The organism is Roseobacter litoralis Och 149, assembly GCF_000154785.2.
GTDB classification, from domain to species: Bacteria; Pseudomonadota; Alphaproteobacteria; order Rhodobacterales; family Rhodobacteraceae; genus Roseobacter; species Roseobacter litoralis.
This window is the reverse complement of the sequence record NC_015730.1, coordinates 3,385,698-3,840,794: the sequence shown is the minus strand read 5'-3', so window position 1 is coordinate 3,840,794 and position 455,097 is coordinate 3,385,698. Positions and strand designations below refer to the sequence as shown.

The following is a 455,097-nucleotide window of genomic DNA, read 5'->3' as shown; positions in this document are numbered from 1 at the left end:
GAGCGGATGCAGATCAAGATCGGTGCTGAGGGGGATCCGGTGTCCACGCTTTCCGGGGGCAACCAGCAAAAGGTCGTGATCGCAAAGTGGCTTATGACCGAACCGCGCATCATCCTGCTGAATGATCCGACCCGCGGGATCGACGTCGGCACCAAACAGGAAATCTATCTGCTGCTGCGCGAACTGGCCGCCGAGGGGGCCGCGATCATCCTATATTCGACCGACTACGAAGAGTTGATTGGCTGCTGTGATCGCGTCGACGTCATGTACGACGGGCAGATTGTGCGCGAACTGGCGGGCGATGACATCACCGAACACAACATCATTTCCAGCGCCCTGAACATCAAGGAAGCCGCCCAATGACGCCAACCCGCACGTCCGATCTGGCCATCATCCTGCGACAGCGTGCGCCTTTGCTCACGGTGATCGCGATTTTCCTTCTGTTTTACATCTTTTACAACGCCAACCATCCGCGCGGGTTTTCAACGGCGGTCTATATCCAAAACTCGAACGAAGTCTTTGCCCTTGTGATGGTTGCGATGGCCCAGACCGTGCCGGTGCTGCTGGGGGGGCTGGATTTATCCGTGGGCGCGGTCATGACGCTGGTGAACACGCTTGCCAGTCATCTGTTGTCTGGCAGTCCGCTCCAAATCGCATTTGGATTTGTCATCTGCCTCGCTACGGGGGCGCTGTGCGGTTTTGTGAATGGGTGCGTTGTGGTCTATGGCCGCATTCAGCCGATCATCGCGACACTGGCGACCGGCGCTATTTTCATGGGTCTTGCGCTGTTTCTGCGTCCCTCTCCTGGCGGAGATGTGGATGGCGATCTGGCTTGGGCGATGACGAATGACCTGTTTGAAATCGCGGCAACTTACGGATTGTTCGACGATGGCAAGGCGGCGTGGTTCGTGCCGATATCATGGATTCCGGTGCCTGCGATCCTCATGGTTGCGGTGGCGGTTTTCGTTTGGCTGCCCTTTGCGCGCTCTGTCACGGGGCGGACGGTCTATGCCATCGGGTCGGGCGAAAGTGCTGCGTATATGTCAGGCCTCAATATAGATCGCGCGAAAATCGCGGCTTTCACACTGGGCGGTTTCTTTGCGGGGATTGGGGGGATTTACCTCACGCTGCAAACCTCTTCCGGGAATGCAGATATCCCGCAGGCGGGGGCCTATACGCTGAACTCCATCGCAGCCGTGGTGATCGGGGGGACATCGCTGCTGGGTGGTGTTGGTACGGCCATCGGCTCCATCTTTGGGGCGCTTGTATTGCGTACCATCTCATTTAACTTTCGCATCTTTGAAATAGACCCTCTGTTGCAGCCTTTGTTCGAGGGCGTGGTATTGCTGGGTGCGGTCAGTATTGGCGCGCTTGGGGTCATACGCATCAAAAACAAACTCGAGCTTTTCCGGTAGGTCCCAATGGCAATCACAGACAACAACCCCCAAGAAAAAAGCCGCTGGCTCTCGCCTGAAAACAAACCGATTGTGATCGCCTCGGGCTTTATCGTTGTGATCCTCGCCATCGGGACAAGCTACACGCTTGCGACGCAAGGCACCGCGACGTTGCTGTCGCCGACCTATCTGCTGCAACAGTTGCAGGTGGGTTCCTTTCTGGGAATCGTTGCGGCTGGCATGATGCTGGTCATTCTGTTGGGTCACATTGACCTCTCCGTCCCGTGGACGGTGGCCGCGGCCGCTATGATGGCCACGGCCGTGGGGGGACCTGCCGCCTTGCCTGTGGGGTTAAGCGTTGGGCTGGCCGTTGGGTTGGTCAATGGCCTCGGGGTTGCTTACCTGCGCATCCCTTCGATGATTTTCACCCTTGGCGTCAATGCGGTGATGCGGGGGCTGATGGTCGCTTATACCGGTGGTTTTGCCCCCCAGACGGCGGCGACACCGCTGATGCAATATCTTGCCGTGGGCAAATTCCTTGGCATACCAGTTGCGTTGTTTGTCTGGGCGGCGGTGTCCGTCGCCGTCGTCTTTATCCTACGCAAGACAGCAACCGGGCGCTACATCTTTGCCATTGGTAACCGCGAATCCGCGGCCTATCTGGCGGGCGCACCGACGCGCGGTGTGATCGTGATCGCGTTTGGTCTGTGTGGTATGATGTCGGGCCTCGCAGGAACCTTGCTCGCGGGATATTCCACGAAGGCTTATCAGGGCATGGGCGATGCGTTCTTGCTGCCCGCCATCGCGGCGGTCGTGATTGGTGGGACCCATATTCTGGGGGGCAAGGGGCGCTATCTGGGCACGCTTGTTGGTGTCATCCTGATCGTACTGCTCAATTCCGTTCTGTCGATCATGCAGATGCCCGAAGCGGGGCGGCAGGTGATCTACGGCGCGGTCATTATCCTGATGCTGCTGTTTTACGACCGAGGCGTGCAGGACAGACAATAAAAGGGAAAACGTCATGCTGATGCCAGAATTCGAGGTGATCGACCCGCGTTTCAAACGCTATGTGATGCCTAATGTGCATATGGAAACCCTCTATACCGGGACCCGCTGGGCCGAGGGGCCGGTGTATTTTCCAGCCGCGAAATACCTGTTGTGGTCGGACATCCCGAATGACCGGATCATGCGGTTTGATGAGGTCACGGGCGATGTGTCCGAATTTGCCAAGGGGTGCGGTTTTCACAATGGCCACACGATGGATCCGCAAGGGCGGTTGGTCTCTTGCGAGCATCAGGGCCGCCGGGTCAGCCGCGTGGAAGTCAATGGCTCGGTAACCACATTGGCGTCAGAATATCAGGGCAAGAGGCTCAATTCGCCCAACGATGTGGTCGTAAAGTCAGACGGCAGCATCTGGTTCACCGACCCCACCTATGGGATCGACAGTGAATACGAAGGGGATCGCGCTGACGGCGAGATCGGGGCATCGCATATGTATCGCATCGACCCTCAATCCGGTGAAGTTGCGGCGGTGGCGACAGACTTCGTAAAGCCGAACGGCCTTGCGTTTTCGCCTGACGAAAGCCTGCTCTATATTGCGGATACAGGGGCCACACATGTGGAAAACGGACCCAAACACATTCGGGTTTTTGACGTTGCGGGTGATGGCAGCCTGTCGGGTGGCGCTGTTTTTGCGGAATCGACCAACGGGCTGTTTGACGGGTTTCGCGTTGATCTGGATGGTAACATCTGGACGTCCGCCGGGGACGGTGTGCATTGCTATGCGCCGGATGGTGATTTGATCGGTAAAATCTTGACGGGTGAAGTCGTGGCCAATGTGGAATTCGGCGGGATCAAAAGAAACCGTCTTTTCATTTGTGCAACGACATCCCTCAGGGCCGTATATCTGAACACGCAAGGGTGCAGTAGTATCCGCTAAAGACGGTTCAGAGGATAAAGTCGCTGGCGTTGTAGTCATTGAATGAGACCGATGGACCATCTTCAATCCACACAACAAAGTCGATTGTTTTGTCATCATCATCCAATGCAAAGACGCGCGTCTGACCACCGAAAAACGAGACCCAGAGCGCACCTGCGCCAAACGCAAAGCCATCTTCACGCGTCGCAACCCCGAGGAAGGTAAAGCTTTGATCTCCGTTGCCTGCCACGGTGATGTCCGCGTCAATGCCGGACAGATCAATCACGTCACCGACAGCGCTGCCAGCCCCTTCGAAGTCTTTGATGACATCCACGGACAACTGTTGGGAATCGGATGTGTCATCGAACACAAATGTATCGTTTCCTGCGCCACCGTGCAGGATATCGCGGCGCGCGCCGCCAGTTAACACATCATCGCCCGTGCCGCCCCACAGCCTATCATTGCCATCGCCGCCCAAAATGAGATCGTCGCCGTCGCCGCCGAAAAGAACATCGTCGTCATTCAGCCCGGTGACGAAATCATCCCCGTTACCACCGCGCAATGTATCGTTTCCGTCACTGCCAACGAGCGTATCTGCGCCCTCTGATCCGACAAGCAAATCATCACCGGTGCCGCCAAAGACAAAATCGTCGCCATCGCCACCATAAAGCTGGTCGTTGCCCTCACTGCCATCGAGGTTGTCGTTGCCAGCCCCCGCATACAAGGCATCATCCCCCGCGCCACCGGTCAGGAAGTCATTTCCGAAGTTGCCCAGAATTATGTCATTTCCGCCGTCTCCGACGAGGTTGTCATTGCCTGCCTTGCCGACAATCACGTCATTCCCTTCACCGCCGGAGATTTCATCGTTACCCTTCCCGCCGAAAAGACGGTCGTTGCCGTTGCCGCCCTCAAGGGTGTCGTTGCCGTCCTCGCCAAAGAGGATGTCGTCGCCATCCTCGCCGAAGAGGGAGTCATCCCCCCCACGTCCGAAAATCTGATCGTCCCCCGCACCGCCGCCGATGCGGTTATCAACGTCCGTACCAGACAAAACGTCATCACCTGACCCGGTGAACAGGTTTTCGAAGCCGTCGAAGATGAATAAGTTGCTCTCCAAATACCCATCGTAAAGGTCAATGGTGAAGTCAAAGTCGCTTGCGGAGGCGTCTATCGTATCAACACCTTCGCCCCCTCTGATATAAGAGGGAAGTCCACTGCTGATAATGACCGTGTCGTCGCCGGATTCTCCGGCAGCGAAGTCATTGCCGGACGTTATGATCGTGTCGTTCCCTGATCCGCCATTAACGTGATCTGCGCCGGCACCGGCGAAAACGGTATCATTGCCCCACTCGGCCAAGATCGTGTCATTACCCGCGCCCGCGTAAATTACATCGCTACCCGCCCCGCTAACAATGAGATTATCACCGTCAGTGCCGGTAATCGTGTCACTGCCTACGCCCGTGAAAATGTCTTCGAAATTGATAAACGATTCAACCGGCACCGCCGGTGCGCCCGCGTAATCTGTTTCACCGGTAATGAGGTTTACCGTGTAATCCCCGCGAAAACTGGTCGTATATAACCTGTCCCTGCCGCTTCCCCCATCGAGGAGTTCAAAGTCGCCGACGAAGGTATTCGCACTGGCATACAACGTGTCATTACCGCCGCCACCGAAGAATGAACCGCTGCCCGATGAAATAATTACATCTCTGGCGGACTGGCCTAAAACCGTATCGCCTTTTTCCCCCGCACGTATGTTTGTGTCATCTGTGGGACGGGACGTGAACAGATCGGTTTGAAGGAAATTGGCCCTGATGACGTCGGGGGCACTTGTCTCAATCACGTTGGGGCGCGGATCCCAGATTGATGCGAAGACTTCGGAATCTGATCCGAGCCAGGCAAACAAGAGGCGGCCGTCGGCGGTCAAACTGATATCGAGGTGGCTGGTATTGGTGTCCTCAATGGTAAAGGCAGACCCCTCAGTGCCACCATTAGCCCAAAAATTGCGGGCGATCACATTGCCGGTTGTGTCGTCGTTCCAAGCCACGACAAAGCCGCCGTTTTTCAGTGCCGCAATGACAGGTTGGTTCTGCTCTGCTGACCCGGAAGCGACGGTAACCGTGCGTTCAAGCACGCCAGCGTTCGAAAAAATATTTGCAAACACATCGCCGTTAAGCTCGTAGGTGACAACAAAACGGTTGCCGCCGAGGCTTGCGACGGACGGATTCGTCGCATTAGCGGCAATGGCACCGCCAAGAAGGACATTGTCCCCCAAGGGATTGGTGATCGAAAGCGCAAGGCCAGTGTTTCCGGCGTCGCTCTCTTCGTAAACAGTAACAAAATTACCCTTTCCCAGCACCGCAGAATCGCCTAGCTGCGTGACACCCGCGCCGTTTTCGGCTGCGGCGAATTGCGATCCAAGGACGCCGTTCTCATCAATGATGCGCGCGTTAACGTCTGTGTCCGCGCCGATGGCGTCTTCGTAGGTTACAAAGACGCTGTCCTCGGAATCGATCAGATTGGCAATGATCTGCGGGTTGCGCAGGGCACTCCCTGCAGCACTCTCGGATGCGATGGTGAGTGCGCTGCCCGCATCGGGGTGGGGGTCGCCGTTAACGTCGAACCGCTCAAAGACAACGGATGAGCGATCGGGGGACGAGAGGTCATTGACGAGGTAGGTCATGACAAAGCCATCATGGGTCGCCGCCAGATCAAAATCGGTCTCATCGTCTGACGTCGAAAACTGGTTCAGCTGAAACGCCTCGCGCACGATGTGGCCTTCGACATCAAAAATCTTCGCAACGATATCTGTTCCGGGGTCCGTGCCAATCAGGCCATCGGCGCTTTCTGTCCACGCGACGACGAAACCGCCACTGGCCAAGCCCATAATTTTCGGGCTTGCTTGAGAGCCGCTCCCGGCGGGACCCGTGTTGACTTGAAATTCGTTTAACCACTCTGTTGGCGTCGGCATAAATAAAATCCTGAATTGGTTAACACACTGTGGTCCGGCGCAGGCTGCTTAGTCAACGATGCTGTCTTTTTTAGTGAAGCGGGCCGGGTCGTCTGCTACGCTGGCCCGGGGCAAAACCGCCTACAGGCGTTCTTTTGCGCATCCACATTAGTCAAACCTGCAAACACCGGTTAGGCAAAATCCCTAGTCCGGTCGTGATGGCATCTGCAAAAAAAGGTCAAATTATTGGACGGCAGGGGTCTCGAGCCTTAGGTTCCTCCGAAACCAAGGAGGAAATGTTTGCGTTTTTGGATCATCAGCATCTGTCTGCCCCTTTTTGTCGTGACACCTGTGGCGGCGGACAGAGCCGCCTATGTCCACCTTGCCCGGCTTGGTTGGAATTACGAATTGCGCACCACGATGATTGGCAGGGACATGTCCATCCCGATCCATATTCATGGCCGCGATCTGGCCGGGGCCAGTCTGTGTATCGTCGGTGAACAGCCTCACCCTCATTCTCTCGCGACAATCAACGCATTTCGCGATCTGTCCGAACATGTCTTTGGCAAACCGCTCACCATGCGCCACGCAGGGAACGATGCCAGCAGCTGCGGGTCTGGTCGCACGGTTGTCTTGCGGCTCTATTCCGGGCATCCGCCAAATCGCGCCTTGTCCTCTGACCTGAGCTGGATGAACCAGACCTACGAACTGGGGTTGCCGGAACGACGGCAATACGCAGTAAGCTCCCCGGCCATGGCGCAAACATTCTTCGGCCGGCGCGGGCAGGGGACCCATATCATGGTGAAACAGCCTGCCCGTACCCGCCCCGGTATGCTGGAGGCTGCGTTCTACAAATCCATTCTGGTTGAGGAGCTGTTTCAATCCTTCACCTTCGGGATGGATATCCTGCTCTTTGATCCCAATACGGGCTTTCAGTCGAAGCTGCAGGAAACGCCTTTGCGGATGGACCGGCTGTCGTGGGAATCGTCTGACTTCATGCGCGCCATGCTGCGTTCAAACCCCGCAGGCCTATGTGCGTTCGATGTTTTCATGATGCATGCGGTGGCTCAGACATCGGTTGATCAGACGGTTGATCCACTCTTTATCGAATTTATTGACCGTGAGTACGAAGTGTTGCTTGCGCAGGCCGAATTGACCATGGCGGATGACAGGTTTGCCGCCGTTCTGGCACCGGGCTGTCAGCGCAGCCCGATCTGAGGTTAATACCTTCGGGGGTATTTGCGGGCAGGGTCTATGCCGCTACCGTGATGATCTGAGGACCGCGCACAGCGGTCAGGAGACGACATGGACAAAAGACCAGACCCTTCACAACCGGGCGTGGCGGCGCTGTCGTCCTATCTGGCGAATGGTCTGGTGGGCCATGAAATTCTTATTGAACGGCTTCTCGTGGCCCTTCTGGCGGGGGGGCATTTGCTCGTTGAGGGGCCACCGGGCCTCGCCAAGACCCGCGCGGTCAAATGGCTGTCGGACGCGGTCGAGGGCAGTTTTGCGCGTATTCAATGCACGCCCGATCTGATGCCGTCGGACCTGACCGGCACACCGGTTTACAAGCCGCAGGACGGCAGTTTCGAGTTTGTGCAGGGGCCTGTTTTCAACAACCTCGTGTTGGTGGATGAGATCAACCGCGCGCCGCCCAAGGTGCAATCGGCCTTGTTGGAGGCGATGGCCGAGCATCAGGTAACCGCAGGTAATGAGACGCACGCCTTGCCCGATCCGTTTCTCGTGGTGGCCACGCAAAACCCTATTGAACATGACGGCACCTTCCCCCTGCCCGAAGCGCAGCTGGACCGGTTCCTGCTGCATGTGGTGCTTGAACTGCCGGGGCTGGAGACCGAACGTCAGATCCTTGATCTGGTCGAAGCCGAAGCGCAAAGCGGCGCGCCAAAAATACAGGCGCTGACGCTGGACGCACTCGCCGATGCCCGCGCCAGTGTGAGCGCCGTGCATCTGGCCCCTGAGTTGCGCGATTACATCGTGCGGCTGGTGATGGCGACGCGGGAAGGGCCACAGGCACAGGATATCGAACATGCGGTTTCGCCGCGCGGCTCGCTGGCGCTGGCGGCGGCTGCCAAGGCGCGCGCGTTTCTAAAGGGGCGCGACTATGCCATGCCTGAAGACGTGGCGGCACTGGCCGGGGATGCGCTGGCGCATCGCATGGTGCTCAGTTGGCGTGCGGTTGCGGATGGGCGCAAGGCGCGCGATGTCGTGGCGGATGTTCTGAACGCTGTTGAGCCGTTGTGAACGCGGCGCTGGAAGCTCCCGGCGTCGCTCTGGGCTCCGAAGCCTTGATTGCGCTCAGGCGCGTTGCCCTCAGTTCTGACGCGGCCCCGGTGCTGGCCGCCTTGCCGGGTGGTTTTGCAACGCGCCGCAAAGGTCACGGGCTGGAGGTCGCCGATATGCGCGAATACGTGGCGGGGGATGACATACGCCACCTTGATCGCGGCACGACGGCGCGCACGGGGCGTCTGCATGTGCGCCAGTTTCAGGAAGAACGCGACCGCGTCACCCTGCTGGTCGCCGATTTTCGGCCTGCGATGTTCTGGGGGTTGCGGCGCGCCTTCCGCTCTGTTGCGGCGGCGGAGGCATTGGCCCTGATCGGCTGGAACGTCGTGGAAAGCGGGGGGCGTGTAGGTCTGCTCGCGGTGACGGCGGATGAAACGGTGATCGTACCACCGCGCGGGCGCACGCGCGGGATGCTGGATGTGATCGGCGGCATGGTGCAGGCGCATAGCACGGGCCTGTCCGCGATGGCGGCGGGGCAGGGCATGGACCCGCCGCTTGATATGGCCTTGTCGCGCGCCGACAGGCTGGTTCCATCCGGTGCGGAACTGGTCATTGCCTCCGGCTTTGATACACCGGGTGAAGGCTTGGCGGATCGGCTGGATGCTTTGGCGCGCCGTCGCACCCCGCGTCTGGTCTGGATCACCGATGATGCTGCGTCCCGCATGCCGCAGGGCCGCTATCCTGTCAGGCTGGCAGATGGCCGGCGCATCCGGCTTTTTCTGGGGGCGAAGCAGCCTGAGCCTACGGGCCACATTCGCCAGATCATGGGCCGGCCGGCGCTTGTGCTGGACGCGGGCGATACGGTCGAACAAACAGCGCGCCGCATCGTTGCGGCCTTTCCGGCGGAGCGGGCGGCATGACAGACCGGGCGCTGAGCGAAGCGGCGATGCTGACCAGCCTGCGCGACATTCGCCTGCCCGCCGAGGCGGCGGGGGGCATGGCCGCAGATCTGGCTGCAACCGTGGCGCTGGCAGGCTGCGCGGCCTTGTTGATCGCGACCGCCCTTCGACTGCTGAGCTTGCGAAAACGGTCTGACACTTCCGACACGCTGGCCGATCAACTCGTCCGGCTCAGCGCGTTGCCTGAGGCGGACAAACGGGTCGCATTGCTGCATGTGTTGCGCGCGCATGCGCCGGAACGGTATCGCGCCTTGCGCGGGGCACTCTACCAGCCGACGGGGGGCGTGGCGACCACGACGCTGGAGGCGGAGGTCAAGCGCCTTGTTTGAACTGGCCGACCCATGGTTTCTGCTTTTGTTGCCGCTGCCCTATCTGGCGGTGCGGTTCCTGGGGCCTGCGCAGATGGCGGGCGGTGCGATCAAGGTGCCCGACCGGGTGGGCGAGACGTTACTGGCGGCTGGGCGGCATCGTGCGGCTCAGTCTGGCCTGCATCTGCAACAAGGTATCCTGTGGGCGATCTGGGTGCTGCTCTTGCTGGCCGCATCGGGTCCGCGCGATCTGGCACCGGTTTCGGCGCTTAAGGTCACGGGGCGTGATCTGGCTATTGTGCTGGATCTTTCCGGCTCCATGGTGCGCGATGATTTTGATCTCGATGGCCGGCAGGTCACGCGGCGCGAAGCGGTCGCAACCGTAGGCGCGGATTTCGCGCGCCGTCGCGGCGGGGATCGCGTGGCATTGGTCGTCTTTGGCTCGGAGGCGTATTTTGCCGCGCCCTTCTCCTTTGATGTTGAAGCGATTGCGCGCCAGATAGAGAGTGCGCAGATCGGCGTATCAGGACGTGCGACCAGCATATCGGACGGGCTCGGCATCGCGCTCAAACGCATGGAGAACAGCGAGGCGGCTTCACGGGTGGTGATCCTTCTGTCGGACGGGGTCAACAATGCGGGGGCCACCAATCCGCGCGGCGTGGCGGAACTGGCCGCACAGATGGGCGTGCGGGTCCATACCATCGCGCTGGGCCCCAAAGATCTGAGCAGTGCCGATCCCGGTGAACGCGGTGTCGTGGATGCCGCAACCCTGCGCGCGATTTCCGAGATTTCGGGGGGGGAGAGTTTTCGGGTCAGAACAACCGAAGATCTGGTCGCCGTGGGCGAAGCACTGGATGCACTGGAAGCCACAGACAGCGATGGCTTGGCCGCCGAAGTGTTCCACGACTACTGGATGTGGCCTGCGGGTTTGGCGGCCTTGCTTGGCCTCGGCTACGGCTGGAGGGAACTGACGTGAGCGACCTTGCGCTGACCCTGCTGCGCCCCTGGTGGCTGCTGGGGCTGCCTGTCTTGATCGCCGTCGGGTGGTGGATGTATACGCGGCGCGGCGGGTTGGGTGACTGGCAAAAGGCCACCGATCCGGCGCTGATGCGGGCCATGATGGCGCTGGACCGGGTGGACAACAGCGCCAGCCGCGCACCTCTTCTGGCGATGCTATCCGCGGTTGGCGTCACGCTTCTGGCACTGTCCGGACCGGCGGTGGAGCGGCGTGAAGCACTGTCGTTTCGCAATCTTGACGGGGTGCTTTTTGTCGTCGATACCTCGGCCAGTGTCACCGAAAACGCGCGCTGGCCCCAGATGCTGACCATGGGGCGGTTTGGTATCGCGGCATTGGGCACGCGTCCCGGCGGGTTGATCGTTTTTGGCGGTGACGCCTATGTCGCGACCGATATGACGCTGGATCATGTGCAACTGGGACAGACGCTGTCGCTGCTGGATGCGCAGACGGTACCGGACCCCGGCTCGCGCCCCGAACGCGGCTTGTCGATCGCACTGGATATCCTGCGCGAAGCTGAGGTGATCGCGGGGGATGTCATTCTGTTCACGGATGGCGAAGGTCTCGGGCCGGAGACACTGCAAGTGGCGGCGCAGATTTCTGACGCGGGCGCGCGCCTGTCGCTCGTGTCACTGGATGCGCCCGCGCCCGCTTTTGAAACCCACGCAGCGGCTGGCAGTGGTATGGTTTTCACGCTTGCGGATACTGATGTATTTTCGCAATGGCTGGCAGAAACTGCGCGCACCCGGTTGGAGGCGCAGGATTTTCCACTGCTGTTTTGGAAAGATATGGGTCGCTATCTGTTGGCCCTTGCCCTGTTCCCCCTGTTGTTGCTGTTTCGCAGGCAAATCGCATGAGGGTGCTCGCGCTGATCACCTTGACGGCTTTCGCGCTTGCCTTGATGCTTGGCGGCGCTGCCCCTTTCGGGCGCGTGTTGATGGCGGCAGGCGCGCCCGGTTTGGCAGCCGGTTTTTTCGACGATGCTGAATGGCAGGGTGCAGCACTCTACCAGGCAGGCGATTACGACACCGCAGCGGACCGCTTTGCGCAGGCATCGGCCATGTTCAACCTCGGCAATGCAGAGGCGCATCGGGGAAACCATGCAGCCGCACTTGAAGCATTCGACATGGCGCATGCGCGCGGTCACCCGGACGCTTTGGCAAATTTCGACGTGGTGGCCGCCTATTTTGCAGGGCTCGGCATAGACCCTGAAATGCTGGCGCTTTTTGGCAAGCGTAAGGACGGGCCGACCGCCGAGAGTTTCGTTGCGCGCGGGGATGCGCGGGCAGCGGGCACGGGCAGTGAGGTTACGAACAACAACACCATGCTTGGGCTGACGGAATTGGAAAGCCGCGGACAGCTTGGTGTGCGCCGCGTCTTTGATGATAAGTTCATGCGGGCGGATACGCGCTGGCTGCAACAACTCTCGGATGTTCCGGGTGAATACCTGGCCGCGCGGATCGCGCTGGAACATAAACGGCGCGCCAAACTGGGCCTGTCGCCCGCCGCGCCGGAGGACCCGCGATGAGGTGGCTTTTGTGGGTCCTTTTCGCGTTATGTCCGACACTGGCGCAGGCACAGTCCAAAACAGTGCTCCCGCATGAGTTGGTTCTGAGCATTGAAGTTGAAGCGAGCGATCACGTCCCGAAAGTCAGCGAGATGATCCTGATCACGATCAATGGAATCTACCGCCGTCACATCACGCGTGAGCAGATCATTCAGCCGGATTTTGACGGTTTCAACTGGACGCAACTGGGCATTGATACATGGGCTGAAGAACGCCTTGACGGTGAGTTGGTCAAGACTTTCAGCAGACGTATGGCGATTTACCCGAACCGTGCGGGCCCGCTGACCATCGGCGCCTTTACCCACAATCTGACGCTTACAGATGAAAATGATGAATGGTTTGAACATCAAATCACATCCGAGCCTATCACGATTGAAGTCGCACCTGCCCCGGAGGATCGGGAGTGGTGGTTCCCGGTCAAATCGTTGAAAATCTCGGACCAGTGGTCCAATGCGCCGGATCAACTGGCACCGGGAGAGGGCGTTTTGCGCATCATTCGCATCGAAGCACTGGGCGTCACGCCGGAGATGATCCCGCCGATGCCTGAACTGACGTCACCCTCTGCCGCCATCTTTGCGCATCCCGAGAAACGTTTTGTCGAACTGTCGCCGCAAGGCCCGCTGTCCTACGCGTTTTGGCGATGGACGATCCGGCCCAGTAATGACACCTCAACCATTGTTGAACCGCTAAGCTTTGATTTCTTTGATACGCAGGCGCGTGTTGATCGCACAGTGACCATATCCGCGCAGCGTCTGGCATACGGCACGGTTGTACCCGATGAACAGCCACCGCGCGCGCAGGATGCGTACCCCGCCTCTGTGCAACTGCCCGGTTGGCCTTTTGCGATGCTGGCGGGTGTCATCTGCGTGATTGGCGCATTTTTTTCGTTGATGGGGCGGCGTTTGTCCGGGGTGGAGGCACTGTCCCGTTTTCATCTGCTTGACCCGCTGGCGCGACAATTGAAGCGTGCGGCTCTTGCCGGTGATGTCGCATTGTCCCGTCGGACGGCAGCCGCGATTTTGCGCCGCGAGGGTCCATCCGGGCAACGCCAGCGTCTTTTGTCGGAACTGGACAGCAGCATTTTCAGCGCCGCGCAGGATCGCACATCATTACGACATTTTGCCAGAGAGTTTCTGCGAAGCCGCTAAGCGCGCGGCACGAACAAATCCAAACCATGAAAAAGCATCATTACTGCAATGAATTGCGAGATTTTTGAATGGATGTCTGGTTTTGGTATGAGTTTGTCCGTCGCCTCTTTTGACTAGCAGTTGAAAAGACAAGCGTTACGAGTAAGATCGTGCTCGGGAGGACTACATTCATGGAACACGAACGTGCGCCGATCGGTCAGGGGGCAGTATCAAACATCCTGATTGTGGATGATCATCCATTGTACAGCGATGCTTTGGAATCGGCCCTTGAACTGGTACTGACAGACGTCGAAATCAAAAAGGTACAGAGCCTCGGGGATGCGATTGCTGCTGTGAAAGACGGGTTCAAACCTGAACTTGTGATGTTTGATCTCAAGCTGCCGGATGTCACTGGCATCTCCGGCTTTGTCAGTCTGCGCCAGCATCTGCCCAAGGCGCGTATACTTGTGATTTCATCGCTGGCGTCTTTTGACCTTGTGCAGTCATTATTGCGGGAAGGTGCCGCTGGATTTTTGCCAAAAGATACCTCTGCACGGGGATTGAAATCGGTGCTTTCGGAAATCATTGCCGGGCAAACCTATGTGCCGAAAGACTACCAACAACCCAATTCCTGCGAGCGTGACGCGCTGGCCGATGAATTCCAACACCCCAAGCTGGCAGAGCTGACGCCCCAGCAGCAGCGGATCATGCGCCTGATCTGCTTTGGTAAGCCGAACAAGCAGATTGCCTATGAACTGGACCTCGCAGAGGCGACCGTGAAGGCGCATATCACCGCGTTGCTCAGGCGGCTCGGCGTGCGTAACCGGACGCAAGCGGTGGTTCTTGTCGAAGGCGCGATGGCGGCGCAACGGGGCGACGAACCCGAAGCCCGCGCATTTCTCAAACATTAGGAGGTCGGGCTATGGACAGCGCGCGCGCTGAGCCGTCCTGTGTGCGGGTGGCCTTGTCACGCGCCGTTGACGCAGCCGCAGCGGCGCGGATCGCGGCGCAACAGATCAACGCGCGTGATACCTGTTTCGTGCTTGCGTTCGTACCGGGTGATCGCAACGGCGCGGTGATTGCCCATAGCCTTGAAGAGGCGCTGGGCGGTGTCCCGGTTTTTGGGTGCTCGACGGCGGGTCAGATCACAACTGAGGGCTATGAAACCGACGCGCTGCTGTTACTGGCATTTCCCAAGACACATTTTCGCTGTGCCTCGGTTTTGATGGAGCCGCTCAACCCGCTGTCGACGACGGCGGCGGCAACCCTTGCGCAGCGCCATGTCCAGAAATTTTCCCATACAGCAGGGTGGAACCGGCTTGGGCTGATCTTCACGGACGGATTGTCCAAGCAGGAAGACATGTTGATTTCAGCATTGGAAACCACTTTGGGCGATTTGCCTATTTTTGGGGGTTCCGCCGGGGACGGGCTGAGGTTTGAACAAACCTATGTGCTGCACAATGGGCACATTCATCACAATGCTGCGGTGTTGCTGGTGCTTGAGACCGATCTGCCGTTTCAGGGCATCGGCTTTGATCACTTTCTGCCGGGCGACAGCCAGATGATCATCACAGATGCCGATCCTGATGACCGCAAGGTGTTTGAAATCAACGGCGCACCGGCGGCGCAGGAATATGCCCGTCTGGTCGGATGTGCCGTGGAGGATCTGTCCCCGCAGATTTTTGCCGAGAACCCGTTACTCATCGAGTATAAAGACAATCACTACGTCCGCGCGATTTCAGATGCGGGCGAGGACGGCGCGCTGTCATTTCTGGCCGCTATTGATGATGGGCTAATCATGACGCTGGGGCAGGGCCAAGAGATCATCGAGACGCTGCAGGCCGGATTGGATATTCGCGACGCAAAGGGGCGCCGCCCGGATTTCATCCTCGGGTTTGACTGCGTGTTGCGCAAACTTGAGATCGAGCAAAAGCAGCTGGCGCATGCGGTTTCGAAAGTTCTGGGCGCAGCGCATGTCTTTGGGTTCAATACTTACGGCGAGCAACATTGCGGCGTTCATATGAACCAGACGCTGGTTGGCGTGGCCTTTTTCGGCCCTGAGCAGAGGGCCTTGTGTTGAATATGATCAACCCAGACGACCCGCTTGAGGTACGGGTCGAAAAGCAGGCGAAGATCATCGAGGCATTGATGCGCCGCGCGGGTCGGCAAAAAGATGTCGGGCCGTCCGCCTATCGTGCCTTTCAATCCGCCATTGAGTTGCAACAAAAGATGGCCGCGCAGTCGCTTGAGCTGGAAAGTGTCCGCTATGAACGCGAACTCACGCGTAAAACCCTTGCTGAGGCATTGGGTTCCATGGAGGGCGGGCTTGCCTTTTTTTCTCACGGGACGCTGAACATCTGTAACGATCTGTTCAAAGGCCTGCTGCCGGATATTTCGGAGCACATCGTGCCGGGGCTGAGCCTTGCGCGCTACTTTGATCTCATGAGCAGCAGCGAATATCTTGTCTCGACCGACCGCAAACTGTTCACCATGCGGGGCGCATTGGAGAGCGATCAGAATGAAGGGTCCGTGGTCTCGCTGGTGGCCGAGGTCACCAAGGACCGTTGGTACCAGATGAGCACGCAGCAGACTTCGCCGGAAAATACGGTTTTGCTGCTGACGGAAATTACCGCTTTGGTGCGACACAACCGGCGCGAAAAAGAGCACCTGATCGACCGTCAGGCGGATTACCTGCAAGCGGTGTTCCAAAACATGAGTTCGGGTGTCTGTACGTTTTCCGCCTCTGGCGAGTTGATGATGCAAAACGGCCAGTTCCGCAGCATTCTTGGTGTGCCTCTCAGCGTGTTGCAACCGGGCACGCCATTGCAGGAATTGTTGGATTTCATGCGCTCCAAATCTCTGATCACGGACAACGCTTTGTTGCAGATGGACGCATGGCGCGATGAATTGACCAAGAAAGGGGCGGTGACCACGCGGGTGTCGCATGGTGCAGCACGGGTACTTGATGTGCAGGCCAACCTTTTGCCAGATGGCGGTTTTCTGGTTGAACTTAAAGACGTCACCTTGGAAGTGCGCTCAACCGAGATCCTTGAAAACCGCGTGATGGAGCGCACCGCAGAACTGACCCGCGCAAACGCGAATCTGACCGAACAATACGATGAAAAGGCCCGCGTCGAAGAAGAGTTACGCGTCGCAAAAGAACGCGCGGAGGCCGCGGTATCATCAAAAACGCGGTTTCTGGCTGCGGCCAGCCATGATCTGCTGCAGCCGATCAACGCCGCAAAACTCTTGATTTCCTCTTTACAGGAAACCACACGCGAAACCCGGTTCCGCCCCATGGTCGAGCGATTGGAAGGGGCGTTCGCCTCAGCGGAATACCTGCTGCATTCGTTGCTTGATATCTCGCGACTGGAAAGCGCGGACCTTGATACCGTGACGACGACCAACGTCAGCCTAGAGGGATTCATGCTGGGCATAAAGGCCGACCAGATGATGTTGGCGGCGCAGAAATCGGTGCAGTTACATGTTGTGCCTTGCAGCCTCGTGGTGCGCTCTGATCCGGTTTATCTGTTGCGTTCCATACAGAATCTTGTGGTCAATGCCATTCAATATACTGACCCGGGCGGGCGGGTTCTGTTGGGGTGTCGGCGAACCGGTGATACCGTTGTGTTGGAGGTTTGGGACACTGGCATCGGGATAAACATCAAAGACCAGTCGCGAATTTTCGACGAATTTACGCGCGCCGAAAATGTGCCGCTCGGCTCTGGTGTCGGTTTGGGTCTGTCGGTTGTCGACAGAGCGTGCCGCTTGCTTGGTCACAAACTTTCCGTCCGCTCAAAGCCGGGGGTTGGATCTGTTTTCAGCATTGAGATGGAAGTCGTCAAAGGCGCCCCCAGCATGCCTATTCTGCAAGGCCCAATCGAAGACACGGCGGACGCTGCCCTCGATTACATCGTCATGGTCATCGAAAATGATGTGGATGTGCTTTATGGTGTAACGCAGCGGCTGGAACTTTGGGGCGCAAGCGTTCTCGCGGCACGGACCACGGCCGAAGCGTTGGAATTCATCGACGATCTTGGCATGCCGCCCGACATCATTCTGGCGGATTACCAATTGGATGCGGGCGAAACCGGCGTACAGGCGACGCTTGATCTGCGGGCCAAGACCGGCACCGCGATTCCCGCGATCCTGATCACGGCGGATCGCAGCGAAACAGTGCGTCGCCTCGGTGCGCAGCATGATATGTCCGTGATGACCAAGCCTGCTGAGCTTTCGCGTTTGCGGCGGTTGGTTGACTGGAAGGTTCGTGGCCGTGCAGCCTCTGCCTCCGCGTCGCAGGTCAAGGTACAGACAAAAGTCGAAGGTGACAGTCCCGCATGAGGCCCGCACACTCGCATTCAGGAGGATGCTCATATGTTTAGATTTCCAGCCATAGTTTTCGCGACACTTCTGGCAACAGGATTGGCGGTCGCCGCACCTTTGGACGGTGAAAAAACCTATGATATGTTGTTTCGTGACGGCACTTTGGACGAGATAGACCGCACATCGGCGCTGGTGTATCGCCGCGAGGTTACCAATGCGCTGAAACCAGAAGCTGGTGCACGGGACACTGGTGATGTGACGCTGTCATTCCGTGAAGGGGACAAAGACATCGCGATGCTGAAATTCTGGCAGGATGACAAACATCGCGCTCTGGGTGCTTTTCCGGCCAGTGTCGGGAACCCGATGATCATGTATTTTTATGAAACCGTGGTGCGGGATATGGCCGAGGCGGCAGGCGGAAGCCCGTTTTACATCCGCAACAGGGTCAAGGACGCGCTGATCCAACCATCTGATATCGTCGAAGGCGAAGCGGTAGTGGACGGCAAAACGGTGCCCACGCGGACCATTCGCATGTATCCCTTTGCCGATGATCCCAACAGCGCCCGCATGCAGGGCTTTGGTGATCTTGAGTTGCGCGTGACAATGTCTGATGCGGTGCCGGGTTGGTACATGAGCCTCGTTGCCGAAGCGTCGGAGGGGGCGGTGTATCGCTCTGAGGTGTCTTTCCAGCGACTGGATGAAGCGCAATGAAGGGCTGGGCGCTTGCAATCGTGCTCAGTATGCCAACGGCGGCGATGTCCCAAAGCGTCGCCGAACAGCTGAACGATTATCCGACGGCTGCGCGCGCTGATTATGTTTTTGCCTGTATGGTGACGAACGGGCAAACCCGTGAAATGCTGGACCGCTGCGCCTGTTCAATCGACGAGATTGCAACGATCCTGTCTTACGAGCAGTATCTGGAGGCCGAAACCGTTCTGTCCATGCGACGTGTCGGGGGGGAGCGCATGTCGTTTTTCCGCAGCGCGTCAATGGCAGAGAATATGGTAGCGAACCTGCGCCGCGCGCAGGCCGAGGCGGAGGTTATCTGCTTTTAACGCTACACCCGGTTCGCCAACGAAAAAGCGCCGCAAGGATCAAACCCGCGGCGCTTTTTGTTGCGTATCATGGAGCTTTTCAGCCGCTCACTGATTTCGGCAGGACCTTTTCAAATTCATTGCCGTCCGTATCCGTGGCTTTCACGGTCAGGGCGGTGGAGCCGTTGTCATTATAGGCAAATCGGAACACAGGGTTTTCAGATATCGAAATGCCGCCATCCATGGTGAATAGCAATTCGTCATCCTGCCACACTTCTATATGATCAATGAAATGGGCGGGAATGAACAACTGGGTGATCTGATCGCGCTGAAGGCCTGAATAGTTCGGATGGCGGATCATGATCTGCGCTTCGCGACGGGGTGTCGACATTTGCGCGCCGTTATCAAAGGTCCGCAGTTTCATCTTGCCCATGCCAGCCAGCGCAATCTCAGGGTCCTTCGACGCGGGCGCAGAACATCCGCCAGAGGCTTTGACAAAGCGACCCGCCATATGCAGCCCGTCAGGCGTTTGCGCGATCACACGTACGTTGGAGTATTGATTGACGCGCACGCGCATCTCGAAATCCAGCAGCCCCATGGCAGGTGTAAACCCAAACACCGCAGCGATGGGGGCCGGGTTTTCATCAATCACAACGGTGGCTGTGCTGATCGAGGCGCTGCCCTCGGTCTGGCGTAGAATGATCGGTACTGTGGCGGCATCATGCGCGCGGAAGGGCGCTTCGATCGTCAGTACGCCGTCGGCGGAGGCAAGCGGCGCATCCCCCACGACGTCATATCGCAGCTCTTCCCAGGTCTCGCCCGGCAACAGCGGGTTTCGTACCTCATCTGTGGCCCATGCCGCGCCTGATACCAAAGCGGCAACTGTGGCCAGTGTCATGAGTTTTAAAGCCATACCATTCTCCTCCAGCATGGGAACTTGCGGTTTATGACACGAATCGGCGAAAAAAGACACATATACCTAAGGGGGCGTGGGTAACGGTGTCGTGTTTGGCTACACCTGCTGCGGGAGAGTGCCATGTTTGAAGCGATGATAACCCTGTGTTTGAGCCTTGGCGAAGGGCCTTGCCGTGACCATCTTTTGCCGGGCTATGAGGCGCAGACACAGGCGGCCTGTCAGGTGGCGCTGTCCGAAAGCCCGCCTGATGTGAGCATTTTTCAAGGATTGCAGGCACAAGGCGTTGCAACCTGTCAGCCAGTGGGCGAGGCGTTGAATGTAACAGAGGTCGCATCTGGGGTGTTTGTCCACGTCGGTCGCATTGAAGAGCCAAACGCATCGAACCGGGGTGACGTCAGCAACTTGGGCTTCATTGTGGGCGAGACGAGTGTCGCAGTTGTCGATTCCGGTAGTGCGCGTTGGATTGGCGAAGCGCTGTGGCGCACCATACGTGCACGTACAGACAAGCCGGTCAGTCATGCAATTGTCACGCATATGCATCCCGATCACGCGCTGGGGGCCGCGCTTTTTTCCGAGGCTGGGGCCGCTTTGGTTGCGCATGATAGCTTGCCGCGCGCGCTCGCAGACAGGCAGGCCAACTATCTGGAGAGCCTGACGTCTCTGATCGGGGCGGATATTCTGTTGGGTACGCGCGCGCCGGTGATCGACATTACGGTGACGGAGGTGTTGCAGATTGATCTGGGCGCGCGGGTCCTGACGTTGCAGGCTTGGCCGGTGGCGCACACCGGCAACGATCTCACCGTTTGGGATACTGCGACGGGGACGTTTTTCGCGGGCGATCTGATTTTCGACCGCCACACGCCCGCGCTGGATGGACGGTTGACAGGATGGCGTGCGGTGCTGCGCGAACTGCAGGGCTTGGACATTGAACGTGTTGTGCCGGGGCATGGTGGCGCTGCGCTGGACTGGCCACTGGGATCAGAGCCGATAGCACGATACCTCTCGGTTCTCGAAGAGGATACCCGCGCGGCGGTCGAGGCTGGCACGCGACTAGGCACGGCAGTCGAGGAAATAGCGCAAAGTGAACGCAGTCTTTGGCAGCTTTTTGACGCCTATAATCCGCGCAATGCCACCGTTGCTTTCACAGAGTTGGAATGGGAATGACGTGCCGCGTCTAGCCTTGGTCGATCACGGCACCGCTGAGCATCTGTCCAATTGAAAACAGGCGCCGTTCCAGCAGGGTTGGCGTTTCACACAGATAAGTAATGTTGCGCTGGCGGTCTGTGTAGATGATCTGATCCCAATCGAGCCGTTCTTCCAACATGTCGACACGGTCGAAATCCGGTTCATCAGTGACGAGGATGGCGTCCATCTCAGCCCGGTTGATATCGATCTTTTCGGCAAGTGCGATCTGGCTGAGCGAAAAGTCCTCGATTCCCGAGATGATTCGGGCGCGGCGCTTTGACAATGTATTGAATACCGACTCAAACACGAGCCCAAGTGCCTCGGGATCCCCTTCATAGGTGGCGGCAAACTCGTCCACACGTGTCCGAAGAGTTTCCAGCTCCACACGTCTGAGCGACAAATATCCGGCCAGTTCTGTCACATCCGCGCGCAACGCATCATTGTCGTTTGCCAGTTCAGAATTAACCGGGTAAGGCCACATCAACCCCAAAGACAGCGTTTCCACCTTGCGTTGCACGCAGGGCCATGTGGGATCGGAAAAATCTGCCGCCTGCGCGGGTGCACTCACCGCGACCAGCGCCAGCGCCAGGCATAGGGGTTTGATCATCGACATGCGTACCCTCCGTAAAGAAGTTATCACTATGGCCAAGCATCACTTGGCTGTCCAGCGACCCCAATACCCACCATTGTCTTAGTTGTTCTGACGGTTCCTCGGCGCTCATACTCAGGCTGAATACGGATGTATGCCAAGCGCTGCACCAAAGGGAGAGTTTGACTATGATGAGAACGCGTGCGGCGGTTGCGGTTGCGGCTGGGCAGCCTCTTGAGGTTATGGAGGTCAATCTTGACGGCCCGCGTGCCGGAGAGGTTTTGGTCGAGATCAAGGCAACGGGCCTGTGCCATACGGATGAGTTCACGCGCTCGGGCGATGATCCCGAAGGCATCTTTCCGGCCATTCTGGGCCATGAGGGCGCGGGCGTTGTCATCGAGATCGGCGAGGGTGTGACCAGCCTTGAGGTGGGCGATCATGTGATCCCGCTTTATACGCCGGAGTGTCGCGAGTGTGACTACTGCCTGAACCCCAAGACGAACCTCTGCCAGAAAGTGCGCGCCACGCAGGGCCAGGGGCTGCTGCCCGATGGCTCAACCCGGTTTTCGATGCTGGATGGCACGCCGATCCACCACTACATGGGCTGCTCGACCTTTGCCAACCACACGGTTGTGCCGGAAATCGCGCTGGCCAAGGTGCGCAAGGACGCGCCCTTTGATAAAATCTGCTACATCGGCTGCGGCGTGACCACCGGCATCGGTGCCGTTATTAACACGGCAAAGGTTGAGATTGGGTCAACGGCCGCCGTCTTCGGGCTGGGCGGCATCGGTCTGAACGTGATTCAAGGGCTGCGGCTGGCGGGCGCGGATCAGATCATCGGCGTCGATCTGAACGACGACAAGGAAGAGATGGCGCGCCATTTCGGCCTGACCGATTTCGTGAACCCCAGCAAGGTCGAGGGCGACATGGTCGCGCATCTGGTCGAACTGTCGGGCGGGGGCTGCGATTACACCTTCGACGCCACGGGCAATGTGAACGTGATGCGCACGGCTCTCGAGGCGGCGCACAAGGGCTGGGGCGTGAGCATCATCATCGGCGTGGCCCCTGCGGGTGCCGAGATTTCGACGCGCCCGTTTCAGCTGGTGACCGGCCGGGTCTGGCGCGGCACGGCGTTCGGCGGAGCCAAGGGACGCACGGATGTGCCCAAGATCGTGGACTGGTACATGGACGGCAAGATCGAGATCGACCCCATGATCACCCACAAACTCAGCTTGGACGAAATCAACCACGGCTTCGACCTCATGCACCAAGGCAAATCAATCAGAGCCGTCGTGGAGTTTTGAGAACAGGGATGGAGTTGGTATCAGAAAACCGGAGTTTTGGCGGCAGCCAGCAAGTCTTCAAGCACCCGTCGAATACATGCGGGTGCGAGATGACATTCGCGGCCTATCTGCCGCCTCAGGCGCAGGACGGACCCGTCCCGGTTTTGTGGTATCTCAGCGGTCTGACCTGCACCCATGAAAACGCGATGACCAAGGGCGGTTTTCAGGAACATGCAGCCAAGAACGGTCTGGCGGTCATCTTTCCCGACACCTCACCGCGCGGCGAAGGCGTAAGTGATGATGAGGCCTATGATCTGGGCCAAGGTGCGGGTTTCTACGTCAATGCGACGCGGGACCCGTGGAAGACCAACTATCGCATGTATGATTATATCGTGAGCGAATTGCGGTCGATCATCGTGGATAATCTGCCGGTGCAGGACAGGCACGGCATCACCGGCCATTCGATGGGCGGGCATGGTGCGATCACGATCGCCATCCGCAACGCAGGCCTGTTTGATTCCCTCTCTGCCTTTGCGCCCATTGCCAATCCGACGCAGTCCGACTGGGGTCGTAAGCAACTCAGCGCGTATCTGGGGGATGACGAAAGCAACTGGGCGGATCATGATGCGACGCTCTTGCTTGAAGAGCACGGCTGGAAGGGTGATTTGCTGGTCGATCAGGGCGCTGCGGATCAGTTTCTTGATCTGCTCAAACCCGAAGCACTCGCTGATATGATGGCCCGGCGGCGTCAACCCGGACAGGTCCGGATGCAGAGCGGTTATGACCATTCATATTTCTTCGTGAACAGTTTCGCGCGGGATCATGTCGCGTGGCACGCGGAGCGACTACACTGACTGTTCGACCAAGGTGAAACCAAGGAAGGTACTATATGCTGAAGAAAATTCTATCCGTCGCCTGCCTGATGGCACTGCCTGCCGCCGGCTTTGCGGATGGACATATCACGGGCGATGCAGCAGCAGGTGAAAAGGTGTTTCGCAAGTGCAAAGCCTGCCATGCCGTTGGTGAGGGGGCTGAGAACAAGATCGGCCCCGCCCTGAACGGCGTTGTTGACGCCGCTGTCGCGGGCAAGCCTGATTTTAAATATTCGGATACGCTGATGGCGATGGCCTCTGAGGGTAAAACATGGACACCCGAGGAACTTGCCGGTTTTCTTGAAAAACCACGCAACTACGCAAAAGGCACCAAGATGGCCTTTGCCGGATTGCGCAAGGAAGAAGACCGTATGAACGTAATTGCATATCTTGCGTCTTTCCCTGCGGAAGGATCGTAAGACACTGAATTTCTTGTGGTGTGGGATAGACCTACTCCACAGGGATAACCCGGTACCCTGACCGTTTCATGGACAGGTGTATCAATCTGGCGGCAATCCTGCCGCATTCTAGGGAGGTACTTTAGATGAGAAAGCTATCGCTTTTGACTTCTGGGATCGCTCTTTGCGCGGCCAGTATGGCTTTTGCAAATGACGATCTAATGACCCAGATGAGTGATTCCAAACAATGGGCCATTCAGACGGGTGACTATAAAAACCAACGCTACTCTGCGCTTGATCAGATCAACACTGAAAACGTCGGTGATCTGCAGGTGGCATGGACATTCTCCACGGGTGTCTTGCGCGGCCATGAAGGCTCGCCTCTGGTGATTGGCGACACGATGTATGTGCATACGCCGTTCCCAAATATCGTTTATGCGCTTGATCTGGCCAACGAAGGTAAAATCCTTTGGAAGTATGAGCCAAAGCAGGATCCGGATGTTATTCCGGTGATGTGCTGTGACACTGTCTATCGCGGTGTGGCCTATGCGGATGGCAAGATCTTCCTGCACCAGGCGGACACGACAGTCGTCGCACTGAACGCCGAAACCGGTGCCGTGGAGTGGTCGGTTGTGAATGGTGATCCGTCCATCGGTGAGACCAACACAGCCACGGTTTTGCCGGTAAAGGACAAAGTGATCGTCGGGATTTCCGGCGGTGAGTTTGGTGTCCGCGGTCACACGACAGCCTATGATATGGCAAGCGGCGAACTCGTCTGGCGCGCCTATTCCATGGGGCCGGACAGCGACATACTCGTCGATCCGGAAAACACGACCCACCTTGGGAAGCCAGTCGGTGAGAACTCCGGTACGAACACCTGGGAAGGCGATCAATGGATGATCGGCGGCGGCACCACATGGGGCTGGTTCTCGGCGGATATGGATGAAAACCTGTTCTACTACGGAACAGGTAACCCATCCACATGGAACCCCGCACAGCGCCCGGGTGACAATCGCTGGTCCATGACACTGATGGCACGTGACATCGACACTGGCGTGGCCAAGTGGTTCTACCAGATGACCCCGCACGATGAGTGGGATTATGACGGTGTGAACGAGAACATCCTTACGGAGCAGATGATCGACGGTGAAGAGCGCAAACTGCTTACTCACTTTGATCGCAACGGTCTGGGATATACGATGGACCGTGTGACAGGTGAGCTTCTCGTCGCTGAAAAGTTCGATCCAGTTGTGAACTGGACATCGGGTGTGGATATGGACCCAGATTCGGAAACCTACGGGCGCCCGGCAGTAGTGGCTCAATACTCCACGGCGCAAAACGGTGAAGACGTGAACTCCACCGGTATCTGCCCGGCGGCTCTTGGGACTAAAGACCAGCAGCCTTCCGCCTATTCGCCCAGAACGGAAATGTTCTATGTGCCGACGAACCACGTCTGCATGGACTATGAGCCCTTCCGCGTGTCCTATACCGCAGGTCAACCCTATGTCGGTGCGACCCTGTCGATGTACCCTGCCCCTGACAGCCATGGCGGCATGGGTAACTTCATCGCCTGGGACGGCGTCAATGGTGAGATCAAATGGTCAATCCCCGAGAAGTTCTCGGTCTGGTCAGGTGCTCTGGCAACTGCGGGTGACGTGGTGTTCTACGGAACGCTCGAAGGTCATCTGAAAGCTGTCAGCGCTGAAACCGGTGAGGAGCTATACCGCTTCAAGACGCCATCGGGCATCATCGGCAACGTCATGTCCTATGAGCACGACGGCCGTCAGTACATCGGTATCCTATCCGGTGTCGGTGGCTGGGCTGGTATTGGTCTGGCAGCTGGTCTGACAAACCCGAACGATGGTCTGGGTGCTGTGGGCGGCTATGCAGCCCTGAGCGACTATACCGCGCTGGGTGGGCAGCTGACCGTATTTGCCCTGCCTAACTAAGAGGTCGCTTGACCTGAAATGAACGAATGGCGCGGCCTTTCACAAGGTCGCGCCACTTCATCAAACCAACGGGTGACAGCGATGTGCTGGCCCAGTGATCACGGGTAAATCTTATGAAAACCACACACTGCATTATTGCACTTTGCCTTGCCGCAGGTCTGCCAATGACCGCCATGGCGGAGGAGCCAGTGGATCCGGCAGTCTATGAAGCGGCCTACAGTGAAGACGGCCGATACTTCAACGCCGATGATATCCCGACTTTCAACATAGCCGAAGATGGTACAGTGGACTGGCTGACCTTTTCCGGTTTTCGTCGCTATCACGCGGAATGCCACGTTTGTCATGGTCCGGATGGCGAAGGGTCGACCTATGCACCCGCCGTTAAAAATGCCGCCGTTGACCTTGGCTATGAAGGATTCTTCGACGTGGTCGTGAATGGCCGTAAGAATGGAAACTCCGTCATGCCCCATTTTGGGGAAAACCGGAATGTCATGTGTTACCTTGATGACATATATGTCTATCTGAAGGCGCGTGGAACAGATTCAGTGCCGCGCGGACGTCCGGCCAAGAAGGAAGCTAAATCCGATATGATCCGCGAGGACGAAAATGCCTGCATGGGCTGATAAATACCAGCGCCTGGTTGTGACCCTTCTCCTTGGGTTCTGCCTTGCGGGGTCTGTAGGCGCACAAACGTCTGATCTGGTCTCTAGCAGCGCCTTACGCGTTTGCGCGGACCCCGCAAATTACCCCATGTCGTCGCGCGACGAAGATGGGTTTGAAAACAAGCTGGCCGAGTTTGTCGGCGCCAAGCTCGAACTGCCAGTGCAATACACCTGGTATCCAATGGCCACGGGCTTTGTGCGCAATACTCTGAACGCTAAACAGTGTGATCTGATCATCGGATATGCGCAGGGCCATGAGTTGGTGTTGAATACAAACCACTATTTCACCTCTGTCTACACACTGATCGTCCCTAAGGATGCTGAGATTGCAGATGTGAAAACGCTTGCTGACCCTGTCCTGAAGGGCCGCAAACTGGGTATCATCGCGGGCACGCCACCGTCGGCGCATCTTGCGCGCAATGGTCTGATCGCGAAAGCCAAAGCTTACAATCTGGTGGTGGACCGCCGCCATGAGAGCCCGGCAGTGGACATGCTGGATGATCTCGGCGCAGGTGAGATCGATGGCGCTATTCTGTGGGGACCGCTGGGTGGCCCCTTGGTAAAATCCAGTTACCCCGATTTTAAGGTGATCCCCCTTGTCAGCGAGCAAACGCCGCCGCGCCTGTTTTTTCGGATCACGATGGGCGTGCGTTTGGGCGAAAAGGTGTGGCAGCGCAACCTGAATTCCTTGATCCGCCGCAATCAGGATGAAATCAACAGTTTGCTGGCGGATGCCGGTGTGCCGCTGGTGACTGATCTTGGCACTGAGGTCATGGAGATTTCAAATTGATCAAAGCTTTGCTTGCAGCGACATTTCTTTTTGTGTCGCAGCAAGCAGGGGCGCAAACTGTGCCCGAACCGACAGACTACCGCATGGATCACTATCGCAGTCCCGTACCTGCAACCCTGCAAGGCGGTACTATTGTCGGACCCGAAGAGGCGCATGCGTTATGGGTATCGGGGCAGGCGGCCTTCATTGACGTGATGCCGCAACCGCCCAAACCGGCGAACCTGCCTGCTGGCACGATCTGGCGGGACAAACCGCGCATCTCGATCCCCGGTGCGATCTGGGTGCCCAATGTGGGCTATGGCGCGATTGCCGATGTGACCGAAGCCTATTTTCGCGACGCACTCGACGCGGCCACGCAAGGCAATGCAGATCATCCCATCGTTCTGTTTTGTCTGGAAGACTGCTGGATGAGCTGGAACGCCGCGCGCCGTGCGTTGGAGTGGGGGTACACATCCGTGTACTGGTTCCCTGAGGGCACTGACGGCTGGGGCCTGTGGGACTATCCGCTGGAGCGGGTCAAGCCCCGCGACGGCCAGCCCCAAACGCAGTAATTCAGAAGCCCGGCAAGTCCTTGCGCAGATGCGCCACGGTTCCATTCGTATCTGTCATCGTGACATCAACGGACCGCGTGCTTTGCGGGACAGCCAGACCGAGGCGTGGGTTTTCTGACAGTGAGATCGACCCAGTCAGATCGACGTAGCCTGCGCCATCAAGGTCAATTTCGACATTTTCCACGTAACGCATCGGGATGAACAACAGCGAGATCTGATCCCTCTGCATGCCGGAATGTGAGGGATGCGAAATGTCCACGTCCATCCGACCAAGACGCGCAGAGAGGTTTTCTAGCTTGCCCCCACCGACACCCGGCAATGTGCCTGCTATTTCGATGTTCATCTCACCAAGAGAAGCCAGCGCGAGTTCGGGATCGGTACCCGGCGGCGCTGCACAAGCGCCAGTGCCTGAGGTTTTTACAAAAGTCTCTGAAACGAACAGCCGACCGTCCGTCGTCTCTGCGATCACATGCATCGGAGTTGGACCGTTTACGCGCATCGTGATGTCAAAGTAAAAGCCGGATTGTGGGGTTTCTAAGTCAAAAATGGCAGAGACGGGCATCGGGTTTTCGTCCAGAACGACCGTCACCTTTGCCAGTTGTGCACCATCTGGTGCCTTGATCTGCGCGGCAAGGTCCGTGCGGGCATCATCCGGAGTTCTGTAAGGGGCGTCGATTGCGATGATGCCGTCGCCATCAAGCATGAAGCGTTCGCCATAAAGCTGGGCCTTTACGGCTTCCCATGCTTCGTTACTTGCCAGCGCAGGGAGCGCCACACAGCACATCAGCGCTGCTGTCAATCCAATACGTTTCATTCAGTTCCTCCCAGAATAAATGTCCCGAATGCACGGGGGCCGTCACAGGTTTCGATGTGTTGTACCACGGAAAGTGCATCCGCGTCGAATACTGTCACTGTATTTTCAAACCAGTTGGCAACAACGACGTGCCGACCATCTGGGGTGGTGTCGATCCCTTCGGGATATTCGCCTGTATTGAGCGTCGCGATATTACTAAGCGTGCCAAGGTCGATGACGCTGAGCGTGTCGGCGTATTGATTGGTCACGAACGCCCGCCCCTCGGCAAAAGCCACGCCGTAAGGGCGCGAACCGACCGCGACCGTTTCAATAATCTCGCCGTTTGCAGCATCAATTACGCTGAGGTCGTCGCTGCCCACATTGCCTACAAATAGCCGCCCGTCCGGTGCAAAGCGCAGGCCAAAGGGGCGGGTGCCCACATCCACGCGGTGCAAAAGATCAAGCGTTTCAGCATCAAAGACAGAAACCTGATCCGCATCCCTGTCCGCCGAGGCCAGCCAATGCCCGTTATCTGACAGGGCCAACCCTGCGGGGGCCGTGCCGACCGTCAACTGTGCCTGTTCCGACAGATTCATAGCGTCGAGCACCCAGATGCGGGCGTTATACCAATCGGATACGAACAGCCGATTACGCCGGGGGTCATGGGCAACACCGATCGGACCGCCATCCAGAACAACTTGCGCAAGGACTTTGCCCGTCAGCGGATCATGTCGCCTGACCGTTTTGCTGTCCGCGGCAACCGTAAAGGCGGAGTTCGTGCCCACCGCCACTCCGGCTGGTTTACCTGGCACGGTCCAGAGGTGTTGCTGCACGCCTTTCGACAGGTCGAGAACGCTCAGCGCGTCCCCGTTCTGGCACGTGACATAGGCAAGATCACTTGCCGCAACCGGGGTCGTGACAAGCATCAAAACGAGGGTCAGCTCACGAGTCAGGCGCACCGAAGGCCGTCGTCAATGCGTCCAAACCAGCCTGATAGACGGCTGAGACAGCGGCAATGGCCGCCTCATCGTTCAGGTCCTCGGGCGGGTCATTGTTGGGATAGCCTCGGTAAAATGCGCCGCGCCATTCAATCAACGATCCGCCCCCGTCGCGGGCTTTAACTGTCAGGTGGGACGAATAATTGGTGACGGGCAACACCTCGACCAGAACATCGGTGATGCGGTACGAGTAACTCATTTTCTCAGCGCTGTATTTGTACAGGATTTCAGAAATCGTGGGCCCGTCAGCGGCCCCCAACGACAATACGCGGGTGGCGTCTATCTCGTTGCCATTCTCGCCTGTGCTGCTGTGCACTGCCGGATGCCACGACATGTCCTGAAAATCACCAATCCGTGCCCAGACCTCTGCCGGTTCGGCGGCCACCTCAGTGGTCAATGTGATCTTCTGACGGGTTGGACCGTGCGCAAGCGCCACTCCCGGCACCAGCGTAGCCGCCAGAGCCATCGCCATAAAACTTCGTTTTTTCATCATTCCTCCGCTACAAAAAATCGGTTCTTCAGGATATACCGCATGCCACGCTGCCAGCTGTCATCGGTGTTACCTCTGATATCGACCACACCGCCTTTGACCATCTCACCGGTGTCGGCATCACGCAGTTGCAGGTTCATGGCCAGGATGAGGTCCGAGACTTTCTGAACCTCCCCGACCAGCGCATAATCCGCGCCAAGGTCCGTCGCGATGCGGGTGTCGCATCCATAGCATTTGGCCACATTGGCGACCCGGTCGATCTGATCGCGTGCGGGTTCTATATCGACGAGCACGTAGCCTTCTTGGGTAAATCGGTCGGCCACCATGGCCTCAAGCGTGGCGATCCGCGCCAGTTCGTCAGGGTTGGTGTCGGACGTGTTCATCTGCAACGATGTATCCAGCAGGGTCAGCCCAAAGAACGCCACTTTTTCCTGTGCCTGAGCACCGGTGGCCGCCAGAAGAGCAAGAATTATCAGTCGCATAGGCACATTCTTAAAAAATAAGAGTCGTGCTTTATGGTGCGACTGCTAGGCTCTTCATCACAACCCGGCCAAAAGTATCGGTTCACGCCGTGCGATAGGCCGGGAACAAAGGGAGGCCCGGATAACAAGCGGGCAAGGGAGGTTCTGGTGCCACGATTGCACATGTCGCTTTTGGCGGCTCTTGCGTTTTTCATGTCGGTCAGCACGGCGCAGGCGATTGATGTCAAAGCAGCCGTTCTGCGCATTGATTACCCGACGCTGCTGCCCATCAGCCGCTATGATCTGCGACCTGATGATCTGGGGTTTGCCGGGGCTGCGCTGGCGGATGAGGACAATGGCACAACCGGCGGATTTCTGGGTCATACCTATGAAACGACACAGGTTGCTGCCACTCCGGAGGAGGCCGATGCCGCCCTTGAAAGAATACTGGCGGAGGGCATCAGGCTCATCGTGGTGCAGGCGCGCAAGGACGATTTGTTGCGTCTGACAGACAAGGGCGCCGAGGCGGGGGCGTTGGTCTTTAACGCCCGTGCTGCTGACACAGTGCTGCGCGATACCGAATGTCGGGGCAATCTGCTGCACACGGCACCGTCTTACGCGATGATGGCGGATGCGGTGGCGCAGTTCGCCGTCTGGAAACGCTGGACAGATTGGTTCCTCATCGCCGGGTCCAACCCGTCGGATGTGCAGTTTGCCGATGCATTCCGCACCTCAGCGCGCAAGTTTGGCGCCAAAATCGTTGAGGATCGCACCTTTGAGGATACAGGCGGGTCGCGCCGCACGGACTCAGGCCACGTTATGGTGCAACGTCAATTGCCCGCTTTCACACAGGATGCGGAAGATCACGATGTGGTGATTGCGGCTGACATGTCTGATTATTTCGCGCGTTTCCTGAACTATCATCTCTGGACGCCGCGCCCGGTCATGGGGTCAGGCGGGCTTGTGCCGACAACATTCCACGGCGCGCATGAAGCCTATGGCGCAACACAGTTTCAAACCCGCTTTGAGGAACTGACCGGGCGCTATGTCAAACCCGAAGACTATAATGTCTGGCTGGCATTGCGCGTGATCGGCGAGGCGGTGACCCGTGCCAATACGGCCGAACCCGATGGCGTGCGCGACTATGCCAAGTCCGACGAATTCGAACTTGCGGCTTTCAAGGGCCAGCGGGTCACGTTTCGCGACTGGAACGGACAGCTGCGCCAGCCTATTTTGCTTTATGATGGAACCATAACGGTCAGCGTCAGCCCGCAAGAAGGGTTTTTGCACCAAAGCTCGCCGCTCGACACAATGGGCCTTGATCGCCCTGAATCTCAATGCACCGCTTTTGATTAATAGGAGACACCCATGAAATCTCTGGTCCTATCCACGGCCTTTCTGGCCCTGATCGCAGCCCCGGCCCTCGCGGGCAAAGCGTTTATCTCAAACGAGCGTGGTAATACGATCACTGTCCTCAATACAGAAACCTGGGAGGTCGAGACCGAGTTTTTTGCAGGCAACCGACCCCGCGGCATCACGGCAAGCCCGGATGGCAAGATCATCTATGTCTGTGCCTCTGATGACAATCTGGTGCGGGTCTTCGATTCAACCACGTACGAGGAACTGCCCAGCTTGCCGTCCGGACCCGACCCGGAATTGTTCATCCTTGAACCCAATGGCGAGCGGCTTTTCATCGCCAATGAGGACGACAATCTGGTGACCGTGACGGATACGAGAACGCGCACTGTTTTGGCCGAAGTCCCCGTCGGGGTGGAACCTGAAGGCATGGGTATGAGCCCGGATGCAAAATTCGTGGTCAATACCTCCGAGACGACCAATATGGCGCATTTCATTTCGACCGAAGACTACAAGATCAAGCACAACGTGCTGGTCGATCAGCGCCCGCGTTATGCGACCTATACCGCAGATGGCACGCGTCTGTTCGTGACCTCTGAGATCGGGGGCACGGTGACGGCGATGGATATCGCAGAGGATGGGGCACCCACGGTCATCGGCAAGATCACTTTCGAGGTCGCGGGGGTTCAGCCGGAATGGCTGCAGCCCGTTGGGGCAAAGGTGACATCGGATGGCAAGCGCCTCTTCGTGGCCTTGGGTCCTGCGAACCGTGTGGCGGTTGTCGATGCGCAAAGCCTTGAGGTGCTTGATTACATCCTCGTCGGGCAGCGGGTCTGGCAGCTGTCTTTCACACCAGATGAGAAGTACCTCATCAGCACCAATGGCAATTCCAACGATGTCACGGTGATCGATGTGGCCAGCGAAAAAGCGATAAAATCCATTCAGGTGGGCCAACAGCCATGGGGCGTCGTGACCATTGAGTGATGGTCAACAGAAATTTCGAGGGAGAGAAACGATGAAAAAACTACTGTGTGCCGCAGCCGTGGCAATGATGAGCAGCCCGGTTGTCGCTGCACCACTCTGCGATGATCTGGGCTTTGCGGGGCTGCTTGCCGCCTGTAACCGGGGCGAAACGATCGAGCTGACACTAGCCTCCGGCCAGCCGCTCGGTGAGGATGTCACGCTGGAATCAGGCGCTTACTACAAACTGCAGATCACGGCGGATGGCTCTGCCGAACTGGCCATCGAGGGGGCGTCGTTCTTTCGCTCCATCTGGATGAACGAGATCGTCATCAACAGTATCGAAATCCGGCCCATGGCCATCGACAGTATCGAGTTTGACAAGGCGGGCGTTGTGGAACTGTCCTTTATCGCCATCAAACCCGGCCGTCATGTCGTGCGTATCCCCGGCTCGACCGGTGATGCGCAATCCGTGACATTTTCTATTCAATAACCCTGAGGAGACCTGACATGAAAAAGCTTTTTGCATTGACCGCCGCAGTCCTGATCAGCGCACCGGCATTTGCCAGTGAGGGGCTGGATGCCGCAACCGTCGAGAAAATCGAAGCGATGCTGGCAGCCATGGAATGCCAGATGGACCCGGCTGACATCGAAGTCGAAGACGATGGCTACGAGCTTGACGATGTGATCTGCAAGGGGGGCGATCAGTTCGACATTACGTTGGACAAGGACCTCAACGAAACCGGTCGCCGTGCGGAATAGGTTCCGCTTGATTGGGGCGCTTGTCTGCGCCCTTTTCGGTTTTACCGGGCAGGTACTGGCCGAGGACCTGCCCACCCTGCGCGCCGCAGTATTGAAAATCGGGACGGTCAATTGGGAGTTGGCGACAATCAGCGACAACCAGCTTGACCGCATAAACGGGTTTGTGCTGGAGGTTCAGCCCTTTGCGGACAACGGTGCCACGCGCATTGCGGTTGAAGGCGGCGAGGCGGATATGGCTGTCGCCGATTGGATTTGGGTCGCACGGCAACGGGCCGCGGGCAAGGATTATATCTTTATCCCCTACTCCAGGGCCGTGGGCGGCCTGATTGTGCCTGACACAAGTACGGCTGAAACGCTGCAGGACCTGCAAGGCGGCAAGATCGGCATTGCCGGGGGGCCATTGGACAAATCATGGCTGATCCTGCAGGCCTATGCGCAACAGCAATATGGCTTTGATCTGAAGGCTGAGACGGAACAGGTTTTCGGCGCGCCGCCCCTGATTTTTAAATCTGCGCTCAATGATGACTATGCCGGGGCGATCAATTTCTGGCACTTTCTGGCCAAGGGCAAATCGGCGGGCATGAGAGAGCTGATCTCGGTTCAGAAGGCGGGGGCCGCTTTGGGGTTGGATACCGATACGCCCCTGTTGGGCTATTATGTCAAGGAAAGTTTCCTCGCCGAGAACCCCGATATTGCGCAATCTTTCTTTGAAGCGACGCGCGCGGCCAAGGATATGCTGGCCACGTCTGATGCGGCATGGGGGGCTGTGCGCCCCCGGATGAACGCAAGCACGGATGCCGAATTCGAACAACTCAAGGCCGATTGGATCGCGGGCATTCCGGAACGCGGTCCGGTCAACGGGCAGGCCGCCGAAAAGATGCTGGCGCTGATGAAAGACCTAGGCGGTCCGGAGCTTGTCGGCCCGATGACAGCGATGCCACCCGGCCTGTTCGCAGACGTCAAATAGCGCGGTGATGCACAGCGCGCGGCTCACTCCTTTTCTGTCACTGGCCGGGTTACTGGGCATGTGGGTGGTCGCCGCGATGCTGACACAGGATGCGCAAATCCTGCCAACGCCTTGGCAATTGCTGCCGCCTCTGCGTCAGGAATTGGCCTCGGGCGAGTTGTGGACGCATCTGGGCGCGACGATCGTGCGGGTTATCTGGGCTTTTGCGCTGGCGATGTCGCTTGGTACGATCCTCGGTCTGATCATGGGGCGGTCGGTCGCTGTGAACCGCTGGCTTGATCCGTGGCTTGTCGTTTTCCTGAACCTGCCCGCGCTTGTTCTGATTGTGCTGTGCTATCTGTGGATCGGCCTGACAGAGGCGGCGGCCATCACGGCTGTCACGTTGAACAAAGTGCCCAATGTGGCCGTTGTCATCCGGGAAGGTGCACGCGCGCTCGACCCGGATCTTGATGCACTCAGCAAAGTCTATCGGATGTCGTGGTGGACCCGCATGCGCCACGTCGTCTTTCCGCAGCTTGCCCCTTTTGTCGCTGCCGCCTCGCGCTCCGGTCTTGCGGTGATCTGGAAGATCGTTCTGGTCGTCGAATTCCTCGGTCGATCGTCGGGCGTCGGGTTCCAGATCCATCTGTATTTCCAACTCTTCGATGTTGCCATGGTGCTGGTCTATGCGTTCTCCTTTATCACCGTGATGCTGCTGGTGGAGTGGATTATCCTGCAACCGTTCGAGCGTCATGTGGCGCGGTGGCGCAGCGCATGATCAGCGTCAGCATCAAATCCAAAGTCTATGGGGACAAACCCGTTCTGGGTCAGATCGACTTTGATGTTGCTCGTGGTGAAACGCTGGCGCTGGTGGGCCCCTCCGGAATCGGCAAATCGACCTTGCTGCGTATTTTGGCGGGGATTGATCAGAAATTCGATGGGACGATCAAAAGCTCTGTGTCGCAGGCCATTGTATTTCAGGAACCGACTTTGCTGCTGTGGCGTTCGGTCCTGGATAACCTCTTGATCCTGCATCCAGACCTCAGCGTTGAAGATGCCCGTGCCAGCCTCGAACGGGTCGGCCTTGAGGGCAAAGACACGCTGTTCCCCGGGCAATTGTCGCTGGGCCAACAGCGCAGATTATCGCTGGCCCGTGCCTTCGCGGGCGCGCCGGATGTGTTGATCATGGATGAACCTTTTGTCTCGCTTGATCAGAAAACTGCCGAGAGCATGTTGCGCCTGACCGAAACACTGATTGCCACGCATAAACCTGCCACTGTTTTTGTCACCCATGACGCCCGCGAGGCAGAGCGTCTGGCGGATCGCGTTCTGACGCTGGAGGCGTCACCAAGCGGCGCGCGGCTTTTGCAATAACGCCCCTTGCTAAAGCGTTTCGAGTTGATCTTGGATCACTTGGTCGCTGTCTCTTCCTGCGGTCGAACGCGAAAAGTGATATTCAATGCCTCAAGTTGAACTCGAAAAGCTTTAGGAGAGCGAAACAAGGTGGTTGTCAAAGGCCAGTCCGTGGGTGTTTTTTACCCTAAGTTCGTTCATTTCGAGGTCGAACACATTCCCAAACCCGTCGGTGGCAAGGCTGCCGCCTTGCGGAAAGCTGGTCACCCCACAGACATCTGTCGCGCGGTGTGTGGCCATCTGCGCGCCTGTTTCATCGAAGGTCAGAACGCATCCGCCGCGGGGTGCCGAAGCGGCAAAACCACCCTGACCAAGGGTGCAGACGCTGCCGATGTAACCATCGAGCCCATGGGTGGCGCCATCGCTGAACTGCGCAGGCACAAGCTCTCCCGACCCTTTGTAAAAGGCGACAAGAGGGGGTGCTGCAAATGGATCACCTTGCCATTGAAACCCGCAAACTATTGTTCCATCCGCCGTAGCTGCGATGTGGCGCAGTGAGTTTTGATGGATGGCTGCGGGCACTGTCGCGACGTCGATCAACCCACCTGATGGTGAAAATATGCTCAGATTGGGCTGCATCGTGTCGAGGTTCAGTTTTTCGCGACCTGTGTCCGGGTGTGTGCGGATGCCACCATTGGCAACGGCAAGGTTGCCTGATGGGAGTGTCAGAATTTCATGCGGCCCAATCCCGCCCGATGCGAATTCGTCGACACGTTTGTATCTCCCGGCACGCGCCCAGACGCCAATGCGCCCTTGACCAGAAACGATGTCTTGTTCGGTGGTAAACAGCATCTCACCGTCGGGAGAGAATGCAGCGTGACCGTAGAAATGGTGGTTTGCGGGCGCGGTAATCGTCTGGCGCATGTCGCCGGTTGCGCAATCGACTACCTTGGCAAAGGTGCCTGGCCTGCGGGCGATTGCGACAGCCTCTGCCAGATGCGGATGTGCGGCGGCAGCATGCCCGCGCGCGGGCAGCGGTTGTCTGAATGCAATTTCGCCCGCAGCGGTCAAACCGACGATCAGGAAAGTGCCGTCGGTGGCCATGGCGGCGGTTATCGCAACGGGATTGCCCACCGCTGCCCATGTCAGTGACGGCGCGACGGAGGCAAGCGCCATACCGGCCATGAATTGACGGCGTGATGTCATGTTCAATCCCCGTCCAGCGCGTTGAACCCGGCCGAGATACCCAAGGGCGTTCCGATTTCTTCAATCACGGCGACCTGAAGAGTGCGTATGGATTGTTGAAGGGCTTCAATACGGAACCGGGATGCGGGATCTGCCACGCCTGCAAGGGCTGGGTCATCAAGCGCATTGGCGCGGCTGCGCGCCTGTGCAAATGCGGTGCGGGTTTGCGCAAGGTCCGCCGCACCCACATGCACGGCGAGGTCTTCGAGCGCGGTCAGCGACAGGATGATGTGGCGCACGGAGCGTTCAGAACGACGCGCTTCGGCGCGCAGGGGGCGGGGCCGGTCAAAAGTGCCCAAAGGCCGCCCAAGTCGTTGATCATGCAAGAACTCCAGCCCGGTTGAAAGCGCAGTATATAGTGCGCGCTGTGCTTCTTGCGGGGATTGAAAGCGGGTGTTTCCCTCGGCCCCGGCAGATACCATCAGCTTGGCATAGGCGGGCCATGCCTGATTAAGGTTCTCGGATTTCTGCGCAAGGCCCGTAGCGATTGCCCGCGTCAGGCGGCAGGCATAGGCCGGATCATCCTGTGGTTCAAAAAGCAGGCGTTCAAGTGCTGTGAACCCCTGTGCGGCAACTGAGACGTCGTTGAAGTGCGCGGCATCATCAACGATGACATCCTGCGCCGCGAACAACCGGGTCAGCGCTTTGCCAGTGCGGTCTTTCGGGTCCGGCCAGAACGCCATGGCGAGCGCCGTGTTTTGATCCTCTATGGGGCCAAACTGGATATGGGCGATGGACACCCAAGCATCATAGGCCGTCGCAAACGCGGGCCGCACCGCATCCGCTGTGCAATCTGCCAGTGCCATGGTCGACAGATCCTCTGTCGCTTCGACAAGCCGGGCGTGACCGGGCAGGATGTGATCAGAAATTGCGCTGCTGACGTCGGCAACAGCAGGCGCGGCAATAAGGGTAAAAATGAGGGCCAGACGCATGAGTTACAGACTTTCAAGAAATTTAATCAGGGCGGCGCGGTCGGCTGACGGCATATCGATGACCTGCTGCTTATGCGTTTCGGCTTCACCACCATGCCAGAGCACGGCCTCCAGCATTGACCGCGCGCGACCGTCATGCAGGAAATAGGTGTGGCCGGAAACTGTTTCGGTCAGGCCAATCCCCCAAAGCGGCGGGGTGCGCCATTCACGCCCGGTTGCGCGTGCTTCGGGGCGATTGTCCGCAAGATCGGGACCCATGTCATGCAGTAACATATCCGTATAGGGCCAGATCAGCTGAAAACTCTGTTCGGGCTGGCTTTCGATGCGATGCGTGACGAATTTAGGCGTGTGGCAGGCGGTGCAGCCCGTGTCATAGAATACCTGTTTGCCGCGCAGAACATCGGGGTCGTCCACGTTTCGGCGTGCGGGAACGCCAAGGTTCGAGGCGTAGAAGGTAACAAGCGCCAAGCCTTCGTCGCTGATTTCTGCATTGTCATGCGCTGACGTGTTGCCATTTGGGGCCGCGCGGCAAGCGTCCTGCGCATTCGTGCATTCGCCGTGCCCGTCCGGAAAGAGCGTTGAGGAGATACCGATATCACCGAGGAACGCCGCCGCAGATTGCTCGCGCACAGAGGGCTGACCCGCCTTGAGCCCGAACCGCCCCAGCATCGGCACGCCATGCGCGCGCGACATGACGATTTGTGCGCGGCCAGAAATGCCATCACCATCTGCGTCGTCCGGGTCGGCAAGGGCGAGAATATCGGCCGCTGGTATCGCATCCAGCAGCCCCAACCCGATCATCTGCGGCGCTATGCGAGGGGACACCATGATATCCGGATGCAACGGGCCATAGCCCGGTTCCGTGATGGTGTATGATGGCGCACGCAGGCGCGCGGTTTCCCCATCGGAAAGGGCAATCTCGGTCTCGGTATAGGTGATGCTGATCTGGCCTTCACTGGCGTGCCCGGCGACGGAAAAATCCTGAATCTGCTCGCCATAGTTCGGGTCAGGCTGTGTCGCCAGATAGTCCGAAATCGCCTCTGGCGGTGTTCCGCCGGAGATCGAGACGCGCAGCAGCATGGACACGGCGTTGTCTGCCGGGCCCTCGGGCGGGTGGCCGCGCCCGTCTTTCAGGTGGCAGCGCTGGCACGACCGGGCATTATAGAGCGGTCCCAACCCATCGGAGGCCAATGTCGAGGAGGGCGAAGACACCCAGAGCTTTTTGAACAACCCGTTGCCGACCTTGAAATCAAGTTCCTTTTCAAAACTGATGTTGCCGGACGGCTGGCTGAAGGCATTCGAAGTATCGCGTGGGCGCACGGTGGCTGCACCGGCTTGATTCGTTTCGAATTGTTCGGGGGCTGTGAAATCAGTCGTGGGTTGCGTGATTTCGGCAATTCGGGCCGTTTCCTCGGTCGTTCGCGGTGTGATCGGCAGGTGTGAATCATGCAGAACTTGATCTGCATCAACCTGAGATGACGCAAAGCAAAGTAAAAGAGTCAGAGTTAGGCTTGTGTAATACTGCATTCCCTATCATTATACTCAGGAATTATGAAATGCGAGTAGATTCTCATCCCGATCCAAGGAGTTTCCCGCGAAGTGTTGCCTTTACACTCTGAAAAGTGGGCGAATGCTGCCCCTGAACAAAAGCTGGAGGCCGAGGCGTTGGGGTTTTTGAACTATCTGCGGTTTGTTGCGATGAACTGTCGTGCAAAACCGCATACGGATTTGTTTGAGGCTTGCGCGCTGTTGCATACGGAACATGACAAAACGCAACAGGCCCATGCCGAAGCGTTGATGCGTTGCCTGAACGAAGCGCTCGGCAAGCCTGCGCGGCTTTATGCACCCGGTGTCACGGAAATGACATTTGACGAAAGCTGGCTGTTGCAGTTGTGCCTTGCCAGTGCGCGGCAGGATCGCGCCAGCGTTAATTTCCTTGTTCAGTCACGGGTCGCGCGAGAGCACCGCAGGTTGATCACCTTTCTGGTTCACTGGATCACAGGTCGGTTTTCCCGTTTTTAGAATTATTCTAAAAAGACCTTGCCTTTGCGTCGAGCTTGCCTAAATTATAGCGCAGCAAGCCACGCAAAATGCCAGCCAGCAAATCACTCATCAAAAAAGGAACAAGGGATGACCCAGACCGCCGTTGCGCTAGCCACCGATGCACGTACCGCCATAGCCGAAGCGCTGAACCAATCCGTAGCCGAGACCGCCGTGGCGACGATGCTCGCTCAGAATTTTCACTGGAACGTGACAGGGATGGCCTTTGGCCCGCTGCATGATCTGTTTCAGAAGATGTACGAAGACCATTTCATCGCGCAGGATGATCTTGCAGAGCGTATCAAGGCGTTGGATGCCCATGCTGAAGGCACATTGGCGGGTATGATCAAACGCTCGAAAGTCAAAGAGTTCGAAGGCAAAGCCTCTGACAAAGAGATGATCAAGGTGATGCAGGAGGCGCAGGAAACACTGGCCGCCACGCTCGCTGGTGCCGGGGCCATTGCTGCCGAACATGGCGACACACTGACCGAAGATCTGTGCATCGCTCGTGGTCAGGAGCATGAGAAATTCGCATGGTTCCTGCGCGCGCATCTGGCGTAACGCGCCGGGCGCGCAGGTAACAACGCGTATCGCCCCGACGGGCGATCATCGCACTTAAAAAGGTCAGGCCACGTCCCTTATTGCGGCGATCGGCTTGACCTTTTTCTTGAGGCACTTGCGCAAGTATTTCGGCTTCCAGTGCCTGTATTTCCCCAACAGCGATTGCTGGCCGACAAGCATCTCAACGAATGCCTCGCGGTGTTTGTTTTGCTTGAGCTGCTTGAACAGTGACTTCTGCGCTTTGGTCATCGAACATCCGATACAGTGACCTTGGCGCTTGAATTTACAGACGTCAATGCAGGGGCTTGGGGTCTTACTCATGAGATACCTCGCGAAAGTGACCGGGCAGCAACGGCCCCCCGGTCATGGCTGGGTTTAGAGTTGTCCTACTGAAAAACAGCGTTTGGGTCATCAAGGCTATCAGACCCTTCAAACTCGATCTGATCAACACCAAGAGCGACCACCGCGCGTTCAATAGACCGGGTTTGATCTACCAGTGCATCCACCGCACCCATGATCAAGGCCTCGCCTGCCTCATTTCCGCGTTCCAGCATCATGTCATAGGCAAAGCCAGCCTCGGCAGCGGTTTTCATTTCCGACATCTCAAGCATTGTCGTGTTGAGTTTCGCCGTCAGCTCTGCGTCCACACCTGCGTCTGCGGCGGCAACCAGAGACGACAGGGACGGTCCGGAAACGACCGTGCCATCAATGCGCGTGTAGCTGCCCAGATAAACATTCCGAATGCCCATCGCATCGTAGAAATGGCTGTTGTGGGTGTTGTCCGCAAAGCAATCGTGCTCTTCTTCGGGGTCGTTCAGCATGAGGCCCAGTTTCATCCGCTCCCCGGCCTGTTCGCCGTAAGAAAGCGAGCCCATCCCCGTTAGGATTGTGGAAATCCCGGCGTTTTCGTCTGCGGTGAGTTGGGTGCGGGCTGCCCCGCCGTCCTGCCATTGCGCGACCATCCAGTCCAGATCGGACACCAGCAGCTCGGTCGCTGCCGACAGATAGTCACCGCGGCGGTCGCAGTTCCCGCCCGTGCAGGCGTCGCCAACCGCATAGTCGGTCCATGGACGGTTGCCTGCACCGGGGCCGTGGCCATTCAGGTCCTGACCCCACAAAAGAAATTCAATGGCATGATAGCCGGTCGCCACATTTGATTCGACCGCGTCGGCCTCATGTAATGCGCCTTCCAATAGGGCCGGTGTGATCTCTGTTGCGTCCAGTGTTTCGCCCGAAAGCGTGAAGGACGGATTGGCAATCACGTTCAACACCGCATATTCGTTTTCATCCGTGGCACCGCCATAGGAGGCATCGACATAATCAATCAGACCTTCGTCGAGGGGCCAGGCATTTACCTTGCCTTCCCAGTCATCGACGATGGCATTGCCGAAACGATAGACTTCGCTCTGCTGATACGGGACTCGCGCTTTGATCCATGCCTCTTTAGCGGCCTGCAGGGCTTCGGCTGACGGCGTGGCGATCAGCGTATCGACAGCCGATTGCAGGGCCTGCGCGGTGGTCAGGCTATCCTCGTATTTCGCGAGCGCGATGTCCGCGTAATTGTCGAGGACCGCGGCTTTATCCGCGAGCGCAGGGGTGGCTGCTAAAAGTGCGCTGCCCAGCGTTGTCGTCAGTATCCGTTTCATTGTTGGCTTTATCCCTTGTTCAGTCAGATTAATGCAGGCGGACGACGTTCTGCGCCGCCTGTGGTTTGGAGTGTGGTGGTCGTCGTCCGATCTTGCGGGCGCACGTGCCGACCTGCCCGGCAAGCAGCGCCACATGTTCAGCCCGTGCAGGCCCCATCAGCAGGGTCGCCACAAGCGCTGCATCGTTCAGATGCCCCTCTGATGCCATTCGGACCAGATTGACAAAGACCGCTTCATCCGCGCCGACGCAGGAACACCCGACCTGATGGCGCACCAATGGGCGATGTGCGGATGAGACGATCGTGCGCACCAGGGTCTCGAACGCATGGCATTCATGGGTCGCATGTTCGCCGGGCAAAGCGTTTCGGTATTCGTTCCAAACCTGCGACTGTCCGGATGATCCTTCGCACCACAGTCGCAGGTTCAGAACGAGGTTGGCTTCCCACGGGTCCATGTCGCTCAGGACGGCAACGGTGGCTGCGCCGCGTTCATTGAGTTCCGGCATCATTTGGTCAAAATCAATTTGCCGGCGCGCGTGATGCGCATGTAGTAGGTTTGACCGTCCAGCACGACACAGGCCTGCACGCCGTTCTTGATCAGCTCGCGCGCATCATATGTGTCCATTTGCGGTGTGATGGTGGTTGCGGACGGGTTGGGTACATCGGTCATGGCATTCATGATGCGCGCTCCAACCGGTCAAAAATGAATTCGATGTTTTGATTGGTCGGGAAAGTATCTGTAAGCACGGTGGCCAGTACTTCGTTCCAGCACGGTTTTTCTAAAGGCTCTTTCGGTTCCATTGGTCGGTCCAAGCGGTTCTTGCCCATGAGGTCTCTCCTGCGATGTGAGGATGTCCGGGCTGCCCGAAACGGGGTGGCTGAGACTCAATAAACTATTGTTGATAGATTTAGTCAGAATAGTCAATCCCGACAAAAACAATCGGGCCTATAAACTGGCAATCTTCCGCGTTACACAGACATGAAACGAAACATTCTGCGGTCGGGCTTCGAAAAATGGACAAGCAAATTATCAGGGGCATCGCCTTGTTTGTGGCGGCAATTTGCCTTTTGCCGATTGTCGGGGTTATCGCGGCCGCGGCATTCAGCTCTTTCGACACGCTCGGGCAACTCGCGGACACAGTTCTGTGGCGTTACACGTGGACGACGCTTGTGCTGGTCGTTCTTGTGGCCATCGGCAGCATTGTCATCGGGGCGACAACCGCATGGCTGGTTGTGACGTCCGAATTCCGGGGCAGGCGATTCTTTGAGATTGCGCTTGTCGTGCCGCTCGCCTTTCCCGCCTATGTGCTGGCCTATGCCTATACCGATATCCTTGATCATCCGGGTATCGTGCAAACGACGCTGCGCAGTCTGATGGGGTGGGGACCGCGAGACTATTGGTTCCCCGAGATCAGATCATTGGGGGGTGCCGCGCTGATGCTGACGCTTGTGCTGTACCCGTACGTGTATTTGCTGACACGGGCGGGGTTCCGGATGCAGGCGGCAACACCGTTCTATGCGGCCCGTTCGCTTGGGTCTTCCCCGCTCAGGGCGTTTCTGCGGGTGTCCTTGCCTATGGCGCGGCCTGCCATCGCGGCGGGCACCCTGCTGGTGGTGATGGAGACGATTGCCGATTTTGGCACCGTGGCGCATTTCAGCGTCCAGACTTTCGCGACCGGTATCTACACCAGTTGGTTCGGCTTAGGGGATCGGGGGGCTGCCGCGCAGTTGGCGCTTGGCCTTTTGGCCTTTGCGCTTCTTGTTGCCATGCTGGAATACATGAACCGTGGCGCTGCGGCCTATGCATCCAAGGGGCGACAGGAACCCTTCGTGCGGTTCACCCTGACGGGCTATCGCGCTTTTGCGGCACAATTTGCCTGCGCGGTGCCGGTGTTGCTGGGCGTCATCTTGCCGACGATTACCCTGATCCTGATGGGGTTGCGGTCTGAGCAGGACATTTTCAGCCCGCGATACATGCGCTTTATCCAAAGCACGTTGACGCTCGCAAGTATCGCCGCCGTCGTGACGGTTTTCGCGGCGATCCTGCTGGGCACGTTCAACCGTGTGTCGCCGGGGCGCAGTGCGCTGGCCTCTCTGTTTATTGGTCGGCTTGGATATGCCGTGCCGGGGGGCGTCATTGCGATTGGCCTTCTGGTGCCTTTTGCGAATTTCGACAATTGGCTCGACGCGCGGATGGAGTCGTCTTTTGGCATCTCAACCGGTCTTTTGATCTCTGGCTCGATCTGGCTGATGATCGCGGCCTATATGATCCGTTTTCTCGCAGCTGCGATTGGCGCCTACGATAGCGGCCTTGCGACCGTTACGCCGAATGTGGATGCGGCCTCGCGGGTTCTGGGCCGCTCTGCCTGGGGCACGGTGCGCGATATTCACCTGTCGGTTCTGCGACCGAGTATCCTGACCGCAATGCTCATCGTCTTTGTGGATACCGTAAAGGAACTGCCCGCAACGTTGATCCTGCGTCCGTTCAATTATGACACCTTGGCCGTACACGCATTTCGGCTTGCCTCAGACGAGCGTCTGGAGGGCGCGGCGGTGCCCAGCCTGATGATCGCAGGCATCGGTTTGATCCCGGTCATCATCCTATGTGCGCAGATCAGCGAGTGGCGCAAGGCAAAGGCCTGAAACACGAAAAGGCGCGCCACGAGGGGCGCGCCTTGCTGCTCGAAAGGGCTGGATTTATTCCCAGCCGGCTTCGGCCAGAATACGTTGTGCGGCGTCGATATTGTCCGCAATGTCAGACAGGGCAATCGCATCGGCGCGGAATATACCCAAGGCTGCAACCGATGGTGCAAGACCAACTCCGGGAACGGCGGGGTATTCATCGTTACCAGCCGAAAAATACTGCTGCGCCTGTTCGGATGCGAGATATTCGAGGAATGTAACCGCATTGTCCTTGTTGGGTGCATTCACAGCAACACCACCACCGGAAATATTCATGTGCGCGCCAATATCGTTCTGGTTCGGAAAGACCCAGCCGATCATATCCGCGCTATCTGAAACGCCGGAGACGTCTTTGCGCAGCGCGCGCGAGAAGTAATAGGTGTTGGACATCGCAATGTCGCATTCGCCCGACACGATACCGCGCAACTGGTCGGTATCGCCCCCTTGTGGATCACGCGCGAAGTTGCCCACAACGGCTTTGGCCCACTCGCCTGTCGCCTCTTCACCAAGGTGTGCCACGAGGGCGGCGACGATGTTCTGTGTGTATACGTTTGACGAAGACCGGATGCAGATCTGACCCTCATATTCGGGCTTTGCCAGATCCTGATAGGTTGCAGGCGGGTTTTCTACGTCGTTCTTGTCGTAAAACAGGATGCGCGCGCGCTGCGAGAATGCAAACCACTGGTTGTCATCATCCTGCAGATAGGCAGGCACCTTTGCTTCGAGGATGTCGCTGTCAACGGACTGCAGCAGGCCCAGATCTTTCGCGCGCGTGATGCGCACGGTGTCTACCGTGAGAAACACATCGACCGGCGAATTCGAACCCTCGGCCTCCATTCTGGCGATGAGTTCGTCGGCTTTGCCCTCAATGCGGTTGATGGTGATGCCCGTTGCATCGGTGAACTCCGAATAGAGGCGTTCGTCGGTGTCATAGTGACGTGACGAATACAGATTGAGCTCGCCTTCAGCGATCGCGCCCGTCGCGGTCATGGCGATCGCCAAGGCAAAAAGTGAAGTCTTGGTGGTCATTGGAAACTCCCGGTTTAATCCCTACTGTTTTACTCAATTACAGCAACGCATCAGAAACGCAACCCATTCTGATAGATTTAGTCAGGAATAAATCTCGACGCCTTTTTGCCGGATCCTTGCGTATTTAACAAGCAAGGCGGTGCCATGATGTTGATCTGATCCCGGAATGTACCGAACGCGGTGCGCGCGCGTTCCAATGGTCTTTCTGCCGTGGCCTCGCGCCAGACGTGGAAATTGGCGGGCAGGTCGATGCGGTTTGGGTTGGGTTTGACGCGGCCTGCGCGTTTCAACGTCTCGACAGCCAGTCTCGTCATAACCATTGCCGCGCCGAGGAACAAAACCATCCAGCGCGTTGGCGCTGGTTGCAGACCTGCGGCGCGAGTGATCAGGTGGCGGCGTCCTCGCGCCCGACCCCAACGCGGGAGCGGTGCGGGCCGTAAAGGCAGGCCAGCCCCAGAATGACGCCCGAAACGGTCGCGATCATGCCCGCGGCACTGACCGCGTTTTGGCTGCCGAACCACAGCGGGCCATAGCCTGCGAACACATACCCCAGCACAGCGGAGAGCGTCGCAAAGGCCACAGACCACCAGACCTGATGCTCCAGCCGGTTGGTCATCAGACGCGCAGCGGCAGGCGGGCAGATGAACATAGCGATCACGATGATCGAGCCGACCGCATCAAAGGCCGCAACCGCCGCAATGGCGGCAGTGATGACAAGGCCGAGCCCGAGGGCGGTGGCAGGAATGCCAAGCGCTTGTGCAAATCCCTCGTCGAATGTTGCAATCTTGAGCCAGCGCCAGAACACCAGCATCAGCACGATCACCAGCGCGCAGGCCAAAGCCATGCGCGGCAGTTCTGGCGGCAGGTTCGCGAGGGCGGCAGGGTCCAGCAGGCTTTCCCAACCCGTGGCGCGGAACCAGATCAGCGATTCCAGATTGCCCATCAACGCGTGTTCCACATCCAGATGCACGGAGGATGTGTCGGATTGTTCCAGCAGCAACACGCCGCCCGCAAAGAGCGTGGTGAACACGACGCCCATCGCCGCACCCGGCTCGATATTGCCAAGCCGCTTGACCGCCTCGATCAGGATCACCGACACAATCGCTGCTCCTGCGGCCCCCAGCAGCATCGGGATGGTGCCGAGCGTGCCAGTAATTAGAAACGCGACCACGATGCCCGGCAGCACCACATGGCTGATCGCATCGCCAATCAAGGCCTGACGACGCAGGATCAGGAAATTACCCGGTAGCGCGCATGCAATCGCAGCCAGCGTGCCGATTAATATTGGTGTCAGCGAGAACTGAACAAAATCTGCACCCATCACTCAAGGCCTCCCACGGAAACCGGCGGACCAAGCCTGCGGTCAAAGTCCTGTATCTCGTCGGGGGTAAATATTTCTTCGATCGGGGTCAGCCCGTCGTAGCGCCCGGTCAGCCCCGCATCCTGATGCACCTCGCGCGCCACGTCCCAGCGGCGTTCATCGCGGGCTACTTTGGCGGCCTGGGCGCGGCCTGTGTCCGTCGGTACGCCATCCGCGCGGATCAGCCCATCCTTTGCCAGCAGGCGCAGGGTGTAAGGCTCGCGGATGGGTTCCTGACGGGACAGGGATAAAAGACCCTGACGGCGATGCACGCGGCGTTGAAACCTGCGATGGCGGATCACGGCAGCAGCGACCCCGCGCACAGGTGCAAAGATCAATGAAAAGATAAAGACGCTGGCCGCCGTCAGCACGATCAGCGGGCCGGTGGGCATCGCGGGCGCCGACGCAGACAATGCCGCGCCCACATAGCCCGACACCCCGCCCACGGCCCCTGCGATCCAGATGACACGGCCGCTGCGTTCGGTCCAGAAGCGCGCGGTGACAGGGGGGATGATCAGCATTGCCACAATCAGGATCAGGCCGACCAGTTTCAGCCCGATCACCGTCACGGCCATCACAAGACCCATCATCAACAGGTCGATCCGGCGCACGTCATATCCCATGGCGGCGGCGTATTCAGCATCGAAGGCCACCAGAGTCATCGGGCGGCGCATAAGCCATGTCGCGAAAACCGCGAGCGATCCGCCCAAGGCGATGATCACAGCGTCCTGATAAAGCATGCCTGCGGTGGATCCCAGCAGGAACCCTTCCAGCCCGGCCTGACGCCCGGCACTCATGGATTGAACAACGGTCAGCAAGACGATGCCAAACCCGAAGAATACACCCAGAACCGCCCCGATGGCCGCATCCTCTGCCAGTCGGGTGCGTCGGGCGATCCATTCGATCACGAGAAGGCCGATGGTGGCCGTAATAGCAGAGCCGATCAGCAGGCCAATCAGGCTGCGCCCGTCTCCGCCCAGGGCGACCATGACGATAAAGGCCAGCGCGACGCCGGGCAGGGTTGCATGGGCCGTGGCATCCGACACCAATGCGCGTTTGCGCAAGAAGAGGAAAGTTCCCGATGCCCCGGCGGCGAACCCCAGAAGAGTGGCGCCAACTGTAACCAGAGCGGCGTTATACCCTGCATTCAGCAGCAGGGCATCGAAGAGGGGTGTCACGACGCGACCCCTGCCAGTTCCGCCATATGCGTAGCACCCAGACGCCCGCCATAGGTGGCGCTGAGGTTGTCCGGGGTGAAGGTCGTCGCAACCGGCCCTTCGGCGATGCGGCGCACGTTGATCAGAAACACGTGGTCGAAGTAATCCGCCACGGTAGACAGATCATGATGCACCGCGACCACCGCCTTGCCTTCGGCCTTGAGCAGCTTCAGCACGTCGATGATTGCGCGTTCAGTGGCGGCATCGACGCCCGCAAACGGCTCGTCCAGCAAGTAGAGATCGGCATCCTGCGCCAACGCGCGCGCAAGAAACACACGCTGTTGCTGGCCGCCGGACAGTTGGCCGATCTGGCGATCCGCGAAATCGGCCATGCCAACGCGGTCAAGGCAGTCGCGCGCTTGCGCGGTCATTTTGCCAGATAAGCGGCCAAGGAGTCCGACCTTGCGATAAAGGCCCATCTGCACAACGTCGATTACCGTGGTGGGAAAGTCCCAGTCTACACTGGCGCGTTGGGGCACATAGGCGATCCTGTGGCGGGCCTTTTCGATCGGTGTGCCAAAGATCGACACCTCGCCTGACAGGCGGGGAATGACGCCAAGAGCGGCCTTGAGTAACGTGGATTTCCCCGCGCCGTTTGGGCCGATGATGGCGGACATGGCTTGTGCGGGGAAATCGGCGTCAACCGAAAAGACCGCGGGTTTCTCGCCGTAGGATACGGTCAACCCTCGCACGGCAAGGGGAATTTCGGGCGCAAGCGCGGCCGGGGTCGCAGCCCGGCCGTCTCGTGTTGCAAGTGTTGCCGGGGTGCGCATCGTCAGGGGGTCCCTCAATTCAACAACTCCGACATGCCGCGTTCGGGTGCTTCGCCGCCCAAAGCGCGGGAAATCACGGTGGCATTGTGGTCGATCATGCCCAGATATGTGCCCTTATATGTGCCTGCCTCGCCCATGGCGTCGGAAAACAGCGTGCCGCCGATGGTGACTTCGTGGCCTTCAGCGGCTGCCCCTTCGATCAGGGCGCGGATATTACGATCCGAGACGGAGCTTTCCACGAAAACCGCGCGAATGTCGCGGGTTACGAGCGTGTCGACCATCTCCGCGATGCGCTGTAATCCGGCCTCGCTCTCGGTGGAGATGCCCTGAATGCCCATCACTTCGAAACCGTAGGCGTTGCCAAAGTAGTTGAATGCATCATGAGCGGATATCAAAACGCGGCTCTCGGTGGGCACCGATGACAGCACCTCGGTGGTGTATCGCGCCAATTCACGCAGTTCTTGCAGATGCGCGTCGGCATTGGCGCGAAACGCGGCCTCGCTTTCGGGCTGCACCTCAATCAGCGCATCGCGCACATTCAGCACCACGCGGGACCACAGGTTGGGGTTCATCCAGACGTGTGGGTCGTATTTGTCGTCGTAATCCTCATGTCCGATCAGCAGGTTGCGCGGCAGGCTTTCTGCCACTGCCACGACATTGCCACCCTCGGACAGCTCGCGCAGGAAATCCTCCATCTGCGCCTCAAGATACAAGCCATGCCACAGTACCAGATCAGCATTGGCCATGCCCACAATATCAGAGCGTGTCTGGCGATAGGCATGCGGATCCACTCCGGGACCCATCAGCGCGCGCACGTTGACCATATCGCCGCCGACCTCGCGCGCGGCGTCACCGATCATGCCAGTGGTTGTCACCACGTCCAGTTGCTCCTGTGCCATACCCCAGCCTGCGGGCAAAACCATCGTAAAGGCGGTCGCGGCGGCCAATAGGGTTCTCTTGCTAAAGGTCATCATCGGTTTCCTCGGTAGGTATATCCGGCCGGCGGACGGAGTCTGTTAATATCTTGATATTAAGAATCGTTCGCAAAGTCAATGCAGTTGCGAAGCATTCGCAATAAAGGCGCTGTTTTCCCGCTCAGTCGACGCGCCGAAATCGTGATAACGCTGCTTTGCTTGGTGAAGGGGTACACAGGCGGGGATAAGCGCGATGAGGCTGTGCCAATGGCATCCTGCGCGGATGTACGGCCCATACCCCATCGGCCTGAGCCGAAATTGTTTTGTTACCGGGATCTTAGCCCATCTGGTTTGGTTCTGCGGTGCGACTGGTAAACCGCTAGGGCATGGGGCCGTTCTTGAAACGTTGATAGGAGTTCAGAACCAACATGAAGCCGAGCACCCAGATCAATGCCCACATGAAGCGTCCTGGCCAGACCGCATGCGGATCACAAGTTGCCAGAATAAAAAGTGTGCCGATCAACACAACGTTGCCGGACCACACAAGGCCGATCCACATGAACCGGAAGGCCAGTTGATCCGCCAGACCGCTGTAAAAGGACCGCCAGGTCAAAACCCCGACCAGAACGAACAGGGCGATCGCGCCCAGCGTTATTTTGGCACGATTTGGACACCAGTAGTTGCAGGTGCTCGTGATTACCCCTTCAAAACCTGCCAGAGCGGGTGCAAGCGGTTTGTCGAAGTATTTCGCGATAATCGACGTCATTTCTGCGTTATCGTCGGACAGCGGGTCCAGAACGGGCCAGAACCCGATCCCGGAAAAGTTATCCTTGAAATAGACGACGTCGTCTTCAAATTGCGAAAACTCCTTTGGTGGTGTCGTGTCAAAAGCGTCTTCGTGCGGGGTGCTTTTGACGAACCTGTGCCCGCCCGGTGGGACCACGGGTATGATGCTGCGCAAGATATCGGCGCGCACTGTTCCCCGAAACAGACCTTCTTCCATGCGGACGCGCAGATCCTTTTTTGCATCCGACGTTGGACGCTCCAGAAAGAGGAGAATCTTGTTCACGATCTCCACCGTTTCGCGACTTGTGTCCGTTTGGGCATCGGCGTTTTGAAAGGGGTTCAGGCTTGATATCGAGCTGCGTAAAAAGCCCTGATCGTTATTGTTCAGCACCTCGATTTCGTTCGGGACCAGTAATTCATAAAGGTCATCAAAAACGCCCTCTTGCCGTTGCTCTTCGGTCTCGGCCACTACCGGGAAATCGAAAGCGACGTTAAGCGTCGACGTCTCGCGGTCCGGCAACTCCTGATAGACGCGCCGGATGATCGACACCATTGTGCGCATGTTTTCCTTGGTCAGACGGGTGCCCTTGTAATCATGGAAAATGAGGGTGACGCCGTCGGGCCGCATCGGATCAAACAGGGTCGGGATGGCCGCGCGCACATGTTCCAGTTTGCGCCCTTCAACCCGGTTGAAGGCGCCCATTTCGGTTGCGATGTCGTCCACGACATATTCGATGTCAGCGCGGGTCCAATCCATCCAGTCACGCAGATCAAACGCCAGTTCGGCCTTGGCTCTGTATTGATGTGCTGAATTGATGAACTGCCGACGCGCCGCGCGCCATTGACCACGATTGTACAACAGGGCGCGATCGCCATCGCCCTTGCTGAACTCCAGCCCGTAAAAGGCGATGTGATCAACGACGCTGAAATCCACTTTGGTTTGTTGTTTGGGTTCTTCTTCTTCGGCTTCGGGGTCTGCTTGGGGTATTTTGGCGGCAGGTGGCTGCGCCAGCCAAAAGGGGTAAAAACCATAGACCTGCAAATCATCGCTGACGCGTTCAGAAACGCAGTCGCAGTCCTCGATTTCTAGGGGTTCATAGATGCGTGTCACCTGCGGGTCATCAATCGTCTTTTCCGCTTTTTGTACCAGCCGTTCAGTCACAAAGCGCGATAACTCTCCCTTACCGTCCAGTTCGGACACGTTTTCGACGGCTTGCGTGAACAGGCGGCGGCTGGGATACGCGACGCCGGTGAGCGGCGCGAGGCGCTCCACCAGACCTTCGGCGGTGGCATCTGCGATGGTGGCCTGAATGAACGGCAATGCGAGGATCTCTTTCTGAAGCGCCTCCGTCAGTGTCCAGTCTGAGGTCACGGAGGGTTCAATGCCTTGAACCTGCGCTTCGACCTTGCGTTCGGCCTGTGCGGTCGCGGCCTCCTCAAGGGCGGCGCGGGCCTGCGCACGCATTAATTCCGGGACCGTGACATCCGACAGCGGCGTGTCCTGCAAGGCCTGCGAAAGCTCCGGGTTGTCGATTGCCGATGCCACCGCCTGATCGGTAGCATCGGTGACCGTCATGCGCGGTGTTGGGTCCGGTTCGGCGTCGGTATCCAATTCCAGCAACGCGGTATCTGTGGGGGGCGGCACAGGTTCTGACGCAGCCGCCAGAACATCCGCGGCGGCATCGACTTCAGCATCGATTGCGTCTTTCTGCGCCTCCATCAACGCGGTTTGGATGCGATTGACCAGCCCTGCCTTGGTGGGTTCGCGCACGGTGATCATGCTTTCGACCACCGGCAGCGCGGTTTCAAACGCCGGATTGCCCTGCAGTTTATCCGTCACCGAAGGCCGCAGCAAAAAGGACAGGGGCAGCTTTTCATTCCCGGTGACCAATTTTTCGATCTCATCAAGGATGCAGTCTCCGAGGTCGACGGCCAGCACGGGGCGCAGATCACGCCACAGGGCTTGTGGGCTGTCATACCCCGGCTTTTCTGCGCGGAACCCTTCAAGGATCGGGGTGAGCGAGACCAAAAAGCTCAGATCGGCGACGTCGTTCTCTTCGAGCGCATAGTAAGTGAGCGTCTCTTCCGTGGTCTGGGGCGAACAAGGACCACCCGTGTAAGGTGCCGGGACGCCAGCTTGTGCAGCATAGTCCTCAATCAGCTTGATGACAGTGTCCACCGTGCCCACTAATCTGCGCAGCCGGTTTTCAGTCTTTTCCGCGGCGATCCAGGTGATGAAGTCTTTGCTTTCCAGAATACCCAGCGCACCCGGGCGTCTGGCTTCGATCTGGCCCAACCGCTCCATACCTTGCTGCCAGGCATCAAGGCCTCCGGCAACGGGCAGAAGTTCACATACCTGAACTTCGGATTTATCACGGAAGATGGTGGTAAGCGTGTTCAAAGCCTGATCTGCATCGGGGATTTGAGAGAGAACACCGCTGGAGGTTGCGCAATCGTAAGTGAGCGTCCGGCGGCCGAGTGCCAGCGTCGTCATCGCCGTTGTGCCCGCAAGCCGCAGGGCCAGTGCAGGATCCGCTTGCGGATCATCCGCTTTGGGCAGGCTCATCGTAAAGAGCTGGGTTGACCAGCCCGGCCAGTTTTGTTGCAGCCGTGCATATTGTATCGTCAGACGCAGCGTTGAACGCACTTCATCCAAGCCGTCCGGCCTTGGCACACCTTCGCATAGAACGCGTAGTCGCTCGCGGGTGTAGCGGCCTAACTTGCCGTCCGCCAAGGCCGGGTTTGGGTCTCTGTAGGCAGTGCGCAGGCCCAACTGGACTTCACGAATATTTGCGGGCGCAAGTTCATCGAGCGATATTTCATCAAAATCCGAACAGGCGGCAACAGCGGCAGATGCCATGCCGACCGTTATCACAAAAAGGGCCATCAAATGACGCAAACTGGTCCTGAGGAGGCTCATGATGTTCGTCCTTCTTTACGCATTTCGGCAGTAATCGCGGATTTTAAGTCTTGTGCAGCGACGGTATCGGCCCCGCGGCGCAAAGCGCTCACAGCAGCATGGCGCACCACATTGGTGATGGCCGCGCCAGACAGGTCATAGTCAATCGCCAGCTGTTTGATATCAATTTCAGGGGCCATCGGCACAGACGCCAATGTGTTTTTCCAGAGCTTTTCACGTTCGGGCGCAGTGGGGCGGGCAAACCCGACAGCGCTTTGGAAGCGGCGAAAGAATGCATCATCGATGTTACTGCGCAGGTTGCTGGCAAGGATCACAAGGCTTTCGCATTCCTCGATCCGTTGCAGCAGGTAGGAGACTTCCTGATTGGCATACCGATCATTTGACGAACTGGTGGCAGTGCGCGCGCCAAAAAGCGCATCGGCCTCGTCAAAGAACAGTATCCAATCCCGTTCGGCGGCCATGTCAAATATCAGCCCAAGGTTCTTTTCTGTCTCACCTATGTATTTGGAGACGACCATCGACAAATCGACGCGGTATACATCAAGATTGGTGCGCTGACCCAAAAGAGTTGCGGTGAGTGTCTTGCCGGTGCCGGGCGAGCCGTAAAAAAGCGCCTTGTAGCCGCGTCCGAATTGGCGCTCCAGTCCCCAATCCGCAAGGATTTTATCCCTGTTTTGCAGCCATGCCAGAATGTGATCAAGCTGATCGCGCACCGCTGCGGGCAGGATCAAATCATCCCACGTCAGCTTGGTGCTCAACCGTCGTGCCGGAAAGTTGGGCGCAAAGTCCGGCCGGGGTGGCGTCCCATCGCAAAGCGCGACAACACGGTGCATGGGCAGGTCAAGCCTGCTGACTTGAGACGGTTGGTTCTGGATCAGTGAGACGCCGGCTTGCAGGCGCAGGGCATGGTCGGGTTCGAACAGTCGCATGGCGGCAATGCGCGCCGCGGTATCCGTCCCCGCAATCAGGAACAGCGCCGTTTCCACCGTGGGCACAAAGGCCGCACTTGCATCAGGATGGCCGCCGAACTGAGAAAAAGCACGGTCAATTGCGGAATTTTTGACGTAGAACGGGTCCAGCACGGCAGAGTTCACATGTGGTGCGATGGCCAGAGCCAGTACCAGACGGGCCTCATGCGACAACCCATGCTGTGAAATCAGATCAGCCAGAACCGTGTCGCCAGTATGAGCGGGCGCACGCGGCATCTCTAAGGGCGTATCAGCCCCCTTGAAGAAGTGTTCAAGCCGTGCGCCAATCACCTGCTCAAGCCATTTGATTTCGGCGGCAATGGCTTGGGCGTTCAGTTTTCGCAAAGAGGCGCGGTCATTCCCATCAAGCATCGTGGTCCTCCCTCCATGAGACATGACAGGGTAGGGGCATCCAGGGCAGGACCAGACGTTGGATGCTCCACGGCAAACCGTCCAACAGCATGTCAAACGGGCCCGCTGTGACCCGTAGGTGCGCGCCCGTATCATCAAAACGCAGCGTGCCTGTGCGGCGTAAAAAGGTCTCGCGCAACCCATCAGGAGACGTCGCGCCAAGTTTGCCCCAGCGATCCACGACAGACCGCAAGAGGCCATCCATGAGGACCTGCACGTCCTCGTCCATGTCTTGCGGCGCGGGCAGCGTGGCCACTGAATCAAGGCCGAGCAAAACGCGGTGAAACGGGTCAACCACTGGTCCAGCCGTTGTTCCTGCAAGGTAATGCAGAGCGCCCAAAGCCTTGGGATATACGTCCATCGACAGCGCTTTGCCTTCCCATTCTATTTTCAGCCGTTCAAAGAGGAGCGTGAAAAACGGGCTTAGCAACACGAGGCCCGCGACCTCTGTCACCAAAAGCGTTTCGCTGTCCACTTCAGGCGGTTTTTCCGGCTCTTTTGTTTCGACATGCCGTGTCTGCTGGGGTGCGCGCACCAGCAGTGTTTCGATGGCCGCAAGGGTCTGGTGTCTGAGGTGCGCCTCATCCGTGCTGATCGGGATGCTGAGCCGGGCGGCAACCACGCGCAGCAAGGATTGTCGTTTTTCATAATCCGGCTCGATTTCCTGAGCCACAGCAGCAAGATACCCCGAAAGGGATAGGCGCCTGTCTTTGGTTGCGGTTGCCAATCCAAGCTCTGTGCGCAGCACAGCGGTTTTGAGGGCCGTCTCTGCGTCGGGCTGTGCCATGGGCCAAGCGCGCAAAAGCAATTCTGCAGCGTCCGTAAATTGCCTGTTTTCCGGCCCCGCGAGCGCTTTGGTCAAGGCAGAGAGTTTTTCGATCAGTTCCGCATCGGAACGGCCGGTTGGTGATTTATCTGTCGTTGAGGCAGTGTCATCGCGTTTTCCGCGCGGTTGGATGCTGTCGTTCTTGGCCGCCGCGGCTTGTTTTTGGTCCGGGCGAGGGCGATCGTTTGCGTGTCGAGGGGGCGCTTTTGCTGGAATGCCCAAAATCCGCTCGGTTTCCGAATGATGAAAACCGGCAAGAAGCATGATGGTTTCTGCCAAACTGCCAGTTCCGGACACATGTGTCGCTTCTTCGGGGAGGGCAGGCCCATCGGATGCCTGTCCCGGATCTGATGGCCTCTCGTATCCCTGCGCAGCATTTCCGTTGTCGGCGCGCTCCTCGCGCGCGCTTCGTTCAGGGTTCGGCGCCGTAAGGGTGGTTTCAGTCCTTTGCGCAAGATCTTCGAAGTCGAGCAAATCGCCGTTCAGAAGCGCAATAATCACATGCTGCATCACAAGCTGGGGCGATTTCGCATTCTTTTTCAGTTCTGTAAGATGTTCGACCAGCAGTGTCGCGCTGGGCGGCAAAAGCCGGCGTGCAAGGTCAAACGCATCTATGGTCGTGAGCCGTCCAACTGCTTTTGCAAGCGAGTCAGGGTCTTCTGTGTGCATGGCTCTGATTTTGTCGGAGGCAAGCGTTGTTTTGGCAAGAAGCGGGCGCGTGTCCGGTCCTTCCTCACGTAAAAGCGTGATCAGCGCTCTGAGAGCGCCCAGTTCAGACGCTGCGGAGAAAATGGCATTCGGGCTTTGTATCAGCTTCCGGATGCAAAAGTCCTTGGGCGAAACCCCTTGATCAACCCCCAACGCACTGGCGATTTGCGATAGCGCATGTTGGTGGTTGTCATCTCCAACCTCCGCTGAATCTGCCGCTTTGTAATGGGTGAGAGGCTCTGAACTGACTTCGGGCGATGCACCTCGGTCGCCAAGTGAACGGGCGGCATCCGGTTCAGGTGTTGAGCCAAGCGCAACAGCCGCGTCAGCTTTGGTTTCTGCATCCGGTCGGCTGTTTTGATGTCCCTCATCATGATGTGCCTGCGTAACATTTGGCGTTTGACGACCATCTTTTCGGGTGTCTGTGCCATCTGCGTCGGTGGTCGCGGGCGTGTCAGGTATCCGTTGGGCTGCGTTCGCTGTTGTCGCAGCCTTTGCTGCGGTTTGCGCAGGTGTGGCGGCCCCTTCCACACCCTCATTAGGCGTTTGCCTGCCTTTGTTTTGGATCGATGCACCCTCGGCCGCGTTTTCTACGGGTTCGACAGGTGTTTCTGCGTCCGTGATAGCCATCTGACTGGCCGCCGTCGGTGCCGTTGATAGCAATGTGTGGCTATGCACAGCCTCAGCAGATCGTCCCGATCCTTCAGCGGACGTTTGCGCGGCGTCGAAAGGCACTCGCGTATCTGTCGTGAACTTGGGATCGAGGAATGGCATCAATCGCTGAAGAAGTGCAAAGGATCGCTCATGAACGATGGTGTCCGGCACACCTTCCTGCAACAGGCTTTGTATCAAGCGTTCTTGGGCCTGAGGTATGCGCGCGCTGCCTGCGCCGGGCCCATTGGGCGCCGCGCCCAGATCATTCGACGCATCCCCCTCTGAAGTCGTCTGCGCTGTGTTCTGTTCATCTGCGAAAGGCAATCGGTCTGACAGAGAGATACGCGGGTCTGTTGTCTGCGGCACCGACGACGCATCCCACTTCGACGTGTTCTGTCCATCTGCGGAAGGCAACCGGCCCGATTGAGTGACATGCGGGTCCGTCTTCTGCGGCACCGGTGGTTTATCCACCGCGACGGGTTCTGCCCTGTCAGGCAATTGGCGTTCGGTATTTGCAGCGCGGGCGTCCAACCGGGTGAGCGCCTGAGCGACCGTGCGACCCAGTTCATCTGTAAGACGTCGCGCCGAGGTGTCTGCGCCCGTGACGTTGGATGCATATTGTTCGCGCAAAACATGGATCAACGCCTGCCGCTCATCTGAGTGGCGTTCCAGTCGCGCCAACACCATCTGCAGGGTTTTGTTGTCTGGCGCGGCCTGTGTCCAACTCACAAATGCATCAATCCGGCGCGCAATCTGCTGCTGAGACAACACCGGTTGACCTGTTTCCTTGTCCGAGCGGTCCTGCACTAAGGGCGCGGTATCACGCGGGTCAGCGCCGCGCGGGTGGTTGAGCGTCGGGTTTGTGTCTTCTTCTGATGTTGAGAAATGGGTGGGTGATATCCGGTTTTCGAGCGTATCTGCGGTGACCTCGTGAATGACGGGGCTGGTTGGATTTGCCGGTAGATAGTCCGCCAGCGCATATCGCAACTTGGTTGCAAGGACGTAGCGGACATCTGACCAGACGGGATCCTCGGGCCAGTGGCCCAAGTCTATGTCGATCTGTTCCGCCCGAATTGTAATTCCCTGCCACTCTGGTGAATCCAGAACATCGGATAATGCAGGCAGGATTTCGCGTCGAACGGCAGCCAGCAGGGTTTCGGGCGACGAAAGGGGCCCCTTGGGGCTCGTCACATGAAATTCTGCCAGACAGCTGTTGATCCGCGCTGATGCGGGCTTCAGCTGGTCCGTTCGAGCGGGTGTCGCCATCAAGTATCCTGACCCTCCGCTTCCGTGTTGGTGGGCGTATCTAGAAACACCTTCAAGGCGCGCAGGTCTTCGGCTGTTCCGGATTTTGATTTTGCGTACAGCTTTTCGAATTTGGCACAGGTATCAAAGTCCAGCCAGCGCACCCGCACATGAATATGTGCCGGTGCCAGGGTGTTGACCTGCGTTTCAATATAGCTTTGGTAACTCGGCATCGCGCAGCGGGCCGTCCACCCCGGCAAGATCAGATCAGCCATATTGGGGTCGCAATCCTCACCGCAAGCGCGCAGTGTGATATGTTCGATTAACACGGCAGTTTCAGAGCGCCGGTTCAGGTCCCGCCAGGTAGAGCGCAGGTTGACCACGGCCTGCTGAGCATCCTCTTTGCGTTGACGCAAGCCGATCCGACGCAGTGGGCCGAAAATGCCAGGGTCCAGCAATATCTGGTACTGGCCCGGATAAGGTGCGATTGCAAAGCTGTCAGATTGCGTCAAATGCGCAAAAAGTTCTGCCGTCAGCGCGCCTTCAGTGAGAAACGGTGACAGTGTTTTTAGCGCGTCCTTGTCTAGCAGTTCGTATTTGTCCGATTCAGGGACGATCATATCAAAGGGGCTTGTGGCGGACACGAGTTTGACTTCTTCCGCCGGTGCTTCGCCTGCCAGTGTCGGTCCTTGCGTCAAACGCAAGCCGTAGTCCGTCAATCGTCCGGTCAGCTTGCCATCTTTCGAGATATCCAAATCGCACAGCGTTGCCAATTCGCTCAAAAAACCGCCATCCTTCTTTTTCTCTCTATCCGGACCGGTCGCGCGGGCCGCATGTAATGCTGGCAGGGAAAACAGGTAATTCAGCCGCCATGAGATCTCAAACCGGTGCCTTTCACGGGTGGTATGATAGCAATGCAGGCCGCTGTGCCGTGTGGCCGGCATTTCGCTGCCTTGGAGTGCGATGAGATAGTCAAGCAACGCAACCTGCAAGCGGTGCTTTTTCGCATCATCATTTTGCGTCTTTGGCTTGGCCTTGAAAATCTCAGGCAGTGTATTCAGATCGTCCACCATGTCGGACAGCAAAGTGTCGATACTGCTGCGATATTCCGCGATCAATGTGGTGGCGTCATTCTCCCTGTAGCCTCGGGCGCGGAAGACGAACGGCAAAAACGCATCCACATGTGATTGTGAGAAAGTCCGGTTGCGCCCGGGTTTCATGACGTCCCAATCTGGTGCGTCAATATGATGATCAGCCTGCGCAATTTCGACGGCTTTGATGCGCACGACTTCTTCTTCGATGCGTTTTGCATTCAGCGCAACGGGCGTTCCGTCGAGCGTCAGTATGATGCCAATCTCTTCGGGAAGCGGCGGCAGCGCATCTGTGGAGATTGTCTGTAGTTCTTCTTCGGGCATCGTTGGCAAGAAAGAGTGAAAGTAGACTTCATGACTGGGCCTCGAAACATACTCCCTGGTTTTCTTGGGCAATTGCAGGGTCAAATGTTCGATTGTCTGCACGCCCGGCAACTCACGCAGCTTTGCAAGATACGCGCTCAGGTCGACTTGTGTTTCTTTGCTGTCCAGTTTTTGTTCTGTCCGGCTTTGCGGCGGGGTGAGCAGGCGTAGCGGTTCATCCAAGACATCCTGACGCTTTGCCGGTTTTTTGGGTGTTCCGATGCCTTTGAGCAAACGTGCGATGCCGTAGTAGAGATATGCGGCCGTGGTCTCGGGCAATACCTCATTCTTGATCTCAATAGATCCGATCAGCTTGACATAGACGGGTTCGGCGATCGTAAGCCTGCCCAGATCCGTGCCCAAGGGTCGCGCGGCTTCGAAAGCTTTTCGCAAGCGTTTTGCGACCGCTTTCTTATCCTTCACATTGTCAGAAGGAATAAGGGTGATATCAAACAGACCCGGACGTTCGGGGTCTGGTTCGGCAACAGTAACGCTTTCCACTTCTTTGCAAGCGCACAGCCACGCGGCCAGATCATCACGGGTTACAGGTGTCGTGTTCAGAACCTTTCGCGGACGGAACAGGCCCAGATTGTGAAAGCAGAAATTACCACGCTGGTTCGTCAGCAGGTCGCGGGTCGGCAGCCCCACCTGATATGCAATTTCACTCAGCGCAAAGCAGGTTTGTTCAAGCAGCGTAACCCCGGGGTCATGCAAGTTATAGTCTGTCCAAATCTTGCCCGAGGCCTCTTGCGCATAGTCCACGGCAACACGGCGCAGATCGGCAAAGTCTTCTAAAGGCTCTGGCGGTTTGGCGCTCATAGCAGGTTCTCATCCCTGTCGTCTTTTTTTCCATGGGCGCCAACCATCGCGCTGTCGAACCAGAGCTTGGTAATATAATACCGCACCAATTTGCCCTCGAATTCAGCGTTGGTCTTCAGTTCAAGAATGTAATGGTGCTCCTTCTCTTTATCCGCGACCCAGCGCAGACAAATGCGATCTGCATAGCTGCCATACATCGCAGTTTGGGTTTTGATGGACCGCCGCCGAAAAAACCAGTTCAGGAACCGATTGCGTGGGTGGTACGCATTCATGGCAATTGCGCGCATGATGGAATAGCGCCCTTTTCCCGGCTCCCCGCCGGTGCCTGCCACCACTTCGAGGATCTGGCAGCCGGTCATGGCTTCGGTGATGGGGTGCCAGCCCCGGTCGGCGGGTACGGTTTCGTACTTGGGGGTTGCGACACCAATGCGCCCCTGCATCCGCGCTACACCACCCACATCAAAACGCCATTCCGGTTCCTCTTGATTGATGCCGACCATGCCGTCGCGGGTCATTGTCATATTTGGCGGAAAGGTGTTTTCAGTCTTGCCCGATGACTTGGCATCCTCGTCAATCTTCAGCCCATCCTGCCCTTCATCCGGGCGAAAATTGAGCACACCATCTTTTTCGCCATGCTCTATGATCCAAGACGGTTTGGGGGTCCCCAGTCCCTGATACAAGCTGAGCACCTTCAGCGAGGATCCGACTGAATTCAGCCGCAGCCCATCCGTGTCGGTTTTCGCAAAGCCGTCATCGACCTGGTTTACGGTACTGTCGATCAGGTCACCGAACTCCTTTGCCGTGGGCAAAGAACCACTGCGAAAGAAGGATTTGAGGGTGGGGCGGTCTTGTTTGGTCACGGGATGGTCCTTTGGCCGACAATCAGCATCTCGCCTAAAGTGAGGCTTCCAATGCCGGCTGCTGTTGGTTGTTCATCTTTGAAATCGGCTATTATCGTTAAACCATGCTCAACTGTAGAAATGGGAAGGCTCCATGGGAAATGAGGCTTCAATACGGGTCCGTATATGCCGCGCCAGTCATTCTTGGTTTGTGCGGTATCCAGCAGACTGAATCGCTTTTCATCATCGCCAGCCAAATGAAGAACAGAAAAATCAGTTATCTTTTCGATATAGTCCTTTTCAGCAATATGAGCGCGCAGCATCTGGATGTTGAGTGACCATCCAAACCGCTTCATCGAGGCATCAGCCGTCCAGACCGACAGAAATTTTCGAAGATCACGTCTGAGCAGCTGGGCTATCGCACCGTTTTCCCGCTTCACATTTGCCGTCAGTTTGGCGCGCACCTGAAGCCGTTCAAAGGTCGGGTTTACAACGTCGACGGTGCAAGCCTCGGATGTGAATTGCGAAAGCCATTTCTGAATTGAATTGAGCGTCGTTACGTCAAACAATGCAGGCTGCGGGTTTCGCAAAACGGCGTCCTCGGATTGTTTGCGGGCAACCACGAGCGTCATGTGACCCGGTGCAGGCGCGGCGTTTTCCGTTCTCAGATGCGGCAGGCATTTGGCCATCCAGACGTCAGGAAACTCTTCGAGCACCAGCCGTTCCATATCCCACGGCGTGACCCCGCGACGGCGATGACGCAAACGCTCGCCCACGCGCGCTAGGAAAATTTCGCGCGGTTCCGGTGGGCGTGATGTAGTTGGTATCGGGATTTCCTGGATGCTGGTCAGACCCGGCTGCGCCGGTGTGAAACGCCACACACGTGGGGCATCGCTTTTCTTCCAGGTGTCATCCATGCGGCGCGCCCAGACGCCATTCACTTTAGCGGCCGAAAGACTGGGGAAAATCTCGACATTGGGTTGTGTCGCCACTGCCGCGAACCAGACGCCGCCCGCCGGCATTTCAGTAGAGTGCTCTGTCGCATCATCGGGCAGGTCGATGACAACGATCCCGGATCGCATCAAGCCGACGGTCGTGTCAGACGAAATTGCGGTCTCAGGCATCTGCTGCCAGCCGTGTGCCGAAAGATAAAACCATGACAAAGGGTTGCGCGCAGGGACACGCCGCAGGTGTCCCGAAGACGCCAGATTTATCGTCAGTGCGGTTGGCCCGGTTTTATTTGCACCGGTGAGTTGAAAGCAAACCTGCCCGTAGCCGAGCCGTTTGGGAAAGAGTTGTATTCGTTTGTGCATACGCTTGGGGAACACGCTTACGGATCCAAAGGGGCCGGATTGACGGACCTCTTCACCCGCCCGCGCGGTTTCAGGGGCATTGAGTTCGATCATGCCTTCTGCTGTGTAGGAGAGTGAAAATTTGGCAACTTCCGGTATGAAAGGTGCGGGGGGTATCTTGCGTTCGCCCAGTTTCACAAGCCGCGGTCGCATCGCTTCGACCAGAGCCATCGGATAGCGGTCTGTCAGGAAACCACCAGCCGTGCCCGTCAAGGTCATACGGATCATGCCTGCGCGGATGGTCTGGCGCGACTGGTATTCCTGCGCAGACACCGTGCCCGTTGCAGGGATCGAACGCCCCGTTATCTTGCCGGAAAACTCCCATTCAGACTTTAAAGACGCCGATACGCCTTCGCTTTGGAACAGGGGTACGGGTTCGGAACTTACGGTCTTCCAGCCGGCCCCGCTGAGGTAGTCGATGGTCAGCTTGGGGTCCGGAATGTCGATACCGCGTCCGTAGGTGGCATAATGGGTTTCAAACCCGCCGACCGGGTTCGGCATCCCGGACCATTCAAGGCATATGTTTACGCTTTTGACGGGTTTGCGTGCCATTTCAGCGCACCCGACCTGAAACGTGGCCCCCTCAGAGGGGCGCGGTCCAAAGGGCTGGAAGGTTTGATCGGTCACGAGGGGACCGTCATCGGAAAACGCCGCAAGACGTCGCAAGCCAGTGACCTGCGTACGGATGCTGATGGTTTCGATTGCGTAGGCCTCAAAGAAGGAAACCGGACAAAGACGCGCATCAGTTGCATAGCGCAGGGCAAGGCGGGGCGCATTTTTCGGGCCGGTCAGGGCCGGTGCGTTGGCATCATAGCGCATGCTGAGCATGATGCCGCCCTGCGCGCGCTTTTCCCGCAGCGGCAGTATTTGCATGATGTCCGGGCGGCGCGGCCCGTCATCCGTTGTAATCGTCACGGCAAAAGCATCGCCGAGCAGGCTTTGAAACACATCCCTGAGGGGATAGTTGATTTTGCCGTCCAGACGCTGTGAAAAAGCGGCGAAAATCATCGAGTTCTGTTGCTGATCATAGCTCTTGCGCGCAGCGCCATCCGCTTGAATGCCCTCTGGTTCGACGCCGATAAGTTCGCTGCGATACTTCTGGACCAGCCCGAATATCTTGGTCCAGTAATCCCCCTCCGGAAACGGGTGTTTTTCTATCAGCGACAGTGTAACGATGCGGCCCAGCAAAACCCGGAGGTGCGCTGGTTTTTCGACCTTGTCCATCAAAACCGAATAGATCAGCGCCATGGATGTCGTCATATAGTGCAAGGTGGCGTATTCAGTAACTTCGCGGGTCAACTCCTCAATCGCGTCGGCGCTTTTGAAGTCTTTTCGATCGCCATAAAACGTTGAGATCAGGGTCGGATCTGCTGACAGGGCGAGGCGCACCTCCGGGTCCCGGTACTCAGGGTCGATTTCCTGAGGGCGGCGGCGCAAAACCGGGGTCTTTATAACTTTGGCGTTTAAAGGGTTGGCCTCGTCTTTCCGTTTTTCCTTGAGTGCCTCGATTTCCTCCTTCGTAAACTTATACGACCCCGCAGGCAGGTTTGAATCGCGGCTCATGTGCAGGGACACTTCAATGCGACGCGTCCCTTCGGCAAGGGACAACATGGGAGATGAAATATCCAGCCCGAAATCGGGGTCCTGTTCCACCCCCGAGCCGAACAGGGTCTGCGAATTGGGTTCTGCGTCTATGCTCAAGGTAGCGGCGCGCAATCCGGTTATGCCGCCCAATGCGCGATTGTAAGAAATGTTGTTGTCTGTTTCGTAGCTGAGCACTTTGATGTCGCTCACAACGGCGGGGCTTGTGGGAACGCCGGTATCCGTTTCGAACTGTTGCACGCTGCCATCTGGCAAAAGCGCTTCAAGGGCCGTTGCTTGTGGCACAAAGCCCGGACGGGGGACGCGGCCTAGATCAAGCAAAACCATTTCAGGGCTGGCCGAGGCCGGGGTCTGTCCGATGATGTCCTGATAATATAAATCCGTATGGCGATCCGGCAGTTTGTTAAACGCGGCATCCACATGTTGAGACGCGCGCAGTTCAGCGATGATCAGTCCCAGACCGGGGTCAATCTCGCCGGAGGCGATACGGGCGTCAAACGCGCCTTGTGCTGAGGCTTGCAGCGATGTGACGGCATTGCGCAGCAACGTGTGTACGCTTCTTAGCCTGTCACGTAAGGCGCGGGCCTCGGCGAGGGGGCCTGCCTGATCGCTGGCCGCCCGAACCGACGGGTGCTTTTTGGCAATCCGCGTCAGCTCCGCCGGCCCTTTGCCATACATGTCCGCCAGCAGGCCGGACAGGTTACGTTCCTTGTTCAGCTGGTCGATCTGCTTCGAAAATGGCACCGGAGATTCAAGTTTGATACGGCGTAACCAATCGGTCAGCTGGTCCGAAAGCTCCCGTGTCAGGCTGAGGGCTTTGGTCGGTTCATATTCCAGCGCTTCGGCAAAGGCAAAACCCGCATCACCGGCCTTGAAGCTCAGGATTTCGGCATAAAGATAGGCGGGTTCGTTCTGAAAAAGCCGCGCCCAGGGACGTGCATATCTGTTCTCCCGCGCCAGCGGCACATCCTCTGCCCCCAGCCTTTTACCTGCCTTGCAGAACGCCTCTGCAAGGCTTTCGTCTCTGACCATAAAGCGGCGCGGAGACAGCGGGCGCGGCAACCTTGCGTCGCTTTGCGAGCCGGGTGTGACGCGAAGCCCGCCCCAGGCCTTCGCCCGTTGGTTTTTTGGGCGCGCGGTATCAGACATCACTTTCCTGCTCTTTCGCTTGGTCGGACAGGAACACGGCTATGATCGTGCCGTTGTCACTTTGGATGACCAGAACCCCGCCAAAGGACTCTGGCGGTGCAGGTCGCTCTGTGGGCGCAAATTGGGAACTTTCAAAAAGCGCGCCAAACGGGGCCGGGTTTCTGTCCGCTTTGAACGGTGCCAGAACAGGCCCATCGCCTGTTTGCACGCCCACAACCCCTTTGCCACTGCTGACAAAGCGCGTTCCGCACAAAAAGAGATTGCTCCATATCAGGCGGTCAAAGGACAGACTTTTATCGAAATCAGTGGCGGAGAAACTGCCACGTTGGGTGGCAAAGCCGGCCTTCATGGTAAATCGCCCGGCGGCTTTGGTCGTGATCAGATCGCCGGCTTCGTCTGGCGCAATAATGCTGAGCTCAACCTTGCCTGTGTAAAGCGTCGCGCCAGACGTTGGAATCTCGCTTACAACAGCACTGGGCCCAACCACCATCGGACCGGTAAAGTTGATTTTATTGATCGCATAGGTCACGTCATACACGTTCGGCAGCTTTCCGGGCTGGCCAAATCCTACGCGCGGTTTGGCCGTCGCTTTCTTGGTGCCAATAAAGGTCGTACCCGGGATGTCTTCTGTTTCGCGGGGCTGGGATTTATCGTTCAGGTCGATTTCTTCACGCAGACCGTTGCGGTTACTGCGCCCGGCAATCAGCACCGGATCAAAGGCAAGTCCACCTGCCTCTGCTTGGCGCAAGTACCCGCCGGACAGACGGTTCTGTGTCTGTTCAGCCGCGTCGCACGCCTGATCCGGAGCCAGGGCCTGTACTCTTTTCACAGGCTCGTCCTTCAGCCGTTCGGCGATGAAACCGCAGCCCGCAAGGTTAAGGACAACCACGCCGATCGCGGCGCCTGTTCGGATTGAGGATATCTGGGGGGACCTGATCATGTCCTACATCGCCAGCATGGGGGTATCGGCCACCAGAGTGCCCTCATGGATGTAGAACGGGTAAACCATGTTAGAACGCGAATTTGTCTGATCCACAGTATAGTCCAATGACACCCGCATCTTGCCACCCATCCAGTCTGTTGTATCCACGCTGACTTCATGCAGCGTGATGCGCGGTTCGAAAAAGAGAATGGCCTGTCGGATGGCAGTTTCGATTGCGGCTTCTGTTTCTCCATCGTTGGTTTCAAACACATAGTCATGCAGGCGGCAGCCATAAGCAGGCTGCATGATCCGTTCTCCGGGTCGGGTTGCCATCAGAATACACAGGCTTTCTTCGATATCCGGTTCGGATTGAACCATCTGAACCTCGCCGGTTGCCGGGTCAAAGGTGGGTGGGAAATGCCAGCCGCGTCCCAGAAAGCCCGGATCATTCTCCGACATATCAACCTCCTATGATCACTGTTGGTGCGCCAGCGACGATACTGCCACCGTGCGATGTCGTATCGCCCATGCGTGCAGCCGGTTTGCCGCCGATCAATACGGTTGCCGAACCCTTCGCAATTGTCGCTGGGGGGCCGACGCAAATGCAATTGTCCCCCACGACGGCGGCAGGCATCTTGGCGATCAGGACGGTTGCCTCACCCGGTCCCGCAATGATGCCGCCCACATGTGGGACAATGCCTGTCACCATCGGACAGGTCTGCATATCGGTTAGTCTTGCTGCTGGTGGCATTTCCCCCGCCCCCTTTCCAATTGATGTTAGTTTATCATCACCATGGCGCCTTCGATTTTTGTCTGACCGCCCGCCGATACCTCAGCCGTCGCACCGCCAGAGCCGGTAAATCCGATCTGTCCCTCGCAGGTCACGTTTTGCCCGGATATTGTCGCGTCCATTGTGGCCTCAGCCTCTATTTTGCCCGTTGCGGTCAGCGTGATGTCGTTGTCTGAGGTCAGCGCGATGCCCGAGCTATCCATGACGATGGCATTGCCGTTCATGTCTTCCATGCTGAAACTGCTCTGCTCGTCATCCATGACCAGTTTGTGACCACCCGGTGTTTCAACGGTAATGATCTTCTTTTCATCATCAAAGATCACCTTCAGTTTTTCGCGCGTCACTATCGTTTTGATTTTGTTTTCTTCGGTTTCTATTTCAGGGCGTTTTGCTTTGTCGTTGTGCAGTGATCCGACGATAACCGGCGCATTGGGGTCCGCGTTCAGAAATGCGACAATCACCTCGTCATCCACCTCCGGGAGAAACTGGATGCCCGCCCCGTCCGACGCATAGGGTTGCGCATAGCGCGCCCAGACATCCGCACCATCCGCACCTATCATCGGGAGAGAGATCTGAATGCGCTGCTTGCCCAAGGGATCGTCTGTCAGTTGAACGACCTTTCCAATCTGGAGTCCATGGATCGGGGTTGTTATGGCCTCAGCCGCAGGGGCAGCCAGACCAACGCTGTCGCTGGTCCAGTCGGGCGGCAAGCCCAGCCGCGTTTGCGTGGTCCACTGGCCGGACTCGATTGTGTGAGAGACCGCCGTAACCAGACCGTCGCCGCCAAAGCGCTTCCCCGTGTTGGAAATTTCAAGAACATCCAACGGCCAGATTTTACCGCAGCCCGGGAAAGACACCGTACCGGAAACAGCCGCCAGTTCAGACCGCATGACGCGGGCATTGGCCATCTCCTTGAGGTCTGCTGCATCCACTTCGCGTGATGTGCTTATCTTGTGCGCACGATCCCCGAGGTTTTCTGCGAAACTTTTGTACTTGGTTTCTCCAAAACTGAGCTTTGGCTTGTAACTGCTGGGGCCTGACACGCGCTCCTGGCTGGCTTCATCCCATGCGTCCTGTGCGGCATCCTTGATTGAGCGACTGCTATCCAAAGAGATGTCAAAATCGATAATGTCATTGCCGAAAGTTACCAGCAACGCTGATTCAACCGAACTGTCCGGCTTGGTGACCTTGATTTCTCCGTCCTTGACGGCCAGCACAAAGCCGTTTCGATCGGCCAGCAAGCGGAGAAAGTCCCAGTCGGTCGCGCCGATGCGCAACTGCGTACCTACGCTGGTTTCGACTTTGTCAACGTCACTCGTTAGCCCAGCTTCCGTGATTATTCCTTTCATCACATCGCTATCGTTCATCTCTTCATAAGGTGCCGAACTGCGTGTTTCGGTCAGCTTGAGAGCCTTGTCACGACACATCACTTCCAATCTTGCGCCCTGTTGCGCGTCGAGCCGGGCGCGCTGCGAGATCACAATGCCTGTGAACAGTTTCTGATATCCGGAATCGCCAAACCCTGCGCTGATTTCAATTTTAACACCCAGACCAAACAGATCACTGTCCAATTCTTCGAACTCGTCAATTTCCACAGAGTCGGATTGAATGACAACCGTCGCCTCGGGAATACGGTTGAGTTCATATGTGACGTAAATCGCCTGGATCGACAGATAATCAGGTACTTCGTCACCATCAGCTTTCACTGAAATGGTAAGCGGGCCATCTGAATTGTCTAATGGGCTTGCTGGCATGGCTTTTTATCACCTAATCGGCGGGAAACGAAGCAGTGTGTTTGGCTCCAGATCCCTAAAGCTGTCTAAGTCGTTGAAGGCGGCAATAGTGAGGTATTTGCCCGCGTCCTTGTAAATACGGTAGCAGAGCATCGGGAGAGTATCGCCGCTTTGCACACGCACGACATGGGTCAGATCGGGCGAGCGCCGTTTGGCCTCCAGCGCCTCTTGCGCCGCGGTTCGGGCCTCGATGAAATTCATCGTAATCTTGGCGCGCAAGGCGGTCCCATCGGGATGAAACAACGTATAATCCACGGCCATGTCGGTCAGCCTGCCGAAAAACGCCTTCAGGCCCTTTCCCCAGATGATCTTGACGGCCGTTGGCTCGTGTTCATCACCGTCATAGTCATAGACGATCTTGCGCAGTTGATCGATCTGCGCGGCAACCGTCTTTCCCTTGGCGTCCGGCACGACGCCTGTCCCATCTACGGTGATCGAAAAACCGATCTTTTCAGGATCAGCCATCGAGTACTTGGGCACTGTGCCCGACTTTCCAACGGGCGCATCCTTGTTGTTTTTGGTGCCGGTATATTGAAGCGAATAGTTGTGCTTATAGCTCTCCGGGTTGATCGTCGCCTGAAATGTGTTCGCCGCCCCGCTTTTGGGTTCGATCTTGCTCGATTTGATCGCACATTTGATGATTTTGAGCTTGGCCACTGATCAACGCTCCCGCGCGCGGCGCGCCGCTTGTTCCAGCTTTTGATCCACTTCGCGCAACACTTCGTGCCTGAGTGCTTCGAACGCATCACTCAGGTCGGGTTGCGCCTGCGCGGTGTCCGGCTCGGCGGGGCCAAAGCGGCCTTTCAAGACCAGCGTTCCAATCTCGACAGCCATCAGGTTTTCCTCTTCAGGGTAGTGTAGGCCAGTTCGATTGTTTCGACGGCCAGTTCATTTTTCATCGCGTCAAATCCTCCTACCGTCCACTTGACCGGATAGGCGTTCCCGATGGACCAGACGGCCACCGGGTCACGCTCTTCATTCAACAACGACACCGTAATGTCCTTGGGTTCGATTGGTTTGGCCAAGTCGTTTTCGATCGTGGCCTTGCACCACTTCACCAGACCGCTGTCCGTTGTCGTCATCCCACGCTTGAGCTTGAGATTGCCCTGTTTGAGAGGCTTGGGCAGTTGGTGAACGAAGCGGTTCTCGCCCCCTTCAACCAACGCTTCGGTCTCGAGGCCGCTTTCAAGGCCGGACACCTCCTGAAACGCCATGTCCGGCACAGCGGGCGTTCCCCCCACGAACATGACCGAAAAATGAAACGCAACAGGCGGGTTAAGCGGATCCATAGGCGTCAGGCGTTCTCGATAACAAAGCCTTCGTGCGCGATCTCGATGCTTTCCACCGCGACCTCATTGCCCTCAGCTTTTAAATCGGTGCCCGTGACCTTGATCGGAAAGGCGTTTTGAACCTTCCACACCATCGTCGGCGCTTGCGCTTCATCCAGCAAAGAAATCGTGATCGCCTTGCGTTTGATCACATTCATCTTGATTTCTGTAAACCAGTCAAACAACGCATTGTCTTTGACGAATACGCCCTTTTTCATGGTGATGTTGCTGTATTTGATCATGCCCGGCATTTTGATCTTGGAGAAAACCGGGTTGTTGCCTGCGCGGTATTCAAGTGCTTCGGACTCGATGTCGAGACCCGAGACTTCCTGAAAAGCCAGTTCCGTGTCGTCCCATTTTACCTGAAAGTGGAACTTGGGAAGCGGCCAGATTGCTGTTGTTTGGGCGGAGCCATCATCTGCCATAATTCTTATCCTTCTTTTTCAATTCTTATGATTTCTGCATTTGTTGCTGGAACGTGATCTCGATGAATTCCGCAGGGCGCGTCACGGCCACCAGCACGGTGATCAGCAATTTGCCTTCCAGAATATCCACCGGCGTCATCGTCTGACCCAGACCGACATGGACACTGAACGCATCCGTTGGCACCGCGCCTGCAAGGCCGCCCGCTTTCCAGACTGACGTCAGGAAGTTTTCGATCATCGACCGGATTGTCACCCATGTCTGCGCCGTATTGGGTTCAAACACATAGGCTTTTGCGGCCAGCCGGATTGATTCCTCGATCATGATCATGGTGCGGCGCACGTTGATATAGCGCCAGTCCAGCGAGTTGCCGTCAAGCGTTCGCGCGCCCCAGACCAATGTTCCTTCGCCCACAAACGGCCGGATCGCATTGATCGATTTGCCTGTTGTCGAAACGTTGAGGTTTTCTTGCTGTGCATGGTCGATGTTGACCATCGGTCCCGTCACCCCGGCAACGGACACATTCGCAGGCGCTTTCCAGACGCCACGCGTGTTATCCACTGCCGTGTAGATACCGGCCATCGCCGCAGCCGGTGGCATGGTGTTCATATATTTGGTGATGGCGTTCATGACATCGGTGTATAGCGGCGCAACGACGCGCATCGTCTTGTCGATTGTCTTAGCGGCTTGATCATCGGTCGCATCGTCTCCGGAAATACCGTCGATGAGGATTTTGATCTCCTTAGGCTTGGACAACTCGCCACCTGCCATCAGTTTATAGCGCACTGATGTCTCCGCCCGGTCGAGTGCCGGGTCCGGTGTGAAGACGATGGCCTCTGTGCCTTTGACTTCCCAGACGCCGATGTCCTTACGGGTCAGCGTTTTGTCTTTGAACGCGACAACGACAGCGGCCTTCGCGTCCGCAAGTTCCTTGTTCGCCTTCTCTTTCGCCTCATCCGTTGCATTATCCGGAAGGGCCAGGATCGCTTCAGTCGCGCTTTTGACCGCGTCATCCTCATTTTGACGTGCCACCGCGTCGATTTCATCGGCACCAAGCAAGACGACGTTGTCGATCGTTACACCGTCTTCCGCGATAGGAATCGTCACGGGCTTTTTCTTTTTTACATCTGGCAAAGCAAGTACGTCACTGCCGATCATGACAGCGATCTTACGGGCAGATGTCTGAACGCCTTCATTATCGGTGATCACCAGCTCGAAAAAGCCGTCGCCGCCGGACGCGTCGGTGTGCACGTAGCGCACTTTCTGATCGTCGACGTCTTTTTGAGTGAATTCATACGCCGGGTCGGCTTCTTTGAGCGCATCATCGGTTGCGTTCTTTGCGGCGACGACGATCTTGCCCTTCATATCCGCGACCAAATCGGTAGCAGCCTCTTTGTCAGTTGCATCCTTGGGAGCGCCGACAACCTTGTATTTCAGCTCTGCGGCGTCTGCCAGATCGTCCGCTGCGTGGATGTCTGACCCTTTGATGACAGATATACCGCCCGCCGTTACGGAGACCGTAAAGTCACCGGATACCACGGCCGTGCCCACTTTCAGGATCTCGGGTACGATTGCCTTGTCCATTTTGACACTGGTCTTCAGCAGCGAAATGAACGTGTTGCGGCTTTTTTTCAGGTTTATGTTTTCAAAGCTGAAGTCGCGCGACTGATAGACAGCGCTGTCGAGCCATGGATAGTAAGCGGCACCATAATCAAGATAGCTGGTGCCAGCATCGTTGCGGAAACATTTGATAGGGTCGCCGCGCGGGCTGCGTTCATCGAGATACCCACCGTGGATGTCCAGAATGGCAAAGCGGTTCTTCATCGTATATCCACAATGCGCCAACATCTGTTGTTGCACCTTGAGCGAATTCTGGCGGTTCAGACGGGTGGTCTCAGGAATGACCAGCATCGTCGGTTCAGGCTCTTTTTCCAGCCGGGTAATGGCTTTGAGCATCGCGCCTGAATCAATCTGATCTTTGTAGGACCCGATCGAGGTGACGTAACATGTGCCGCCCCCATTCAGGAAAAAGGCGCGCATGGCACTATAAAGCGTGAATGCGGTGTTGGTCTGAATAAGTTCGTATTTTACGGGACCAGCCGGGCCGTCAACGGTGAACACTGCCTGCGGCAGCTCGGCGGCTGTCGCCATATCGGCGTCGTCGCCATAAGGCTGCGGGGATGCTCGCTCTTCAAATGGCTTGATGTCAAAAATGGGCTCAGACGCGCCACCGAAGTAGTTGTGAAACTCCGAGATTGAGGTGATCTTCATCGGAATTTCGTGCAGGGATACGTTCCCGTTCACTGCTTTTTCGGTATAGCCGATAAACGCCGGAACCGCCGTGGCGACCTGTACGACGGAGTTGGGAAAGGCGCTTTTTTCGACAATGTAGACGCCGGGGGTTTTCATGACCATGCTGCGGGTCCTCCTTTAAAAGATCGAGACGTAGATGTCAGATTGAATGATTGCGCCTGTCCCGTCCGGGGCTGGCACAGTAGCGAAAAGTGGCTGCGGCGTGGGCAGCACAGGAATGAGAGTGCGCGGGCCGAAGGGGCCCGGTTTTGACAAGCTGAAGCGCTGTCCGGGCCGTGCGCGCGCTGGCAGAGCATCGCTGGAGCGCAGGACATTCGCGGGCCTGCCATCGGGCAAGGTTGTCACCCCCAAGGGGGCAAATGATACTCTGCCTTCTGAATCCTCGATCATCACTTCGTCATTTCCGGGACCAATCACGTGATAGGCCCAATGCGATGACACGGCTTTGAATGTGACGTGCACTTTGCGATGAACGCCGGGTGTGATGTCTATGATCAACTGCGCCAAGCGCCAGTGACCGGGCGTTTGTGTCGGCATCACCTCTGGTCTGACCGGGTCCAGCGTCGCATGATCCGTGCCCATTGGCAGGTCAATCTGCGGGACCTGCTTCCAGTCCCCACCGGCTGTTACCGTGATCACATCAGCGCTTTGAATATGCAGGTCAATCGCGATCTGCGGTGGCAGCCCGGTTGCATCATCTTCAGCAAGAACAAACCCTTTGGTCCCCTGTTGACGCAACAATAGCCCGTCCTTGTCAAAGCTGCGCGCATCGTTCGGGCGCAGCGTGACTGGGGGCATGTTCGGGGCATAGTATTCATGCTCCATCGTCAACTCGACGAGTACGCCCCACCCCATCAGCCTGCCTCCGCTTTGGCGGAACTTGCGGGTGCACGGATCAGCGGTGTGATGGATTTGACAAGACCTGCGTCTATGATGACGGAGCGGACTTTAAACATGACCGAAGGTACATACCGCCCGCCGAGGTTGCCCCATAACTGGCCAATCTCTTCAACCTTGAGGTTTGCAATATCAATGGATAACTGCGAAATGCCTGCGGGCATTTCAGGTGTGTTTTGAGGTGTCATGACTGAATTGGACTGAAAAAACATCAGCGCCGCAGACACGAGCTTCAGCCCTTCCTCATAGATCTCGGCATCATGTCCGGAGGCGAGCATAAAGTAGATATCAAGATGGACGGGGGGCGACTGCCCGATTTGAGCAACACCACGCGTGGTGGTGTTTCTGGGCATGCTGTCCTGTGCAAGGTTGGTCACAAAGATGGTCAGTCGGTTGCGCGCCTCCGCTGTGGGTTTGCCTTCTGCATCATTCAGCGGTCCGATCGTCACAAGATCCTCGGGAACCGAAAAGAGCGCTGACAGGTGCGCGTTCAACCGGTCACAAATGAGCTTGAGCGTCAGATCAATCACAGGGCTGACCCCTGTGTTGCTAACATGGAAACGAAACAGATGTTGCCGCGAGACAAATGGCGAAAATACACCAGCCCACCTTTCTAGGAAATTTGACGTAGCGTAACCTGAAGTTGTCTAAAAGCAACCAAACTCTCGTAAATTTTGACTTTTTTACGGGAGCGGAATTTTCCCATGCAACTCTTGGGCGCATTTCTTGGACGAGGTACCAGAGGTCTTAAATCGGCTGACATAAAAATAATGACGTGATATTAGATAGATAAGCAATCGTCTGACATTTTTGATACCCGTTTGTCCTACTGCCCGACTTGCACGCTTGGCGGTCACGCTCGAAAATATCATCACGACAGCGCAAGGGGGCGTATCGGCATTTGAGAAGTGTGCAACAGACGCCAGGACGACGGATTCCAGATCAATTTTGGTGCTGGAACCTCCTTATGGAAAGCACCACGAACGTACCTGATCTACGAGAATTAAACGACGTGGGAGCGGGTGGGGCGAGCAGCCGTTTTCTGCTCAGAATATGGTGACGCCGGTCGCTCGATGTTCCGACATTTCCAACTTACAGGCTGTCAGCAAGATGCCTCGGCGTAAATCCCATATCCCCACCGGGGTGGGCACAGCGGCGTCAGTATTGCATCGAACCTTCTCGCAAGGCTATTGTGTAATAGCCAGCTCTCAGGGAGAACACTCTCGCACCCGATCCGGCGGAGGTTAAAGCCTGCCGCCGCAAGTTCCTGCACCAGTTTTTCGGGATCGAACAGCTGGTAATTCAATACAACGTTCTGGCCATCACCTGTTTGTCGCGTATAGCGCACCAACCCACAGCCTTCCTTGTTCATGGCTTGTTCAGCGCGAAATCGGCGGGCTCTGTTCGGTACTGATATCAACAGCCTGCCAGTCTCAGGTTTGAGGGCGTGGCGCATGCGCAGCAAGGCATCCGCGCGTGCTTTTTCATCCGTAATATGACCGAGAACGCCAAACAGGCAGAGCACCAGATCCATTTTCCCAAACGCTTGCGTATGGTCTGAAATGTCAGTGTCTGCAGGGCCGAGAATGTGCAAGTCGTGCCATCCGGCCTGCGCTGCACGCTCGCGGATTGTGTCCAACGCGGCCGGGCTCACATCGAAACCAGCGGCACGCGCAACGCGCCCTTGTAGTCGCATCAGATAGCGCCCACTGCCGCAGCCGAAATCAAGAACGGCAGAGCCTGCATGCAAAAACTGCTCAATCCGCTGCCACATAATCCGGTTAGGGCTTGGATACCGCAGGTCGTAAAGGCCAGATGAAAAGTAGAGCTGGTAGGATGCCTGTGTCGTTGCGTCGACCTTGGTGACTGACTGAATCTTGGATGATGGAGGCTTTTTCCCCTGCGCCGTCAATTTGGCGACACGCTGCCTGTGCCGAGCTCATCTTCGATACTCTTGCGCCAGTTCCTGTTGCGCATCTCACGGATCAGTGCGCGGTCAATATCGCGTCGCATGCTTTGCGGCACCGAAGCGCGCGAAATACCCCAACCGTATGGTTCATTGCGGTATACGGTCGGCAAGACCGAGATTTTATCGCCGTAAGTGTCCTGACGGCTCAGATAAGTGAGTGCAATCCAATCACCAAGGACTCCGTCCACCTCGCCTTTGGCAAGCAGATTTGCGGCCTTGGGCCAGCTCGACACCAGTGTCACATGCCCCTTCAGCGCGGGGTCTTTATCAACGGATATATCTTCGCGTTCTGGGTCTTCGGGTCGGCAGGTGAGTTGCGCAACGCGTTTTTTCAGTGCTTCGGCCTCTGCAGAATTCGGGTCTGCCTCCTGAAGGCGCTTGCGATATTCGACCAAAAGCAGGTTTTGTGACGTCGAGCAGTCGAGTGTCGCAATCGACATTTCAGTAAGCGATTGTGCCGCAACCTTTTGTTGTCCACCGACAGAGCCGACAAAAGCGGATGTCAGAACCCCGAGCAACGTCGCTGACAAGGCGGTTCCAACCACTGCCAAGAAAATCTCCAGAACTTTTGCCATGGCTGTGCTGTATCCATCGCCAACACCGCGCAGGCCAATTGTGCGAATAATCGATTCAAGGATCGAACGCAGCCACACGGAAGCGGACGTGTGCTCGCCGTCTGCATTTTTGGCAAACAACAGCCAGCGGATCAGGAAGGCCATCAACAGATTGAAGCTCAGGAAAAGCAGTACGGCGCGCGCGACAGTTGGATGGAAGACTGTTTCTGATACGATATCCTTGGCTTGGGAGAAGTCGATCGCGTTTGACGGGGGCAATGCCAGGGCAATGCCGGAAGACAGGTATTGCTGGGAGAAATCATACGATAGCATCCGCTCGGACGTGATGGTGAGCGGTGCAATCACAATGTCGATGCGACCACTTACCAGCCCGATTTCCTGGCCATCAATGGTGTTACAGGGCACGAAACTAACGTTTGGCGCAACGGATCTGCCTTCTGCATCGAGGACGGACAACGAGCGTTCTACATTTCGCCACAGATCATATGCAAAGCCAGCAGGTGCACCATCCGCCTTGAAGTAAGAAAACGGCCTTGCGTCATCACGCATCGCCACGATGATATCCCCTTCCGGTCGGACATCGGGACAGGCATGGGCAATTGGCGCAAAGGTTCCAATCGCGCAGGACAGTATCAGGACAAACAGGACGGCGCGGGTCATCGCTGGCTTCTTCTCATTGTATTACTGTTATGAATGCAACTGTTTAAACGTGTGTAAATGCAATATACCTCAACCCTAGGTCACTTTTGCGTCTCAAGGCAAGAAAACAATTCTGGGTAGAATCTCGGTTGAAGAAAGTGCCGAGCAGAGGGGTCAACTCCACTTGAATTAGCTGCTTAGAAAGTTTTCTGGCGTCAAGCTGTCGAAAACGATCATCATCTCGACGCATCGCCACGTTCTGAGCTGCAGGCGTGCAAGTTCCTGCATTTATTTTATCATGCGCGGGCAGCGTTTGGTCGCGTGAAACACATAGGTGTTTTTTCTATCATTACGTGTTATTGAACTACGATCGAAAGGAACGCAAATGGCTCAGATATTCGCGTCGGAACGTACAAACACAGCTTCAACCGCATCGAAGTCGGGCGCTGCTGCGTCACCTCACAGCATACCCGAGAAGTCGCTGGCAGCGTTGCAGCGAAAAGCTGATAAAAGCAGTGCAACTGCGTATTTGTCAGGCTTCCAAGGACAGTCTATCCAGCGGATAGAAGAGGAAGAAATGCTTCAAGGTAAGGCGGTTCAAAGGATAGAAGAGGAAGAGATGCTGCAGGGTAAGGCGATGCAGCGAATGGAAGATGAGGAAATGCTTCAAGGCAAGGCGATCCAGCTTCAAGTCAAGAGCGCTGTCTCCGAGGGTGGTCTGCCTGTACAGCTTCAGGAAGGCATTCAGCAATTGTCCGGAACTGACATTGGCGGTGTGAATGTACACTATAATTCGTCGGCACCGGCGGCCGTGAACGCCCATGCTTTCGCACAGGGAAATGACATACATCTGGCGAGTGGGCAGGAGCGGCATTTACCGCATGAAGCCTGGCACATCGTGCAGCAAAAACAGGGTCGAGTGAGCCCAACGACATCCGTTGCAGGAACCCCAGTCAACGACGATCCGGGTCTTGAGGCGGAAGCTGACGTCATGGGGGCGAAGGCAAGCCAGTTTGTCGCGCGCGACAGAAGCCTTTGATCTTGTAATTGTGATAAATAGGCCCGTGCCGTTCAATGTGCGTCCGTCAAGACGCTGTATGAAGGTGCTATTGGGTTAAGAAAACTCAGTCTTATTTGCTACGCGCGACAGGTGTGCAAACCTCCGTAGGAATAGATGCAGCTTCAAGTGCATTGGTTTTTTAGAGTGCATACCCGAATTTCTGTGCCTTTCTTATTTTATGTCACCCAACCGGTCGCGCTGTACGGCGATAGACGCGACGCCATCTAGCTTTGTGTCATACCCGTCCTTAATAAATTCGCGAAGTTGATCAAAGTCCATTGGACGTGCAAAGTAGTAACCTTGAAATGTGTCACATCCCAGATCGCGCATGATTGCGGCATGTTCGGCGGTTTCAATGCCCTCCGCGGTTACTGAAATCCCAAGCGCTTTACCAATCTCGACCATACTTTTGATCAGTGTGCGAGCAGATGCACTTTCCGTAACAGGTGCCACGAGAACGCGATCGAGTTTCATGATGTCCGGATTGAGCGCTTTTAGCCCGACAACTGATGCGTGGCCTGATCCAAAATCATCAACTTCAATGGTAAAGCCCATGTCGCGCAGCTCTGAAATGCGCGCCTGAAACCCCGAGGCATCCTCTTCTATGAGGACACTTTCAAGGACCTCGAGCGATACTCGCGTGTTTCCAATTTTGACCTGGCCTGCAAGATAATCAATCACAGGATTCATCAGCTGATGCATACCAACGTTGAAAGAAATCTTTGGAATGCGCAGGCCATCTTCGTTTAGGATGCGCATACAATCGAGACCATATGCAAAGACCTGACGGTCAATATCAGACAAAATGCGCAGCTGTTCGGCGACTTTCAAAAACTCGTTCGGTGGAAGAATGCCACGCGTCGGATGCCACCAGCGAACGAGGGCTTCCACACCAACCAACTCTTCAGTAAGCGCATCGATTTGTGGTTGAAAAAATGCAATAAACTCACCGCGCGCAATTCCTTGCTCTATCTCCGAGGATAGTTTTCTTTTTGCCAAAACAGCATGGTGCACATCGGGAGTGTACAGGGTTGTCGTGTTCCGGCCGGTATCTTTTGCGACGTAAAGGGCAGCGTCAGCACTTTTAAGAAGATCTTCATTCCCGACCAAACCTTCGGATGCTGTGGCAATCCCAAAGCTGGCCCCAATCCTGCAAGTCTTACCTTCAAAGACCATGTCAGTCCCGAGTTGAACCCGCAGCTTTTCTGTCAAGGCTTTTGCTTTGTCCGTATTGCCATCGACCGCAAGCAGTATGACGAATTCGTCGCCTCCAACCCGTGCTGCCAGATCGTTTGGTCCGATAGATCGCCGTAAGCAATTCGCGACTTCAACCAAAACAAAATCTCCGGCAGCATGCCCGAGGGTATCATTAACATTTTTGAAGTGGTCCAGATCTACCCGAATAAGGGTGCGTGCCGCGGCCGAATTGCATACCTCAGACTCCAGCACCTCATCAAGGTAACGGCGATTTGGTAGTGCCGTCAAAGGGTCGTGTCGAGCTTGATGCTCTGTTTCACGCTTGGCTTCAGAGATCGTATGTTGTGCTTCTTTCGCTTCCGTTACATCCGTTGCGATTGCTGTAAATCTAAGCTCTCCGGTACGCAGAGAAATCAACGGTGCTATGCTTAGTTTGATCCAATAGCGCGACCCGTCCTTATGGTAGTTGATAATTTCTGTCTGTACGGGACGACGCGCTTGCACAGCTTGTCTGATTTCGTTGCGCGCCTCTTTGTTGGTTTCTGGACCCTGTAGGAGTTGTCTTGGTGTTTGACCCACCGCCTCCTCGACCGAGAACCCGGTCATTGTTGTGAACGCTCGATTGACCCAGATTATTCGCGTGTTCTCATCGGTAACGGTGACGCTCTCTGATGCCATTTCGGCAATCTGCGCCAGCTCTTCTAATTCTCCTTGCTTCTCGGCAAGCAGGTTTTGTGACTCTAGTAGATCTTTATGAGGTCGTACGATGGCGCGCATGCCTGAGAAGGCCATCAATGCAAACGGTAGCAGCAAGGCAACCATTGCGACTGAAATTGCAGTGAGAACGAGATCAAGACCAATTGATTCAAAGACACTGCGATCTGTTTGGGCTGCTACGAAAAAGCTGTGATCGGGGATTTGAACATCAATGATCTCGCCGCCATCAGTCCAAGACGCCCATTTGTCTTTTTGAAAAGGCGTGAGCAGCATTGTAACAAGGACATCATCTGCACTGCTGAGAACCGCTGTTAGGTCCATATGCGACTCATAAACAAGTAAGCCTGCCACTGTATTCTCATAGAGCAGCGGAATGGAAATTTGGAAATGCGCTTCGAATTTTGAATCACCGGGGCGATACAAGACGCGTGGAAGGAGCGCGCGTCTGCCCGCGACCATCTCAGCAAGCCCTTCTTTACCTTCGACTTCGAGAAACGGTGAGCCGGCCGAAAGTGTCGGGCGATTAAAAAGCACACGTCCTAGGCTATCGAAAAGCCGTACATTTGTAAGGTCTGACAGCCGCGTTTTCGTATCCTGTTCCAGACCGGTTTCACCAGAAGCAAATGCAATAGTGTTTTGATCAGAACTTACAGCACGTCCATTGGCCATTACATCGTCCAAAAGGCCCGCGATAACATTTGCTTTCGTTTCTAAATGAACTCTCTTTGCGCCGTTCTGCATGTCGTGAAGAACCGGCGCTGACGCGAACCAAACAGCTGCGGCAACGGTGACAATTGAAGCCAGATAGCCAGCGACCGTAAGTCTCAAAAAACGAGCTGTGAAGCCATACCTGACCATTACTTAACTTTCTACAACGTAGATCTGACCAAAGTCTGTTTCAGCCGACTGTCTTGACGACAAATTCAGATGAACCGAATTCTCGTAGTGCGAGCGATTTCCAGCTTTGTTCTTCTTGCAAAAACACTGTGGCTAAACATGCTGAACTAACCCTGAATCCGAGTTGAGAATTCACACTACTGGTTAATCTGAAATTACCGCGTTCATAAGCGACGTTGCGAGCGCCGCCCTTAACGGGAGCGTCGCAAATCTGACACGCGCCACACCTCCAAATTCAGTGTCGCCGATCACGATTGGGGTAAGGGCCGACTGCGGCAGGGCTATTTGTCTGATACGCAATTGGAGGTCGAGCAGGTGTTTGGTCTTCGCGATATCGTACATTCAATACAGTGCGTGACTGCACCACACCCCGCACCAAGGTACTAGAAACAGGCCTAGCGGACAATAAATTCTGCATGTAATGCGCCTGCGGCCTTTATGCTTTTAAGTATATCAATCATATCCCTTGGCGAAACACCCAGAGCGTTTAGACCCGCGATAACCTCTGACAGCGATGTGCCATCAGGGACTTCGGCCAAACCTATTCCGGGCTCTTCTTCCAACTCTGCGCGAGTCCTCGGTACAACGACCGTTTCGCCCTCAGCAAAAGGATTCGGCTGTATCGCGATTGGTGCCTCTTGAATTCGCAGCGTCAGGTTGCCTTGCGAGACCGCCACCCTCGATATTCGGACATCTTCGCCCATTACAATTGTACCTGATCGTTGATCTACGACCACACGGGCTTTCCGTTCTGGCTCTACCGAAATATTCTCTATCCGGCCAAGAGCGTGCGCGACTGAGATCATTTCGGTGCTATCTACATTCAAGCTCACCGTTCCTGAGTCGAGCATGAGTGCGACTGGACGTCCGAAATCATTGTTTATGGCCGCCTCAATGCGTGCGGCGGTAGTGAAGTCCGCATCTCTCAAGGCTAATCGCAGTTCGCTCAAGCTGGACAGGTCAAAATCAATCTCGCGTTCTACGCGCGCTCCTGAAGGGATAACACCCGATGTGGGTACACCTTGCGTAACGTTTGCGCCGTCTCCCTCAGCGGTTGCGCCACCAGCAATAATCGTGCCTTGTGCAACGGCGTATATCTGTCCGTCTGCCGCGTTCATTGGCGTCATGATTAAGGTCCCACCCAGCAGACTACTTGCATCGCCGATCGCCGAGACGGTGACATCAATTTGACTGCCCCCACGCGCGAACGGTGGCAACGCAGCCGTTACAAAAACAGCTGCCACATTCTTAGGCCTGAATTGTTCTCCGCTGACGTTTACGCCCAGTCGTTCCAAAATATTTGACATTATTTCTTCGGTGAATGGTGCATTTCGCAAGCCATCGCCCGATCCGTTCAGGCCCACCACCAGTCCATATCCGACCAGGTCATTTCCTCTTACGCCGTCAAACTCGACAAGATCCTTAATGCGCACAGGACCAGCATGGGCCGTGCTGACAATTGAAAAAGCCAGCATCATCAATAGGATCAAGTACTTCATAGGAAGTTCACCAGTGACAGCTGAGAGCTTCGGACTGTTACAGAGTAAAGCGCTTGGAGCTGGAACTGTACATTCTCCAGTTGAGTTGCTGTTTCAAACGGGTCAGCCAGCAAAAGAGCGTTTCGTGCTACTTCAGTACTGGTTTCTTCAGCCTGATTTCGTGACGCGATCATTTCGATACGCGCTTCGGTGAAGCCGATACGTGAACGCAGATCGGTCAACTGGTCCTGGTTCGACTGGAGGCCGAGGCCGGCAGTTCTAAACAGCTCTGATTGTTGCGGTACTGTTAGCCCAAGGGTTGGATCATCCGCCAACGCGGACACAGCGGCATTCATCAAGAGGTTCTTCAGGGCCGGATCATTCGCCCTGACGTCTAATGAGATACGTTCCGTTTCGGAAAGGGAAAAAGGTGCCAATGCAGTTGCGGAGCCTGTGTAAATCAAGGCATCGAAACCCGCCGGATCAGCAAACCAATTCTCAGCAGCTGTCATGATGTCATCGGGCGTGGTCTGACCAGCCAACGCAATGCGCAGTTCGGTAAGGAGCGTTTCGGCGCTTTCAAGAGGTACTTGGTCTGTTGCTGCACCCGCAAACAGGCTCTTGCCTGCAATGTCCGCATTGAGAGAATTTAGAATCCCTTCAAGTTGCGTTTTTGCATTTTCCGAAGGGCTACCTGCGATGACACCGACAGGCCCGCCACCCGCAAGGATCAGATCCAGCCCGAGTTGGCCACTGAAGTCTTGGACACGGTCAAGAGAGGACTGCATGGCACCAGTAAAATATTTGGCTTCGCTGTTTGCGACAGAGTACCCATTCAACGTCTCCAAAGACCTCTCCAAACCAGAAAGGTAATTGTGATTGCCAGCTAGAACCTCCTTGATATCGCTGACTTGACCGCTGGACAGCTCTTCGGTGAGCTTGGTCATGTCTTGGCGAAGAGCGACACTGCGCCGCTGCATCATGAAAGCTTGGGATAAATCGCCTAAAGAGACTGAACTCACTTGTTATATCCTCAAAATAGTTTGCATCATTTCGTCTGCGGCTTCGATCATTCTGACGTTTGCGGCGTAAGCCTGTTCGACAATTAGAAGTCGCTGCAACTCTTGATCGCTGTCCACACCATTGGCCAAGATCTGCTGTGTCAACTCATCAAATTGAGACGACGCAAAGCTCAGTGACTGCTCTGCTCTGCTCCGATCTGACCCGACCTGCGAGGTCAACGTCGAGATCAGGTTCATGGCTGAAAACGACCCGGCGCCAAATTCACCTGATGCAGGAGTACGTTTTGCGGTCAAAGTATCTGACAGAGATTGAATAAGCCGTGCATCACCAACATCGCCCGGGGTCACGGCATTAACGCCATCTCTGATGCGCCAGGACTCTCCGCCTTGCCGCTCGTCGACGTCAGCATTTATGCCCAACCGTGCAGAAAGGCCGACTTCATTCAATGGGTCAAATGCTACACCAGCATCGGTGAAAATCCCGGGATCACCCGCAGCTAGACTTGGATCAACGGCAGGGTCCTGAAAACGTTCGACTAGGTCTCTGGCAAAGGCGTCCAATTGCGTCTGAGCGGATGTACCCAGTTCATCTCGGATCTCGAATTGCGCACCCAAGGTTCCGCCACCCAAGGTGCCTCTGGCGCTATCCGTTCTGACAGGGTAGCCATTGACACTAAGCCCTGACAAAGTCCCATTGCCCAGCGTCATGAATGGTGTGACTTGATTAACCGCATTGAATTCGATTTCGGCAACGCCGCCGTCGAGCAGAATTGCACCACCTGTTGAGTAGAGCGCGATCTGCCCATTGTCCCGTGGCACCAATCGTACTGGGACAATTGCGTTTATCTCATCGACAATCGCCTGGCGGCTGTCAAAGAGTGCTGAGGCATCGCTCCCTGTTGATATGGTTCGTGTAATTTGCGAATTGAGTTCTTTGACGTTCTGTAAAGATGTATTCAGGCGATCGATTTGCACTTGGATTGAACGGTCTGCATCACTGCGCGCTTGCTGGACTCCGTCCGACGCAGCTGAGATCAGATTTGCGATATCCCGAGCGGCATCAACGACCCCGTTCAATCGCTCCGGCGCGTCGGGCCTGCTGGCCGCAGTAATGAGCGTCGTTTCAAATTCAGCCATGCGCCCGGCCAGTGAATCAGCCTGGTCAGGAGTGCCAAGGAGGTTTTCAAAGTCGTTTAGAAACTTGGTCCGGTCGGTTGCATTGCCAAAACTTGCGTCTGCTAACCTCAGATCCGCCAACAAACTTGGGTCGACACTGCGCATGACACCGTCAATAGCCACGCCCCCAAGCTGTGACGAAGAGAGAGACAAATTTCGTACGCCGTAGCCCGGAGTCATGGCATTCGCAAGGTTTGCCGATATGACTTCTGACGTCCGTCCTGCTGCGCGCAGGCCGGTCATCGCGTTGGAAAGTGCTCCTGAAATTGACATCTCGGCCTCTCTAGGTTGCTAAATTGCTAAAAGTTACTGCGGGTTAACGTTTGATATTGGTTGTTTCCTGGAGCATTTCATCAACAGTCTGAATGACCTTCGCATTCGAAGAATAGGCTCGTTGGGTTTTGATCATATCGGTCAATTCGCCAGCAACATCTGTTGTGGATTCCTCACGTGCAAATGACACAATATCACCAGTCGGCCCGTCACCCGCATTCCAAAGAAAGAACGCGCCACTTTGTCTGGAGGGAAGGTACGTTTGGCTGTCAAAGGCCTGTAGCCCATTTGGATTAGGCACATTAATCAACGGAATCTGATAAATTGTCCTGATCTCACCGGTGTCAAATGACGCGCGCACAAACCCATTGGGGTCAACGTCAACACCGACAAAGTTGCCAATTGCTGATCCGTCTTTTGTAACCGAGATCGGTGCGAAGCTGTAGGAAAGCTGGGATAAGCCCTCGGTATCACCAAGCGCGCCGATGTCGACTTCGATCGGGCCTGCTGCCACGTTGATTGTGATCAGGCCTGTCGTGTCACTGTAAGCGGGACTTGCACCTATTGGTGTCACATCAAAAAGGGAACCGCCACCCGTCCGAGAGTCGTTGAACTCCAAAGTGTACGAACCAATGGAAACGGCCGGATTGACAGAATCAAACATCTCCATCGTCCAGGTGTTGGTCGCAGGGTTGCCCGGCGCTGGCACGTCTGGCGTAAAGGTGATGCTAACGCTCTGCGAGGTGCCGAGGTTGTCGAAATACTCAACAGAAATTTGCTCAGTGAGACCGGCTGAATCCGCCTCTGTTTCCGTAGCCGGGAGGTTTATGCCCAAAGACATGGAGGTCGTCGGGTTTCCAGCGAGTTGCCCAGTGGCAATACGAACTGGTTCCAGCCCGTCAGCTGTATCGCGCGGATATACAGGAATTGACCCGTCTGCTGCAGCGGGCCACCCCATCAGCACGAGACCAGATTGCGATGTCAAATACCCTTCAGCATCCGTGCGAAACGAGCCGGTGGTTGTCAGAAACATTGGGGCGTCGGCACCTGCGGTCTGGACCTGTGCTGATTGTGCCACTGGCAGCATGCCACCCCCACGCACTGCGAGGTCAGTAGAGTTTGACGTCGAGACCAGCGTGCCGCGCTCATCGATCAGGCGTTGCGTATTCGCCCGCACACCCCCGGCAGCATATGACCCGCCACCCGAGGAGAGGACCATCGACTCAAAGTCAGTTTGCACCCGCTTGTATCCAAAGGTCGACGAGTTTGCGATATTGTCCGAGATGGACGCCAATCGCTGCGAATTTGTCTGCAAACCTGCAACGCCTGCATTGAGCGAAGATGAAATCGACATGGGCACGCCTTTCTGATGTGATAATCCGTTCTTGGTATCATCAGATAGCGGCTTGGGCTTAACACTGAGCTAACATATAAAATGCGCCCTATTTCTGCCATTATTCACGAAGGAGCACGATTTCCACTCTGCTGTTGCGTGTTGCCATTGGGTTCAGGTGGACCGGCTCGCGATCTGCATGACCCGTGACACGGTGCATTCTTTCCGGCTCAAGACCATTTTCCTGCAACATAAGCCGTGTGCGTGTCGCGCGATCCGTCGACACGTCCCACACAGGGTTTTGTGCGACAACGATTGGACGTGATGGCACATGAGCCCCGATTGCGATGTTGTTCGTTGCAGCGAAAGCAACGCTTGCTACCAGTTCGACGAGCTGTGTCATCAAGGGCGTTGGATCATCGGAGTTTGGTTGGAATAGCGGCTGGCCATCCAGAGCAAACAGTTCAATGACCAGACCTTCATCCGTGATGCGGGTCACGATGTGTTCAAGTGCATTTTCCATGACGGTCGATTCACCACCGCGGCCCATAAGCTCTTCGATGAGGGCCTGGAGTTCTTCGTCGGACGAATCCTGTTCGCCACCGTCAGAATCGTTACCACTCTCTCCGCTGGCGGCTTTCTTGCGGGTCGCGTGCTGTGATGTTGCGCCGAGCCCGTTTTGCGGCAAGGTTTCTTCGGAGAAGATACTGTCGCCACCAAACGCCCCGTCGCCGCCGCCGGAGATCCGATTGATCGGAATCGTCGGCGCAAAATAATCCGCGAGGCCCGCGCGTTGTTGTTCAGTCGTTGCATTCAACAGCCACATCATCATGAAAAAGGCCATCATCGCAGTCACGAAGTCCGCGTAAGCGACCTTCCAGGCGCCACCATGGTGACCACCTCCTACGACTTTTTTCTTTTTCTTGATGATGACTGGTGCCAGATTACTCTGCGCAGCCATGTCTCCACCACTCTTTAGTTCACCCAAAGCCAGCAATACACTGAAAGATGTTTCAGTTCGCTTAACGGCGAAAACGTTTGACTGGGTTTTGGGGTGAGTGTTGGGTTACGGATCGCACTCACGCGGGCAAGGGCGGCGGCTTTATCCTGTCTCACAACCGTTAAAAAAAAGGCCTGTGCATCAAACAGGTCAGGAAGCAGCCCTCTTTCTGGCGAGCTCGATTTGTTTCTGACGTTCGCGAAACCGTGCTTTATCCTCGGGTGATGTCGTTTCAAAACATTTATGACAGCTGACACCTTCCTCATATTCAGGTCGGTTTTTGTCGTCCGGCAGGATCGGTTGACGGCACCCGTGACACAAAAGATGCGGCCCCTCTTCAAGGCCGTGGCCCACACTGACGCGATTGTCGAAAACAAAGCAGGCACCGTTCCAACTGCTTTCTTCCTGCGGGATGTCTTCGAGATACTTGAGAATACCACCTTTCAGGTGAAACACATCCTCAACTCCCTGACCAAGCAGGTAGTTGGTGGATTTTTCACATCTGATACCACCCGTGCAGAACATCGCGATCTTTTTATTGTGAAAGCGGTGCTTGTTGGCCTCCCACCAGGCAGGAAACTCGCCAAAGCTTCGGGTCTTGGGGTCAATCGCGCCTGAGAACGTGCCGATTTCGACCTCATAATCGTTGCGGGTGTCGATCACCGCGACATCGGGTTGCGCGATCAGCGCATTCCAATCCGCCGGGGTCACATAATGCCCCGTTTGCGCACGCGGATCGACATCCGGCTGCTTCATCGTCACGATTTCACGCTTGATGCGGACCTTCATCTTGCCAAAATTTGCCCGCTCGCTTTGTGCTTCTTTCCACTCAAGACCGGCACATCCGGGCAGAGCCTTCAGGTGTGCAATAACCGCATCAACCCCGGCGCGCGATCCTGTGATCGTGCCATTGATGCCCTCGGGTGCAAGCAACAACGTGCCGGTCACGCCTTGTGCGTTGCAAAGGTCCAGCAAGGCAGGCTTCAGGGCCGCCGGGTTGTCAAAGCGGGTGAAATGATAGAGTGCGGCAATAATAAACATGGGCGAGGGGATACGCCTGCGCGCCCTCTCAGGCAAGAGTGTTGTGGCGCATCACCGCCGTCGGCATTGACGGGCTGCACGCAGGCGCTTAGCCATACTCCAGACGGGAGAAAAACGCATGACCCACGCTTTGATTGTCATCGATGTTCAGCTTGATTTCTGTCCAGGCGGCGCACTTGCCGTGCCAGATGGGGATGGGATAGTCACGGGCATCAACTCACTTATGCAGCAGGCGGATGCCGTTGTGCTGACACAGGATTGGCATCCGGCGGGTCATTCCTCTTTTGCCTCGTCGCACACGGGGCAGGCGCCCTACGACCTGATCGACATGGACTATGGCCCGCAAGTGTTGTGGCCGGACCATTGTGTGAAGGGTTCTGACGGCGCGCGGTTCCATCCTGATGTGCAAAGTGACGCCGCAGATTTGATCCTGCGCAAAGGGTATAATCCGGCCATAGACAGCTATTCCGCGTTTTTTGAAAATGACCACAAAACGCCAACAGGACTTGAAGGTTACCTGCGCAGCCGGGGGATTGAAAAACTGACGCTGGTCGGGCTGGCGTTCGATTTTTGCGTGAATTATTCGGCCATCGATGCCGCCAAATTGAAATTCGACGTCACAGTGCGCGAAGACCTGTGCCGCGCGATTGACCTTGATGGGTCGCGTAATGCAGCACATCAAGCGATGCAAAATGCCGGCGTGCGTCTGGAGACAGCGAATGGTTGATATCGCAACCCGCGTCTGGAACCACAAATGGAAAATCGACCCGATTGTACGCTCGTTGATCGACACGGATTTTTACAAGCTTCTGATGTGTCAGTCGGTTTTCCGCAATAAACGCGATACGCGCGTGACATTCAGCCTGATCAACAGATCCACACATATCCCCCTTGCCGAACTCATTGATGAGGGGGAGTTGCGCGAACAGCTGGATCATATTCGCTCACTTTCCCTGTCGCGCGGGGAAAGCACATGGCTGCGCGGCAATACCTTTTACGGCAAACGTCAGATGTTTCGTTCGGATTTTATGGAATGGTTCGAAAACCTCCGTCTCCCGGCCTATCACCTCGAACGCAAAGGCGATCAGTTTGAGCTGACATTCGAAGGCAGCTGGCCCGAGGTCATGCTTTGGGAAATTCCGGCTTTGGCAGTGCTGATGGAACTGCGCGGGCGCGCGGTACTCGATCAGATGGACAGGTTTGAGCTGCAAGTACTGTATGCGCGGGCAATGACGCGGGTTTGGGAAAAAATAGAAGGTTTGCGCGACATTCCGGGCTTGTCGATTGCTGATTTTGGCACGCGTCGGCGTCATAGCTACCTGTGGCAAGACTGGTGCGTTCAAGCGATGCGGGAAGGTCTTGGCGCGTCGTTCACCGGCACATCCAACTGCAAGATTGCCATGAACCGCGAATTGGAAGCAATCGGAACCAATGCGCATGAATTGCCGATGGTTTACGCCGCCCTCGCGGAGGGTGACAGCGCTTTGGCGCAAGCACCCTATGACGTCCTGTCTGACTGGCACGATGAGCACGAAGGCAACCTGCGCATCATCCTGCCGGACACCTTCGGCACCAGCGGCTTTCTGGAAAAAGCGCCGGATTGGCTGGCCGGGTGGACAGGGATCAGAGTGGATAGCGGTGACCCTGTGCAAGCCGCCGAAGACGCGATCGCCTGGTGGCGCTCAAGAGGTGAAGACCCGAGCAAAAAGCGGGTGATTTTCAGTGATGGTCTGGATGTGGAAAAGATCCGCAGCCTGCACCACCAGTTTTCGGGGCGGGTGCAACCATCCTTTGGGTGGGGAACTCTCTTGACGAATGACTTCCGAAATCTGGTGCCGCAAGACAGCCTTGCGCCATTCTCACTGGTTTGCAAAGCCATCGAAGCAAATGGGCGCCCCACCGTGAAACTGTCCGATAATCCAAACAAGGCGATGGGCCCCGCCTCGGAAATCGAACGCTATAAGCGCGTGTTCGACGTTGGTGCACAACGCGCGCAGGACGTGATCGTTTAAAGGATGTACCCCGTTGCCCGCGGGTTCACAGCACATCTGCTCTCTGACAGCCGCATTTTCAGGGTTCATCAAAAGTGTGCAGTCACGCCGTCTGATCTGGCATGTTTATAATCCTGTCGTTCATGGGGTGTAGTGTGGTTCCGGTGGCTACGACTTTCGCGCGTGGATAAATATGATCTGAACCTTCTGGCAGCACCAGGTGCAGTTCCTTGGCGCTCCGGCGGATACCCACACCTGATTTTTTCGCAACCTTGTAAAGATTGATGACCACGGTGGACTTTGACCAACCGGTTTCTGTTTCCAGAGCCTCTACACAGCACCCGTGTCCAAGAGCATCAATCAGATAGGCTGCAACCGTGCCATCATCGGGCAGGTTGACCTGCGAACAATGCGCTGCCGGGTCGACGAGCATGCGGTCTGTATTGCGACGGTTCAAAGCATTCAGCCTGCGCGCTCTGGCCAGATTTACAGTCATTTTTGATCCTCACTTTTTAAAAAACTGAGCAGCTCTCTGCTCTTACTGGTTACTCGTTAGGTTTTTTTACGCATGCACTTGATGGGTTTTGCACGTGGACTCAACCTGCTGGCGGCGCCTGTTGAAAAAGGTTTTCATGGTACGATTGCAATCGGGCGTTCGTGCCACGACGGCCGGTTGTAAGCGTCGAAGGCTTGTGGAACTGTCATTTCCAAGATGATTAAGCGCTGGAACAACACCACTGACGCAGTTGAAACAACCGCTTTTTACGCAGCCAATCACGCCGTAAACGGTCGTCAGAAAGGTCCAGGACCACATGTACAAACTCCAAAGCGTTGCCCCACCCAGATTTTGTACGGTACGGCAATCATCAATCCCGCCGCATTGAGATAAAGTTTATACAAGTTGTTATTGAATTTCAAATTTGGGTGTTTTCCGTCACTGGAGCGGAAACATTGATTAAAATTTGACTGGATTACGCATGGGGTGGGGGTGTTTTATTCAGGCACTTCTTGCCAAATCGCTCTTAATGGTCTGATATAAATCATGAAATTCACCCTTGAAAATGTGGCGTTCAGTATCGGGCTTTCATGTGAGTTCTGAGCTGAAAATCCAAATTGAAACCCAGTTATAGGTGTTTGCCGAGTGTCTTATGAGGTGCTTTGGTCAATGCCCTGCCTCCCGAAACCTCCCTCTCTTCAATTTAGAGTTTGCTCACCCTTTCGAAGGAACAAACCGACGTGCAAGACCCGTAACAACCGAAGTCCAGATTACCGGGATGATCAAAGAACAAGAAACCGGGCTGCCGACGGCGCAAATGCGCCGCAGGAACGGTCTCAGCCAGGAGGCGTCCAACAGGCTCAAGTCGCAGAATGGTGGCATGAAGGATGCCGATGCGGCAAAGTTACTTGCTATCACCGATGAATAAGCGCAGCTGGAGCGTTCGCTGGCGGATACGAAGTTGGACTACGTTGTACTCAAGAAACCACTGGAAAAAGTGACAACGTCAAAAATCGACGAGCAGCGGCCGTGGCCCTGCCTCTAAGTCATCCACACAAGGCCCGTCTGTATGAAAAGTAGGTCGGCAAACTGATTGAAACCCTGAATGTGCCTGAGCATCGTGCTGAGGCGGCTCATGTGGTTCGATCCCCGGTTGAGATGATTGCTATTACACCATCCGTAGGCGAAAACCGTCTGGTATCTGATCTTCACGGCGAATTGGTGGGCAGTCTTGGAATGGCCGCCAAGGCACAAGTTCATCCACAACTGACCGATTTGGCGATTACGGCACAAAAAGCCGTGATTGATGGGTTTTAAAACGAACAAAGACGTCCCGAAGGACGCCTTGCAAGTTAGTTTGGTTGCGGGAGCCCGCCTTCGCCTAATCCTCGAAACCGCACCGAACCCGACCAATTGCAATGTAATGGGCTTCACCACTTATTTAACGCCTACGATGTTTGTGGTTGGAGATATGAAGATGCCCCGAATAGCAAAAAGTCCCGCGCAAGTTCCAATGATGGTCCCGATCAACAGGTGTCGTATCAGGAGCCATCGCCGTGAACGCCGCGCTTCGGCTATCCGTTCTTCCCGGCGCTGACCGACATCTGGACAGACGGGGCGAACTGGCGTCTCGGCCACTGGCTGACAGGGCGGCTTGGTGCGGTATCGCTGGCGGCACTCGTCCGTCATCTCTGTCTGCACTCCGGAATGCCCGAGGCCCGGATCGACGTCACCGGTCTCTGGGGCGCGGTCGAGGGCTACGCCATTGGCGCGCTCGAAAGCCCGCGCACCTCGATCACAACGCTGTCGCGGCATTTCGGCTTCGACGCGGTGGAGACCGAGGGCGTTATCCGGTTTGTCATGCGCGGGCGTGCCGCCGTGGCCAGCGTGACGCACGACGATCTGGTTGCCCCGAACGCGGGGAGCGGGGCCCGCGACGGCGACGTTCTGGAACTGACCCGCGCGCAGGAAACCGAACTGCCGCAGGCGCTCAAATGGCAGGTTGCACGGGCTGACGAGGATTATGACGCCGCCCTCGTCGAGGCGCGGCGCATCACCGTGGACACGACGCGGATTGCCTCGGAGAGCTTTCCGATGGCGGTCCCGCCTGAGGAAGCTGAACGGCGCTGCCGCCGCGCGGTGATGGAAGCCTGGACCGGGAGGGAAACGGCCGCGTTTCGACTGCCGCCCTCGCGGCTGGCACTGGATCCGGCCGATGTGGTGACGCTGGCTCATGACGGGCGGAACATTCCGCTGCGGCTGGTCTCCATCGCCGATGCAGATGCACGTGGGATCGAAGCCGTTCGCCAGGACCGGGAAGCCCACGACCTGCCGCCCGGATCGCCACGACCGTCGTCGCTCTCAAAGGCCGTGGTGTTCGGTGCACCCGAGGTGGTGCTGATGGACCTGCCACAGCTGACCGAGGATCAGCCCGCACATCGGCCGCTCATCGCTGCCCATGCCGTTCCCTGGCCAGGTGAAATGGCAGTTTTTCGCAGCCCGACGACGGACGGGTTCGGTCTGCTGACCACCTTCGGCGGCCGTGCCCGGATCGGCGCGCTGGTCTCGGATTTCTACGCAGGTCCGACTTCGCGCTTCGATCTCGGCAATGAGCTGGTGGTTGAGCTGTTGACCGGAACGCTTGAGAGCGTCATGCACCTGACCCTCTTTGGCGGGGCCAATGCGCTGGCCGTGGAAAGCGCGCCCGGCGCTTGGGAGATCCTGCAGGCAGGCGCTGCCGAGTTGATCGCGCCGGGCCGTTATAGGCTGACGCGGCTCCTGCGAGGACAGCGCGGCACCGAGGGCGCGATGGGCAGTCCGGCTCCGGCAGGCGCGCGGGTCGTGGTGCTGGACGCTGCGCTGGCGTCATTGCCAATCGCCGAGGCCGATCTCGGGCTGCCGTGGAATTGGCGCATCGGCCCGGCAAGTCGCTCTGTCAGTGACGAGACCTATGTCGCCAAGAGTTTTACGCCAGTTGGTGCCGGTCTGCGGCCATTCTCTGTGGCCCATGTGGAGCAGCCCTGGCGAGGGCCGCGCACGCCCGGCGATCTGACGATCCGCTGGACGCGGCGGTCCCGGGCCCTCGCAGCCGTCAGCTGGGGCGCGGTGGAGGTGCCGCTGATCGAAGAGGTTGAAGCCTACGAGGTCGAGATCCTCGATAGCAGCACGGTGAAGCGGGTGCTGAGCGTGACCACGACAAGCGCAATCTACACCGCTGCCCAGCAGACCGCCGATTGGGGCTCGTTGCTCGGCCTCGGCGATACGCTCGACATCCGCATCTTCCAGCTCTCCGCCCTGATCGGGCGGGGTGCGGCCAAAACCGTCACGCTAACCTTCTGAAGGCCAACCCATGTCCGACAACACGACCAATCTGCTACTGCCCTACATCCTCGCGGCGCAGGCCCAGAAGCATGTCACCCACAACGAGGCCCTGCGCCTGCTCGACGGGCTCGTGCACCTTTCTGTTCGCGGCGCGGCCCGTACCGCGCCACCGCCCGACCCGAACGATGGCGACCGGTTTCTCGTCGCCCCGGGGGCAACGGACGATTGGTCCGGCTGGGACAACAGCATCGCCTATTGGGTCGATGGGGCCTGGCTTCAACTCCCACCCCGGCCCGGTTGGCGGGCGTGGGTTGAGGAGTTCGACGGATCAGCAAACTCTCCGGGGGAGAGTTTGCCCGGAGAACGGCTGCTTTTGGTCTACGATGGAACCGGCTGGGTCGGCACCACGCCCAGCGAGTTGCAGAACCTCGCGCTGCTGGGGTTGGGCACCACCGCCGATGCCGCCAACCCGTTCTCAGCCAAGCTTAACGCAGCCCTCTGGACGGCGACGACCGTCGCCGAAGGCGGGACCGGCGATCTGTTCTACACGATGAATAAGGAGAACGCCGCCGATGATCTCGGGCTCACGCTCCAGACCAATTTCGTGACGAAGGCGCTGGTGGGCATCTTCGGCTCCGACAGTTTCCGCCTCGCGGTCTCGGCTGACGGCAGCACCTTCTTCGACGGGCTGACCGTCGACAACACGAACGGCATCGTCGACCAGCCGCAGCTGCCGCGCTTCAAGGCCTGGACGAACTACGACAACTATGTAGGTGTCGGCACCTGGACGAAGATCGGCCTGAACAACACCGACTATAACGATCAGGGCTGTTTCGATTCTGGGACCAACCTCTTCACAGCACCGGTCGACGGCACCTACCTCTTCGGCGCGACGCTGCTCTACAAGATCAACGCCAGCGCGACGGCGAGGATGCGGGGGCGGCTGGTGCTGAACGGCGCAACCGAAATTCGTGGCTCCTTCGGCGAGAGCTCCGCCACCCATGTCTCGCTCGCCACCGCGATCTGGCTGCAGACCATGGTGCCGCTGACGGCGGGCGATACCGTCGAGCTGCAGGGCTATTTCAGGGTCGCGGATGGCTACTTCGCGGCCGATCACACTTCCTTCTGGGGCTGCAAGGTCGGCTGAGCAGCGGGAGATACGCACTGGCTGAGATTAAGCGGATAGATGATTGACAGCGTTGTAACGGTGCAACCGCAAGTTCCAGTGATAACAGCCGTTCGAATTCCCTAGATCGAACGGCATCTGTGCTCAGAGGGCGGAATTTGCAAAGTTTGGCCCGTTTTCCCGACAGCGGCCTTTCGTGTAGCGTGCGGCGAAAGCCGGGTGAGAGCCCTGATCGACCAATGCTGCATTGCGCATGGATGTCGGCTAACGGTGTGCGGTGTATCAAATTGACGGTCGTTTACTTGTTACACTTTGTCTAATCTCGAAGTCTTTCGGACTGGGCACCTTCTAGCTACTTCCAATAAAAAGGCCCACTTCCACCGAACTCGTCGTTTCCAACCACGTATCGATAGTAACCCTCGCTAAGGCCAAGCTGTTGCAGCTTTGCACTGATCGCTCGGTGCAGAATATCTCTATTCGCCCGGTCGAGATTCAACCAATCGCTTGTGACGTATAGAATGAAATTTTCTGGCTCTGATGGATTCTGTGTCGCCCTTACAAAAAGATCACTGAACTCACCCTGAGGATGGTATTCTGAGCTCACTTCTTGGTAGAAGACATCCGGTAAAGATGGCTCAGATGCGCTTCGCGGTCGAAAGTAGTCAATTTCAATGTTCGCATTAGCAACCACATCCCCGGAAATAGTCTCAACTTGCCCACTTAACTGATAGTTGGCTGACATGTCGGAAATGACAGCAATCTGAAAGTGGTCAAAGCTTTGTGGAGATATGATTTGAGAGAGTGGAACGCTGACTTCGTAACCTGATTTCCCCGCTACGAGACGAAGCAAATAAGTGGCCGATGGTGGCGCAGGCGCACCGGGCGGAGGATCGATGCGATTCACAGTAGTTCGATATGGTATCTTATGAGAATGTCCGGAACGCTCTTTGTAAGTAAGTTCACCCACCGCACAGACGATGGGATGAGCCAAAAGGTCAGACGGGATCGCCTCTAGAACCGAGAAATTCATTTGCTCTTCTATTTCGCCGAGCGCGAATTCAAATATACCGTCTTCAATAACAATTTGATCTTCTTGAATGCATCGCTCGTGGCTCACTATTGAGAGTCTCGTCGAGGCATCTTCCATCGGTCCCCAACCCTCATTAATGATATGTATTGAGTCGATCCTAGTAAGGAGCTCGAAAACAGGTACGGGTTTGTAGTCTATTTCGCTCGATCGTACATAGAATTTTGCCTGATCTACGAACACTTGATCTTGGGTGTCGTTTGCAATTCGAATAGCCATCTCCGGAAGGACAAATTCAAACGGAGACCACCAAAAATGAACTCCAACTACCGATTTTTCTTCCTTAAGAAAATTCAGGTACTCGAAATCTGGAAAAATATGAACAGCTTCCCCATTAACCGAAGTCGAATAAGAGACCTCAAAACTAGACAAATTTCGATCCGGCCAGCCCATGAAAACCATTTCATCGAATGAGTAGGGCATTTTGCCGTTTTGCAGGTTTACTATTTGGTCTGCTTTGACAGGGCTCGCGAACAAAAATGCAGCAAATAAAAACCTTATGAACGCCGTCGGCACATCACTCGGCACTTCCAAACCTCCCAATCACTTCTCCACTCGGATCAAAGTATGCAAGACTCAGTATGACAACTAAAACAGCGCAAAAAATGCCAAAAGCTACCAGATAGTAAAAGTTCACTTTTGATTGGAGCCATTGATCTGGGGTCAAATCGGGGGGAACACTTGCTGTGCCCATTTCCATCTGCACTGCTTGCAACCTATCCTTAGACGGCAAAGCGCGCAGATTCTTCATAAGTATGGAGTGCCTTCGAACCCGCAAAGCAATCAGGAACCAAGCTATCAGAGTAAGAATGTAAGCAATATATGCGTACCCGCTACTTGCTACTAATGGTAACGCTGACAAGAAATCTTCCATTCCAATACCTCCTCAAATCCCTAGAAGTCTTGCCAATTTGCAGAGCTGAGCCGCAAATCAGGTCATCAGACGCGCATAAATACAGATTCAAACAAGTTGAAAGGAACATCAAGTATCAACCACTACCGAATGGGAGGGGATGCACCCAAATCTACATAATTTAGCCAATCCGATTTTGAGGAAGTTCGAAAGCCGCCATTAGCGCCGTCGCAGCGAAGGTCGGCAAAGTCCGCTCTTCGGTCCTTCAGGTATCGCGCAGCTAAGGTTCGGTATGAGCCCTTAGTTCCCTTTGACGAAAAGTGCAGAATCCGTCGCGAAGGGTGGAAAGCGGACTTCCAGCGTCCCGCTATTCACAGTTCTGATGGTTTTTGGGCTCGCGTGGTTTCGGCACGAAAATGCGAAGGTGTCTTCCCGGTCCACTGCCTGAATGCTCGAGTTAGTGCTGACGGGCTCGAGAGGCCAACCCGCAATCCGATCTGCGCGATAGGTGTGTTTGTGTTCGCGACAAGCTCAACCGCGAGGTGCCGACGGGCCTCGTCTTTCATCTGACTATAGGTGACGCCTTGGGCCGACAGAATGCGCTGCATCTGGCGTGGGTGCGTGCCGCAGAATTCAGCAAAACGGTTTAGCGACAGACCCTCGACACCGATATTCGCCACAAGCAGGCTCCGAAAATAGGCAACCGTTGCACCGTCGTCGCTACCATCGCGTGCGAACTTTCCCCTCGGAGTCTCAACCACGTCCCAGCCGGGTGAAAACGGCTCCCAGAGCCATTGCGGAGGGAAAGAAATTCGCAGGCCGTTAATGTTGGACTTGATGAAAGAGCTTTTAGGCAGGAAGCCCGGTGGAAAGCCTGCATTGGTTGGCGCAGTAACGATGATGCTTTTTGGATCGAATGTATTTCCCAATCCCCGTTTGATCAGGCTTACGTAGAAGACAACGCCGATAGCATCCAGTTGTGTAGTTGGCCCTGAAACCCTCAGAGTACGCTTGACTTCGAAACTGGCGGCGTCAGCTGATGCGGAAAACAAGTAGCGCACATTGTCAACTTGCGTCGCGATTTCCACAACGATCCGGGCAAGAAAATCTCCCAAAGTCACGGCGTTTTTTGCTGCTTTCCAAATGGCTGGTGCGCCTTTGTTTGCAGCTTCAGTTGCTACCTTTGCGCCGAAATGAACATCGCCGAGGGTTTCCGCCATATCCTCCATTGCGGCGTAGCATGCGGACGCATCGACAAGCATCGTCGGAGTGGTCAGCGCGGCGTTGGGTATCTTGTGTCTAAGCAACAGAGCTTCAACATCGCCGCCCCGTTGGGCAAACACTGTGGTGAGCGGGAGCAGCACCAGCATTGCCCGTGTGAACTTTGGGTCAGACCGATTGTTCATCCGGGCTCCCGCCTTTCTGCTAAAAATTTACTTCAGGTGACAGCATTTTCGCTTGGATGGCGCGAGATGTAAATAACCAGTTCGAGAACCATGGTAGATGTCTGCGGTACCTGAGATAGAATTTCTGGCGACTGGACGGGTCGGAAGATTTGAAAATGCGAAGGAATTGAATGTGTTGAAAGCAAAGTATTTGGCTGCTTCTGCGATAGCCGCTCTATTCTCCTCAACTGTGGTCGTGCTGGCCAATGACGTTGTGATCATGGGCGGTCGGGTGATCGACCCAGAGACCGGGCTTGATGCCATTCGGAATGTTGCCATCGAAGGCGACAAGATCGTGGCCATCAGCGAATTCCCACTCGAGGGCGATGTTGTGATCGATGCCACTGGGCACGTGGTGTCGCCTGGTTTCATCGATTTGCATCATCATGGCCAGAATATAGGTGACTACCGGATGCAGGTGATTCAGGGCGTCACTACAGGACTGGAGCTTGAATCCGGGCTTTTACCCATCGGCGACTGGTATGAAACGCAGGCCACCAAGAACCTGCCAATGAACTATGGTGCGGCTGCAGGCTGGACATACAGCCGGATCGCAACCTTTTCCGATACCGATCCGCTGGCAACTGCCGCCTATTTTCAGGATGCACAGATACGTAACGACTGGAAAATGGACATCGCCGATGCGGATCAATCCGAGCACATCCTTTCACTGCTCGAGGAAGGCCTAAAGGAAGGTGCGCTTGGCATCGGCATCAACGCAGGCTACGCGCCGGGCTATGGGCAGAAGGAGTATTTCGCGCTTGCCGAACTGGCCAAGGAATACAACGTTCCAACCTTTACGCACGTTCGGTACGCCAGCAATACTGAGCCGCAAAGTTCCTTCGAGGCCGTAAAGGAACTGATCGGCAACGCCGCGATTACCGGTGCGCATATGCATCTGTGTCATATAAATTCGACCTCGCTCTCGGATATTCATGCCACTCTGGCGTTGATAGAAGAGGCGCAGGCCCAAGGCATCAGCGTAACGACAGAAGCTTATCCTTATGGTGCCGCTAACACTGTCGTCGGGGCGGCCATGTTCAGCGGCCCTGACTGGCGCGAGCGGATGGACTCGACCGCCAACAATTTCCAGCTTGGCGCGGACCGGATGTCCGAGGAGGAGTTGGCTGACTATCAGGCGAACAAGCCCGGCACCTTCATCACCTGGCACTTCCTCGATGAGAATAATCCGGAAAATCTCGCCCTGCTGGATGCCTCGGTAACACATCCTTCGGTGTTGATCGCCTCGGATTCAGTGTTCTGGTCGTACTTCGACGAAGATGGGAATGTGAAATTCTATGAAGGAGATGAATGGCCGTTGCCAGAAAAGGTGTTCGGCCATCCAAGGTCTACTGGGTCTTATACCAAAATCCTGCGCTCCTACGTACGCGAGCGTGGGCTGTTGTCGCTTTCCGAAGCAATCCGCAAGATGTCGCTGATGCCAGCCCAGACGCTGGAAGAAAGCGTGCCGCAGATGCGCAACAAGGGTCGAATTCAAGTGGGGATGGACGCCGACATTGTCGTCTTTGATCCGCTGACGGTCGCCGACCTGGCCACTTTCGCCAATGCGAACCAACTGACCCTTGGTGTGCAAACCGTGCTGGTAAACGGTGGCTTCGCAGTGCGCGACGGTGAACTGGTGCTGGACGCGCCATACGGTCGACCAATACGCAACACTGTTACGAAATGAAATTTTTTGACCTACTGGAGCATTCATCAATGAGCAGACTTAGACTTTTAACGACGACCGTTGTTGTGGGCGGTCTGGCCGTATCAGCGGCGTACGCCCAAGACTATGACCTCGTGATCAACAATGGCAGGGTTATGGACCCTGAGACGATGTTCGATGACATCGCCAATGTTGGCATCTCTGATGGGCGCATCGCAGCCATCAGCAAGCAACCGCTCTCCGGTACGGAAACCATAGATGCCACCGGTCACGTTGTGGCCCCGGGTTTCATCGATACGCATTATCACGCTGTAGATGAGTTCGCGACCAAGATGGCGCTGCGGGATGGCGTCACCACGGGGATGGATTTGGAACTTGGCGCGTTCAATGTCGGTGGGTGGTATGATGAAAAAGTCGAAACCGGATGGCAGGTGAATTATGGCACCACAGCAGGAATGATAATGGCACGGATGGCGGTTCATGATCCTGAGGCTGGACTAAGTGAACCAACTGATTATGCGCGAGCAACCCCCTATATCGCTGCGGCGGGCGCGGATGGAATTGTCGGATGGTCTGTCACCAGATCGTCCATCGACCAAATGAACGAGGTCATGCAGATTCTGGACACCGACCTGAAGGACGGAGCGATTGGGGTTGGGGTGGGGGCCGCCTATATGGCGCGCGGTCTGACCAGCTACGAGCTTTTCGCCGCACAAAGGGCGGCCGCAAACTATGGCCGCCTCACGTCCGTGCATACTCGGTATCATCTGATTCAGGATACACCGACGGAAGCGCCCATCGCCTTTGACGAGATTTTCACCAACGCGATGTTGCTCAATGCGCCACTTTTGATGGCCCACAACAATGATTACGGCTGGTGGGAAATCGAGGAAAAACTCCAGATGGCCCGCGAAAAGGGTCTCAATATGTGGTCGGAGTATTATCCTTATGCGGCTGGATCGACGCCGGTGAGTGCAGACTTCCTGCGCCCGGCGGAATGGCGGGAAAAATATGGCTACCGCTACGAAGACACGCTCTATGATCCGGTCGATGACGCCTATCTCACAGATGAGACATACGCGGCACTTCTTGAATCCAATCCGGGACGGGCTGTTGTCGTGTTCTTTCCATACCGCGAAGAATGGATGCCCTACTGGTTGACGGTTCCGCATATGACACTGGCCAGCGATGCAATGGCGGGTGTCGGCGAAGATGGTGAATTGCTGCCATGGGACGCGGAGTATTCCGACTATCGCGGTCACCCCAGAACGTCCGGCACCCGCGGGGCGACCTTCCGTATGGGCCGTGAACAAGGCGTACCACTGATGTTCACCATTGCACAGGCCAGCTACTGGGTTGCCAAACATCTGGGTGATACCGGGCTCAAATCTATGCAAGACCGTGGCAGAATGCAGGTGGGCAAAGTGGCAGACATTACCATCTTTGATCCTCTAACGATCACGGACAATTCCGGCTACAAGGTTGGCGAGCACGGCACGCCGACGACAGGTATTCCATATGTCATTGTGAACGGCACGATTGTGGTCAAGGAAAATGAAGTATTGCCCGTCAAGGCCGGTGAAGCCATACGCTTTCCGGTCGAAGCCGAGGGACGTTTCGAAGCAATCGAGGTCAACAAATGGCTGAACGAACACACGATCGGCGTAAACCCGGAATTAGTTACGATCGACGTCCATGATGACTCCGGAGCAGGAGCACTTCTGGACGGCGAAGACTAAAAAATGCTGAGGGCCCGTGTGGTTGAAATTGGGAGACTCCCCCGCCAACGACATGGGCCTTCAACCAACTATCGATGCGTGGATTTGAACCAAGACAGAAAAATCAAAGTGTTGGGCGACGAGAGTATCAGCGCGCAACGTGCCTCGGTCACTAATTATGCCTGCGCTGCGATCAATGGCTTGTAGCGGCTGTGACGACTGTGTCTTGGTATCGAATACAGTCTTTATGAACTCAAAGTCTTGCTCAGACAATGAATGGTGCATTTTCGTGAGCTTAATCGCCGCGTTGATAAACTATGCAAACGTCGGCTTTGGGCCGTTTCGCTACACTTTGGGCTTTTCACGTAATGACCGCAAAGTCCCGCACCTTACCAATTCGTGACCCGTGCGGCGAAGGTCGGGTATCGCAAAATTGCATCTTCGGCCGTGGGTTCGCTTCGGGGTTCAACAGGCTGCAGACCCCTGCACCAGTTCCATCACCAGCTCGGCAAGCTTGGGCGGGCCAAGCCTTTTGAGAATGGATTCGTTCAGTGTTTCCCAGAAATCGTGTCACTTGGCAGGAATTCCTACGAACGGTGTCCGCAAAGTGCTCGGGGTGACAGAGTGCCGCCATCGGGCAGTCGCGTTGATTTCATTGAAAATTTGTTGCGCGACTCGTCAAACGTTGACTTGGCGTTGACGTGGAATGCACACAAGCAAAAAGCCCCGCGTGATGCGAGGCCTAAGGCTTTGGTATTGTTTGGTAATTTTGGTTGCGGGAGTAGGATTTGAACCTACGACCTTCAGGTTATGAGCCTGACGAGCTACCGGGCTGCTCCATCCCGCGCCAATGTTCGTCTAACTATGTCACCGATCCAAAAGGTGCAATACCATCTTCACAAATTCTTTGAGGTTATTTTCCCTCGCGTTCATTTGCTGAATTGTACGCGTTTGACTGCGACCAGATTTCTTCCACCCATTTTGCGGGGCGTGCATATTGGCGTAGCGATTTGAGCTTGTTGCTTGATTTCAATGCGCGCTTCACATGGGCGAGCGGGGGCAGATGAGGGGTTCTGCGGTTGTACTGCCCGGCGATGGCATCCGGGGGATTCATGGCACCGGCGAAAATCACGACACGTGTTCCCTTTGGGGGGCGCGGGTCGAGGAAATAGTTGAATGGGAACCTTGGAATGCACTCAATTCTGAAATGTCGAACCCATTTCACGGGCCAGAATTTGACCCCATTGGGCGCATTCTTGGTCACAAAATGCTGCTCAAACCGATACTTGTCTGCGACCGCTTGCGGGTCGGACGCAAATTGTGCCTGCAGAGGTGCCAATGCGCCAACGGGCATCCGGTAGATTGATGTCTGGCCAAGCTTTTGCAGCGGTTTTGCTGCATTGCGCGCAAGCACCACATCGTCGGGCGATCCGAATTCAAAAAACGGATCAAGGGAGCCGGTAATCGTCACATCCAGATCAACAAAAAGAAAAGGACCCGAGAGGTCCCCCAGCACCGGCGCCCAGAGCCGCGATTTGGGCCACTGGCCAATCGTGTTTTCTGGCATGAACCCGGGCATTTCCGGCAGATCAAAGCAGTCAACCGCCGGATTAACGCCGTCGCTTGTGTCGGTAAATGCCACGAAACGAAACGGAGGCGTGATGTTGGCATCCACCATTTCATAGAGGCGGTTTATGTAGGGTGCACCATATTTGGTGCCCCAGTTGATGCAGACGATGACCTTATCCATGCCAACAGCGCTAACAGCGCACCCGTTGTTCATCAAGCCTCATTTCCTTGGGGCGGGTTCGCCCTACTCGGCAGGCTCCGTTTCCTTGCCGGGGAATGTCCGATAGACGAGGGGGGCGTCGACTTGTGCTGCATGGGTGTCCGCCTGCGCCTGCAACGCGCCGTGATGGGGCGATTTGATGCAAACGGGATCGGTCGCAGATGCATCACCGACAATGGCCAGCGCCTGACACCGGCAGCCGCCAAAATCTATGGTCTTGCGCTCGCAGCTTTGGCAGGGCTCCGCCATCCACTCGGTGCCACGATAGGCGTTGAACGCCTCTCCCTTGTACCAAATGTCACCTAGCGATTTGTCCTGCACACGATCAAAGGTGAGATGCGGGATGGATTGCGCCGCATGGCAAGGCAGAACCTGTCCATCCGGGATCACGTTGAAACCGGATGTCCCCCAGCCGCCCATGCATCGCTTGGGATAGTCTTCGTGATAATCGGCGGGCACATAGTCGATAACCAACGTGCCTGTCAGTTGCTTGCGGGCCTCTGCCACGATGCGGTTTGCCTCTTGTGCCTGCGCACGCGTGGGCATCAAGGCGTCGCGGTTTTTCAGCGCCCAGCCATGAAACTGGACGGTCGCCACTTCGATCCGGCGCGCGCCCATTTCCTGTGCCATCTCGAGCGCGCGGGGCAGCTGGTGCAGATTGCGACGGTGCAGAACGGCGTTGAGCGTCAGTGGAAAGCCGATCGCGCCGATCCATTCGGCAACCTGCATCTTGCGCTTGAAGCCACCGTTATAGCCGCCAATCTCGTCAGCCATTTCAGGGTTTGTCCCCTGCAGCGACAGTTGAACATGATCAAGCCCCGCCGCATCCAGTTCGCCGAGGCGCTTTTGCGTCAGGCCGATGCCCGAGGTGATCAGGTTTGTATAAAGACCCGCTTCGCGCGCTGCGATCACGAGTTCAGTCAGGTCACGGCGCGACGCAGGCTCCCCCCCCGACAGGTGCAGCTGCAGCACACCCAGATCTGCCGCTTCGCGGAAAACGCGCGCCCATGTTTGCGTATCAAGTTCGGCATTTTGCCGGGTTAATTCAACGGGGTTTGAGCAATAAGGACAGGACAAAGGACAGCGGTGCGTCAGCTCTGCCAGCATGGCGATCGGTGCAGGTGGTTTCATTCAGACACGTCCAGAAAGCGACGGTTGCGCAAGGCGTCCAGAAAGCCCGCACTATCCTTTTGGATTTGGTCCTGAGGCGCATCATAGCGGTCCGCCAATACGCTGGTGATTTCGCCAAAACTGCGTGTACCATCCACTTCGTTCAGGATCGCATGGCCCACCGCATCGAGAGTTATCGCACGTTCAGGCGCCAAAAGGACCCATGCATCCCGCACACGATCATGGTGCAGGCGCACGCCGCGCGGCAAGCAGGGGATATCGGTGTTCATCATTTCATGATGCCTTTTGCAGTAATAACCCGTCGCCGGGCAGCCAAGCGCCGGGTGGCACACGCGCGGGGGCAACATAGGCCCCCCAAAGCGCGTCGAGTTGCGACCAGAGCACATCTGTCTTGAAGGTCAGGGCAGCCGCCGCCGCGTCCTGTTTTTCGGCCGTATCTGCCTGATCCAGAACCCAGGCCAGACCAAAGGCCACGTCTTTTGGTGCTTCCTTCAGGCGGTTCTTGAAATAGGACAGCGAACTGTCATCTGCAAAATCGTAGTTCTTGAGCAGCCCCTGAATGCGGTTTGCATGTATCTTGGGCGCAAAGAGTTCGGTGAGCGATGCCGCGACTGCCTCGAGCAATGTTTTTTCGCGCACATAGCGCACATAGGCATCCACCGCGAACTTCGTCGCCGGCAACACGCCCTCACAAGATGCGACATAATCGGGGTCAAGGCCGACCGCCTGCGCCAGCCGCAGCCAGCGCTTGATGCCGCCCTCGTTGTCGTCCGTGCCGTCGTGATCCTCAATGCGCGAGCGCCATTGACGGCGCAGGGCAGGGTCCTCGACCCGGCTCATGAAAGCTGCATCCTTCATGGGGATTGAATGCTGGTAATAGTACCGGTTGATCACCCATGCGCGGACCTGATCAGGTGTGCAGCCGCCTCCATGCAACAGATCGTGGAACGGGTGCAGGTCGTGATATCGTTCCGCGCCAATCTGGCGAAGGCGGGCTTCGAACTCTTCTCTGGATTGGGTCATGTCAGGTGATCTCCATGCCGTCTTGCCCGATGATCCACCCTGCGGCCTCGGCCTTGGCCTTCTCGGCAGAGGTTGGGCGAAGTACGGGGTTGGTGTTGTTCATGTGTACAAAGATCTTTTTGCCGATTGTAAGCCCTTCGAAAGCTGCGATGGATCCATCAGGGCCGCTCATCGACATATGGCCCATCCGCTTGCCGGTCTTTTGGCCCAGATTGGCGCGGACCATCTCGTCATCCTGCCACAGGGTGCCATCGAAAAACAGCCAATCCGCCCCTTCCAACCGCGCGCGCAAATCGTCGTTCAGCATGGCGCAGCCGGGGATGTAGAATGCGGTTTTTGACGCGCTCTCAAGTTTTACGCCCACGGTCTGATCGCCGATGAGGTCTGTTTGCACTGTCTCCCCCTCGAGATATAGGGGGACTTTTCCGGGCACTGGAAAGAGCGTTGCAATCAGCCCTGGCGCCAGTTCAAAAGCTGCATCCAATGCAATGGTTTCGCGCGCAACTACACGACTGTTAAGGGCGTCAAACATCGGGTTTTGGGCCAGTACATCATGTATCCCGGCAGTGGCAAACAAACTGAACGGCTGCATCTCGCGTAGGGTCAGCAAACCTGCCACATGATCAATGTCACCATTGGTCACCAGCACTGACCGCAGCGGCAGTTCTCGCAATCCGCTTGGATGTAAGGCGGCACAATCGGCCATCTGATGTCTGATGTCAGGCGATGCATTCAGGATCGCCCAGTTTTCGCCGTCGGCGGTCACTGCAACAGACGATTGGGACTGCGCCGGAATTTCACCGGTACGCGCAAGATTGCAATTGTCGCATCCGCAGTTCCATTGAGGCAAACCGCCACCTGCGGCGGCCCCAAGGATATGCGCGCGGAAAGTCATTATGTCTGCCCGCGCGCTATATGTTTAGAACAAGTCGTCGCGGTCGTCGTGACGATCTTCGTTCTCTGGTCCGTACATGTTGATTTCCATGCCGCATTCGATTTCGCGGATGATTGGTTTCGTCCAAGCCATGGGGGTCTCCTCCACTGATTTATCGTCTTATCCTGACAGAGGATTCCGGTTTGCGCGACTCTTAATTTATAAGAGCATATACGACTTTAATCGGTATTAGAGCTCGCTGATCTGCGGTGCTGGACCCTCAAGAGTAAATCCTTGGTTGCGTAGTGTTTTGATTTCAAAGTGAAAGTTGTAGTTCTTCAGCTTTTTGCGCAAATACCCGATATACACATCAACCACATTCTCGTTACTTGACCCTTCGGCGGCCCAGAGCGTGTCAAAGATCGCCCCGCGCGACAATGGCGTCCCGGAATGTCGGGCCAAAAGGTCCAAAAGCGCAAATTCGCGCTCCGTCAAGGTGACGCTGGCGCAGTCGTTTTTCAGCTCACGGGTGCGGCGTACCAAAAGCGGGGGCAGGGGGCGGTGCTGAGCGGAACGATGCTCCTGCACACGCAGGCGGGCGACCAACTCATCAAAGTTGAATGGCTTGACAACATAGTCGTCGGCCCCTGCTTCAAGCCCGGCGGCGCGGTGTTCCACATCTGACAATGCGGACAGCATCAGGATTGGCATGCTGACGCCAGAGGCGCGGGCCATGCGCACCAGATCGATCCCGCTGTCCGCGCCCAGCATCACATCAACGATAGCGCCGTCATACACCCCGGTTTGCAGCCTGCTCAATGCCCGGTCCGCCCGGTTTTCAGCATCTGTTTCATATCCATGCAAGGCAAGTCCCCGCGACAGGGCGGAGGTGATTTCCGGGTCGTCGTCGATGATCAACAAAGCGCTCATATGCGTTATACTAGGTGTTGGCGCGCGGCAGGCAAACCGCGATTTTCGTCCCGGGTGCATCGCCAAGTGCCTGATCGACAGGCACGGGGCTTGTCAGCGTTATACTGCCGTTTTGTTCGGTGATCACCCAGTGCGCGAGGGCAAGTCCGACCCCAAAGCCTTCGTTCGCTGTTGCCGAGCTGCCCTGTGAAAAACGATCAAACACATGCGCCTGATCCTGGGCGGGAATGCCGCCGCCATTATCGGTGACGCTGACGCCGGCGCAGGTCTTTTCCAGCACTGATGAAACATGGAGCATACGCCCCGCGCGGGCATGGCGAATACTGTTGCGCATCAGGCTCACAAGAACCTGACGTATCCAGTTGCGGTCACAATAAACGGCAACGTCCGGCATCGCGTCAATTGTCAGTGTCATGCCTGCATTATCCACCTCCGCCTGAACCTCTGCGGCCACGTCTTCTGTGAGTTCACCAAGAGTGACCCTGTCCGGATCCAGCGCCAGTTGCCCCGTGTCCGACCGGGCGAGCCTAAGCAGATCATCAATGCGGCGGTTGAGGCGCGCGGCACGCGCTTCGATCGTGGCAAAGGCGGCTGCCGGGTCGGGGCTGCCTGTTTTGCCGATCTGCGCCTCCATCAGAATAACGGTCAGAGGCGTGCGCAGCTCATGGCTTATGTCAGCGAAAAAGCGACGGCGTTTGTCGTCAATCTCTTCGAGGGCATCATTGGCCGAACGCAGTGCTTCCGTGCGCTCAGCGATCGTATCATTCAGACGGTCCCATTGGGCTTGCACGTCATCGCGCCGCGTAATCAGGGCAGCGGCCATACGGTTGGTCTCAGCAGACAGCTGGCCGATCTCATCGAGGCGCGAGACTGGCAGCGCAACATCGAATTTGCCTTGCCCTATCTGTGTGGCAGCTCTGCGCAGGCGGTCCAGCCGGTTGAATTGCGGTCGGATGAGACCGAAGTAGAAAGCAGCGACTGCAAGCACGGTACCCGCAACAATTGCCAGCGCGATTCGAGTCAGTTGCAGGCGCAGATCGCCGATACCACTCATGATATTGTTGCGAAACAGCAGTTCGGTATTCACCGCCTGACTTAGCAAGGGGTCCAATCCTGAGGCAAAGGTGTCGATGTGCGTCCGCAGCCGGTTCGTATCATTGGTGTCATCTTCCAATCCGTTCAGCGTAGAGCCGAGGAGCGCCTCCATGCGCGCAAGGCCAAGAGATTGAGTGCCATAGCGTGACTGTGCGTCGATCCCTAGGGCGCGCGCTGCAAACACCGCCTGTTCAACGTCGCGGTGCAACTGCGTGAAGGTGCGGCGCAACTGGTCTGCCACCGGGGCGATGCGATCCCTGCGAATTTCCGGGGTCAAGCCGGTCTGGACGGCTTCGCTGGCGACTACCAGAAATGTCGCCGCTTGTGTCGACAAGCTGGCATAGCGGGCCACGCGCGTTTCCGACGCCACCGCTGCGTCGAGCCGTTGTGCAACCTCATTCAGCCCCAGATAAAGCGTGAGCGCTGTCAGGATGGTGCCCGCGCTCAAAAGAGCCGCGCCAGCCGCGAGCCGAAATTTCAACGATAGTGTGGATGCTTTGGTCGTTCTCATTTTGCTGCAGCTGCAAAGCAATTAGGTGTCGCGGGTTTGTTATGCCAGAAATTTGGGCATTTGATCAGGTTTTTGACGTGCGGATGCTGCCTTAACGTCGAATTTACCGACTTTAGTCTAGGTTTGAGACGTGTGCGGGAGGACGAAAAGAAGCAGATTACAGGAAAGTCAGAGCTATGATTGAACTTTTGTTTGTTGCATGCCTTGCGACAGCACCGGACCAATGTCGCGAACGCAGTCTCGTATTCACCGATGTCACACCAATGCAGTGTTTGATGGGTGCACAGCCCGAACTTGCCAAATGGGCGGCGTCCCACCCCAATCAAGATATCAAAAGCTGGCGATGTCGCGCTGTTTCTTTCGCTGAACGCGAGATCTGAGCACATCCCGCTTATCCTTTGCGCTTCATCATGCCGCGCGCTGGGTCATATCCCCAAGCAGCAACAACCCCCAGAACCAGTGTGCTGGCTAGTACCCACGCCAGCGCCGTCAGGTTTAGCTGGAGGTAGAGCAAAAAGCGAATGAGCTCTACCACATGGGTAAAGGGATTGATGGCGCAGATGTCGCGCAGCAGCGGTGAGCTTTCCCCCATTTTCCAAAGTGGGTAAAGCGCGGATGATAAAAAGAACATCGGGAATATCACAAAGTTCATCACGCCAGCAAAGTTTTCAAGCTGCGAAATAAAGCTTGAAAGCACCAATCCCAAAGCGCCCAACATCAGCCCGCCCAAGATCAGCCCGGGCAATACGGCGACATATCCAAGCGGGGGCATCGTGATGCCAAAGAGCGCTGCAATGCCTAAAAATGCATAGACCTGCAGCACGGAAATGGTCGTCGCGCCAAACAGCCTGCAAAAGAGTAACCACCATCGTGGAAACGGGCTGGTCAACAAAAGCCGCATGGACCCCATTTCGCGGTCATAAACCAGACTGAGCGAGCTTTGCATGCCATTAAAAAGCAGCACCATCGCGCACAGGCCCGGCACGATGTAGGTCTCATAAGTGATATATGTTTGATACGGTGGGATAATGGACAAGCCCAACGCCGCGCGGAACCCGGCTGCAAAGATCAGCAGCCAGACCAACGGCCGCACGAGAGCGGCGAAAAACCGTTCGCGCTGGTGTACAAACCGCAAAAATTCGCGCCCGACGATCGCCCGCGTCACGCCCCAGAACCCATTCATGCCTTTGCCCCTGTTTGTGACAAAAACCAATCAGATAAAGGTGTGTGGCCACGTATATCGCCAGTCTTTCCCGACTCTATGATCTTGCCTTTGTGCAAAACCAGCAACGCATCGGTGTCGCGCACTTCATCAGTCAGATGGGTTGTCCATACTACGCACAGGCCCTGATCCGCGAGGTCATGGACATGCTTTGTAATGCTCTGGCGCGCGGCGGCGTCCAATCCAACCGTTGGCTCATCCAGCAGTAAGACAGCCGGTTGGTGCAGCAAGGCCCGGGCCAGTTCCATGCGCCGTCGGTGCCCGCCATTCAGCGCATGGACCTTTTCATCGCCGCGCGCCCGCATGTCCAACCTGTCCAGCGCCTCATCGATCCGGCCGGGCACCTCGGTACGTGGCAACCCGTGCAAAGCCGCAAAATAGCTCATGTTCTGGCGCACGCTCAAATTCAAGTCGAGCGTGGGTTGCTGAAATACGACACCCAGTTCGGCCAGCGCACGGCGCGGGGTCGCGCGCAGATCATGCCCCGCAATCGAAATGTCGCCGTGCGACGCCACCAATAGACGTGTCAGCAAAGAGATCAGCGTCGACTTTCCCGCGCCATTTGGCCCAAGCAGAGCGCAGAACCGACCGGGCTCCACCGTGAAAGAGACCTTGTCCAGCGCCGTTTTCGCGCCATAGGTAAAGCTGAGGTCCTGCACCGACAGCCCCAGCGTCATGGAGTGTTGCCGCCGTCACCTGTCACAAACATACCTTTTTCCCCGATGACCCACTGTTGGTGCAACTTTGCTATGAAATGACACACACAACAAGGACCGTGCGACACGACTTTTGTCTGTACGCCCGGAACTGCAGACGCGTTTGCGTTTTGAAGAGCGCGCAATCCAGAGACAGGGCACATGATGTGATCCGGGTGGTTGTCATTGAGCCCGCAGTAGCGATCGCAACTTATAAATAGCCTGTGGTCGCATCCAATGTACCTGTGCTGCGGATACATTCGGCAAGCGGCTTGGCCAGCGTTTCCCGCTGCACGGTCGGCACGTCGGGACGCGTTGCGCCGTGTAAGCTGCGCAACGCTTGTTTTTGTATTGTCCAGTCCGATTGAGGGCGATCACTTTGGTCAGGCGTTTGAAATTTGCTTTGCTTTTTCAACCAGAACTTCCGCCTGACGAATGGAGGCATAATCAATCAAACGACCATCAAGGCTCACCGCGCCCTTGCCGTCGGCCTCTGCTTGCGCCATCGCTTCCAGAATGCGCTGTGCTTTGGTGATTTCGGCGTCAGACGGGCTCATCACTTCGTTGGCGAGTGCGATTTGACTGGGATGGATCGCCCATTTGCCCTCGCAGCCCAGTACCGCTGCCCGGTAGGCAGCCGCTTTGTACCCGTCGGGGTCTTTGAAATCACCGAAAGGGCCATCAATCGGGCGCAATCCGTTTGCGCGCGCCGCCACGACCATGCGCGCAAGAGCATAGTGCCACATATCCCCCCAATGCGTTTGCCGGTTACCCTCGGCGTCGGGGTCTGTCAGAACGGAGTAATCCTCGTTCACGCCCCCGATGATCGTCGTGCGCGCGCGCGTGGATGCGGCATAGTCTGCCACGCCGAAATGCAGGCTTTCGTTGCGCTTTGATGCACCGGCAATTTCAGTGACGTTCTGCATGCCAAGTGCTGTTTCGATAATGTGTTCGAAACCGATGCGTTTTGAATAGCCTTTTGCGTCCTCAATTTGGGTGACCATCATGTCGACGGCATAGACGTCCGCGGCGGTTCCCACCTTCGGGATCATGATCAGATCGAGCCGCTCTCCGGCCTGTTCAACAACGTCGACCACATCGCGATACATGTAGTGCGTGTCCAGACCATTGATCCGAATCGACATCGATTTCGTGCCCCAGTCGATCTCGTTCAGGCCCTTGATGATGTTCTTGCGCGCTTGTTCTTTTTCATCCGGTGCAACGGCGTCTTCCAGATCCAGAAAGATGACATCAACGTCTGATTGTGCTGCTTTTTCAAACATTTGCGGCTGACTCCCCGGAACGGCAAGTTCAGAGCGATTCAGGCGGGCTTGCGCCTGATCAACAGGATGGAATGACATGGGATGTATCCTTTCTGGATGGTAATATTGTTGCGCCAGATAGGTTTCCTGAGACTGATTATGTCAAGCAGAGTTTCGGTCTATTTCGGTATACCGTCGTCCTGATCCCGCTCCAGCGCCAGCCGAGAAGAGTAGTAAAAAGCAATCGCCTGTGCCCGGTTTTTCACGGACAGTTTTTCGTACAGATTGGTCAGGTGAAACTTTACCGTATTCGTTGAAATCGACAGCTCTTTCGCCAACTCCCTATTGGTCAACCCTTTGGACAAAGCGTCCAGTGTCGCGCGTTCCTTGCGGGACAACAGGTGAATTGGGTCTGATTGTAGTTCGCGTACGTCGAGAAACGGAAAAACCATTTTGCCCGCGGCAACATCGACGCAGGTATCCAGCAATGTTTCAGCCGGGGATGAGCGCGATGCGAAAGCAGCCGCGCCTGCGGTCATAGCGAGCCGGGGCAGATCGCCGGTATCATCGGCATAGACGATGATGCGCGGCGCGTTTTCCTGATCGCGCAAAACCTCAATCAGCTTTGCGCCACCCAAGGCAGGCAGGCTCCAGTTGATAATCCCGATTTGCACGGGAACCCGCATCACCGTCCCCAGAAAACCCTCAGCCGTGGCGGTGGTCGCTACGAGAGAGAATCGCGGATCCCGGTCGATTACCTCTGACAAGGCTGACAAAACGAGCGGATTACTGTCAGCGAGCATAACGTCAATTGGTTTGCGATCTTGGTTAACGGCTTGATTCATCTTCTATAATCCAAGTTTACTACCCGTTTTGGTGGGTTGAATTTCGGTATACGATGGTATTTTTATACCTTTGGGCGGGGTTTTTCCTACCCATTTAGATACCCAAAAGCAGGAGTAAGGTGCGTTGTGGCAATTGTCCACGCGATTATGTTGCATCAACGCCAATCGAGCCGTGATCGCTGCTCGCCATAATTTTCGGAGGACCTATGACCATTTTCCCGCAACTCGAAATCCCTGAGACAATCGCAGCCGGCCCGGGTCCTGGCAATACGGATGCGCGGGTTCTCGCACGCTTTGCCGGAGCGGGATTGGCCGACCACATGCATCCTGACGTCCTGCGCGGCATGGTCGAATGCAAACAGATGTTGCGTGATGTGATGGGCACCAAGAACGTGCATACCTTCGGCGTCGCCGGCACAGGTTGGTCGGGCCTTGACGTGATGTTCAGCGGGGTAATGCCCGGCGATACTGTTGTAATGTTCGTGAACGGTACTTTCTCGGGCATCGATGGCCTGACGGTCCGGATGAAAGCGGCAACAGCCGAAGAGCTTGCAGCGAACCCCAGCGATCCCAAACCGGCTAGCGTGACGATTATCGAAGTGCCGCACGGCCAGTCCGTGACAGGCGAGATTGTAGATAAGGCGCTGTCCGAGCACAAACCGCAGTGGGCAGCGATGGCGCATTGGGAAACCGGGTCAGGTCGGGTCAATGACATTCAGGGTTTCTCGGATGCCTGTGAGGCGCATGGCGCCATGGGACTGGTCGACGCGGTATCGTCCTTAGGCGTCGAAGACTTTCGCATCGATGATTACCCCGGCGTTCATGGCTGGGCGTCCTGCCCGCAAAAGGGCATTTGCTGCCTGCCATTGACCTACGCACCCGTATCCTTTTCCGACCAATTCATTGAGCAGTTGAAGAAGACAGGCACGCGCACATTCGTACACCACCCGATCATGGAAGCGCGTCACTGGGGCATTGTGGACGGTAAGGACGTCGAAAAAGGCACCTACCACCGCACTCATTCGGCCTATGCCGTTGCTGCTTTCCACGAGGCACTGCGCATTACGCTGCAGCAGACTGTTGCGCAACGTGCCAAGGACTACATCTATCACGAGGCAGCACTTCGTGCGGCACTTACCGAAATGGGGTGTGAGATCACGTCCAACATGACGTCGCTGATCGTGCTCAACCTGCCAGCCGAGATGGCCGGGCGCGAGATGGAGCTGGTGCAGCATTGCCGGGCACAGAATTTCGGCATCTGGCCGACATTGTCTGAGCCTGTGCAAGTGCGGATCGGTATCCTGAACCTGCTCAACCAGCAGGCCATTTCAGGCATCGTCGACAAGTTCGGGCAAGCCATGCGCGATCTCGGTGCAAGCTTTGATCAGGATGCGGTCTCGGCTGCACTCAGCCATCACTACGGACAGGCAATCGCCGCAGAATAATACCGTCATCCACGTCTTCTGGGAGGAGCGACCATGGATATCCACGAGTACCAAGCGAAAGAAGTTCTTGCAAATTTTGGGGTCACTGTGCCGGACGGCGCACTGGCATACAGTCCGGAACAGGCAACCTACCGTGCACGCGAACTCGGCGGAGAGCGATGGGTTGTAAAAGCCCAGATACACGCCGGCGGGCGCGGCAAGGCGGGCGGCGTCAAGGTCTGTTCCAATGACATCGAAATCCAGAAAGCGTCCGAAGGGATGTTCGGTCAGAAGATGATCACGCATCAAACTGGTCCTGAAGGCAAAGGTATCTACCGCGTGTACGTCGAGGCCGCGGTACCGATAGATCGCGAGATCTATCTGGGGTTTGTGCTCGATCGTACAACGCAGCGAGTCATGATCGTCGCAAGCGCCGAAGGCGGCATGGAAATTGAGGAAATCTCAGAGAAACGCCCCGAAAGCATTGTGCGGGCCATCGTGGAACCTGCAGTGGGCCTGCGCGAATTCCAATGCCGGCAGATCGCATTTAAACTGGGCGTGGACGCAGGGTTGATTCAGCAGATGGTGCGCACGCTGCAAGGGTGTTACCGGGCCTTCACCGAACTGGATGCGACAATGGTCGAGATCAACCCATTGGTGATCACGACGGACAACCGCGTGATCGCGTTGGACGCCAAGATGACCTTTGACGACAACGCATTGTTCCGTCACCCCCAGATCAGCGAGTTGCGCGATAAGTCTCAGGAAGACCCGCGCGAAAGCCGCGCCGCGGACAGAGGTCTGTCCTATGTCGGGCTGGACGGAAACATTGGCTGCATCGTGAATGGCGCCGGTCTTGCGATGGCGACGATGGATACGATCAAACTTGCTGGCGGTGAACCTGCAAACTTTCTGGACATCGGCGGTGGAGCAACACCAGAGCGTGTTGCCAAAGCTTTCCGTCTGGTTTTGTCAGACAAAAGTGTGCAGGCAATCTTGGTTAATATCTTTGCCGGTATCAATCGCTGCGACTGGGTTGCCGAAGGTGTCGTGCAAGCCATTAAAGAAGTGCAGGTGGATGTGCCTGTAATTGTTCGGCTTGCCGGAACCAACGTGGAGGAGGGGCAAAAAATACTCGCCCAATCCGGCCTTCCGATCATTCGTGCGGCGACACTGAACGAAGCCGCCGAACGCGCTGTGGGCGCATGGAAAAATGACCTCTCACAGGGCACAAAAATGAGGGCTGCATCATGAGTATCCTGCTGGATCGCGACACAAAAGTTATCATTCAGGGCATTACAGGCAAGATGGCCCGTTTCCATACCAAGGACATGCTTGAATACGGCACCCGCGTTGTCGGTGGCGTAGTGCCGGGCAAAGGCGGTGAAACAGTCGAAGGTGTGCCTGTGTTTGACACCGTGGAAGAGGCGGTCGCGCAGACCGGGGCCGAGGCATCGCTGGTTTTTGTGCCGCCGCCTTTTGCGGCTGACAGCATTATGGAAGCCGCAGATGCGGGGATCCAGTATTGTGTTTGCATAACGGACGGTATCCCCGCGCAGGACATGATCCGGGTGAAGCGTTATATGTACCGTTACCCAAAAGAGCGCCGCATGGTGCTGACAGGGCCAAACTGTGCGGGCACGATCAGCCCGGGCAAGGCGCTGCTGGGGATCATGCCGGGGCACATTTACCTGCAGGGCAACGTGGGTATCGTGGGCCGGTCGGGCACCCTAGGCTATGAGGCTGCAGCGCAGCTGAAAGAACGCGGCATCGGTGTGTCCACATCGGTCGGGATCGGCGGGGATCCAATCAACGGGTCGTCCTTCAAAGACATCCTGCAGCGTTTCGAAGAAGACGAAGACACCCATATTATCGCAATGATTGGTGAAATTGGCGGGCCACAAGAGGCAGAAGCGGCGGAGTACATCCGCACGCACATCACCAAGCCCGTTGTGGCCTATGTCGCAGGTCTGACCGCACCCAAAGGGCGCACGATGGGCCACGCGGGCGCCATCATCTCGGCCTTTGGGGAAAGTGCGTCTGAAAAGGTCGAAATCCTCTCAGCCGCAGGTGTGACCGTTGCTGAAAATCCGGCGGTCATTGGCGAGACGATTGCAAAAGTGATGGAGGCCGCATGATGGTTAAGCCAAGCGTACTCGTCACACGTCGGTGGCCCAAGATTGTTGAGCACCACCTGTCAGAGAAATACAATGTGCAGCTTAACCGGACGGATCGGCCCCTCACCTCTCAAGAGTTTCGCGAGGCGATCGCCAAGTATGACGCCGTTTTACCGACCGTTACCGACAAAATCCGGGCCGACGCACTTGATGCCCCTAACGTCCAAACGAAAATTCTGGCCAACTACGGGGTTGGCTACACACATATTGATGTGGATGTGGCAAAGACCCAAGGGATTGCCATCACTAACACGCCAGATGTTTTGTCCGAATGCACGGCCGATCTGGCCATGACGCTGATGCTCATGGCGGCGCGACGTGCCGGCGAAGGCGAACGCGAGTTGCGCGCTGGTGACTGGTCTGGCTGGCGTCCAACGCATCTGGTCGGCACCAAAGTGTCCGGCAAGGTGCTGGGCATCGTGGGCTTCGGACGCATTGGTCAAGAGATGGCACGTCGTGCGCATCACGGCTTTGGCATGCAGATCATGGTTTTTAACCGCTCAAAAATAGCGCCTGAGGTACTGGCGCAGTTCAACGCGCAGCAGGTCGCAACGCTGGATGAGTTGATGCCGCTGTGTGATTTCGTATCACTGCACTGCCCGGGTGGCGAAGAAAACCGTCATATGATTAACTCAAAGCGGTTGAACCTGATGAAGGAAGACGCATTCCTGATCAATACCGCGCGTGGTGAAGTCGTGAATGAACTCGCGCTGGCGCAAGCCTTGATGTTTGATACCATTGGAGGTGCCGCTCTGGACGTGTTTGACGGGGAACCACGGATCAACCCAACGCTGGCGCAATGCGACAATCTGGTGATGCTGCCACATTTGGGAAGCGCCACACGCGAGGCCCGCGAGGCGATGGGGTTTCGTGTGCTGGACAACCTTGCCGACTTCTTTGACGGACGTCCGCCACGCGACCGCGTCGCCTAACTTAACAACCTTTTGCATCTGACACTAATTGGAGGCGACAATGAACGCGCTTGACCGAAACACTTCTACATTCTTTACTTCCAGCCTTGCACAAACAGACCCTGAAATCGCATCTGCGGTTGCCTTGGAATTGAAACGCCAGCGCGATGAAATCGAACTGATCGCGTCAGAAAACATCGTTAGTCAGGCCGTGATTGAGGCGCAGGGCTCTGTCATGACGAACAAATACGCCGAAGGGTATCCGGGGCGTCGGTATTATGGCGGATGCCAGCATGTGGATGTGGCGGAAAACCTCGCGATTGAGCGGGCGTGCAAACTGTTTGGATGTGATTTTGCCAATGTGCAGCCGAATTCAGGCAGCCAAGCCAACCAAGGCGTGTTTCAGGCGCTTTTGAAACCGGGTGACACGATCCTCGGGATGAGCCTCGACGCGGGTGGTCATTTGACCCACGGGGCTGCCCCAAACCAATCCGGAAAATGGTTCAACGCCGTTCAATACGGTGTGCGAAAAGACACGCTGGACGTCGACTATGACCAACTTGAGGCATTGGCGTTGGAGCATAAGCCACAGATGATCATTGCCGGGGGATCGGCCATTCCCCGCACTCTGGATTTCGCACGCTTTCGCGAGATTGCAGACAAGGTTGGTGCCTATTTGCTTGCTGATATCGCGCATTATGCCGGGTTGATCGCGACCGGGCATTACCCATCGCCATTCCCACATGTACATGTCGCGACGACGACCACGCATAAAACACTCCGCGGTCCCCGTGGCGGCATGATAATGACCAATGACGAGGCAATCGCGAAAAAGGTGAATTCCGCGATTTTCCCGGGCATTCAGGGCGGTCCGTTGATGCATGTTATCGCGGCCAAAGCCGTCGCCTTTGGTGAAGCGCTGCAACCTGACTTTGAGCGCTATCAAGCACAGGTCGTCAAAAATGCTCAGGCCATGTCGGATGAGTTGATCAATGGCGGCCTCGACATCGTGACGGGCGGAACTGACACCCATCTGATGCTGGTCGATCTGCGGCCGAAAGGGGTCAAGGGCAACGTAGCGGAAAAAGCGCTCGGCCGGGCGCATATCACCTGCAACAAAAACGGCATTCCGTTTGATACCGAAAAGCCGATGATCACTAGCGGTCTGCGGTTAGGATCACCCGCAGGAACAACGCGTGGATTCTCTGAAACAGAGTTCCGGCAGATTGCAGGCTGGATTGTCGAGGTGGTGGATGGCCTCGCGCGCCACGGTGCAGAAGAGAACGGCGAAGTCGAGGACAATGTCCGGTCGCGCGTGCAAACCCTTTGTGACGCCTTTCCAATCTACTGATCACACGAATGAAAAGCGGATGCGCGGGATGTAATATCCCGCGCATCCGCTAACCTGCACGGCAGATGATGCCGTTGAAAATGATGGCTATCCATTTTGTGCTATATGTGACGAGACGGTGACACAGGCAAACAGCGTGTTGCACTGTAATTCCTCTGGCAATTTACGTGTCTTCGCGACCGTTAGAATTGGCGCCGGATAAAGCAGCCTCTGACATAACCGAAAACTGCGGCTCTCGCGTTTGGCATAGTTTCCCAATTGCGACACCATCTCATGGCTCTGCTTTGCCTGAGGGAATTCAGAGAGAGCAATTAACCACAAACAAATATCAACGTATTTGTTTAAATTTTTTTATAATATGAAAGGAAGACAGTCAGATTATCGAAATGGTTTGGAATCCTCATGGCCGCTACACCAGAACATGCAGCACGCGTACTTGGACTTGACGAAACAGCGAGCATGGATGACGTGCGGCGCGCACGTCGCGAATTTGCCATGAAATATCACCCTGATCGCCGTCCCGATGTCACCACATCAAGCCGTCACATGGCGCGCGTCAATGCAGCCGCCGACACGCTGATCGCTCATATCCGAGACAAAGCAAAGCTAGCATCCAAGGCGCGGCAGCCACAATATACAGACTTTTCGAACAGTCGCGCATCCAAGTCGAAAAACCGGGGTCGGACTGTCAATGCTCAAGGTTCAACTGCAGCAAAGTCCGACCTGCAGACAGATATATCATCCACTGAACGTGGGTCGCGGACAGTCGCGTTGAGACAGCCCCTGGCAGCCCCTTTGGTTCCCGAACGCTCTGGGCGCGACAATGATTTAATCCGCCTTGCCGCAAGGTCCTACCGCACTGTTTTGCAGCAAATCACCCAGCCTGACCGAGGGCCGACCGTGGATGCACTTGCGCTGCGTTTTAAAACCGCAGTTTAAAGTTTCGAACCGCTTTCCATCAAAGTGGAGGCGAAATGACCAAATCTCTTTCTGTGCGGTAGTGTGTTCTGGGCCAAAAAACTTATAATAAACAAAACGTTATTTCTTGTGATCACATCCGCTATACTGATGTTGCGCGGTGACATGATATCATCAAAGGTGAGGTTGTTGTCGACAGTGTTAAGCAATGAATATGCTCCGGGCGCGAAGCCAATCAGATAATGCAAATACTCCAGCGCATTGAAGTCCGCTGCGAAACAAGCTTGGTGTCTCCGCCCCGGGAAACCGCGGGATCCGGACCTTCTTGGCCCCTTAGTATTTCAAAACCACTACGCCTCAGAAGGTGTCGTTTACCAAACTGTACGTGTCGAGGGTTAGAGCTGCTCCTTTGATGTTGCTTGCAACTGCAAAGGAGATTGACAACGCACAGCGCGGCATGATCCCGAGAGAGGACTGAGACGGCATACGATTTTCGCGAGGATACGCCGCGTATCGCATTGGCCAGCAGTCGAAACGCAATTTCGATGAGAGGGACGCAAACAGGTGCATGCGATCTGGGTGTCTGCAACGTGGCGCCGAATCAATGGATCACGGCGCATTTAGAGACAGAGGTAGTGTCTAAGGACGACATAAATCTCGCCCTGTAGAAAGACCGCCTTTGACACAAGGACCGCATTTTCATCAGCAGCCGGAGATCTTAAAAAAAAGGCGATGGTATCTCTGGCGAGCTAAAAGCGGTGATGCTTAAGTTCATTGCGGGACGCCGATCTGCGGTTCCTGTTGGCCGGATGTCCCGCGTGATGGACGTTGGTCTACGTGGTTTGCGCACGTTGTGCCAGCCGACGACAACGGTCTGATCTGGTCACGCTGACGCACTTCAATGACCAACCGCGCGTCGACTTGGCCAGTTATGGCAGACCACGGACGACGGGAGAACTGAAAGAGATCGGCTTGAATGTCGGGCCAAACCAAAGGTGGTGGATCACATCATCTGTTTCTGGACCAACGAGGGATAGTTACATCTGGCTGTGACTCTTGACCCGCCCGAAGCTAGGAGACCCTGAAACCAGTAAGCCATGGTTAGACAGCAGTGATCCCCCCCTTTTGAACGGGTCCATCGTTATGTTTAGGAAACACAGGATCACAAATGGCAAACAAGCGAGCCAAGCCCAAAGATAAGGCACGTTGACGTTCTGATGGGGCAAGGCATGCCGCGTCTGGATGCGATAAGACAAATAGGCGTCGTTGAGCAAACCTATTATCGCTGGCGCAAGCAATATGGCTAAATGGGCACAGAACAACTGAAGGAGTTCAAGCATCTTCAGAAAGAGAATGAGAACCTGAAACTGGCGGTTTCGGATCTGACGCTCGATAAACTCATTCTGACGGAAGCAGCGAGGGGAAACTTCTGAGCCCCGCCGGCCGCCGTGCCTGCATTGAGCATGACCGCCGCCAGATCAGCTCGGCCTTGATGGTTTTGAAGAACGTCTCGACAGCCGCATTGTCGTAGCAATTGCCCTTCCCAGGCATCGACACCTTGAACCCATGTTGGCGCAGAATCTTTTGATAGTCGTGAGAACAATATTGGCTACCGCGATCCGTGTGATGGATGCAGCCCTTTGGTGGCGCACGGAATACGATGGCCATGTTCAACGCCCGTATCGCTAGATCACGCTTCATGCGGTTACTGACGGCCCAGCCGATGACACGGCGAGAATGCAGGTCCAAGATCACAGCCAGATACACCCAGCCTTCACGGGTCCAGACATAGCTGATGTCGCCCGCCCATTTCTGGTTTGGCGCATCTGCCGCGCAGTCACGATCCAGTAGGTTCGGTGCTATATTGAACTTATGATCTCTATCCGTCGTGACCTTGTGTTTGCGTGTTCTGACCACTGATATGCCGTTCTGGCGCATCCACTGCCCGACAGGCGATTTGGCAAAGCCAAATCTGCCGAGAGGGGGCGGCCAACACGGCGGTGACCGATATCCAGGCCAATCTCTTTCAACTCCTCAGTCATGCGCGGCCTGCCATAGCTGCCAAGGCTCAGACGAGATTGTTCTTTGATGTGCGCCAGCGTGACCAAATCAGACCGCTGTCTGCGACTGGCTGGCCGGCTTCGAAATGCGCGTAGCCCGCGTGTGCTGACGCCAACGACATCACACAGCCGATTGGTGGGGAAGCTCTCGCTGTGTTCTTCAATGAACCTAAATCTCATTGCTTTAGGCCCGCGAAGAACTGGGTGGCCTTTTTTAAGATCTCCCTCTCCTCCTTGAGAATACGGTTCTCGCGGCGCAGCCGGTCATTCTCTTGAACGAGGCTCATATCCTCTTTTGACACCACATCCGTGTCTCGATGCGCTGTGATCCACTTGTTCAGTGTGGACATACCTACACCCAGATCGTCAGCCACCTGTTTGCGTGTCAGCCCACTGGTCAGCGCGATACGCACCGCATCTTGGCGAAATTCGTCCGTCCGTTTCAGTCCCATAGTCAGTCTCCTTTGTTGCAGTAAATGCTATCAAAGGGGCGGCATCAAACCGCGACAGGTCCAGGTGGAGCAGTGTGCAATACTCGCTGCGCAGATATCTCGGATTAGAACCCGACAGCTACCCAAACAAAGCTCGAGAGCAGGGCGTGGCCGAGATGATGGTCGACGTATACTCGACTCATGCCGAGCCCCTCGAGCACGACACGCTCTTCCGGTGGCACGAAATGCTCCTATCTTTCGACAAACGGTTGGAGACCATCGGGTCCTATCGCCGGCATGAAGATTCGATGCAGATTGTTTCGGGTCGTCTTGACCGCACGGTCGTGCAATTTGAGGCCCCATCATCTGCGCAGGTTCCGGGCGAGATGGACCGATATGTCGACTGGTTCAACCGAACAGCGCCGGATGACGGAGAGTCCTTGCCAGCATTGACGCGAGCAGGCCTACGCCATCTCTATTTCGAGAGTATCCATCCATTCGAAGACGGAAATGGTCGTTTGGGTCGAGCCCTAGCCGAAAAGTCCCTGGCTCAGAATATCGGCCAACCAAGTCTCATCGCGCTCGCCTTCACCATCGAGCGAAAGCGGAAGGACTATTACGGTCAACTTGAGCGGCACCATAAGACACTGGATGTCACACTGTGGCTTGTATGGTTCGCAGAGGCCGTTCTGGAAGCGCAGCAAGTTACGTTGGACCGCGTGGGCTTCTTCATTGCCAAGGCGCATTTTTTGATCGGCATCGCGACGCGTTGAACGAACGACAGGCCAAGGTGATCGAGCGGATGTTCCGAGAGGGGCCTGACGGGTTCAAAGGTGGCCTGAGTGCCGAGAACTATATTTCGATCTCCGGCACATCGCGGGCGACGGCGACCAGGGACCTGCAGGAACTTGTCGAAATTGGTGCCCTCACGCGTACTGGCGAACGCCGGTATACACGGTACTGGCTGGAGTTGGAAGGACCGGATTAGTATTGCATCGCTGCGGGGAACGGCGGGCCGCATCGTAGCATCAGACTCCTAATGTGGATGGCAGTTTGGCCGTCACGGTCGCAATTCGCCCAAGATGTCAACTCGCTCCAACGCGCGCCGCAGCGCATGGTTCGAGACCCGCACGTAGATCTTGGTCGTTTTGAGGTTCGCATGCCCAAGGAGCGCTTGAACTATCCGGATGTCGATGCCCTCTTCGATGAGAAGCGTCGCGGCCGAGTGCCGAAACCGGTGTGGGGTTAGGTGCGGTTCGATCCCGAGGCGTTTTGACAGCGTCCGCAGTCGCTTTCGGAAGGTGGCCGAGCGGAGCCGACGCCCCTCCGTGTTGAGGAACAGCGGTGATGTAATGGAGCCGTCGTCAGAGCGCGCCTGGCAGTAGCGTTGAAACTTCTCCTGCAGCTCACGGTTCGGCACGAAAACGATCCGCTCCTTGCTACCTTTGCCCTGCACGAGGATCTGGCCGCTGTCCGGCGAGACGTCGCGGACTTTTAGGTTTGTCAGTTCGCTGATCCGCAATCCTGTGTCGATCAGCAGCTTGATGATCAGGATCGTGACGGCATCCTGTGAAGGGGAGTGGGCAAACTGAGTGGAAATTTGAAATACAGCCAGACCGCCTGAGCCATCACATCTTACGGGAAACCATGGCGCTGATAAAGCGAAGATGGGCTAGATTTGGTTATGCCTTCCCTTCGCACATCAAAAAGGCTGGTGCATTAAGTTTACGGTGCTTATCAGCGGACTAGCCTAAGGCTTTTGCAGATGCAGGCACGAGCTAAAGGCGCGCAACCCCAAACCGACTTGATTGAATAGGGTATGAGCGATGTAAATGAAGGCATTGCTTTGACACTTGGCGCGCCCGTAGATCTGATGACTGGGGCGCTGAACATCGGAATGCGCGGTATTAACGCAATCGCGAGAACCGAACTTCCCCAGATTGAAAGTCCAGTTGGCGGATCAGACACAATGCGCAGCTTTTTGGCCTCGACAATTTCGGAGGCTGGGCCGCAAAATGGGCCGCAACGTTATGCGCGCCGGATCGGTCAGGAAGTGGGATTAGATGAAGCGGAAATTCGTTGTAAAGAACTCTACCTGACTAAATCTGATTCACTCTCAGAATGACATCATCGACAGGGGAACGCTCCAATTAGCGACTCCAAAAGCAAAGTGCGCGCGCTATTGTGCCGCGTGGTTGGAGAGTTCTGAAGGTGCCCGACGACAACGTCCTTTATCTGGCCGTTTTCGACGCCTGCGGGTACGCAAACGCCAAGGATGCGGTTGACGAAATAGTCTACCTCTGTCGCTGTTTTTCCCTCAAACGCAGGGAGGGTCGTTTGAAAGCCGCCTATCTTGATGCCTTCCCAAGTGCCGATGATGTAGCCAACACAAACCCCTAGCTGGACGTCACTTTGCGCTTCGCAAGCTGATAGCAGGTCGTTGCCGGTTTTTTGGTTTGTCAGTGCTGGCTCCCCCGAAAGGCAAAATACAATAACCTATTATTTTCATCTCATGAGGTTTTCGCAAGGTACCGACCTAAACAATCCAGAATGCACGTTAGATCAAAATGCCAAACTAGAGAAAGAGATTATGCCGTGGTTGTTGCCCTATCTGGTTGGCGGGGCATCGGTGGTGAGCCAGTAACGTGGTATTCACGTAGAATTGCATACGAGGCATGCTCTTGTAGTAAATACAACTTTCAGTAGGGCAGCGGCGCAATGTCACCATATTATGCGATATGATGCACCAAATCGGCGGTTTTTTGCGCAATGACACTCGGGGATTTACCCGTTGTTAATGTGTCTCACCGAGAAGTATATCAGACTTAAAGCAAAAATGAGGCAGTTCCGATGCAACTATCCGACGCTCTGATAATCGCCGAACAAATTGTCGAAGATGCTGAGGCAGAGGGCTTCGCCAATACCGCCGATGCCATGCGGCTACTGCTGCGCGACATGGCTCTATGTGAGCGTGTCTCAAATGCAACAAAATCGCAGACCGCGTCCTTGAGCTTGAGCTATAATCCTTTGAGTTAACTCGCGCTTAACCTGCCTGACCGACTCTCGGCTCTAATATTAGTTGGGAGTTTCGAATGACCGAACACGAACGAATTTTACAACCAATTCTCGACCTCCAAAAGTTCGCACAAGAAAACCACTATTACGGGTTAATCGAAGGCCTGAGTGTGGCACTCGAAGCTTACATTGATGAAGCCAGTCTTGACGAGGATGTGAAAACCGCTGCTTTGAGCCTTTTCAACGAAGTGAATTAAAGAGAGCTTTTCTGACTAACTCTACCACAGAGAAGTAAATCGACTATTCCCCAGCAACCGGTTTTCACGACGCGCAGCCAACCTAACTGGCCCCTACTGCAAAATGGCATTTCAAACCTCAACAACTACACCACGTGCGTAAAACTCGCTTGTGGCAATATGAGTGTCCCAATTTGCTTTTCCCACGCGTAGCAGAATTAAAGCATTACCCCCCAAACTTATCGCTTCTTTTTTTAGCTGGGCAATTGCTTCTGCGCTTTCTGATACATCCGTTGTTGACACAAAGCCAATCTCTCTCTTTATCGGAATATCCAAGTTTTCGGTTATAATAATATCGGTCATGACTTTTTCTCCAATCCGTTTCCAAAGTTGAAAATTATCATGAGAACGGCATAATGCGGAGGAAGTCCAGCTGGGCTTCGATCATTGGGTTTACTGGGTTTTTTCCTCCGCATTATTTTGATGGTTGTCAGAGCGTATCGAGCCAGTCGAGCACGTCTTGGTCACGCCGCCACGACGGCGGGCTATCGGTCTTCGGTTTTTCAACCTGTTCCAACGCTCGGCGCTTGGTTTCCAGATTGGCCTGTGCGTAGTGGTTTGTGGTTTCCAGGCTGACATGGCCAAGCCAGCTTCGGATCACGGTGACATCCACGCCCGCGGCTACCAAATGCACTGCGGTTGCGTGCCGGAAGCTATGTGGTGTCACGTGTTTCTGCGCGAGCGTCGGTACATCCACCGCTGCGGCCTTCACATACTCTGCCAACTTGAAGCGCACGCCTGAAGCACTGAGCGGGCTGCCATAGCGGTTTACAAAGAGCGCTGCATCGGCCGGTCTCGGCACGCGCTTCAACAGGGATCGCAGCAATGCGACCGTCTCTGGCCAGAGCGGACTGATCCGCTCCTTGCGGCCTTTTCCGTACAATCGCACACAGCCAGGTGCCTCGAACCTGATGGCCTGCGGGCACAAATCAAGCGCTTCCTGGATACGTGCGCCGGTGTTGTAGAGGAACGACAGCAAGGTATGGTCCCGTTGGCCGATCAGCGTTGACCGGTCGGGCTGCGCCAGGATTGCCTGCACTTCTTCGGGTTCGAGGTAATCCGGCGCGCGGATCGGTGCCTTTTTCGTTGGCACATTCATGACCTCCGCGCATTGCGCCATCAGTTCCGGTTCGCGCGTTGCCACAAAGCCGAAGAAGCTGCGCAGGGCAGCAAGGCGGCAATTGCGGGTACCGATCGTGTCGCCGCGTACACTCTCAAGGTGATGCAGGAAGGCGATGACCTCTGCGGCGGTCAACTCGCTCAGCGTGAGACGAACAACCGGCTTGCCACACCGGACTGCGACAAAGCGCAGAAAGAGCCGCCAGGTATCCCGATATGACTTGACGGTGTGCTGGGACGCGTTGCGTTGCTGGACCATCCAGTCGGTGAAGAACATGCGCAGTAACTGGGGGAGAGGATCAAGCTTCATGATGCCACCTCCCCCGGTTCAGCGTTGCCAGGCGAGGCGAATGTCCGGAACCGTTCGTTTGCCTCATGCAGCAACTCTTGGGTCACGGTGATGTAAACCAGCGTTGAGTTGATGTCGCGGTGGCCAAGATATGTTGCCAAATACGGCAGTTTCTCCTGCGGGTTCACGCCTTGCCGGTACCATTCGAGAATCCGGTGAACGACGAAGGTATGGCGCAGATCATGAACGCGCGGCCCGGTCTTGCCCTTGGTCGGTTTGAGGTCGGCCATCCGCAGAACGGTGACAAGGTTGGCGCTGATCGATGCGCGGCAATAGTGCCTGTTATTCTGATCGTGCCAGAACACGCCAGCTTCGGGATTGCGAGAGACGTTGGCCACCTGCCTTGCCTTTAGAAGGGCACGCAAGGCATCCATTGCACTCTCCGACAGCGGCAGCAGACGGGATTTGAAGAACTTCGTCTCCCGGATCGCGATGGTCCCGCTCTGCATGTCGACGTCGCCGAGCGTCAGCCTTGCAATTTCGCCGATCCGCAATCCGGCGCAATAAGCCAGAACCAGCATCGTATAGAGGTTGATCGGACGCGAGGGCGCGCGCGGCGACGGATAGGTCCGCGCGATGGCAAGCAGTTTTTGAATGTCCTCGGGGCTGTAGATATACGGACGTCGCCAACCGCGCGCGACCTGTTTCGCGGGCCGGTGATCAGGAGGTCGTCTGGGCCGTGACGGATCGTCATGACACAGGGCCTTGTTCAGGATACGGGCCAGTTTCTCGCACTCAGCAGTATGGTTCGCGGTCGCCTTCGCCTTGCCGTAGTGCTCAAGTAGGGTTTCTAGTGGCTGACCATCAAGATCGGGCCTTTGCTGCAGAAAGCGGTCGAACCTGCGGCATATGACCTCCGCAGCCTCATAGCGATAGCCCCTGCGTTGCATCCGCTCGACAACCTCGAAATCGACAGGCAGAAAAACCGTGCCCGCGCCCGGCGGCCACAGACCCTTCTTCTTCAACTCATGCCGCCATCTGTAAATCTGCTGTCGGGTCACATCGCATCGATGCGCAACCTGTGTCACCGTCGACCCGTCAATTCCGACAGACGAAACGATCGAGAGCTTATCCTCATCACTCCATCGCCGCCGCCGTTCGAAACCAAGAACCTCGCCCCGCATGATATCCTCCACATAAGACACGTCACTAACGACGTCTCTATGCACGGGTCTTAAATCATCAGGCCAACATCAGGCAGGCGGTACCAATCGCGCGGTTACCATACATCCCATCGCCACGCCTATAGGATCGATAGACTTTAACATCGACACCAAAATACGCGTGCCACCTGTATTGCACGCGATAAACTGACCCGACATGGGCAGAATGAACAGGAATTGGCCCTGCAAAGAAAGAACGCGCTCTTCGCCGGTCATGACGCACGTGCACAAAACTGGGCCATGCTCGCCTCGCTGATCGAAACCTGCAAATTCAACAGTATCGAACCGCATGGCTATCTGCTTGGCGTCCTGATAACCATTACTGGCAAACACAAACAAACTGACATCAACCGGCTGCTGCCCTGAAACAACGCTAAACCCGTGTGATCAGTGCGCTGCCTACAATACTTGACAATCCAAGCCAAAAGTTTGCGAAAAACAGCATTTTGTTGCGGGTTGAGTATAATATCAAACAGAGGCGTACGATCTAGTCACCTGTCTAGGAAGCTAGGTCACCTCACAAGTTCTGTCACTTTGGTGGGTGTCTCCAACTTATAAAACTGCACCAGTTGCATGAGCGCAATTCGCAAAACAATTTTCCCTGACCGTGCGGACCAGTTTAGTTCCTTCTCAATCTGTTCCATACCTTGCAAATGGCAGCAACAGCGGACTGCAACGTCTGACAAGCCTGGGCCAAGAAAATGTAAAGCTTGAGCCAAACGAGCTTCAGGATCCGTGGTCACAATACTACTGTGCCTCGTGATTGGAGAAGGACTGGTTTCAGAACCCATATCTCTTGTATTTTCTATCGAAGAGATGAAACTGGCAAGTTCAAAATCTTCTCGCAGCAACTGGCCAGCTGTAACAAGTCCAGAGTTCAGAAAAGATTCGCCGGCTTTATCCCGCAGTCGAGATAAAGCCAGAATAGGCGCTTCGCCTTTTTTTTCAGGAGAGACAAGGGTTCTATTGTCGACGACGGTTTTGGACACCTCCAGTTGAGTGTGAATGGGCTGGGTGCTTTTTGACAGATCGCCACGGAGGTAGGTTTTTTTCTTCGTGTCGATAGCAGAGCAATGCCTAATATGGTTTCTAGCTTTGTCTGTTATCGCATAGGATAGAAGCCTGCTTTGGTGTTTTATCTCTATCCAATCATTCATTACCAAAGCTTCGGCTAGAGAACGGTCAAAATATTCCTGTTTTCTGGAAGTTGCGTTGTAATCGATGTTGATAATTACCGCATTATCTAGTTCCGGCGAAAGGACCAGACGTTTATTCGGAGCACTCAATGCCTCTAAAAGCCTTTTGCTTTCCTGACGAAACTTATCTTCTTTTAATAGCGTTTTAGCTTGTTGAGTGCGCTTTAAACAACAAATTGCGGGCTGGAATGTAGCAGTCGATTGATCGTTTGGTCGGTCGTGTTTTGGGAGAGCCAATGAAACGCGCTTTAAGCCTGCCTCAAAGAGTGGATCTGTAAGCTTGTGAGATGTTCTTTTAATATTTCTAGACACCGTAGAAGGTTGGATATCCAGCTCTCGGGCAATTTGGCGCATCGATAACCCGTAACTTTTGTGTGCAATGAATATTAGAATTGATTCAGGCAGCCATCTGGGTGTTGCGCCGCGTAAATCGTTCAGTGTTGCAGTCCTTGCCACGGAAGTTTCTCCATATAAATCTGAAGATGTATTTTACGAATTCTTCACACAATCTCTGGTTGTGGTTACAAAAGGGTTAACAGATAAATTCTGTGAAAATACTTTTGCACGACACTGATTTGTTAGTGCCTTGGCCTGGATTAAAAAGTCGGCTGCTAGTTATTTAAAGGCTTCCGTTACTTAACTGGCTGCATTTCCTAGTTGAAAGAACTGTATTTGTGAAAGTCGAATGCGCTGTCCAATATGTAAACATACAAGATTTCCATTCAGACTTTTCTAATCAAAGTTTAGGAAGCGTGCACCGAACGCACTCCCAAGTTACTGTTAATAAAGACTTAAATTACATTTTTCTCCTGTGTCTTACATTGGAGATCAAAATGATACACTTTTTAACTGGAACTAAGCTTTGTGATTTTCCCACACTGAAACATAGCATGCTAAGAGATCGAAAAACCCAATTTATTGACCGACTCGGGTGGGAGTTGAAGGCCACAGATGAGGAATATGAAATTGACCAATATGACAGAGCAGATGCCACGTATGTAATTTGCTCTGATTCAAACGGATATCATAAAGGATCAATGCGGCTTATCCCAACAAATACACCAAACATGATTAGAGATCATTTTAGCCACGTCATTCCTGGCATTACTTTTGAGACTGAAAAAGTGTGGGAATGTACCCGGCTATGTATTGCTCCCAACTCCGGAGCAGATGTTGCCATTTCCTTACTCGCAGGTGCAGCAAAGCTCATGCAAGCTCAAAAGTTGAGAGCCTTTCTGGGCGTGTTTGATACTCGCATGCAGCGTACATATCGCCGCTTCGGCTCTCCGCCCCTCGTCTTAGGGTCTGAGAAAGATGTATCCGGCACGATCAGCGTAGGCATGTGGCAGTTTAATGCTCAGATTTACAGTCATTTGATAGAAGCCTCACTCTATGACCGTGGATCATATGACGATATGTACGCTCTATCACTTGACCGGGAAGATATGCCCGCTGGGCGTGAACTGCAAATCGCATAGTCTTATTTTCTCGGTATCTATGGTATGATGCGGTGATCGCCTCGGGATAGAGCTTGAAGACGCGCAGAGCACTTCAAGGAACAATAGGTATCTGAACAATTGGCGGACGGCAGAAGCCGTTCGCCAGGCAATCCCCCCTACAGTTAGTTGTATCCCAAAAGTAGAATTTTTCGGCAGGTGACCCGGCCCTCCGATCCGGACCTTACAGGTGTAGAAACCGTTTCTGTTTCTTTCTGTTGATTTGGTTGCGGTCAAGGCCTGCTGAGCGAAGCCCTTATGGAACTCAAGCAAAGCAGACCGGCTGGCACGGTTGAGATCGCTGTTGACGGTTGGTGCCAATCCGCCAAGCGATGTGTGTGGTCGTTACGTTCTATAGTAAATCCTCAAAGTTTAAACTAATTCCCGTGCTTCAGCGAGGTTGCCGAAGATGTGTTCGTTTAGGCACTCATCGCGCAATCGGCCATCGAAGCTTTAGATAAAGGTAACCTGCGCCGGTTTTCCTGGCGCGATATAGTGCCAGCCCACGCCCGTGTCTTGGCACTACGTCAGAATGGCATGCGATATCATTTCCGTTCCGTTCCGTTCCGTTTTCGGAGACGGTCATGTCGGGCTGGTCGCGTCTGCGGATCAGATCATCCAGTTCGCCGGTCATCCTCGCACCTGAAAATGAGCGATCGACTACAGTTGCCAAGGCTTCGCGCGTACGATTATGCACGATGTACAACACAGGAACTTCTGGCCATCTTCGAGGGCATCATAGACGAAGTCGAGCGACCAACGCTGATTGGCGCGACCCCGCACCAGAATGGGCCTGCGTTTGCCCAATGCCCGTTTGCGGGATCGCCTGCCCCGCACGGGACGCGTCGCTCAGGGTAGAGCCGGAACAGTTTCTTGTGCCCGCTCATCGCTGCAAGCAGCGACTGCCGGGTGAGAGTTCACTTCAAAGCCCTCTCTGGCCAATAGAATGCCCAAACGGCGATATCCGAACCGACGGCGTTCGTTTGTCAACTCACGCAGCCGATTACTCAATACATCATCACCCCGATGCTGCTTATCATACTGGAAGACAGGCCTGTCAGCTCACACGCCCGAAGTTTGAAGTGGTCCCACTTATTCGGACAGATTTGCAGCTCAGCTAAGATGCAATCTGGTTTCATTCCGCTCTTTGGGTTGGTTCTCTGTCGAAGAATGCGTCGTCCTGTGATCGTTTGTCGAGGCCCGTGTGGGGCTGCTCCGAGTTGTAGAACCCGATCCAGTCTTTGATCACGCGTTTGCCTTGGAAACCGTCCTGCAATTCATGCAGATAGACGGCCTCCTGTTTAAGGGACCGCCACAGCCTTTCGATGAAGATGCTGTCGAGGTATCGGCCTCGACCATCCATCGATATTTTGACATTTGCCTCGGTCAAGGTTGTAATCCAGGCTGATCCAGTGAACTGCGATCCTTGGTCTGTATTCATGATCTCCAGCTTGCCGTATTTGGTGATGCTCTCGTTCAATGGGTCGACATAAAAGCTGGCGTCCAACGTGCTCGACAGCCGCCACGCCAACACCTTACGCGTCGCCCAATCCATGATTGCCACCAGATACAAGAACTCGCGCTGCACCGAGATATGGGTGATATCGCTGCACCAAACTTGGTTTGGACGTGTGATAGGCAACTTCCGCAGCAGGTATGGATAAATCCCGTGCTGGGGATGCTTTTTGCTGGTGTTTGGCCCCCTGTAGATAGCCTGCAAGCCCATGATCCCCATCAAACGCCGCACCCGATGGCGACCTGGGTGGAACCCATTTCTCCGAAAATAAGCTGCAATCTGGCGGCTGCCAAAAAACGGGTAATTCGTAAACACACGGTCTATTCCATTCATCAGCTTTAGGGTTTCGTCATCCATGCCGACCGGCACATAATAAAGCGACGACCGGCTGATCTTGAGCAGTTGGCACTGTTTGGTCAGGCTCAGATCGGTGCGGTCCTTACAGATCTTCGCCTTGCGTTCGCTCGGGCTCATCGCTTCAGCCCTTGTGACAAAAAATCATTCTCTACCGCCAGCTTTCCGATCTTTGCATTAAGCTCTTTGACTTCGGCTTCGTTGTCTTCCGCGATCCTGATCTTGTCGGAAAACACGCCTGTCAGGCCGTCAATCGCTTGCCGTTTCCACGTCGTCACCTGCGTCGGATGGATCTTACGCTTGGCCGCAATCTCCTGCGCGGTCTTTTCTCCACGAAGCGCCTCAAACTCCACCGTCGCTTTGAAATTGTCTGAAAAACTGCATCTTTTGGTCATTTCTGTATCCTGTCTTCGAAGTTGGATACATCTTAGCACGCCGTCCAGTCTTGCCGGACCACTTCAGTTCAAACTAGCCATGCGATCTCTGAAGTATGAAGCGTGTAACTGCATGCCTGGGAAACCGGATCAGAGGCGAAGGCAAGCGCCAAGAAGTGGATCGACTTCCACAATCACAAACGCCCACATTCCGCCCTTGGCGGCAAACCGCCTGCCGTGGTCTACTGGCAGCGAATTGAAACTACCAACCCTTATCAGCAGGTGCAAAGAGTAGCTTTAATTACGCCAGATCCTGTCCAAACACTGGGGAGTAGCTCATTTTTCATCATCCTGATGATCTGTTCATCTGAAAATCTGCGTTTCACATTCCATCCTTTGCTCAGACGGCTTACTAACACCTCATTGGCATGATTTCAGGGGGTTGGGTAACCCACAAGAGTGTCACATATTCCCCTAGGTCACAGGATCTTCAATCGTATCTAATATTTCAGCGATAGCTACTGACGTAGTAGTTTCTAATTGGGTCGCCAGAAGTGGCAAACCGTTGGTCGCCGCAAATGTCTGCATATCTGCAAGCACTTCCAAAATCCAGTCAGATTTCATGGTATTTTCCTTATCTTGTGCATTTTTAAAGGTCAGATTATTTTGCCAACTACAGTCAGTTTATGGATGTAAACGAGCTGGCCTCCTGCTTGGTTAAGAACGGCATCTATTTTTTTATGAACGCGAAATGATTTGTCAATTTAACGCTAAGCTATGTTGAACAAATCAATTCACCGAGGGCTGAATTTTTCTATGCTGCGTTTCTTGAAAAAGATTCTCCTAACCAAATCATAGGTATACTTTGCAAACCGAAATTCGTTTAGGCGTGCGTTGCAAAGCAACGGGCTTTACTTCCCAAGTATTGACTTCAGCTCAATTCAATTATCTGCATTTAGGATAGCATAGAAAACTCCCGTTTTTGTGTTCGCTGCCAGAATGCCACTCAGTTGTATAATCCAATTTAACAGAGCGTTCGCTTGGGTTTATAAACCCTTAAAGTGAATTAATTTTTGAAGTGGACCCGTCCATTTTATGTGCCGCCCCAAGTTCTCGTTTAGGCCACTTTCCATTCGAAAGCGACGGAGCTTTTCCAGCCCAATGCTAAGTGCCGCCGGCGCGGATTGTAGAAGCCATGTGTGGACGCCCCTTTCAATGCAAGAAGTTTTTCGGATTGCTTGGAACAAGTGATCAGTGCAGTCGTGTGTCGGGCCTTTGAATGCGGCTTTCAAACGCCGCTGGCCTGTATGGTGTCCGTGGATCGGGTCCAAATCGTTGATGCGAGCACAAGGCTCCTGGCTTCTATCTGGTTTTCCCAACCCCGTCTTATGACCGTTGTTCCTTACTCTCCTTCGCCCTTCTCACATTGCCGGTTTACTCCAACGCATGGTGCAAAGCTTGTGCAGCCAGCGGTGGAATTCGATAGTCCTCTTTTGTGGTTGTTAATGCCCAAACAGTACGCGCAAGCTTGTTTGCCAGTGCAGTCGCCACCAGCATACGAGGCTTGCGCGCCGGCATCTTGGCAAGCCATGATCCAGGTGGTGGACCTTTCCGGATGGCCCAACGGATGACGGCCATTCACTGCCCGGCAGTGCATGTTTACATGAATGAGAGGGGCGCCTGTGATCAGCAATCGCCTTATATCGCGCTGTCCCATTTTTGAGGTTCTACCCAGGATTTGTCGCCCACCGGTCGACTTCTGCCTTGGTACAAGCCCGCACCAAGCTGCAAACTCACGCCTATTAGAAAATTCTTCCATTGGTGGCGCGAAGGCCTGAATGGTCGTGGCACACATAGGCCCAACTCCGGGGATCGTCATAAGCCGTGATGTTGCTTCATCTGTTTTTGCTCGGCCTTTGATCTCATGATCCAGCACCGCTATCCTTTCGTCAAAAAGAGCGATCTGATCAATGTATGCTTGGCAAAGGTTGAGAATTTGCGCGGGCAGGTCAACCGCGACTTCATCAAAGCTGGTTATCATACGTCTAAACTGAACCATCCCTTGAGCGACGACGACACCGTATTCTGCTAAATGCCCCCGCAAAGCGTTTACCAACTGGGAGCGTTGGCGGACAAATAAATCGCGTGTTCGAAAGACCTTGGCCTGCGACTGTTGTTCTGCGCTTTTGACCGAGACGTAGTGCATCGTCGGGCGCGATGCCTCCTCCGCGATCGCTTCTGCGTCATTTGCGTCGTTCTTTTGACGCTTCACAAACGGCTTAACGTAAACAGGTGGGATAAAACGCGCTTCGTGGCCAAGCTTGCCAATCTCGCGCGCCCAATAATGGGATGTGGCGCAAGCCTCCATCGCAACAATGCACTTTGGAAGCTCACTCAGGAACGCGGTAAGCTGAGGCCGCGACAGTTTCTTGCGGAACACCACAGAACCATCAGGGCTCGCCCCGTGCAGTTGGAAACTCCGTTTTGCTAAATCAATTCCTATTATGCTAACATTCTCCATGGATGCTCTTCCTTTGTGTAACAGTTTAAACTGCTATCATTCTGGCACATTGTGATGCCGCCGGGTGGGGCATCCACCCCATCATTGATGTATTCGAAGATGGCCATCTCGGCATGCCTCCTCGTTTGCCATGACTGGCGCAAGATCAATTTAGCCTTGATTGTCTTGAAGAAGGTTTCGACGGCTGCGTTGAAGCTCCTATATTTGTCAAACGGTGATTTGAGCCGATTTGGGCACGCAGGGCTGGCTGTAGATTTGCTGGACGATTTAGCGTTTCAAGCAACGAATGATCTCGCTTTTACGCTTCCCATCTTGTATGCGTTTCTTGACATGGGCGAGCGTTGGCGCGTGGCTTCGCATCCTGACGTTGGCGTCGCGGTATAGGGCTGCGTTGGCTTGCCTGTTTCTACCTCGGTTCAATCGAAAGCCACGTGTTTTTCTGCTCGACGCTGGGATAGGGCAGACGACTCATAGCTTTGCAAAATCGGCTTCGGAACGAATGCGTGTTGGATCGTTGCCAACGAGGATCAACATCTCTGCCACGGTCAGCATTGCAATCTCATGCGATGCCATCAAGTCTGGTGCGCGTGCAGTGACAAGGCGTTCCAGTTCCTTTTCGTGGCGGAACGCCGTGCCTAGCGTCCGGCACATCTCAATCGCAGATCTGAATATTTGCGCTACCCACCACAGTAACACCCGTAAACGCAGCCGATGAACTAATTGCGTCTTCACAAATCCACGTTATCGGATCACCGCGCCGACGAAGCGCTTCATTGTAAGTAGCCCAATTAGTCATGCGATACTTCAGTTTCGGGATCTTGCCACGCCAATCTGCGTTGAAATTGTGCGTCGTTTACAACATCCTGAAGGATACAAGCTGCGCCTAAATCAGATAGCAGGAGATTTGTGCAACAACGCCCCCTGAGGTATCTTCTTTAGAAAGCTCTACTTTTAACCACCATAATTTAAGGGGGGGGTCTCAACCACTACAAAGCATATTATGCCGCCATTGCTGCACTAGTATCTGGCTTTTCAAAGTTTTTTTGCTTTGGGGAAGAGAGACTTTAGGCGCTAGCCTGCGTAATGCAAATTAAATAGGTTCTTTGATTGTTCACTAAAGACTTCGCTAGTACTATATGGCGCATACCTATTGTGGCCATAAATCGTGCCACCTTCGTGAAAACCACGGCCACGAAACCGGTGAGATTTTTGCTGTCTTGGTATCGATCCATAAGCACATGATTGTTTGCAACATCTCTTTAACTTTGATCTACAGAAATATCTGGTGAGCGGCAAAACCGGGTAAGCTCGTCAATGCGACCTTTTTGCATATTTAGGAAACCGGTGGCATCCGGAAAGCTATCTTGAAAATCATATGTTGTCATTGTTGTGCAAGTTGTTGGACGGACTCGGCACGATCCAACATAGAGGTCTTTGTCGTAAATGACTAGGCAGCGGACTCATAAAACTCGATCCACAGCCTGACCGATGCCAGTTTGATCATCGATAGGAAATTGCGTGACGTCTTCTCGTATCGGGTTGCGATGCGGCGGAACGAGGCTTTCAGCCTGCCAAAGAAACGCTCGATTTTGTTGCGTTCCCGGTAGATTTCAGCATCAAATTCGGCGGGCAGTTTGCGGTTGGCCTTGGGAGGGATCACGTCAATAGCGCCCTGTTCCCAGATCAAGTCTGCGTCGTATGCTTTGTCTGCGAGCACATGTTGGCCAGGTTGCAAATTATCCAGTAACGTCTTGCACGGCGGTTCGTCATGGACTTGGCCGGGTGTCAATTCATATCGGATCGGCAGCCCATCCTGATTGGTAAGTGCATGTATTTTCGTGCCTAATCCGCCCCGTGAGCAACCTAAACAGCGGCGCGGGTCTTTTTTTGAGAGTCGTGGCGGAATGATGCGCGCGCACGCTGGTCCCGTCGACCATCACTGTGTCCACGTTATGCGCGTCGGCGATAGCACCCATGATCCGGTCCCAGTGGCCGCATAGCTCCACCTGTTGAAGCGGTTGTAGACCGTTGTCGGTGGGCCGTATTCGCTGGGCAGATCGGCCCAAGGGATGCCGGTGCGCAGGACGTAGAAAATGCCGTTGACCACGCGGCGGTCATCTACCCGCCTCTTGCCGCGCGTTTTGTTCGGCAAGACAGCTTTGATGAATTCCCATTCCAGATCGCTCATGTCTGATCGCGCCACTTGCATCCTCCCACCCGTTGTTTGGACGAAATGAATCACAAACCTTTGCCTCTAAACAAGAATTAACGAGTGTGCTGCCTAGACACTCGCTTTTGTCATCTTCGTACTCGTCGACCTCTTCACCGGATGCTGTTAAGCACAAATCCCATTGCAACCTGTCGATAAACTGGCGTCGACGATCCTTGAAAATTCCATTGGACAAGCGGGCTGGCAAATTATGACGATTAAAAATAGCACTTTGCATGTTCACCTCATGTTTTTACTGAGACGAACGTCTGCAAAGATGCTTGCATATTGTGTAAGCTATTATTTTTAATTATTAAATTTTTATGCTAAAATTTTCTATGTTCAGAAATATTATCAAAACGTTGCACTGAACTTATGAATTGACCACGATCGTTTCCGATATAAAAAACTGCGGCCATGTTTGTAGGATTCCCTAAAAATATGGTGCCGCCGCGGTACTACATTCAGCGGTAGTTTAAGCGTTTAGCAGATCACATCCATCGTCATCAGCATGATTCAGCCAAAATTAACTTAAAGCGTTCTATAAAATTCTTTGTATTCTGCAGGATAAACATGATGAATCATTGGGTAAAAACGGTCTTTGAAGACCTTACTTGGGGCAATAAAAACGTGTCAGAACAGTTGAGAAGTGACATTATGAGAATCGTTGAGATTTTTGAATGTAGCGATGTGCATCATTTCAGAACTGAGGATCTGGAAAACATGGCCAATGAGCTTTACGAGGCCGATAATGTGACAGAATTATCCAATTCAATGTGGAAAATCACAACAACGCTAGCTTTCCAAAACTTTGCGATTTTTGTCCTCAAACAAGGTCCGGGTATGGCTTTCAATCCGAAGATTTGTACATCATGCAATGCTAAATGGGTAGCACGCTATGTCGATCAAGGATACCAATATGTTGATCCTGTGATGACAAAGGCATCCGAAAATGACGGGTGCTTTTTGTATTCGGACCTGCCAGTCGGATCGCCAGTGGTTGAAACCTTTTGGCAAGATGCCGATCACCATAGGATTGGTAGGAATGGTGTATGTTTTTGCATTGCCCGACGAGATGGCTCGAAAATTGGCGTTTCTTTTTCAACTCAGGATACAGCAAATAAGGTCCAGGAAATATTTTACGCGAATAGTTACGACATGAATTTTATTGCCCAAATCGCTGCTGATGTATTTTGCTATGCGGCGACAGACACTTTGTTATCTGATGATACTCTAACTGAAGCAGAGTTACGTTTTTTATACGTGCTATCAACCAGCCCAAACCCGCAAGACGCAATAAAAGTAACTTCAAGTTTTGGTTCAAACACTTCATTACAGGCGTCAATCCGCGCCAAATTGGGAGTCGAAACGGTGTATCAAGCAGTTGCGAGAGCAGCAGCAAGAGGATGGTTTGATCAGCTTCCGTTCACTGAAGGCGACATCATGAAGTCTTTCCCAACACTGCAGCGATTGGAAGTCGGACAGGATTTTTTGGAGTGTTCCGCTGCAGAAAATGATGCAGTAAAGTCGCAATAGTCACCATCAAAAAGCAAGAAAACACGCTGTCTTTAGTCCGTTTTTTCAGGACTGTTGCGTTAATTTGCATCGCGCGAGAAGAGACGTGATGACGGCTGGATCATGCGATTTGAGCTACTCTTTGCACCTGCTGTCGCTGTACCCTAAATAATTAGATTCTGCGGGTTAGGCTCGCTTTTGGAAGTTTTTTGTACCCTTAAATACAATACTGTCCGTCGTCAGGGTTTTTGTGACCAAGAGCGGTCTAACCTAAGATAGAGTTTGGCTCATCTGACCTGAGCCCCAAGTCTCCTCCAAATTTGCGTATAGTCCGCCCAACAATGCTGTGCTACCCAAAGTGTCCCCGTTCAGGGCTAGATTTTCCGCACTTTTGCTGTGCTACCCAAAGTGTCCCCGTTCAGGGCTAGATTTTCCGCACTTTGATCACACAGACGGGCTGGATACGTCTTGTAATTTCATCAGCGCAGCTGGGACTTTGTTCCCGATTGCGCTGTGCGGTCGTTCTTCGTTGTAGTCTCTACGCCAAGCCTCCAACTTTTCGGCCGTATCTTCAAGCCCCATGAACCAGTGCGCGTTCAGACATTCTGCACGGAACCTGCCATTGAACGCCTCGATGTAGGCGTTGTCGGTGGGTTTTCCGGGACGTGAGAAGTCGAGCGTGACGTTCCTCTGATAAGCCCACAAATCCATGTCTCGAGAGATAAATTCGCTCCCATTGTCGACCCGAATGGTTTTCGGGTAGCCAATCTGACGGCAGACCCGATCCAGCGTCGTGACGACGTTCTCGCCTTTGTAGTTGAACCGCGCATCAAGTACCGGAACATACCGCGAGAAGGTATCGACCACCGTTAGAATACGGATCTTGCGGCCTGTTGCCAGTTGATCATGTACGAAGTCCATCGCCCAAACGTCGTTAGGCCGGACTGCGCCCTTGCGGTCCTCGCGCAGCTTGGCTTTGACCCGACGTTTTGGTGTCTTGTTACGCAGTTGCATGCCCAACTCCTTGTAAATGCGATATGTCTTCTTGGCATTGAGGTCCCAGCCCTCCCGCCGTAACAGCACATGCACACGCCGATAGCCAAACCGCACGCGGGTTGGCAAATCTCTTTGATCCGCTGTTCAATCGCGGCCTGGTCGGGTCGACGGAACCTGTACCGATATGTGCGAGGGTCGAACCGGATCAGCGAACACGCCCTCCGGATCGACACACGCCAATCAGTTCTGATCTCGTCAACCAGCGTTCGTTTCCGAGCAGGCCTTAGAGCTTTCGTTTCAGAACATCCTGCAGCATTTCCTTGTCCAGTGCCAAGTCAGCGACGATCTTCTTCAGCCGGGAATTCTCATCTTCCAACTCACGCAGCCGCTTCATGTCTGTCGGCAACATGCCTGCGTATTTTTTCTTCCAATTAAAATACGTCGCTTGGCTGATGCCAGCCTTGCGACAGATCTCAGAAACAGTCGTGCCTTCGTCGCCCTGCTTGATGATGAACGCCTTTTGCGCGTCCGTGAACTTCGATGCTTTCATGCGTTTCCGCTCCTCTCCCAGCTCAGGAATATCTAGCGGAAAACTCTAACCAAAAACGAGGGCATTTTAAGGAATCACAGCAACAAAAGGACGGACAAATGAAGGCACGATTCACGGACGAACAGATCATAGCAATGATCAAGGAACAGGGTTTGAGCGTTTAGCAAATGATCCGGGGGATCATTTGTAGCGAGTAACGGTGAGAAGACCACTGATGTATGTCGGCGGCATGGGGTCAGTTTAGCAACGTTCTACAAATACAAATCGAAGTACGGCGGCATGCATTGCCCGGCAACACATGCTTGCATGTGTGAGAGGGGAGCCGTCTGATGCGAAGCGATTGCGTGCATTGGAAGACGAGAACGGCAAGCTGAAGAAGCTGTTGGCTGAACAAATGTTGGACAACGCCACGTTGCGAGACATCAATTCAATAAAATGGTGACGCCTGCTGTGAGGCGGGAAGCGGTGGTTCACCTGTGCGAAGCGCACGGTGTGAGCCATGCCGCTGCCCCGGCAGGCGATTGCGCAGCAATCTGCCGGGAGGGGGCGGGCGTGTGACGTGCTGCAGATTGATCGATCAACGGTGCGGTATTTGTCGCGCCGTGGCGATGATGCCGAACTGCGAGATGCAATCAAACGCGTGTCTCGTGAACGGCGTCGGTTTGATTGCCGCCGCATCCATGTGATGATTGCGCGAGAGGGCTTTGAGGTGAACCACAAGAAAGTGCGGCGCATCTACCGTGAAGAGAAGCTGCAGGTGCGGCGCAGAGGCGGCAGGAAACGTGCTTTGGACACAAGAAAGCCGATGGTGCTGCCGGATGGCCCGAACCAACGTTGGAGTTTGGATTTCGTGTCTGACGCGCTGACAGATGGACGCCGGTTTCGTATCTTGGCGGTTGTCGATGACTTCAGCCGCGAGAACCTTGTACTGATTGCGGACACATCATTGTCAGGCCAGCGGGTTGCGCGTGAGCTGGACCGTGTGATCTCGGAGCGGGGCGTGCCAAAAACGATAGTCTCGGACAATGGCACCGAGTTCACCAGCATGGCAATTCTGAAGTGGGTTCAGGATACAGGCATCGATTGGCACTACATCGCGCACGGAAAGCCCCAGCAGAACGGTTTCATTGAAAGCTTCAACGGCAAGCTCAGAGATGAGTGCTTGAACGAAACATTGTTCGGCACATTGCGCGACGCCCGACAAACGCTGGAAGAATGGCAGGAAGACTACAACTGGCGCAGACCACATTCAGCTTTGGGCAACCTGACACCCATGGAATTCTTGCAGAGAAAGGCGATGGACAAGATGGCTGCATAAGGCCAAAGATTTAACCCCAAGGACTCCGCGCAAAGCTGGAGGAGACTTGGGGCTCAGGTCACTGGCCTTGCAACACCTTGAAGCGGTATTTCGTCGACCAGACGATGTGATAGCGGTGATAGTAAACGCAATGCTTGCCGGTCACATATTGCATGATCGTATCCTCCAGAAAATGAAACGTAAGCGGTGTTTTGACCCGACCTTCCCCTTGAGTTTTTGATCTGCGATTCCAGCCCTTGTATTTTTGCGAGGGAGTTTCTCCATGGAGATATCCGATGAGTTTCTCACGGATGGCGAAGAGGATCGTCGTAGGTGTCCGCGTTGGCCGCGCGATCTGAAGGCGCGGATCGTGGCTGAGACATTGGTTGATGGCGCGACGGTCAATGGGGTTGCAAGGCGTTATGGCTTCCGCCAATCACAAATCTATGCCCGCCAAGGCGTCGAGATCGAACGGTCTACTTTGGCCTCATGGGTCGGTAATGCAGCGCATGAACTGGTGCCGGTCTACGACGCGCTGCTCAGGCATCTGAAGACATCCACCAAACTGTTCATGAACGAGACACCAGCGCCTGTTCTTGATCCTGGCAGGGGCAAGGTGAAGAAAGGGTATTTCTGGGCACTGGCCCGTGATGATCGGGCGTGGACGGGGCCAGAACCGCCAGGTGTTGCTTTTACCTATGCACCGGGACGATCCGGCAAATACGCATCCCAAATATTGCACGGCTTTAGTGGCATACTGCAGGTGGACGGCTATGCCGGATACAACCGCGTGCTGGATCCACGGGACAATGAACCAATCCAACTGGCCTACTGCTGGGCGCACGCGCGACGGAAGCTCTATGAGCTGACCGAGAACAATGTCGCGCCCATTGCTGAGGAGGGTCTCAGGCAGATTGCGGCGCTTTATCGGATAGAGAGCAAAGCCCGCGGGCTGACAGCCGAAGAACGCCAGGCCATCCGGCAAGACCGATCCGCACCGAAGATTGCAGCGTTCAAAGAATGGCTCGATAGCTCACGTTCGCAGGTCTCTGCCAAATCCCCAACGGGTGAAGCCCTGAAGTATATCGCCAAATACTGGGACGGCTTGATCTTGTTCCTGACTGATGGCCGGATCGAGATGGGCAGCAACGCCGTCGAGCGCACCATCCGCCCCATCGCGAATGGTTGGTCATTATGCACCCCCTTTTTAAGTGCTTGTAAACATTGAAAGCTGCTGGTCGCTTTGTCTGCGACACGGGCGCTTTTTGCGGCGTAGTGCTTGTATTACCTGACCAGATTGTAGGTCTTCGGTCCTGATTTGGTAAGGCGCGCCATCGACAACCTGTTTTGCAGGCAGAATTGCGTCCTTGATCAGCCGTCGGATCACGTGATTGGTCACACCGAGCTCTTTTGCGGCCTCAGACATGGTGCGCCACGGGCTATCCTTGTCAGCGGAGAGGTAGCCGCGGATGTTGTTCACGCGCCTTATGGAGGACACGCGCTTTGCATTCCATGTTTTGTCCTGACCGGTGCGGATGCCCATGCGGTTCAGCGAGGCCGCAATGGATCCATCTGACCATCGCCCTGCCATCTCGCGGATGATCGCTAAGGCCTCCTCGCTGGTTTTTGCACCATGCTCGCCAGTCTTTGGTTTTTTGACCCGCAATTCCGTGTGTCGCCCGCCTTTCCAGTGGACGACCAGCACAATCTCACGGCTTGTGTCATCCACATCGGCGACGATGTCCTCGATCAAGGTCCGGAGCAGTTGCTGGCGAGCACGCATGCTCACCGTAGGTGCCTCCCATGCGGCTTTTAGATCCTGCGCCAATCCGTTCAATGCGCTTGGATCAAAGGTCTCGTGCGCGTCTGGAGAGCTCGCCATGCGTTCCTTGAAGGCTTGGACCCGCGAGAGAGCTTCCTCCCAGCGTTTCTCCAGCGTCGCGGCTATCAGGCGGTTCTCCGGGTCACACGCCGCATATCGACGTTCTGCAAGCGTGGCGTCATATTCCGCTTGCTTCAGTTCCAGCTCCAACAGCTGGCGTCGATCTTCCTCTGCATTGCTCATGTAGATTTGCGCCTGTAGCGCTGCCTCAATGGCCAGCGGGGCAACGGCTTGCAAAACGGCGCTAACAATGAGGGTCTCTGCGCGCGCACCACCGAATGTGAAGCACCGCTTTTGGCCCAAAAGCAGGTTGGGATTGTCACACCGATAGACAGGACGGTGTGTTCGGCCCGCATAGACAACGTGCAGCCGTCTCCCACATTTGGCACAGGACATGAGCCCGGCGAGCAAAGCTCGACCACCGCGGGCCGACTTTGTCCCACCGGCCTTGCCAAACGCATTGCGCGCGAGTTGCGCCTGATTGCGTTCATACGCCCCCAACTCGATATAGGCAGCGTGGTGGTCGTGGAGAACCACCTCCCAATCCTCGGGCGATTTGTGATTTTTGTAGCTGACATGGGCGCGGCCGTCCCTGATCTCCGTCTTCTTCCCAGTTTTACCATAAGCATAAACGCCTGCGTAGAACGTATTTTTGAGAATGCTGATGACATTGCGATACCGGATTGGCTGCCACTCAAAAGATGTCAGCCGGATACCGTCCGATGGCCGTGGAAAATGGATACCCTGATCAGCCATCGACAACAGGACCTGTCTGGCGCTGCCAAGTTCTTCAAAACGAGTGAATATCCCGCGTATCACCTCCTGAATCCGCACGTCTGGATCAAACATGATCCCGGCATCTCGGTCCCAAAGATAGCCAATCGGTGGGGTGTAGCGCAGTTCGCCACGCCTGGCCTTCGCACGGGCAGCGTCCAGCATCCGCGTTCGCAGTATCCCCAGTTCAAACTCGCTGATGCTGCCCTTCATGCCTAACAGAAGTCGGTCGTTCGGGAGGCGAGGATCATAAACGCCATCGTGATCCACAACGCGTGCCTCAACCATGCCACAGATCTCAAGAACATGGTGCCAGTCCCGTCCGTTGCGGGCCAATCGAGAGACTTCTAAGCAAAACACTGCACCAACTTCGCCAGAACAGAGAGCCGCAACCAAACGTTCGAATCCCGGTCGGACAGCGCTTCCACTCGCGGATATCCCGAGATCATCGTCGATGACATCTACCGCTTGGAAACCGTACTGGCGTGCAGAAGACACCAGGTCGTATTGCCGCCGTTGGCTCTCAAGATTGGTCATGACCTGGCTTTGTGTCGATTGCCGGACATAGACTATAGCCCGGCGCTGCAACAACGCAGGCGGCAATATTGCGATAGGTGTGAGGTCATTGTTACCCATCATTTGATCCCTCCTGTGTCAGGCTGGCCGCTTCCAGAAGCAATTGTGCAAGAGCCTGCCTCAGCATCTCTCGCTCCTGCTCGTTCATCGGGGCAGTCACTGGCGGATGAAATGGAAGAGGCAGTTGCGCCAGATTGGTTGTTCTGAGGGTGGTCATGTTCGGCTTCCTTCGATGAGTCGCTCTCATCAAAGCTTCGCCGAAAACCTTGCAATGTCAGAATTGAGGACAAATCCAGCAATCCGGCCACCGACACCTCCGGTGATCCCAATGTCATCAGCCCGCAAACTGTAGCATCCAGAACCCAGGCCGGAGCCATGACAGCAACGCCCGGATCTCGTTCAATCCCCACATACGTCCCATCGCCGCGCCGATAGGACCTATAGACTTTTACATTGGCACCAAAATATGCGTGCCACCTATACTGCACGCGATAAACTGACCCGACATGGGCAGAATAAACGGAAACTGGCCCTTCAGCGCAAGAACGCGCTCTTTGCAGGCCATGACGCCGGCGCGCAAAACTGGGCTGTCATCGCATCACTCATTGAGACCTGCAAGCTCAACAAAATCGAACCTCACAGCTACCTGACCGGTCTGCTCACGGCCATCGTCAATGGCCATAAAAAGAAAGACATTGATCAGCTGCTGCCCTGGAACTGGGCGGGCTGAAAAACCGCTTACAATGAAACTTCACCCTACGGCGGTTCATTTTCTGGAGGATACCATCATAAGACGATTCTTCACGCTAAAGCGATCCCGTCTGGAAGACGGGGGGTTTGGACCAATGAGTGGATACTAAACCGAGCCATTCACTTGCAGCTGACGATCAAATCAAAAAAGCTTTAGGGTCTTCTGGGCCGGCAGCTCTCTAGAGTATAAAGTCGTCTGCCGTATAGATGCCCGCAGAAACTTCAGACCCGTCTAATATCTGAACTGCGAAATCGACTTTTCCATCATCGTCCGTAAGAGCAAAAATCCAGGTCGTAGACCCTTCATTTTGCAGCCACAAAGAACCCGCTCCGTGTGATACCGCTTGCTCGAAAGATGCTTCACCCAAAAAAATGAATTCTTCAGCCTCCATCGTTGACGACACAGCATCAATTTGCGAAAGATCGAATATGTCGCCTCTATCTTTCCCAGCTCCATCGAAACCGTACACTAGATCAGACTTATCAAAGCTGGAGTCGGAAGTAGCAAGAAACTGGAAAGCATCGTTGCCCAAGCCGCCTCTGATTAAATCAACGTCAGCGCCACCGACGAGAATATCGTTGCCCAGCCCACCGATTAGGATGTCGTTCCCTGAGCCACCATTCAGGTAGTCAAAACCATCGCCTCCTCGGAGAAAATCCGTTCCTTCATTTCCAAACAATTCATCATTCTGAGTCCCACCCTCCAAAATATCATCTCCAGCGGCTCCAAATAGAATATCCACTCCCGACCCGCCGAAAATGCGATCTTCACCGGCTCCCCCAAACAGCATATCGTTGCCGTCTTCTCCAAAAATTTTGTCATTCCCAGCTTCGCCATAAATCGCATCGGAATTACGTCCGCCAAAAATGAAGTCATCACCAATACCGCCTCGGATAAAGTCATCACCGCCGCCGCCGCCGATTAAATCGTCACCTTCGTCGCCGAACGTTTTGTCGTCTCCTGAGCCTCCCCAAATTCTATCATTACCTAATCCACCGTAAATAAGGTCCGATCCAGCATTGCCAAGAATGATGTCTGAACCGTTACCTCCGAAGACTATGTCGTTGCCCCCTCCTGCATAAACTTGATCATCTCCGCTACCTCCATTTAAGGTATCATCACCAAAACCACCGTACATTAAGTCGTTGCCATCTCCACCAAACACTTCATCATTTCCAACTCCAGAAAATATCCTGTCATGACCTTCGCCGCCGCGAATAAGGTCACTTCCTCCACCTCCCTTAAGTAAATCCTCTCCTTTTCCACCCCAGAGTGAATCTGCACCATTCCCACCGGAAATATTATCACTTCCGTTACTTCCAAATGCTTGATCGTCGCCGTCTCCCAAAATTATAAAGTCATCACCAAAACCACCATTTACAATGTCATCACCTGAATACCCTCTCAACGTATCATTGCCGCCGCCGCCATAAATCAGGTCATTCCCCGTCGCGCCAGCGACGAAATCATCTCCGCTTCCTGCGAATATTGTGTCATCACCTTGACCTCCGTTAATTATGTCCGATCCCGCAAAGCCGTGTATCTTGTCGTTTCCGCCAAGCCCGGCAAGGACGTCACCGGCTTCTGCGCCCTCAATTAAATCGTCACCATCGAGAAGCCAAAACGGCATTGTAAAATCAGGGTCTACGCTCTTGATTTCAAGTATGCCTACGACATTCTCTGAGATCGATACGTTTGAATTTTCCCAAATTGCTCGCCCAGAATTTATAATTGAGTTCTGACTAATTGAAATTTCACTTGAAAATTCAGCGATATTTCCGACCCTTATGGCATCACGCATGATGTTACTTAGATGATTGTTTTCGACAGATATGTTATTGAAGACGCCCATTCCACTGTCGTCTACATGTCGATAAATTAGCACTCCAAACTCAGACGTATTTGATATGACGTTATCTACTATTTTTATACTGTGTAAGTTTGGATTGTCCGGATCTATCCTTGACTCGCGGGCTAGAACGATACCATTTGTTGCGTTATAGACCTCATTACCTTCAACTATAACATTCGAAATTGTGCGGCTTCCGGCATCGATATAAATTCCGTGCTTTTCAACATTGTGTATCAAATTTTCTGAAATACGGCCATTTGTAGCTCCAGCCTTAACGTCAATCCCGTACTGTTCAGTATTATGAACATGGTTTTTTTCGATCACAAATCCGTCTACACCTGCTCCCAATGTAATAGCTTCATTTTGCCCATTTGGAGTGTTTGTGTTGGTTACCTCATTATTCCTTATCATGACGTCGCGTAGATAAAAGGCGCCTACGTCCGCGAGTCCATTCATGTTTACGCCATTGACGTGAATCCCTGAATTAGCGGTCGTATTAATGTAATTATTTTCAATTACTATCGAGTTTTCAATGTTCTGAGAACCTTCAACATACACCCCAAAATTTGCGGCATTCTTTAGGTGAAATCCGGATATAGTTATGTAACTTTCGCCCGAAATCTCAATTAGTGCTCTATCATCAAAACCAGCACCGTTGATCACTACATCCCGGTTTCCGGAAAGCGATGTAATTGTAATCGGTGCTCCGGTTGCACCAGATTTAGATATATCGAAAGGTTGATAAATACCCGCTTCAATTTTAATTGTGTCTCCCGAATTTGCATAACTAATAGCGGTCTCAATATCCGAGAATATCAAATCAAAACCAGCAGCAGCCATCCCATTTTTTGAAACAAGTATATTTTTCACTCACATTACCCTTTTGCACTTTCCTGCATTTGGGATTTTGCTATCAGTGAGTTTTGGGTGACTTAGGTTGAGTTTTTGTCTTCAAGATGGCCATTGTTTAAACTTGTAAAGAGGTGATCGCAGCCTTTCAGGCCACTTGTTTTGAATAGATCGACTGATTTGTCTGACGTCGGCGCCTATGGGGCCAAATAGGGTCATTTGCTAAAAGAGTGTTTGTTGCTCATCGTAGCCACCAAGGAGTGGACGATGAGAAAGACAACAAAGAGCCCTGGCGAGAAGATCGTAAAAGACATCAAGCGCGCCACGCGCAAGCATTATTCCAGCGAAGAGAAGATCCGCATCGTTTTGGACGGCTTGCGTGGCGAGGATAGCATTGCCGAGCTGTGTCGCCGTGAGGGGATATCGCAGGGCATCTATTACAAATGGTCGAAGGACTTCATGGAAGCCGGTAAGAAGCGGCTGGCCGGCGATACGGCGCGTGCAGCAAACACCGACGAGGTGAAGGAGCTGCGCCAGGAGGCAAAGGATCTCAAGGAGGCGGTCGCAGAGCAGACGCTGGAACTACGTCTTCTCAAAAAAGGCATGACCGGGGATGGGGGCGACCACGAATGAGATATGCCGCATCTGAGAAACTTGAGATTATCCGGCTGATCGAAGAAAGCCATCTGTCGGCTCGTCTGACGCTGGCCAAGCTCGGCATTCCACGCACCACGTTTTATCGCTGGTATGATCGATATCTCCAGCGCTGTGAGGCTGGATTGCAGGATCAATCACCGAGGCCAAAGCACGTTTGGAACGTAACCGCTCCATTGCTACCGCAGCCTACGCTGCTTGACTGTTCGTCACTGATGCCTGTGGCGCCCAGTTCCACGGCAGCAATTCATCCAGCCTGTTGATCTTGTGATCGTGGATGCGGTCGAGAATGTCGGCGAGATAGGCTTGCGGATCGAGATCGTTGAGCTTGGCGGTTTCGATGATCGTCATGGCACGTGCCAGAGTTTCCGCGCCGGTATCGGCCCCAGCAAAAAGCCAATTCTTGCGTCCTATTGCCAGTTTCCGTTTATTCTGCCCATGTCGGGTCAGTTTATCGCGTGCAGTATAGGTGGCACGCATATTTTGGTGCCAATGTAAAAGTCTATAGGTCCTATCGGCGCGGCGATGGGACGTATGTGGGGATTGAACGAGATCCGGGCGTTGCTGTCATGGCTCCGGCCTGGGTTCTGGATGCTACAGTTTGCGGGCTGATGACATTGGGATCACCGGAGGTGTCGGTGGCCGGATTGCTGGATTTGTCCTCAATTCTGACATTGCAAGGTTTTCGGCGAAGCTTTGATGAGAGCGACTCATCGAAGGAAGCCGAACATGACCACCCTCAGAACAACCAATCTGGCGCAACTGCCTCTTCCATTTCATCCGCCAGTGACTGCCCCGATGAACGAGCAGGAGCGAGAGATGCTGAGGCAGGCTCTTGCACAATTGCTTCTGGAAGCGGCCAGCCTGACACAGGAGGGATCAAATGATGGGTAACAATGACCTCACACCTATCGCAATATTGCCGCCTGCGTTGTTGCAGCGCCGGGCTATAGTCTATGTCCGGCAATCGACACAAAGCCAGGTCATGACCAATCTTGAGAGCCAACGGCGGCAATACGACCTGGTGTCTTCTGCACGCCAGTACGGTTTCCAAGCGGTAGATGTCATCGACGATGATCTCGGGATATCCGCGAGTGGAAGCGCTGTCCGACCGGGATTCGAACGTTTGGTTGCGGCTCTCTGTTCTGGCGAAGTTGGTGCAGTGTTTTGCTTAGAAGTCTCTCGATTGGCCCGCAACGGACGGGACTGGCACCATGTTCTTGAGATCTGTGGCATGGTTGAGGCACGCGTTGTGGATCACGATGGCGTTTATGATCCTCGCCTCCCGAACGACCGACTTCTGTTAGGCATGAAGGGCAGCATCAGCGAGTTTGAACTGGGGATACTGCGAACGCGGATGCTGGACGCTGCCCGTGCGAAGGCCAGGCGTGGCGAACTGCGCTACACCCCACCGATTGGCTATCTTTGGGACCGAGATGCCGGGATCATGTTTGATCCAGACGTGCGGATTCAGGAGGTGATACGCGGGATATTCACTCGTTTTGAAGAACTTGGCAGCGCCAGACAGGTCCTGTTGTCGATGGCTGATCAGGGTATCCATTTTCCACGGCCATCGGACGGTATCCGGCTGACATCTTTTGAGTGGCAGCCAATCCGGTATCGCAATGTCATCAGCATTCTCAAAAATACGTTCTACGCAGGCGTTTATGCTTATGGTAAAACTGGGAAGAAGACGGAGATCAGGGACGGCCGCGCCCATGTCAGCTACAAAAATCACAAATCGCCCGAGGATTGGGAGGTGGTTCTCCACGACCACCACGCTGCCTATATCGAGTTGGGGGCGTATGAACGCAATCAGGCGCAACTCGCGCGCAATGCGTTTGGCAAGGCCGGTGGGACAAAGTCGGCCCGCGGTGGTCGAGCTTTGCTCGCCGGGCTCATGTCCTGTGCCAAATGTGGGAGACGGCTGCACGTTGTCTATGCGGGCCGAACACACCGTCCTGTCTATCGGTGTGACAATCCCAACCTGCTTTTGGGCCAAAAGCGGTGCTTCACATTCGGTGGTGCGCGCGCAGAGACCCTCATTGTTAGCGCCGTTTTGCAAGCCGTTGCCCCGCTGGCCATTGAGGCAGCGCTACAGGCGCAAATCTACATGAGCAATGCAGAGGAAGATCGACGCCAGCTGTTGGAGCTGGAACTGAAGCAAGCGGAATATGACGCCACGCTTGCAGAACGTCGATATGCGGCGTGTGACCCGGAGAACCGCCTGATAGCCGCGACGCTGGAGAAACGCTGGGAGGAAGCTCTCTCGCGGGTCCAAGCCTTCAAGGAACGCATGGCGAGCTCTCCAGACGCGCACGAGACCTTTGATCCAAGCGCATTGAACGGATTGGCGCAGGATCTAAAAGCCGCATGGGAGGCACCTACGGTGAGCATGCGTGCTCGCCAGCAACTGCTCCGGACCTTGATCGAGGACATCGTCGCCGATGTGGATGACACAAGCCGTGAGATTGTGCTGGTCGTCCACTGGAAAGGCGGGCGACACACGGAATTGCGGGTCAAAAAACCAAAGACTGGCGAGCATGGTGCAAAAACCAGCGAGGAGGCCTTAGCGATCATCCGCGAGATGGCAGGGCGATGGTCAGATGGATCCATTGCGGCCTCGCTGAACCGCATGGGCATCCGCACCGGTCAGGACAAAACATGGAATGCAAAGCGCGTGTCCTCCATAAGGCGCGTGAACAACATCCGCGGCTACCTCTCCGCTGACAAGGATAGCCCGTGGCGCACCATGTCTGAGGCCGCAAAAGAGCTCGGTGTGACCAATCACGTGATCCGACGGCTGATCAAGGACGCAATTCTGCCTGCAAAACAGGTTGTCGATGGCGCGCCTTACCAAATCAGGACCGAAGACCTACAATCTGGTCAGGTAATACAAGCACTACGCCGCAAAAAGCGCCCGTGTCGCAGACAAAGCGACCAGCAGCTTTCAATGTTTACAAGCACTTAAAAAGGGGGTGCATAATGACCAACCATTCGCGATGGGGCGGATGGTGCGCTCGACGGCGTTGCTGCCCATCTCGATCCGGCCATCAGTCAGGAACAGGCTGAAGGCCGCCTGCCGCGCGAGGCCGTAGCGGAAAGCTTTCGCCAGATCGCTTTTGCCCGGGATGCGCAGTAGCTGCTGTTCAGACCAGGCAAAGAAAGCCTCAACCTTGGGCAGGCTCAGCTTTTGACGTGCCGCATAGCGGACGTCGGCGGGTTGACCGTTGATGTCGCGCTCGATGTCGTAGAGTTTGCCGATCCGGTCGAGTGCCTCGCGGGCGATCTCGGATTTGGTCGAGAACCAGAAGTCGTGGAAGTCACGGCGTAGGTGCGCCCAACAGGCTGCTTCGCGCAAACGGGATATACCATCAAGATCAGGCGCGTAGAGTTTGGCATATCCCTTGTGGCCGTCCGCTTGCAGAATGCCGCGGACGTTGGCCAGATGGCCGAGAACGTGCTCTTCCTTCCAATTTGGTGCAAACCGATAGACAGAACCCGGTGGAGACGACCCCGCCCAAGGGCGCTGATCACGCACATAGGCCCAGATCCGGCCTTGTTTGACCCCTTTGCCAAGCCCTTTGTCGCGCTTTGAACGATCCAGCACCCGGATCGGCGTGTCATCCGCGTGAAGTAGATCGCTGCCCATGATGTCCGCCTCGATCAGTTCGATCAGCAGCGACAGTGTTTTCATGGCGCGCCCACACCAACCGACAAGCGTGCTTTCAGGAATGTTGGCACCCATGCGGGCAAATATCTCATGCTGACGATAGAGGGGAAGGTGATCGTCGAACTTCGACGCCAACACATGCGCCAGCAGGTTCGGACCCACCATGCTGCCTGGAAACGGACGGCTGGGTGCGGGCTCCTGCACCATCTTTTCGCAACGACGGCAGGATTTCTTGATGCGTGCGATCTGGATCACCTTCATCTGCGCCGCGATCATGTCCAGCAACTCGCTGACATCCTCGCCCACCACCCGCAGATCGCCGCCACAGTCGGGGCAGCAGGTGCCAGGATCGAGTTCGTGACGTTCGCGCAGGGTTGTATCCGGGACACGCGGCCGTCGACGAAGCACGGGCGCCTTGCCAGCCTCTTGCGACGGCTCATCCTGCCCTTCGTCTATAGGCACCTCATCGTCCTCGGCTATCGCAACCAGCAGGTCTTCGAGCGCCAGTTCCAGCTGTTCGATCTTCTCTGAGGATTTGCCAAAAGCCAGTTTCTGGAGTTTGGCGATCCGCAGCCGAAGGGCCTGAACCAGTTGATCGTGGACCCGCAAGGTCGCTGTGATCTTGGCGTTCTCTGCCTGCAATTCCGCGATCATCGCCTTCAAAACAGCGGGATCATCAGGAAGGTTTTCGATAGGTTTCGACATGCGCCTGATTACCAAAAAGAAGGCCGAAGCACCATATAAATAAAGCATATGCAGACCAAAAATCATCCCACACGCGCAGGCCGAGATCCCCAATCCGGACGCCGCCAGTCGATCCCCTCCCAGAGCATCGCGAGCTGCGCAGACGTCATCCGCACAGCCCCTTATTGGGCGCTTGGCCACGTTCCAGCACCTTGTAATAGAGACAAAAGCCTTGGCCATCCCAATACAGCAGCTTGATCCGATCACCACGCCGCCCCCGGAACGCAAACACGGCACCACTGGCAGGCTTTTGCCGCAGCACATCCTGGGTCAGAGCGGACAGACCCGCGATGCCCTTCCTCATATCCGTAGCGCCACAAGCCAGATAAACCCGAACCCTAGTTTCCGGACCGATCACGCCGCGTCTGCCGCTTGGATCAATCGTGTCAGCGCGGCCTCATGAATGGAACTATCGAACCGCAGACAGCGACCGCCCTGCAAGCGAAGCTCAAGTGGCACAGCGGGAGCCGGCTTCGGCTCAGGTGGTACTTCTGCAACTTGGAAATCAATCGGCAGAAAAACCGCACCCGCGCCCGGTGCCCACAGACCCTTTTTCTTCAACTCATGCCGCCATCTGTAAATCTGCTGCCGGGTCACATCGCACCTATGCGCAACTTGCGTCACCGTTGCCCCATGAATCCCGACAGACGAAACGATCGAGAGCTTATCCTCATCACTCTAACGTCGCCGCCGCTCAACACCAAGAACCTCGCCCCGCATGAAACCCTCCGCATAAGACACGTCACTAACGACGTCGCTATGCACGTGTCTTAAATCATCGCGCGGAAATCAGGCAGGCGGTGCCAATCGGGCGGTTACGTTGTATCGATGGAAGATTTGCAGTGGACATCTCGGAACGCGGCGATAATCCCAGGGTTACGCTCGTTGGCGACGATGGCACGGATGATGCGCACGCCAATCGCGTTCATGATGTCAGAGACACCATGGTGCAATTACAGTTTCATCTCGATCAGGGCCTTCTGCAAATGTTGGATATGTGCGGTCGCGTATTCGGTAAGCCGTTCGCGCTGGCACATGTAGGCACGCGATAGCCCATAAGAATACAGCTAACAGAGCCAGTTTGTATCGCTGATATCGGTTTTGCGGTTCGTCATGGCATATCCTCCGCTCAAGGCGAAGGGCGTGGGCCATGCAAGTTCGTCATCTTTCTAACCGGGATCGCTGCAACGGCAGCGTCACCACTCTTAAGTGCGCATCAGCCCATGTGCTAAGTTTTTTAACGGGGTCCAGCCCACCACTAAGCCATCGGCATCTGCCCTTGAGGCTCAGCATAGCACAGACTGTCCATACCGTGCATAAGCGGACCCCAATCCGGAGCTTTTTTGGAATTTCCCTCCTCCTTTAGAAAACAGTGTTCGCGTCGAAGCTGATCAAACTTTTTGGCGAGGCCTAAAGCCTCTTTCGATACCACGTCCGTATCTCGAGGCGTCGTCACCCATTTGTTCAGCCTCGACATGCCAATACCAAGATCAATAGTCACTTACTTACGCGTTGGTCGGTTGATCAGCGTAATACGCAGTGCTTCCTAGCGTAATTCGCTTTTCCGTTTCAGTCCGATAGTCTTTTTCTTTTGGTGCGGGAAATGCTTGCAAAAGGGCGGCCTCAAACCGTGACAGGTACAAACAGGTCAATCGGAAGCTTCATTTTTTGACCCGTTTAACTCGAGCTTAAGTAAAATCTGAAATACTTAGTCAAGAGTAATGAAATAGGTTTGGTCAACGGGATCGAAACTTTTCCAGCATCTCCGAATTCGAAACAATGAAGAGAAACCACATTTAATGACCGCAGGAAACACATTGCACCCGAAAGATTCAAATCGGGTTTGGAGACAGGACTTCTCCCGAGAAGTGAACCAAGCAAACAGTCTTTTGGAGTATACAGATTTTAGCAAGCTGTATGAGAAGCTTCGCAAGAAAACACCTCCAGACAAACCAATTCTCGTATTATTTGCTGACGCAGATAACTTAAAACAGGTGAATGACACTTTTGGTCATGAGTTAGGTGATGCGCTAATTGCGGAAATTGCAACTATTCTAAACGATAATTTGCCTTCTGGTTCAATAATTTGCCGAAAGGGCGGAGATGAATTTATTGCGTGTACGGCGGTCAAAAACTTCGAGACCGCTGAAAGAGTAGCTGCAGGTATCACTTGTATGCTCAATAATCGCCGATTCCTACTCAGCCATGAAGTACTATTAAGCTGTTCCGTAGGAGCAAGTATTTCGGTCAATTATGAATGTAGTTTACATACCCAATTAAAAAATGCGGATACAGCTATGTACTTGGCCAAAAGTAGCGGTAAAGGGCAATTAAGAGTATTCGACGAGCACGCGTGTTCTAAGCTTCTGATGGTGCAAGAGTTAGCGAAAGTTTTCTTTTCTGATTTAAAGACAAAACGGCTAAGCTTTTGCTTTCAACCTATTTACCGAATGTCTAATCGTCAGATAGTTGGTGCTGAAGCCTTGATACGATGGCACCACGAAAAGTATGGGATGATCTGTCCAGAGATTATTGTCGAAATCGCTGGTAAGTCAGGGCGGATGCGTGAATTGGGCGATTTTATTTTATCAGAGGCTTGTAGCGCCGCAATTCACTGGCCTTTGGATACCTTTGTAAGTGTAAATTTCTCCCCCTCCGATTTCCTACGTGCTGATTTCGCTGACTTCGTTTTGAGTGAACTGAGGGCTGTAGGGCTTGACGCAAGCAGGCTAAGAATCGAGATTACCGAATCGGAAAAGATGCTACTTACAGATGATGTCTTTTCGAACTTGAGTAAGCTTAGACAAAATGGCGTCAGCGTAGGTATTGACGATTTTGGTACAGGAAACTCGACAATGGCCAACATTGACAAAGTACCGGTTGATTTTGTCAAAATCGACAAATCTCTGGTTAGTGATTGCCACCAAAGGAAAAGCAGTAAGATTTTCATAAATGCTATAAGCAAGGTTTCAAGGCATCTAAAGTTAGAAGTGATCGCGGAAGGCGTTGAAACTGTTCAAGAATATGCAATTCTTCGGGGTTTAGGAGTAATATTTGCACAAGGGTTTTACTTTCATCGACCTATCTCTCCCGAACGCATGTTAAACCTCTTTTCTGTACCGATAACAGACTTTTTATGGACCAAGGATAACCTCTACCAGCCTGACTTGAGCGATTGAAGTTTCAATTAGCGTAATTTGATGGTGACTGCACGCCTTCGGATTTAAGGTTTCCACAACGTTCGCCCAAATAGCGGGAACAATCTGAAGCTCAACAACTTGCTGTAGTGACGGCGCCTAAAGCCAAGGTGGTGTAGTGTTTACTTTTGGTTAACAGGAATCGTTTAATCATACTTAACTCGTGTAACCATGTTTACCTTTTTTGACCGGTAGGTTTTGGAAGTTATCCAGATCTCGTGCGCCAGCGTATGCTGGGCGTGAAATTCTGGCAATTCTGTACTTTCTTTGAGGGAGTAAAAGTATGACCAAGGAAGAATTCATTAGCCGTCTTAATTTGGCAATTCTGATGGCGGAAAGCAACGGGTTAAGCGAAACCCGCCTAGCTCTGATAGATATTCGATCCCAAGTCATGGGCTTATCTAGTGAGTATCTTTTGCATCACTCAAACCCATCAACAGCATCTTTAAGACTTTGTTAAATTTTCTGCGATGAACTGAATCCTGTTCAAAACACCTTGGGAAGGGTGCGTGCCAGCGATACAAGGAAGCTTAGGGATGGAAAATGACAATGAATGGGTTCTGGAAGTTTTGTCGGACCTTAAAGTTTACGCGGAAGAAAATGATTTACCCATGCTTGCGGAGTTTTTCTGTGTAGCTGAAAGTGTTGCACTAAAAGAAATCTCGCTCAAAGCTGGAACCTCAAAAAATAGTGTTGCTCAAGGACGAAGCAGTCTGCCTTAGTGACAATGTAAAGCTGCTAACAACCTAAAGTATTTCCGTCTTTAGGTGGGATTGCCTGCGTCTCCTCTGCTTTTGCCATAAGGAGTGAACGGGCTCGTACGACATCTACGGATATGCGCTCGCGGCGCAGACGGGTTAGTCGCAGGGGAGCAGCTCAATCCCAATAATCTGTTCTTCGCTGAAACGTAAGCGGTGTTTTGACCCGACCTTCCCCTTGAGTTTTTGATCTGCGATTCCAGCCCTTGTATTTTTGCGAGGGAGTTTCTCCATGGAGATATCCGATGAGTTTCTCACGGATGGCGAAGAGGATCGTCGTAGGTGTCCGCGTTGGCCGCGCGATCTGAAGGCGCGGATCGTGGCTGAGACATTGGTTGATGGCGCGACGGTCAATGGGGTTGCAAGGCGTTATGGCTTCCGCCAATCACAAATCTATGCCCGCCAAGGCGTCGAGATCGAACGGTCTACTTTGGCCTCATGGGTCGGTAATGCAGCGCATGAACTGGTGCCGGTCTACGACGCGCTGCTCAGGCATCTGAAGACATCCACCAAACTGTTCATGAACGAGACACCAGCGCCTGTTCTTGATCCTGGCAGGGGCAAGGTGAAGAAAGGGTATTTCTGGGCACTGGCCCGTGATGATCGGGCGTGGACGGGGCCAGAACCGCCAGGTGTTGCTTTTACCTATGCACCGGGACGATCCGGCAAATACGCATCCCAAATATTGCACGGCTTTAGTGGCATACTGCAGGTGGACGGCTATGCCGGATACAACCGCGTGCTGGATCCACGGGACAATGAACCAATCCAACTGGCCTACTGCTGGGCGCACGCGCGACGGAAGCTCTATGAGCTGACCGAGAACAATGTCGCGCCCATTGCTGAGGAGGGTCTCAGGCAGATTGCGGCGCTTTATCGGATAGAGAGCAAAGCCCGCGGGCTGACAGCCGAAGAACGCCAGGCCATCCGGCAAGACCGATCCGCACCGAAGATTGCAGCGTTCAAAGAATGGCTCGATAGCTCACGTTCGCAGGTCTCTGCCAAATCCCCAACGGGTGAAGCCCTGAAGTATATCGCCAAATACTGGGACGGCTTGATCTTGTTCCTGACTGATGGCCGGATCGAGATGGGCAGCAACGCCGTCGAGCGCACCATCCGCCCCATCGCGAATGGTTGGTCATTATGCACCCCCTTTTTAAGTGCTTGTAAACATTGAAAGCTGCTGGTCGCTTTGTCTGCGACACGGGCGCTTTTTGCGGCGTAGTGCTTGTATTACCTGACCAGATTGTAGGTCTTCGGTCCTGATTTGGTAAGGCGCGCCATCGACAACCTGTTTTGCAGGCAGAATTGCGTCCTTGATCAGCCGTCGGATCACGTGATTGGTCACACCGAGCTCTTTTGCGGCCTCAGACATGGTGCGCCACGGGCTATCCTTGTCAGCGGAGAGGTAGCCGCGGATGTTGTTCACGCGCCTTATGGAGGACACGCGCTTTGCATTCCATGTTTTGTCCTGACCGGTGCGGATGCCCATGCGGTTCAGCGAGGCCGCAATGGATCCATCTGACCATCGCCCTGCCATCTCGCGGATGATCGCTAAGGCCTCCTCGCTGGTTTTTGCACCATGCTCGCCAGTCTTTGGTTTTTTGACCCGCAATTCCGTGTGTCGCCCGCCTTTCCAGTGGACGACCAGCACAATCTCACGGCTTGTGTCATCCACATCGGCGACGATGTCCTCGATCAAGGTCCGGAGCAGTTGCTGGCGAGCACGCATGCTCACCGTAGGTGCCTCCCATGCGGCTTTTAGATCCTGCGCCAATCCGTTCAATGCGCTTGGATCAAAGGTCTCGTGCGCGTCTGGAGAGCTCGCCATGCGTTCCTTGAAGGCTTGGACCCGCGAGAGAGCTTCCTCCCAGCGTTTCTCCAGCGTCGCGGCTATCAGGCGGTTCTCCGGGTCACACGCCGCATATCGACGTTCTGCAAGCGTGGCGTCATATTCCGCTTGCTTCAGTTCCAGCTCCAACAGCTGGCGTCGATCTTCCTCTGCATTGCTCATGTAGATTTGCGCCTGTAGCGCTGCCTCAATGGCCAGCGGGGCAACGGCTTGCAAAACGGCGCTAACAATGAGGGTCTCTGCGCGCGCACCACCGAATGTGAAGCACCGCTTTTGGCCCAAAAGCAGGTTGGGATTGTCACACCGATAGACAGGACGGTGTGTTCGGCCCGCATAGACAACGTGCAGCCGTCTCCCACATTTGGCACAGGACATGAGCCCGGCGAGCAAAGCTCGACCACCGCGGGCCGACTTTGTCCCACCGGCCTTGCCAAACGCATTGCGCGCGAGTTGCGCCTGATTGCGTTCATACGCCCCCAACTCGATATAGGCAGCGTGGTGGTCGTGGAGAACCACCTCCCAATCCTCGGGCGATTTGTGATTTTTGTAGCTGACATGGGCGCGGCCGTCCCTGATCTCCGTCTTCTTCCCAGTTTTACCATAAGCATAAACGCCTGCGTAGAACGTATTTTTGAGAATGCTGATGACATTGCGATACCGGATTGGCTGCCACTCAAAAGATGTCAGCCGGATACCGTCCGATGGCCGTGGAAAATGGATACCCTGATCAGCCATCGACAACAGGACCTGTCTGGCGCTGCCAAGTTCTTCAAAACGAGTGAATATCCCGCGTATCACCTCCTGAATCCGCACGTCTGGATCAAACATGATCCCGGCATCTCGGTCCCAAAGATAGCCAATCGGTGGGGTGTAGCGCAGTTCGCCACGCCTGGCCTTCGCACGGGCAGCGTCCAGCATCCGCGTTCGCAGTATCCCCAGTTCAAACTCGCTGATGCTGCCCTTCATGCCTAACAGAAGTCGGTCGTTCGGGAGGCGAGGATCATAAACGCCATCGTGATCCACAACGCGTGCCTCAACCATGCCACAGATCTCAAGAACATGGTGCCAGTCCCGTCCGTTGCGGGCCAATCGAGAGACTTCTAAGCAAAACACTGCACCAACTTCGCCAGAACAGAGAGCCGCAACCAAACGTTCGAATCCCGGTCGGACAGCGCTTCCACTCGCGGATATCCCGAGATCATCGTCGATGACATCTACCGCTTGGAAACCGTACTGGCGTGCAGAAGACACCAGGTCGTATTGCCGCCGTTGGCTCTCAAGATTGGTCATGACCTGGCTTTGTGTCGATTGCCGGACATAGACTATAGCCCGGCGCTGCAACAACGCAGGCGGCAATATTGCGATAGGTGTGAGGTCATTGTTACCCATCATTTGATCCCTCCTGTGTCAGGCTGGCCGCTTCCAGAAGCAATTGTGCAAGAGCCTGCCTCAGCATCTCTCGCTCCTGCTCGTTCATCGGGGCAGTCACTGGCGGATGAAATGGAAGAGGCAGTTGCGCCAGATTGGTTGTTCTGAGGGTGGTCATGTTCGGCTTCCTTCGATGAGTCGCTCTCATCAAAGCTTCGCCGAAAACCTTGCAATGTCAGAATTGAGGACAAATCCAGCAATCCGGCCACCGACACCTCCGGTGATCCCAATGTCATCAGCCCGCAAACTGTAGCATCCAGAACCCAGGCCGGAGCCATGACAGCAACGCCCGGATCTCGTTCAATCCCCACATACGTCCCATCGCCGCGCCGATAGGACCTATAGACTTTTACATTGGCACCAAAATATGCGTGCCACCTATACTGCACGCGATAAACTGACCCGACATGGGCAGAATAAACGGAAACTGGCCCTTCAGCGCAAGAACGCGCTCTTTGCAGGCCATGACGCCGGCGCGCAAAACTGGGCTGTCATCGCATCACTCATTGAGACCTGCAAGCTCAACAAAATCGAACCTCACAGCTACCTGACCGGTCTGCTCACGGCCATCGTCAATGGCCATAAAAAGAAAGACATTGATCAGCTGCTGCCCTGGAACTGGGCGGGCTGAAAAACCGCTTACAATGAAACGGCTTCTCTTCATCGTCTGTCTCCTCAGTTGGAGAACAGGGTAACCCTAAACGCCAGACATTTCAGGGGAGCAGGTCACATCGTGTCCAAATCAAAGACTGAACTATGGCATCGGATCCTAACACATTAACCGCGACAAATCAGCCTCCGGCAAACCCGGCGTGGATCAGCATTCACGTTTTCTTGTAAAATCAGTCGTTTGAATCATTCTCGCACTCAAGTCCAATCTCCTCGGAGAAGCCGGAGTATTGGGGTTGTGATTGTTGAAGTGCAGAACCTTCGTAATACTTGGAAGATAACTGATGGTCTGTCGATTCGACACCACTCAACGTGTTAAAGGTCTTCAATATTTCTTTCGTATCATATGGGAGAGTGTTGAACCAATTCCGCGAGGCTGCAATTGCGACAGCTTGATATACGGTGTCGACGCTTAATTTTTTTCTAATCGATACTTGCAATGACTTATTAGAACCAAAACTGGGCGTTATTTTCAATGCTTCTTCTGGATCAGCACTGGTTGCTAAAACATGGAGAAACCTCAACTCATCGACGGTCAAAGTATCATTCTCAAGGGACGAGTCAGATGCAGCATAGCAAAAGGCATCCACCGCCGACTCCGCGATAAACCGGAGATCGTAGCCGTTGAGACGAACAGCTTCTTCAACCGCGGTGTTAGTATTCAAGGTCGTAAAAGAGACTGCGACGCGTGTTCCATCACTGCGTGTCATAGGAAAACATACGCCATTCCTTCCGATCCGATGCTTTTCTGCGTCTCTCCAAAAACACTCAACAGCGGGTGCAGTGCCCGCCAAGTCTGAGTACAAAAACCAATCATCCGAGATAGATGCTTTTGACATCACAGGATCAACATACTGATAGTTGCTTTGTATATATCTTGCGATCCATTCGTCATGGAACGATGTGCATATTCGGGATTTAAATGAAGAGCCTTGTCCTTGATGCAGAACAAAAATCGCGAAATTCTGAAAGCCGGTCGATGTAGCTGCTCGCCACATAAGTTCGGATAGTTCCTCCAAATCTACAGTGTCGACCAGATGATCACAAATCTGCTCTAGTTCTTCGGTTCGAAGGAGGTGGACGTCACTATTTTCAATCAATTGAATGATTCGATTTATGCCTTCCATGGCATTGCTGGATCTGTCTTGGTCGCCCCAAACCGGATTTTCACAGACGGTTCTCACCCAATGCTTCATCATACTAAACCTCACAAGTAGATAGATTTTTATAGATACTGTTAAGTTAATTTAGGCTGAATACTGCTGATAAAATTTGATGCATTGACTTTTGTGTAAAAGAATAGTTCCGGGCAGCCCTGTACGACGCCTTTTTTTCATGGGGTGCGGCATTTCTTGGAGGTAATATCTGTTAATATGCCTATGGGTTTTTGAGCAGAAAATCAGAAAACCCTTGGCAACCAATATGAACAAGAAAATCAAGAGAAAGTATATTTATTATTTAATAACAATTGGTTATTTCCCCGTTAAGTCCTGATGCGCACGTTGCCCTCAATGAAACAAGAGGTGAACATGCAACGACTAATCAGCCGCCGGCAAAACCTATCTCCGCGCATAACAGACAGCATTTTTATGGATAGAGGGCGTCAGTTTGTAGACAGACTGCAGTGGAGCCTACGCGTGACGCAGCAAGGGCATGAGATTGACGAGTACGATGATGATCAGAGTGAGTACCTGATCGTTCATCGTCATGGGAAGCACATGGGTTCGTGCAGAGTACGACCAACCACTTGCTCGACTATGATTGCAGATCACTTTCTCGATAGCTTCCCAGGAGCCGCGGAATTTTTGAGGCTACAGAAAGGTCGGCTTTTTGAGCTCACACGTTTTTGTCGCGCGCCCGACATTTCGGTGGATGAAAGTAAAGTAATGCTCGAAAATATTTCACAGCTGATGGATGAGTTTCGGGATCAGCATAAACTCTGTGGATTTGTGGCTGTCGTATTTCCACATGTGGCACGTTTCATGGATAAAATTGGGATGAGATATCTGTTGATTTCAAAATCTTCTATCAGCGGTGAAAAAGCTTACTTGATATGTATCACGCAAGCCACCACACCCGCGAAAAACCAAAAACCCAAAGCTATTGGCGAACCTGTAGATACCCCACGGGTGGAAACTGAAAGGAATTTGGTCGCTGCATGATCAGAGGTAATGAATGTGGGCTGGAAGTGTCGTTGTGCCCTAATTAAAGAGAGTAGCAACTAATTTTTCCAGGACTTTTCAATGGCTGCTTGTACCCCTATTGATGGCACTGGGGAGTGGAAAGAGACTGGGGATACTTTTCGTTTTCCGTGTAGTCTTCTTCTTTATTTGCAGGAGGCTTAGCGATGAAATTCAGGATCAAGTTGGAGACGGAATTTGGTTGGGGCGAGACGCGATCACATGAGATTTGTACGCTGGAACGCCGAACGTTAGATGCGTCGAGCGAAGACCTTGGGCTGTGTCTGGCCGAGGCAAAATCGCTGCTGAAGGAAGTTCAGTGTACGCTACTGCAGGATCAGGTCGAAGAGATCAGCGAAATCGAGCGCGTCTGTCGTTTCTGCGGAACATATCTACTGGTTCATGATCGCCGCCGACGTCGCATCGACACGCTCTTCGGTCGGGTGACCGTCGAGGTACCGCGGGTTCGGATGTGCATGTGTGGGCTGCCGGGATTTCCTACGCTGAAAGTCGCGCGGTCTCCTCTGACCCGTCTCTTGCCGGACCATGCCGCGCCAGAGCTTCGGCGATTGCAGGCGGAACTGGGTGCGCGCCATAGTTTTCGGGAAGCGGCAAAGCTTCTAAATGAATTGACGCCTTGCGCCAGGCAGAACCATGTTACGATCCGCAATCGGCTCGCGACCACAGCTGACAACCTTACGTCCAACGAACGCTCTGCGACAGAAAAAGCCGATCATCGCTCAAAGCCATCCGATCTCTCGGTATTTCTGGATAGCGCTTACGTTCGGTCAAGACCAGAATATCAGCGTCGGAACTTTGAGATTGTCGTTGGCTCCATCGAGAGCAAAGGTGGCGAGAAACGCCGATTTGGTTTGAGTGTGATCGGCGTGAGCAATCCGGGAGAGTGTCTGCGAAGGAATCTGGAAAGCGCCGGATGGCGTGTTGGCACTACTTTAACAGTTTTGTCCGATGGTGACCCTGCACTACGACGACTGGTGCGCGACGCCACCGGTGCGGAGGTCAATCACATCCTTGACTGGTGGCATATTTCAATGCGCATCCGCCATGTGGAAACGACATTTCAAACCCTGTTTTCTCTGCTCGGAGGTGCTGACGGTCTGACGGTAGAGAAGCTGGTACAAAACTTGCGTTGGCGCATTTGGCATGGCCAAACGGCTCGTGCGCTGGAAGCGATTGAAACGCTTTTCGGATTTGGCATGCGCGTCCGAGGCCAGACGGTTGGCAGAACGAATGACGCAGCGCTTTCGGCAGTTGCGCGCACAATGGAACTGAGAACCTACTTGGAATACAATCGCGCGGCGCTTGTCGATTATGATCAAAGACGCCGTTGCGGGAAAGCGGTTTCGACATCGCGGGCTGAAGGATTGGTCAACGACATCGCCAACGCTCGCATGGGCAAAAAGCGCCGGATGCGCTGGTCCCCAAGTGGCGCACATCGAGTGGCAACGGTTAGGGCCGCAGTCCTAGATGGAAGGCTTCGACAGGGCCAGCTCAGAGCGGCTTAATCCCCACATTCTTTCCACTCCCAAAGGGTGCTGACCATGTTCTTGGTGAGGGCATGTTGCCAGCATCAAATGCACGCTCTCATCGTGCGCCTAACTGGGAACAATCGCAACGACCGGACTCGCCTCAAGTCAGGCATACGTCCGGTGCTGCAGATTGATTATTTGCGCGTGCTACGGGTCCGTGGAGAAGTCTCGAGCAGCCGAATGGGTGGGTGGCCTGGTCACGCTTGTCACTTAAGTTAGTCTTCTTGAGGTAACCCGTCGTTGATGGAATAATAATCGCCTTTGTTTGCAACATAGATGTGCTTTTCGAGCTTCAGACCGGTGTCACCGTCCAATGCGCCAAGCGCTATGTTGATCGTACTTTCGTCATTGGGCTTCCAAAACAAAAACGAACCACAGATTGGGCAGAACCCTCGTTTCCCAGCGGAGCTCGCTGCATACCAACTAACGTCTCCCGAAAAGCTAAGGTCAGAAAAATCGACATATGCTGTCGACCAAATCCCGCCTGATTGTTTTCGACACTGGGAACAATGGCACATTACGGGCTCTTGAGGGGTGACCGTCGTGGTAAAAGTCACCGCACCACATAGGCAGCTTCCCCGGGCCATTTAAGAGCTCCTTCCAATTCTATTCGAATAGCAATGTTGCAAATTTCGATATCTACTACTGACGTCACTATGGAGCATTTCCCACAACAACGATGGTGGATAAAGCACCCTATGCAGTCATTTTTTCTCATTCGAATGATTGGAAAAGTTGAGGAAGGGCCGACTTTAGTCTGTTGTACCCAGTTGCGCAAAAACAGCGTGGATTAGGTATCAACAGATGGATATGCATACTGCTCTTGATCGATTTGAACACTGGCCATGCAATCGTAGTTAGTACGGTTGCTTCAACAAGCGTCGCTGAATTAGCAGCCTCTTTTGTAAGAATATTTACCGTAAGATAGATTACAGCTGATCGAATGGGTTTACAACCGACACCCCAGTTGGGATGAAATCGGTTGTGTTACGCGTCGCAACTCTTGCGTCATTGTTGAGGGCAGTTGCGGCGATCATTAAATCTGCGCCTGCATGGCCTAATGTGGCGGAGAGTGCGCCCCAAGTTCGCGCATCTCGGGCCGAGAACTCGAGGATCCGGTCTGAGAACTGCAACTCAGTGGCGTTTAGCCAAGTTCTGAGAGCTCGGGCGAATTCTGGGTTTTTCTTTTCCTGAAGAACGACTCCCCGCTCGATCTCTCCTAGCGTAATGGCGCTCAGGAAGAGATCAGTTTCTCGCTGAGCCCTCAACCAACTCGCAACTTCTGGATATTGAGCCGGTTTTCGCAAACCGGAGATTACATTCGTGTCGAGGATTATTCTCACCACTCAACGTCTCGCGGGCAAGACTGCAACCGTTCGAAGTCATCACCGGGGAAACTGAGAAGATGATCCTTGAATGTGCCTCGATTGTCTGCAGCAGCACGTTGCAAGCGTGCGTACTCGCTGGCAGACAAGATCACGACTGCTAGTTTCCCGCGCTTCGTAACTTCTTGTGGTCGACCAGCCAGCGCTTCTTCGACAACCGAACTGAATTTGTTCTTTGCGTCCTGCAGTGTCCACATGAGCAATCTCCTTACGGCTAGATACCTGTCTAGACTTAGAATGTCAAGTGGTGCAGAGTGCTCACGATGGCAAATAACTAATGACTTTACAACGTCTCTTCAAAATACCTGTAGACTGAATGGACATCCATTCCGAAGGCGTGCTCGAACGCGCGTTTCCATCCAAGTTCTGGCGTCTTCTCCCAGAATACGAAAATGGATTGTAGTGAACTCTCGTTCACAAGGATAAGGCCAGCCATGCGGCTGTAGTCGGCAAAGTCGATTTCGGATGACGTGGTCTGTCCGTTGAACGATTTAAGCCGAGTACCAGAGTATTCATGCTTTCCTTTTTGTTGTAATATATTGGATGCTAGGGAGATGTTTGGGTTTGCGAAGCTAGCATCAATTGCCATAGCCAGCGCCTCAGTCAACCACTTTGGCCCCCGCTGTTGGATATGGAGCTGTCCCGCTTTAGTGCCGCCCCTAGTGCTCGTTTAAGCCACCTTCCGTTCGAATGCGACAGGGCTTTTCCATCCCAGTGCTGAGTGACGGCGGCGTGGACTGTAGAAGCCGTTGATGTATTCAAAGATTGCCATCTCAGCGTGCCGCCTGGTTTCCCATGACCGCCGCCAGATCAGCTCGGCCTTGATGGTTTTGAAGAACGTCTCGACAGCCGCATTGTCGTAGCAATTGCCCTTCCCAGGCATCGACACCTTGAACCCATGTTGGCGCAGAATCTTTTGATAGTCGTGAGAACAATATTGGCTACCGCGATCCGTGTGATGGATGCAGCCCTTTGGTGGCGCACGGAATACGATGGCCATGTTCAACGCCCGTATCGCTAGATCACGCTTCATGCGGTTACTGACGGCCCAGCCGATGACACGGCGAGAATGCAGGTCCAAGATCACAGCCAGATACACCCAGCCTTCACGGGTCCAGACATAGCTGATGTCGCCCGCCCATTTCTGGTTTGGCGCATCTGCCGCGCAGTCACGATCCAGTAGGTTCGGTGCTATATTGAACTTATGATCTCTATCCGTCGTGACCTTGTGTTTGCGTGTTCTGACCACTGATATGCCGTTCTGGCGCATCCACTGCCCGACAGGCGATTTGGCAAAGCCAAATCTGCCGAGAGGGGGCGGCCAACACGGCGGTGACCGATATCCAGGCCAATCTCTTTCAACTCCTCAGTCATGCGCGGCCTGCCATAGCTGCCAAGGCTCAGACGAGATTGTTCTTTGATGTGCGCCAGCGTGACCAAATCAGACCGCTGTCTGCGACTGGCTGGCCGGCTTCGAAATGCGCGTAGCCCGCGTGTGCTGACGCCAACGACATCACACAGCCGATTGGTGGGGAAGCTCTCGCTGTGTTCTTCAATGAACCTAAATCTCATTGCTTTAGGCCCGCGAAGAACTGGGTGGCCTTTTTTAAGATCTCCCTCTCCTCCTTGAGAATACGGTTCTCGCGGCGCAGCCGGTCATTCTCTTGAACGAGGCTCATATCCTCTTTTGACACCACATCCGTGTCTCGATGCGCTGTGATCCACTTGTTCAGTGTGGACATACCTACACCCAGATCGTCAGCCACCTGTTTGCGTGTCAGCCCACTGGTCAGCGCGATACGCACCGCATCTTGGCGAAATTCGTCCGTCCGTTTCAGTCCCATAGTCAGTCTCCTTTGTTGCAGTAAATGCTATCAAAGGGGCGGCATCAAACCGCGACAGGTCCAATACAACGCACCCGACTCCAGTACATCGCATGTTTGGCTGCTGGGCTCCTGCCGATCAAACTGGTGAACCACCACTTTAAGGCCTTAGGCAGGGGTCACCACATTCATAACGCGGTGTTTTTTGATCATGCGTCAGCCAAAATCCGTCCAGCAAGCAACTCTTTCGATACGGCATTCCTATCTTTTGCTGTGCTCTCTATAAGACCGTGCGGTTTGGACACCGCCCTCCATCTTGTTGATCAACGCTATGATCTCGTTCTTTGGGAACCATCACTCCTTCATATTCCATCTCCAATACTTGGGACGGAGCCTGCGTTAGAATGTAGGTGTTTTTAAGGTTTCTGGTCATCTAGAAAGCCGGTTATCTGTATCAGTCGGAGCTAAACAATAAGGATGCGTTGGCTAACTGATCAACTATTCTTGGAACTGGAGCCTAGCTGCACGATTTAAGAGTACGATGAACGCATGAGCAGGTTGGTCGCACCAAGGAATTATTCCGGTGCGACCTGCAATTGTGAAGGTACGGTCGATACTCGTATTTCATGCACGTAACTTCTGATGGTCATAAAACCCTTAGAATCGCTCGAGAACTTTCAATGCTCCAAACCTGATGAATGTTCTGCGCCTGCATCCTGGGCTGGATTGGAATCGTTGGGTCTTTCTGAGCTTTGCGCTTGCATTGTTCAGAATTCCTCCCAACCAGTCTTACTGGAAGCGTTCATGCCTACAGCTGCGCGCATTGGTTGTTGTATCTGTTGTGGTTCTTCGGCGTCGCGTTGGACGACTTTTGGCTTGGTAGAACGTCCGGCATCAAGATCGATGCCATGAAATTGTCCCAGCGTTTCCGACAACTCAGAAGCTTCTTGGCTTAGTGATACGCTGGACGCTGTCATCTCCTCAAGCGCAGCGGCGTTCGTCTGTGTAGTGCCGTCGATTGATCGTACAGCAGAATTGACTTCATCGATGCCCAGTGCTTGTTCTTCCACAGCAGATGCGATGGCTGAAATTTGGTCAGATGCGACCTCTACATCGGCGATGATGCCTTCGAGGGCTTGCTTAGATCGCGCGACTTTTTCGACGCCAACTTCGACGCTGCGATTGTTCTTTTCTATCACTTGTCCAATTTCCTGAACAGCTTCCTGAGAACGTTGTGCAAGTCCGCGAACTTCTGATGCCACGACCGAGAAACCACGTCCGGCCTCACCAGCGCGCGCTGCCTCCACACCGGCATTCAGTGCGAGAAGGTTGATCTGGAAGGCGATATCCTCAATCACCTTCACAACGCTGTTGATTTGTTCAGACGCATCGGTCATCGCATTGATCGACGCTTCTGTATCGTTTGAAATATCGCGCGATTTGTCAGCGCTTTCGCGTACTTTTTGCGTTGCTTCGTTTGCTGCTTTTGCATTGGTGACGACCTGACGAACGCTGGCTGAAATCTCCTCAATCGCGGCCGATGTTTCTTCAACCGCCGCAGCGTTGTCTTCCGCGCGCTTCGCCATGTCCAAGGCTGAATCCTCAAGCTCTGTAGATGTTGCTGACACGGCTTGCCCGCTTTGCATGATGCGTGCCATCGTTGCCGACAACGTTGTCAAAGCGGTATTGAAGTCGTCCTTCATCTGTAAAAAGGCACCTTCGCGCTTACCTTCGATCCTGATGCCCAGGTTACCTTTGGCCAACTCATCAATACTTTTTACGACATCAGCGATGTTTGTTTCGGTCACCTCAAGCAACCGGTTTATGACACCTGCCAAAGCAACAAGGCCCGCATCTTCCAGTGAGTCCGACATACGGTTGGAGAAGTTACCCGATGCAGCCTCGCCCAGAACACGTTCCATGTCTTTCTGAAAGTTCTCAAGCGTTTTCATGCGTTGCAGTTCGGCATTGCGTTCGCGCTCTTCTGCGGCACGACGTTCAGCTTCCAGTTCTGCTTCACGCGCCTGTTCAGCCGCCTCACGTTCACGCTCAAGACGCTCTTTCTCTTTGACTTCGATGTCGAGGTCGCGCGCTTTGCGGGCGTTTTCGAGAAAGACGACCATGGCATTGGTCATCTTGCCTATCTCGTGTTTTTCTGTGCTGCGTTCAATATCGACGTCCAGATTGCCATCGGCAAGTTCGCCCATACCTTCGGTGATCTTGGTCAGGCGGCTGGATATGATACGCGCTGTAAAGAATGCCAGCAGAGCGCCAATAACTGTACCGACAGCCACAATGGCCATCACAATTAGAATTGCGCTGTCTGCTCGAGCGGCACCTTCTTTACCCAGTACTTTCTGGCGGTCCGACAAATCGTTAACCACCGTTTCCATCTTTCCCAGAACCTCTGGTCCAATCTCGTCCATCCGCGCGTATTTGGTGTTGCGCGTCTGAATGATTTCACTGACGTTCGCAGTGGCTGCTTCGAATTGATCCAAGTCGGTAAGAGTTTGTTTTGCCAGTTCTCTGCGCTCCGGATTCTGGAGCGAAAATAGCAGCCGGCTTACACCCTTGCGCGCATTTTCGATTTCCAGCTTTGAACGTTCTGCATCAGCTGGGTCGTTGTCGACCAGAAAACGCTCAAGATAGAGGCGTGCTAACATGAGATTGGTCGACGCCAATCCAGCCAGCGAGCTTGCCTCTGTGTCACGGTCCTCCAGTGCAGTTGACATGACTTCGGACAACTGCAGGCGCGCTTTGCTCCCAATGGAGCTTGTGTTTGCGACCATTGCATCTCGCTCTTGTTGCAGTGCGACAGCATCCCTCATCAATGCTTCGTATTCGGCGAGCAATGCAGGGATTGGTATGACTTGTTCCTGCGCTGCCAAACCGTCGAGACGGTTAAATAACTCGGCTTGTTGATCAGTGATGGCCGCAACAAGCCCTGACAGCTCTTGCAGGTTCTCCGGGTTTTTGTTGGATCTGAACCTGTAGGCTGATATTCGTGTTTTAAACAGGTTTTCTTCCAAATGCGTCGCCAAGACTTCGGACGTTGCAATGCCGCGGTACTCATAAAAGGTCTTTGCCAAGCCATTTGTTTGAAAAATGGCAAAACTGCCAACCAACATAGTGAGCGCAATCATTGCCCCCATTCCAACATAGATACGCATCACGATTGACATAGTGGACTTCCTATTTCCTTGAATTTGATTCCTCATTATTGAGAGAGGGTTTCAAAATTCTTTACTCAGGGAGTTTTTCCATGTGGCGATCATGATGCCACAATGCTTGTGCCGTCGTCTTGGCTGTTCCAAGTTTCTAAATCACCGTATTGCGAAAGATGACGGTAAGATCGTTACTTTTGCCCAAGTCGCATCAGACTATTTCGCATCAAAATCTGAAATCGCGTTCATCATCACCTTCTTCAGCCATTTGTGGCGTGAACTGTCCAAGGTGCGGCGGTGCCACACCAGATCATATGTCACAGGTGGAAGCGGAAACGGCGGGGTGACGTGGGAAAACCCTTTGAACGCCGTCGCACTAAGACGCTTTGGCAACGTGGCAACCAGATCCGTTCCGAAGGCAAGTTTTGCGAGGGCATAGGAGTTAGCCGCCGCCAAGAAGATCTGTCGCGTATGTCCTGCATTTTCCAGCGTTGCATCGACGATACTTTTCGTGGTGCCGCCAAAGTCCAAAACGGCGTGGCGGGCCGCGCTATATGCCTCGATTGTATCTGGTGCGTTGCGTCGGGCGGCGTCAAAGAAACAGACGAAATCGTCTTTGTAATAATGGTCTATGGCCAGCTCCAACGGGTACGGGCCGACTGCGGCGGTGATCGCGACATCAGCAAGTCCATTTGCCAATACGCTCAGGGCGTTTGTGCGCGCACCAAGGTCGGTAAAACGTATCATGACGTTCGGCGCAGCACGTCGGATTACCCGTTTCACCGGGATCAGAACCGGCAGTAATTCTGTGACGTTTGTAGCTATTGTAAAGGTGGTCGTGTCTTTCTGCGGGCTGTATTCTGATTGAAGGGCAAGCCCTTCCAGTTCGCCGATTATCCAGGAAATTTTTGGCGCGATCGCCGTTGCGACATTTGTCGGTGTGATACCTCTGCCACTTTTGACAAACAGTGGATCGCCGACGCATTGGCGAAGCTTTTCAAGACTGTGGCTTATCGTTGATTGACTGGTGCCCAGTGTAGACGCGGCTTTGGTCACGGATTTTTCTTCGTAGACGGTCAGGAAAACTTTCAGCAGCCTGCCGTCTATTGATGAAGTATCGAAATTTCTCATGAGTTTTTGGGTTTTTGTGAATTGATCAATCTGTATTTCCAATCATTTTTCAAATAGTGAATATTTTTTAAGCGTCGCGCTAGGATTTTCTTAATGAAAAACAAAAAAGGAGAGCTGTCCGTCGTCCCGGAAGGTGCTGAAAAGAGGTTCGTTAGAAACCGTGTCAGCCAATCACTCGACGGCAATGACATTTGTTGGGTGCTCGACGTGATGCGCGATCTAGAACGTTATTCGGAACGAAATGGGTATGTTGATGTCTTCAAGGAACTGAAAGTCGCGCGCCTGCGCGTTGAACTTTGTTTGAAGTCGGGAGATGATTAGGTTCGTTTGATCGGCGACTGCGATCACATGGAGTCTCTTCGCCATGGCGTTACACCCGATATTTGAGTGAAAGAACTGCGAGAGTTCTGCGCGCCGGACCAGATAAAACAGCGATTACCAGAGTACGGTAAAATGGATGGTCTTTTGTGCCCACCACGCGTGCTCTTTCCTGAGCGGCGCGTGGTGGTTTGTTATATCAGGCTGTTAGTTCAGACGATGAAATCACCGAAGACATAGTCCGCAGCCGAGACGCCCGCGCCGTCGTTGATCTGGATCGCAAGTTCGATTGTGGCATCATTGTCGATGTTCCCGAACAACAAAGTTGGCCCACCTGCGTTCTCGAGCCAGAACACACCTGCGCCGAACGACAGTGCCGACGCCGTCGTCTGCAAGCCGAGGAAGGTAAACGCCTGGTTCCCGCCGATGAGGGAATTCGCGTCGATGTTGGACAGATCGATCCGATCGCCCCCCGCGCCGCCAACGCCGTCCATCCCGATGATGGTGTCCCGCGTGCCAAGGTTGGACTCCCCGACACTGTTGAACTGGAAGATATCGTTCTGCGCGCCGCCCAGCAGAATATCCGCCCCCAGACCACCGACCAGAACATCAAGGCCGTTGCCGCCCTCAAGCCGGTCATTGCCCGACCCGCCATCAAGGAAATCAAAGCCATCACCGCCGAACAACCGGTCATTGCCTGACTGACCAAACAGATCATCATTCTGCTGGTTGCCCTGCAGGATGTCGTCGCCGCTGCCGCCGAACAAAGTGTCTTCATTCGCGCCACCGAACATGGTGTCATTGCCAGCCTCACCGTTCAGGAAGTCATCGCCGCCGCCGCCGCGCAACTCATCCAGCCCGGCACCGCCGAGCAGCGTGTCATTGCCGATCTGACCGACCAGGATGTCATTGCCCTCCTCACCGTCGATGAAGTCATTGCCTGCACTGCCGTCCAGCAGATCGTTGCCGACATCGCCGCGCAGGGTGTCATTGCCGTCCCCGCCAAAGGCTTCGTCGTCGCCCGCGCCGCCATCGATGTTATCGACCCCGGTGCCACCGCGGAACATGTCGTTGCCGAGGCCGCCCAGCATGACATCATTGCCGTCATTGCCGATCAGCAGATCGTCACCAGCCCCACCGTCCATGTCGTCATTGCCAGTGCCGCCATACATGATGTCGTTGCCATCGCCGCCGTCGATCTCGTCATTGCCGTCACCGCCGTTCAGGATGTCGCTGCCAAGGCCACCGATCAATTCGTCATTGCCCCCAAGGCCGAGAATCCGGTCATTTCCGGCCCCGCCATCCATCTCATTGGCGCCTGACGTGCCAAGCAACTCATCATTGCCACTGCCGGAAATGATATTCTCGAAGTTGGTAAAGACCTCGCCCGCGAAATTCGTCAGTCCGGTCGCAAGATTGACGACATAGGAGCCGTTGAACAAAGTCGTGTTCAGCGTATCAACCCCGGTGCCCCCATCAAGGGTTTCCGGCAAGCCAAGCCCGGCAAAGATCAGGTCATCCCCCGCCTCGCCAAAGATCGTATCGGTCCCCGAAGACGTCGCGGTATCGTTGCCATCGCCAAGGAAAATCGTGTCACTGCCTGAGCTTGCAAGAACCGTGTCATTTCCGCTGCCCGTGATGATCGTATCGTTGCCTGCGCCGCCATCAACGGAGTCATTGCCAGCGCCTGTTTCGATCCCGTTCGAGCCACTTGTTCCGACAACTGTGTCGTTGCCGTTGCCCATGATGATGTTTTCGAAATTAATGAACGACTCGCCCACGAAATTGGTGACGCCGCTCACCATGTTGATCTCATAGTCGAAGTTGAACGTCGTGGTGATCAGCGTATCGATGCCCGCGCCACCATTGAGCAATTCATTTGTGCCGTTGCCAGCAGTGATCCGGTCATTACCGCCACCGCCAAAATACTCACCGGCACCTGACGAGCTGATGATGTCGTTGCCACCCTGACCCAGCACGGTCTTGAAGCCAGCACCCGCCAGAACGGTCGAACCGCCCAAACCGGTGGTGATTACATCGGAATCGAGCACATGTGCACGCTGTCCATCATAATCATCCGGGTCAATAACCGCCGGACGCGGATCCCAGACAGAGGCCAGAATTTCGCCGCCAATTTGCTGCCAGGCAAAGAGAATACGCCCGTCGCCTGTGGTGCTGATGTCGATGGTTGTGACGTTGGCGTTCTCCACCACGAAGGTAAACCCATCCGACGAGCCATCCGCATTGAACCGGCGCGCAAAAAGGTTATCGCTGGTGTCATCATCCCAAGCCACGACAAAATCGCCATCCGGCAGGGCAGTGACCACCGCTTCGTTCTGGTTGTTGGCCCCGGAGGCGACTGTGCCGCTGTTCTGGAAGGTCCCTGTGTTGCTGTAGGTTCTGAAAAAGATATCATTGCCCGTGTTAAAGGTGACGACAAAGCCGCCGCCTTCAAGCGCCGCAATGGCCGGATCTGTGCTGACGGTCCCGTTGGTAACGTTTATATTGGCGATTGGCGCACCAGCCGCTGACACGATCTTGAATTCGATCCCAACGCCCGATGGATCTGTTTCCTCATAGGCCGACACAAAATTGCCGTTACTCAGAACGGTTACATCACCAAGCGCATTCCGATCAGCCCCATTCTGCCCAGCCGCAAACTCCGCACCAATCACGTCAAGCTGATCAATGATCCGGCCACTGATGTCAGCATCGGAAGAAACCGCGTCATCATAGGCCACGAAGACATCGTCGTTGGTTGAAATCAGGTTCGAGGCGATCTGTGGATTGCGCAGAAATTCGGCCAATACGTTTTCGGTTGCAATGCTGCGGCTTAGCAGAAGGTCACCGTCAAAATCATAGCGTTCGTATCTGATGTCGGTCTGGTTTGAGTTCGCAATATCGTCATCCTGAAACGCCATCGCAAAGCCGTCATGCGTCGCGACAAGATCGAAGTCTCGTTCATCATCAGGGAAGAATGCCTGGTTCAACTGAAAGGAATTTCTGACGACATTTCCCTCGGCGTCAAAAATCTTGGCGATAATGTCAGAGCCAAGGTCCGTTCCGATCAAACCCGAGGTTTGTTCGGTCCATGCCACAACGAAGTGTCCGTTATTCAATCCGAGTATTTGGGGATCCGACTGAGTGCCAGTCGCTGCGGTGCCGGTGTTTACTTGAAATTCATTGAGCCATTCTGTCGGCGTAGCCATAATTTTAATCCTTTTTTAACTAATACTAAATGACAATAATGTGAGCGCATTGTTCCGAGTCGGTCAACAATCGCTTTGTGTTAAGCAAGAACTGGCTCATTCATCCAAGGACTGTGTCTGTCAAAATATGACAGAGTATGAATTTCCGCTGCAACCTGTGATGTGTGATAATATATATTTCACAGTGCTTTACGTTATCATCTCACCCTTGCAGAGCTAAGCTGCAGCAATTGGAAAATGCGCATCTCTATTGGTTGTGGTTGCTTCGATTTATGCAGAGCGTTCCGTCTTTGGGAGCGCCGAGAGCAACAACAAACCAGTGGACCGTTTCCGTTTTCAGGGAAGCGCGTGGGGTAAACTGTGATCGCAACCGACATGGATTCGAAGTCTCAAGATCAGAGAAATTTCGATATCCGAGACGGTGAATGCGGGCGCAAACGATCCGATCCCAACGTGCTTCACTCGCCTTCCCGAGGCGGGATTCTATCATAGATCTTTTGCGCTATGCTCAACACAGCGAAAAAGGCGGTGGCCCAGATGAGCAACTCATACGGTGCGGCATCTGTACCCCGCAGCCACCGGGCGAGCAATCCGCCCTGTGGGCGCAATTCCTCTATGCCCAAAAGACCTTGGCGCGGCCACAGGTTCAGGTACCAAAAGCGAGACAGATAAAAGAAGATCAGAGTAATCAACGCGATTACTGTCAATGAAACCCAGCGACGCATTACTTCAGAACCGTCAGTGTTTCAGGATCCAGCATCAGAACAAGCAAGTCGCCGCGCCGTTCAATTTCGCCTTCGAGGGATACGTATCGGGCAATGTAATCATACGCTTCTTGCGGCAGTTCTGTGCCGTCTGGCCCAGTGATCAACAGGAATTCTTCTCCATCCACCGGCTGAGAAGACACGAATACCGGCGGCACCCCGCCCAACAGGCACAGGTTGGCGCAGGCCTTATGGGCAAGCCCGATGCCGGGGCGCATCGCACCAGCAAGACATTTGCCATCGCAGATTTCGCCCGCCAGTTTCCATCGTCCAAGAGGTTCGACGCTTTGCGCCGGTGGTTCGCCTTCAACGGCTGATATGCCTTGGCGCCCCCCGCGGACCTGCATCATGTTGAGATCCCCGCGTTCGAGAATGACGCCGGACACCTGAACGAGTTGACCTTCCAGTGGGGCCGCGCGACCCTGCACGCCGGTTTTTCCGCCTGCCGAAAGCATCAACGTGTCGCCGGGCAGAATCCTGTCATTGCCTTGCGTGACACGCAGCAGAGGATAGGGTGTCATTTCCATAACGCCCGTCACAGTCTGACGGCCATAGTCGAACCGAAATGCGCCCGGGCCGGGGTCATCCTGTGCGGTGCCAAGCGCAAAACCCAAACCTGCCAACCCCGAAATGAACAGCACGCATATGCCCAGCAAAAGGGCGCGTAATCCCTTTGGGGTTGGCAGGTAGCCGACGAAAAAGGGGGCGTCCTTGTTGTCCATCACAGTCCTTTCATGGGGTTGGGGACCGCAATGGGTTCAACATAGGTGCCGGGTGGGTTCGCCTTAGGGTCGACCAGAACCCGCGCTCCGTCGAGCCGCAGATTATATGTCGGGACAGTTTCGGTGAAAGGCGCAGGAGAGCGTCCTGAGGTGACATCATATTGAAATCCATGCCACGGACAGGTCACGAGGCAATCGATGACACGACCCTCGCCCAGGGGGCCGTTTTGATGTGCGCAGGCATTGGAAATCGCGCTGAGCTTTCCGTCCGTCAGATAAACCGCCACGCGCTCCCCGTTTGCGAGCAGTTTGATTTTTGCAAAGCCGTCGGTCATCTCGGACGTTGTGCACACATCCACCCAGTCCGTTTGCCGCGTTTTTTGGGCCTTGTCTTGTCGCCGCTCGGACAGCGCAGCAGCTAAATGTAATGCGCCCACAGCGCCCGCGCCGGCAATAAAGATCACCGTGAAGCTATGGTTTTGCTGATCTTGTAAAATACCTAAGCTGACATGCGCCACGACGGCGAGATAGGCGGGGTAAATGAGGTAATGCAGCCGCTTCCACACCGGGGGGCTGAGGAACTTGAGCCAGAAGTCGTGGCTGGTCGCAGCGAGAATAATCAGCACAAATAGCGCGAACACGCCAAAGATCTCAAAGGGAAAGCCAGCAAGCTGCCCGTAGGATGTATTGGCAAAGAGGACCGCTTCGTATTTGTTCGACGACGAAAAGGCGAAATACCAGTCGACCACATAAGATGCATGGGTGATCGCAACAAATGTCGTCATCACGCCGAAATGTCGGCGGTTGTACAACAGCGGTAGAAACCGGGGGTTGAGCCGCGCCAGTGGGCCAATGCACAGAATGACCGTCAACATGACGAAAGCACAGGCTCCAAAAGCGCGCGCGTTGTGAATTTGCGGGTTGACCGCGCGCTCATGGTTCAGCGCGGCAGGTGCCGCATAAAGAAATACATACAGAAACAGCACGACACCCGCGAGCATGACCGCATCATAAATGTACTTGTTGTTGTTCCACTGAACGGGGATGTATTTGACGCTCATTGTGCAGTTTCCGACGGTGCTGAAAGCTGAACCGGTTCAAACCCTATTGGCCAAGTCTGGCGCACTGAAAGCCCTGTCAGAATAATCAGGCATATCCCGATTGGCATGACCCAGCCGACTGTAAAATGTGCTTTGCGCGGGGGATCATATCTGCTCTCCCATCGCTCAGCACCGGTTTCATAGAGATACCAGCGCCACAAAACCAACGGCCAGATGACGAGGATGCCGGGTATTAAAAGTGGGCGAAAGACATAAGCCCCGCGCGCGTCAGCATCTATCCGGTCCATCCCGATGGTCAGAAAGACCGCAGCAACAAGCGAGCCGACGATACCCCAACCACGCAGTATGTCCAGAATGAACGCAGCCTCAGTCATAAGCGTTTTGGCGAGGATGTTGATATGACTTGGGCCGATGCGTCACAGTATTTGCTTTCTGCCGTCAACATCGGACAAATATGCCGGTGCCGCGGCCGGGAGATGTTATATACGTTCGGCCTTATATGATCGAGGAAGTCGGCCCACGGTCAACCCATAAACCAGCAAATTCACATAAGCGCGACTTTTCGTGTGAAAATGTGACATGGTTTATGCGCCAAGATTATGGGGGTCGGTCGCGTAAACTGCATTGGCAAAGCCGCGGTTGCTACTCTGGCTTGCCGGAACACAAGCTTGCAGATCTTACCTTGCAGGTGGAGACCGCTGTCGGCGGCAAATTACCTTGTCCTGTGCACGTCGATGAACCACCGCTCGACCGAGTGTTGTCTGGTGGTCAGATGCGCTATGATTTACGCCAGCTCTGGTTCCTCCACAGGCCGACTTTGAAAAAAAGTCAGATCGTGCCGATGAACGGCGCACGCCTGGCGCTGGTCCAAGCGAATGCAAACTTGACGGATTTTGCCGTATCCATCCATGGGACAAGATTGGCCACGAGGGCGGTGATTGAGTATCTTGGTACAGAGGATGCAGTCATCATCACAGAAGGTTGCTGTGATAAGCTGGAAATCATCTATCAGCGGCGGTTCAGCCAGTGTGGCCGCAGCATTGCAAAACCTGACTGGCTGCCCATGCATATGATCGGATCCGGTCCTGCTGGCGGAACGCTTTGTGAAAGGGCCCGGTATGTCGCTCCACCACCAAGCCACTTACAGAAGCATGATTTGGCACCTCCAAAGCCGGAGCTCGGATCGGGCGTAAGTTCGCAGGCTCCCTTGATCTGATCACCTGCCTGACCCGTGTCTATGCAGGACATCGAAGCATGCTTACCGGTACTTTTGGACCACAGCGCATATGGCAGGCGCGCGTTTTGACCGTGCAAATGATGTCGATTTGACAGTGAGAGCGCAGAACTTGCTGTCCTCTGTCCCTTCCTGTGACGTTACGGCGTGTCACAGTTATCCCGTGCTGCCCGCTCTGATCACGCGTTTTTCGGCGATGTTGTGAATATAGTGCGCTTTGGCGTCTGAAAAACGCCGCGCTGCGCCATAGCGCCAAAAGATCAACGCGCATGGCTTGACTTCCTGATATCCAGAAGGTGTATCTGGCGTCAAATTTCAGCCCCGTGAAGGAATAGTCTAATGCACATGTACCGCAGTCACACTTGCGCAGATCTGAGCGCGCAAGACGTTGGTGAAACTGTGCGACTGTCCGGTTGGGTGCATCGTGTGCGTGACCATGGCGGGGTGCTTTTTCTCGATCTGCGCGATCATTATGGCATCACTCAACTTCTTTGCGACCCAGACAGCCCGGTCTTTGACCAAATGGAGAAGGTGCGCGCTGAATGGTGCATTCGGGTAGATGGTCTCGTGAAAGCCAGAGATGCCAGTTTGGTAAACGACAAGATTTCAACAGGTGAAATCGAAGTGTTTGTAAAAGGTCTCGAAGTGCTGGGCGCTTCGGAAGAACTGCCGCTTCAGGTTTTTGGCGATCAGGAATACCCGGAAGAAACGCGCCTGAAGTATCGGTATCTGGATTTGCGCCGCGCCAACATGCAGGCGAACATGAAGCTGCGCTCGGATGTCGTTGCCTCACTTCGTCAACAGATGTGGAAAGCCGATTTTCGGGAATTCCAAACCCCGATCATCACAGCCTCAAGTCCCGAAGGCGCGCGCGATTTTCTCGTGCCATCGCGCCTGCACCCGGGCCGGTTTTATGCGCTGCCGCAAGCACCGCAGCAATTCAAACAGCTTTTGATGGTATCTGGTTTCGATAAGTACTTTCAGATTGCACCCTGTTTTCGGGATGAAGACCCGCGGGCGGATCGCTCCCCGACAGACTTCTACCAGCTCGATATCGAAATGAGTTTCGTCACACAGCAGGATGTGTTCGATGTCATCCAGCCAGTATTGACCGGGCTTTTTGAGGAGTTCGGCAACGGGAAGGCTGTTGATCAGGAATGGCCGCAGATTTCCTATAAGGACGCTGCCCTCTGGTATGGGTCGGACAAGCCCGATCTGCGCAACCCGATCAAGATGCAATCGGTATCAGAGCATTTCGCAGGCTCCGGTTTTGCAATCTTCGCGAACCTTCTGGAACAGGAAGGCACGGAGATCAGGGCGATCCCTGCACCGGGTGGCGGCAGTCGAAAGTTCTGTGACCGCATGAACGCCTTTGCTCAGAAAGAAGGGTTGCCGGGCATGGGGTACATCTTCTGGCGCGATCAGGGTGCGGGCATGGAGGCTGCCGGACCGCTTGCGAAGAACATCGGCCCGGAGCGTACCGAGGCCATCCGTCAGCAACTGGGCCTCGGCGTTGGGGACGCGGCGTTTTTCCTCGGTGGCAAGCCCAAGGCCTTTGAGCCCGTCGCGGGCAAAGCCAGAAACCACATCGGTATGGAACTGGGCCTCACGGATCAAAACCGGTTCGCCTTTGCGTGGATTGTCGATTTCCCGATTTATGAGAAAGACAGTGAAACCGGCCGGATTGATTTTGAACATAACCCGTTTTCGATGCCTCAGGGCGGTCTGGAGGCCTTGCAGGGCGATCCGCTGACTGTGGTTGGCTATCAGTATGACCTGTCGTGCAATGGATACGAGCTGGTGTCGGGCGCCATCCGAAACCACAAGCCGGAGATCATGTTCAAAGCGTTCGAGATCGCGGGCTATGGCGAAGATGAGGTGCGCAAACGTTTTGGCGGAATGGTGAATGCCTTCCAATATGGCGCGCCCCCGCATGGTGGTTGTGCCGCTGGTATCGACCGGATCGTCATGCTGCTGGCCGAAGAAGCCAACATTCGCGAAGTCATCCTTTTCCCAATGAACCAGCGCGCGGAAGATCTGATGATGTCCGCACCCTCCGAGCCGGAGAGCGAACAGCTCATGGAATTGGGCCTGAGGGTCATACCGAAGGACTGAAGACCCGAAGTTCTGGATTTCTGAGGCAAGCGGGATAAGAAAGGGAGCCTTGAAGATGCCGCGCAGTACAGCGGACACGCCGGTTTTCGGTCAGCCCGTGCCGGATTGGTCGACGCCGAGTGCGCCCAAGGGTGCCTCGCTGTCAGGCAGATACGCTGAGATACATCTGTTGGATGCAGAACTGCACACGGCAGAGCTGTTTGAGGCATATACCGGCCACGATCAGGTCTGGGATTACCTGCCCTATGGCCCTTTTCAAACCGCCGCAGATTATAAGCAGTGGGGTATCCAGACGATCTCTGCTCCGGTACATCAGTTCTACGCCATAAAAAACAAGGAGAGCGGTGCTTTTGAAGGCGTCGCCAGTTTTCTGCGCATTGACCCGGCGAATGGGTCAATTGAAGTCGGCCATATCAATTATAGCCCCGCGTTGCAGCAGACACGGGCAGGCACCGAGGCCATGTATTTGATGATGCAGCATGCCTTCAGTATCGGGTTTCGCCGCTATGAATGGAAATGCAACGCGTTGAACATGGCGTCGCGTCGGGCCGCCCAGCGTCTGGGCTTCAGCTATGAAGGTGTCTTTCGGCAAGCCACAGTGGTCAAGGGATGCAATCGCGATACGGCGTGGTTCGCAATCATTGATCAGGAGTGGCCTGCCTTGAACCGTGCATTCGAAACGTGGCTGGCGCCTGACAATTTCGAACAAGGCAGGCAATTAACCAGCTTAGGCGATTTGACCAGCAACGTGAGGGTCGCCAGTGACCCGCTGCTTTGAAAACGCTGTTGTCAGATAGCTAGTTTTTGGGCGAGCCTTTGTTGGACCAGATTGGCCAGCTTTGACACCTCAATTTTCGCGGATGCGCCGGAAGCGCGCGCCTTGGCCAATGCATCGGCGGCTTGCTCCAGCCCGGTGTCTTGCGCGGATCGTGCCACACCTCCTATGAACTGAGCGGCGTAATCTATGGCCGTATCGTTGTCTTCCCCCCCCAATACATCGGCAATATGGGCCATATCGTCTTGAAAAGCCATCAGATCGGGGTGAATGATCTCGTCAGGAAGCTCGCGTAATCCCGATGGTTGGCGCTCCGCTGGTAGATTGGACAGGATGGTCTGTTGGAAAACCGCCAATGACACGATGGGTTTTGTTAAGAAACCGTCACAGCCCGCTGCCAGCGCCAGTTTCTCACCGTTCAGATCGCCTGACGTGCCAAGGACGACATCAACCCGCGGTTCCGTTTGGGTCAGCTCTGTGATCAACTCGGCGCCGCACCCGTCCGGGAGACCCAGATCGACGATCACAACAGAAGGGCGATACACCTGCAAATGACGACGAGCGGAACGCAGGCAATCAGCGCGCCGGATACGTGCACCACTGCGCAGGCACAATAGGCGCATGGCTTCGCATGCATAACGGCTGTCTTCAATAACCAGAACAGTTAGTCCAAGAAGCGGTCGCGCCGCAGTCGGTGTGGGAATCGTTGCCGCAAAAGGGTCCTTCTCGTCCATCATTGCCTCCTGAATCACTGGTTTCGCGATTTACCATGACTCAAGATGGATAACAGGGGGTTAAGAGAAACGGCGTCCAAATCCAGTCTGAACCCAGCGGAGAAATTGGGATATCAAATGTTTACATATGTTTACGGTCTTACAGCGCACAGGGCTTAACGCGCAAAGAAACGGAATTGACACTTGCGTAGCATTTGTAAACACCTGCGGGTGTCGCATTTGCGCAAGGTATACCGCGCGAGTTGGATTGTTGCGTATCCCTCAGGGACAGAAGAATCAGACTGCCGTTTGGAACTGTTAACCGAGGCAAGGGGATATGCAGTCAGATGCTGGATCGCTTTGCAGGTCTTTGGCGGTTTGGGATGCATGACATCGCCCGAATTGTCGTGGCAACTCCGGCTGAGGCTGCGCCTGCGTCGCTCTTGCACTTGCACTGGACCGACCACAGTTCCATAACCAGCCAAATGAGTATCAACAGGGGAAAACAATGATCGGCCGCCTGAACCATGTTGCGATTGCAGTGCCAGACCTTGAAGCTGCAGCAAATCAATACCGAACCGCGTTAGGCGCGGATGTTGGCGCACCGCAGGATGAGCCTGACCACGGCGTAACGGTGATCTTCATTGAATTGCCGAATACGAAAATTGAACTGCTTTATCCTCTGGGAGAGGCAAGCCCGATCCAAGGCTTCCTTGACAAAAACCCCTCAGGGGGCATCCATCATGTCTGCTATGAAGTCGAAGATATTCTGGCAGCGCGGGACCACCTGATTGCGACCGGCGCGCGTGTCCTTGGCAGCGGAGAGCCCAAAATCGGGGCGCATGGCAAACCGGTTCTGTTCCTGCACCCAAAGGACTTTAACGGGTGCCTCGTGGAACTGGAACAAACCTGAGTTTTTGATCGGAGGCCTGAAAAATGGGTGTTACGTCTGCCTTGGTGCTATTTGCGGTGATCTGGTCCCTCATGTTCCTGATCATCCTACCTATACGAGTGAAAACCCAAGGGGATCTGGGCGAGATTGTACCGGGCACGCATGCCGGTGCGCCCGAAGTGCATAACATTGGCAAAAAGGCCAAAATCACCACTGTGCTCAGCCTTATCCTGTGGGCGATTATTACCACGATTATCTTGTCTGAGGTGATTACCGTCAGGGATCTGGACTGGTTTGGACGTATGGCCCCTGAGGCGACAGGCGGTGAAACAGATGGGTGAAGGTTGCGGCCCCCAAAATCGGGATGATCAGGTTTAACAGGGGCACGGACAGCGGGATCGCCATCAGAAACCCCGCCGCCCATATCCGCAGCATATAGCGGGATCGCAACACTTTGGCCTGTTGCCGCCCGACGCGCCTTATGGCGGCCAGCGTGAAGTATTCACGCCCCAGCAGGAAGCCGTTCAGGCCCCAAAAGATAAACGGTGCCAAGGGGACGAAGAACAGATAAAGCACCAGCGCGCAGATATTGGCCACGATCAGAACGCCAAGGAAACTGAAGGTATCACGCACTGCATCCGCCAGAGGCACGTTTTGCGCGGGCCCAAGGTTCGGATAGTGTTTGTCCTCAACAGCCTGCGCGACCGTATCCAGAAACATGGACGTAATGGCTGACGCGACCGGGATCATCAAAAAGATCGACAAGACGGCGACCGCGACAACAGCGCCCCAGCTGACCAGATCATTCAGCCATGTCACCTCACCGATCAGCGGCAGGCTCGCTTCTTCACCGACAAGCCCGCCCATGAGCCAGATAAAAAGCGCCGAGGCCCCGATCAGCAGCGCGATGGTCAGCCCGATCCCAGTCAGCAACACATTGCGAAAGCGCGCATCGGTCATCTGGGCTAATGCGGCAAAGAAGGAGTCAAAGATCATTCCGGCATCCAGGATGTAATGGCGTCCAGATCGGGGCGCGGGCGATCGGGAGGCGTCGATGTTTCGGTTGCGATATGGATCAGCCCGGCAATACGTTCGTGATCCGCCAGCGCAAAGGCTTCGCGCATGAAGGCACGGTCGTGACTGGGCCAGCCCGACAGCCAATTTGCCCCCCAACCGGCAGACAGCGCTGCATTCAGCAAGGCGAGGCAAACCGCCCCGGCGGAATATGTTTGTTCAAGTGCCGGTATTTTCTCGGACGGTTTCGGGCTTTCGATCACTGCCACGGCCAGATGCCCCTGATCGAATTGCGAGCGACCCTTGGCGATCTGATCTGCGTCCAGCCCCATGGCCTCCCCCCGCCGCTGCGCGATCTCTGCCAGACGTGCCATGGCCGGTCTTTCGATCACGATGAACCGCCAGGGCTCCAGTTTGCCATGATCGGGCGTGCGTGCCGCGGCCTGCAACAAAGGGCGCAGTTGGGCGCGATCCGGCGCAGGGGCCTGCAGGGTCTTGGCAGGTCTTGACCGGCGCGTCAGCAAAAAGTCCAGTGCATTGGGGTTTGGGTCGGGCATGAGAGTCCTGCAGGTTAGAGTTGGCTGGCCAGATGGTCGATTTCACCCCTGATGAAGGCATCAAAGCGGGCGCTCGGTTGGCGCACGCGCAAGGTCTCGGCCAAGGGGTCAGGGGCCGTTTTATCACTCGCCGAAAGCGCTTCGAGCGTGGCATGGCCGCAGAACGGGACGTAGACCTCGGAATAGCCGCCTTCATGCGCGAGCACCAAGCGACCGTCACAGTGTTCCTGCGCGGCGGCTTTGATGCGTTCGGTCATCTTGCGAAAGGTGTCCGCCGTGGCCAGCATCCGCGCGAGGGGATCGATGGCGCTCGCGTCATACCCACAGGCGACGACGATCAGATCGGGTTTGAACACCGCGATTTGTGGCAGAACGATCGTGTCCATCACATGCAGGTATCCGGTATGCCCGGTGCCGGCGATCAGGGGCACATTCAGGTTGTACCCCGAACCATCGCCCTTGCCGCGATCTGCGATACCTCCGGTGTCGAGCGGGTAGTTGCCCTCCTGATGCAGAGAGATCGTCAGCACGTCCGGGCGGTCATAATAGATCGCTTCGGTGCCATTGCCGTGGTGCACATCCCAGTCCAGAACAACGACACGTTTCGCAAACCCCTTGGCCTGTGCGGCCTCGATCGCGATGGCGATATTGGCCAGCAGGCAGAACCCGTTTGGATAGTCGGGCAGGCAGTGATGGCCCGGTGGGCGCGACAAGGCATAGGCGTTTTCCAGATCGCCGCGCACAACCGCATCAACGGCGGCGACAACCAGCCCGGCAGAAAGGGACGCGATCTCATACCCTCCGGCGGCAAAGGGTGTGCGTCGGCCAAGTTCACCGCCGCCTGCGTCTGACATGCGTTTGAATTCATCAAGGTACGAGGCCGGATGCACGCGCAGCAAATCCTCACGCGTCGCCAGTGGTGCACGGCGCACATCCAGATCATCCGACAGGCCCGTGACGTCCATCAGGTTCTTCAGGCGGCGCTTGGCTTCCTGTGTTTCGGGCAGGCCGGTCGAGTTCAGCGGCTGCACCAGCCCCCCAATCGGCAGGGTTGAGGCATAGTTCCCACCTGCATGCCAAAAACACTGCTCGTCCCAGAAAAAGCCGGTGCTCATATCTCTCTCTCGTTCATTGTCCGCAAGCAGAGTGAAGCAGGGAAACACAAATGTCCACGCGCCATTTTCTGCGCAGCCGCAGTTGCCAACACGCCCGTTTGGCCGGTCATAAAGACTGGCGCGATTAGCGCACCATGCCCATGATCTCGTAAGTCTTGCTCAGGATCGGCGCTGTGATTTCGCGCGCCTGAGCGGCACCCTTGGCAAGGATGCGGTCGATCTCTGCCGGATCATCCATCAAGCGCGCCATTTCATGAGAAATGGGCGAAAGCTTTGACACTGCAAGCTCCGCCAACTGCGGCTTGAAGGTCCCGAATTGCTGCCCGCCGACTTCCGCCAGCACGTCTTCTACGGTCTGGTCATTCAGGGCTGCGTATATGTTTACAAGATTGCGCGCTTCCGGGCGATCTTTCAGCCCGTCGATTTCCGAAGGCAGGGCATCCGGGTCGGTTTTGGCTTTGCGGATCTTCTTGGCAATTGAGTCCGCGTCATCGGTCATATTGATCCGGCTGGCATCCGATGGATCGGATTTCGACATTTTCTTGGACCCGTCGCGCAGGGACATGACGCGGGTTGCCGCCCCTTCGATCACGGGTTCGGTTAGCGGAAAGAAGTCAACGCCGTAGTCATGGTTAAACTTGGCGGCAATGTCGCGCGTCAGTTCAAGATGCTGCTTCTGATCCTCGCCCACCGGGACATGCGTGGCATGATAGATCAGAATATCAGCCGCCATCAGAGCCGGGTAGCCAAACAGACCGAGCGATGCATTCTGCGCGTTTTTGCCCGCCTTGTCCTTGAACTGCGTCATGCGCTGCATCCATCCCATGCGGGCCACGCAGTTGAATACCCAGCCGAGTTGTGCGTGTTCGGGCACCTGGCTTTGATTGATAAGGATCGACTTTTCAGGGCTGATGCCAGAAGCGATCAGGCCGGCGGCCAACTCGCGCGTGTTATGTACAAGGTCTTTGGGGTCCTGCCAGACGGTGATCGCATGCAGATCAACCATACAATAAACACAAGGATACTCATCCTGCATCGAGACAAAACGCTTGATCGCGCCAAGGTAATTGCCCAAGGTCAGACCGCCCGACGGCTGGATGCCGGAAAACACACGGGGGGCGAAGGTAGGGCTGGTCATGATAGGCGTCCGTTCTCGCTGGCAATGAAGTCTGCGCTGGCTTACCCATGAGCCAGAGCATCGTCAAGGAACCCCGCACTATGAACGACCCGCAGAACGCGCCGCCCGTCAACCCATTGCCCCCTGTTGTCATGTTGTTGTGTCTGGCGCTGGTGGTGCCGGAGATCGTGTTCCTGCTCGGGGCGCAGGGTTGGATCGGCGGACCGGAGGCGATTGGATGGCGTCTGAGTGCCGTGCAGCAATATGCCTTCTCGGGGGATATTTTCGACTGGATGATGACCAATGGCCGCTGGGTGCCAGAGCATTTGGTGCGCTTTGTCACCTATGCTTTTGTGCATGGCTCCTTCACTGCGACGCTTTTCTCGGCTGTGCTGATGCTCGCCTTGGGCAAGCTCGTGGGCGAAGCGATGGGGCAGGTGGCGGTGCTTGTGCTATATTTCGGCGGCAGCATTTTCGGGGCCTTGATCTATGCGCTGTTTCTTAATGACCCCGCGTGGCTGATCGGCGGCTTTCCGGCGGTGTATGGGTTGATCGGTGGATATACATTTTTGATGTGGCAGCGGCTTGCAGATACAGGCGGGCCGCAATTTCGCGCCTTTAGCCTGATCGGGATTTTGCTGGGTCTTCAGTTGGTTTTTGGGGCGTTGTTTGGCCCAACGACGGAATGGGTGGCGGATCTGGCGGGTTTTGTGTTCGGGTTCTGTGCGTCGGTTTTGCTGGTGCCGGGGGGGCTGGCGCGGGTTATTTATCACTTTCGGCGCGACTAGGGCTGCGGCGCATCGCGGCCTTGAACTCGGCCAGTCGGAACGCACCCAGCACCTGACCTGACCCGAAATAGGTCACCATGCCAATCCCGATCAGCGCACATAGCGCGAGGGCGCGCCACCACGGCAGGCTGAGATAAGGCGCAAGCCCGGCTGCAGCGCCCCACAACACAAAACCCATGATCACGGAGGCCCCGACCATGCGCCAGATGCGCCCATGAAAGCGGGCATCAAAGCGGGCCACGTCCCCGTAGCTGCGCGCGCCGTACCACAATAGAAACACCATCGCCCATGCCGCGCTGGTCGTGGCAATCGCCGGGGCAAACCAGCCAATCAGCGGGGCAAGCCCGATGGCAAGGGCGGCGTTAATCACCATGGACACCAGCGCGTAGTGGAACGGTCTGCGTGTGTCTTCGCGGGCGAAAAAGACGGGCTGCATTATCTTTTGCAGCACAAATGCGGGCAGCCCAAGGCCGTATATGGCGACGGCCACCGCAATCGCGGCTGAATCGCTTGCAGTGGCGGCACCGCGTTCAAACAGGACCGACACCAGCGGCAAGGGGATCACGATCAGCGCTACTGCCGAGGGGATGGTGAGGGCCAGCGCGATTTCGCCCGCGCGGCTCAGGGCAATTCTGGCACCAGCGTCATCGTTCGACTTCAGACGTCTGGACAGATCGGGGAGCAGTACAACGCCCACGGCAATACCAACGACACCCAAGGGGAGTTGATACAAGCGGTCCGCCGCAAAGAGCCAACTGACCGCCTTGTCGAAATAGCTCGCCACCTGTTGTCCGACGAGCAGGTTGATCTGCACCACCCCGCCCGCGAGTGCTGCGGGGATCGCGACGCGCACAAGTCTGCGCATCTCTGGCGTCAGGCGGGGCCAGCGGAACGAAATGTTGAAACCCGCGCGTTTGACCGCAACCCAGAGCAGCACAAATTGTGCAACGCCCGCTACAGGAATAGCCCAGATCAAAGCCCGCGCCACATCGCCGCCAAGGGCTGCCGCCGCGGCCATGGCGAGGATCAGCAAAACGTTCAGCAAAACGGGCGCCGCTGCGGCGGCGGCAAACCTGCCCGCCGCATTCAGCATGCCAGACAGAAGTGCCGCCAATGAAATGAACAGGATGTAGGGGAACACAACGCGCCCGAATTCGACGGACAGGCCGAACTGTTCCTGCCCGGCAAAACCAGAGGCCAGCGCGTAAATCAGCCATGGCATCGTGGCCAGTGCAAGCACCGTCAGACCGATCAGAATGGTGGCCAGCCCCGCAAAGGCATCCGAGGCAAAGCCATCGGCATCTTCACCCCCTTCGACCTTTTTCGAAAACATCGGCACAAAGGCCATGTTGAACGCCCCTTCGGCAAAGAAGCGGCGGAACATATTGGGCAGGCGAAACGCCACCACATAAGCCTGATAAAGCGGCCCCGTGCCCAGATAGGCAAGGATCATCGCATCGCGCACAAAGCCGAAAACCCGGCTCATCAGGGTCCAGCCGCCAACCGTGAAAAAGCCCGACAGGAGCCGAATGGGTTTCAACTCTCGGCCCTTTCGACGCCCTGCTCAATCGCGGTGCGCAGGCGGCGTTCCAGCGTGCGCTGTTTGCTCGCCGAATAGTATTTCAGCCCGAACATGTCCTTGACGTAAAAGGTATCTACGACCTGTTCACCATAGGTCGCGATGACAGCATTCGCGATATAGACGTTGGATTCCGCCAAGGTACGCGCCAGATCATGCAGCAGGCCGGGCCTGTCGCGTGTGTCAACTTCGATGATAGTATAGATTTCCGAGCCTTCATTATCAAAGGTGATATGGGTCGGCACCTTGAACGCGCGCTCGCGTTTCTTGACCTTGTCGCGGGATTTCATCGCCTCGGTCGTGACGACTTCGCCCATAAGCGTGCGTTCAATCATCTTGCGCAGACGCGGCAGGCGGGAGACATCATATGGATTGCCATCCGCGTCCTGTATCCAATAGGCGTCGGTCACGAGGCCATCTTTGGTGGTATAGCTGCGCGCATCCACGACGTTGGCGCCAACCAGCGCCAATGCGCCAGCCAGACGGGCGAAAATACCGGGGTGATCGGACATCACAAAGCAGGCGCGCGTGGCGTCCCGGTCTTCATCCGGGTGCAGGTTGATCTTGATCTCATCATCGCCGACATCGCGCAGCATCTCTGCGAATACCTTGTGTGCCGTGACATGCAAACCCTGCCAATATGGATCATAGTGGCGCCCTGTCTCGACTTGCAGATCTTTGCGCGGCCAGTCGCTGAGCACGTCGCGCAGGGCGCGTTTTGCCTCTGCCCCACGGTTTTCGCGGTTCAACTCTTCCAGACCGGTATCCAGCGCGCGTCTGGTTTGCCGATAAAGCGCGCGGATCAGAACGGCCTTCCAGTTGTTCCACGTATTCGGCCCAACGCCGCGAATATCACAGACCGTGAGCACGCACAGCAGATCGAGCCGTTTGACGGTTTGCACAGCCTTGGCAAAATCCCGAACGGTGCGCGGGTCAGCGATATCGCGTTTTTGCGCCATGTCGGACATCAACAGGTGATAGCGCACGAGCCATTCGACGGTGTCTGTATCTGCTTTGCCCAGACCCAATCGCGGTGCGATCTTGCGGGCCATCTGCGCGCCAAGGATCGAATGATCCTCTGATCGGCCCTTGCCGATGTCATGCAGCAGCAAGGCGGTATAAAGCACCTTGCGATCCACGCCTTCCTTCAGGATGGATGAGGCGACGGGCAGGTCTTCTTCCAACTCGCCCCGCTCAATCTGGCTGAGGTTCTTGATGCACTGAATGATGTGTTCGTCGACTGTATAGCTGTGATACATGTTGAATTGCATCATGGCCACGATCGGCTCAAATTCCGGCAGAAATGCTGATAAAACGCCCAGTTCGTTCATCCGGCGCAGCGCGCGTTCTGGGTTGCCATGTTTGAGCAGCAGATCAAAGAAAATGCGCCGCGCTTCAGGTGTTGTACGCATATCCTCGTCAATCATGTCGAGGTTCGCCTTGACCAGCCGCATGGCGTCAGGGTGGATCAGCATGCCCGTGCGCAAGGCTTCTTCAAACAAACGCAGCAGGTTGAGTTTATCTGACAGGAAATCGGTTTCATCTTCGATGGCAATCCGATTGTTGACGACCACATAGCCCTTTTTGATTTTGGGGCGCCTGCGAAAGATGCGTTCAAGCAAGGGTTCCGCTTTGACGTGGTCCGCTTCGAGTTTGGTCAGGAAAATGCGCGTCAGATCGCCAACTTCGGTGGCATGCAAAAAGAACTCCTGCATGAAAATCTCGACTTCGCGCCGGCCTTTTGCGTCTTGGTATCCCATCGCGTCGGCAACTTGCACCTGCATGTCAAAGGTCAGCTGTTCCGTGGCGCGTCCGGCCTGCAGATGCAGATGGCTGCGCACTGCCCAGAGGAAGTTTTCCGCTGAGATGAATTGTTCGAATTCCTCGGCAGAGAAAACGCCCAAGCCCACGAGATCGGCGGCATCATTCACGCCATGAATATGTTTGGCGATCCAGAAGAGAGACTGCAGATCGCGCAAGCCCCCTTTGCCCTCTTTCACGTTCGGTTCAACCACGTATCGCTGGCCGTATTTCACGTGCCGCGCCTCGCGTTCGGAGAGTTTCGCCTCGATAAATTCTTTGCCCGACCCGGCAAACAGTTCTGTGCGCAACCGCGCCGCAAAGGTCTGTGCGAGCGCCTTGTCACCTGCAAGAAACCGGTGTTCCAGCATTGCGGTCTGGATCGTGAAATCCTGCGCACCCAGGCGAATGCAGTCCTTTATCGTGCGGCTGGAATGGCCAACCTTCAGCTTCAGATCCCACAGAATATAGAGCATTGATTCAATCACGCTCTCCGCCCAGGCGGTGATCTTATAAGGCGTCAGGAACAGCAGATCGACGTCCGAAAACGGTGCCATCTCGCCGCGCCCGTAGCCCCCCACGGCAATAACCGCCAGATGTTCGCTGGCGGTGGGGTTGGGTTTTGGGTGCAGGATGTCCGTTGCGACAACAAGGGCCGCGTTTACTAGTTGATCGGTCAGATAGGTATAAGACCGGGTCAGGCGGCGCGCCTCGAAAGGCGCTTGGGCAAAACCTTCTGCAATCTCGGCGCGCCCGGAGACTTGCGCCTGACGCAATAGGTCGACCGCGCTTTTGCGAATGTCTGTAGGGCTGCCAGCCGTTTTGACGGCCTCGCTGAGCGCTTTATCAAAGGCCGATCTGTCAAAGATGCATTCCGGGGGACAGATCAGTTGCGGCGGTTCCAGATGGTCTGCCGAAAGAGCAGTCACGGTCATTTAATGTGCCTCAGAACCCTGCGCCGCCAAAGCGCTGCGGTGCGGGGCTTAGAATCTTGACCTGCGCCTCACTGATTGTCGCAACAGCCAACCCGCGCGTGTTTGTCCCATCAGGGTTCAGACGGAAAATGCCGCTCGCACCGCGAAAACCTGCGCCTTGGGTCAATGCCGCGGCTGTCAGCGTGTCGCCTTGTCCCTGACTGGCCAGCGCACCGATTGCGGCAATTGCATCAAAAGCCAGACCTCCGATAGGGTGCGGGGCTGCGCCATAGGCCGCTTGATACTGACCACTGAATGCCGAAGTGGCCCCTTGATCAGGTATCGCAAACCAGCCGTTCTGGACACCGGGCAGGCTCAATGTCTGCGCCGGGATATCCCAGCGGGTCAGGCCCATGAATTGGGTGACCTCGGATGAAACGCCCGCTTCCGGCAGCAATTGCGACAACAATGGCAAGGCGGTTGCTGTATCCGTGGTAAGGAACAGCGCATCCGCCCCATTATCAGTCACAGCGGCGCGGATTGCAGGGATCGCAGCAATCACGTCCTGTTGGGACAGGGCGTATTCGACCGTTCCCACAACGCTCGCACCCTGTGCTGTCACCGCCTGCTGGATCGCGTTTTTGCCCTGCGCGCCTGCGGCGTCTTTGCCAGCGACCACGACAAACCGCTGCTTGCCCTGGGAAACGGCATAGCTGGCCATCCGGTCAGCCGTGTTGCGGAATGTTTGCCCGAGGACAAATAGGTTGCCACCGGCAATTGCTGCGTTGTTTGAAAACGACAGAACGCTGACGCCTTTGCCTGCAACCGCGCGGCCTGCCGCATTGGAGGGGGCGGCATAGACCGGGCCGATAATGATCTGCGCGCCCTCGTTTACGGCCTTTTCGGCATTTGCTGCTGCAAGTGACGCATCGGCTGCGGTGGGATAGACGCGCAGATCAATGGTCACCCCATTCAGGTCACGCATGGCCAGCCGCGCTGCGTTTTCGAGGCTGCGCGCGATGGATTCGGTCGCGCCGTCACCGGTTCCGCTCGGCACCAGCAGTGCCACCTGCACCGGATCCCCCGACGCCACGCCCGAGTTGGTGACCGGTAAGGTGTCGCAAGCGGCCAGCGTCAACGCCAGCAATGGCAAGGTCAAGACACGCAGTCCCTTGCGGGCGGAACGGAAAACGGCAAACATAAGGCGATACTCCAGACAAGGTGCGCCCGCGACAGGCGCGCATCAGATACCGCGATCATAGTCGTCACGAAAGGCGGGTCCAGCGTTGAATTTTCAAAAGGTGTCTTTGGCAGCCGGGCTCTACTTTGTCGGCGTGCCGATCGGGACGGCGCGCGATATTACGCTCAGGGCGCTTGATGTGCTGGCGAGTGCGGATGTACTGGCCGCCGAAGACACGCGCAGCCTGCGACGGTTGATGGAGATACACGCTGTGCCATTGGCCGGACGGCAGGTGATTTCATTGCACGATCACACGGGTGGTGGGACCTCCACGCGTCTGATCGAGGCAATAACAGCGGGTGCATCGGTAGCCTATGCATCAGAAGCGGGAATGCCCTTGATCGCGGACCCCGGTTTCGAGCTTGGGCGCGCGGCCCATGCCGCAGAGCAGATGGTGACCTGTGCGCCCGGGCCGTCAGCCGTTTTAACGGCCCTTGTGCTTGCTGGGTTGCCGACAGATGCGTTTTTCTTTGCCGGGTTTATGCCCAATGCCAAAGCGGCGCGGCGGCGCGGGTTGGAAGACCTGCGCGATATTCCCGCCACATTGGTGTTTTACGAATCGCCCAAACGACTGGCTGCGTTTCTTTTGGACGCCGCCGACGTGCTGGGCGGTGAGCGGCAGGCGTCGGTGTGTCGCGAAATCACAAAGAAGTTCGAAGAGACCCGAAAGGGAACGCTATCGCAATTGGCCTCTGATTACGTGGATCAAAAGGTCAAAGGTGAAATCGTCGTTCTTATTGATCGAAACCGTTCAGAGAAAATTACGGACTCCGATTTAGAATTAGATCTGACAAAGGCGCTGGCGGCTCATTCCATGCGGGACGCCGTGGATTTGGTGGCCAAAGCGCACAGTATCCCGCGCCGACAAGTCTATCAGATGGCGCTGGCATTGAACGAAGGATAAAATTTTGCCCCGTAGCGACGCAAAGGTTCATGCCGGACGCATGGCATACCACGCGGGCTTGTCGGCGGAGGCATCGGTCATCCGCGAATATGAAACCCAAGGCTACACATTCGAGGCACAAAGGTGGCGGGGGCAAGGGGGTGAAATTGATCTTATCTTGCGCAAATGCGGCGTGGTTGTGTTCGTCGAAGTGAAGAAAAGCAGATCTTTTGAGGCCGCTGCACTGCGCATTTCCTTGAAGCAGAAGCAACGTATCTTTGCCGCCGCTGAAGAGTTCGTGGCGACAGAACCAAAGGGGTTGTTGACGGATATGCGCTTTGATGTGGCGTTGGTAAATGCCACGGGTGCTGTGCAAATACTGGAAAATGCGCTGTCTGAGGGCTGAAAACTCCGCTGCTCCCCATTGCGTAGCTGAGCGTGCTGCGCCATTTAAGCTTCACAAACTCAAGGAGCTGCCATGAAAATCGCCTTCCAGATGGATCCAATTGATGCGGTTGATATCAACGCAGACAGTTCATTTCGCCTCGCTGAAGAGGCGCAGGCGCGCGGTCATACGTTGTTTTTCTACACACCGGACCATCTGGCTTATCAGGAAGGGCGCATAACTGCCAAAGGTCAGGACCTGCAGGTCCAGCGTGTTCAGGGCGCGCACGCAACACTGGGTGACATGCGTGAGGTGAACCTCGCTGATTTCGACGTGGTTTGGCTGCGGCAGGATCCGCCCTTTGACATGAATTACATCACATCGACCCATTTGCTGGATCGATTGGCGAGCACGACTCTGGTGGTGAATGACCCTTTCTGGGTGCGTAATTATCCTGAAAAACTGTTGGTTCTGGATTTCCCGGATTTGACTCCGCCGACCACGATCGCGCGCGATCTGGACACGATCAAGGCGTTCAAAGAAAAGCACCGGGATGTCATTCTCAAGCCACTCTATGGAAATGGCGGTGCGGGCGTTTTCCGTCTGGATGCGAACGACCGGAACCTCACGTCTTTGCACGAACTCTTCACCGGATTTTCCCGCGAACCGCTGATCGTGCAGAAATTCCTGCCCGATGTCTCAAACGGGGATAAACGTGTGATCCTTGTTGATGGAGAACCCGTTGGGGCGATCAACCGTGTGCCCGCCGCCGGTGAGACGCGTTCGAACATGCATGTGGGCGGGCGTCCTGAAAAGGTGGGGCTGACCGCGCGCGACAAGGAGATATGCGCCGCCATCGGTCCGCTTTTGAAAGAAAAGGGTCAGGTGTTTGTCGGCATAGACGTGATCGGCGATTACCTGACCGAGATCAATGTGACGTCCCCGACCGGCATTCAGGAACTCGAACGGTTTGATCAGGTAAACATCGCAGCACAAATCTGGCAGGCGATTGAGGCCAAAGCCGCGGCGCGCTGACCCTCTAGGAATTGATGCGGTAGCTGATCGCTTCGGCCACATGCGGTTTGCGCACGTCCGTCGCATGATCGAGATCGGCAATGGTCCGCGCAACCCGCATGACCCGGTGATAGCCGCGCGCTGACATCCGGAATTTCTCGGCCGCGCGCAGCAACAGATCACGCCCTTCCGCATCAGGGGCTGCAATTTCTTCCAGCGCTTCGCCTTCGATATCCGCGTTGGAGCGCATGCCGTCATGGGCCTCAAAACGCGCGGACTGGCGGTCATGTGCGGCTGCTACGCGCTCGGCAACTGTTTCGGAGGTATCGCCGTTTGCAGGCAAATCGAGGTCCTCGTAGCTGACAGGCGGAACATCAACACGCAAATCAAACCGGTCTAGCAAAGGTCCCGAGATGCGCCCCATGTAGTCCTCACCGCAGGTCGGCACACGGGCGCAGGCGCGTTCCGCATCCGTCATATAGCCGCATTTGCAGGGGTTCGCCGCCGCGATCAGCATGAATTTGCACGGGTATTTCACATGCGCATTGGCGCGTGACACCATGATGTTGCCGGTCTCAAGCGGCTGGCGCAGGGTTTCCAGCACATTGCGCGGAAATTCGGGCAACTCGTCCATGAACAATACCCCGTTGTGCGCCAGTGAGACTTCGCCCGGCTTTGCAAGCCGCCCGCCACCGATGATCGCCGCGGTGGAAGACGTATGATGCGGGTCGCGAAACGGGCGTTGGCGCGAAATGCCGCCCTCGTCCAGCAGGCCAGCGATGGAATGCACAATCGACGTTTCCAGCGCTTCCTGCGCGCTCAAGGGAGGCAGAATGCCGGGCAGACGCCGCGACAGCATGGATTTCCCTGAACCCGGCGGGCCAACCATCAGCATATGGTGCCGTCCTGCTGCGGCTATTTCCAGCGCGCGTTTTGCGCGTTCCTGACCGCGCACGTCGCGTAATTCGAGCGTCTTGTCCGGGGCAATCACTTCGCCGGGTTGCGAATCTGCGATCGTGTTCTGACCGTTGAAATGACGCACGACATCGCCCAGTGATTTGGCGGCGATGATCCGCGCACCACTGACCCAAGCCGCTTCCTTGCCGCACTCGGCAGGACAGAGCAATACGTGCTGTTCTTCTGCAGCTGTCATGGCCGCGGGCAGGGCACCGGTAACAGGCACCAGCTTGCCGTCGAGTGAAAGCTCTCCCAAAGAGACGACGGACAGGATCACGTCATGGGGAATGATGCTCAACTCTGCCAAAAGCGCCAATGCAATGGGCAGATCGAAATGGCCACCCTCTTTCGGCAGGTCGGCGGGGCTGAGGTTGATCGTCACTTTTTTGGACGGAAAGGCGATGGCCATGCTCGCCAGAGCCGCGCGCACACGTTCCTTGGCTTCGGATACGGCTTTGTCCGGAAGCCCCACGATGCTGAATCCCGGCAGGCCAGGCGCCAGCGCGCATTGAACTTCGACCGGGCAGGCTTCGACACCGCGAAAAGCAACAGAGTAGGTAAGCGACACAGATATCCCCGACATTAGCGTGTTATGGTTAACGGCTACGTCAGGTATGTTTACGAAAGGTTAAAGCCTTGCAGCGTTTCTAGCCGACAGGCCAGGTTTTCGTACCGGTACCGGCAGGATAGGGAAAAGGATCATAGGTGATTTCAAGCCCAGCCGCCCGCCACGCGCGAAAAGCCGGATCACGCAAAGTACGGATGCAATAGGCATGGGCCTGTTTAGACACGGGCAAGTCATATCCGATGATACGCGCGGCGACGGGAGCAAAGAAAACATCCGCAAGGCAATATCTGTCGAACAGCCAGCCGTCGTCGCGTCCGGCCATCTCGAATGCGCCTTTCCAAAGCTCTTGCAGCCGGGCCAGATCACCCCGCACAGCGTCACTCGCAAGGAAACCCGTATTCACATGTTGCAGTTGCATCGGGCATTCTGTCCGCAGCGCAGCAAAGCCAGAAGCCATTTCTGCGCAAAGCCACCGTGCACGCATTCTTGCGCTGGGATCGTCCGGCCAAAGACCGGCGTCGGGGTGCCGCTCGGCCAGTGTTTCCGCCATGGCGAGGCTTTCGCCCACGACATCGCCTTCGGGAGTTTGCAGAACGGGTACCAAACGTGCGGGTGACAGATGCGCAAGGTCCTGCGCCATTGTACCTGCATAAAGCCCGACCATGTGGGTGCGATGCGCAAGGCCAAAGTTTTCCAACATGAGCCAGCCGCGCAATGACCAGCTTGAAAAAGTCCGGTCGCCTATAAAAAGATCATATGTCATGGCATCAGGCTAAGCCCTACAGGCAATGGCACGCCAATTCTTTTTCGTGGCAAAGGGGATCACGGAAGGTGATTGATGTACGGCACAGGGTCGGTTTTGCACGCCCGGTTGATCTTGGTCACTGAAAAATTGTCGATCTTATGGGAAAGGGTTTCATAAGCTGAGATTTGCAAGGCATGTTGCAGTTGGGTCAGGATCACGCCGAAATGCGCCACTGCGATAATATCACGTCCGGGGTATGCATTGCTGATCCGTGCGACTGCGCCATGGACGCGGGCGGCGGCATCATTCCAGCTTTCGCCGCCCGGTGCCGTGATGTGACCCGGGTTTTCCCAAAAATTCCGGCTTAAATCCGGGTCCCGCGCGGCGACATCATCAAAATGCATCCCATCCCAAATGCCAAAATGCATCTCGCGCAGATGCGGATCATGGGGCAATCTGTGATGTGAGGTGGCTTGCAGTGCATGGGCGGTATCGCGGGCGCGGGCCAGATCCGAGGAAACGAGCACGGCATCAGATGGCAGATGCGCGCGCAGCCGGGCGATTTGATCGCTGTCTGAAAGGTCAGCCGGAACGTCACGCCATCCGACGAAGGACTTGGCATGGGTGGGGCCATGGCGGACCCAGTGCCAGGTGGTCATGTCAGTGTCCCTTTCAATAGTTGAGGCAAGCCTGCAGTGACCAAGACCGCAGTGTCCGCTTGGGCCGCCAGCGCAATGTTCAACCTGCCTTGCGCTTCGCGAAACTCGCGAGCCATCGCGTTATCTGGCACGATTCCCTGACCGACTTCGTTTGAGACGACGACAATGGGCGCATTGCAGTCGCTGAGTGCGCTTAAAAGCCCGGTTTGCGCCAACTGCAGGTTTTGCCTATCCATCATTTGATTGGTCAGCCACATGGTCGCGCAATCGATCAAGACACCTTGAGACGCCGTCAGAGCTGAAAGCGGTTGTCTAAGGTCTGACTCTGCCTCGATATTGAGCCATCGGCTGTCCCTCCGCTTTTTGTGAAGATTTATTTTAAATTTTATTTCGTCGTCAAAAACGCGCGACGTCGCCAGATAAACAGGATCTAAGCCACTGCATAACAAATGATTTTCAGCCCATAGTGATTTTCCGGAGGCGGCACCGCCTAGGACAAAGGACAGTTTTGGCAACATTTTATAAACCTTTGAAGTGAACCAATCGTCTGTAATGTGCGTACCTATATCAAATGTACACGGCAAGGTGTGCTTCATCTGACTGGGAGATGTCGCTATGGCTTTGGACTCTACAAGAGATATGGCACTGTCGCGTAAGGCGATGAAAGCTGAATTGTTGGACGCGGAGACGGAGCTGAGGTTGGCTTATGCGTGGCGCGACGAACGCTGCGAAAAGTCATTGCACCGTCTTATCACTGCCTACATGCGCCTCGCAATTTCCATGGCGTCGAAATTCAAGCGCTATGGCGCGCCCATGAACGACTTGATTCAGGAAGCAGGTCTGGGGCTGATGAAGGCGGCGGATAAGTTCGATCCGGATCGGGGCGTGCGGTTTTCCACCTACGCAGTCTGGTGGATCAAGGCGTCGATTCAGGACTATGTGATGCGTAACTGGTCAATGGTGCGCACAGGATCGACTTCTTCGCAAAAGTCGCTGTTTTTCAATATGCGTCGTGTGCAGGCCCGGTTGGAACGCGAAAGCGCAGCCTCCGGTGAGCCGTTGGACCGCCACCAGCTACGGCAGATGATTTCCACCGAAATTGGCGTGCCGCTGCATGACGTCGAGATGATGGAAGGTCGGCTGTCGGGTTCGGATTACTCGCTGAATGCGACGCAGTCGACCGAAGATGAGGGCCGCGAGTGGATTGATGCGCTGGAAGACGACAGCGCGCAGGCGGCTGAAACCGTTGAGCACCATCATGATACGGAGCAGTTGCGCGCGTGGTTGCTGCAAGCAATGAACGACCTGAACGAGCGTGAGCGGTTTATTGTGCGGGAGCGCAAATTGCGTGATGCGCCGCGTACGTTGGAGAGCCTTGGTCAAGAGCTGAGCCTGAGTAAAGAGCGTGTTCGTCAGCTTGAGGCAGCCGCTTTTGGCAAGATGCGTAAGAACTTGGAAAACCAGTCCCGCGAGGTTTTGTATTTCCTCGACTGATGTCAATTAGCATTTTCCAGAAGAGCGCCTGCGCCGTTGTGTTGGCAGCGACGGCGTCAGTAAGCGCGGCTTCCGAGCCGCCATCAGAGGCGCGCGACGCAGATGTCGTGTTCTTCGGGGAGCAACATGACAACCTAACGCATCATGAGGTGCAGGCCTCATGGGTTGAAAAACTGGGCGCAAGCGCGCTGGTCTTCGAAATGCTGACCACTGATCAAGCGGCAAAGATCAGCAGCGACAACCGGAGCGATCAGGTCGTGTTGGAAAACGTGCTTGACTGGGGTGCGTCTGGCTGGCCCGACTTTGCGATGTATTTCCCGATATTTACCGCCGCTCCGAACGCCGCTATTTTCGGGGCAGGCGTGCCCCGTGCCGAACTGCGCGACGCGATGAGCAAGGACCTGAACGGTATTCTCGGCGGCGCCGCAGTACAGCGTTTTGGACTGGACCAACCGCTACCGCCCGCGCAACAACAGGCCCGTGAAGCGCTACAGCGTGCTGCGCATTGTGATGCATTGCCTGAGGACCTGCTGCCCAAGATGGTCACTGTTCAGCGGCTGCGGGATGCTGCCTTGGCGCAGGCGGCTTTGCAGGCGTTTGAGCAGTACGGCGGACCTGTCGTCGTCATTACGGGCAACGGTCACGCACGAACCGATTGGGGTGCGCCGTTTATCCTCCAGCAGGCAGCGCCCGATCTTGCGGTATTCAGCCTTGGTCAGGGTGAGGCAGGCCGAACGCCGGACGGGTCGTTCGCCGCGGTAATCGATGGGCCTGCCGTTGATCGTGGCAATCCATGTGATGCTTTCGCAAAATAATGTGGGCTGGTGGAAGCCTGCATCCCGGCTTAAGGTCGCGGCGTAGGATTTTATGATCAAAGGTTCAGTATGCTGAACGACAAACACATTCTGCTGATCATCGGCGGTGGGATCGCGGCTTTCAAATCGCTCGATCTGATCAGGCGCTTGCGTGAGCATGGTGCTACGATCACGCCGGTTTTGACCAAAGCCGCGGAAGAATTCGTGACACCGCTCTCCGTGTCTGCACTGGCGGGTGCGAAAGTCTATCGCGACCTCTTTGATCTGACGGATGAAGCCGAAATGGGTCATATCCAGCTCAGCCGCGTTGCCGACCTTGTCGTGGTGGCGCCCGCAACGGCGGATCTGATGGCCAAGATGGCGCAAGGTCTCGCCAATGATCTGGCGAGCACCCTGTTGTTGGCGACAGATACGGACGTGATGATCGCGCCTGCGATGAATGTTCGCATGTGGGAGCATCCGGCGACGCAACGCAATTCCAGCCAATTGCGCGCCGATGGAGTTCATTTCGTGGGGCCGGTTTCGGGCGATATGGCCTGCGGGGAACACGGTCCCGGACGCATGTCCGAACCGATGGATATTCTGGCCGATATTACAGCGTATTTTCAGGCAGGACCCCTGACGGGCAAACGCATTCTGGTAACATCGGGTCCGACGCATGAACCGATCGACCCGGTCCGCTATATTGCAAACCGCTCTTCGGGCGCGCAGGGTGCGGCCATCGCCAAAGCACTGCACGTCTTGGGCGCAAAGGTTTCATTCATAACCGGCCCGGCGGATGTGCCGCCCCCTGCGGGCGTCGATGTGGTGCGGGTTGAGACTGCGCAGCAAATGTTGGACGCGGTGCGTCAGGCCCTGCCTGCGGATGCGGCAGTCTTCGCGGCAGCCGTGGCGGATTGGCGTGTGGCCTCTGCCAGTGACAGTAAGCTCAAGAAAACGAGCGGCGCATTGCCGGTGCTGACCTTCGCAGAGAACCCGGATATCCTGTACAGCATTTCGCATTCAGAGGACCAGCGCCCGAAACTTGTTGTTGGTTTTGCCGCCGAAACCGATGACGTGGTCGCAAACGCGACGGCAAAGCGGCTGCGCAAAGGCTGTGACTGGATCGTTGCAAATGATGTATCGCCCTCGACTGGGATCATGGGGGGGCAGGAAAACGCCGTAACCCTGATAGATGAAAAGGGCGCGGAGACTTGGCCCAGAATGTCCAAAGATGCGGTGTCACAACGCCTCGCCGCATTGATCGCAGAGCGGTTGACGTAGGGGGCCGAAGGTTTGGTATCACTCGAACTGAAATGGGCTCAAGGTGCCGATGTAACGGTGCCATTGCCCGCCTATGAAACGTCTGGTGCCGCGGGCGCTGACATCCGCGCAAACATTCCTGATGGGCCGATCATACTGGCACCCGGTGCGCGCGCGCTTGTGCCAACAGGTCTGTGCATGGCCATTCCGCAGGGCTATGAGGTTCAGATCAGACCCCGTTCGGGCCTCGCGCTGAAGCACGGGATCACGCTGGTCAACAGCCCCGGTACAATTGACAGCGACTACCGGGGGGCGGTCGGTGTGATCATGCAGAACCTTGGGGATGCCGCGTTTGAAATCACCCATGGGATGCGGATCGCGCAAATGGTGGTCGCGCCCGTTGTTCAGGCTAGCTTTGCATTGTCCGAAAGCCTGAGCGAAACCGATCGTGGTTCCGGCGGTTTTGGGTCCACAGGAGGCGATTGATGCTATTGGTTTTTGGGCTGTGCGCCGTTTTGTGGGGTATCGGCAGCCTCATGGGTGCACCGCGTTCCGCCCGCGCGATGATGATCGGCATTTTGTATGTTGGTGTTCTGGCAATGCACATCGTGTTGCCAGATGCTCATCCCCTGCGTTTGGCCACAGGTGAAAGCCCGGCGCTATGGTTGCTGATCGGTGGCTTCGCGCTGATGATCTTTTCATACCGTCAGGTGATCACGAGGCTGCGCACGCGCGCGCAAGCGGTCGAAAAACAGAGCGACGACGCCCTCGACAGACCCTTGTTCAACGATAGCGAATTGAACCGCTATGCGCGACACATGGTCCTGCGTGAAATCGGCGGGCCGGGGCAAAAACGGCTGAAAGAAGCGAAGGTTCTGGTCATCGGTGCGGGCGGGCTTGGTTCGCCCATATTGCAATATCTGGCGGCCAGTGGCGTGGGGACGATTGGCGTTATTGATGATGATGTGGTCGAGAACGCCAACCTGCAACGGCAAGTCATTCATCGCGATGCCTCCATCGGCACGGCCAAGGTATTTTCCGCGCAGGCGGAAATGACGGCGCAAAATCCCTATGTCGAGGTGCGCCCCTTCAACCGCCGCCTGACTGCGGATATTGCTGATGCGTTGTTTGAGGATTACGACCTCGTTCTGGACGGGACGGATAATTTCGACACGCGCTATCTGGTGAATGAAACAGCTGTCAAAGCCGGTACCCCCCTGATTTCAGGCGCATTAAGCCAGTGGGAAGGGCAGCTCAGCGTTTTTGATCCCGCCTATGGAGCGCCATGCTATCGCTGCGTTTTTGACAGCGCGCCCGCACCCGAGTTGGCCCCGTCCTGTGCCGAGGCAGGCGTGCTTGGCCCATTGCCGGGGGTCATCGGCACGATGATGGCGGTTGAGGCGATCAAGCTTATCACGGACGCGGGGACACCTTTGCGGGGGCAGATGCTGATCTATGACGCACTTTATGGTGAAAGCCGCACGATTGCCATCAAGCCGCGCAGCGACTGCCCGAGCTGCGGGTCGCTGCAGGCGAAAGCGTCCTGATACACACGGTTGCTCTGGCGCCAGATGCGCCCTAGCTATTCAAGAAAACGGAGAGCCATGATGACCAATCCATTGCTGCAAGACTGGGCGACGCCCTTCCAGATCGCGCCCTTTGATGCCATTTCTGACGGAGATTTCGCGCCGGCGCTGGACACAGCACTTGCGGAGCATCGCAGCGAGATTGAAGCCATCGCGTCAGCCGCCGAGCCGCCCAGCTTTGCCAATACCATCGAGGCGCTGGAGGCCGCAGGCACGGATCTTGACAAGGTATTATCGGTGTTTTTCACCGTCGCAGGCGCCGACAGCAACCCGACGCGCGAGGACCTGCAGCGCCAGTTTTCACCCAAACTCGCCGCACATTTTTCGGAGATTTCCAGTAACAAGGCCCTGTTCAGCAGGGTCAACGCGTTGTGGGAAACCCGCGAAACGCTGGGCCTTGGGCCTGAACAGGACCGTGTTTTGATGCTCACCCACCGTGGGTTTGTGCGCGCCGGGGCCGCACTGACCGGGGCGGAAGACGCCCGCATGAAGGAAATCAAGGCGCGCCTTGCCGTTCTGGGAACCGAGTTCACGCAAAACCTTTTGGCGGATGAGCGCGCGTGGTTCATGCCGCTTGCCGAAGCCGATCTTGAGGGCTTGCCCGAATTCGTGGTGGACACCGCGCGCGCCGCGGGCACCGAGAAAGATGCCGACGGCCCGGTTGTGACCCTGTCGCGGTCGCTCATCGTTCCGTTTTTGCAGTTTTCCCCACGGCGCGATCTCAGAAAAACCGCCTTTGAAGCCTGGGCCGCGCGGGGTGCAAATGGGGGTCAGACGGATAACCGCGCCATCGCAGCAGAGATCCTGTCCTTGCGAGAAGAGCGTGCAAAGCTCTTGGGATATGCCTCCTTTGCGGATTTCAAGCTTGAAACCGAAATGGCCAAAACGCCCGCTGCCGTACGGGATTTGTTGATGTCGGTGTGGGAACCCGCGCGTGCGCAGGCGGATGCCGACGCCGCGCGCTTGGCTGAGATGATGCGCGAGGATGGCGTCAATGATGAATTGGTGCCGTGGGACTGGCGTTATTATGCGGAAAAACGGCGGGCTGCAGAACATGATCTGGATGAGGCAGAGCTGAAGCCATACTTCCAACTGGACCGCATGATCGCGGCCAGCTTTGCCTGTGCAGAGCGGCTATTCGGGTTGCAGTTCAAGCCATTGGACATACCGCTGTACCACCCGGATTGCCGTGCATGGGAAGTGACGCGCGACGGCGAACATGTAGCAGTCTTTATTGGTGATTATTTCGCCCGTGGGTCCAAAAGATCGGGCGCTTGGTGTTCTGCGATGCGCGCGCAAGCGAAATTCCCCAAACCGCAGGCACCGATCGTCATCAACGTATGCAATTTCGCCAAGGGCGACCCGGCGCTGTTGTCTTATGATGACGCGCGCACGCTGTTTCACGAATTTGGCCATGCGCTGCACCAGATGCTGTCAAATGTGACCTATGAAAGCATTTCTGGCACCTCAGTGGCGCGCGACTTCGTTGAGCTTCCCAGCCAGCTTTACGAACACTGGCTGGATGTCCCGGAGGTACTGTCGGAGTTTGCCGTTCATGCGGAGACCGGCGCGCCCATTCCCCCCGACATGCTGCAGAAAGTGCTGGATGCCTCGACGTTTGATATGGGGTTTCAAACCGTGGAATATGTGGCCTCGGCCCTCGTTGATCTGGCGTTTCACGAAGGCCCCGCACCTGCGGACCCAATGGAAAAGCAGCGCGCGGTTCTTGATGGTATTGGTATGCCGCCAGCGATTACGATGCGCCACGCCACGCCGCATTTTGCCCATGTTTTTGCCGGTGATGGGTATTCCAGCGGGTATTACAGCTACATGTGGTCGGAAGTGATGGATGCGGATGCCTTTGCCGCCTTCGAAGAAGCGGGCGGTGCGTTTGACCCTGAACGTGCCTCGGCACTTGAACGGCACATATTATCCACGGGCGGCAGTTCAGACGCGGCAGAGCTTTACATCGCCTTCCGGGGTCGGTTGCCGGGGGTGGATGCGCTGCTCAAAGGGCGCGGGCTGGCCGCTGAATAGCGCTCAATAGCCCCGCGCACGGTCAACGAGGTTGAAAAACGGCTCGCCTTTTTCACCGCGGGCGATGTTGCGCGCGATTTCTTTGGCGGAAGTCACCGGACGGGTTGCCGCCGCGATATGTGGTGTCACCGTCACATTCGGATGCGCCCAAAACGGGTGATCCTGTGCCAATGGTTCTGTGCGGAACACATCCAGAGTGGCATGCGCGACCTGACCGCTGTCAAGGGCTTCGATCAACGCCGCATCCTCGATCAACGGCCCGCGTCCGGGGTTGAGGATAAACGCGCCCTTGGGCAATTGGGCCAGCGTTTCACGGTTCAGCGTATTCTCGGTTTCGGCTGTGTCCGGCAGCAAAAGAACCAGTATTTCGCCTGTCGCCAAAGCATCGCACAGGCCGTCTGATCCGTGGAAGGTCTCGATGCCATCGAGTTTTTTGGCGGATCTGCTCCAACCGCTGACGCGAAAGTTCATGCGGCGCAATTGGTTGCCGACCGCCGTGCCCAATGAACCCAGCCCCAGAATGCAGACCTGTCTTTCCTGTGCCAGCGGGTTGGAATGCCACTCCCATTTGCGCTGCGGATTCACGATATGGCGGTCCATGCTCAGATGATACCGCATGACATGGCCGACGACCCATTCGACCATGGATTGGGTCATGCCCGGATCAACCATCTTGATCAGCGGAAAGCTGAGCGTGTCGTTTGTCACGATGCGCTCGACACCGGCCCAAAGGCTCAAAACAGCTTTGGTGTTTTTATAGGGTGAGAAATCCTGCAGCGTCGATGTGGGGGCATAAACGATATAGTCCACATCGTCCGGTGGAGCGTTTGTCACGAGTTCGGCGTTCAGGTCTGCCTCGGTAAAGGCCTTGTTGAGCGCCCGGCTGTAATTGTGCCAGTCCTCATTGCTGGCGGCGAACAATACGGTCAGGGTCATGTCAGTCCTTTTGTCTGGCCTTTATCTGGCTCTTATCTGGGGCGGTGCACATGCGCACTTTGCGTCAGCCCGAAGGCAAGCATCAAAACCAGCATGGCGGACCCGCCAAAGCTCACCAGAGGGAGCGGGACCCCGACAACCGGCGCAAGCCCCATGACCATCGACATGTTGACGGCAAAGAACAAGAAGAAGTTCAGCGCAATTCCGAGGGTCAGCAGAGACGAAAATCGGTCTTTGTTCAGCATGGCGGACCAGACGCAAAAGACAATGATCAACGTGTAAAGCGCGAGCAATGAAATCGCGCCGATAAAGCCGAATTCTTCCGCCAGCGTGGTAAAGATAAAGTCCGTGTGTTTTTCGGGCAAAAAGTTCAGACGGCTTTGTGTCCCCTGCATGAAACCGCGCCCGGTCCAGCCCCCGGAACCAAGCGCGATCTTGGATTGCGTGATGTGGTATCCCGCGCCCAGGGGGTCAGTACTGGGGTCCAGAAAGGTATCAATCCGGCGGAACTGATAGTTTTCGATCAGCTGCCACGGTGTGCCGCGGGACTGAAAAACAGCGGTCACAAGGGCCACACCGCTGGCCGTAACGGCCGCAAAATAGGCCCAGTGCACACCGGCCAGAAACATCAAACCGCCCCCGGCGGCCAGCAGCAGAATTGACGTGCCCAGATCGGGTTGACGCAAAACCAGAAGAACAGGGATTATTATGATGATGACCGGTAAAAGCACCCAAAGGGGGCGCGATGTTTTCTTGGCTGGCAGCCAGTCATAATAGGCAGCCAGCAACATCACCAATGTGATTTTCATCAATTCGGAGGGCTGCAGTCGCATGAAGCCAAGGTCAATCCACCGCTGCGCGCCCATGCCCACGGTGCCGAAAAGCTCCACCGCAATCAGCAAAACAAGCGTGCCCAGATAGGCAAGACCCGACAGGCTGCGCCAAAACCAGATGGGAACCATGGCCACCATCAGCATGAGGGCGAAACCGACGACGAACCGCTTCATCTGCGGCTCGGCCCATGGGGAGAAGGACCCGCCCGCAACCGAGTAGAGCATCAAGAACCCGACGCCTGCAACAGTGGCCAGCAGGATCGCGACAGGCCAGTTGAGGTGCAAAATCTTGCGCAACCCCACCGGCGTGGATTTGACGTTATGTTCAAGATAGCTCATGCCTGATCGCGCCCGCTTATTGCGGCCTGTGGCTGAATGCTGCGTAGCTGTTGTTGCAGGGTTCCGATGCGTTCGCGGTCCTTGGCCGGATAGGCTTCGAGCGGTGGTGTGCCGCCGTAAAGCGCTTGCAACGTGATATCGCGGGCAATAGGCGCTGCGGCTTTCGACCCACCACCGCCGTGTTCGACGATGACAGCAACCGCGTATTTGGGGGTGTCATATGGGGCGAAATTCACAAACAATGCATGATCGCGGCGCTCCCACGGCAGGTCCTCGTTTCGGATCACGCCTGCACGGCGTTCTGCGGCGGTGATGTTACGCACCTGACTTGTCCCGGTTTTCCCCGCCATGCGCATTTCTTCTTCGATCACACGCGACCCATATGCGGTGCCCCGCCGGTCATTGACGACGGCAAACATGGCTCTGCGCATCTTGCGCAGGTTGTTCTCGTTCATGCCCAGGCTTTCGCCACCGCGATCAGGTTCTTCGACGCCGTCAATTGATTTGATCAGCCGCGGGGATACCGCCCGCCCGGTGGCAATTCGCGCGGTCATGACCGCAAGTTGCAGCGGAGAGGCCAGCAAAAACCCTTGTCCGATGGACGCATTGACCGTGTCACCCACCCGCCAAGACTGACCCTGATAGATCTGTTTCCATTCCATCGTTGGCATCAGGCCGGAGGCGACGGCTGACATGGGAACATCGTGCTTTACACCTAGACCAAAACGATTGGCCATTGCCGTGATCTTTTCGATACCGACCTTGATCGCCAGATCATAGTAATAGACATCGCATGATTTCTTGAGAGAATCCTGCAGATCGACCCATCCGTGGCCTGCGCGTTTCCAGCAGTGGAACCGGCGACCTGACACCTCAAGATGCCCCGGACAATAAGCGGTTTCATCCGGGCCGATCAACCCGGCCTCCAAAGCGGCCATGGCGGTGATCATCTTGAATGTGGAACCCGGTGGATACAGCCCCTGTACGGTCTTGCTGGCCAGGGGGCGGTATTTGTTGCCCGTCAGCGCCCCGTAGTCCTTTTGTGAAATGCCGCGCACAAACAAGTTGGGATCAAATGTCGGGGCAGAGGCGCACGCCACAAGATCGCCGTTGTCGCAGTCGATGATGACAGCGCTCGCGCTTTCGCCGGTCAGGCGCGCCTGCACGTATCCCTGCAAGGCCGCATCAACAGTGAGCTGGATATCCGACCCGGCAGTTCCTTCTTGCCGGTCAAGTTCACGCATCACGCGCCCTGTCGCATTGACCTCGACCCGTTTGGCCCCGGCTCTCCCCCGCATGAGCGGTTCAAGTTTTGTCTCTACCCCTACTTTCCCGATTTGGAAGCGGGGGATCATCAGAACGGGTTCTGGGTCTGTGATCTTTGATAGATCATAGTCCGACACCGGACCCACATACCCTAAGACATGAGCAAAATCAGAACCCTGCGGATAGACACGGCTCAGTCCCACCTCGGGGGTGATGCCCGGCAAGGCGGGTGCATTCACGGAAACGCGGCTGATTTCTTCCCAAGTCACATCTGACGCGACGGTCACGGGCAGAAAAGGAGCTGACCTGCGCATTTCGTCTTTGATTCGGGCAATCGCACTGTCGTCGAGGGCGATGATCCGGGACAGTTGTTCCAGTGATGCATCCACATCGCCAGCGTCTTCCTTGATGATCACGATACGATAGGATGGTGCGTTTTGCGCAAGCCGCACCCCGTTTCTGTCAAAAACCTCCCCGCGGGAAGGTGGGATGAGGCGAACGTTGATGCGGTTTTCCTCGGCCAGAAGGCGGAATTCGTCGGCCTGCTCGACCTGCAGATACCGCATGCGCGCGGCCAACCCGCCAATAAACAGCAATTGCGCCCCGCCCAAAAGCGCAGCGCGCCGCGACAGGTGCCGGTGGCTGAAATCTGTTTCTGCCCGTGTCCGTTTCACATCAGACCCCTTGGTTCATGTCTTGCGTTTGTCATCCCCGCCGGCCTCTCGCATCAAGATCGCCGGGGGCGGTTTTCTGCACGCCCAGCACGCTATGGGTTATCCCGACCACGATGGGGTAGAAAAGCATGGTCATGACAAGCTCGAAGACTGATAGCGTAAAACCCGGAGGATCGACAAATGTCACCATCAATGCAAGCCGATACGCAATCGCTACCGTGGTCATCATGATGCAAACGCTCAGCCATTCATTGGCAAAACTGCCATCGCGCAATCCAAGCGCGCGGGACTTCAGGCTTTCGCAGGCCAGCAGAGCAAAGAGCGCCCATAACCCCGGCGGTCTAAAAAGCAACAGATCAGCAAGTAGAAAAAGCCCTGCAAGTGCGATACTCGGCACATATTCCGGCCGCCGCAGTGACCAGGCAAAGGCGAAGGCCAGTATCAGATCCGGGCCAACCCATTGGCGTGGCGTGGTTTCCAAAGGCAGCAGATGGAAAAACAGAATGACGCAAACGATCAGACCAAACGTCAGCCGCATGCCCCAAACGCGCGTGGTGGTTTGCTCGCTCATTGTGTGGCCTCGGCAACAGGAAGCTGGGGCCCAATGATCCTGGCATTGTCAGAGACAGTTGTTTTGCCGTGGTGGCGCAGCACGCGCAGGAACTCCAGGCGCTGATAATCAGCTGCCATGATGACACGTAATTTGCCGGTCGGGTCGGCCGCAACCTGACCGATCAGAAGCCCGGCGGGAAACACGCCACCGTCACCGGAGCTGATGACCCTGTGGCCGGGCTTTACCAGATCGCTGTCTTCGAGAAAGTCGATGAAGGGCGCGGCGGAATTGTCACCGGAGATGATTACACGCTGGCCTGAGGGTTGGATGATTGCGGGGATGCGGCTTGAGGCATCTGTCAGCAGGATCACACGCGCAGTTTTGTCCCCCACGCCGGAAATGCGACCGACAAGGCCAATGCCATCCATCGTCGCCCAGCCATCCACCAGCCCATCCCGACTGCCTACGTTGATGAGGACGGATTGCCGGAAAGGCGAGCCGCTGTCCGCCAGAACCACGCCGGTGATATAGGTCAGGCGCGGGTCCAGACGCACGTTGTTGAGATCAAGAAGTCGCGCGTTTTCCTGTTCCAGCTGAAGCGCAGCTTCTTTCCAAGCTTGCATGCGGCGCAGTTCAGAGCGCAATTCGCGGTTTTGCTGCGCCAGCCGTTGATAACTTTGAAAGTCCTGAAACAGGTTGACGGTGCCAGTGACCGGGGCCATCGCCCACGTCAGATTTGGTACAAATGTATCTGTCACCTGTGCACGAAACCGCTCAACCCGCGGGCTGTCGATCCGCCACAACAGGAACGTCCCGAGAAGACACAGGATCAGGATGCTGATCAATAACCGGCGCAGCGGGCCGGTAAAGTCGTTCGCGTTTGACCTGTCCTTTGCCATTCGGCGTCGGTCTCCTGCCCCCATTTGGAGCAGGGCATGCCTGCCTCTGACGGGGTGCGGTTAATGCGTTGCGATCAACTGTCGTAGTCGATGGCGTGACGCAGCTGTTTCTCGTATTCTAAGGCCTTACCGGTGCCCAAAGCCACGCAATTCAGTGACTCGTCCGCAATTGAGACGGCAAGGCCTGTTTGCTCACGCAGCGCCAGGTCGAGATCCCCCAGCAATGCGCCACCGCCGGTCAGCATCACGCCACGATCCACAATATCCGCAGCGAGATCAGGCGGTGTTGTTTCAAGCGCTGTCATCACAGCCTCGCAGATTTGCTGGACGGGTTCAGCCAGCGCCTCGGCGATCTGCGCCTGCGTCACTTCGATTTCTTTCGGTACACCATTCAACAGATCGCGCCCCCGGATCTGCATTGACGTCCCACGCCCGTCATCGGGCATTCTTGCCGTGCCAATGGACGTCTTGATGCGTTCTGCCGTGGTTTCACCGACCAGCAGGTTCTGCTGACGGCGCAAATAGCTGATGATCGCTTCGTCCATGCGATCCCCGCCGACGCGCACAGAGCGCGCATAGACAATATCGCCCAGCGACAGGACCGCGACCTCGGTCGTACCACCACCGATGTCCACGACCATGTTGCCCGTGGGGTCCGTGATCGGCATGCCAGCACCAATGGCCGCCGCGATCGGCTCTGCGATAAGCCCCGCGCGACGTGCGCCAGCACTCAGAACAGACTGGCGGATAGCGCGTTTTTCAACCGGCGTTGCACCATGGGGGACGCAGACGATGATTTTGGGTTTGGAGAAAGTGGAACGTTTGTGCACTTTGCGGATGAAGTGTTTGATCATTTCTTCGGCAGTGTCGAAATCGGCGATCACACCTTCGCGCATCGGGCGAATCGCCTCAATGCTGCCGGGTGTACGCCCCAGCATCAACTTGGCATCCTCGCCCACCGCGAGCACTTTTTTCACGCCATCCTTAACGTGATAGGCGACCACCGAAGGCTCCGACAGAATAATCCCACGGCCTTTAACGTAAACCAACGTGTTTGCAGTGCCGAGGTCGATCGCCATATCTGACGAAAAAAGACCACGAAAACTATCGAATAGTGCCATGACGCTTATAACCTTGCCCGAATCTGATTTATCCGAGCCCAGCGGCCCGGTTGTCCTGTGTTATATGCTTAGCCGCGATATGGTGAAAGGGGCGTTAACGATGTTCTAGGCATCATCTTGCTTTTTGAAGAAAATGATGAACGCCCCTGTTTTATCGCATCAGGTCGTGCGGGTCAGGGCAGGGTTGGCGATAAAAGAAACATCGACTGAAGGCCTAAACCCGGTTTCACATTGGGCAGTGCGCGCGCGAATGCCTGTTCCATTGCGCCTTCGGTAAACAATTCTGACAACCCGCGATCGACAATAAGACGAAACTCAGTATCACCGCGTGCCATGGCGAGCCCCTGCTTTTCCACCGTCAATAGTTGGTCGAAAACCTTCAGGTCATCCGCCACTTCGCTTTGCGCGACCATGTTCATCAAGATGGACTGGTCCGCAAAATAGGCTGTGATTTCATCCTGCTCCAGCGCAGCCATGCCCGTCGGGTGATCATCGAAGACTACGACTTCCGCCGCGATATCCGCCGCATTCAGTGAGTTTTGCAATGCATCAAGCGTGGTCGTGGCGGAACGCACGCCGACCTTCATTCCGGCCAGCTCATCCAGCGATTCAGGCCCGTCTTTCTTGAGCACAACCACAGTTCCATCGACATACACCGGCACGGAAAAATCAACCAATTCGCGGCGCTCAAGCGTGATTGTGGCTGCACCACACAGCAGGTCGATATTGCCATTCGCAACTTCCTCAAATCGGTTTTCCGCAGTCACTGGTCGGAAGATGATTTCCATATCGGGCAGTTCGACCGCTGCTGCAATCTTTGACGCCAATACATAGCAGACGGTGGGCGTGTATCCTTTGGGTTCGTTTTCGCCCAAGTAGGACAGCGGGGCTGCGTCGGTCCGAAAGCCGATGACCAATTGTCCGTTTTCTTTAATTCGCTCAAGTGTTTGGGCTTGGGCGGCGGCGGGCATGAGGATTGCTGCGATCAAAGCTGCAAAGAGAGGGCGCATGATAAGTATCCTGTTTGAGGTTGTTGTTTATGTTTTTTTGCAACCGTATCAGATAACAAGACAAGATACCGCCGGAAAATCGACGGTATCTGTTTTTTATCGTATCAGGCGCGCAATCTTGCCGAAACGCTCAGCCCACGTCCTTGTAGCTGATCTCACGGGTGTCCTTACCGGCTTTTTCACGACGCACCAGCAGACGGTTCAAAGCATGGATATAGGCGCGTGCTGAGGCAACCACAGTGTCCGTATCGGCCGACTGCCCCGTCACGATACGGCCGTCTTCTTCCATGCGCACAGAAACGGTTGCCTGCGCGTCCGTCCCTTCGGTCACCGCGTGCACCTGATAAAGCTGAAGGCGTGCCGAATGTGCAACCAGTGCCTTGATCGCATTGAACGACGCATCAACCGGGCCGTCCCCGGTTTGCGTGGTAGATTCTTCAACGCCATCTATATTCAAGACAAGGTCGGCCTGCTGCGGGCCATCAGTACCGCATACAACGCGCAGCGACACCAATTGAATTCGGTCGTTTTCCGGGTCTGTCGCCGTACGCATCAAAGCGATCAGATCGTCGTCATAAATCTCTTTTTTGCGGTCGGCCAGTTCCTTGAAGCGCACAAAGACGTCCTTGAGCTGGTTGTCGCCCAATTCAAAACCGAGGTTCTCCAGTTTGGATCGCAACGCTGCCCGCCCTGAATGTTTGCCCATCACGATATTGGTTTCGGTCAGGCCAACATCCTCGGGGCGCATGATCTCAAAGGTTTCCGCGTTCTTGAGCATGCCGTCCTGATGGATGCCGGATTCATGCGCAAAAGCGTTCTTGCCGACGATCGCCTTGTTGAACTGCACCGGAAACCCGGACACAGCAGCAACACGGCGCGAGATATTCATGATCTTGGTGGCGTCAATGCCCGTATGAAACGGCATGATGTCATTGCGCACTTTCAGGGCCATCACGACCTCTTCAAGCGCTGTATTCCCCGCCCGTTCGCCGAGGCCGTTTATCGTGCATTCGATCTGGCGCGCGCCCGCTTCGACGGCGGCAAGGCTGTTGGCCGTGGCCATGCCCAGATCATTGTGGCAGTGGGTTGCAAATGTGATCGTATCAGCCCCCGGCACGCGTTCAAGCAACATCGAAATCAGGGCCGCCGACTCGCGCGGGGCCGTATAACCGACGGTGTCGGGAATATTGATTGTGGTGGCCCCGCATTTGATGGCGATTTCCACCACCCGGCAGAGGTAATCCTCTTCGGTGCGGGTGGCATCCATGGGCGACCACTGCACATTGTCACACAGGTTGCGCGCATGGGTCACAGTCTGTTCGATCCGTTCGGCCATCTGGTCCATATCGAGGTTCGGAATGGCGCGGTGGAGGGGGGATGTCCCGATGAAGGTGTGAATGCGGGGGCGTTTGGCGTGTTTCACGGCCTCCCAACATCTGTCGATATCCCCGATCTGGGCGCGCGCGAGACCACAAATCACCGATGTTTTGGCGTTGCGCGCAATTTCAGACACGGCAGCAAAATCGCCCTCTGATGCAATGGGAAAGCCCGCTTCGATGATGTCGACGCCCATTTCATCAAGCAGCCCGGCGATTTCAAGCTTTTCCGAATGGGTCATGGTCGCACCCGGGCTTTGTTCGCCGTCGCGCAATGTCGTGTCAAAGATCAATACGTGATCCTGTTTTGTCGTATCTGTCATGGTGTATCTTTCGTTCTGTGCTTTAATCCGTGGCGCGCAACACATCCCTCTGAGCGGGCGCGCCGGAGGGCACGCTCAGAGGCGGATTAGCAGCAGTAGGGCAGCCGGGGCACGCAGAATGCATGCGGTCAAAGTGATATGTTCTGACTGTACCATGGATCGAATTTATACAGCAGCTTCACGAAATGGAAAGAGGCTTTGTCGCAGGTGCGGTGAACGGGGTTGAAGCATCGCTTGAGCCTTCTAGGTCGTTTGGGATGAGAAATACTTTAATACTCGGTGCGTCCGGCGGGATTGGGGCGGCACTTACGGCTGCTGCTACCAATCGCGGAGACGCCGTCACCGGTCTTTCGCGCAGTCGCGATGGCTTTGACATCACAAATTCCACTTCGGTGGCGCAGCATCTGGGTTCCGTCAGTGCACCCTATGATCTGATCGTGGTGGCGACGGGAGCATTGGAAATCGACGGCGCAGCCCCGGAAAAATCGGTGAAAAACCTGAATGCCAAGGCGATGCTGGATCAGTTTGCCTTGAATGCGGTCGGGCCGGCACTGGTGTTGAGCCATGCTGCGCGACTACTGCCGCGCGACCGTCCGGCGGTTTGCGCCGTACTATCCGCGCGGGTCGGCTCCATCGGGGATAACAAAGTGGGCGGATGGATCAGCTATCGCAGCGCGAAGGCGGCGGTCAATCAGGTGGTGCGCACGGCGTCCATCGAATTGGCGCGCACGCATCCGCAGTCCGTTTGTGTGTCCCTGCATCCCGGCACGGTCCAGACGGCATTTACGGAAAGATATCTGGGTCGGCATCCGTCGGTCTCTGCCGCCGAGGCGGCAGACAACTTGTTGCGCGTCGTGGACGGCTTGTCCCCGGCACAGACGGGTCGGTTTTTCGACTGGGCGGGCAAAGAGGTTCCGTGGTGAGCCATCTCGTTCTGGTGCTGGGGGACCAGCTGTCTGAAAGCCTCAGCGCGTTGCAGGCGGCCGATAAATCGACCGATATGGTCGTGATGTCCGAGGTTGCAGATGAAACCTCCTATGTGCAGCACCATCCGAAAAAGATCGCGCTGATCTTTGCGGCCATGCGGAAATTCGCGCAACACTTGCGTGATGAAGGTTGGAACGTTGCCTATGCGCAGCTGGATGACAGCGAAAACGCGGGGTCCATCGTTGGTGAGCTGTTGCGCCGGGCAGAGCAAACCGGGGCGCAAACCGTACTGGCAACAGAGCCGGGAGAGTGGCGCCTTATCGGGCACCTCAAAGAGGCACCTTTGCGGGTTGAGATGCTGCCAGATGGCCGATTTCTTGCGTCCCATCAGGAGTTTGAGGATTGGGCCGACGGGCGCAAGCAGTTGCGGATGGAGTATTTCTATCGCGAGATGCGGCGCAAGACGGGCCTGCTGATGGAGGGGGCTCAACCCAGCGGCGGCAAGTGGAATTTCGATCATGACAACCGCAAACCGGCACCCGATGAGATCACCTTTGAAGGGCCTTTGCGGTTTGAGCCGGATGAAACCGTGCAAGAGGTTCTGGATCTGGTGGAGGTGCGGTTTTCAAACCATTTTGGCGCGCTGCGCCCGTTCTGGTTTGCAACATCCCGCGCCGAAGCGCTGCAACAGCTGGATCATTTCATATCGAAAGGCTTGCCAAAATTCGGAGATTTTCAGGATGCGATGCTGAATGACAATCGGTTCTTGTATCACGGTCTGATCTCAACCTCGCTGAACATCGGGTTGTTGACACCGCTTGAGGTTTGTACAGCCGCCGCGCGCGCCTTTGAGCAGGGCGATGCCCCGATCAACGCGGTGGAAGGGTTCATCCGGCAGATTATCGGGTGGCGCGAATACGTGCGCGGCATCTATTTTCTGGAAGGGCCCGACTATACCAGCCGCAACGTGCTGGGCCAGACGCGCGATTTACCTGACGTGTATTGGGGCGGCAAGACGGGTATGAATTGCATGGCAAAAGCCGTGGGCCAAACCCGCGAAGAGGCCTATGCCCATCATATCCAGCGCTTGATGATCACCGGGAATTTTGGGCTGCTGGCCGGGATTGATCCGCAACAGATGCATGAGTGGTATCTCGCGGTTTACGCAGATGCCTTTGAGTGGGTCGAGGCCCCGAACACGGTCGGCATGAGCCAGTTTGCTGATGGCGGTATCATCGCGTCCAAACCCTACGTGAGCAGCGGCGCTTATATCAATCGCATGTCCGACTATTGCAAGTCCTGCAGCTATAAGGTGGCACAAAAGACGGGCGACACGGCCTGTCCGTTCAACTTGCTGTACTGGCATTTTCTGGATCGTCACCGCCCTCGGTTTTCGGGCAATGCGCGTATGGGGAACATGTATCGCACCTGGGATCGGATGGACGCGGAAAAGCGCGAGACCGTGATCGCCGAAGCGAATGCGTTATTGGACCGGCTTGATGCGGGTGAAGCCATTTAACCGGCGTGCGCATGGCACGATCCGTGCGTGCCAACAGGTTTCTGGCGACGCGTTACTGTGAAAAAACCCGCGCCAGTTGCCGGAATATGAGCGTTTGGTCGGATGATCTGGCCGTGTTTGAAACGCGTCATAAGGGTCGCGCGGACCGCCATTCAGCCGCCGTCGGTCAGGATGCCGTTTTCCCACTCTCCGGAATTTTCCTCGCCGGTTGCATAGCGCATGGTGCCTGTCCCCTGACGTTTTCCCGCGCGAAACATGCCCTCGTAGACATCGCCGTTTTCATAGGTTGCGACACCGATCCCTTCGATTTCGCCGCTGGCCCAAGCCCCTTCATAGGTGAAACCGGACGGCATGACGATCTTGCCTTGTCCGTCCCGCTGCCCACCTGAGAAGCCGCCGGTGTAGATGGTGCCATCGGGATAGGTGGCAGTGCCTTGCCCGTGGCGTTGCCCGTCCAGCCACTCTCCGTCATAGCGATAACCACTTGCATCGGTGATCACACCTTGGCCGTGATTGCGGGCATTGCGAAAATTGCCTTCGTACACCACGCCATTGGCGTAGACGGCCTTGCCGATGCCGTCGATGACGCCATCTTTCCATTCGCCTTCATAGGTGGAACCATCCGGATAGGTGATCAGCCCTTGCCCATCTGCCTGTCCTGCGGACAATGATCCCACATAGACCGAACCGTCAGGATAGGTAACGCGGCCTTCGCCTTCGATCTCGCCTGCAACCCATGATCCGACATATGTGTACCCATCCTGTGCCGTGAAAGTCCCCTGACCCTCGCGCAGATCATTGGCAAACTCGCCCTCATAGATATCGGCATTTGCATAGGTTACCTTGCCAATGCCCTCGCGACGCCCCGCGACCAGTTGCCCCTCGTAGACATCGCCATTGGCCTGCGTCAGCTTGCCGGTGCCGTCAATTTGACCATCGCGCCACAGGCCGACATAGATCAGGCCATCGGGCATGGTCAGCGTACCTTCGCCTTCGCGCTTTCCATTCGCGACACGGCCCTCATAGACAGCACCATCAGGGTAGGTGATCGTGCCCAGCCCCTGTTTGACGCCATCGACCCAGTCGCCTTTGTACTCATATCCGCCGGGGCTTTGCATCGTGCCTTTGCCATGATGTTTCGCGTTGCGAAAACTGCCCTCATAGCGCACACCATTTGCATAAAGCGCGATGCCGCGTCCCATAATGGCACCGGCGAGCCACTCGCCTTCATAGGTGCCGCCATCAGCAAAGGTGATGCGGCCAAAGCCCTCCGGTTTTCCTTTGGCAAAAAGGCCCTCATAGACGGAACCATTCGGAAAACGGGCAATACCTTCGCCTTTGATTTCCCCGTCAACCCATTGCCCGGTATATTCATAGCCGTTAGGCAATTTGTAGGTGCCCGTACCGTGCTGCACGCCGCCCTTGAATGTTCCCTCGTATACCCCGCCGTCTTCGTACTGCTTGGTTTGTGTTTCACCGTCCTGCGCCAGAAGGGGCAGGGGCAATAGGGCAAGGCAAAAGCTCAGGCGGCGAAGTGTCATGATTACCCTTTATCATCTGGAAAACTGCGTCGGGATGTCGTGGGGCAATTTAAGCAATGGGCAGGGCGGGGGCAACGCCCTTTTGCCGCAATAGGCGGGGTTGGGCTTTCATCGGGCGTGTGATCTGCTACATGGGTCAAAATCAGGCAGGCGGGCAGGCAAAAGGGCCTTAACCATGGCGGATCGTTTTCGAATTACTCTGGGCCAGATGAACCCGACGGTTGGCGATTTGGCCGGCAATGCGGCAATCGCGCGTGAAGTCTGGGCGGCAGGCAAAGCGGCCGGGGCCGATCTTGTTGCGCTGCCTGAGATGTTTATCGCAGGCTACAATGCGCAGGATCTGGTTATGAAGCCCGCGTTTCAACTCGATGCGATGCGCCACATCGAGGCACTGGCACAAGACTGTGCAGATGGGCCGACGTTGGCCATCGGAAGCCCGTGGGTCGAAGGCACCAAGTTATATAACGCGTATCTGATCCTGAAGGGCGGCAAAATCGTCAGTCAGGTGCTCAAGCACCATCTGCCCAACGAGACCGTCTTTGACGAGGTGCGCATTTTCGATGCAGGCCCGCTTGGTGGTCCTTATTCCGTAGGAAATTCACGCGTTGGCAGCCCGATTTGCGAAGACGCCTGGCACGAGGATGTGGCGGAAACGCTGGCAGAAACCGGGGCTGAGTTTTTGCTGGTGCCAAACGGGTCACCCTATTATCGCGGCAAGTTCGAAACCCGCCTGAACCATATGGTCGCGCGCGTCATAGAAACTGAGTTGCCGTTGATTTACCTCAATATGGTGGGCGGGCAGGACGACCAGGTGTTTGACGGGGCCAGCTTTGGGCTGAACCCCGGCGGCAATCTGGCTGTGCAACTGCCTGCTTTTGACGAGGCGGTCGCACATGTCGATCTGGAACGCGGGCCTGAGGGCTGGCGGATTGTCGAAGGGGAAAAGGCCCATCACCCGGATGCGTGGGAGCAGGATTACCGCGTGATGGTTCAGGCGCTGCGGGATTATTGTCGCAAGACAGGGTTTGGCAAAGTGCTCTTGGGCCTGTCAGGCGGGGTCGACTCCGCATTGGTCGCGACCATAGCGGTCGATGCTTTCGGGGCGCAGAACGTACGCTGCGTGATGCTGCCGTCGGAGTACACCTCAGCGGAATCGCTCGAAGATGCAGAGGCCGTCGCGAAAGCACTGGGGTGTCACTATGATTACGTTCCGATCACGGAGGGGCGCGCTGCCGTTGAGCAGACATTGGCACCGCTCTTTGAGGGGCATGACGCGGACCTGACCGAGGAAAACATCCAGTCCCGCCTGCGGGGGTTGTTGTTGATGGCCATGTCCAACAAGTTCGGTGAGATGCTCTTGACGACTGGGAATAAATCCGAAGTGGCCGTGGGCTATGCGACAATCTATGGCGATATGGCGGGGGGGTATAATCCGATCAAGGACCTCTATAAGACCCGCGTGTTTGAGACCTGCCGCTGGCGCAACAAGAACCACCGCAGTTGGATGGAAGGCCCGGATGGTGAAGTGATCACGCCGCGCGTGATTGACAAACCGCCCTCCGCCGAACTGCGCGAAGATCAAAAAGACAGTGACAGCCTGCCTGATTACCCGGAACTGGACCGGCTGCTTGAGATACTGGTCGACCGGAACGGCTCCATCGAAGACTGTGTCGCCGCAGGCAGTGACGCCGAGACCGCCAAGAAGATTGAGCACCTGATCTATATTAGTGAATACAAACGTTTCCAGTCCGCACCGGGCGCGCGGCTGACAAAAGGGGCGTTCTGGCTGGATCGTCGCTATCCGATTGTGAACAGGTGGCGTGATCGGGGCTGAAAGCAGCCCCTGAACCCGTCACATGTGACGCGAAACGCAAAACTGTGATTTGCCAAAGGGCCTTTCCACCTGTTTTGAAGACCACATCAATAAGGAACGGGTTTTATGGTTTTGCGTGGTCTTTTTCTTTTGGCACTTACGGTCTTTGCCTTTCCGGCGGCGGCCTGTGGGCCTGACAGCGATTGCATGATTGGTGAGCGGCACTACCGCATTGCATTGCCGCAAGGGTATGACGCAAGCGTTCCGGTGCCTGCCATCGTCTTTGCGCATGGCTATCGTGGCTCAGCGCGGGGCGTTATGCGCAACCGGTCCCTGCGCGGTTTGGCGTCCGATCTTGGGGCGGCGCTGATTGCGGTCAAATCAGGCGATCAGGACTGGGTGATCCCCAATGCCCCGCGTCACCTTGATACAGATGGCGCGGCAGAATTTGCCTATTTTGATGCGGTGCTGAGCGATGCCGCGACCCGGTTTGCCCTTGATAGGGATCGCATTGTCGCCACCGGGTTCAGCGCCGGGGGCATGATGGTGTGGAACCTCGCCTGCGCGCGGCCTGACATGTTCGCGGGATTTGTGCCGATTGCGGGGACGTATTGGCTGAAGCCGCCTGAAACCTGTGCGGCACCCGCCGCGAGCATTGTCCACATTCACGGAGATCAGGATAAGACCGTCCCGCTGCTTGGCCGCCCGATTGGTCCCACGAAACAAGGGGAAGTACCTGCTGCGCTGAATATGTACGAGGCGTTTGGGGAGTTCGGCAATGCTGAGGCCGCGCATTATGATGGGTTAAGTTGTAAAGAACAGCGTAACGATGATGGTGAACTTCTGGCGTTCTGCCTGTTCAAGGGCGGGCATTCGTTTCGCACCGAACACTTGCGCCATGGCTGGGAGCAATTGCAAAAAGCAGGGCAGCTGTAAAAGCCACCCTGCAATTGGCTCAGAGCATCAGCTGGTAGCTGTGGGGCACATAAGTGAACCCGCTGTCCTTGGTTTCGACATAACCGACGCCGGGCCATGGCATGTGATAGCCCACAAATGCGACTTTATCGGCGGCAAGCATGTCCAGGATTTTGCGACGCATCGCGGCGGCGGCCGGTTTATCCATGTCGAATTTCACTTCCCAATCCGGATGCCCGAGGGACCAGATGTAGTGGTTGGCGAAATCCGCACCGAGGTAAATCTGCGTACCTTCGCTTTCGACCATATAATTCATATGACCGGGCGTGTGACCGAACGCGCCCATTGCCGTCAGCCCTGAGGCAACTGAACCACCATCTTCAAGAAAGGTCATCTTCTCGGCGAAGGGAACAACCTTGGATTTAAAGCGGTCATTGTCTTGTGCGGCCCATGCGTCATATTCGACGCGCCCGGTCACATAACGCGCATTGGTGAAGGTCGGGCTGCCATCCTCAAGCGTCATGCCGCCAATATGATCGCCGTGCATGTGGGTCAAAACGACCACATCAATCTGATCCGCAGTGTAGCCAGCCGCTTCGAGGGCTGCAACCGTGCCAACGCCGGAGAGGCCGGTGTCAAACAACACCAATTCACTGCCGGTATTCACCACGGTTGGTGTAAAGAAAAACTGCGCCTTGTCGGTCGGCAGGTTTGCAGCGGCGGAGACGCTGTCAAAGGTCTCTTTGTCCACGTTCAGGCCAAAAATGCTGTGCGGATCATCGCGCGGCACGGTGCCGGCCAACAGCGTGGTGACATCAAACCCGCCGACCTTGAGCCGTTGGAACGGCGACATTTGCGCGCCAGTGATTGGAGCCGCTGCATAGCTGGTCCCGACCGTAGCGGCAGCAAGCGGCAAGGCGGCAGCACTGGCCAGTGCAGCGCGGCGTGAAATTTTAGGGGTGTGCGACATCAAGGTTCTCCCGGTTTTGTCATTGATCCCAGATATAGGGCAGAATGTCGCGGGGGCCATTGTTTTCGCATGGATTGACCTTCACAATTTCGCGTAGAAGTTGACAGAGGCGCTGTACCGGGTTGCTGGACAAATACATGGCCCTGTGACAACACCGCGCCAACAGGAGACAGCAAATGACCACCACCCGTTTCGCCCCGTCGCCCACAGGCTACATCCATATCGGTAACCTGCGCACGGCTTTGATGAATTACCTGATTGCGCGCAAAGCGGGCGGAACGTTCATCCTGCGGATTGACGACACCGATCCGGAAAGGTCGAAAGAAGAATATGTAGACGGGATCAAGCAGGACCTTGAATGGCTCGGCCTGCACTGGGATCGCATCGAGCGTCAATCGCTGCGCCTTGACCAATACGCTGATGCCGCTGACAAATTGCGGGACATGGGACGGTTTTACGAAGCGTTCGAAACACCGACCGAACTGGATCTCAAGCGCAAGAAACAGCTGAATATGGGCAAGCCGCCCGTTTATGACAGGGCCGCACTGGCATTGTCGGATGCTGAAAAAGACGCCTTGCGCACTGAGCGTGGTGCAGGTGTGTGGCGGTTCAAACTGGACCGCGAGCGGATCGAATGGGCGGATGGCATTCTGGGGGATATCTCGATTGATGCGGCCTCTGTGTCCGACCCGGTGCTCATTCGCGGCGATGGTCAAATCCTGTACACGCTGGCTTCGGTGGTCGATGACACGGAGATGGGCGTCACGAATGTGGTGCGCGGTTCGGATCATGTAACCAATACCGCGACACAAATTCAGATCATCAACGCGCTTGGCGGCACGGTTCCTGCATTTGCGCATCACTCGTTGCTGACCGGCCCGCAGGGCGAGGCCTTGTCCAAACGTCTGGGCACGCTGGCGCTGCGTGATCTGCGTGAAAGCGGTGTTCAACCTGCTGCACTGCTCAGCCTGATGGCGCGGCTTGGCTCCAGCGACCCGGTCGAGTTGCACACCGACATGGCCGACCTGATCGAGGGCTTTGACATATCGCGCTTTGGCTCGGCGCCGACCAAATTCGATGCCGACGACCTTTATCCACTGACTGCGCGCTATCTGGCGGGCTTGTCTCTGGCGGATGTTGCAGAGGAGATATCTGCGGCGGGCGTCCCTGACGACATGGCCGCACAGTTCTGGGACGTGACGCGCGAGAATATCACCACGCTCAAGGACATTGCCCCATGGTGGGTGATGATGCGCGATGGTGCAGAACCGCAGATCGACGACGAAGACCGCGAATTTGTCGCCGATGCGCTGGCGCTTTTGCCGGACGGCGCCTTTGATGCGACGACCTGGGGGACATGGACCGGTGCCGTGAAAGAAAAAACCGGGCGTAAAGGGCGCGGGTTGTTCATGCCGCTGCGCAAAGCTCTGACCGGTCAAAGCCACGGGCCGGACATGTCGATGCTCATGCCCTTGTTGCAAACCGTTAAGGCCCGCGAATGAGCTGTTCGCCTTTAGCGTATGGCTGAGGCACAGGCGAAGTTTCTCAAGGGGAGCCTGTTTCGCCACATATCGGTGATGTCCCTGACTTCATCCGTGGGGTTAATGGCGATTTTCGCCGTTGATTTCATCGACATGATTTTTATCGCGATGTTGGGAAAGGCCGAACTGGCCGCCGCCGTGGGGTATGCGGCGACGGTGCTGTTTTTTACCACGTCTTTCGGGATTGGGATGGCGATTGCCGCGGGGGCACTGGTGGCGCGCGCCCTTGGTGCAGGTGATGCGGCGCTCGCGTCAGAGCGCAAGACCCACGCGCTGACCTATGGGGTCGTCTTCGGCACCGCATTTGCAGCGCTGGTCTGGATGAACCTTGCCCCGATTGTGGACCTGCTGGGGGCAAAGGGGCGCACGGCTGACCTTGCGGTGCAGTATTTGCGAATTGTTGTGCCAAGCCTACCATTCCTGATGATTGGCATGATGGGCGGGGCGATCCTGCGCGCGCATGGTGATGCCCGCCGGGCGATGATGGCGACGATTTACGGCGGGTTGATCAATGCGGTGCTGGATCCGATCCTGATCTTTGGCCTCGATCTTGAATTGACCGGTGCAGCATTGGCGTCGGTTGCGGCGCGCATTGTCATTGCGGTCACAGCGCTGATGCCGATTATCCGGCACTATGGCGGGGTCGGGCGGCCGCGTCCGCGCGGTTTGTTGCGGGATCTCCCGCCGATTGCCGCCATTGCCTTTCCCGCGATTCTGACACAGCTTGCCACTCCAGTGGGGCAAGCCATTGTGACCCGCGCCATGGCCGATTTCGGCGAGATGGCGGTTGCCGGGATGGCGATTGTCGGGCGTCTCAGCCCGCTGGCGTTTGGCGTGATCTTCGCACTATCAGGTGCTGTCGGGCCGATCCTTGGGCAGAATTACGGCGCGCGCAACTTTGAACGTGTGCAATCCGGCCTGACATCTGCCTTGCTGTTTACGGGGCTTGTGATCGTAGTTGTGTCATCTGTGCTGTTTGCGCTGCGCGATCCGATTGCGGATCTGTTTATGGCAACGGGGGTCACGCGTGATCTTGTCTTTTTGTTTTGCGGCCCGCTGTCGCTGCTGTTCTTTTTCAACGGCGTTTTGTTCGTGGCCAATGCGACCTTTAACAATCTGGGTCATCCATTCTATTCGACCTTCCTTAATTGGGGGCGCAATACTGTAGGCATGATCCCTCTGGTGCTGTTGGGGTCCAGCTTTTTCGGAGCGCAGGGCGTTTTGGTCGGGCAGGCCGTGGGTGGTGTGATCTTTGGTGTGCTTGCATGGTGGCTTGCGCGGCGTGTGATCGCGCGTGCGCCTCAGGAAATCGCCGCAGCAGAGGCGAAACCCTCAGAATTTGGGAGGCAGGGCCGCCTCATGTCGCTTTTGTACCTGCGCCGATAGCCGATCAAGATTCTCATCGACCAAAGCAGTTTGTGCCCTTGTCAGTCTCTGGTGGCGCGGATAGATCGGGTCGTCGCGGTCATTGAGGATAGGTGTATGCCAATTGTCGGTTGTGTCAAAGAAATGCTGCACACCGGACGCGCCATAAACCTCGTGGAACCCCTGAACAACGACATCAAGATAGCTGAGCAGAATGCTGTGGCTTTTGTTGTCTGTCATATCTTCCGGGGCCACGGCATAGACCGCGATTTCGGGGCGATGGGACAACTCGTGATCAACATCGCGTGAGGCCTGCAGGCGGGCATACCCGCCCTCGCGCGCATCAAGGGCCGCCCAATCCGCGCCCGGGACATGGGCGATCAGCCCGTCGATACTATGGCCCGGTGCTTGCACACCAGTCAGCAGAACAACACCGTAGCGTGGCGTTGCAACCCATGCCCTGCGCCATCCGCGCAGTGTTGCGGGCTGCGGGTTCGGATAGTCGTGGCTTTTTGTGTTCACAAGGCTGCCGTAGCCAAAGAAGTAGGGGTCGTTCATCTATGTCTCTTTGGTGTTACCCCGCACAGTCAATCATGGGTATCGCTGCTTCACAAGGGGACTTGACCAACACACATGGGGCGGCATAGCGTGACGCCATCCACTACGGGAGAACTGGCATAAATGCTGGTGCCGAAGGAGCAACCGCCCCGGAAACTCTCAGGCCAAAGGACCGTCGTGGTGTAAGAACTCTGGAGAGAGATGCGCAGGACGCATCCGCCGAAGGGATAACGATCTCAGGCGAAAAGACAGAGGGGGCATTCAGGCGCAGGTCTCGGAGCTGCGCGCGGAATGCCGTTGTATTGCTTCATGCAGCACCGGCGACGATTAAGGGGACCGGATGGCAGATCTGAAGCGGACGCCACTTTTTGAGTTACATGCAGAGCTGAGTGCGAAAATGGTGCCTTTTGCAGGGTACGAGATGCCTGTTCAATATCCGATGGGGGTCATGAAAGAGCATCTGCACACGCGCGGCCATGCAGGGCTTTTTGATGTCAGCCATATGGGGCAGGTCCTATTGTCCGGCCCATCCTGGGAAGCGGTTGCGCTTGCCTTTGAAGTTTTGGTCCCGATGGATGTGCTCGGTCTTGCGGATGGGCGGCAACGCTACGGCTTTTTCACCAATGAGGCAGGCGGCATCGAGGATGATCTGATGTTTGCGCGTCGCGGCGATTCGTTGTTCGTGGTAATAAATGCGGGCTGCAAGGACGCTGATCTGGCCCTGATGCGCGCGGGTTTGCCGGATGACATCACCCTGAGCGAGTTGAGCGACCGGGCCTTGATTGCTTTGCAGGGTCCGGCGGCGGGCAGTGTGATCACGTCTCTGGATGAGCGGGCCGAAGCGATGCGCTTCATGGACTCATGCGAGTTGTCGTTATGCGGACATGCGGTCTGGGCCTCCCGATCTGGCTATACTGGTGAGGACGGATTTGAAATCTCCGTACAAGCGGACGAAGCGGTCTCTCTGGCGCGGCGGCTTATTAACGACGCAGAGGTAGCACCCATCGGACTTGGGGCGCGGGATTCCCTGCGGCTGGAAGCGGGTTTGTGCCTTTATGGCAATGATATCGATGCCGCGACAGGTCCGGTTGGTGCCGGGTTGTCTTGGGCCATTCAGAAAGTGCGGCGTCAGGGCGGCGCGCGCGCTGGCGGCTTTCCCGGCAGTGAAGCGATTTTTGACGAAATGGCGGGGGGCCCGGCGACAAAACGGGTCGGATTGCGCCCCGAAGGACGCGCGCCCATGCGTCAGGGCGTGGCGCTTTTTGCTACCGCCGAAGGGGGCGCGCAGATCGGGTCGGTCACCTCGGGCGGTTTTGGCCCGTCAGTGCAGGGGCCGATTGCCATGGGATATGTCGATACCGATTTTGCCACCACCGGCACCGCGCTTTGGGGCGAGGTGCGCGGCAAGCGCATGGGCGTCGAGGTCGTTGACCTGCCGTTTGTCCCAGCAGGTTTTAAACGTTAGAAAAAAGGAAACAGATTATGAAATTCACAGAAGAGCACGAATGGTTGCGCCCCGAAGGTGACGAGATCATCGTGGGCATTACGACACATGCCGCCGAACAATTGGGCGATGTGGTGTTTTTGGAACTGCCCGAAGAGGGCACAACCGTCAGCAAGGACGAAGAAGTCGTTGTGATCGAAAGCGTCAAGGCGGCCAGTGATATTCTGGCCCCGATTGATGGCGAGATTACTGAGGTGAATACGGCGCTTGCGGACAATCCCGGTGCGGTCAATGAAGACCCGCAGGGAGAGGCATGGTTTTTCAAGATGAAAGCCAGCGACCCATCCCAGATGGACGATTTCATGGATGAAGCAGGGTATCAGGCGTTTATCGCCTGAACTGCTGCACCCGATGCGCATGACCCCTGCCAGCAGAAAGAGAATGACCCCATGAGTTTCACGCCGATAGACTATCTGCCCTATGATTTTGCCAACCGGCGCCATATTGGCCCATCCCCTGCGGAAATGACGCAGATGCTGGAGGTGACGGGTGCCGCGAACCTTGATGCGCTGATGGATGATACGCTGCCCGCAGCGATCCGCCAGAAAGAGCCATTGGCCTTTGGCAAGGCGATGTCGGAACGTGAGGTGCTGGAGCATTTGCGCCGGGTCGCGTCAAAGAACGAGGTGCTGACGTCGCTGATCGGGCAGGGATACTATGGCACGGTCACACCGCCCGCGATCCAGCGCAACATCCTTGAAAACCCGGCGTGGTATACAGCCTATACCCCCTATCAGCCCGAGATTTCGCAAGGCCGCCTCGAAGCGCTTTTAAACTTCCAGACCATGGTTTCCGATCTGACCGGGCTTGAGGTCGCCAACGCATCCCTTCTGGATGAGGCCACCGCCTGTGCCGAGGCGATGACCATGGCGCAGCGGGTGTCGAAATCCAAATCCAAGGCGTTCTTTGTGGATCGGGATTGCCACCCGCAGAACATCGCCGTGATGCAAACCCGCGCCGCGCCCTTGGGCATTGAGATTATCGTCGGCAACCCTGACAAGATGGACGCCGAAGCCGTCTTTGGCGCGATCTTTCAGTATCCCGGCACCTATGGTCATGTGAATGATTTCACCGACCATATGGCGGCGTTGCACGACCATAAGGCGATCGGTGTTGTATCTGCTGATCCACTGGCGCTGACGCTGTTGAAAGAACCCGGCGCCATGGGCGCGGATATCGCCGTCGGCTCAACCCAGCGGTTTGGGGTGCCCGAGGGCTATGGCGGGCCGCATGCGGCTTATATGGCCTGCCGGGATGCGTATAAACGCGCCATGCCTGGGCGGATTGTCGGCGTATCTGTCGACAGTCACGGGCACCGGGCCTACCGGTTGTCACTGCAAACGCGCGAACAACATATACGGCGCGAAAAGGCCACGTCCAATGTCTGCACGGCACAGGCGCTGTTGGCGGTCATGGCGTCCATGTATGCGGTTTTCCACGGACCCGAAGGCTTGCGCGCCATCGCGCAGCGCATCCACCGAAAAGCCGTGCGCCTGGCAAAAGGGCTGGAAGAGGCAGGGTTCACTGTCGACCCGCAAGCGTTTTTCGACACGATCACTGTGGACGTAGGGCCGTTGCAGGCGGCGGTGATGAAATCGGCGGTGGATGAAGGGATCAACCTGCGGCGCGTGGGGGAAACCCGTGTGGGCATCAGCCTAAATGAACGCTGCCGTCCGGATACGCTTGAGGCGGTCTGGCGCGCCTTTGGTATCACGCGGGCCGATAATGATTTTCGGCCCGACTACCGTTTTCCCGAAGAAATGCTGCGCACGTCCGACTATCTGAGGCATCCGATCTTTCACATGAACCGGGCCGAGACCGAGATGATGCGCTACATGCGTCGCCTGTCTGATCGGGATCTGGCGCTTGACCGGGCGATGATCCCGCTGGGCTCCTGTACGATGAAACTGAATTCTGCGGCAGAGATGATGCCGGTCAGCTGGCGCGATTTTTCGCTGCTGCATCCCTTTGCGCCGGTGGATCAGGCCAAAGGCTATACAGAGATGATTGACGATCTGAGCGCCAAGCTGTGCCAGATCACCGGCTATGACCAGATTTCGATGCAGCCCAATTCCGGCGCGCAGGGGGAATACGCCGGACTGCTGAGCATTGCAGGCTATCACCGCGCGAATGGGGAAGCGCATCGCAACATCTGCCTGATCCCGATGAGCGCGCATGGCACCAATCCTGCGTCGGCCCAGATGGTGGGCTGGACTGTCGTGCCGATCAAATCGGCGGACAATGGCGATATCGACATGGCAGATTTTGCCGCGAAGGCCGAGCACCATGCCGACAACCTTGCAGGCTGCATGATCACCTATCCCTCCACCCATGGGGTGTTTGAAGAGACCGTTACCGAAGTCACACGGATCACCCATCAGCACGGCGGTCAGGTCTATATCGACGGGGCGAATATGAACGCGATGGTGGGGCTGAGCCGTCCGGGCGATCTGGGCGGGGACGTGAGCCATTTGAACCTGCACAAGACCTTTTGTATCCCGCATGGCGGCGGTGGGCCGGGCATGGGACCGATTGGCGTCAAATCCCATCTTGCGCCTTTCTTGCCGGGGCATGAGATGACCGGCGGGGGGGAAGGGGCTGTTTCGGCAGCGCCATTCGGGTCGCCTTCGTTGTTGCCGATCAGCTGGGCCTATTGCCTGATGATGGGCGGGGATGGCCTGACGCAAGCGACGCGGGTTGCGATCCTGAACGCAAATTACATCGCCAAACGTCTTGAGGGCGCGTTTGACGTGCTCTACCGCGGGCCGACGGGACGGGTGGCGCATGAATGCGTGCTTGATGTGCGCCCCTTTGAAAAATCCGCGGGGGTGAGCGTCGAAGACATTGCAAAACGTCTGATCGACTGCGGGTTCCATGCGCCAACGATGAGCTGGCCTGTTGCAGGAACGTTGATGGTTGAGCCAACCGAGAGCGAAACCAAGGCAGAGCTGGACCGGTTCTGTGATGCCATGCTCGCCATCCGCGCCGAGATTGCCGAGATTGAGGCAGGCCGCATGGACGCCGCGAACAACCCGCTGAAAAACGCGCCCCACACTGTCGAAGACCTCGTCAGCGATTGGGAGCGCCCCTACAGCCGCGATCAGGGGTGTTTCCCGCCGGGCGCGTTCCGCGTGGACAAATACTGGCCGCCGGTCAACCGGGTCGACAATGTGTTCGGTGATCGGCATCTGGTTTGTACCTGCCCGCCCATGGAAGACTATGCGGAGGCTGCGGAGTAGCGGCTGGCTGCTTTGACAATGGCGCGGGGTGGGAGCTGCGGCTATGTCATTCCAGCGCGCGCAGGATGCGCGAGGGTTTGGCATTCAGTGGGGTCCAGGCAAAAGCCAGCCCCGCCAGCGTGGTGGCAAGAATACCGCCGAGCACGATGCCAATCGCAGAGGGCCAGATCACGATAAAGGATGTGTCGAGGATATAGACGCTGACCACCCAGCCGCCCAGCACCCCAGCAGCCAGCGCTACAAGCCCTGCGCCACCGCCCAGCAGCGCCGATCTCAAGGCGAAGCTTGCCAGAATGGAGCGGCGCGAGGCCCCCAGCGTTTTCAGAATGGCGGCTTCATAGACCCGCGCGCGGGTCCCGGCGGCAGCAGCGCCGATCAGCACCAGAAACCCTGTCAGCAGCGTCGCGGCGGCCCCGTAAGAGGTGGCCGTCGCCAAGCCACCAAGCGCATCCGCGACCCGGTCGATGGCATCGCGCACGCGTATTGCGGTGATATTGGGGTAGCGCGAGGCAAGATCACGCAGGATTTCAGCCTCCGCCGTTTCTTCGGCATAGACGGTTGAGATGAAGCTATGCGGTGCGCCTGCCAATGCACCGGGGTTCATGGCGAGGATGAAACCGATACCTGCGGTGGAAAAATCAACCTCCCGGAAACTGGCGAGCGTGCCTGTAATGTCGCGCCCCAGGATATTGATCGTCATCGTATCGCCAAGGCGCAGCCCCATCTCTTCTGCCTCTTCGGCGGCAAAGCTGATCAGGGGCGGCCCGCTATAGTCATCGGCCCACCATTCCCCGGCTGTCAGCCGCGTGTTTTCGGGCATGGCAGCGGAATAGGTCACGCCACGGTCGCCCTGCAAGACCCAATGGTCCCCGGCTGTTTCCGCAGCAGGCGCCCCGTTGATCCGGGTGATGATCCCGCGCAGCATCGGGGCGGATTGAATGCGGCTGACGGCGGGGTCGCTTTCCAGCCTGTCGGTGTATCCATCGATCTGGTCTTTCTGGATGTCGACAAAGAAATAGCTTGGCGCGACGTCGGGCAGGTTGCCCGTGATGGCATTGCGCAGGTTGCCATCAATCTGCCCCACCGCGGCAAGGACCGACAGCCCAAGGCCCAGCGACCGGACGACCGAGGTGGCACCTTCCTTGGGGCCGGAAATGGCCGACAACGCCCAGCGAAGCCTTGGTTTGCCACGAGATAGCGCCTTGCCCCGTTTCGACAGAACCCGGATCAGGAATGCGGCCCCGGTCAGCAGCACCAGTGCGCCCGCGATACCCCCGGCTGTCAGCAGCGTTAGCCACCACGTGCCCGAGAACCACCCGGCCACGCCCAAGAGCACTGCAAGCGCCAGCAACGTGATCGCGATATAGCGGGGGGCCGGCAGTTTCTGACCGGTGCTGAGCGCGTCGCGAAACAGGGTGGCGGCGCGGACTTCCTCGGCGCGTGCGAGGGGCCAAAGAGTAAAAATGAATGCGGTCAACAGCCCGTAAACCGCCGCTTCAAACAAGGGGGCGGGGTAGATGGCGAATGCGGCGGGGATGGGCAATTGCGCAGCAATCAGCGGGGCGAGAGCAACAGGGATCAGCGCCCCGAGGAGGAGGCCCAGCATAACGCCGAGGACCGAAAGCGCACCGATCTGCAGAAAATACGTCAGGAATATCGTTTTGCGTTCTGCACCAAGGGTGCGCAAGGTGGCGATCACGCTGGTCTTTTGCGACAGATAGGCCTGCACGGCCGACGACACGCCCACACCCCCGACGGCAAGGCCCGACAGCCCGATCAGCACGAGGAATGCGCCGAGGCGGTCCACGAATTCCGAGATGCCCGGCGCGCCGTTGCGCGCGTCGGTCCAGCGCACGCCGGTTTCGGCAAACGTGAGGGCGGCCTCGGTTTTGAGCTGCTCAAGGTCTTTGCCGGGGTCTACCGCCAGTCGGTATTTGGTGGAAAAGAGCGTGCCGGGGGCCAGCAGGGACGAGTTTTCAAGGCTCGTGGTCAAGACGATGGTGCGCGGCCCGAGGGCAAAGCCAGCCGCAGCCCCATCCGGTTCGCGGGTCAGCACGGCGGAGAGGTGAAATTCCTGTGTGCCAAGCGCAAAGCGATCCCCAACGGACAGGCCGAGACGGTCCATCAGGACACGTTCCATCACCGCGCCGGGCAAATCCCCGTGGGTGCCTAAGGCAACATCAACCGGTATTTGCGGTTCTAGTCCCACGGTCCCGATAAGGGGATAGGCGCTATCGACCGCCTTGATTTGCGTCAGCGCGCGGCTGTCACCGACGACCGCCATGGAGCGAAAATCGGCGATTTCCGAGACAGCGCGGGCGGCGTTTTGCATCCATGCGCGTTCGTCCTCTGATGCAAAGCGGTAGGTGAAATCAAGCTCTGCGTCCCCGCCGAGCAGTGCTGCTCCTTCGCGGGCCAGACCAGCCTCAATGCTGACGCGCACGGTGCCTATGGCGGCAATCGCGGCCACACCCAGTGCCAGACAGGCCAGAAAGATGCGAAACCCCTGCAAGCCACCGCGCAATTCACGCCGGGCAAACCGCGCTGCGACCGCCAGGCTCATTGTGCTGCCTGTTCCATCGGGTCAATCTGTCCGTCGGACAGGCGTATAATCCGATCACAACGGTTCGCCAGCGTGGTGCTATGGGTCACGAGGATGAGCGTCGCGCCGTGCCGGTCGCGCAACCCGAACAGCAAGTCGATGATGGCCGCCCCATTTACCCCGTCGAGGTTGCCTGTGGGTTCATCCGCCAGCAGGATATCGGGGCGCGGTGCGGCGGCGCGTGCCAGCGCCACACGTTGCTGTTCCCCGCCCGACATCTGCGCCGGATAGTGGTCGGCGCGATGGGCAAGGCCCACCACATCGAGCTCCGCGCGCGCCTTGTCATAGGCATCAGGATCGGTGGCAAGTTCCAGCGGCGTTGCCACATTTTCCAGTGCCGTCATTGTCGGGATCAGGTGAAAGGACTGAAACACCACGCCCATATGCGCGCGCCGGAAACGGGCCAGCGCGTCTTCGTTCATGTCGCCCAGATCATGACCCAAAGCCGTGACGCGCCCCCCCGTGGGCCGTTCCAGCCCGCCCATCAGCATCAACAGCGAAGACTTCCCGGACCCGGATGGCCCGATCAGCCCAAGGCTTTCACCTTTGTGGACCTCAAAGCTGATCGAGCGCAGAATTTCCACAGGCCCTGCATTGCCATCCAGTGACAATGCTGCATTTGTGAGGCTGTAGATGGGGTCAGACATGAGGTACCACAGGTTGTTGACTTCCCTCTGGCATATGGAGCTTGGATCAGAATGCGCAAGTTAATAGGATGTTTTGTCGTTTGTTTTCCAACGTGGGGCGCTGCGGACGGCGTTGTGATTGCGGCTTTGGGCGATAGCCTGACGCAGGGGTATGGGCTGGTGCAGGAGGAGGGTTTCGTGCCGCAATTGCAGGATTGGCTGGACACGCAAGGCATTGCGGCGCGGGTGATCAACGCAGGTGTCTCGGGCGACACAACTGCTGGCGGGTTGTCGCGGGTGGCTTGGACACTCACACCGGAGGTGGATGCGATGATCGTGGCCTTGGGAGGCAATGATCTTTTGCGTGGGATTGACCCGGCCGAAAGCCGTCGCAATATCACTGGAATTCTGGAGGCTGCGGCAGCGCAGAATGTCGAGGTGTTGCTGGTGGGAATGCAGGCCCCGGGTAATTTTGGCCCGGATTTCAAAGCTGAATTTGACGCCATTTATCCGGAACTTGCGTCGGAATTCGGCGTTTTACATGCGGCGGATTTTTTTGAAGGGCTGTCCGTTGTCGGGGGCGATCCGGCGAGCGTCAGGGCATTGATGCAGCCTGACGGAATTCACCCGAACGCAGGTGGAGTTGCGCGCATCGTTGAGGCGCTCGGGCCGGATGTGGCGGAACTGGTGACACAAGCCGGATCGCGATGGGCCCCGCTGCAAAAAGAAAACGGGCGCCGGAAAGCGCCCGAATGACCCGCTAGAAGTCTGCTTTACGCAATTGCGAGATCGCTGGCGCTTTCGCGGCCGTCGCGGCTTGTTTCAATTTCAAACGTCACTTTCTGGTTGTCGGCCAGTCCGGTCAGACCTGCCCGCTCAACCGCGGAAATATGGACAAAAATGTCCTTCCCGCCATTGTCTGGCGCGATAAAGCCATAGCCTTTTGTGGTGTTGAACCATTTCACGGTGCCTGAAGCCATATCCGTGTCTCCTAAAGAAAACCTGCCCGCGGGATGCGGCAGCGCGGTTCAGCCAAAATCAATTGATAAACAGTGTCGTTTCAGGCAGGCCGAAAGCAGCAGTGGTCGTTTAATTCTCGCGTCACGGGCAAAAAGTTGGTTTTTTGTCGATCAATTTCAAGTTATTTCTTTAAGGAATGGCGAAAAATCTGGTTAATGGGCAAGTTCCCGCTGAGATAGCGTTTTTCTGGTTCATGTCGGTTGATGGGCATCCGAATGCCCCAATGATTTCTTGGCCTTGACTTAGAATCACGACGGCAGGGTGTCGTCGGCAAAACAGATTGGGTCGAGGGGCCCGGTCCGAATGCGACGAGCCACATTCAGGCCGGGCGATCAGAGGTCATTCGCCATCCTCATCCATCAGGATTGGGGCTGTCGGCAGAGGGTTGGGCATTTTGTATTCAGGTTTGGCATCCTGCTCCATCTCTTCTTTTGCGGCACGGGCCTGCTCTTCGGCGCGCGCGGCGTCAGAGGCAGTCGCCTGCGCTACCCGCTCGGCCTTTTGCGCGAGGAAAACCGTGGCAGGGTCGCTTTCTGACTGTGCTTCTACCACGGATTTTGGCGACGGATACTGCACCTGCATATCATCACGAGCGCGCTTCAAAAGGCCGGTGAGATGTGCGCCGCCGGTGCCTGTGCCGTTTCCGGCGCCTTGCCCGGATTGATCTGATGCAAGGCCCGCATCCGCGCTGTTTGATGTCGTGGACACTGGCACAGCTGCCTGCCCTGAAACTGTGTTGCCATCCAGATTTGCACCGGTCGCTGGCTGCGGTGCATATGGATTGATAAGTGAAACTGCTGTCATTGTAGGCTCCGATACAATCTCTATTTCGGCGCCCGCCACCCGTTAAGCATTAAAGCTGCGTAAATATGAACAAGCAGTTAACAGCGGCAGTAATGGCGTGCAGTGGTTAACGCTTTGCTAAAATTTGAGACGTCACAGGCTTTGCTGGTCGCGGGCCGAAATGCACAAGGACGTCGGTTGTCGGTAAACACCCTTCGGTTGAATTACTTTCCTGTATCATCATGGCCGGTTTGATATCATGTTATTAAAGGCTTTTTCATGCATTTAAACTATGCGAGGGTAGTGGAAATATGCAAAGCGCTCACTGCGGTGCGCGGCCAAATTAATTTTTCAGTTTGCGGTCTGGACTTTGGTCATTTTGGCCCCATCTTGAACTCTAAACTTTAAGTCGGGAGCGTCTACGTTAACATGACCAACATGGAAAATCTTGAGAATCACTTGGAAGAACATGAACGCCAACGGCAGGTCAATGAGGTTGCCCTGAAGGGATTGCAGCACGCTCAGACGCGGCGCGTTGCGCGTGGTTACGCCGTAATGGCCGCAGTGGTTGGCTATGGTGAAGGCGCGACAGGCGGTGGCTTGTTTGGAAAAGTAAGCCACTTTGCCAAGCTGTTCTGCATCGGCTTTGCGTTGCTGGCCCCTAGCTTGCTGGTGTGGCAGGTTCTGCTCTAAATTCGTGCAGCAATCGCGGTCTGTATGGGAAAGTCGGCATGGAATTGCCGACTTTTTTTGCGGAAGGTGCTTTTGGTCAGGCTAATGCGATATTCGTTGCGGATTGGCGCCCGTCGCGTCCATCTTCAATATCAAAAGTTACCTTTTGATTATCGGCCAGTCCTGTGAGACCAGCGCGCTCGACCGCCGAAATATGAACGAAAACGTCCTTTGATCCGCCATCGGGTGCGATAAAGCCGAAGCCTTTTGTTGTGTTAAACCATTTCACGGTGCCTGTGGCCATTTCCCGTGTCTCCTATATAGAATGCTATCCGCGTTCGTGCGATAACCTGGCGCAGTGTATCTGTATCGAATTCTGAGCGCCGTTACATGGAGAGCAGGTCGAAGAAGACGTGTTGTGCGCGTAAACCATAGCAGAATTTTGTCAAAAATGCAACCTGACGCCGTACGCAGGCAGCGCAACCGTTGGCAGTCTGCATTCGTCGCGCCCTTGCAATCGTGCTGTGTGAAGTTGTTCACAGACGCATCCGTGCCCCCGTGCTTTCTTAGCGGTGAACAGTGTTGCTCTCGTGCTGCGTCAGGGCGGTGTGATGGGTTACATGTTCGTTCGGCGGGCACGCGGCTCTCTTCCTCCGCGATGTCTTTTCAACTCAACGGGCCGGTCATGTACCGGCTCGTTTTTTGCGTTCCTGAGTCGGGGAGCGTGTTGTCGCAGCCGGGGAGGTGCGCTGGCAGGCTACACGGCAAAGCAGGGCTTCGGTGCGTGTGCGAGGGCCTGGCCCGCAGAATTCAACGATAAAACAAGCGATTACGGTGCATGCAGCGTCTCAATCAGCGCGTCGGGATCATAGCCGTTTTGACGCAGGATATCATTCGCCATGGCGCGTGTTACCGGCGCTATTTGTGGGCTGCGGGCGAGAATCCAGCCGGCGCGCCCGTTTGGTACGCCCACGACGGCAGTCTGGTAGCTCTCATCGACCCATAAGACCCAATAGGGCGCGCGCAGGAAGGGGACCGTGTAAAACTGGACGGTCAGCTGCCCCGGTGCAACGACGCGAGCAGTCCCTTTGATCTGGTCAAGCGGTCCGGTGGGATCGCCCTGCCGGCACTGGTTCAGCACGGAAATCCTCTGATCATCAATGGCTTGGTAGGTGGCCGTGGTCGCGGTGCACCCCTCCTGAAAGGGCACGGGGTAGCGGGCGATCTCATACCATGTGCCCAGATAGCGCGCCGCGTCAAAGTCGGCCTGCGCGCTGATCGGCGCGTCGGTGTCGCGATACTGTGTCCCGCAGGCCGTCAGCAGGATGAGCGCGCATAAGGCAAGTCTGAAAGGCATGGAAACTCCGTCTCGTTGGGTGCCCAAGGTCTAGCGTAAAGGGCGTTCTTGCGACAGCCCAAAGCGGCATCGATTCCCCGTCGGTATAACGTCGGTATCACGTCGGTGCGCGGCGTGCGCAGGGCTCAGCCTTTGATAACGCTGCTCTGGCAGGTTTGCGCCCAAAGGAGACGACCCATGCCGCGCCTGACAAAAACCGAGCACATCGCCCGCCGCCGCCTGATGTATCACCTGTGGCGCGCGGATGAAGACACGCTGCCACTGCGTGCGCTGCGCGACGAGGTGCCGGACGCATGGCACATGATCGAGGCAGATATTGATTGCCACGAGCCGAAGGTGAAGACGACGCTGTACCTCGATCAATCCGTGGTCAAGATGTTCCGCGCCATGGGGCAGGGCTATCAGGGGCGGATCAACCGCATTCTGAACACATGGCTCGCGATGAAGATGGCGGGGCTGATGGAGGAGCAGACCGCGCTGGGCAACCGCCGCGCGCGGATCATCGCCGCAGAGCAGGAGAGCGGCGTCAGGCCGGGATGGGGCCCCGGCATGCGCGATGATCCCTGAAGGGGGCTGGCCCTCAGGCGGGGCTGGTCAAATCTGGCGCAACCTGAAAGAACGCCTTTGGACCCGTGGGCGAGGCGCAAAGATGACTATACTGACAGAGGGTATCGTGATGGGGCTGGTGGCAACCGCTGCCATGGACCTTTGGGGGCTGCTGCTGAACCGGCTGGCCGGTCTGCCCCTGTCCAACTGGGGCCGTGCGGGGCGCTGGGTTGTGCAGGTCGCGCAGGGCCGCGTGTTTCACGACGATATTGGCGCTGTGGCCCCTGTGCCGCGCGAGGTGCAGATCGGCTGGGCGTTTCACTATGCGGTGGGGGTGATCTACGGCGTGGCGCTGGCGGTGCTGATGGGGCCGGGCTGGCTGGCGGAGCCTACGTTTTTGCCCGCATGGGTGTTTTCGATTGTGATGATCGGCTTTGGCTGGTTCCTGATGCAACCGGCCATGGGCGCCGGGATCGCCGCCTCCAAAACACCCGCGCCGTGGCGCGCGCGAGCGCTGGGGCTGGCGGCGCATACGGTCTTTGGGCTGGGCCTGTGGATCGGGGCGATGGTTTAAGACTTGGGGTGCGGGGGTGTTGGCGCAGACCTATGCAAGATGGTCGCGATTGTTCCGTTCAATGGTGATGTAACGGATTGACGGCACGTCGCAGGTGGCAGAATACTCTGCGTCAATTTTGAATATGTGGGTTTCAAGTCCGCCCTGCGGAAACGCCCCGCGTTTTCGCCGCCCCCGACCGCCCCCATGGGCGGGGGCGACTGCGTCTCCCCCGAGGCTATCGCCTTCTACGGCCTCATTTGATCCACTGGATCAAATGCAAGACGGCCTTCGACCCGCGGTCGGGAATTGCACCGCTCCCTGTCGTTCTAAAATAAATCAAAGAAGTCCTCTTCCACCTCAAGGTATTCGGCGGCGCGGCTTTGGCGATCGCTTGATAGCACCCAAGCTTTCGGCTGCAAGGCCTTGTAAAACTCATTTACATCTGGGTCTGTCGCGATCCATCCAACCTGAGTGTTGGTTACCAAAGCATTAAATAATCGTGACACTTGTTGGTTCGTAAAGAAATCATAGCCGCTAAGTTTAGCGATCAAGAAATGTGTAGTCGAAAAATTTGGCGACATTTCTAGCTGTGAGATCAAATCATTCTTTTCTTGTTCATCTGACAAAGCGATTTGCGGATATCGCGCTCTGAAGTAATCCCCTAGCGAACGGAAAAGGTTTACCTTACTGCTAGTACCCTTTCTCGATACCCATTCAGCAAGCAAAAATCCCTTGATTTTGTCCGGGCTCAAATCAGAAGCGAAATCGCCGTCTTTCGACACGACGTCGAGGAGCCAAATCTGATCATTTTGCAACAAGCTTTCCCAGTTAATCGCATCGCCGAGCGAGTCCTTTTTTCCGGGAGGATTTCTTAACTCTTGCCTGACTCTGGCAGCATCTAGCACATCAAATTTAGACAGCGAAAAGCGAGCAGTATCCAATATTTTGTTGATCAACTTGTCCGCCTCCAAAGCTTCAGATTTCATAAGTTCATCCACTTTCGACACTAAAGTCGAATGCAATTTATTCGCTTGCTTCAGGCACTCTACCAGAGCGCTTTTTTCAGTGAGATTGGAGCAGTAATTTGGAAGCTTTGCGCCGTATTTCTGACCTTTCAAATCTCCTAGAGTTTCCGAAAGAACCTTTTCACGATTTCGCTTAATCTCGTCGACAAGATGATCGTTTGCAAAAAGCGCGATCTCTTCGCCTTCGATTAAGGCCACAAGTTTCTGCATCTCTCCGATATCGTCAGCGCCAAATCTGTAAAAATCGAGGAAAACATTGGCGTCAAGAAACAGCGATGGCATTTTATCGCACGAATTTCTTATGCTTCAACCGCTTCGGCTCCAAGGCATCTGCGCCCAAGCGGCGCTTCTTGTCCTCTTCGTAATCGGTGAAGCCGCCTTCGAACCATTCGACGTGGGCTTCGCCTTCAAATGCCAGAATGTGGGTGCAAATCCTATCGAGGAAAAACCGGTCGTGGCTGATGACCACGGCGCAGCCTGCGAAATCGACGAGGGCGTCTTCCAGAGCGCGGAGGGTTTCGACGTCGAGATCATTGGTCGGCTCATCGAGCAGCAGCACGTTGCCGCCTGCCTTCAGGAGCCGCGCCATGTGCACGCGGTTGCGTTCGCCGCCCGAGAGCAGGCCGACTTTTTTCTGCTGATCGCCGCCCTTGAAGTTGAAGGACGAGCAATAGGCGCGGGAGTTCACCTCGGCATCGCCAAGCTGGATCAGTTCTGCGCCGCCGGTGATGGCCTCCCAGACGTTGTCATTTGCGGCCAGATCATCACGGCTCTGATCGACATAGGACAGATCGACGGTGTCGCCGTATTCGATGGTGCCCGCGTCGGGGTCCAATTGTCCCGTGAGCATTTTGAACAGCGTGGATTTACCCGCGCCGTTGGGGCCGATCACGCCAACGATGCCGCCGGGGGGCAGCGAGAAGTCGAGCCCCTCAACCAGTTGCTTGTCGCCGAGATGTTTGGCGAGGCCCTGCACCTCGATCACCTTGGAGCCCAGACGCGGGCCGTTCGGGATGACGATCTGCGCGCGGGAGAGTTTTTCACGTTCCGAGACCTCGGCCATCTCGTTATAGGCGTTGATCCGGGCCTTGGATTTGGCTTGGCGGGCCTTGGCGCCCTGCCGCATCCATTCAAGTTCACGCTCAAGCGTTTTCTGGCGGGATTTGTCCTCGCGCGCCTCTTGGCTGAGGCGTTTGGCTTTCTGTTCCAGCCAGTCAGAATAGTTGCCCTCATACGGCACGCCCTTGCCACGGTCGAGTTCGAGGATCCAGCTGGTGATGTCATCGAGGAAATAGCGGTCGTGCGTGACGATCAGGATGGTGCCTTTATAGGCGATCAGGTGGTTTTGCAGCCATGCGATGGTTTCCGCATCAAGGTGGTTGGTTGGTTCATCCAGCAGCAGCATGTCGGGCGCTTCGAGCAGTAGTTTGCACAGGGCGACGCGGCGCGCTTCCCCGCCCGAGAGAGATTTGATGTCGGCGTCATCGGGCGGGCAGCGCAGGGCCTCCATGGAGACGTCGATCTGGCTGTCGAGGTCCCAGAGGTTGTCGGCGTCGATCTGGTCCTGCAGGGCGGCCATCTCGTCGGCGGTCTCATCCGAGTAGTTCATCGCCAGTTCATTATAGCGATCAAGGATGGCCTTTTTGTCGGCGACAGCGAGCATGACGTTTTCGCGCACGCTCAGCGTCTCGTCCAGCTTGGGTTCCTGCGGCAGGTAACCGACGGTCGCCCCCTCGGCGTGCCATGCTTCGCCGGAGAATTCGGTGTCCAGACCGGCCATGATTTTCATCAGCGTGGATTTACCCGCGCCGTTCACGCCCACGACGCCGATTTTCACGCCGGGCAGGAAGTTCAGGTGGATGTTCTCGAAACACTTCTTGCCCCCGGGATAGGTCTTGGAAACGCCGGACATGTGATAGACGTATTGATAGGCGGCCATTGGGGTGTTCCTCGCGGATATGACGAATTGAGTTGTCGCTTGATATGGCAGCCCACAGGTGTTTTCAACTCCTCAGGTTTGGTGGCAGCTTTTGATGTTATGCGCCTCGCTGGGCCAGCAAAAGATCATGACAGTTTGCGAGGTTTCGCAGCGATCGTAGACGCAGGCGAATGACTTGGGCATCCGACCTGTCCTAGTCTAGAAACCTGCCTACCGTCGGTTCGAACACGTGGTTCTCATCCACGTTGTCGGCACGTTTCCAGCCCGTCCATTCGATCCTTGGGGCACTATCATCTTTCTGATGGATGAGTTTTTCGTCCCGTATGGCGTTAAGCGCTGTGATCATGGCCATTGGGGAGGCTTCAGGGCCGACAAAGGCAGGGATCGCATCCCGCAGCGCGTCGTTGTAATCCGCCACGGTAGGATAGAGTTCCCGGTAGGCAAGAATGCTCTCAGGCTGGGCCGCGGCGGAGTCCTCGACGACCTGATGTAGCGCCCTTCGCCGCTTCTTGTCTTTTCTGATGGATCTTTTTCCCGGTGCTTTGTTCTCAAAAAAAGTTTGCAGGTTCTCTGGCACTGTAAAATCGCCTGTCTTGAGGTACTTGTCGCCTTTTTTTTCCTGCGCGCCGTCCACGATACGGTCCCACATGTTTTTGCTGCCTATTTTCCAACGTGGCTGTACGGATTCGCGGTACATGGTGTGGACGAGGTCCCGGTCCCCGAAATTATCATAGAGGATGAACCATTGAATCTGATGCGTGTGGACGCCGTGACGCTGGCCAACGTAGTCGCGGAACAGCCTGCCGTCCTGCACGACCTCGACAAAGGTCTCAGGCGGCACCATGCCAGTCATGACGGTATCCTGAGCACCCCAATGTTCAGCCATCGCTGTTTCCAAGGTCTCATGTAGGGCGGTGTCGTTTTCTACCATTTGTTTGGCCAGCTTGCTGATGCTTGCCTGAACTAATTTGCCATCGTTGAGAATTTTCTGTGCGCGTGTGAAATGCGCGATCCACTCTTGCTTACCGTCGAAGTCATCGGTTTCGGCATAGAGTTTGCTCAGGTCATCGTAGCGTTGCATCACAGGGCGTTGATTGGCTGCTTTTTGCAACACTGCCAGTTTCCCGACAACCGGGCTTTGATCGGCCAGCAACTGCAACGGCGTGTCCACTCTGGACGGTGACATGCTTTTGACCGCCATGCAGGGCGTGTTGTTTGGTACAATAGACCGCATCACCCAAACGTAGACGCCTGCGGTTTTTGTTGCGAGGGTTTTTTCACTTTTCAAGCGTTGGACCTGAACTCGCACGTTTGCTCTGTCCGGCAAGGGTCTGCGATTGCGCGTCAAGGTGAGGTGATTGGCTGTTGCGGCGGGCGAAGGCGTCAGTGCCCTGAGCACGGCGGATGGCAGGGCTGCAGAGGGGTGCCGCTCAGCGGCGGCAGGTAAACGTCCGTGATGTAGTGTGATTTGACTTATCGCCGCCGCATGGTAGCGATAAAGACAAGGCATATTGCGGGGCTGACAGCATGCAGATCAAACACGCGCTGATGGCATCGGCTCTGGTCCTCGCAGGATGTGTGCCCCAGAGCATCAGCCTTGCGCCGCCGCCGAACCTTTATGCGGAGGGGCATAATTTCCCGAACGAAGACGTGCCGCTGGTGCTGCAGACAACCGCACCGCGCATCTTTTATCTGACGGATCGTTTGAGCGAGAAGGAGGGCGCAGGCGCTGAGATTTACGGGTCGGGGCGTTCGGAAGGCATGGCTTTTGGAACAGCACAGGTGCAGTTCGGTGCCAGCAGTTGGGACGATCTGGTCACGCGCACCTATATTGATCGGGGCGGACGGATTTCCCGGCTCGATGTTTCTGCTGTGGCAGAAAGCGTGCAGTTCAACCCGGTGCCGCTCAGCACGCTGCGCACGGATGGGGCGCTGATTTTCGACCCCGATGAGGAAGACGTCTATACGCAGGAAGGGCGCGCGTTTCAGGCCGCCATTCGCGCCGAGATCCTGCGCACCGGGAACAAACGCGTGCTGCTCTATGCCCATGGTGTCGGGTCGGGCTTTGACAAAAGCGTGACCACGCTGGCGAACCTGTGGCATTTTGCCGGGCGCAAGTCGATCCCGATCGTGTTCAGCTGGCCTGCGGGCAATGGCGGTGTGTTGGGGTATTTCCGGGACCGTGAGGCGGGTGATTTCAGTGTTTTCCACGCCAAGGAGATGTTGCGGCTCTTGGCCGACATCCCGGAGTTGGAAGACATCGACATCGTGGCCCATTCCCGCGGTACGGATGTCATGACCAAGGCGCTGCGCGAGCAGGTGATTTTCTATCGCGGAGCGGGCAAGCCACCCAAACTGGCGATGAAAACGGGGACGTTGATTTTGGCGGCGGCCGATCTGGACACGGGCGTAGTGCGCCAACGCTTGCAGGCGGAACGGTTTTCGGAGGCCTTTGAGCAGATCAACATTTATATCAACCCGCGCGATGGGGCGCTGCGGCTGTCTTCGATCCTGACCAATGAGCAGCGACTGGGGGCGGCAACCACTGAATCCCTGCCCCCGGCGGAACTGGCGCGGTTGCGTAAATCCGAACTGGTGCATGTGATCCGGGTGGAAAATGTGCGGGGCGGGGGGCATTCCTATTTTCGCGATAACCCTGCGGTGCTGTCCGATATTGTGCTGGCGCTGCGCACGCGCGCCTTTCCCGGTGGGACGCTGCGCCCGCTTGAGTTGGGCGAGGATGGGTTCTGGCAGTTGCATCCGAACTATCCGCTGGAGCGGTTGCCGGATTTACGCGTTGAAGGCTCGGATCGTTAGGATGGACAGCCCGCTCAAGGCATTGATCGCGCGCCATGCGCAGCCCGGCGCGGTGACATGGATCGGCCTGCGTCCCGCGCGCCGTGCGCCTCTTGTCGCCTGCGCGCGCGCCGAGGTCGGCGCAACCGGGCTGACGGGCGATCACGGAACGTCGCAAAAGCGCGCTGTGACCTTGCTTCAGGCGGAGCATCTGCCGGTGATTGGCGCGATGCTTGGGCGGGGTGTGGTGACGCCCGAAGAGCTGCGGCGCAACCTTGTGATATCGGGCATCAACCTTGCTGCATTAAAGAACCGGCAGTTGCAGATCGGAGACGTCGTGTTGGAGGTGACCGGAATTTGCGCCCCGTGCAGCCGCATGGAGGAAATCCTGGGGCCGGGCGGCTATTCGGCGGTGCGCGGGCATGGCGGATGGTGTGCACGCGTGTTGCAGAGCGGTCAGATAAACTGTGGCGATGCAGTCATGCCATTGACAAGCACGGCCCCGGCCTGATTGTAGGGCGTTGACCATCAGGCAAGGGAGCGATGGGTGCGACAAGGCTTTCCGAAAGCGCGCGCAGGTGAGGTGATCGGTCTGCTTGGCGGCTCGTTTGATCCGGCACATCAGGGCCATGCGCATATTACACGCGAGGCGCTCAAGAGGTTCGGTCTGGATCGGATCTGGTGGCTGGTCTCTCCGGGGAACCCGTTGAAACCGCAGGGTCCGGCCCCGCTGGACACGCGGATGGCCCGTGCAAAGGCGATCATGCAGCACCCGCGCGTGATCATCACCGACGTCGAAACGCGGCTTGGCACGCGCTATACGGCGGCGACGCTCGATCAGTTGTCCGCACTTTATCCGGGGGTCCATTTCGTGTGGCTCATGGGGGCTGACAATCTGGCGCAGTTTCACAAATGGCAGCGCTGGCGAGACATCGCCAGCACCACGCCGCTTGGGGTTCTTGCCCGTCCCGGCGACAGAATACCGGCCCGGATGAGCCCGGCTGCGGCGGTTTTTGGCCGCGCGCGCATACCGAGCCGCGCATCGCAGCTTTTGGGGCGCGCCGCAGCCCCTGCGTGGTGTTTTGTTAACGTACCGATGGTAGAGCAGTCTTCATCAGCGATCCGGTCGAGGGGCGGCTGGGTCTGAGGCTATGATCGCCCGAAATTGGTGCAAGATCATGGGTTTTGCACTGTTGTTTCTGCGCCCCGGCTGAGAGTAGGATTCCCCCATGAAAAAGAAACCTTCCTTGAGCTTTACGCGGCGCGCTGTGGTGCAGGCGTTGATGGCGACGATTGCGACACCTCTGGCTGCCGGTGCGCCGCTGGTGTCTGTGCGTCCACCGAAAGGCCGTGGCCTGCTGCGCCCGCCGGGTCCAGAGGCGCTGGTGAAAAAGGCGCGGCTGTCCGGCGATGTGGCCTTTGCGGTTGCGGATGCCAAAACCGGTGAAATTCTTGAGGCGCGCACCCCCGAACTGGGTATCGCGCCTGCCAGCGTGACTAAGGCGATCACGGCGCTTTATGCACTGGACACATTGGGGGCCGCGCACCGGTTCAAGACCCGCGTGATTGCGACGGGCGGCGTGACGGATGGTGTGGTCCGGGGTGATCTGGTTCTTGTGGGCGGGAGCGATCCGACCACAGATACGCGCGCCTTTGCAGCGCTGGCCGCGCAGTTGAAAGAGGCGGGCATTCGCGAGGTCAAAGGGGATTTCCGTGTCTACGAAGGGCCCGTTGCCACGGTGCGTTCCATTGATCCTGAGCAGCCGGATCATGTGGGTTATAGCCCGGCAGTGGCCGGTATCGCGCTCAATTTCAACCGTGTCCATTTCGAGTGGAAACGGGCGGGCGGCAAATACACGGTGACGATGGATGCGCGGGCAGGGCGCTACCGCCCCGAGGTGGACATCGCCCGTATGAAGGTCGTGCAACGGCGCGCGCCGATTTACACTTATGAGGAAGCGAACGGCCGCGATAACTGGACCGTCGCAAGCGGCGCCTTGGGGTCGGGCGGGTCACGCTGGCTGCCGGTGCGGCGTCCGGGGCTTTATGCGGGCGAGGTGTTTGCAACGCTCGCCCGGTCGCATGGGATCGTTCTGCCCGCGGCCAAAATGCAAAAAGCGGCACCCGAAGGGACCGTTCTGGCCGAGATTGAAAGTAAGCCGCTCAGTGATGTGTTGCGCGCGATGCTAAAGTATTCAAACAACCTGACCGCCGAAATGATCGGGATGGCGGCGACGCAGGCGCGGACAGGGCAGGCGCGCAGCCTTGCGGCGTCGGCGCGCGAGATGAATGCATGGGCAAAGGATGTGCTGAACATGCAAAGCCCGGCCTTTGTTGATCACTCAGGACTGGGTGGCGACAGCCGGGTCAGCGCGCAGGATATGGTGCGCGGCCTCGGTGCCATTGGTCACGCGGCCTTGCTGCGTCCGCTGCTCAAGCCGGTGAAACTCTTGGATTCGCAGGGGCGTCTGGTCAATGAGCACCCAGTGCAGGCGGATGCCAAGACCGGGACGCTGAATTTTGTTTCGGGTCTGGGAGGGTATGTCACAACACCCGAGGGACGCGAATTGGTTTTTGCCATTTTTGTCGCCGACGAAGGTATCCGGGCGGGCATCACCCGCGCGCAGCGCGAGCGTCCACCCGGCGGGCGCAGCTATGCCACACGGGCGCGCCGTCTGCAGCGGCAGTTGATCATGCGGTGGGGGGCGGTTTACGATTCGGCGGCGTAGTTGGCCCTTGGTCGCAGGGCGGGCTTGCGCCCTCGATCGGGCTGGGGTCAGGTCAGATGGCGCGCCCGGGCCCCGCGTTCGATGGCGGCAGCATGCAACCGGTCCAGCGCGAGTTCGTAGCGCACCTCTTCGAGAAGGCGCAGTTCGGTTTCGCCCAGCTTGCCATCTGCGGCCGCCACATCGCAGGCCAGAGCGTAGGCCGTTTCATAAAGACGTTCGGGCAGCCCTTCGCGCATGAGACCAAAGAGCGCATCCAGACCGTCTTCCTGTTCCAGCAGATCAAAGACCACCTGGGTTACATGAGTGATCCGATCCGGGTCGTAGTCGGAAAAGATCGGCAGCAGCTGCACAGCAGCCTGAATTTTCACGAGTTCTGCGGTGCGCATGTCTTCGTCAGAGGCGGAAACAGCGATCATGAGCGCCACAAGGCAGTCCTGAGCAGAAAATGAATGGGCTGGTGTATCGGGCAAGGGAGGGGTGCTTTCAGCAAAAGGTTACAGGCGCAGATTATTGACGCCACTATGACAAGGCAATAGGGACGGGCGGAACGTCGCGCAAGAGGCACGACACCCAGAGGTTTGATATATCATGTCCGACACCCGTACCGCCGCGATGACGAGCAAAGCATGGCCCTTTGAAGAAGCGCGCCGCGTGCTCAAGCGATACGAAAAGAACGCGCCGGAAAAAGGCTATGTCCTGTTCGAAACGGGCTATGGCCCTTCCGGGTTGCCGCATATCGGGACCTTTGGCGAGGTGGCGCGCACCTCGATGGTGATGCGGGCGTTTCAGGAAATCTCGGATATTCCGACCAAGCTGATCTGCTTTTCGGATGATCTGGACGGGATGCGCAAAGTGCCGGGCAATGTGCCCAACCCCGAAGCGCTGACGGCGCATTTGCAACGCCCGCTGACCAGCGTGCCGGACCCGTTCGGGACGCATTCCAGTTTTGGGGAGCATAACAACGCCATGCTGCGCCGGTTTCTGGATACTTTTGGGTTCGAGTATGAATTCATTTCCGCGACCGAGTTCTATAACACCGGGCAGTTTGATGAAGTCTTGCTGCGCGCGGCTGCCAAATACGATGAAATCATGGCGGTCATGCTGAAATCCCTGCGCGAGGAGCGGCGCCAGACCTATTCGATTTTCCTGCCGATCCATCCCGAGAGCGGTCGCGTGATGTATGTCCCGATGAAAGAGGTCAACGCGCAGGCGGGCACGATCACCTTTGAGACCGAAGATGGTGAAGAGATGACCCTGCCGGTGACCGGTGGTGCGGTCAAATTGCAGTGGAAGCCAGACTTTGGCGCACGTTGGGCGGCGCTTGGCGTGGATTTCGAGATGTATGGCAAGGACCATTCCACCAATACGCCGATTTATGACAAGATTTGCCGTATCTTGGGCCAGCGCCCGCCTGAGCATTTCACCTATGAGTTGTTTCTGGACGAAAACGGGCAAAAAATTTCCAAATCGTCTGGCAATGGGGTGAGCATTGATGAATGGCTGACCTATGCCAGCACCGAGAGCTTGTCGTATTTCATGTACCAAAAGCCGAAGACGGCGAAGCGCATGTATTTCGACGTGATCCCGAAAGCTGTCGACGAATATCACCAGCAGCTGCGCGCCTATGCCGGTCAGGACATTACCCAGCGCTTGAACAACCCGGTGTGGCATATCCATGGGGGCGATGTGCCGACATCCAACATGCTGGTGCCATTCTCCATGCTGCTCAATCTGGCGAGCGTGTCTTCGGCGCAGGATAAATCGCAGCTTTGGGGGTTCATCCAGCGCTATGCGCCTGAAACCAATCCGGAAAACAATCCTGATATGGATGCAGCGGCAGGTTTCGCCGTGCGGTATTTCAACGATTTCGTGAAGCCGAAGAAAGTCTATCGCGCGGCCAGTGATCTGGAGCGTGAGGCGCTGGAAGACCTGCGTGATCAGCTCAAAGCCTATGACGGTCCGGTGGATGATGAGGCGTTGCAATCCATCGTTTATGCCTGCGGGCGCGAGCGGTTTGATCCCTTGCGCGGATGGTTCACGGCCCTTTATGAGGTGCTGCTGGGCGCGTCGCAGGGGCCGCGTTTTGGTGGCTTCATCGCCCTTTACGGGGTGCAGGAAACGGTCGCTCTGATTGATGCTGCCCTTGCCGGTGAATTGCTGAGCGACGACTGACACCCTTGCCGGATGGGTTTGGCGGTTTACTCTTGATCTAACCGATCAAGGAGAAAGCTAATGCGTGCAATTGTTTTAGGCGTTGTGTTCTCGGTTCTGGCCGCCTTTGGCGCGGTGGCGAGCCCCAAGGACATGCGCGATGTGATCGACAACCAACTGTCGGCCTTTCAGCAAGATGACTTTGCGCAGGCGATGGAATACGCCAGCCCCGGTTTGCAACGCTATTTCGCCACGCCTGAGAATTTCAGGCGCATGGTGACGCAGGGCTATCCGATGGTCTGGCGGCCCGACACGGTGGAGTATCTGGAAAACCGTACTGAGGACGGCATCCATTGGCAGCGGGTTCGGATCAAGGACATGGAAGGCAAGGTGCATATCCTTGATTACCGCATGCTCGAAACTGAAAACGGCTGGCGTATCAATGGGGTGCAGATTCTGGATGCGGCCGATTTCATCACCTGACCGGCATCAGAACTCCGTCCAGACCCCGAGTTTCAGCGACGCCTCGCCGCCTTTGGTCGGAATTTCGCTGCTGAACTGAAAGGTTACCCGGCCCTTACCGGGCGAAAACAGCAGTGACGGGGAGAGTTTTGAGAAACTTTGACCATCCTCGAAAGTGTTGAACATCTGCAGCATGACCTTGGTTTTATCGGTGAGCCCCAAACCGACCGTGCCATCCACTTTGATGCGCGCTTCGGCGGGTGCTTCGGCGTCATTATAGCTGCTGTCCACATTGACCCAGCCGTATTTGCTGCCGATCTGAATGCCACGGCCCCAGGACAGGCCCAGTTCGGCAGCCTGAAGAAACTCCGCCTCGAAATACCGCGCCCCGATACCAAGGTGAAAGGCCCATTTGTTGGGCTGGTCCACGGGGCCCAAAGGAAAGCGTGCAAACAAGATGCCAGATCCGATCGGCACGTCTTCGATCGTCGTGGCGGCGATGTCCGCACCCGCGACATAATTTAGAATTTCAGTGTCATAGGTGATATCGGCCCCGATGGTGACTTTTTCACCCAACCCGTATTCCATGTAAAAGCTGACGGAGCTGCCGTTGTTCTCGGTCGTCTGCACGGAGGTCGATACGAAACTTTTGCCTTTTTCCCGCAGCCACGCACCGGCCTGCGCGGAAGATGCGCTCACCAAGGCCAATATCAGCGCGAAAACCACAGACCGCATCACATTCGTCTCCCAGACTGCATCATGGTTAACGGGAGTTAAAAATTGGTTACGCGTTTTTAGGGGTTTTTGATGTTTCTCATGGGTGAAATCCGAAACAGACTTCCTATCTTTAAGACAGAGAAAAAGGAGAGCGCAATGAAATGCCCTGTTGATGGAACGACCCTTGTGATCACCGACCGCAGCGGTGTTGAAATTGATTATTGCCCTCAATGTCGCGGCGTCTGGCTGGACCGTGGCGAACTCGACAAGATCCTCGACCGGAGCGCCCCACCAGCTGCCCCAGCCCCATCGCGTGGTTACGACGACCGTGGCGGCTATAAAAAGAAAAAACGCGGTGGTTTTCTAGACGAGCTGTTCGATTTCTAAGCGGGGTTCGTGGGGGTTTAAACTCAGGACAGCGTTCGACTGTGATACATGTGCGTCCCGGCTTCGTCAGACGCCGGGTTCGGCGCGACACAGTCTGAAGTCGGCGACGGGTTGGGCCGCACCGCTGAGAGAAAAGCGCACGGCTACAGTGCCGGATGTTGCTGTCGCGGTGTCGTTGAACTGCAACCCGTCCAGCACATTTGCAAATCCACGATCTGTGACCGTCAGCGTGCGGCGGTCCGCGCTCAGGGTCTGGCGGTCGGTTGAAATCATCAACCCCGAAGGCCCATCAAACCGCATGGAGAATACCGGCGCTTGGGGCCACGGTGCATCCGTGGTGATGGATATCGTGTAGAGCGGTGCGGTGGGATCGTAGGTTAACGCCACCTCTGTGCCACGCGCCTCATGGTTCAAGAGGCAGGGCTGGCCGGGAGTGAATTCCCACGCCGGGCAGGTGGTCGCTAAAAATATCAGGGGCAGGGCACAGCGCATATTCGAAACATAGGGCGGCGTTCCCGCTTCTCAAATCTGGCGCAAAAAAGGCCGGGGCGATGTGCCACCGGCCCTTGAGATGTTGGGGTTTTACCCGCCGATCTGCTTTTGAGTGCACTCGCGTGCCATGGCCATCGCTTTTTTGGTGCCGCTCAGGTCCATGGTGAAGGCATAGTCTTTTTCGGGAAAGACGGTCATCGTGTATTGCTGGGCCAGATCCTCGGCAAACTGCGGGCTGTCGCTGAGCACATAACCACCGGAGTATCCTTTGGTGATGTTGCCGCGCATGCCCGTGGCCTCGCCGACATACATGTTCTCACCGATCAGGATCACAACCGCTTCGGTGTCGCCTGCTTTCAGGGTGGTCTCACCCTTGGTGAAGACACCGAGATAGCCAACACCGCGGTCTTCGGTCAGGCCCATTTGTACGACATTCTCTTCGCTATCGACCGTTTCAAGAAGGCAGGATTTCTTTTCCTGGTCGATATAGACCTTCCAGCCCTCGACTTCCCCATATTTCAGGAAGGTGTCGGCGCTGGCACCGGTGGAAAGGACCGCTGCGGCGATCACGGCGAGAGAACGGGTGGAAAAAAGCGACATAGCACACCTCTTAGGGTTGATTGGATTGGCCCGCAACCTATCCGATTGCAGGATGAGGACAAGGCCCGAAAGTGATATTTCACAGGTTACAACTTCTGCTCAAGGCGTGGCGTTGAGGTCCTCTGCCGTCAGTTTATACGCGCGCCCAAATCCACCATTCAGCAGGGCGAGGCGGACGTCAAAGCGAACCAGCCGGAAATCAGCGAAATCAATATAGAGTTTCGCCTTGGGGCGCTGCGCCAGATAATGCGCGCGCAGGGCCGGGTGTGCGGCGCTGTCGCGGGGGATGAAACATGCCGTCGCGTGCAGCGTCAGGCGTGGATGGGTCAGCGGATCGCCCCGGTCAGATGGTTCGCCCACAAGCAGGGCACAGTCGGGTTGTGCCTCCAGCGCTGTGGTGTGCGAGGACAGGTCCGAGATCAGCGACAGCGGCGCGCCATCGGGGTCGGTGGCAAAGGCAATGCGGCTCACGCTGGGGTGTCCCTGTTCGGTGACGGCGAGGGCTGCAAAAGTGGCATGGTCGATCAGATTGCGCGCCAGCGCGCGGGCCTCGGCGTCAACAGGGCGGAAGGGGTCGCGTTTGCTCATGCATCAGATGTGGGGCGCGGCGCGTCGGTTGCAACCGGGTCTTCAGGCGATGCGGCTCATCAGCACCATGGCGAGCAACGCGCAGGCGAGACCTGCGTATTCGCGCAGATGCAGCGGCTCGTTGAACCAAAGCGCGCCGATGATAGCGAGCGCGACGAGGGTCAGCATCGAATAAGCGACCCCGGCCTGCACCAGCGTGATGTGCTGCATGGCGAAAAACCACAGAACCGCCGAGACGCCATAGAGCACGACGCCGATCACTACGTAAGAGGAGGAAATCGTGTGCCCCGCATCCGCCGCCACCTTGATGACGCTGTCGCCGATAATGACGATGAGAGCGGTGAAAATGATAAAGCCGTAGCCAAAAGCGAGTTGGGTCATGAAATGAACTTTCCGTGCAACAGGGAAAATGCCCTTGGGGCAAAGGTGGCACGGACATGACGCAACGTATGTGAAGTCGATTACAGTAAGCTTAGGTTTTTGGCCGGTGGTTCGTTGCAGGCCTACGCATCTTGTCTGCCCCAGAGCTTTGCTTTTCCAAGCCAGCGTCTGACTCTCCCGCTAGGGTCAGACGCTTTTCTCGACCGTTTTTGCAAGTTTGTCTTCGGGAAACCTTTTTTGCCATGTTTCAATCAAGAATAATGCCACTGTCGATGCTCCGTTCACTGCCAATCGGCCTATTCTCGGATCGATTCTTCGGAAACCGCGTTCCCTTCCATGAGCTGTTCCTGCATGGGTCCGAAGGGCGCCTACACCCTGCACTACATTGCCAAGTGCGCCTAAAATTGCTCTCACATCGTTCTCAATTTCAGAGTTGATGCCCTCCTTCTTGGGCGAAAGCCCAAGCGGTTCGCGTACCTCTTTATAAAGGTTTTTGATGTCCAATTGCTTGGGTAATGGTCTGTCCCGTGCAATTAGTATTGATCTGCAAAGGCTCTCTATCATCGAACTTGCCGCAGTAATCGCCGCCTCAGGATCATTTTCAAGGTTGGCTATGGCTCTAGAGATTTCCAAATCGACTGTATCAAGTGTCCATTCCAACGTGGCTTGCTGAAGATGCGGAACCGCATTGTGACTTGGTAACGACGCAAGTTCGTCAATTAGCTTTCGAAATGGTTTGTCTTCAAGAGCAGCGTTCTCTATCAGAGCCGCTACATACTCGGGATCCACTGTCCAAACGTCATTTAGGCTCTTGAATTGTGCCTCTTCAATATGCTCGTCTCTTTCTGAATTAAGTCGCTGCCAAAGAAGATTTAGTAGTTCGATTGCTATGTGAGGAGGCGATAGCTCAATAAATGCTTTCAGCCTGTTGAACTTCGATGTGCCGTGTTCGCTGAACGCATCCGCGTAAACGTTCGTTTCAAAGTGGTCTTCGAAAAACTCAGAAAATGTTTTGTTGGAGAAATCCAGTACATAACCTGGCTCTGGACAGAACCATTTTTTAAGTTGTTCGGTTTGGTAGTGCTTTAATTTTGCCAATGACTCACCGCCCTCGCTTCCGCTTCACCCCACCACGCATGCCGCCGCGGCCCAGCGTGCTGCGGCCTGAGGATTTGGCGCTGTCTTCCACGGCTTTCTCGACCGCATACTGACGCGCCATGGGGTCGTCGGCGATGGCGAGGTCGACGGCTTCGAGGCGTTTGACTTCGTCGCGCAGACGGGCGGCCTCTTCGAACTCGAGGTTTTCGGCGGCCTTGCGCATATCTGTGCGCAAACCGTCCAGCACCGTTTGCAGATTTCCACCGGCCATCTGTTTGTCGATCTTGGCGGTGACGCGGGACTGGTCCGTGTCGCCTTTGTAGAGCCCGGCGAGAATATCCTCGACGTTCTTTTTCACCGTCGTGGGCGTGATCCCGTGTTTTTCGTTATAGGCGACCTGTTTGGCGCGGCGGCGGTCGGTCTCTCCGATGGCGCGCTCCATCGAGCCGGTGATGCGGTCGGCGTACATGATCACGCGCCCTTCGGCGTTACGCGCTGCGCGCCCCGTGGTCTGGATCAGCGAGGTTTCAGAGCGCAGGAAGCCTTCTTTATCTGCATCCAAAATCGCAACCAGACCACATTCGGGGATATCCAGCCCCTCGCGCAGCAGGTTGATCCCGATCAGCACGTCAAAGGCGCCAAGGCGCAAATCGCGCAGAATCTCGATCCGCTCAAGCGTGTCGATATCCGAGTGCATATAACGCACGCGGATGCCCTGTTCGTGCATATATTCGGTGAGGTCTTCGGCCATGCGTTTGGTCAGCGTCGTGACCAGCGTGCGGAAGCCATCGGCGGCCACTTTGCGCACCTCATCCAGCAGATCGTCCACCTGCATCTCGACAGGGCGGATTTCGATTTCCGGGTCGATGAGGCCGGTGGGGCGGATGATCTGTTCGGTGAATACACCGCCCGTCTGTTCGATTTCCCAAGCCGCGGGGGTGGCCGAGACAAAGACCGACTGCGGGCGCATCGCATCCCATTCCTCAAACTTGAGGGGGCGGTTGTCCATGCAGGAGGGCAGGCGGAACCCGTGTTCGGCCAGCGTGAATTTGCGCCGGTAGTCGCCTTTGTACATGCCGCCGATCTGCGGCACGGAGACGTGGGATTCGTCCGCAAAGACGATGGCGTTGTCGGGGATGAATTCGAACAGCGTGGGGGGTGGCTCCCCCGGTGCGCGGCCGGTCAGATAGCGGGAATAGTTTTCGATCCCGTTGCAGACGCCGGTCGCCTCCAGCATCTCAAGGTCAAAATTCGTGCGCTGTTCCAGCCGCTGCGCTTCGAGCAGTTTACCATCGCCCACGAGTTGATCCAGCCGGGTGCGCAGCTCTTTCTTGATGCCGATGATCGCCTGATTCATCGTTGGTTTCGGCGTCACATAGTGGCTGTTGGCATAAACGCGGATTTGCTCGAATGTATCGGTTTTTTCACCGGTCAGCGGGTCAAATTCGGTGATAGCTTCGAGTTCTTCGCCGAAAAAAGACAACTTCCATGCGCGGTCTTCAAGGTGGGCGGGGAAGATTTCGAGGCTGTCGCCGCGCACCCGGAAGCTGCCGCGCTGAAAGGACTGATCGTTGCGGCGGTATTGCTGCGCCACCAGATCGGCCATGACCTGTCGCTGGTCATACATCTGTCCGGTCTTGAGATCCTGCGTCATCGCGCCGTAGGTTTCCACCGATCCGATGCCGTAGATGCAGGAGACTGAGGCCACGATGATCACATCGTCGCGTTCGAGCAGCGCACGGGTGGCAGAGTGGCGCATGCGGTCGATCTGTTCGTTGATCTGGCTTTCTTTTTCAATGTAGGTGTCAGAGCGGGCCACATAGGCTTCGGGCTGATAATAGTCGTAGAAACTGACGAAATACTCCACGGCATTCTCGGGAAAGAACCCTTTGAATTCGCCATAAAGCTGGGCGGCCAATGTTTTGTTGGGAGCCAGAATGATCGCGGGGCGCTGCGTTTCTTCGATGACCTTGGCCATGGTAAAGGTCTTGCCGGTGCCGGTCGCCCCCAAAAGCACCTGATCCCGATCGCCATTGCGCACACCTGCGGCGAGTTCCTTGATGGCGGTGGGCTGGTCGCCTGCGGGTTCGAATTCGGTCGCGAGCTTGAACGCCTTGCCGCCTTCCAGTTTCGGACGGGCGCGCACATCGGGTGCGGCGTTGGCTAAAACGGCCTCGGTGGTGTCGGAATGTGCGTAGGGCATGCGGTTCTCTCTTTCCCTGCCAAGATGCGCTTATCTGCGCCGTGATCAAGGCCATTGCCCAGGCTTACTGACACGTTTTGGCAGGAACACTGCACAGTCGACGGATTTGGCCCGGTTTTCGGGGTTTTTCTGCGCAATGGTGTTGAGGGGCAGCTATTGGCGTTACAGTTTGTACGACGCGCGAGTGCTACGCGTAAAGGGGATGCGCGAGCGTTACGCCTATAAGGAACCATGCGGCTTCACTTTGAGGTAAAACTGAGGAGATGCGCGTATTTGGCGTCTTGCTCTTGGGCTAAAAATTGCTGATAAAAGCATACGCTTTCTGAGGAGTGGCACGATGCGCGCGCGAATTTATCAACCTGCGAGAACCGCCATGTCGTCGGGATTGGCGAAAACCCATAAATGGATACTGGAATTTGCGCCGGGCTCGTCGCGTGAAGTTGATCCGTTGATGGGGTGGACATCCTCCAGCGATATGCAGTCGCAGGTGAAGCTGCGTTTTGACACCAAAGAGGCGGCGGTGGAATACGCGCGCGAAAACGGAATTGACGCCGACATTCAGGAACCAAAGAAACGCCGTCCGAACATTCGCGCCGGCGGATATGGCGAGAATTTTGCAACGGGTCGTCGTGGGGCGTGGACGCACTGAGGTTGTGCATTTCTTCAATTGACCGGGCGCAGACCCAAGGATAAACACATGCGACAAGGAGACACCTCACCGGGTTGTCTTGTTGCAAACGCGGGCCGTTAGCTCAGCTGGATTAGAGCAGGGAACTTCTAATTCTCAGGTCGGGGGTTCGAGTCCTCCACGGCTCGCCACCTTTACAATTTGAATAGATTTTCGAAATCTCTAGAACGTTTTTTACGACAGAAATGGTTTTTGATGGTGGTGTTTGGTGCGAAATTGCGGGATTTCTATATTTTGGAGCACCTTACGTGTATTTTTGCGGCCAAGTTCAGCGTCAAGGCATCGGTCGTTTTCCTGGCCAAGATGCATTTGGCAGTGAGCTGATGCCGCGTTCATCAACTGTTCTATCAGCACTGGAGCCCTGCATATTATGTGTACCCTTTCGCTAAGGGCTGCCCCTCACGGTCTGGTCGGACAGACACACGCCTGTTCTGCGATGGGCCGTCGGTATCAAGCCTGCAAAGCAGCGGTTGGATGATCATCAGCCCTAACCCCAAAGCGGTGACCTCGACATCTTTCACTTGGGGCTAACGGGTACTCAGGTACTACTGCGTAAGGACAGTTAGTTCACGGGAGTTGGCGTGTCTGTTGGCAGAATGTCGGGTGAACCACAAAGTGGTCGGGCCAAAACAACGGCTTGCCTTAATCCGGCTTTTGAACATAAGCGCCGCTCATATCGCCTGATGGAGGGTAAGGTGAGAGGCTGGATAACGACCCAAGCGGGGCTCGTTACGGCTGCTTCCTTCCGGATCTGACCGGGTTGGCGAGGCGCTCGCCCGCACCAACCTCTCGAGTTCCATATAGGCAAGCGGGCTGCATTACGCAAGACCGTGTTTGCGTTCAAAGCGTGATGCGAATCCGCAAGAAACCTTCGTCGGTCTGGCCGCATACCTCTGGTTTCAATCGCGCGATATCGTCCAGATGGTGTTCGGCCTCCGGTGCCGTCAACAATATGGCAGTACGGCCAATCCCTTCAGGAAACGACCAGGGCTGTGTTGCCCGCAAGGCGTCAAAGTCGGGATCGCTGAGATAGTCCATGACGGCCTCCTGTAACGGGGCATGGCCATGCACGACAATTTCGTCAGGTGAAAAAACCTTGAAAAGACCGCCGCCACTTGCACGATGGTCCGTTGTGGCGACAAGAAATTCCTGTGTCTCCTGCAAGGGCGTATTATTCCAGACAATGTCATCGATCCTGCCGCGTGCACCCGGTACGATTTGTCCGGATGCATCAAAGCGGGGAGGGCGCGAAGGGTCGATTGTGTAACTCAGCCCGTAGATGAAATCGCATCTGAAGCTTGGGATATGCGGATTGATCAACATCTGGTTTGGCGCGTCGGGCGCGAGGGTGTTGAAAATCAGGGCTGAGCGCTCAAGCCAGTCACGTATTTGCGCACCCGTGGTTTTGACCGCCCAGACGTGGTTCGCATAGGGGTTCATGCCGGAAATATGCCGCCGTTCAACCTTACCGTTGGCCAAGAATAAAAAATTGTCTGGTCCGTCAAATCCACCGGTTGAGGGCGCGGATGCAGCGGCCAGTAGGGGCAGGTCCGCGTATTGCGTGCCCGTAACCATCTTGCGGATGGCCTGGTGTTTGGAAGCCGCAAGCAGTGCAGGTATCGGACTCGGATGGCACAGCGAAAAATAACTGTGCATGGGTTTGTCGATGTAGGTGACTTGTTGGCCAAGATGTTGTCGGGTCTGATCATGTACGCTTTGCGTGCAGGCCACCAGTTCGGCGTCTTCCCGGGTGCTTTGATCTGTCGGCCATAGGGCAATTTTTGCCCCGGCCATGTCCCAGATCGCCGTTGTGTCTGTCTTTTGAAGGGTCAGATCAATGACCCCCAGATCATTGCCGGTTGGGCCGGGCTGCACCACGGGTGTGTCATGCACATGCCCCGTTACAGTATTCACATTTTTCAGACCTGTATGATCGGGGCCGGGAAAGCGCAGGTGCGTATGACCCGCGATAACGATATCCACGTCCTCAAGGTCCGCAACCTCGTGCACCAGATTTTGTGCTTCGGGCCCCTCGTCGAAAAACGAAAAGCCCATATGTGCCAGCACAATGACAAGGTCTACGCCCTGTGCGCGCAAATCCGCAGCCGCGCTGCGCAAGGCCGGTATCGGGGGGGTGAATTCGACACGGTCTTTGAGTTGATGCCGGTTCCACAGCGCAGTCTTGTCAGGCAGGCTGGACAAGACGCCAATACGGAAGGTTTCGAGCTTGCCATTTTGGTCCGTCAAAGCGCGTTCGAGGATAACGTGTCTTTTGACAGTTTTCAGTTCGGAAGAGATCATGTTTGAACATACAATCGGGGTATTTTGTTCAAGCAGCAGTTTGTTGAGATGCGCGCTTCCATAGTCAAAATCGTGATTGCCAAGTCCGCCTGCATCATAATCCAGCGCATTCATCGCTGCGACCATGGGGTGTGGGCCACTGATTTGGTCGCGCGCCAGAAGATCAGCCAGCGGCGTGCCCTGAAAGGTATCGCCATTGTCGAAAAGCAGGCAGGTCGCGCCCGTCTCTTTCGCTTCGTAGCGCGCCTTTTTTATCAGTGTCGCCAGTTTTGCGAGGCTGCCGCCGTGATTGGGACGGTCGTTGACATAGTCGAAACAGGTCATCTGCATGTGCAAATCACTTGTTGCCAAAATGCGCAGGCGAAATTTTCTTGACCGTGCGTCTGCTATTTTATTTCTCCGGTTCGGCGTCGCATAACAACTGATGGATGTATTAACTTCCAACAGATCACGTTGGGGTTGGCAAGGCTTGCTGGCGACATTCTTGCCCAAGCTCTTGAACTCTTTATGTTTGCATGCAAATGCTCAACGCCCATGCGGCGGAGCAGACATGAAACGTGCAGAAACAGTAACCTTTGGCGGCTCGGGTCTGGACCGCGCCGGAGAAATCCGCAGTGATCGCGAGGCGCTGGCTGCCGCGCGCACTGACCCGGACAGCCGGGCAACTTTGTTCTGGCGCGGCAAACCGCTGGTGTCGCTGGGCAACCCCGCCTTGCTTGTGCGTCTGCCGCTGGATCATCCCGTGCTGCGCAATGCGTCACAGGACAGTATTTTGCTTGGGCGCGAAGAGGGTGCGGCACGATTTGCCTTTGATCTGTCAAACTGGGTGCCGGATGATCTTGATGAGGATCAGTTGGGTGGGTTTCTTGATCAGTCTGAGCAAAGGCACCCGGACCTGCCGGATGAGATGGTATTTGCAGAATTACGCCGGGTCATGACATGGCTTTCACCGCGCGATGCTGAACTGGCCGCAACCGGCAAGGCGGTTTTCGGATGGCACGCGACGCATGGGTTTTGTGCCTGTTGTGGCGTTCAGACTGACATGGTGCAGGAGGGCTGGCAGCGGCGATGCCCCGCGTGTAACGCGTCGCATTTTCCGCGCACGGATCCTGTGGTTATCATGCTGATTACAAAAGGTAACTCTGTTCTGGTTGGGCGGTCTCCGGGATGGCCGGACAAAATGTATTCACTCTTGGCTGGTTTTGTCGAACCCGGCGAAACCCTCGAAGCTGCGGTCAGGCGCGAGGTTTTTGAAGAGGTTGGCGTGCGCGTTGGCGCGGTAGAATATCTTGCCAGCCAACCATGGCCCTTTCCCGCGTCTTTGATGTTTGGCTGCGCCGGTGAAGCGTTGAACACGGACCTGACGGTTGATCCGCTGGAAATCGAAGATGCCATGTGGGTGAGCAAGGAAGACATGATGGTGGCCTATTCAGGGCACCACCCCGATATTCTGCCTGCCCGCAAGGGGGCCATTGCGCACTTCCTGATCGAAAACTGGCTGGCGAACCGTCTGGAGTGATACCGTATTAATTAGGCAGGGTCAGAAAGCGCCCCGTGCGCGCAGTGCATTGATTTACGCGACTGCAGCTGCATCTATCCGGGACAGGGGAATAAAGGCGGTCAGATGGATTTTTCGCTGAGCAAGGAGATCGACGCACCTGCGGCGTTTGTATTTCAGGCGGTCACGGATTATGAGCGATTTGAAACCGCAGCAATTGCGCGCGGGGTAAAGGTGCACCGACGTGGTGCGCAGTCTGATGCGGCGGCGGGGCCAATTTGGGACATCCGATTTCTGTTTCATGGCAAATCGCTTGACCTGACCCTTGAGGTCACGGACCTCGTGGCACCGGATCATTTGGTCATGGCTATTGCGGCGAAATCGTTCAAAGGGCGGGCGATGTGCCAACTGTCACCGGGCGAAACCGAAGTGACAGAAATGACCCTGAGTTTCATGTTTGAAGGTCAAACACTCTCTGGCCGTCTGTTTTTAAAGGCGCTGGAGGTGACCAAAGCCACCATGGAGCAAAAAATTGCGAAACGCATGGCGGATTTTGCGCAAGAAACAGAAAGCGATTACCGCACCACCGTCTGATCGCGGTCCGGATGCGCCGGATAGACGCCAAGGATTTCGATCATATTCGTAAAATAGTCTAGCTCTTCCATTGCGCGCTTTACGCCTGGATCGTCGGGGTGTCCTTCGATGTCCGCATAGAATTGAGTCGCCGTGAATGATCCACCAACCATGTAGCTTTCCAGTTTCGTCATATTGACGCCATTGGTCGCAAACCCCCCCATGGCCTTATACAAGGCAGCAGGAATGTTTCGGACTTCAAAAACAAAGGTCGTGATCATCTTTTCTGCGCGTCGCGTCGTGTCCAAATCGTGTGACATCAGCAAAAAACGGGTGGTGTTGTGATGCGCGTCCTCGATATCGCGGGCCAGAATATCAAGCCCATGTATGTCCGCGGCTACGGCACTGGCCAAGGCGCCGACGCCGGGTTCGGGGTCTTGTGCAAGTTCCGCAGCCGCGCCGGCGCTGTCTGCCGCCGCTTCTGCGGTGATCCCGTGCTGATCCAGAAAGCTGCGCGCTTGCGGGATCAGCACGAGATGCGCGCGGATGTGATTGATTTCGCTCAAGCCGACACCTTTGGGGGCCATCAGATTGATCCTGACGCGCACAAACCCCTCATCTATGATGTGCAGACCGCTTTCGGGCAGCAGACGGTGGATATCCGCAACCCGGCCATAGGTCGTGTTTTCCACCGGCAACATCGCCAGATCCGCGTCACCCGCGTGCATCGCCGCAATCACGTCGTCGAATGTTGCGCATGGCACCGCGATTGCGTCCGGACGCGCGTTCAACGCAGCCTCATGGCTATATGCACCAAGCGCCCCCTGAAAAGCGATGCGGATTGCGGTTTTACGTGTCATTACGGTTTCCTAATACATTTCTGCGACGAAAGAGGCGTTTCGTCGCGGTAAGTACACCTTGCCACGGCCAAGGTGAAGACGTAGATAGCGCGTCAAGAAGTTAGTGATGGAACCTACCCATGCTCGATACAATGACATTTACGAAAGCAGCCGGTGGCATTTGTGGTGCCTTGCTGGTGTTCCTTCTGGGCAAATGGGCCGCAGAAGAACTTTACCACGTTGAGATGCACGGCGAAGCATCCTACGTGATCGAAGTGGAAAGCGGTGAAGACACCGCCGAAGTCGAAGAAGTTGATTTCGCGACCATCATGGCCTCGGCCAGCGTTGAAGACGGTGCAAAAGTCTTCCGCAAGTGTTCCGCCTGTCACAAGCTGGTGCAGGGAGAGAACGTTGCCGGACCATACCTGTATGGCGTCGTCGGTCGCGACAAGGGCACGGCGGAGGGCTATGGCTACTCTGACACGCTTGCGTCGATGGAGGGTGCCTGGACACCTGAAAACCTGAGCGGTTTCCTTGAAAAGCCATCTTCTTATGCACCCGGTACGTCTATGGGCTTTGCCGGATTGCGCAAGGTTGAGGATCGGGCGGACGTTATCGCCTATCTCGACAGCCTCGACGACTGAACCGCAGGACACGATAATTGACGAAGCCGCGCGCAAAACTGCCCGCGGCTTTTTCGTTTTAGTCAGGTCCGTTGGCGGCGTTAATCACATTTTCGCAACTTGTATCTTGGCCCGGCGTCCCGTTAGCTTACATCTGAACAAAGAAGTCGGGGCACTCCGACACGCAACAGGAGGACGTCCAGATGGCAGGACCGCAAGTTCGGATCAGTAAGAACCAGGAATATAAGGGTCTGTTTGGCCTTGGACTTGGGGTATTGGTCTTGGCAATCTGCTCTGTCTGGTCAACTTCGGCGCGGTCGCAGGACAATATGATCGTCAGCCATGGCTACTCATTTTACGGAGATTTGAGCTATCCCGCCGATTTCGAACACTTTGATTATGTGAATCCTGATGCGCCCAAAGGCGGCGAGATCGCGTTAAGTGTCGTGGGGACTTTTGATTCGATGCACCCCTATACGCGCAAGGGACGCGCCGGAGCCCTGTCCAGCATCATGTATGAAAGCCTGCTGGGCGACGGCACGGGCGGCGCAAGTGCCCCGGCGGACACCTACGGCGAATCCTACTGTTTACTGTGCGAAAGGGTCGAATACCCCGAAACCAAGGATTGGGTGATCTTTTACATGCGCCCAGAGGCGCGGTTCTCTGACGGGACCCCTGTCACGGCGCATGATATTGCCTTCAGTCATAACCTGCTGCTGGATGAGGGTCTCAAGTCCTATGCCGATGCCGTGCGTAAACGTATTCCCAAGGTCGAAGTGATTGATGATCTCACCATCAAGTTCTATTTCACCGAAGGCATTTCGCGCCGCAGCCTGATTGATCAAGTCGGCTTTGTGCCTGCGTGGTCCAAGAAATGGTACGAAGAAACAGGCGCTGGCCTTGATGAAAGCCGGCTCGACGTTTCCCCTGGTTCCGGGCCTTACATGATCGACAGTGTCGATGTGAACCGCCGGATCACATACAAACGAAACCCCGATTACTGGGGTCAGGATTTGCCATTCAACGTTGGGCGCAACAATTTTGATGAAATCAGGATCGAATATTTCGGTGATGATACGGCGGCATTCGAGGCCTTCAAGGCGGGTGAATACACCTTCCGCAGCGAAGGTGATTCCAAGAAGTGGGCAACCGGCTATGATTTTCCCAAGACCCGCGAAGGGCTGGTGATCACCAAAGAGCTGCCCAATGGCTCACCGCCCACGCCCTCGGGCATCGTTTTCAACCTTGGCCGCGACACGCTGACGGACCGCCGCGTTCGCCAAGCGCTGGCCCTTGCGTTCAACTTTGAATGGACAAACGAAAGCCTGCAATACGGACTGTTCCGGCAGCGCGCGTCTTTCACGCAGGACACGCCTGTGATGGCTGTCGACCTGCCTGTTGATGCGGAACTTGCGTTCTTGCAAAGCCTTGGCGACCTCGTGCCGCCTGAAATGCTGACCGATCCCGTTCTGGTGCCACATACCTCCAATGCCGAGCGTTTGCTGGACCGTCGCAACGCACGCACTGCGATGAAACTGCTGGATGATGCAGGCTGGGTCGTTGGGGACGATGGTGTGCGCAGGAATGCGGAAGGGGTCACGCTCTCGTTGAATTTCCTGTTCAACAGCGCCACGTCACCGACGCTGAGTGCGGTCATGGAAAACTATGTTTCAAATGTGAAAACGCTTGGCATCGACATCACTTTTGAAAAGGTGGATGCCGCGCAATACACGACGCGGGAACGGGACCGTGACTATGATCTGGTCTTTGACTCATATGCCGCATTTCTGGGCACGGGCACCGGGCTGATGCAACGCTACGGATCAGAGGCGGCGGAATTTTCGCTGTTCAACCCCGCTGGCCTCGCCAGTCCGTTGGTGGATGCCATCATTGACCGGTCGCTGAACGCCACAACACGCGAAGAAGAGCAGGCGTCTTTGACAGCACTCGACCGGGCGCTGCGCTATGAGTTCATCATGATCCCCGTGTGGTACAACCCCAGCCATTGGGTCGCCCATTATGACCAGTACGAGCACCCGGCGGACATCCCTCCGTTTGCCTTGGGCCAGTTGGATTTCTGGTGGTACAATCAGGATAAGGCGGATGCCTTGCGCGCCGCCGGAGCGCTGAGGTAACGCCGTGGGCGCCTATATTATCAGACGGTTGTTGCTGATCATTCCGACGCTGCTCGGGATCATGCTGATCAACTTTGCACTGGTGCAATTCGTGCCCGGCGGCCCGGTGGAACAGGCGATTGCCCGCATTCAGGGCGGCGGCGATGTTTTCGAAGGGTTCTCCGGTGCCAATAATGATGCTGGTGCGCAGGACCTGAGTGCCGGGAACGACAGCCAGTATATCGGAGCGCGCGGGTTGCCGCCAGAATTCATCGCTGAGCTGGAAGCGGAGTTTGGCTTTGACAAACCGCCCGTTGAGCGGTTCCTGAACATGATCTGGAACTACATGCGCTTTGATTTCGGAGAGAGCTATTTCAGGTCGATTTCCGTCATTGAACTGATCAAGGAAAAATTGCCCGTGTCGATCACATTGGGGCTGTGGTCCACCTTGATCGCGTATCTCGTGTCGATCCCCTTGGGCATACGCAAAGCGGTAAAGGACGGCACCAGCTTTGACACTTGGACCTCCGGGGCCATCATCGCGGCCTATGCGATCCCGGGTTTTTTATTCGCGATCCTGCTGCTGGTGCTCTTTGCGGGAGGCTCCTATTGGCAGATCTTTCCGCTACGGGGGCTGACGAGCGATAATTTTGATGAGCTTTCGGCCTGGGGCAAGGTTGTCGATTACTTCTGGCACATCACGCTGCCGGTTCTGGCCTCGACGATTTCGGCCTTTGCAACCCTGACGCTGCTGACCAAAAACAGTTTTCTGGATGAGATCAAGAAACACTACGTCATGACGGCGCGCGCCAAGGGTCTGTCAGAGGCCCGTGTGCTGTATGGGCATGTGTTCAGGAATGCGATGCTAATTGTCATCGCAGGTTTCCCGGCGGTGTTCATCGGTGTGTTCTTTGGCGGCTCGCTGATCATCGAAACCATCTTCAGCCTCGATGGATTGGGCCGATTGGGGTTTGAGGCCGCCGTTGCCCGGGATTATCCGATTGTCTTTGGCACGCTGTTCATCTTTGGCCTGATCGGGCTGATCGTGGGGCTGCTCTCTGATCTGATGTATGTGCTGGTTGATCCGCGCATCGACTTTGAACGGCGGGAGGGCTAGGGAATGGCGGTTATTGACCCTCTACCAGAGGCTTCACCGGCACCAAGCGCTGCACCCAAAGCTGCGCCGAAACGCGGACGCCTGTCGCCGCTGAACCAGCGGCGGTGGCGCAATTTCAAACGCAACAGGCGCGCCTATTGGTCCTTGTGGATATTCTCGATCCTGTTCGGGTTGTCGATCTTTGCCGAGTTTATCGCCTATGACAAACCGATACTCGTGCAATATCGCGGTGAGATATATACGCCGATCTGGAATTTTTACCCGGAAACAGCCTTCGGCGGCGATTTCCAGACCGAGGCTGTGTATCGCGACCCGGAGGTGAAATGCCTGATCGCCACGGGAGGTCTTGATCTGTGTTTTGACGACCCGGAAGGCTACATTGAGGATGCGAGTGATGGTATCATCGACGGTGATCCCATTGAAAAGGGCTGGGCGATCTGGCCGCTGATCCCTTATTCCTATGACACTGCCGTTGATCGGCCCGGTGCGGCACCTTTACCGCCGAACCGCGAAAACCTGCTGGGCACGGATGGGACAAAACGCGATGTGATGGCGCGTGTTGTGCATGGGTTCCGCCTGTCGATTTTCTTTACGTTGATGGTCACCGGACTGGCCAGCATCATCGGCATTATCGCCGGTGCGGTTCAGGGGTATTTCGGCGGCAAGACGGACCTGATCTTTCAACGCATCATCGAAATCTGGTCCTCAACGCCGCAGCTTTATATCATCATCATCCTGTTTGCGATTCTGGGGCGAAGTTTCTGGTTGCTGGTCTTGCTCATGGTGCTTTTTGGATGGATGTCCCTTGTCGGTGTTGTGCGCGCGGAATTCCTGCGTGCCCGCAATCTGGAATACGTCCGGGCTGCCCGCGCCTTGGGCGTTTCCAACATCACCATCATGTTCCGGCATATGCTGCCCAATGCGATGGTGGCGACGCTGACCATGCTGCCCTTTATCGTAACGGGGACAATTGCGACGCTTGCGGGGTTGGATTTCCTTGGCTTTGGCTTGCCATCCTCGGCGCCGTCCTTAGGCGAGTTGACGTTGCAGGCGAAACAGAACCTGCAAGCCCCTTGGCTGGCTTTCACGGCGTTCTTTACCTTCGCAATCATGCTGTCGCTTCTCATCTTCATTTTTGAAGGGGTCCGCGACGCCTTCGACCCCAGAAAGACCTTTTCATGAGTGCACTGCTGGAAGTGAAGGACTTGGTGGTCAAGTTCAGGCAAGATGGCGCGTTGACGACTGCCGTGAAGGGCGTGAGCTTTTCGGTCGAACGGGGCGAAACAGTCGCCTTGGTGGGTGAATCGGGGTCGGGAAAATCCGTGTCGGCGCTTTCCACGGTGTCGCTGCTGGGGGATAGCGCTGAGGTCTCAGGCTCCGTCACCTATGACGGCCAGCAGATGATCGGCGCAAATGAAGCCTTGTTGCGCAAGGTGCGCGGCAATGACATCAGCTTTATCTTTCAAGAGCCGATGACGTCGCTTAACCCCTTGCACACAATTGAAAAGCAACTGGGCGAAAGCCTTGCGTTGCATCAGGCGCTGACCGGGGCGGCGGCGCGGGCGCGTATCATCGAACTGCTTGAACAGGTGGGCATTCACGACGCCGCAACGCGCGTGACGAGCTATCCGCATCAGCTATCTGGCGGGCAACGCCAGCGGGTCATGATCGCCATGGCGCTGGCCAACAAACCGGATGTGCTGATCGCGGATGAACCCACGACCGCGTTGGATGTGACCATTCAGGCGCAAATTCTGGACCTGCTCAAGGATCTGAAAGACCGCATGGGCATGGGGCTTTTGTTCATCACCCATGACCTTGGCATTGTGCGGCGCATTGCCGACAAGGTCTGCGTGATGCAACATGGCGAGATCGTGGAAAGCGGTAAAACCACCGAGATATTTGCCAACCCGCAACACCCCTACACGCAAAAACTGTTGAGCGCTGAGCCATCGGGCGCGCCGGTTTCTGTACCGGATCAAGCCAATATCGTTGCCCGGACAGACAACCTCAAGGTCTGGTTTCCAATCGAGGCCGGACTGCTGCGTCGCACCGTCGGGCACGTCAAAGCGGTCAACGATGCCAGCATGACCGTGCGCGCGGGTGAAACCATCGGTGTGGTGGGCGAATCCGGGTCTGGTAAGACGACGATGGCACTGGCGTTGATGCGGCTGATCGCGTCAGAGGGTAGCATCACCTTCATGGATCAGGACGTGCGCAAGTGGTCCACGCGCCAGCTGCGCAGCCTGCGCAAAGACATGCAAATCGTGTTTCAGGACCCTTTCGGATCGCTGAGCCCGCGGATGACCTGTATGCAGATCATTGCAGAGGGGCTGGGCATTCACAGTGTTGATCCGGAGCGTGAACACAGGGATCTCGTGCATGATGTGATGGTTGAGGTGGGCCTCGATCCGGTCACGATGGACCGCTATCCGCATGAGTTCTCAGGTGGGCAGCGTCAGCGCATTGCGATCGCACGCGCGATGGTGTTGCGCCCTAAACTGCTGGTGCTGGATGAACCGACATCGGCGCTGGATATGACGGTGCAGGTTCAGATCGTGGATTTGCTGCGGGCACTGCAAAAGAAATACGGACTGGCCTATATCTTCATCAGCCACGACCTGCGGGTTGTGCGCGCGATGTCTCACCGCGTCATGGTGATGAAACGGGGTGATGTGGTCGAATCGGGCAGCGTCGAACAGGTGTTTGAAGCACCACGCCACGAATACACGCGCAGCTTGCTGGCAGCCGCGACCTAAAGCGTCATGCGAAAAACCTGAATCACGTAACGCTGCCTGAAATCAGGTACTTCGTCAGACGCTCTCATCCTCAGATTGCGGAAACATGTCCCGCGCTGGACATTTCATAGGCATCAAAATGGCGCGCTATGATCCGTGCCAGAGCGTGCCCATCGGGCAAAACCTGGAACCTGTCCTCTTTTAGTTGAACGATGTCACCAAAATGGGCTGCAGCGCGCCCCAACAGCGCCCGAATATGTGCCTCACGATTGGGGAACCGGGCGACCATGTCATCAATATCGACTTCAAAGTCGCACATAATGGCCTCAATCAGTCGCCCGCGCAGCTTATCATCCTCTGAAAAGCGATGTCCGCGCGATGTGGATAGCTCGCCCGTGCGAATGGACTTGGTGTACCCGGATGTTGACGGGTTGTTCTGTGCATAGCCTTGCGGGAAACGCGAAATGGCTGAGGCTCCTAGCCCAATGAGCACTTCGGCAGGCTCATCCGTATATCCCTGAAAATTGCGGCGCAGCTTGCCAGTCTTTGAGGCCACGGCCAGCGTGTCATGTGGCACGGCAAAATGATCGATCCCGATCTGGCGATACCCATCCCATTCGAACAGCTGACGTGCTGTTTCAAAAAGCTTCAGCCGCTCTTCAGGGGTGGGCAGGACATCAGATGGGATAAGAGACTGACGCCGCGCCATCCAAGGCACATGCGCATAGCCATAAAGAGCAACCCGATCAGGCGATAGTGTGAGAAGCTTCTGCACACTGGCGGCGATTTTTTCTGTCGTCTGGTGCGGCAGGCCAAAAAGAATGTCAGTGTTCAAGGATTTTATCCCGGACGCCCGCAACATATCCGCCGCGTAGCGTGTCACATCGAAGCTTTGCAGCCGCCCTATGGTTGTCTGGATTTCAACATCAAAATCCTGCACGCCAATTGAGGCGCGCGTCATGCCGGCGGCGGCCAGCGCATCGACCCGGGACTGGTCTATCTCATTGGGGTCAACTTCGACGGAAAACTCGCCATGTGGCGCCAGAGGTGCTACATCACTGATTGACCCGGCCAGATCCTCTATCATAGCCGCTTCAAAAAGGGTTGGGGTGCCGCCGCCCCAATGGACGCGGCTCAGGCTGATATCGGCTGGCAAGAGGTCCGCCAACAGACTCAATTCCGCTTTTAGTGTAGACAGATAGGCTAACACTGGGCCATTATTTGAGATACCCTGAGTGCGGCAGGCGCAGAACCAACACAACCGTCGGCAAAACGGTATGTGTAAGTACAGTGAAATGCGGCTTCCCGGTGGGATCGCAGTGATCCAAGAGCGTGTGTCAGCGCCCGTGGTGTCGACAGAAAACTGCGGGGCCGTTGGATAGCTCGTATAACGCGGTACTCTTGCGTCAAATAGACCCATTTTGGCGAGTTTGGATGTCAGTGTCATAGAGTCTGGATATGGTCTGGCGGAACGGTAAACTTTGACATGGATCAAGCGCGGAGAAATTTGATGCAAGAAGTCGCAGCGCCAAACATCAAGGAATGCGCGAATTGCCCGATCAGGCATCGGGCGGTCTGCGCGCGGTGTGATACTGAAGAATTGGCGCTTCTTGAGGATATAAAATACTATCGGAGCTTCTCTGCGGGACAGACAATCATGTGGTCAGGGGACCGTATGGATTTTGTTGCATCAGTCGTCTCCGGCGTTGCTTCTTTGACCCAGACGATGGAAGACGGGCGCACGCAGATGGTCGGTCTGTTGTTGCCATCAGACTTTGTCGGGCGTCCGGGGCGCGAAATTGCGACCTATACCGTCACCGCGACAAGCGACCTGGTCATGTGTTGTTTCAGACGCAAACCTTTCGAGCAGATGATCTCGTCGACACCTCATGTGGCGCACCGACTGCTCGAGATGACGCTGGACGAACTGGATGCAGCACGCGAGTGGATGCTTGTGCTGGGCCGCAAAACAGCGCGCGAAAAAATTGCCAGTCTGCTTGCGATTATTGCGCGGCGGGATGCGATCCTGTCCAAGCACGCAGCATCCAATAGCCTCGTCTTTGATCTGCCTCTGACCCGCGAGGCGATGTCTGACTATCTGGGCCTTACTCTGGAAACCGTCAGCAGGCAAATGTCGGCGTTGAAAAAAGACGGAGTCGTCGTGCTGGAGGGCAAGCGGCGCATCGTGGTGCCAAATATGGACCGCCTCATGGAAGAGGCGGGTGATGACAGCGATGGCGGCTTCCTGAGCTAAAGAAAGCTCTGGTCACGACGGCTAGTGTGCCATCATGACCGGAACCTTGCTGTGTTCGAGCATGTCGCGGGTGGCACCGCCCAGAACGGCTTCGCGGAAGCGTGAATGCCCATATCCCCCCATGACAAGCAGATCGGACCCGGTTTCCGTCACATATTGCGACAGCCTTTCACTGACCTTTTGGCCTGAACGTGTCATGACGTTGATGTCGCAGCGTATGCCGTGGCGTGACAGGTAAACCGCCAGCGCCCCACCCGGGTCAGACCGCTCTGGCCCGGTTTCCGGCGGGTCAATGATGGCGATGTGGATGTGCTTGGCCTTTTGCAGGTACGGTATTGCCGCTTTGATGGCGCGCAGGGCTTCGGTGCTTTCGTTCCACCCGATCACGATGCTTTGAGGGCGCGCCACGGCTGCGCCTTCGGGGACGACGACCGTGGGACAATCCGCTTCGAACAAGAAGCCCTCAAGAATACTGCAATCGTCGGTTTGCGTGGGTGTCCCATAGGGCAGGCCCACGATGGCAAGGTCCGCAAAGCGCGCCTGGGTGGCGACAGTCCGTCCCAGACTTGCAATTGGGGCGATGCTGTTGATGACATCCCAGCGCAACAAAGAGCTTTGCAGGTACGCGCGCACTTCGGCCTGAATATGATTTGCAGATTCGTGCGCGGTCTCGATTGCGGCATGCATCACGACCGCGTTCGATCCGATTTCGAAATAGGTGTTCGGTGTGCGGTCGACACCCACACAAAGCACCTCCAGATGAGCGTCCTGTGCTTCAGCCGTTGCTGCCGAAAATGCCAGCGCCGGTGAGGTTTCGTCAAAGGACGTAAGCGCTGTGAATACAGACTTGTAAGCCATATATTGCTCCTTTTTTGCCGCAGATTACGGGCATTCTACCTTGCCTGAACGGAGTTTCCTTGATCCGCATCATTTAAAATCTCGGCCCGTGTTGATGCAGATCAAAGAATTCAAAGTCTTGGCGCGTAAAACACACCTCATAACTCATAAGATTTGTGTGGGCGGACTCCGTCTGCACATAGCCGAGACGGAAGGGAAACCGGAACATGGATACCGGAACACTGAATTACCTGAAGCTGGTGACATACGGGCTTGTTGCGCTGATTGCGATGATCGCAGCCAGCTATGCGCGCGATCTGTCTTACCAGGTTCACATGATTATCTTTATGCTTGTTGCCGGTGGCCTGTTTCTGGTCACGCTGCGCAATACGGATGAACCTGCCACACCCATTGCGAAAGATGAGTATTTTGACAGCGTTGTCCGCGCAGGCGTGATTGCGACAGCCTTTTGGGGTATTGTGGGCTTCTTGGTGGGCGTGGTCATCGCCTTTCAACTGGCCTTTCCCAGCCTCAATTTCGAATGGGCCGAAGGCTACGCCAACTTTGGGCGGCTGCGGCCTCTGCACACCTCGGCAGTGATTTTCGCCTTTGGGGGCAACGCCCTGATCGCAACAGCCTTTTTCGTGGTGCAGCGCACGTCCGCGGCGCGGCTGTGGGGCGGTAATCTGGGGTGGTTCGTCTTTTGGGGCTACCAGCTGTTCATCGTTCTGGCGGCGACCGGGTATCTGTTGGGCGGCACACAATCCAAGGAATACGCCGAACCCGAATGGTATGTGGACATTTGGCTGACCATCGTCTGGTTGGCGTTCCTTGCCTGCTATCTCGGGACAATCATCAAGCGGAAAGAGCCACACATCTACGTGGCCAACTGGTTCTATCTGGCTTTCATCGTGACGGTTGCGATGCTGCATGTGGTCAATAACATCTCGATCCCCGTGTCGATCTGGGGGTCCAAATCCGTGCAGGTCTTTTCGGGCGTGCAGGATGCGATGGTGCAGTGGTGGTATGGCCATAACGCCGTCGGCTTCTTTCTGACCGCCGGGTTCCTGGGGATGATGTACTATTTCGTGCCCAAGCAGGCCGAACGCCCCGTATTCTCGTACAAACTGTCGATCATCCACTTCTGGGCGCTGATCTTTCTGTACATCTGGGCGGGCCCGCACCACTTGCACTACACAGCTTTGCCTGACTGGGCGGCGACACTGGGTATGGTCTTTTCGATCATCCTGTGGATGCCAAGCTGGGGTGGTATGATCAATGGTCTGATGACGCTGCAAGGTGCCTGGGACAAGCTGCGCACCGATCCGGTTCTGCGGATGATGGTGACCTCGCTGGCCTTTTACGGCATGTCCACCTTTGAGGGTCCGATGATGTCGATCCGCGCGGTGAACTCTCTGTCGCATTACACCGACTGGACCATCGGGCACGTGCATTCCGGTGCGCTTGGCTGGAACGGGCTGATCACCTTCGGCGCGCTCTACTACCTCGTGCCGGTGCTGTGGAAGCGCGAGCGTCTCTATTCGCTCAGCCTCGTCAGCTGGCACTTCTGGCTCGCCACCATTGGCATCGTGCTCTACGCGGCGTCCATGTGGGTCACCGGTATCATGGAGGGCCTGATGTGGCGCGAAGTGGACGCCAACGGCTTCCTCGTGAACTCTTTCGCCGACACCGTCAGTGCGAAGTTCCCGATGTATGTGGTCCGTGGTCTGGGCGGGGTTATGTTCCTCTCCGGCGCGCTGATCATGTGTTACAACCTTTGGATGACTGTAAAGGCTGCGCCCGCTAAAGCGCCGCTCGGCACAGCTGTCCCTGCTGAATAAGGAGGGATCAGTACATGTCGATCCTCGCAAAACACAAGTTCATTGAAACCAACGCAACGCTGTTGCTGGTGTTGAGCTTCCTTGTGGTAACAATCGGGGGGCTGGTGCAGATCACCCCCTTGTTTTACCTCGAAAATACCATCGAAAAGGTCGATGGGATGCGGCCTTATTCGCCGCTGGAACTGACGGGCCGTGACATCTATATCCGCGAAGGCTGCTATGTCTGTCACAGTCAGATGATCCGCCCCATGCGCGACGAAGTTGAACGCTATGGTCACTATTCACTGGCGGCCGAATCCATGTACGATCATCCGTTCCAGTGGGGTTCAAAGCGGACAGGGCCGGACCTGGCGCGTGTTGGCGGTCGCTACTCGGATGACTGGCACATTGATCACCTGCGCGATCCGCAGTCGGTTGTGCCCGAATCGATCATGCCTAAGTATGGCTTTCTTGAGAGAAAGCTCATCGAGCCGGATTATGTGGCTGACCTGATGTCCACACACCGGTTCGTTGGTGTGCCTTACACTGATGATATGATCGCCGCAGCAAGTGCAGATTTCCGTGCACAGGCTGATCCCGACAGCGACTATGACGATATGCTGGAACGCTATCCGGGGGCGCAGGTGCGCAACTTTGACGGGGCGCCGGGCATCTCCGAAGCGGATGCGCTGATTGCTTATTTGCAGATGCTGGGCACGCTGGTCGATTTCTCGACCTTCACCCCAGATGCAAGCCGCTGAGGAGGAATAGAAATGGAAACCTATTCCCTGCTGCGTGAATTTGCCGATAGCTGGATGCTCTTGTTATTGTTTTGTATTTTCGTGGGCATCTGGTTTTGGGTCGCGCGACCCGGATCAAACAAGCTGCATGAAGAAGCCAAAACCATGATCTTCCGAAATGATGACCGACCCGCCCCGCAAGAGGAGGCAAAAAAATGACCAAAGTCCCCCCAAAACAAGAAGGTGATCCCGACACCACCGGCCACAGCTGGGACGGGATCGAGGAATTCGACAACCCGATGCCGCGGTGGTGGCTCTGGTGCTTCTATCTGACCATTATCTGGGGTGTCGCCTACACGATTGCCTATCCCGCATGGCCGCTGGTGTCCTCTGCGACCTCGGGATTGCTGGGCTATTCCACGCGCGGTGAAGTCGCAGAAGAGATCGCAGCGGTAGAAACTGCAAATGAGGGAATCAACGCCCGCCTTGCCTCTGTGGAGTTGACAGAAATATCTGCCGATGCGGACCTGAACACCTATGCAACGTCAGCCGGTGCGGCCGTGTTCCGCACATGGTGCACCCAGTGCCATGGCTCCGGTGCAGCCGGTTTCGTGGGCTATCCCAACCTTCTGGATGATGACTGGCTCTGGGGCGGTGACATTGAAAACATTCATGCCACCATCTCGCACGGCATCCGTAACGAAGATGACGACGATGCACGCTATTCGGAAATGCCTGCCTTTGGCGAGATTCTCGAACCAGAAGAAATCACATCCGTGGTCAACTACGTGATGGACCTGTCCGGTGCCACGCCACTTGATGCCGCACAGGTCAGCGCCGGATCAGAGGTTTATCTGGACAACTGCAGCGCGTGTCACGGCGAAGAAGGTCTTGGGGATCGTGATCAGGGTGCTCCGAACCTTGCGGACGCAATCTGGCTCTATGGCGGTGACTATGACACCTTGATCGAGACTGTGACCTACAGTCGCTATGGCGTCATGCCACCTTGGACTCAGCGCCTTTCCGAGGCTGAAATCCGGGCAGTCTCCGTCTACGTGCACCAGCTGGGCGGCGGCGAATAACTTAACGCCACGTCACGAAAAATCAGGCGCGGTTTTGATGCACATCAAGGCCGCGCCTTACGCAATCAGACTAGTTTGTGCGTGACCGTAACCCGGAGTGAACCGCTTTGTCCGATCAGGCCACACCACCCAGCCTATACGCAGCCCGCGAACCGATCTTTCCACGCCGGGTTTCCGGCCCCTTTCGCAATTTCAAATGGATCATCCTGATTGTTACGTTGAGCATCTATTATATTGTGCCCTGGATCAGGTGGGATCGTGGACCGGATCTGCCAAATCAGGCGGTTCTGCTCGACCTTGCAAACCGCCGGTTCTATTTCTTCTGGATCGATATCTGGAGCCATGAATTCTATTTTGTCGCCGGGCTGTTGATCATGGCTGGCCTTGGGTTGTTCCTGTTTACCTCTGCGCTGGGGCGTGTGTGGTGTGGATATGCCTGTCCGCAGACCGTCTGGACCGATCTGTTCATTCTGGTGGAGCGTTGGATCGAAGGGGACCGCAACGCGCGGCTGCGCCTGCACCGTCAGGAGAAAATGGACGCGCGCAAGTTGCGGCTCAGGATGACGAAATGGACGGTCTGGCTGTTTATTTCTGTGGCGACAGGCGGGGCTTGGGTGTTTTATTTCGCCGATGCACCGACGCTGCTCGTCAATCTGTTCACCGGTCAGGCGGCGGCTGTGGCCTATATCACGGTGGCCATTCTGACCGCGACAACCTTTGTCTTTGGCGGATTCGCACGCGAACAAATCTGTATCTACGCCTGCCCGTGGCCGCGCATTCAGGGCGCGATGATGGATGAGGATACGTTAACCGTTGCTTATCGCCCGTGGCGTGGTGAACCGCGCAAGCACTCCGAAGAAGTGCAGGCCGGCGAGCCGATGGGCGACTGCATTGACTGTATGGCCTGTGTCAACGTCTGCCCCGTGGGGATCGATATTCGCGACGGCCAGCAGATGGAATGTATCACCTGCGCGCTGTGCATTGATGCCTGCGATGACGTCATGGCCAAGATCGGCAAGCCGCGTGGTCTGATAGACTACCTTGCCCTGTCGGATGAGAAACTTGAACGTGCGGGCAATGCGCCCCGTCCGATCTGGAAGCATATCTTCCGCCCTAGGACGCTGATTTACACCGCGCTTTGGGGCGGTGTTGGTGTGGCTTTGCTTGTGGCGCTTTTTATCCGTGCTGACATCGAAGTCACGGTTGCACCGGTGCGCAACCCCACTTTTGTAACCATGTCTGACGGGTCTATTCGCAACACATATGACATTCGCCTGCGCAACAAGAACAACGAAGAGCGGCTGTTCCGAATTGCCGTGCAAGGTGATCCGGCAGTGCGCATCCAACTGGAAGGCACGCCCTATGGGTCGGTTTCCGTCGGCGCGGATGCCTCGCACCTGCAGCGCGTCTATGTGATCGCGCCGCCGAATTCAGGCCCAGCAGAGGGTGATCACACCGACCTGCGTTTCTGGATCGAAGATCTCACAAACGGGGACCGGGCCTACAAGGACAGCAACTTCACAGGGAAGGCTATAAACCAATGACCAGAGAATTGACCGGACGCCATGTGGCTTTGATCTTCTGCAGCGCGTTTTCCGTGATCATCGCCGTCAACCTGACCCTTGCATTCAATGCCGTCAGCACCTTTCCAGGACTTGAGGTCAAGAACTCCTACGTTGCAAGCCAGAGCTTTGACAAAGATCGAGAAGTCCAGCATTCGCTTGGCTGGTCCGTTTATGCAGAGGCGCGTGAGGGCCAGGTATTGCTTTCCGTGACAGATGCCGCCGGTCAGCCGGTTGAAGTGGCGAGCCTTGAGGCAACGCTTGGGCGCGCCACGCATGTCAAAGATGATTCTACGCCTGATTTTCAGTTTGATGGGAAAAGGTATGTGGCTCCGGTCGATCTGGCGCCGGGGAACTGGAATATCCGCATGTCGGCCACATCGACTGACGGGCGGCTGTTTCGCCAGCGTGTGATCCTGCACGTTCCAAAGGCGCGTTCATGACGGCAACCGCTACAAATGGCCCGACAAGCTGTCCCGGTTGCCTCGCCGCACCCGCCGAGCGTGTTGATGTGCCGTTGCCAGATGCGCAGCTGGCCCTGTCTTTGCCGACCATTCACTGTCAGGCGTGCATTTCCAAAGTTGAGAACAGCCTGACAGCGCATTCCGGGGTGCGCGCGGCACGCGTCAACCTGACACGCAAACGTGTGATGATTGATGCAGCCCCCGGTGTGACGGCTCAGGAGCTTGCCGATCTGGTGATCTCGGCGGGCTTTGAAGCGCATGAGCTTGATATCGCCGCGCTCTCGCAAACGCGGACCGATGCCGCAAGCCGCGATATCCTGATGCGCCTTGCGGTCGCTGGTTTTGCAGCCATGAATGTGATGCTGCTCTCTGTTGCGGTCTGGTCCGGGGCGACAGACGCCACCCGCGATATGTTCCATTGGATCTCAGCGGCGATCACTCTGCCTGCCCTTGCCTTTTCCGCCCAACCATTTTTCCGAAACGCATGGGCCGCGCTACGGGCAGGGCGGCTCAACATGGACGTGCCGATCACACTGGCCATCGTGCTGGCGGTGGCGACATCCCTTTGGGAAACAGGGCTTTCCGGTAAGCATGCCTATTTTGACGCAGCCTTGACGCTGACCTTCTTTTTGCTGGCAGGCCGGTGGCTTGATGCACGCGCGCGTTCTGCTGCGCGCTCAGCGGCCGAAGAGTTGACCGCATTGGAGGTCCCGCGGGCTTTCCGGGTGCATATGGGACAAACGAGCGAAGTCGCGGTGAGCGCACTGCGCCTCGGGGACCATGTGATGGTGCGCCCCGGCGCCCGCGCACCCGTAGACGGCGTCGTGATTGAAGGCACATCCGAGGTTGATCGATCTGCGCTGACGGGCGAGGCGATGCCGGTGATGCGCACCGTCGGTGATCCGATGAGTACGGGCGAGGTAAATCTTACAGGGCCATTGACGCTTGAGGCCACGGCGGTTGGCACGGACACATCATTGCACCAATTGGCTGCTCTGGTTGCGGTCGCCGAAAGCGGGCGGTCCCGGTATACGTCGCTGGCGGATCGCGCGGCCAAGCTTTATGCGCCGGGGGTACATATTCTGTCGGCACTGGCTTTTATGGGCTGGCTGTTGTGGTCCGGCGACATGCGTGTGTCTCTCAACATCGCGGCGGCAGTGTTGATCATCACCTGCCCCTGCGCCCTTGGACTTGCAGTGCCAGCCGTTACAACTGCAGCTTCCGGGCGGCTGTTTCGAAAAGGTCTTCTCATCAAGAATGCCACCGCGTTGGAGCGTCTGGCAGAGGTGGATACTGTCGTCTTTGACAAAACTGGTACGGTTACATTGGGCACCCCGCGCGCCACCAACTGGCGTGATTTGACGCCGCGGCAAAGATCGTTGGCATATGCGCTGGCGCGGGGATCGTCACATCCATTGTCGCAGGCCATTGTGTCGGCTGCGCAAAGCGATGAAACTGCTCATATCGTGCTCAGCGACCTGACGGAGCAACCGGGGTATGGTACGCAAGCCCAATACGCAGAGAAAACAGTTCGTCTGGGACGCCCCGAATGGATCGGGGTTTCGACCGAGGTTGAAGTACTCTGCACCGTGTTGGATACCGGTGATGGCGCGCCAGCGATCTTGCACTTCGAAGACCGTCCGCGTCCGGGCGCTGCCGAGTTGATGGCCGCACTTAATAGGCAGAGTATCCCGGTCATTCTGCTTTCTGGTGATCGTCAAACGCCGGTCGCCCAAACGGCCGCTCAACTGGGGATGTCGGATTTTGCTGCGGAAATGCTGCCGGCTGACAAGGTGGCATTCGTCCAGCGTCTGACAGATGAGGGCCGCCACGTTCTAATGGTAGGGGATGGTCTGAACGATACGGGCGCGCTGGCGGCGGCACATGTTTCAATTAGCCCGGCGCAGGCTTTGGATGCAGCACGCGCAGCGTCTGACATCGTATTGTTGGGTCAAGATTTGATGCCTGTTGCCGACGCACTTGCAACCGCACGGATGGCCACCAAACGGATTCGTGAGAATTTTCGCATCGCGACGGTGTACAATATTGTTGCGGTGCCTCTTGCCGTCGCTGGTCTGGCAACGCCGTTGATCGCGGCCTTGGCGATGTCTACGTCCTCGCTGACGGTATCGCTTAATGCACTGCGGATCAGGGGGCGTGGGTGAACGTTCTGGCCTACCTCATCCCCATTTCTCTGATCTTGGGGGGGCTCGGGTTGGCCGGGTTTCTGTATACCCTGCGCAGCCGCCAGTACGAAGACCCCGAAGGCGACAGCCGCCGGATCCTGAATGATGAATGGGACGATAAGCCGAAAAGCGACTAAAGCGTCATGCGAAAAACCTGAATCACATAACGCTGCCTGAAATCAAAGATTTCAACGCGTTACGTGATACTTGATGTTTCAGGTATTTCGTCAGACGCTCTAGGCTACGCGCCTTTGTCTTCTGCCTGCCGAAGCTAGGCCCTGTCCGAACATAGTCAGGTATTCAGAAAAATGATTCTGTCGGTGTGATCTGAGAATGCGACGTTCACCCCCTGTTTTTCATCGACTGCGGTGCAACCTAGCTGGTCATCCCGCCCTATTTTTCAAAAGCCATTCGAACGCGTCCTGACTTCATGTCATGCAGGCAGCGTCCAGAAAATCCCCTCACGCGCCCCGGCACGGCATGCAGATGCCGCAGCTTTGTTTTGGTCAGGTTACAGGTTGCGACCACGCATTTGGTGCCGGTGGTTTCCTATGTCCTGAACTTCGTTTGGATTCAGGAGGGCCCGACTGTTTTGCAGGAAATGTTACGTGCCTCAAGGCGACGACAGGCGAGGTCGGCGGAATCTTCGGTCATCCCGAGAAAATTTGCATCAAAGCCAGTCGGTCGGCGCACGACCTTGCGCAACGTCCCGTCCAGTGTCTCCATCTCCGTGAGCGCGGTTGTCAAAAGGGCGCGTTCTGCCAGATACCGACTGCCGAACTGTCCCACATTTACGCCCCATTGCCGCCCGCCTGATGTTGAAAGCCGGGTTACGACTTCATTTTCCACTGGCTGATCCAATGACGCGTTTATGAGATCCTTGGGCCGCATGGCGGGCCTGATGGACACTGGGGCGACACCGCCCAATGGGGCCGCTGTGCTTGGTGCCGGCGTTTCCTGTGCTTCAATCAATGCTGATTTTATATCGCTATTCAGAATTCCGGTTGTGCTTGCGATGCTTGCGGTCGAAGTCTTCGCTTCTTCGACGGCGGCTATGATGTCCTCGGCGTTTACCGGGCTTGCTACCGCGGCCGATGCGACCGTGGGTCTTATTTGGGGCCGCAGACTGGCTGTCATGATCGTAGCGTCACGCGTTCCCTGACGGCTGGAGGCAAAGTAGGACGGCTTTTGAGGTTTGCGCACTGTTGCCCGACTGGGGGCACGTTTGAACCCCATATCAAGCAGCTCTGCGACACGTGCATTGCGCGCGATCGTCGACGTGCCTCCAAAAACAGTTGCGATAATACGTTCCTGTCCGCGCTCTGCTGAGGCAACAAGATTGAATCCAGCAGCGCGCGTGTAGCCGGTTTTTATCCCATCGGCGCCGCGGTATGCCGCCAAGAGGCGTCGGTTCGTATTCGCGACATCCCGCACACCCGCATGTGTCGAGCGACGGGAAAACAGATTATAATATTCGGGATAATCATAAAGCACATGACGGCCCAACAGGGACATATCACGCGCTGTGGACATATGTCCGCTTTCCGTCAGACCGTGCGCATTCTTGAAGGTTGTGCGGGTCATGCCCAGTTCTTTTGCGGTCCGCGTCATACGCCGCGCAAATGCTGCTTCTGACCCTTCGAGCGCTTCACCAATAGCGGTTGCGGCATCATTTGCAGATTTGATCGCAGCGGCGCGTATCAGATAGCGAAAGGCGATCCGCTGGCCTGATTTCAGCCCAAGCTTCGAGGGAGGCTCGGATGCGGCAAAGCGGGAAATCTTGACTTTGGTATCCAGCGAAATCTCACCGTTTTCGACAGCTTGAAAAGCGATATAAAGCGTCATCATCTTGGTCAAGGATGCAGGGTGAAGCCGTGTGTCCGCGTTACGTGAATGCAAGACCTCGCCCGTCCGCGCATCCATCACAAATGCCGCATAGGGGGCCGCTGCTGCACTGAGAGGTAAAATAACAAGCATCCATAAAACTGCGAATGCATATAGCCCATAGCGGGCCGGCCAGGTGCGCCGAACCTTCATGATAACCGCCTTTTTTTCTGCCTCATGCCGCCGAATTTTTTCGACTGGCTTTATTAGCGCTGACGCTAACACAGCTTTTGATTTCGATAAACCATTGAATTAAAGCGAAGGCGTTAAGTTTCGATGAAGCTTAAACTTGATGCAAATTAAGCGCAGGCATCAGCCGTTTTCGACAAAGACGAGCGTAACTCTGCCAAAATGCGCTGAGCCGCGGTTGTTTCACCGGGGCGGCGGTGCGATTCTCTGGATCATTCAACGGTGGCGCAGACCGCAGTGACATCGAACTTGGTAAGGGGCGGAATTTTCCGCTTAGCCTTGCCCCTTTTCTAAACGCTCAGACAGGTTATATAAGCGGTTCAAGGACTCACCACACCCGTCAACATCAGGAGCAGCAATGCACCGCGATTTATACATGATGTCGGACCGTTCGGAAGACGATGGCGATACGTCCATCCTGACCGCTACGAAACCGAAGACAAAGCGCCCGCCGCTTTACAAGGTTTTGTTGCTGAACGACGATTTCACGCCAATGGAATTTGTGGTGCATGTGCTTGAGCGGTTCTTTGGCCTCAATCATGCACAAGCGTTTGAGATCATGCTGACAGTGCACAAAAAAGGTGTCGCGGTCGTTGGCGTCTTCAGCCACGAAATCGCTGAAACGAAAGTGGCGCAGGTGATGGATTTTGCGCGCCGCCACCAGCATCCACTACAGTGCACCATGGAAAAAGAAGAGTAATCTGGTGATCGACGCCCGTCTGGTGCTGGCTCTGAGTGAGGGTGGCCTTGTGCTGCCCGACACTGGCCAAATCACGGTTGTGAAGCCGCCTGTCGATGCGCGGCTCGTGGATCTGCCGCGTGAGCGGACCTGCATCATAGATGGGTTCAAACCCGCATATGACACGTGGAAAACGCGGGATTACCACTGCGAGACTGAACTCACTTCACCGAACGCCGCAACGATTTTATGCCTGCCCCGCGCCAAAAAGGAAGCGCGCACCTTGATCGCACAGGCCATGTCGCTGAGCGCGGGCGTGGTGATCATAGATGGGCAAAAAACTGACGGTATCGACAGTATTCTGCGTGACATGCGCAAGCGTATTGAGGTGTCTGCGCCAATTTCCAAAGCTCATGGCAAGTTGTTCTGGTGCGCAACGCCGGTTGCAAGCGTGTTTGCAGACTGGCGCGACGGGCCCACTCTGACCGAAGGCGGGTTCTGGACGGCACCGGGCGTTTTTTCAGCGGACGAAATAGATCCGGCTTCGGCTTTGCTGGCGGATGCTTTGCCCGCCAAGCTTGGGCGCGATGTTGCAGATCTTGGGGCGGGGTGGGGATTTCTGTCTGCGCACATCCTGACCCGTCCAGAGATCGAAGCGGTACACCTTGTCGAGGCTGATCATATGGCGCTCGAATGCGCGCGGCGCAATGTGACTGACCCAAGGGCTGTGTTTCATTGGGCCGATGTCACCACATGGCAAGCAGAGCGCAAGGTGGACACGGTGGTGATGAACCCCCCGTTTCATACATCCCGTGCGGCAGATCCAGCACTGGGGCAGGCGTTTGTCAGGGCTGCGGCGGGGATGCTCAAGCCGCAGGGGCAGCTCTGGATGGTGGCAAACCGCCATTTGCCTTACGAACAGTGCCTGCAAGACAGCTTTGCAAATTGCTTTGAAGTTGGCGGTGATACACGCTTTAAACTGTTTCATGCAGCGCGTCCAAAACGACAGGTCCGGCGCTAGGCTGGCTGTCCCGAAAGGAGACTCATGTCTTTTTCCATTAGTGGCAAAACGGCGATTGTAACCGGCGCGGCGAACGGCATCGGCTTGGCGATCGCCCGGCAATTTGCGGATCGCGGCGCGAATGTGATGTGTGCCGACATCGACGAAAAGAGGCTGGCCGAAGAGTGGGGTGATTTGTCCGAAGATGGCAATCTGCGCTATTTTGGCGGTGATTTGCGCCAGAGGCTGACAATCGCCAATTTGGTTTCGGCAACGATTGATAGTTTTGACCGGGTCGATATTCTGGTTAATGCGTCGCGGCAGGTGCTTGAAACGAATGCCTTGGACTTTGAGGACACATCGGTTTCCGTTTTGCTGGAGCAAAACCTGATGACGGCTCTGCATCTGACACAGCAAGTTGCGAAAAGGATGATTAAGCAGGGGGTTGACCAGCCAGAAGGTCAATGTGGATCGATCATCAACCTGAGTTCGATCACCGCGCGCACCACGCGCCCGGAGTTGATGGGCTATTCGATCGCCTCTGCCGCACTTGAACAGATGACCCGCTCCATGGCGCTTGTTCTGGCGCCTGAGCGTATTCGCGTGAACGCCATCGCCTTTGGTTCGGTGATGAGTGCATCGCTTAAGACATCAATGAGTGAGCATAGTGAGTGGCGCGATGAAATTCGCAGCCAAACACCGCTGGCACGTATTGCGGGTCCGGCCGAGTTGTCAGATGCCGTTCAGTTTCTTGCGGCGGAGAGTTCCAGCTTCATGACCGGGGAAATCATGACGGTCGACGGCGGGCGTAGTCTGCTGGATGCTGTTGCGGCGCCGGCGCACTGACAATTGCGCTTGGATTAGCGCGGCAAAGCAGTTTAGAGATAGTGTCAGGACAAACTGACACATTAGGCTGCACCATGACCACAGACTTTGATACAGAAAAAACACGCGCCTCCGCGTGGTTCCGTGAATTACGCGATCAGATCGTGGCAGCTTTTGAAGAGCTCGAGAGCGATCACGCGCATGGTCCGCTCAGCGATGGAGAGGCGGCCGTTTTTGATGTCAGCGAGACCAAACGCCAGAGCGATGATGGCTCTGACGCCGGTGGTGGTTTGATGAGCGTGATGCGCGGCGGTCGTGTGTTCGAGAAGGTGGGTGTGAATATTTCCACCGTCTACGGCACCCTCGGCACCCGCGCGCAATCCGCGATGGCGGCGCGTAAGGGCATTCCGGGCATGAAGGATGACCCGCGGTTCTGGGCCTCCGGGATCAGCCTTGTCGCCCATATGCAAAACCCGCATGTGCCTGCGGTTCATATGAACACGCGGATGTTCTGGACGCCGCATGCGTGGTGGTTCGGTGGCGGGTCCGATCTGAACCCTTGCATCGAATACGACGAGGACACCGCCCATTTTCACGCCCAGCAACAGGAAAAACTGGACCCACATGGAACAGACTTCTACCCGCGGCTAAAAGACTGGGCGGATGAGTATTTCTATATCCCGCATCGCAATCGGGCACGCGGCGTGGGCGGGATTTTTATGGATGATCACTGCACGAACGATTGGGAACAGGATTTCTCCCTGACGCAGGATATCGGGCGCGCGTTCCTACCCGCTTATGTGCCATTGGTGCGCAAGCGCCGGGCGCAGGACTGGACCGAGGCAGACAAAGACGCGCAACTGGTGCATCGCGGGCTCTATGCCGAATACAACCTCGTCTATGATCGCGGCACCAAGTTCGGTCTGGAGACAGGCCACGACGCAAACGCCGTGCTGATGAGCCTGCCGCCTTTGGCGAAGTGGATTTAGCGGGTCGGCAGGCGACGCGCTATTTCAGCATCCATGTGTTCTTTTTGGGCTTTCCATTATCGTAGATGCGCAGTTCTTTTGCGCTGACGCGTTCTACGCTCCAGCACTTTTGCCCCCAGTCGCCTTTTTCGCACCACTGGTCGCCTTTCACAAAGAATTCGCCGGTGTATTTGTCCTTGCCACCCCAGATACCGTTGTATTTACCGGTCTTCTTTTGGGTTGCCTTGCTATAGGCTTGGACCCAAGGCGTTTTGTTATCCTGATTTGATACACCGGACATTTGGCTTCCTGGTATCGTGGCCAAAAGTTCACCTTGGGTCATGAACGTTTGTGCATGAACGGCACTGGACGCACATAACGCAATGCCAGCGGCGATCGCCGTTGCGCAGAATCTGGAGGAGATGAGTGAGCGCGTATGTTGTCCGAAAGATGAGTAAATCATGAAGTATCCTGATCGTTTTTAGCTAAGGGTCTTTTTATAGAAAACGGCGGACGGCATTGCCCGCAGAGATGCGTAGCATGCGCAACCTCTTGAGAAAAATCAAATACTACATATCGCTTTGTGGCAAAATGGAATGCGGTCGAGACCTGCGTGCCGAAGGTTTTGTTCTCAATGCCACTCGAAAAACTTGGGCCCGGCACGGTCCAGAAGTTCCTGCGCAAGTATGCGCCCCATTTCTGCGCCGTCCGCAATTGGGCCGCTGCGTTCGCCCGCCAGAGACTCCGATCCGTCTGGCCGCAGCACTTCACCGCGCAGCCGCAGCTGATCACCATCAAGTTCAGCCAAGCCCGCGATGGGCGTTTCACATGACCCGTCGAGCGTCAGCAGGAAGCTCCGCTCCGCCGTCAGACGCTGGCCGGTTTCAATGTGATGGATTGCGCTTAGTAAATCAGCGGTGTTTTGATCCGCCATCCGGCGTTCGATGCCAATGGCCCCCTGTGCAACGGCAGGCAGCATTTCATCCGCCTCAATCGGCGTTGCTGGCACCTCGTCCATTTTCAGCCGGTTCAGGCCAGCAGAGGCCAGAAAGGTACATTCCGCCACCCCATCGGCCAGCTTTTTCAGCCGCGTCTGCACATTGCCGCGAAATTCGACCACATTCAGGTCCGGGCGACGGTTGAGCAGCTGTGCCTTGCGCCGCAGACTTGAGGTGCCAACCACCGCGCCCTGCGCCAGATCAGCGATACCGCTCAGTGTGGGGGATACAAACGCATCACGCACATCCTCGCGCGGCAGATAGGTGTCAAGGACCAGCCCGTCCGGTTGCAGTGTCGGCATGTCCTTCATCGAATGCACCGCGATGTCAATTTTTTCTGACAGCAGATCTTCTTCGATTTCACGGGTGAAAAGGCCCTTGCCACCGATGTCTTTCAGCGCGCGATCCTGAATCATGTCACCGGTGACTTTGATCACAACGATGGAGAAGGCATCCTCAGGTAAATCAAAGGCTTGCATCAGGCGCGCACGGGTTTCAAACGCCTGAGCCATCGCCAAGGGCGAGCCACGGGTGCCGATTTTGAGGGGCGAGTCGGGGGAAGGAAGCTTTACTGTCATGATCACCTCTTTAAGCGCGTCAATTTATCCTGACAACCCGTCTGTGACTTGACAATACCGGCTGAGACGAAGACCAACGTTTTGAGTTACGAAGAGGACGATCATGGCTGCGGCAAAAACCATCCTGCGCTCTTTGGCAGGCGAAACACTTCCCACCCCTCCAATCTGGATGATGCGTCAGGCAGGGCGATATCTGCCCGAATACAAAGCGACGCGCGCGCAGGCCGGTGATTTCCTGTCGCTGTGTTACAATCCGGAATTGGCCGCCGAGGTGACGTTGCAGCCGATCCGGCGCTACGGGTTCGATGCGGCCATTCTGTTTGCCGACATCCTGCTGTTGCCGCAAGCTTTGGGGGCGGATTTGTGGTTTGTCACGGGCGAGGGGCCGAGGTTGTCCACCATCACAACACAGGCGGATTTTGACAAGCTCAAGCCGGTGGGCGAGATCGACGCGGTTCTGAACCCGATCTACGAAACCGTGCGTATTCTGCGCCAGGAGCTGCCACAGGAAACGACGCTGATCGGTTTTGCCGGGGCACCCTGGACGGTGGCGACCTATATGATTGCCGGGCGCGGCACGCCCGATCAGGCACCTGCGCATGCGCTGAAAGACGAAAACCGGGAATTGTTCGAGGCACTTCTGGCGCGGATCACACAGGGCACCATCGAATATCTGTCCAAACAGATTGAGGCCGGGGCAGAGGTGGTCAAGATTTTTGACAGTTGGGCCGGGTCGCTGAAGGGCGCGGATTTCCAGAAATACGCGTTGGAACCTGCGCGCGAGATCACCGCCGCGATCAAGGCGCGCCATCCGGATACTCCGGTCATTGGCTTCCCGCGTGAGGCAGGGGATGGCTACATCGGATTCGCAAAAGCCACTGGCGTGGATTGCGTCGCCCTCGATAATTCGGTCAGCGCGGACTGGGCGGCGGCTAATGTGCAGGTCGATGGTTGCGTGCAGGGTAATCTGGCGTCGAGCCATATGGTGACGGGCGGGCAGGCCCTGATTGATGAGACGCGCGCGATCGTAAAGGCGTTTTCAGGCGGGCCGCATATCTTTAACCTCGGTCACGGCATCACGCCGGATGCAGACCCGGATAATGTGCAGCGCATGATTGACGCGGTTCGCGGGCAGTAAACGCGGATTGTGCCTTGACGGTCAGAGCGGGCTGGAATAACTGACGCTTCGATGGCGTTATAGCTCAGTTGGTTAGAGCGAACGACTCATAATCGTTAGGTCCCTGGTTCAAGTCCAGGTAACGCCACCATTCCACTTTTTCGCTTACCCTCTTTGAGGCCGGACCGGCCGATGAGTTCACAAACATGGGTGACAAGCTTTTCCATCTGCCTTAGCGTTTTAAGCAGGCGGTCAGGCCAGTTGCGTGACCATGCCAAACAGTTGCTCGGGGGGAGAACAGATATGATGATTTCACGTAAGCGGTTTTTGAACTTGGTCGCAGCCGCCGCTTTATCCTTGGGCGTTGGTGGTGCTGCATCGGCTCAGGAAGTGACACTGACCCTGCATCAGTTTTTGCCACCGCAGGCCAATGTGCCTAAGCTGATCCTCGATGTCTGGGCGGATAACGTCGAAGAGGCAAGCGAGGGCCGGATCAAGATCGACCGCTTTCCATCCATGCAGCTTGGCGGTCGTCCACCGGAATTGATGGATCAGGCGATTGATGGTGTTGCCGATGTGGTCTGGACGGTCGTGGGCTATACGCCGGGCCGGTTTCCGCAGACCGAAGTGTTTGAACTGCCCTTCATGATGACCAACGCCCGTGCGGCGTCCCGTGCCTATTGGGAAATGTTCGAAACCCATATGAAGGACACGGATTTTCAGGACGTGGAAATCCTGGGGACATGGGTTCACGGGCCGGGCATCATCCATTCCAACAGAGAAGTGCGCACGCCCGCCGATATGGAAGGGATGAAAATCCGCGGTGGCTCGCGGCTTGTGAATTCCCTGCTGGAAAAGGTCGGGGCCGCGCCGGTGGGCATGCCCGTGCCTGCGGTACCTGAGGGGCTGTCCAAAGGTGTCATCGACGGCACCACAATCCCTTGGGAAGTGACCACAGCCCTGAAAATCCCTGAACTGGTGGACAATCACACCGAATTCACCGGCAACGCGCTGTATGTTCTGACCTTTGTGCTGGCCATGAATAAAGACCGCTATGACAGCCTGCCGGATGATTTGCGTCAGATCATTGATGATAATTCCGGGCTGGAATTCTCGGTCTTTGCGGGCGGTCTCATGGAAGACAATGACGCACCCGCGCGCCAACTTGCAGCGGACCGGGGCAACACAATTGTGACCCTGACCGCAGATGAGGCACAGGCATGGCGCGATGTTGCGGCACCCATCTATGACGAGTGGGTCGCGGAAATGTCCGAAAAGGGCATTGATGGTCAGGCGTTGATCGACGAGGCGCGGATGCTGATTGATCAATACACCGAATAACCCCTTTTACGTGATTGTGAACATGCCCGCCCCAAAACGCCCCCGGTGGGGCAGATCATGATGCATCAGGCTGTGAAACTGCTCGCCCGGAGCACCGCGATCATCGGGGGCTTTGTTCTGGTGGCGCTGATCATGTTGACCACAGTGTCGATTGTTGGCCGGTCGCTTGGCGATTTCTTGCATACGGATTTTGCATCCCGTGCCTTGGGCGCGTTTTCTCGTACTTTGCTCGACCTTGGTGTGGGGGAAGTCAAAGGCAGTTACGAGTTGCTGGAGGCCGGGGTCGCCTTTGCGATATTTTCGTTCTTTCCGATCTGTCAGCTGTACAGCGGCCACGCCACCGTCGATGTGTTCACGTCAAACCTGCCGCAGGCCGTGACGCGCTATGTGATGGCGTTCTGGGAGGTTATTCTGACCGCATGCCTGATCCTGATCAGCGTGCAGCTTTTTGGCGGGCTGCAAAGGTACTACGGCAATGGTGAAACGACGCTGTTTTTGCAATTTCCCCTGTGGTGGGCCTATGCGGCCAGCTTTGCCGCCTCAGTCGTAACCTGCATCGTGGCGGTCTATTGTGCGATCATGCGTGTGTACGAAAGCGTGACGGGCCGCAGCCTGTTGCCGCAGGCATAACCCTTCATGACAACGTTGCTTGACCTTTTACCCTTTGCCCAGATGGACAGGCTCGAGCTTGGCTTTTGGTCTTTTCTGGTGCTGCTGGGCATGGTGTTTTTGCGCGCGCCGATTGGGCTGGCGATGTTGCTCTGCGGGTTTGGCGGATGGTATTACGCGATGAATGGCAACCCGGTGCCGTTGCTTGCAAAGCTCAAATCCGAGACCTATACCACCTTTTCGAATTACTCCCTGACGATCATCCCGCTGTTTTTGCTGATGGGGCAGTTTGCAACGCTTTCGGGTCTGTCCAAGGCCCTTTTCAAGGCGGCGGAAAGCTTTCTGGGCCATCGGCGGGGCGGTGTTGCCATGGCGGCGGTTGGGGCTTGCGCGGGCTTTGGTGCGATTTGCGGATCGTCTTTGGCGACGGCGGCCACAATGTCCAAGGTCGCCTTGCCCGAATTGCGCCGCTACGGCTATTCCGGCGGGTTTTCCACGGCGACCCTTGCTGCTGGCGGGACGCTTGGCATTCTGATCCCACCGTCAGTTATTCTGGTGATCTATGCGATCATCACCGAGCAGAACATCGCAAAGCTGTTTCTTGCGGCGTTCATTCCCGGCATTCTTGCGGCGCTGGGGTATATGCTCACCATCTCACTATATGTGCGCCTTTACCCCGATGCAGCCGGCACGCGCGCGCCTGTGCCCATGGGCGATCGGTGGCGCGCTTTGGGGGCGACATGGCCTGTGCTGGCCATTTTTGGCGTGGTCGTCGGGGGCATATATCTGGGCTGGTTTACCCCAACCGAGGGGGCCGCGATCGGTGCGGCAGGTACAGGGCTGATTGCCGTGGTGTCGCGCAGCCTGACTTGGCAGACGTTCAAGGAATGTCTCTTGGGGACGGGCCGCACGACCGCGATGATCTTTTTCATCGTGTTGGGAGCCAGTTTTTATAATGGATTTCTGGCGCTCTCCGGCGTGCCGCAGTTCATGGCAGACTGGGTGCTGGCGCAGGACTATAGCCCGTGGTTTGTCCTGTCGATCATCCTGCTGTTTTATCTTGTATTCGGCTGCCTGATGGACAGCCTGTCGATGATCCTGCTGACCGTTCCGATCTTTTTCCCTGTGATCTCGGCGATGGATTTTGGGATGTCGCCGGAACATGTGGCCATCTGGTTCGGTATCCTCGTTTTGATTGTGGTTGAAGTGGGCCTGATCACGCCGCCTGTTGGCATGAACCTTTTCATCATAAATGCGATGGATCGTGAGACGCCGATTACACAAACATACAAAGCCGTATTGTTCTTTGTCGGCTCTGATATCGTGCGGGTTGCGGTGCTGGTCGCGTTTCCAGCGATTACGCTGTTTCTAATTCCCGTTTAAAGTGTAATAGTTCGCCCAAAAAGGGAGATGACTGTGGAATTGTTGCCGGAACAACTTGCGATGGGCGACAGTTAGTGCAGGATGCTCCCGGTGGCGTTTGCAGGGTCTTGGGAGGGATTCGAGTTGCATACGGTTACGCGTGTCACAGATATGACGGCCACTTGCCGCTGGGAGGCAAGGCAAGAGGCAATCGTGGCGCGTAATCTTGCGGCCAGCAAACGAATATGCGCCGTTATGGTACTGACGGGCCTGAGTGCCAGACCCGTCGGTGCCAGCTTAAAATGCGTATTTTCTGCGGAGCCACCTTAACCCCTGTGTCTAACCTGCCTAATTTGGAGCAATGCCGTGCTTAATTCCTCTCACGACATTCCGATGCCACCGCATGTCTATGTACCGGGTTTCAGTCCGCGGCATCACGACGACTGGTTCGACCCGATCAAGCGCTCGGTCACGCCGCATGTTCCGGTAGGGGAGTTGCACAAGACGCCCGCATTTATTGCCGGGCGGCTGTATTATGACGCCGGGTATTTCTGGGAGTCCCATGAAGTGTTGGAGGCGGTCTGGATCCAGACTAAAGATCCAAGCCCCGAACGTGACATGGTGCTGGCCCTCATTCAACTCGCCAATGCGCGCCTCAAGGTGCTGATGCTGCAACCGCGCGCTGCATGGCGTTTGTGTGATATGGTGGATACGCATTTATCCCGCTGCCCGACGGATAGTAAGGTGTTGGGGCTGAATGTGGCGGATATGGTCTCCCTCGTCAGTGAGGCACGGCTCATCGCAAAGCACGCAATGAAATAGGACAACTGCGGCGCAAAATACGCTTAGGGTCTTCGGACCGCTTAGATCCGCGTACCATGCGCGTAGATCGTGGCAAAAGCAGTCGAACCCCATATGGTCGATGGGCGCGCAGTTTCGGGTGCGGTGAGGCCGGAAAACGCCATGACCAAGGCGGCGGCACCGGCCCGAAGCTAGAGAACGGCGGCCAGTTCGATGACAATGATCAACCGCAACGCCAGAAGCTTAAAGCGTCATGCGAAAAACCTGAATCACGCGACGCTGCCTGAAATCAGAGATTTCAACGCGTTACGTGGTACATGGTGTTCCAGTTATTTCGTCAGACGCTTTAAAACGGCAATTGGAAGACGGGCAATTGCAGCGAATCTGTCGGGGAACTCTGCGCCCATGCCTGTCAGGCTCATGATTTCGGCGGCCTAGGTTTCAGTCCCGGATGGGTTCATCAGGGGCGCGCGCGTACCGAGTGTCCGCCAGCTTGCGATTGAGCCTGTTGCACATCTCCTGCGCCTTCACGCGATCAATAGGAAAGGGGCCACGCCTGTGGCGCGGCCCCCCGTAGTTAAAGGTTTGGTTTACGTCCAGGCCATTTGTTCTGGGCGGATTTCGAAAGAGATGTGGTGCTCGCCGCCCACCAGACCTTCTCTGGTGTGGTTATAAAGCGACCGCCAATAGGGCTGGATCGTTACACCTTCGTCCTGAACGATCGCCTGACCCTTCATCATGAGAGCGCGGCGGGCTTCCAGATCGGGTGTGGCAAGTGCCTTAGTCAGGATGGCGTCAAATTCATCGTTCGCCCAGCCGAATTCGTTCCATGCCTCTCCGGACCGATATGCAAGTGCCCAAATCTGGACGCCAAGGGGCCGGTGGTTCCAGTTGGTCGAGGAGAACGGATACTTCGTCCAGTCGTTCCAGAATGTCGAACCGGGCAGGATTGTCCGCTTCACACTGATACCGGCATCGCGCAGCTGGGCTGCAACGGCGTCTGTTGTATCCTTGCGCCAGGCATCGTCGATCGAGAACAGTTCATGCTCGAAATCTCCCATGCCCGCCTCGTCCATCAGGGCTTTGGCTGCGGCCGGATCATATTTGCGCGGGGGCAATTCGGCATATTCCGGGTGCATCGGGCCAACGTGGTGATTTTCGGCAACTTCACCACGACCTGCGGCGCCCAGTTCAAGCAGAATTGCGTTGTCGACGGCCATCGAAATGGCCTGACGGACGCGTTTGTCCTCGTAGGGCTTGATGCCGTCGACCTCGGCCAATTGGTTGGGACGGATCACGATCGTCGCACCTGTCACAACTGCGTTGTTTTGCCAGCCATCCAGAGTGTCAAAGACGTCAATGAAATCACCTTCAATAGAATAGGTCATGTCGATCTCTTCGGCCTCTGCCGCCGCCACGAACGCGGAGGGATCTGTGCCGTAGTCGATATACTCAACCCGGTCCAGCCAGGCACCATTGCCTGCGTTCCACCACGTGTGACCTTCGTTGCGCACAAGCACGGCTTTCACGCCGACTTCCAGCGATTCAGGCAGGTAAGGCCCGGTACCAATCGGATTGTCGAGCATCGTTTCCGCGGAAAAACCCTCCGGAATAATCGCCGCAGGATAGTCGGCCATGCCGGGGATCAGCGAGATGTCCGCTGTTGGCAGATTGAGGCGCACGGTGTGGCTGTCCACGACCTCGACTGCGCCGTCGATGGCCTTTTCCGTATTTGGGTCAATCAGGGTTGCAAAGCGGCCAGCCATGGAATTGCCCTCGAGGCTTTTGTCGCACCATCCGATGATATTGCGTGCCACGTCTTCCGCAGTGAAATCGCTGCCGTCGTTCCATTTGACGCCCTGTCGTACGTTCAGGGTGTAAACAGTCGCGTCGTCGTTGATCTCCCAGCTTTCGAGCAGCTTGCCTGTAAAGGTGCCATCGTTTTCGTAGTGAACGAGATACTCAAGCCAGCCACGGCTGAAGTTTGCGATCTGGCTCCAGTCATAGGTGCGTGGGTCTTTTAACGCGCGGACTTCTTGCTGAATGCGGACTGTGCCACCCATCGTATGTGCGGCAGCATGCGCCTTGGGCGCGCTCAGGCCAAGCATCGCATAGGCGGTCGCGGATGTAGCACCGAAAGCGCTCGCCAGCGCCAAAAATTCGCGGCGGCTCACGGCGTCGTTTCCGGACTTCGCAGCAGAGTCCAGTACGGACCGCGGCAATGGTTTGCCGGTGCTTGTGAAAAATGTCATGTTCTTCCTCTCTGTTGGAACACGCGCGAGTGGCGTGCAGTTGCCGATGTTTCATTCGGCAGAGTGATGCAGTTGATCTGCTTTTCTTTCGCCGCCGAACGGGCGACGTGGGCCTAGTCAAACACCTTCACGCGTGGCGTCAAGCCCATCTTCGGGTTACCGTGCCGCATAAAGGTCCAATTGTGTCTCCGCCACGCTCATATCCTGTTACTCTGGACGATGCGGGGCCGCCGATTGACCCGCGTACAATGAACCGGCAATTCAGTACCATGAATTGAAACTGTCGCTAAGCCGCAGCAACAACGACGTTCTTTCTGCTATCCGCGTCGCACTGCAATCTTCTTGCGACATGCTGGTACGTGCGTTGCGGCCAATCTTAAGAAGCTACGTGGTTCGGTCGCATTTTAAGGCCGCTCCGAGCGCTCGTTTAGGCCATTTTCCGTTCGAAGATGATGGGGTTTTTCCAGTCGGGTGGTGCGCGTTACGCGATTGCGCACTGACCAGCGACGACGCGGTGAAAATGCAGGTCGAGGATAACGGCGAGATAAGTGGCCATCACCTCTTCGGTCACCTGTGGGCGGTCATAGCTCTCCACGCGATGTTCGGTGTTCCAGACGTCGAGGTCACAGGTTTGGTGCCTTCTGCGTCGCGCGCAGTGGTAACAATGCGTTGCGCGTGGCCACCATTTCGGCGGTACTTGAAGCGTTGCAAAGGCGCAGTTGGTCGATGGGTGTCACGTCTACATAGGCCGGGTCGTGACCCAATGCACGCGCCGGGTTCAATGTGATTGAGGCAAGCCAGTCGCCCATGGGCGGGTCAAGATGTGCGGCCAGACATGCCAGATGCAAGGCCGCGCGCGGGTCGTGCTGGCCAACCGGGCAAAAGGCATCAGCCACATTATCCGAGGCGATGACGATTGGCACGCCTGCGTCGTGCAACTCACGCAGGCAGGTCAGACCGCGCTGGTTTGGCGTGCCATCGCGGCGGCCCTGCAGGTACAGGTTGGTCGTCGGCAACGCGCAGATTGCGATCTTTGCACGCAACAGCTTGTCGAATATCCGATCCCGCGTCGGGGCATCATGGTCGATCAGGCTGACCGCATGCCCGCATAGAATTGGCCCTTCAAAGCCGCTTGCCCATGCAGCGTCACATATCGCTTCAAGCCCATTGTAGGGCCCTAGACCTTCATCAACATGGAAATCCAAAGCGAGGCCAAAGTGATTTGCGGCTGCAAATACGTTCGTAAGGCCCTCGCTCACATCACTCTGGTCGTGATCCAAAATAAAGGCTCCAAGGACGCCGGCGCTGTGCTTTGCAATGTGATGTGCCACAGCAAAACAAAAGTCGCGATCCGCCAGTTGCGAGATACTGGTGAGTGCTGCCATCTGGATTGTCATTGCCGGAAAATCACGCGAGACTTCTTGCAGCACGGACCACGCCAGCGGCGGTGCTGCATCCGTACCCCAATCAATATGGCTGCGTACCAGCGTGCACCCGGCGGCATCCAATTCGTGCAGTCCACGTCCCATACGGTGCCGTAAGTCGGGCGCAGTCCAATGCTGTTTATCAACTGCCTGTGCTGCGATGGCAGCGGCAAGGTCGCCGCCGATACCTTGCATACGGTTGATGCTGTGACACTTATCCAGATGGCAATGGGCCTCCACCAAAGCGGGGATCAGGATGCGCGGGGTTTGTGAGTGCGCAACTGTGGTCAAACCAACAGCTCTGCCATTTTTGACAATCAGATCGCCCCGCAGGCAATCGCCTTCTGTGCGACCGCCAAATCTGCCGGGCGCGTGCACCATGGACAGCGGCACGAGGATATCACGCAACACAGTCATGTTGTGTCGCCCAGAAGTGCCTGTCGCCCGGGCCTCAAGATTTTGCTTGGCATTACCTACTGTCCTGATCAAAGGAAAACATCGGGCGGCCCTGAAAGATTGCAAATCTGTGCCTGAAGATGTGACGGGAGGCTGTCAAAAATCCACATTCCGCGCAAGGATGAATGCAAGGCCAGAGGGATCGGTTATCGTTGCAAACCCCTGTCTTGCCGACCTCAACGCTGATCATTGTGTCGGTCCGTGCCCGGCCTGGGTTTGAGGTTCGGGCACTGTGTAGCTGACAATTATGCCTCTGGAGAGGCTTTGTTCAGAATTTCGTTCAGCCGTTCCAGATCGCCGATCTCATTGGCGAAAATAAGCACCAGTCGCGCATTCAACGCATGGCTCTGCGTATCGCTTAACCCTTTGTGGGCCTCAAGCAAAGCGGCGTAAAAATCATCTGCAGGGAAGTTCGGGTTGGGTTTGATCGTCATGCAGAATTCCCCAGCGCTTTATTCATCGCCTTTGCTACAGCCTGCTCTGAAACGGTTCTGAAAGCCGCACAGATGTGACCGTCTGGGCGCAGCAGATAAGTGTCGTCCGTGCCGTATCGCTGTTTCAGCAGACCTGTTGGATCCTCGAAACAGGTATAGTCGCTTTGGTGCCCCACACCGATACGTGGCAGGTCGCAGACTGCGGGGATTGGTACTGGCCCGACATGCAAAAGGCAGAAGTCAGACGGGATTTTGTCGATCAGCCAGCCGGTGCCATCTGGGCTTGAAACGGGTGCATCGAGCACGGGGCTGCCGATGGGCAAATGGCTGTCGCCACTGCTGTGCAATGCGCTTTGCGACAGGACAAAGGGCAAGGAAAGGCGTCCGGAATTGATCAATGCGCGCGCAAAGGGATGCTGTGCGGCAAGCGAAAGCACCTCATCACGAAACAGCGTTTCCATAGGGCTTTTGGGTGTCATGAAATTTGTCGCACGGGCCGAGTTGAGGATATTCTCGTCGCAGGCCATCCCACGCTCCGCATCGTAGCTGTCGATCAGGTTTGCCGGTGCTTTGCCCGCGCAGACAGCGGCAAGTTTCCAACCCAGATTGTCCACATCCTGAATGCCCCCATTGCCGCCCCGTGCGCCGAAGGGGCTGACCACATGCGCGCTGTCCCCGGCAAAAACCGTCCGATTATGAACGAAACGCTCAAGCCTAGCGCAGCGAAACCGATACACGCTTTGCCAGTCCAGACGAAAGGGCGCGTCGCCGATGATGGCTTTGATGCGCGGAATAACCCGTTCTTTGGTCGCTTCGGTGTGAGGGTCCGTGTCCGGGCCCAGTTGCAGATCAATCCGGTAGATATTGTCGGGTTGTTTATGCAGCAAGGCGGATTGGCCGTTGTGAAAAGGCGGGGAAAACCAGAACCACCGCTCCGGTGTGTCGTGGGTGCCAAAGGGGCTGGTGGCCATTTCCACATCCACGATCAGAAAATTTTCCTCGAATGTCTCACCCTCAAAGGCGAGGTTCATGCGCTGGCGCGTTGCGGAGCCTGCACCGTCACAGGCCACCAGCCATTCGGCTTCGAGCCTGTAGGGGCCATTGGGCGTCTGAATGGTCAGGGTCATATAATCTTCATGGTCCGTGTGATCGACAACCTTGTTGAGAAATCGCAGATCAATCAGATCGGGAAAATCCTGAGCGCGCTCAACCAGATATTCCTCAACGTAGTATTGCTGCAAATTGATGAAGGCGGGATACTTGTGCCCCTGCTCCGGCAGCAAATCAAAGGCGTAGATTTCCGTGTCACGGTGAAACTGGCGCCCCACTTTCCAGGTCACGCCTTTTTCCAACATGCGATCCCCGACGCCGAGGCGGTCGAAAATCTCAAGTGTGCGCTTGGACCAGCAAATCGCGCGCGAGCCGAGTGAGACGACATTGTTATCATCCAGCACCACCGATTTCACGCCGCGCAATGCCAGATCAATGGCCAGTGCCAGCCCGACCGGCCCCGCGCCGATGATCACCACGGGGTGGCGCGCTTCGGCGGCGTTCAGGCCCGGCGGGGCGACATAGGGAAAGGGCGCATAGTCATACGCCATCCGTGTCTTCCTGTTTTCGCAGTTTGCGGATCGTCCAGATCAACGTGCCGCCGAAAAAGGCACCCGCAATCGCGATGACTTCGAACATGGCGATGCCGCTTGGCCATCCGCGATATACCACGGCACCGACCAGCATGGCCAACCCGGCAATGGACACCCATAGGCGGAATATCAGCTCTGATCTGGGCGGATCAAACTTGCTCATCTCGCTGTCCTTTCCAGCCCGGCGCGCAGGCGGTGGCGACGGTGAAACACCATATGCCGACAACCTGTCGCGCAATATAGTGCCCGTCGATGATTTCCAGCACCGAGCCGTCTTTGCGCAGGCGCCTTACATCTGTGGCATCCACAACAGCGAGGTTTTCGCCACAAGCCCGTGCGGTGAGCGCTCCGATTTCGGTATGGCTGAAACCCTCGGCATCCAGCCCGTCAAAAATCGTTCCCAACAGGGCGACCAAAGCATCCTTGTCAGCAATCGGCACAGTGGCATGTGGCAGAATAAACAGGCTGGGTTCGGCATAGCAATCGGCCACGGCATGAAAGTCCCTTGCATTCCAGGCTGAAAGATATCGGTCAAACAAGTCTTGGATTTCTGCGGTCACGTCACGCATCGTGGTTCCTTATTTCTATCAGCCGTGTAGTTGCTCCCACATTTCCAGATCGCGTTTGTCGGTCCAGATGCGCGGCGTGTCGATGTCGAGCGCTTCGTCATAGGCGCGCGCGACATTGAACGGCAGGCAGTGTTCATAGATCGCATAGTCTGCGAACTTGGGGTCGCATTCCGCGCGCACCGCGTCCCATGCTTCCTTGAGGCTGCCTCCGCGCAGGGCAACGCGGGCCGCCGGCCTGTAGGTCGAGCGGACAAAATCCTTGGTGCTGTCCAGTGCCGCATTGACCATATCGCGCCCTGCAAGTGCTGCGCCACGACCGGGGGCAATGGCCTCCAGGTCGAAATTTCGGATGGCCTCCAGCGTTCCGGGCCAATCATGAAAATGCCCGTCACCGCAATAGCAGGCCGATTGGTATTCCACGATATCGCCCGTAAACATGACGTTTTCATCCGGCACATAAATAACCGCGTCACCCGCCGTATGCGCGCGCCCAAGCTGCATGATATCCACCCGGCGATTGCCAAGATAGACGGACATGCGGTCATTGAATGTGGTGGTCGGCCATGTAAGGCCCGGAATGCTCTCGTGCCCTTCAAAAAGGCGTGGAAAGCGCTGGAATTCGCTGTCCCAGTCTTCTTTCCCGCGCTCTGCGACCATGGCGCGGGCTTTTTCCGACATGATGATTTGCGGGGCCTCAAACGCAGAGGCGCCGAGAACCCGGACCGCATGGTAATGGGTCAGCACCAGATGCGTGATCGGCTTGTCCGTGACCTCGCGCACCTTTTCGATCACCTTATGGGCAAGGCGCGGGGTGGCTTGTGCCTCGATAATCATTACGCTGTCATCGCCGATGATCACGCCGGAATTCGGATCACCTTCCGCGGTAAACGCCCAAAGGTCGCGGCCGACTTCGGTAAAGCTGATCTTCTTTTCGCTGAGGTCTGCCTGAGAGGCGAATGCTTTGGACATTGTGGTTCCTATGTCTTTTGTGCGCGCGGAAAGGTGGCCGGTTCGGTGCCGCTATCTGCAGCATTTATGCGCCAGACGCTTTGTCATGAAAAGAGCCGAGCGGGCGATATGCCAAAGCCTGACCGCCGTGCGCGTTAAAATCGACGCCCGTGTGTTTTAAATGCACGCCGTAGTCTTGTTCAGTGATCTGTGTTGCTTTGGTCTGTCTGCTTGCCTTTTTTGCGACGCTGCAGCCATTTGAAGCCGTAGACGAAAACAACAAAAACGACGATCCAGAACAGCAGGTCCATAAGAATTGTGCTCATAAATGACCCCTGCTTTCGGCTGCTTGTTCTGTTGGTTTTCTAGACAGTTGTGTTGGACATAGGCATCGTGACCCGCCGCTTCCACTGCTGTAACCCGATAATATGCGGTAGAACGCGCATTTTCAGTATTATCGAGAGGGGTGCATTCAGTTTCTGCGCCTTCCGTTTCGCCCGAACTACAGATCTGCGCCGTATTGCGCTGTGAGCCCACATGCCGCGACAAACGCATAGGTAGTAAGGTAGAGCAACTCGCACAAGTACTTGCCTAAAATGCGATAAGCTACAGGCGCGGACGGTTGACCTGTGTCCCTGTTGGCCTTTGATGGTGCGGCGGGGAACAAGCGAGAATTGGCGTCACATGAAAGACAGTGCCAAAGGCCTGATCGTAACGACAGCGGGTGTCTTGCTGGTCGTGCCGGATGCGCTTTTTGTGCGCTTGATTGATGCCGGTGCCCTCACTATTGCGTTCTGGCGCCTGTTTTTGGCAGGTTTTTTTCTGGGGCTGGGCATATTGGCGCTGCACGGGACAGCCCCGTTCAGGGCGGTTTTGAAAACCGGGCGCTATGGGTTGATCCATATGGCGGGCGTGGGGGCGAGTGGTGTGCTTTTCATACAGGCCGTTGCGCTGACCTCTGTGGCGAATGTTGTGTTTATCATTGCCTCTCTCCCTATTTTCGCGGCGATTTACAGCCGGGTGTTTCTGGCGGAACCCATCAGTTTGCGGATGCTCCTGACGATGGCGTCGGTTTTGGTGGGGCTTGCGGTGATTGCTTTCGGGTCTGGCGAAACGGAGAATGCAAGCCTCGCCGGGGATGCCTTGGCGCTCGCGGTTTCAGCGCTTTTTGCAGCGGCCCTTACCGCCGCACGACGGGTCAAACATGTCTCGATGGTGCCGAGTGTGGCGATGGGCTATGTCGCGGCAGCACTTGTTTTGCTGCCGTTTGCCGCCCCCTTTTCCGTACCCCCCGATCAGGTTTCGCTGGTCTTGTGTCATGGCGGTTTTATTTTGGGCAGTTCGGTTCTGCTGGCAATTGGTCCACGCTATATCACCTCAGCCGAGGTGGGTCTGCTCGTTCTGTTGGAAAGCGCTTTGGCCCCCTTGCTGGCCTGGGCGGTGGTCGGAGAGAACCCCGGCCGCTATGCCATCGCAGGGGGCGCCATCGTCATTGGCGCCCTTTTGGTGTCAAACATCGCAATGCTTAGAAATCAACAGAAACACCGGGCAGATTCAGCGCCTTCATAAGGTCGCGTAATTCCTGACGGGCGGCGACATTCGAAATGTTCAGCTGTTTGACGCCAATGTCCTTCAGGTCCAGCAGGGTAAGGCCGCGCGGGAAGAGTTCGCGAAAAACGACGCGTTCGGAAAAGCCGGGCGCGATCCGAAACCCGATGCGTTTGGACAGGTTGGCGATGGCGCGTTCCATCTTTTCCTTGTTGACCATGCGCTGCGCGCCCATGCGGTTGCGCACCACGATCCAGTCTATCGGGGACAACCCCGCCTGAGCGCGCAACTGCCGCGCGTTCCAGACCATTTCAGAATACACCGACGGGCCCAGTATTTTATCACCCGTCGAATCCGTGCGCGCCAGAAGATCGAAATCCACAAAGCTGTCATTGAGAGGTGTGATGAGCGTGTCGGCCAGACTATGTGCCACCTGACTGAGCCGCGTGTGGGAGCCGGGGCAATCTATCAGGATAAAGTCATTTTCCGGCTCAAGCTCAGCAACCGCCGCGGATAGCCTGTGATCATAGATATTCTCGCCCTCTTTCAACGTTTCAGGGGCGATTTCGGGCAGATCATGCGTGTTCGGGCTGGCAAGCGAGAGGCCTGCTTTCGCCAGAAATGATGCGCGATTTTCGGTATAACGTCCAAAGGTGCGTTGACGCAGGTCCAGATCCAGTGCGCTGACCTTGTGGCCCATGCGCGCCAGAGCGGTGGCCACATGCATGGAGACGGTCGACTTTCCGGCACCGCCTTTTTCGTTCCCCACAACGATAATATGCGCCATTTGCCTGATCCTTTACCCCGGCCGCTTACAAATGGCCTTATTGGCGGCACTATATGAGCGGAAACGCGCTTTGGAAAGGCGCGAACGGGCTTGAAACAGGCCCTAGCGTTCAAATTTCAAAGGGATTTGGGTGCGTGTCGCGAGCGCTAGTTGACCTGCTTTAGCATCACCTCAATATCGCCTGCGCCCGATAGCGGAATGGCACCTGTCGTGATCATGTCACCAAGACGGATGTCATCGCCGGAATGGCGCGCCAGATGCGCGCTGACGGTGTAATTTTCGATGTTGCCCGCTACATCGATCTCGAACGGCAAGGCGTCCGTGGTGGCATCAAAACCTTCAGGGATGCTGACTTGGGTTTCGGTAATGCGAATGGCATCCGCACCAACGCGAGATGTGTCCTGAACGGTCAACCTGATGTTCTGACCGCTGGGCAGGGCACCCGGATTTTCAAACTTCACAACGCCGCGTATCATGTCATTTCGCTCCGATTGTGTTGCAGGCAAAAAAGAACCCGGCGCCTGAATGTGCCGGGCTCTCGTATCTTATACGTCGGGAGGAGGGGGGCTGTCACCCTCATCGCCGGGTTCTTGCGCTGCGTTCTCGTCCGGCGCGTCCTCAAAACCGGGGGGAGGGGCATCATCGCCTGAGGCACTTGCGGACGCCGCATGTTCATCCGCCACGGGCGGCGGCGCGTCCCCCCTTGCTGCGACATTGGCGTCTTCGCCCATGTCCATGGGCGGAGGCGGCGCGCCGGTCCCATCATCCATCGCGAAACTTTGCGATGCGCTTGTGCCGCCATCCATCTGGACGGTCACGGTAATTGAATTTGACATCATCTTTCTCCAATCGCGCTCAGCGCATTACCACGCGTTCAATCTGGTTGTTGATGATATAGACATCCACCTTCTTGGCGCCAGCACGGGCAGCGTTCAGGGCATGAAAGACATTCGAGACACCATCGCTGCTGCCTGTCTTGATCTTTTGCCAGCCGGAAATGCCGCTGATGATCGCATGACAGTTCTGCGAGTCTTTTGAGGTATAGGTGCGTGAAACGGTTTTGTTATTATGCCACATGAGAAATTCTCCTGATAAAAATGATACTGAAAAGAAATTATAAAAGTTGAGCGCGGTAGACTTTGTCGCCGTCTTTGAAAAGGGACAGCTTTTTGCCGAACGCCATTGCAGAACAGCAAATGTCGAAAACATTGCTACAGCCATCGGTGGTGTCCGGATCAATGCGAATCCACCCCTGACCCTGCGGCATGACCCAGCAGTTTTTCGTGCCCGACGTCGCATAGACCCGCGCAACATCAACGGTTTCCCAGAGCTGATAGATGCTTTGGATGGCGGCAATATCGCCAGCACTCAGCCCGGTGCGTTGACCTAGGGTCTTGCCCGGCGGGATCGATTCAATGGTCGGCTGCCCGTTCTTGGAAAAAGCATAGCGGCCATAGTGCATGATGGAACCGTAGTCATAAGGCCCCACATCATCCCCATCTGCAATGTGCTGGTTGAAATTGTGCTCTTTGCCGCTCGTGATGTTCTGCCAGTTGATCTTGACTTTGGTATCGCGGTCTTCCCGGCTCTGTTCATGCCAAAGCCCGAACGCATGGCCAATTTCATGAACAGTCGCACCAAACCCGCAGCCACCGGCAAGGCCGATTTCCTGCTTACCGCCGCGCATGCCGACCTGGCTCCAACAGCCGGTTGCAGGGCGAAACCGAACGTAATTGGGATATTGCGCTTTGTTTGAATTGGTGCGCAGCACAAAGCGCATGCCGGTGTTCTGTTTCCAATGCGCGATGGCGTCATTGACCCGCTGCACGTTGGTGGCGGGCAGGGCTGGATCGATTTCATAGGGCATCAGGGCACCCGGCCAGCGTCGATTGGCCCCCGTGATCACGACACCATGTGCAATCTCATCCGGATCATCGCCCGCATCCAGGGCAGCCTTGGCCGCCGCGGTGCGCTCTTCGACTTCCTCCACTGTGCCAAGCACAATGCACCCTTCAAACACGGCAAGCCCATCGACTGCCGCATATTGCACCGTTTTGTTTTTGAAAGTATCGCCTGAGATTATGCCGGTTCGGACGTCGTTGCTGGTTAACAGACCCCCACAGCAGCAATCTTCCTCATCATGTTGGGACATGCTGGTATTCCTTTAAAATTGACTTTGTTAAACACAAAAAATAGATGCCGCTAAATATGGTGCGACACCCAAATGGTGCCAAAATAGCGCCACTCTGGCAAGAAGTTTAAAGATACGATCTTGTGTGGGTTGTGTAACTTGCTGTTTCCAAACCCATTTACAGGCTTGGCGAAAGTTCCGATTGTGCACAAAAAAGAGGCCGCACCGGAAGGCGCGACCTCTGGAAAATCAAAATAGTGAGTCGGACTAGAAGCCGAGACCCGCGTATTTGTTCTTGAATTTGGACACGCGACCGCCGGTGTCGAGCAGGCGTGACGACCCGCCTGTCCAGGCCGGGTGTGCCGATGGGTCGATGTCAAGCGACAGCTGGTCGCCTTCCTTGCCCCATGTGGATTTCATCTGAATGATTGTGCCATCGGTCATTTTGACATCGATGATGTGATAGTCTGGATGTGTATCTGCTTTCATCGGTCCGCTCCTTAAACGCTCGCGCCCGACTTGGGCTTGTAATTCGTGTTTTCCGCGATACGCGCGGATTTTCCGCGACGGCTGCGCAGATAGTACAGTTTCGCGCGCCGCACGCGGCCGCGGCGCACAACAGCGATGCTGTCGATATTGGTGGAGTGCAGCGGGAATACCCGCTCAACGCCTTCACCGAAAGAAATTTTGCGCACCGTGAAGGATCCGGCGATGCCGTGACCGTTGTTGCGTGCGATGCACACACCTTCGTAGTTCTGAACCCGGGTACGCGTACCCTCGGTTACTTTAAATCCGACGCGGATGGTGTCACCGGCGCGGAAGTCGGGGATGTCTTTTCCCAGAGCGGTGATTTGTTCCGCTTCAATCTGTGCAATCAGATCCATCTGATCGTCTCCTATGATGCTCGTGGTATGTCCACGAAGTTTGTGCGTGTTTCAGAGCTTCGGGATTTACCGGCGCGCCGCAGCGCCCGCCCGGAGGATACAAACATCATTCCTTATTCATGAGATTCCATACGGAACCGGCCCGGACCCGCAAAAGCGACTCCAAGTTCGCGCTGTCTAAGAGGAAACAGAGCACAGATCAAGCCTATTTGATCCAGTTGGCACGGCTGCTTGAAATAATCCGTTGGCCTTTGTGCCTAGCTACCGGTTTCTGGTTGCTTTCCTGTCCAGTCGTGGTGACCGCGCGCATTCATGATGGAACTCATTCTGATCCCATCTGCACGCAGGTGCAGCAATGCCGTGGATTTGTAGGGCGCCGTTGCGCGCATGCCATTGCGCAACAAATTGGTTTCATAACTGCCAAGCCATGTGCCATCGCTGCATTCCTCAAGTCCAAGAGGGACGCGGAATATGCGGTCCAACTGCATGGCATCACATGCTTGCAGATAAAGGGCAAAATTCTCGCGCAGTTCATCATCGGTCTTGATGACGATGGGACCAGCGCTGGTGATCAGTGAAAATGTATAGAGCACACGTTTTCTCCAGCGCGCAAAATCACGCTCGATAAAACACTCCGAGACATCGTCCAAAAAGGACTGAAAATCGCTTTCGTTCAAAATTCGCTTACCTGGCTCAACAATAATACTGCAGAGCGTACAAGGTGGCGCGGGCTCACTCAATGGTTTCGCGTTTTGGTAGCTCACTTTGTCGCGATGATCGACCGGAGGTTGTTTTTCGGATCAACAGGTTGCGCAGTGATGCGTATCATCCTGTACTTGAGCGTCCCCTGTCCGAAAAAACGGGTCTGACTGGCGTATAAAACGGCGGCTTGATATGGCTGTCAAATACCAAAAGCGTGCGGTTTTTCAAGCGGTACAGACGTCGGTGCCTGTGGTGCCGACGATACATCACAGTGCCTTTTTTGACGTTTGATAGGTGTATCTGGCTTGGCTGCGGTGTCAGTCTTTGCCGGTTTTGGCCGCCCAAAGGTCGGGCCGACGCCTTTGGGTCAATCGGTGTGATTCCGCCTCGCGCCATTTCGCGATCTCTGCATGATTGCCGGACATCAGTACGTCGGGGATTGCATGCCCCTCCCATAGCGCCGGGCGGGTAAACTGTGGATGTTCAAGCAGACCGTTCGAGTGGCTTTCTTCCACGGTGCTTTCCACGTTGCCCAAAACACCCGGCAAAAGCCGGACCGTGGCATCCAGCACTGTTTGCGCCGCAATCTCACCGCCTGTCAAAACATAGTCGCCGATGGACACCTCGGTGACGCCAAAATGCTCCAGAACGCGTTCATCGACCCCTTCAAAGCGCCCACACAACACAGTGACACCATCACAACGCGCCAGATCCTTGGCCATTTCCTGTGTAAACGGACGGCCCCGCGGGGACATGTAGAGGATCGGCCAGCGCCCCCGCGCAAAACGCTGTGCCGCCTCGATCGCCGGGCCGACGACATCTGCGCGCATGACCATACCCGCCCCACCGCCTGCGGGCGTGTCATCCACGTTGCGGTGCTTGCCGACACCAAAGCTGCGCAGATCATGAGTGTGCAACTGCCAGCGCCCGTCCTGCAGGGCTTTGCCGGTCAGCGACAGGCCAAGGACACCGGGAAAGGCGTCCGGGAACAGGGTGACGATGCGGGCCTGCCAAACGCCTGACAGCTCTTCGTCTGTGCCGATCAGGGAGCTTGGGGTGCGCGTCGCCCGGATGGTCTTGCGGCCATGGCTTTTGGGTGCCTGCGCCACCTCAGAGCGCCCCTTCCGGCGGATCGGCGATTATTTTGCCAGCGCGCAGATCAACGGTTGGGATCACCGCAAGCGTGAAGGGGAGCAGAACGGTTTCTGACGACCCGACCCGCTGGACTTCGAGGATGTCACCGGCCCCATGATCAGCGACCGTCTTGACGCTGCCCAGAATTTCCCCTCCGGTATCAAGGACTTGGAGGCCAATCAGGTCGGTATAATAGTATTCATCATCGGGCAGGGACGGCAATTGATCACGCAGCGCAAAGAGTTGCACACCCTTCAGCGCATCCGCCTCTTCTTTGGTTGTCACTTCTGCGATCCGCGCGACAAAGCCGCCTTTGATCGGACGCACGAGGGCGAGGTGAAAATGACGCTGCCCGTCTTCGCTCGTCAAAGGGGCGTAGGTTTCGATATCTTCGGCGGTGGCGCAGAAACTTTTGATGCGCAATTCGCCACGCACACCGTAGGCGCCCGCGATGGCACCGACACAGATCTTTTCGTCGCTCATGGTACGTTCCTGCATAGGCCAGCATCCATCGTGCCACCGGCGGTTCGGCATTTTTCAGATGTATTGTTTCGCTCGAACATCAGCCCTGCGAGGAAGGCTGCGAGGATCAGGAAAAGCAATCGGATCGGTTTGAACACGGCTCTGTCCCGGTTTGAAATTCAGGCGGTGCGCCCCGGCCTGCGCAACACAGGCCGGAGGGCTTTTGGATAGGCGGGACAGGCCCGCCGCGCAGATTATTCTGCGGCTGCTTCTTCTTCGGCGGGGGCTGCGGCTTTGGCGGCTTTCTCTTCGGCGCGCTCCTGGGCTTTCTTGCCGGGTGTGCCCTTCTTTGGGTTGTTGCGCTCGGCTTTTTCTTTCAGGCCTGCGGCCTCAAGCATACGGGAAACGCGGTCTGTGGGCTGTGCGCCCTGACCCAGCCAGTACTGCACGCGCTCGGCGTCCATTTTCACGCGCTCTTCGCTGTCTTTGGGCAGCAAGGGGTTGTAAGTACCCAGTTTTTCAATGAAGCGCCCGTCGCGAGGCATGCGGCTGTCCGCTGCAACGATACGGTAGAAGGGGCGCTTTTTGGAGCCGCCGCGGGCGAGACGAATTTTCATGGCCATGGTCTTGTTTCCTTTGGATGTGTGGGGCGCGTTATGCGCCTTATGATTGGTGTTTGTGGTGGTGCTGAATGACTTCAGCGATGATGAAGTTAAGAAACTTCTTGGCAAATTCCGGGTCGAGATCGGCCCGGTTTGCCAAATCTTCGAGCCGTTCGATCTGTGCCGCTTCACGCGAGGGATCGGACGGGGGAAGGTCGTGTTCGGCTTTGAGTTTCCCCACAGCCTGCGTATGTTTGAACCGCTCGCCCAGTGTATAGACGAGGATGGCATCCAGACGGTCGATGGAAGCGCGGTGCTCTTTCAACAGGCTTGCGGCACGGGTTGCGGCGTCGCTCATTCTGGGCCTCCGAAACGGTGTTTTTGGGCGGTCGGTATCATGTCGGTGATACGTCGGTATTGCGTCGGTGCGCGGCGCGCGCATGTTTTACGATCAGTCAAGGGCCCAGCCTTTCGGTTTGAAGAGCGGATCGGCGTAGTGGCTGATCTCCATCTCGATACCATGGGACAGTTGCGAGCCGCGCAGATCCGCCGGAGCCGGGTGGCGGTAAACGGCGTCATTGCCGTCGATGGTGGCCGCGTCGTGATCCTTGAGCGCGCCCAGACGTTCGGCCAGCCGGATGCTGTCGAGGTTCTTGGGGTCGATGTAGCTGACCGCCGTGTCCCAGCCGCAAAACCCGTAGAGATAATGGCGCACCGCATGGGTGGCCTCAAGCGCGTAGCCCTTACCGTTCTTGTCAGGCCAGATCACCCATGCGATTTCCGCTTCGGGCCATTTCGCCGGCTTCCAGCCGCCTGCCATGCCGTAGGTTTCATCCGTGTCCTTGTCGTGGATCATCCACATGCCGTAGCCGCGGATCTGCCAGTGGCCGATTTCGGCGGCATAGAGCATCCACGCCTCATAGGCATTGAGCGGGCCGCCCATGAAGCGCGCGCGGTAGCTGGTAAAGGTCGCTTTGAAATCCGGATAATCCTCGGGCTCGGGGCCGCGCAGGATCAGGCGTCGCGTTTCAAGGATGGGAATATCGGCCACGTTACATCAATCCCAGATCAGCAGGGCTTTCACCGGTGAGCACAGGGCGCGTGAAATGGCGGTCCCAGCGGCGGATGCATTTTGTGCGTTCGGAGTGATCATAGGCCGCGATGCAGCCGGGATCGGTTTCCATCTCGACGCGGTAGGTCTCGTAATCGGCCAGCGACGGGAAACTGAAGGCGCACCACGCCAGATCGGACGGCCCTTCTGAGGGCAGCCAATAGCCGTGATGCGTGCCGCCCATGCAATTAATGTTGTGAATCCATGCTTTTGCATAGATCTCAAAATCCGCAACCTTGGCCGGGTCGATTTCGTATTTCAGAAAACAGGTGATCATTTCTTCTTACCGAACCCGCTGAGACCCGGTGGCAGCGCGGCACCGCCACCGCCCATGCCGCCGAGACCTCCGGGCAGCCTGCCGCCCATTTGTTTGGCAGCGGCTTCGAGCGCTTTGGGGTCCATGCCTGCGGCCATGTCCTGAGGCGACGCACCGCCCTTGCCGAACATGCCTTTCATGGCCTGTTTCATCATGCCGCCCTTGCCCATTTTGCCCATCTTTTTCATCATGTCGCCCATCTGTCGGTGCATCTTGAGCAGTTTGTTCAATTCGGAGACTTCCAGCCCCGCGCCCTTGGCGATCCGCTTTTTGCGGCTGGCCTGCAGGATTTGCGGGTTGGCGCGTTCTTTCTTGGTCATCGACTGGATCAGCGCGATCTGGCGCTTGAGGATATTGTCGTCAAAGCCTGCATCCTCGACCTGTTTGGCCATTTTACCCATGCCGGGCATCATGCCCATCATGCCCTGCATGCCGCCCATTTTCTGCATCTGTTCAAGCTGCATGCGCAGGTCGTTCATGGTGAAGTGACCCTTCATCATGCGTTTGACCATTTTCTCGGATTGCTCAAGTTCGAGCGTTTCCTGCGCTTTTTCGACGAGGGCCACGATGTCGCCCATGCCGAGGATGCGGCCTGCCACGCGGTCCGGCTCGAAGGTTTCGAGCGCGTCCATCTTTTCGCCGAGGCCGACGAATTTGATCGGTTTGCCGGTGACCGCGCGCATGGAAAGTGCGGCACCACCGCGCCCGTCACCGTCCATCCGGGTCAGCACCACGCCGGAGATGCCGATGCGTTCGTCAAAGTTCTGGGCGGTGTGCACGGCGTCCTGACCGGTCAGCCCGTCGACCACCAGCAGCGTTTCGCGCGGGTTTGCGACGTCGCGGACGGCTTCGACCTGTTGCATCAACTCTTCGTCGATGGACAGACGCCCGGCGGTGTCCAGCATATAGACGTCATAGCCACCAAGCCCGGCTTGCGTCTTGGCGCGTTTGGCGATGGCGACGGGGTCCTGTCCGGCGATGATTGGCAGGGTGTCGACACCGATCTGAGCACCGAGGATGGCGAGTTGTTCCATCGCGGCGGGGCGGTTGACGTCGAGCGAGGCCATCAGCACGCGTTTGCCGTCTTTTTCCTTGAGGCGTTTTGCCAGTTTGGCGGTGGTCGTGGTTTTACCGGAGCCTTGCAGGCCGACCATCAGGACCGGGGCGGGTGGGTTGTCGACCTTGAGCGTGCCGGGTTCGCCCTCGCCCTTGAGCACGTCGATCAGCGCGTCATGTACGATCTTGACGACCTGCTGGCCGGGCGTGATGGATTTTGTGACGGCCTGTCCGGTGGCTTTTTCCTGTACCGCTTTGACGAAATCGCGCGCGACGGGCAGGGAGACATCCGCCTCCAGCAGGGCGACGCGGACCTCACGGAGGGCGGTTTTCACGTCCTCCTCGGAGAGCGCACCTTGCTTTGTCAGACGGTCAAAGACGCCGGAGAGGCGTTCGGACAGATTTTCAAACATGGGCCATGGCCCCCTTCGTTTTCGGTTGCAGGATGCCCCTGATGTAGGCACCCGGCATGAATTTCACAAACGCCCGGTGTCATTGCAATGGGACAAAACCAAATGGTTTTGCCCCCGCGGGCGCAACGCGCTGACGGAGGGCGATCCCGGATGCACCGGGACCGGAAGGGATAAACTTCCGGATATGCGCGCTGCTTTAAAGCGCGGTAGCCTTCAAGTCAAGTCTTGCTCTCTGGTGTGCGGGCCGCGTCGAGCCAGCCGTTGATGCGTGCGGCGATGTCCTTGGCACGGGTGCCGCCTGCATAGCCGGTCGTGAGCGGGCGGCGGTTTTCATCGCCCCCCGCGGTAAAGGTCAGGGCCACGCGGTGGGATCCTGCGGTGTCGCCTTGACCCTTGTGGGTTTCGACGATCGCGGCGTCGATCTGACCGAGGCGAAAGACCTCATGCTGCACCCCGGACAGACGGTGTGTGTCGATGGTGCAGGTGCCGCTGATCCGGCTGAAGGCAATCTGAACCCGTTCTGCGCCGAACCAGAGGGCGGGCGCCACGAGGCCAGCGGTCGCGAGCAGCGCGATGACAGCCTTGAGCCATTCACCCTGCAGGATGTTCCACACGCCTGCACCCAGCGCCAACAGGGCACCAGCAGCCAGCGCGATGCACAGGAAAATGGGCCGGTGAAGCAGCAGGAGTTCATCGGGCGTTTGGCGGATCAGTTTCATCCCCGTCAGATAGCGCACCCGGCCCTGTTCGGCCACAGCAGGTTTTGGCACTATATATATACTCAGCGTGTGACCCGCGGTTTGATGCAGTTGCATCTGGTGTCCAACGTGGGACCTCCAGCGCGGGGAATTGCGGTTAAGCGCTTGTGAATGGTTTTTTGATTAAGTGGCCGCAAAGGGATCGCGGCATCTATCTTCTTTGTGACTGGGCAAGGCTTACTTCCGGCTTGTCTTGGCCTGTGAAATTGTGAAACCTGACGTTTTGCGCGCATCAAACCGAGTGAGGTGAATGATGAATAACTGGGACGAGATTAAAACAGCGTTTCAAGTGGCACGTATGGGGACTGTCAGCGGCGCGGCTGAAGTGCTTGGTGTGCATCATGCAACCGTGATCCGGCATGTGGACGCGCTGGAAGGGCGTCTTGGCGTCAAATTGTTTCAGCGTCATGCGCGCGGCTATACCGCAACCGAAGCGGGGCAGGATTTGCTGCGCGTTGCGCAGGCCACCGATGATCAGTTCCATCAGCTTGCCGGGCGCATCAAGGGGCGCGGCAATGAGGTGTCGGGCGATCTTGTGGTCACGTCGCTGATTGATCTGTCCTCGCGCATGGTGCCTGTGTTGGTGGCGTTTCAGAATGCCTATCCGGATGTTGTCGTGCGTTACCTCACGGGCGAACGCCTGTTTCGGCTGGAATATGGTGAGGCGCATGTGGCGATCCGCGCAGGCACGGTGCCGGATCAGCCGGACAATGTCGTGCAGGAATTTCGCCATCACAGGGTCGCCTTGTTCGCGACCAAGGATTATATCGCCGAATACGGTCGCCCGAACGGGGTCAAGAGTTTTGGCGATCACCGCTTTGTGGCGCATGATGCGGAAAACAACCGCGCGCCTTTCGAGCAATGGCTGCGTCAGAATGTGCCCGCCTCAAGCATCAGGTTTCGCAGCTCGGACACGCGGGCGCAGCGGGAGGCCATTCTGGAGGGTGCGGGTATCGGGTTCCTGCCGGCCTTTGAGGCCCGGTCGCGTCCGGAGCTGGTCGAGGTGCATCCCGAACAGGAAGGGTGGAGTGGCCCGTTGTGGCTTGTGACGCATGTGGATTTGCACCGTACCACCAAGGTGCAGACTTTCCTGAGCTTTGTAAAAGACGCCGCGCAAGAGTGGGACGAGTGACACCTGCGCAAAAGGGCCATGCATCGATGCTGCTGTTCTCAGCGCTGGTGGCGGGGTCTTTTTCACTGGGCGGACAGATTGCCAATGAGGTCGCGCCTGCGGCGTTGAATGCCTTGCGGTTTTGGCTCGCGGCTGGCGTGATCGGTCTTGCTGCGCTGGCCACGACAGGTATGCCCCGCCATGCCTTTGTGGCGTCCTGGCGCTATGCGGTGCTGGGCGGGCTGTTCGGGACCTACTTTGTGCTCATGTTCGAAGGGCTGAAGACTGCACCGCCGGTCAGTGCTGCCGCCGTTTTCACCCTGACACCCGTGATCGCAGCGGGGTTCGGGTGGCTGTTGCTGCGCCAGATTGTGACGCCGCGCATCGCAGTCGCCTTGATCATCGGTGCCATGGGTGCGCTTTGGGTAATTTTTCGCGCGGATCTGGCAGCACTCAAGGCCTTTGCCATCGGGCGGGGCGAGATCATCTATTTCACCGGCTGCATCTGCCATGCGCTTTACACGCCGATGGTGCGCAAACTGAACCGGGGGGAACCCGCGGTGGTGTTTACCTTTGGCACGCTTGTGGCGGGCGCGATCTTGTTGACGGTCTTTGGCTGGCGCGACATCGCGGCGACCCCGTGGACCGACTTGTCCGGCATGGTCTGGTTTACGCTGATTTATCTGTCGTTTTTTGCCTCTGCGGCGAGTTTCGTGTTGTTGCAGACGGCCACGCTGTGCCTGCCGTCTTCCAAGGTGATGGCCTATACCTATCTCGTGCCAAGCTGGGTTATCGGCTGGGAGGCGATGCTGGGGCAGGGGCTGCCACCGCCGATCATACTGGGGGGGGCAGGGTTGACGATGATCGCGCTGGCCTTGCTGCTGCGCGATGAGGGGGCGGTGCCGCGCCCCGTGCCTTAGTCGCGATCCTCGGGAGGGGGCACTTCTGCCGCCAGAAACCGTTCAAATGCGTCGAGGTTGACAGGTTCGAATTGTCCGAACCCCTGCATCCAGACCGAGGCTGCGCGCAGCGCGTCCGGCTCAAGCTTGCACCATTTCACCCGGCCGCGTTTTTCTTGAGAGATCAGACCCGACAGCATCAGAACGCGCAGGTGTTTTGAGATCGCCGCCAGTGACATCTCAAAAGGGTCGGCGACGTCTGTGACGGCCATATCATCCTCCAGCAACATGGCGAGGATGGCCCGACGGGTCGGGTCTGCAAGAGCTGCAAAAACCTGATCTAGGTCTCGTGTCATGCCGCCCGATCTGCACCTTTGGCAGTAAAACGTCAACCAAATGGTTGAATATCCCTTTTCGTGCAATGCGGGGAATGCACACCTGCGACAGGGTGACCTGCCGTTGTTGCGCGGTATATTTTCTCGTTTTATTTTAATATGTTGGGCGGCATTGTCCCGAATGTCAAAGCCGGTTGACTCACGTCGCGCTGCACCGTAGCACAAGGCAACTCCTTGAAGGGGCAAATTGCGCGTGACTGATCCAGACCAACAGCAGCGACTAGAGCAGCTTGAGGCTAAGATTGCCGCCGCGAAAAAGGCACAAGAGCCGGGCCCCCGATCGGATGAGCACTATTCTCAAGCGCAACTGGCGTGGCGGATGGTCATCGAACTCGTTGCCGGTCTTGGGATCGGGTTCGGTATTGGATACGGGCTGGATGTTCTGTTTGGGACGCTGCCGATATTCATGGTGCTGTTTACGATGCTGGGTCTGGCGGCCGGGGTGAAGACGATGCTCCGCTCCGCGCAGGAAATCCAGGAAAAGAAGTTGGCCGAAGAGGCCGCAGATCGAGACGAGGGAGCCTGACATGGCGGACAAGGCAGAAGGCGGCGGGTTGGTTTTCAAACCAATGGAGCAGTTTGAGATTACTGCGCTCTTTGGGGGTGACGTAACCTGGTACACGCCGACGAACACGGCGCTTTGGATGGGTTTTTCGATCATTGCCGTGATTTTGCTGCTGGTTGTCGGAAGCTCGAAGCGCGCCATTGTGCCGTCGCGTGCGCAGTCGGTTGCGGAACTGGCCTATGGTTTCATCTACAAGATGGTTGAAGACATCTGCGGCAAGGAAGGGTTGAAGTTTTTCCCCTATATCATGACGCTTTTCATGTTCATTGTCTGCGCCAACTTCCTTGGCCTGATACCATCCTCTTTCACGCCGACATCGCATTTTGCGGTAACTGTTGTGCTCGCGATGGCGGTGTTCGTGACCGTGACCATTCTGGGATTTGTCAAGAATGGCTCCGCTTTCCTGAGCCTGTTCTGGGTTGCCTCGGCGCCGCTGGCGTTGCGCCCCGTTCTGGCGATCATCGAGATTATCTCTTATTTCGTGCGTCCGGTCAGCCACTCCATTCGTCTGGCGGGCAACGTCATGGCGGGCCACGCGGTGATCAAGGTTTTTGCAGGCTTTGCAGCGCTGACCCTTGTCAGCCCGGTGGCGATCCTCGGCATCACGGCGATGTACGGTTTGGAGGTCCTCGTGTCCTTCATTCAGGCCTATGTTTTCACAATTCTGACGTGCGTTTATCTGAAAGACGCGCTTCACCCGCATCACTAATTCGGGCGGCTACACCCGTTCAAATACTCAACTTCCAATCGTAAGGAGAATTCACATGGAAGGCGAACTCGCACACATCGGCGCAGGTCTGGCGGCAATCGGTTCCGGGGCAGCAGCCATCGGTGTTGGTAATGTTGCAGGCAACTACCTCGCAGGCGCTCTGCGCAACCCATCCGCTGCGGCATCGCAGACGGCAACACTCTTCATCGGCATCGCGTTCGCCGAGGCGCTGGGCATCTTTGCCTTCCTCGTCGCTCTGCTGCTGATGTTCGCTGTCTAAGACTTAGACAGACGAAATCCTTACGGTCGGGCGGCGCGGTTGACGCGCTGCCCGATGTAACGGCCCGGTTCCACCGCAGCCCGTTTCTTGCAGGAGATAACAATGGCAACTGAAACAAATGGCGCTGATGTCGCGGCTTCCAGCCCGGGCATGCCACAGCTGGATTTTTCCACTTGGGGGAACCAGATATTCTGGTTGGTGATCACGCTTGTCGTGATTTACATGGTGCTTTCAAAGGTCGCTCTGCCACGGATCGCAGCGATCCTGTCCGAGCGTCAGGGCACAATCACAAACGACATTGCCACGGCTGAGGACTTCAAAGCCAAGGCGAAAGAGGCCGAAGCCGCCTATGAAAAGGCACTGGCTGACGCGCGGGCCGAGGCGCACCGCATTGTCGCCGAGGCGAAGGCTGACATTCAGAGCGATCTGGATGTGGCAATATCCAAGGCAGATGCCGAAATTTCGGCAAAAGCTGCGGAATCCGAGAAAGCGATTTCGGAAATACGCGCAGGTGCTGCTGAAGCGATCCAGCAGGTTGCCAAAGACACCGCGCAGGAAATCGTTGCAACATTCGGCGGCAAGGCAGATGCCAAAGCCGTGAATGCAGCGGTCGATGGCCAGTTGAAAGGATGAAGCAGATGCGTAATATTTCACGTCTTTCAGCGCTTGCAGTCGCCATGCTGGCGGCCAACCCGGCCCTTGCGGCGGGGGGTGGGATATCCCTCCAGAACACCGATTTTGTAGTTTTCCTTGGCCTTGTCGTTTTCATCGGCATTCTGGTGTATTTCAAAGTGCCGGGCATGATCGGCAAGATGCTCGACGGACGTGCCGAAGGCATCGAGGGTGAACTCAACGAAGCGCGTGCGCTGCGTGAGGAAGCCCAGACCCTGCTTGCGAGCTACGAACGTAAGCACCGCGAAGTGCAGGAACAAGCCGACCGCATCGTGGAAGCCGCCAAGGAAGAGGCGACGATTGCCGCTGAGCAAGCGCGCGCCGATCTTGAGGTGTCACTGGCGCGTCGGGTGGCGGCGGCGGAAGATCAGATCGCGAGCGCTCAAGCTGCGGCGATCAAGGATGTACGTGACCAGTCAGTCAGCGTTGCCATCGCGGCCGCGCGTGAGGTGATCGCCAAGCAGTTGACTGCCGCTGATGCGAACCAGTTGATTGATGGCGCGATCGCCGAAGTGGAAGCTAAACTTCACTAGCGACAGATCGTTACACGGACGAAAAGGCCCGGTTCCAGACCGGGCTTTTTGTTGTTTAACCGCAGGTTAGCGCCCGGTTCCGCGCCCAGTTTCCTTGACGTGATCCAGACGCTGCTGCGCTGTTTCCTCGTTTTCGGCGGCCCTGACATCGTCCCTCAGCGAGGTTTCGATGTAATCAAGATGTGCTGCAACGGCGGCGCGCGCACCTGCGCCATCCCGCGCCTGAAGGGCCACATTGATGGCGCGGTGCTGGTCCAGCAAGACGCCGCGTGTCGTACGCTGTTTGAACATGACCTGCCGATTATAAAACACGCCCTCGCGCAATAGCTGATACATCGACCGCATCATGTGCAGCATCACGACATTATGGCTGGCCTCGATAATCGCCATGTGGAATTTCGCATCCAGATGGGCGTCGTTTTCAGGATTGCGTTTGCCGTGGGCGATTTCCATTTGATCGAGTATTTCCTGCACCACGCGCAGGTCCGTATCGGAGGCGAGCCGGGCGGCCCGCTCGGCGGCCAGCCCTTCCATATCGCGGCGGAAAGACAGATAGTCGAACATCGCCTTATCGTGTCGGGCGAACAGCTGCACCAGGGCGGGCGAAAACGCCGAGCCCAGAACATCGGCCACATAGACACCGGCACCGGCCTTGGTACTCAGCAGGCCCTTTTCCTGCAAGAGCCCGATGGCCTCACGCAGGCTGGGCCTTGAGACGCAGAGACGTTCCGCCAGCTCCCTTTCGGCGGGCAGTCGTTCGCCGGGCAGAAGGATGCCGCGCAGGATCAACCCTTCAATCTGATGCACAACGGCAATCGAGAGCTTTTCGGACACAACGGGGCGAAATGGCATTGGAATCTCCTCACTGGTAAAATGATATGACCAAAAGGAGGACGCAGCAAACGGTTTAGCCGCGACACGATGTGGCCGCTCCCAGCGGTTTTCAGACGGCTTGCCCGCGCCCGTTCAGGCTGGCACCGCCGGTTTCACCGCAATATGTTGTGGATAACCTGCGCATTGCCGCAGACTGTAGGGTCTTTCAGTTGACTTATGGGGTGTCACGGCGGCAGGCTATAGCCTCTGGGAATCAATGGGCAGATAGCGGTGCGCTTTTCAAAACTCAGGCTGACCGGCTTTAAAAGCTTTGTGGATCCGACCGATCTGGTGATCGCTGACGGGTTAACCGGTGTGGTTGGGCCGAATGGTTGCGGTAAGTCGAACCTGCTGGAAGCGCTGCGCTGGGTCATGGGTGAAAACCGCCCCACTGCCATGCGTGGCGGCGGGATGGAGGACGTGATTTTTGCCGGGGCAGCAACACGGCCCGCGCGGAATTTTGCCGAAGTTGTCTTGCAGATTGATAACTCGGACCGGCTTGCCCCGGCGGGTTTCAATGATGATGACGTGCTAGAGATTGTCCGCAGGATCACCCGAGATGTGGGCAGCGCCTATAAGGTCGGGGCGCGGGATGTGCGCGCGCGCGATGTGCAAATGCTCTTTGCGGATGCATCGACGGGGGCGCATTCGCCTGCGCTGGTCCGTCAGGGTCAGATTGCCGAGTTGATCAATGCCAAACCCAAAAGCCGCCGGCGCATCCTCGAAGAAGCGGCGGGGATTTCGGGCCTCTATCAACGCCGTCACGAGGCGGAACTGAAGTTGAAGGGCGCGGAAACGAATCTCGCCCGCGTTGATGATGTGATCGAGCAATTGGCGGCGCAATTGGCGCAACTGGCCCGTCAGGCGCGTCAGGCGGCGCGCTATCGTGAGATCGGCAATGACCTGCGCCGTGCCGAGGGGATGTTGCTTTATCGGCGCTGGCGCGAGGCAGACGATGCCCGCGCTTCGGCTGAGGATGCGTTGCGTGCGCAGGTCATGGCCGCGGCGCAGGCGGAGGGTGCGGTCAGGCAGGCGGCCAAGGCGCGCACGGCAGCGGATGAAGCCCTGCCGCCCCTGCGCGAAGAAGAAGCGATTGCGGGTGCGGTCGTGCAACGCCTGGCCGTGCAGCGGGACACGCTGGCGGATCAGGACGCGCGCGCGCAGTCGTTGATCGAGACGTTGAATGGCCGCATCGCACAGTTGAGCCGGGACATCGAGCGCGAAGGCGGGTTGAACCGGGATGCGGGGGAAACCATCGCGCGGCTTGAGTGGGAAGCGCAGGAGTTGGAAAAGGCCGCTGAAGGCCACGATGAGGCCTTGGCGGCGGCAGCGGAAGCGGCCCGGGAAGCGGCGGCTGTTTTACAGACGCGCGAGGGCGAAATGTCTGAACAGACCGAGGATGTGGCCCGCCTTGCGGCGCGTCATGGTTCGGCCCAGCGGTTGTTGGAAGACAGCCGCAAGACCAAAGAGAAAGCCGAGAGCGAGGCCACCAAGGCCCGCGAGGCCGTTGCCGCCTCAACGCAGGCGCTAACAAAGGCGGGCGGTGATTTTTCGGTTGCGCAGGAGGCCGAAGCGGCGGCGGTGACGCAGGCGGCGGCGGCGGATAAGGCATTGATTGACGCCGAAGAAGCGCGCGCGGACACGCAGGCGCTAGAAGCGGAGGCGCGCGCGCAGAGATCTGAGGCAGAGGGCGAGTTGAACGCGCTGCGGGCCGAGGTTGGTGCCCTCGCTAAGCTGTTGGAGCGCGATACTGCCGAAGGTGGGCAAATTCTGGACCGCTTGCAGGTCGGGCATGGGTTTGAAAAGGCTTTGGGCGCAGCCCTTGCCGATGATTTGCGCGCGCCGCAGGTTGAGGTGGACGGCCCCTCGGGCTGGTCGGTGTTGCCGGCCTATCCTGCGCCCCAGCCCCTGCCGGAGGGGGTGACGCCACTGACGCTGCATGTCTCGGTGCCGGATGTGTTGGATCGTCGGATGAGCCAGATCGGGTTGATTGAGCCCGAAGATGCCCCACGTTTGCAAGCAGCCTTGAAGCCGGGGCAGCGGCTGGTGTCCACCGAGGGGGATTTGTGGCGCTGGGATGGCTATCGGGCCTGGGCTGAGGACGCGCCATCCGCAGCAGCGCTGCGCTTGCAGCAGTTGAACCGGCTTGAGGAATTGAAACAGACGCTTGAGCAGGCCACGCAACGCGCAGGTGGGGCGCGGGCTGCGCATGATGCGCTGAAACTCCAGTTGGAAGAGTTGAGCCGTGCGGATGCGCAAGCGCGCGAGGCGCGGCGCGCGGCGGACCGTGCGGTGGCCGATGCAGGGCGCGCCCTGAGCCGGGCCGAAGCGGATCGCAATCTGGCGGAAGGGCGGCTTGAATCGCTGGGTCTGGCGGTGTCGCGGCACGAAGAAGAGGCGATGGGCGCGCGGACCCGTTTGAAAGAAGCGGAAACGGCGTTGGCGGAACTGGGTGATCTGGCCGAAGCGCGCGACCGGGTCGAGGCCATTCGCACCGCGGTTGAGGCCTCGCGCATCACGATGATGTCGCGCCGGTCCGCGCATGATGAGTTGCGCCGCGAGGGGGAGGCCCGGACCAAGCGCGCGCAGGAAGTGACCAAAGAGATCAGCGGCTGGCGGCACCGTCTTGAGACGGCGGAGAAACGCAATGCCGAACTGATCGAGCGCAAGGCCACTGCCGAGGCGGAGCTGAAAGAGGCCAGTGCGGCACCGGACGAGATCGCCGCCAAACGCGCGGAGCTCAGCGAGGCGATCAGTGTGGCAGAAGCGCGCAAAGCGCAGGCCAGCGACAAGCTGTCCGTGGCGGAAGCGGCCCTGCGGGACAGCACGATGGCCGAGCGTGAGGCCGAGCGTCTGGCGTCTGAGGCCCGCGAGGAGCGTGCCAGAGCCGAGGCGCGCAGCGATGCGGCAAAGGAGACCGTTGCGATCGCAGCGGAGCGCATCGCGGATGACGCGCAACTGACGCCGAACCAATTGCTGCAGCAGCTGGATGTGACGCCTGATGACATGCCCCGCGCCGAAGCGCTTGAGGCGGATGTCAACCGGCTCAAGCGTCAGCGGGATGCGTTGGGGGCTGTGAACCTGCGCGCGGAAGAAGACGCCAAGGAAGTGCAGGTCGAGCATGACACGCTGGTGCAGGAGAAAAACGACCTCGAAGAGGCGATCCGGACCTTGCGCGGTGGCATCGCAAGCCTCAACCGCGAAGGGCGCGAGCGGCTTTTGACTGCTTTCGAGCAGGTCAATTCCAATTTCTCGCTGCTGTTCACGCATCTGTTTGGCGGGGGTGAAGCCAACCTTGTCATGGTGGAAAGCGATGATCCGCTTGAGGCCGGGCTTGAGATCATGTGCCAGCCGCCGGGTAAGAAACTGTCGACGCTGAGCCTGCTGTCCGGCGGAGAGCAGACGCTGACCGCGATGGCGTTGATTTTTGCGGTGTTTCTGGCCAACCCGGCGCCGATCTGCGTGTTGGACGAAGTGGATGCGCCGCTGGATGACGCAAATGTGACGCGGTTTTGCGACTTGCTGGATGAGATGTGCCGTCAGACCGACACCCGGTTTCTGATCATCACCCACCATGCGGTCACCATGGCGCGCATGGATCGGCTGTTTGGGGTGACGATGGCGGAACAAGGGGTCAGCCAGCTTGTTTCGGTTGATCTGAAAAAGGCAGAAACGCTGGTTGCCTGATCACTCATTCGTGTCACGCAGTTTTCCCCGAGTGGTCTATGGTGGGCGGATGAGAACTCTGCTTTGCCTGTTTTTTGGACTTGTTGCCTTGCCCACGCTTGCTGCCGAATGGGCGCTGAACGAGACGGACCGCATTCTGGACCGGCAGGAAGTGGATGCGCTGACGGCAGGGCAAACCCTTGTCTTTTATGACGACGGGCAGTCGAAATACTCCGTCGGCGGGGCGTATTCCTATACCTATGCCTCAGGCGAATCCGCTTTCGGTCGCTATGAAATCGAAGAGGATGGTACGGTTTGCATCATCTATCGCAATGGATTTTCGCGATGTGATCGCTACGTGCAAAGTGGCGCACGGATCATCCTGCTGACTGAAAAGGGCTTGCGCTTTCCGGTGCGCCCTGCGGCAAAAAAATAACCCCACAAGGCAGCGGGCCTTGCGGGGTTTAAAGAAAAAACAACCTGAATGTATGTTTCATCACGCAAATTAGGGTTCAACGCCTAAAAAGCGGTAAATGCTTCGCCCTCAGAGCTTGCCGAGCAAGGCAGGGGTCGGCCATGCGTCTGCGGGCAGGCCCAACCGTTGCTGTTCAAGTTGCACCGCAATGCGGGTGCGCGCGCCAAGGATGCCATCCACTTTTCCCACATCATGACCGCGCGCCTGTAGCTTGGATTGCAGGGCTTTCATCTGCTCTGCGTTCAATCCCTTGTCCGGTGCGCCGCGGTCCATTTTCGGCGCGCCTTCGATCAGGGTTGCGAAATAGGCGGCGGTCACGACATAGGTAAAGCTTTGATTCCAGTCGAAATAAATATTGAAGTTCGGATATGTGATGAAGGCGGGGCCCTTGTGGCCCTGCGGCAGGATCAGCGACGCGGTTGCGCCACGAAACAGGTTCCCGCTGCGGGCTGTCACGCCCATATCGGCCCATGTACTGACCGGTTTGGTCACATGTACGCCGGTTTGGGACCAGTCGAAATTGTCGGGCAGGCGCACCTCTTGCAGCCACGGTTCGCCCTTGCGCCAGCCGAAATCAGCCAGCATCGCCGCCCCGGACATCAGCGCATCGGGCGCAGAGGTTTTGAGGCGCACATGCCCATCGCCATCCGCGTCCTGACCGTTTTCAAGGATGTCGCGGGGTAGCATTTGTACCATGCCGATTTCACCGGCCCATGCGCCGGTCGTGGTTCTGGGGTCGAAATCGCCCATCTCATACAGCTCGAGCGCGGCAAACACCTGCGGGCGGAAGAGATCCGGCCTGCGGCAGTCATGGGCCAGCGTGACGAGCGCGTTGGCCGTGTTGAAATCGCCCTGATAGGTTCCGTAGGCGGTTTCAAAGGCCCAGAAGGCCAGCAAAACACCCCGTGAGACACCGTAGCGGCGATCAACGCTGTCAAAAACAGCGTCATATTCGCGGCCCAGACGCTGACCTTTGGACAGCCGCGCATCCGAGATCAGATTGCGGGAGAAATCCAGAAAGGGGCGTTGAAACATGCCCTGATCCCGATCCGCGCGCAGCACGCTTTGACTTTGTTGGATACCTGAGAAAAAGCGATCAACGCTTGCGGGGGCATGTCCCTTGCTGACCGCTTCGGCCTTCATATTTTGCACGAAGTTATCAAAGCTGCCCCCGCAGGCTGCGAGAAGCGGCAAAGGGGAGAGGGCAAAGCAAAAGACGAAGGCAAGTGTTTTTAAGCGCATCGGAAACTCCGGACTGTTCTACGGCAGGATGGCAAGTACCACGCAAAGGGTAAACATCATGCCCCATGCTTTCCACAAAATTGCCAGGCTCGCGTCGATATCATCCGCGGTCAGCACTTTGCGCCCTGTGCCGTTCACCCATGGGAAGTCCTGTAGCGCGCCGTCATAGGCGCGCGGACCGGCCAGCGCGATGCCAAGGGCACGGGCCATCGCGGCCTCCGGCCAGCCGGCGTTCGGGGATTTATGCAATCTGGCATCGGCACGGATCGCAGCCCCGTCCCATTGCCATGCAGCGGTCGCGATCAGCAGAGCGGTGAGCCGCGCGGGCAGGATGTTGACCAGATCGTCAGTGCGTGCGGCGGCCCATCCGAAGGCGTGATGGCGCGCCGTGCGATAGCCGATCATGCTGTCGGCGGTATTGATCATCTTATAGGCCAGCATCGCGGGCAGCCCGCCGATGAGAAACCAGAAGGCGGGGGCGATCACGCCGTCCGACATGTTTTCCGCAGCACTTTCGATGGCGGCACGCGCGGTTTGCGACGGGTCCATGTCGGATGTATCGCGGCTGACGATCATCGCAACAGCCGCGCGACCCTCGGGCAGAGAGCGCCGCAGGCCCTTGGCAACTGCCGCGACGTGATCGCTCAAAGAGCGCTGCGCGAGCAGAATGGCGGCGATGATCCCTTCGGCAAGGGTGCCGAGGGCAGACAGGGCAAAGCCCGTGATCACAGCGCAGCCAACCGCAAAAATCAGGCAGACCGTTCCTTTTGCGCGCTGTGCCGGGCCGGTGTTGAAGGTTCTGTCCAGCCAGCCGATCAGCCTGCCCATGAGCACGGCCGGATGGGGCAGGCGGGACCAGAGCCACTTGGGTTCCCCAAGGACCGCGTCCAGCAGCAACGCACAGAGCAGAACCATCGCCAGCGTCATGCCAATGCGTTTTCCAAGCGTTCCCATTGGACGGAATGCGGTAAACCCAGACGTAGCCATTCCTTGTTATAGGGAAAAACACGGGTCCAGATGTGATGTTCCGCCAGCCGCTCCTGCCAGCGGGCGGCATCGCAAACGCGGTACAGGCGGAACAGGGATGTGCCCCCGATCAGTTGCGCATCGGCGTTTTGCATCAGGGCATCCAACCGGGCGCTGTCCTGCGTCAGGCGTGTTCTTGTCGCGTCGGCCCATGCGGTATCGGAAAGCGCGCGGGTTCCGATGTCGAGGGCCGGACCTGCCACGGCCCAGGGTCCCTGCCGGGATTGCAGCGTGGCTATCAGTGCGGGATCACCGATGGCAAACCCCAGCCGCAGGCCCGCCAGCCCCCAGAATTTGCCAAAGCTTTTCAGGACGATTGTGCCGGGGCGCGTGGCGAGGTGGATCAGCGATTTTTCGGGTGCCACGTCGCAAAAACTTTCGTCGATGATGGTGAGGGTGGCCTTGGGGGCGGGCAGCATGTCGTCGCGCCAAAAGCGCCCATCGGGATTGTTGGGATGCACGACGACCTGAGCGGCGGCGTCCGCGTCCGTGCCGACGGACCAGCGATGCGCGTCAAAGGCGGCTGCGTGCTCGTTATAGGTGGGGATGGGGATGCAGACCGCGCCGGGAGTGGCGAGACCGGGTATCTGCGCAATGAGGGCGGAAGCGCCGGGGGCTGCAATGATCGCGGCGTCCGAGGGCACGCGCCACAGGGCACGTGCGGCCTCCAGCAGGCGATCGGAGGCCATCTGGTCGGGCAGGGCTGTCCAGCAGTTTTGCGCAACCGGGAGTGTGGGATAAGCGACCGGATTGATACCCGTCGACAGGTCAATCCAGCCGATTCGGCTGCCACCAAAGCGTCTGCGGGCTGCGTCGATACCACCGCCATGATCACGTCGTATTGTTGTCAAGAACAGGTCCTATACGTAGAATTTCGGCGTATTTTCGCGTTATTGGTGTTGCTCAAAGCGGATTTCAGCCGGTTATTCAAGTCTGACGGAAACGGTTAACATTTAAGCTAAACTCTTAACCGTTTCTTAATCTTTGAGGCACACCAATTGTTTATTATTTCAAAGATGTGTTGTTGTATCGCGCCAGAATGGAGGCTGCATGAAAGTCCTGATCGTTGAAAGCGAGAATGGCCTGGCTAAGATCTGGCAGAGGCATCTCCAGCGGATGGGGATGGACGTCTGTTGTGCGGGTGGTGAAACCGATGCTATTGCGCATCTGAGTGAACACCAGACTGATATTATCATTCTCGATCTTGTGCTGGCCGAGGGGTCGGCACTGGCGGTGGCAGATTATGCGAGCTACCGGTTGCCGGAAGCACGGGTTGTCTTTGTGACCAACACGTCCTTCTTTTCGGACGGGTCGATATTCTCATTCGCGCCGAATGCCTGCGCTTTTGTGCAAAGCGCGACACCACCGGAAGACCTTGCCGCCATTGTCGAACACTACGGCCCCGCTGAAGATGCGGCACCACACGGCATGGCGTGATCCAAAGGCGCGCCTGCGGCGCATGACATTTTCTGTTTGCCCAGCAGTACCGTCTGCGCACAGCCGGGTGCGACGGGGTTAGACGCGGCCGTGGCGGCTGTGGAAATCCAGAACCGGGTTGATCGGGATGATCCGGTTGGGATTGATCGTTTCGTGGCTGTAGTGGTAGTGGCGCACGATATGGTCGAAGTTGACCGTGTTCGCAACGCCGGGCGTCTGATAGAGATCGCGGGTGTATCCCCACAGGTTTGGATAATCCACGATGCGCTTGCGGTTACATTTGAAATGCAGATGATACACCGGATCAAAGCGCACCAGCGTGGTAAACAGCCGCCAATCTGCCTCTGTCAGCTGGTCGCCCATGAGGTATCGGTTGTGTGACAGGCGCTTTTCGAGCCAGTCGAGGGTGTCGAACAGGGGGACAATCGCCGCATCATAGGCCTGTTGAGTCGTGGCGAAGCCCGCCTTGTACACACCGTTGTTGAAGGTGTCGTAGATGCGCTCGTTCACCGGGGCGATGGCGTCGCGCAGGGGTTCGGGCCAATAGTCATCGCAGTTTCCGGTCAGCCCGTTGAAGGCCGAATTGAACATGCGGATGATCTCGGAGCTTTCGTTCGAGACGATGGTTTCGCGCTGTTTGTCCCAGAGGATCGGCACGGTGACGCGGCCAGTAAACCTGGGATCGGCGCGGGTGTAGATGTCGCGTGCAAAAGCGCTGTTGTAGAGGGTGTCGCCGGTGGCACCCTTGTCATCGGCTTCAAAAGTCCAGCCTTCGCCCAGCATGTCGGGATGAACGGCGGAGATGGTGATGTGATCCACAAGACCTTTGAGCGTGCGAAAGATCATGGTGCGGTGCGCCCAGGGGCAGGCATGGCTGATATAGAGATGATAGCGGCCCGAATCAGGGGTGAAGCCGCCTGTGCCAGATGGCCCGGCACTACCGTCATGGGTGATCCAGTTGCGAAACTTCGCGTCCTGGCGTTTAAAGGACCCGCCCGTGGATTTGGTATCATACCATTGGTCATGCCAAACGCCGTCAATCAAAAGACCCATGTCACCTCTCCTTTTCGATCAGCTCTATCGTAAGCCATTGATTCAAGGAGACCCATAATCCGGTTCGCGCAGGATCGGTGCATTGTTGCACAGCCTTGGCCAGTGACATAAAAACTTAACTTGCAATTTACCAGACTTCGGGCACTCCTTGTGGCAGGGGAAGAAGGAGTTGCGTAGAAATGGAAGCGGTATTTTCCAAGGAAATTCAATCTGGTCTGGATCAGGCCAGAGTAGAGGGCATGAAAAAATCCTCGCGTCTGCGCGTCTGTGTGGATGGGAAGAAACAAACTGTTTTGCGCATGTGGAAAACCGGTTTTGCGATGGAGGCTGATGCGCCTGACATGCGTGGGATGGTCGATCTTTATGATGGCAGCATCCATCTGTTCCGCTGCCTGGTTGTGACCAGTGAGGCGGAAGCGGGTGAGCGGCAGTATGAATTCAAGCGGGCAACGGCGGTCCGCGGAACGCCGGCGCTGGATTTTGAAGTTCCGGAACACACACCTGCCGGTTTGATCGCAGACGCCCGCTGATTCCTATTGCAGATCGCTGAAGGCGTCTTTCAAGCGGGCGCAGGCCTCTTCGACCCTGTGGTGCTGCGTGGCGAGATTAAACCGCAGGAATGTCTCCCCGCCCGGACCGAAATCGGGCCCGGCGCTTGGCGCGATACGGGCGGATTTCCTGACGCGCTGTGATATCTCATCATAGCTCATCCCGGTCCCTGAGAAATCAACCCAAGCCAGATATGTCGCCTGCAGCGGCATGGAGGTGACGCCGGGGATCGTTGCAATTGCCGCATCAAAGGTCTTGCGGTTCTGATCGAGGTGCCGGATCTGCGCATCGGCCCATTTGGCGCCTTCGGGCGAATAGGCGGCAGTGATCATTTGCAGGCTCAGTGCTGCGGGTTTGTAGTCGAGCGTATTGAGCCGGTGCTGCATTTCTTTACGCAGTTTCGCATCCGGGATGATCATGTTGCCGGTGCGCTGGCCTGCAATGTTGAAGGTCTTGGAGGCCGCCGTGAGGACGATCAGGCGATCCTCGACCTCGGGGGCGGCGATGTGCATGGGCACAAAGGTGTGGTCGGGGAATACCAGATCATGGTGTATTTCATCGGACACAAGGATCAGGTCGTTTCGCGCGGCAAACTCCGCAATCCCGCGCAACTCGTCTGTTGTCCAGACCCGGCCCGATGGGTTTTGCGGTGAGCACCAGATCAGCATCTGTTCAGAGCCATCAAGGCGCGATTGTGCGTCCTCAAGGTCAAGCACATAGCTGTCACCTGTGTGTTTGAGCGGACAGGTCACCGCCTCGCGGCCCGCTTTTTCGATCTTGATCTGAAATTCGTGATAGACGGGCGTGAAAATCACCACCCGCGCGCCGGGGTCCGTCCAGAGGTCAAGGCACAGCGCGATGGCATTGCCCAACCCTTGCGAGGTCAGCGCCCATGAGGTGTCGATGTCCCAGTTGTGGCGCGTTTTCATCCACCACTGAATGGCATTCAGATAGTCATCATGGATCGGCATATAGCCAAAGACACCGTGATCCGCCGCGCGGCGCAAAGCGTCGATCACGCAAGGGGCGGTGGCGTAGTCGCTGTCTGCGGTCCACATGGCGATGCCGTCTTGCTGCGGCACGTCATAGAGCTTTTCCATCATGTCCCATTTGCTGCTGTGCGTGCCGCGACGTTCGATGGGATCGTTGAATGACATGATGTGCTCCTGTGTGTGCTTCGGGCGCAAGCTAGCGGGAAACGAGGCAAGCGCAAGCCTGAGATCAGTTGCACAGCGCGGGCGCTTGACCTAAATGAAAAATATGAAACGAAGTATCATCCTGCACCCGGATCCGCGGCTCAAGAAAATAGCGGCGCCTGTCGCTGATATCAGCGATGAATTGCGCCAGCTTGGCGATGACATGCTTGAGACGATGTATGATGCGCCGGGCATCGGGCTTGCCGCCCCACAGGTGGGTATCTTGCAGCGCGTCTTTGTGATGGACTGCGTGAAAGAACCGGGGGAAACGCCGCGCCCGATCGTCATGTTCAACCCCGAGGTGATTGCGACCTCTGATGAGACGAATGTCTATGAGGAAGGGTGCCTGTCGATCCCCGAGCAGTTTGCAGATGTGACCCGCCCGGCAGATGTGGAGCTGCGCTGGATGGATCGTGACGGTGCGGAGCAGACAGAAGTCTTTACCGGGCTGTGGGCAACATGCGCCCAGCACGAGATCGACCATTTGGACGGCAAGCTGTTTATTGACTACCTCAGGCCGTTGAAGCGGCAGATGATCACCCGCAAGATGGTCAAGCTGAAACGGGAACTGGCCCGCACATGAGCGTGCGCGCTTACCTTCAATGGCCAGACGCGCGGCTGCGCACGGCTGCCGCTGATGTACCGGAGATCACGCCGGACGTGCTGGGCATCTGGGATGATATGATCGATACGATGGATGCCATGCCGGGGGTGGGCTTGGCGGCCCCGCAGATCGGCGTGATGTTGCGGCTGGCCGTCGTGGATGCATCAGACTCGCGCGACCGGCGCATTCGTCTCGCCAATCCGGAGATTATCGAGGCGTCTGCCATCATGAATGATCATGAAGAGGCGAGCCCGAATTTACCCGGTGTGTTTGCCAAAGTCCGACGTCCGCGCGGCGTGACCGTGCGTTTCATGGATGAAACCGGCACCTATGTGCGGCGCGATTTTGTCGGGCTTGAGGCGACGAGCGTGCAGCATCAGATCGACCATTTGCAGGGAAAAATGTATTTCGACAATCTCAGCAAGGTGAAACGCGATATGCTGCTGCGCAAGGCGCGTAAACTGAACGGCTAGTGCCCTCTGGAGGATAAGATGCGTTTGGTTTTCATGGGAACACCTGATTTTTCGGTCCCTGTGCTTGAAGCACTGGTGGCGGCAGGACATGAGATCGCCTGTGTCTATAGCCAGCCGCCACGCCCGGCGGGACGGGGCAAGAAAGACCGACCCTCGCCTGTTCAGGCGCGGGCAGAGGCGCTTGGGCTCCCGGTGCGCCACCCGGTGTCGCTGCGCAGCGAAGAAGCGCTGGCGGATTTCGCGGGGCTGGAAGCCGAGGTTGCAGTGGTCGTGGCTTATGGGCTGATCCTGCCGCAGGCCATTCTGTATGCGCCCACGCGCGGCTGTCTGAACATTCACGCCAGTTTATTGCCGCGCTGGCGGGGGGCTGCGCCGATCCACCGCGCCATCATGGCGGGGGATGCGCAAACCGGCGTGTGCATCATGCAGATGGAGGCAGGTCTTGATACCGGCCCCGTGCTTGCACGTGAAACTGTCGATATAGGGCCTGAGGAGACAACAGCGCAGTTGCATGACCGGCTAAGTGCCCTGGGCGCGGTTTGTATTGTCGACACGCTGGCGCGGCTCGATCAGCTTGAGGCAGTGCCTCAGACGGAAGACAGTGTGATCTATGCAGCCAAGATCGACAAGGCGGAGGCGCAGGTGGATTGGGAGCAACCTGCCGAAGACGTGGATCGGCTGATCCGTGGGCTGTCGCCGTTCCCCGGTGCCTGGACCTTGCTGGGCGACACGCGCGTCAAACTGCTCGGGTCGCGCATTTCTGAGGCGTCGGGGGTGCCGGGCACGGTCCGGCTGAACCCGCTGCGGGTGGTCTGTGGCACAGGGGCGGTGGAACTCACGCAGGTGCAGCGGGCGGGCAAAGCGGCGCAGAGTGCGGCTGATTTTCTGAACGGCAGCGCAATTGAAGACGGCACCCTGTTTAAAGGAAGAAACTGATGTTCCCGACGTTGATTGGTACGGTTGTGATCGCGGGCCTTGTGGGGTTCTTTTCCGAAAGGTCTGGGTTTACGCACAACGGCTATGTGCAGAGCATCATCATCTGCATTGGCGGTGCCTTCGTGATGTATTTCGTAACGCTGATGTTCGGGATCGGCTTTCGCAGCCCCGGCATCAACGCGATTGCGTCCTCCGTCGGGGCGCTGATCATCGTGCCGACCCGGTGGCGTAAATGATCACTGCGCCGGGGTGCGCAGCGCCAATGTCTCTTCGTCCTCGACCGTTGCGCGCACGCACAGCCTGAGCAGGGGCGGCACGGTCAGCAGGGTCAAAAACGCCGACATGGACAGACCGCCCACCACCACCGCGCCGAGGCCACGATAAAGTTCAGAGCCTTCGCCGGGGAAGACGACCAGCGGCAGCATCCCACACACGGACGTCAGGGTGGACATGAAGATCGGGCGGATGCGATTGCGCGTTGCCTCTTCAATGGCGTCAATCGGAGACATGCCTTCTTCACGCAGGTGAAACAGCGTCTGATGCACGATCAGAATGGCGTTGTTGACGACGATCCCGACCAGAATGATGAACCCCAGCAGGGTCAGCGTATCCAGCGGTTGCGTCTGGAAGGTATTGAGCAAGGCCAGACCGCCAACACCACCCGCAGCGGCCACAGGCACCGAGATCATGATGACCAGCGGCAGCACGAAGCTTTCGAAAAGGATCGCCATGACGAGGAACACGATGATCAAGGCCACGGCAAGGTTGATCTGGATAGCCTCCCACGTCTGGCTAAGCTGATCTGCGGTGCCGGACACGCTCATCCGCACACCATTTGGCAGGCCGCTTTCTTCCAGAACGTCGATGACCTCTGACTGTAACAGTTCAACGGCCTCTTCCAGCGCCAGCGCGTCGGAGGGTCTGACCTCAAGCGTGACGGTGCGCAACCGATCCCGGTGGCGTATTTCCGTCGGGCCTGCGGTGACGACCACATCGGCAAGGGCCGACACCGGAATGATCTGACCGGAGGGGGTGACGACAGGATAATTCCCGATGTCCTGCGTGCGCTGCCCGACCTGCAATCCCGGATCGCCCTTCAGCATCAGATTAACCCGTTCTGCGCCCACGGTTATTTCAGCGACGCGCAGTCCGTCGTTAAAAGCGTCCACCGTCACGGCAAGATCGGACGACGTGAGCCCGGCATCTGCGAGACGCAACCGGTCCGGCACCAGACGCACCTCTGGCGCGCCGAGTTCCAGACCCGGCCTTGGGCGGAACTGGTGCCCCTCAGAACGCGGCAGGAGTTGCGAAATCGTGCCTGCGGCGCGGCCTGCAACGGCCAGAATATCGTTGAGGTCCTGACCGGAGATGTTCAGCTCAATCGTGCGCCCCCCGCCGACACCCCGGCCAAAGAGTGACGGCTGCGTCATGAAGCCAAAGGTGCCGGGTTCGGCAAATATCGGTTGCGACAAGACAGGGATCAATGCTCCCGCCTGCGTGCCATCCACTGCGGATGCGCCGACGAAGCTTGCCCCCGGGCGCGCTACGAAAAAGAAGTTGTCAATCGTGGGCGTGCCGTCTTCGGTGCGTGTCTCGGGTGCGGCTTCCCAAAGGGGCCGGGCGACTGTTTCGATCCGCTCGGCAATGGTCTGCGTCGTATCAAGGTTATAGCCGGGCGGCGGGATAATGAGACCAAAGACAAGGTTGCGGTTGCCCTCTGGCAGATACTCAAGCCGCGGCAGAAAGGTGATCGTTGCCACCGCAGCACCCCCTGCGATCAGCGCCACCATGAACAGCCCCAGAGCGCGGAACCGCACCGTCAGCCGCACATAGGACATGACCAGCCCATGGAATCCGTGCGCAAGGTGATCAAGCCCCCAGATGTTGATCTTTTTCTGATCGCCTTTTGACAGCAGTTTGCTGGCCAGTGCCGGAATCACCGTGACCGCGACCACAAGCGACAGGAGAACCGACACCGAGATGGCGACAGCAATGTCGCGGAACAACTGGCCCGCCTCAAGCTGCATGATGAGGATGGGGACAAAGACCAGAACGGTGGTCAGCGCTGAGACAAGTATCGCGCCCCAGACCTGTTTCGCGCCGAGATAGGCGGCCTCGCGCCTTGATTTGCCTTCTTCCCGCAATCGGTAGATGTTTTCGAGCACCACAATCGCGGCATCCACAATCATGCCCACCGCAAAGGCAATCCCGGCGAGCGAGATAACGTTGAGCGTGCGCCCGGTGGCGGCCATCGCGACAAATGTGGACACGATGCTGACGGGGATCGCCAGGGACACAACGAGCGTGGCGCGCGGGCTGCGCAAAAACGCCATCAGCACGGCGGCGGCGAGCGCCCCGCCGATCCAGATGTTCTGCGTCACCAGATCAATGGCCCCGTTGATATAGACCGTTTCGTCGTAGGCCTGCCGCATGTTGAGCCCGGCCTCTGCCACCGGACCTGCCGAAAGTTCGGCCAGAACCTCTTTGACCTCGGCCATGGTTTCGATGACATTCGCGCCGGGTTCACGGACGATATTGAACGCCAGCCCCGGTTCGCCGCGAAAGCGCAGTCGCGAGTTGGCTTCTTCAAAGGCAAAACTGACGTCGGCCACATCTGCCACCCGCACGCGGCCTGACCCGCCCGTACCGATGTCAGAGCGCAGCACGACCGATTTGATGGCCTCAACGGTGTTGAGGTTGCCCTCGGCACGCACCACATAGCGGCGCTTGCCTTCTTCGACGTCGCCTGCGGAGAGGGAAATGTTTTCGTCCCGCAGAACACGCACGACTTCTGGCACGGTGAGGTCAAAGCGCGACAACCTGCGCGGGTCCACCACGACCTGCAACTCGCGGGTGACACCGCCAAAAACATTGACCGCCGAGACGCCCTCGATCCGTTCGATCCGGTCCTGAATGACGTCTTCGACGAAATCGCCATAGGTGGGCATTTCGCGGGTGTTGCCCTCTTGCGCTGTCAACAAGATCCACGCGATGGGGCTGTCATCTGCGCCGGATGTATCCAGTGTCGGTTCGCTGGCCTCATCGGGATAATCACCGACACGGTCCAACCGGTTTGACACCAGCAAGAGCGATTGCACCATGTCTGTGCCGACACCGAATTCGAGTGTGATCTCGGCCTCGCCAGTGCGCGAGCGGGAGGTCATGATATCCAGCCCTTCGAGGCCCCTGAGCGCCTCTTCCTGCGGGTTGACGATCTCGCGCTCAATCTCGGAGGGGGCCGCGCCGGGCCACTGCGTTTCAATCACCACGATGGGCTTTCGCACATCCGGTGCGAGCTGGATCGGGATGCGACTGACGGCGATGGTGCCAAACAGAACGGCCATGATGACGGCGGCCATCACGGCAATCGGGCGATCAATTGCGTAGCGGATCAGATCCATGGGCTAGCCTTTCTCGCTGCCGGTCATCGGCGTGATTTCCTGTCCGGGGCGCAGCCGTTCATTGCCGCGCGTTACAACGATGTCGCCCTCGGTCAACCCATCCAGCACCTCAAAGCGATCCCCCAGTGCGACACCGATCTGCACGGTGCGCGGTTGCGCCGTTCCATCCGCCGCCACAAAAACGGTCCAGCCGCCGCGGGCCTGCACCAAGGCGTCCTTGGGCACCGACAGAACCTCGCGCGGGGCGCTGATCGGGATGTTGATTGTGATGGACTGGCCGATGGCCAAACGGTCCAGAGAGGCCAGATCAGACGATGTAAACCGCACCGGACGGGTCCGCGTGGCCGTATCCTCAACGGGCAGCAACACGCGCACGTTCAATTCCAGTGACACGCCCGTCTCGGTGTATCCGGCAACCGTTTGTCCGGGTTGCAGGACGCTGACATATTTTGATGGTACGCTGGCCTCGATTTCCATCGACAGAACATCCAGCAGGGTCACGACGGCAGAGCCTGATGCGATAAACTCACCGGGGTTGATCTGCACCTCCAGCACGATGCCGGCATAGGGGGCGGTGATCCGCGCGCGGTCCAGTTGATAGCGGGTTTCTGCCAGATTTGCCTCGGCGGTCTGGACGCGCGCCTGTGCTTCGGCGAGCAGCCCGTTGGCCTCGAACAGATCGCTTTGCGCATCATCAAAGCGGCTGGTGGAGAAAGACGCCGTGTTGCGTAACCCCTCAATCCGCGCCAAGGCATTGGCCGCGCGGTTAACGCGGGTTTCCGCAATCACGATGCCTGCACGCGCTTCTGACAGTCGCGCCTGCGCCTGACGGGCCAGAATATCCAAAAGCTCGGTGTCCAACGTCGCCAGCATCTCGCCCTGACCGACCGCCGTCCCTTCCAGCACCATAATTTCGTCAACGGTACCAGCGATCCGGCTTGCAATCGTACCCTCGCGCACTGTCACCACCTCTGCAAAGAGAGGGACGGTGTCAGCGATGGTTTTGATCTCGACGGTTTCGACACCGACGGCGGCAGGTCCGCCCTGCGCAACGGCCGTGGCCGGGAAATTCAGGCAGAGCGCGGCAAATAACGCGCATGCAAAAGAAGATAAGGAAAAGGGGTGGGTCATGGGGAAGCCCTGTAAAAACGATCTTGTCACAGCTAAACCAGTTAGTTCGAAATTGCACCCCTCCAAGGGGCGAACCTGCGCGGGCGCGCGCAAAAAACTGTGTTAAGTCGAACCGTCAACAGAGCGGTCTGCGCGTTCCAAAGCGTTGGCATAGTCCCGCAAATCAGCGACCTCGCGGGCCGATGGCGTCTTTCCGGTAAAGCCGACCAGATAGGCGGGCATCAGTTTATTCCGGGTCTCCATCGGTTCGTTCAATTTTGCGTCATCGTATCCGATCTGCATGTAATACAGGATGCGCGCGCGGGCCGTAGCCTCGAGGGGCGGGTATCCGAACTTTTCGAACATCGCCTTCAGGGCGGCCAGACGCTGCGCATCTGATGCCGCCAGAACAGCGCGCACATCTCGCGACCGGCGTGCCCAGTCGCGCATGGCAAAATCCAGCCGCGTGTCAAATAGCGCGGGATTGATCACGCAGCGAAAGACATTCCCAACCGCTTCGGTGATTGTCTGCGCGGGTCGCTCGGCCATACGGACCAAAGCGGCTGTATTCGTTTTCCGCCAATGGTCCAGCAGCGCATCGAGCAGGTCCTGACGTGACTTGAAGTACCAATAGAAGCTTGAGCGGGACACGCCAAGTGCTGCCCCCATGGCCTGGATCTTCACGCCTTCGACCCCATCACGGATCAGGGCTGCCATGGCCATGTTCAGCCAGTCATCGCGGGTCACTTTGACATTGCCGACCATGGGTTCAGTGTCGGAGGTGTCGCGGTGCATTCTGGGGTCTGAACGCTCAGTCATGGGTTAGCTTTCAGGTGGTGCGCCGCCTTCGGCAGTGCGTTTGGCGATGAAATTTTGCAGCGTTTCCAATCGCTCACCATCCACCGATGGCCGTGCGTCTGCGGCCAGAATATCCTGCCACACTTTGGTGGCGCGCTGGTTGGCATCCTGCGCCCCGCGTTCCGTCCATGTGCCGAAATTTGCGTAATCATGCACGATGGGTTGGTAAAACTCGGTGTTGTAGCGCGCCATCGTTTGCGGCGCGGCAAAGAAGTGACCGCTGGGTTCTACCGCGCTCAGCGCTGTGTCAAAACCGATTTCATCCACGCCAGCCTGCTTGCCCGCACAAAGTTCGGCAATCATGTTCAGCACTTCCACATCTGTTATTATTTTTTCGTAAGATACGCTCAAACCCCCTTCGAGCCAGCCCGCGGCGTGGATGATCACCGTGGCCCCACCCATCAGACAGCCCCAGAGGCCCATCTGGTTTTCATTGGCCGCCTGCACGTCGTTCACGTTAGACGCAGAGCCCGCCGCACTGCGCCACGGCAGACCCGTAAAGCGCGCCAGTTGACCCGCCGCCAGCGAGGCCTGAAAATGGGCTGACGTACCAAACGCCGGTGCACCCGATTTCATGTCCACATTGGACGTGAATGTCCCATAGCAGACCGGCGCGCCGGGTTTGACCAGTTGTGTCAGCGTGATCGCGGCCAGCGCTTCGGCATGGCTGAGCGTAATCGCGCCGGCGACGGTGATCGGGGCCATGGCGCCCATCAGCGTGAAGGGCGTGACTATGGAAAGTTGGCCGTTTCTGGCGAAATCGATTAACCCCTGCGCCATCGGAATGTCGAGCGTGCGCGGACTGTTGGTGTTGATGATCGTGTAGCAATGCGGTGCCGCTGCAAAACCGTCATCCGTCACACCCCGAAAGTCGCGCAGCATTTCAAAACAATCCATCGCTTGCGGTGTGCCACGTGCAAAAACAAAGGGGAATTTGTCGGTCAGCGTAAGTTGCGTTTCGGTCGTGAAGAAATGGCGCAGGTGGGTCGGCACATCTTGTGGCTCCACCGAAGGCGACATCATCTGGAAGACATCAAAGTGGTGGCACAGCGTCGTATATTCCCGAAAATCCCGTGCTGATCCGGGCCGACGCCCACGGGCAAGATCCGTGGCATGAGGGGCACCTGCGCCGGGTTGGAACACCAGACTGCCAAGTTCCAGCAGGATGTCCCTGTCGCGCGCGCCAGCACGCCCGGTGATGGATTTGGGCGCGGTTGCAAGGGCTGCGTCAATCATATCGCGCCCGATATAGACCATCTGGTCCACCACGCGCGCACCGCCCTTGCGGAACACCTCAACCGCTTCGGGCAGCAGCACTTTCATGCCAAGCTCTTCCAGCGTGCGCAGGGATGTTTCATGCATGGCCGCGATCTGATCGCTGGAAAAAACCTCCATCGGGGGAAAGGGGTTGCGCAGATTGCGGTAATTCACGTTGCGCTCTGGTGCCGCCTTGGGCCCGCCACCACGGCGGGTCCGTCTGCGCCCGGTGTTTTCGCGTAATGTCATCCGCGCATGGCCTTGCCGTCCGGATCATAGGGCGATGCGGCGATGATCCGCGCCTGCCGTTCCACACCCACTACATGCACGCTGACCTCTTTGCCTGCGCGGCTGTGGGCCGGGTCCACCAGCGCCATGGCGAGCGATTTGCCGACCGTATGACCAAAGCCGCCTGAGGTGACAAAACCCACTTGGACGCCGTCGGACCAAATGGGTTCAAATCCGCTGGCGTCGGCACCGTCTGCGTCGATTTCCATTGTGACCAGTGTTTGTGCCGGGCCGTTTCCATCGCGTTCAGTAATCGCGGCTGATTTGCCCACGAAATCCTTGTCCCAATCGATCCAGCGGTCCATCCCGGTCATGCTGGGGGTGTAGCCTTGGGTGAACTCCGCATTCCAGATGCCGAAACTCTTTTCCAACCTTAGGCTCAGGAGCGCATTGAACCCGTATTCCCGGATGCCCGCGTCCGCGCCTGCCTGCAGCAGGATACGGCGCAGCACCGCGTGATCACCCGCGCGGCAGTGAACCTCATACCCCCGCTCGCCCGCGACAGACAGCCGTCCGACCTTGCAGCGCAACAGCCCGATATCAAAGCTGCCACAGCCCATGAATTTCAGGTCTGCGATGGGGCCGTCGGTCAGTTTCTCGATGACATTCAGCGATGCAGGCCCGGCCAGCGAGAAGCCTGCCATTTCCTCACCGAGATCGCGCAGGGTGACGCCCTCCATCATATGATCGTCAAACCAGCGCATGTGCCATGTCCGTAGATAATAGCTGCCCATGATCCACCACGTGCCATCGCCCCAGTTGAACACCGTCAGGTCGCCCTTGAGCCGCCCATCCTCGGCCAGCATCGGCGCCAGCTTGGCGCGGCCCGGTGCGGGCAGTTTGGACGCCATGATGTGATTGAGCCACTTTTCTGCGTTGGGGCCCGAGACCTCAAAACGCGAAAACCCGGAGATATCCAGCAGACCCACGCCGTTGCGCACCGCGTGACATTCATCCGCCACGATGCTGTGTGCGTTTGAGCGTTTCAGCGAGGGCGCTTCGACAAAACCCGGTGCCGCGAAATAAAGCGGTACCTCAAGGTCCCAGCTTTGGCCCCACTGGCAGCCCGCAGCACTCATATCTGCATAGGCACCGGCGGTTTTCAACGGACGGCCCGCGGGCAGTTGTTCGTTGGGATAGGTCATCACAAAGCGGCGGGTGTAAAACTGGCCCGTCGTTTCCTTGATGTACTGCTTGTTTTCGGCCCAAATGCCATAGCGGGCCACATCCATCCCATAGACATCCGCCTCAGGTGTGCCGTTGATCATCCATTCGGCCAGCGATTTGCCAACGCCGCCGCCCTGCAGGAACCCGGCCATCACCGCGCAGGCCGACCAATAGCCGCGCTTGCCCGGCACAGGTCCCACCAGCGGGTTGCCATCCGGCGAGAAGGTGAACGCGCCGTTCACCCATGTCTTGACGCCCACCTCCTGCAGGCAGGGGTAGCGCTCAAACCCCATGGTCAGTTCATTTTCAATGCGGTCAGGGTCTTCCTGCTGCAATTCAAACCCGTATTCCCAAGGGGCACCGTCCATCATCCAGTGCTGGTGATTGACCTCGTAGATGCCCAGCAGCACGCCTTTCTGATCCTGCCGCAGATAGGTGAACCCTTCGAGGTCAACCGTCATGGGCACCTCGAAATCCAGTTCTTCGAGCTGTGGGATCGTGTCCGAGATCAGATAGTGGTGATTGAGCGGCGAGACTGGCAATTCCACGCCAGCCATACGCCCCACCTGCTTGGCCCAGAGACCCGCCGCATTGACCACATGCTCGCAGTTTATCGTGCCCTTTTCGGTGACAACCTCCCACCCCTGCAGGGTCTGGTTCAGTTCCAGCACACGGTTGTGTTCGATCACGGTGGCACCGCGTTTCTTGGCCGCCCCGGCATAGGCGTGCACCGTGCCGGTGGTGTCGATGTATCCTTCACGGTCGGCCCACATGCCCCCCAGCAGCCCGTCACCGGACATGATCGGATTAAGCGCAAGCGCTTCTTCGACGGTGACGAGGCGGCAGTCGTGAATACCGATGGACTGAAATGTGCGATACGCAGATTGCAGCCATTCCCAGCGATCCGGGGTGCCTGCCATGGTCAGGCCGCCGGTTCTGTGCAGCCCGATGTTTTGACCGCTTTCTTCCTGAATATCGTCAAACAGGTCAATCGTATAGGACTGAAGCTGGGCGATGTTCGGGTCCGCATTCAGAGCATGAAATCCACCTGCGGCGTGCCAGCTTGACCCGGCTGTCAGCACGGAACGTTCAATTAGACAGACATCGCTCCAGCCCATCTTGGCCAGATGGTACAGAACGGATGCGCCGACAACGCCCCCGCCGATCACGACAACGCGGTAATGTGATTTCATACTGTGGCCTTTCGGTTCGTATCAAAAGCGACTACTGGACATTTGTGTACAGTGCTGCTGTGAACGCTAAATTCAATAGTGTTCTTCGGTCAAGATAAATTTGATCTGCGCGGGTTTCCTATGCAAACCGCAGTTTCGCACTATGCTCTGGATGGAAAGACAGGAGAGTGAAAATGAAGATTATGGCAGGGCTGACATGGGCCGTTTTGATGTCCGGTGCGGCGTGCGCGGATATCATCGTCGCGTTTGACGAGGGGGCGCCCAAGGATCGTTTTACCATCGTAAACGCAGGGGATTGCCCGCTGCGTGATATTACGATCACAATTGATCTGGGCGCATCTGCAGCCGGTCTGATCTTTGATGTGACGGAACGCGGTGCGGGTGTGCAGGTGTTTCAACCCCTTGAGCTTGTGGTCGGGCGCGAATTGCTGCGCGACGTGCCGGAGGTCGGGGATGGTGACAACAGCATTGCGCTGCCCATCGCTGATTTTGCATCCGGCGCTGAGGTTGCGTTTACGATTGACGTGGATGACACGGTTGGAACGCGGGAAATTACCGTATCCGGCGCTGAAATCGAAGGGGCGAAGGTTGCAATCAGCCATCTTGCGGGCGTGACCGAGGCCACTTTTGGCGCGGATGCGGTTGCGCGTATCGGGCTGGATGGCTGCAACGCATGATCGCAATGCGCCGGAGGTCACCCCCGGCGCTTTGACGTTTCAGCTGTTTTGTTTGCGACGGCGCAAGACCAATGTGCCGCCAACAGCAGACAGCAGCAACAGCGCGGAGGCCGGCAGCGGGACGGGTTGCAATTGATAGGTCTCATCAAGTGCAGCGCGTGTGATGTCATTGATCAGCGCGTGACCTTCAGCCGTCGGGTGAATGTCATCAAAAAACAAGAAGCCTGCACAGGAGGGTGCCGTCGTTGAGACGGTTTGAACACAGGCGTTTTGCGTGTCCGTGATGCCGCGAGACGCCAGCAAAGCCTGATCGCTCAGGGCGTCAAAGACATCTACCTCGGTCACAGTCGCGCCAAAGAGGTTGTTGCCCTGCAAGAAGGCGGAGAGTTGCGTGTTATATCCGGCTGCGATCGCTGAAAGCTGGGCCTGAAAGGCGGGTGCTTCGTTCTGGAACCTTGGGATCAGGCCAAAGTCCGGCAGGTTCATGACGACGAAATCCCGCACCCCGGCGCCCGCCAAGGCCTGCAGTACCCCTTGCACGGTCGCCAATGCGCCGCCCAACGCGGTTTGCAGTGCCGTGAAATCAGGTGCGGTGCTGTCAATGCTGTTTGCCGCATTCAGAAAGTCATTGCCGCCGATAAAAACGCTGACCAAGGGGGTGCCGCCAAGGTTACGCGCAGAATTGAGCGTTGGCGGCGTGCCTGGTGCTGTTGGCAAATTCAGCAACCCGCCCAGCCCATCCGCATAGGTAGAGACCGGGGGTGTGACCGGCAGCGGATAGATTGCAGGGGCGAAAATCTGTGCCAGCAAATCAGGGACAGGATCCCCGTTATCTGCGGCCTGCGCCCCTGCGAAAGACAGGTTGACGCCGGTTTTCCCGTTGTTGCGAAACTCATTCGTCAAACCGGCAGCCCAGGTCGGACCGTCTGAAAATACGCCCGGCGCGCGCAGTCTGGCGAAATTGATCTCTGCATTGGTCGGCGGGGTTGCCGATGGCGGTGACGGCGGCGCCAGAATCCCCAAAAGCCGTTCGGTGTTCCCGATATCCGACAGGCTGTCGCCGAGGACGGAAAAGCTGGTGAACTGATCTGTGAGCGGTGATGCCTGTGCCGGGGTGGCCAAAAGTGCCGCCGCACCCAGTATCGCAAGATGTTTCATTTAATCCTCTCCCTGTGAGACGCGCATGTTTTTCTGCGCACGATAGGAAATAGACGACGAAAGACCTTGAAAGGCGAGTCTATCCTTGCGTCACTTTTCGCGTCCTCCGCACGGGTGGGCCGCAAAATCCTGGCGTCCGGTTACTTTCTTGCAGGTCAGGTGACGGTGACCGCCATCGCGCCCAAACCCTCGACCGCGATCGTCATGGCGTCGCCTTTTTGAACCGGCCCCACGCCCGCGGGTGTGCCAGACAAGATCACATCACCGGGCGCAAGCGTGTAGTATACGGACAGGTAGGAGATCATTTCCGGCACTTTCCAGATCATCTGGTTCAGATCACCCTCCTGTTTGAGAGCGCCGTTCAGATGCAGGGTGATCCTGCCCTGATCAAGGTGGCCAACCTCCGCCACCCTGTGGACTGGCCCGACCGGTGCCGAGGCATGAAAGGCCTTGCCGATCTCCCACGGACGCCCTGCCTTTTTTGCGATGCCCTGCAAATCGCGGCGGGTCATGTCGAGGCACAGCGCATAGCCGTAAACGTGATCCAGCGCGTCGTCGGGGCTGATGTTGGTGCCGCCCGATTTCAGGAATACGGCAACTTCGGCCTCATGGTGCACGTCGCTGCTTTGCGCAGGGTAGGGGAATGATCCGGATGAATTCAGATCATCGGGGTTTTTCTGGAAAAAGAAGGGTGCCTCGCGGTCCGGGTCATGGCCCATTTCCACGGCGTGAGCGGCATAGTTGCGCCCGATGCAATAGACGCGCCGGACCGGGAACATGCCCCCGCTTGCCACGGGGACACAGGCGGTTGGTGGCACTGGTATTACGAAATCTGACATGGAAAACTTCCTGCGTTTTTTGGTTTTGACGTCGTGAGCACACAGCGCAGGTCTAAATCACGCCAAGCCAAGGCGCACCTTGGTTCACCGATGTGGGGCTGACCTGTGCTGGGCGTCATTTGTGCGCATGACTGGTTTGCTAGCCCGTGGTGGCTGTGCAGGACATCGGCTCGCCTGCGCGCCATTCAAATTCTGCGCTGTCGCCTTTGGTCCAGAATATACCACCAAAGTCGATGGCGTATTTGCTGCCCGAGGCCGCAGGGACAAGAGAGCCCGAGGCGATGCTGTCCCCGTATTCCAAGCGGATACTGGGCAATTCCGTGTCGAAAAAGTAGGTTGTGACCTCATTGGCAGGGTTATCGTCGCAGATATAAGTGGCGGTCGCGAGGGGTGTTTCGAGCATCCATGCGGTGACGAGTTCACCTTCGCGGGTCAGATAGGCCGCCTCGACACAATTGCGCAGATCGTCGGCTTTCCAGCAGTCATCACGCCCCTTGATCCAGCCGCGCTGCATCGCGCGCAATGTATTCAACGCGTTTTCGGTACCGCCCTGTATGTTGCCCGCCGCCTTCAGTGCTGCGGCATAACGCAGGGCCATCCGGCGGTCGAGTACGGCCAATGCCGTGTCATTGCAGATCAGGTCTTCGGTTTGTGAGCCGGCTTTTGCGCAGTCAAATGACGGACCGGTGGTCTCCGCGCTGACGCAAGTGGCAGCGAGCGTGAGGCATGTTCCTGCGATCAGGCGGTGCATTGAGGTTCTCGGGGAGGGAATGGGCATTCCAAGGCTCCTGTGTCTGAAGTGGTTGTCACTGTCGGGGTGGCCTGCTTTTATAAACAGGCAAGCGCCAGCCAAAGGCAAGTGATCCTGCGCGCAACGCCCATGTAACCCCGGAGCATAGCGCCAGCGCGATGAGAGGCTCTGCGAAGAGAGGCCGGGTCAGCACAGCCACGGTTGCGCCTGCAAAAGCGGCTGTCACATAAAGCTCGCCCTGACGCAGAACCACCGGTACATCATCCAACACCACATCACGCAAAAGCCCGCCCATGCAGCCCGTGATTGTCCCCATCAGGACCACCACCAGTGCGGGCTGATCAAGCGCCAGCGCGACACCGGTGCCTGCCGATACTGCCACCGCCAGCGCGAAACTGTCCAGCCAGATCAGCGTTTTCAAACGGCTTTCAAACAGATGCGCGGTGACAAATACGACCAAGGCGGCGGCACAAGCCACACCGATGTAGGTTGGCTGTGCGATCCAGAAAATCGTATCCCGGTTCAGCAGCAGGTCCCGAAGCGTGCCACCGCCCACCGCCGTGAGGCAGGCGATAAAGGCAAAGCCCACGATGTCCAACTGCTGCCTGCTGGCGGCCAGCCCACCGGTCAGGGCGAAAATAAACACGCTCGCGTAGTCAAGGAAACCGATCACGCTCATGGTTTGAACGGCGCCATGCCCGCGCGCGCCAATTCGTCTGCGCGTTCGTTTTCCGCGTGCCCGGCGTGCCCTTTGACCCATTTCCAGGTGACGTCGTGACGTGCATTGGCCTCATCCAGCCTCTGCCAGAGTTCTGCATTCGCGACGGGTTTTTTGGCGGCATTTTTCCAGCCGTTTCGCTTCCAGCCGTGAATCCAGCCGGTGATGCCATTTTTGACGTAGTTGCTGTCGGTCACGATGGTAATCGTGCTGGCGCGGCTGAGGGATTCCAGCGCGTTGATGGCGGCCAAAAGCTCCATCCGGTTGTTGGTGGTATGTGCTTCACCGCCCTTGAGCGCACGCTCTTTGACCAGCCTGTCGCCCTCTTTGGCCTGCAGCAAAACGCCCCAGCCGCCGGGACCCGGGTTGCCCGAACAGGCACCGTCAGTATAGGCGAATAACTCAGGCATGGGCGGCCAGTACAATCCAATGGGCATCAACGCCATCCAGACCTGTGTCGCAGCCTTCGCGGTGATCAAATACCGTGAGCCCCGCCGCGGCCAGCAGGTCGACCAACTCGCTTTCGGTGTAATATGTATAACGCCTGCCCAAAGTGTCCCGTTTACTGCCCGTGCCGGTTTTGACCCCGATATGAAACCGCCCGCCGGGTTTCAGTGCGGTCGCGATCCGGGCTAAATGCTTTGGCATGTCATCGCGCGGGGCATGGAGCAGCGAGAAGTTCGCCCAGATCCCGTCGTAATGATCGACCTGTATTACATCCTCGAAACCGGCCTCGCGGGCGCTCACACCAGCGTGGCGCCCGGCCAGTACCACCATTTCAGGGACAGGGTCAAAGGCGTCCACGACAAGCCCGGCTTGCGCCATTACGGCAGCTGATCCACCCGGACCACAGCCCAGATCAAGCACGCGCCCGCGCCTTGGCATGGCCGCGATAAAGGCGATCAGGCTTGGGTCCTGAGCGGCGGCATCGTCGGTCAGATTGGCATAGTCACCCGCTTTGGCCGCATAGACGGAGAGGGTTTCATCATCACTCACAGAAATACTCCGACGGCCAGACATGCGACCACGATGCTGGTCAACAAAATGCGCAGGGACATCCACCACCTTGGCGTCAGGCCCCAAATGGAAAAGGCAAAATCAAGGATCAAGAGACCGAGGAACCCGAAAATCAGATTGGTTGCGGCGGCGGTCGGCCCGCCCCCTGACATGAAAAAAGCCCAAAGGGCAGGGATCACAGACAGCGTGTAAGCGGTGGCCGCGCGCGCGCCTTGCGCTTTGGTTGCAAAGCCCCAGAGCACACCCGACATGAAGGACAGGATCACCGTGCCGTAGAAAAGCTGTATGTAGGGCCCGACAAAACGCGGGCCAAGCGCGCGAACGCCCCACTGGGCCAGTGGCTCGGCCAGATAGGTCGCGGCCCCCCAGACGAAGGGAATGAGGCCGGCGAGGCCAAGGATGAGCGGTGCAAAGGGGATCGATTTCATGCGCGGCAACATGAGCCTGAGCGCCGCCCAAGGCAAGAGGCTGTGATCACTTTGTCATGCGCCCGCCGCTCAACTGGCCGGGGTCCGCCACCGACAGCGTGCTGGAGTCCGTGAGGGTCAGGCCGAGCCGTGTACAGACCACCTCGGAAGCAGTATTGCCGGGCTCGATTCCGGTGAAAAACCGCATGAAGCCGTATCTGCGCGCCATCTCAAGCATCACCTCGGCCCCGAGGCGCAAAGACAGCCCGAAACCGCGCCAGTCCGGCACGGTGGACAGCATGCCCCACCAGCATTCGACCTGCCCGTCAGGGTGATCGGCGTGCATATAGGAGGCGGCGGCCGCACAGGAGACGACCTCGCCCTGATCCGTGACGGCCATGCGGCACAGCCCCGGTTGCAGCGCGCCGCTCAACACGGCGAGGTGCGGTGGCAGAACGCCGCAAGCCAGTGCGGCGCTTGCCAAAGATGCGCGCAGGCGATTGTCGCTTTCATCCGTCAGCCAGTGGCTGGTGATACCATTGGGCAGCTGTTTGCTGGTGACGGTTTCGCGTGCGGTCTGCAAGGCAGAGGCGTCACCGACCCAGCGTGCATACTGCACAGCGCTCAGGTCATGGGGTTTGAGCTGCTGCACCAGCGCAGGCATCTGATCGTTTTGCACATGAGCAAAATGACTGGCCCCTTGCAGCCGTGTCATGGACACCAGTTCCGCAAAGGGGGCACGGTCCGGGCTGACGATGCCAACGGTCCGGCCATAGTAGGTGTAGCCGGCGTTGCCATGTGTCAGATCATGCAGGGCCCGCCCCCGGCCCAAAAGCGCTTGCTGATCGGGGGAGCCAAAGATGTCTTGTCTGGCGGACATGCGGCGCGGTTCAGGCCGGTTCGCGCAAGACACGCGGCACTTTGAATTCCACGTTTTCGACCGCAGTCTCGACCACCTCTTGGGTCACATCATAGTGTGCGTCGAACGCGGCGATCACCTCGTTGATCAAGACCTCTGGCGCAGATGCCCCGGCGGTGATGCCAATGCTGCTGATGCCATCAAGGGCGCGCCAGTCGATATCCGTGGCGCGCTGGACAAGCTGCGCGTATTGACAACCGGCCCGTGCGCCAACCTCGACAAGGCGGCGCGAGTTTGACGAATTGGGTGCCCCGACAACCAGCATCGCGTCGCATTTCGGGGCCATGGCCTTGACGGCCTCCTGTCGGTTGGTGGTCGCATAGCAGATGTCCTCCTTGTGCGGGCCCACAATCAATGGAAAACGCTGCTGCAAGGCGGCGACCACATCAGCGGTGTCATCAACACTGAGTGTGGTCTGCGTGACATAGGCCAGTTTCGCCGGGTCTCTTATCTCGACGGTCGCCACATCTTCAGGGGTTTCCACCAACAGGACCTCGCCTTCAGGCAACTGACCCATGGTGCCGACGGTTTCGGGGTGGCCTGCATGGCCGATCATGATCATCTGAAGCCCGTTGTCTGCGTGGCGTTGCGCTTCGATATGCACCTTGCTGACAAGGGGGCAGGTGGCATCCACATAGACCAGGTTGCGCGCCTGCGCCGCGGTCGGCACGGATTTGGGCACGCCATGGGCGGAAAAGATCACGGGCCTGTCGTCAGGACATTCCGAAAGCTCTTCGACGAAGATGGCGCCTTTTGCGCGCAGCCCGTCCACCACGAATTTATTGTGCACGATTTCATGCCTGACATAAACGGGCGTGCCCCATCTATCGAGCGCCAGTTCCACGATCTTGATCGCACGATCAACGCCTGCGCAAAAACCACGCGGTGCTGCAAGAAAGAGGGTCAGGGGCGGTTTCGTCATGTCTTACTCCGGATCAGATGTCTCAGAGGTAAGGGTTTGACGCGGCTGCGTCCAGAGGGTGACATGCCGCAACGCAGGTCCCCCTCTGAAACGGTTTTCATTTAACTTGCCTCGTTATACTCGCGCGGAGGGCGACCTATAACGTCTTTCAGTTCGTCGAGCTCAATGAAATTGTCCGCCTGACGGCGCAACTCGTCAGAAATCATCGGGGGCTGACTGCGAATCGTCGACACGACAGACACGCGCACGCCAGAGCGTTGAAGGCTCTCGATCAGCGGACGGAAATCGCCATCGCCGGAAAACAACACGATGTGATCAACCCGCGGTGCCAGTTCCATGGCGTCGACGGCCAGCTCAATGTCCATGTTACCTTTGACCTTACGGCGGCCCATGCTGTCGGTGTATTCCTTTGCCGGTTTTGTAACCATCGTGAACCCGTTGTAATTGAGCCAGTCCACGAGTGGGCGGATCGGGGAATACTCGTCATTTTCGAGCAGCGCCGTGTAGTAAAATGCGCGCAGCAACTTCCCGCGACGCATGAATTCCTGACGCAGTAATTTGTAGTCGATGTCAAACCCCAGTGATTTGGCAGCCGCGTACAAATTCGAGCCGTCGATGAACAGCGCAAGCCGTTCGTCCTTGTAAAACATCTAAGTGTCCTTTCGATTAGTCAGGCGCTGGTGCTCGTAAAATGTTGTGATAAAATTTCTGCACCCGACAATTGAACAAAATAGGGTTTTTTAACTGTGCCGCAAGTGACAAGACAGGGGAAAATTGGCAGAAAATCGCCACAATTACGGTCACTTGCACTAATTGCCGTGGGGTCAAACCAAGGGTTACGCAACGGAACCCCACGCGATACCGTACTGAATGCATTGAAAGAATTTCCCGTTAAGGTTGGAGCGATTCGGGCTTTCAGCAGGCTGTTTCGCACAGCTGCCTTCCCGGCGGGATCTGGCCCGGATTTTGTCAATGCGGCCTTCACCCTTGAAACGGAACTGGATGCAGCCGACCTTTTGAGCCATCTTCATGAGATTGAATCACTGTTCAAGCGCACCCGGACCAAGCGTTGGGAGCCGCGTACTCTGGACCTTGATCTGATCGCGATGGCGGATCAGGTTTTGCCTGATCGCGGGACATATGATCACTGGGCGCAGTTGCCGCTTGAACAACAGATGACCAAATCACCGGAGCGGTTGATCCTGCCGCACCCGCGCCTGCATGAGCGGGCTTTTGTCTTGATCCCACTGGCCGATGTTGCGCCGGATTGGCGTCATCCCATCACGGGAATGAGCGTCAATGAGATGGTTGAAGCCCTTCCGGAAGACCTCAGAAACGAAGTCCGTGAGCTGTAATTCTCTGCTTGTAAAGCGGTGGCAACCGACTTAAATAACACACTTCCGCCCCTACTCTGTCTGATGGAGATGTTTCATGGCCCGCGTCACAGTTGAAGATTGCGTTGATAAAGTTCCAAACCGGTTCGAGCTTGTGATGCTCGCGGCACATCGTGCGCGCGAAATTTCAGCTGGGTCTGCGCCCACGGTGAACCGTGACAATGACAAAAACCCGGTTGTGTCGCTCCGTGAGATTGCCGATGAAACCCAAAGTGCCGACGATCTGCGCGAGCGCCTGATCGAGAGCAATCAGCATCAGATCGAGGTTGATGAACCCGAAGAGGACGCAATGGCGTTGCTGATGGGTGCCGAACAGGACAAGCCGGAAGAAGACAGCATGTCCGAAGAGATGCTGCTGCGTCAACTGATGGCGGCACAAGGGCAGGGCTGAGCACAGCCCGCCTGATCCGGCGTGAGAGGCGGATGACATGAAGGACGGCGATCATTTGGAAATATCCGCCGATGACCTCGTGTCGCTCGTCCTGCGCTACAATCCAAAAACCAACCAGAAGTTGATTCGCGCGGCCTATGATTATGGCCGCGAGATGCATGCGGAACAGTTGCGCCACTCGGGTGAGCTGTATTTCAATCATCCGGTGGCTGTTGCAGCGATCCTGACAGAGCAGAATCTGGATGATGCAACGCTGATCACAGCATTGCTGCATGACACGATTGAAGACACACAAGCGTCCTATTCCGAGGTTGCCGCGCGCTTTGGCAGTGAGATCGCCGAGCTTGTCGATGGCGTGACCAAACTCACCAATCTGCAGCTCAATTCCTCGCAGACCAAACAGGCCGAGAATTTCCGCAAGCTGTTCATGGCCATGTCGAAAGACTTGCGGGTCATTCTGGTCAAGCTGTCGGACCGGCTGCACAACATGCGCACCATCCGCGCGATGAAGCCGGAAAAGCAGGCCCAGAAGGCACGCGAAACCATGGATATCTATGCGCCGCTGGCGGGGCGTATGGGGATGCAATGGATGCGCGAAGAGCTTGAGGATCTCGCGTTTCGGGTGCTCAATCCGGAGGGGCGCGCGTCGATCATCCGCCGCTTCATCAACCTGCAAAAAGAAACGGGCGATGTGATCCAGCGCATTACCGGTGACATGCGGCTTGAGTTGGACAAAGCCGGCGTAGAGGCCGAAGTCTTCGGACGCGCCAAAAAGCCCTATTCGATCTGGCGCAAGATGCAGGAAAAGGACCAGTCCTTTGCGCGGCTTTCGGACATCTACGGGTTTCGCATCATCACGGAAAACGAAGAAGACTGCTATCGGGCACTGGGGGCCATTCATCAGCGGTGGCGGGCTGTGCCGGGCAGGTTCAAGGACTACATCAGTCAGCCCAAAACCAACGGGTATCGTTCGATCCATACCACCGTATCCGGGCGCGACGGAAAACGCGTCGAGGTTCAGATCAGAACTGTTCAGATGAACGATGTTGCCGAAACCGGCGTGGCGGCGCATTGGTCCTACCGGGACGGTGTGCGCAGCAATAACCCATTTGCGGTCGATCCTGCGAAATGGATCAGCACCCTGACCGAGCAGTTTGACGCCGAGGAAGATCACGAGGACTTCCTCGAAGCGGTCAAGCTTGAGATGTATTCAGATCAGGTTTTCTGTTTCACGCCCAAAGGGGAAGTCGTGAAGCTGCCGCGCGGGGCCACGCCCATCGACTTTGCCTTTGCGATCCATACGCGCATTGGCATGGCCTGTGTGGGGGCCAAGGTTGATCACATGCGCGTCCCGCTCTGGACGCGTTTGAAAAACGGCCAGTCGGTCGAGGTGATCACCGCCGAAGGCCAAAGCCCGCAGGCGACGTGGCTTGATATTGCGGTAACGGGCAAGGCGCGATCCGCCATCCGGCGTGCGCTGCGCGAGGAAGACCGGGCCCGTTTCGTCAAACTGGGGCGGGAACTTGCACGCTCCGCATTTGAGCATGTGGGCCGCAAAGCGACCGACAAGGCGCTCTCGACGGCAGCGCGCAACATGCGCTGCGATGACCGTATTGACCTGCTCGCCCGTCTTGGCAGTGCCGAGATCACCGGACGCGAAGTCGTGCAGGCTGTGTACCCCGAGCTTGTGCCCAAGGAGGGCGCAAAAGTTGATGCGAAACGCGCTGTGATAGGTCTGTCGCCCGGGCAGTATTTTGAGCGGGCTTTTTGCTGTCAGCCGCTGCCGGGCGAGCGGATTGTCGGGATTACCTTCAAAGGGCGTGGCGTCGTCGTGCATGCGATTGATTGCGACCGGATGAGTGCGTATGAGGCCCAGCCTGACCGGTGGCTTGATCTGCGCTGGCACGAAGGTGCGCACCCTGCGGTCTACGGGGCAACGATTGAGCTCACCCTGAACAACGATGCAGGGACACTGGGGCGAATTTGCACATTGATCGGTGAAACCCGAGCGAATATTTCAGATTTACAATTTGTCGACAGAAAGCCTGATTATTTCCTGATATTGATCTATGTAGAGCTTCGAGATGTGGCGCATCTTCATTCCCTTATGCTCACGCTGGAGGCAGAGAGCGATGTTGCCTCCGTATCGCGGTATAGAAATATGGCGCATGATACATCGGAAACACCTGCCTGATGTCGCATCGCGGTCATCGGGTCGTCATAATTTTGGGATGAATGGCACGCGCCACCCTGTACAAGAATTGAGTAAGGACGCCACAGTTGGTCTTTAAACGCAGAGATCCCAAAAGCTGGCCGCGTGCTGTGCTTGAAGCTCTGTGGCCACGGGGTGGGTGGACCCGTGCATTTCATTACGTCAAGCACCGGATGCGCAGGCTGCCTGACAGCCCCGAACGGATCGCGCGTGGTATATTTGCCGGTGTTTTCGCGTCATTCTCGCCGTTTTACGGTTTTCATTTTTTTATCGCGGCGGGTCTGGCCTTTGTGATGCGCGGCAATGTGATCGCGTCATTGATGGCAACGTTCTTTGGCAACCCGCTGACCTATGTGCCCATCGGTGTGGCCGCTTTGTCCTCGGGTCACTGGATCCTCGGGGATCCGGTTGATGAGGGCATTCACCGCTCCTTTGGCGGCAAGTTCGCGGATGCGGCGGCGGATCTGCATCACAACTTCGTTGCGATGTTCACGGATGATACCGCAGACTGGTCGCACCTTCGGGTTTTCTATGACGAGATTTTCTTTCCCTACATGGTCGGGGGGTTCGTGTCGGGTATTTTCTTTGGCGCGCTGTGCTACTATTTGTCAGTGCCGCTCATCCGCGTATATCAAAAGCGACGCAAGGGTTTGATCAAAAGCAAACTTGAAGCGATCAAAGCCAAGGCGGCTGCGAAAGCAGAAGCGAAACGAAAAGCGGAGCGTCCGCCCGCCGGGCAATGATCCGGCCGCAATATCAGGGGAGGGCCAGTGGTGTCCGATCAGAGAAAACTGCGCCTTGGCGTGAACATTGACCATGTGGCGACCGTGCGGAATGCGCGCGGCGGTGCCTATCCTGATCCCCTGCGTGCGGCGCGGATTGCCGAAGAAGCAGGCGCGGATGGTATTACCGCGCATCTGCGCGAAGATCGTCGTCATATTTCGGATGCGGATATCGAAGGGCTGATGGATGTGCTGAGCGTGCCGCTCAATTTCGAGATGGCGGCCACGGATGAGATGCAACAGATCGCCTTGCGCCATAAACCGCACGCGGTGTGCATTGTGCCCGAAAAGCGCGAAGAGCGCACGACCGAGGGTGGCCTTGAAGTCGCCCGCGAGGAAAACGTGCTGGCCCATTTCATTGCACCCTTGCGCGAGGCCGGGTGCCGGGTGTCGATCTTTATCGCTGCAGAAAAACGCCAGATCGAAGCGGCGCACCGGATCGGGGCTGAAGTCATCGAGCTGCACACCGGCGCCTATTGCGACGCCCATGCTGAGGGGGATTTCGAACGGCGTGACAGTGAACTCGCGCGCCTGAGGGACATGGCGGGTTTTGCCCATTCCCTCGGCCTTGAGGTTCATGCAGGCCATGGGCTGACCTATGACACTGTGCAGCCTGTCGCCGCCTTTCCTGAGGTGCTCGAATTGAATATTGGCCATTTCCTGATTGGCGAGTCGATCTTTCTGGGGTTGGAGCCTGCGATTGCGGAAATGCGCCGTCTCATGGATGAGGCGCGGGCATGACGGACACGATGCTCTTGTTGCCTTTGCCACTTATCCTGCTGGGCTGGGTCATTGGCGGCGGCAGCCCCGGACCGGCGACGCTGGCCATTTCCGGCACCTCGATGCAGTTGGGGCGTCGGGCCGGACTCACGGTGGCTGCGGGTATCGTTGTCGGTTCGGCCTGTTGGGGCATTACGGCGGCTCTGGGTTTTTCCGCCATCATGATGAATAACGCATGGCTTTTTGAAGTCATTCGATACCTCGGTGCCGCCTATCTTATGTATCTTGCGCTGAAGTCTCTGCGCTCAGCCTGGCGCGGAGGCGAGGTAAAAATTCCGCCGGTTGCGGCGCGCAAACTCTTCCTGAAAGGATTGATGCTGCATCTGACCAACCCCAAAGCAGTCCTGGGATGGGGCGCAATCTACGCTATCGCATTGGCACCCGGCGCAGGCCCTGCATCCGTCTGGAGCTTGTTTGCAGCTTTGATCTGTGCGTCCAGCTTCGTGTTTTTCGGCTATGCGATATTATTCTCGGCGGCACCGATTGCGCGGGCATATACGCGCGCCAAGCGCGGTTTCGAGGCGGCGTTTGGTCTGTTGTTTGCATTTGCCAGCCTGAAGATTCTGACCGCACGGCTGGCATGATTCTCGGCATCGGGACGGACCTCGCGAATATTGAACGTATTGCACGCACACTCGACCGCTTTGGGGATCGGTTTCGCAACCGCGTCTTTACCGACATCGAGCAGGCCAAGGCGGAACGGCGGCGCGATGTTGCTGGCACATATGCAAAACGCTGGGCGGCAAAAGAGGCGTGTTCCAAGGCTCTGGGCACTGGCCTTGCCATGGGGATCGCGTGGAAGGACATGTCGGTCACCAATCTCAAATCCGGCCAGCCCGTCATGCATGTCACAGGCTGGGCGCAAGAGCGGTTGGCGGCGATGACCCCGCCCGGTCATGAGGCCGTCATCCATGTAACGCTGACCGACGACCACCCGTGGGCGCAGGCCTTTGTGGTGATCGAGGCCTTGCCCGTCAAAAGCTGAAAGCAGCCGTTACACCCCCAATGTAAAAGTACCGGCGCAGATCGGCACAGTATCAGTGTGAACCGTGGCATTTCGAACTGCGTCGCTTGGGAGCGCGCAGGGCAAACTCACTCAACGTTGTGTGGGCCTGTCTTGACAGTGCCCCGCGCCCCCCTCATTACGAGCCAAACAAATTGATGGAGCCTGCCCAAATGGCCGCCAAAGAAGAGACATCCGGAAACGCGATTGTCGAGACGATCAAGACGATTGTCTATGCCCTGCTGATTGCCGGTGTTTTCCGCACGTTGTTCTTTCAGCCATTCTGGATTCCATCGGGTTCAATGAAGGAAACCCTGCTGGTTGGTGACTTTCTCTTTGTGAATAAAATGGCCTATGGCTATTCTTACGCCTCCTGCCCCAGCATTATCATGCCGCGCTTTGGAATTAACGTGGACGCAAAAAACATCTGCGGATTTCTGGACGGTGAAAACACGCGTATTCTGGGCGGCGAGCCCGAGCGCGGCGATGTGATCGTTTTCCGCCATCCGGTGTCGGGGCGCGATTACATAAAGCGTCTGATCGGCTTGCCCGGCGATACGGTACAGATGCGCAATAGCATCGTTTACATCAATGGTGAGGAAGCCCCGCAGGAACCCGCAGGGAACTTTGTCGAGGTGATGGAGCCGCAGGGCCCCGAAGGACGCAGGCCGCGCTGCTCCAATGGGCCGGTCGGGGACGGGGGCGACTGCCTCAAGGCCCGCGCGATTGAGACGTTGCCAAATGGTGTCAGCCATACCGTGCTGGACATCGGGCCGCAGGCGTCTGATCGGACGGGAGTTTATACGGTGCCTGAGGGGCATTACTTCTTTATGGGCGACAACCGCGACAACTCCGCCGATAGCCGTCTGGCGCGGCAGGTGCGTGGCGTCGGCTTTGTACCGTACGAAAACCTGATTGGTCGCGCGGACAGGGTCATGTTCTCCTCCGCTGGACGGTCCATGTTGTTTTTCTGGACATGGCGCAGTGATCGTTTCTTTAAGAGGGTGGAGTGAAACTCTCTGCGGAACTGAAGGCTTTTCAAAAGCGGTTGGGGCATCAGTTTAACCAACCCTCGCTTTTGGCGCAGGCGGTGACGCATGCTTCCATGTCGACGGCAAACCGTGGTGACAATCAGCGCATGGAATTTCTGGGCGACCGGGTGCTTGGTCTGGTCATGGCCGAGGCGCTGCTGGGGCTCGATAATGACGCGACCGAGGGCCAGCTTGCCCCGCGTTTCAATGCCTTGGTACGTAAAGAGACCTGTGCTGATGTCGCGCGCGAGATTGACCTTGGGGCGGTTCTGCGCCTCGGCCGCTCTGAGATGCTATCGGGTGGCAGGCGCAAGCAGGCACTCTTGGGGGATGCGATCGAAGCGGTGATTGCGGCTGTGTATCAGGATGCGGGCTTTGATGCGGCGCGGGCCTTGATCCTGCGGCTCTGGGGCGATCGGGTGCATGAGGTCGAAGAAGATGCGCGTGATGCAAAAACAGCGCTGCAGGAGTGGGCGCAGGCGCGCGGACTGCAACCGCCCCACTACGAAGAGGTGCATCGCAAAGGCCCGGATCACGCACCGATTTTCACAATATCCGTGCAGCTCAGTACCGGAGAAACGGATCAGGCCACGGCCGGGTCAAAGCGGCAGGCTGAACAAGCCGCGGCACAGGCCTTGTTGGCGAAACTGGAGACAAGCGGATGAGTAAACGTGCGGGATTTGTGGCACTGATCGGAGAGCCCAACGCGGGCAAGTCGACTTTGCTCAACCGAATGGTCGGGGCGAAGGTATCGATTGTCACCCATAAGGTGCAGACCACGCGTGCGCGCATCCGTGGGGTGGCCATGGAAGGTGAAAGCCAGATAGTCTTCGTAGACACGCCGGGTCTTTTCGAACCACGCAGGCGGCTTGACCGCGCAATGGTTGCCGCCGCATGGAGCGGGGCGGCGGATGCGGATGTAGTTGTGCTGCTCATCGAAGCGCATCGCGGCGTGACCGAAGGCGTTGAACGCATCCTCGAAGGTCTGGCCGACGTCGGGCAGGGGCGCGTTGTGGCGCTTGCCATCAACAAGATTGACCGGGTGCAAGCCGAGGTTTTGCTGGCGCTCAGCAAAAACCTCAATGAGCGCTATGATTTTGCTGAGACGTTCATGATTTCCGCAGAGCGTGGGCACGGCGTTGATGCGCTGCGCGGGTGGCTGGCTGGTATGGTACCGGAAGGGCCGTGGCTTTATCCAGAAGACCAGATTGCGGACCTGCCCATGCGCACAATCGCCGCCGAGATGACACGTGAGAAACTGACGCTGCGCCTGCATCAGGAACTGCCCTATCAAATGACGGTTGAAACGGAAGGCTGGGAAGAACGCAAAGACGGATCGGCACGAATTGACCAGTTGATCTATGTGATACGGGATGGCCATAAAGGCATCGTGCTGGGTCACAAGGGCGAAACGATCAAGGCGGTTTCCAAGGCGGCACGCGAAGAATTGGAGGAATTTCTGGGCCGTCGTGTCCATTTGTTCCTGCAGGTCAAGGTGCGGCCCAACTGGCTGGACGAAGCTGAACGATACGCGCAAATGGGTTTGGAGTTCAAAGACGGCAATGCCTGATCTAACCGTGCATGTTCGCAGATCGGCCGCGCAGGGCAAATGTGCATGCCTCAGCTAACGGCGCGGTTTTGGGTTGATGCTTATCTGACCCGCTTGCGGTTGCAGGATATTCCGGCCTTTGTCGTGACGCATGGGGATGATACGGCAGGCAGCGTTTTGGTGAAACTCAACACATTGGATGGTGCCGCCACCCTGTATCAGCGCCGCTACGACCTGCTGCACGACAGCCGTGCGTGGGAGCTGACCCTGACAGATACCGAAACCGAAGTGGACGCTGCGATTGCGCGACAACGCGGCTTTGACCCCGACCTTTGGGTCATAGAGGTGGAAGATCGCGCCGGGCGGCATTTGCTCGATACCCCCGGTCTGGCCTGATGGAATGGCGCGAGGAAGGCATATTGCTCAGCACGCGCCGCCATGGTGAGAGTGCCGCGATCATTGAAGTTTTCACCCCCTCACATGGTCGTCACGCAGGCGTAGTGCGGGGCGGCACCAGCCGCAAGATCGCGCCGATCCTGCAACCGGGCGCGCAACTTGACCTGACATGGCGCGCGCGGCTCGAAGATCACATCGGCAGCTTTCACGTCGAACCCGTGCGCAGCCGTGCCGCCGCTGCCATGGGCGACCGTCTGGCGCTCGCGGGGTTAAATGCGGTAACGGCGCTTTTGGGGTTTTGCCTGCCTGAGCGCGAAGCGCATCGCGCATTATACCTTGAAACTGAGCGATTGCTTGATCTGTTGGAAGAGGGGGAGCTTTGGCCCTTGGCCTATCTGCGGTGGGAGGTGCAGCTGTTGCATGAGATGGGCTATGCCCTTGAACTTGACCAATGTGCGGTAACGGGCCAGCGCGATGATCTGATCTATGTTTCCCCCAAAAGCGGTCGTGCTGTGTCTGCCCAAGGGGCGGGTGATTGGGCGGAGCGTTTGTTGCCGTTACCGCCCATTTTGCGCGGGGTCGGCGGTGGTCCGGATGCTGAGATCGCACAGGCGTTTGTCACGACGGGGTATTTTCTGACCGAACATCTGGCGCGGGATTTGGGCGGCAAACCACTGCCCGAAGCGCGCGCGCGCTTTGTCGAAACCTTCAGCCGCCGGCTTTGAAAATGATGCTGCGGCCCTCGGGCGTGGACAGGATCATCGTGTCGCGCAGAACTTCGGATAAGCTCACGTTTTCAAGCGCTTCAAAGTACAGCGTTTCGGATGCCGCATCTGGACACAGCTTCTTTGTTGCCAGTATCGGGCCGGCATCAAACCAAGGATAAGGCGCTGTCATTTCCGCACTGTATCCGTTGCATGGCCCATCCCCGGCAATCTGACCTGATGCTGGGAACGTCAATGTAGCATTTTCGCCAAAGGGAACGCCGTCAATCTCGACCACGCGCCATACTTTATCCGCGCCGCCGTAGGCCGCCACGGTTTCATCCTTGGCGCAGCCACCGATCGCCAATAGGGCGAGCAGGACCGCTCCGGTTGTCCTCACTTGAGCGCCAGAACAAGATCGACCATGGTTTCAAAGGATTTGGCCGCCGCTGTTTTAGTCGTCACGGCAGGCAGGCCGACGAGCGCTGCCAGCAAGCTTTGCGCAAAGTCATCATTCTTGATGCCCAAATGTCGCAGCAGGTTGGTCAGATAGGTCAGACGTTCTGTGTCGACCTGAGCAATTGCCTTGGCGACAGCCTTATCGGACCGGGCCCATGCGCGCATGGCAGGATCATGCGAATCATTGAGGATTTCCTTGCCGAACCGTCGCAACCGTTGCTCTGCGCTGCCTGTGTCTTCGAGGGCGGTGAGTATCTTGGCAAAAGCCTGACCTTGCCAGTGTTTCACCACTGCCGATTGAAAATCCGGTACGTCTTTGAAATGCCAGTAGAATGAGCCCTTAGTCGTGCCAAGGTCGCGCGCAAGCGGTTCAGCTGCAAGAGCTGTCGGCCCTTTTAGCACCAGTGCCGCAAGGCCTCTGTCTACCCATGATTGTTTGTTCAGTCGCTGATGTTTCATGCTTCAGGCATACGCCCGGAGCGAAAATGCTGCAAGTGCGAAGAGAGTCGCAGGTCTTTACTTTGCACGTGCGGCATTAAACCCGCCCATGAGGCGGTTGTTTTGCGCAAAATACAGCCGTTGCGCGAAAAAGCGCGGGGCGAAAATTAGCCCCGCGCCCCAAAAAAGAACGTGTTTCAGCCGAGAATGCGGCGCGCGATGACCTGCGCCTGAATTTCCGCCGCGCCCTCAAAAATGTTCAGAATGCGGGCATCACAGAGCACGCGGCTGATTTTATACTCAAGCGCAAAGCCATTCCCGCCATGGATTTGCAGCCCATTGTCCGCCGCGGCCCATGCGACCCGTGCGCCCAGCAGTTTTGCCATCCCGGCCTCAACATCACAACGACGTCCTTCATCCTTTTCGAAGGCCGAAAAATACGTCAGCTGCCGCGCAATCATGATCTCGACCGCCATCATGGCGAGTTTGCCCGAAACGCGGGGGAATTCGATCAGTGACTTGCCAAACTGTTTGCGATCCTGCGCATATTGCATGGCAATGTCCAAGGCCGATTGCGCCACACCAACGGCGCGGGCAGCGGTCTGGATGCGCGCAGATTCAAACGTCTCCATCAGCTGTTTGAAGCCCTTGCCCTCTTCGCCGCCTAAAAGGTTTTCGCCCTTGACCTCGAAGTTGTCGAAGGCGAGTTCGTATTCCTTCATCCCGCGATACCCCAGCACCTCGATCTCGCCGCCCGTCATGCCATCGGTTGGAAAGGGGTTCTCATCATCACCGGGGGTTTTTTCCGCCAGAAACATCGACAGGCCGCGATAATCGGTTGTGTCGGGGTCTGTGCGGGCCAGCAGCGTCATGACATTGGTACGGGTCGCATGGGTGATCCACGTTTTATTCCCGGTGATGCTGTAATTCTCGCCATCTTTCACCGCGCGTGTGCGCAGGCTGCCCAGATCCGATCCGGTGTTCGGCTCGGTAAAGACTGCCGTCGGCAAGGTTTCAGCAGAGGCAAGGCGGGGCAGCCATTTCTCTTTCTGCGCTTCTGTGCCGCCCGCGATGATGAGTTCTGCTGCGATTTCGGAGCGCGTTCCAAGGGATCCCACGCCGATATAGCCGCGCGACAGCTCCTCAGAAACCACGCACATGGATGCTTTGGACAGACCGAACCCGCCATATTCTTCGGGGATGGTCAGACCGAAAACGCCCATCTCGGCCAACTCGTCGATAACCTCCATCGGGATCAACTCATCCTTGAGGTGCCATTCGTGGGCAAAGGGTTCGACTTTCTCGACGGCGTAGCGGCGGAACTGATCGCGGATCATTTCCAGCTCTTCATCTAGGCCGGAAGCCCCGACGGTGGTGTTTGCAGACTGTTCCTGCATAAGTTCGGCGAGCCGCGTGCGCGCTGCCTGCGTGTTGCCCGATTGCGTGAGGGTCATCACGGCGGGTTCCATCAGGCCGCGCATTTCAGATTGATCAAGCCCAAGATCCTGCAGTCGCACGATCTCACCCTGATTCATCTGGATGCCGCCATAGATCTGCCAGAGGTATTCACCAAAGGCGATCTGGTGGATCAATTGTTCCGTCTCGCTGAAATTACCTTCGGCGTTGAGTGTTTCGGCCCACTTTTGCATCTGCCTGAGCGATTGCGCATAGGTTGCAAGCCAGGCCAGACCATGCGCGGCTGTCTGATGCTGTTCGATCAGCGCGCCGGAGACACGGCCATTTTCGCTCACCTTGGCCCTGACCCTTGCCTTGGCTGTCTCAAGCAGTGCCTCAACCGGCGGGACAGCCGCGGCAGTCACCTTGAGCAGGTCATCCACCAGCACTGTCACATGAAATGAAGGGTCTTGTCCGTCATGGGCCATATCAACATCCTTTTCGTTCTCGGTCGGTTTAATTCTTTCGCACTTGCAGCGCAACTTAAATACGTTGGCAGGGGTCATTTTGGATGAAAATTACTTTCCCCTGCGGTGCGCGCTTTCCGGGCAGGGATGTTTTTTGATCACGCAATAAAAAGAAAAAACCCGCAGCACGAAGCCACGGGTCGTTAATCGTTACGAATACTAACCTCAAAACACCGGCGAAATACTCACCCGCCGGCAAAACCGTTAAATAACCTTAACTCTGTCGTGCCACTGTCACGCCGGACACGTCTTCGATGAACGTAACGATGCGTGATTTCACGCTGTCGTCACGAATGTTTGCCAATGCAGTTACGATTTCCATGCTGGGATCGCGCTCACATGTGGTTTTTGTTGCGGCATCCAGTCCCTCGAAGAAATAGGAAGTTGGGACGTCGAAAATGCGCGACAGTTCATAGAGACGGCTTGCCGCGATTCTGTTGGAGCCAATCTCGTATTTCTGAATTTGCTGAAATGACAGATTCAACTCACGGGCAACATCTGTCTGGGACAAACGGCGCATGGTTCTGATCTGCTTAAGCTTGCGACCAACGTGTGCATCAACTGGATGTGACATAACTTTTTAAACCCTTTTACTTCGTTGCCTTCACTCATCGCGGGAATCACTCTTTGGATCAACTGAGTACCTTTTTCTTTTTTTTGATAAAAAATTTACGGGTGTTGGGTGAAAAATGTTGCATTAGTGGGTGATTTATTTACCATCTGCCCTCATGAACAGGATCATGGACACCAATCATCAATCTACTCAGGTGCGAAAGCCGCCTGATAGCCATGCGCTGTTGCATGAGATGATCCGGTCGTTCACGACGCTTGCGCGGACGCTCAACCTTAGTCACGCGGTGAAAGAGCTTGGCAGCACCCGGCAGACCCTTCGCCGGCATATCGCGCTTTTGGAGGAATCCAAAGGCGTTGAATTGTTTACAGTAAAAGACCGTCAGTACCATTTGACCGACGCAGGTAAACGCGCTTTGCCGGAGGCTGAAGAGGTGCTAGCACGGGGCGATGCGTGGCTCTCCGGGCAGTCTGATGTGATAAATGGTCTTCAATATTTACGACATGTTGAGCCTGATGGATGGTGCCATTTTCAGCAGCAAAAGCCGATCAGTGAGGTGTTCACGTCAACCGGAACGATTCTCGAAGAAATAATGTGTGCGTGGACACAGGCGGGTGGTGAGCTCGAACACGAAGCGTTTCAGGCAGTAAGGCCCTATTGCACGGTATCGCGCCGCCATGAAGGAAACTGGCTTTTCACCGAAGTTGGAGACCATAGCTCGTTTGTGACCTGGTTCGGGTGGAAGGTTGCCCGATCCAGCATCGGCAGTGCTTTGGCGCAAATGCCGGGTGGTGACGGCTTTGGCCGGCTCGTCAACTATGCATACGAGGAAATCGAGGCGACTCGCTCCGTGCGACTCGATCACGTATTCACCCTCCTGCCGAAGGGGGATGAGGGTATAATGACGCCCATTTCTTATGAGCGGATGCTGTTGGGTGCGCGATATCCCGACGATAGCTTTGCCATGATTACGGTCGTTAGAAGAACTTATGATGTGCATATTAATGGAGTGACCCACGAAATGCTGCGTCAGATGCCGGAGGACATGGTGATGTAGTTAAGTAAATTGTAACCGCTGCGCGAATTTTGCAGCAAAACCAATAAAATGAGTTAAAGTCAGCCTTGAATGCTTAACGCAGGAGGGGCTAATGGCGATTCACGGAATGAGTGCAGAAGACAAGTTTGCGGCGTCCAGTTCAGAGATACTGAACCGGTTCGGTGTCAGGCTTACCATGGGATATGACTTTGACGAATACAGACATTGGGTTAAGCAAGCGCGGCCTGACCATGTTGTAGGAGATCCCTTTGACAACAAGCAACACAAGCTTGGCAAAGGAAATGCGTGTTGGATTATCGGTCGTGATGAAACGGGCAAGATCATGCACACGCAAGCGCTGCGTATTCTACCGACAGGGGTAAAAAGTGTCGGGGAATATTTCCGCTCCAGTTTTCGCGGTTTTGCGCCATCGCGACCAGATATCGACTATGACCGGTCTCGCTACCGTCCCGGACCCGGTGCAAAGCGCATGTCCGGCAGGGTTGCGTACTCTGGCGAAACATGGGTAGGCGGCTCGCCTGGACAATACCGCGGGTCTGGTCTGTCAACTGTTCTTGGCCGGTATGCCTTGCTTTCTGCGATCAAGGAATTCAACGTGGATTATGTGGTCGGCTTCATGATCAAACCGGTTGCCTATAAAGGATTCTGTTTGCGCATGGGGTTCATGCACGCTGAACCGATGGCGCTGCGCTGGTACATCCAGAACGAGGATGAACCGGTCGAAGCCGTTATGGTCTACATGAGCAACGAAGATATCCGCTTCATCCTCGATCTGCCTGCTGCCGAATTGGATGCATTGGCTGCATAAGCCGCGCATTCAGGCAACCGAAGGCTTCGTACAAAATGGTATCGCGGTCAGCTTATGGCAGCCGCGCGTACATCCTCGTCAATGAACGGCAGGTACTGCTCAAAGTTGTCGGAGAACATCTTTACCAGCTTCGCGGCTTGCCGGTCGTAGGCTTCCGCATCGTCCCAAGTCCTGCGCGGATCGAGCAGGATGCCGGGCACGCCCGTGACGTCGACCGGTACTTGGAACCCGAAGTTGGGATCCTTGCGGAATTCAGCATCCGCGAGAGAGCCATCCAACGCTGCCGTCAAAAGCCCCCGCGTGGCCTTGATCGGCATCCGGCTGCCCGTGCCATAAGCGCCACCTGTCCAGCCCGTGTTCACCAGCCAGCAGGTTGCGCCATGGGTCGCGATTTTCTCGCGCAGCAGATTGCCATAGACTTCCGGGCGGCGGGGCATGAAGGGCGCGCCGAAACAGGTCGAAAAGGTCGGTTCCGGTTCGGTCACGCCACGCTCTGTCCCGGCGACCTTGGATGTGAACCCGGACAGGAAGTGGTACATCGCCTGCGCAGGCGTCAGCCGCGAGATGGGGGGTAGCACCCCAAAGGCGTCGCAGGTCAGCATGATGATGTTCTTGGGGTGACCGCCCCGCGCCGCTTGCGAAGCATTAGATATATAGTGCAGCGGGTAAGCGCAGCGCATATTGGCCGTCAGGCTGTCATCTTCAAAATCAAGGTCTTTGGTTTCCGCATCATAGACCATGTTTTCGATGACGGTGCCGAATTTCTCTGTGGTGGCGTAGATTTCGGGTTCGGCTTCGGGGTTCAGGCTGATGGTCTTGGCATAGCAGCCACCCTCAAAGTTGAACGTGCCGGTATCGGACCAGCCATGTTCGTCGTCGCCGATCAATGTGCGCGCAGGATCGGCGGACAATGTCGTTTTGCCCGTGCCGGACAGGCCAAAGAAAACGGCTGTATCCACCGGATTCCCAACCGCATGGTTGGCCGAGCAATGCATCGGCATCACGCCTTTTTCAGGCAGCAGGTAGTTCAGCAGGGTAAAGACGGATTTTTTGTTCTCACCCGCATATTCCGTCCCGCCGATAAGGATGAGTTTCTTATCGAAATTCATCGCGATGACCGTTTCTGAACGGCAGTTGTGCTTCGCGGGATCCGCCTGAAAGCTCGGGCAGTTGATGACGGTGAAATCAGCGATGAAATCATCCAGATCTTCGCGGTCTGGGCGGCGTAGCATGTGGCGGATAAACAGCCCATGCCATGCCAGTTCGGTGACCATTCGCACATTGATCGCGTGTTTCGGGTCCGAACCGCCGGTCAGGTCTTCAACAAAATAATCGCGCCCTTCCATATGGGCGAGCATGTCAGTGTAGAGTTGGTCGAACCCCTCGGGCGACATCTCCCTGTTGTTTTCCCACCAGATGGTATCGGCAACCGAGTCAGTTTTGACGACATGCTTGTCTTTTGGCGACCGCCCGGTGAATTTGCCTGTAGTGACAAGGAAAGAGCCACCTTTGCCAAGCGACCCTTCGCCACGGGCCAGCGCATATTGGATCAGGTCGGGCTCGATCAGGTTGTAATAGACAGTGCCAAGCCCTGTGATCCCTTGATCCTCGAGCCGAAAGTCCGGGTTCACCCGTCCATGTGTCATATTACTTCTCCTAAATGCCCGCTTTGACAGCGGATGGTCGCAGTTTTGTATCGGCCAGCATGCGCTGCCTGCTGGTCCATAACATGACGTTTTACGCCGTGAACAGGACGGTTTTTGCAGTTAGCGCCATCATCGCCATCTTTGTCGCAGGCAGGCGTTTTATCACGCGATAAAGGGTTAACGCAGTCTTCAAGGAGGCAACAATTCGCGATAATTTAATCATTCGTAACTATTTCATGACCAAATTACCGACGCGTTAAGTTCTGATTCGCTTTCAAGGATTGATTCGGTGGGGTTGAAAATGCTGATTGCTACAAAACGGGAAAAATTGAACCGATGTAAGGGTTTGGCTCATGTCTAAGATCGCGCTGGTGGATGATGACAGGAACATCCTGACATCCGTGTCCATGACTCTGGAAGCTGAAGGCTTCGAGGTTGAGACATATAACGACGGGCAGGCGGCACTTGATGCGTTCAACAAAAGGCTGCCGGACATGGCCGTGCTGGACATCAAGATGCCGCGAATGGATGGCATGGACCTGCTTCAGCGGCTCCGACAGAAATCTGCGATGCCAGTGATTTTTCTCACGTCCAAAGACGATGAGATTGACGAAGTTCTTGGTTTGCGCATGGGCGCAGACGACTACGTGAAGAAGCCTTTCTCGCAACGATTGCTGGTTGAGAGAATACGCGCCCTGTTACGTCGTCAGGACGCCGTGGCAGGCGATATTGTGGCCGACAGCGAAGAAACGAAAGTCATTGAACGTGGTGATCTGCGTATGGATCCGCTGCGTCATTCCGTAAGCTGGAAAGGCAAGGACGTCTCGCTGACAGTAACAGAGTTTCTTTTGCTCCAAGCGCTCGCACAGCGCCCCGGTTTCGTAAAGTCCCGGGACCAGTTGATGGATGTCGCCTACGACGACCAAGTCTATGTGGATGACCGCACGATCGATAGCCACATTAAACGCCTGCGCAAAAAGATGCGTTCGGCCGACGAAGAGTTCTCAGCGATTGAGACCCTTTATGGGATCGGGTACAGATACAACGAGGAATAGCTTGCCACATCTCTTTGGTTGAGGGGCCCAGACATGCGCGACATGACCCCACCACCGTCCCAGGATGACGCCAGTGCGTCGGGGGACGATCAAACGACGCCTGAGAAAAAAGCGCCAAGCGAAAAGCGTATGACACGCAGGCAGCGCGGCTGGATGTCGCTGCGGTCATCTCCGTTGACGCGCAAGATCATAACGTGGAACCTGATTGCGCTTGTTTTTCTGTTTTCGGGCATTGTCTATCTGAGTTCTTCGCGTGACGCCTTGACGTTCCAGCGGGCTGCTTCTCTCGTGACTGAGGCGGAACTGATTGCCGATGTCATCGAAGTTCAGTTACCAACAGGCGCACCGGTGAACTTTGCGACAGGTGATGGCATCGACATAGGCCTGACCCTCGAAAATCTCGACCTGCGCCGCGGCGTCGAAGTCTTCGTGTATGACCGATCCAAAATGCTGATCGCGAACACCGAAGGTCGACTGTCCGTTACGCCTGACGCCGGTGAACCAAACCGAAAGACGTACCTGACGGATGCCTTCAGGTGGTTGTGGGCTGCTATTGCTAGCCCTATTCGCGATCTGCCTGAGGCGGATCAAACGGCGTTGAGTGACAAGATCATACCAGTGATCGACGAGAGTTTTCGAGACGGAACAAAGTTTCGCAACCAATCCGACAATTCAGGTGGGACGCTTTATACGGTGGTGACGCCGGTGCTGCAAAACGGCAAAGCCATTGGCGCGGTCGCAGTGGTGACAGCGGCAGGAGAAATAGACAGCCTGCTGCGCGGAGAGCGGGAGCGCGTGCTGCAGATGTTTGTCATAGCAACCGTGGTTTCGGTTGGGCTCAGCCTCGTGCTCGCCTCTACGATCGCGAACCCGTTGGCGGATTTAGCGGCAGCTGCCGAGATCGGTCGTGATAGGAATACCCGCAAGATGAAACCGGGGCGCATCAGAATCCCCGATCTTTCGGATCGCCCGGACGAGATCGGGCGGTTAAGCGCGGCATTACGCAGTATGATTTCGGCGCTCTACAACCGTATTGATGGTAACGAACAGTTTGCCGCCGATGTGGCGCATGAGATCAAGAACCCGCTCGCGTCCCTGCGATCCGCCGTTGGGACGCTGCGCATGGTCAAACGTGAGGATCAACGCGACAAACTCCTTGATGTGATTGATCACGACGTACGACGTCTTGATCGACTGGTGAGCGATATTTCTGACGCATCAAGGCTCGACAGCGAGTTGGTCAAGGAAGAGGCGGAGCGGTTTGATGTTCTTGTCACCCTGACAAACCTTGGGCAGTATCTTGGAGAGGATGCGCACTCCAGAGGGATTGATTTTATTACAGATTTCCCGGATTCTCCAATTATGGTGCACGGCCTCGAAGCCCGGCTTGCTCAGGTTTTTGTCAATCTGATCACGAATGCTGTATCCTTTTGCGAAGATGGCGACGCGATACGGATATGGGCACGCAAAAAGGGCAGACGGGTTCTTATCGTTGTCGAAGACACCGGGCCCGGCATTCCCGAAGAAGCTCTTCTGCGCGTTTTCGAAAGGTTTTATTCGCAGCGCCCGGATGAGCATTTTGGCAATAACTCAGGTCTGGGGCTCGCCATTTCCAAACAAATCGTGGAGGCGCATGATGGTGTGATCTGGGCCGAAAACATCCGCCCGACCGAAGCGGATATCACGTCTGAACCACTGGGGGCGCGATTTGTTGTCGGATTACCGATCTGATCACGGGGCTGGGTGATCCAGATGCCTGCGCAAATGCTGCATGCCACCTGTGTTGATTTTCAATCCAAAGGGGTCTTGATCACCGGCCGATCCGGCAAGGGAAAATCTGCGCTGGCGTTACAACTCATGGCATATGGCGCCGTGCTTGTGTCGGACGATCAGACTGAGGTTTCGGCCAAGGATGGCAAGGTGTGCGCGCGCGCGCCGCGGCCTACCCACGGCATGATTGAAGTAAGAGGCATCGGATTGCTGAACGCACAGGCGCTCACAAGCAGCACGGTCGAATTGGTTGTCGACTTGGATCAGCTAGAAACTGAACGCCTTCCTCACTTGCACGGTACTGATGTGTGTGGCCTGACGTTGCCCTGTCTATATTATTTTGACGCCCCCCATTTCCCTGCCGGTATTCTGCAATATCTTAAGGCTGGCAGAAGAGAGCCACATGACTGACACATCAACCACCGCACGGCGCATCGTTTTCGTCACCGGTCCCTCGGGGGCAGGTCGATCAAGCGCGTTGAATGTGCTTGAGGATGCGGGTTTTGAAGTGGTAGATAATCTTCCCTTGCGCCTGCTTGATGCGTTTTTGGATGTCCCCGCCAGCGCAAAACCGCTGGCATTGGGAATTGACCCGCGCAACAGGGATTTTTCCACGACCGTTGTTGTTGATGCGCTTGGTAAGCTGACGGGTATTGCGGGTCTGGCGCCGGAGCTTTTGTATCTAGATTGTTCGACCGAGGTGCTTTTGCGCAGGTTCTCAGAAACAAGGCGCAGGCACCCTCTTGCGCCTGATGATCGTCCATCAGAAGGAATTGTGCGCGAACTTGAGATGCTCGGCCCTCTGAAGGCGCGGGCCGACGTGTTGATCGACACGACGGATCTGAATGTGCACCAGTTGCGCGCAGAAGTGGAACACTGGTTTGCGCCGGGCGGAAAGCGCCGCCTTACTGTGTCTGTGCAGTCCTTCTCCTACAAACGCGGGTTGCCGCGCAGCGTTGATATGGTGCTCGACTGTCGCTTTCTGACCAATCCGTACTGGGTGCCGGAATTACGCAGTTTGAATGGCACGCATGCTTTGGTCGAAAAACATGTGATGGCTGACCCCCGTTTTGAACAATTTGCGCAGAAAGTGGAGGAGCTGAGCCTCTTGCTGCTGCCCGCTTATCGCGAGGAGGGAAAGTCATACCTGTCAATCGCCTTTGGGTGTACCGGCGGTCAACATCGCTCTGTTGTGATGGCTCAATTCCATGCTTTGCGCCTTGCAGAAGAAGGCTGGCAGGTGTCAATTAGACATCGTGAATTGGACCTGCGGAAAAATGAAGAGACCTGAGCTTTGATCGGAATTGTTATCGTCGCACATGGAGGACTGGCCAAGGAATATCTGGCGGCGATCGAACATGTTGTCGGCGCGCAAAGCGGGATAGAGGCAATTTCCATAGACGCCGACCATGACAGGGCGGAAAAAGAACGTGAAATTTGTGTGGCAGCCGATTCCGTGGATCAAGGGAATGGCGTGGTGCTCGTGACGGATCTTTATGGCGGCTCCCCCTCAAATCTGAGTTTGCAGGCCTGTGTTCCTGCAAACCGCCGAATTCTCTATGGGGCGAATTTGCCGATGCTTATAAAGCTTGCAAAAAGCCGACATAAAACGATACCTGACGCCGTACGCGCCGCACTCGAAGCTGGTAAAAAGTACATAGACAGTCAAAATATCAGCGCAGAATAACAAGGCCACAAAGCCCATGACCAAATTCTCCCTCGAAATCGTGAACATCAAAGGCCTGCATGCCCGCGCCTCTGCCAAGTTGGTTGAGGTGGTCGAGGGGTTCGATGCGAGCGCCGAGGTTTCCAAGGACGGGATGTCTGCGTCCGGCGACAGTATCATGGGGCTTTTGATGTTGGCAGCATCCAAGGGAAGCTTTATTGAGGTGGAGACAGACGGACCTGATGCGGACGCGCTTGCAGAAGCGTTGACCGCGTTGGTTGCAAATCGCTTTGGGGAAGAGACTTAACGCGTCGGCCCTTTGACCTTACGAACTGAAGGATAACTTCGTGGTAGAAAGTTCGCAGGAATTCAGCCAAGATCAAAAAGCCAAACCGGTTGACTTTCAAAAGTATGACCGCAGCGCGATTTCCTATGCATCAACATTTGAAGACCCGTGGAAAGCGGCATTTATCCGTGTCGTTGAGGCTTTCACCGGTAAGCTGAGAATTCTGCGCCTCGTGCGGGAATTTGAAAGACGCGGAGCGCCGCAGGGACAGGCGTTTTGGCGTGCGGCTTTGGATGTCATGGGGATCGAGTTGCAAACCCCCCAGAACCAGCTGGACCGGATTCCGAAAACAGGGCCTCTGATCGTGGTGTCAAATCATCCGCATGGGATGGTCGATGGTATGATTTTTGCGGATCTCATTGGACGGGTGCGTCCCGATTATCGCATTCTGACACGTTCCCTTCTGACTGTGATTGACGAGGTTGCAGGGTCTTACATGATACCGGTGCCGTTCCCGCATGATCCTGATGCGCAACGCAAAGGTGTCGCGATGCGGGCGCACGCGATGGAGCATCTCAAGAACGGCGGCGTTGTCGCCTTGTTTCCGTCAGGCGGGGTGGCTGCCTCTGAAACCTATTTCGGTCCTGCGATTGAGGGCGAATGGAATGTCTTTACGGCCAAGATGATACGTCGGTCCGGCGCGACTGTTTTACCTATTAAATTCCCCGGCCAGAATTCCCGCGCATATCAGATCGCAAACCGCATTTCGCCGATGCTGCGTCAGGGGTTGCTGCTGCATGAAATCGTTCACGCGTTGAACAAGCCGCAAGCGCCCATCGTTGGACATCCGATAGATCCCGATGAAATCACCAAGCGGCAGGATGATCCCCGCGCCTTCATGGCGTGGCTGCGCGATCACACCCTGTCGTTGACCGATTGAAGGCTACCTTGTGGGAACAGGCGTTTCGCCACGGTAATCGTAAAATCCACGTTGGGTTTTGCGACCCAACCATCCCGCTTCGACATATTTCGTAAGTAAAGGGCAGGGGCGGTATTTGGTATCTGCCAGCCCGTCATGCAGAACGTTCATGATGGCCAGACAGGTGTCGAGGCCAATGAAATCAGCCAGTTCCAACGGTCCCATCGGATGGTTCGCGCCAAGCTTCATAGAACTGTCAATGGATTTGACGTTTCCGACACCTTCATAAAGCGTGTAAACGGCCTCATTGATCATCGGCATCAATATACGGTTTACAATAAACCCTGGAAAGTCTTCTGCAGAGGCGGCGGTTTTGTTTAGCCGGTCAACGACGGTTTTGCAGGCCGAGAAAGTTGCTTCATCTGTGGCAATCCCACGGATCAGTTCGACCAGCTGCATGACCGGTACGGGGTTCATGAAATGAAACCCCATAAACCTCTCGGGCCGGTCTGTCCGGCTGGCCAATCGCGTGATCGAAATGGACGAGGTGTTTGACGTCAGGATCGTGCTTGGTTTCAGATGTGGAATAAGGTCTTCGAAAATCGCCTGTTTGACGGTTTCACGTTCGGTCGCAGCCTCAATCACCAGATCGGTCTGGCCCAGATTCGTGAGTGTTGTGGTCGTTGTGATCCGGCCCAGGGCGTTTTTCTGTTCGTCGGCGGAAATCTTCTCACGGCTGACCTGCCGGTCCATGTTGCGCGCCATTGTTTCCATCGCGGCGCTCAGTGTCTCCTGATTGATGTCGTTCAACATCACATCATACCCTGCCAAGGCCATAACATGCGCAATACCGTTGCCCATCTGCCCTGCACCGACGATTCCAATTGATTTGATTTCCACGGAAGTCCCCTTTTATCAGCTGCATTCTACGGCTTCGGCACGGGTAGCTGCAAGTGCAATGCGGCAGAGCAGCATTGTCTAAAATTCTATCATTAAGAAAATGTAAGGACCCGCCCTGCATAAACATGCTTGGGTGAAAATAAGGGTGGGTTTATGACCTATGAAGTACTCGGGGCGGGGGCCCTGAACTATGAGCCGTGCCGGTATGGAGAGTCGCGAATTCTCTTTCGTGGCCCGCAGCGGCGCTTGGATGTCCCATATGTCGCCTTTATTGGTGGCACCGAAACATACGGTAAATTCATAAATGCGCCGTTCCCGGCCATTATTGAAAATCAGATCGGGATAACTTGTTTAAACCTTGGTGTCTCAAACGCAGGTATAGATGCGTTTCTCAATGATTGTTTCGTTCTGAATGCGGCAAACGGCGCGCAGGCGACTGTGATGCAGATTATTGGTGCACAGAACCTGTCTAACCGGTTCTACACTGTGCACCCGCGCCGCAATGACCGTTTCTTAAAGGCGTCAGCGCTGCTTGCGTCTATCTACCCAGAGGTGGATTTTTCGGAATTCCATTTCAACCGCCACATGCTTGGGATGCTGCACAAGGTGTCTCACGAACGATTTGAGCTTGTGTTGGATGAGATTCAAGCCGCATGGACGGCCCGCATGAAGCTTATGTTGCGCCGAATAACAGGCCGGACTGTTTTGCTTTGGTTTGCAGATCACACGCCGCCTGCCGGTAACGCGCTCTTTTGTGACCTTGCCCAAGCCTCTGAACCGTTGTTCGTCACGCGCGAGATGATTGACGAGCTGACCGCACACGCCACCAGCTTTGTGGAAGTGACTGCATCAGCGCAGGCGCAAGCCGCCGGTACGAAGGGGATGTCGTTCAGTGAAATGGAGGCACTGGCCGCGGGTAAAGTGCTCGGGCCGCAGGCGCATGGCGAAGTCGCAGAGCGACTAAGCGGTGTGTTGGACAATTTTCTTTGAAAAAGGCCGCGGCGGTATTGCCGCGGCCGTTCATTGCATAAAATGCGCAGGGTCAGTCGAGTTTTTCGATCAATTCCGGCACGGCGGTGAAAAGGTCCGCCACAAGACCGTAATCTGCGACCTGAAAAATGGGCGCTTCTTCATCCTTGTTGATCGCGACAATAATCTTGCTGTCTTTCATGCCGGCCAAGTGCTGGATGGCACCCGAAATACCCACGGCGACATATAGCTCAGGGGCAACAACCTTGCCCGTCTGTCCCACTTGCCAGTCATTCGGCGCATAACCGGAATCCACTGCAGCGCGCGAGGCGCCGACAGCCGCGCCAAGCTTGTCTGCCAGTTTTTCGATAAGTGCGAAATCGTCCTCTGAACCAACACCGCGACCGCCTGATACGACCACACCAGCCGAGGTCAACTCGGGGCGATCGCTCGCGGCGACCTTGTCCTCAACCCATTCGCTCAAGCCCGGATTTGCCGCAGCACCGATGTTTTCGACACTGGCGGAACCGCCTGTTGGGGCGGCATCAAACGTGGAGCCACGGAACGTTATAACCTTTTTAGCATCCGCAGATTTGACGGTTTGCATGGCATTGCCCGCGTAGATCGGGCGCTCGAATGTATTGGCATCGATGACGGCAGTTGCGTCGGAAATCACCATGACATCCAGCAAGGCCGCCACACGCGGCATAATGTTTTTGGCATCTGTCGTCGCGGGTGCCGCGATATGCTCGTAATCGCCTGCGAGAGACACGATCAGATCGGCAACCGGCTCAGCCAGCCGTTTGCCGTAGATTGCATCCTCGGCGCAAAGCACTTTGGCTACACCCTGAATGGTTGCAGCCTCAGCCGCGGCATCGGCGCAGCTTGCCCCGGTACACAACAGCGTCACATCGCCCAGGGTTTGTGCCGCTGTTACGGCTTTTGCTGTCGCATCCATGGCGAGGGTGCCATCGGTAACTTCTGCAAGAAGAAGAACGGCCATTATACTGCTCCCGATTCTTTGAGTTTGGACACCAGTTCGTCAACCGAGCCCACTTTTATACCAGCGGCACGTTCGGCAGGTTCCTCGGTCTTGATAATTTCAAGGCGCGGCGAGACGTCCACACCATAATCTGCGGCCGTTTTCTCATCCATCGGCTTTTTCTTGGCCTTCATGATGTTGGGCAGGGAGGCATAGCGCGGTTCATTCAACCGCAGATCAACCGTTATGACCGTGGGCATGTTGACTTTGATGGTCTGCAAACCGCCGTCCACTTCGCGGGTAACAATCGCCTTGTCGCCTTCTACAGCAACCTCGGACGCGAAAGTCGCCTGCGACCAACCCAGCAAGGCGGCCAGCATCTGGCCCGTTGCATTCATGTCGTTGTCGATGGCCTGCTTGCCACACAGCACAAGGCCCGGTTTCTCTTCGTCCACAACGGCCTTGAGGATTTTTGCAACGCTCAGGGGTTCGATATCATTGTGCACATCATCCGCCGCAATCACGAGGATTGCACGATCTGCACCCATGGCCAGAGCAGTGCGCAGAGTTTCCTGACTTTGCTTGACGCCCACAGAAACGACGACAACTTCGTCGGCCTGACCTGCTTCCTTGAGCCGGATGGCCTGTTCGACGGAAATCTCGTCAAACGGGTTCATCGACATTTTCACATTTGCAAGATCAACTCCGGAACCGTCCGCTTTCACGCGCACCTTCACGTTGTAGTCGATCACGCGTTTGACAGGCACCAGAACCTTCATAAGCGTCTCTCTCCTTGGTGTGGCGACTCAATTGCAAGCCCGCCGTTCAATTTCTCAATCGTGGTTTATCGGAGCCTGCGCATTTGAAACAGTGTAAAATCGTCACGTTCTGTCGTTGATACGCCACGTTAGGAATGTTTGTGGTGCCGACACGTCACTAACGGGCGGCCCAAAGTGTCATTCAGCGATTTGCGCCGGGCACCCAAAGCACGTCATCCTTGCCGCCATTGTTGACCGTGCGTGCGGCGACGAAAAACCAATCGCTCAGCCGGTTGAGATATTTCACGGCAGATGAATTGATCGCTTCCATCGTCGCCAATTCAACGCACAGGCGTTCTGCGCGGCGCGATACGGTCCGACACACATGCAAATGCGCGGCCAGAGGCGACCCACCCGGCAGGATGAAACTGCGCAGGGGCTCAAGGTTTTTGTTCATGGCGTCGATTTCGCTTTCCAGCCGTTCGACCTGCGCTTCGATCATGCGCAAGGGGGGATATTCCGCTTCGGCGTCCTGCTCCATGTCGGGCCGGCACAGATCCGCGCCCAGATCGAACAGGTCGTTCTGAATGCGGCTCAGCGCCTCATCCATCTCGCCGTCGGCCTCAAGTCGGGCTACGCCGACAAAGGAATTCAATTCGTCGGATGTACCATAGCTTGCCACGCGCACCGCATGTTTTGCCACCCGTGCACCATTGCCGAGCGCGGTTTCGCCCGCGTCGCCGGTCTTGGTATAGATTTTATTCAAAACGACCATTGCCGTTCAGCCCCCCTGATTTCGAAAATAGACAAACAGCACGATGAAAATCACCGCAATGAATTGCGCGCCGATCCTGTAGCGCATCAGTTTGTTTGAATTCTTCTTGTTAAATTCGCCACCACCTGCAAAGCCGCCGAGCCCGAGGGCCAGCACGATCACAACCGCAACACATGCAATCACGGCCAGAATGAAAAACGGATCTCCCATTTGAATTGTCCTTTTTGTTTCACCGCACGATGTAGAGGCGTCGTCAATAAAAGCGAATGCCTATTTCAGGCGCGGGCGAAATTAAATGCGCGCCAAAACGCGGTCGAGGGCGCTGGTCGGCAGAATGCGCCGCAAAGCGCCCATGAGATAGGTAGGGGTGGTAACATAGTATCGCGGCTTGGGGGTACGCGCCTCTAATGCATGGCGCAGTTTCTTCAGCACCGCTTCGGGGGGCAGTTCGAAGGGGTCGGGGCCGCCGCTCTGATAGAGCCGTTTGTTCAGCGTGCTTTCGTATTGCGCGCGCCGGGGGGAGGTTTCCCATTTGATCCAGCGTTCAAAATGCGGGATTGAATTCTGCCGGATTTTCGATGTGACAGGCCCCGGTTCAATCAGAACGATATGAATATCCGTATCCCGCATTTCGATCCGCAGCGTATCGGTCAGGCCCTCAAGCGCGAATTTCGTCGCATTGTAGGCGCCGCGCCACGGCAGCGTCACAAAGCCAAGGACAGATGAGCATTGGATGATCCGACCATGCCCTTGTGCGCGCATGACCGGGATCACGGAGCGGGTCAGTTCGTGCCAGCCAAAGAAGTTCGCCTCGAAGATGGCGCGCAATGCGTCCGTGGGCAGGTCCTCGACCGCGCCCGGCGTGCCATGTGCGCCATTGTTAAACAGCGCGTCTAACGTGCCGCCGGTCGCCGCCAGAACTTCGTCCAGCCCTTGTCGGATGGTGTCGGGTTGCGTGTAGTCAATCAGCGGGCTTTCAAATCCTTCAGCGCGCAGCCTGTCGCAGTCTTCGTGCGTGCGGCATGATGCGAAGACACGCCAGCCTGCGACCTTGAGGCCCTGTGCCGCGCAGTAGCCTATGCCCGACGAACACCCGGTGATCAGAATTGATTTTTGCATCATGTCCCCTTTGATGTTGGACACCATGTGCCAAGTAGGATCGGGACATGCAATCCTAACCGCCCGTAAGCAGGAATTCCGCGACCCACCCCGTCGGCCCGCCATCCAGTGGGCGCAGTTCAACCCAGCCGTTGCCGGTATCCGTCAGCACTTCGACCTCTGCCGATTGGGTCAATTGCGCAACCACATCATACTGCGTGCCCGGACCGGAGCGCATGTTGACCCGCGAACCTTTGACGGACCGCAGGGTTTTTTCAACGCTGGTATCTGTCGAGGCCGCGACGATGGATGATCCTGCAAAGACATTGCTTGGCTGCTCTTGTGGGGGGCTCAGCGCGGCGAGGCTGAGCGGTTCATCCTGTGCAGCCGCGAGGCGCTCGACTGTAATTTCGGGGTCAGTGTCGCGATCAGCCGCGCGCGGTGCGGCGATGGGGGCCGTCACTTCGGGGGCTTCCGGTTCGGCGACCACGGATGCAAAGGACACGAGGTTCAGATTTGCCCGTGTCACCGTATCGTCGGCCTTGGGCGCTGGTGAGGCGGGTGCGGCAACATAAACAGGACCGGGCAACGCATTTCTGCGTGCAACTTCGCGGTCCTGTCGCGCTTCAATCACGTTTAGCCGGGCGGCCTCGGGGTCAAAATCCGACCCGCCGCTGAGTTCATAAAAACCAAGGCCCAATACGACAAATGACAGCAGAATAAAACGTTTCATCAACGACACCCAGAATCCCCACGCAGCTGTTATATCACAGACTGCTACCTCAGGCCCAATAGCAATCCGAGTCGGAGTTGAAGAGGGGAATTTGTCAGGTAAAGGCCCCGCACGCCTGTTCCTGCGCCCGCGCCGCCAAACATTCAAAGGTGTCTTCAATCGGTGCTTGTTCCCTGCCAACTGCCCCGCTAAACAAAGCCGATGAGCGATCAGGACGATATCACCGACAAAGAACCAGCGGACCTTTCCGAGCCGCTGCGCCGCGCACTTGGTGAGCGGTATCTGACCTATGCGCTCAGCACGATCATGCACCGTGCCTTGCCGGATGCGCGCGATGGCCTCAAGCCCGTGCATCGTCGTATTCTCTATGCGATGCGCGAATTGCGCCTCTCCTCTACCGGCGGTTTCCGCAAGTCCGCCAAGATTTCGGGCGACGTGATGGGCAACTATCACCCGCATGGGGATGCCGCGATTTATGACGCGATGGCCCGCCTCGCGCAGGATTTCAACGTCCGCTATCCGCTGGTCGATGGTCAGGGGAATTTCGGCAATATCGACGGCGATAACCCCGCCGCCAGCCGCTACACCGAAGCACGCATGACCGCCGTCGCCGAAGCGATGCTGGACGGGCTGAACGAAAACGCGGTGGATTTTCGGGAAAACTACGACGGCACGCTGACCGAGCCGGTGGTTCTGCCCGCGCAGTTCCCGAATTTGCTGGCGAACGGGTCCAGTGGCATCGCCGTGGGGATGGCGACCAACATCCCGCCCCACAACATCGCCGAGCTGTGCGAGGCCTGTATTCACCTCATCAAAACGCCTGATGCGCGCGATGACACATTGCTGAAATATGTGCCCGGACCGGATTTCCCGACCGGTGGTGTGATTGTAGAGCCGCCGGAAAACATCGCGCAGGCCTACCGCACGGGCAAGGGCGGGTTTCGTCTGCGTTGCCGGTGGGAGGTGGAGGACCTTGGTCGGGGTCAGTGGCAGATCGTGGTCACTGAAATCCCCTATCAGGTGCAGAAATCCAAGCTGATCGAAAAGATCGCGGAGCTTATTCAGACCAAGAAAATCCCGATCCTCGCAGATGTGCGGGATGAATCTGCGGACGACGTCCGGATGATTATCGAACCGCGTTCCCGGTCGGTGGATGCGGATGTGCTGATGGGCATGCTGTTTCGCTATTGCGATCTTGAGCTGCGGTTTTCGCTGAACATGAATGTGTTGATCGATGGCGTTACGCCCAAGGTCTGTTCGATGAAGGAAGTGCTGCAGGCGTTCCTTGATCACCGGCAGGAAGTCTTGCAGCGGCGTTCCCAGCACCGTCTGGAAAAGATCGACCACCGTCTTGAGGTGCTCGAAGGGTTTATCATCGCCTTTCTCAATCTTGATCGTGTGATTGACATCATCCGCTATGATGACGACCCCAAGGCGGCTTTGATGGCCGAGGATTGGGGCAAGGATCACCCGCGTGCCCTTAATGAGGCCGATTATGTCCCGCCGGTTCCGACCGATGATGTGACGCTCACCGAGGTGCAGGCCGAAGCCATTTTGAACATGCGGCTGCGATCACTACGGCGCCTTGAGGAAATGGAACTTGTGCGCGAACAGGAAGCCTTGATGGCAGAACGCGCCGCGCTCGAAGACCTCCTCGAGAGCCCGGAATTACAATGGGCCAGCATCACCGAGCAATTGCGCGCGACCAAGAAACAGTTCGGCAAAGACTGGGATGGCGGTGCGCGCCGTACCACATTCTCTGAGGCGACGGTGATCGAAGACGTGCCCATTGAGGCCATGATCGACCGCGAGCCGATCACCGTTGTCTGCTCCGAGATGGGGTGGGTGCGCGCGATGACCGGCCACATCGACCTCACGCGGGAGTTGAAATTCAAGGATGGCGACGGGCCGCGCTTTATCTTCCATGCTGAAACCACGGATCGTTTGCTGGTCTTTGGATCGAACGGGCGGTTTTACACTGTGTCGGCGTCAAGCCTGCCGGGCGGGCGTGGCATGGGAGAGCCGCTGCGGTTGATGATTGACCTGCCCAATGAGGCGGAAATCATCACGATCCTGACCCACGCACCCAATCGCAAGCTGTTGGTCGCGTCCTCCGCCGGTGATGGTTTTGTCGTCCCCGAAGCAGACGTCGTGGCCCAAACCCGGACCGGCAAGCAGGTGCTGAACGTGCGCGGGGATACGCGGGCCATGATCTGCAAAGCAGTACAGGGGGACACGGTGGCCGTTGTCGGTGAAAACCGCAAAGTGCTTGTTTTCCCGGTTGGGGAATTGCCCGAGATGGGGCGGGGCAAAGGCGTTCGTCTGCAAAAGTACAAAGATGGCGGATTGTCCGACGCCACGACCTTCATGCAAGCCGACGGGCTCAGCTGGCAGGACCCCGCAGGGCGCACGCGCAGCGAAACAGAACTTGCGGAGTGGACGGGAAAACGCGCCACAGCAGGTCGCATGGCACCACGTGGTTTCCCGCGTGATAACAAGTTCACCTAAGCGCGCGGTTCGCTCAGACCGGTTCGGCCATCAGCCACACACCGCCCTCGGGACGCAGGGTGATGACCATCACGGGTTTCGGATCACGGCCCCTAACGGGTGTGAAGCGGAACCGTGACAACAACGTGGCAAGGATGATCACCGCCTCCTGCACCGCAAAGGACGCACCGATGCAAATGCGCGGCCCATCGCCAAAGGGCAGATAAGCGTATCGTTTAATTGATTTCCGATCCTCGAAGCGGTCCGGATCGAATTGGTCCGGGTTTTCCCAAAGCAGCTTGTGACGCCCCAGCGCATAGATGGGGATCATGACCGTGTCTTCGGGTTGGATGTCAGCCCCGCACAGGGTGTCAGGCTTTTGCGCTGTGCGCGAGACAACCCCCGCAGGCGGGTAAAGCCGCAAGGCTTCGTCAATGATCTGGCGGATGTAGGGCAGGTGGTCGACATCAGTGGTCGTCGCGGCGCGCCCACCCAGAACGTCCTGCGCTTCGGCGCGCGCTTTGTCCTGAACATCCTGATCGAAGGCGCAGAGGTAAAACGACCATGCCAGCGTGAGCGCGGTTGTCTCGTGCCCTGCCACGATAAAGGTCAGCAGATTGTCACGCAATTCGCTCGTTGTCATCGAACGACCCGATTTTGGGTCTTGGCTGGTCAACAGGAGATCAAGCAGGTCGGGAACATCGCCGGGCCCCCGTGCGGCGCGGGCCTCAATCGCAGCATCTGCGTCCTGTTTCATCTGCGTCATTTCCGCCGAAGCGGTTGTACGACCGGGGCGGGGAATCCAATCGGGCAGGCCCAGCACGTCCAGCAGCGAAATCCGACCCGCATCGTTCACATAAGTCTCAAGGGCGTCATGCACCGCCTGTCGGTCAAAACTGCCGTCGTCGGAAAACGTGACTTCGGCAATCACATCAAAGGTGGCCGTGATCATCTCATCCAGCATGTTCACTGCGCGCGGACCTGCCTGCGCCACCCGTTGTGATGTGCGATCTGCCGCAGCCGTCATCACGGGGCCAAGGGCTGCGACGTTGCGGTGCGAAAACACCGGAGCCGAGGCACGCCGCTGCCAGCGCCAATGCGCACCTTCCGCAATAAAGAGCGACTCGCCTATCGCCGGGCGCAACAGGTTTTTCGTGACGGTGGATTTCGGATAATCTTCGACACGGTCCAGCAACATCCGCTGGATCGCGGCAGGGTCCATCACCATATGCCAGCGCTTTGCGGTCTTGCCAGAGACAACGGGCTGCTCAGTCGCCTGTTCGGGAATGATGTTGAGCACATTCTCGCGCATCATCTGCCAGCTCTTCAGAATGCCAACAGGCGCATTTACCAATGGAACGCGCACGGGTATGCGGCCTTTATCAGTCAATTCGTCCTTTGCCATTCATCTGCTCCTTGCCTGAGGGTTGAATTAGCGCGCGCTGTGCGAGCGTCCAATGCCTGCCACGTTGCGACTTGCAGCGCATTGGGTTAGGCGTTGGGGCACTGAGATTTTGAGGTTTCCGCGATGATAAATCGTATTTGTCTGTTGATCACATTGGTGCTGCTTATGGCCTGCACCTATCCGGAAGATCTGAACGATCCCCCCGTGGATCTGGGCAACTTCCGGCTTGAGCACAATATTGTTGTTGCGCCACTTGCTGAAACCTCTACCGCCATAAGCCGTTCGGTGACCGAGGAACAATTGACCACGGCGCTACGCGATGCCATTGCCGCGCGCTTTGACCGCTATGAGGGCAGCAAGCGATATCATCTCGGCGTCAGCATCGAGGGCTATATTCTTGCGCGTGCAGGTGTTCCGGTCGTGGCTGCCCCCAAATCCGCGATGATCATACGTGTCACCGTCTGGGATGACGCGCAGGCCAAAAAGCTGAACGTACCCCCTGAACAGATGACGATTCTTGAAAACATCGACGGTGAAAGCCTGATTGGGACCGGCTGGACGCAGTCAGCGGAAAAGCAGCTGGAAGGTCTGGCACGGAACGCGGCGAAATCGATCGAGAACTTTCTTGTGCGTGAGAATGAAGAGAAAGGGTGGTTCAAGGACGACGGTACACAGAGCGGTGTGATTGCAGAAGAAACGGATACCGGTCTTTTGCGCGACGTACAGAGCGAGGCTTCGCAGACAGACGGTTAAACTACGTCAAGTCGCGCTTGATTTTCCCCTCAGTTCACAATACATCGCCCGCCATATCATTGGGACAGGGTCGCGCATGGTGACCCGCTGACAGCAAAAAGGCGCCTCTCATCATGGCAAAGGCAAAGTTTGAACGTAATAAACCGCATGTTAACATTGGCACGATTGGTCACGTTGACCACGGCAAGACGACGCTGACGGCTGCGATTACGAAGTATTTTGGTGATTTTCAGGCGTATGACCAGATTGATGGCGCGCCTGAGGAGAAAGCCCGCGGGATCACGATCTCGACAGCGCACGTTGAGTATGAAACCGAAGCGCGTCACTACGCGCACGTGGATTGCCCCGGTCACGCGGATTACGTCAAGAACATGATCACTGGTGCTGCGCAGATGGACGGCGCGATCCTGGTTGTGAACGCGGCCGACGGCCCGATGCCCCAGACGCGCGAGCACATCCTCTTGGGCCGCCAGGTTGGCATCCCGACGATGGTTGTTTTCATGAACAAAGTGGATCAGGTCGACGACGAGGAACTGCTCGAGCTGGTCGAGATGGAAATCCGCGAATTGCTGTCTTCCTATGACTATCCGGGCGACGACATTCCTGTGATCCCCGGCTCCGCGCTGGCGGCGATGGAAGGGCGTGATCCAGAGATCGGCGAAGAGGCGATCCGCAAGCTGATGGCCGCCGTGGATGAGTTCATCCCGACGCCTGAGCGTGCGATTGACCAGCCGTTCCTGATGCCGGTTGAGGACGTGTTCTCGATTTCCGGTCGCGGGACTGTTGTGACGGGCCGTGTTGAGCGTGGCGTGATCAATGTTGGCGACAACATCGAGATCGTGGGGATCAAGGACACCCAGACCACAACATGTACGGGTGTTGAGATGTTCCGCAAGCTGCTGGATCGCGGTGAAGCCGGCGACAACATCGGCGCATTGCTGCGCGGTATCGACCGTGAAGCGGTTGAGCGTGGTCAGGTTCTGTGCAAGCCGGGTTCGGTCAAGCCACACACCAAGTTCGAAGCCGAGGCCTATATCCTCACCAAGGACGAGGGCGGCCGCCACACGCCGTTCTTTGCGAACTATCGCCCCCAGTTCTACTTCCGCACAACGGATGTGACGGGCACGGTTCAGCTGGCCGAGGGCACTGAAATGGTGATGCCGGGCGACAACGTGAGCTTTGGTGTTGAGCTGATCGCACCGATCGCGATGGAGCAGGGCCTGCGCTTTGCGATCCGCGAAGGCGGCCGCACCGTCGGCGCCGGCGTCGTGTCCAAAATCACCGAGTAATCCCGATACGCGCACAAAAAGGCGTGTCAAAGATTACGGAGTGAACTGGTAACTCAGCCGCCCTGCGCGCCCAAGCCCTTCCCCGCGAAAGGCCCCGCGCATGGCGGAAACCGATAACAACAAAAGCCGCAGTGAAATCACTGCGGCTTTGCGTTTTTTCAAGAGAGCCGCAAGACTGCGGAGCAAACTGGACGTTTGAACTGCGGTTACGTCATTATCGGCTACCAGAAAAATTATTTTATCTGAGTTTCGGCTGTGGCACTGGCCTTACTCCGCCGCTGGCGCGATGTCCTTGTGCACGATCTCCGTTCCCAGCAGCACCAGATACTCGCGGATAAACGCTGCCAGTGCTGTCCAGCCTTCTGCGGTCACAAGATTACCGTCACGCAAGGCGGCCTTGGGGCCGATTTTGACGTAGGTTGCATCCGTCAACGCGACTTCGGGCTCGACCGTGAAAAGACCGGAGACCTTTTTGCCCGCAATGACTTCCGGCACTGCGATCAAAACCTGCAGGCCATGACAGATGGAGGCGATCGGCTTGTCGTCGCGATGGAACTCCCGCACGATTTCGCGCACTCTGGGATAGGTGCGAATGTATTCTGGACCGCGCCCGCCTGCGATATAGACGGAATCGTAAGCCGATGTATCCACACGGTCAAAATCCACATCGACCTCGACGGCATGGCCTTTGTGTTCTGTCCAGGTCATGACGCCCGGCCCGAAGTCATGTACGCTGGTTGTGACGCGATCCCCTTTTTTGGTCTCGGGGCAGATGATGTGAACGGTATGTCCGACAGCTTCCATCGCCTGTTGGACGACAAAAATTTCATATTCTTCTGAGTACTCGCCGATGAGCATCAGGATTTTCTTGCCATTCATTTCGTATCCTCCCCAAGTGTATGAACGCATAGTGTGGTGCTTTCCAAGCTCAGCCTAGCAACCAAACAGACTGCGCACCAGAAGGCGCGTTTATGTTTTTGCGGGCTATGCCTTGGCGGACCGGCCCCCTATACTCTCGCTCTTTCAGTCCCGCTGATGACCGGCTGTATGACAGTGAGAAAACTAATGGCAGAGAATTACGTCATACCCCATTGCCTTTCTCGCCGACTCCGCCTAAACGGCGCTAACCTTTGGAGGGTGCGGCCTACCGTGCCCTGTTCTGGTTTTGAAAAGACGCGATGAGGGTATGCGATGAGCGTATGTCCTCCAATCCGTTAAGATCCCCAATTTAAGGGATATGCATATGGCTCAGAGCCAAAACATCCGTATTCGCCTGAAGGCGTTTGATTACCGGGTGCTGGATACTTCCACACAAGAGATCGTGAATACCGCAAAGCGGACCGGTGCTTCTGTGCGTGGACCCATTCCACTGCCCAACAAGATCGAAAAATTCACCGTTCTGCGTGGCCCCCACGTTGACAAGAAATCCCGTGATCAGTTCGAAATCCGCACGCACAAGCGTTTGCTGGATATTGTTGATCCGACCCCCCAGACCGTGGACGCGCTGATGAAGCTCGACCTGGCCGCTGGTGTGGACGTCGAGATCAAACTGCAGTCGTAAGCCTCAGGAGGGTAATTATTATGTTGCGCTCAGGCGTTATTGCAAAAAAGGTCGGGATGACCCGGCTGTTCATGGAAGACGGGAAGCAGATTCCTGTGACCGTTCTTCAACTCGACAAGCTTCAGGTTGTGGCTCAACGGACGTCTGACAAGGATGGCTATTCAGCCGTTCAACTCGGCGCTGGTACGGCCAAAGCCAAGCGGACATCTCAGGCCATGCGTGGGCACTTCGCAGCAGCGAAGGTAGAACCCAAGCGCAAGGTTGCTGAATTCCGCGTGGATGCTGAGAACCTGATCGGTGTCGGTGAAGAGATCACCGCCAACCATTACTTTGAAGGGCAGTTCGTTGACGTAGCGGGCACCTCGATTGGTAAGGGTTTTGCCGGTGCGATGAAGCGCCACAACTTTGGCGGTTTGCGCGCGACGCACGGTGTGTCGATTTCGCACCGTTCGCATGGCTCCACTGGTCAGTGTCAGGATCCGGGTAAGGTTTTCAAAGGCAAGAAAATGGCCGGCCATATGGGGGCTGCCCGTGTGACAACGCAAAACCTTCAGGTTGTGCGCACGGATGCCGATCGTGGACTTATCATGGTCAAAGGTGCTGTGCCCGGTTCCAAAGGTGGATGGGTGACTGTCAAGGATGCGGTGAAAAAGCCATTCCCTGAAAATGCCATTCTGCCCGCCGCTCTGAAATCTGCAGCCGAAGAAGCTGAGAAAGCCGCAGAAGCTGCAGCCGCAGCCGCAGCCGCCGAAGCAGAAGCCGCTGCAGCCGCCGCAGCCGCAGAAGAGCAGGCCGCGATGGAAGCTGCAGAAGCCGCAGAAGCCAAGACCGACACGGTTGCCGAAGCTGAAGCCGCAGAAAAGAAAGAAGGTGACGCATGAAACTCGATGTCATCAAACTTGACGGCGCAAAAGCCGGGTCCGTAGACCTTGACGAAGCGCTTTTCGGTCTGGAACCACGTGCCGATATCCTGCACCGCGTCGTACGCTGGCAGCGTAACAATGCGCAAGCAGGGACGCACAAGGTCAAGACACGGTCCGAAGTCAACTATTCCACCAAGAAGATCTATCGTCAGAAAGGCACCGGCGGCGCACGCCACGGCGCGCGTTCTGCACCGATCTTTCGCGGTGGTGGTGTGTACAAAGGCCCCAAAGTGCGTAGCCACGGTCACGAGCTGACCAAGAAGTTCCGCAAGTTGGGTCTGTGCCATGCTTTGTCTGCAAAGATGAAAGCGGGCGAGCTGGTTATCATTGATGACGTGTCTTCCGATGGGAAAACGTCCGCTCTGGCCAAGCAGGTTGCAAACCTCGGCTGGAAACGTGCGCTGATCATCGATGGCGCGACAGTCAACGAGACTTTTGCACAAGCCGCGCGCAACATTGACGGTCTGGATATCCTGCCGACAATGGGCGCAAACGTATATGACATCCTCAAGCGTGACACTCTGGTGATCACGAAGGCGGGAGTCGAAGCACTGGAGGCCCGTTTGAAATGAGCGCCAAAGCTGAACATTACGATGTGATCCGCAAGCCGATCATTACCGAGAAAGCAACCATGACGTCCGAGAACGGCGCGGTTGTGTTCGAAGTTGCGATCGACAGCAATAAACCCCAGATCAAGGAAGCCGTTGAGGCGCTCTTTGGTGTGAAGGTCAAAGCGGTCAACACCACGATCACCAAAGGCAAAGTAAAACGCTTCCGTGGCCAACTCGGCAAACGCAAAGACGTCAAGAAAGCCTATGTGACTCTGGAAGCTGGCAACACGATTGATGTGTCTACCGGTCTGTAATCAGAGCGACAGCTGAACAAAGAAGGGCCCCTGTTCGTTCAGGGGCCTTTTTTCGTGGCTTGTGGGCTTTCCTGCAAGGATCGCGATCAAGGCTAAGTTGCGATCTGTGTTTAAACTTCTTGCTATTCGTTTAATTGCATTGTAAGGGACAGGTGCGACGTTGATCTATCTATCGGAATTTCTGCTCCTAACGGCCCAGTCATACGATCTTTCAGGGACTTAGCCGAGCTGCCGCATAATGTGGGCAGCCTTAATTTAGGAGTACGACGATGGCTACTGGCACCGTCAAATGGTTTAACTCAACTAAAGGTTTTGGTTTTATTGCGCCCGATGGCGGCAGCAAAGACGTGTTTGTACACATCTCTGCAGTCGAGCGGGCAGGCCTTACGGGTCTGAGCGATGACCAGAAAGTAACATTCGACATCGAAGCAGGCCGCGACGGTCGCGAAAGCGCGTCGAACCTCGCACTGGCTTAAGCCTGTATCCCTTTCGGGGGATGATGCTTGAGAAAATTGAACGGGCGTATCCGAGAGGGTGCGCCCGTTTTGGTTCTGGCAATCTGGTGCTGCCTTTCCAACCCTATGTAGCGAAAGCTCTGACCCCTATGTCGAAGGTCAAGTGAGCCCTGTCCAACAGTGTGTTTGCGGTGAACGGTGCACGCAAGGGAGCGGTCCAATGCCGCAAAGACTGTGATGTTTGTCCGGCGCGATCATTGAATATGGATCACAGGGCGTTAGTTTGCTGAATTAGCCCAAGAATGACGGAGAAATACGTTGTGCGCACAGGTCTTCTTTTGAAATCGATCCTTTGCGCCGTCGTATTCTGCGCCGTTAGCTCCCTGGCCGCTGCGCAAGAGCGCACTGGGTGGAGCACTCAGGTTGACGCACTCACCGTTTTCCAGGGAGATACCGATCTCAGCAAGGGCGGCAGCTTTTCCTCATCCCGGACATTTGTGCGTGGGAGTGCCATTTACGGCTTGGACAACGATGCATCTGTTGGTTTTTCCGCCAGCTTCGGCGTGTTCGATTATGACTTTGGCGATGCCGTGCAACGGCCGTGGGATGATATTCAGGACATCCGCATTTCAATCCCGACACGTTTTCGTGCGAGTGAAACGGCAACCGTGTTCTTGTCTCCGCAGGTTCGGTGGGATTACGAAAGCGGCGCCGATAAATCAGACAGCACGACCTATGGTATCTTTGGTGGCGTCGCATGGAAAATCAGTGATAGCCTGACAATTGGCCCTGCCTTTGGTGCATATAGCCAGTTGGAGGAAAGCGGTGCGGACTTCTTTCCGGCGCTCTTGGTGAACTGGGACATCAACGAACGCTGGAACCTGAACACGGGCGCGGGCCTTGGTGCAACGGGTGGTCCGGGTTTGACTTTGGGGTACAAACTGAGTGATACGTCCCAGCTTTCCCTGTCTGCGCGGTCCGAAAGCGTTCGTTTCCGGCTCGATGATACGGGCCTTGCCCCCAATGGTGTGGGCGAGGATGAAAGCATCCCTGTCGTGATTTCCTACCAGTACAACCCGAACCCCGGCATGTCGTTTAGTGCATTTGTCGGAGCAGAATTCGACGGGCGGCTCAGGTTGGACGACGCCTCTGGCAACCAAATCAGCAGCCAGTCTTACGACACAGCCCCGCTGGGCGGATTGGCCGTGCGGTTCAGGTTCTGATTGAAAAAACCGCGATTGTATCTGTAATCTGGCAACACGCTGACACGCAGCTTCGCTTTGTATGCTTGATGACTACGGCGGTTTGCATCTCAAGCGCCGGATAAACACATATAAAGCTATCCAGTGCGTTTTGACGCTTCTGGGGGAAGCGACCACGAGTGTCCCGCAAGAAGACATACCCGAGATACATGAGCACCGCTTCTCTGGCGCTACTTGACCGTCACAGTGATGCAGCCCGATAATGTCTGGCCTTCGAACGCGCTATTTCTATTGACTGTGCAAAACCGGTCTTTCCCTGTGAACCCTGCGTTTGGAGTATAGATGATCCCCGAGGATGAAAGGGATATGGTCCCGGACTTGGGTGCTCGACGCAAGGTGACCTCCTTTGCCGGTGTCCGGGTGTTGCCATTGTTCGAGAAGAAGTTGACGAAAGGAATCTCGCACCGTTTCGCACCGGATGTCATTTCGTAACTGCCTTTGCCATTTCCGCTGGCCCAGCCGCGACCCGAAGCACCGTCACATGCTGCGATCGCAGTTGTCGCACCCAAGAACACGAAGGCGGTTGCGAAAGTGAGTAATTTAAATTTCATCATAAGAAGCACTTCCTTTAAGGACGTTTTTCAATATGTCGCGCGGCGAGTTGTGCGCGCTATAAAATCCGAAGCGCGGCAACGCCCTTGCGCGTCGAATCTGTGAACGATGGTACAAAACTGAAGCATTTTGACAAGCCAGCTTGGTATGGAGACCGCTTTGAACCATTAGCTGTTTGGATCGTGCAATAGGGGTTTGCACAGTAGGTTTTGGATCATCGCGGTGCGATCAAGCCCAATGGCGGAGCTTGCGTGTTGCGTTTTTGCTTAGCGCCTTGACGACGGGGGCGAGGCAACTTATCAGTCGCAACACCATCAGCCCCGGATTCGTCCGGGGTTCGTGTTTTTGGTCGTCAGCGACCTTACTAACTTGGGCACCTACGGGGGCCTTCATACCATCGCCGGGGAGACCCGGCGCATAGCAAAACGGAAGACAGACAACATGGCACTCAAGTCGTATAAACCGACGACGCCGGGCCAGCGTGGGCTGGTACTGATCGACCGTTCGGAGCTCTGGAAAGGCCGCCCGGTCAAAGCCCTCACTGAAGGCTTGTCCAAACATGGCGGACGGAACAACACCGGACGGATCACGATGCGTCGAAAAGGCGGTGGGGCAAAGCGCCTTTACCGTATCGTAGATTTCAAACGGAACAAGATGGATGTGGCGGCCACGGTCGAGCGCATCGAATATGACCCCAACCGCACAGCCTTCATCGCCCTCGTCAAATACGAAGATGGTGAGCAGGCCTACATCCTGGCCCCTCAGCGTCTGGCCGTGGGTGACACTGTGGTTGCGTCGCAAAAAGCGGACATCAAACCCGGTAACGCGATGCCTTTCTCTGGCATGCCCATCGGGACGATCATCCACAACATCGAGATGAAGCCCGGCAAAGGCGGTCAGATTGCCCGTGCTGCGGGGACTTACGCCCAGTTCGTGGGCCGTGATGGCGGCTATGCTCAGATCCGTCTGAGCAGCGGCGAATTGCGTCTCGTACGTCAGGAATGCATGGCCACCGTTGGTGCTGTGTCCAACCCCGACAACTCCAACCAGAACTACGGTAAAGCGGGCCGCATGCGTCACAAGGGCGTTCGCCCGTCTGTGCGTGGTGTCGTGATGAACCCGATCGATCACCCGCATGGTGGTGGTGAAGGCCGGACCTCTGGTGGTCGTCACCCGGTTACCCCTTGGGGCAAGCCGACAAAGGGTGCAAAAACCCGGAACAAGAAAAAAGCGTCTAGCCAGCTGATCATCCGCTCGCGTCACGCCAAGAAGAAGGGGCGTTAAAATATGTCTCGTTCAGTATGGAAAGGCCCTTTTGTCGACAGTTATGTGTTGAAAAAGGCCGAAGCGTCCCGCGAGAGCGGTCGCAACGAAGTGATCAAAATCTGGTCGCGCCGCTCGACAATCCTGCCCCAGTTCGTGGGCCTGACGTTTGGCGTATACAACGGCCGCAAACATATCCCGGTCAACATCACCGAGGACATGATTGGTCAGAAGTTTGGTGAGTATTCACCGACGCGGACCTACTACGGTCACGCGGCTGACAAGAAGGCGAAACGCAAATGAGCAAGGATAAAAATCCCCGCCGCGTGGCTGATAATGAAGCAATGGCAAAACTGCGCATGCTTCGCACAAGCCCGCAAAAGCTGAACCTTGTTGCTGGTTTGATCCGGGGCAAGAAAGTGGAACAGGCGTTGACGGATCTGACGTTCTCCAAAAAGCGGATCGCACATGACGTGAAGAAATGCCTTCAGTCCGCGATTGCGAATGGCGAAAACAACCACAACCTTGATGTGGACGAGCTGATCGTTGCAGAAGCCTATGTCGGGAAAAACCTGACGATGAAACGTGGCCGCCCGCGGGCACGTGGACGCTTTGGCAAGATCATCAAGCCGTTTTCGGAAATCACGATCGTCGTGCGCCAAGTTGAGGAGCAAGCCTAATGGGTAATAAAGTCAATCCGATTGGCATGCGCCTGCAGGTGAACCGCACGTGGGACAGCCGCTGGTATGCCGACACGAAAGATTACGGGGACCTTCTGCTGGAAGACCTCGCGATCCGTGATTTCATCAAGAAAGAGTGTCATCAGGCCGGTGTGGCCCGTGTGATCATCGAGCGTCCGCACAAAAAGTGCCGCGTCACGATCCACACAGCACGCCCCGGTGTCATCATCGGCAAGAAGGGTGCGGACATTGAAGGTCTGCGCCAGAAGATCGCCAAGATGACCGCAAGCGAGTTGCACCTCAACATCGTTGAAGTGCGCAAGCCTGAGCTGGATGCGGCCCTTGTGGGTGAGAGCATTGCGCAGCAGCTGGAACGCCGGGTTTCTTTCCGTCGTGCCATGAAACGCGCCGTGCAGAACGCCATGCGTATGGGTGCCCTCGGTATCCGTGTGAATGTCGCCGGTCGTCTGGGTGGCGCGGAAATCGCTCGGACCGAGTGGTATCGTGAGGGTCGTGTGCCCTTGCACACACTGCGCGCCGATATCGATTACGCACATGTGGAAGCGAAGACTGCCTATGGCATCATCGGGATCAAAACCTGGATCTTTAAAGGTGAGATCATGGAACATGATCCAGCCGCGCGTGACCGTAAAGCACAGGAACTCCAGGATGGCCCAGCACCTCGCGGTGCAGGCGGTCGTCGCTAGAGGGGAATGACAGATGCTACAACCAAAACGCACTAAATTCCGCAAACAGTTCAAAGGCTCGATCAAGGGTCTTGCAAAGGGCGGGTCTGACCTGAACTTTGGCACCTACGGTCTTAAGGCCACTGAACCTGAGCGGGTCACTGCACGTCAAATCGAAGCGGCACGCCGCGCGATGACACGTCACATGAAACGTCAGGGCCGTGTCTGGATCCGGATTTTCCCGGACGTGCCGGTCACAGCCAAGCCCATCGAAGTTCGGATGGGTAAAGGTAAGGGTTCGGTTGACCGTTGGGCAGCCAAGGTCAAGCCGGGTCGTGTGATGTTCGAGATCGACGGTGTGAACGATGACGTTGCACGTGAGGCCCTGCGCCTTGCGGCGATGAAACTGCCGATCAAGACCCGTGTTGTCGTCCGCGAGGACTGGTAAACGCCGGATTGATCAGTATCGATCAAAAGCCTTGGTTTATTGATATATTCCGAGGTTAGAGACTCAGAAAGGCCCCGGTGCACAGCGTCGCCGGGGCCTTTTTTGTTGTTGCGCAAAGAGCGACTGCCTTTGGGGCAGCGCGGTCAAACTGTGTCTGTGCGGTCGTGCCCCGGACCAAGCGCTCTGGGAAGGTCAGGGCGTGGTGGTTCCGGCGCTCATCAACGCCGCATTGTGATCATCCCGATCCTCGATTGCATAGCTCATGCTCGCGATGCGCCACGCTTTTCCGTCAAATTTCAGGACGGAAAACCCCGGATATGGATCTTGCGTCATGATATCCCCGCCAAGCAGGCGTGTTTCATGGGTGGCGGTAACAGTATGGGGGTCTTTGAACGCGGCTTCCACACAGTGGCGGACGATATCGGTCACGCCGGTTCTTCGGTGATAGGAGCGCACGGCGCGAAAAACCTGATATGTCTCTTCCGGCGACGTGATGAGGCGTTGTCCTGCGAATGTCTCTATTTTCAGAGGCAAGGAGATGCAGGACGAAAAGACATCAAAGTTGTCTCTCAACAATGCTGTACCGGTACGCTCCAACAGAAATTCGGAGACTTCCCGCGCGGTGGCAAAGGGTTGCTGCATTCAGATCTATGATCACTTAATTCAAAATTAACCAAGGCTAACCCATTCGCTGAAGCGGTGCTTTCTTTTGATGGTGAAATGGCGTAAGTCAGCGAAAACACGCGCAAAATCCCGCCATGGTAGAAGGGAATTGCCCGGCCTGACCGTGGATTACCAGCTATAATTGAAACTGATGCTGATCCGCTCATCTTCAGACATATTGACCGGAACTTCGTGGCGCAGCCAACTTTCCCACAGCAAGACATCGCCGGGCTGCGGTGCTTTGTAGATAAAGCTGCGCAAGGCGTCACGCGCGGATTTCTGGCGCGGGGGGGCCGCCATCATCATCTGCAGGCGCGGATCTTCGAATTTGATCGCGCTTGCCCCCGTGGGGACAGCCACATAGGTGGTGCCGCTGATGACGGAGTGTGGATGGATGTGAGACGTGTGGACGCCCCCTTGGGGCAGGACGTTGATCCAGATGTCTTCAAGCTTCAGCTTGCGCCCGTCCAGATCAAATTCGAGGTCCTTGGCAAAAGATTTGACGTGTTTGTCCAGCACTTTCACGAGGTCTTTGAAAATCGGAAAGCGATAGGGCAGGTCGGTGAGCGAGGCATAGCTGGTATAGCCCGGATAGCCGTTTTCCTCACACCATTCCTGACCGGCTTCATCGTCTTCGGCGATGGACCAGCAGGAGGCTTCAAGCTCTGATGTGTCAATTGGTTTGCCGTGCTCGGACAGGGCGGCGCGGTAGAGGCGGGTGACGAAGAGGGAATCTATGGTGCTCATGCGCTTTTCTTAGCGCAGCCTGTGCGGCGTGGCGAGAGGGGTTAACGGCGCGCACGCGCAACGGCTGCGAAAGCGTGGGGCAGGGGGGGGATGCCTTTGGCTGTGCTGCCTGTGAAACAAGGCGATTTCTCTGTCGGTTTCATGTCGGTGTTGCGTCGGTATCACGTCGGTGCGTGCGCCGGTGTTCTGGCGGTTTTACAGGCTTAAAGCGGCGTGCGGTGCGCGGACCTTAACGCGGTGACTTCACAGCGCGCGGTCAGGGCGTGCACATAGCGCGTCGTTGCAGGTTTGCATCGCACTGTCTTTTTCAGGCCAGCCATTGGGTCACATCGGGTTGAGCCAATTGCAGGTCGGGTCAGCTGTTGTTTCGGCCAAACCTGCCTGTCATCCGGAACATCAGCCTTTCCTTTTGCGGCTGGCTTGCCTGTCGCAACCCAGCCGCGCGGTTTCACGGTTTGGCGCGCAGCACCATGCCGAAGAGGTCGCGCGGATCATCAGGGTCTGCAATCATGTCAAGTTCCTGATAGAGCCCGGTGCCCTTGAGCTGATCCCGCACGTAGCGCAGCGCGGAGAAGTCTTCGATGGCGAACCCAACCCCGTCAAAGAGCGTGATCTGACGCTCATTCGTGCGGCCCGGTGCGGTGCCGTTGATCACCTGCCACATTTCGGTGACCGGAAAGTCTTCGGGCATTTGCTGGATCTCGCCCTCTACCCGCGTCTGCGGCGGATATTCAACAAAGACGTCTGAGCGGGCCAGAATATCATGGTGCAACTCGGTTTTACCCGGGCAATCGCCGCCGATTGCATTGATATGCACCCCCGCGCCGACCATGTTGTCGGTCAGGATCGTCGCATATTGCTTGTCCGCCGTGCAGGTCGTGATGATCTGCGCGCCCTCGATTGCCGCTTCGGGCGTGGAGCAGGGTTCGAGCGTGAAGCCAAAGCCGTCGAGATTGCGCACAGCCTTTTCCGTCGCGGCGCGGTCAACGTCATACATCCGCAGGGTTTCAATACCGCAGATCACCCGCATGGCGAGTGCCTGAAATTCGGATTGCGCCCCATTGCCGATCATGGCCATCGTATGTGCGCCCTTGGGGGCAAGGTGCTTGGCGACCATCGCAGAGGTCGCTGCCGTGCGCAGGGCCGTCAGCACGGTCATTTCCGAAAACAACACCGGATAGCCTGTATCAACCTTGGCCAGCAGGCCAAAGGCGGTGACAGTCTGCAGCCCCTCCTTGGTGTTTTTCGGGTGGCCGTTCACATATTTGAACCCGTATACATCGCCATCCGATGTGGGCATGAGTTCGATCACGCCTTCTTCGGAATGGCTGGCCACGCGGGGCGTTTTGTCGAACAGATCCCAACGGCGGAAATCATCTTCGATGTAGTCGGCAATACCTTTCAGCATCGTTTCAATACCGATGTGATGGACCAGTTTCATCATGTTTTCGACACTGACGAAGGGCACGTAGGCAAGCTTGGAGGGGGAAGGGTTGGCCATGATATCTCTCAGGAATAGCTGCGGGTTGGGCGGTCAAACACACGGCGGCCCAAAAGCGACGCGGTGAGTTCGACCATGAGCGACGCAGTGCGACCGCGTTCGTCAAGGAATGGGTTGAGTTCGACGAGATCAAGTGAGGTGACAAGCCCGCTGTCGTGCAGCATCTCCATCGCCAGATGCGCCTCGCGCATGGTCGCGCCACCCGGCACGGTGGTGCCAACGGCGGGCGCGATGGCGGGGTCGAGGAAGTCGACATCCAGCGAGACATGCAACATGCCGCCCGCCGCCTCCACCCGTTCCAGAAACTTGCGCAAAGGGGCCGCAATGCCGTTTTCGTCAATCGCGCGCATATCGGCGACCTGTATATCGGTCGCCTGTATCGCCTCACGTTCGGGCGCATCAACAGAGCGCAGGCCGATCATGGCGACGTTTCCGGTGGGCACCTTGACCTCAACCTCGGGGAAGCCGTCAAAGGCGCCGCGCCCGGTCAGATAGCCAAGCGGCGTGCCGTGCAGGTTGCCGGAATCCGTGGTGTCGGGCGTGTGATAATCGGGATGGGCATCGAGCCACAAAACAAACTGCGGTCGGTCCTGCCGGGCGGCGTGGGCCGCGACCCCGGCAACCGTACCGAGTGAGAGCGCATGATCCCCGCCCATGAAAATCGGCAAACCCTCTGCCATGGCAGCCTGAGCCGCCTCCTTGAGGTTCCTGGTCCAGGCGATCGTTTCGTTCAACGCGTGCAGCTTGCCGTCATTCGTGTCCGGGGCGAATGTACCGGGGTCCACATTCCCGCGATCCTCCGCCGCGTAGCCCAGATCACGGATGGTCGACGCAAGCCCCGCCGTGCGGTACGCATCCGGCCCCATCAGGCACCCCTGGCGGCGTTTGCCGCAGTCCATGGGCACGCCGATTAAAATGCACTTCTGTTTGGTCATGTCTTGCCCTCTTGAGTGGTCGGTTTATCGGTGGCCATCGCAATGATCCGGGCCAGCAGATCGGGGTTGGCCAGTCTCGCCTGACCGCAGGTCCGCGCAGGTGCTTGCCGCTCGGGCGCCCATGCACCCCTTATCGCGTTCATGTCCGCAAAACCAGACAAACGCCCGAAGCATTTGATCCTGTTTCATCCAGCAATAGGTCGACAGGTGACAGACAATCGCGTGGGTGTTGAGCGACGTTTGCACCATCGCTCAAATGCCCGCACAATTGTACCATGGTTGCATGACTGACGGCTTTGCCCGTGCGAGCTGCGGTATGGATATGGGTTATCACAATCTTGTCCTTCAGGGGCAGCTGTCTTCGGTCTCGCGGGATATCTCTCGCCGCGCGCGGGGCGCGCGAACCGGCAGAGCGTTTATGTATTGCACAGAACGATGAGGAAATACAGCCGCGTCGCAATCATGGAGGTCATGTCGTGCCCGCCGAGGCCGTTGTGCGGTGGTCGCGTGGGACTGCGGCGGGATCGCTTATGCGGTTTCCTTCTGATGCGGTGCAAGCGCGGCAAGTTCCCCTAGCGTGACGGGCTTGATCGGGGTGCGGGCCCTTGGGGCCGGGACCTGCGCGGCACCCTTTGCGGTGCTGGCGCAGAGGATGGCGCGCACAGTTGCATCGCACATGCGGCCTTGGCAGGGCCCCATGCCGATGCGCAGCGATGTTTTGATCTGGCGCTGGCCGGATGCGCCCTGGCTGATGCTTTGGCGTATGTCGCCTGCGGTTTTTTCTTCACATCTGCACAGGATGGTTTCATCGGGAGGGGACAGGCAGTCAGCGGGGGGCGCATATGCAGCGTCCAGAAACGGGCGGATGGCGCGGGAGCGGAACAGTTCGCCCCGCGCCTCGGCGGCGCGCTGTGTGCGTGTGTCAGCACTGATGCGCCCGGCCCGGTGCAGGATGTCCAGCGCCGCGATTTCGCCGGATGCCGCTGCCGTTTCGGCCCCGCCGATCCCGGCGCCATCCCCGGCCACATGCAGGCCGGCAACATCCGTATTGCCCCAGATATCCGTCACGGGCTGAAAAGCGGTCTGCGCCTTGTTCCAAGCGTGCGTGATCCCCGCGGACCGGCTCATATGCGTCGACGGGATGACCCCTTGATGGATCAGCAACAGTTGCGTGGCCAAGGTTTTGCGCTGACCTTTGTGGGTGAAGGAAAACGCGATTGCGCCGTTGTCTTCGGTTTGCGCTTCGAAGTGCGCAGCGTTCACGAACCGCCGCACTCCGGCGGCGCGGATTTTCGCGATCAGCCCCAAGCCCTTTGCCAAGGTGGGCAATGCGAAGAGGGCGCGCGGCAGGTGCGGCACTGCGTTCAGCATCATGCGCGGCGTTTGCGTTTCAACCAGCGCTTTGGGCGGGCAGCCCGCGTCGACCATTTGCGCCGCAATCAGATACAGCAGCGGGCCGGACCCCGCCAGCAGCGCATCCTTGGGCAGCATTCCTGCGGTTTTCATGAGGATTTGTGCCGCACCTGCACTCATCACGCCGGGCAGGGTCCAGCCCGGAAAAGGCATGGGCCGTTCTTGCGCGCCCCCTGCCAGCAGAACATGCGGCGCGGATGTGACGTGGCTGACCCCCTCCTGTGACCAGACCACGCGCGGCCCTTTTTCCAACCGCCAAACCGTTGCGCCGAATTGCGTGGTGATGTTGGGCCGATCCAGCGCATCCACGAAACGCATGCCCGAGGCATACTCCTTGCCCAGCCAAAGGCGCCGCGCATGGTTTTCGCCCACGTTGCGGTAGATCTGGCCCCCCGTACGCGGTTGTTCATCCAGCAAGAGCACGCGCAACCCGTCCTGTGCAGCAGTGGCGGCAGCCGACATGCCCGCAGGTCCCGCGCCAATGATGATCAGATCAAACGCGGACATCGTTACCTCCACCAAGGGGGCGCAGCCCGGTCTGGCGATTCACCACCATGCCGTCGCGGACGGAAACCATGCAGGCTTGCGTGTTGGGGGTGCCATCAACCTCCACCAGACAGTCAAAACACACGCCCATCATGCAGAACGCGGTGCGCCCCGCGCCACTGGCGGTGTGACGGCTCGCCTCCCCGGAATGGGCGAGCAGGGCCGCGGCGAGGGGCGTTCCCGCGCGCGCTGTCACGGTCTCACCATCAAGGGTGAATTGCACGGAGGCGCCTGCCTCAGGTAAGGTTTGAATGCGAGAATCGATGTTCATCGAAAGCCTCCAGATCAGGTGCTGCGGGTGTGTTTTCAATCCATTCGACAAGGCTGGTTGCATGCATCGAGGCCAGCGTAACGCCGCTGTGGCAGGTCACGAGATAGGCACCGGGATGGTCCTGCGAGCGGGCATAAACCGGATAGCCGTCCGGCGACATGACACGCAACGCGCCCCAGGCGCGGATCACACGCACATCGGCCAAGGCGGGAAAAACCTGCACCGCGTGTCGCGCCAGACCCGCCATGACATCCAGCGTTTCGCTGTCGTCCATGCCCGCATCAGCCTTGGTGCCGCCAATCTGGATGCCGCCCTCATCCACCTGTCGGATCGTGCTTGAGAGGAATGGCAGGCGTTCCCCGAGTTTTTCGGTAATCAGCAATTCACCGCGTTGCGGGCGGATCTTGGTTTGAAACCCAAGATCGGCTGCAAGTTTCATTGCCCCCAACCCTGCACAGAGCAGAACCCTGTCCGCGCCGGTCTTTTCGCCATGCGCCAGTGTCAGATCAAACCCACCGCTCGGGAGGGGCGCAATGCTGGCAACATGCGCATCAGGTATCACCTCACCACCCAGCGCGGTCACCGCCAAGCGCAGGGCGCGCAGGAACCGCAGGGGGTTCACATGTCCGTCGAGCCGGGAATAGGTCGCGCCGACAACATCCGCGCCGATGCCGGGCACCTCGCGGCGAACCTCATCTCCGCTGAGTACCTCATGGCTGAACCGATTGCCGAGATGCTTTTGTTGCCGGGCCAGCATCGCGGCGAAGTCATCCATTTCGCCAATCTCCGTGAAAAATTCAAAGCCACCGGATTGATCGAGCGCCACGTCAATGCCAGACAGATCGGCCAGTCTTGCGGCGAACTCTGGCCAGGCGGCCAAAGCCTCGCCCGTCCATCGCGCATAAGGCGCGAAATCCCAACCTTTGCCTTGCCCCCAAACCAGACCGAAATTGCCCTGAGAGGCCCGCGCATCACTGTCGGCGCCATCCAGCACGCGCACAGGGTGGCCTGCCTGTAGCAATCCCATCGCCACGCACAGGCCGACAACGCCCCCGCCGATGATTGTGATGTCCGACTGTGCCGCTGGCATATGATTCTCCCGCGGAAACCTTGGCAGATGTTTTCACATATGAATAATCGCGAAATTTGCGTTATGCATTCCCTGAGGGTATGTGATTGTCATGTTGCATCGATTGACCCACCGACAGATCGAGGCGTTTCGCGCCGTGATGGAGACCGGTCAGGTCACCGCAGCCGCCGACGTGTTGGGCACCACGCAACCCTCCGTGAGCAAGATGATCGCTGACCTTGAGCATGTCGCGGGGTTCAGCCTGTTTGAGCGGCGCGCAAGGCAGGTGATCCCGACGGCGGACGCGCATGCGCTTTATGAAGAGGTGGAACGATCCTTTGTCGGCATGTCTGAAATCTCGCGAGTGATCGAGGACATCCGGGATTTTCGCAAGGGCAGTCTGATGATTGCGGGCATGCCTGCGCTGGCGTTGAAATTTCTGCCCGATGTGATCGCCGAGTTCATCGCCGACGAGCCGGGGATCACGGTTTCGCTGCGCGCACGCAGTTCACAAGCCGTTCAGCGGCATCTGATTTCCCAGCAATTCGACCTTGGCTTTGCCACCTTGGATACGGACCACCCCGCCGTGATACGCCAGCCGATCTGCGAAACGCATATGTTGGCGGTCCTGCCGGTTGGTCACGCTTTGGGGCAGAAGGACGTCCTGGAGCCTATGGATTTTGACCAGTGCCCGTTTATCGCCTTGGGGGCTGAGATCGGAACACGGTCCGAAACTGACGCGTTTCTCGCGATAGGGTCAGCACGGCCGCACATCATTGCAGAAGCGCAGCTTTCCAGTTCAATCTGCGAATTGGTATCAGCGGGCACCGGCATTTCAATTGTGGAGCCCGTCACAGCGACATATTTTGCATCGGCGGGGCGTCTCGTGACGCGGCCTTTGCGACCGGTCCAACCGTTCCGCTATGACATCCTGACGCCCGCACTGCGCCAGCCGTCGCGCGCGGCTAGCCGCTTTCTAAAGCTTGTCGAGCACAAGTTCGCGACAGTTCTTGAAGGGTGATGCGGCACGCGCCACCGATTTAGCACGGCAAGCCAGCCTTCGTGCGTCGCGCAACGCCGGAGGTATCGCGCGCGGGATGGGCCACGTGGGTTCCAGGTGGGGTGTGCAGGCCGAGAGGGACACCAACAGGCAGGTGGCTGCGGGACGTGCGTGTCGTTTCAACATTGGTTTCCGTCCTCTTTGACAACGGCTGGTCCTATTGCGGTGCGCGCCATGTTTGAATGTGGAATTGGTCGTATTTCGGGGGCCGGCGGGTCAGGTGCCAAAAGGGGTTGCGATATGGGGGCGTTGGGCCTATACGGCCCTTTCATCATGGACTCCACGGGAATCAGGGTGACGCATTTGATGCGGCCTTCCCGTGATGTTGAAAGGAATAGGGCGATGAACGCCAAGGAACTACACGACAAAACGCCGGACCAGCTGCGTGAAGAGCTGGCCAATCTGAAAAAGACCTCCTTTAACCTGCGCTTCCAGCAAGCGACAGGCCAGTTGGAGAACCCTGCGCAAATCCGCAAGGCACGCCGCGATGCGGCCCGTGTCAAAACGATTTTGAACCAAAAAGCGGCGTCAGCCGCTGCGTCTGAGTAAGGAGAGCCCTCATGCCAAAGCGTATTCTGTCCGGCGTCGTGACCTCCGATGCAAACGCACAAACAGTTACCGTATCCGTAGAGCGCCGCTTTACCCATCCGGTTCTGAAAAAGACGATCCGTAAGTCCAAGAAATACCGGGCGCACGATGAGAACAACACATTCAAGACGGGCGACGCCGTTCGTATTGTTGAATGTGCACCAAAATCAAAGACCAAACGTTGGGAAGTGCTGCAAGCCGCTGAGGCCTGAAGCACAACCTGCTTAATCGAAACCCTGGGGATATTGGCCACGCATCGGCCCCCCAAAGGTCGGGAGAAACCAAATGATCCAGATGCAGACCAACCTGGATGTTGCTGACAACAGCGGCGCACGCCGTGTTCAGTGCATCAAGGTACTGGGTGGTTCCAAGCGTAAATACGCATCCGTCGGCGACATTATTGTCGTGTCGGTCAAGGAAGCCATTCCGCGCGGTCGTGTGAAAAAAGGCGACGTCCGTAAGGCCGTCGTTGTTCGCACCGCCAAAGAAGTACGTCGCGACGATGGCACCGCCATTCGTTTTGACCGCAACGCAGCGGTCATTCTCAACAACAACAATGAGCCAATCGGTACACGTATCTTTGGCCCGGTTGTGCGTGAGCTGCGCGCGAAAAACTTCATGAAAATCATCTCACTCGCTCCGGAGGTGCTGTAATCATGGCTGCTAAACTGAAAAAAGGTGACAAGGTCATCGTTCTGGCAGGCAAGGACAAGGGCAAGACAGGCAGCATTTCGTCTGTGGACCCGAAATCCGGCAAAGCCATCGTGGACGGCGTGAACATTTCGATCCGCGCCACGCGTCAGTCCCAGACCGAGCAGGGCGGACGTATTCCAAAGGCGATGCCAATCGACCTGAGCAACCTCGCCTATGTGGATGCCAACGGTAAAGCCACCCGTGTCGGGTTCAAGATTGAAGGCGACAAGAAAGTGCGTTTCGCCAAGTCAACAGGGGATGTGATCGATGCTTGATTCCGCAAATTATACCCCGCGCCTGAAGGCTGTCTACAAGGACACGATCCGTGCAGCGCTCAAGGAAGAGTTCGGCTATAAGAACGACATGCAGATCCCGCGTCTGGACAAGATCGTCCTGAACATCGGATGTGGTGCCGAAGCCGTACGCGACAGCAAGAAAGCCAAGTCCGCGCAAGCCGACCTGACGCTGATTGCAGGTCAGAAAGCGCTGACAACCATTGCCAAGAAGTCCATCGCGGGTTTCCGGGTGCGTGAAGAAATGCCCTTGGGTGCCAAAGTAACCCTGCGCGGCGATCGCATGTATGAATTCATGGATCGTCTGATCACGATTGCGATGCCTCGTATCCGCGACTTCCGCGGCGTATCGGGCAAGTCTTTCGATGGTCGTGGCAACTATGCCATGGGCCTCAAAGAGCACCTCGTGTTTCCCGAGATCGATTTTGATAAAATCGATGAAAACTGGGGAATGGACATTGTGATCGCCACCACGGCGCATACCGACGCTGAAGCGAAGAGCCTGTTGAAAGCGTTCAACATGCCTTTCAACTCATAAGCGCGGGAAGGAACTAGATATGGCTAAGAAATCCATGATCGCACGCGAAAAGAAGCGTGAAGCACTGGTCGCCAAATACGCGACGAAACGTGCCGAGTTGAAAGCGATTGTAAACGACCAGGAAAAGCCGATGGAAGAGCGTTTTCGCGCCTCCCTGAAGCTGGCGAAACTGCCCCGCAACTCTTCGGCTGTGCGTCTGCACAACCGCTGCCAGCTGACGGGCCGTCCGCACGCGTATTATCGTAAACTGAAAATTTCGCGGATCGCGCTGCGGGACCTTGGCTCAGCAGGCCAGATCCCCGGCATGGTCAAGTCGAGCTGGTAAGGAGCGCATCACATGAACGATCCTATCGCAGATATGCTGACACGCATCCGTAACTCTCAGATGCGCGGCAAATCCACCGTCATGACACCCGGCTCCAAGCTGCGTGCGTGGGTGCTGGATGTGTTGGCGGACGAAGGTTACATCCGTGGCTACGAGAAAACCACGGGCGAAGATGGTCATCCGGCCATCGAAATCAGCCTGAAGTATTACGAAGGCGAACCTGTCATTCGCGAATTGAAGCGGGTCTCCAAGCCCGGTCGCCGCGTTTACATGGGCGTCAATGACATCCCCGTTGTCCGTCAGGGCCTCGGTGTGTCGATTGTCTCCACCCCCAAGGGTGTGATGTCTGACCAAGCAGCACGTAGCGCCAATGTTGGCGGCGAAGTGCTCTGCACCGTCTTCTAAGGAGAGCAGAATGTCTCGTATTGGTAAAAAACCGGTCGATCTGCCTGCCGGTGTCAGCGCATCAGTCAGCGGTCAGACCATCGAAGTCAAAGGCCCCAAGGGCACACGCGCGTTCAAAGCAACGGACGACGTAACCCTGACGGTCGAGGACAATGTTGTCACCATCACGCCTCGCGGCAAATCCAAGCGCGCGCGGCAACAGTGGGGCATGTCCCGCACGATGGTTGAAAACCTTGTCACCGGCGTCACCGATGGTTTCAAGAAAGAGCTTGAAATTCAGGGTGTCGGCTATCGTGCTGCCATGAATGGCAACACACTTCGCCTGAACCTCGGCCTGTCGCATGATGTGGACTATACCCCACCAGAGGGTGTGACCGTCACAGCGCCGAAGCAAACCGAAATCATTGTGGAAGGCATTGACGAACAACTCGTTGGTCAGGTCGCCGCGAACATCCGCCAGTGGCGTAAACCCGAGCCCTACAAGGGCAAAGGCATCCGCTACAAAGGTGAGTTCGTCTTCCGCAAAGAAGGCAAGAAGAAGTAAGGACGCAAACAATGGCAAACAGTAAAAGACAACTGTTCATCAAACGCCGCCTGCGCGTTCGGAACAAGCTTCGCAAGGTGAATGCAGGGCGCGTGCGCCTGAGTGTACACCGCTCCAACAAGAACATCAGCGTTCAGCTGATCGACGATGTGGCGGGCAAGACGCTCGCTTCGGCATCGACGTTGGAAAAAGATCTGGGCTGCGTTGGTCAGAACAACATCGAAGCGGCGGCCAAGGTCGGCGCGGCGATTGCTGAACGGGCCAAGAAAGCCGGTGTCAGCGAAGCCTATTTTGACCGGGGCGGTTTCCTCTTTCACGGCAAGGTCAAGGCAGTCGCCGAAGCCGCGCGTGAAGGTGGTTTGAAAATCTAAATCTGCAAGCCGCTCCGACGGGGCGGCTTCGATGATCCGGGGGCGGTGTGATGCCCACTTGGATTGAAACAACAGGGCGCTTGCCCGGAAAAAAGGATGTTCTCTATGGCAGAACGTGACAACAACCGTCGTGGCAACCGCCGCGATCGTGACGAAGCACCGGAATTCGCAGACCGTCTGGTCGCGATCAACCGCGTGTCCAAGACCGTAAAAGGTGGTAAGCGCTTTGGTTTCGCAGCCCTCGTGGTTGTGGGTGATCAAAAAGGCCGCGTCGGTTTCGGCAAAGGGAAAGCGAAAGAGGTCCCCGAGGCCATCCGCAAAGCCACCGAGCAGGCCAAGCGCCAGATGATCCGTGTACAGTTGCGCGAAGGTCGCACGCTGCACCACGACATGGAAGGCCGTCATGGCGCTGGTAAAGTCGTTATGCGCTCGGCACCTGAGGGGACCGGGATCATCGCCGGTGGTCCGATGCGTGCTGTTTTCGAAATGCTGGGCATCAAGGACGTTGTGTCCAAGTCCATCGGTTCGCAGAACCCCTATAACATGATCCGCGCCACCATGGACGGATTGCGCAAAGAGTCCTCGCCCCGTTCGGTCGCACAACGTCGCGGCAAGAAAGTGGCTGACATTCTGCCCAAAGTGGACGCAGCACCCGCGCCTGCTGAAACAGCAGACGCATAAAGGAGCGGTATCATGGCTAAAACTATCGTCGTCAAACAGATCGGCTCCCCGATCCGCCGCCCCGCCAAACAGCGTGCCACGCTGATCGGTCTGGGCCTGAACAAGATGCACAAAACCCGCGAGCTGGAAGACACCCCTTCCGTGCGCGGCATGGTGAACTCGATCTCTCATATGGTCGAAATCATCGAGGAAAAGGGCTAACGCCTTTTCGCATCGTTGAGAATTTGAACCCCTCGCAGAACCCTGCGGGGGGTTTTTCGTTTTGTGGTGCTTTTGCAGTTTAGCTGACTGCGCTTTGGTATTATGGATGCACAAACGTTAAATGGAGAGTCCTATGCGTAAATTCAGCACCCCTGCCATTGCCCTTTTTGGCCTCGTGAGCGTCATGGCGTTTGCGGACCCTGCGGCGGCGAACAGCGAAAAAACCTGCACCGAACGCATGCCAGAAGTCCGCGCGATGGTTGATGAGATGACGGATGCCACGGATAAGGCCTTTGCCGAGAAGCAGTTCAAGAAAATTCAACAACTGTTTGCAAGTGGACGTGAGCGCAATTGTATTCTCTATCTGGAAGCCTTGCGCGCGAACATCGAGTCCGGTGATTTCAGCGAAAGTTAGATCGGGTTAGTCGCAACTGCATTGAAAAAATCTGAGGACGTTTCGAGGCAGGGCCAAGGTGTTTGCGTCGAAATGATAGGTGCGCTTGGCAGAAAAACGTGCAGCGTTTTTTGCAAGCTTCATCGACAAAGATGCTAGTTGAAATGGCACTCTAGGCGGTTATGCATTTCAAAGGCCTCTCTGGCCAAATCATCAATGTTCTTGATACGAGCCACGATGTGCACAGCCATAACGCCGCGAAAAAATTGGTTTTCAAAATCGCTTGCGTGATCGAGTAGTAGTGGTGAGTCTTTGAATCCAGTTAACCGAAAAACAGCTTTTTGGGGATCAAACAGTTCGAGAATCTGCGGTGCGGCTGCATGGACATAACCAGAATACAAACGACTTAAATACGCGGAAGTTGCGATTGCTGAATGATCTACGGCACCATCATTGTTGATGTTCGCAAGGTAGCTCCTTATCTTCCTTCTGGGAACTTGATGACGGTTTTTTTGCTTGCCAGAGAAGGTAGTAAATTCAGGCTCCTCTTCCCAAAATGCATTAAGGTAATTGTCATGATCAGCGCTTTTCTCAAAGCCGAAATGGGGAAGGCTGAGAAAAAAAATGTCCTCATGAATCTCGTCCAGAGTTCGTTGAAGAGAGCAGAGTTCCTGAAGAAACCCATTCGTAAGCAGTAGTTTTCCGGCGTTTAGACCACTTATGTACCTTGCCAATTTTAGAAGTATTGCATCAAAGCCCGATTGATTGGGAAGCCGATATCTGACCTCGTCCAAATGAGAAATAGGTTTTGGCAATTCATGCGTATCAGTAATTTTTTTGAATGACTGGTCAAACCATTCATGGGATGGGACCAAACGACCCTCTTGAGATTGCGATTTTGACATCTGTACGAGTGTTGCACTAAACGTTGATGCCGTCTATACGCCCACGATCACCCTTTTGGTGACATAGAATCGAAACGCCGCGTTTGGTCGCTCCCGTCGCTGGGGACCACATCCGGCAAAAGGAGAAGCGACAATGAAACTGCATGAACTTTCCGACAACGACGGTGCCACCAAGAAACGCAAGCGCGTTGGTCGTGGTCCGGGTTCTGGCACCGGTAAAATGGGTGGCCGGGGTATCAAGGGTCAGAAATCCCGTTCGGGTGTGGCCATCAAGGGCTATGAGGGCGGCCAGATGCCGCTCTATCAACGTCTGCCAAAGCGGGGCTTCAACAAGCCGAACCGCAAGGCCTATGCCGTTGTAAACCTTGGTCTCATCCAGAAATTCGTGGACGCGGGCAAGATCGACGCGAGCGCTGCCATCACCGAAGATGCGCTGATTGCCTCCGGCCTGGTGCGTCGCAAGAAGGACGGCATTCGTGTGCTGGCCAAGGGGGATGTGACGGGCAAACTGAACATCGAAGTCACCGGCGCATCCAAATCTGCGATCGAAGCGGTGTCCAAAGCGGGCGGTTCCCTGACCGTTACGGCGCCCGTCGCGGAAACGTCAGAGGCGTAAGCCCAAGATCAGACTTGTGGGCGGCGGCTGCGCCGCTTACATACGTCTTTAGTTTTCCATGACGCCGCCCAGCCGGAAAACGGCCCGGGCGGCGCATTTGTTACGAAAGAGAGCCCTTCATGGTTTCTGCTGTCGAGAGCATGGCTGCCAATACCAGCTGGTCCGCGCTGGGTAAGGCAACTGACCTGCGCAACCGTATCCTGTTTACGCTGGGACTGCTGATCGTTTACCGCCTCGGGACGTTTATCCCGGTGCCGGGGATTGATGGCGTCGCACTGCGCGAGTTCATGGAGCAGGCGGGGCAGGGCATCGGCGGGATGGTGTCGATGTTTACCGGCGGCGCCTTGGGGCGGATGGGTATTTTTGCCCTCGGCATCATGCCGTATATCTCTGCCTCGATCATTGTGCAGCTTATGACGGCCATGGTGCCCAAGCTGGAAGCCTTGAAGAAAGAGGGCGAGCAGGGCCGCAAGAAGATCAACCAATACACGCGCTATGGTACGGTTTTCCTTGCCACACTGCAGGCCTATGGCCTTGCCGTGAGCCTAGAGGCGGGCGATATCGTTACCGATCCGGGCATGTTTTTCCGGGCGTCCTGCGTGATTACGCTGGTCGGTGGCACCATGTTCCTGATGTGGCTGGGCGAGCAGATCACCGCGCGCGGCATCGGCAACGGTATTTCGCTGATCATCTTTGTAGGCATTATCGCCGAGGTTCCGGCGGCGATGGCACAGTTCTTTGCCTCTGGCCGTTCCGGCGCGATCAGCCCGGCCGTGATCATCGGTGTGATCCTGATGGTCATTCTAACGATCATGTTCGTGGTGTTCATGGAACGCGCCTTGCGCAAGATTCACATTCAATACCCGCGCCGTCAGGTGGGTATGAAGGTTTACGACGGTGGCTCAAGCCACTTGCCGGTCAAGGTAAACCCAGCGGGCGTTATCCCGGCGATCTTTGCCTCCTCGCTTTTGCTGCTGCCGGTGACGATCAGCACGTTCTCGGGCAATTCGACCAACCCGATCATGTCGTGGCTTTTGGCGAACTTTGGCCCCGGTCAACCGCTCTATCTGGCGTTTTTCACGACCATGATCGTGTTCTTTACCTATTTCTACACGTTCAATGTCAGCTTTAAGCCCGACGATGTGGCGGACAACCTGAAAAACCAGAACGGCTTTATTCCCGGCATCCGTCCGGGCAAAAAGACCTCGGAGTACCTTGAGTATGTGGTGAACCGCGTGCTGGTTCTGGGGTCGGCCTATCTGGCTGCTGTCTGCCTGTTGCCCGAAATCCTGCGCGGTGAGTTCGCCATACCGTTCTATTTCGGCGGCACCTCCGTTCTCATTGTAGTCTCAGTAACGATGGATACCATTCAGCAAGTGCAAAGCCATTTGCTGGCCCACCAATACGAAGGCCTGCTGGAGAAGTCGCAACTGCGCGGCAAAAGCGGTAAAGGCCGCAAAAAACGGAGCCCTGTGCGTCGATGAATATAATACTGTTGGGGCCACCAGGGGCCGGTAAAGGCACTCAGGCCCGGATGCTCGAACAAGAGCGCGGCATGGTACAACTCAGCACCGGTGATATGCTGCGCGAAGCCAAGGACAGCGGGACCGAGATGGGCAAGGTTGTCGCGGACGTGATGGCGCGCGGTGCCTTGGTGACCGATGAGATCGTGATCGGCCTGATCAAGGAAAAGCTGGAGACGGTCGAGGCGTCGGGTTTCATCTTTGACGGCTTTCCGCGCACATTGGCGCAGGCCGATGCGCTGGGCGAGTTGATGGACGAAACGGGCCAGACGCTCGACAAAGTAGTTGAGATGCGTGTCGATGACGCAGCCCTTGTGGCGCGTATCACGGCACGGTCGACCTGCGCGGGCTGCGGTGAGGTTTACAACGACCTGACGAAACCGATCCCGGCAGATGGGGTGTGCACCAATTGCGGGCAGGCCAAGGAATTCAAGCGGCGCGCGGATGACAATGAGGAAAGCCTCAAGACGCGCCTGATGGAATATTACAAACAGACATCGCCGCTGATCGGATATTATTACGCCAAGGAAATGCTGTCGCGCGTCGACGGTCTGGGCGCGATTGACGCCGTGCAAGCCGAGATCAAGGACGCGCTGGATACGTAAACACCTGACGAGGTCGTGTCGCGCGGGGCGTTATCCGTAGTCCACTTCGCCTGGTTTGCGGATCAAAGGTGCCAGATGTGGCAGTTTCATCGTGACATATCTGTAGAACGCACCGTTCTGGGCCTGCGGGTCCGGTATACCCTCCAGCGATTTTGCGACCGCCTTCAGCTTCATCAGATCGGCTCGGGTGATCTTTATCTGGGCCGCGGCGCCGCGAGAGGGGTGCGTGCTTTTTACATGCTGGCTGTCTCTCAACATGATCTCAAAGAGTTTGACGCCGGACGTGTCCGGATCTGTCCCCTCGGGCAAGGCGTCATCGGGCGTCTTGATGAGGGTTGCCCAGGGCGGCAGTTGATCCGGTGCGGCGCCTGCCATTTTGACAATCTTGAAACGTTTGAACCGTCGGCGCACGGCTTTCGCGTGGATTTCGTTGTTGCGGTCCATATCGGCGACCCATGCGTTGGCCATCACAAAGGCTCGCCAACAGGCGATGGGATCGATGTTGAACTGCAATGTGAGAGCATGGGGGTGTTCTTCCACAGTGGGGCCGCGTGCATGCGTGGTGCGCACCCGACCGCCGGGAAAATAGATGCTGCCGATTTTTCCGCCCGTCATGCTCGCGATCATCGTGGTCTCTTCCATCAGGAATTCGTGCACCGCCCAGAGTTTTACGCCCTCGGCAGGATCAATTGATTTGCCGTCCCGGTCCGTGCGGGGGGTGGGCCTGAGGTTTCCCGTGATGGAGCTTTTGTCCGGAGCACCGGTTTTGCCTTTGCCTGATCTATAGTCTTCCTGCGCCCAATCTGCGACGCCTGTCCTGTCTTTCTTCTCCCAACCCGCCTTTTCGCCAGCCGCATAATCGGGCAGGAACGCACTGGTGGAGGTATCGACCTCGCGTTGGGCGACAGGGGTTTCACGACGCTGCAGAGCGCGAAGCTGTTGGACAGGCTGGCTCGCGTTTGCGAGCGCTTGCAGATTGTTCAGTCTCTCGGTCGAAGGGCGGCGTCCGGCCCCCGCGCTGCTGAGCGCGGGGTGCTGTTTGCTCGCTGCGCGTCTTTTTTGTTTGTAAGTACCCAGGGCCACTACCTCGCCGTTGACGATCGTTAACACATTGATCCTAATATAGGTTGATCTTTGCGTCTACGGCCCTTGAGCTGACGCGCAGCTTTGCACTACTGACTTCTCTGTAAACGCGCATCTTGACGCGATCCTATCAACCCCATGCCAGCGCAATTTATGCCCGACGCTCCGGCCAGCAGTATAAGTCAGGAATTACGGCATCTGGCTTTCCGGCCTGCCGCCCCTGACCAGATGGAAACTCAGCCGAGACAGCTATTTCGTTGATGTAATAATGGAGGGTGCAGTGTTCACAAGCGCATTTCTCCACGTTTGCGTCGTGGCGCGCCGCATGCAACACGAAAGGCGCGTGTTTTTTTGAAACGGAGGAAAGCGTCAAACTGGAGTATGTTGCAAATCTCAGTGATGATGGGCGACATAGCTCTGTCCACGCGCGCAAACGCTTTTGTAAAATTGACTGCCTTTTTTGCATCTTCACCCTCTGTCATCAGCGGGGCGGCGGCATTGATCAGATTCGCTCGCATAGCGCCGCTGACGTTGACCTGCTGAGGACTGCCTGTGCGAATAAATTCGTCAATGATAATCTTTAAATTACTCTTGTAGTTGTTGCGTTTTGCAAGGTCAAGAAAGTGCAGATTTTCTTGGACGTACTCGCTTTCGCATTGAGCATAGAAGGCTTTGTAGAGGGCCTGATCTTGGAAAATAAGCTCAAAACTGACATCGCTGGGCGCGAGGCGCTTGGCCTGAATCGTTTGCGCCAATTGGACGGTAGGGCTTTGGTTTGCATGTCTCTTGGACGAGCCGTGGCTGCTGTCGACTGCGCGCTGGATCACACCATTCGCACGGCGTTGCACGGCATGCAGCTGCTGCGTCGCGGGGCTTTGATCGGCGTCGTGTTGGAACTGCACCAACCGCCCGCTGCTTGTTGTGCGCCTGGGTACATTTTGATTTTGCAAAGGGGGGTGATTGAGGGTGGCCCCGCGGCGCTGTCTGGTCTTTTCCAAGAGCTAACCTTCTCTGGCAGGCGGATACGGCGATACTATTATAGATTGTTTTTCCAATCCAGCTTTTGCATAAGCTACGGGCAGTTTCCCGCGCAATCTGTGAAGCAGGTCACACGGGTTGACGCGATGTTAAAAACCCCATACGACGCGCTATCTCTGACGAGAATCAATCTGCAGGACGTGTTACTCATGTCTGTGCAGGATCACCTGATCAGCTGATGCCCGGCGCTTTCTATGCTCCGGGTTTCGTTTGTGAAAAAAGGGTCTGGAACAACGGACCCGCAACGAAAAGGAAGATACCACGTGGCACGTATTGCCGGCGTCAATATCCCGACTGCAAAGCGGGTTCCAATCGCCCTCACCTATATCACTGGAATCGGTAACAATTCCGCAAAACAGATTTGCGAAGCTGTTGGCATCGATCCATCCCGCCGCGTAAATGAGCTCAGCGACGCCGAAGTTCTGGCCGTGCGCGAGCATATTGACGCCAACTTCACCGTCGAAGGTGACCTGCGCCGTGAAGTGCAGATGAACGTCAAGCGTCTGATGGACCTTGGGTGCTACCGTGGCCTGCGCCACCGTCGTAACCTGCCGGTTCGCGGTCAGCGTACCCACACCAACGCTCGCACGCGCAAAGGCCCTGCTAAGGCCATTGCCGGTAAGAAGAAATAAGGGAGGGTCTGACCAATGGCACGTGATAAAGTACGCGTTAAGAAAAAGGCCAGCAAGAACATCGCCGCAGGTGTGGCGCATGTGAACAGCTCCTTCAACAACACCAAGATCCTGATTTCGGACGTGCAGGGCAATGCAATCGCATGGTCCTCTGCCGGCACCATGGGCTTTAAGGGCTCGCGGAAATCCACACCCTATGCGGCCCAGATGGCTGCTGAGGATGCGGGCCGCAAAGCACAGGAACACGGCGTGAAGACGCTGGAAGTTGAAGTGCAGGGTCCGGGGTCGGGCCGTGAAAGCGCGCTGCGTGCGCTGGCTGCTGCCGGGTTCAACATCACTTCGATCCGCGATGTGACGCCAATGGCGCACAACGGCTGCCGCCCACCCAAGCGCCGCCGCGTCTAAGACATTTACCAGATTTGGGGCCGTGTGTTTGCGCACGGCCCCCATCCGCTTTTTTGAAACCTCGAGCGTCTGCACCTTACGGACATGGGGCGCAGACAAGAATGGAGGGACGCATGATCCACAAGAACTGGGCTGAATTGATTAAGCCACAACAACTTGACGTCAAACCGGGCAATGATCCGGCACGTCAGGCAACCGTCACGGCCGAACCGCTTGAGCGGGGCTTTGGCCTGACAATGGGCAACGCGCTGCGTCGTGTGCTGATGTCATCGCTGCAAGGTGCGGCGATTACCTCTGTGCAGATCGACAACGTATTGCACGAGTTTTCATCTGTTGCCGGTGTGCGTGAAGACGTCACCGACATCATCCTGAACCTCAAGGGCGTTTCCATCCGTATGGAAGTCGAAGGGCCAAAGCGCCTGTCGATCTCTGCCAAAGGGCCGGGTGTCGTGACTGCTGGTGACATTTCGGACTCCGCAGGCATCGAAATCCTGAACCGGGATCACGTGATCTGTCACCTCGATGATGGTGCGGATGTTTACATGGAACTGACCGTAAATCAGGGCAAAGGCTATGTTTCTGCAGAAAAGAACAAGCCCGAAGATGCGCCCATTGGCCTCATCCCGATTGATGCGATCTATTCGCCGGTCAAGAAGGTCAGCTATGACGTGCAACCGACCCGCGAAGGTCAGGTGCTGGATTATGACAAGCTGACCATGAAGGTTGAAACCGATGGGTCACTGACGCCTGACGATGCCGTAGCTTTCGCCGCGCGCATTCTGCAGGACCAGCTGGGCATCTTCGTCAACTTCGAAGAGCCAGAGTCCGCGTCCCGCGCGGATGAGGACGATGGTCTGGAATTCAACCCGCTGCTGCTTAAGAAAGTGGACGAGTTGGAACTGTCGGTACGCTCTGCCAACTGTCTCAAGAATGACAACATCGTCTACATCGGTGACCTTATCCAGAAGACCGAAGCGGAGATGCTGCGCACGCCGAACTTTGGCCGCAAGTCGCTCAACGAGATCAAGGAAGTGCTCTCTGGCATGGGTCTGCATCTCGGCATGGACGTCGAGGACTGGCCGCCGGACAACATCGAAGATCTGGCCAAGAAATTCGAAGACTCCTTTTAAGGGGTCTCCGATCAAGACGCTCGCTTTCAGCGAGACAATGCCCGCAGGTGCGGGGACGATCCGGGTCGCAAGGCCCCAAGGAGAACCGGGTGACACGCATCACCCGGTCAGACAAAGCAAAACGGCCCGTAGAGGGCACATTTAGGAGAAGAAACAATGCGTCACGCACGTGGATACCGCCGCCTGAACCGCACACATGAGCACCGCAAGGCGCTCTGGGCCAACATGGCAGGCTCGCTCATCGAACATGAGCAAATCAAGACAACTTTGCCCAAGGCAAAGGAACTGCGCCCGATTATCGAAAAAATGATCACGCTGGCCAAACGCGGTGATTTGCACGCGCGCCGTCAGGCGGCATCAAAGCTCAAGCAGGACGCATATGTTGCAAAACTCTTTGACGTGCTTGGACCGCGGTACAAGGACCGTCAGGGTGGCTATGTGCGCGTTCTGAAAGCCGGGTTTCGCTATGGCGACATGGCACCCATGGCCATCATCGAATTCGTAGACCGCGACCGCGATGCAAAAGGTGCTGCCGACAAAGCACGCCTTGCAGCAGAAGAAAGTGCCGAAGAGGCATAAGTCCTTTGGCAGCTCGTGCTGGAAAAGCCCTTGTCCCATGCGGGATGAGGGCTTTTTTCATGCGCATATCAGGGGCTGCGGGGTGATATCGTGCGGCCTTGCAAATGCGATGGGGAGTGTGCTGAGCAGTTTTGACGTTACCGCAGGGCGATCACAGGGGCATGAGAGAAATGGGAGGCTGCGGGTGCGGTTTGCCCGTTTATAGCCGTACGAGGACTCGAACCGAGATTCATTTTCCGGTAGCAGGGTAAAAGAATGGAGTAGGGTATGGATCTGTTTGGCCAGTCGGGCGGAATTGACAAGACGCCACAGAACGCAAAGACGCGTCCGCTGGCGGATTTGCTCAGGCCGCAGTCTCTTGACGAGGTCATAGGTCAGGAAAAACTGCTGGCTGAGGACGGTCCTTTGGGGTCCATGCTGGCGGCGGGTCGCGTGACGTCTTTGATCCTTTGGGGGCCACCCGGCGTTGGGAAAACGACGATTGCCCGACTTCTGGCGCATCAGACCGATCTGCATTTCGAACAGATCAGCGCGATTTTCAGCGGCGTATCCGATCTCAAGAAGGTCTTTCAGGCGGCACGGGACCGCGCGGTGATCGGGCAGGGGACATTCCTTTTCATTGATGAGATTCATCGGTTTAACAAGGCACAGTTGGATTCGCTGCTGCCGGTGATGGAGGACGGCACCGTTACTGTTTGCGGGGCGACCACGGAAAACCCCTCGTTCAGCGTGAATGGTTCTGTGCTCAGCCGCTGTCAGGTGATGGTGCTGGAACGCCTTGATGTCACAGCGCTGGCAGGGTTGCTGGCACGCGCAGAGGCGCAAACCGGACAGGCGCTGCCGCTGACGGATGATGCCAAATCGCTGTTATGCGCAATGGCCGATGGGGACGGTCGTGCCCTGCTCAATCTGGTCGAAAGCGTGCGTGCATGGCCGCTGGATCAGACCTATTCGGCAGAGGATATCGCCGGTCGGCTGACCCGGCGCGCCGCATTGCATGACCGCGCCGGGGACGGTCATTACGCGATCGCCAGTGCGCTCCAGAAATCAATTCGCGGATCTGATCCGGAGGCGGCGATTTACTGGGTGCACAGGGCGCTTGAGGGGGGCGAAGACCCGCGTTTCATTCTGCGGCGCCTGACCATGATCGCCTGGGAGGACGTGGGGCTGGCGGACCCCGAGGCCTCGCGCGTTTGCCTGAGCGCATGGGACACCTATGAAAGGCTCGGCAGCCCGGAGGGGGATCTGGCTTTGTCGCAGGCGGCAATTTATCTGGCGCTCGCGCCGAAATCGAATGCCGGATATGTGGCGCATAAAGCGTCGCGTGCGGATGCGAAACAGTCCGGCTCCCTGCCTCCACCGATGCATATCCTGAACGGGCCGACAAAAATGATGCAGGACCTTGGTTTCAGGAAGGGCTATCAATATGACCATGATGCGCCGGAAGGCTTCTCGGGGCAGAATTACTTTCCCGACGGTCTGAAAAGGCCGCAGCACTACGCGCCCGTTGAACGCGGCTTCGAGCGGGAGCTTGCAAAGCGCGTGCGCTACTTTGACAAGTTGCGTCAGGAGCGGGACGACAATGCGACGTGATCTGCACGCCATTGCGGCGCGGGCGGGAAACTTGACAACGGGTGCTGGACGCGGGACAGACCGCGCATGATGAAGTCTTTGATCCTTGTGGCCGCCGGGGGCGCGTTTGGTGCGTCTTTGCGCTATTTGCTGGGTGTCGGTGTCTATCGTCTGACCGGGGGTCCTACGGGTTTTCCGGTGGCGATCATGATGGCCAACGTATTGGGGTCGATTGCCATGGGGTTTTTCGTGGTCTGGGCGGCGCATCGCGGCCTGACGCATCTCAGCCCCTTTGTCATGACCGGCGTTCTGGGCGGGTTCACGACGTTTTCCGCGTTTTCGCTGGAAACGGTGACGTTGTTTGAACGGGGCGAGGTCTGGCAGGCGGGGCTTTATGTTGTGTTCTCGGTCGGGCTGTCGGTATTTGGATTGATGGCGGGCCTCTGGGTCGCGCGTGGAGTATTTTTATGAGCGCAGTGCAAACACTGACCGTCGGCGAAGATGAAGGGGACCAGCGGCTGGACCGGTGGTTCAAAAAGCAGTTTCCCCTGATCAGTCAGGGGCGTGTCGAAAAGATGTGCCGCAAAGGCGAAATTCGCGTGGATGGGGGCCGTGTCAAGGCGGCGACCCGTCTGGAAGTGGGCCAACAGGTGCGTATTCCGCCCCTGCCGGACACGGCGGCACCGGCGCCTGTCGCGCGTTCTGCGGTGTCGGCGGCGGATGCCAAGCTGATCCAGTCCTGCGTGATTTACCGGGATGACCATATCATTGCGATCAACAAACCTGCGGGCCTGCCGACGCAGGGCGGGTCCGGTCAGACGCGCCATGTCGATGGGCTCTCTGAGGCGTTGAAATTCGGGTTTGAGGACAAACCGCGCCTTGTGCACCGCCTGGACAAAGACACGTCCGGGGTTTTGCTGCTTGCGCGCACGCGGATGGCGGCCAAGGCGTTGACGACCGCGATGCGGCACAAGGAAACGCGCAAGATCTACTGGGCATTGGTGGCCGGGGTGCCGACGCCTTACTTGGGTGAAATCCGCTATGCGCTGGTCAAGGCGCCGGGGCATGGGCGGCGGGGCGAGGGCGAAAAGATGATCGCCCTGCCGCCCCGCGAGGTGGATGAGACGCCGGGTGCGAAACGCGCGCATACGCTTTATGCGACGCTTTACCGGGTGGGGTCACGCGCGTCGTGGGTCGCGATGGAGCCGATCACCGGGCGGACCCATCAATTGCGCGTTCACATGGCCGAAATCGGGCATCCCATTGTCGGTGATGGCAAATATGGCGGTTCGGGTCAGGAAAACATGGGCGATGGATGGGGCGCGCAACTGGGCGGTGTGATTTCCAAGAAGCTGCACCTGCATGCCCGGATGATGCGGTTCGAACACCCCGAAACCCGCAAACCTGTCACGATCACGGCGGATATGCCGGACCATATGAAGCAAAGCTGGGATACCTTTGGCTGGACCGAAGATCTGGCCGCCGAAGACCCGTTCGAGGCGCTTTGATGAGCACGCCGCTGCGATTGGTGATATTCGATGTGGATGGCACTTTGGTGGACAGCCAGGGCGACATTCTGGGCGCGATGCGCCATGCCTTCGGCGCGGTGGACCTTGAAGTGCCCTCGCGAGATGCGGTGCTGGGTATTGTCGGGCTGTCGTTGCCGGTGGCCATGGCGCGTCTGGCGCCGGATGCGGGTCCGGCAGTGCAAGACGAATTGGTTGAGGGGTACAAATCCGCCTATGTCGACATGCGCGCCAAGGTTGGCGCGGCGCAGTCCAGCCCGCTTTATCCCGGTGCGCGGGACAGTCTGGAACAGTTGCATGCTACGCCCGAGGTCTTGCTGGGCGTGGCGACGGGCAAGTCCAAGCGCGGGCTCGACAGCCTGATCAAGGCGCATGACCTGGGCTCGTTTTTCGTCACACAGCAAGTGGCTGATTTTCACCCTTCAAAACCGCATCCTTCCATGATCCTGCAGGCAATGGCGGACACCGGGGTTGATCCGGAAAACACGGTGATGATTGGGGATACCAGTTTTGATATGGAGATGGCGCAATCTGCGGGCGTGCGGAGCATTGGTGTCAGTTGGGGGTATCACCCGGTTTCCGCGCTCAGGGGCGCGGCTGAAATACTGACGGATTTTGCCGCTTTGCCAACCGCCATCTCACGGCTTTGGGAACGATAAAAGATGAGTGAATGGAAGGCAAAGCGCTTCTGGAAAGCGGCGGCAGTTGACGAAACAGCGGAAGGCTTCGGTATCTCTCTGGATGGCCGGCCCGTCAAAACGCCCGCGAAAAGATCCCTGATCGCGCCAACGCGCCAATTCGCGGAAAGAATTGCCAATGAGTGGAATGCGCAGGGCGAGGTTATTGACCCCGGTGCAATGCCGTTCACCCGCAGCGCGAATGCTGCGTTGGACAAGGTTGCGGTGCAACACGATGAGGTTGCGGATATGCTGGCCGCTTACGGGGACAGTGACCTTTTGTGCTATCGTGCTGAATACCCCGAACGGCTCGTGGCACGGCAAAGCGCGCAATGGGACCCCATTCTGGACTGGGCTGCTGGCGTCTTTGGCACGCGGTTGCAGACGCGGGCGGGTGTTATGCACGTGCCTCAAGAACCTGAAGCCCTTGCAAGGCTGACGGAAAAGACACGTAAGATGTCGGCATTCGAACTTGCGGGTTTTCATGATCTGGTGAGCCTCTCCGGCTCACTGATTCTCGGCTTCGCGGCGACCCATGATTTTCTGTCTCCCAAGGCGATTTGGGACATTTCACGTCTGGACGAAATCTGGCAGGCCGAAGAGTGGGGTTCAGATGAGGAGGCAGAAGCGGCTGCAGCCGTGAAAGAAGCCGCATTTGTTCATGCAAAGCAGGTGTTTGAGCTGTCACGTGACTAAAAGTTGCGCGGGTTGGTCAAGTTGACGTTAGGATAGGTTCTCTTGTGGCGAAATAGGTAATCCTACCCTTGACGTTCACACCCTAAACCGAACAGTATTGCGACCACTCGGAGCACACAAAGTGCTCAAGTGTCACTGCCGGTTTTACGACCGGTCGACCCGCTATTGAAGAAGCGGAAAATCAGGAAGAGGTTTAAAATGAAAAAATCAGTACTTTTAGGTGCGCTGACGATTGCTGGTCTTGCGGCCGGCGCCGCGGCGGCCGGTACTTTGGACGATGTAAAAGCGCGCGGCACGTTGAATTGCGGCGTGACAACCGGTCTTGTCGGCTTTGCCGCGCCTAACGCTGATGGCGAATGGAATGGGTTTGACGTTGCGATCTGCCGGGCCGTTGCAGCTGCAGTTCTGGGCGACGCGACAGCCGTCGAATTCGTACCGACAACAGGTAAGACACGCTTTACAGCGCTTGCCTCCGGCGAAATCGACATGCTGGCCCGTAACACTACATGGACGTTTTCCCGCGATGTTGACCTGAAATTCACATTCGTCGGCGTCAACTACTATGATGGCCAAGGCTTCATGGTGCCAAAATCGCTGGGCGTGACATCCGCAAAAGAGCTGGATGGCGCAACCGTTTGCATCCAGACGGGCACAACCACAGAGCTGAACCTTGCGGATTTCTTCCGTGCCAACAACATCAGCTATGAGCCCGTTCCAATCGAGACAAACGCCGAAGGCCAGCAACAGTATCTTGCCGGTGCGTGCGACACCTACACGACAGATGCATCCGGTCTGGCCGCGACACGCGCAACGTTTGAAAATCCGACAGAGCACGTGCTGCTGCCCGAAATCATCTCCAAAGAGCCGCTGGGCCCGCTTGTCCGTCACGGCGACGACGAATGGGGTGATGTGGTCCGCTGGACGTTGAACGCGCTGATCACAGCCGAAGAGTTGGGCGTCACATCCGCCAACGTAAGCGAAATGGCGACCGGGTCGAACAACCCTGAAGTCAAGCGCTTGCTCGGCTCTGAGGGCACTCTGGGCGAAATGCTCGGCCTTGAAGCAGACTGGGCGATGAAGGCAATCGCGACACAAGGCAACTACGGTGAAATCTTTGCCAAGAACATCGGCGAAGAAACCCCAATTGCCCTGTCGCGTGGACTGAACGCACAGTGGACAAACGGTGGCCTGATCTACTCGCCGCCGTTCCGCTAAAACCTGAAAAAGCAAGGGCGCAGATTTAATTCTGCGCCCTTCGCAGTTTAGACGACCAAAAACCAATTCCCGGCAGGCCAGAGACGCACAAGCGTCCATAAAAGCGAATAGCCGGAACCACGGGGAAGACAATAATGACAATAGTGACGGACCCACCGAGGGGGTCGTTTCGGCTATCCATGCTGATCAACGACACACGCTACCGGTCGATGACATTTCAAGCGATTGCGCTGCTTGCGCTGATTGTGGCCATTGCCTATCTCGCGAACAATCTGCTGACGAACCTGGCCGCACAGGGTCTCAACATCTCTTATGGGTTCCTTGGCGATCCGGCAGGCTATGACATCAACCAGCGTCTGATTGAGTACGACAGCCAGTCGTCGAATGCGCGCGCGGCAGTTGTCGGTATCCTCAACACGCTGCTGGTGGCCTTTTTGGCCTGTATCATGGCGACCGTGTTTGGTGTGATCGCGGGGGTTTTACGTCTGTCCAACAACTGGCTTGTGGCCAAGTTGATGTCTTTTTACGTCGAGATTTTCCGCAACATTCCTGTGCTGATCTGGATCATCATCATCTTTACGATCATGACCGCCGTCATGCCCGCCCCGCGCGCCTTCAGAGGCGATGAACCCGAAGCTACGATGCTCTTGGGCGCTTTTGCCTTTACCAACCGCGGTATCTACATTCCCGCCCCGATCTGGGGTCCGGGTTCAATGGTCGTGGTTGCGACCTTCATTGCGTCGATTGTGGGCGTCTTTGCCTACCGGCGCTATGCCACGAACCTGCTTTATGAAACAGGGCGTTTGCTGCCGATGGGATGGCCGAGCCTTGCCATCTTTTTTGTGCCCACCATCGTAATGTTTTTCATCATGGGGCGTCCGGTCGGTTTGGACATGCCAGTTCTTGGGGGCTTCAATTTTCAGGGCGGCATTCAGATTGGTGCCCCGCTGATCGCGCTGTGGTTCGCCTTGTCGATCTACACCGGTGCGTTCATCGCTGAAAACGTGCGCGCCGGTATTCAGGCGGTGTCCAAAGGTCAGACTGAAGCGGCATCCGCCTTGGGGCTGCGTCCGGGACGTGTCATGAACCTTGTTGTGCTGCCACAGGCCCTGCGCGTGATCATTCCGCCGCTCATTTCGCAGTACCTCAACATCACCAAGAACTCATCGCTGGCGATTGCTGTGGGGTATGCGGACATCACCGCGACGCTGGGCGGTATCACCCTGAACCAGACCGGTCGCGCGATTGAATGTGTTCTGTTGCTGATGCTGTTCTATCTCGTCATATCGCTGTCGATTTCGGCGATCATGAACGTCTACAACAAAACCGTCACCCTGAAGGAGCGTTGAACAATGACTGATACAAGCCAACACTCCGCTTCGTTCGTTCGCACCGAAACCATCCCTGAGCGCGCGCCGCCGCTTGCGGCATCCGGCCCGGTCAAATGGATGCGTGAGAACCTGTTTGCGACCCCCGCCAACAGCGTTCTTACAATCGTTGCGGCCTATTTCATCTACCTCATTCTGGCAGGGACGTTACCATGGCTCTTGAATGGTGTCTGGTCCACGGACAGCCTGTCTGAATGCCGTGACGTGCTTGATGGTGCCGTCGGTGCCTGTTTCTCGGTTTTGACCGAGCGCTGGAACCAGCTGCTCTTTGGGTTCCAATACCCGAGCGAGCTTTACTGGCGGCCGGGTCTGGCCCTGATACTGTTGTTTATTGCGGGCGCGCCGGTGCTGTTTTTCGATCTGCCACGCAAGCTGTTGATCTTCACGGCGCTTTATCCCTTCATCGCCTATTACCTCATCTGGGGTGGCGCGCTGGGCGTTCCTGTTCTGGCGCTCGTGGGCTGTGTCGCAGGCTATCTTGTCTACCGTCGCTTTGTGACGGGCAACTTTGCAATAGGCTTTTTCGGCGGGATTGTTGCAGCGGTGTTCGTCTGGATCCTTGGCGGTTTGCTGATCCCCGAGAACGCAAATGAAACCGCGATGATGACGGCGGTGCCAAGCCGTGACCTTGGTGGTTTCATGCTCAACATGATGCTGGGTGTGACCTGTGTGTCGCTATCGGTGCCACTGGGGATCGTGCTGGCGCTTGGGCGTCAGTCGAGTATGCCGCTGATCAAATGGATTTGTGTTATCTTCATCGAATTCATTCGTGGCGTTCCACTGATCACCTTGTTGTTCGTGGCATCGGTGATGCTGGCCTATTTCTTCCCACCGGAATCCACGGTCGATCTGTTCTTGCGTGTGGTGATCATGATCACGATGTTCTCCTCGGCCTACATCGCCGAGGTGATCCGGGGCGGCCTCGCGGCTCTTCCCAAGGGACAGTACGAGGGGGCGGATAGCCTTGGGCTGGATTATACGCAGGCGACCCGTCTGATTATCCTGCCGCAGGCGTTGAAAATCTCGATCCCCGGGATCGTGAATGTCGCCGTCGGTCTGTTCAAGGACACCACACTCGTGTCGGTCATTTCGATGTTTGACCTTGTCGGGATGATCCGTGGACCGATCCTCGCCTCAACGGATTGGGGCGGCGTTTATTGGGAGCTTTATGGCTTTGCTGCGCTGCTGTTCTTCGTCGTGTGTTACGGCATTTCGCAATATTCACAATGGCTCGAGCGTCGTCTCGCGACCGATCACAGATAAGGAGGCCTGACCAATGGCTGAACAAGCAACTCAAATGCAGGTCTCTGACGAGATCGCGATCACCATCAGCAATATGAACAAATGGTACGGCGCGTTTCATGTGCTGCGCGACATTGACCTGACGGTGAACCGGGGCGAACGTATCGTGATCTGCGGGCCGTCGGGGTCGGGCAAATCCACGCTGATCCGTTGCATCAACGCGCTGGAAGAGCATCAGCAAGGCTCCATCACCGTGGATGGGACGCTGCTGTCGTCCGACCTCAAGAACATCGACAAGATCAGGTCTGAGGTTGGCATGTGCTTTCAGCATTTCAACCTTTTCCCGCATCTGACGATCCTTGAAAACTGTACGCTGGCGCCGATCTGGGTACGCAAGACACCCAAGAAAGAGGCCGAAGAAACGGCGATGCACTTCCTTGAAAAGGTGAAAATTCCGGATCAGGCGGGCAAATACCCAGGCCAGCTTTCGGGCGGGCAACAGCAGCGGGTGGCCATTGCGCGCTCGCTCTGCATGAAGCCTCGGATCATGCTGTTTGACGAGCCAACCTCTGCGCTGGACCCAGAGATGATCAAAGAGGTGCTCGACACGATGATCGAACTTGCCGAAGAAGGCATGACGATGCTGTGTGTGACCCACGAAATGGGATTTGCGCGTCAGGTCGCCAACCGGGTGATCTTTATGGATGCCGGGCAGATCGTCGAGCAGAACGAGCCTGAGGCCTTCTTTAACAACCCGCAATCCCCGCGCACGCAGCTGTTCCTGAGCCAGATCCTCGGGCACTAAATCGGTTCACGCTTGGACTGGATGCGCCGCCCTCTTGGGGCGGCGTTTTCCGTTTAGCCTGTCAATTCGCGTGGTACGATGAAATCGATCACACGGCCTTGATGCCAGCCGACCTCCTGCCAGCTGCCCACATCAAAGTCGCAGACAAGCGTGGCCCCCGTTGGGAAATCCGCAAACCGCTCATGCACAGGGGGTGACTCCACCAACAGGCTGGCAAACTCGCAGATGCCGTGGTTGTGCCCGATCATCAGCACGCAATTGCCCTTGGCCTCGTGCAACGTTTCGATCATGACGCGCGGTTCCGCCAGATAAAGCGCCCTGATGAACCGTGTCTGCGGGGCGGGAGTAATCTGCAGCCCCATCAGCGTCTGGCCCGTCCGCTCGGCGGAGGAGCACATCACCTCATCCGGGACATGCCCCTGCGCGCGCAGCCAATCGCCCAAGGCACTCGCAGCCCTGCGCCCGCGCTTGTTGAGCGGGCGGTCATGATCGGCGGTGCCAATATGGTTCCAGTCTGATTTCGCATGACGCATCAAGATCAGTCGAAGCATCTGTTACCCTTTGAATGTGGTCATATGATAGGCCGATTGCGCCGGGGTGCGCGGGTATTGCTGTGAGACCGGGCAGATCCGCCGCGCCGCGCAGCCTCGCGCCATGCAGTCCTGCCCCTCGGCTTGATCGAGGAATGTCTTGCAGGCCACCACATCATAGTTTTTCCCGTCCAATGCATCGACGGGGCAGGTGGTGGTGCAGGGCTGATCGACACAGCTCAGACAGGGGTTGGCAGGGGGGGCGGGCAGGTCAATCTTTTCGCGCAGCGCAATCGCCCCCCGAAAGGATACGAACAGGCCAGCGGTATCATGCACAAGCAGCATGATCGGTGAGGCGTGCACCCGACCGGTTTTGAGCGCCCAAGAGAAAAACGGCTTAAAGGGCGGCCCCCCGAACGGGTAAAGTGCCCGCGCGTCCAGATCTGCGGCCCATGTGTCGATAACGCGCGTCGACCAGCGGTCCATCGGGTCAGGCTGGCCGTCGTTCCATTCAGCGCTTTGTGTAAAGGTCGCCCAGAAACCGGGTTCATGCGGGCCGAGCAACAAAAGGGTCTGAAAACCCGGCGGAACATTATCATCAGCTGTGGGATGGAGCCCGCCAAGGATGCTCAGGGAACGGGTCAGGGCCGCCGCCTGAAGGGTCTCATATGTCACTTGCGCGCGAAGGGAAGGGAGAGCGACCAACTCAGCTTGCTGGGCCGGTCGTCCTGCCATTCCAGCCCGACCTGCATCTCGTCATGCCCGGCGGCGGGTTGCGCGATGTAGGTGCCGAACAGGCGGTCCCAGATCGACAGCGCAAAGCCGTAATTGCTGTCGTGTTCGTGGCGGTGCACGGAATGATGCACCCGGTGCATGTCAGGGGTAACCAGAACCTTGCGGACAAGGCGGTCCACTCCTTTTGGCAAGGCAAGGTTCGAATGATTGAACATCGCGGTGCCGTTCAGAATAATCTCAAAGAGGATCACGGCCATGGCCGCCGGTCCCAGAATATAGACCAGCCCGATCTTGAGGAGCATGGACAGGGCGATTTCCACGGGGTGAAAGCGGATTGCCGTTGTTACGTCCATATCCACATCGGCATGGTGCACGCGGTGCAGGCGCCACAAAAGCGGCACCTTATGCGTAATGAGATGCTGCAGCCAGATCGCGAAATCAAGGATCAGCACAGCGCAGAGCACCTCGACCCAAAAGGGCAGCGCAATCAGGTTGAACAGCCCCCAGCCGTTCGCCTCAGCGTCCATGGCAGCACCCACCGCCAGCAGGGGCAGGGCAAAGGCCAAGGCGCGCAGCGTGAGTGTGTTCAGAACGGTCACGCTCCAATTCGTGACCCAGCGTGCACGCCGCGACTGGCTGCGCACGCGGCGTGGCGCGAGCGCCTCAAGCGTCGCCAGCAGCGCGAACAGGCCCACGAATATGCCAAGACGAATAAATGCTTCGTTTTCCATGTGTCTAACCTAGTCGCCGCAGCGTTCATAACAAGCCATGTGCTGACACATCTGCGTTAGAAGAAAGCGCGTCTCGCCCGGTGTCGCAGTTTGCTATTCTGCGCGGATGATCGAGCCTGCGCCATGTTCGGTAAACAGTTCCAGCAAACAGGCATTCGGCGCGCGTCCATCCAAGATCACAACCGCGCGCACGCCCTGCTGAATTGCGACCAGCGCTGTTTCTGTTTTCGGGATCATGCCCCCGGCAATCGTGCCATCCATTGTCATCTCGCGGATCTGCTGCGCGCTCAGTTCTGTCAGCACATCGCCTGCGTCGTTCTTTACGCCGGGCACATCCGTCAGCAAGAGCAGCCGGTCCGCCTTGAGCGCTGCGGCAACCGCACCGGCAGCCGTGTCCCCATTGATGTTGAACGTTTGACCAGCGCGATCCGCCCCCAAGGGCGCGATGACGGGGATGTATTCCTTTTCGGCCAGATCACGCAACAGACGCGGGTCAACCTCTTGTGGTGTGCCGACAAAGCCCAAAGCGGGGTCGGTTTGAGTGCAGGTGATGAGACGCGCATCTTTGCCGGAAATACCCACCGCGCAGCCGCCCTGACCGTTAATCGCCTGAACGATCCGTTTGTTGACGAGGCCACTCAGCACCATTTCGACCACATCCATCGTAGCGCTGTCAGTGACACGTTTACCGTTCACGAACTCGGATTTGATGTCCAGTTTGTCGAGCATCGCGTTGATCATCGGGCCACCGCCGTGCACGATGACCGGGTTCACGCCGACCTGCCGCATGAGCACCACATCACGGGCAAATTCGTCCATCGCCTCATCGCTGCCCATCGAATGACCGCCAAGCTTTATCACCACCGTGGCCCCGGCGTAGCGTTGCAGATAGGGCAGCGCCTTGTTCAGCGTGCTTGCGGTAGAAATCCAGTCGCGGTTCATATCTTGGGTCTTCATCTTGGGGCCATGGGTTCGGTTGGGGCGTGTCAGGTCAGGTCGGTGATAATCGAACGCAGTGTGGGAATGCCCCATCCCTTTTCACTCGAGGTGACAACAAGTTCCGGGAAGGCGGCGGGGTGTTTTGACAGGGCGTTGCGCACCTGATCCAGCACCTTTTCGCGTTCTTTTTCCTTGACCTTATCGGCCTTGGTCAGAACGACCTGAAAGGTGACGGCGGCACTGTCGAGCAGGCTGAGGATTTCCTCGTCCACTTTTTTCGCGCCGTGCCGGGCGTCAATCAACACAAAGGCGCGTCGCAAGGTCTGGCGACCAGACAGATATTGCTTCAGCAGCCGTTGCCATTTTTCGACCACCGGCACCGGCGCGTTTGCATAGCCATAGCCAGGCAGATCGACGAGGTAATGGCTCTCACCCGCGGTAAAGAAATTGATTTCCTGCGTACGCCCAGGGGTGTTGGAGGCGCGCGCAAGACCTTTGCGACCGGTCAGTGCGTTGATCAAAGAGGATTTGCCAACATTTGAACGCCCGGCAAAACACACCTCCATCCGGTCAGGATCAGGCAGGCCGGACATGGCGACCACACCCTTTACGAATTCCGTTTCGCCCGCAAAGAGCAAGCGGCCCTTTTCGAGCGATTGCTGGTCAGGGTCCTGCGCGACCGGGAAGGGCAATTGCATCACAGCACCTCAATCTGATCGCCGACGCGAATGGTGCCACCTTGTTTGACCTCAGCGCGGACAGAAAAGTCCTGATGCCCCCAAGTGTCCAGCGCGGCCAGCGTATCTGCATCGCGCATGCCGGTGTCCGGATTGGCTGTGGTGGCAAGGCAACGATCAGTCCGTTCGCGCACCGTAAGAACGCAGTCGCCGATGCGGACGTCCTTGCCGAGCCAGTCAAATTCAACCCATGGCGCGTCGGTTTCAAACCAGATGTTGCCCCGCCAGCGGTGGATTGACAAAGGCTGGTTCATTTGGGTTTCGACGGCTTTATGGGACGCGTGGTTGCACAGGGTGACCGAAGGAAAATCGCTGTCGGTAAATCCACGCCCCTCCAGCCTGATAATCCGTTTAGGCAACGCCCGGTCCTGAGGAACAAGGGGGCTGACCCAAGCGATAAACGCATCCGTGCCGGTATCCGGGTTAAACGTCAGGTCCGGTCTGTCGGGGTGTGACAGGGTGAGGTCACCCGTCGCTTCGTTCAGGCTGGACGTAATCGCCATGAGGTTTGGCGCCTTGGACACGCGGCTGAAGTTGGCGCAAGGGACCCACATGCTGCCGTCTGCTTTTGATGCCTCATGCGCGACAGCCCAAAGCCGGTCAAACGGCATGGACTGTCCTGCTGTCAGGGTCGTTTGCCGCAACGCCTCGCGCCCGTGGCTTTTGAGCGGATGGCGCAGCAACGTTGTGATCGTGGTCATTTCGAGTCGGGTTTTGTTTTCTTCTGAAACCCGCCTTTTATGTTGCCAAACACATCCGGTTTATACCCCTGGCTGCGCATGATCATATACTGTTGCGCGAAGGTTATCGTGTTGTTCGCGATCCAGTAGACGACCAAGCCACTGGCAAAACCGCCGAGCATGAACATGAAAACCCACGGCATCCATGCAAAGATCATCTGTTGTGTCGGGTCCGTGGGGGCGGGGTTGAGTTTTTGCTGCATCCACATCGAAATACCCAGCAAAAGGGGCAGGATACCGATGAAGATCAGCGCCATGATTGACCCCGGCTCTGGCCCGTCAAACGGCAACAGACCATAGAAATTCATGATCGACGTGGGGTCCGGCGCGCTGAGGTCCTGAAACGGCCCGAAGAAAGGCGCGTGGCGCAGTTCGATCGTGACGAAAATCACCTTATAGAGCGAAAAGAAGATCGGGATCTGGAGCAAAATGGGCAGGCAGCCCGCAGCCGGGTTTACCTTTTCCTTCTTGTAGAGCTCCATCATGCCTTGCTGCATCTTCTGACGGTCGTCGCCAGCTTCTTCTTTCAGCTTTTCCATCTGCGGCTGAAGCTCTTTCATCTTCGCCATGGAGACATAGGATTTATAGGCCAGCGGCAGCAGGATCGCCTTGATGATCAGGGTCAGACCGATAATCGCCCAGCCCATATTGCCAATGAACGCGTTGAGGTAATGCAGCAAAAAGAAGATCGGCTTGGTCAGGAAAAAGAACCAACCCCAGTCGATGCTGTCGATGAAACGATCGACGCCATCGGTTTGATAATTGCGGATGGTTTCCCATTCCTTTGCCCCTGCAAAAAGCTGGGTTGTGGCGCTCACGGATGTGCCCGGGGCCACTGTTTGCGCCGGAAGGACGGTTTCGGCCTGATAGATATCGGCACGGGGGCGGTATTTGGTCGTCAGTCTTGCCGAGGCGCTTGGATCAGGGATCAGAACCGACATCCAGAAGTGATCGGTGAAGCCGATCCAGCCGTTCAGTACGTTTTCAATACGTTCTGCGGGCACGCCTTCTCTTTGATCTACCGGGAATTCCGGGATGTCGTCCCAGTTGGTTTCGGTCAACTCGCCATCTGCCATCGCGACGACGCCTTCATGCAGGATGAAGAAGTTCTTCAGATCAGCCGGCTCACCATGACGTGCAAGGATACCGTAGGGGGCCACCGTCACCGGGGCATCCGACGTATTCGCCACCGATTGCGTGATCTCGAACATGTAGTTGTCGTCAATCTCAATGATGCGGGTAAAGGAGAGGCCCGCGCCATTGTTCCATTGCAGCGTGATGGGTGCGTCAACCGAGAGGATGTCGCCGTCGATGACCTGCCATTCGGTATCCGGGCCGGGCACTTGGGATGGGTCAACGCCCGCGCCAGCAGCCCAGCCATAGAGGGCGTAATAGGCCCCGGGGCTGCCCACGGGGGAGAGCATCGTAACGATATCCGCATCGTCCTCTTGGGTTTCGCGGTAGTCTTTCAACGACAGATCGTCGATCCGCCCGCCAAGCAGTGAAATGGAGCCCTTCAGGCGATCCGTGGCGATTTCGACGCGTGGCGCTTCTTCAAGCGCTGCGGAGCGGGTTTCGCCCTCGATCACCACGGATGGCGCGGTGTCGGATGTCACGGATGGCAGGCTGCCTGTGGCAGCATCGGGTGTCAGCTCCGTGGAGGTCTCACTGGTGAGCGGTATCTCAGGTTCGGGTGGGGGGAATAGAACAAACCACACCAGAATCACAACGAAACTGAGTGCTGTTGCAAGAATTAGGTTCTTGTTTTGGTCGTCCATCGGGGCAGCCACCTGCTCTGTTGAGTATCAGCGTGGTTCAACAGAGTGTCGGCACAAAGGTCAAGCAGATTCGAGGTTTTCCCCATGATCTGCTACCGATCGTCGCTTGCAGCAGCGCTTGCTTGTGTTTGGACGGGTGGCAGAGCGTTTCGGTTTGCCGAAATGAGCCGTTTTAACGGGACTTGTTGGTCAGGATCTGTGGCGTCGCTTGCAGTTTTGCGTTGTGATTGGCGATCCAATCCAGCGTTTGGTCAAACGGCATTGGTTTCCCGATCCCGAAGCCTTGCACATGATCGCAGCCCAGTTGAGCAAGCAAAGCGTGTTCGCCGGCAGATTCGACGCCTTCGGCCAGTGTTTCCACCTCAAGCCGCTCTGCCATAGTCAGGATAGCGCTGATCATGCGTTGTTGTTCAGGGTCGCGGTCCGCTTTTATGACAAAAGAGCGATCTATTTTGATTCTGCTTACGGAAAACCGGCGAATGGATGAAATGGATGCGTGCCCCGTGCCGAAATCATCAAGGTCAATCCGGCAGCCAAGTCTGCTCAGGCCATTGATGTTGCGCGTGATTGTGTCGTCCGGCGAATTTGCAACAACGGTTTCCAGAACCTCGACGGCCAGGCGTTCCGGGGCAAGATCAAACCTGTCCAGCTCCCAGGTTATTTTGTCGACAAGTTTGGGATTGCTTAATTCCGGGCCCGCAAAGTTCACACCAACCTGCGGCACGTGCACGCCAGCGCTGTCCCATGCTTTCAGGGCGGTGAACGCATGGAACATCATGACTTCCGCGAGCTTTTCCAGCATCCCGGCCTGTTCAATGGCGGTCAGAAAGGCAGCCGGTGAAACCATGCCACGATTAGGGTGGTTCCATCTTGCGAGGGCTTCAAATCCGGTGACAAGTCCCGTGTCAGTCGATATCTGAGGCTGGAACCAAGGTCGAATTTGCCCTTTTTCCAGCGCCTGAACGACTTCTTCGCGCTGTTCTGCGCGAATTTCTGACTTACGTTGCATTTTGTCTGAGTAGGCGCGTACCGCTCCGGGGCCGTTCAGATGAGCCTCCCTGAGCGCGTGGCCTGCCGCTGCCAACCACGCGTCGCCAGAGCGCGAAATCACCTTTGTTTGCTGGCAAAATCCCACTGAACTGGTAACATGAACCGAGATGCCATCGACGGGTATGGGTTCTTCCAGAGCGGCCTGAATCCTGCCTGCAAGCTGGATGCACAGTTCAAGATCCATCCGAAGCACCGGCTCAAGACATACCGCGTATTTGAACGTATCCAAATGCGTGACGGCATCCCTGTCACGCGTTACAGCAACAATCCGGTCGCCGGATGTTTTGGAGATGAGATCAGCCGCGGTCTGTCCATATCGTTCAACCAGCGCCGTGTGATCGTCGATTTCAATCTGGAAAGCGGCAGAGATCAATCCGTCCGCACGCGCATCCTTGAACCTTTGCAACACGATGTCCTGAAAGTCATCGCGCTGCATCATGCCCATCACCGAAGTTTGGGTAACCGGGGTGGAAGCTTCTGGGGGTTTTGCGCGGGTCAGGATGACGAGTACGGGAAAAAACAAGGCAGTGACAATCAACGCCACTTCGCCAGCATACCAATACAGCCCGAGACATACTGCAGGAATGAGAGCGAGGCTTTTCGGGCTAAATACACATGCGCCAAGTCGGACTCGTGCTGAGGCGACGGCCTCTGCCAGCACTTTGAACATGTCATCCCTCTCGTAAAAGCGCTTTGCGCAGCAGTAAACGACAGAAACCTAGCCCAAACAGAATGACGTCTCGGTTAACAACCGGATGATTATTACTGCGCTATTGCAGAAAACTTGAATTATTTTCGCATTAGACCGAGAAAGTCGAACAACTCCGTGTCCAAAAGGTGCGACGGGCGTGCATGCGTCAGTGCCTTGAACATGACCTGCCGGCGTCCGGGGCTGTTTTTCTCCCAACCCTCAAGGATGGCCTTGACCTGTTGGCGCTGCAAGCCATCCTGACTGCCGCATAAATCGCAAGGGATGATCGGATAGTCCATTGCCGTCGAAAACCGATCGCAATCGACTTCACTGACATGCGCAAGCGGGCGGTAAACGAATAAATCACCTTCTTCGTTCACCAGTTTTGGCGGCATTGTTGCCAGCCGCCCACCATGAAAGAGGTTCATGAGAAATGTCTCGAGTATGTCGTCGCGGTGGTGCCCAAGAACGACAGCGGAACACCCCTCTTCGCGCGCGATACGATACAAGTGACCGCGCCTCAGGCGAGAACAAAGCGCGCAAAGCGTCCGCCCTTCAGGCACTTTATCCATCACGATGGAATAGGTGTCCTGATATTCAACACGGTGCGGCACGCCCATCTTTTCCAGAAAAGCGGGCAAAACGGTCGCTGGGAAACCCGGCTGTCCCTGATCCAGATTGCACGCGAGCAGTTCAACCGGCAGCAATCCGCGCCATTTCAATTCGTAAAGGACCGCGAGTAGGGTGTAGCTGTCTTTCCCGCCGGACAGACAGACCAGCCATTTTGCGCCTTTTTCGATCATCCCATAGCGATCAATCGCTTCGCGCGCCTGCCTCACGAGACGCTTGCGCAGCTTGCGAAATTCAGTTGTCTTGGGTGCCCCGTCAAAAAGCGGGTGAATTTCATCTGAATGATCGAGCATCAGCGGCGTCCTGTGGTTGGCTTGACGTTCTATACCGCGGGAACAGATGAACCAAAAGAGCCTCGATATCCGTGAATTTTGCCCAATGGCAAGGGTTGGCGCCTTGGATTACAGGGTCAGGGTTTGCGCGAACGTTCGGGCACGGGGTCATAGCCGCATTTCCCCCACGGGTGGCAACGCAAAATGCGCCGCAGCGTCAGCCAAGCACCGACCAAGCCCCCGTGCTTTTGCAAAGCTTCGAGGGCGTAGGCGCTGCAGGTTGGTTGGTAACGACAGTTGTATCCGACCCATGGGCTGAAAATCAGTCGATACGCGCGCACAGGCAGCGCAAAGAGATGGGCCAGCGGGCTCACCTTGGCGCTTTGTGCAGTTTGTCCAACGCGACGCCAAGATCATCCATCAACTGGGAAAACGACCGCTGCGCCGTCTCTTTAGCGCGTCCGATGAAAACATAATCGACACCCTGCTGACCATGATCGGTCAGCGTGAGCCGCGCGATCTCGCGCAGGCGGCGTTTGGCGCGGTTCCGCGCGACTGCATTGCCGACCTTTTTGGAACAGGTGAACCCGACGCGGATGCCCTCCGCTTCGCTTGGCGTGCGCTTACGCATCTGAAGGATGAAGCCGGGGGTGACAACACGCGGCGCACGGGCCGCGCGCAAAAAATCGGATCGCTTTGTAATCCGCGTCAGACCTGAAGAAACCGCCGGAAGGGGAGCCCCTTTGGCGGTTGATTTCAAAGGTTTGACATGCAGCGGCATCATCTATCGTGACCCCGTTGGGATCAGATCAGGCGCTTAGCGACTTGCGGCCATGTGCACGGCGTGCGTTCAAGATCTTGCGGCCTGCTTTGGTGGCCATACGTGCACGAAAACCGTGGCGCCGCTTGCGCACGAGGTTTGAAGGTTGAAAGGTGCGTTTCATCGCTCCGTCTCCATTTTAAACTTCGGAGCGTGGCGGAATCGCCCCGCATCCGGTCATATTCGAAGCCCGTCGTCTAAAGCGCATCTGACGGCAAGTCAAACCCTCACGCCGGGATATTTGCACCGTTTTGCAATAATTCGACCACGCGGGCAATGAAGATGTTTCAAGAACCGGCGTGACGCAGGGTAAAACCGTCCATGCCTGTCACGCCACATCAAGCGCGCGTGAGGGGGCTATCGCCACGTCGGCCCAAGCGTCATGTAAAGTGTCAATTGCAACCGGGCTGCAAAAGGTGACAGTAATGCTTGAGATGACACAAACCCAAAAATCCGGCTGGACGCGCCGCTTGCCACTGCTCCTTATACTGTTGGTGGCAGCCGTTGGTGCGTTCACGCTCAAGGACTACCTCTCGTTCGAGGCATTGCGCGACAATCGTGAGGCGCTGATTGCGGTGCGCGACAGTAACTTCGCGGTAACCGTGCTGGGCTTTCTGCTGACCTATGTTGTGATCGTTGCATTCTCACTGCCTGGCGCATTGATCGCAACGCTGACGGGCGGCTTTCTGTTCGGCACGTTTGGCGGCTCCGCGCTAAGCGTCACGGCCGCGACGCTGGGGGCGACGGTCATTTTTCTGGCCGCGCGGAACGGTTTGGGTGAAAAGCTCAAGGCGCGGATGGATGCAGCCGATGGCACCGTGGGCAAGATTGCCAAGGGGCTGGATGAAAATCAGTGGTCGATGTTGTTTTTCATGCGGCTGGTGCCTGTGGTGCCGTTCTTCGTGGCCAACCTCGTTCCCGCTTTTCTGGCGGTGCCGCTGCATCGCTATGTCATCTCGACCTTTCTGGGGATTATCCCCGGCTCGCTTGTGTATTCATCGGTGGGTGCGGGGCTGGGTGAGGTGTTCGCCCGAGGCGAGACGCCCAACCTCGGCATCATCTTTGAACCGCATATTTTACTGCCGATCCTGGGGCTGAGTGCGCTATCGGTGCTTCCCGTCCTCATCAAGGCCATCACTGGCAAGAAAGACCTCTGACATGAAACGTATCAAAACCGATGTCCTGATCATCGGCGCCGGGTCGGGTGGTTTATCTGTCGCCGCGGGTGCCGCCCAGATGGGGGCTGATGTTGTGCTGCTCGAAGGGCATAAGATGGGTGGCGATTGTCTGAATTTCGGCTGCGTTCCGTCCAAGGCGCTGATTGCCAGTGGCAAGGCGGCGCAAAGCCAGCGCCACGCGTCGCAATATGGCGTCGCCAATGGCTCGGGTGCGGCTGATTATGCCGCCACCAAGGACCACGTGCACGACGTCATTGCGCAAATTGCGCCGGTCGACAGTCAGGAGCGGTTCGAAGGTTTTGGCATCAACGTCATCCGTGAGTACGGGTGTTTTATCTCGCCCACTGAGGTGCAGGCGGGCGAGACGGTGATCACCGCCCGCCGTATCGTGATCGCCACAGGCTCATCACCGCTGGTGCCGCCGATCCCGGGGCTGAGCGATGTGCCTTTCGAGACAAACGAAACAATTTTCGATCTGCGCGACAAGCCAGAACATCTGCTGATCATTGGCGGCGGCCCGATTGGCATGGAAATGGCACAGGCGCACATCCGTCTTGGCTGCAGCGTGACCGTGATCGAAGGGGCACAGGCCTTGGGCAAAGATGATCCCGAACTGGCGGCGGTCGTTCTGGACAGTCTGCGCGCGGAAGGCGTCATGATCAGGGAACAGACCAAGGCAGCACAGATCAAAGGGGCGGCAGGTGCGATCGAAGTTATCAGTGAAACTGGCGAAACGATTGCAGGCACGCATCTTTTGATGGCCGTGGGGCGCAAGGCGAATATTGACAACCTCGGGCTCGAGGCAGGCAAGATCAAAGCCAAGGGAAACGGAATTGAGGTAGATGCAGGTATGCGCACCAGCAACCGCAAGGTCTATGCCATTGGCGATGTGGCAGGCGGGCTGCAGTTTACGCATGTGGCGGGGTATCATGCGGGTGTGATCATCCGATCCATGCTCTTTGGACTGCCGTCAAAGGCCAAGGTGTCCCACATCCCATGGGCGACCTATACGGAGCCTGAACTGGCGCAGGTCGGATTGACCGAAGCACAGGCGCGCAAGGAACATGGGACCGCTCTGGAGGTCGTGCGCTTTGACTATGCCCATAATGATCGCGCCATTGCAGAGCGCAAGACCACAGGGTTCATCAAGCTGATGGTGCACAAGGGCAGACCGGTGGGCGCGTCCATCGTCGGGTATCAGGCGGACGAGTTGATCAACCTCTGGGCGCTGGCGCTGGCCAACCGTATGAAGATGAGCCAGATCGCCGCCATGGTCGCCCCCTATCCCACCATCGGAGAGATCAACAAACGCGCCGCAGGGGCCTATTACAGTCCGCGACTTTTCGACAATCCCAAGGTCAAAAAGATCGTGGGGCTTGTTCAACGCTACATCCCGTGAAAATCTGACATATGTTCAATTCGCTTTCAGGTCGTCTCATCATTCTGACAACCATCTTTGTGATGATTGCAGAAGTCCTGATTTTTGTGCCCTCGATCGCGCGGTTCCGCGAGGATTATCTCAACAATAAGCTGGAGCGGGCGCAGATCGCGTCGCTGGCCCTGCTGGCGGATGATATGCTTGACGGCGAGCTGGAAAAGGAGCTGCTGGAAAACGCGGGCGTTTTCAATGTGGTGCTGCGTCGCGATCAGGTGCGCCAACTCGTGCTGTCCTCCGATATGCCGCAAGCCATCGCGGCCACATATGACATGCGAGACAACTCCGCTGTGGTCTTGATCCGCGATGCGCTGGCACGTTTTGTCTCACCGCAAAACGAGGTGATCCGCGTGATCGGGGCGCCTGTGCGGGATGCGGGCCTGCTGATCGAAATCACGATGGAGACTGATCCATTGCGGATGACGATGATAGATTATGGCATCCGTATTCTGATCCTCTCGGCTGTGATTTCGGTTATCACCGCCTCTTTGCTGTTCGTGGCGATGCGGGCACTGTTGCTCAAGCCGATCAAACGGGTGGTGGGGGACATGCAGAATTACGCCGCAGCCCCCGAAGATGCGCGCCGCATTATTGTGCCCTCTGCCAGTGTGACCGAGTTGCGCGAAGCCGAAGAAGCGTTGCAAAAGCTGGAAACCGACCTGACGCAGGCCTTGCGCCAAAAGGAGCGGCTGGCGCAGCTGGGTAGTGCTGTGAGCAAGATCAGCCACGATCTGCGCAATATCCTGACCTCGGCTCAGCTATTCACGGACCGGATCGAGATGAGCGAGGATCCGACCGTCAAGCGGATGGCTCCCAAGCTGGTGGGCTCGATCACACGGGCAGTTCATCTGTGCGAAAGTACGCTGGCGTTTGGCAAGGCCGAAGAACCAAGCCCGACGCTCACGCGGCTTGCGCTGCGCGATCTTGTTGATGAAGTGATCGATGGGGAGGTGCTGGCGATCGGTGATCATGATGTAGAGATCGTCTGTAAAGTCCCCGCAATGATGATGGTGCGTGCAGACCCGGAGCAGCTTTACCGTGTCATTGCAAACCTGATGCGAAACGCACGTCAGGCCATCACTGCGACCAGTCAGCCGGGACAGATCAACATCGAGGGCAGGGAGGACGTGGGTGCCTGGTATCTCGATGTCGCAGACACAGGTCCGGGTTTGCCCCCAAAAGCGCAGGAGTTCCTGTTTGCTCCTTTCCAAGGCGGCGCGCGCAAAGGAGGATCAGGCCTTGGGCTCGCGATTTCCGCCGAGCTCGTCAAAGGTCACGGCGGTATCCTTGATTTGGCGTGGACCGGACCGGACGGCACGTGTTTCACCATTACGCTGCCCAAAGGGGACGGCACATTGCCCGATCGGCAGCTGGATACATAAACTGCGCGGAGTCCGCCGAGGCCGCACATACAGGCCGAAAACGGGGGTGAAAAAATGACAGCAATTTTGATGCCTTTGGGCTTGCATAAATCATAAGGCATCACTAAACCACGCGCTAGTGGACCGATAGCTCAGCTGGATAGAGTACTTGACTACGAATCAAGGGGTCGGGGGTTCGAATCCTCCTCGGTCCGCCATTTCTTTTTCAGGGTCAGAAAGATCGCCTAAGACCTTGAAAGGTATGGTGGTTTTGGCGGTTCGGAATCCTTTTTTTCGTGCGTATGGCAGTGGGCTGGCGAAGACCAGTTTTAGAAGCGTCTTGCGGTCCTTTGGGTGCTTGGAAACCCAAAGATTCCAAGGGTTTGCGAGAAAATTCATCGCGGTTCGGAATTCAGTGTCAAAGTCCGATACGGATGTCGGAGCTTTGGTAAGATTCTCAGCGATTAGTGCTTTTTGCGCCTCCAGCTTTTCCAACTTGCCTTCGTAAGCGCGGATAGTCGCCGGGCTGTCCGTTTCAATGAGCCTGTCCGTGAGTTTTCCAATCTTGGCGTCCAAGGCTTTCAGGGCGTTCTTCTGGCGGTGGTGCTGTGAGACGGTAACCGCTCCATTGTTACCGCGGTGATTTAGCCTTGATGCGGGCGACAAGTTCGGCGTCATCTACGAAGTCATCAAGGAATTCATGCCAGGTTTTGGTGATTGCGCGGGCGTCGCCGATCATGTCCTTCAGCTCCGTGATGCCGTCGTCGGTCAGTGCGGAGACGGTTTCGTCAGCGCCGGCATATACGCTGACGATGTTGCCATATGTGAGGTTGTCGTCGTTGGAGATGATCGCTTCGAGAAGCTCGACGTCCTCGCTCAGCATTTTGGCGACATAGTCGATGGTGCAGACATGTGTCACCGCAGCCATCAGGCAGCCTCTGAATGGGTCGCGTTCAGCGGTGCCCAGTTCCACGGCAGCAACTCATCCAGCCGGTTGACCTTATGATCGTGAATGCGGTCGAGAATGTCAGCAAGATAGGCCTGCGGGTCGAGACCGTTGAGCTTGGCCGTTTCAATGACCGTCATGGCGCGTGCGAGAGTTTCTGCACCGGTATCCGCCCCTGCAAATAGCCAATTTTTTCTGCCGATTCCAATCGGGCGCAGGGCACGCTCGGCGGGATTGTTGTCGATGGCCACACGACCGTCAGTCAAGAACAGGCTGAACGCATCCTTGCGGCTCAACCCATACCTGAAGGCTTTGGCCAGATCACTTTTGCCGGGAATGCGCAGGAGTTGTTGTTCAGACCAGGCAAAGAAGGCCGTGACCTTTGGCTTGCTCAACTTTTGCCGCGCGGCATGACGGACGTCAGCGGGTTGACCGTTGATGTCACGCTCAATGTCGTAGAGCTTGCCGATCCGGTCGAGCGCCTCGCGGGCGATCTCGGATTTGGTCGATGCCCAAAAATCATGGAAGTCACGCCGCAGATGCGCCCAACAGGCCGCTTCGCGTAAACGCGGCACGCCACCCGGTTCAGGCACGTAGAGTTTGGCATATCCCTTATAGCCGTCGGCTTGCAGAATGCCGCGCGCGTCAGCCAGATGGCTAAGGACATGCTCTTCCTTCCAGTCTGGCGCAAACCGATAGACGGCACCGGGTGGTGAAGTCCCCGCCCAGGGGCGTTGGTCCCGCACATAGGCCCAGATCCGGCCTTGTCTGACCCCTTTTCCAAGACCCTTGTCGCGCTTTGACCGATCCAGCACCCGGATCGGCGTATCGTCCGCATGCAGCAGATCGCTGCCCATGATGTCGGCCTCGATCCGCACTATAAGCCGCGACAGGGTTTTCATTGCCCGCCCACACCAGCCAACAAGCGTGCTTTCTGGGATGTCGGCACCCATGCGGGCAAATATCTCGTGCTGACGATAGAGGGGAAGGTGATCATCAAATTTGGAGACCAAAATGTGGGCCAGCAGGTTTGGTCCCGCCATGCTGCCCGAGATCGGGCGGCTCGGTGCGGGCTCCTGCACCATCTTTTCGCAACGACGGCAGGATTTCTTGATGCGGGCGATCTGGATGACTTTCATCTGCGCCGCGATCATATCCAGCAACTCGCTGACATCCTCTCCCACCACGCGCAGATCACCACCACAGTCAGGACAGCACGTGCCAGGATCAAGCTCATGGCGCTCCCGCAGGGTCGTATCCGAGACGCGCGGGCGGCGGCGCAAAACGGGCGCATCGGCAGCCTCTTGCGAGGGTTCGTCCAACCCTTCATCGATGGGCGCATCATCGGTTTCGGCCACGGCAACCAGCAAGTCTTCGAGCGCCAGTTCAAGTTGCTCGATCTCGCGTTCAATCTTTTCCGAGGACTTGCCGAAAGCCAGCTTCTGGAGTTTAGCGATCCGTAAACGAAGCGCCTGGACCAGCTGATCATGGACCCGCAGCGTCGCCGAGATTTTGGCGTTTTCAGCCTGTAGTTCTGCGATCATCGCCCTCAATACAGCAGGATCATCGGAGAGGTTTTCAGCGGGTTTCGACATGCGTCTGATTACCAAAAAGCAGGCTGAGGCACCATATAAATAACGCCCATACAGACGTAAATCACCCTACACGCGCGGGCGGAGCGCCCCAATCCGGACGTCGCCAGTCGATCCCTTCCCAGAGCATCGCAAGCTGCGCAGAGGTCAACCGCGCAGAACCATCTTTGGCGCTTGGCCATGGAAATCGGCCGCGCTCTAGAACCTTGTAGTACAGGCAAAACCCTTGGCCATCCCAATACAGCAACTTCAGCCGATCACCTCGCCGCCCCCGGAAAGCGAACACCGCACCACCCGCCGGTTTCTGACGCAGCACATCCTGGGTCAAAGCCGAAAGGCCCGCGATGCCTTTCCTCATATCCGTGACGCCACAAGCCAGATAGACCCGAACCCCAGTTCCCGGACCAATCACGCCGCGTCTACCGCGCGGATCAGTCGTGTCAGCGCGGCGGCGTCCACGGCAGTGTCAAATCGCAAACAACGTCCATTGCTCAAGCGAAGCTCCACAGCAGATGGCGGCGTGGGCTCAGGCGGTGGTGTCACAGCCTCTGCAATATGGAAGTCAATTGGCAGAAAAACTGCACCCTCGCCGGTGGGCCACAGCCCCTTCTTCTTAAGCTCATGTCGCCATCTGTAAATCTGCTGGCGCGTCACATCGTGCCTATGCGCAACATGCGTGACAGTCGCCCCGTCAATTCCGACGGATGAAACAATCGCCAACTTGTCATCGTCATTCCAGCGACGCCGACGCTCAACACCTAAAACCTCACCGCGCATGACACCCTCCACATAAGACACGTCACTAACGACGTCGTTATGCACGTGTCTTAACGCAACAAGCCAAAATCAGGCAGGCGGTACCAATCGCGCGGTTACGTGAGACGCCGGCCAGCATGTTTTCGATCAGCTGGCTATCGCTGTCATCGCCAAATTCAATGGAGGGGCTTTCCAGCGTTGCACCAACCGAGCCGATGGCACCGCGCAGCTTCCAGTGTGCTTCGACACCGCGCGCGATACGCGAGATGTCGTCAATAATGGCGACCGGATTTTGGTGGCGGTGTTTGCGCAGCCATGCGAGCATTTCTTTCATGGCCGGGCGATCTGCAATGCCGCCCGACACGCCCTCTTCGCGGAAAACGGCGGCAACTTCGTGGCCTTTGTAAGTGGCATATTCGCGGCAGCGCGCTTCCTGGGAGCCGAGGCCGTCGCCCTTTTTGACTTGGCGCGTGCCAGAGACCCGGCAATAGATGGCGGCGATGGTCGCGCCCTGTGTGTTTTGATCCGAGGTCATGGCGTCTCCTTTGTCTGCGGGCTGTGGCCACAGTCTATCTGATTTGGGTGTGCAAGGGGATCACTCAGTAAGGCACTTTGCGCCGATAGATGTGGATGACGTCTGGCAATGGCGCGATTCACAAGGGTTTGTGAGATGCTCCATAAATCATCGAGCGTTGCGTCTTCCTGATCCTTCGGAAGATTTCTATGTGCGAGGCTCGCACGGTATTTTTCTGGGTCGTAAGTCATGGCAATATCTTTCCCGCGCGGCTGGGGCGAGAGCCAGAGCCGCGCGATTTTTTGTGAAATGGGAATGGATACAAAAACGCGCCCGCAGCTTTGCCGTGGGCGGATCACAGCGTGATCAGCGGCAAAATGCGGGCGCAAATGTAGGATTAATATCCTATATTTGCCACAAAAACAGATATTTGTCCAATAAAATGAATGATTTAGAATATCGGGGAGTTCTCTCGCTATGTCTTAAAGTAACGCGGATCAATACTCACAAGCCGCCCCCCTTAAGACCTGCTGAACATGCGTGGCAATGATCTTGCGGACAAACCCGTCAACGGTGAGACCCTTCGCAGGCGGCACAGAGCACCCCAGAAAACTGCGATAGCCTGTTTCGCTGATAAAAGACCGCAGCGGATCAATCGCGCGGGTAGAAAACCCGACATAGGGCATCGACGCTCCGCCAATGCCAAACATGCCCTTGGCGTCGATCTGCGCGATCAATGGCGCATCCGCCGTTTCCAGCGTGATTTCAAAGCGCCCGTTCTGACCGCATAGCGGCACCGCGCCGGGCGATGCGGCGCACTGCGCGGCAAGCACGCATCCCGGCGCTGTTTGCCCCGCAAGAATGCCCGGCTCGCCATTGTTGAGCTTGAGCGCCAACAAATGCGCCTCCTTGCGGATGGCAATTGCTGCCTCAAAATCGTTTTCCAGCATGGCCGCGTGATGCTCTTTGATCTGCTGGCGATGATACGCAAAGGCCTCCGATGCCAGCGCGGGCAAATGCTGCGTTTCCTGTTCAAACTTGAGGCGCTTATTGTCCTGCGCTGCTGTGTCCAGCAATGCATCAAATCCAAGTTGTTCGCTTTGATAGGTCATGCCGCCACCTTTTGGTATTGGGTGGCTTGTTCTGCACGATACCGCCGCGCCTCTGTCAAACGCGCGCGCGCGGTCTCGCAATGGGCTTTTTCCAGCTCAATCCCGAGATAGTCCCGGCCATTCAAGACCGCCGCAACCGATGTAGAGTCTGAGCCTGAGAACGGATCACACACCAAATCGCCCGGCTTTGAGAAACACCGAACAAGCGGCGCAAGTATTTCAACGGCTTTTTCCGTGGGGTGGCGTTTATTGCCGGAATAGACCCAGCCTTGCACGCTACTCATCGGGCGCGCAGGCTTTGCCGGATTGCCTTTCGCCAAGACATAGGCGCTTTCATGGCGATACTGCGTAAAGCCACGCCGCGATGTGTATTTCTTGCTCCAGACAATCTCACTGACGATCTTAAGCCCTGCCGCCTCCCATGCTTGCGTGAATTGGGGCAATGCTGACCAGCCAGAGAAACAAATCGCATAACTACTTTGCTTCATTGCTCGCGCCATCGGCTCAAACACCGGCAACACACCGCCCAGATTATTGTCGTTCTGCAAACTGCGGCCTTGGCGGTCTTTGTAGTTCACAAGATACGGCGGATCGGTGATCACCAGATCAACACTGCCCTCTTCGATGGTTTTTAAAACTGCGGCGGCATCGCCGTTTATGATTTGGTTGTTTTGCATTGTCCTGTTTCCTTCCTTGGGTTTAGGGGTTGCGCATGCAACTCTTGCCCTTCGGCGAGAAGCGGGGGTGCAAACGGAAGGGAAAACCGGAAAAAGAAGCTCTGTCTTTGTCGGAGGCTCACGTGCCTTTTGAGGGCGCGGGAAGCCGTTAAAGCAAGCTTCTCTTCGATCTGTTTGTAATGAAGTGCGCTCGGGGCGGCAGTCCCAAGACTTTCTTGCGTGAGGGACCAAAGCCGAATGGCCAAGACGCTGAGCGCAGCGATGGGCGGCTTGGTTCACGCGGGCCCGGCCTGAGCATCGCGAAGGAGCGCATAAATTGCACAGTTGGGATCCGAACTACAAATCTCACCAATAAAGTTGGGTAACTAAGAGCCTCAATTCAAAACAGTCCCGCTGAAACGTTCATGATGTTTCCCAGCATGCGTTTGTGTGTATTGAGTATTCGGGACACGTGAAACTTTGAAATAGGTCAGCAATTATGCCGCAATACTTTCATGATGAATGGAACGTACACGCTGTCTTATGCTCATATCGACGTAACAGAAACTTTCACAACCGCAGTTGATGCGGGGGCTGCGTTTAAGAGAGCAGTTCCCGAGCACAGGCCGCGCGTGATTTTCAGCGATGGTAAATCTGCCAAGCTCATCGCGACAACCCATTGGGTTTTAGACAAGCCGGAGAAATTCGTTCCTAAAAGAGCGGATGAAGATTTTAAAGCAGGCTATCTAAACTTGCTGGGCTGAGCTGGCTTAGTAGGAAACGAATGACGTCAAGAGAATATAGCTATGATAGATTTACCGGCACGGGCGGGTGTCAGTGTTGCGGCAAAGCATTGGTCGATTAGTATCTAAGTTAAGGGAATGCGATTATCGCCGTTGTTTGTGAGTACACACGCGGTGCAGCGAAAAGTACCTGATCTTAGACCTGCCTTTCGTCGATCACGCGGCGAAGGTGTCAGGAGAGCCCAAGGTGACCGATTCTGCAACAACGACGAACGGCCGCTGTTGGGGAGCTACAAGGTAATTCCGGAGGACTCGCCAAGGTACGCCCCGGGCAGGTATCCGTCAGGCGTATCCTTTATCTGTATACCTTTTCGAAAACGGCAACACATTTCCAATACATATGTACCCACGAACAGGGGAAATGCCTGCACTTGCAAACGAAACAAAGCGACTTCCTGCGAGAACAATATCCTTAGCATGTCGAAGAGCGTTTCTGGACCTTTCTTAGCCTGCAAAAGAAAGTCAGAAAATTTCGCGCACTCAATTGTACTGAGAGCTATCGCGAATTAACCGAAGCGAAAGACACTTTCGGTATCCCCTCACGAATGATTAAATCTTCGCTTTGGATAATCTGTATCTTCGTGTTTACGCTGGCCGTTGGGCCATTGTCCGTCGTCGCGTCCCAGTCGGGTCTTCCCGACAAAGCTGGTGTCTACTTGGTTTTCGAATTCGGATCATCAGCGAGTCTAACTAGGGACATGTCATCGTCTGGAGCTCAGGAGCTCGGACCAATTCGCCCTCCGCTGTCACGGATGATCCTTGCATCCCAAACGGCACACGATCAGCTCCAAACCTCTGGCTACACAATGATACCCGCCAGTGCCTTGGCAGCGCTCTGCGGCATTGAAATCCCAAAAATCAACCAGGTTCCGAGGATCTAGTTCTCATGTTTGTATCAAAACAGTCTGCGCCAGCCCGTATGGTATTTGGTATTGCAGCTTCGTTCATTCCATGTGCGATGCTCACCGCATTCCTGATTGGTGGAAGCCTGTTGATGACAGCCGTTGTTTCGGGAGCTTTTGTCAGTCTGGGTTTCATAATGGGGTGGAGCCAACCAAAGCTACTAGCCGTCGGCGCAGCTGTCGCTTTGATTGGCCAGGCCATTGCATTTAACCAGGCATTTCAGGGGCACCCCTGGCAGATTGATACCCACATGCTGTACTTTGCCCTTCTTGCAATTTTGGTGAGCTTGCGCAGCGTGCCAGCCGTGTTGATCGCCGCTGCAATCATCGCGGTCCATCATGTTTCAATGACGATACTGATGCCATCCTTAATCTATCCGTCAGGCGGGTTTCTTGAAAACATCAGACGTACCACGTTTCATGCCGTGATTGTCGTTCTGGAAACTGCAGCTCTTGTCTTGACGGTCGTTCAGTTGCAACGGCTCAATAACGAGATGCAAGTCAAAGCAGATGAGTTGGAGGAGAGCTTGAAACTATCTGACCAAGCACGTCATCAAGCTCAAAATGCACAAGAAGAAGCTGAAGCAGCCAAACAGGAGGCGGAGACCGCTGCACAACGTGAAGTCGATATGGCGAAGGAAAAAGAAGAGGCGGATCATAAGGCAGCCGAAGAGAGGGAAGCCATGATGATCGACCTTGGGAATTCATTCGGCACCGTTGTGGAAGCCGCTATCGACGGTCAGTTTTCCAAACGAGTGGATGCGAAATTCTCTGATCGGATCCTCAATGAGCTTGCAGAGAACATCAACCAATTGTTGGGTGCCGTGGATCAGGGTCTTTCCAGAACCGGTGAAGCGTTGGAACGTGTTGCCGGTGGGGATCTGACGAAGCCTATGGACGGCGATTTCCGAGGAGCGTTCGGCCATCTACAGAAGAATGTGAACAATATGATAGACGGGCTTAAGTCTCTCATCGTTGATATTTCGGGTAGCGGTAACACGCTTGTCTCATCATCAGTTGAGTTGCGCGATACTTCCGAAGCACTATCAAAACAAGCTGAACAGAATGCAGCTTCTCTGGAAGAGACGTCCGCGGCTCTCGAGGAACTTTCTGCAAGTATCAAGCAGGTCAGCGGGAGCGTCGAAGACGCAAGCAAGAACGCACAGACAGCGCGTGATACGGCCCAGTCTAGTGAAAAAGTTGCAGCTGATGCCGCCGACTCAATGGCAAGTATCGCTGACGCTTCAAAAGAGATTACCCGTGTGGTCGGTATGATCGAGGACATTGCTTTTCAGATTAATCTGCTTGCGTTGAATGCTGGCGTTGAAGCGGCGCGCGCGGGAGAGGCTGGTCGTGGCTTCTCTGTAGTCGCCTCTGAGGTCCGCCAACTCGCCCAAAGAGCGGCCGAAGCTTCAAAGGAAATAGCAGCTGTGATCACAAAAAGTGATGCAGCGGTTTCTGAGGGTGTTGAAAAAGTCTCCGGCGCGAAGTCTTCGCTGGAAGCGATTGCTGATAGCGTTGTCAGCATCTCGAAAGGGGTTGAGGAGATATCCACCGCAATATCAGAACAGGTGAATGGCATCGGCGACATTACAACCGCAGTAAGCCAAATTGACCAAAACACACAGAAACAGGCGGCCTCATTTGAGGAAGTCACAGCTGCTAGTGCCTTGCTCGCAAGCGAGGCTGATAATTTGAAGCAATCGACGGCAAGCTTTCGGACAGGCGAGGAAGCTAAAGTTGTCAAAATGGACAGACCAGCCCAGGCTCCAGCGCAGCCCAAAAGTGCCGTCGCAGGTGGCGGTGGACGTGCGAGCCACGACGGCTGGGACGAATTCTGATTGCTCTTACGGCAAGGCAAATTGCTCCCAACGTTGTTGCTACGTCTAACTCTTTTTGTGAAGAAAGGATGGCTATTTCAGTCAGCGAAAATAAATGAGAGCGGCCATCGGGGCGAGTGCAGCGAAAACCGTTCTGTTTCGCAGTCTGTAAGTTCATGCTGAACCCGGCCAAAGACCGGTTCCATGTATCGCTGCCATTCGCTTTGGCCCACCCCGATGAGCAAGTTGCGGTACAAAGCAGGCTTTAAACTGCTGTAGTGAACGTCCGCTTCGCTCATAAAACTTAATGCAACCCTGCACCTGACAGCGCTAACGTCAGCGCATCCGCTTCTTTCTGAACGGGATACGGAAACATGCGTTTTGAGTCGGCAAGGCTGTACTTGGGCGCGATTTTTTGATCCTCGCAGTACCCTGCTTTGCGCCCTCGGTGTCACCAAGTTCCCAGAGAGCGCGCACCATTTGAACCCGTGCCGGATCGAATCGCGAGACGCGATCCAGCACGGATTGAAAGTGCCCTATGGCCACCTCTTGCTCTCCCAACACGAGGTTTCGATGACCTTGCGGGATTTCCCAACTGGGCGGTAGAAAGCTGTCTTTCGAGAACACAGTTTCCAAAAGTGGCCCAGCGTTGTACGGGCGTGCAAGGCGGTTCATCGTCTCGCCATAGGCCAGATAAGTCTCGGGGTTGTCTGGGTCGCGCATCAAGGCGGCATCAAAGGCAGCGATGGTTTCCTGAGGCCGCCCAAGATAGCCCAGCACCCAACCGAGCCGCGCGTATCCGAGTGCCGCGACGTCGTTTCGCCTGATGGCCTCGCGCGCAAGACCCTCTGCTGGATCCAGCGTTTTGTCACTGCCGGGCAATCCAAAACAATAGAGCGTTGTGCGGCAATAGGCCTGCTGTGCATAGGCGTTGGCAAAATCAGGGTCCAGCTCAGCCGCTTTTTCAAAGTGCGAAAGCGCTTCGATAAAGGCTTGAGGTTCATAGCGAAAATAAGCTTAGTGGCCTTTTTGGTAAGCATCATATGCCTGAGAATCTACAGTGCCGCGCCGCTGTTTGGCTGGTCGGGTTTGATCCGGCGCGATCACGGCGAGCAAACGGTCTGCGATCAGATATTGACCAGCCTAAAGACTTTCCTGAGACAGATCAAAACGCCCGGCCCAGATTTGCCGCTGCCCGTTTCCATCGAGGATGGCCGCACTCACACGGGTGCGTGTACCGCTTTATCGTATGCTGCCATCAACAATGTGCGTGACGCCGTAGATGTCCTCCGGCACCGCATCTCCGAACGCTTGGGTCGTGTTGTAGGACAGCACGTTCAACGCATCGTGTCGCGACAGGCTGTGGATCAGATCTTCTGTCACACCATCTGCAAGATAATCGAGTGCCGCGTCCTCTCCGCTGGATCGGAAGGCGCGGACAAGGACAGTTGGAAGCGGCTCCGAGGCTCTTTCGGGATTTCTGGAAATAACATCCGCGACAAAGCGAAATCCGCGCCCGTGGATCGTCTTGATGATACGGGTATCGCGGTCGGTGTCGCCAAGCGCAATCCGAACAGCTTTGATCGCCCCGGAAATCGCTCAGTAACTGATCGCTCGCCCTTGCCAGATCGCTTCAACCAGATCGTCCTTTGACACAACGCGATCCCTGTGACGGTTAAGGAAGATCAAAACGCGCAGGCTTTGCCGCTCAATCGCAACCGGGCTTTCAGAATGCATAAGTTGAAAGGACGCTTTATCGAGCGCAAAAGAACCAAAACACCAGACTTGGGCGTTATTTCGGCTCAGGGCACATTCCTCCAAAAATCCTCCAGAATCCGCAGTTCGTGAAGCCTAGACGTTACCCAGACCAAAACTGATCGGACATCGAACGCTCAGGAGACAACCATGAAATCACTGATCACACTAGCATTTATCGCAGCGACATCCGCAGGGACTGCCATGGCAGAACGCATCAATGTGGCAAGCAACGCCAACGTCGCAAATTCGGTGCAGCGGTTGAAAGACGCCGTTGAAACCGCAGGCGCGCAGGTATTCAACACGATTGACTTTGCTGCTGGCAATGCCGCGGTCGGCAAAGATCTGCGCCCCACAACAGTCGTGATCTTCGGCAGTCCCAAAATCGGGGCGAGCGCTTGGCAAACAGGTCAAACCATGGCCCTGAACCTGCCACTGCGGATCTTGTTCTATGAAGATGTCAACGGTCAAACCTGGGCGACTTATGACGACCCAACAGCTGTCGCACCGTCCCATGGCCTCGCCGCAGATCACCCGGCGGTTTTGGCGATGAAGGGCGCGTTGGAATTATTTTCGGCTGCTGTAACCGGCGAATAGCAGCGTGTAAAATGGTGAAGCTTTCTCGCTTCACCATACCGGCCACTCGACAGCGCTGCAGCTGACCTATCCATTGCAGGACGAGCGGCAAGCCGGGAAGCACCTTACAAATACAACCTTTTGGCAGATCGATGATGTTATCGATTAGCCCCTTTGCAATCCGTTTGCCCTGAGGGGCACCGCCTCGTACAGTTCAGCCATGTTGAGATTTCTTTTAAGAGCGCTGTTCAAGCCGACCTACCGGCCCAATGCCAAACCAAACAGGAAACCTGTTGGAAAAACGCTTGCCCATAAGGCAGGTCGCAGCATCACCGGTTTTTCCGCGCAACCCAAAACGCCACAGTCTTTTGCGCCAGAAAGGGGCGAGGCGTTTGATGCAGAGAGCGCACAATCAGTCACGCTGCCACGCGTGCTGGAAGGGCCAGCTTACGTTACAGACGGTGACACAATTACGATCCAAAAGACCCAAGTGCGCCTTTACGGGATAGACGCGCCGGAACTCAATCACCCTTATGGCAAGAAGGCCAAGTGGGCCATGGTGCGTCTGTGTAAGGGTCATAGGATACGCGCCGAAATTACTGATGAAGACGACTATGGCCGCACAGTTGCAAAGTGCTTCCTGCCCGATGGGCGTGATCTATCCGAGGAATTGGTCAAGCAAGGACTGGCTATTGACTGGCCAAAGTTCTCAGGTGGTAAATACAGCAATCTTGAGGTCGCAGGCATCCGCAAGAAGCTTTGGCTTGCCGACGCACGCCAAAAAGGCCGCATGTATGTTTGGGAAAAGTTTGACGCGCGAAAGAATGGTGAAAGCAAGGAAAAGTGACGAACCGGCCCATTCCGGTCGTTGACGCGTCATCGGTCGTGCTGCAGTTTCAGTCCGCATGGCTGCCCTTTGCTGCAACCGTAGAGCCAGAGAATATCATGGGCCCCCTCGGAACAGGGAAAAGCCCCAAGGCGTGAATTTGAAGGGCAGGTGAAAATGCTCGCTCACCCGTTCGACGCCAAAGCGGAACACGGCATCCTCAACGAACGCAGGGTCAGGTACTTCTGTGCCGCTCTGGCGGTAGTAGTTTCCAACTCCCAATGTTACTTCATACATCCCACGAATGACGCCCGCGCCCTCGGTCACTGGATGGATGAAGTGGCCGTTTGCGGCGCAGGCACCGCCAGCAATCTCGACAGGATCGGGGTCGAGACGCATGAGCCGCACCGACAGGCCATAGGCTGGAATGCCCCGCGAAACATCAACAGCATGGATGGATATACCGCCCGCCGCAGCTTTCAGGGTAGTTTTTGTCATGTTTCCAACTCGAATTCGGGTCCCTCATAGACCGTGTCCACGTCAAGTTGCCCGTTTGATATCAATCCGGCAGTCGTAACTACTTCTTCTCGAACGGCCTCGGGAACGTCGGGCGCGCAGGTCAGCTCAACCGCGCCTTGCGCCAGTCCGAGGTACTCGATCTGGTCGGGGCATCGCCCGGCCAGCATATGCGTCACGGCGCGCTCGACACCCAGATCGATCCGGGCCACGGCGGATGCGACGAAAACCGCCGCGTCTACGGCGCACCAATCCGTGGCGTTGCCGATTTGGCGCATCCCGTTAGCCCGGCAAGCCTCGATCGCGCCGTCCCGTGCGCCATTGAGCATGGTAAAGAGAATGTCGGCTCCGGAATCTGCGATGGCACCGGCCCATATCTGCGTGGTCTCATTGCAGTCTTGCGTGTCGCAGAAGCCGGTGACCAACCGGATGGTTTCATCCACATGGCGCAGACCCGACGCAAAAGCAGCGCGCCCTTTGAGACCCGGAGCCACGCGATGACCCGAAAGGTGGCCAACGACCCCGCTTTCAGTCAGCCTCGCCGCTGCCACACCGGCCAGAAACGCCGATTGCTCTTGTAGCACATCATAACTGGCGAGGTTGGCGCCAATGACGTTGCCCTGCACGACCGCAAATCTGCGATCAGGATAGGACGCCGCAACCTGCGGCGTGACACTGTTGCCCTGTCCGCCGATGAACAAGACGCCATCCGCGCGGGCGGTCGCGGCCTCCAACGCCTCTATCATTGCGTCCGGGTGGTAGGACACGCCACTGATGATCTCTATCTCCGCCGTGCCTGTTGCCTGCATCCGCTTGACACCTTCAAGAGCGCACTGATTGAAGCCGCGATCATGCACTTCGCCGACAAACAGGACGGCAATCTTCACAGGCTTTGTCTCTGTAGGTGCGGTGCGCCAAGGACGCACCGCGATGCATCGAGGTCAGCCATTGACCTTTGCAGCCTTGATGAGCGGTTCCCATGTCGTGATGGTGCCTTGTACGAAAGTGGTGAACTCTTCCGTGTCCATAGGTATATGGGCGATGCCGAACTGTGCCAGTTGCGCGATGACGGCCTCAAGCTGCATGATCTCTGCCACCGTTTCATTAATCGTTTTCACCATCGCGGGATCCATGCCCGCCGGGCCTGACAACCCCGTCCAGTTCTCAATCACGATGTCGTGGCCGAGTTCACGGAAAGTCGGAATTTCAGGAAAGATCGGCGAACGTTCAGGGGCGGCAAGTGCGATAGGCTGCGTTTCGCCTTCGGTGATCAAATCCCGGTTGAGCGCGACCATATCGTAATAGGCCTCGAGCACCCCAGCGCGAAAATCTTGGATAGCAGGCGCGCTGCCTTGATAGGGTACGTGAATTTGTTCGATGCCAAGCTCAACGTCCACAGCCTTGCCGAGGATATGCGTGATAGAGCCGACGCCTGACGAGCCATAGGTGATGCCGTCGCCCTTGGCTGTGTCAATATACTGCTCAATGGTCGTGATTCCGGAGGACGGCTGCACGAACAATGCGGGCGTCGATGCGCCGAGATAGGCGATATGGGTGAAATCGCCCATCGGATCATAGGGGAGGTTTTCGAACTGTGTCGGTGCGATGGTAAATGGCGCGTTATTGCCAAGGATCAGGGTCGTGCCATCCGCATCCTGCTCGGCCACGAAATCGGCCGCGACCGTGCCACCAGCACCCGGCCGGTTGTCTACAACCGCCTTTTGTCCGTATTCGCTTTCGAAATACTTTGCGAGAACGCGGGCAATCAGGTCACTGGTTCCCCCCGGCGGGAAGGTGACGACAATGCGAACGGGCTCGTCCGTCCATTTGCCGGGCTCTGCGTGTAACGGAGCAGCAAGGAGAAGCGTGGCGGCGCTAAGTGCGAGTAAATGTTTCATGGTTTATGTATTTCCTTGTCTGGAAGTTGGATTGAATTACGGCTCCGATGCGATCTGCGCTTTATTTTGCGCACGCCGCTGTTTCACGGACGAATAGATCGCGTAGGTAAGAAGCAGGACAGTGATCGCAATCAGCGTGCCGCTGATAGGACGGGTTAGGAAGACTGTTGCGTCGCCGCGCGACAACAGCATGGCGCGGCGCAACTGTTCTTCCATCATCGGACCCAGCACAAAACCGATTAGGAAAGGTGCGGGCTCAAACCGGAACAGGCGCATCAGATAGCCGACCCAGCCGAACGCAAGCGTCAACCATACATCAAAGACGTTGTTGTTGATCGAGTAGACGCCAACACAGATCAGGACGATAATCGTGGGATACATGTAGCGGTATGGTATCTTGAGCAGCCGCACCCAAAGCCCAATGAGCGGGATGTTTAGAATAAGAAGCAACACGTTCCCAATTAGGAAGCTTGCGACCAGCCCCCAGAAGAGGTCGGCATGCTCCACCAGCAGCCGAGGTCCCGGAACGATACCGTACATCATCAGGGCCCCGATCACGAGCGCCATCGAGGCACTCCCCGGCACGCCGAGGGTCAGCGTGGGAATGAAGGCGGTCTGCGTGGCCGAGTTGTTCGCCGCCTCTGGAACGGCGACACCTTCGATTGCACCCTTGCCGAAATTCGCGCGATTTGGCGAGATCTTCTTTTCGACTGCATAGGCAACGGCGGATGCGACGGTCTGGCCTGTGCCCGGCAGCGCGCCAAAAAAGCTGCCGATGCCGGAACCGCGCATGATTGGCGCAAAGATGGCTTTCCACTCCTGTTGGGTGGGGTAGAATTGGGAATAGTCGATTTCGTTCTGGTGCGCGCCAGTAGCATTGGCGCGGATCGACACGATCAGTTCACCCACGCCGAAGAGGCCCATAGCAACGATCACCAGATGCACACCATCGCGCATTTCGGGAATTCCCATGGTAAAGCGTTCCGCACCGGTCGTAATATCCACGCCGACAGTGCCAAGCATCAGGCCCACAACAACCATCGCTATGCCCTTCAGCGGGTTCCCGTTCGATACCGCGGAGGCCGCCACAAGGCCCAGAAGGATGACCGCGAAATACTCTGTCGGGCCGAAGTTCAACGCAAGTTCCGCGAGACTTGGCGCAAGTACCGCCATGACGATCATTCCCATGATTCCGCCGCCAAAGGACGCGATAGCGCTCGCGAAAAGCGCCACACCTGCCCGCCCCTCGCGGGCCATTGGGTAGCCGTCGATGCAGGTAATCGAAGAGGACGGCGTGCCTGGTATGTTCATCAGGATCGAGGCAATTGAGCCACCATATTCTGCCCCATAATAAACGCCTGCGATCATCACCAGCGCTGACGTTGGTTCAAGGTAGAACGTCAAAGGCAGGATCATCGAAATTGCGGCAAGCGAGCCGATGCCAGGCAAAACACCGATAAAAGTTCCCAAAAACACGCCAATGAAACAGTAGAGCAGGTTTTCCGGCTGAAGCGCGACGAGCAATCCGTTCCCAAATCCGGTCAGAATCTCCATCTTAAAGGCCCATAAACGCGTCGAACGGCAAGCCAATCAGACCGATGAATAACGCCCAGCATACCAGCGACACGCCAGCGCCCAGTGCAAGCTTTCCAACCAACCGCAGCGACGGGTCCGGAAGGCTAGCGGTAATGGTTGTCAGAAACACGCCGGGCACCAAACCGATCCGGCCAACTGTGAGGGCGAAAACCGCCAATGCCGCGCCAATCGCTGCGAACGATATCCAATCGGGTGGTTCCGCGTCCGATGTGTCGCGCAGGTCAGCGGCGATGATGGCGAGAGACAGCACCGC

Annotated in this window: 445 protein-coding genes, 4 tRNA genes, 1 other RNA gene, 24 pseudogenes and 1 riboswitch (2 of these 475 running past the window's edge); of the genes and pseudogenes, 227 read left to right on the top strand and 247 right to left on the bottom strand. The window is 56.6% G+C overall.

Annotated elements, in window-relative coordinates; genetic code table 11:
* The 4 genes in view from RLO149_RS18390 to RLO149_RS18375 are tightly spaced (at most 13 nt apart) and all read left to right on the top strand, a layout consistent with a single transcriptional unit that may run on beyond the window.
* Nucleotides 1–363, top strand: the 3' end of a protein-coding gene (locus RLO149_RS18390; protein WP_013963590.1) for a sugar ABC transporter ATP-binding protein. 1,206 nt of this gene lie to the left of the window's left edge; 363 of the gene's 1,569 nt are visible here — the last part of the coding sequence; its start codon lies beyond the left edge, outside the window; its stop codon occupies nt 361–363.
* On the top strand, nt 360–1,415 hold the full coding sequence (locus RLO149_RS18385) for an ABC transporter permease (protein WP_013963589.1): 1,056 nt from the start codon (nt 360–362) through the stop codon (nt 1,413–1,415). The genes RLO149_RS18390 and RLO149_RS18385 overlap by 4 nt, the downstream gene beginning before the upstream one ends.
* A gap of 6 nt (nt 1,416–1,421) precedes the next feature.
* A complete protein-coding gene (locus RLO149_RS18380; protein WP_013963588.1) occupies nt 1,422–2,402 on the top strand; it encodes an ABC transporter permease in 981 nt (326 codons plus the stop codon).
* 13 nt (nt 2,403–2,415) lie between these two features.
* Nucleotides 2,416–3,333 carry an SMP-30/gluconolactonase/LRE family protein gene (locus RLO149_RS18375; protein WP_013963587.1) on the top strand — a complete coding sequence of 306 codons (918 nt, stop codon included), beginning with the start codon at nt 2,416–2,418 and terminating at the stop codon, nt 3,331–3,333.
* 7 nt (nt 3,334–3,340) lie between these two features.
* Here RLO149_RS18375 and RLO149_RS18370 read toward each other — a convergent pair whose 3' ends face one another.
* A complete protein-coding gene (locus tag RLO149_RS18370) occupies nt 3,341–6,277 on the bottom strand; it encodes a calcium-binding protein (protein ID WP_013963586.1) in 2,937 nt (978 codons plus the stop codon).
* Between the two features lie 279 nt (nt 6,278–6,556).
* Between RLO149_RS18370 and RLO149_RS18365 the strand changes: the two genes are divergently transcribed.
* From RLO149_RS18365 to RLO149_RS18305, 13 genes are all read left to right on the top strand, one after another.
* Complete coding sequence (locus RLO149_RS18365) at nt 6,557–7,474, top strand: hypothetical protein (RefSeq protein WP_013963585.1); 918 nt, start codon at nt 6,557–6,559, stop codon at nt 7,472–7,474.
* A gap of 87 nt (nt 7,475–7,561) precedes the next feature.
* Entirely contained in the window at nt 7,562–8,518 is a 957-nt protein-coding gene (locus RLO149_RS18360) for an AAA family ATPase (RefSeq protein WP_013963584.1), read from the top strand.
* Complete coding sequence (locus tag RLO149_RS18355; protein ID WP_013963583.1) at nt 8,515–9,420, top strand: DUF58 domain-containing protein; 906 nt, start codon at nt 8,515–8,517, stop codon at nt 9,418–9,420. The genes RLO149_RS18360 and RLO149_RS18355 overlap by 4 nt, the downstream gene beginning before the upstream one ends.
* Nucleotides 9,417–9,788: a hypothetical protein gene (locus RLO149_RS18350; RefSeq protein WP_013963582.1), complete on the top strand. Its 372-nt coding sequence runs from the start codon at nt 9,417–9,419 to the stop codon at nt 9,786–9,788. Before RLO149_RS18355 ends, RLO149_RS18350 begins: the two co-directional genes overlap by 4 nt.
* Nucleotides 9,781–10,743 (top strand): VWA domain-containing protein, encoded by a 963-nt coding sequence (locus RLO149_RS18345; RefSeq protein ID WP_013963581.1) that lies wholly within the window; start codon nt 9,781–9,783, stop codon nt 10,741–10,743. Before RLO149_RS18350 ends, RLO149_RS18345 begins: the two co-directional genes overlap by 8 nt.
* Nucleotides 10,740–11,639: a vWA domain-containing protein gene (locus tag RLO149_RS18340; protein ID WP_013963580.1), complete on the top strand. Its 900-nt coding sequence runs from the start codon at nt 10,740–10,742 to the stop codon at nt 11,637–11,639. Before RLO149_RS18345 ends, RLO149_RS18340 begins: the two co-directional genes overlap by 4 nt.
* Nucleotides 11,636–12,310 (top strand): hypothetical protein, encoded by a 675-nt coding sequence (locus RLO149_RS18335; RefSeq protein WP_013963579.1) that lies wholly within the window; start codon nt 11,636–11,638, stop codon nt 12,308–12,310. The genes RLO149_RS18340 and RLO149_RS18335 overlap by 4 nt, the downstream gene beginning before the upstream one ends.
* Complete coding sequence (locus RLO149_RS18330) at nt 12,307–13,497, top strand: BatD family protein (protein ID WP_013963578.1); 1,191 nt, start codon at nt 12,307–12,309, stop codon at nt 13,495–13,497. Before RLO149_RS18335 ends, RLO149_RS18330 begins: the two co-directional genes overlap by 4 nt.
* Nucleotides 13,498–13,667: 170 nt before the next feature.
* On the top strand, nt 13,668–14,387 hold the full coding sequence (locus tag RLO149_RS18325; protein ID WP_013963577.1) for a LuxR C-terminal-related transcriptional regulator: 720 nt from the start codon (nt 13,668–13,670) through the stop codon (nt 14,385–14,387).
* Between the two features lie 11 nt (nt 14,388–14,398).
* Entirely contained in the window at nt 14,399–15,556 is a 1,158-nt protein-coding gene (locus RLO149_RS18320) for an FIST N-terminal domain-containing protein (RefSeq protein WP_013963576.1), read from the top strand.
* 2 nt (nt 15,557–15,558) lie between these two features.
* Nucleotides 15,559–17,817: a PAS-domain containing protein gene (locus RLO149_RS18315; RefSeq protein WP_044025429.1), complete on the top strand. Its 2,259-nt coding sequence runs from the start codon at nt 15,559–15,561 to the stop codon at nt 17,815–17,817.
* A 33-nt stretch (nt 17,818–17,850) separates the two neighbouring features.
* On the top strand, nt 17,851–18,510 hold the full coding sequence (locus tag RLO149_RS18310) for a hypothetical protein (protein ID WP_013963574.1): 660 nt from the start codon (nt 17,851–17,853) through the stop codon (nt 18,508–18,510).
* Nucleotides 18,507–18,854 carry a hypothetical protein gene (locus tag RLO149_RS18305; RefSeq protein ID WP_013963573.1) on the top strand — a complete coding sequence of 116 codons (348 nt, stop codon included), beginning with the start codon at nt 18,507–18,509 and terminating at the stop codon, nt 18,852–18,854. The genes RLO149_RS18310 and RLO149_RS18305 overlap by 4 nt, the downstream gene beginning before the upstream one ends.
* Before the next feature lie 79 nt (nt 18,855–18,933).
* Here RLO149_RS18305 and RLO149_RS18300 read toward each other — a convergent pair whose 3' ends face one another.
* On the bottom strand, nt 18,934–19,746 hold the full coding sequence (locus RLO149_RS18300) for a quinoprotein dehydrogenase-associated SoxYZ-like carrier (protein WP_013963572.1): 813 nt from the start codon (nt 19,744–19,746) through the stop codon (nt 18,934–18,936).
* A 123-nt stretch (nt 19,747–19,869) separates the two neighbouring features.
* Here RLO149_RS18300 and RLO149_RS18295 point away from each other — a divergent pair, with 123 nt between their 5' ends.
* On the top strand, nt 19,870–20,913 hold the full coding sequence (locus RLO149_RS18295) for a quinoprotein relay system zinc metallohydrolase 2 (RefSeq protein WP_013963571.1): 1,044 nt from the start codon (nt 19,870–19,872) through the stop codon (nt 20,911–20,913).
* Nucleotides 20,914–20,923: 10 nt separating this feature from the next.
* On the opposite strand, the gene RLO149_RS18290 is transcribed toward RLO149_RS18295, so the two are convergent.
* On the bottom strand, nt 20,924–21,547 hold the full coding sequence (locus tag RLO149_RS18290) for a hypothetical protein (RefSeq protein ID WP_013963570.1): 624 nt from the start codon (nt 21,545–21,547) through the stop codon (nt 20,924–20,926).
* 167 nt (nt 21,548–21,714) lie between these two features.
* On the opposite strand from RLO149_RS18290, the gene RLO149_RS18285 reads away from it, so the two are divergent.
* From RLO149_RS18285 to RLO149_RS18255, 7 genes are all read left to right on the top strand, one after another.
* On the top strand, nt 21,715–22,827 hold the full coding sequence (locus tag RLO149_RS18285; RefSeq protein WP_044025742.1) for an S-(hydroxymethyl)glutathione dehydrogenase/class III alcohol dehydrogenase: 1,113 nt from the start codon (nt 21,715–21,717) through the stop codon (nt 22,825–22,827).
* Between the two features lie 8 nt (nt 22,828–22,835).
* Nucleotides 22,836–23,660: an S-formylglutathione hydrolase gene (gene fghA / locus RLO149_RS18280; protein ID WP_013963568.1), complete on the top strand. Its 825-nt coding sequence runs from the start codon at nt 22,836–22,838 to the stop codon at nt 23,658–23,660.
* A 35-nt stretch (nt 23,661–23,695) separates the two neighbouring features.
* On the top strand, nt 23,696–24,097 hold the full coding sequence (locus tag RLO149_RS18275; protein ID WP_013963567.1) for a c-type cytochrome: 402 nt from the start codon (nt 23,696–23,698) through the stop codon (nt 24,095–24,097).
* Between the two features lie 125 nt (nt 24,098–24,222).
* Nucleotides 24,223–26,025 carry a lanthanide-dependent methanol dehydrogenase XoxF5 gene (xoxF5, locus tag RLO149_RS18270; RefSeq protein ID WP_013963566.1) on the top strand — a complete coding sequence of 601 codons (1,803 nt, stop codon included), beginning with the start codon at nt 24,223–24,225 and terminating at the stop codon, nt 26,023–26,025.
* Between the two features lie 113 nt (nt 26,026–26,138).
* Nucleotides 26,139–26,648 carry a c-type cytochrome, methanol metabolism-related gene (locus RLO149_RS18265; protein ID WP_013963565.1) on the top strand — a complete coding sequence of 170 codons (510 nt, stop codon included), beginning with the start codon at nt 26,139–26,141 and terminating at the stop codon, nt 26,646–26,648.
* Complete coding sequence (locus tag RLO149_RS18260; RefSeq protein WP_013963564.1) at nt 26,632–27,477, top strand: substrate-binding domain-containing protein; 846 nt, start codon at nt 26,632–26,634, stop codon at nt 27,475–27,477. Before RLO149_RS18265 ends, RLO149_RS18260 begins: the two co-directional genes overlap by 17 nt.
* Nucleotides 27,474–28,028: a PQQ-dependent catabolism-associated CXXCW motif protein gene (locus RLO149_RS18255; RefSeq protein WP_044025428.1), complete on the top strand. Its 555-nt coding sequence runs from the start codon at nt 27,474–27,476 to the stop codon at nt 28,026–28,028. The genes RLO149_RS18260 and RLO149_RS18255 overlap by 4 nt, the downstream gene beginning before the upstream one ends.
* 1 nt (nt 28,029) lies before the next feature.
* On the opposite strand, the gene RLO149_RS18250 is transcribed toward RLO149_RS18255, so the two are convergent.
* Genes RLO149_RS18250 through RLO149_RS18235 form a run of 4 tightly spaced genes read right to left on the bottom strand, consistent with a single transcriptional unit; the run spans nt 28,030 to nt 30,791 of the window.
* A complete protein-coding gene (locus RLO149_RS18250) occupies nt 28,030–28,842 on the bottom strand; it encodes a quinoprotein dehydrogenase-associated SoxYZ-like carrier (RefSeq protein WP_013963562.1) in 813 nt (270 codons plus the stop codon).
* Complete coding sequence (locus tag RLO149_RS18245; protein ID WP_013963561.1) at nt 28,839–29,780, bottom strand: YncE family protein; 942 nt, start codon at nt 29,778–29,780, stop codon at nt 28,839–28,841. Before RLO149_RS18245 ends, RLO149_RS18250 begins: the two co-directional genes overlap by 4 nt.
* The gene (locus RLO149_RS18240) at nt 29,764–30,309 is read right to left on the bottom strand and encodes an SRPBCC family protein (RefSeq protein ID WP_013963560.1); all 546 of its coding nucleotides are present in this window, start codon (nt 30,307–30,309) and stop codon (nt 29,764–29,766) included. The genes RLO149_RS18245 and RLO149_RS18240 overlap by 17 nt, the downstream gene beginning before the upstream one ends.
* Nucleotides 30,309–30,791: a DUF3280 domain-containing protein gene (locus tag RLO149_RS18235; protein ID WP_013963559.1), complete on the bottom strand. Its 483-nt coding sequence runs from the start codon at nt 30,789–30,791 to the stop codon at nt 30,309–30,311. The genes RLO149_RS18240 and RLO149_RS18235 overlap by 1 nt, the downstream gene beginning before the upstream one ends.
* A gap of 162 nt (nt 30,792–30,953) precedes the next feature.
* On the opposite strand from RLO149_RS18235, the gene RLO149_RS18230 reads away from it, so the two are divergent.
* From RLO149_RS18230 to RLO149_RS18200, 7 genes are read left to right on the top strand one after another with little or no spacing between them, the layout of a single operon-like run.
* The gene (locus tag RLO149_RS18230; protein ID WP_013963558.1) at nt 30,954–32,126 is read left to right on the top strand and encodes an ABC transporter substrate-binding protein; all 1,173 of its coding nucleotides are present in this window, start codon (nt 30,954–30,956) and stop codon (nt 32,124–32,126) included.
* 12 nt (nt 32,127–32,138) lie between these two features.
* Nucleotides 32,139–33,110, top strand: coding sequence for a PQQ-dependent catabolism-associated beta-propeller protein (locus RLO149_RS18225; protein WP_013963557.1), 972 nt, complete (start codon nt 32,139–32,141; stop codon nt 33,108–33,110).
* A 31-nt stretch (nt 33,111–33,141) separates the two neighbouring features.
* A complete protein-coding gene (locus RLO149_RS18220; RefSeq protein ID WP_013963556.1) occupies nt 33,142–33,579 on the top strand; it encodes a hypothetical protein in 438 nt (145 codons plus the stop codon).
* A 17-nt stretch (nt 33,580–33,596) separates the two neighbouring features.
* Nucleotides 33,597–33,848, top strand: coding sequence for a PepSY domain-containing protein (locus tag RLO149_RS18215; protein WP_013963555.1), 252 nt, complete (start codon nt 33,597–33,599; stop codon nt 33,846–33,848).
* Between the two features lie 7 nt (nt 33,849–33,855).
* Complete coding sequence (locus tag RLO149_RS18210) at nt 33,856–34,815, top strand: ABC transporter substrate-binding protein (RefSeq protein ID WP_013963554.1); 960 nt, start codon at nt 33,856–33,858, stop codon at nt 34,813–34,815.
* A 7-nt stretch (nt 34,816–34,822) separates the two neighbouring features.
* Nucleotides 34,823–35,572, top strand: coding sequence for an ABC transporter permease (locus RLO149_RS18205; protein ID WP_013963553.1), 750 nt, complete (start codon nt 34,823–34,825; stop codon nt 35,570–35,572).
* Complete coding sequence (locus RLO149_RS18200) at nt 35,569–36,168, top strand: ABC transporter ATP-binding protein (RefSeq protein WP_013963552.1); 600 nt, start codon at nt 35,569–35,571, stop codon at nt 36,166–36,168. Before RLO149_RS18205 ends, RLO149_RS18200 begins: the two co-directional genes overlap by 4 nt.
* Before the next feature lie 111 nt (nt 36,169–36,279).
* On the opposite strand, the gene RLO149_RS18195 is transcribed toward RLO149_RS18200, so the two are convergent.
* Genes RLO149_RS18195 through RLO149_RS18185 form a run of 3 tightly spaced genes read right to left on the bottom strand, consistent with a single transcriptional unit; the run spans nt 36,280 to nt 39,851 of the window.
* The gene (locus RLO149_RS18195) at nt 36,280–37,353 is read right to left on the bottom strand and encodes a DUF1513 domain-containing protein (RefSeq protein WP_013963551.1); all 1,074 of its coding nucleotides are present in this window, start codon (nt 37,351–37,353) and stop codon (nt 36,280–36,282) included.
* A 2-nt stretch (nt 37,354–37,355) separates the two neighbouring features.
* The gene (locus tag RLO149_RS18190) at nt 37,356–38,324 is read right to left on the bottom strand and encodes an imelysin family protein (protein ID WP_013963550.1); all 969 of its coding nucleotides are present in this window, start codon (nt 38,322–38,324) and stop codon (nt 37,356–37,358) included.
* A gap of 3 nt (nt 38,325–38,327) precedes the next feature.
* On the bottom strand, nt 38,328–39,851 hold the full coding sequence (locus RLO149_RS18185) for a di-heme oxidoreductase family protein (protein ID WP_044025427.1): 1,524 nt from the start codon (nt 39,849–39,851) through the stop codon (nt 38,328–38,330).
* Between the two features lie 72 nt (nt 39,852–39,923).
* Here RLO149_RS18185 and RLO149_RS18180 point away from each other — a divergent pair, with 72 nt between their 5' ends.
* Together RLO149_RS18180 and RLO149_RS18175 are read left to right on the top strand one after the other, a co-directional pair.
* Nucleotides 39,924–40,346 carry a hypothetical protein gene (locus tag RLO149_RS18180; RefSeq protein ID WP_013963548.1) on the top strand — a complete coding sequence of 141 codons (423 nt, stop codon included), beginning with the start codon at nt 39,924–39,926 and terminating at the stop codon, nt 40,344–40,346.
* A 108-nt stretch (nt 40,347–40,454) separates the two neighbouring features.
* Nucleotides 40,455–40,925: a Dps family protein gene (locus RLO149_RS18175; protein WP_013963547.1), complete on the top strand. Its 471-nt coding sequence runs from the start codon at nt 40,455–40,457 to the stop codon at nt 40,923–40,925.
* A 63-nt stretch (nt 40,926–40,988) separates the two neighbouring features.
* Here RLO149_RS18175 and RLO149_RS18170 read toward each other — a convergent pair whose 3' ends face one another.
* The 5 genes from RLO149_RS18170 to RLO149_RS23855 all read right to left on the bottom strand — a co-directional run bounded on the left by RLO149_RS18170 (nt 40,989) and on the right by RLO149_RS23855 (nt 43,398).
* Complete coding sequence (locus tag RLO149_RS18170; RefSeq protein ID WP_044025426.1) at nt 40,989–41,246, bottom strand: DUF1289 domain-containing protein; 258 nt, start codon at nt 41,244–41,246, stop codon at nt 40,989–40,991.
* Between the two features lie 65 nt (nt 41,247–41,311).
* Nucleotides 41,312–42,571 carry an imelysin family protein gene (locus tag RLO149_RS18165; RefSeq protein ID WP_013963546.1) on the bottom strand — a complete coding sequence of 420 codons (1,260 nt, stop codon included), beginning with the start codon at nt 42,569–42,571 and terminating at the stop codon, nt 41,312–41,314.
* Nucleotides 42,572–42,599: 28 nt separating this feature from the next.
* Nucleotides 42,600–43,076, bottom strand: a complete 477-nt coding sequence (locus tag RLO149_RS18160; protein ID WP_245538085.1) for a hypothetical protein — start codon at nt 43,074–43,076, stop codon at nt 42,600–42,602.
* Nucleotides 43,076–43,249, bottom strand: a complete 174-nt coding sequence (gene hemP, locus RLO149_RS18155) for a hemin uptake protein HemP (RefSeq protein ID WP_013963544.1) — start codon at nt 43,247–43,249, stop codon at nt 43,076–43,078. Before hemP ends, RLO149_RS18160 begins: the two co-directional genes overlap by 1 nt.
* Nucleotides 43,246–43,398, bottom strand: coding sequence for a hypothetical protein (locus tag RLO149_RS23855; protein ID WP_158308170.1), 153 nt, complete (start codon nt 43,396–43,398; stop codon nt 43,246–43,248). Before RLO149_RS23855 ends, hemP begins: the two co-directional genes overlap by 4 nt.
* Before the next feature lie 186 nt (nt 43,399–43,584).
* Here RLO149_RS23855 and RLO149_RS18150 point away from each other — a divergent pair, with 186 nt between their 5' ends.
* Complete coding sequence (locus tag RLO149_RS18150) at nt 43,585–45,213, top strand: ABC transporter permease (protein WP_013963543.1); 1,629 nt, start codon at nt 43,585–43,587, stop codon at nt 45,211–45,213.
* Nucleotides 45,214–45,267: 54 nt separating this feature from the next.
* Here the strand turns inward: RLO149_RS18150 and RLO149_RS18145 are convergent, their stop codons facing one another.
* The 25 genes from RLO149_RS18145 to RLO149_RS18030 form a co-directional block, all read right to left on the bottom strand.
* Nucleotides 45,268–46,281: a Fe(3+) ABC transporter substrate-binding protein gene (locus tag RLO149_RS18145; protein WP_013963542.1), complete on the bottom strand. Its 1,014-nt coding sequence runs from the start codon at nt 46,279–46,281 to the stop codon at nt 45,268–45,270.
* A 77-nt stretch (nt 46,282–46,358) separates the two neighbouring features.
* Entirely contained in the window at nt 46,359–46,595 is a 237-nt protein-coding gene (locus RLO149_RS18140; protein ID WP_148264399.1) for a hypothetical protein, read from the bottom strand.
* A gap of 71 nt (nt 46,596–46,666) precedes the next feature.
* Nucleotides 46,667–47,602: a metal ABC transporter permease gene (locus RLO149_RS18135; protein ID WP_013963540.1), complete on the bottom strand. Its 936-nt coding sequence runs from the start codon at nt 47,600–47,602 to the stop codon at nt 46,667–46,669.
* On the bottom strand, nt 47,602–48,819 hold the full coding sequence (locus RLO149_RS18130) for a metal ABC transporter permease (protein ID WP_013963539.1): 1,218 nt from the start codon (nt 48,817–48,819) through the stop codon (nt 47,602–47,604). Before RLO149_RS18130 ends, RLO149_RS18135 begins: the two co-directional genes overlap by 1 nt.
* Nucleotides 48,816–49,631, bottom strand: coding sequence for a metal ABC transporter ATP-binding protein (locus RLO149_RS18125; protein WP_013963538.1), 816 nt, complete (start codon nt 49,629–49,631; stop codon nt 48,816–48,818). The genes RLO149_RS18130 and RLO149_RS18125 overlap by 4 nt, the downstream gene beginning before the upstream one ends.
* A 14-nt stretch (nt 49,632–49,645) precedes the next feature.
* Nucleotides 49,646–50,602 (bottom strand): metal ABC transporter solute-binding protein, Zn/Mn family, encoded by a 957-nt coding sequence (locus RLO149_RS18120; RefSeq protein ID WP_044025740.1) that lies wholly within the window; start codon nt 50,600–50,602, stop codon nt 49,646–49,648.
* Nucleotides 50,603–50,924: 322 nt separating this feature from the next.
* Complete coding sequence (locus tag RLO149_RS18115) at nt 50,925–54,251, bottom strand: hypothetical protein (protein WP_013963535.1); 3,327 nt, start codon at nt 54,249–54,251, stop codon at nt 50,925–50,927.
* Nucleotides 54,248–55,591, bottom strand: coding sequence for an ATP-binding protein (locus RLO149_RS18110; protein WP_013963534.1), 1,344 nt, complete (start codon nt 55,589–55,591; stop codon nt 54,248–54,250). The genes RLO149_RS18115 and RLO149_RS18110 overlap by 4 nt, the downstream gene beginning before the upstream one ends.
* A complete protein-coding gene (locus tag RLO149_RS18105; protein ID WP_013963533.1) occupies nt 55,584–59,084 on the bottom strand; it encodes a contractile injection system tape measure protein in 3,501 nt (1,166 codons plus the stop codon). Before RLO149_RS18105 ends, RLO149_RS18110 begins: the two co-directional genes overlap by 8 nt.
* Entirely contained in the window at nt 59,084–61,336 is a 2,253-nt protein-coding gene (locus tag RLO149_RS18100; RefSeq protein ID WP_013963532.1) for a hypothetical protein, read from the bottom strand. The genes RLO149_RS18105 and RLO149_RS18100 overlap by 1 nt, the downstream gene beginning before the upstream one ends.
* Nucleotides 61,333–62,196 carry a hypothetical protein gene (locus RLO149_RS18095; protein WP_013963531.1) on the bottom strand — a complete coding sequence of 288 codons (864 nt, stop codon included), beginning with the start codon at nt 62,194–62,196 and terminating at the stop codon, nt 61,333–61,335. The genes RLO149_RS18100 and RLO149_RS18095 overlap by 4 nt, the downstream gene beginning before the upstream one ends.
* The gene (locus RLO149_RS18090) at nt 62,193–66,278 is read right to left on the bottom strand and encodes a baseplate J/gp47 family protein (protein ID WP_013963530.1); all 4,086 of its coding nucleotides are present in this window, start codon (nt 66,276–66,278) and stop codon (nt 62,193–62,195) included. The genes RLO149_RS18095 and RLO149_RS18090 overlap by 4 nt, the downstream gene beginning before the upstream one ends.
* Nucleotides 66,271–67,218: a hypothetical protein gene (locus tag RLO149_RS18085; protein WP_013963529.1), complete on the bottom strand. Its 948-nt coding sequence runs from the start codon at nt 67,216–67,218 to the stop codon at nt 66,271–66,273. The genes RLO149_RS18090 and RLO149_RS18085 overlap by 8 nt, the downstream gene beginning before the upstream one ends.
* A 3-nt stretch (nt 67,219–67,221) precedes the next feature.
* Nucleotides 67,222–67,659 (bottom strand): GPW/gp25 family protein, encoded by a 438-nt coding sequence (locus RLO149_RS18080; protein ID WP_013963528.1) that lies wholly within the window; start codon nt 67,657–67,659, stop codon nt 67,222–67,224.
* A 1-nt stretch (nt 67,660) separates the two neighbouring features.
* Nucleotides 67,661–67,951: a PAAR domain-containing protein gene (locus RLO149_RS18075; RefSeq protein WP_044025425.1), complete on the bottom strand. Its 291-nt coding sequence runs from the start codon at nt 67,949–67,951 to the stop codon at nt 67,661–67,663.
* Nucleotides 67,952–67,977: 26 nt separating this feature from the next.
* Complete coding sequence (gene vgrG / locus RLO149_RS18070; protein WP_013963527.1) at nt 67,978–69,744, bottom strand: type VI secretion system tip protein VgrG; 1,767 nt, start codon at nt 69,742–69,744, stop codon at nt 67,978–67,980.
* 9 nt (nt 69,745–69,753) lie between these two features.
* Nucleotides 69,754–70,440 carry a CIS tube protein gene (locus tag RLO149_RS18065; RefSeq protein ID WP_013963526.1) on the bottom strand — a complete coding sequence of 229 codons (687 nt, stop codon included), beginning with the start codon at nt 70,438–70,440 and terminating at the stop codon, nt 69,754–69,756.
* Between the two features lie 3 nt (nt 70,441–70,443).
* Complete coding sequence (locus RLO149_RS23970) at nt 70,444–70,617, bottom strand: hypothetical protein (RefSeq protein WP_013963525.1); 174 nt, start codon at nt 70,615–70,617, stop codon at nt 70,444–70,446.
* Nucleotides 70,617–71,072 (bottom strand): phage tail protein, encoded by a 456-nt coding sequence (locus RLO149_RS18060; RefSeq protein WP_013963524.1) that lies wholly within the window; start codon nt 71,070–71,072, stop codon nt 70,617–70,619. Before RLO149_RS18060 ends, RLO149_RS23970 begins: the two co-directional genes overlap by 1 nt.
* A gap of 5 nt (nt 71,073–71,077) precedes the next feature.
* Complete coding sequence (locus RLO149_RS18055; RefSeq protein ID WP_013963523.1) at nt 71,078–71,536, bottom strand: phage tail protein; 459 nt, start codon at nt 71,534–71,536, stop codon at nt 71,078–71,080.
* 25 nt (nt 71,537–71,561) lie between these two features.
* Complete coding sequence (locus RLO149_RS18050) at nt 71,562–73,949, bottom strand: phage tail sheath C-terminal domain-containing protein (RefSeq protein ID WP_013963522.1); 2,388 nt, start codon at nt 73,947–73,949, stop codon at nt 71,562–71,564.
* Between the two features lie 15 nt (nt 73,950–73,964).
* Nucleotides 73,965–74,702 carry a hypothetical protein gene (locus RLO149_RS18045; protein ID WP_013963521.1) on the bottom strand — a complete coding sequence of 246 codons (738 nt, stop codon included), beginning with the start codon at nt 74,700–74,702 and terminating at the stop codon, nt 73,965–73,967.
* Nucleotides 74,702–75,274 (bottom strand): Pvc16 family protein, encoded by a 573-nt coding sequence (locus RLO149_RS18040; RefSeq protein ID WP_013963520.1) that lies wholly within the window; start codon nt 75,272–75,274, stop codon nt 74,702–74,704. Before RLO149_RS18040 ends, RLO149_RS18045 begins: the two co-directional genes overlap by 1 nt.
* A 572-nt stretch (nt 75,275–75,846) precedes the next feature.
* A complete protein-coding gene (locus RLO149_RS18035; protein ID WP_013963519.1) occupies nt 75,847–76,518 on the bottom strand; it encodes a class I SAM-dependent methyltransferase in 672 nt (223 codons plus the stop codon).
* 134 nt (nt 76,519–76,652) lie between these two features.
* Nucleotides 76,653–77,948, bottom strand: a complete 1,296-nt coding sequence (locus tag RLO149_RS18030) for a transporter substrate-binding domain-containing protein (protein ID WP_013963518.1) — start codon at nt 77,946–77,948, stop codon at nt 76,653–76,655.
* A gap of 364 nt (nt 77,949–78,312) precedes the next feature.
* On the opposite strand from RLO149_RS18030, the gene RLO149_RS18025 reads away from it, so the two are divergent.
* Nucleotides 78,313–78,966, top strand: a complete 654-nt coding sequence (locus RLO149_RS18025) for an eCIS core domain-containing protein (RefSeq protein ID WP_013963517.1) — start codon at nt 78,313–78,315, stop codon at nt 78,964–78,966.
* A gap of 192 nt (nt 78,967–79,158) precedes the next feature.
* On the opposite strand, the gene RLO149_RS18020 is transcribed toward RLO149_RS18025, so the two are convergent.
* The 7 genes from RLO149_RS18020 to trhO form a co-directional block, all read right to left on the bottom strand.
* Nucleotides 79,159–81,729, bottom strand: coding sequence for a putative bifunctional diguanylate cyclase/phosphodiesterase (locus RLO149_RS18020; protein WP_245538083.1), 2,571 nt, complete (start codon nt 81,727–81,729; stop codon nt 79,159–79,161).
* A 464-nt stretch (nt 81,730–82,193) separates the two neighbouring features.
* Entirely contained in the window at nt 82,194–83,297 is a 1,104-nt protein-coding gene (locus tag RLO149_RS18010; RefSeq protein WP_013963514.1) for a flagellar basal body P-ring protein FlgI, read from the bottom strand.
* Nucleotides 83,294–84,298 (bottom strand): flagellin, encoded by a 1,005-nt coding sequence (locus RLO149_RS18005; protein ID WP_013963513.1) that lies wholly within the window; start codon nt 84,296–84,298, stop codon nt 83,294–83,296. The genes RLO149_RS18010 and RLO149_RS18005 overlap by 4 nt, the downstream gene beginning before the upstream one ends.
* Before the next feature lie 3 nt (nt 84,299–84,301).
* Entirely contained in the window at nt 84,302–85,747 is a 1,446-nt protein-coding gene (flgK, locus tag RLO149_RS18000) for a flagellar hook-associated protein FlgK (RefSeq protein ID WP_013963512.1), read from the bottom strand.
* A gap of 43 nt (nt 85,748–85,790) precedes the next feature.
* Nucleotides 85,791–87,101 carry a flagellar hook protein FlgE gene (locus tag RLO149_RS17995; protein ID WP_013963511.1) on the bottom strand — a complete coding sequence of 437 codons (1,311 nt, stop codon included), beginning with the start codon at nt 87,099–87,101 and terminating at the stop codon, nt 85,791–85,793.
* A 100-nt stretch (nt 87,102–87,201) separates the two neighbouring features.
* The gene (locus RLO149_RS17990) at nt 87,202–88,041 is read right to left on the bottom strand and encodes a flagellar motor protein MotB (RefSeq protein ID WP_013963510.1); all 840 of its coding nucleotides are present in this window, start codon (nt 88,039–88,041) and stop codon (nt 87,202–87,204) included.
* Between the two features lie 189 nt (nt 88,042–88,230).
* A complete protein-coding gene (gene trhO / locus RLO149_RS17985) occupies nt 88,231–89,121 on the bottom strand; it encodes an oxygen-dependent tRNA uridine(34) hydroxylase TrhO (RefSeq protein ID WP_013963509.1) in 891 nt (296 codons plus the stop codon).
* Between the two features lie 118 nt (nt 89,122–89,239).
* Between trhO and pncA the strand changes: the two genes are divergently transcribed.
* Together pncA and pncB are read left to right on the top strand one after the other, a co-directional pair.
* On the top strand, nt 89,240–89,848 hold the full coding sequence (gene pncA / locus RLO149_RS17980; RefSeq protein ID WP_013963508.1) for a bifunctional nicotinamidase/pyrazinamidase: 609 nt from the start codon (nt 89,240–89,242) through the stop codon (nt 89,846–89,848).
* Entirely contained in the window at nt 89,841–91,133 is a 1,293-nt protein-coding gene (pncB, locus tag RLO149_RS17975) for a nicotinate phosphoribosyltransferase (RefSeq protein WP_013963507.1), read from the top strand. Before pncA ends, pncB begins: the two co-directional genes overlap by 8 nt.
* A gap of 82 nt (nt 91,134–91,215) precedes the next feature.
* On the opposite strand, the gene RLO149_RS17970 is transcribed toward pncB, so the two are convergent.
* Nucleotides 91,216–91,608, bottom strand: a complete 393-nt coding sequence (locus RLO149_RS17970; RefSeq protein WP_013963506.1) for a hypothetical protein — start codon at nt 91,606–91,608, stop codon at nt 91,216–91,218.
* Nucleotides 91,609–92,386: 778 nt separating this feature from the next.
* On the opposite strand from RLO149_RS17970, the pseudogene RLO149_RS23850 reads away from it, so the two are divergent.
* The 4 genes and pseudogenes from RLO149_RS23850 to RLO149_RS17950 form a co-directional block, all read left to right on the top strand.
* Nucleotides 92,387–92,533: pseudogene (locus RLO149_RS23850) on the top strand (IS3 family transposase); the annotation flags it as partial.
* Nucleotides 92,534–92,745: 212 nt separating this feature from the next.
* Nucleotides 92,746–92,925 carry a hypothetical protein gene (locus RLO149_RS17960; RefSeq protein WP_148264398.1) on the top strand — a complete coding sequence of 60 codons (180 nt, stop codon included), beginning with the start codon at nt 92,746–92,748 and terminating at the stop codon, nt 92,923–92,925.
* Nucleotides 92,926–93,183: 258 nt separating this feature from the next.
* A pseudogene (locus RLO149_RS17955) lies at nt 93,184–94,947 on the top strand (phage tail protein); the annotation flags it as partial.
* A 10-nt stretch (nt 94,948–94,957) separates the two neighbouring features.
* Complete coding sequence (locus RLO149_RS17950; RefSeq protein WP_013963504.1) at nt 94,958–96,076, top strand: DUF2793 domain-containing protein; 1,119 nt, start codon at nt 94,958–94,960, stop codon at nt 96,074–96,076.
* 331 nt (nt 96,077–96,407) lie between these two features.
* On the opposite strand, the gene RLO149_RS17945 is transcribed toward RLO149_RS17950, so the two are convergent.
* From RLO149_RS17945 to RLO149_RS17935, 3 genes are all read right to left on the bottom strand, one after another.
* A complete protein-coding gene (locus RLO149_RS17945; RefSeq protein ID WP_148264397.1) occupies nt 96,408–97,685 on the bottom strand; it encodes a hypothetical protein in 1,278 nt (425 codons plus the stop codon).
* Nucleotides 97,660–98,016 carry a hypothetical protein gene (locus RLO149_RS17940; protein WP_013963502.1) on the bottom strand — a complete coding sequence of 119 codons (357 nt, stop codon included), beginning with the start codon at nt 98,014–98,016 and terminating at the stop codon, nt 97,660–97,662. The genes RLO149_RS17945 and RLO149_RS17940 overlap by 26 nt, the downstream gene beginning before the upstream one ends.
* 350 nt (nt 98,017–98,366) lie before the next feature.
* Nucleotides 98,367–99,401 (bottom strand): AraC family transcriptional regulator, encoded by a 1,035-nt coding sequence (locus tag RLO149_RS17935; protein ID WP_013963501.1) that lies wholly within the window; start codon nt 99,399–99,401, stop codon nt 98,367–98,369.
* A gap of 97 nt (nt 99,402–99,498) precedes the next feature.
* Here RLO149_RS17935 and RLO149_RS17930 point away from each other — a divergent pair, with 97 nt between their 5' ends.
* Together RLO149_RS17930 and RLO149_RS17925 are read left to right on the top strand one after the other, a co-directional pair.
* A complete protein-coding gene (locus RLO149_RS17930; RefSeq protein WP_083825485.1) occupies nt 99,499–101,130 on the top strand; it encodes an amidohydrolase family protein in 1,632 nt (543 codons plus the stop codon).
* Nucleotides 101,131–101,159: 29 nt separating this feature from the next.
* Entirely contained in the window at nt 101,160–102,848 is a 1,689-nt protein-coding gene (locus RLO149_RS17925) for an amidohydrolase family protein (RefSeq protein WP_013963499.1), read from the top strand.
* Nucleotides 102,849–103,597: 749 nt separating this feature from the next.
* Here the strand turns inward: RLO149_RS17925 and RLO149_RS17920 are convergent.
* The 13 genes from RLO149_RS17920 to RLO149_RS17855 all read right to left on the bottom strand — a co-directional run bounded on the left by RLO149_RS17920 (nt 103,598) and on the right by RLO149_RS17855 (nt 114,204).
* Nucleotides 103,598–103,674: transfer RNA gene (locus RLO149_RS17920), tRNA-Met, on the bottom strand.
* Between the two features lie 66 nt (nt 103,675–103,740).
* On the bottom strand, nt 103,741–104,577 hold the full coding sequence (locus RLO149_RS17915; protein ID WP_044025734.1) for a hypothetical protein: 837 nt from the start codon (nt 104,575–104,577) through the stop codon (nt 103,741–103,743).
* 63 nt (nt 104,578–104,640) lie between these two features.
* Nucleotides 104,641–105,747 (bottom strand): pyrroloquinoline quinone biosynthesis protein PqqE, encoded by a 1,107-nt coding sequence (pqqE, locus tag RLO149_RS17910; protein WP_013963497.1) that lies wholly within the window; start codon nt 105,745–105,747, stop codon nt 104,641–104,643.
* Nucleotides 105,744–106,019, bottom strand: a complete 276-nt coding sequence (gene pqqD, locus RLO149_RS17905; RefSeq protein WP_013963496.1) for a pyrroloquinoline quinone biosynthesis peptide chaperone PqqD — start codon at nt 106,017–106,019, stop codon at nt 105,744–105,746. Before pqqD ends, pqqE begins: the two co-directional genes overlap by 4 nt.
* 1 nt (nt 106,020) lies before the next feature.
* On the bottom strand, nt 106,021–106,770 hold the full coding sequence (gene pqqC, locus RLO149_RS17900; RefSeq protein WP_013963495.1) for a pyrroloquinoline-quinone synthase PqqC: 750 nt from the start codon (nt 106,768–106,770) through the stop codon (nt 106,021–106,023).
* A gap of 1 nt (nt 106,771) precedes the next feature.
* Nucleotides 106,772–107,665, bottom strand: a complete 894-nt coding sequence (pqqB, locus tag RLO149_RS17895) for a pyrroloquinoline quinone biosynthesis protein PqqB (protein ID WP_013963494.1) — start codon at nt 107,663–107,665, stop codon at nt 106,772–106,774.
* Between the two features lie 24 nt (nt 107,666–107,689).
* Nucleotides 107,690–107,797 (bottom strand): pyrroloquinoline quinone precursor peptide PqqA, encoded by a 108-nt coding sequence (gene pqqA / locus RLO149_RS17890; protein ID WP_011567425.1) that lies wholly within the window; start codon nt 107,795–107,797, stop codon nt 107,690–107,692.
* A 96-nt stretch (nt 107,798–107,893) separates the two neighbouring features.
* Complete coding sequence (locus RLO149_RS17885) at nt 107,894–108,574, bottom strand: response regulator transcription factor (protein WP_013963493.1); 681 nt, start codon at nt 108,572–108,574, stop codon at nt 107,894–107,896.
* 10 nt (nt 108,575–108,584) lie between these two features.
* Nucleotides 108,585–110,180, bottom strand: coding sequence for a sensor histidine kinase (locus RLO149_RS17880; RefSeq protein ID WP_013963492.1), 1,596 nt, complete (start codon nt 110,178–110,180; stop codon nt 108,585–108,587).
* A 391-nt stretch (nt 110,181–110,571) separates the two neighbouring features.
* Nucleotides 110,572–111,363: an ABC transporter permease gene (locus RLO149_RS17870; RefSeq protein ID WP_013963490.1), complete on the bottom strand. Its 792-nt coding sequence runs from the start codon at nt 111,361–111,363 to the stop codon at nt 110,572–110,574.
* Nucleotides 111,360–112,079 carry an ABC transporter ATP-binding protein gene (locus RLO149_RS17865; RefSeq protein WP_013963489.1) on the bottom strand — a complete coding sequence of 240 codons (720 nt, stop codon included), beginning with the start codon at nt 112,077–112,079 and terminating at the stop codon, nt 111,360–111,362. The genes RLO149_RS17870 and RLO149_RS17865 overlap by 4 nt, the downstream gene beginning before the upstream one ends.
* Before the next feature lie 401 nt (nt 112,080–112,480).
* Entirely contained in the window at nt 112,481–113,458 is a 978-nt protein-coding gene (locus tag RLO149_RS17860) for an HpcH/HpaI aldolase/citrate lyase family protein (RefSeq protein WP_013963487.1), read from the bottom strand.
* Between the two features lie 80 nt (nt 113,459–113,538).
* On the bottom strand, nt 113,539–114,204 hold the full coding sequence (locus tag RLO149_RS17855) for a response regulator transcription factor (protein ID WP_013963486.1): 666 nt from the start codon (nt 114,202–114,204) through the stop codon (nt 113,539–113,541).
* A 206-nt stretch (nt 114,205–114,410) separates the two neighbouring features.
* Here RLO149_RS17855 and RLO149_RS17850 point away from each other — a divergent pair, with 206 nt between their 5' ends.
* From RLO149_RS17850 to RLO149_RS23655, 7 genes and pseudogenes are all read left to right on the top strand, one after another.
* Nucleotides 114,411–115,649 carry a pyridoxal-phosphate-dependent aminotransferase family protein gene (locus tag RLO149_RS17850; protein WP_013963485.1) on the top strand — a complete coding sequence of 413 codons (1,239 nt, stop codon included), beginning with the start codon at nt 114,411–114,413 and terminating at the stop codon, nt 115,647–115,649.
* A 33-nt stretch (nt 115,650–115,682) separates the two neighbouring features.
* The gene (locus RLO149_RS17845; protein WP_013963484.1) at nt 115,683–116,882 is read left to right on the top strand and encodes a malate--CoA ligase subunit beta; all 1,200 of its coding nucleotides are present in this window, start codon (nt 115,683–115,685) and stop codon (nt 116,880–116,882) included.
* Nucleotides 116,879–117,766, top strand: coding sequence for a succinate--CoA ligase subunit alpha (sucD, locus tag RLO149_RS17840; protein ID WP_013963483.1), 888 nt, complete (start codon nt 116,879–116,881; stop codon nt 117,764–117,766). The genes RLO149_RS17845 and sucD overlap by 4 nt, the downstream gene beginning before the upstream one ends.
* On the top strand, nt 117,766–118,737 hold the full coding sequence (locus RLO149_RS17835; protein ID WP_044025732.1) for a 2-hydroxyacid dehydrogenase: 972 nt from the start codon (nt 117,766–117,768) through the stop codon (nt 118,735–118,737). Before sucD ends, RLO149_RS17835 begins: the two co-directional genes overlap by 1 nt.
* Before the next feature lie 40 nt (nt 118,738–118,777).
* Nucleotides 118,778–120,067 carry a serine hydroxymethyltransferase gene (gene glyA / locus RLO149_RS17830; protein WP_013963481.1) on the top strand — a complete coding sequence of 430 codons (1,290 nt, stop codon included), beginning with the start codon at nt 118,778–118,780 and terminating at the stop codon, nt 120,065–120,067.
* A gap of 402 nt (nt 120,068–120,469) precedes the next feature.
* On the top strand, nt 120,470–121,006 hold the full coding sequence (locus RLO149_RS17825; RefSeq protein ID WP_013963479.1) for a DnaJ domain-containing protein: 537 nt from the start codon (nt 120,470–120,472) through the stop codon (nt 121,004–121,006).
* 1,175 nt (nt 121,007–122,181) lie between these two features.
* Nucleotides 122,182–122,462, top strand: a pseudogene (locus RLO149_RS23655) (transposase); the annotation flags it as partial.
* On the opposite strand, the pseudogene RLO149_RS23650 reads toward RLO149_RS23655, so the two are convergent.
* A pseudogene (locus RLO149_RS23650) lies at nt 122,408–123,497 on the bottom strand (IS3 family transposase); the annotation flags it as partial. The pseudogenes RLO149_RS23655 and RLO149_RS23650 overlap by 55 nt on opposite strands.
* Before the next feature lie 68 nt (nt 123,498–123,565).
* Between RLO149_RS23650 and RLO149_RS17800 the strand changes: the two are divergent.
* Nucleotides 123,566–124,464: pseudogene (locus tag RLO149_RS17800) on the top strand (Fic family protein); the annotation flags it as partial.
* Between the two features lie 72 nt (nt 124,465–124,536).
* Here RLO149_RS17800 and RLO149_RS17795 read toward each other — a convergent pair.
* Nucleotides 124,537–125,076 (bottom strand): tyrosine-type recombinase/integrase, encoded by a 540-nt coding sequence (locus RLO149_RS17795; protein ID WP_281015732.1) that lies wholly within the window; start codon nt 125,074–125,076, stop codon nt 124,537–124,539.
* Nucleotides 125,077–125,295: 219 nt separating this feature from the next.
* Between RLO149_RS17795 and RLO149_RS17790 the strand changes: the two genes are divergently transcribed.
* Entirely contained in the window at nt 125,296–125,601 is a 306-nt protein-coding gene (locus RLO149_RS17790) for a hypothetical protein (RefSeq protein WP_013963475.1), read from the top strand.
* A gap of 2 nt (nt 125,602–125,603) precedes the next feature.
* On the opposite strand, the gene RLO149_RS24540 is transcribed toward RLO149_RS17790, so the two are convergent.
* A complete protein-coding gene (locus tag RLO149_RS24540; protein WP_425357863.1) occupies nt 125,604–125,912 on the bottom strand; it encodes a Rap1a/Tai family immunity protein in 309 nt (102 codons plus the stop codon).
* A gap of 414 nt (nt 125,913–126,326) precedes the next feature.
* Between RLO149_RS24540 and RLO149_RS17780 the strand changes: the two genes are divergently transcribed.
* The gene (locus tag RLO149_RS17780) at nt 126,327–126,512 is read left to right on the top strand and encodes a hypothetical protein (RefSeq protein WP_013963473.1); all 186 of its coding nucleotides are present in this window, start codon (nt 126,327–126,329) and stop codon (nt 126,510–126,512) included.
* 56 nt (nt 126,513–126,568) lie between these two features.
* Nucleotides 126,569–126,748, top strand: a complete 180-nt coding sequence (locus tag RLO149_RS17775; protein WP_013963472.1) for a hypothetical protein — start codon at nt 126,569–126,571, stop codon at nt 126,746–126,748.
* Nucleotides 126,749–126,859: 111 nt separating this feature from the next.
* Here RLO149_RS17775 and RLO149_RS17770 read toward each other — a convergent pair whose 3' ends face one another.
* The 3 genes from RLO149_RS17770 to RLO149_RS17760 all read right to left on the bottom strand — a co-directional run bounded on the left by RLO149_RS17770 (nt 126,860) and on the right by RLO149_RS17760 (nt 129,379).
* Nucleotides 126,860–127,090 carry a hypothetical protein gene (locus RLO149_RS17770; protein ID WP_013963471.1) on the bottom strand — a complete coding sequence of 77 codons (231 nt, stop codon included), beginning with the start codon at nt 127,088–127,090 and terminating at the stop codon, nt 126,860–126,862.
* A 127-nt stretch (nt 127,091–127,217) separates the two neighbouring features.
* On the bottom strand, nt 127,218–128,216 hold the full coding sequence (locus tag RLO149_RS17765) for a site-specific integrase (protein WP_013961039.1): 999 nt from the start codon (nt 128,214–128,216) through the stop codon (nt 127,218–127,220).
* Complete coding sequence (locus RLO149_RS17760) at nt 128,213–129,379, bottom strand: tyrosine-type recombinase/integrase (protein WP_083825482.1); 1,167 nt, start codon at nt 129,377–129,379, stop codon at nt 128,213–128,215. The genes RLO149_RS17765 and RLO149_RS17760 overlap by 4 nt, the downstream gene beginning before the upstream one ends.
* Nucleotides 129,380–129,598: 219 nt before the next feature.
* On the opposite strand from RLO149_RS17760, the pseudogene RLO149_RS17755 reads away from it, so the two are divergent.
* Nucleotides 129,599–129,784, top strand: a pseudogene (locus tag RLO149_RS17755) (transposase domain-containing protein); the annotation flags it as partial.
* Nucleotides 129,785–129,930: 146 nt separating this feature from the next.
* Here the strand turns inward: RLO149_RS17755 and RLO149_RS17750 are convergent.
* Nucleotides 129,931–131,070 (bottom strand): DUF6456 domain-containing protein, encoded by a 1,140-nt coding sequence (locus tag RLO149_RS17750; protein ID WP_013963470.1) that lies wholly within the window; start codon nt 131,068–131,070, stop codon nt 129,931–129,933.
* Between the two features lie 377 nt (nt 131,071–131,447).
* Between RLO149_RS17750 and RLO149_RS17745 the strand changes: the two genes are divergently transcribed.
* On the top strand, nt 131,448–132,092 hold the full coding sequence (locus tag RLO149_RS17745; RefSeq protein ID WP_013963469.1) for an acyl-homoserine-lactone synthase: 645 nt from the start codon (nt 131,448–131,450) through the stop codon (nt 132,090–132,092).
* A 1,121-nt stretch (nt 132,093–133,213) separates the two neighbouring features.
* On the opposite strand, the pseudogene RLO149_RS17740 reads toward RLO149_RS17745, so the two are convergent.
* Nucleotides 133,214–134,375 (bottom strand): annotated as a pseudogene (locus tag RLO149_RS17740) (IS3 family transposase); the annotation flags it as partial.
* Between the two features lie 82 nt (nt 134,376–134,457).
* On the opposite strand from RLO149_RS17740, the pseudogene RLO149_RS24200 reads away from it, so the two are divergent.
* Nucleotides 134,458–134,600: pseudogene (locus tag RLO149_RS24200) on the top strand (integrase core domain-containing protein); the annotation flags it as partial.
* A 228-nt stretch (nt 134,601–134,828) separates the two neighbouring features.
* Here RLO149_RS24200 and RLO149_RS23840 read toward each other — a convergent pair.
* From RLO149_RS23840 to RLO149_RS23285, 5 genes and pseudogenes are all read right to left on the bottom strand, one after another.
* Nucleotides 134,829–134,978: a hypothetical protein gene (locus tag RLO149_RS23840; protein WP_013963464.1), complete on the bottom strand. Its 150-nt coding sequence runs from the start codon at nt 134,976–134,978 to the stop codon at nt 134,829–134,831.
* Between the two features lie 810 nt (nt 134,979–135,788).
* Nucleotides 135,789–136,875 (bottom strand): annotated as a pseudogene (locus RLO149_RS17730) (IS110 family RNA-guided transposase).
* An 83-nt stretch (nt 136,876–136,958) separates the two neighbouring features.
* Nucleotides 136,959–137,066: pseudogene (locus tag RLO149_RS24535) on the bottom strand (IS3 family transposase); the annotation flags it as partial.
* A gap of 277 nt (nt 137,067–137,343) precedes the next feature.
* Nucleotides 137,344–137,526: a hypothetical protein gene (locus RLO149_RS24195; protein WP_052304810.1), complete on the bottom strand. Its 183-nt coding sequence runs from the start codon at nt 137,524–137,526 to the stop codon at nt 137,344–137,346.
* Nucleotides 137,527–138,322: 796 nt separating this feature from the next.
* Nucleotides 138,323–139,078, bottom strand: a pseudogene (locus tag RLO149_RS23285) (IS5 family transposase).
* 582 nt (nt 139,079–139,660) lie between these two features.
* On the opposite strand from RLO149_RS23285, the gene RLO149_RS17710 reads away from it, so the two are divergent.
* Nucleotides 139,661–140,620 (top strand): autoinducer binding domain-containing protein, encoded by a 960-nt coding sequence (locus tag RLO149_RS17710; protein ID WP_013963462.1) that lies wholly within the window; start codon nt 139,661–139,663, stop codon nt 140,618–140,620.
* A 423-nt stretch (nt 140,621–141,043) separates the two neighbouring features.
* Here RLO149_RS17710 and RLO149_RS17705 read toward each other — a convergent pair.
* Nucleotides 141,044–142,145: pseudogene (locus tag RLO149_RS17705) on the bottom strand (IS3 family transposase).
* A 198-nt stretch (nt 142,146–142,343) separates the two neighbouring features.
* Between RLO149_RS17705 and RLO149_RS23280 the strand changes: the two are divergent.
* A pseudogene (locus RLO149_RS23280) lies at nt 142,344–143,463 on the top strand (IS3 family transposase); the annotation flags it as partial.
* Between the two features lie 64 nt (nt 143,464–143,527).
* Here the strand turns inward: RLO149_RS23280 and RLO149_RS24530 are convergent.
* Nucleotides 143,528–143,617: pseudogene (locus RLO149_RS24530) on the bottom strand (IS200/IS605 family transposase); the annotation flags it as partial.
* 108 nt (nt 143,618–143,725) lie between these two features.
* Between RLO149_RS24530 and tnpC (RLO149_RS17685) the strand changes: the two are divergent.
* Nucleotides 143,726–144,664 (top strand): annotated as a pseudogene (tnpC, locus tag RLO149_RS17685) (IS66 family transposase); the annotation flags it as partial.
* Here tnpC (RLO149_RS17685) and RLO149_RS17680 read toward each other — a convergent pair.
* Together RLO149_RS17680 and RLO149_RS23835 are read right to left on the bottom strand one after the other, a co-directional pair.
* Nucleotides 144,650–146,737, bottom strand: a complete 2,088-nt coding sequence (locus tag RLO149_RS17680; protein ID WP_013963133.1) for a recombinase family protein — start codon at nt 146,735–146,737, stop codon at nt 144,650–144,652. The pseudogene tnpC (RLO149_RS17685) and the gene RLO149_RS17680 overlap by 15 nt on opposite strands.
* Nucleotides 146,727–146,891, bottom strand: coding sequence for a hypothetical protein (locus RLO149_RS23835; protein ID WP_158308131.1), 165 nt, complete (start codon nt 146,889–146,891; stop codon nt 146,727–146,729). Before RLO149_RS23835 ends, RLO149_RS17680 begins: the two co-directional genes overlap by 11 nt.
* A gap of 303 nt (nt 146,892–147,194) precedes the next feature.
* On the opposite strand from RLO149_RS23835, the pseudogene RLO149_RS17675 reads away from it, so the two are divergent.
* Nucleotides 147,195–147,404: pseudogene (locus RLO149_RS17675) on the top strand (transposase domain-containing protein); the annotation flags it as partial.
* A 199-nt stretch (nt 147,405–147,603) separates the two neighbouring features.
* Here the strand turns inward: RLO149_RS17675 and RLO149_RS22955 are convergent.
* The gene (locus tag RLO149_RS22955; RefSeq protein ID WP_148264394.1) at nt 147,604–150,147 is read right to left on the bottom strand and encodes a calcium-binding protein; all 2,544 of its coding nucleotides are present in this window, start codon (nt 150,145–150,147) and stop codon (nt 147,604–147,606) included.
* A gap of 246 nt (nt 150,148–150,393) precedes the next feature.
* Here RLO149_RS22955 and RLO149_RS17665 point away from each other — a divergent pair.
* A pseudogene (locus tag RLO149_RS17665) lies at nt 150,394–150,944 on the top strand (helix-turn-helix domain-containing protein); the annotation flags it as partial.
* Nucleotides 150,945–150,969: 25 nt separating this feature from the next.
* Here the strand turns inward: RLO149_RS17665 and RLO149_RS17660 are convergent.
* Nucleotides 150,970–151,206 (bottom strand): annotated as a pseudogene (locus RLO149_RS17660) (transposase domain-containing protein); the annotation flags it as partial.
* A gap of 303 nt (nt 151,207–151,509) precedes the next feature.
* Here RLO149_RS17660 and RLO149_RS23830 point away from each other — a divergent pair.
* Both RLO149_RS23830 and RLO149_RS17655 read left to right on the top strand, forming a co-directional pair.
* The gene (locus RLO149_RS23830) at nt 151,510–151,674 is read left to right on the top strand and encodes a hypothetical protein (protein WP_158308131.1); all 165 of its coding nucleotides are present in this window, start codon (nt 151,510–151,512) and stop codon (nt 151,672–151,674) included.
* Nucleotides 151,664–153,751 (top strand): recombinase family protein, encoded by a 2,088-nt coding sequence (locus RLO149_RS17655; protein ID WP_013963133.1) that lies wholly within the window; start codon nt 151,664–151,666, stop codon nt 153,749–153,751. Before RLO149_RS23830 ends, RLO149_RS17655 begins: the two co-directional genes overlap by 11 nt.
* A gap of 21 nt (nt 153,752–153,772) precedes the next feature.
* Here RLO149_RS17655 and tnpC (RLO149_RS17650) read toward each other — a convergent pair.
* The 4 genes and pseudogenes from tnpC (RLO149_RS17650) to RLO149_RS24180 form a co-directional block, all read right to left on the bottom strand.
* A pseudogene (gene tnpC, locus RLO149_RS17650) lies at nt 153,773–155,158 on the bottom strand (IS66 family transposase); the annotation flags it as partial.
* Between the two features lie 145 nt (nt 155,159–155,303).
* Nucleotides 155,304–155,501: an IS66 family insertion sequence element accessory protein TnpB gene (tnpB, locus tag RLO149_RS17645; protein WP_425357852.1), complete on the bottom strand. Its 198-nt coding sequence runs from the start codon at nt 155,499–155,501 to the stop codon at nt 155,304–155,306.
* Nucleotides 155,502–155,551: 50 nt separating this feature from the next.
* Nucleotides 155,552–155,863, bottom strand: a pseudogene (locus tag RLO149_RS24525) (transposase); the annotation flags it as partial.
* Between the two features lie 688 nt (nt 155,864–156,551).
* Nucleotides 156,552–156,737, bottom strand: a pseudogene (locus tag RLO149_RS24180) (IS3 family transposase); the annotation flags it as partial.
* 259 nt (nt 156,738–156,996) lie between these two features.
* Here RLO149_RS24180 and RLO149_RS17625 point away from each other — a divergent pair.
* From RLO149_RS17625 to tnpC (RLO149_RS17615), 4 genes and pseudogenes are all read left to right on the top strand, one after another.
* Nucleotides 156,997–158,376: a putative bifunctional diguanylate cyclase/phosphodiesterase gene (locus RLO149_RS17625; protein ID WP_013963453.1), complete on the top strand. Its 1,380-nt coding sequence runs from the start codon at nt 156,997–156,999 to the stop codon at nt 158,374–158,376.
* 301 nt (nt 158,377–158,677) lie between these two features.
* Nucleotides 158,678–158,854, top strand: a complete 177-nt coding sequence (locus RLO149_RS24035) for a hypothetical protein (protein WP_217517509.1) — start codon at nt 158,678–158,680, stop codon at nt 158,852–158,854.
* Nucleotides 158,855–158,930: 76 nt separating this feature from the next.
* Nucleotides 158,931–159,116 carry a hypothetical protein gene (locus tag RLO149_RS17620; RefSeq protein ID WP_013963452.1) on the top strand — a complete coding sequence of 62 codons (186 nt, stop codon included), beginning with the start codon at nt 158,931–158,933 and terminating at the stop codon, nt 159,114–159,116.
* A 268-nt stretch (nt 159,117–159,384) separates the two neighbouring features.
* A pseudogene (gene tnpC, locus RLO149_RS17615) lies at nt 159,385–160,323 on the top strand (IS66 family transposase); the annotation flags it as partial.
* Here the strand turns inward: tnpC (RLO149_RS17615) and RLO149_RS17610 are convergent.
* A complete protein-coding gene (locus RLO149_RS17610) occupies nt 160,309–162,396 on the bottom strand; it encodes a recombinase family protein (protein ID WP_013963133.1) in 2,088 nt (695 codons plus the stop codon). The pseudogene tnpC (RLO149_RS17615) and the gene RLO149_RS17610 sit on opposite strands and share 15 nt — an antisense overlap.
* Nucleotides 162,386–162,550 carry a hypothetical protein gene (locus RLO149_RS23825; RefSeq protein WP_158308131.1) on the bottom strand — a complete coding sequence of 55 codons (165 nt, stop codon included), beginning with the start codon at nt 162,548–162,550 and terminating at the stop codon, nt 162,386–162,388. Before RLO149_RS23825 ends, RLO149_RS17610 begins: the two co-directional genes overlap by 11 nt.
* 303 nt (nt 162,551–162,853) lie before the next feature.
* On the opposite strand from RLO149_RS23825, the pseudogene RLO149_RS17605 reads away from it, so the two are divergent.
* A pseudogene (locus RLO149_RS17605) lies at nt 162,854–163,063 on the top strand (transposase domain-containing protein); the annotation flags it as partial.
* A 211-nt stretch (nt 163,064–163,274) separates the two neighbouring features.
* Here RLO149_RS17605 and RLO149_RS17600 read toward each other — a convergent pair.
* Nucleotides 163,275–164,300, bottom strand: coding sequence for an autoinducer binding domain-containing protein (locus RLO149_RS17600; RefSeq protein WP_013963450.1), 1,026 nt, complete (start codon nt 164,298–164,300; stop codon nt 163,275–163,277).
* Nucleotides 164,301–164,630: 330 nt separating this feature from the next.
* On the opposite strand from RLO149_RS17600, the gene RLO149_RS22950 reads away from it, so the two are divergent.
* Complete coding sequence (locus RLO149_RS22950) at nt 164,631–165,263, top strand: acyl-homoserine-lactone synthase (RefSeq protein WP_013963449.1); 633 nt, start codon at nt 164,631–164,633, stop codon at nt 165,261–165,263.
* 185 nt (nt 165,264–165,448) lie between these two features.
* The gene (locus RLO149_RS17590) at nt 165,449–166,807 is read left to right on the top strand and encodes an ISKra4-like element ISRli1 family transposase (protein ID WP_013963448.1); all 1,359 of its coding nucleotides are present in this window, start codon (nt 165,449–165,451) and stop codon (nt 166,805–166,807) included.
* Between the two features lie 239 nt (nt 166,808–167,046).
* Here the strand turns inward: RLO149_RS17590 and RLO149_RS17585 are convergent, their stop codons facing one another.
* The 7 genes and pseudogenes from RLO149_RS17585 to RLO149_RS17550 all read right to left on the bottom strand — a co-directional run bounded on the left by RLO149_RS17585 (nt 167,047) and on the right by RLO149_RS17550 (nt 174,334).
* Nucleotides 167,047–167,418, bottom strand: a complete 372-nt coding sequence (locus RLO149_RS17585) for a GFA family protein (protein ID WP_013963447.1) — start codon at nt 167,416–167,418, stop codon at nt 167,047–167,049.
* A gap of 342 nt (nt 167,419–167,760) precedes the next feature.
* Nucleotides 167,761–168,174: a type II toxin-antitoxin system VapC family toxin gene (locus RLO149_RS17580; RefSeq protein ID WP_148264393.1), complete on the bottom strand. Its 414-nt coding sequence runs from the start codon at nt 168,172–168,174 to the stop codon at nt 167,761–167,763.
* Nucleotides 168,171–168,413, bottom strand: a complete 243-nt coding sequence (locus RLO149_RS17575; protein ID WP_013963445.1) for a type II toxin-antitoxin system Phd/YefM family antitoxin — start codon at nt 168,411–168,413, stop codon at nt 168,171–168,173. Before RLO149_RS17575 ends, RLO149_RS17580 begins: the two co-directional genes overlap by 4 nt.
* Nucleotides 168,414–168,499: 86 nt before the next feature.
* Nucleotides 168,500–168,805 carry a hypothetical protein gene (locus tag RLO149_RS17570; protein WP_013963444.1) on the bottom strand — a complete coding sequence of 102 codons (306 nt, stop codon included), beginning with the start codon at nt 168,803–168,805 and terminating at the stop codon, nt 168,500–168,502.
* Nucleotides 168,806–168,886: 81 nt separating this feature from the next.
* Nucleotides 168,887–170,060 (bottom strand): annotated as a pseudogene (locus tag RLO149_RS17565) (IS3 family transposase).
* 746 nt (nt 170,061–170,806) lie between these two features.
* Nucleotides 170,807–173,221, bottom strand: coding sequence for a methyl-accepting chemotaxis protein (locus RLO149_RS17555; protein ID WP_013963443.1), 2,415 nt, complete (start codon nt 173,219–173,221; stop codon nt 170,807–170,809).
* A 198-nt stretch (nt 173,222–173,419) separates the two neighbouring features.
* Nucleotides 173,420–174,334: a LysR family transcriptional regulator gene (locus RLO149_RS17550; RefSeq protein WP_044025723.1), complete on the bottom strand. Its 915-nt coding sequence runs from the start codon at nt 174,332–174,334 to the stop codon at nt 173,420–173,422.
* Between the two features lie 93 nt (nt 174,335–174,427).
* Here RLO149_RS17550 and RLO149_RS17545 point away from each other — a divergent pair, with 93 nt between their 5' ends.
* Nucleotides 174,428–174,655 (top strand): hypothetical protein, encoded by a 228-nt coding sequence (locus tag RLO149_RS17545; protein WP_013963441.1) that lies wholly within the window; start codon nt 174,428–174,430, stop codon nt 174,653–174,655.
* 209 nt (nt 174,656–174,864) lie between these two features.
* Here the strand turns inward: RLO149_RS17545 and RLO149_RS17540 are convergent, their stop codons facing one another.
* From RLO149_RS17540 to RLO149_RS17520, 4 genes are all read right to left on the bottom strand, one after another.
* A complete protein-coding gene (locus RLO149_RS17540) occupies nt 174,865–177,861 on the bottom strand; it encodes a calcium-binding protein (protein ID WP_013963440.1) in 2,997 nt (998 codons plus the stop codon).
* Nucleotides 177,862–178,585: 724 nt separating this feature from the next.
* Entirely contained in the window at nt 178,586–179,347 is a 762-nt protein-coding gene (locus RLO149_RS17530; RefSeq protein WP_013963438.1) for a hypothetical protein, read from the bottom strand.
* Nucleotides 179,347–180,408, bottom strand: a complete 1,062-nt coding sequence (locus RLO149_RS17525) for a Rieske 2Fe-2S domain-containing protein (protein WP_013963437.1) — start codon at nt 180,406–180,408, stop codon at nt 179,347–179,349. The genes RLO149_RS17530 and RLO149_RS17525 overlap by 1 nt, the downstream gene beginning before the upstream one ends.
* Entirely contained in the window at nt 180,405–180,782 is a 378-nt protein-coding gene (locus RLO149_RS17520; protein ID WP_013963436.1) for a hypothetical protein, read from the bottom strand. Before RLO149_RS17520 ends, RLO149_RS17525 begins: the two co-directional genes overlap by 4 nt.
* 125 nt (nt 180,783–180,907) lie before the next feature.
* On the opposite strand from RLO149_RS17520, the gene RLO149_RS17515 reads away from it, so the two are divergent.
* The 3 genes from RLO149_RS17515 to RLO149_RS17505 all read left to right on the top strand — a co-directional run bounded on the left by RLO149_RS17515 (nt 180,908) and on the right by RLO149_RS17505 (nt 184,535).
* Nucleotides 180,908–181,624, top strand: coding sequence for a hypothetical protein (locus tag RLO149_RS17515; protein WP_148264392.1), 717 nt, complete (start codon nt 180,908–180,910; stop codon nt 181,622–181,624).
* A gap of 357 nt (nt 181,625–181,981) precedes the next feature.
* Nucleotides 181,982–183,757: an aspartate--tRNA ligase gene (gene aspS / locus RLO149_RS17510; protein WP_013963433.1), complete on the top strand. Its 1,776-nt coding sequence runs from the start codon at nt 181,982–181,984 to the stop codon at nt 183,755–183,757.
* Nucleotides 183,758–183,812: 55 nt separating this feature from the next.
* On the top strand, nt 183,813–184,535 hold the full coding sequence (locus tag RLO149_RS17505) for a GNAT family N-acetyltransferase (protein WP_013963432.1): 723 nt from the start codon (nt 183,813–183,815) through the stop codon (nt 184,533–184,535).
* Nucleotides 184,536–184,546: 11 nt separating this feature from the next.
* On the opposite strand, the gene RLO149_RS17500 is transcribed toward RLO149_RS17505, so the two are convergent.
* Complete coding sequence (locus tag RLO149_RS17500; RefSeq protein ID WP_013963431.1) at nt 184,547–185,266, bottom strand: response regulator; 720 nt, start codon at nt 185,264–185,266, stop codon at nt 184,547–184,549.
* A gap of 487 nt (nt 185,267–185,753) precedes the next feature.
* Here RLO149_RS17500 and mce point away from each other — a divergent pair, with 487 nt between their 5' ends.
* Both mce and RLO149_RS23250 read left to right on the top strand, forming a co-directional pair.
* The gene (gene mce / locus RLO149_RS17495) at nt 185,754–186,158 is read left to right on the top strand and encodes a methylmalonyl-CoA epimerase (RefSeq protein WP_013963430.1); all 405 of its coding nucleotides are present in this window, start codon (nt 185,754–185,756) and stop codon (nt 186,156–186,158) included.
* 23 nt (nt 186,159–186,181) lie between these two features.
* A complete protein-coding gene (locus RLO149_RS23250; protein WP_013963429.1) occupies nt 186,182–186,478 on the top strand; it encodes a DUF1467 family protein in 297 nt (98 codons plus the stop codon).
* Here RLO149_RS23250 and RLO149_RS17490 read toward each other — a convergent pair.
* From RLO149_RS17490 to trpS, 4 genes are all read right to left on the bottom strand, one after another.
* Nucleotides 186,414–187,133, bottom strand: coding sequence for an EI24 domain-containing protein (locus tag RLO149_RS17490; protein ID WP_013963428.1), 720 nt, complete (start codon nt 187,131–187,133; stop codon nt 186,414–186,416). The genes RLO149_RS23250 and RLO149_RS17490 overlap by 65 nt on opposite strands.
* On the bottom strand, nt 187,130–187,708 hold the full coding sequence (locus RLO149_RS17485; RefSeq protein ID WP_013963427.1) for a nitroreductase family protein: 579 nt from the start codon (nt 187,706–187,708) through the stop codon (nt 187,130–187,132). The genes RLO149_RS17490 and RLO149_RS17485 overlap by 4 nt, the downstream gene beginning before the upstream one ends.
* Before the next feature lie 14 nt (nt 187,709–187,722).
* Complete coding sequence (locus RLO149_RS17480; protein ID WP_013963426.1) at nt 187,723–188,823, bottom strand: class II histone deacetylase; 1,101 nt, start codon at nt 188,821–188,823, stop codon at nt 187,723–187,725.
* Nucleotides 188,824–188,947: 124 nt separating this feature from the next.
* Complete coding sequence (gene trpS, locus RLO149_RS17475) at nt 188,948–189,961, bottom strand: tryptophan--tRNA ligase (RefSeq protein ID WP_013963425.1); 1,014 nt, start codon at nt 189,959–189,961, stop codon at nt 188,948–188,950.
* An 80-nt stretch (nt 189,962–190,041) separates the two neighbouring features.
* Between trpS and RLO149_RS17470 the strand changes: the two genes are divergently transcribed.
* On the top strand, nt 190,042–190,728 hold the full coding sequence (locus RLO149_RS17470) for a rhomboid family intramembrane serine protease (protein ID WP_013963424.1): 687 nt from the start codon (nt 190,042–190,044) through the stop codon (nt 190,726–190,728).
* On the opposite strand, the gene murJ is transcribed toward RLO149_RS17470, so the two are convergent.
* Genes murJ through RLO149_RS17455 form a run of 3 tightly spaced genes read right to left on the bottom strand, consistent with a single transcriptional unit; the run spans nt 190,703 to nt 196,222 of the window.
* Nucleotides 190,703–192,268 (bottom strand): murein biosynthesis integral membrane protein MurJ, encoded by a 1,566-nt coding sequence (murJ, locus tag RLO149_RS17465; protein WP_013963423.1) that lies wholly within the window; start codon nt 192,266–192,268, stop codon nt 190,703–190,705. The two genes, RLO149_RS17470 and murJ, sit on opposite strands and share 26 nt — an antisense overlap.
* Nucleotides 192,265–195,042 (bottom strand): [protein-PII] uridylyltransferase, encoded by a 2,778-nt coding sequence (locus RLO149_RS17460; RefSeq protein ID WP_013963422.1) that lies wholly within the window; start codon nt 195,040–195,042, stop codon nt 192,265–192,267. The genes murJ and RLO149_RS17460 overlap by 4 nt, the downstream gene beginning before the upstream one ends.
* Before the next feature lie 10 nt (nt 195,043–195,052).
* Nucleotides 195,053–196,222: a penicillin-binding protein activator gene (locus RLO149_RS17455; RefSeq protein ID WP_013963421.1), complete on the bottom strand. Its 1,170-nt coding sequence runs from the start codon at nt 196,220–196,222 to the stop codon at nt 195,053–195,055.
* Between the two features lie 85 nt (nt 196,223–196,307).
* Here RLO149_RS17455 and rsmI point away from each other — a divergent pair, with 85 nt between their 5' ends.
* The 3 genes from rsmI (at nt 196,308) to gshB (ending at nt 198,564) form a co-directional block, all read left to right on the top strand.
* The gene (gene rsmI, locus RLO149_RS17450) at nt 196,308–197,165 is read left to right on the top strand and encodes a 16S rRNA (cytidine(1402)-2'-O)-methyltransferase (protein ID WP_013963420.1); all 858 of its coding nucleotides are present in this window, start codon (nt 196,308–196,310) and stop codon (nt 197,163–197,165) included.
* Nucleotides 197,166–197,169: 4 nt separating this feature from the next.
* On the top strand, nt 197,170–197,550 hold the full coding sequence (locus RLO149_RS17445) for a YraN family protein (protein WP_013963419.1): 381 nt from the start codon (nt 197,170–197,172) through the stop codon (nt 197,548–197,550).
* A gap of 72 nt (nt 197,551–197,622) precedes the next feature.
* Complete coding sequence (gshB, locus tag RLO149_RS17440) at nt 197,623–198,564, top strand: glutathione synthase (protein ID WP_013963418.1); 942 nt, start codon at nt 197,623–197,625, stop codon at nt 198,562–198,564.
* Between the two features lie 4 nt (nt 198,565–198,568).
* Here gshB and RLO149_RS17435 read toward each other — a convergent pair whose 3' ends face one another.
* From RLO149_RS17435 to cobU, 4 genes are all read right to left on the bottom strand, one after another.
* Entirely contained in the window at nt 198,569–200,083 is a 1,515-nt protein-coding gene (locus RLO149_RS17435) for a YifB family Mg chelatase-like AAA ATPase (protein ID WP_044025411.1), read from the bottom strand.
* A gap of 64 nt (nt 200,084–200,147) precedes the next feature.
* The gene (locus RLO149_RS17430) at nt 200,148–200,831 is read right to left on the bottom strand and encodes a glutathione S-transferase (protein WP_013963416.1); all 684 of its coding nucleotides are present in this window, start codon (nt 200,829–200,831) and stop codon (nt 200,148–200,150) included.
* A gap of 59 nt (nt 200,832–200,890) precedes the next feature.
* Nucleotides 200,891–201,472 carry a histidine phosphatase family protein gene (locus RLO149_RS17425; protein ID WP_013963415.1) on the bottom strand — a complete coding sequence of 194 codons (582 nt, stop codon included), beginning with the start codon at nt 201,470–201,472 and terminating at the stop codon, nt 200,891–200,893.
* Complete coding sequence (cobU, locus tag RLO149_RS17420) at nt 201,469–201,990, bottom strand: bifunctional adenosylcobinamide kinase/adenosylcobinamide-phosphate guanylyltransferase (protein ID WP_013963414.1); 522 nt, start codon at nt 201,988–201,990, stop codon at nt 201,469–201,471. Before cobU ends, RLO149_RS17425 begins: the two co-directional genes overlap by 4 nt.
* 97 nt (nt 201,991–202,087) lie before the next feature.
* Here cobU and RLO149_RS17415 point away from each other — a divergent pair, with 97 nt between their 5' ends.
* From RLO149_RS17415 to RLO149_RS17390, 6 genes are all read left to right on the top strand, one after another.
* Nucleotides 202,088–202,966, top strand: coding sequence for an RNA polymerase factor sigma-32 (locus RLO149_RS17415; RefSeq protein WP_013963413.1), 879 nt, complete (start codon nt 202,088–202,090; stop codon nt 202,964–202,966).
* Entirely contained in the window at nt 202,966–203,781 is an 816-nt protein-coding gene (locus RLO149_RS17410; protein WP_013963412.1) for a ChaN family lipoprotein, read from the top strand. Before RLO149_RS17415 ends, RLO149_RS17410 begins: the two co-directional genes overlap by 1 nt.
* A gap of 69 nt (nt 203,782–203,850) precedes the next feature.
* A complete protein-coding gene (gene coaBC / locus RLO149_RS17405; protein ID WP_013963411.1) occupies nt 203,851–205,044 on the top strand; it encodes a bifunctional phosphopantothenoylcysteine decarboxylase/phosphopantothenate--cysteine ligase CoaBC in 1,194 nt (397 codons plus the stop codon).
* Nucleotides 205,045–205,056: 12 nt separating this feature from the next.
* Nucleotides 205,057–205,509 carry a dUTP diphosphatase gene (gene dut, locus RLO149_RS17400; protein ID WP_013963410.1) on the top strand — a complete coding sequence of 151 codons (453 nt, stop codon included), beginning with the start codon at nt 205,057–205,059 and terminating at the stop codon, nt 205,507–205,509.
* The gene (locus RLO149_RS17395; RefSeq protein ID WP_013963409.1) at nt 205,509–206,570 is read left to right on the top strand and encodes a HesA/MoeB/ThiF family protein; all 1,062 of its coding nucleotides are present in this window, start codon (nt 205,509–205,511) and stop codon (nt 206,568–206,570) included. Before dut ends, RLO149_RS17395 begins: the two co-directional genes overlap by 1 nt.
* A 60-nt stretch (nt 206,571–206,630) precedes the next feature.
* A complete protein-coding gene (locus tag RLO149_RS17390; RefSeq protein ID WP_044025722.1) occupies nt 206,631–208,646 on the top strand; it encodes a M3 family metallopeptidase in 2,016 nt (671 codons plus the stop codon).
* A gap of 3 nt (nt 208,647–208,649) precedes the next feature.
* Here the strand turns inward: RLO149_RS17390 and RLO149_RS17385 are convergent, their stop codons facing one another.
* The 8 genes from RLO149_RS17385 to RLO149_RS17350 all read right to left on the bottom strand — a co-directional run bounded on the left by RLO149_RS17385 (nt 208,650) and on the right by RLO149_RS17350 (nt 217,976).
* Complete coding sequence (locus RLO149_RS17385) at nt 208,650–209,582, bottom strand: 2-hydroxyacid dehydrogenase (RefSeq protein ID WP_013963407.1); 933 nt, start codon at nt 209,580–209,582, stop codon at nt 208,650–208,652.
* A gap of 32 nt (nt 209,583–209,614) precedes the next feature.
* Entirely contained in the window at nt 209,615–210,754 is a 1,140-nt protein-coding gene (rodA, locus tag RLO149_RS17380; protein WP_013963406.1) for a rod shape-determining protein RodA, read from the bottom strand.
* Nucleotides 210,751–212,694 carry a penicillin-binding protein 2 gene (mrdA, locus tag RLO149_RS17375; RefSeq protein ID WP_013963405.1) on the bottom strand — a complete coding sequence of 648 codons (1,944 nt, stop codon included), beginning with the start codon at nt 212,692–212,694 and terminating at the stop codon, nt 210,751–210,753. The genes rodA and mrdA overlap by 4 nt, the downstream gene beginning before the upstream one ends.
* Nucleotides 212,695–212,725: 31 nt before the next feature.
* Nucleotides 212,726–213,265: a hypothetical protein gene (locus tag RLO149_RS17370; protein WP_013963404.1), complete on the bottom strand. Its 540-nt coding sequence runs from the start codon at nt 213,263–213,265 to the stop codon at nt 212,726–212,728.
* Nucleotides 213,262–214,146: a rod shape-determining protein MreC gene (gene mreC, locus RLO149_RS17365; RefSeq protein ID WP_013963403.1), complete on the bottom strand. Its 885-nt coding sequence runs from the start codon at nt 214,144–214,146 to the stop codon at nt 213,262–213,264. Before mreC ends, RLO149_RS17370 begins: the two co-directional genes overlap by 4 nt.
* Before the next feature lie 74 nt (nt 214,147–214,220).
* Nucleotides 214,221–215,267 (bottom strand): rod shape-determining protein, encoded by a 1,047-nt coding sequence (locus RLO149_RS17360; RefSeq protein ID WP_013963402.1) that lies wholly within the window; start codon nt 215,265–215,267, stop codon nt 214,221–214,223.
* A gap of 173 nt (nt 215,268–215,440) precedes the next feature.
* Nucleotides 215,441–216,277: an amino acid ABC transporter substrate-binding protein gene (locus RLO149_RS17355; RefSeq protein WP_013963401.1), complete on the bottom strand. Its 837-nt coding sequence runs from the start codon at nt 216,275–216,277 to the stop codon at nt 215,441–215,443.
* A gap of 130 nt (nt 216,278–216,407) precedes the next feature.
* The gene (locus RLO149_RS17350) at nt 216,408–217,976 is read right to left on the bottom strand and encodes a 2-isopropylmalate synthase (RefSeq protein ID WP_044025410.1); all 1,569 of its coding nucleotides are present in this window, start codon (nt 217,974–217,976) and stop codon (nt 216,408–216,410) included.
* Nucleotides 217,977–218,233: 257 nt separating this feature from the next.
* Here RLO149_RS17350 and RLO149_RS17345 point away from each other — a divergent pair, with 257 nt between their 5' ends.
* Together RLO149_RS17345 and RLO149_RS17340 are read left to right on the top strand one after the other, a co-directional pair.
* A complete protein-coding gene (locus tag RLO149_RS17345; RefSeq protein ID WP_013963399.1) occupies nt 218,234–218,899 on the top strand; it encodes an SDR family NAD(P)-dependent oxidoreductase in 666 nt (221 codons plus the stop codon).
* Nucleotides 218,896–220,422: a cryptochrome/photolyase family protein gene (locus RLO149_RS17340; protein WP_013963398.1), complete on the top strand. Its 1,527-nt coding sequence runs from the start codon at nt 218,896–218,898 to the stop codon at nt 220,420–220,422. The genes RLO149_RS17345 and RLO149_RS17340 overlap by 4 nt, the downstream gene beginning before the upstream one ends.
* A 152-nt stretch (nt 220,423–220,574) precedes the next feature.
* On the opposite strand, the gene RLO149_RS17335 is transcribed toward RLO149_RS17340, so the two are convergent.
* Entirely contained in the window at nt 220,575–221,963 is a 1,389-nt protein-coding gene (locus RLO149_RS17335) for an MORN repeat-containing protein (protein WP_013963397.1), read from the bottom strand.
* Between the two features lie 175 nt (nt 221,964–222,138).
* Between RLO149_RS17335 and RLO149_RS17330 the strand changes: the two genes are divergently transcribed.
* Nucleotides 222,139–223,797, top strand: a complete 1,659-nt coding sequence (locus tag RLO149_RS17330; RefSeq protein WP_013963396.1) for an NAD+ synthase — start codon at nt 222,139–222,141, stop codon at nt 223,795–223,797.
* A 105-nt stretch (nt 223,798–223,902) separates the two neighbouring features.
* Complete coding sequence (locus RLO149_RS17325; protein ID WP_013963395.1) at nt 223,903–224,712, top strand: CE1 family esterase; 810 nt, start codon at nt 223,903–223,905, stop codon at nt 224,710–224,712.
* 19 nt (nt 224,713–224,731) lie between these two features.
* Here the strand turns inward: RLO149_RS17325 and RLO149_RS17320 are convergent, their stop codons facing one another.
* On the bottom strand, nt 224,732–225,661 hold the full coding sequence (locus tag RLO149_RS17320; protein WP_013963394.1) for an MBL fold metallo-hydrolase: 930 nt from the start codon (nt 225,659–225,661) through the stop codon (nt 224,732–224,734).
* A 176-nt stretch (nt 225,662–225,837) separates the two neighbouring features.
* Between RLO149_RS17320 and gltX the strand changes: the two genes are divergently transcribed.
* Both gltX and RLO149_RS17310 read left to right on the top strand, forming a co-directional pair.
* Nucleotides 225,838–227,163, top strand: a complete 1,326-nt coding sequence (gene gltX, locus RLO149_RS17315; protein WP_013963393.1) for a glutamate--tRNA ligase — start codon at nt 225,838–225,840, stop codon at nt 227,161–227,163.
* A gap of 18 nt (nt 227,164–227,181) precedes the next feature.
* On the top strand, nt 227,182–228,588 hold the full coding sequence (locus RLO149_RS17310; protein WP_013963392.1) for an MATE family efflux transporter: 1,407 nt from the start codon (nt 227,182–227,184) through the stop codon (nt 228,586–228,588).
* Here RLO149_RS17310 and RLO149_RS17305 read toward each other — a convergent pair.
* A complete protein-coding gene (locus tag RLO149_RS17305; RefSeq protein ID WP_013963391.1) occupies nt 228,535–229,125 on the bottom strand; it encodes a gamma-glutamylcyclotransferase family protein in 591 nt (196 codons plus the stop codon). The genes RLO149_RS17310 and RLO149_RS17305 overlap by 54 nt on opposite strands.
* 96 nt (nt 229,126–229,221) lie before the next feature.
* Nucleotides 229,222–229,310: riboswitch (glycine riboswitch) on the top strand.
* Nucleotides 229,311–229,465: 155 nt separating this feature from the next.
* On the opposite strand from RLO149_RS17305, the gene gcvT reads away from it, so the two are divergent.
* The 3 genes from gcvT to gcvP are packed head-to-tail and all read left to right on the top strand — an operon-like array spanning nt 229,466 to nt 233,868.
* A complete protein-coding gene (gene gcvT, locus RLO149_RS17300; RefSeq protein ID WP_013963390.1) occupies nt 229,466–230,590 on the top strand; it encodes a glycine cleavage system aminomethyltransferase GcvT in 1,125 nt (374 codons plus the stop codon).
* 17 nt (nt 230,591–230,607) lie between these two features.
* The gene (gene gcvH, locus RLO149_RS17295; RefSeq protein WP_013963389.1) at nt 230,608–230,967 is read left to right on the top strand and encodes a glycine cleavage system protein GcvH; all 360 of its coding nucleotides are present in this window, start codon (nt 230,608–230,610) and stop codon (nt 230,965–230,967) included.
* Between the two features lie 51 nt (nt 230,968–231,018).
* Nucleotides 231,019–233,868 carry an aminomethyl-transferring glycine dehydrogenase gene (gcvP, locus tag RLO149_RS17290; RefSeq protein ID WP_013963388.1) on the top strand — a complete coding sequence of 950 codons (2,850 nt, stop codon included), beginning with the start codon at nt 231,019–231,021 and terminating at the stop codon, nt 233,866–233,868.
* A gap of 46 nt (nt 233,869–233,914) precedes the next feature.
* Here gcvP and RLO149_RS17285 read toward each other — a convergent pair whose 3' ends face one another.
* Together RLO149_RS17285 and RLO149_RS17280 are read right to left on the bottom strand one after the other, a co-directional pair.
* A complete protein-coding gene (locus tag RLO149_RS17285; RefSeq protein WP_013963387.1) occupies nt 233,915–236,431 on the bottom strand; it encodes an ABC transporter permease in 2,517 nt (838 codons plus the stop codon).
* On the bottom strand, nt 236,428–237,117 hold the full coding sequence (locus RLO149_RS17280; protein ID WP_013963386.1) for an ABC transporter ATP-binding protein: 690 nt from the start codon (nt 237,115–237,117) through the stop codon (nt 236,428–236,430). Before RLO149_RS17280 ends, RLO149_RS17285 begins: the two co-directional genes overlap by 4 nt.
* Before the next feature lie 51 nt (nt 237,118–237,168).
* Here RLO149_RS17280 and RLO149_RS17275 point away from each other — a divergent pair, with 51 nt between their 5' ends.
* The gene (locus RLO149_RS17275; RefSeq protein WP_013963385.1) at nt 237,169–237,852 is read left to right on the top strand and encodes an arylesterase; all 684 of its coding nucleotides are present in this window, start codon (nt 237,169–237,171) and stop codon (nt 237,850–237,852) included.
* Between the two features lie 17 nt (nt 237,853–237,869).
* On the opposite strand, the gene RLO149_RS17270 is transcribed toward RLO149_RS17275, so the two are convergent.
* The gene (locus RLO149_RS17270; protein ID WP_013963384.1) at nt 237,870–238,076 is read right to left on the bottom strand and encodes a cold-shock protein; all 207 of its coding nucleotides are present in this window, start codon (nt 238,074–238,076) and stop codon (nt 237,870–237,872) included.
* Between the two features lie 379 nt (nt 238,077–238,455).
* Complete coding sequence (locus RLO149_RS17265; RefSeq protein WP_013963382.1) at nt 238,456–238,920, bottom strand: hypothetical protein; 465 nt, start codon at nt 238,918–238,920, stop codon at nt 238,456–238,458.
* A gap of 408 nt (nt 238,921–239,328) precedes the next feature.
* Between RLO149_RS17265 and RLO149_RS17260 the strand changes: the two genes are divergently transcribed.
* A complete protein-coding gene (locus RLO149_RS17260) occupies nt 239,329–239,592 on the top strand; it encodes a hypothetical protein (protein WP_148264391.1) in 264 nt (87 codons plus the stop codon).
* Between the two features lie 76 nt (nt 239,593–239,668).
* On the opposite strand, the gene RLO149_RS17255 is transcribed toward RLO149_RS17260, so the two are convergent.
* Together RLO149_RS17255 and RLO149_RS17250 are read right to left on the bottom strand one after the other, a co-directional pair.
* Nucleotides 239,669–239,875: a cold-shock protein gene (locus tag RLO149_RS17255; protein ID WP_013963380.1), complete on the bottom strand. Its 207-nt coding sequence runs from the start codon at nt 239,873–239,875 to the stop codon at nt 239,669–239,671.
* A 525-nt stretch (nt 239,876–240,400) separates the two neighbouring features.
* Nucleotides 240,401–240,928: a lipocalin family protein gene (locus RLO149_RS17250; protein ID WP_013963379.1), complete on the bottom strand. Its 528-nt coding sequence runs from the start codon at nt 240,926–240,928 to the stop codon at nt 240,401–240,403.
* A 177-nt stretch (nt 240,929–241,105) separates the two neighbouring features.
* Here RLO149_RS17250 and RLO149_RS17245 point away from each other — a divergent pair, with 177 nt between their 5' ends.
* Together RLO149_RS17245 and RLO149_RS17240 are read left to right on the top strand one after the other, a co-directional pair.
* Nucleotides 241,106–241,495 (top strand): BrnA antitoxin family protein, encoded by a 390-nt coding sequence (locus tag RLO149_RS17245; RefSeq protein ID WP_013963378.1) that lies wholly within the window; start codon nt 241,106–241,108, stop codon nt 241,493–241,495.
* Between the two features lie 82 nt (nt 241,496–241,577).
* Nucleotides 241,578–242,048: a DUF2938 domain-containing protein gene (locus RLO149_RS17240; protein WP_013963377.1), complete on the top strand. Its 471-nt coding sequence runs from the start codon at nt 241,578–241,580 to the stop codon at nt 242,046–242,048.
* Between the two features lie 308 nt (nt 242,049–242,356).
* Here RLO149_RS17240 and RLO149_RS17235 read toward each other — a convergent pair whose 3' ends face one another.
* From RLO149_RS17235 to RLO149_RS17225, 3 genes are all read right to left on the bottom strand, one after another.
* Nucleotides 242,357–243,337, bottom strand: coding sequence for a PIN domain-containing protein (locus RLO149_RS17235; RefSeq protein WP_013963376.1), 981 nt, complete (start codon nt 243,335–243,337; stop codon nt 242,357–242,359).
* Nucleotide 243,338: 1 nt separating this feature from the next.
* Nucleotides 243,339–244,994 carry an energy-dependent translational throttle protein EttA gene (gene ettA / locus RLO149_RS17230; RefSeq protein ID WP_013963375.1) on the bottom strand — a complete coding sequence of 552 codons (1,656 nt, stop codon included), beginning with the start codon at nt 244,992–244,994 and terminating at the stop codon, nt 243,339–243,341.
* A gap of 193 nt (nt 244,995–245,187) precedes the next feature.
* On the bottom strand, nt 245,188–246,180 hold the full coding sequence (locus RLO149_RS17225) for a LirA/MavJ family T4SS effector (RefSeq protein ID WP_148264389.1): 993 nt from the start codon (nt 246,178–246,180) through the stop codon (nt 245,188–245,190).
* Nucleotides 246,181–246,521: 341 nt separating this feature from the next.
* Here RLO149_RS17225 and RLO149_RS17220 point away from each other — a divergent pair, with 341 nt between their 5' ends.
* The 4 genes from RLO149_RS17220 (at nt 246,522) to dacB (ending at nt 250,519) form a co-directional block, all read left to right on the top strand.
* On the top strand, nt 246,522–247,811 hold the full coding sequence (locus tag RLO149_RS17220) for an alpha/beta hydrolase (RefSeq protein ID WP_013963373.1): 1,290 nt from the start codon (nt 246,522–246,524) through the stop codon (nt 247,809–247,811).
* A 1-nt stretch (nt 247,812) separates the two neighbouring features.
* Nucleotides 247,813–248,301: an MOSC domain-containing protein gene (locus RLO149_RS17215; RefSeq protein WP_013963372.1), complete on the top strand. Its 489-nt coding sequence runs from the start codon at nt 247,813–247,815 to the stop codon at nt 248,299–248,301.
* Nucleotides 248,302–248,337: 36 nt separating this feature from the next.
* Complete coding sequence (locus tag RLO149_RS17210) at nt 248,338–248,937, top strand: nicotinate-nucleotide adenylyltransferase (RefSeq protein WP_013963371.1); 600 nt, start codon at nt 248,338–248,340, stop codon at nt 248,935–248,937.
* Nucleotides 248,938–249,019: 82 nt separating this feature from the next.
* On the top strand, nt 249,020–250,519 hold the full coding sequence (gene dacB, locus RLO149_RS17205) for a D-alanyl-D-alanine carboxypeptidase/D-alanyl-D-alanine endopeptidase (protein WP_013963370.1): 1,500 nt from the start codon (nt 249,020–249,022) through the stop codon (nt 250,517–250,519).
* A 47-nt stretch (nt 250,520–250,566) separates the two neighbouring features.
* Here dacB and RLO149_RS17200 read toward each other — a convergent pair whose 3' ends face one another.
* On the bottom strand, nt 250,567–250,935 hold the full coding sequence (locus RLO149_RS17200; RefSeq protein ID WP_044025720.1) for a tellurite resistance TerB family protein: 369 nt from the start codon (nt 250,933–250,935) through the stop codon (nt 250,567–250,569).
* 172 nt (nt 250,936–251,107) lie between these two features.
* On the opposite strand from RLO149_RS17200, the gene RLO149_RS17195 reads away from it, so the two are divergent.
* Together RLO149_RS17195 and RLO149_RS17190 are read left to right on the top strand one after the other, a co-directional pair.
* Nucleotides 251,108–252,691, top strand: a complete 1,584-nt coding sequence (locus RLO149_RS17195; protein ID WP_013963368.1) for a lysine--tRNA ligase — start codon at nt 251,108–251,110, stop codon at nt 252,689–252,691.
* Nucleotides 252,692–252,751: 60 nt separating this feature from the next.
* A complete protein-coding gene (locus tag RLO149_RS17190; RefSeq protein ID WP_013963367.1) occupies nt 252,752–253,153 on the top strand; it encodes a DUF4864 domain-containing protein in 402 nt (133 codons plus the stop codon).
* Nucleotides 253,154–253,159: 6 nt separating this feature from the next.
* Here the strand turns inward: RLO149_RS17190 and RLO149_RS17185 are convergent, their stop codons facing one another.
* A complete protein-coding gene (locus RLO149_RS17185; RefSeq protein WP_013963366.1) occupies nt 253,160–253,867 on the bottom strand; it encodes a hypothetical protein in 708 nt (235 codons plus the stop codon).
* Nucleotides 253,868–254,005: 138 nt separating this feature from the next.
* On the opposite strand from RLO149_RS17185, the gene RLO149_RS17180 reads away from it, so the two are divergent.
* Nucleotides 254,006–254,236 carry a TFIIB-type zinc ribbon-containing protein gene (locus tag RLO149_RS17180; RefSeq protein WP_013963365.1) on the top strand — a complete coding sequence of 77 codons (231 nt, stop codon included), beginning with the start codon at nt 254,006–254,008 and terminating at the stop codon, nt 254,234–254,236.
* Nucleotides 254,237–254,302: 66 nt separating this feature from the next.
* Here RLO149_RS17180 and RLO149_RS17175 read toward each other — a convergent pair whose 3' ends face one another.
* The 6 genes from RLO149_RS17175 to uvrB form a co-directional block, all read right to left on the bottom strand.
* The gene (locus tag RLO149_RS17175) at nt 254,303–254,728 is read right to left on the bottom strand and encodes a hypothetical protein (RefSeq protein ID WP_013963364.1); all 426 of its coding nucleotides are present in this window, start codon (nt 254,726–254,728) and stop codon (nt 254,303–254,305) included.
* Nucleotides 254,729–254,818: 90 nt separating this feature from the next.
* A complete protein-coding gene (locus RLO149_RS17170) occupies nt 254,819–255,328 on the bottom strand; it encodes a hypothetical protein (RefSeq protein ID WP_013963363.1) in 510 nt (169 codons plus the stop codon).
* 99 nt (nt 255,329–255,427) lie between these two features.
* The gene (locus RLO149_RS17165; protein WP_044025408.1) at nt 255,428–255,916 is read right to left on the bottom strand and encodes a HugZ family pyridoxamine 5'-phosphate oxidase; all 489 of its coding nucleotides are present in this window, start codon (nt 255,914–255,916) and stop codon (nt 255,428–255,430) included.
* 42 nt (nt 255,917–255,958) lie between these two features.
* The gene (locus tag RLO149_RS17160) at nt 255,959–256,297 is read right to left on the bottom strand and encodes an EamA family transporter (protein ID WP_013963361.1); all 339 of its coding nucleotides are present in this window, start codon (nt 256,295–256,297) and stop codon (nt 255,959–255,961) included.
* 186 nt (nt 256,298–256,483) lie between these two features.
* Entirely contained in the window at nt 256,484–257,395 is a 912-nt protein-coding gene (locus RLO149_RS17155) for an abortive infection family protein (RefSeq protein ID WP_013963360.1), read from the bottom strand.
* Nucleotides 257,396–257,399: 4 nt separating this feature from the next.
* Nucleotides 257,400–259,598 (bottom strand): excinuclease ABC subunit UvrB, encoded by a 2,199-nt coding sequence (gene uvrB / locus RLO149_RS17150; protein WP_013963359.1) that lies wholly within the window; start codon nt 259,596–259,598, stop codon nt 257,400–257,402.
* 337 nt (nt 259,599–259,935) lie between these two features.
* Here uvrB and RLO149_RS17145 point away from each other — a divergent pair, with 337 nt between their 5' ends.
* Nucleotides 259,936–260,247 (top strand): ETC complex I subunit, encoded by a 312-nt coding sequence (locus RLO149_RS17145; protein ID WP_013963358.1) that lies wholly within the window; start codon nt 259,936–259,938, stop codon nt 260,245–260,247.
* A gap of 92 nt (nt 260,248–260,339) precedes the next feature.
* Nucleotides 260,340–260,417 (top strand) — tRNA-Arg (locus RLO149_RS17140).
* Nucleotides 260,418–260,980: 563 nt separating this feature from the next.
* Here the strand turns inward: RLO149_RS17140 and ffs are convergent.
* Both ffs and RLO149_RS17135 read right to left on the bottom strand, forming a co-directional pair.
* An RNA gene (gene ffs / locus RLO149_RS23245) (signal recognition particle sRNA small type) lies at nt 260,981–261,077 on the bottom strand.
* A gap of 49 nt (nt 261,078–261,126) precedes the next feature.
* Nucleotides 261,127–262,938 carry a 5'-nucleotidase C-terminal domain-containing protein gene (locus RLO149_RS17135; protein ID WP_281015705.1) on the bottom strand — a complete coding sequence of 604 codons (1,812 nt, stop codon included), beginning with the start codon at nt 262,936–262,938 and terminating at the stop codon, nt 261,127–261,129.
* Between the two features lie 199 nt (nt 262,939–263,137).
* Here RLO149_RS17135 and nudC point away from each other — a divergent pair, with 199 nt between their 5' ends.
* Nucleotides 263,138–264,106, top strand: a complete 969-nt coding sequence (gene nudC, locus RLO149_RS17130; RefSeq protein ID WP_013963355.1) for an NAD(+) diphosphatase — start codon at nt 263,138–263,140, stop codon at nt 264,104–264,106.
* A gap of 105 nt (nt 264,107–264,211) precedes the next feature.
* The gene (locus RLO149_RS17125; RefSeq protein WP_013963354.1) at nt 264,212–264,679 is read left to right on the top strand and encodes an SRPBCC family protein; all 468 of its coding nucleotides are present in this window, start codon (nt 264,212–264,214) and stop codon (nt 264,677–264,679) included.
* Here RLO149_RS17125 and RLO149_RS17120 read toward each other — a convergent pair.
* Entirely contained in the window at nt 264,661–265,518 is an 858-nt protein-coding gene (locus RLO149_RS17120; RefSeq protein ID WP_013963353.1) for a prephenate dehydratase, read from the bottom strand. The genes RLO149_RS17125 and RLO149_RS17120 overlap by 19 nt on opposite strands.
* Before the next feature lie 119 nt (nt 265,519–265,637).
* On the opposite strand from RLO149_RS17120, the gene RLO149_RS17115 reads away from it, so the two are divergent.
* The 5 genes from RLO149_RS17115 (at nt 265,638) to RLO149_RS17095 (ending at nt 272,110) form a co-directional block, all read left to right on the top strand.
* The gene (locus tag RLO149_RS17115; RefSeq protein WP_013963352.1) at nt 265,638–266,141 is read left to right on the top strand and encodes a c-type cytochrome; all 504 of its coding nucleotides are present in this window, start codon (nt 265,638–265,640) and stop codon (nt 266,139–266,141) included.
* Nucleotides 266,142–266,323: 182 nt separating this feature from the next.
* Nucleotides 266,324–268,255 (top strand): extracellular solute-binding protein, encoded by a 1,932-nt coding sequence (locus RLO149_RS17110; RefSeq protein ID WP_013963351.1) that lies wholly within the window; start codon nt 266,324–266,326, stop codon nt 268,253–268,255.
* A gap of 4 nt (nt 268,256–268,259) precedes the next feature.
* Nucleotides 268,260–269,351: a microcin C ABC transporter permease YejB gene (locus RLO149_RS17105; RefSeq protein ID WP_013963350.1), complete on the top strand. Its 1,092-nt coding sequence runs from the start codon at nt 268,260–268,262 to the stop codon at nt 269,349–269,351.
* A 3-nt stretch (nt 269,352–269,354) separates the two neighbouring features.
* Nucleotides 269,355–270,533, top strand: a complete 1,179-nt coding sequence (locus RLO149_RS17100) for an ABC transporter permease (protein WP_013963349.1) — start codon at nt 269,355–269,357, stop codon at nt 270,531–270,533.
* Nucleotides 270,530–272,110 carry an ABC transporter ATP-binding protein gene (locus tag RLO149_RS17095; protein WP_013963348.1) on the top strand — a complete coding sequence of 527 codons (1,581 nt, stop codon included), beginning with the start codon at nt 270,530–270,532 and terminating at the stop codon, nt 272,108–272,110. The genes RLO149_RS17100 and RLO149_RS17095 overlap by 4 nt, the downstream gene beginning before the upstream one ends.
* A gap of 70 nt (nt 272,111–272,180) precedes the next feature.
* On the opposite strand, the gene hemN is transcribed toward RLO149_RS17095, so the two are convergent.
* Nucleotides 272,181–273,536 (bottom strand): oxygen-independent coproporphyrinogen III oxidase, encoded by a 1,356-nt coding sequence (gene hemN, locus RLO149_RS17090; RefSeq protein WP_013963347.1) that lies wholly within the window; start codon nt 273,534–273,536, stop codon nt 272,181–272,183.
* A gap of 63 nt (nt 273,537–273,599) precedes the next feature.
* On the opposite strand from hemN, the gene fnrL reads away from it, so the two are divergent.
* Entirely contained in the window at nt 273,600–274,343 is a 744-nt protein-coding gene (gene fnrL / locus RLO149_RS17085; RefSeq protein ID WP_013963346.1) for a transcriptional regulator FnrL, read from the top strand.
* A gap of 21 nt (nt 274,344–274,364) precedes the next feature.
* Here fnrL and RLO149_RS17080 read toward each other — a convergent pair whose 3' ends face one another.
* Nucleotides 274,365–275,201: a universal stress protein gene (locus RLO149_RS17080; protein WP_013963345.1), complete on the bottom strand. Its 837-nt coding sequence runs from the start codon at nt 275,199–275,201 to the stop codon at nt 274,365–274,367.
* Between the two features lie 206 nt (nt 275,202–275,407).
* On the opposite strand from RLO149_RS17080, the gene ccoN reads away from it, so the two are divergent.
* The 8 genes from ccoN to ccoS all read left to right on the top strand — a co-directional run bounded on the left by ccoN (nt 275,408) and on the right by ccoS (nt 283,171).
* Nucleotides 275,408–277,021 (top strand): cytochrome-c oxidase, cbb3-type subunit I, encoded by a 1,614-nt coding sequence (gene ccoN / locus RLO149_RS17075; protein WP_013963344.1) that lies wholly within the window; start codon nt 275,408–275,410, stop codon nt 277,019–277,021.
* A gap of 14 nt (nt 277,022–277,035) precedes the next feature.
* Nucleotides 277,036–277,761 (top strand): cytochrome-c oxidase, cbb3-type subunit II, encoded by a 726-nt coding sequence (ccoO, locus tag RLO149_RS17070; RefSeq protein WP_013963343.1) that lies wholly within the window; start codon nt 277,036–277,038, stop codon nt 277,759–277,761.
* A gap of 12 nt (nt 277,762–277,773) precedes the next feature.
* Nucleotides 277,774–277,959, top strand: coding sequence for a cbb3-type cytochrome c oxidase subunit 3 (locus tag RLO149_RS17065; RefSeq protein ID WP_013963342.1), 186 nt, complete (start codon nt 277,774–277,776; stop codon nt 277,957–277,959).
* Nucleotides 277,956–278,822, top strand: coding sequence for a cytochrome-c oxidase, cbb3-type subunit III (gene ccoP / locus RLO149_RS17060; RefSeq protein ID WP_044025407.1), 867 nt, complete (start codon nt 277,956–277,958; stop codon nt 278,820–278,822). Before RLO149_RS17065 ends, ccoP begins: the two co-directional genes overlap by 4 nt.
* 107 nt (nt 278,823–278,929) lie before the next feature.
* Nucleotides 278,930–280,366 carry a cytochrome c oxidase accessory protein CcoG gene (gene ccoG, locus RLO149_RS17055; protein WP_013963340.1) on the top strand — a complete coding sequence of 479 codons (1,437 nt, stop codon included), beginning with the start codon at nt 278,930–278,932 and terminating at the stop codon, nt 280,364–280,366.
* Nucleotides 280,363–280,827, top strand: coding sequence for a FixH family protein (locus tag RLO149_RS17050; protein WP_013963339.1), 465 nt, complete (start codon nt 280,363–280,365; stop codon nt 280,825–280,827). Before ccoG ends, RLO149_RS17050 begins: the two co-directional genes overlap by 4 nt.
* Nucleotides 280,824–283,013 (top strand): heavy metal translocating P-type ATPase, encoded by a 2,190-nt coding sequence (locus RLO149_RS17045; RefSeq protein WP_013963338.1) that lies wholly within the window; start codon nt 280,824–280,826, stop codon nt 283,011–283,013. The genes RLO149_RS17050 and RLO149_RS17045 overlap by 4 nt, the downstream gene beginning before the upstream one ends.
* On the top strand, nt 283,010–283,171 hold the full coding sequence (gene ccoS, locus RLO149_RS17040) for a cbb3-type cytochrome oxidase assembly protein CcoS (RefSeq protein WP_013963337.1): 162 nt from the start codon (nt 283,010–283,012) through the stop codon (nt 283,169–283,171). Before RLO149_RS17045 ends, ccoS begins: the two co-directional genes overlap by 4 nt.
* Before the next feature lie 436 nt (nt 283,172–283,607).
* Here ccoS and RLO149_RS17035 read toward each other — a convergent pair whose 3' ends face one another.
* Nucleotides 283,608–285,071: a D-alanyl-D-alanine carboxypeptidase family protein gene (locus RLO149_RS17035; protein ID WP_013963336.1), complete on the bottom strand. Its 1,464-nt coding sequence runs from the start codon at nt 285,069–285,071 to the stop codon at nt 283,608–283,610.
* 394 nt (nt 285,072–285,465) lie between these two features.
* On the opposite strand from RLO149_RS17035, the gene clpS reads away from it, so the two are divergent.
* The 4 genes from clpS (at nt 285,466) to hemF (ending at nt 288,600) form a co-directional block, all read left to right on the top strand.
* Complete coding sequence (gene clpS, locus RLO149_RS17030; protein WP_013963335.1) at nt 285,466–285,807, top strand: ATP-dependent Clp protease adapter ClpS; 342 nt, start codon at nt 285,466–285,468, stop codon at nt 285,805–285,807.
* 4 nt (nt 285,808–285,811) lie between these two features.
* Nucleotides 285,812–286,807: a class I SAM-dependent methyltransferase gene (locus RLO149_RS17025; RefSeq protein ID WP_013963334.1), complete on the top strand. Its 996-nt coding sequence runs from the start codon at nt 285,812–285,814 to the stop codon at nt 286,805–286,807.
* A gap of 24 nt (nt 286,808–286,831) precedes the next feature.
* Entirely contained in the window at nt 286,832–287,632 is an 801-nt protein-coding gene (locus RLO149_RS17020) for an SDR family NAD(P)-dependent oxidoreductase (protein ID WP_013963333.1), read from the top strand.
* A gap of 74 nt (nt 287,633–287,706) precedes the next feature.
* Nucleotides 287,707–288,600 (top strand): oxygen-dependent coproporphyrinogen oxidase, encoded by an 894-nt coding sequence (hemF, locus tag RLO149_RS17015; protein ID WP_013963332.1) that lies wholly within the window; start codon nt 287,707–287,709, stop codon nt 288,598–288,600.
* Nucleotides 288,601–288,619: 19 nt separating this feature from the next.
* Here hemF and RLO149_RS23820 read toward each other — a convergent pair whose 3' ends face one another.
* Both RLO149_RS23820 and hemC read right to left on the bottom strand, forming a co-directional pair.
* Nucleotides 288,620–289,042, bottom strand: coding sequence for a hypothetical protein (locus tag RLO149_RS23820; RefSeq protein WP_013963331.1), 423 nt, complete (start codon nt 289,040–289,042; stop codon nt 288,620–288,622).
* Between the two features lie 168 nt (nt 289,043–289,210).
* Entirely contained in the window at nt 289,211–290,155 is a 945-nt protein-coding gene (hemC, locus tag RLO149_RS17005; protein ID WP_013963330.1) for a hydroxymethylbilane synthase, read from the bottom strand.
* Nucleotides 290,156–290,258: 103 nt separating this feature from the next.
* Between hemC and hemE the strand changes: the two genes are divergently transcribed.
* The 6 genes from hemE (at nt 290,259) to RLO149_RS16975 (ending at nt 295,406) form a co-directional block, all read left to right on the top strand.
* On the top strand, nt 290,259–291,293 hold the full coding sequence (gene hemE / locus RLO149_RS17000) for a uroporphyrinogen decarboxylase (protein WP_013963329.1): 1,035 nt from the start codon (nt 290,259–290,261) through the stop codon (nt 291,291–291,293).
* Between the two features lie 53 nt (nt 291,294–291,346).
* Nucleotides 291,347–291,423: transfer RNA gene (locus tag RLO149_RS16995), tRNA-Met, on the top strand.
* A gap of 155 nt (nt 291,424–291,578) precedes the next feature.
* Entirely contained in the window at nt 291,579–292,613 is a 1,035-nt protein-coding gene (locus RLO149_RS16990) for a TRAP transporter substrate-binding protein (RefSeq protein ID WP_044025717.1), read from the top strand.
* A 57-nt stretch (nt 292,614–292,670) separates the two neighbouring features.
* Nucleotides 292,671–293,243: a TRAP transporter small permease gene (locus RLO149_RS16985; RefSeq protein ID WP_013963327.1), complete on the top strand. Its 573-nt coding sequence runs from the start codon at nt 292,671–292,673 to the stop codon at nt 293,241–293,243.
* 42 nt (nt 293,244–293,285) lie between these two features.
* On the top strand, nt 293,286–294,605 hold the full coding sequence (locus tag RLO149_RS16980; RefSeq protein ID WP_044025715.1) for a TRAP transporter large permease: 1,320 nt from the start codon (nt 293,286–293,288) through the stop codon (nt 294,603–294,605).
* Between the two features lie 345 nt (nt 294,606–294,950).
* On the top strand, nt 294,951–295,406 hold the full coding sequence (locus RLO149_RS16975; protein WP_013963325.1) for a DUF309 domain-containing protein: 456 nt from the start codon (nt 294,951–294,953) through the stop codon (nt 295,404–295,406).
* 569 nt (nt 295,407–295,975) lie between these two features.
* Here the strand turns inward: RLO149_RS16975 and RLO149_RS16970 are convergent.
* The 8 genes from RLO149_RS16970 to RLO149_RS24370 all read right to left on the bottom strand — a co-directional run bounded on the left by RLO149_RS16970 (nt 295,976) and on the right by RLO149_RS24370 (nt 303,437).
* Entirely contained in the window at nt 295,976–297,637 is a 1,662-nt protein-coding gene (locus RLO149_RS16970) for an ABC transporter substrate-binding protein (RefSeq protein WP_013963323.1), read from the bottom strand.
* A gap of 623 nt (nt 297,638–298,260) precedes the next feature.
* Complete coding sequence (locus tag RLO149_RS16965; RefSeq protein ID WP_013963322.1) at nt 298,261–299,478, bottom strand: amidohydrolase family protein; 1,218 nt, start codon at nt 299,476–299,478, stop codon at nt 298,261–298,263.
* 284 nt (nt 299,479–299,762) lie between these two features.
* The gene (locus tag RLO149_RS16960) at nt 299,763–299,951 is read right to left on the bottom strand and encodes a DUF2783 domain-containing protein (protein WP_013963321.1); all 189 of its coding nucleotides are present in this window, start codon (nt 299,949–299,951) and stop codon (nt 299,763–299,765) included.
* Nucleotides 299,948–301,552 carry an FAD-dependent oxidoreductase gene (locus RLO149_RS16955; protein WP_013963320.1) on the bottom strand — a complete coding sequence of 535 codons (1,605 nt, stop codon included), beginning with the start codon at nt 301,550–301,552 and terminating at the stop codon, nt 299,948–299,950. Before RLO149_RS16955 ends, RLO149_RS16960 begins: the two co-directional genes overlap by 4 nt.
* A complete protein-coding gene (locus tag RLO149_RS16950) occupies nt 301,542–301,757 on the bottom strand; it encodes a hypothetical protein (RefSeq protein ID WP_044025406.1) in 216 nt (71 codons plus the stop codon). The genes RLO149_RS16955 and RLO149_RS16950 overlap by 11 nt, the downstream gene beginning before the upstream one ends.
* Nucleotides 301,744–302,163, bottom strand: a complete 420-nt coding sequence (locus tag RLO149_RS16945; protein WP_013963319.1) for a DUF6841 family protein — start codon at nt 302,161–302,163, stop codon at nt 301,744–301,746. The genes RLO149_RS16950 and RLO149_RS16945 overlap by 14 nt, the downstream gene beginning before the upstream one ends.
* Nucleotides 302,164–302,181: 18 nt before the next feature.
* Nucleotides 302,182–303,132 (bottom strand): MBL fold metallo-hydrolase, encoded by a 951-nt coding sequence (locus RLO149_RS16940; protein WP_013963318.1) that lies wholly within the window; start codon nt 303,130–303,132, stop codon nt 302,182–302,184.
* A gap of 179 nt (nt 303,133–303,311) precedes the next feature.
* Complete coding sequence (locus RLO149_RS24370; RefSeq protein WP_259650569.1) at nt 303,312–303,437, bottom strand: hypothetical protein; 126 nt, start codon at nt 303,435–303,437, stop codon at nt 303,312–303,314.
* 358 nt (nt 303,438–303,795) lie between these two features.
* Here RLO149_RS24370 and RLO149_RS16935 point away from each other — a divergent pair, with 358 nt between their 5' ends.
* The gene (locus tag RLO149_RS16935; RefSeq protein WP_044025405.1) at nt 303,796–304,680 is read left to right on the top strand and encodes a DMT family transporter; all 885 of its coding nucleotides are present in this window, start codon (nt 303,796–303,798) and stop codon (nt 304,678–304,680) included.
* On the opposite strand, the gene RLO149_RS16930 is transcribed toward RLO149_RS16935, so the two are convergent.
* The 16 genes from RLO149_RS16930 to RLO149_RS16855 form a co-directional block, all read right to left on the bottom strand.
* The gene (locus RLO149_RS16930; protein WP_013963315.1) at nt 304,637–305,446 is read right to left on the bottom strand and encodes a division plane positioning ATPase MipZ; all 810 of its coding nucleotides are present in this window, start codon (nt 305,444–305,446) and stop codon (nt 304,637–304,639) included. The two genes, RLO149_RS16935 and RLO149_RS16930, sit on opposite strands and share 44 nt — an antisense overlap.
* A 146-nt stretch (nt 305,447–305,592) precedes the next feature.
* The gene (locus RLO149_RS16925) at nt 305,593–305,922 is read right to left on the bottom strand and encodes a YbaY family lipoprotein (RefSeq protein ID WP_013963314.1); all 330 of its coding nucleotides are present in this window, start codon (nt 305,920–305,922) and stop codon (nt 305,593–305,595) included.
* A 69-nt stretch (nt 305,923–305,991) separates the two neighbouring features.
* Entirely contained in the window at nt 305,992–306,282 is a 291-nt protein-coding gene (locus RLO149_RS16920; RefSeq protein WP_013963313.1) for a hypothetical protein, read from the bottom strand.
* Between the two features lie 19 nt (nt 306,283–306,301).
* Nucleotides 306,302–306,523 (bottom strand): hypothetical protein, encoded by a 222-nt coding sequence (locus RLO149_RS16915; RefSeq protein WP_013963312.1) that lies wholly within the window; start codon nt 306,521–306,523, stop codon nt 306,302–306,304.
* A gap of 37 nt (nt 306,524–306,560) precedes the next feature.
* Nucleotides 306,561–307,598, bottom strand: a complete 1,038-nt coding sequence (gene legP, locus RLO149_RS16910; RefSeq protein ID WP_013963311.1) for a Dot/Icm T4SS effector Zinc-dependent metalloprotease LegP — start codon at nt 307,596–307,598, stop codon at nt 306,561–306,563.
* A gap of 246 nt (nt 307,599–307,844) precedes the next feature.
* Entirely contained in the window at nt 307,845–308,066 is a 222-nt protein-coding gene (gene rpmE, locus RLO149_RS16905) for a 50S ribosomal protein L31 (RefSeq protein ID WP_013963310.1), read from the bottom strand.
* Between the two features lie 11 nt (nt 308,067–308,077).
* A complete protein-coding gene (gene rplS / locus RLO149_RS16900) occupies nt 308,078–308,461 on the bottom strand; it encodes a 50S ribosomal protein L19 (RefSeq protein ID WP_013963309.1) in 384 nt (127 codons plus the stop codon).
* A gap of 257 nt (nt 308,462–308,718) precedes the next feature.
* A complete protein-coding gene (locus RLO149_RS16895; protein WP_245538080.1) occupies nt 308,719–309,054 on the bottom strand; it encodes a hypothetical protein in 336 nt (111 codons plus the stop codon).
* A gap of 426 nt (nt 309,055–309,480) precedes the next feature.
* Nucleotides 309,481–310,272, bottom strand: a complete 792-nt coding sequence (gene trmD / locus RLO149_RS16890; protein WP_013963307.1) for a tRNA (guanosine(37)-N1)-methyltransferase TrmD — start codon at nt 310,270–310,272, stop codon at nt 309,481–309,483.
* 1 nt (nt 310,273) lies between these two features.
* Entirely contained in the window at nt 310,274–310,780 is a 507-nt protein-coding gene (gene rimM / locus RLO149_RS16885; RefSeq protein WP_013963306.1) for a ribosome maturation factor RimM, read from the bottom strand.
* A 233-nt stretch (nt 310,781–311,013) separates the two neighbouring features.
* Nucleotides 311,014–311,382, bottom strand: a complete 369-nt coding sequence (rpsP, locus tag RLO149_RS16880) for a 30S ribosomal protein S16 (protein ID WP_013963305.1) — start codon at nt 311,380–311,382, stop codon at nt 311,014–311,016.
* Between the two features lie 40 nt (nt 311,383–311,422).
* Entirely contained in the window at nt 311,423–311,719 is a 297-nt protein-coding gene (locus RLO149_RS16875) for a chorismate mutase (RefSeq protein WP_011567576.1), read from the bottom strand.
* A gap of 93 nt (nt 311,720–311,812) precedes the next feature.
* On the bottom strand, nt 311,813–312,412 hold the full coding sequence (locus tag RLO149_RS16870) for a GNAT family N-acetyltransferase (protein ID WP_013963304.1): 600 nt from the start codon (nt 312,410–312,412) through the stop codon (nt 311,813–311,815).
* A 1-nt stretch (nt 312,413) separates the two neighbouring features.
* Entirely contained in the window at nt 312,414–312,749 is a 336-nt protein-coding gene (locus tag RLO149_RS16865) for an NIPSNAP family protein (protein WP_013963303.1), read from the bottom strand.
* Entirely contained in the window at nt 312,746–314,257 is a 1,512-nt protein-coding gene (gene ffh, locus RLO149_RS16860; protein WP_013963302.1) for a signal recognition particle protein, read from the bottom strand. The genes RLO149_RS16865 and ffh overlap by 4 nt, the downstream gene beginning before the upstream one ends.
* Nucleotides 314,258–314,475: 218 nt before the next feature.
* Nucleotides 314,476–315,072 carry a hypothetical protein gene (locus RLO149_RS16855; protein WP_013963301.1) on the bottom strand — a complete coding sequence of 199 codons (597 nt, stop codon included), beginning with the start codon at nt 315,070–315,072 and terminating at the stop codon, nt 314,476–314,478.
* Between the two features lie 196 nt (nt 315,073–315,268).
* Between RLO149_RS16855 and RLO149_RS16850 the strand changes: the two genes are divergently transcribed.
* Together RLO149_RS16850 and RLO149_RS16845 are read left to right on the top strand one after the other, a co-directional pair.
* On the top strand, nt 315,269–316,147 hold the full coding sequence (locus RLO149_RS16850) for a LysR family transcriptional regulator (protein ID WP_044025712.1): 879 nt from the start codon (nt 315,269–315,271) through the stop codon (nt 316,145–316,147).
* Nucleotides 316,144–317,046 carry a DMT family transporter gene (locus RLO149_RS16845; protein WP_174270221.1) on the top strand — a complete coding sequence of 301 codons (903 nt, stop codon included), beginning with the start codon at nt 316,144–316,146 and terminating at the stop codon, nt 317,044–317,046. The genes RLO149_RS16850 and RLO149_RS16845 overlap by 4 nt, the downstream gene beginning before the upstream one ends.
* Here the strand turns inward: RLO149_RS16845 and RLO149_RS16840 are convergent.
* Nucleotides 317,043–317,381, bottom strand: coding sequence for an ArsR/SmtB family transcription factor (locus tag RLO149_RS16840; RefSeq protein WP_013963298.1), 339 nt, complete (start codon nt 317,379–317,381; stop codon nt 317,043–317,045). The genes RLO149_RS16845 and RLO149_RS16840 overlap by 4 nt on opposite strands.
* A 232-nt stretch (nt 317,382–317,613) precedes the next feature.
* Here RLO149_RS16840 and RLO149_RS16835 point away from each other — a divergent pair, with 232 nt between their 5' ends.
* The 5 genes from RLO149_RS16835 to RLO149_RS16815 all read left to right on the top strand — a co-directional run bounded on the left by RLO149_RS16835 (nt 317,614) and on the right by RLO149_RS16815 (nt 320,179).
* The gene (locus RLO149_RS16835; protein WP_011567584.1) at nt 317,614–317,946 is read left to right on the top strand and encodes an AtpZ/AtpI family protein; all 333 of its coding nucleotides are present in this window, start codon (nt 317,614–317,616) and stop codon (nt 317,944–317,946) included.
* A gap of 1 nt (nt 317,947) precedes the next feature.
* On the top strand, nt 317,948–318,694 hold the full coding sequence (locus RLO149_RS16830) for a F0F1 ATP synthase subunit A (RefSeq protein WP_013963297.1): 747 nt from the start codon (nt 317,948–317,950) through the stop codon (nt 318,692–318,694).
* Nucleotides 318,695–318,749: 55 nt separating this feature from the next.
* Complete coding sequence (locus RLO149_RS16825; protein WP_011567586.1) at nt 318,750–318,974, top strand: F0F1 ATP synthase subunit C; 225 nt, start codon at nt 318,750–318,752, stop codon at nt 318,972–318,974.
* Between the two features lie 102 nt (nt 318,975–319,076).
* Complete coding sequence (locus RLO149_RS16820) at nt 319,077–319,607, top strand: F0F1 ATP synthase subunit B' (protein ID WP_013963296.1); 531 nt, start codon at nt 319,077–319,079, stop codon at nt 319,605–319,607.
* Nucleotides 319,608–319,612: 5 nt separating this feature from the next.
* Nucleotides 319,613–320,179, top strand: coding sequence for a F0F1 ATP synthase subunit B (locus tag RLO149_RS16815; RefSeq protein WP_013963295.1), 567 nt, complete (start codon nt 319,613–319,615; stop codon nt 320,177–320,179).
* A 66-nt stretch (nt 320,180–320,245) separates the two neighbouring features.
* On the opposite strand, the gene RLO149_RS16810 is transcribed toward RLO149_RS16815, so the two are convergent.
* Entirely contained in the window at nt 320,246–321,031 is a 786-nt protein-coding gene (locus RLO149_RS16810; protein WP_013963294.1) for a FadR/GntR family transcriptional regulator, read from the bottom strand.
* A 252-nt stretch (nt 321,032–321,283) separates the two neighbouring features.
* On the opposite strand from RLO149_RS16810, the gene RLO149_RS16805 reads away from it, so the two are divergent.
* Nucleotides 321,284–324,739, top strand: coding sequence for a chromosome segregation SMC family protein (locus RLO149_RS16805; RefSeq protein ID WP_013963293.1), 3,456 nt, complete (start codon nt 321,284–321,286; stop codon nt 324,737–324,739).
* Nucleotides 324,740–324,788: 49 nt separating this feature from the next.
* Nucleotides 324,789–325,154: a hypothetical protein gene (locus RLO149_RS16800; RefSeq protein WP_013963292.1), complete on the top strand. Its 366-nt coding sequence runs from the start codon at nt 324,789–324,791 to the stop codon at nt 325,152–325,154.
* A 108-nt stretch (nt 325,155–325,262) separates the two neighbouring features.
* Here RLO149_RS16800 and RLO149_RS16795 read toward each other — a convergent pair whose 3' ends face one another.
* Genes RLO149_RS16795 through cobD form a run of 3 tightly spaced genes read right to left on the bottom strand, consistent with a single transcriptional unit; the run spans nt 325,263 to nt 328,312 of the window.
* Nucleotides 325,263–326,435: a lytic murein transglycosylase gene (locus RLO149_RS16795; RefSeq protein ID WP_013963291.1), complete on the bottom strand. Its 1,173-nt coding sequence runs from the start codon at nt 326,433–326,435 to the stop codon at nt 325,263–325,265.
* Nucleotides 326,436–326,453: 18 nt separating this feature from the next.
* The gene (cbiB, locus tag RLO149_RS16790) at nt 326,454–327,362 is read right to left on the bottom strand and encodes an adenosylcobinamide-phosphate synthase CbiB (protein ID WP_044025403.1); all 909 of its coding nucleotides are present in this window, start codon (nt 327,360–327,362) and stop codon (nt 326,454–326,456) included.
* The gene (gene cobD, locus RLO149_RS16785; protein WP_013963289.1) at nt 327,359–328,312 is read right to left on the bottom strand and encodes a threonine-phosphate decarboxylase CobD; all 954 of its coding nucleotides are present in this window, start codon (nt 328,310–328,312) and stop codon (nt 327,359–327,361) included. The genes cbiB and cobD overlap by 4 nt, the downstream gene beginning before the upstream one ends.
* A 199-nt stretch (nt 328,313–328,511) precedes the next feature.
* On the opposite strand from cobD, the gene RLO149_RS16780 reads away from it, so the two are divergent.
* Complete coding sequence (locus tag RLO149_RS16780) at nt 328,512–328,898, top strand: response regulator transcription factor (protein WP_013963288.1); 387 nt, start codon at nt 328,512–328,514, stop codon at nt 328,896–328,898.
* Between the two features lie 78 nt (nt 328,899–328,976).
* Here RLO149_RS16780 and RLO149_RS16775 read toward each other — a convergent pair whose 3' ends face one another.
* Nucleotides 328,977–329,951, bottom strand: a complete 975-nt coding sequence (locus RLO149_RS16775; RefSeq protein WP_013963287.1) for a glutathione S-transferase family protein — start codon at nt 329,949–329,951, stop codon at nt 328,977–328,979.
* A 179-nt stretch (nt 329,952–330,130) separates the two neighbouring features.
* On the opposite strand from RLO149_RS16775, the gene RLO149_RS16770 reads away from it, so the two are divergent.
* A complete protein-coding gene (locus tag RLO149_RS16770; protein WP_013963286.1) occupies nt 330,131–330,481 on the top strand; it encodes a hypothetical protein in 351 nt (116 codons plus the stop codon).
* A gap of 3 nt (nt 330,482–330,484) precedes the next feature.
* Here the strand turns inward: RLO149_RS16770 and RLO149_RS16765 are convergent, their stop codons facing one another.
* Entirely contained in the window at nt 330,485–331,657 is a 1,173-nt protein-coding gene (locus tag RLO149_RS16765) for a MalY/PatB family protein (RefSeq protein ID WP_013963285.1), read from the bottom strand.
* A 103-nt stretch (nt 331,658–331,760) separates the two neighbouring features.
* Between RLO149_RS16765 and def (RLO149_RS16760) the strand changes: the two genes are divergently transcribed.
* Genes def (RLO149_RS16760) through RLO149_RS16745 form a run of 4 tightly spaced genes read left to right on the top strand, consistent with a single transcriptional unit; the run spans nt 331,761 to nt 333,945 of the window.
* Nucleotides 331,761–332,279: a peptide deformylase gene (gene def, locus RLO149_RS16760; protein ID WP_044025402.1), complete on the top strand. Its 519-nt coding sequence runs from the start codon at nt 331,761–331,763 to the stop codon at nt 332,277–332,279.
* A complete protein-coding gene (gene def / locus RLO149_RS16755; RefSeq protein ID WP_013963283.1) occupies nt 332,276–332,773 on the top strand; it encodes a peptide deformylase in 498 nt (165 codons plus the stop codon). The genes def (RLO149_RS16760) and def (RLO149_RS16755) overlap by 4 nt, the downstream gene beginning before the upstream one ends.
* A gap of 18 nt (nt 332,774–332,791) precedes the next feature.
* On the top strand, nt 332,792–333,709 hold the full coding sequence (gene fmt / locus RLO149_RS16750; protein WP_013963282.1) for a methionyl-tRNA formyltransferase: 918 nt from the start codon (nt 332,792–332,794) through the stop codon (nt 333,707–333,709).
* Complete coding sequence (locus RLO149_RS16745; protein ID WP_013963281.1) at nt 333,709–333,945, top strand: hypothetical protein; 237 nt, start codon at nt 333,709–333,711, stop codon at nt 333,943–333,945. Before fmt ends, RLO149_RS16745 begins: the two co-directional genes overlap by 1 nt.
* Here RLO149_RS16745 and RLO149_RS16740 read toward each other — a convergent pair whose 3' ends face one another.
* The 5 genes from RLO149_RS16740 to RLO149_RS16720 form a co-directional block, all read right to left on the bottom strand.
* Nucleotides 333,946–337,110, bottom strand: a complete 3,165-nt coding sequence (locus tag RLO149_RS16740; protein WP_013963280.1) for an efflux RND transporter permease subunit — start codon at nt 337,108–337,110, stop codon at nt 333,946–333,948.
* 3 nt (nt 337,111–337,113) lie between these two features.
* Entirely contained in the window at nt 337,114–338,241 is a 1,128-nt protein-coding gene (locus RLO149_RS16735; protein ID WP_013963279.1) for an efflux RND transporter periplasmic adaptor subunit, read from the bottom strand.
* 102 nt (nt 338,242–338,343) lie between these two features.
* Nucleotides 338,344–339,039: a TetR/AcrR family transcriptional regulator gene (locus RLO149_RS16730; RefSeq protein ID WP_013963278.1), complete on the bottom strand. Its 696-nt coding sequence runs from the start codon at nt 339,037–339,039 to the stop codon at nt 338,344–338,346.
* A 3-nt stretch (nt 339,040–339,042) separates the two neighbouring features.
* Complete coding sequence (locus tag RLO149_RS16725; RefSeq protein WP_013963277.1) at nt 339,043–340,584, bottom strand: trimethylamine methyltransferase family protein; 1,542 nt, start codon at nt 340,582–340,584, stop codon at nt 339,043–339,045.
* A complete protein-coding gene (locus RLO149_RS16720; protein ID WP_013963276.1) occupies nt 340,581–342,983 on the bottom strand; it encodes a GcvT family protein in 2,403 nt (800 codons plus the stop codon). Before RLO149_RS16720 ends, RLO149_RS16725 begins: the two co-directional genes overlap by 4 nt.
* Nucleotides 342,984–343,156: 173 nt before the next feature.
* On the opposite strand from RLO149_RS16720, the gene RLO149_RS16715 reads away from it, so the two are divergent.
* Nucleotides 343,157–343,660 (top strand): hypothetical protein, encoded by a 504-nt coding sequence (locus tag RLO149_RS16715; RefSeq protein ID WP_013963275.1) that lies wholly within the window; start codon nt 343,157–343,159, stop codon nt 343,658–343,660.
* 39 nt (nt 343,661–343,699) lie between these two features.
* On the opposite strand, the gene RLO149_RS16710 is transcribed toward RLO149_RS16715, so the two are convergent.
* The 10 genes from RLO149_RS16710 to RLO149_RS16665 form a co-directional block, all read right to left on the bottom strand.
* The gene (locus RLO149_RS16710; RefSeq protein ID WP_013963274.1) at nt 343,700–344,818 is read right to left on the bottom strand and encodes an SGNH/GDSL hydrolase family protein; all 1,119 of its coding nucleotides are present in this window, start codon (nt 344,816–344,818) and stop codon (nt 343,700–343,702) included.
* Nucleotides 344,819–344,973: 155 nt separating this feature from the next.
* Entirely contained in the window at nt 344,974–345,657 is a 684-nt protein-coding gene (locus RLO149_RS16705; protein ID WP_013963273.1) for a fumarylacetoacetate hydrolase family protein, read from the bottom strand.
* Between the two features lie 139 nt (nt 345,658–345,796).
* Nucleotides 345,797–346,435, bottom strand: a complete 639-nt coding sequence (locus RLO149_RS16700) for an MliC family protein (RefSeq protein WP_013963272.1) — start codon at nt 346,433–346,435, stop codon at nt 345,797–345,799.
* A 28-nt stretch (nt 346,436–346,463) separates the two neighbouring features.
* Nucleotides 346,464–347,087 carry a trimeric intracellular cation channel family protein gene (locus RLO149_RS16695; RefSeq protein WP_013963271.1) on the bottom strand — a complete coding sequence of 208 codons (624 nt, stop codon included), beginning with the start codon at nt 347,085–347,087 and terminating at the stop codon, nt 346,464–346,466.
* Nucleotides 347,084–347,536: a ribonuclease HI gene (rnhA, locus tag RLO149_RS16690; RefSeq protein ID WP_013963270.1), complete on the bottom strand. Its 453-nt coding sequence runs from the start codon at nt 347,534–347,536 to the stop codon at nt 347,084–347,086. The genes RLO149_RS16695 and rnhA overlap by 4 nt, the downstream gene beginning before the upstream one ends.
* Nucleotides 347,529–348,122: a class I SAM-dependent DNA methyltransferase gene (locus RLO149_RS16685; protein ID WP_013963269.1), complete on the bottom strand. Its 594-nt coding sequence runs from the start codon at nt 348,120–348,122 to the stop codon at nt 347,529–347,531. The genes rnhA and RLO149_RS16685 overlap by 8 nt, the downstream gene beginning before the upstream one ends.
* Entirely contained in the window at nt 348,119–348,571 is a 453-nt protein-coding gene (locus RLO149_RS16680; RefSeq protein WP_044025711.1) for a DUF3429 domain-containing protein, read from the bottom strand. Before RLO149_RS16680 ends, RLO149_RS16685 begins: the two co-directional genes overlap by 4 nt.
* A gap of 46 nt (nt 348,572–348,617) precedes the next feature.
* Nucleotides 348,618–349,430: a GNAT family N-acetyltransferase gene (locus RLO149_RS16675; RefSeq protein ID WP_013963267.1), complete on the bottom strand. Its 813-nt coding sequence runs from the start codon at nt 349,428–349,430 to the stop codon at nt 348,618–348,620.
* Between the two features lie 10 nt (nt 349,431–349,440).
* Nucleotides 349,441–350,391 carry a 4-hydroxy-3-methylbut-2-enyl diphosphate reductase gene (ispH, locus tag RLO149_RS16670; protein ID WP_013963266.1) on the bottom strand — a complete coding sequence of 317 codons (951 nt, stop codon included), beginning with the start codon at nt 350,389–350,391 and terminating at the stop codon, nt 349,441–349,443.
* A gap of 101 nt (nt 350,392–350,492) precedes the next feature.
* Complete coding sequence (locus tag RLO149_RS16665; RefSeq protein WP_013963265.1) at nt 350,493–351,041, bottom strand: LabA-like NYN domain-containing protein; 549 nt, start codon at nt 351,039–351,041, stop codon at nt 350,493–350,495.
* 96 nt (nt 351,042–351,137) lie between these two features.
* Between RLO149_RS16665 and folK the strand changes: the two genes are divergently transcribed.
* From folK to recO, 12 genes are all read left to right on the top strand, one after another.
* Nucleotides 351,138–351,746 (top strand): 2-amino-4-hydroxy-6-hydroxymethyldihydropteridine diphosphokinase, encoded by a 609-nt coding sequence (gene folK / locus RLO149_RS16660; protein WP_013963264.1) that lies wholly within the window; start codon nt 351,138–351,140, stop codon nt 351,744–351,746.
* A 76-nt stretch (nt 351,747–351,822) separates the two neighbouring features.
* Nucleotides 351,823–352,176 (top strand): DNA-directed RNA polymerase subunit omega, encoded by a 354-nt coding sequence (gene rpoZ / locus RLO149_RS16655; RefSeq protein WP_013963263.1) that lies wholly within the window; start codon nt 351,823–351,825, stop codon nt 352,174–352,176.
* Nucleotides 352,177–352,213: 37 nt separating this feature from the next.
* Nucleotides 352,214–354,370 carry a RelA/SpoT family protein gene (locus RLO149_RS16650; protein ID WP_013963262.1) on the top strand — a complete coding sequence of 719 codons (2,157 nt, stop codon included), beginning with the start codon at nt 352,214–352,216 and terminating at the stop codon, nt 354,368–354,370.
* 86 nt (nt 354,371–354,456) lie between these two features.
* Complete coding sequence (locus tag RLO149_RS16645; RefSeq protein ID WP_013963261.1) at nt 354,457–355,131, top strand: DUF2062 domain-containing protein; 675 nt, start codon at nt 354,457–354,459, stop codon at nt 355,129–355,131.
* Nucleotides 355,132–355,161: 30 nt separating this feature from the next.
* Nucleotides 355,162–355,911, top strand: a complete 750-nt coding sequence (locus RLO149_RS16640) for a pyridoxine 5'-phosphate synthase (RefSeq protein ID WP_044025709.1) — start codon at nt 355,162–355,164, stop codon at nt 355,909–355,911.
* Nucleotides 355,908–356,534: a LysE family translocator gene (locus tag RLO149_RS16635; protein WP_013963259.1), complete on the top strand. Its 627-nt coding sequence runs from the start codon at nt 355,908–355,910 to the stop codon at nt 356,532–356,534. The genes RLO149_RS16640 and RLO149_RS16635 overlap by 4 nt, the downstream gene beginning before the upstream one ends.
* Nucleotides 356,531–356,935 (top strand): holo-ACP synthase, encoded by a 405-nt coding sequence (gene acpS, locus RLO149_RS16630; protein ID WP_013963258.1) that lies wholly within the window; start codon nt 356,531–356,533, stop codon nt 356,933–356,935. Before RLO149_RS16635 ends, acpS begins: the two co-directional genes overlap by 4 nt.
* A 191-nt stretch (nt 356,936–357,126) precedes the next feature.
* A complete protein-coding gene (gene lepB / locus RLO149_RS16625) occupies nt 357,127–357,966 on the top strand; it encodes a signal peptidase I (protein WP_013963257.1) in 840 nt (279 codons plus the stop codon).
* On the top strand, nt 357,963–358,649 hold the full coding sequence (rnc, locus tag RLO149_RS16620; RefSeq protein ID WP_013963256.1) for a ribonuclease III: 687 nt from the start codon (nt 357,963–357,965) through the stop codon (nt 358,647–358,649). Before lepB ends, rnc begins: the two co-directional genes overlap by 4 nt.
* The gene (gene era, locus RLO149_RS16615; RefSeq protein WP_013963255.1) at nt 358,646–359,554 is read left to right on the top strand and encodes a GTPase Era; all 909 of its coding nucleotides are present in this window, start codon (nt 358,646–358,648) and stop codon (nt 359,552–359,554) included. Before rnc ends, era begins: the two co-directional genes overlap by 4 nt.
* 45 nt (nt 359,555–359,599) lie before the next feature.
* Nucleotides 359,600–359,929: a DUF1491 family protein gene (locus tag RLO149_RS16610; RefSeq protein ID WP_013963254.1), complete on the top strand. Its 330-nt coding sequence runs from the start codon at nt 359,600–359,602 to the stop codon at nt 359,927–359,929.
* Nucleotides 359,929–360,654 carry a DNA repair protein RecO gene (gene recO / locus RLO149_RS16605; RefSeq protein WP_013963253.1) on the top strand — a complete coding sequence of 242 codons (726 nt, stop codon included), beginning with the start codon at nt 359,929–359,931 and terminating at the stop codon, nt 360,652–360,654. The genes RLO149_RS16610 and recO overlap by 1 nt, the downstream gene beginning before the upstream one ends.
* On the opposite strand, the gene RLO149_RS16600 is transcribed toward recO, so the two are convergent.
* The 4 genes from RLO149_RS16600 to RLO149_RS16585 form a co-directional block, all read right to left on the bottom strand.
* Nucleotides 360,638–361,033, bottom strand: coding sequence for an META domain-containing protein (locus RLO149_RS16600; RefSeq protein WP_013963252.1), 396 nt, complete (start codon nt 361,031–361,033; stop codon nt 360,638–360,640). The genes recO and RLO149_RS16600 overlap by 17 nt on opposite strands.
* Complete coding sequence (locus RLO149_RS16595) at nt 361,030–361,551, bottom strand: TetR/AcrR family transcriptional regulator (RefSeq protein ID WP_013963251.1); 522 nt, start codon at nt 361,549–361,551, stop codon at nt 361,030–361,032. Before RLO149_RS16595 ends, RLO149_RS16600 begins: the two co-directional genes overlap by 4 nt.
* A gap of 176 nt (nt 361,552–361,727) precedes the next feature.
* A complete protein-coding gene (locus RLO149_RS16590; RefSeq protein WP_013963250.1) occupies nt 361,728–363,413 on the bottom strand; it encodes an acyl-CoA dehydrogenase family protein in 1,686 nt (561 codons plus the stop codon).
* A 253-nt stretch (nt 363,414–363,666) separates the two neighbouring features.
* Nucleotides 363,667–364,026 carry a helix-turn-helix domain-containing protein gene (locus RLO149_RS16585; protein ID WP_013963248.1) on the bottom strand — a complete coding sequence of 120 codons (360 nt, stop codon included), beginning with the start codon at nt 364,024–364,026 and terminating at the stop codon, nt 363,667–363,669.
* A 166-nt stretch (nt 364,027–364,192) separates the two neighbouring features.
* Here RLO149_RS16585 and RLO149_RS16580 point away from each other — a divergent pair, with 166 nt between their 5' ends.
* Nucleotides 364,193–365,080, top strand: a complete 888-nt coding sequence (locus RLO149_RS16580; protein WP_245538078.1) for a LysR family transcriptional regulator — start codon at nt 364,193–364,195, stop codon at nt 365,078–365,080.
* Between the two features lie 91 nt (nt 365,081–365,171).
* Nucleotides 365,172–365,888 carry a hypothetical protein gene (locus RLO149_RS16575; protein WP_013963246.1) on the top strand — a complete coding sequence of 239 codons (717 nt, stop codon included), beginning with the start codon at nt 365,172–365,174 and terminating at the stop codon, nt 365,886–365,888.
* A 47-nt stretch (nt 365,889–365,935) separates the two neighbouring features.
* Here RLO149_RS16575 and RLO149_RS16570 read toward each other — a convergent pair whose 3' ends face one another.
* Nucleotides 365,936–367,534 (bottom strand): phosphoenolpyruvate carboxykinase, encoded by a 1,599-nt coding sequence (locus RLO149_RS16570; RefSeq protein WP_011567637.1) that lies wholly within the window; start codon nt 367,532–367,534, stop codon nt 365,936–365,938.
* A gap of 353 nt (nt 367,535–367,887) precedes the next feature.
* Here RLO149_RS16570 and RLO149_RS16565 point away from each other — a divergent pair, with 353 nt between their 5' ends.
* From RLO149_RS16565 to RLO149_RS16535, 7 genes are read left to right on the top strand one after another with little or no spacing between them, the layout of a single operon-like run.
* Nucleotides 367,888–368,589: a response regulator transcription factor gene (locus RLO149_RS16565; protein WP_013963245.1), complete on the top strand. Its 702-nt coding sequence runs from the start codon at nt 367,888–367,890 to the stop codon at nt 368,587–368,589.
* A 33-nt stretch (nt 368,590–368,622) separates the two neighbouring features.
* Nucleotides 368,623–370,320, top strand: coding sequence for a sensor histidine kinase (locus RLO149_RS16560; RefSeq protein ID WP_013963244.1), 1,698 nt, complete (start codon nt 368,623–368,625; stop codon nt 370,318–370,320).
* A gap of 21 nt (nt 370,321–370,341) precedes the next feature.
* Nucleotides 370,342–370,770 carry an HPr kinase/phosphorylase gene (locus RLO149_RS16555; protein WP_013963243.1) on the top strand — a complete coding sequence of 143 codons (429 nt, stop codon included), beginning with the start codon at nt 370,342–370,344 and terminating at the stop codon, nt 370,768–370,770.
* Nucleotides 370,763–371,650: an RNase adapter RapZ gene (rapZ, locus tag RLO149_RS16550; protein WP_013963242.1), complete on the top strand. Its 888-nt coding sequence runs from the start codon at nt 370,763–370,765 to the stop codon at nt 371,648–371,650. Before RLO149_RS16555 ends, rapZ begins: the two co-directional genes overlap by 8 nt.
* A gap of 3 nt (nt 371,651–371,653) precedes the next feature.
* Nucleotides 371,654–372,046: a PTS sugar transporter subunit IIA gene (locus RLO149_RS16545; RefSeq protein WP_013963241.1), complete on the top strand. Its 393-nt coding sequence runs from the start codon at nt 371,654–371,656 to the stop codon at nt 372,044–372,046.
* Nucleotides 372,047–372,062: 16 nt separating this feature from the next.
* Complete coding sequence (locus RLO149_RS16540; RefSeq protein ID WP_013963240.1) at nt 372,063–372,332, top strand: HPr family phosphocarrier protein; 270 nt, start codon at nt 372,063–372,065, stop codon at nt 372,330–372,332.
* A gap of 40 nt (nt 372,333–372,372) precedes the next feature.
* Nucleotides 372,373–373,251, top strand: a complete 879-nt coding sequence (locus RLO149_RS16535) for a lysophospholipid acyltransferase family protein (RefSeq protein WP_013963239.1) — start codon at nt 372,373–372,375, stop codon at nt 373,249–373,251.
* Between the two features lie 3 nt (nt 373,252–373,254).
* Here RLO149_RS16535 and RLO149_RS16530 read toward each other — a convergent pair whose 3' ends face one another.
* On the bottom strand, nt 373,255–374,130 hold the full coding sequence (locus RLO149_RS16530) for a 3-hydroxybutyryl-CoA dehydrogenase (RefSeq protein ID WP_013963238.1): 876 nt from the start codon (nt 374,128–374,130) through the stop codon (nt 373,255–373,257).
* Nucleotides 374,131–374,283: 153 nt separating this feature from the next.
* Here RLO149_RS16530 and RLO149_RS16525 point away from each other — a divergent pair, with 153 nt between their 5' ends.
* Nucleotides 374,284–375,120 carry a DUF6473 family protein gene (locus RLO149_RS16525; protein ID WP_013963237.1) on the top strand — a complete coding sequence of 279 codons (837 nt, stop codon included), beginning with the start codon at nt 374,284–374,286 and terminating at the stop codon, nt 375,118–375,120.
* A gap of 52 nt (nt 375,121–375,172) precedes the next feature.
* Here the strand turns inward: RLO149_RS16525 and RLO149_RS16520 are convergent, their stop codons facing one another.
* From RLO149_RS16520 to RLO149_RS16495, 6 genes are all read right to left on the bottom strand, one after another.
* On the bottom strand, nt 375,173–376,102 hold the full coding sequence (locus tag RLO149_RS16520; protein WP_013963236.1) for an electron transfer flavoprotein subunit alpha/FixB family protein: 930 nt from the start codon (nt 376,100–376,102) through the stop codon (nt 375,173–375,175).
* A complete protein-coding gene (locus RLO149_RS16515) occupies nt 376,102–376,860 on the bottom strand; it encodes an electron transfer flavoprotein subunit beta/FixA family protein (RefSeq protein WP_013963235.1) in 759 nt (252 codons plus the stop codon). Before RLO149_RS16515 ends, RLO149_RS16520 begins: the two co-directional genes overlap by 1 nt.
* 181 nt (nt 376,861–377,041) lie before the next feature.
* Nucleotides 377,042–377,614, bottom strand: a complete 573-nt coding sequence (locus RLO149_RS16510; RefSeq protein WP_013963234.1) for a cob(I)yrinic acid a,c-diamide adenosyltransferase — start codon at nt 377,612–377,614, stop codon at nt 377,042–377,044.
* Nucleotides 377,615–377,620: 6 nt separating this feature from the next.
* The gene (locus tag RLO149_RS16505) at nt 377,621–377,824 is read right to left on the bottom strand and encodes a twin transmembrane helix small protein (RefSeq protein ID WP_013963233.1); all 204 of its coding nucleotides are present in this window, start codon (nt 377,822–377,824) and stop codon (nt 377,621–377,623) included.
* Nucleotides 377,825–377,905: 81 nt separating this feature from the next.
* Nucleotides 377,906–378,736, bottom strand: coding sequence for an SDR family oxidoreductase (locus tag RLO149_RS16500; protein ID WP_169315068.1), 831 nt, complete (start codon nt 378,734–378,736; stop codon nt 377,906–377,908).
* 52 nt (nt 378,737–378,788) lie between these two features.
* Nucleotides 378,789–379,445 carry an SH3 domain-containing protein gene (locus RLO149_RS16495; RefSeq protein WP_013963231.1) on the bottom strand — a complete coding sequence of 219 codons (657 nt, stop codon included), beginning with the start codon at nt 379,443–379,445 and terminating at the stop codon, nt 378,789–378,791.
* Between the two features lie 201 nt (nt 379,446–379,646).
* Here RLO149_RS16495 and RLO149_RS16490 point away from each other — a divergent pair, with 201 nt between their 5' ends.
* Nucleotides 379,647–381,953, top strand: coding sequence for a DNA topoisomerase IV subunit A (locus tag RLO149_RS16490; protein ID WP_013963230.1), 2,307 nt, complete (start codon nt 379,647–379,649; stop codon nt 381,951–381,953).
* A gap of 13 nt (nt 381,954–381,966) precedes the next feature.
* On the opposite strand, the gene RLO149_RS16485 is transcribed toward RLO149_RS16490, so the two are convergent.
* Nucleotides 381,967–383,337: a cytochrome P450 gene (locus RLO149_RS16485; protein ID WP_013963229.1), complete on the bottom strand. Its 1,371-nt coding sequence runs from the start codon at nt 383,335–383,337 to the stop codon at nt 381,967–381,969.
* Between the two features lie 123 nt (nt 383,338–383,460).
* On the opposite strand from RLO149_RS16485, the gene RLO149_RS16480 reads away from it, so the two are divergent.
* Together RLO149_RS16480 and tuf are read left to right on the top strand one after the other, a co-directional pair.
* On the top strand, nt 383,461–384,090 hold the full coding sequence (locus RLO149_RS16480) for a hypothetical protein (protein WP_013963228.1): 630 nt from the start codon (nt 383,461–383,463) through the stop codon (nt 384,088–384,090).
* Nucleotides 384,091–384,203: 113 nt separating this feature from the next.
* On the top strand, nt 384,204–385,379 hold the full coding sequence (tuf, locus tag RLO149_RS16475; protein WP_013960398.1) for an elongation factor Tu: 1,176 nt from the start codon (nt 384,204–384,206) through the stop codon (nt 385,377–385,379).
* Nucleotides 385,380–385,646: 267 nt separating this feature from the next.
* Here the strand turns inward: tuf and RLO149_RS16470 are convergent, their stop codons facing one another.
* Nucleotides 385,647–386,258 (bottom strand): DJ-1/PfpI family protein, encoded by a 612-nt coding sequence (locus tag RLO149_RS16470; RefSeq protein ID WP_013963226.1) that lies wholly within the window; start codon nt 386,256–386,258, stop codon nt 385,647–385,649.
* 364 nt (nt 386,259–386,622) lie between these two features.
* Here RLO149_RS16470 and rpsJ point away from each other — a divergent pair, with 364 nt between their 5' ends.
* From rpsJ to RLO149_RS16440, 6 genes are all read left to right on the top strand, one after another.
* Complete coding sequence (rpsJ, locus tag RLO149_RS16465; protein WP_011567658.1) at nt 386,623–386,940, top strand: 30S ribosomal protein S10; 318 nt, start codon at nt 386,623–386,625, stop codon at nt 386,938–386,940.
* A 20-nt stretch (nt 386,941–386,960) separates the two neighbouring features.
* On the top strand, nt 386,961–387,821 hold the full coding sequence (gene rplC, locus RLO149_RS16460; protein WP_013963225.1) for a 50S ribosomal protein L3: 861 nt from the start codon (nt 386,961–386,963) through the stop codon (nt 387,819–387,821).
* Nucleotides 387,818–388,435: a 50S ribosomal protein L4 gene (gene rplD / locus RLO149_RS16455; RefSeq protein WP_013963224.1), complete on the top strand. Its 618-nt coding sequence runs from the start codon at nt 387,818–387,820 to the stop codon at nt 388,433–388,435. Before rplC ends, rplD begins: the two co-directional genes overlap by 4 nt.
* Entirely contained in the window at nt 388,432–388,728 is a 297-nt protein-coding gene (locus RLO149_RS16450; RefSeq protein ID WP_011567661.1) for a 50S ribosomal protein L23, read from the top strand. The genes rplD and RLO149_RS16450 overlap by 4 nt, the downstream gene beginning before the upstream one ends.
* 269 nt (nt 388,729–388,997) lie before the next feature.
* Complete coding sequence (locus tag RLO149_RS16445; RefSeq protein WP_013963223.1) at nt 388,998–389,204, top strand: cold-shock protein; 207 nt, start codon at nt 388,998–389,000, stop codon at nt 389,202–389,204.
* Between the two features lie 500 nt (nt 389,205–389,704).
* Nucleotides 389,705–390,406, top strand: a complete 702-nt coding sequence (locus tag RLO149_RS16440; protein ID WP_245538077.1) for a hypothetical protein — start codon at nt 389,705–389,707, stop codon at nt 390,404–390,406.
* Nucleotides 390,407–390,615: 209 nt separating this feature from the next.
* Here RLO149_RS16440 and RLO149_RS16435 read toward each other — a convergent pair whose 3' ends face one another.
* A complete protein-coding gene (locus tag RLO149_RS16435; RefSeq protein WP_148264493.1) occupies nt 390,616–390,996 on the bottom strand; it encodes an Ig-like domain-containing protein in 381 nt (126 codons plus the stop codon).
* Between the two features lie 442 nt (nt 390,997–391,438).
* Here RLO149_RS16435 and rplB point away from each other — a divergent pair, with 442 nt between their 5' ends.
* The 5 genes from rplB to rplP are packed head-to-tail and all read left to right on the top strand — an operon-like array spanning nt 391,439 to nt 394,074.
* Nucleotides 391,439–392,281, top strand: coding sequence for a 50S ribosomal protein L2 (gene rplB, locus RLO149_RS16430; RefSeq protein ID WP_011567665.1), 843 nt, complete (start codon nt 391,439–391,441; stop codon nt 392,279–392,281).
* A gap of 3 nt (nt 392,282–392,284) precedes the next feature.
* A complete protein-coding gene (gene rpsS, locus RLO149_RS16425) occupies nt 392,285–392,563 on the top strand; it encodes a 30S ribosomal protein S19 (RefSeq protein WP_011567666.1) in 279 nt (92 codons plus the stop codon).
* Nucleotides 392,560–392,940, top strand: coding sequence for a 50S ribosomal protein L22 (gene rplV, locus RLO149_RS16420; protein ID WP_011567667.1), 381 nt, complete (start codon nt 392,560–392,562; stop codon nt 392,938–392,940). The genes rpsS and rplV overlap by 4 nt, the downstream gene beginning before the upstream one ends.
* Complete coding sequence (gene rpsC, locus RLO149_RS16415) at nt 392,940–393,647, top strand: 30S ribosomal protein S3 (protein ID WP_013963220.1); 708 nt, start codon at nt 392,940–392,942, stop codon at nt 393,645–393,647. The genes rplV and rpsC overlap by 1 nt, the downstream gene beginning before the upstream one ends.
* Before the next feature lie 13 nt (nt 393,648–393,660).
* Entirely contained in the window at nt 393,661–394,074 is a 414-nt protein-coding gene (rplP, locus tag RLO149_RS16410) for a 50S ribosomal protein L16 (RefSeq protein ID WP_013963219.1), read from the top strand.
* 192 nt (nt 394,075–394,266) lie between these two features.
* Here the strand turns inward: rplP and RLO149_RS23625 are convergent, their stop codons facing one another.
* From RLO149_RS23625 to RLO149_RS16365, 8 genes are all read right to left on the bottom strand, one after another.
* Nucleotides 394,267–394,716 (bottom strand): hypothetical protein, encoded by a 450-nt coding sequence (locus tag RLO149_RS23625; RefSeq protein WP_044025400.1) that lies wholly within the window; start codon nt 394,714–394,716, stop codon nt 394,267–394,269.
* Between the two features lie 150 nt (nt 394,717–394,866).
* Entirely contained in the window at nt 394,867–395,484 is a 618-nt protein-coding gene (locus tag RLO149_RS16400) for a 2OG-Fe(II) oxygenase family protein (protein WP_013963217.1), read from the bottom strand.
* A 448-nt stretch (nt 395,485–395,932) separates the two neighbouring features.
* Nucleotides 395,933–396,985 carry an ornithine cyclodeaminase gene (locus RLO149_RS16390; protein ID WP_013963215.1) on the bottom strand — a complete coding sequence of 351 codons (1,053 nt, stop codon included), beginning with the start codon at nt 396,983–396,985 and terminating at the stop codon, nt 395,933–395,935.
* 8 nt (nt 396,986–396,993) lie between these two features.
* Nucleotides 396,994–397,920, bottom strand: coding sequence for an arginase (gene rocF, locus RLO149_RS16385; protein WP_013963214.1), 927 nt, complete (start codon nt 397,918–397,920; stop codon nt 396,994–396,996).
* Nucleotides 397,917–398,063 (bottom strand): RidA family protein, encoded by a 147-nt coding sequence (locus RLO149_RS24170; RefSeq protein WP_245538076.1) that lies wholly within the window; start codon nt 398,061–398,063, stop codon nt 397,917–397,919. The genes rocF and RLO149_RS24170 overlap by 4 nt, the downstream gene beginning before the upstream one ends.
* A gap of 385 nt (nt 398,064–398,448) precedes the next feature.
* The gene (locus tag RLO149_RS16375) at nt 398,449–399,840 is read right to left on the bottom strand and encodes an FAD/NAD(P)-dependent oxidoreductase (RefSeq protein WP_013963212.1); all 1,392 of its coding nucleotides are present in this window, start codon (nt 399,838–399,840) and stop codon (nt 398,449–398,451) included.
* Nucleotides 399,827–400,150 carry a (2Fe-2S)-binding protein gene (locus RLO149_RS16370; protein WP_044025399.1) on the bottom strand — a complete coding sequence of 108 codons (324 nt, stop codon included), beginning with the start codon at nt 400,148–400,150 and terminating at the stop codon, nt 399,827–399,829. Before RLO149_RS16370 ends, RLO149_RS16375 begins: the two co-directional genes overlap by 14 nt.
* A complete protein-coding gene (locus tag RLO149_RS16365) occupies nt 400,116–401,240 on the bottom strand; it encodes an NAD(P)/FAD-dependent oxidoreductase (protein WP_013963210.1) in 1,125 nt (374 codons plus the stop codon). Before RLO149_RS16365 ends, RLO149_RS16370 begins: the two co-directional genes overlap by 35 nt.
* A gap of 91 nt (nt 401,241–401,331) precedes the next feature.
* Between RLO149_RS16365 and RLO149_RS16360 the strand changes: the two genes are divergently transcribed.
* From RLO149_RS16360 to RLO149_RS16300, 13 genes are all read left to right on the top strand, one after another.
* Nucleotides 401,332–402,240, top strand: coding sequence for a LysR substrate-binding domain-containing protein (locus tag RLO149_RS16360; RefSeq protein WP_013963209.1), 909 nt, complete (start codon nt 401,332–401,334; stop codon nt 402,238–402,240).
* A 381-nt stretch (nt 402,241–402,621) separates the two neighbouring features.
* Nucleotides 402,622–402,828, top strand: a complete 207-nt coding sequence (rpmC, locus tag RLO149_RS16355) for a 50S ribosomal protein L29 (RefSeq protein WP_011567677.1) — start codon at nt 402,622–402,624, stop codon at nt 402,826–402,828.
* 11 nt (nt 402,829–402,839) lie between these two features.
* The gene (rpsQ, locus tag RLO149_RS16350) at nt 402,840–403,079 is read left to right on the top strand and encodes a 30S ribosomal protein S17 (RefSeq protein ID WP_013963208.1); all 240 of its coding nucleotides are present in this window, start codon (nt 402,840–402,842) and stop codon (nt 403,077–403,079) included.
* A gap of 73 nt (nt 403,080–403,152) precedes the next feature.
* Nucleotides 403,153–403,521: a 50S ribosomal protein L14 gene (gene rplN, locus RLO149_RS16345; RefSeq protein ID WP_013963207.1), complete on the top strand. Its 369-nt coding sequence runs from the start codon at nt 403,153–403,155 to the stop codon at nt 403,519–403,521.
* 2 nt (nt 403,522–403,523) lie between these two features.
* Nucleotides 403,524–403,835 (top strand): 50S ribosomal protein L24, encoded by a 312-nt coding sequence (rplX, locus tag RLO149_RS16340; RefSeq protein ID WP_013963206.1) that lies wholly within the window; start codon nt 403,524–403,526, stop codon nt 403,833–403,835.
* On the top strand, nt 403,828–404,391 hold the full coding sequence (gene rplE, locus RLO149_RS16335; RefSeq protein ID WP_013963205.1) for a 50S ribosomal protein L5: 564 nt from the start codon (nt 403,828–403,830) through the stop codon (nt 404,389–404,391). The genes rplX and rplE overlap by 8 nt, the downstream gene beginning before the upstream one ends.
* Nucleotides 404,392–404,410: 19 nt before the next feature.
* Nucleotides 404,411–404,716, top strand: coding sequence for a 30S ribosomal protein S14 (rpsN, locus tag RLO149_RS16330; RefSeq protein WP_013963204.1), 306 nt, complete (start codon nt 404,411–404,413; stop codon nt 404,714–404,716).
* A gap of 12 nt (nt 404,717–404,728) precedes the next feature.
* Nucleotides 404,729–405,121, top strand: a complete 393-nt coding sequence (gene rpsH, locus RLO149_RS16325; RefSeq protein WP_013963203.1) for a 30S ribosomal protein S8 — start codon at nt 404,729–404,731, stop codon at nt 405,119–405,121.
* Nucleotides 405,122–405,131: 10 nt separating this feature from the next.
* A complete protein-coding gene (gene rplF / locus RLO149_RS16320; RefSeq protein WP_013963202.1) occupies nt 405,132–405,665 on the top strand; it encodes a 50S ribosomal protein L6 in 534 nt (177 codons plus the stop codon).
* Between the two features lie 11 nt (nt 405,666–405,676).
* Nucleotides 405,677–406,036 carry a 50S ribosomal protein L18 gene (rplR, locus tag RLO149_RS16315; RefSeq protein WP_013963201.1) on the top strand — a complete coding sequence of 120 codons (360 nt, stop codon included), beginning with the start codon at nt 405,677–405,679 and terminating at the stop codon, nt 406,034–406,036.
* Nucleotides 406,037–406,141: 105 nt separating this feature from the next.
* Nucleotides 406,142–406,717: a 30S ribosomal protein S5 gene (rpsE, locus tag RLO149_RS16310; RefSeq protein ID WP_013963200.1), complete on the top strand. Its 576-nt coding sequence runs from the start codon at nt 406,142–406,144 to the stop codon at nt 406,715–406,717.
* 12 nt (nt 406,718–406,729) lie between these two features.
* Nucleotides 406,730–406,918 carry a 50S ribosomal protein L30 gene (gene rpmD, locus RLO149_RS16305; RefSeq protein WP_013963199.1) on the top strand — a complete coding sequence of 63 codons (189 nt, stop codon included), beginning with the start codon at nt 406,730–406,732 and terminating at the stop codon, nt 406,916–406,918.
* Nucleotides 406,919–407,051: 133 nt separating this feature from the next.
* Complete coding sequence (locus RLO149_RS16300; protein ID WP_013963198.1) at nt 407,052–407,333, top strand: hypothetical protein; 282 nt, start codon at nt 407,052–407,054, stop codon at nt 407,331–407,333.
* A 134-nt stretch (nt 407,334–407,467) separates the two neighbouring features.
* Here RLO149_RS16300 and RLO149_RS23620 read toward each other — a convergent pair whose 3' ends face one another.
* Entirely contained in the window at nt 407,468–408,217 is a 750-nt protein-coding gene (locus RLO149_RS23620; RefSeq protein WP_148264384.1) for a hypothetical protein, read from the bottom strand.
* A gap of 133 nt (nt 408,218–408,350) precedes the next feature.
* Here RLO149_RS23620 and rplO point away from each other — a divergent pair, with 133 nt between their 5' ends.
* The 3 genes from rplO (at nt 408,351) to RLO149_RS16280 (ending at nt 410,961) form a co-directional block, all read left to right on the top strand.
* Nucleotides 408,351–408,833: a 50S ribosomal protein L15 gene (gene rplO / locus RLO149_RS16290; RefSeq protein ID WP_013963196.1), complete on the top strand. Its 483-nt coding sequence runs from the start codon at nt 408,351–408,353 to the stop codon at nt 408,831–408,833.
* Between the two features lie 119 nt (nt 408,834–408,952).
* Entirely contained in the window at nt 408,953–410,317 is a 1,365-nt protein-coding gene (gene secY, locus RLO149_RS16285) for a preprotein translocase subunit SecY (RefSeq protein ID WP_013963195.1), read from the top strand.
* The gene (locus tag RLO149_RS16280) at nt 410,314–410,961 is read left to right on the top strand and encodes an adenylate kinase (protein ID WP_013963194.1); all 648 of its coding nucleotides are present in this window, start codon (nt 410,314–410,316) and stop codon (nt 410,959–410,961) included. The genes secY and RLO149_RS16280 overlap by 4 nt, the downstream gene beginning before the upstream one ends.
* Nucleotides 410,962–410,991: 30 nt before the next feature.
* Here the strand turns inward: RLO149_RS16280 and RLO149_RS16275 are convergent, their stop codons facing one another.
* Together RLO149_RS16275 and RLO149_RS16270 are read right to left on the bottom strand one after the other, a co-directional pair.
* Nucleotides 410,992–412,044, bottom strand: coding sequence for a hypothetical protein (locus RLO149_RS16275; protein ID WP_148264383.1), 1,053 nt, complete (start codon nt 412,042–412,044; stop codon nt 410,992–410,994).
* A gap of 284 nt (nt 412,045–412,328) precedes the next feature.
* Nucleotides 412,329–413,042: a regulator of G-protein signaling domain-containing protein gene (locus RLO149_RS16270; RefSeq protein WP_083825473.1), complete on the bottom strand. Its 714-nt coding sequence runs from the start codon at nt 413,040–413,042 to the stop codon at nt 412,329–412,331.
* A gap of 303 nt (nt 413,043–413,345) precedes the next feature.
* On the opposite strand from RLO149_RS16270, the gene rpsM reads away from it, so the two are divergent.
* From rpsM to RLO149_RS16200, 13 genes are all read left to right on the top strand, one after another.
* A complete protein-coding gene (gene rpsM / locus RLO149_RS16260; protein WP_013963190.1) occupies nt 413,346–413,714 on the top strand; it encodes a 30S ribosomal protein S13 in 369 nt (122 codons plus the stop codon).
* A gap of 15 nt (nt 413,715–413,729) precedes the next feature.
* Entirely contained in the window at nt 413,730–414,119 is a 390-nt protein-coding gene (rpsK, locus tag RLO149_RS16255) for a 30S ribosomal protein S11 (protein WP_013963189.1), read from the top strand.
* A gap of 113 nt (nt 414,120–414,232) precedes the next feature.
* Nucleotides 414,233–415,249, top strand: coding sequence for a DNA-directed RNA polymerase subunit alpha (locus RLO149_RS16250; protein ID WP_013963188.1), 1,017 nt, complete (start codon nt 414,233–414,235; stop codon nt 415,247–415,249).
* Nucleotides 415,250–415,405: 156 nt separating this feature from the next.
* Nucleotides 415,406–415,828, top strand: a complete 423-nt coding sequence (rplQ, locus tag RLO149_RS16245; protein ID WP_013963187.1) for a 50S ribosomal protein L17 — start codon at nt 415,406–415,408, stop codon at nt 415,826–415,828.
* A gap of 267 nt (nt 415,829–416,095) precedes the next feature.
* The gene (locus tag RLO149_RS16240) at nt 416,096–417,421 is read left to right on the top strand and encodes a replication-associated recombination protein A (RefSeq protein WP_013963186.1); all 1,326 of its coding nucleotides are present in this window, start codon (nt 416,096–416,098) and stop codon (nt 417,419–417,421) included.
* Between the two features lie 66 nt (nt 417,422–417,487).
* Nucleotides 417,488–417,871, top strand: a complete 384-nt coding sequence (gene crcB, locus RLO149_RS16235; protein WP_013963185.1) for a fluoride efflux transporter CrcB — start codon at nt 417,488–417,490, stop codon at nt 417,869–417,871.
* Nucleotides 417,868–418,908, top strand: coding sequence for an RluA family pseudouridine synthase (locus tag RLO149_RS16230; RefSeq protein WP_013963184.1), 1,041 nt, complete (start codon nt 417,868–417,870; stop codon nt 418,906–418,908). Before crcB ends, RLO149_RS16230 begins: the two co-directional genes overlap by 4 nt.
* Nucleotides 418,908–419,585, top strand: a complete 678-nt coding sequence (locus RLO149_RS16225; protein ID WP_013963183.1) for an HAD-IA family hydrolase — start codon at nt 418,908–418,910, stop codon at nt 419,583–419,585. The genes RLO149_RS16230 and RLO149_RS16225 overlap by 1 nt, the downstream gene beginning before the upstream one ends.
* Nucleotides 419,586–419,588: 3 nt before the next feature.
* Nucleotides 419,589–420,299 carry an ATP12 family chaperone protein gene (locus tag RLO149_RS16220; RefSeq protein WP_013963182.1) on the top strand — a complete coding sequence of 237 codons (711 nt, stop codon included), beginning with the start codon at nt 419,589–419,591 and terminating at the stop codon, nt 420,297–420,299.
* Between the two features lie 198 nt (nt 420,300–420,497).
* Entirely contained in the window at nt 420,498–421,514 is a 1,017-nt protein-coding gene (locus RLO149_RS16215) for an amino acid ABC transporter substrate-binding protein (protein WP_013963181.1), read from the top strand.
* A 134-nt stretch (nt 421,515–421,648) separates the two neighbouring features.
* Complete coding sequence (locus tag RLO149_RS16210; RefSeq protein ID WP_013963180.1) at nt 421,649–422,863, top strand: amino acid ABC transporter permease; 1,215 nt, start codon at nt 421,649–421,651, stop codon at nt 422,861–422,863.
* A 3-nt stretch (nt 422,864–422,866) separates the two neighbouring features.
* Nucleotides 422,867–424,165 (top strand): amino acid ABC transporter permease, encoded by a 1,299-nt coding sequence (locus RLO149_RS16205; protein WP_013963179.1) that lies wholly within the window; start codon nt 422,867–422,869, stop codon nt 424,163–424,165.
* A 13-nt stretch (nt 424,166–424,178) separates the two neighbouring features.
* Nucleotides 424,179–424,949 (top strand): amino acid ABC transporter ATP-binding protein, encoded by a 771-nt coding sequence (locus tag RLO149_RS16200; protein WP_013963178.1) that lies wholly within the window; start codon nt 424,179–424,181, stop codon nt 424,947–424,949.
* 53 nt (nt 424,950–425,002) lie between these two features.
* Here the strand turns inward: RLO149_RS16200 and RLO149_RS16195 are convergent, their stop codons facing one another.
* The 12 genes from RLO149_RS16195 to rpmH all read right to left on the bottom strand — a co-directional run bounded on the left by RLO149_RS16195 (nt 425,003) and on the right by rpmH (nt 434,726).
* Nucleotides 425,003–425,500: a SixA phosphatase family protein gene (locus RLO149_RS16195; protein WP_013963177.1), complete on the bottom strand. Its 498-nt coding sequence runs from the start codon at nt 425,498–425,500 to the stop codon at nt 425,003–425,005.
* A 3-nt stretch (nt 425,501–425,503) separates the two neighbouring features.
* Nucleotides 425,504–426,154 (bottom strand): hypothetical protein, encoded by a 651-nt coding sequence (locus RLO149_RS16190; RefSeq protein ID WP_013963176.1) that lies wholly within the window; start codon nt 426,152–426,154, stop codon nt 425,504–425,506.
* Nucleotides 426,151–426,945: a sterol desaturase family protein gene (locus tag RLO149_RS16185; RefSeq protein WP_013963175.1), complete on the bottom strand. Its 795-nt coding sequence runs from the start codon at nt 426,943–426,945 to the stop codon at nt 426,151–426,153. Before RLO149_RS16185 ends, RLO149_RS16190 begins: the two co-directional genes overlap by 4 nt.
* Nucleotides 426,946–427,038: 93 nt before the next feature.
* The gene (gene argB, locus RLO149_RS16180; RefSeq protein ID WP_013963174.1) at nt 427,039–427,902 is read right to left on the bottom strand and encodes an acetylglutamate kinase; all 864 of its coding nucleotides are present in this window, start codon (nt 427,900–427,902) and stop codon (nt 427,039–427,041) included.
* A 29-nt stretch (nt 427,903–427,931) separates the two neighbouring features.
* Entirely contained in the window at nt 427,932–428,582 is a 651-nt protein-coding gene (yihA, locus tag RLO149_RS16175) for a ribosome biogenesis GTP-binding protein YihA/YsxC (RefSeq protein WP_013963173.1), read from the bottom strand.
* Entirely contained in the window at nt 428,582–429,322 is a 741-nt protein-coding gene (locus tag RLO149_RS16170) for an MOSC domain-containing protein (RefSeq protein WP_013963172.1), read from the bottom strand. The genes yihA and RLO149_RS16170 overlap by 1 nt, the downstream gene beginning before the upstream one ends.
* Nucleotides 429,319–431,139 carry a membrane protein insertase YidC gene (yidC, locus tag RLO149_RS16165; protein ID WP_013963171.1) on the bottom strand — a complete coding sequence of 607 codons (1,821 nt, stop codon included), beginning with the start codon at nt 431,137–431,139 and terminating at the stop codon, nt 429,319–429,321. The genes RLO149_RS16170 and yidC overlap by 4 nt, the downstream gene beginning before the upstream one ends.
* Nucleotides 431,140–431,311: 172 nt before the next feature.
* Complete coding sequence (locus RLO149_RS16160; protein WP_013963170.1) at nt 431,312–432,859, bottom strand: putative bifunctional diguanylate cyclase/phosphodiesterase; 1,548 nt, start codon at nt 432,857–432,859, stop codon at nt 431,312–431,314.
* A 119-nt stretch (nt 432,860–432,978) separates the two neighbouring features.
* Entirely contained in the window at nt 432,979–433,803 is an 825-nt protein-coding gene (gene ttcA / locus RLO149_RS16155; protein WP_013963169.1) for a tRNA 2-thiocytidine(32) synthetase TtcA, read from the bottom strand.
* Nucleotides 433,804–433,919: 116 nt separating this feature from the next.
* Nucleotides 433,920–434,156, bottom strand: coding sequence for a membrane protein insertion efficiency factor YidD (yidD, locus tag RLO149_RS16150; RefSeq protein WP_013963168.1), 237 nt, complete (start codon nt 434,154–434,156; stop codon nt 433,920–433,922).
* Nucleotides 434,153–434,566, bottom strand: coding sequence for a ribonuclease P protein component (gene rnpA, locus RLO149_RS16145; protein WP_013963167.1), 414 nt, complete (start codon nt 434,564–434,566; stop codon nt 434,153–434,155). The genes yidD and rnpA overlap by 4 nt, the downstream gene beginning before the upstream one ends.
* 25 nt (nt 434,567–434,591) lie before the next feature.
* Complete coding sequence (gene rpmH, locus RLO149_RS16140) at nt 434,592–434,726, bottom strand: 50S ribosomal protein L34 (protein ID WP_013963166.1); 135 nt, start codon at nt 434,724–434,726, stop codon at nt 434,592–434,594.
* A 301-nt stretch (nt 434,727–435,027) separates the two neighbouring features.
* Between rpmH and RLO149_RS16135 the strand changes: the two genes are divergently transcribed.
* From RLO149_RS16135 to RLO149_RS16120, 4 genes are all read left to right on the top strand, one after another.
* A complete protein-coding gene (locus tag RLO149_RS16135; protein WP_013963165.1) occupies nt 435,028–435,759 on the top strand; it encodes a TVP38/TMEM64 family protein in 732 nt (243 codons plus the stop codon).
* A gap of 1 nt (nt 435,760) precedes the next feature.
* Entirely contained in the window at nt 435,761–437,179 is a 1,419-nt protein-coding gene (locus RLO149_RS16130) for a dihydrolipoyl dehydrogenase family protein (protein ID WP_013963164.1), read from the top strand.
* An 11-nt stretch (nt 437,180–437,190) separates the two neighbouring features.
* Complete coding sequence (locus RLO149_RS16125; RefSeq protein ID WP_013963163.1) at nt 437,191–438,597, top strand: sensor histidine kinase; 1,407 nt, start codon at nt 437,191–437,193, stop codon at nt 438,595–438,597.
* 120 nt (nt 438,598–438,717) lie between these two features.
* Nucleotides 438,718–438,794: transfer RNA gene (locus tag RLO149_RS16120), tRNA-Arg, on the top strand.
* Here RLO149_RS16120 and RLO149_RS23230 read toward each other — a convergent pair.
* From RLO149_RS23230 to RLO149_RS16080, 8 genes are all read right to left on the bottom strand, one after another.
* Entirely contained in the window at nt 438,757–439,254 is a 498-nt protein-coding gene (locus tag RLO149_RS23230) for a hypothetical protein (protein WP_148264382.1), read from the bottom strand. The two genes, RLO149_RS16120 and RLO149_RS23230, sit on opposite strands and share 38 nt — an antisense overlap.
* The gene (locus RLO149_RS16115) at nt 439,208–439,504 is read right to left on the bottom strand and encodes a hypothetical protein (protein ID WP_013961423.1); all 297 of its coding nucleotides are present in this window, start codon (nt 439,502–439,504) and stop codon (nt 439,208–439,210) included. Before RLO149_RS16115 ends, RLO149_RS23230 begins: the two co-directional genes overlap by 47 nt.
* Entirely contained in the window at nt 439,504–441,117 is a 1,614-nt protein-coding gene (gene tnpC, locus RLO149_RS16110; protein ID WP_013961422.1) for an IS66 family transposase, read from the bottom strand. The genes RLO149_RS16115 and tnpC (RLO149_RS16110) overlap by 1 nt, the downstream gene beginning before the upstream one ends.
* Before the next feature lie 61 nt (nt 441,118–441,178).
* Nucleotides 441,179–441,526: an IS66 family insertion sequence element accessory protein TnpB gene (gene tnpB, locus RLO149_RS16105; protein ID WP_013961421.1), complete on the bottom strand. Its 348-nt coding sequence runs from the start codon at nt 441,524–441,526 to the stop codon at nt 441,179–441,181.
* The gene (gene tnpA, locus RLO149_RS16100; protein WP_013961420.1) at nt 441,523–441,891 is read right to left on the bottom strand and encodes an IS66-like element accessory protein TnpA; all 369 of its coding nucleotides are present in this window, start codon (nt 441,889–441,891) and stop codon (nt 441,523–441,525) included. Before tnpA ends, tnpB (RLO149_RS16105) begins: the two co-directional genes overlap by 4 nt.
* Nucleotides 441,892–441,928: 37 nt before the next feature.
* A complete protein-coding gene (locus RLO149_RS16095) occupies nt 441,929–442,405 on the bottom strand; it encodes a recombinase family protein (RefSeq protein WP_044025396.1) in 477 nt (158 codons plus the stop codon).
* 476 nt (nt 442,406–442,881) lie between these two features.
* Nucleotides 442,882–443,496: a hypothetical protein gene (locus RLO149_RS16085; protein WP_013963160.1), complete on the bottom strand. Its 615-nt coding sequence runs from the start codon at nt 443,494–443,496 to the stop codon at nt 442,882–442,884.
* On the bottom strand, nt 443,493–444,173 hold the full coding sequence (locus tag RLO149_RS16080; protein WP_013963159.1) for a DNA methyltransferase: 681 nt from the start codon (nt 444,171–444,173) through the stop codon (nt 443,493–443,495). Before RLO149_RS16080 ends, RLO149_RS16085 begins: the two co-directional genes overlap by 4 nt.
* A 494-nt stretch (nt 444,174–444,667) precedes the next feature.
* On the opposite strand from RLO149_RS16080, the gene RLO149_RS16075 reads away from it, so the two are divergent.
* Entirely contained in the window at nt 444,668–444,916 is a 249-nt protein-coding gene (locus tag RLO149_RS16075) for a hypothetical protein (protein WP_013963158.1), read from the top strand.
* Between the two features lie 925 nt (nt 444,917–445,841).
* The gene (locus RLO149_RS22945) at nt 445,842–447,698 is read left to right on the top strand and encodes a methyl-accepting chemotaxis protein (protein WP_013963155.1); all 1,857 of its coding nucleotides are present in this window, start codon (nt 445,842–445,844) and stop codon (nt 447,696–447,698) included.
* A 315-nt stretch (nt 447,699–448,013) separates the two neighbouring features.
* On the opposite strand, the gene RLO149_RS16060 is transcribed toward RLO149_RS22945, so the two are convergent.
* Nucleotides 448,014–448,559, bottom strand: a complete 546-nt coding sequence (locus tag RLO149_RS16060) for a tetratricopeptide repeat protein (protein ID WP_013963154.1) — start codon at nt 448,557–448,559, stop codon at nt 448,014–448,016.
* A 138-nt stretch (nt 448,560–448,697) separates the two neighbouring features.
* Between RLO149_RS16060 and RLO149_RS23815 the strand changes: the two genes are divergently transcribed.
* The 3 genes from RLO149_RS23815 (at nt 448,698) to RLO149_RS24165 (ending at nt 450,855) form a co-directional block, all read left to right on the top strand.
* On the top strand, nt 448,698–449,330 hold the full coding sequence (locus tag RLO149_RS23815; RefSeq protein ID WP_044025394.1) for a hypothetical protein: 633 nt from the start codon (nt 448,698–448,700) through the stop codon (nt 449,328–449,330).
* A 252-nt stretch (nt 449,331–449,582) separates the two neighbouring features.
* Nucleotides 449,583–450,029 carry a DUF302 domain-containing protein gene (locus tag RLO149_RS16050; protein WP_013963151.1) on the top strand — a complete coding sequence of 149 codons (447 nt, stop codon included), beginning with the start codon at nt 449,583–449,585 and terminating at the stop codon, nt 450,027–450,029.
* A gap of 199 nt (nt 450,030–450,228) precedes the next feature.
* Entirely contained in the window at nt 450,229–450,855 is a 627-nt protein-coding gene (locus RLO149_RS24165) for a thermonuclease family protein (RefSeq protein ID WP_013963150.1), read from the top strand.
* A 96-nt stretch (nt 450,856–450,951) separates the two neighbouring features.
* Here the strand turns inward: RLO149_RS24165 and RLO149_RS16040 are convergent, their stop codons facing one another.
* The 5 genes in view from RLO149_RS16040 to RLO149_RS22940 are tightly spaced (at most 54 nt apart) and all read right to left on the bottom strand, a layout consistent with a single transcriptional unit that may run on beyond the window.
* Nucleotides 450,952–451,332 (bottom strand): hydroxyisourate hydrolase, encoded by a 381-nt coding sequence (locus RLO149_RS16040; RefSeq protein ID WP_013963149.1) that lies wholly within the window; start codon nt 451,330–451,332, stop codon nt 450,952–450,954.
* Nucleotides 451,329–452,237 carry a BMP family ABC transporter substrate-binding protein gene (locus RLO149_RS16035; RefSeq protein WP_013963148.1) on the bottom strand — a complete coding sequence of 303 codons (909 nt, stop codon included), beginning with the start codon at nt 452,235–452,237 and terminating at the stop codon, nt 451,329–451,331. Before RLO149_RS16035 ends, RLO149_RS16040 begins: the two co-directional genes overlap by 4 nt.
* 54 nt (nt 452,238–452,291) lie before the next feature.
* Nucleotides 452,292–453,248 carry a Bug family tripartite tricarboxylate transporter substrate binding protein gene (locus RLO149_RS16030; protein ID WP_013963147.1) on the bottom strand — a complete coding sequence of 319 codons (957 nt, stop codon included), beginning with the start codon at nt 453,246–453,248 and terminating at the stop codon, nt 452,292–452,294.
* Nucleotides 453,249–453,284: 36 nt separating this feature from the next.
* Complete coding sequence (locus RLO149_RS16025) at nt 453,285–454,802, bottom strand: tripartite tricarboxylate transporter permease (RefSeq protein ID WP_013963146.1); 1,518 nt, start codon at nt 454,800–454,802, stop codon at nt 453,285–453,287.
* A 1-nt stretch (nt 454,803) separates the two neighbouring features.
* Nucleotides 454,804–455,097, bottom strand: partial view of a tripartite tricarboxylate transporter TctB family protein gene (locus RLO149_RS22940; protein ID WP_013963145.1) — the 3' portion only. The gene runs 195 nt beyond the window's last position; 294 of the gene's 489 nt are visible here — the last part of the coding sequence; its start codon lies off the right edge, out of view — the gene reads right to left on this strand; it ends in the stop codon at nt 454,804–454,806.

Coding starts and splice junctions, on each gene's coding strand:
- RLO149_RS18160 (WP_245538085.1), bottom strand. CDS start 43,076: ATGCCGGAACTCAATGAACGCGGCGCAGCCACCGTTGCCGTCCTGAGC.
- RLO149_RS18350 (WP_013963582.1), top strand. CDS start 9,417: ATGACAGACCGGGCGCTGAGCGAAGCGGCGATGCTGACCAGCCTGCGC.
- RLO149_RS18250 (WP_013963562.1), bottom strand. CDS start 28,842: ATGAAACGTATTGGATTGACAGCAGCGCTGATGTGCTGTGTGGCGCTC.
- RLO149_RS16675 (WP_013963267.1), bottom strand. CDS start 349,430: ATGTCCGCCAGACAAGACATCTTTGGCTCCCCCGATCAGCAAGCGCTT.
- rapZ (WP_013963242.1), top strand. CDS start 370,763: ATGACTGACACATCAACCACCGCACGGCGCATCGTTTTCGTCACCGGT.
- RLO149_RS16825 (WP_011567586.1), top strand. CDS start 318,750: ATGGAAGGCGAACTCGCACACATCGGCGCAGGTCTGGCGGCAATCGGT.
- RLO149_RS17585 (WP_013963447.1), bottom strand. CDS start 167,418: ATGGCCCGGGGAAGCTGCCTATGTGGTGCGGTGACTTTTACCACGACG.
- rpsN (WP_013963204.1), top strand. CDS start 404,411: ATGGCTAAGAAATCCATGATCGCACGCGAAAAGAAGCGTGAAGCACTG.
- RLO149_RS16085 (WP_013963160.1), bottom strand. CDS start 443,496: ATGACCTATCAAAGCGAACAACTTGGATTTGATGCATTGCTGGACACA.
- RLO149_RS23250 (WP_013963429.1), top strand. CDS start 186,182: ATGGGTGTTACGTCTGCCTTGGTGCTATTTGCGGTGATCTGGTCCCTC.
- RLO149_RS17855 (WP_013963486.1), bottom strand. CDS start 114,204: ATGAATCAAGCCGTTAACCAAGATCGCAAACCAATTGACGTTATGCTC.
- mreC (WP_013963403.1), bottom strand. CDS start 214,146: ATGGCAAAGGACAGGTCAAACGCGAACGACTTTACCGGCCCGCTGCGC.
- rplQ (WP_013963187.1), top strand. CDS start 415,406: ATGCGTCACGCACGTGGATACCGCCGCCTGAACCGCACACATGAGCAC.
- RLO149_RS17550 (WP_044025723.1), bottom strand. CDS start 174,334: ATGAGAAATTTCGATACTTCATCAATAGACGGCAGGCTGCTGAAAGTT.
- RLO149_RS16915 (WP_013963312.1), bottom strand. CDS start 306,523: ATGTGGCATAATAACAAAACCGTTTCACGCACCTATACCTCAAAAGAC.
- ttcA (WP_013963169.1), bottom strand. CDS start 433,803: ATGCTCGATCATTCAGATGAAATTCACCCGCTTTTTGACGGGGCACCC.
- rpsQ (WP_013963208.1), top strand. CDS start 402,840: ATGCCAAAGCGTATTCTGTCCGGCGTCGTGACCTCCGATGCAAACGCA.
- rplX (WP_013963206.1), top strand. CDS start 403,524: ATGGCTGCTAAACTGAAAAAAGGTGACAAGGTCATCGTTCTGGCAGGC.
- RLO149_RS17095 (WP_013963348.1), top strand. CDS start 270,530: ATGAGTGCACTGCTGGAAGTGAAGGACTTGGTGGTCAAGTTCAGGCAA.
- RLO149_RS23620 (WP_148264384.1), bottom strand. CDS start 408,217: ATGTCAAAATCGCAATCTCAAGAGGGTCGTTTGGTCCCATCCCATGAA.
- RLO149_RS16280 (WP_013963194.1), top strand. CDS start 410,314: ATGAATATAATACTGTTGGGGCCACCAGGGGCCGGTAAAGGCACTCAG.
- RLO149_RS16450 (WP_011567661.1), top strand. CDS start 388,432: ATGAGCGCCAAAGCTGAACATTACGATGTGATCCGCAAGCCGATCATT.
- RLO149_RS23830 (WP_158308131.1), top strand. CDS start 151,510: ATGACCACCCTCAGAACAACCAATCTGGCGCAACTGCCTCTTCCATTT.
- RLO149_RS24165 (WP_013963150.1), top strand. CDS start 450,229: ATGTTGAGATTTCTTTTAAGAGCGCTGTTCAAGCCGACCTACCGGCCC.
- pncB (WP_013963507.1), top strand. CDS start 89,841: ATGGTTGATATCGCAACCCGCGTCTGGAACCACAAATGGAAAATCGAC.
- argB (WP_013963174.1), bottom strand. CDS start 427,902: ATGAAGACCCAAGATATGAACCGCGACTGGATTTCTACCGCAAGCACG.
- tuf (WP_013960398.1), top strand. CDS start 384,204: ATGGCAAAGGCAAAGTTTGAACGTAATAAACCGCATGTTAACATTGGC.
- RLO149_RS16445 (WP_013963223.1), top strand. CDS start 388,998: ATGGCTACTGGCACCGTCAAATGGTTTAACTCAACTAAAGGTTTTGGT.
- RLO149_RS16505 (WP_013963233.1), bottom strand. CDS start 377,824: ATGGGAGATCCGTTTTTCATTCTGGCCGTGATTGCATGTGTTGCGGTT.
- RLO149_RS16400 (WP_013963217.1), bottom strand. CDS start 395,484: ATGAGCACCATAGATTCCCTCTTCGTCACCCGCCTCTACCGCGCCGCC.
- RLO149_RS16030 (WP_013963147.1), bottom strand. CDS start 453,248: ATGAAACATTTACTCGCACTTAGCGCCGCCACGCTTCTCCTTGCTGCT.
- RLO149_RS17765 (WP_013961039.1), bottom strand. CDS start 128,216: ATGAAGCTTGATCCTCTCCCCCAGTTACTGCGCATGTTCTTCACCGAC.
- RLO149_RS16940 (WP_013963318.1), bottom strand. CDS start 303,132: ATGTCCAAAGCATTCGCCTCTCAGGCAGACCTCAGCGAAAAGAAGATC.
- RLO149_RS16710 (WP_013963274.1), bottom strand. CDS start 344,818: ATGAAACATCTTGCGATACTGGGTGCGGCGGCACTTTTGGCCACCCCG.
- yidC (WP_013963171.1), bottom strand. CDS start 431,139: ATGGACGACCAAAACAAGAACCTAATTCTTGCAACAGCACTCAGTTTC.
- RLO149_RS16810 (WP_013963294.1), bottom strand. CDS start 321,031: ATGCCATTTCGCCCCGTTGTGTCCGAAAAGCTCTCGATTGCCGTTGTG.
- RLO149_RS17195 (WP_013963368.1), top strand. CDS start 251,108: ATGTCCGACACCCGTACCGCCGCGATGACGAGCAAAGCATGGCCCTTT.
- RLO149_RS17240 (WP_013963377.1), top strand. CDS start 241,578: ATGACTATACTGACAGAGGGTATCGTGATGGGGCTGGTGGCAACCGCT.
- RLO149_RS17165 (WP_044025408.1), bottom strand. CDS start 255,916: ATGAGCAAACGCGACCCCTTCCGCCCTGTTGACGCCGAGGCCCGCGCG.
- ffh (WP_013963302.1), bottom strand. CDS start 314,257: ATGTTTGAAAATCTGTCCGAACGCCTCTCCGGCGTCTTTGACCGTCTG.
- RLO149_RS17110 (WP_013963351.1), top strand. CDS start 266,324: ATGGCAGGACCGCAAGTTCGGATCAGTAAGAACCAGGAATATAAGGGT.
- RLO149_RS17355 (WP_013963401.1), bottom strand. CDS start 216,277: ATGCGCCCTCTCTTTGCAGCTTTGATCGCAGCAATCCTCATGCCCGCC.
- RLO149_RS17745 (WP_013963469.1), top strand. CDS start 131,448: ATGATACACTTTTTAACTGGAACTAAGCTTTGTGATTTTCCCACACTG.
- coaBC (WP_013963411.1), top strand. CDS start 203,851: ATGCTGAACGACAAACACATTCTGCTGATCATCGGCGGTGGGATCGCG.
- RLO149_RS17760 (WP_083825482.1), bottom strand. CDS start 129,379: ATGCGGGGCGAGGTTCTTGGTTTCGAACGGCGGCGGCGATGGAGTGAT.
- RLO149_RS18165 (WP_013963546.1), bottom strand. CDS start 42,571: ATGAAACGGATACTGACGACAACGCTGGGCAGCGCACTTTTAGCAGCC.
- rplO (WP_013963196.1), top strand. CDS start 408,351: ATGAAACTGCATGAACTTTCCGACAACGACGGTGCCACCAAGAAACGC.
- RLO149_RS16500 (WP_169315068.1), bottom strand. CDS start 378,736: ATGATGCAAAAATCAATTCTGATCACCGGGTGTTCGTCGGGCATAGGC.
- yihA (WP_013963173.1), bottom strand. CDS start 428,582: ATGCAATTGCCCTTCCCGGTCGCGCAGGACCCTGACCAGCAATCGCTC.
- RLO149_RS16925 (WP_013963314.1), bottom strand. CDS start 305,922: ATGATACGCGGCGTTGTGAAGTTTGAAAATCCGGGTGCCCTGCCCAGC.
- RLO149_RS17870 (WP_013963490.1), bottom strand. CDS start 111,363: ATGAATGGGTTCTGGGGCGTGACGCGGGCGATCGTCGGGCGCGAATTT.
- RLO149_RS17935 (WP_013963501.1), bottom strand. CDS start 99,401: ATGAACAATCGGTCTGACCCAAAGTTCACACGGGCAATGCTGGTGCTG.
- hemF (WP_013963332.1), top strand. CDS start 287,707: ATGACCACAGACTTTGATACAGAAAAAACACGCGCCTCCGCGTGGTTC.
- rplV (WP_011567667.1), top strand. CDS start 392,560: ATGAGCAAGGATAAAAATCCCCGCCGCGTGGCTGATAATGAAGCAATG.
- RLO149_RS16360 (WP_013963209.1), top strand. CDS start 401,332: ATGTTGCATCGATTGACCCACCGACAGATCGAGGCGTTTCGCGCCGTG.
- RLO149_RS16735 (WP_013963279.1), bottom strand. CDS start 338,241: ATGACCCACCCCTTTTCCTTATCTTCTTTTGCATGCGCGTTATTTGCC.
- RLO149_RS16610 (WP_013963254.1), top strand. CDS start 359,600: ATGCCTCAGCTAACGGCGCGGTTTTGGGTTGATGCTTATCTGACCCGC.
- RLO149_RS17575 (WP_013963445.1), bottom strand. CDS start 168,413: ATGTGGACACTGCAGGACGCAAAGAACAAATTCAGTTCGGTTGTCGAA.
- gcvT (WP_013963390.1), top strand. CDS start 229,466: ATGGCAGATCTGAAGCGGACGCCACTTTTTGAGTTACATGCAGAGCTG.
- RLO149_RS16375 (WP_013963212.1), bottom strand. CDS start 399,840: ATGTCCGCGTTTGATCTGATCATCATTGGCGCGGGACCTGCGGGCATG.
- recO (WP_013963253.1), top strand. CDS start 359,929: ATGGAATGGCGCGAGGAAGGCATATTGCTCAGCACGCGCCGCCATGGT.
- RLO149_RS16635 (WP_013963259.1), top strand. CDS start 355,908: ATGACGGACACGATGCTCTTGTTGCCTTTGCCACTTATCCTGCTGGGC.
- trhO (WP_013963509.1), bottom strand. CDS start 89,121: ATGTTTATTATTGCCGCACTCTATCATTTCACCCGCTTTGACAACCCG.
- RLO149_RS16115 (WP_013961423.1), bottom strand. CDS start 439,504: ATGGCTGCGGTGACACATGTCTGCACCATCGACTATGTCGCCAAAATG.
- RLO149_RS18110 (WP_013963534.1), bottom strand. CDS start 55,591: ATGCTTGATGGGAATGACCGCGCCTCTTTGCGAAAACTGAACGCCCAA.
- rpsP (WP_013963305.1), bottom strand. CDS start 311,382: ATGGCCATGAAAATTCGTCTCGCCCGCGGCGGCTCCAAAAAGCGCCCC.
- RLO149_RS18200 (WP_013963552.1), top strand. CDS start 35,569: ATGATCAGCGTCAGCATCAAATCCAAAGTCTATGGGGACAAACCCGTT.
- RLO149_RS16820 (WP_013963296.1), top strand. CDS start 319,077: ATGGCAACTGAAACAAATGGCGCTGATGTCGCGGCTTCCAGCCCGGGC.
- RLO149_RS17590 (WP_013963448.1), top strand. CDS start 165,449: ATGAAATTCAGGATCAAGTTGGAGACGGAATTTGGTTGGGGCGAGACG.
- RLO149_RS16540 (WP_013963240.1), top strand. CDS start 372,063: ATGACCAAATTCTCCCTCGAAATCGTGAACATCAAAGGCCTGCATGCC.
- pqqB (WP_013963494.1), bottom strand. CDS start 107,665: ATGACTTTCCGCGCGCATATCCTTGGGGCCGCCGCAGGTGGCGGTTTG.
- RLO149_RS16935 (WP_044025405.1), top strand. CDS start 303,796: ATGAAAGACAGTGCCAAAGGCCTGATCGTAACGACAGCGGGTGTCTTG.
- ccoN (WP_013963344.1), top strand. CDS start 275,408: ATGGATACCGGAACACTGAATTACCTGAAGCTGGTGACATACGGGCTT.
- rodA (WP_013963406.1), bottom strand. CDS start 210,754: ATGAGCTATCTTGAACATAACGTCAAATCCACGCCGGTGGGGTTGCGC.
- RLO149_RS17620 (WP_013963452.1), top strand. CDS start 158,931: ATGGAAAATGACAATGAATGGGTTCTGGAAGTTTTGTCGGACCTTAAA.
- glyA (WP_013963481.1), top strand. CDS start 118,778: ATGAACGCGCTTGACCGAAACACTTCTACATTCTTTACTTCCAGCCTT.
- RLO149_RS22950 (WP_013963449.1), top strand. CDS start 164,631: ATGCAACGACTAATCAGCCGCCGGCAAAACCTATCTCCGCGCATAACA.
- RLO149_RS24195 (WP_052304810.1), bottom strand. CDS start 137,526: ATGTGCCGGACGCTAGGCACGGCGTTCCGCCACGAAAAGGAACTGGAA.
- fghA (WP_013963568.1), top strand. CDS start 22,836: ATGGAGTTGGTATCAGAAAACCGGAGTTTTGGCGGCAGCCAGCAAGTC.
- RLO149_RS16725 (WP_013963277.1), bottom strand. CDS start 340,584: ATGACATTACGCGAAAACACCGGGCGCAGACGGACCCGCCGTGGTGGC.
- RLO149_RS18215 (WP_013963555.1), top strand. CDS start 33,597: ATGAAAAAGCTTTTTGCATTGACCGCCGCAGTCCTGATCAGCGCACCG.
- RLO149_RS16185 (WP_013963175.1), bottom strand. CDS start 426,945: ATGGAAAACGAAGCATTTATTCGTCTTGGCATATTCGTGGGCCTGTTC.
- RLO149_RS18175 (WP_013963547.1), top strand. CDS start 40,455: ATGACCCAGACCGCCGTTGCGCTAGCCACCGATGCACGTACCGCCATA.
- RLO149_RS17265 (WP_013963382.1), bottom strand. CDS start 238,920: ATGACAGCAGTTTCACTTATCAATCCATATGCACCGCAGCCAGCGACC.
- RLO149_RS17200 (WP_044025720.1), bottom strand. CDS start 250,935: ATGATCGCTGTTTCCGCCTCTGACGAAGACATGCGCACCGCAGAACTC.
- RLO149_RS17485 (WP_013963427.1), bottom strand. CDS start 187,708: ATGCCCGACCCAAACCCCAATGCACTGGACTTTTTGCTGACGCGCCGG.
- RLO149_RS18300 (WP_013963572.1), bottom strand. CDS start 19,746: ATGGCTTTAAAACTCATGACACTGGCCACAGTTGCCGCTTTGGTATCA.
- RLO149_RS16125 (WP_013963163.1), top strand. CDS start 437,191: ATGTTCAATTCGCTTTCAGGTCGTCTCATCATTCTGACAACCATCTTT.
- rpsS (WP_011567666.1), top strand. CDS start 392,285: ATGTCTCGTTCAGTATGGAAAGGCCCTTTTGTCGACAGTTATGTGTTG.
- RLO149_RS16700 (WP_013963272.1), bottom strand. CDS start 346,435: ATGCCCATTCCCTCCCCGAGAACCTCAATGCACCGCCTGATCGCAGGA.
- RLO149_RS17865 (WP_013963489.1), bottom strand. CDS start 112,079: ATGACGCTGGGGCTGTCGGTGCAGGACCTCAGCTTTACCTATGGCGCG.
- RLO149_RS18275 (WP_013963567.1), top strand. CDS start 23,696: ATGCTGAAGAAAATTCTATCCGTCGCCTGCCTGATGGCACTGCCTGCC.
- RLO149_RS16230 (WP_013963184.1), top strand. CDS start 417,868: ATGAGCGCAGTGCAAACACTGACCGTCGGCGAAGATGAAGGGGACCAG.
- RLO149_RS17455 (WP_013963421.1), bottom strand. CDS start 196,222: ATGTTTGCCGTTTTCCGTTCCGCCCGCAAGGGACTGCGTGTCTTGACC.
- RLO149_RS17540 (WP_013963440.1), bottom strand. CDS start 177,861: ATGGCTACGCCGACAGAATGGCTCAATGAATTTCAAGTAAACACCGGC.
- RLO149_RS18310 (WP_013963574.1), top strand. CDS start 17,851: ATGTTTAGATTTCCAGCCATAGTTTTCGCGACACTTCTGGCAACAGGA.
- RLO149_RS17385 (WP_013963407.1), bottom strand. CDS start 209,582: ATGACCCTGACCGTATTGTTCGCCGCCAGCAATGAGGACTGGCACAAT.
- acpS (WP_013963258.1), top strand. CDS start 356,531: ATGATTCTCGGCATCGGGACGGACCTCGCGAATATTGAACGTATTGCA.
- RLO149_RS18025 (WP_013963517.1), top strand. CDS start 78,313: ATGGCTCAGATATTCGCGTCGGAACGTACAAACACAGCTTCAACCGCA.
- RLO149_RS17250 (WP_013963379.1), bottom strand. CDS start 240,928: ATGCCTTTCAGACTTGCCTTATGCGCGCTCATCCTGCTGACGGCCTGC.
- RLO149_RS17215 (WP_013963372.1), top strand. CDS start 247,813: ATGGACAGCCCGCTCAAGGCATTGATCGCGCGCCATGCGCAGCCCGGC.
- RLO149_RS18315 (WP_044025429.1), top strand. CDS start 15,559: ATGATCAACCCAGACGACCCGCTTGAGGTACGGGTCGAAAAGCAGGCG.
- legP (WP_013963311.1), bottom strand. CDS start 307,598: ATGTCCCAACATGATGAGGAAGATTGCTGCTGTGGGGGTCTGTTAACC.
- mce (WP_013963430.1), top strand. CDS start 185,754: ATGATCGGCCGCCTGAACCATGTTGCGATTGCAGTGCCAGACCTTGAA.
- RLO149_RS18385 (WP_013963589.1), top strand. CDS start 360: ATGACGCCAACCCGCACGTCCGATCTGGCCATCATCCTGCGACAGCGT.
- RLO149_RS17880 (WP_013963492.1), bottom strand. CDS start 110,180: ATGAGAACGACCAAAGCATCCACACTATCGTTGAAATTTCGGCTCGCG.
- RLO149_RS24170 (WP_245538076.1), bottom strand. CDS start 398,063: ATGAACGCGATAAGGGGTGCATGGGCGCCCGAGCGGCAAGCACCTGCG.
- RLO149_RS16490 (WP_013963230.1), top strand. CDS start 379,647: ATGAGCGATCAGGACGATATCACCGACAAAGAACCAGCGGACCTTTCC.
- RLO149_RS16370 (WP_044025399.1), bottom strand. CDS start 400,150: ATGAACATCGATTCTCGCATTCAAACCTTACCTGAGGCAGGCGCCTCC.
- RLO149_RS17260 (WP_148264391.1), top strand. CDS start 239,329: ATGACCAACATGGAAAATCTTGAGAATCACTTGGAAGAACATGAACGC.
- RLO149_RS16160 (WP_013963170.1), bottom strand. CDS start 432,859: ATGTTCAAAGTGCTGGCAGAGGCCGTCGCCTCAGCACGAGTCCGACTT.
- RLO149_RS16215 (WP_013963181.1), top strand. CDS start 420,498: ATGAAAAAATCAGTACTTTTAGGTGCGCTGACGATTGCTGGTCTTGCG.
- rplP (WP_013963219.1), top strand. CDS start 393,661: ATGCTACAACCAAAACGCACTAAATTCCGCAAACAGTTCAAAGGCTCG.
- uvrB (WP_013963359.1), bottom strand. CDS start 259,598: ATGCCCTACGCACATTCCGACACCACCGAGGCCGTTTTAGCCAACGCC.
- RLO149_RS17885 (WP_013963493.1), bottom strand. CDS start 108,574: ATGAGCGCTTTGTTGATCATCGACGACGACCCGGAAATCACCTCCGCC.
- RLO149_RS17145 (WP_013963358.1), top strand. CDS start 259,936: ATGCGCGCGCGAATTTATCAACCTGCGAGAACCGCCATGTCGTCGGGA.
- sucD (WP_013963483.1), top strand. CDS start 116,879: ATGAGTATCCTGCTGGATCGCGACACAAAAGTTATCATTCAGGGCATT.
- RLO149_RS16200 (WP_013963178.1), top strand. CDS start 424,179: ATGGCTGAACAAGCAACTCAAATGCAGGTCTCTGACGAGATCGCGATC.
- RLO149_RS17770 (WP_013963471.1), bottom strand. CDS start 127,090: ATGACCGATATTATTATAACCGAAAACTTGGATATTCCGATAAAGAGA.
- RLO149_RS17850 (WP_013963485.1), top strand. CDS start 114,411: ATGACCATTTTCCCGCAACTCGAAATCCCTGAGACAATCGCAGCCGGC.
- rpmD (WP_013963199.1), top strand. CDS start 406,730: ATGGCTAAAACTATCGTCGTCAAACAGATCGGCTCCCCGATCCGCCGC.
- rpsE (WP_013963200.1), top strand. CDS start 406,142: ATGGCAGAACGTGACAACAACCGTCGTGGCAACCGCCGCGATCGTGAC.
- RLO149_RS17610 (WP_013963133.1), bottom strand. CDS start 162,396: ATGATGGGTAACAATGACCTCACACCTATCGCAATATTGCCGCCTGCG.
- RLO149_RS17925 (WP_013963499.1), top strand. CDS start 101,160: ATGAGCAGACTTAGACTTTTAACGACGACCGTTGTTGTGGGCGGTCTG.
- ispH (WP_013963266.1), bottom strand. CDS start 350,391: ATGACGAAACCGCCCCTGACCCTCTTTCTTGCAGCACCGCGTGGTTTT.
- RLO149_RS18370 (WP_013963586.1), bottom strand. CDS start 6,277: ATGCCGACGCCAACAGAGTGGTTAAACGAATTTCAAGTCAACACGGGT.
- RLO149_RS16590 (WP_013963250.1), bottom strand. CDS start 363,413: ATGGCCCATGACGGACAAGACCCTTCATTTCATGTGACAGTGCTGGTG.
- RLO149_RS17190 (WP_013963367.1), top strand. CDS start 252,752: ATGCGTGCAATTGTTTTAGGCGTTGTGTTCTCGGTTCTGGCCGCCTTT.
- RLO149_RS16945 (WP_013963319.1), bottom strand. CDS start 302,163: ATGCGTGACGTGACCGCAGAAATCCAAGACTTGTTTGACCGATATCTT.
- RLO149_RS18305 (WP_013963573.1), top strand. CDS start 18,507: ATGAAGGGCTGGGCGCTTGCAATCGTGCTCAGTATGCCAACGGCGGCG.
- RLO149_RS18330 (WP_013963578.1), top strand. CDS start 12,307: ATGAGGTGGCTTTTGTGGGTCCTTTTCGCGTTATGTCCGACACTGGCG.
- RLO149_RS17180 (WP_013963365.1), top strand. CDS start 254,006: ATGAAATGCCCTGTTGATGGAACGACCCTTGTGATCACCGACCGCAGC.
- RLO149_RS17330 (WP_013963396.1), top strand. CDS start 222,139: ATGGCGGATCGTTTTCGAATTACTCTGGGCCAGATGAACCCGACGGTT.
- fnrL (WP_013963346.1), top strand. CDS start 273,600: ATGCAAGAAGTCGCAGCGCCAAACATCAAGGAATGCGCGAATTGCCCG.
- secY (WP_013963195.1), top strand. CDS start 408,953: ATGGTTTCTGCTGTCGAGAGCATGGCTGCCAATACCAGCTGGTCCGCG.
- RLO149_RS23855 (WP_158308170.1), bottom strand. CDS start 43,398: ATGGGCAAGAACCGCTTGGACCGACCAATGGAACCGAAAGAGCCTTTA.
- RLO149_RS16570 (WP_011567637.1), bottom strand. CDS start 367,534: ATGACACATGGACGGGTGAACCCGGACTTTCGGCTCGAGGATCAAGGG.
- RLO149_RS18320 (WP_013963576.1), top strand. CDS start 14,399: ATGGACAGCGCGCGCGCTGAGCCGTCCTGTGTGCGGGTGGCCTTGTCA.
- RLO149_RS17470 (WP_013963424.1), top strand. CDS start 190,042: ATGAACGACCCGCAGAACGCGCCGCCCGTCAACCCATTGCCCCCTGTT.
- RLO149_RS17350 (WP_044025410.1), bottom strand. CDS start 217,976: ATGACAGATACGACAAAACAGGATCACGTATTGATCTTTGACACGACA.
- RLO149_RS17305 (WP_013963391.1), bottom strand. CDS start 229,125: ATGAACGACCCCTACTTCTTTGGCTACGGCAGCCTTGTGAACACAAAA.
- RLO149_RS22945 (WP_013963155.1), top strand. CDS start 445,842: ATGTTTGTATCAAAACAGTCTGCGCCAGCCCGTATGGTATTTGGTATT.
- RLO149_RS17320 (WP_013963394.1), bottom strand. CDS start 225,661: ATGTCGCACACCCCTAAAATTTCACGCCGCGCTGCACTGGCCAGTGCT.
- RLO149_RS17680 (WP_013963133.1), bottom strand. CDS start 146,737: ATGATGGGTAACAATGACCTCACACCTATCGCAATATTGCCGCCTGCG.
- gltX (WP_013963393.1), top strand. CDS start 225,838: ATGACCACCACCCGTTTCGCCCCGTCGCCCACAGGCTACATCCATATC.
- RLO149_RS16855 (WP_013963301.1), bottom strand. CDS start 315,072: ATGCAACTGCATCAAACCGCGGGTCACACGCTGAGTATATATATAGTG.
- lepB (WP_013963257.1), top strand. CDS start 357,127: ATGGCCGCCAAAGAAGAGACATCCGGAAACGCGATTGTCGAGACGATC.
- RLO149_RS16730 (WP_013963278.1), bottom strand. CDS start 339,039: ATGACTGAGCGTTCAGACCCCAGAATGCACCGCGACACCTCCGACACT.
- RLO149_RS17970 (WP_013963506.1), bottom strand. CDS start 91,608: ATGACTGTAAATCTGGCCAGAGCGCGCAGGCTGAATGCTTTGAACCGT.
- RLO149_RS17310 (WP_013963392.1), top strand. CDS start 227,182: ATGGCTGAGGCACAGGCGAAGTTTCTCAAGGGGAGCCTGTTTCGCCAC.
- RLO149_RS16960 (WP_013963321.1), bottom strand. CDS start 299,951: ATGACGATCAAACCCAACCCGAACTTCCCTGCAGATGATTTTTACGCC.
- trpS (WP_013963425.1), bottom strand. CDS start 189,961: ATGACCAGCCCTACCTTCGCCCCCCGTGTGTTTTCCGGCATCCAGCCG.
- RLO149_RS17995 (WP_013963511.1), bottom strand. CDS start 87,101: ATGTCGATTTCATCTTCGCTCAATGCAGGCGTTGCAGGTTTGCAGACA.
- RLO149_RS18125 (WP_013963538.1), bottom strand. CDS start 49,631: ATGCGCACCCCGGCAACACTTGCAACACGAGACGGCCGGGCTGCGACC.
- fmt (WP_013963282.1), top strand. CDS start 332,792: ATGCGTTTGGTTTTCATGGGAACACCTGATTTTTCGGTCCCTGTGCTT.
- def (WP_044025402.1), top strand. CDS start 331,761: ATGAAACGAAGTATCATCCTGCACCCGGATCCGCGGCTCAAGAAAATA.
- RLO149_RS18380 (WP_013963588.1), top strand. CDS start 1,422: ATGGCAATCACAGACAACAACCCCCAAGAAAAAAGCCGCTGGCTCTCG.
- RLO149_RS17270 (WP_013963384.1), bottom strand. CDS start 238,076: ATGGCTTCAGGCACCGTGAAATGGTTCAACACCACAAAAGGCTATGGC.
- crcB (WP_013963185.1), top strand. CDS start 417,488: ATGATGAAGTCTTTGATCCTTGTGGCCGCCGGGGGCGCGTTTGGTGCG.
- RLO149_RS17490 (WP_013963428.1), bottom strand. CDS start 187,133: ATGATCTTTGACTCCTTCTTTGCCGCATTAGCCCAGATGACCGATGCG.
- RLO149_RS17500 (WP_013963431.1), bottom strand. CDS start 185,266: ATGGACGAGAAGGACCCTTTTGCGGCAACGATTCCCACACCGACTGCG.
- RLO149_RS17020 (WP_013963333.1), top strand. CDS start 286,832: ATGTCTTTTTCCATTAGTGGCAAAACGGCGATTGTAACCGGCGCGGCG.
- RLO149_RS16780 (WP_013963288.1), top strand. CDS start 328,512: ATGAAAGTCCTGATCGTTGAAAGCGAGAATGGCCTGGCTAAGATCTGG.
- RLO149_RS16745 (WP_013963281.1), top strand. CDS start 333,709: ATGTTCCCGACGTTGATTGGTACGGTTGTGATCGCGGGCCTTGTGGGG.
- RLO149_RS17125 (WP_013963354.1), top strand. CDS start 264,212: ATGGATTTTTCGCTGAGCAAGGAGATCGACGCACCTGCGGCGTTTGTA.
- aspS (WP_013963433.1), top strand. CDS start 181,982: ATGCACATGTACCGCAGTCACACTTGCGCAGATCTGAGCGCGCAAGAC.
- RLO149_RS17425 (WP_013963415.1), bottom strand. CDS start 201,472: ATGACCACCTGGCACTGGGTCCGCCATGGCCCCACCCATGCCAAGTCC.
- RLO149_RS17835 (WP_044025732.1), top strand. CDS start 117,766: ATGGTTAAGCCAAGCGTACTCGTCACACGTCGGTGGCCCAAGATTGTT.
- gshB (WP_013963418.1), top strand. CDS start 197,623: ATGAAAATCGCCTTCCAGATGGATCCAATTGATGCGGTTGATATCAAC.
- RLO149_RS16525 (WP_013963237.1), top strand. CDS start 374,284: ATGACCTATGAAGTACTCGGGGCGGGGGCCCTGAACTATGAGCCGTGC.
- cobU (WP_013963414.1), bottom strand. CDS start 201,990: ATGTTGCCAAAACTGTCCTTTGTCCTAGGCGGTGCCGCCTCCGGAAAA.
- RLO149_RS16920 (WP_013963313.1), bottom strand. CDS start 306,282: ATGTCAAATTCAATTACCGTGACCGTCCAGATGGATGGCGGCACAAGC.
- RLO149_RS17430 (WP_013963416.1), bottom strand. CDS start 200,831: ATGACATATGATCTTTTTATAGGCGACCGGACTTTTTCAAGCTGGTCA.
- RLO149_RS18220 (WP_013963556.1), top strand. CDS start 33,142: ATGAAAAAACTACTGTGTGCCGCAGCCGTGGCAATGATGAGCAGCCCG.
- rpsH (WP_013963203.1), top strand. CDS start 404,729: ATGAACGATCCTATCGCAGATATGCTGACACGCATCCGTAACTCTCAG.
- RLO149_RS16520 (WP_013963236.1), bottom strand. CDS start 376,102: ATGGCCGTTCTTCTTCTTGCAGAAGTTACCGATGGCACCCTCGCCATG.
- RLO149_RS16740 (WP_013963280.1), bottom strand. CDS start 337,110: ATGGATCTGATCCGCTACGCAATTGATCGCCCGATTGCCGTGATGGCC.
- hemN (WP_013963347.1), bottom strand. CDS start 273,536: ATGACACTGACATCCAAACTCGCCAAAATGGGTCTATTTGACGCAAGA.
- RLO149_RS18150 (WP_013963543.1), top strand. CDS start 43,585: ATGGACAAGCAAATTATCAGGGGCATCGCCTTGTTTGTGGCGGCAATT.
- RLO149_RS17790 (WP_013963475.1), top strand. CDS start 125,296: ATGAGCGATGTAAATGAAGGCATTGCTTTGACACTTGGCGCGCCCGTA.
- RLO149_RS18010 (WP_013963514.1), bottom strand. CDS start 83,297: ATGAAGTACTTGATCCTATTGATGATGCTGGCTTTTTCAATTGTCAGC.
- RLO149_RS17460 (WP_013963422.1), bottom strand. CDS start 195,042: ATGACCGTGACTGCTCTTTCGGCAGACCATCTGGAACCGCCGCAACTG.
- RLO149_RS17160 (WP_013963361.1), bottom strand. CDS start 256,297: ATGACCCAACTCGCTTTTGGCTACGGCTTTATCATTTTCACCGCTCTC.
- xoxF5 (WP_013963566.1), top strand. CDS start 24,223: ATGAGAAAGCTATCGCTTTTGACTTCTGGGATCGCTCTTTGCGCGGCC.
- rpmH (WP_013963166.1), bottom strand. CDS start 434,726: ATGAAACGCACCTTTCAACCTTCAAACCTCGTGCGCAAGCGGCGCCAC.
- clpS (WP_013963335.1), top strand. CDS start 285,466: ATGCACCGCGATTTATACATGATGTCGGACCGTTCGGAAGACGATGGC.
- RLO149_RS17845 (WP_013963484.1), top strand. CDS start 115,683: ATGGATATCCACGAGTACCAAGCGAAAGAAGTTCTTGCAAATTTTGGG.
- rnhA (WP_013963270.1), bottom strand. CDS start 347,536: ATGCCTGAGTTATTCGCCTATACTGACGGTGCCTGTTCGGGCAACCCG.
- RLO149_RS18360 (WP_013963584.1), top strand. CDS start 7,562: ATGGACAAAAGACCAGACCCTTCACAACCGGGCGTGGCGGCGCTGTCG.
- ettA (WP_013963375.1), bottom strand. CDS start 244,994: ATGGCCGCCTATCAATACGTCTATCACATGTCCGGCGTTTCCAAGACC.
- pqqE (WP_013963497.1), bottom strand. CDS start 105,747: ATGAAACCACCTGCACCGATCGCCATGCTGGCAGAGCTGACGCACCGC.
- RLO149_RS18140 (WP_148264399.1), bottom strand. CDS start 46,595: ATGACGAGACTGGCTGTCGAGACGTTGAAACGCGCAGGCCGCGTCAAA.
- RLO149_RS16495 (WP_013963231.1), bottom strand. CDS start 379,445: ATGAAACGTTTTATTCTGCTGTCATTTGTCGTATTGGGCCTTGGTTTT.
- RLO149_RS18290 (WP_013963570.1), bottom strand. CDS start 21,547: ATGTCGATGATCAAACCCCTATGCCTGGCGCTGGCGCTGGTCGCGGTG.
- RLO149_RS16715 (WP_013963275.1), top strand. CDS start 343,157: ATGAAGATTATGGCAGGGCTGACATGGGCCGTTTTGATGTCCGGTGCG.
- RLO149_RS17045 (WP_013963338.1), top strand. CDS start 280,824: ATGACGGCAACCGCTACAAATGGCCCGACAAGCTGTCCCGGTTGCCTC.
- tnpA (WP_013961420.1), bottom strand. CDS start 441,891: ATGCGCGGTGAGGTTTTAGGTGTTGAGCGTCGGCGTCGCTGGAATGAC.
- RLO149_RS18295 (WP_013963571.1), top strand. CDS start 19,870: ATGTTTGAAGCGATGATAACCCTGTGTTTGAGCCTTGGCGAAGGGCCT.
- RLO149_RS16210 (WP_013963180.1), top strand. CDS start 421,649: ATGACAATAGTGACGGACCCACCGAGGGGGTCGTTTCGGCTATCCATG.
- RLO149_RS16990 (WP_044025717.1), top strand. CDS start 291,579: ATGATTTCACGTAAGCGGTTTTTGAACTTGGTCGCAGCCGCCGCTTTA.
- RLO149_RS16680 (WP_044025711.1), bottom strand. CDS start 348,571: ATGAAATCGATCCCCTTTGCACCGCTCATCCTTGGCCTCGCCGGCCTC.
- RLO149_RS18335 (WP_013963579.1), top strand. CDS start 11,636: ATGAGGGTGCTCGCGCTGATCACCTTGACGGCTTTCGCGCTTGCCTTG.
- cbiB (WP_044025403.1), bottom strand. CDS start 327,362: ATGACGCTGGCGATGGTTCTGCTCTGTGCGTTGCTGCTGGACGCGGTC.
- RLO149_RS17625 (WP_013963453.1), top strand. CDS start 156,997: ATGACCGCAGGAAACACATTGCACCCGAAAGATTCAAATCGGGTTTGG.
- RLO149_RS16485 (WP_013963229.1), bottom strand. CDS start 383,337: ATGGCAAAGGACGAATTGACTGATAAAGGCCGCATACCCGTGCGCGTT.
- RLO149_RS17825 (WP_013963479.1), top strand. CDS start 120,470: ATGGCCGCTACACCAGAACATGCAGCACGCGTACTTGGACTTGACGAA.
- RLO149_RS16025 (WP_013963146.1), bottom strand. CDS start 454,802: ATGGAGATTCTGACCGGATTTGGGAACGGATTGCTCGTCGCGCTTCAG.
- RLO149_RS17115 (WP_013963352.1), top strand. CDS start 265,638: ATGCTCGATACAATGACATTTACGAAAGCAGCCGGTGGCATTTGTGGT.
- pqqC (WP_013963495.1), bottom strand. CDS start 106,770: ATGACCCAATCCAGAGAAGAGTTCGAAGCCCGCCTTCGCCAGATTGGC.
- RLO149_RS16850 (WP_044025712.1), top strand. CDS start 315,269: ATGAATAACTGGGACGAGATTAAAACAGCGTTTCAAGTGGCACGTATG.
- vgrG (WP_013963527.1), bottom strand. CDS start 69,744: ATGCCAGCAAGCCCATTAGACAATTCAGATGGCCCGCTTACCATTTCA.
- rpsK (WP_013963189.1), top strand. CDS start 413,730: ATGGCACGTGATAAAGTACGCGTTAAGAAAAAGGCCAGCAAGAACATC.
- RLO149_RS16515 (WP_013963235.1), bottom strand. CDS start 376,860: ATGAAGGTTCTGGTGCCTGTCAAACGCGTGATCGACTACAACGTGAAG.
- RLO149_RS17555 (WP_013963443.1), bottom strand. CDS start 173,221: ATGTCAATCGTGATGCGTATCTATGTTGGAATGGGGGCAATGATTGCG.
- RLO149_RS16195 (WP_013963177.1), bottom strand. CDS start 425,500: ATGCTTCGACTGATCTTGATGCGTCATGCGAAATCAGACTGGAACCAT.
- RLO149_RS16795 (WP_013963291.1), bottom strand. CDS start 326,435: ATGCGCTTAAAAACACTTGCCTTCGTCTTTTGCTTTGCCCTCTCCCCT.
- era (WP_013963255.1), top strand. CDS start 358,646: ATGAGTAAACGTGCGGGATTTGTGGCACTGATCGGAGAGCCCAACGCG.
- RLO149_RS17285 (WP_013963387.1), bottom strand. CDS start 236,431: ATGAGCCTGGCGGTCGCAGCGCGGTTTGCCCGGCGTGAATTGCGCGGT.
- RLO149_RS17065 (WP_013963342.1), top strand. CDS start 277,774: ATGGAAACCTATTCCCTGCTGCGTGAATTTGCCGATAGCTGGATGCTC.
- ccoP (WP_044025407.1), top strand. CDS start 277,956: ATGACCAAAGTCCCCCCAAAACAAGAAGGTGATCCCGACACCACCGGC.
- rplE (WP_013963205.1), top strand. CDS start 403,828: ATGCTTGATTCCGCAAATTATACCCCGCGCCTGAAGGCTGTCTACAAG.
- RLO149_RS18230 (WP_013963558.1), top strand. CDS start 30,954: ATGTCGCTTTTGGCGGCTCTTGCGTTTTTCATGTCGGTCAGCACGGCG.
- RLO149_RS18235 (WP_013963559.1), bottom strand. CDS start 30,791: ATGCGACTGATAATTCTTGCTCTTCTGGCGGCCACCGGTGCTCAGGCA.
- RLO149_RS16170 (WP_013963172.1), bottom strand. CDS start 429,322: ATGACCACGATCACAACGTTGCTGCGCCATCCGCTCAAAAGCCACGGG.
- RLO149_RS17655 (WP_013963133.1), top strand. CDS start 151,664: ATGATGGGTAACAATGACCTCACACCTATCGCAATATTGCCGCCTGCG.
- tnpB (WP_425357852.1), bottom strand. CDS start 155,501: ATGAGGAAGGGCATCGCGGGTCTGTCCGCTCTGACCCAGGATGTGCTG.
- RLO149_RS16800 (WP_013963292.1), top strand. CDS start 324,789: ATGAGAACTCTGCTTTGCCTGTTTTTTGGACTTGTTGCCTTGCCCACG.
- RLO149_RS18375 (WP_013963587.1), top strand. CDS start 2,416: ATGCTGATGCCAGAATTCGAGGTGATCGACCCGCGTTTCAAACGCTAT.
- RLO149_RS16775 (WP_013963287.1), bottom strand. CDS start 329,951: ATGGGTCTTTTGATTGACGGCGTTTGGCATGACCAATGGTATGATACC.
- RLO149_RS18225 (WP_013963557.1), top strand. CDS start 32,139: ATGAAATCTCTGGTCCTATCCACGGCCTTTCTGGCCCTGATCGCAGCC.
- RLO149_RS18145 (WP_013963542.1), bottom strand. CDS start 46,281: ATGACCACCAAGACTTCACTTTTTGCCTTGGCGATCGCCATGACCGCG.
- RLO149_RS18265 (WP_013963565.1), top strand. CDS start 26,139: ATGAAAACCACACACTGCATTATTGCACTTTGCCTTGCCGCAGGTCTG.
- RLO149_RS17600 (WP_013963450.1), bottom strand. CDS start 164,300: ATGATGAAGCATTGGGTGAGAACCGTCTGTGAAAATCCGGTTTGGGGC.
- RLO149_RS16130 (WP_013963164.1), top strand. CDS start 435,761: ATGAAACGTATCAAAACCGATGTCCTGATCATCGGCGCCGGGTCGGGT.
- def (WP_013963283.1), top strand. CDS start 332,276: ATGAGCGTGCGCGCTTACCTTCAATGGCCAGACGCGCGGCTGCGCACG.
- RLO149_RS23825 (WP_158308131.1), bottom strand. CDS start 162,550: ATGACCACCCTCAGAACAACCAATCTGGCGCAACTGCCTCTTCCATTT.
- RLO149_RS16250 (WP_013963188.1), top strand. CDS start 414,233: ATGATCCACAAGAACTGGGCTGAATTGATTAAGCCACAACAACTTGAC.
- RLO149_RS16950 (WP_044025406.1), bottom strand. CDS start 301,757: ATGAGCAAGTTTGATCCGCCCAGATCAGAGCTGATATTCCGCCTATGG.
- RLO149_RS18035 (WP_013963519.1), bottom strand. CDS start 76,518: ATGTGGCAGCGGATTGAGCAGTTTTTGCATGCAGGCTCTGCCGTTCTT.
- RLO149_RS18285 (WP_044025742.1), top strand. CDS start 21,715: ATGAGAACGCGTGCGGCGGTTGCGGTTGCGGCTGGGCAGCCTCTTGAG.
- RLO149_RS16765 (WP_013963285.1), bottom strand. CDS start 331,657: ATGTCATTCAACGATCCCATCGAACGTCGCGGCACGCACAGCAGCAAA.
- rpsC (WP_013963220.1), top strand. CDS start 392,940: ATGGGTAATAAAGTCAATCCGATTGGCATGCGCCTGCAGGTGAACCGC.
- RLO149_RS16220 (WP_013963182.1), top strand. CDS start 419,589: ATGAGTGAATGGAAGGCAAAGCGCTTCTGGAAAGCGGCGGCAGTTGAC.
- RLO149_RS17360 (WP_013963402.1), bottom strand. CDS start 215,267: ATGGCACTATTCGATAGTTTTCGTGGTCTTTTTTCGTCAGATATGGCG.
- RLO149_RS17225 (WP_148264389.1), bottom strand. CDS start 246,180: ATGTCACCGTCCAGAGTGGACACGCCGTTGCAGTTGCTGGCCGATCAA.
- RLO149_RS16965 (WP_013963322.1), bottom strand. CDS start 299,478: ATGACTGTGTTGCGTGATATCCTCGTGCCGCTGTCCATGGTGCACGCG.
- rpsJ (WP_011567658.1), top strand. CDS start 386,623: ATGGCTCAGAGCCAAAACATCCGTATTCGCCTGAAGGCGTTTGATTAC.
- RLO149_RS18170 (WP_044025426.1), bottom strand. CDS start 41,246: ATGAGTAAGACCCCAAGCCCCTGCATTGACGTCTGTAAATTCAAGCGC.
- RLO149_RS16930 (WP_013963315.1), bottom strand. CDS start 305,446: ATGGCGCATATTATCGTTGTGGGGAACGAAAAAGGCGGTGCCGGAAAG.
- RLO149_RS17275 (WP_013963385.1), top strand. CDS start 237,169: ATGCGCAAGTTAATAGGATGTTTTGTCGTTTGTTTTCCAACGTGGGGC.
- RLO149_RS17860 (WP_013963487.1), bottom strand. CDS start 113,458: ATGTCATTCCATCCTGTTGATCAGGCGCAAGCCCGCCTGAATCGCTCT.
- RLO149_RS18115 (WP_013963535.1), bottom strand. CDS start 54,251: ATGAGCCTCCTCAGGACCAGTTTGCGTCATTTGATGGCCCTTTTTGTG.
- RLO149_RS18205 (WP_013963553.1), top strand. CDS start 34,823: ATGCACAGCGCGCGGCTCACTCCTTTTCTGTCACTGGCCGGGTTACTG.
- RLO149_RS18030 (WP_013963518.1), bottom strand. CDS start 77,948: ATGACCCGCGCCGTCCTGTTTGTCCTGATACTGTCCTGCGCGATTGGA.
- pncA (WP_013963508.1), top strand. CDS start 89,240: ATGACCCACGCTTTGATTGTCATCGATGTTCAGCTTGATTTCTGTCCA.
- RLO149_RS18185 (WP_044025427.1), bottom strand. CDS start 39,851: ATGCAGTATTACACAAGCCTAACTCTGACTCTTTTACTTTGCTTTGCG.
- RLO149_RS16470 (WP_013963226.1), bottom strand. CDS start 386,258: ATGAATGGCAAGAAAATCCTGATGCTCATCGGCGAGTACTCAGAAGAA.
- rpoZ (WP_013963263.1), top strand. CDS start 351,823: ATGGCCCGCGTCACAGTTGAAGATTGCGTTGATAAAGTTCCAAACCGG.
- RLO149_RS17780 (WP_013963473.1), top strand. CDS start 126,327: ATGCAACTATCCGACGCTCTGATAATCGCCGAACAAATTGTCGAAGAT.
- RLO149_RS16095 (WP_044025396.1), bottom strand. CDS start 442,405: ATGACCTCGGATCAAAACACACAGGGCGCGACCATCGCCGCCATCTAT.
- RLO149_RS16390 (WP_013963215.1), bottom strand. CDS start 396,985: ATGGCCAACCCTTCCCCCTCCAAGCTTGCCTACGTGCCCTTCGTCAGT.
- RLO149_RS16840 (WP_013963298.1), bottom strand. CDS start 317,381: ATGACACGAGACCTAGATCAGGTTTTTGCAGCTCTTGCAGACCCGACC.
- RLO149_RS16665 (WP_013963265.1), bottom strand. CDS start 351,041: ATGTTTTACAAGGACGAACGGCTTGCGCTGTTCATCGACGGCTCGAAT.
- RLO149_RS17515 (WP_148264392.1), top strand. CDS start 180,908: ATGATCGAGGAAGTCGGCCCACGGTCAACCCATAAACCAGCAAATTCA.
- tnpC (WP_013961422.1), bottom strand. CDS start 441,117: ATGTCGAAACCCGCTGAAAACCTCTCCGATGATCCTGCTGTATTGAGG.
- RLO149_RS16555 (WP_013963243.1), top strand. CDS start 370,342: ATGCCTGCGCAAATGCTGCATGCCACCTGTGTTGATTTTCAATCCAAA.
- RLO149_RS17410 (WP_013963412.1), top strand. CDS start 202,966: ATGTCAATTAGCATTTTCCAGAAGAGCGCCTGCGCCGTTGTGTTGGCA.
- RLO149_RS17280 (WP_013963386.1), bottom strand. CDS start 237,117: ATGTCTGACCCCATCTACAGCCTCACAAATGCAGCATTGTCACTGGAT.
- RLO149_RS18050 (WP_013963522.1), bottom strand. CDS start 73,949: ATGGTCATGAAAACCCCCGGCGTCTACATTGTCGAAAAAAGCGCCTTT.
- RLO149_RS17175 (WP_013963364.1), bottom strand. CDS start 254,728: ATGCGCTGTGCCCTGCCCCTGATATTTTTAGCGACCACCTGCCCGGCG.
- gcvP (WP_013963388.1), top strand. CDS start 231,019: ATGAGTTTCACGCCGATAGACTATCTGCCCTATGATTTTGCCAACCGG.
- RLO149_RS16205 (WP_013963179.1), top strand. CDS start 422,867: ATGACTGATACAAGCCAACACTCCGCTTCGTTCGTTCGCACCGAAACC.
- RLO149_RS17525 (WP_013963437.1), bottom strand. CDS start 180,408: ATGAGCGTCAAATACATCCCCGTTCAGTGGAACAACAACAAGTACATT.
- RLO149_RS23230 (WP_148264382.1), bottom strand. CDS start 439,254: ATGACGCCGAACTTGTCGCCCGCATCAAGGCTAAATCACCGCGGTAAC.
- RLO149_RS16650 (WP_013963262.1), top strand. CDS start 352,214: ATGAAGGACGGCGATCATTTGGAAATATCCGCCGATGACCTCGTGTCG.
- RLO149_RS16595 (WP_013963251.1), bottom strand. CDS start 361,551: ATGAAACATCAGCGACTGAACAAACAATCATGGGTAGACAGAGGCCTT.
- RLO149_RS17950 (WP_013963504.1), top strand. CDS start 94,958: ATGTCCGACAACACGACCAATCTGCTACTGCCCTACATCCTCGCGGCG.
- RLO149_RS16580 (WP_245538078.1), top strand. CDS start 364,193: ATGGACACCAATCATCAATCTACTCAGGTGCGAAAGCCGCCTGATAGC.
- RLO149_RS17915 (WP_044025734.1), bottom strand. CDS start 104,577: ATGGATAAGGTCATCGTCTGCATCAACTGGGGCACCAAATATGGTGCA.
- RLO149_RS17325 (WP_013963395.1), top strand. CDS start 223,903: ATGGTTTTGCGTGGTCTTTTTCTTTTGGCACTTACGGTCTTTGCCTTT.
- rnpA (WP_013963167.1), bottom strand. CDS start 434,566: ATGATGCCGCTGCATGTCAAACCTTTGAAATCAACCGCCAAAGGGGCT.
- RLO149_RS17990 (WP_013963510.1), bottom strand. CDS start 88,041: ATGGCTGCGCAGAGTAATCTGGCACCAGTCATCATCAAGAAAAAGAAA.
- RLO149_RS17100 (WP_013963349.1), top strand. CDS start 269,355: ATGGCGGTTATTGACCCTCTACCAGAGGCTTCACCGGCACCAAGCGCT.
- RLO149_RS16225 (WP_013963183.1), top strand. CDS start 418,908: ATGAGCACGCCGCTGCGATTGGTGATATTCGATGTGGATGGCACTTTG.
- RLO149_RS17170 (WP_013963363.1), bottom strand. CDS start 255,328: ATGTCGCTTTTTTCCACCCGTTCTCTCGCCGTGATCGCCGCAGCGGTC.
- RLO149_RS16865 (WP_013963303.1), bottom strand. CDS start 312,749: ATGATCACCTGTTTTCTGAAATACGAAATCGACCCGGCCAAGGTTGCG.
- rocF (WP_013963214.1), bottom strand. CDS start 397,920: ATGACCAAACAGAAGTGCATTTTAATCGGCGTGCCCATGGACTGCGGC.
- RLO149_RS18240 (WP_013963560.1), bottom strand. CDS start 30,309: ATGAAAAAACGAAGTTTTATGGCGATGGCTCTGGCGGCTACGCTGGTG.
- RLO149_RS17710 (WP_013963462.1), top strand. CDS start 139,661: ATGAATCATTGGGTAAAAACGGTCTTTGAAGACCTTACTTGGGGCAAT.
- RLO149_RS16980 (WP_044025715.1), top strand. CDS start 293,286: ATGGACAGGCTCGAGCTTGGCTTTTGGTCTTTTCTGGTGCTGCTGGGC.
- pqqA (WP_011567425.1), bottom strand. CDS start 107,797: ATGGCTTGGACGAAACCAATCATCCGCGAAATCGAATGCGGCATGGAA.
- RLO149_RS23970 (WP_013963525.1), bottom strand. CDS start 70,617: ATGGCTGTCGAGATTGGAACGCTGGTCTTGAAAGGCCGCTTTGGCCCC.
- RLO149_RS18325 (WP_013963577.1), top strand. CDS start 13,668: ATGGAACACGAACGTGCGCCGATCGGTCAGGGGGCAGTATCAAACATC.
- RLO149_RS16510 (WP_013963234.1), bottom strand. CDS start 377,614: ATGGTCGTTTTGAATAAAATCTATACCAAGACCGGCGACGCGGGCGAA.
- RLO149_RS17050 (WP_013963339.1), top strand. CDS start 280,363: ATGACCAGAGAATTGACCGGACGCCATGTGGCTTTGATCTTCTGCAGC.
- RLO149_RS17435 (WP_044025411.1), bottom strand. CDS start 200,083: ATGTCGGGGATATCTGTGTCGCTTACCTACTCTGTTGCTTTTCGCGGT.
- RLO149_RS17370 (WP_013963404.1), bottom strand. CDS start 213,265: ATGAGCGAGCAAACCACCACGCGCGTTTGGGGCATGCGGCTGACGTTT.
- gcvH (WP_013963389.1), top strand. CDS start 230,608: ATGAAATTCACAGAAGAGCACGAATGGTTGCGCCCCGAAGGTGACGAG.
- RLO149_RS16955 (WP_013963320.1), bottom strand. CDS start 301,552: ATGGCGTATGACTATGCGCCCTTTCCCTATGTCGCCCCGCCGGGCCTG.
- RLO149_RS16830 (WP_013963297.1), top strand. CDS start 317,948: ATGGCGGACAAGGCAGAAGGCGGCGGGTTGGTTTTCAAACCAATGGAG.
- RLO149_RS16365 (WP_013963210.1), bottom strand. CDS start 401,240: ATGCCAGCGGCACAGTCGGACATCACAATCATCGGCGGGGGCGTTGTC.
- RLO149_RS16050 (WP_013963151.1), top strand. CDS start 449,583: ATGAAATCACTGATCACACTAGCATTTATCGCAGCGACATCCGCAGGG.
- hemC (WP_013963330.1), bottom strand. CDS start 290,155: ATGACAGTAAAGCTTCCTTCCCCCGACTCGCCCCTCAAAATCGGCACC.
- RLO149_RS17395 (WP_013963409.1), top strand. CDS start 205,509: ATGCTATTGGTTTTTGGGCTGTGCGCCGTTTTGTGGGGTATCGGCAGC.
- RLO149_RS18055 (WP_013963523.1), bottom strand. CDS start 71,536: ATGGCAGATGATGGCTCCGCCCAAACAACAGCAATCTGGCCGCTTCCC.
- rplR (WP_013963201.1), top strand. CDS start 405,677: ATGGCAAACAGTAAAAGACAACTGTTCATCAAACGCCGCCTGCGCGTT.
- RLO149_RS16135 (WP_013963165.1), top strand. CDS start 435,028: ATGCTTGAGATGACACAAACCCAAAAATCCGGCTGGACGCGCCGCTTG.
- RLO149_RS17505 (WP_013963432.1), top strand. CDS start 183,813: ATGCCGCGCAGTACAGCGGACACGCCGGTTTTCGGTCAGCCCGTGCCG.
- RLO149_RS16875 (WP_011567576.1), bottom strand. CDS start 311,719: ATGAGCGACGCCGCAACCCGTGCCGCAAGCCTGTTGAAAGAGCACCGC.
- RLO149_RS17120 (WP_013963353.1), bottom strand. CDS start 265,518: ATGACACGTAAAACCGCAATCCGCATCGCTTTTCAGGGGGCGCTTGGT.
- RLO149_RS18075 (WP_044025425.1), bottom strand. CDS start 67,951: ATGCCACCAGCAGCAAGACTAACCGATATGCAGACCTGTCCGATGGTG.
- rplF (WP_013963202.1), top strand. CDS start 405,132: ATGTCTCGTATTGGTAAAAAACCGGTCGATCTGCCTGCCGGTGTCAGC.
- dacB (WP_013963370.1), top strand. CDS start 249,020: ATGAAAAAGAAACCTTCCTTGAGCTTTACGCGGCGCGCTGTGGTGCAG.
- pqqD (WP_013963496.1), bottom strand. CDS start 106,019: ATGATGAACACCGATATCCCCTGCTTGCCGCGCGGCGTGCGCCTGCAC.
- RLO149_RS18080 (WP_013963528.1), bottom strand. CDS start 67,659: ATGTCGGAGAATGATCCGGGCTTTCTGGGACGCGGCTGGCATTTCCCA.
- RLO149_RS16585 (WP_013963248.1), bottom strand. CDS start 364,026: ATGTCACATCCAGTTGATGCACACGTTGGTCGCAAGCTTAAGCAGATC.
- rplC (WP_013963225.1), top strand. CDS start 386,961: ATGTTGCGCTCAGGCGTTATTGCAAAAAAGGTCGGGATGACCCGGCTG.
- RLO149_RS16705 (WP_013963273.1), bottom strand. CDS start 345,657: ATGTCAGATTTCGTAATACCAGTGCCACCAACCGCCTGTGTCCCCGTG.
- RLO149_RS16565 (WP_013963245.1), top strand. CDS start 367,888: ATGTCTAAGATCGCGCTGGTGGATGATGACAGGAACATCCTGACATCC.
- RLO149_RS23820 (WP_013963331.1), bottom strand. CDS start 289,042: ATGATTTACTCATCTTTCGGACAACATACGCGCTCACTCATCTCCTCC.
- RLO149_RS17255 (WP_013963380.1), bottom strand. CDS start 239,875: ATGGCCACAGGCACCGTGAAATGGTTTAACACAACAAAAGGCTTCGGC.
- RLO149_RS17345 (WP_013963399.1), top strand. CDS start 218,234: ATGAGAAATACTTTAATACTCGGTGCGTCCGGCGGGATTGGGGCGGCA.
- RLO149_RS16970 (WP_013963323.1), bottom strand. CDS start 297,637: ATGACATTTTTCACAAGCACCGGCAAACCATTGCCGCGGTCCGTACTG.
- RLO149_RS16985 (WP_013963327.1), top strand. CDS start 292,671: ATGATGCATCAGGCTGTGAAACTGCTCGCCCGGAGCACCGCGATCATC.
- RLO149_RS16720 (WP_013963276.1), bottom strand. CDS start 342,983: ATGAAATCACATTACCGCGTTGTCGTGATCGGCGGGGGCGTTGTCGGC.
- RLO149_RS16240 (WP_013963186.1), top strand. CDS start 416,096: ATGGATCTGTTTGGCCAGTCGGGCGGAATTGACAAGACGCCACAGAAC.
- RLO149_RS17035 (WP_013963336.1), bottom strand. CDS start 285,071: ATGAAGGTTCGGCGCACCTGGCCGGCCCGCTATGGGCTATATGCATTC.
- RLO149_RS17930 (WP_083825485.1), top strand. CDS start 99,499: ATGTCTGCGGTACCTGAGATAGAATTTCTGGCGACTGGACGGGTCGGA.
- RLO149_RS17940 (WP_013963502.1), bottom strand. CDS start 98,016: ATGGAAGATTTCTTGTCAGCGTTACCATTAGTAGCAAGTAGCGGGTAC.
- RLO149_RS16300 (WP_013963198.1), top strand. CDS start 407,052: ATGCGTAAATTCAGCACCCCTGCCATTGCCCTTTTTGGCCTCGTGAGC.
- RLO149_RS18085 (WP_013963529.1), bottom strand. CDS start 67,218: ATGATCAGGTCCCCCCAGATATCCTCAATCCGAACAGGCGCCGCGATC.
- RLO149_RS18045 (WP_013963521.1), bottom strand. CDS start 74,702: ATGGGGTGGGGCGTACTCGTCGAGTTGACGATGGAGCATGAATACTAT.
- RLO149_RS17245 (WP_013963378.1), top strand. CDS start 241,106: ATGCCGCGCCTGACAAAAACCGAGCACATCGCCCGCCGCCGCCTGATG.
- RLO149_RS18120 (WP_044025740.1), bottom strand. CDS start 50,602: ATGACCTTTAGCAAGAGAACCCTATTGGCCGCCGCGACCGCCTTTACG.
- RLO149_RS23625 (WP_044025400.1), bottom strand. CDS start 394,716: ATGCAGCAACCCTTTGCCACCGCGCGGGAAGTCTCCGAATTTCTGTTG.
- RLO149_RS16770 (WP_013963286.1), top strand. CDS start 330,131: ATGGAAGCGGTATTTTCCAAGGAAATTCAATCTGGTCTGGATCAGGCC.
- RLO149_RS18190 (WP_013963550.1), bottom strand. CDS start 38,324: ATGCGTCTGGCCCTCATTTTTACCCTTATTGCCGCGCCTGCTGTTGCC.
- RLO149_RS24035 (WP_217517509.1), top strand. CDS start 158,678: ATGACCAAGGAAGAATTCATTAGCCGTCTTAATTTGGCAATTCTGATG.
- RLO149_RS16480 (WP_013963228.1), top strand. CDS start 383,461: ATGATAAATCGTATTTGTCTGTTGATCACATTGGTGCTGCTTATGGCC.
- rimM (WP_013963306.1), bottom strand. CDS start 310,780: ATGAGCGACGAAAAGATCTGTGTCGGTGCCATCGCGGGCGCCTACGGT.
- RLO149_RS17390 (WP_044025722.1), top strand. CDS start 206,631: ATGACCAATCCATTGCTGCAAGACTGGGCGACGCCCTTCCAGATCGCG.
- RLO149_RS18260 (WP_013963564.1), top strand. CDS start 26,632: ATGCCTGCATGGGCTGATAAATACCAGCGCCTGGTTGTGACCCTTCTC.
- RLO149_RS17220 (WP_013963373.1), top strand. CDS start 246,522: ATGCAGATCAAACACGCGCTGATGGCATCGGCTCTGGTCCTCGCAGGA.
- ccoO (WP_013963343.1), top strand. CDS start 277,036: ATGTCGATCCTCGCAAAACACAAGTTCATTGAAACCAACGCAACGCTG.
- rplB (WP_011567665.1), top strand. CDS start 391,439: ATGGCACTCAAGTCGTATAAACCGACGACGCCGGGCCAGCGTGGGCTG.
- RLO149_RS18135 (WP_013963540.1), bottom strand. CDS start 47,602: ATGGGTGCAGATTTTGTTCAGTTCTCGCTGACACCAATATTAATCGGC.
- RLO149_RS16075 (WP_013963158.1), top strand. CDS start 444,668: ATGATGAATGGAACGTACACGCTGTCTTATGCTCATATCGACGTAACA.
- RLO149_RS16435 (WP_148264493.1), bottom strand. CDS start 390,996: ATGAAATTTAAATTACTCACTTTCGCAACCGCCTTCGTGTTCTTGGGT.
- RLO149_RS17335 (WP_013963397.1), bottom strand. CDS start 221,963: ATGACACTTCGCCGCCTGAGCTTTTGCCTTGCCCTATTGCCCCTGCCC.
- RLO149_RS18090 (WP_013963530.1), bottom strand. CDS start 66,278: ATGTCTGATACCGCGCGCCCAAAAAACCAACGGGCGAAGGCCTGGGGC.
- RLO149_RS17570 (WP_013963444.1), bottom strand. CDS start 168,805: ATGGCAATTGATGCTAGCTTCGCAAACCCAAACATCTCCCTAGCATCC.
- RLO149_RS17520 (WP_013963436.1), bottom strand. CDS start 180,782: ATGACTGAGGCTGCGTTCATTCTGGACATACTGCGTGGTTGGGGTATC.
- RLO149_RS24370 (WP_259650569.1), bottom strand. CDS start 303,437: ATGAGCACAATTCTTATGGACCTGCTGTTCTGGATCGTCGTTTTTGTT.
- RLO149_RS17545 (WP_013963441.1), top strand. CDS start 174,428: ATGAAAAACAAAAAAGGAGAGCTGTCCGTCGTCCCGGAAGGTGCTGAA.
- RLO149_RS16040 (WP_013963149.1), bottom strand. CDS start 451,332: ATGACAAAAACTACCCTGAAAGCTGCGGCGGGCGGTATATCCATCCAT.
- rplN (WP_013963207.1), top strand. CDS start 403,153: ATGATCCAGATGCAGACCAACCTGGATGTTGCTGACAACAGCGGCGCA.
- hemP (WP_013963544.1), bottom strand. CDS start 43,249: ATGAATGCCATGACCGATGTACCCAACCCGTCCGCAACCACCATCACA.
- rplD (WP_013963224.1), top strand. CDS start 387,818: ATGAAACTCGATGTCATCAAACTTGACGGCGCAAAAGCCGGGTCCGTA.
- RLO149_RS16695 (WP_013963271.1), bottom strand. CDS start 347,087: ATGAGCGTGATCGGTTTCCTTGACTACGCGAGCGTGTTTATTTTCGCC.
- RLO149_RS18105 (WP_013963533.1), bottom strand. CDS start 59,084: ATGGCGACACCCGCTCGAACGGACCAGCTGAAGCCCGCATCAGCGCGG.
- RLO149_RS16575 (WP_013963246.1), top strand. CDS start 365,172: ATGGCGATTCACGGAATGAGTGCAGAAGACAAGTTTGCGGCGTCCAGT.
- RLO149_RS18060 (WP_013963524.1), bottom strand. CDS start 71,072: ATGGATCCGCTTAACCCGCCTGTTGCGTTTCATTTTTCGGTCATGTTC.
- rpmC (WP_011567677.1), top strand. CDS start 402,622: ATGAACGCCAAGGAACTACACGACAAAACGCCGGACCAGCTGCGTGAA.
- RLO149_RS17185 (WP_013963366.1), bottom strand. CDS start 253,867: ATGCGGTCTGTGGTTTTCGCGCTGATATTGGCCTTGGTGAGCGCATCT.
- RLO149_RS16815 (WP_013963295.1), top strand. CDS start 319,613: ATGCGTAATATTTCACGTCTTTCAGCGCTTGCAGTCGCCATGCTGGCG.
- RLO149_RS18100 (WP_013963532.1), bottom strand. CDS start 61,336: ATGAGCGCCAAACCGCCAGAGCCTTTAGAAGACTTTGCCGATCTGCGC.
- rpmE (WP_013963310.1), bottom strand. CDS start 308,066: ATGAAAGCAGATACACATCCAGACTATCACATCATCGATGTCAAAATG.
- hemE (WP_013963329.1), top strand. CDS start 290,259: ATGGCTGCGGCAAAAACCATCCTGCGCTCTTTGGCAGGCGAAACACTT.
- RLO149_RS23835 (WP_158308131.1), bottom strand. CDS start 146,891: ATGACCACCCTCAGAACAACCAATCTGGCGCAACTGCCTCTTCCATTT.
- RLO149_RS16560 (WP_013963244.1), top strand. CDS start 368,623: ATGCGCGACATGACCCCACCACCGTCCCAGGATGACGCCAGTGCGTCG.
- RLO149_RS17235 (WP_013963376.1), bottom strand. CDS start 243,337: ATGCCATCGCTGTTTCTTGACGCCAATGTTTTCCTCGATTTTTACAGA.
- nudC (WP_013963355.1), top strand. CDS start 263,138: ATGAAACGTGCAGAAACAGTAACCTTTGGCGGCTCGGGTCTGGACCGC.
- flgK (WP_013963512.1), bottom strand. CDS start 85,747: ATGTCAATTTCAGGAGCACTTTCCAACGCGATGACCGGCCTGCGCGCA.
- RLO149_RS17530 (WP_013963438.1), bottom strand. CDS start 179,347: ATGGACAACAAGGACGCCCCCTTTTTCGTCGGCTACCTGCCAACCCCA.
- RLO149_RS17480 (WP_013963426.1), bottom strand. CDS start 188,823: ATGAGCACCGGCTTTTTCTGGGACGAGCAGTGTTTTTGGCATGCAGGT.
- RLO149_RS17415 (WP_013963413.1), top strand. CDS start 202,088: ATGGCTTTGGACTCTACAAGAGATATGGCACTGTCGCGTAAGGCGATG.
- RLO149_RS16080 (WP_013963159.1), bottom strand. CDS start 444,173: ATGCAAAACAACCAAATCATAAACGGCGATGCCGCCGCAGTTTTAAAA.
- rplS (WP_013963309.1), bottom strand. CDS start 308,461: ATGGATCTGATTGCACAGATTGAAGCGGAACAAATCACCGCTCTGGGA.
- RLO149_RS17080 (WP_013963345.1), bottom strand. CDS start 275,201: ATGGCTTACAAGTCTGTATTCACAGCGCTTACGTCCTTTGACGAAACC.
- RLO149_RS23840 (WP_013963464.1), bottom strand. CDS start 134,978: ATGAAATCTGACTGGATTTTGGAAGTGCTTGCAGATATGCAGACATTT.
- RLO149_RS17775 (WP_013963472.1), top strand. CDS start 126,569: ATGACCGAACACGAACGAATTTTACAACCAATTCTCGACCTCCAAAAG.
- RLO149_RS18195 (WP_013963551.1), bottom strand. CDS start 37,353: ATGACATCACGCCGTCAATTCATGGCCGGTATGGCGCTTGCCTCCGTC.